Origin of the sequence: Variovorax sp. V15 (assembly GCF_041154425.1) — a bacterium.
GTDB classification, from domain to species: Bacteria; Pseudomonadota; Gammaproteobacteria; order Burkholderiales; family Burkholderiaceae_C; genus Variovorax; species Variovorax guangxiensis.
Genome location: NZ_AP028659.1, coordinates 3,808,920 through 4,252,508, shown reverse-complemented (window position 1 = coordinate 4,252,508; position 443,589 = coordinate 3,808,920). Strand labels below are relative to the sequence as shown.

Genomic DNA, 443,589 nt, shown 5'->3' with positions numbered 1-443,589 from the left:
CAGGAAGGCGCCCGAGTACTCCATCACCTCGGCGGCGGTCTTCACCTTCACCAGGAACTGCGCCACCTCGGTCTTGATGCCGCCGTTGCCACCCACGTACAACTCCCAGCCGGAGTCGACGCCGATCACGCCCACGTCCTTGATGCCGGCCTCGGCGCAGTTGCGCGGGCAGCCCGACACCGCCAGCTTGACCTTGTGCGGCGAGTACATGGCCCACAGCGCGCGCTCCAGGTCCTTGCCCATCTGCGTGCTGTCCTGCGTGCCGAAGCGGCACCACTCGCTGCCCACGCAGGTCTTCACCGTGCGCAGCGACTTGGCGTAGGCGAAGCCGCTGGGCATGCCGATGTCCTTCCACACGCCTTCCAGGTCTTCCTTCTTCACGCCCAGCAGGTCGATGCGCTGGCCGCCCGTGACCTTGACGGTCGGGATCTTGTACTTGTCGGCCGCGTCCGCGATGCGGCGCAGCTCGTCCGGCGTGGTGTGGCCGCCCCACATGCGCGGAATGACGGAGTAGGTACCGTCCTTCTGGATGTTGGCGTGGCTGCGCTCGTTGATGAAGCGGCTCTGCGGATCGTCTTTCGCCTCCTTGGGCCAGGTGCTGATCAGGTAGTAGTTGATGGCCGGGCGGCAGGTGGAGCAGCCGTTGGGCGTGCGCCAGCCGAGGTTGCGGTAGACCTCGTCGTGCGTCAGGTAGTGCTCCTTGCGGATGGCGTCGCGCACGTCCTGGTGGCTCACGTCGGTGCAGCCGCACACCGCCTTCTTCTTGGGCGTGGCCGAGTAGTCGCCGCCGGCGGTGAACATCAGGATCTGCTCGACCAGCCCGGTGCACGAGCCGCAGCTCGCGCTGGCCTTGGTGTGCTTCTTCACCTCGTCGAGCGTGAACAGGCCCTTTTCCTTGATGGCCTTGCAGATGGTGCCCTTGTTCACGCCGTTGCAGCCGCACACCTCGGCGTCGTCGGGCATGGTGGCGGCCTTGTTGTGGCCCTCGTGGCCGGTGTCGCCGATGTTCGATTCGCCGAACATCAGCTTGTCGCGGATGTCATGCACGCTGCGGCCGTCGCGCAGCAGCTTGAAGTACCAGCTGCCGTCCACCGTGTCGCCGTAGAGGCAGGCGCCCACCAGCTTGTCGTCCTTGATGACCAGCTTCTTGTAGACGCCGCCGAAGGGGTCGCTCATGACGATCTCCTCCGTGCCTTCGCCGCCCATGAACTCGCCTGCCGAGAACAGGTCGATGCCCGTCACCTTCAGCTTGGTGGAGGTGAGCGAGCCCAGGTAGCGGCCGATGCCGAACTGCGCCAGGTGGTTGGCCGCCACCTTGGCCTGCTCGAACAGCGGCGCCACCAGCCCGTAGGCGATGCCGCGGTGCGCCGCGCATTCGCCCACCGAGTAGATGCGCGCGTCGGTCACTGTCTGCATGGTGTCGGTGACGACGATGCCGCGGTTGCAGTGCAGCCGCATCTTCTCGGCCAGCTCCACGTTGGGGCGGATGCCCACGGCCATCACCACCAGGTCGGCGGCGGTCTCGGTGCCGTCCTTGAAGCGGATGGCCTTCACGCGGCCATCCTCTCCACCCACCAGCTCCTGCGTCTGCGCGCCCATCATGAACTTCAGGCCGCGGTCTTCCAGCGACTTCTGCAGCAGCTTGCCCGCCACGTCGTCGAGCTGGCGCTCCATCAGCCAGGGCATGACGTGCACCACCGTCACGTTCATGCCGCGCAGCATCAGGCCGTTGGCGGCCTCCAGGCCCAGCAGGCCGCCGCCGATGACCACCGCGTTCTTGTGCGTGCGCGCGGTCTCGATCATGTAGTCGGTGTCGGCGATGTCGCGGTAGGCGATCACGCCCTTCAGGTCCTTGCCGGGCACCGGCAGCATGAAGGGGTTGGAGCCGGTGCACATCAGCAGGCGGTCGTAGGCGGCCTCGGTGCCATCCTCGGCGCGCACGATGCGTTTCACACGGTCGACCTCCACCACCTTCTTGCCGGCGTGCAGCGTGATGTTGTTCTCGGCATACCACTCCCAACTGTTGAGCACGATCTCGTCGATCGTCTGCTCGCCCGCGAGCACCGGCGACAGCAGGATGCGGTTGTAGTTGGGATGCGGCTCCGCGCCGAAGACGGTGATGTCGTACAGGTCGGGCGCGATCTTCAGCAGCTCTTCGAGCGTGCGCACGCCGGCCATGCCGTTGCCGACCATCACGAGTTTCATTTTCTTCATGGGGCTGGACCTTTCAGGGAAATCAAGCGGACTTGCGCCCGCAGCGCGCGTTCAGAATCGCGCCATGAGCTTTGAAGTGGATATCGGCTACAGCAGCCGGCGCGGACCGCGCGAGGTGAACGAGGACTTCGCCGGCGCGGTGCACGCGCCGCCCGGCGACGAGGCACGCGGGCTCATCGCAGCCATTGCCGACGGCGTGTCCAGCGGAGGCCGGGGCCGCGAGGCGGCGCAGACCACGGTGATGGGGCTTCTGGCCGACTACTTCGCCACGCCTGCCACCTGGGAGCCGACCGCCGCGCTCGACCGGCTGGTCGCCGCGCAGAACGGCTGGCTGGCCGACCACAACCGCCGCCGCCAGAGCAGGAGCAGCGAGGAAGGCGGCACGGCGCTGACCACGCTCACCGCGCTGGTGCTGCACGGCCAGGGCTACACGCTGGCGCACGTCGGCGACACCCGCGCCTGGCGCGTGCGTGCCGGCGGCGAAGCGGCGGTGCCGCTCACGCAGGACCATGCCTTCGACCATCCCGACATGCGCAGCCGCCTGACGCGCGCCATCGGCCTGGACGACCAGGTGCGCGTCGACTACGTGCAGGGCGACGTTCGCGTGGGCGACTGCTTCGTGCTCACCTCCGACGGCGTGCACGGCGTGCTCAAGCCCCAGCAGGTGGCCGCGCTGGCCCTGCAGGGCGACGACGCCGAGGCCGCCAGCGAGGCGCTGGTGCACGCGGCGCTCGACGCCGGCACGCGCGACAACGCGACCGCGCTGGTCATCCGTGTCGTGGGTTTGGACGCCCGCCAGCTCGACGACGAACTCGGCGACGGCCGCCGTCTCGCGCCGCCGCCCGCCCTGAAGGTGGGCGAGGTGCTCGACGGCTACGCCATCACCGCGCTGGTGGCCGACACCGGCGTGCACCTGCTGTACCAGGCGCGCCATCCGGCCACGCGCGAGCTGGTCGCGCTGAAGACGCTGCACCCCTCGCGCGCCGGCGATCCGCAGGAGCGCGCGATGCTGGCCCACGAGGCCTGGCTGGGGCTGCGCGTGGGCGGCAACGGTTTCATCCGCGTGCATGAGCGCGCCGCGGACGCGAGCGCGCTGTACGTCGTGTTCGACTGGCACGGCGGGCGCACGCTCGAGCAGCTGCGCAAGGCCAACCCGCGCGGCGCGGTGCCCGAAGTGGTGGCCGCCGCCATCGAGCTCAGCCGCGCGCTCGGCCGGCTGCACCGCCAAGGCGTGATCCACCGCGACATCAAGCCCGGCAACCTGCACCTGGGCGAGGACGGGCGCTGGCGCATCCTCGACCTGGGCGTGGCGCTGTCGGGCAGAGAGGGTGCGGCCCAGCGCGAGCTGCATGCCGGCACGCCCAGCTACATCAACCCCGAGCAGTGGGAGGAGGGCGGCACGGCCGACGCGGGAAGCGACCTGTTCGCGCTCGGCGTCACGCTCTACCAGTGGCTTACCGGCCATCTGCCCTACGGCGAGATCGAGCCCTACCAGGTGGCGCGCTACCGGCGCGACCCGGTTGCGCTCTCGCGGTTGCGGCCCGACGTGCCCATCTGGCTCGACCACCTGGTGCGCAAGGCCGTCGCGCGCGATCCGCGAGAACGCTTCGAAACCGCCGAGGAGCTGCTGCTCGCGCTCGAACGCGGTGCATCCCGCCCGGTGAACGCGCCCGCCGCCACGCCGCTGATCCGCCGCGACCCGCTCGCGCTCTACCAGCTGGCGCTGGGCGTGTCGGTGCTGCTCAACCTCCTGTTGATCGTGTGGCTGCTCTTTTTGCCACGATGAGCGGAGGCGGGCGGGGCGGTTCATGACCGGGCAGCCTTCCGCGTGTTGTTGACTGCGGGCGAAGCATGTGCCGGCGCGATGCGCGCACGGCCACCCTTCTCGGCCCAGGTGCGGGTCCAGCGGATCTGCATCACGCGCATCACGCCCAGCATCACGAGCGAGAGCACCGCGAAGAAGATGAAGCCCCAGAGGTAGCTGCCCAGGTACTGCTTCGACAGGCCCATGGCGTTGGGCACGAGGCCGCCGCCCAGGGCGCCGATCTCGCCGATCATGGAGCCGGCCACCGCGGTGCTCGCGGGCCAGCGCAGCGGCACCAGCTGGAACAGCGCGCCGTTGCCCGCGCCCAGCGCTGCGAAGCAGACGATCAGCGCCAGCGTGGTCACGGCCAGCGATGCCGACGAGACGCCCACCAGCACCAGGCTGGCGGTCACCACCAGCAGCACCACCGTGAGGGTGTTGACGCCGCCCCAGCGGTCGGAGATCCAGCCGCCCGCGACGCGCACCGCCGCACCCATGAAGGCCGCGAGCATGGTCAGCTGGCCGGCCTGCACCTTGCTCACGCCGAACTGGTCGTAGTAGTAGGAGGGCAGGAAGGTCGTGAGGCCGATGAAGCCGCCGAAGGTCACGCCGTAGATCAGGCTGAACACCCAGCCGTCCTTCTCGAACAGGCAGGCGATGTGCTCGCGGAAGCTCGAATGCGCGTTCACGTCCGGCGGCTCCTTGGCGAAGAGCACCATCACCACCATCGGAATCAGGATGGCGATGGCGGCCACGCCGTACACCGCCTGCCAGCCCAGCCAGTTGGCCAGCGGCGGCGCCACCAGCACCGACACGGCCGTGCCCACGTTGCCCGCGCCCACCAGGCCCATGGCCAGGCCCTTGTGCTGCGGCGGGAACCAGCCCGAGCCCAACGACAGCGCCACGCCGAAGCTCGCGCCCGCGATGCCCAGCAGCACGCCCATGGCGAGCAGGTCGTTGAAGCTCTTCACGAAGAAGAAGCCGAAGAGCATCGCCACCGCGATCAGCGCCATCTCCACCAGCGTGGCCTTCTTGCGGCCGATGTACTGCGACAGGATGCCCAGCGGAAAGCGCATGAGCGCGCCTGCGATGATCGGCACCGACAGCATCAGGCCCTTCTGTGCCGGCGAGAGGCTGAAGGTCTCGCCGATGAAGGGCGCCATGGCGCCGTTGAGCACCCAGATGCAGCAGGAGAACGAGAAGTACAGGAAGGCCGCGAACAGTGTCGGACTGTGGCCTGACTGCAAGAAATTCCTGAAACCTGACATGGCGTTCAAAGATGCAAAAAGCCGCGGCGCGGCCCTGGGGAGGCCGTGTCGACGGACGGGGTTGGGAGCGGAGTGCCGGCAGCGGACGCTGTCGACGTGGGGGTGCGCGCGGCATGTGCGTTGCCGGGCCGGATGCAGGAGCCTGCAGCCTCTTCACCAAAGCGGTGCTTCGTTACACCGCGCCCTGTTTCATGCAAGAGGCGTGCCTGCCGATTCGCGCGGGCGTGGCCTATGCTCGCGGTGCGCTCCCGCACCGCTTCTTTTCCACGATGTCCCTTCTCGTTGTTCTGCCCGATGAAACCGCCGGCCTCGTGCTGCCAGAGGCGCTGGCGAAGGCCCTGTCCGGTGCGGGAATCGATGTGCTCGCGGTTGCCGATTGCGCCGGCTTCGCGCGGCAGGTCGAGGCGCTTTCCCCTCGGCAGGCGCTGATCTTCCTGCCTCTGCCTACGCCCGCGCTGTTCGACACCTTGCACAGCTGGGCTGGCGTGCCGCCGTGCGCGCTGAGCCTTGTCAGCGAGCCGCTGAGCGCCGCGCAGCACGAGGAACTGGTCGCGCTCGGCGTGCATGCCTGGATGCCGGCCGGCACCGTCGATGCCGGATCGCTCGCTCCAGTGATCGCGCGTGCGCGCTCCCGCTGGCAGCGCGAAGCCGCGCTGCGCACCGAACTGGAGAACCTGCGCACCCGCATGGACGAGCGCAAGTGGGTCGATCGCGCCAAGGGCCTGCTGATGTCCGCGCGCGGCATCGGCGAGGACGAAGCCTTCGGCCTGCTGCGCGGCGCCGCGATGCACGCGAACCTGCGGCTCGGAGAGGTGTCGCGCTCGGTGATAGAGGCCGCGCAGTGGGCGGACGCCATCAACCGCGCCGGGCAGCTGCGCATGCTCTCGCAGCGGCTGGTGCGCGTGGCGGCGCAGCTGCTGGGCGGCATCGACGCGCAGCGCGCCCGGCTGCTGCGCACGCAGTCTTCCGAGCGTGTGCAGCAGAACCTGGATCATCTGGCGGCCCTCGGGCTTGGTGCTGCCGGCGTCGAGGCGCTCGCGCAGGCGCAGGCCGCGTGGCGCGGGCTGGCCGATGCGCTCACGGCGAAACCGACTGCTACAGGGCTGGCCGACATCGACCGGCGTGCCGAAGTGCTGCTGGAGGCTGCCGAGGCGCTGACCGAGGCGCTGGAAACCTCGGGCGCGCGCCGCGCGCTGCGCATCGTCAACATCTGCGGGCGGCAGCGCATGCGCGCGCAGCGGCTCGCGAAGGACGCGCTGCTCGCGGCGGCGCTGAAGGAAGAAGCGGCCAAGGCGCGGCTGGTGCCGACCATGGCCGAGTTCGAAGCCGCCCTGCTCGAACTGGAGCGCGCGCCGCTGAGCACCGCAGAGATCCGCGCCGCGCTGGCGAGCGCGCGCGACGAATGGCTGCGGCTGGTCGGCGGCGTGCAGGCGCTGGACAGCGCCGATGGCCGCGCCACGCTGGTGCGTTCCAGCGAGGCGCTGGTCGACACCTTCGAACGCCTCACGGCGTCGTACGAGCACAGCCTCCAGGTCATCATGTCGTGACGCCTCCGGTGCCGGCGCTCGGTCTGCGTCAGGCCGCGACCTTCTCCACGTGCGCCTGGCGCGTGTAGAGGAAGTCGATCACCGCCTTGCGCGCGTGCACGTAGACAGGGTCCTCGGCCAGTTCGACGCGGTTGCGCGGGCGGGGAATGTCCACCGACAGCACGTCGCCGATGGTGGCGGCCGGGCCGTTGGTGAGCATCACGATGCGATCGCTCAGCAGCACGGCCTCGTCCACGTCGTGCGTGACCATGACGACAGTGCTGTGCGTCTTCTGCACGATGGCCAGCAGCTCGTCCTGCAGCTTGGCGCGGGTGAGGGCGTCGAGCGCGCCGAAGGGCTCGTCCATCAGCAGCACCTTGGGCTCCATCGACAGCGCGCGCGCGATGCCTACGCGCTGCTTCATGCCGCCGGAGATTTCGCCGGGGCGCTTCTGCGCGGCGGGCGTGAGGCCCACCAGCGCCAGCGCGGCGTCGGTGCGCGCGCGAAGCTGCGCCTTGCTCTCGGTGGCCGCGAACACGCGCTCGACCGCGAGGTAGACGTTCTCGAAGCAGGTGAGCCAGGGCAGCAGCGAGTGGTTCTGGAACACCACCGCGCGCTCGGGGCCGGGGCCCTTGATCTCCTTGTTGGCGCACAGCAGCGCACCCTCGGTGGGCGTGGTGAGCCCGGCGATCAGGTTCAGCAGCGTCGACTTGCCGCAGCCCGAGTGCCCGATGAGCGTGATGAACTCGCCCTTGGCCACGTTCAGGTTCACGTCGCGCAGCGCTACGAAGCGGCCCTTGGGCGTCTTGAAGGCCTGCTCGACGCCGTGGATCTCGATGTACTTGGTGTCGTTCATGATGTGTGCTCCTGGATGCGGGGACAGAACGCAGAAGAAAGACAAAAACTACGCAGAAGTCGCAGAAGGAAGACCGAAGATTTTTTGTTTCTCTTCTGCGACCTTCGCGGAACCTTTGCGATTTCTGCGTTCGGCTGTCCGAATCTGTCTTCAGCTCAGCCCTTCACTTCGTCGAAGGTGAAAGCCGTCGCCAGCTTGATGAGCGCGAACTCCAGCACCAGGCCGACGATGCCGATCACGAAGATCGCGATGATGATGTTGGCGACGTTGAGGTTGTTCCACTCGTCCCACACCCAGAAGCCGATGCCCACGCCGCCGGTGAGCATCTCGGCGGCCACGATCACCAGCCAGGCGGTGCCCACGGCCAGACGCACGCCGGTCAGCATGTAGGGCAGCACGGCGGGAAAGAGGATCTTGGTGAGGATCTTCCATTCGCTGAGGTTCAGCACCTTGGCCACGTTCATGTAGTCGGTGGGCACGCGCTGCACGCCCACGGCGGTGTTGATGACCATCGGCCAGATCGAGCAGATGAAGATGGTCCAGATGGCGGCCGGGTTGGCGCCCTTGAACACCAGCAGGCCGATGGGCAGCCAGGCCAGCGGCGAGACCGGGCGCAGCAGGCTGATGAGCGGGTTGAACATGCGCGAGAGGAACTCGAAGCGCCCGATGGCGAAGCCCGCCGGAATGCCCACCAGCGCCGCGAGGCCGAAGCCCAGCGCCACGCGCTGCAGGGACGAGAGCACGTTCCAGCCCACGCCCTGGTCGTTGGGGCCCTTGCTGTAGAACGGGTCGCTGAACACCGTCACCGCCTGCTGCCAGGTGGCCGCGGGCGTCGGGAAGCCGGTGGTGCTCTTCATGGCCACCACCTCCCAGATCAGCAGCAGCAGGCCGAAGCCCGCCAGCGGCGGCAGCACGCGCATCCAGAAGGCGCGCAGGTCGATGGGCGCGCGCGCCCTTGGTTCGGGTGCAGGGGCGGGAGCCGGCTGGGGCGTGGCCAGCTTGGAGGCGGCCGCCTTGGCCGGGGCGGAGGGCGCCGCCTGCGCGGCGGCCACATCGAGCGGCGAGTGGAAGACTGCGCTGACCATGGTGTTCTCCCTATGCATGGAGCTTGAAGGATTCGGCGTACTTCTTCGGGTCCTTGCCGTCCCAGACGGAGCCGTCGAAGAGCTTGCTGCTGCGCATCGCGTCCTTGGGCACCGGCGTCTGCGTGGCGGCGGCGGCCTGCTTGTAGATGTCGATGCGGTTGATCTCGGTGGCCACCTTCAGGTAGTCGGGGTGCTCCTTCAGCAGGCCCCAGCGCTTGTGCTGCGTGAGGAACCACATGCCGTCCGACAGGTACGGGAAGTTCACGGCGCCGCCGTTGTAGAACTTCATGTGGTTGGGGTCGTCCCAGCTCTTGCCCAGGCCGTTGGTGTAGCGGCCCAGGATGCGCTGGTTGATTGCGTCCACGCTGGTGTTGACGTAGCTCTTGTCGGCGATGGTCTCGGCCATCTTGTTCTTGTTCTGCAGGCCGGTGTCGATCCACTTGCCGGCCTCGAGGATGGCGGCGGTCACGGCGCGCGCGGTGTTCGGGTACTTCTTCGCGAACTCGGCCGTGGTGCCCAGCACCTTCTCGGGGTGGTCCTTCCAGATGTCCTGCGTGGTGATGGCGGTGATGCCGATGCCGTCCATGATCGCGCGCTGGCCCCAGGGCTCGCCCACGCAGTAGCCGTCCATGTTGCCCACGCGCATGTTGGCGACCATCTGCGGAGGCGGCACGGTGATGTTCTTCACATCCTTGAACGGGTCGATGCCGGCCGATGCGAGCCAGTAGTACAGCCACATGGCGTGCGTGCCGGTGGGGAAGGTCTGGGCGAAGGTGTATTCGCGCTTCTCGGCGGCGATGAGCTTGGCGAGCGAGGCGGCGTCCACCGCGCCCTTGTCGGCGAGCTTCTTCGACAGCGTGATGGCCTGGCCGTTGTTGTTGAGGGTCATGAGCACGGCCATGTCCTTCTTAGGGCCGCTCAGGCCCAGGTGCATGCCGTAGACCAGGCCGTAGAGCACGTGGGCGAAGTCGAGCTCGCCGTTGGCCAGCTTGTCGCGCACGCCGGCCCAGCTGGCTTCCTTGCTGGGCACGATCTTCACGCCGTACTTCTTGTCGATGCCCAGCACCGAGGCCATCACCACGCTGGCGCAGTCGGTCAGCGGGATGAAGCCGATCTTCACTTCCTCCTTCTCGGGCTTGTCGGAGCCCTGGGCCCAGACGGCCGCGCGCAGGGCGGGGTCGATGCCGGCGGCGCCGATGGCAGCGGCTTGCAGCACGCGGCGTCGGCTGAGGCGGGTTTTGAGCAGGTCGGTCATGGGGCGGGCTCCGGTTGAAGACAAACAACAAAGAAGAAAGACAAAAACGAAAAGGCGTCCGCACCACGCACGGGCTGCTCGAAAACGAGCCCTTGCGGGATGGGGACGCCTTTGTCCGGTTTCGGTGGGAAGCACCCGCCGTTGGGTGCCGCCTGCCTGAAGGCCTTCGGGGCCTGCGAAACTTTCGCTTGCAAGCGGTGTGCCAGCCTTCGGGAACCGGAGCCGCTATCAGGAAAGTAGCTGCGCGTGGCCGAGGATCGCGGGGCAGGGGCCTTTCGTACGTACAGGGCCGGCGGGCGCGGTTGGCACGGTTGTTGTGCAGTGCACCAAGTTGAACGGCATTGCCCGCCGCGGTTGCCTCAGCGCGGCGGGGCGCGGTCGAGCATGGGCAGGTAGTCGGCCATCGCGAGCATCGACTCGGCCACATCCAACAGCCTGCGCTTCTGGTTCATGGCGGTCTGGCGCAGCATCTTGTGCGCCTCTTCCTCGCTGAGGCGGCGGTGCGCCATCAAGAGCCCCTTGGCGCGCTCGACGATCTTGCGTTCGTTGAGCGAGGCGCGCACGGTTTCGAGCTCGTCGCTCATGGCCTGCAGGCGCTGCGACTGCTCGCGGACCATGTCGAGCACCGAGCGCTCCAGGTGTCGGCCGAACTGGGCAGGTGCGGCCGCCTGCGCGTCGGCGTCGTCGAAGAAGAGGGCGCCGGCCTGCGGCGTGAGCGTGTCCAGCAACTGGCGGTATTCGCGCAGTTCGCTGCGGGCCTGCGCGGTCTTGTGCTCGCACAGCGTGCGCAGGTCGCAGGCGAGGCGGTCTTCGACGGTCTTCATGGCGTCGATGCGGCGGGTGCAGCAGTCGAACCAGGCCTGGCTCAGCGCCACGTCGGCCGGCGCCGCGATGCCGCCGCGCCGGCGGATGCGTTCGAGCTCGGCCACCTCGGCGTCGGGCTGGCTGTCGCGCCAGAGCGCGAGCACCGCCTCGCCCGAGAAGTCGGTGAAAACCTGGAAGCAGCGTTCCTGCGATTCGATCAGGTGCAGCCACTGCAGGCGCTGCGCCTCGTCGCTGCGGCCCAGCGCGAGCGCTGCGGCGCCGAAGGCGCGCTCCTGGCCGGCGAACTCCTTGCCCTGCATGAAGTTGAACATCGCCACCAGCAGGCGCGAGATCTCGGGGGCGGTGGCGCCGTCGGCCGCCTCGAACACCACCGAGAGCAGGCCGGCGACCAGCTTGGCGAAGGCGGCGGTGGACTGGGCGGGCTTCAGCTCCAGCGCGTCGATGCGGCGGCGCAGGGCGGGCAGGGCGTCCAGGCCCGGCAGCACCCAGGCGATGCGGCTGAAGAGGCGCGCGTTGTTGCCGGCGTCGGCACCACGGTGGTAGTTGTCGGCTTCGAGCTGGTCGAAGCCGGCTCGCACTTCCTGCTCCAGCACGAGGCACTCGGCGATCTGCGGGCCGCGCTGCTCGGCGAAGCGGCTGCCGCGCGAGGTGAGGAACATGTTCGACATGCCGCGCTCGCGCTGCAGCGCATGGACCAGCCGGCCGATCACGCCCACCAGCTCGCTGGTGCGGGCGAGCCGGTCCAGCTCGTCGATTTCGCAGCGGCGGGCGGCGATGAGGAAGCTCAGTCCGGATTTCATGGTGGGGCGGTTCTCGAGAGCGGCACTGCAACATCCGTGCCGTTTGCCCCTTCGCGGGCGCCGGCCAGGGGGCGCCGCCTACACTCGGCGGCATGCTCTTGTTGGGAATCGAATCATCCTGCGATGAAACCGGCGTGGCGCTGGTCGAGTCGCAAGGCGACGCGCTGCCGGTGCTGCGTTCGCACGCGCTGCACAGCCAGATCGCCATGCATCAGGCCTACGGCGGCGTGGTGCCCGAGCTGGCCAGCCGCGACCACATCCGCCGCGTGCTGCCGCTGACCGAGACGGTCATGGCCGAAGCCGGCCGCTCGCTCGGCGAGATCGACGTGGTGGCCTACACGCGCGGGCCTGGGCTGGCGGGCGCACTGCTGGTGGGCGCGGGCGTGGCCTGCGCGCTGGGCGTGGCGCTGGGCAAGCCGGTGCTGGGGGTGCATCACCTCGAAGGGCATCTGCTGTCGCCGTTCCTGAGCGCCGATCCGCCGGAATTTCCGTTCGTCGCGCTGCTGGTGTCGGGCGGCCACACGCAGCTGATGCGGGTGGATGGCGTGGGGCGCTACGAGCTGCTCGGCGAGACCATCGACGACGCGGCCGGCGAGGCCTTCGACAAGAGCGCCAAGCTGATGGGCCTGCCGTACCCGGGCGGGCCTTGGCTCGCGAAGCTGGCGGAAGGCGGCGATGCCGCGGCCTTCAAGCTGCCGCGGCCGCTGCTGCACAGCGGCGATCTCGACTTTTCCTTCGCCGGCCTGAAGACGGCCGTGCTCACGCAGGCCAGGAAGCTGGGCGACGAGCTCGAAGTGCGCAAGGCGGACCTGGCGGCGTCCACGCAGGCGGCCATCGTCGAGGTGCTGCTGAAGAAATCGCTCGCGGCGCTCGACCAGACCGGCCTGAAGCGGCTGGTGGTGGCGGGCGGCGTTGGGGCCAACAGGAGCCTGCGCGAGCAACTAAACGCCGCGTGCGCCAAGCGCAAGGTGCGCGTGCACTACCCCGAGCTGCACCTGTGCACCGACAACGGCGCCATGATCGCCATGGCCGCCGCGATGCGCCTGCAATCAGGCCTGTCGCAGGCGAGCGAGCGCTATGCCTTCGACGTCAGGCCGCGATGGCCCATGGCGTCGCTTTCGGTGCCTGAGACGGCGCTACCTGAGACTGCGTAATCGTTTGCTTAGACGGCCGGCCGACGGCCGGCAGCGGCAATACGTCCAGCACATTGCGCCAGAGCTGGCGCCATTGCGGCCAGTCGTGGCCGCCCTCGATCGTGAAGACCTGCTCCGGCGGCAGGGCGTCTGCCAGCAGCTTGTGGTTGCTCGCGAAGCGGTCTTCCAGCCCGAAGCCCAGGTAGAGCCGCGGCAGGTTCTTCGACGGCTTTGCCGACAGGTACTGCTGGAAGAAGGGCCAGAGCTTGCGGTCGGGCTCCTCGTCGGGCAGCGGACCGGTGGGCGCCTGCCAGGCACGCAGGCCGCCGGCCTTCTTGATCTCCGCGCCGAGCACGCGCCGGCCCAGGTAGGGCGCGAGCGCCACGATGCCGTCCACCGAGCCCGGCCGCGCCAGTTCGTGGATCAGCGCACCGAAGCCGCCGATGGAGATGCCCACGAGCCAGATCGACTTGTAGCCCTTGGCGCGCTGCGGCTCGATGACCTCGGTGTGCAGGCGGTCGCTCAGGGTCTGCTCGTAGTAGTAGGAGACGTCCGCGTCCACCAATAGCGCATCGGCCGCCAAGTGGCGTTCGCGCACGGCGGCGATGAAGCCCTCGCGCTCGAACTCGTCGGGCTTGAGGTACGCGCCCGGCAGGAACACCAGGAGCGTGTCGGATTGTTCGTTGGGATTTGCGGGCTGCAGATGAGTTTTCATGGTGCCTTGAGGGGGCACCCGAACCGCACCGTCGGGAAATCAGTGCGTTTACAAGACGCCCACGAAGAAGAAAGTTCTAAAAAAACGTCACATCATGTGACGTTAATCCAGCGCTATTGTGAATAAGGTGCTCGTTTAATGTCAAAAACGAGGTCTTACTAACATTTTCCTCTTGTGGGCTTAGGCCTGTTTAGTTGATTTGCAACTGCGTGGCCTGGCTCACCGGCACCAGCTTGCCGAGCTTCAGCGTAAGCACGCCGTTCTCGAGCTTCGCTTCGCTGGCGGCCACGTCGATGTCCTGCGGCAATTCGTAGGCGGCCTTGAACTGGCGCTTGGCTTCGGCCTTGCTCTCGATGCGCAGCACGGCGCCTTCGATGCTGATGGCGAGGTCTTCACGCGCGAAGCCCGGCACGTCGAGCGAGAGGGTCCAGCTCTTGTCGTCCTGCTCCACGAGGGGCGAACGGCGGGTGCCTGCGAAGGCCTCTGCGGCGAAGCGCTCGAATGCGCGGTCGTAGGCGCGGGGAGCGAAGCGGGCGGTGCGAAGGGTGGGGGCGAAAAACATGGTGAAGAACTCCTGAATGAACACAATGGGGACAAGAAATGTGTGTCCCTTACACTGCGCGGCCGTTCCATCGTGAGCGCCGCTTGAGACCTCATCTAGGCGCAGCGGCACGCGTTTCAAGACAATGAATCCCCCCTTTAATTTGCGTCGCGAGACCTTGAAATTCGCGGCGCTGGCGCTATGCGCGAGGCCCCTCGCGGCGCTTGCTCAGACGCCTGCGGCACCCATTCGCCTGGCCCTCATCGAAAGCATGAGCGGGCCTTTCGCCAACACCGGGGAGGCCGTGTTCCGCAACCTGCTGTGGGCGGTGGAGCGCGTGAATGCGCGTGGCGGTGTGAAGCTGCCGGGCGTTCCCGGCGGCGCGCGGCCGCTGCAACTCGACCGCTACGACAGCAAGGGGCAGAACGAGGAAGCGCTCTCCGCGCTGCGCGCCGCGCTGGACGACGGCGCGCGCGTCGTGCTGCAGGGCAACTCTTCGGCCACTGCAGCGGCGCTGATCGATGCCATCGACAAGCACAACGAGCGCGACCCTTCGCGGCGCGCGATCTTCCTCAACTACGCGGCGGTGGACCCCGCACTTACCAACGAGCGCTGCAGCTTCTGGCACTTCCGCTTCGACGCGCATGCCGACATGCGCATGGCCGCGCTGATGGACGTGATGAAGGACGACGCGGCGCTCAAGCGCGTCTACCTGATCGGACAGGATTACAGCTTCGGCCAGGCCGTGCTGCGCGAGGCGCGCCGGCAGCTGGGCGCGCGGCGGCCCGACGTGGAGATCGTCGGCGACGAACTGCACCCCATGGGCAAGGTGAAGGACTTCGCACCCTACGCCACGAAGATCATCGCCAGCGGTGCGCAGGCCGTGATCACCGGCAACTGGGGCAACGACCTCACGCTGCTGGTGAAGGCCGCTCGCGAGGCGGGTTTCGGCGGCAGCTTCTACACCTTCTATGGCAATGCGCTGGGCGCGCCGGCGGCCATCGCAGACGCGGGCATCGGCCGCGTGGTGGCCGTGGCCGACTGGCTGCCCAATGTGCAGACGGCGCAGTCGGAAGCCTTCTACCGCGCCTTCCGCGCGCGCTTTCCGAAGCCTTCCGACGACTACGTGCATATGCGGCTGCAGCTCATGGTCGAGGCGCTCGCGCAGGCCATCGAGCGCGCTGGCAGCGCCGATGCGTTGCCCGTGGCGCGCGCCCTGGAGCAGGCCGACGTGAGCATGTACGGCCAGCGCGGGCGCATGCGCGCGGCGGACCACCAGTTCCAGCAGCAGCTCGTGGTGGGCGTGATGGACAGGCAGGGCCGGCCGGGCGTGCAGTTCGACGTGGAAGGCTCGGGCTACGGCTTCCGCGTGGTCAAGACCATCGCCCCGGAGCGCGCCGAACTGCCGACCTCGTGCAAGATGAAGAGACCTTGAAGCCGATGACGAACAACAGGAACTGCCTACATGCGTGAAGCCATCCACAACCTCGAAGCATCGAAGATCCGCGAAGTCGCCAATGCCGGCATGGGCCGCGACGACGTGCTGGCCTTCTGGTTCGGCGAGAGCGACGAAGTCACCCCCGAGGTGGTCCGCCAGGCGGCCATCGAATCGCTGCAGCGCGGCGAGACCTTCTATGCCCACAACCTCGGCCTGCCCGAGCTGCGCGAAGCCATCGCGCGCTACACCAGCGCGCTGCACCCCGCCGTCGAGGCGTCGCGCATCGCCGTAACTTCGGGTGGCGTGAGCGCGCTGATGCTGGCGGTGCAGGCGCTGGTCGACGCGGGCGACGAGGTGGTCGCCGTCACGCCGGTGTGGCCCAACCTCACGGCGCAGCCCGCGATCATGGGCGCGCACGTGCGCACGCTGCCGCTGGTGCCGGTGAACGGGCAGTGGACGCTCGACCTGCAGGCGCTGCGCGCGGCGGTCACCTCGAAGACCAGGCTGCTGATCGTCAACGCGCCGAACAACCCGACGGGCTGGACCATGAGCCGCGACGAGCAGCAGGCCGTGCTCGACCACTGCCGCCAGACGGGCACGTGGATCCTGGCCGACGAGGTGTACGAGCGGCTCTATTTCGAGCCCACGCCCAACGCCTGCGCGCCGAGCTTTCTCGACATCTCGAAGCCGGACGACCGGCTCGTGGTCACGCACAGCTTCTCCAAGAGCTTCCTGATGACCGGCTGGCGCCTCGGCTGGTTGGTGCTGCCGCCGTCGATGGTGGAGGGCATCGGCAAGCTGATCGAGTTCAACACCTCGTGCGCCAGCGTGTTCACGCAGCGCGCAGCCATTGCCGCCATCGAGCACACCGCCGAGATCACGCCGCGCGTGGTGGCGCACCTGAAGCAGTGCCGCGATACGCTGGTGCCGCTGCTGGCCGCGCTGCCGGGCGTGCAGGTGGCGCCGGCCAAGGGCGGCATGTACGCCTTCTTCCGGCTCGAAGGCTTCGGCGACTCGCTCGAAGTGGCCAAGCGGCTGGTGGCCGAGGCCGGCCTGGGGCTCGCGCCGGGCAATGCCTTCGCGCCCGAGGCGCAGGGCTGGCTGCGCTGGTGCTTCGCGTCGAAGGATCCGCAGCGGCTGGTGAAGGGCGTGGAGCGGCTGCGCGACTGGCTGGCGCGGCAGAAGTAACACCGGCTGCAACACGGCCGGTCGGCCGGCTGCAATTTCGTTCAATACGCGGCGCGGCCGGGCCGCGAAGCTCGGGCTTTTCTCCACGAAGGCGGAAGGTCCGGGATGTCGCAACGGTTCAAGGGCATGGCGCTTTGTGCGCTGGCAATGGTCACGGTAGGCAGCACGGTGGTGGCCAGCAAGGTCGTCGCGGCGGGGCTACCGCCTTTCACTGCGACGGCGCTGCGCTTCGCGCTGGCGCTGCCGGTCTTTCTCGTGCTGCTGCGGTTGACCCGTACGCCATGGCCTCGGCCCGATCGGCGCGACCTGGCGCTGCTGGTGTGCCAGGCGGGGCTGGGGAGCGTGGGTTACACGGTGCTGCTGATCCTCGGCGTGCGCTGGGCGCCGGCCGCCAGCGCGGGCGTGGTGGCGGGCACCTTGCCGGCGGTGGCCGCGCTGGTGGCGGTGGTCGCGCTGCGGGAGCGGCCGGGGCGGTATCTGGTGGGCAGCATCGTGCTGGCGACGGTCGGGGTGCTGGCGATCAGCTGGCCCGGGGGCGGTGCGGCGGCTGGATCGAGCTCCCCGGCGGCGCTGGCAGGCAACCTGCTGGTGCTGGGTGCGGTGATCTGCGAGGCGATGTTCATCCTGCTCAACAAGCGGCTGCGGGTTCCGGTGCGGCCGCTGGCGCTTTCTACGCTGATGACGGCGTTCGGGCTGTTGCTTTCGCTGGTTCCGGCTCTTTTCGAGCGGGCCTGGGAGCGGCCTTTGCCCGCCGAGGCGCTGGCCGGCGTCGCCTACTACGCGCTGGTGCCCACGGTACTGGGCTTCGTACTGTGGTTTGCCGGGTCTTCCCGGCTGAACGGGGCAGAGGCGGCGCTGTTCACGGCCGTCCTGCCGGTCTCGGCGCTGGTGCTGGCGGCGCTGTGGCTGGGCGAGAGCATCAGCGCGGCGCAGATCGGCGGGGCGGCCTGCGTGCTGGGCGCGGTGGGGCTGGCGTCGCTCGACGGGAGGCCTGCCCGTGCTTCCAAGGGGGTAAAAGGGCCGGGCGGGGCGGTCGGGCTATAATCCCAAGGCTTTGCATGCCGCAAGGCGCACGGCGAGGGCAGTTCCAGTCCTGGCCGCAAGTCAAACATCCAGGAACAAGGAAATCAACATGATCGCAGCCTCCATCAAGGCCGAAGTTGTCAAGGACAACGCCCGCGCCGCCAACGACACCGGCAGCCCCGAAGTGCAAGTCGCACTGCTGACCGCCCGCATCAACGAGCTCACCCCCCACTTCAAGACGCACGCCAAGGACCACCACGGTCGTCGCGGCCTGCTGCGCATGGTGAGCCGCCGCCGCAAGCTCCTCGACTACCTCAAGTCCAAGGACGCCGACCGTTACACCGCGCTGATCGCCAAGCTGGGTCTGCGCAAGTAATCCAAATCGCATGAAAAAACGCCTGGGTTAGTCCGCTAGCTCAGGCGTTTTTTACTTCGCGATCCACTTTCGGAGTGCCCAAACAGAGCGAAGCTGTGTCATTCCAATGAAGTTCGCCCCGAGCTTCGCTGGAATGGCATCGTGTTCTGAGAAGCCTCCGTCACCTGCGGACTCCGTGTAGTTCGCTATCAAAACAGGAGCAAAACATGAGCCTCTTCAACAAAGTCACCAAGTCGTTCCAATGGGGCGGCAAGACCGTGGTCATGGAAACGGGCGAGATCGCCCGCCAGGCCAGCGGCGCCGTGCTCGTCGACATCGAGGGCACCGTCATCCTCGCGACCGTGGTCGCCTCCAAGTCGGCCAAGCCCGGCCAGGACTTCTTCCCGCTGACCGTCGACTACATCGAGAAGACCTATGCCGCGGGCAAGATCCCCGGCAGCTTCTTCAAGCGCGAAGCCAAGCCCAGCGAGCATGAAACGCTGACCAGCCGCCTGATCGACCGCCCGATCCGTCCGCTGTTCCCCGAAGGCTTCCTGAACGAAGTGCACGTGGTCGTGCACACGATCTCGCTGAACCCCGAAGTCGACGCCGACATCGCCGCCATGATCGGCGTGAGCGCCGCCCTGTCGATCTCCGGCGTGCCGTTCAACGGCCCGATCGGTGCCGCCCGCGTGGGCTACATCAACGGCCAGTACGTGCTGAACCCGGGCCAGACCGCCCGCAAGGATTCGCAGATGGACCTCGTCGTGGCCGGCACGCAAGCCGCCGTGCTGATGGTCGAGTCCGAAGCCCTGCAGTTGAGCGAAGAAGTCATGCTGGGTGGCGTGGTGTTCGGCCACGAGCAGGCCAACATCGCCATCGACGCGATCCATGAACTCGTGCGCGACGCCGGCAAGCCGGTGTGGGACTGGCAAGCGCCTGCCGAAGACGAAGCCTTCGTCGCCAAGGTCAAGGGCCTGGCCGAAGACAAGCTGCGCGCCGTCTACCAGATCCGCAGCAAGCAGGCCCGCACCCAGGCCCTGCGCGAAGCCAACGCCAGTGTGCTCGAGGCCCTGAAGGCCGAAGGCGCCGAATTCGACTCCGGCAAGGTCTCCGACCTGCTGTTCGCCATCGAATCGAAGATCGTGCGCAGCCAGATCCTGTCGGGCGAGCCGCGCATCGACGGCCGCGACACGCGCACCGTGCGTCCCATCGAAATCCGCAACTCGGTGCTGCCCCGCACCCACGGCTCGGCCCTGTTCACGCGCGGCGAGACGCAGGCGCTGGTCGTGACCACGCTGGGCACCGAGCGCGACGCACAGCGCATCGACGCGCTGGCCGGCGAGTACGAAGACCGCTTCCTGTTCCACTACAACATGCCTCCCTTCGCCACCGGTGAGGTGGGCCGCATGGGCTCCACCAAGCGCCGCGAAGTGGGCCACGGCCGCCTGGCCAAGCGCGCGCTGGTCGCCGTGCTGCCGAACAAGGAAGAGTTCCCGTACACGGTCCGCGTGGTGTCGGAGATCACCGAGTCGAACGGCTCGTCGTCGATGGCATCGGTGTGCGGCGGCTGCCTCTCGATGATGGACGCCGGCGTGCCCATGAAGGCGCACGTGGCCGGCATCGCCATGGGCCTGATCAAGGAAGACAACCGCTTCGCGGTGCTGACCGACATCCTGGGCGACGAGGATCACCTGGGCGACATGGACTTCAAGGTGGCCGGTACGACCAACGGCATCACCGCCTTGCAGATGGACATCAAGATCCAGGGCATCACCAAGGAAATCATGCAGGTCGCGCTGGCACAGGCCAAGGAAGCGCGCATGCACATCCTCGGCAAGATGCAGGAAGCGATGGGCGAGGCCAAGTCCGACGTGTCGCAGTTCGCACCGCGCCTGACCACGCTGAAGATCAACCCCGAGAAGATCCGCGACGTGATCGGCAAGGGCGGCGCGGTCATCCGCGGCCTGCAGGAAGAAACCGGCACGACGATCAACATCGACGAGGACGGCACCATCACCATCGCCTCGACCGATCCGGAAAAGGCCGAGATGGCCAAGAAGCGTATCGAGCAGATCACTGCCGAAGTCGAAATCGGCAAGGTCTACGAAGGCCCGGTCACCAAGATCCTGGACTTCGGTGCGCTCATCAACCTGCTGCCCGGCAAGGACGGCCTGCTGCACATCAGCCAGATCGCGCACGAACGCGTCGAGAAGGTGACCGACTACCTGAGCGAAGGCCAGATCGTGAAGGTCAAGGTCCTCGAGACCGACGACAAGGGCCGCGTCAAGCTGTCCATGAAGGCCCTGACCGAGCGTCCGGCCGGCATGGAGTTCAGCGAGCGTCCCCCGCGCGAAGACCGTGGTGACCGCGGCGAGCGTCGTGAGCGTGGCGACCGCGGAGACCGCGGTGATCGCGGCGAGCGTGGTGGTGATCGCGGCGGCGATCGCGGCGAACGCGCGCCTCGCTTCAACGAACAGCAGCAACAGCCGCGCAGCGAAGTGCCGGCCGGCGAGCAGCCGCAGCAGCAAGCTCCGCGCGAGCCTCAGGAGTAAGAAGGGTGCGAGGGTGGCGGCTGTGCATGCAGCCGCCATTGCTGCCTCTTCATCTTTTGAACGTCAAGCTGCGCCCCATCTGCGGGCGCTGGAGGCCGAAAGACCATGAAAGCCATTGAAATCACTTCGTACGGCGCCCCCGAGGTGCTGCGCGTCGCCGAGCGTCCCGACCCCGTCGCGGGCGCCGGCGAACTGCTGATCCGCGTTGCGGCGAGTGGCGTCAATCGCCCCGACGTGTTGCAGCGCAAGGGGCACTACCCGGTGCCGCCGGGCGCGTCCGATCTGCCTGGCCTCGAAGTGGCTGGCGAGATCGTGTCGGGCGATGCCGCGGCGCTGGCAGAGGCCGGCTTCAAGGTCGGCGATCGCGTCTGCGCGCTGATTGCCGGCGGCGGCTATGCCGAGCTGTGCGTGGCGCCCGTGGCGCAATGCCTGCCAGTGCCCAAAGGGTGGAGCGATCTCGAAGCGGCCTCTCTGCCCGAGACCTTCTTCACCGTCTGGAGCAACGTGTTCGAACGCGGCCGCCTCCAGAAGGGTGAGACGCTGCTCATTCAGGGCGGCTCGAGCGGCATCGGCGTCACGGCGATCCAGATCGCCAAGGCGCTCGGCGCGACCGTGATCGTCACGGCCGGCAGCGACGACAAGTGTGAAGCTTGCCTCAAGCTCGGCGCCGACCACGCCATCAACTACCGCACCAGCGACTTCGTCGAAGAGGCGAAGAAACTCACGGACGGCAAGGGCGTGGACGTGGTGCTCGACATGGTCGCTGGCGACTACGTGGCGCGCGAGGTCGAATGCCTGGCCGAAGATGGCCGTCTGGTCATCATCGCGGTGCAGGGCGGCGTAAAGAGCGAGATCAATGCGGGTCTCGTGCTGCGCAGGCGGCTCACGATCACCGGCTCGACGCTTCGTCCGCGGCCCGTGGCGTTCAAGGGCGCCATTGCCAGGGCGTTGCGCGAGAAGGTGTGGCCGCTGCTGGAAAGCGGCGCGATCAAGCCCGTGATCCACAGCACCTTTGCCGCGGCGGGTGAGCCAAGCGGCGCGGCCCAGGCTCATGCGCTGATGGAATCGAACCAGCACATCGGCAAGATCGTGCTGACATGGTGACGAGAAGAACGCGATGACAACGAAGAAGAAACTGATCGCCGGCAACTGGAAGATGAACGGCGGCCTGGCTGCCAACGAGGCGCTGGTGAAGGCCCTCCAGCAGGGCCTGGCCGCGAGCCCGGCCGCGTGCGACGTGGCGCTGTGCGCGCCCGCTCCGTATTTCGCGCAGCTGCAGTCGCTGCTGGCGGCTTCGCCGGCCTTGGCGCTCGGCGCGCAGGATGTCTCGGCGCACCCGCAAGGCGCGTTCACGGGCGAGCAATCGGCCGCGATGCTGAAGGACTTCGGCGTGCGCTATGCGATCGTCGGCCACTCCGAGCGTCGCCAGTACCACGGCGAGAGCGACGAAGCGGTCGCTGCCAAGACAGCGGCTGCGCTGGCCAACGGCATCACGCCGATCGTCTGCGTGGGCGAGACCCTTGCGCAGCGCGAAGCAGGGCAGACCGAAGAGGTGGTCAAGCGCCAGCTGGCTGCCGTCATTCACGTGAACGGCCATTGCATCAGCGAGATCGTGGTGGCTTATGAGCCTGTCTGGGCCATCGGCACAGGCAAGACGGCCACGCCGGAGCAGGCGCAGGCAGTGCACGCGGTGCTGCGCGCACAACTGCATCACGCGGCTAGCGAGCATGCCGCCGGCATCCGCATTCTTTATGGCGGCAGCATGAACGCGGCGAACGCCGCGGAACTGCTCGCGCAGGCCGACATCGACGGCGGCCTGATCGGCGGCGCGTCGCTCAAGGCGCCCGACTTTCTGCAGATCATTTCCGCCGCTGCGCGTTGAACGCGCACCGGTTGCATCAAATTAGGAGTAAGAACGAATGAACGTGGTCCTCAACCTTCTGGTCGGCGTGCAGATGCTGGCAGCCCTCGCGATGATCGGCCTCATCCTGATCCAGCACGGCAAGGGCGCCGACATGGGCGCGGCCTTCGGCAGCGGCAGCGCCGGCAGCCTGTTCGGTGCCAGCGGCAGTGCCAACTTCCTGTCGCGCACCACGGCAGTGCTTGCCGCGGTGTTCTTCGCTTGCACGCTGCTGCTGGCCTACTTCAGCCATGCGCGTCCTGCTGGCGGCGGCAGTCTTCTGGAGCGTGCCGCAGTGGGTGCGCCTGCTGCGCCGGCCTCCGGTGCTGCGAACGAGATCCCCGGTGCGGCAGCTCCGAATGCGCCTGCTTCGGCTCCTGCAGCCCCTGTTTCGGGCGCGGGGCAGATTCCGGGCAAGTAATCAACTCGTTTTCATGAGTTGCCTGTGAGAAATGGCTCCATTTCAGGGTAAACTCTAAATCTGTTCGGAAAGCCAAATTCCTCTTGCAGGTACCTCATGCCATCCGAGCAGCAAAAACCGCGGTCGTGGTGAAATTGGTAGACACGCTATCTTGAGGGGGTAGTGGCGAAAGCTGTGCGAGTTCGAGTCTCGCCGACCGCACCAAATCTCATCGGCAGAAAACCTCATCCAGAGGTTCTTCCTGCCGGTGGCAAGCGGTGAAAAACTCTCGATGAATCTCGACTCCTACCTCCCCGTCCTTTTGTTCATTCTGGTCGGAGTCGGCGTAGGCGTCGCCCCTCAGGTCATCGGATACATTCTCGGCCCCAACAGGCCCGACACCGCGAAGAACTCCCCGTACGAGTGTGGCTTTGAGGCCTTCGAGGATGCGCGCATGAAGTTCGACGTGCGCTATTACCTCGTCGCGATTCTCTTCATCCTGTTCGACCTCGAAATTGCATTCCTCTTTCCATGGGCTATTGCGCTCAAGGAAATCGGCGCTGTTGGCTTCTGGGCCATGATGATCTTTCTCGCCATCCTCGTCGTGGGCTTCGCCTACGAGTGGAAAAAGGGCGCGCTCGACTGGGAATGACAAGGAAGAAACACGATGGCCATTGAAGGCGTTCTCAAGGAAGGCTTCGTCACCACGACCTACGATTCGGTCGTCAACTGGGCGAAGACTGGTTCTCTCTGGCCGATGACCTTCGGCCTTGCATGCTGTGCGGTGGAGATGATGCACGCGGGCGCCGCGCGCTATGACATCGACCGCTTCGGCATGCTGTTCCGCCCCAGCCCGCGCCAGTCCGACCTGATGATCGTGGCCGGCACGCTGTGCAACAAGATGGCTCCGGCCCTGCGCAAGGTCTACGACCAGATGCCGGAGCCGCGCTGGGTTCTCTCCATGGGTTCGTGCGCGAATGGCGGTGGCTACTACCACTACAGCTATTCGGTCGTGCGCGGCTGCGACCGCATCGTGCCGGTCGATGTCTACGTTCCGGGTTGCCCGCCCACCGCCGAGGCCTTGCTCTACGGCGTGATCCAGCTGCAGCAGAAGATTCGCCGCACCAACACCATTGCCCGCGCCTGAGGGACCGCCGACGATGACTGACTTTGCAATTTCGCCGGAGGTGCTGCGCGCCACCGTCGCCGAGACGCTCGGCGCCAAGGCCAAGAGCGTGACCGTCGCCCTCGACGAGGTGAACGTGGTGGTCGGCGCTGCCGACTACCTCGAGGCTGCACTGCTGCTGCGCGATGCGCCCGGCTGCCGCTTCGAGCAGCTGATCGACCTCTGCGGCATGGACTACTCCGACTACCGTGACGGCGAGTGGCAGGGCGGGCGCTATGGCGTCGTCTCCCATCTGCTGTCGGTGAGTCTCAACCAGCGCGTGCGCCTGACGGTGCTCGCATCGAGCGACGACTTCCCCGTGGTCGACTCGCTGCAGTCCGTGTGGAACTCCGCCACCTGGTTCGAGCGCGAAGCCTTCGACCTCTATGGCATCGTGTTCGAAGGCCACGACGACCTGCGCCGCCTTCTGACCGACTACGGCTTCATCGGCCATCCGTTCCGCAAGGACTTCCCGGTGTCGGGCCATGTCGAGATGCGCTACGACGAAGAGCAGAAGCGCGTGGTCTACCAACCGGTTTCCATCGAGCCGCGCGAAATCACCCCGCGCGTGATCCGCGAAGACAACTACGGCGGCGGTTTGCACTGACTGATATGGCCGAAATCAAGAACTACACACTCAACTTCGGTCCCCAGCACCCGGCAGCGCACGGCGTGCTGCGCCTGGTGCTCGAGCTGGACGGCGAGGTCATCCAGCGCGCCGACCCCCACATCGGCCTGCTGCACCGCGCCACCGAGAAGCTTGCCGAAACGCGCACCTTCATCCAGTCGCTGCCGTACATGGACCGTCTCGACTACGTGTCGATGATGAGCAACGAGCATGCCTACTGCCTGGCCATCGAGCGGATGCTGGGCCTCGAGGTGCCGGAGCGCGCGCAATACATCCGCGTGATGTTCGCCGAGATCACCCGCCTGCTGAACCACCTGCTGTGGCTCGGCGCGCACGGCCTCGACTGCGGCGCGATGAACATGCTCATCTACTGCTTCCGCGAGCGCGAAGACCTGTTCGACATGTACGAGGCCGTTTCCGGCGCGCGCATGCACGCGGCGTACTTCCGTCCGGGCGGCGTGTACCGCGACCTGCCCGACGCGATGCCGCGCTACAAGGTCAGCAAGGTCAAGAACGCGAAGGCCATCGAGAAGCTCAACGAGAACCGCCAGGGGTCGCTGCTCGACTTCGTCGACGACTTCTGCAAGCGCTTCCCGAAGATGGTCGACGAGTACGAGACGCTGCTCACCGACAACCGCATCTGGAAGCAGCGCACCGTCGGTATCGGCGTGGTCTCGCCGGAGCGCGCCCTGAACCTCGGCTTCACCGGCCCCATGCTGCGCGGCTCGGGCATCGAATGGGACCTGCGCAAGAAGCAGCCCTACGACGTCTACGACCGCATGCAGTTCGACGTGCCCGTGGGCAAGACCGGCGACTGCTACGACCGCTACCTGGTCCGCGTCGAGGAGATGCGCCAGGCCAACCGGATCATCCAGCAGTGCTCGGCCTGGCTGCGCGCCAACCCCGGTCCTGTCATCACCGACAACCACAAGGTCGCCGCGCCCGCGCGCGAATCGATGAAGGCGAACATGGAGGAGCTGATCCACCATTTCAAGCTCTTCACCGAAGGCTTCCATGTGCCCGAAGGCCAGGCCTATGCCGCCGTCGAGCACCCGAAGGGCGAGTTCGGCATCTATCTCGTGAGCGACGGCGCCAACAAGCCGTACCGCCTGAAGATCCGCGCCCCTGGTTTCCCGCACCTAGCCGCCCTCGACGAAATGTCGCGCGGTCACATGATCGCCGACGCTGTCGCGGTGATCGGCACGATGGACATCGTGTTCGGCGAGATCGACAGGTGAGAAAGAGCGAATGACTTCCTCGACCCACCATGACACGGCGCCCTCGGCGCCTTCTGCCCCTCTGGAGCCTGCGATCCTCGAGCGCTTTGCGCGCGAGGTGGCGAAGTACCCCGAGGCGGGCAAGCAGTCGGCCGTGATGGCCTGCCTGTCCATCGTCCAGCAGAACGAGGGCTACGTCAGCCTGCAGCGCGAGCGCGAGATCGCCGAGTACCTCGGCATGGCGCCCATTGCCGTGCACGAGGTGACGACCTTCTACAACATGTACAACCAGCATCCGGTGGGCAAGTTCAAGCTCAACGTGTGCACCAACCTGCCTTGCCAGCTGCGCGATGGCGTCACCGCCCTCGTGCATCTCGAGAAGAAGCTCGGCATCAAGATGGGCGAGACCACGCCCGACGGCCTGTTCACCCTGCAGCAGAGCGAATGCCTGGGCGCCTGTGCCGATTCGCCCGTGATGCTGGTCAACGACCGCACGATGTGCAGCTTCATGAGCAACGAGAAGCTCGACCAGCTGGTCGACGGCCTGCGCAACGCCGCGCCGGCCACCAAGGGGGAGGCTTCCTGATGTCACCCGAACAAGTGCTCCAGCAGTTCCAGGCGACGGGCGTCCAGACCTGTTTCCATGACCGCCACATCGAGCCGCAGATCTATGCCGGCCTCGACGGCACCAACTGGCGCCTGGCCGACTACGAGGCGCGCGGCGGCTACCAGGCCCTGCGCAAGATCCTGACCGAGGGCCTCACGCCCGACCAGGTGATCGCCGAGGTGAAGGCCTCCGGCCTGCGCGGCCGCGGCGGCGCGGGCTTCCCAACCGGCCTGAAGTGGAGCTTCATGCCCCGCCAGTTCCCGGGCCAGAAGTACCTCGTCTGCAACTCCGACGAAGGCGAGCCGGGTACGTGCAAGGACCGCGACATCCTGCAGTTCAACCCGCACATCGTGATTGAGGGCATGGCCATCGCCGCGTACGCGATGGGCATCAGCGTGGGCTACAACTACATCCACGGCGAGATCTTCCAGACCTACGAGCGCTTCGAGGAAGCCCTCGAAGAGGCGCGTGCCGCCGGCTATCTCGGCGACAAGATCATGGGCAGCACGTACAACTTCCAGTTGCACGCGGCCCACGGCTTCGGCGCCTACATCTGCGGCGAGGAAACCGCGCTGCTCGAATCGCTGGAAGGCAAGAAGGGCCAGCCGCGCTTCAAGCCGCCGTTCCCCGCCAGCTTCGGCCTGTACGGCAAGCCCACCACCATCAACAACACCGAGACCTTCGCGGCGGTGCCCTGGATCATCCGCAACGGCGGCCAGGCCTACCTCGAGTGCGGCAAGCCGAACAACGGCGGCACCAAGATCTACTCGGTGAGCGGCGACGTCGAGCTGCCCGGCAACTACGAAGTCCCGATGGGCACGCCGTTCTCCAAGCTCCTGGAGCTGGCCGGCGGCGTTCGCAAGGGCCGCACGCTGAAGGCGGTGATTCCCGGCGGTTCGTCCGCGCCGGTGCTGCCCGCGTCGATCATGATGGAATGCACGATGGACTACGACTCCATCTCCAAGGCAGGCTCCATGCTGGGCTCGGGCGCCGTCATCGTGATGGACGACAGCCGTTCGATGGTCGAGTCGCTGCGCCGCCTGTCGTACTTCTACATGCACGAGTCCTGCGGCCAGTGCACGCCGTGCCGCGAAGGCACGGGCTGGCTCTACCGCGTGGTCGACCGCATCCACAACGGGCAGGGCAGGGCGTCCGACATGGATCTGCTGAACTCGGTGGCCGACAACATCCAGGGCCGCACGATCTGCGCCCTCGGCGACGCAGCGGCAATGCCGGTGCGCGCCATGATCAAGCACTTCCGCCATGAGTTCGAGGCCCTGATCCCGGGCTACGTACCGAAAGCGCCCGTCAAGGCCTGAGCGCGAGAAATACACATATGGTTGAAATCGAACTCGACGGCAAGAAGGTCGAAGTCGCCGAAGGCAGCATGGTCATGCACGCTGCCGACAAGGCCGGCACGTACATCCCGCACTTCTGCTATCACAAGAAACTGAGCATCGCGGCCAACTGCCGCATGTGCCTCGTGGACGTGGAGAAGGCGCCCAAGCCGATGCCGGCCTGCGCCACGCCCGTCACGCAGGGCATGATCGTTCGCACCAAGAGCGAGAAGGCCATCAAGGCGCAGCAGTCGGTCATGGAGTTCCTCCTGATCAACCACCCGCTGGATTGCCCGATCTGCGACCAGGGCGGCGAATGCCAGCTGCAGGACCTGGCCGTCGGCTACGGCGGTTCCTCTTCGCGCTACGAAGAGGAAAAGCGCGTCGTCTTCCACAAGGACGTCGGCCCGCTGATCAGCATGGAAGAGATGAGCCGCTGCATCCACTGCACGCGCTGCGTCCGCTTCGGCCAGGAAGTGGCCGGCGTGATGGAGCTCGGCATGTCGAACCGCGGCGAGCACTCCGAAATCGAAACCTTCGTGGGCGACTCGGTCGACTCCGAACTCTCGGGCAACATGATCGACATCTGCCCGGTCGGCGCGCTCACGAGCAAGCCCTTCCGCTACAGCGCCCGCACCTGGGAACTGTCGCGCCGCAAGTCGGTGAGCCCGCACGACTCCACCGGCGCCAACCTGATCGTCCAGGTCAAGAACAACCGCGTGATGCGCGTGGTGCCGCTCGAGAACGAAGACGTCAACGAATGCTGGATCGCCGACCGCGACCGCTTCTCGTACGAAGCGCTCAACGGCCCCGAGCGCCTGACGCAGCCCATGCTGAAGCAGGGCGGCCAATGGCAGCAGGTCGACTGGCAGACGGCACTCGAGTACGTCGCCAACGGCCTCAAGCAGATCAAGGCCGACCACGGCGCGCAGAGCATCGGTACGCTGGTCAGCCCGCACAGCACGCTCGAAGAGCTGCAGCTCGCCGCCATGCTCACGCGTGAGCTCGGCAGCGACAACATCGACTACCGCCTGCGCAATGCCGAATTCGCCGCCTTCGAAGGCGTGCGCTGGCTCGGCACTTCCATCGCGTCGCTCACGCAGCTGCAGCGCGCGCTCGTCGTGGGTTCGAACCTGCGCAAGGAGCACCCGCTGTTCGCGCAGCGCATCCGCCAGGCCGTGCGCAAGGGCGCCGCGCTGTCGGTGATCACTTCGGCCAGCCTGATGGCCGACCGCGACGCCTGGGCCATCAACGTGGCGCAGTCGACCATCGTCGATGCCGGCGAGTGGGTCGAGGCGCTGGCCGCGGTGGCTGCAGCCATCGGCGAAACCAGTGGCGCGGCCGCTCCTCTGGCTCCGAAGAACGCACCGGACGACGTCGCCAAGGCGATCGCTGCCTCGCTGCTGAGCGGCGATCGCAAGGCCATCCTGCTCGGCAATGCAGCCGCGCACCACGCACAGGCCAGCAGCCTGCTGGCGCTGGCCAACTGGATCGGCGCGCAGACCGGCGCCACCGTCGGTTACCTGACCGAGGCGGCCAACACCGTGGGCGCGCAGATCGTCGGCGCGTTCCCGAAGAACGGCGGCCTCGATGCCGGCCGCATGCTCGCCGCTGGCTCGGGCCTGAAGGCCGTGATGCTGCTGAACACCGAGCCGGTGTTCGACTCGGCAGCCGGCGCAGCCGCGGCCGATGTCATCGGCAATGCGCAAATGGTCGTCACGCTGAGCCCCTTCAAGGCAAACCTCGAATTCAGCGACGTGCTGCTTCCGATCGCCCCGTTCAGCGAAACGCCCGGCACCTTCGTCAACGCCGAGGGCCGCGTCCAGGGCTTCCACGCCGTGGTGAAGCCCCTGGGTGAGACCCGTCCGGCCTGGAAGGTGCTGCGCGTGCTGGCCAACCTGCTGGGCCTGCCCGGCTTCGCGTTCGAATCGACCGCCGAAGTGCTGGCCACCGTGGGTGAGAAGGGCGCCGTGCCCGCGAATGCGCTGAGCAACGCCACGTCCGCCACTGCGGTCGCTGCCGACGGCGCGGCTGCTGCACCCGTGGTCGCGAGCATCTACCAGCTGGATTCGATCGTGCGCCGCGCACCATCGCTGCAACTGACTGCCGACGCGCGCAACGCATCGGCTGGCTCCAACGTGACGGCTGGTGCCGAGGAGGCATTGGCATGATCGTCGACACCATTCACGGCTTCGGCCAGGGCCTGGTGGCCGCGGGCTGGTGGACCGGCGTGGTCTGGCCGGTGATCTGGACGCTGATCAAGATCATCATCGTCGTCATCCCGCTGATGCTGGCCGTGGCGTACCTCACGCTGTGGGAGCGCAAGGCCATCGGCTTCACGCAGATCCGCATCGGCCCGAACCGCATCGGACCGCTGGGCCTGCTCCAGCCGATCGCCGACGCGCTCAAGCTGATGACCAAGGAAATCATTCTTCCGACGGTCGCCAACAAGGGCCTGTTCCTGCTCGGCCCGATCATGACCATCATGCCGGCGCTCGCCGCATGGGCGGTGATTCCCTTCGGCCCCGACGTGGCGCTGGCCAACATCAACGCCGGCCTGCTGTTCGTGATGGCCATCACCTCGCTCGAGGTGTACGGCGTGATCATCGCCGGCTGGGCGTCGAACTCGAAGTACGCCTTCCTTGGCGCGCTGCGCGCCTCGGCACAGATGGTGAGCTACGAAATCGCGATGGGCTTCTGCTTCGTCGTGGTGCTGATGGTCACCGGCAGCCTGAACATGACCGAGATCGTCAACGTGCAGGGCAAGGGCATGTTCGCGGACATGGGCATCAGCGTCCTGTCGTGGAACTGGCTGCCGCTGCTGCCGATCTTCGTCGTCTACTTCATCTCGGGCCTCGCCGAAACCAACCGCCACCCCTTCGACGTGGTGGAAGGCGAATCCGAAATCGTGGCCGGCCACATGATCGAGTACTCGGGCATGAGCTTCGCGATGTTCTTCCTGGCCGAGTACGCCAACATGTGGCTTGTCTCGATCCTGACCGTGGTGCTGTTCCTCGGCGGATGGCTGCCCCCGTTCGAGTTCCTGAGCTTCATTCCGGGCTGGATCTGGCTGGGCCTCAAGACCTTCTGCGTGGTCACCATGTTCCTGTGGGTGCGTTCGACGTTCCCGCGCTTCCGCTATGACCAGATCATGCGTCTGGGCTGGAAGATCTTCATTCCCGTCACGCTCGTGTGGCTGGTCGTGGTCGGTGGCTGGATGCAGACGCCGTTCAACATCTGGAAATAACAGGGAGCGCCAACATCATGTCTGCTGCGCACACCGCAACACCATCCGCGCCTTTCTCGCTCAAGGACTTCCTGAGCAGCTTCATGCTGTTCGAGCTGTTCAAGGGCCTGGCCATCACCGGCAAGTACGCCTTCGCCCGCAAGATCACGGTGCAGTTCCCCGAAGAGAAGACGCCGCTGTCGCCGCGCTTCCGCGGCCTGCACGCGCTGCGCCGCTACGAGAACGGCGAAGAGCGCTGCATCGCCTGCAAGCTCTGCGAGGCCGTCTGCCCGGCGCTGGCGATCACCATCGAATCGGACGTGCGCGACGACGGATCGCGCCGCACCACGCGTTACGACATCGACCTGACCAAGTGCATCTTCTGCGGCTTCTGCGAAGAGAGCTGCCCGGTCGACTCGATCGTCGAGACGCACATCTTCGAATACCACGGCGAAAAGCGCGGCGACCTGTACTTCACCAAGGACATGCTGCTGGCCGTGGGCGACCGCTACGAGAAGGAAATCGCAGCGAACAAGGCGGCCGACGCCAAGTACCGCTGACCCGGTTCAGCCCGAAACCCGTACCAATTCGAATTCCAATGGACGTCAAGACCGGTCTGTTCTATCTGTTTGCCGTGGTGCTGCTGTTCGCAGCATTCCGCGTCATCACCGCCCGCAACCCCGTGTACGCCGCGCTGTACCTGGTTCTGGCCTTCTTCCAGGCATCGGCCATCTGGCTGCTGCTGCGCGCCGAGTTCCTCGCGATTTCGCTCGTGCTCGTGTATGTGGGCGCCGTGATGGTGCTGTTCCTGTTCGTGGTGATGATGCTGGACATCAACGTCGACAGCTTGCGGGAGGGCTTCTGGAAGCACTTCCCGCTGGCGGCGGGCGTGGGTGCGCTGATCGCGCTCGAGATGGCGGCGGTGCTCATGGGCGGTTTCCGCCTGGGCGAGGCACCCCGCGCCGCGGCCAATGCGGCAGCGGCCAACACCTCCAATACGCTCGAACTGGGCAAGCTGCTCTACTCCGAATATCTCTACCCGCTGGAAATCGCCGCGGTCATCCTGCTCGTGGCCATCGTGGCCGCCATCGCACTGACGCTGCGCACCCGCAAGGACAGCAAGTACGTCAACCCGGCCGACCAGGTTCGCGTGAAGGCACGCGACCGCGTGCGCATCGTGCAGATGCCGGCAACGCGTGCAGCGGAGCCTGTGGTTGAAGCTGCGGACGCTGCAAAGGAAAACAAGGCATGACGCTCACGCTCGGACACTTTCTTTCGCTCGGCGCGATGCTTTTCGCGCTGTCCGTGATCGGCATCTTCCTGAACCGCAAGAACCTGATCGTCCTGCTGATGGCCATCGAGCTGATGCTGCTGGCGGTCAACATGAACTTCGTGGCCTTCTCGCACTTCCTGGGCGACATGCATGGCCAGATCTTCGTGTTCTTCATCCTGACGGTGGCCGCGGCCGAGTCGGCCATCGGGCTGGCGCTGCTGGTCCTGCTGTTCCGTAACAGGTCGAACATCAACGTCGACGAACTCAACTCGCTCAAGGGTTGACAGCAACATGAGCGCAACCCTTTCCGCATCCACACTGCTGGCCGTTCCGCTGGCACCCCTGGTCGGCGCAGCCCTGGCCGGCGTGTTCGGCACGAAGTTCGGCGGCAATCACATCGGCCGCAAGGTCACGCATTCGCTGACCATTCTCGGCGTGCTGGTCGCCTTCATCATCTCGGCGATGACGCTCAAGAGCGTGATAGCCGACGGTGCCCGCTTCAACCAGACCATCTACGAATGGATGGTGGTCGGCGGCCTGAAGATGGAAGTCGGCTTCATGGTCGACGGCCTCACCGCCATGATGATGTGCGTCGTGACCTTCGTGTCGCTGATGGTCCACATCTACACCATCGGCTACATGGAAGAGGACGACGGCTACAACCGTTTCTTCGCGTACATCTCGCTGTTCACCTTCTCCATGCTGATGCTCGTCATGAGCAACAACATGCTCCAGCTGTTCTTCGGCTGGGAGGCGGTGGGCCTGGTGTCGTACCTGCTGATCGGCTTCTGGTTCAACAAGCCGACCGCGATCTTCGCGAACATGAAGGCCTTCCTGGTCAACCGCGTGGGCGACTTCGGCTTCATCCTCGGCATCGGCCTGATCGCGGCCTACGCCGGCACGCTGAACTACACCGAAGCCTTCGCCAAGGCGGGCACGCTGGCCGGCATCACCTTCCCGGGCACCGAGTGGATGCTCATCACGGTGATCTGCATCTGCCTGTTCATCGGCGCGATGGGCAAGAGCGCGCAGTTCCCGCTGCACGTGTGGCTGCCCGACTCGATGGAAGGCCCAACCCCCATCTCGGCGCTGATCCACGCGGCGACCATGGTGACGGCCGGCATCTTCATGGTGGCGCGCATGTCGCCGCTGTTCGAGCTGAGCGACACGGCCCTGAGCTTCATCCTCGTGATCGGCGCCATCACCGCGCTCTTCATGGGCTTCCTGGGCATCATCCAGAACGACATCAAGCGCGTGGTCGCGTACTCGACGCTCTCGCAGCTCGGCTACATGACAGTGGCGCTCGGTGCCTCGGCCTACTCGGTCGCGGTGTTCCACCTGATGACGCACGCGTTCTTCAAGGCGCTGCTGTTCCTCGGCGCGGGCTCGGTCATCATCGGCATGCACCACAACCAGGACATCCGCTGGATGGGCGGCGTGCGCAAGTACATGCCGATCACCTGGATCACCTCGCTGCTGGGTTCGCTCGCGCTGATCGGCACGCCGTTCTTCTCGGGCTTCTATTCGAAGGACAGCATCATCGAGGCGGTGCACGAAAGCCACCTGTGGGGCGCGAACTTCGCCTACTACGCGGTGCTGGCCGGCGTGTTCATCACGGCGTTCTACTCGTTCCGCATGTACTTCCTGGTCTTCCACGGCAAGGAGCGCTACGACCAGAACCCCGACGCGCATCATGACGACCATGGCCACGGCCACGACGATCACGGCCATGGCCACGACCACAAGCCGCACGAGTCGCCCTGGGTTGTCTGGCTGCCGCTGGTGCTGCTGGCCATTCCCTCGGTGGTGATCGGCTTCATGACGATCGACCCGATGCTGTTCGGCGAGTTCTTCAAGGGCGCGATCTTCGTGGACGGTACCAAGCACCATGCCATGAAGGAACTGGAAGAAGCCTTCCACGGCCCGGTGGCCATGGCCATCCACGGTCTGCAGACGCCGCCGTTCTGGTTGGCGCTGGCCGGCGTGGTCATGTCCTGGTACATGTACATGATCAACCCGGCGCTGCCGGCGGCGATCAAGCGTGCCTTCGGCCCGATCTACCGCCTGCTCGAGAACAAGTACTACATGGACTGGTTCAACGAGAACGTCATCGCCCGCGCCACGCGCGCCCTGGGTACCGGCCTGTGGAAGGGCGGCGACCAGGCCCTGATCGACGGTGCCGTGGTGAACGGTTCGTGGAAAGTCGTGGGCCGTATCTCTGGTGTGGTGCGCTGGATGCAGTCGGGCTACATCTATCACTACGCCTTCGCGATGCTGCTCGGCGTCTTCATCCTGATGACGTACTTCGTCTGGTTCAAACGCTGAGCCTAGCGCTGGAGAAAAAGAAAAATGGGTTTGTTGAGCCTTGCCATCTGGGTGCCGATCGCATTCGGTGCCGTGCTGCTGGCGTTTGGCCGTGACGAGCACGCCAGGGGCGTGCGCTGGGTCGCGCTCGTCGGTTCCATCGTGAGCTTCCTGGTCACGGTGCCGCTGTTCACGCGTTTCCAGAACGGCACCGCCGCGATGCAGTTCGTCGAGAAAACGGGCTGGATCTCGCGCTTCAACGTCAACTACCACCTCGGAGTCGACGGCCTGTCGCTCTGGCTGGTGCTGCTGACGTCGTTCATCACGGTCATCGTGGTGATCTCGGCCTGGGAAGTGATCACCGAGCGCGTGAACCAGTACATGGGCGCTTTCCTGATCCTGTCGGGCCTCATGATCGGCGTGTTCGCCGCGCTCGACGGGGTGCTGTTCTACGTGTTCTTCGAAGCCACGCTGATCCCGATGTACCTGATCATCGGCATCTGGGGCGGCCCGAACAAGATCTACGCGGCGTTCAAGTTCTTCCTCTACACCTTGCTCGGCTCGCTGCTGATGCTGGTGGCGCTGATCTACCTGTACAACAAGTCGGGCGGCAGCTTCGACATCCTGTCGTGGCACAAGCTGCCGCTGGGATCGACCGCGCAGACCTTCCTGTTCTTCGCCTTCTTCGCGGCCTTCGCCGTGAAGGTGCCGATGTGGCCGGTGCACACCTGGCTGCCCGACGTGCACGTCGAGGCGCCGACCGGCGGCTCAGCCGTGCTGGCCGCGATCATGCTGAAGCTGGGCGCCTACGGCTTCCTGCGCTTCTCGATGCCCATCGCTCCCGACGCCTCGCACGAATGGGCCTGGCTCATGATCGCGCTGTCGCTGATCGCGGTGATCTACGTCGGCCTGGTGGCGCTGGTGCAGCAGGACATGAAGAAGCTGGTGGCCTATTCGTCGGTGGCCCACATGGGTTTCGTGACGCTCGGCTTCTTCATCTTCAATGAGCTGGGCGTGTCCGGCGGCATCGTGCAGATGATCGCCCACGGCTTCGTCTCCGGCGCCATGTTCCTGGGCATCGGCGTGCTGTACGACCGCGTGCACTCGCGCCAGATCGCCGACTACGGCGGCGTGGTGAACACCATGCCCAAGTTCGCCGCGTTCGCGCTGCTGTTCGCCATGGCCAACTGCGGCCTGCCGGGCACCGCCGGTTTCGTGGGCGAGTGGATGGTGATCCTGGGCGCCGTGAAGGCCAACTTCTGGATCGGCCTGGGAGCAGCCACCGCGCTGATCTTCGGCGCCGCCTATACCCTCTGGATGTACAAGCGCGTGTATCTGGGCCCGGTCGGCAACGACCACGTGAAGGAACTCAGCGACATCAATTCGCGCGAATTCCTGATGCTGGCGCTGCTGGCCATCGCCGTGCTGTGGATGGGCCTGTTCCCGAAGCCGTTCACCGACGCGATGGACGCCTCCGTGACCGAGCTGCTGCGCCACGTGGCAGTCTCGAAGCTGCCCTCCTGATGCCACGCTGAAGAAGAGAACGAGATGATTGACAAACTCAGCTGGGTCACGATCTACCCCGAAATCGTGTTGCTGGTCATGGCCTGCATCATTGCGCTGGTCGACCTGTCGGACACGAGCCCGCGCCGCACCCGTACCTATGTCCTGACGCTGCTCACGCTGGCCGTGGTCGCAGTGCTGTCGGGTCTGCAGGCTTCCGAAGCCAAGACCATCTACGGCTTCGGCGGCATGGTCGTCAGCGACCCGATGGGCAACTGGCTCAAGTGCTTCGCCACCGTCGCCCTGATGGTCACGCTGGTCTACGGCCGTCCCTACGCGGCCGATCGCGAGATGCTGCGCGGCGGCGAGATGTTCACCATCAGCATGTTCGCGCTGCTGGGCATGTTCGTGATGATCTCGGGCAGCAACTTCCTGCTGATCTACCTGGGCCTCGAACTGCTCACGCTGTCGAGCTACGCGCTGGTGGCGCTGCGCCGCGACAACGCGGTGGCCAGCGAAGCCGCCATGAAGTACTTCGTGCTCGGCGCCATGGCCAGCGGCTTCCTGCTCTACGGCCTGTCCATGATGTACGGCGCCACCGGTTCGCTCGACGTGAACGAGGTCTTCAAGACCATCGCAACCGGCAAGGTCAACCACCAGGTGCTGGTGTTCGGCCTGGTGTTCATCGTCGCCGGCCTGGCCTTCAAGGTGGGCGCTGCTCCGTTCCACATGTGGGTGCCCGACGTCTACCAGGGCGCTCCGACGGCGATCACGCTGCTGATCGGCGCGGCGCCCGAGCTGGCCGCCTTCGCGATCATCATCCGCCTGTTGGTCGACGCGCTGCAGCCGCTGGCCATCGACTGGCAGCAGATGCTCGCCGTGCTGGCCATCGCCTCGCTGCTGGTCGGCAACCTGGCCGCCATCGCGCAGAGCAACCTCAAGCGCATGCTGGCCTATTCGACGATCTCGCAGATGGGCTTCATGCTCCTCGGCCTGGTTGCCGGTTCGGACCAGCAGGGCACCTACAACGCCCAGTACGCCTACAGCGCCGCGATGTTCTACATCGTGACCTACGTGCTGACCACGCTCGCGAGCTTCGGCATCATCCTGCTGCTGGCGCGCGAAGGCTTCGAGAGCGAGGAAATCACCGACCTCGCCGGCCTGAACCAGCGCAGCCCGCTGTACGCCGGCGTGATGTCGATCGCGATGTTCTCGCTGGCCGGCCTGCCGCCGCTGGTCGGCTTCTACGCGAAGCTGGCCGTGCTGCAGGCGCTGATCGCCTCGGGCCACGCCATCTACATCGGCCTGGCCGTGTTCGCGGTGATGATGTCGCTGATCGGCGCCTTCTACTACCTGCGCGTGGTCAAGGTCATGTACTTCGATGCGCCCGTCACGGCCACCACCGTGTCGGCACCGCGCGACGTGCGCACCGTGCTGACGATCAACGGCGCGCTGATCCTGATCCTGGGCATCGTGCCCGGCGGCCTGATGACGCTGTGCTACGACGCCATCGTGGCGACGCTGGCCCACTGACGCGGCCGACCTAGGGTGTCGCAGACCGCGTCCGTCTGGGTCGTTCTCCTGGTGGCCCTCGTGGCCGCCAACCTGCCGTTCTTCAACGACCGCCTGTTCGGCGTCGTGCCTCTGGCGACTGCTCCCAAGTCGCTCGCGGTGCGCCTCGCCGAACTGGTGGTCTTGTACTTTCTGGCCGGCGGCGTCGGGCTGCTGTTCGAGCGCAGGGCAGGGCAGATCGCCGCGCAGGGCTGGGAGTTCTATGCGGTGACCGGCGCGCTGTTCATCGTGCTGGCCTTTCCGGGGTTCACCTGGCGCTACCTGATGAAGCACAGGCACTGAAGAGGATGAGCGACCGACCATGACCACCAAGCCGACCGACACCTCCACCGCCGATTCGCACCTGAAGGAAGAGCTCCAGAGCCGCGAGGAGCTGTTCAACGGCAAGTTCCTGAAGGCCCGGCGCGACACCATCCGCCTGCCCGATGGCCACAGCGCCACGCGCGAGTACGTGGTGCACCCGGGCGCCGTGGTGGTCATTCCGCTGCTTGACGACGGCCGCATCGTGCTGGAGCGGCAGTTCCGCTATCCGGTCGGCCACGTGATGATCGAGTTTCCAGCGGGCAAGCTCGATGTGGGCGAGGATCCGTTCGACTGCGGCCGGCGCGAGCTGATCGAGGAAACGGGCTACACCGCGCGCGAGTGGGCGTATGCGGGCGCCATGCACCTCGCGGTGGCGTATTCGACCGAGATCATCCACATCTACTTCGCGCGGGGTCTCTCGCTCGGCGAGCGGCAACTCGACCACGGCGAGTTCCTCGACGTGTTCACGGCCACTCCCGACGAACTGGCCGGCTGGTGCCGCGAAGGCAAGGTCACCGATGCCAAGACGCTGACCTGCACGCTCTGGCTGCAGAACGTCCTTTCGGGCGCATGGGCACTGGACTGGCAGGCTGCGCCCGCGCAGGGCAGCGCGGGATAATCCGCGCCATGAAGGTTCTCGATCTCCGCTGCACCCACGGCCACGGCTTCGAAGGCTGGTTCGCCTCGAGCGAGGATTTCGAGACCCAGCTGGCATCAGGCCTGGTCGAATGCCCGGTCTGCGGCGACACCGCCATCGTCAAGCTGCTGAGCGCGCCGCGCCTCAACCTGGGCAACGCCAGGGCGCCGAAGGAGGCTGCTGCGGTTGCTCCAGTCGCTGCTGCTTCCAACGTTCCCGCCGATCCCTCGCCCGAAGCCCGCTGGATGCGTGCAGTGCGCGAGGTGCTGGCGAAGACGGAGGACGTCGGCGAGCGCTTTGCCGACGAAGCCCGGAAGATGCATTACGGCGAGACCCCCGAGCGCGGCATCCGCGGGCAGGCCACGCCCGAGCAGACCGAGGCGCTGCTCGACGAGGGCATTCCGGTGATGGCGCTGCCGATTCCGGCGGCACTGAAAGAAACCCTGCAGTAACTGGCTGAGTAGCGCGGCCTGTTCAGGCGGTGAACTGGAGCGCGGCCAGCCGGGCATACACGCCGCCCTGCGCGACCAGCGCCGCGTGCGTTCCCTGTTCGACGATCCCGCCGTGGTCCAGCACCACGATGCGGTCGGCTTTCTGCACCGTCGCCAGGCGGTGGGCGATCACCAGCGTGGTCCGGTTCTCCATCGCCGACTCCAGCGCGGCCTGCACCATGCGTTCGCTCTCCGCATCGAGCGCGCTCGTGGCTTCGTCGAGCAGCAGCAGCGGCGGGTTCTTGAGGATCGCGCGCGCGATAGCGATGCGCTGTCGCTGTCCGCCCGAAAGCCGCACGCCGCGCTCGCCGAGGAAGGTGTCGTAGCCCTCGGGCAGCGCCTGCAGGAAGTCGTGGGCGAAGGCGGCGCGCGCTGCGGCCTGCACTTCCTCGGCCGTCGCCTCGGGGTTGCCGTAGCGGATGTTCTCGAGGGCGCTGGCCGAGAAGATCACCGCATCCTGCGGCACGAGGCCGATGCGGGTGCGCAACTCGGGCAGGGCCAGCGAGGCAAGCGGTGCGCCGTCGAGCAATACGCGGCCCGTTTGCGGGTCGTAGTAGCGCAGGAGCAGCTGGAATACGGTGCTCTTGCCGGCGCCGCTGGATCCCACCAGTGCCACGGTCTCGCCGGGTGCGACATCGAGGCTGAAGTCGCGCAAGGCCGGTGTGCCGGGGCGGGAAGGGTAGTGGAAGGTCACCGCGTCGAACCTGATCGCGCTGCCCGCTACGGGGACGGGCGCAGCCGCTGGATTCGCGGGAGACACGATGGCCGCGGGCGCGTGCAGCAGCTCCATCAGCCGTTCGGTCGCACCGGCCGCGCGCAGCAGGTCGCCGTAGACCTCGCCGAGCACGGCGGTCGCGCTGGCGAGGATGGCGACGTAGACAACCGTCTGGCCCAGGTGTCCGGCGGTGATATCGCCGCGCAGCACGGCCTGCGTGCCCTGGTAGAGGCCCCAGAGCAGCGCCGCGGAGGTCGCGATGATGATGAAAGCCACCAGCACCGAGCGGGCCCGGGTGCGGCGCACGGCGGTGCGGAAGGCGTTCTCGGTCGAGCCGCTGAAGCGCGCGGCCTCGCGGCTCTCGGCCGTGTAGCTCTGAACCACCGGAATGGCATTCAACACTTCGGCGGCGATGGCGCTGGAATCGGCCACGCGGTCCTGGCTGGCGCGCGACAGCTTGCGCACGCGGCGGCCGAAAACCATGCTCGGCAACACCACCAGCACGAGGATGCCCAGCACCTGCACCATCACGTAGGGGTTGGTCCAGATCAGCACCGCCAGGGCGCCCACGCCCATCACCGCGTTGCGCAGGCCCATGCTCAGCGATGAGCCGACGACCGTCTGCACCAGCGTGGTGTCGGCTGTCAGGCGCGACAGCACCTCGCCGGTCTGCGTGGTCTCGAAGAAGGCGGGGCTCTGCCTGAGCACATGGCCGTAGACGGCGTTGCGGATGTCGGCCGTCACGCGCTCGCCCAGCCAGCTCACCGTATAGAAGCGCGCCGCCGAGAACACGCCCAGCGCCACGGCCACGGCGAAGAGGGCGCCGAAATGCTCGCGCAGCGCCATGGTCTGGGCGCCCTTGTCGGAGCTGATGAGGCCGTTGTCGATCAGGCTGCGCAAGGCGATAGGAAAAGCCAGCGTCGTTACCGCCGCCATCACCAGGAAGACGCCCGCCAGCACGATCTGCACACGGTACGGACGAAGAAAAGGGCTCAGGCCCGAGAGCGATCGGGGCGAGCCCTTGGCCATGGAAGACGGTGGGGAGGAAGCCATGCGCCAATTCTACCGATCCCTTGCCTCTACAAAGGTAGCCTTGACAATAATTGCCGAGGCAACTAATATTGCGGCCATGAGCGATGCCAACACCCCTCAGAACCCACCGGCTTCCACCGGCGAGGAGCGTCGTGAGCCCGTCGCCTTCTACAGCCCGGAAACCTACCGCGCCGAGGAGAGCATCGGCTACCTCATGCGCCGCATCGTCACGGCGGTCGGCCAGTCGGTCGAAACCCGCATGTGCGAGCCGGGCAGCCCCACCTATCCGCAGTGGGTGCCTCTCTACAAGCTGCACGTCGGCGCGGCCACAACGGTGGCCGAACTGGCCAGGGCCTGCGAGCTCGACACCGGCGCCATGACGCGCCTGCTCGACCGCCTCGAGGCCAAGGGCCTGTGCCGCCGGGTGCGCTCGCTCGAAGATCGGCGCGTGGTCAACATCGAGCTCACCGACGAAGGCCGCGCGGCCGCCAAGGAAGTGCCGCACGTGCTCAGCAGGGTGCAGAACGAGCACCTCGCAGGCTTCACCACCGAGGAATGGGAACAGCTCAAAGGCTATCTGCGCCGCATCCTCGACAACGCCCAGGCCCTCGCGGCCCGTGGAGATAAAAATGACTGACTCCCTCGCCGTGCGCGCCATGCGCCGCACTCCCGTCGTGGCCGCCGCGCTGCTGGTGGTTGCACTCGCCGGCTGCGCCGACATGGCCGGAATCGGCTCGCAGGCCAAGCTGCGCGACGCCTCGTCGCTGGGCATCGCGCCCGACAGTGCCGCTGTGCCCGTGTCCCGCCTCGACAGCCAGTGGTGGCTCGCCTTCGGCGACTCGCAGCTCAACTCGCTCATCGACCAGGCCGTGGCCGGCAACCCCAACCTGCAGGTCGCGCAGGCCCGCCTCGCTCGCGCACAGGCTTCGGCCGACATCGCCGGTGCCGCGCTCAAGCCTCAGGTCAAGGCCGATCTCGACCTGAACCGCCAGAAGTTCAACAGCAACTACATCTACCCGGCACCGCTGGGCGGCTCCACCCAGAACATCGGCCTGCTGCAGCTGGGCGCGAGCTGGGAGCTCGACTTCTTCGGCAAGAACCGCACTGCGCTCGACACCGCCATCGGTGCTGCCAACGCCGCAGCCGCCGATGCCGACGCCGCCCGCGTGCTGCTCGCGAGCAACGTGGCCCGCAGCTACTTCCAGTGGGCCCGTCTGAACGACCAGCTCACCGTCGCCAAGCGCACGCTGGAGCAGCGTGACGAAACGCTGAAGCTGGTGCGCGACCGCGTGTCCGCCGGTCTCGACACCCGCCTCGAACTGCGCCAGAGCGAAGGCGGCCTGCCCGAGGCGCGCCAGCAGATCGAATCGCTCAACGAGCAGATCGCGCTGCAGCAGCACGCGCTCGACGCGCTCGTGGGCCAGCCGAACGTCACCGCCTCGATCAAGCCGCCGGTGCTTTCGGGCGTGAAGCCTATGGCGCTGCAGGCGAACATCCCGGCCGACCTGCTCGGCCGCCGCGCCGACATCGCCGCCGCGCGCTGGCGCGTCGAAGCTGCCACCAGCGACGTGGCCAACGCCAGGACGCTCTTCTATCCCAACGTGAACCTCACGGCCTTCGTCGGCTTCCAGAGCCTGGGCTTCGGCAAGCTGCTGAAGTCGGGCAGCGAGCAGTGGGGCGTGGGCCCGGCCATTAGCCTGCCGATCTTCGAAGGCGGCAGGCTGCGCGCCAACCTGCGCGGCAAGTCCGCCGACCTCGATGCAGCCGTCGAAAGCTACAACGCCACCGTGATCGACGCGGTGCGCGACGCGGCCGACCAGGTCACGAGCGCCCAGTCGATCACCCGCCAGCAGGCCGAGCAGCGCGCCGCGCAGACGGCTGCCGAAGGCGCCTACGACATCGCCGTGCAGCGATATCGCGCGGGCCTCGGCAACTATCTCAACGTGCTGACGGCCGAGACCGCCGTGCTGGCCCAGCGCCGCCTGGCCGTCGACCTCGCTGCCCGCGCGCTCGACACCCAGGTGGGCCTGGCGCGTGCGCTCGGCGGCGGCTGGCAGCCGCCGGCCACCGCCACCGCATCGGCTCCCTCGGCCCCGCTGAACTGACCGATCGGCACAGCGCAGATCCAGCCCGGCTAGACCCCTTCGTCTTCGGAAAGAACTTCATCATGAGCGACAACAACACTCCGACGCCCGCTGCAGCCGCAGCTTCCGCAGCCCCCGAGGCGCCCGCCGGGAACGGCAAGCGCCGCCGCGCACTCACCGCGCTCGCAGCGGTGGTCATCGTCGCCGGCGGCGGCTGGGGCCTCTACGAATGGCTGGTGGCCAGCCACTACGAGGACACCGACAACGCCTACGTCTCGGGCAACGTCATCCAGATCACGCCGCAGATCGGCGGCACGGTGATGGCCATCAACGCCGACGACACCGACTTCGTGAAGGCCGGCCAGCCGCTGGTGCAGCTCGACCCGGCCGACGCCAAGGTCGCGCTCGAGCAGGCCGAGGCCGCGCTCGCGCAGGCGGTGCGCCAGGTGCGCACGCTGTACGCCAACAACGGCTCGCTGGCCGCGCAGGTCACGCTGCGCCAGGCCGACATCGTCAAGGCGCAGAGCGACATCGCCAAGGCCCAGGACGACCTGCAGCGCCGCCGCGCGCTGTCGGGCAACGGTGCCGTGTCGAAGGAAGAACTCAACCATGCCGAGACGCAGCTCGACACCGCCAAGAGCCAGCTCGCCGCCGCGCAGGCAGGCGTCGTGGCCGCGAAGGAAGCGCTGGTCAGCAACCAGTCGCTGACCGAAGGCACCAGCGTGGCCCAGCACCCGAGCGTGCTGGCCGCCGCCGCCAAGGTGCGCGAGGCCTATCTCGCCACCCAGCGCGTGGCCATGCCCGCGCCGGTCGACGGCTACGTCGCCAAGCGCACCGTGCAGCTCGGCCAGCGGGTGGCCGCCGGTACGCCGATGATGTCCATCGTGCCGCTCAACCAGCTGTGGGTCGACGCCAACTTCAAGGAAGTGCAGTTGCGCAACATCCGCATCGACCAGCCCGTGAAGCTCACCGCCGACGTGTACGGCAAGAAGGTCGAGTACACCGGCAAGGTCGCTGGCCTGGGCGTGGGCACCGGCAGCGCGTTCGCGCTGCTGCCCGCGCAGAACGCCACCGGCAACTGGATCAAGGTGGTGCAGCGCGTGCCCGTTCGCATCGCGCTCGACCCCGAGCAGCTCAAGGCCAACCCGCTGCGCATCGGCCTGTCGATGGACGCCGAGGTCGACATCTCGCAGAAGGGCGGCAAGATGCTCGCCGATGCGCCGCGCGCCACCGCGCTGGCGCAGACCGCGGTCTACAGCCAGCTCGACCGCGGCGCCGATGCCGAAGTGGAGCGCATCGTCGCCGCCAACATCGGCGGCAAGGGCGGCGCCGCGGCTGCGGCACCCGCCAAGGCGCCCGCCGCGCCTGCCGGCAACACTTCCGTGGCCGTGCAGGGGCAGCCGGGCTGATCGCGCCAGCGTTCGTCCGGACCTTTCTTCCGTCCAGGTAAACAGCCCGCCCCATGGCCACCGCTGCTCCTGCATACGTTGCGCATCCGCCGCTCGAGGGCGCAGCCCGCGTCTGGGGCACGGTCGCGCTTTCTGCGGCAACCTTCATGAACGTGCTCGATTCGTCGATCGCGAACGTGTCGCTGCCTGCCATCTCGGGCGACCTGGGCGTGAGCACCACGCAGGGCACCTGGGTCATCACCAGCTTCGCGGTGGCCAACGCCATCGCGGTGCCGCTCACCGGCTTCATGACGCAGCGCTTCGGACAGGTGCGCCTGTTCATGGCCAGCGTGATCCTGTTCATGATCAGCTCGCTGCTGTGCGGCCTCGCGCCGAACATGACGACGCTGATCGCCTTCCGCGCGCTGCAGGGCTTCGTCGCGGGGCCGATGATCCCGCTGTCGCAGGCGCTGCTGCTGTCGAGCTATCCGCGCGCCAAGGCGGGCCTGGCGATGGCGATGTGGTCCATGACGACGCTGGTCGCGCCGGTGATGGGGCCGCTGCTCGGTGGCTGGATCACCGACAACATCTCGTGGCCGTGGATCTTCTACATCAACATCCCGGTGGGCATCGTCGCTGCCGCCATCACCTGGGCGCTCTACCACAAGCGCGAGAGCGCCACGCACAAGGTGCCCATCGACGCCATCGGCCTCGCGCTGCTGGTGCTGTGGGTGGGCTCGCTGCAGCTCATGCTCGACAAGGGCAAGGAGCTCGACTGGTTCCATTCCGCGCAAATCGTCACGCTGGCGGTGGTGTCCGTGGTCGGCTTCGCCTTCTTCCTGGTCTGGGAGCTGACCGACAAGCACCCGGTGGTCGACCTGTCGCTCTTCAAGCGCCGCAACTTCTGGTCGGGCGCGGTGGCGACGGCGGTGGCCTACGGCCTCTTCTTCGGCAACGTGGTGCTGCTGCCGCTGTGGCTGCAGCAGTGGATGGGCTACACCGCCACGCAGGCGGGGATGATCATGGCGCCCGTGGGGCTGCTGGCCATCTTCTTCTCGCCGGTGGTGGGCCTCACGGTGGCCAAGATCGACCCGCGCCGCTACGCGACCTTCTCGTTCCTCGTGTTCGCGCTGGTGCTGTGGATGCGCTCGAACTTCAACACGCAGGCCGACTTCGTGACGATCATCATCCCGACGATCATCCAGGGCATCGCGATGGCGTTCTTCTTCATCCCGCTGGTGACGATCACGCTGTCGGGCCTCACGCCCGACCGCATCCCGGCCGCCTCGGGCCTGTCGAACTTCCTGCGGATCACCGCGGGCGCGATGGGCACGTCCATCACGACCACGCTCTGGGACAACCGCGCGACGCTGCACCACGCCCAGCTGGCCGAGACGATCAACCAGGGCAACAACGCGGCCACCAGCGCGATGGCCGGTCTGAACGCCAACGGCTTCGGCACCGACCAGGTGATGGGGCAGATCAATCGCCTCGTTGACCAGCAGTCGTACATGCTGGCGACCAACGACATCTTCTATGCGTCGGCGATCCTGTTCCTGCTGCTGATTCCGCTGGTGTGGCTGGCAAGGCCGCAGAAGGGCGGAGCAGGCGGCGACGCCGCGGCCGGCGCGCACTGACCGCGCCAGACCCCCTCGCAACCCCCAGCCTCCGCAAGGAGCCTGGGGGTTCTTCTTTTTCGTTGCCGCTTCTACCTGCCCAACGCGCGCAGCACGTCGTGGCAAGCGCCCATGGTGTGATAGTCGGTCTTGCCTGCCGGACTCTTCTCGTCGCCGATCTTCCCGTTCGTCGGCGTGAGGATGCGATACCAGGCGCCGTGCCTGTGGTCGACGAAGTGCTCCCAGCTGTAGGCCCAGATGCTGTCGTACCAGTCCCAGTAGCCTGTTTCGCCGGTGCGCACGGCGAGCAGGGCGGCGGCCGCGAAGCTCTCCGCCTGCACCCAGAAGTACTTGTCGCCGTCGCACACCTTGCCGTCGGGGCCGAAGCCGTAGACCAGCCCGCCGTTGTCGGCGTCCCAGCCGCGGAACATGGCGGTGTCGAAGAAGTGGCGCGCGCGCGGCACGATCCAGCCGGCCTCGCGGTCTTCGGTGGCGAGGTGGCCTTCGAGCTGCAGCAGCAGCTTGGCCCATTCGCTCAGGTGGCCGGTCTGGAAGCCCCAGGGCTTGAAGATGTCGGTCTTGTTGCTGCGGTTGTAGTCCCAGTCGACCGACCAGTCCTCGCGGTAGTGCTCCCACACCAGCCCGTCGGCCAGAGAGGCCAGCCGGCCGGTCACCGATTCGGCCACGGCCAGCGCACGCTCGAGGTAGCGCGCCTCCTGCGTGGCCTCGAAGGCGGCCATCAGCGCCTCGCAGGCGTGCATGTTGGCGTTCTGCCCCCGGTAGGCACCGACACGCCAGTCGGTCGTGGCCTCGTCGGCATAAAGCTGGTGCCGCGGCTCCCAGAAATGCGCGTCCATCAGCCGCCAGGTGTGATCCAGCCCCGGGTACGCCTCCTCGATGCCGGCCATGAGCGCATGCGCCTGCGCGAGCAGCACGAAGTCCAGGCCGTAGCAGCGGTTGGTGGCGTCCTGCACGGTGGCGCGCTGCTCGTGCCAGTCGAGCTGCCATGCATAGCCGCCGTCCTGCTGCCTGTGGGCATGTTCGATGAACGCGAGGCCGTGTCGCGCGGCCGCAAGGTCGGCAGGCTTGCCGAAGCGCCGGTAGGCCGTCGCATGGTTGAACACGAAGCGCGTACTGCTCACCAGGTGGCGCGTGCGCCGGTCGTACACCGTGCCGTCGTCCCTGAAGAAATGGAAGAAGCCGCCGGTGGCGTCGAGATTGCGCGTCTCGTAGAAGGCCAGCGTGTGCAGGATGTGGTCGGTCAGGAAGTCCGGAGAGCGGAAGTCGGGCATGTGCAGCGATGTCGTTGGTTCCATGGTCGCGGTCATGCGCGGCGCTTGCCGGCGCGGCCTTCGACGTGATGAGTCCCGGTCAGTTTAGGTTGGCACCCGCGAGACGGCGTGCCGTGATTTCCCCGACGGAAGTCGGCGCTGCCGGCGCAACATGCGTGTGATCTTTGCCGTGCTCCGGATTCCGCTTTGTCGTCGAGATGACAGTCATGGCGAACAAGCCCGCGGAGCCGTGAAAAGGTTGCACTGCAGCATAGGCATTTGCCCCAGTATGCAAGCCGGAGGCACCCACGAACAATCGGTCCGCGCTCGATGGTTGGCGCATTGAGATGGACCGCATGACCCACATTCTTCACACGAACCCGGGCGACTTCGCGAGATGAGCGACGTCATCCTCGAAACACGCCAGCTCACCAAGGAATTCAAGGGGTTCACCGCGGTCAGCAAGGTCAACCTGTCCGTGGTGCGCGGCTCCATCCACGCGCTCATCGGCCCGAACGGCGCTGGCAAGACGACCTGCTTCAACCTGCTGACCAAGTTCCTCGAGCCCACCACCGGCACGATCCTCTTCAACGGCCAGGACATCACGCGCGAGCGCCCCGCGCAGATCGCGCGCCGCGGCATCATCCGCTCGTTCCAGATCTCGGCCGTGTTCCCGCACCTCACATTGCTGGAGAACGTGCGCCTGGGCCTGCAGCGCCGTCTCGGCACCTCGTACCACTTCTGGAAGAGCGAGAAGTCGCTCAAGCCGCTGGATGCCAGGGCCCGCGAGCTGCTGGCCGAAGTCGGCCTCGAAGAGCTCGCCGACGAACAGACCGTGAACCTGCCCTACGGCCGCAAGCGCGCGCTGGAGATCGCCACCACGCTGGCCATGGAGCCCGAGCTGATGCTGCTGGACGAGCCCACGCAGGGCATGGGCCACGAAGACGTGCACCGCGTTGCCGAACTCATCAAGCGCGTGTCGGCCGGCCGCACCATCCTCATGGTGGAGCACAACATGAGCGTGGTCTCGACCATCGCCGACACCATCACGGTGCTGCAGCGCGGCGCGGTACTGGCCGAGGGCCCGTATGCCGTGGTCTCGAAGAACCCGCAGGTCATGGAGGCCTACATGGGCACCACCGAAGGCCAGTTGCAGGGAGCCCACTGACATGACGGCTGCACTCGAAATCAAAGGCCTGCAAGCCTGGTACGGCGAATCGCATGTGCTGCACGGCGTCGACATGGTCGTGCAGCCGGGCGAGGTCGTCACGCTGCTGGGCCGCAACGGCGCGGGCCGCACCACCACGCTGCGCGCCATCATGGGCCTGACGGGCGCGCGCAAGGGCAGCATCGAGGTCAACGGCCGCGAGACCGTCGGCATGCCCACGCACCGCATCGCGCATCTTGGCGTGGGCTATTGCCCGGAAGAGCGCGGCATCTTCGCCAGCCTCTCGTGCGAGGAAAACCTGATGCTGCCGCCCGAGCTGAAGGGGGCAGGGCAGGGCATGTCGGTCGAAGAGATCTACGCCATGTTCCCGAACCTCGCAGAGCGTCGCCACAGCCAGGGCACTCGCCTGTCCGGCGGCGAGCAGCAGATGCTGGCCGTGGCCCGCATCCTGCGCACCGGCGCCAAGCTGCTGCTGCTCGACGAGATTTCCGAAGGCCTCGCGCCGGTCATCGTGCAGGCGCTGGCGCGCATGATCACCACGCTGCGCGCCAAGGGCTACACCATCGTGATGGTGGAGCAGAACTTCCGCTTCGCCGCGCCGCTGGCCGACCGCTTCTACGTGATGGAGCACGGCCGCATCGTCGAGAAGTTCGGCGCCGCCGAGCTCGAAGCCAAGATGCCCGTGCTCACCGAACTGCTGGGCGTCTAAAACACATCGAGTCCACAAGACCTGTCCTTCCATCCCACAAAGATTTCTCCAGGAGACAACAGCATGAACAAGAAACTCGGCCTCATCGCAACCGCAATCGGCATCCTCGCCATGAGTGCAGGCGCCGCGCAGGCGCAGGAAAAAGTGAAGATCGGCTTCGTCACCGACCTGTCGAGCCTTTACGCCGACCTCGAAGGCAAGGGCGGCGCCACCGCCATCCAGATGGCCATCGACGACTTCGGCGGCAAGGTGCTGGGCCAGCCCATCGAACTGCTGACCGCCGACCACCAGAACAAGGCCGACATCGCCGCCTCCAAGGCCCGCGAGTGGATCGACACCGCCGGCGTGACCATGGTCTTCGGCGGCACCAATTCGGGCGTGGCGCTGGCCACCGCGAAGGTGGCCGAAGAAAAGAAGCGCGTGTACTTCAACAACGGCGCCGGCAGCTCGGTGCTCACCAACGAGCAGTGCAGCCCGTACACCATTCACTATGCCTACGACACCGTGGCCCTGGCCAAGGGCACCGGCGCCGCGGTGGTCGACCGCGGCGGCAAGAGCTGGTTCTTCCTGACGGCCGACTACGCCTTCGGCCACGCGCTCGAAGCCGACACCACCAAGGTCGTGAAGGAGAAGGGCGGCACCGTGGTGGGCGCCGTGCGCCATCCGCTGAACGCGTCGGACTTCTCCTCGTTCCTGCTGCAGGCGCAGAACTCCAAGGCGCAGATCCTGGGCCTGGCCAACGCGGGCGGCGACACCATCAACTCGATCAAGGCCGCCAAGGAGTTCGGCATCAACAAGACGATGAAGACCGCCGGCCTGCTGGTCTTCCTGAGCGACATCCACAGCCTGGGCCTGAAGAACACCGAAGGCCTGCTGCACACCACCAGCTGGTACTGGGACCTGAACGACGAGTCGCGCAAGTTCGCCAACCGCTTCTTCGAGAAGACCAAGCGCATGCCCACCGACGTGCAGGCCGCCGACTACTCGGCCACCATGACCTACCTGAAGGCCGTGGCCGCCGCCAAGACCACCGACTCCGACAAGGTGATGGCGCAGCTCAAGAGCATGAAGATCGACGACTTCTACGGCAAGGGCCAGATCCGCGCCGACGGCAGCTTCATCCACGACATGTACCTGGTGGAAGTGAAGTCGCCCGCCGAGTCGAAGAAGCCCTGGGACTACCTGAAGGTGCTGAAGACGCTGCCGGGCGACCAGGTCTTCACGACCAAGGCCGAGACCAAGTGCGCGGCCTGGAAGTGATCGCCTGACGCGGCAGCCCGGGTTCTCCTTCTCCTTTCTCTTCCCTCTTTCCTTCCACCGAAGTCATCACGAGGATCAAGCCATGAAACGCACGCTCATCGCCTCCGCCTGCCTTGCCGCCACCTGCCTCGTGGCGGTGGGGGCCGCTCAGGCGCAGGACAAGGTCAAGATCGGCTTCATCACCGACATGTCGAGCCTGTACGCGGACGTGGAGGGCAAGAACGGGGCGCTGGCGATCCAGATGGCCATCGACGACTTCGGCGGCAAGGTCAACGGCATGCCCATCGAGCTGCTGCAGGCTGACCACCAGAACAAGGCCGACATCGCCGCCTCCAAGGCGCGAGAGTGGATCGACACGCAGGGCCTGACCATGCTGTTCGGCGGCACCAGCTCGGGCACCGGCCTGGCCATGGCCAAGGTGGCGCAGGAGAAGAAGCGCGTGTTCATCGTGAACGGCGCGGGCAGCTCGGCGCTCACCAACGAGCAGTGCAGCCCCTACACCGTGCACTACGCCTACGACACCGTCGCGCTGGCCAAGGGCACGGGCAGCGCCGTCATCGCGCGAGGCGACAAGAGCTGGTACTTCCTGACGGCCGACTACGCCTTCGGCCAGGCCCTCGAAGCCGACGCGACCAAGGTCGTGAAGGAGAAGGGCGGCACGGTGCTCGGCAGCGTGAAGCATCCGCTGAACACCTCCGACTTCTCCTCGTTCCTGCTGCAGGCGCAGAACTCCAAGGCGCAGGTGCTGGCGCTCGCGAATGCGGGCGGCGACACGCAGAACGCCATCAAGGCGGCGCGGGAATTCGGCATCACCAAGAGCATGAAGATGGTCGGCCTGCTGGTCTTCGTGACCGACGTGCACAGCCTGGGCCTGAAGAACACCGAGGGCCTGCTGCTGACCACCAGCTGGGACTGGAACCTCGACGACAAGACGCGCGCCTTCGGCAAGCGCTTCTTCGAGAAGACCAAGCGCATGCCCACCGACATCCAGGCCGCCGACTACTCGGCCACCATGACCTACCTGAAGGCCGTGCAGGCCGCCAAGACGGTCGATGCCGACAAGGTGATGGAAACCCTCAAGTCCACCCCCATCGACGACTTCTATGCCAAGGGCAGCATCCGCGCCGACGGCCGCTTCGTGCACGACATGTACCTGGTGCAGGTGAAGTCGCCGGCCGAGTCGAAGCAGCCGTGGGACTACTACAAGGTGGTCCAGAAGCTCAAGGGCGAAGAGGTCTTCACGACCAAGGCCGAGAGCAAGTGCGCGTTATGGAAGTAACCCCCCAGGCTGCGCGCACTGCGTGTCGCTTCGCCAACCCCCCTTTGCAAGGGGGGCGGGCCGGCCGCTTCGGGCGGCCGTGCGCGGCGGCCCCCGCGAAAAAGAAGAAACGGCCAGTGGTGTCCTGAACTTTCTATGAACATTTCCCTTCCCGCCCTGTTGAGCCAGCTCCTGCTTGGGCTGGTCAACGGTTCCTTCTACGCCATCCTGAGCCTCGGGCTGGCGGTGATCTTCGGCCTGCTCAACGTCATCAACTTCGCGCACGGCGCGCTGTTCATGCTCGGCGCCGTCCTGACGTGGATGGCCATGGAGTATTTCGGCATCAACTACTGGGTGATGCTGATTGCCGCGCCGGTCGTCATCGGCATCTTCGGCGTGCTTATCGAGCGGCTGCTGCTGCGCTGGATCTACAAGCTCGACCACCTCTACGGCCTGCTGCTCACGCTGGGCCTCACGCTGCTGATCGAGGGCGTGTTCCGTTCGATCTACGGCGTCTCGGGCCTGCCCTACGACGCGCCCGACGCGCTGTCGAGCGCCACCGACCTCGGCTTCATGGTGCTGCCCAACTACCGCGCATGGGTGGTGGTGGCGTCGCTGGTGGTGTGCTTCGCCACCTGGTACGTGATCGAGAAGACCCGCATCGGCGCCTACCTGCGCGCCGGCACCGAGAATCCGCGCCTGGTGGAAGCCTTCGGCGTCAACGTGCCGCTGATGATCACGCTGACCTACGCCTTCGGCTGTGCGCTCGCCGCCTTCGCCGGCGTGCTCGCCGCGCCCGTCATCCAGGTGTCGCCGCTGATGGGGCAGAACCTCATCATCGTGGTGTTCGCCGTGGTCGTGATCGGCGGCATGGGCTCGATCATGGGCGCGATCCTCACCGGCCTCGGGCTCGGCGTGATCGAGGGGCTCACCAAGGTTTTCTATCCGGAGGCATCCTCCACCGTCGTGTTCGTGATCATGGTCATCGTGCTGCTCATCCGTCCGGCCGGCCTGTTCGGCAAAGAAAAATAAGGCGGACGGCATGAACATGAAAAAGATATCCACCGTCGTCTACGCGCTGCTGCTGCTCGCACTGGTCCTGGCACCGTTCTTCGGCGCCTACCCGGTGTTCGTGATGAAGCTCATGTGCTTCGCGCTCTTCGCGGCCGCGTTCAACCTGCTGCTGGGCTTCACCGGCCTGCTTTCCTTCGGGCACGCGGCATTCCTCGGCGGCTCGGCTTACGTGGCGGGCCATGCGATCAAGGTCTGGGGCCTCACGCCCGAGCTGGGGCTGATCGCGGGCACGCTCACCGGCGCCTTGCTCGGCTGGGTCTTCGGCGTGCTGGCCATCCGCCGCCAGGGCATCTACTTCGCGATGATCACGCTGGCGCTCGCGCAGATGATGTTCTTCGTCGCGCTTCAGGCCAAGTTCACCGGCGGCGAGGACGGACTGCAGGGCGTGCCGCGCGGCAAGCTGTTCGGCGTGATCGACCTGTCGAACGACCTCACCATGTACTACGTGGCGCTTGTCATCGTGGTCGTGGCCTTCCTGCTGATCGTGCGCACCATCCATTCGCCCTTCGGGCAGGTGTTGAAGGGCATCAAGGAGAACGAGCCGCGCGCGCTCTCGCTGGGCTACGACGTGAGCCGCTTCAAGCTGCTGGCCTTCGTGATCTCGGCGGCGCTGTCGGGCCTGGCCGGCTCGCTCAAGACGCTGGTGCTGGGTTTCGCCACGCTTTCGGACGTGCACTGGACCGCCTCGGGCCAGGTCATCCTGATGACGCTGGTGGGTGGCCTGGGCACGCTCTCGGGTCCGCTGGTGGGCTCGGCGGTGGTGGTGCTGCTGGAGAACAAGATCGGCGAACTCGGCAATCTGCTCGCGCGCATCACCACGGTGGACTGGTTCAACACGCTGGGCGAGTCGGTGACCATGGTGACGGGCCTGATCTTCGTGATCTGCGTGCTGGCCTTCCGCAAGGGGATCATGGGCGAGATCATCGCGTTCATCGACCGGCGGCGGGCGAAGTAGCAAGACGCGGACAAACAAAAAGGGAGCCTCTTCGGCTCCCTTTTCCGTTCCGGGCTCTGCGGGCCTGCGCCTCAGCAGTTGCCCTTCTTGGCCTGGCCGGGCGGGCAGAAATCGCCGCGATCGTGGCCGTGCCGGTGATCGCGCTCGTAGCGGTCATGGCGGCGGTCTTCTTCCCACTCGCGTTCGCGGCGCGCTTCACGGCGGGCCTCGCGGCGCCAGTCGCCTTCGGTCCAGCGCCAGCCGCCGCGGTCCTCGATCCAGCGGCCGGGCGCATAGACGTAGCCCGGACGCTCCGGCTGCCATCCGCCCGCGCGCCATGCATAGGCGCGGCCGTCCCAGATCCAGCGGCCCGGCACCCAGACGAAGCCGCCGCGCGGCGGCGGCAGCGGCTCGTAGCGCGGCGGTGGCGGGGCCGTCATCACCAGCCCGGGCACGTTGATGTTGACGGAGACCTGCGCGTTGGCGGCCAGGGGGCTCGCCAGGATGGAGAGCGCGCCGGCAGCGGCCAGCATTGCGATTCGGGTTTTCATGTTGGGGCTCCTCTGCTTCGGGATGATTATTTATGGGAAATTTTCCCAACGCATGTAGGAGGCTTTCGGTTGTCAGCCTCTGTCCGTGGCTACAACAGTTACAGCTTCAACGGAGCCGCGTAGCCGGTCATCTCGAGATAGCCGCGCCCCACGCGGCGGCCCTGCGCGTCGAGCAGGTCGCTCACGCCCTCCCAGTACACGCCGCCGGTGGAGCCGCGGCTGTCCAGCTCCTGGTCGTCGAGCAGGGCGCGCACCTCGAAGCTGCCGGCGGGCGTCTGTACTCGCCATCGCGTCGGATACTTCGCCTGCGTGCGGGGGCTGTCCCAGGTCTTGAGACTCTCGAAGCGGACCTCGCCGTTCCTGAAGATCCGGGCCGTGCCGTCTCGCTGCCGGTACGAGCCTCCGGCCCACAGCGCGGTGCCGTCGCTGCGCCGCAGGTGGAAGGCGGTGAGGGCGCTGCCATCGTCGAGGTTCATGCCGATCCAGTCCCAGCCCACGGCCTCGGGATGCATCAGCGCCTCGCTCCATTCATGGTCCAGCCATGCGGTGCCCGCGACGTCGAAGGCCTGGCCCTTCAGCGTGAGCTTGCCCTGTGCCTTGAGCTGCGGCTCGCTGTAGTAGTAGCTGGCCTGCGATTCCTCCGGCCCCTTGCGCGAGAGCCCGGCATTGCCTTGCAGCAGCACCGGCTGCGTGGGGGTGAAGCGCAGTTCGAGCATGAACTCGTTCGCCGGGATGCGCGCCACATAGATGCCGTTCTCGCGCACGAGAGACCAGTCGCGGATGCGCACGTCGGTGTCGTTCGCGGAAGCCTCGGCCACGCCGAAGCCCGCGCGCGCGATGCGCTGGTCGTGCAGCAGCACGCGGCCTTCGAGGTCGGTGACGGCCGCATGCGCGAACACCAGGTGCTTCGCCGCGAAGGCCGAGCGCATGCCCAGCGTGGCCTCCACGCGCGAGCGGAAGAAGGTGACCTGGAAGCCGAACTCGCGTCCGGCGGAAGTCTTCGCGTGGCCGGTGACGTACCACCACTCGGTATGCAGGTCGGGATGGCTGCCGAAGTCGCGCGGGAACTCGAGGCGGCGCTCGGGCAGTGCCCATGCGGCCAGCGGCCCCGATGCGAGCGCGGCGAGCAGCAGGTTTCGGCGCGAAAGAGGGAAGGAAGAGAGGGCTCGCTGCATGGTGTGCCAGTCTACAAGTCGCGCCTTGTAACGCCCACGAGCCGCGCAAATCGGGATACTGTTCGCTGCCACCCCTCTACGAACAACACAAGGCAGGAGACGAGGCCCATGAAAAGAACAAACCTGCGCCGGGCATCGCGGCGCTCGTTAGGTCAAAGGCATTCCTTTCGCGCAGTTGCGCTCGCATCACTCACCGCTCTCATGCTCGCGGGCTGCGCCTCGGGGCCGCCCGATGCGCAGCCGGGCACCACGCGGCCTTCCTCATCATTCGCCGTGCCCGGCCTCGAGAAACCGGCCGAGGTGCTCGTGGACCGATGGGGCGTACCCCACCTCTACGCGGGCACGCTCTATGACGCCTTCGTCGCGCAGGGCTTCATCGCCGCGCGCGACCGGCTCTGGCAGATGGACCTCTGGCGCAAGCGCGGCCTGGGCGAGATGGCGAAGGACTTCGGCCCCGCATGGGTGGAGAACGACCGCGCCGCGCGCGCCGTGCTCTATCGCGGCGACATGTACCGCGAGTGGCTGGCCTATGGCTCCGACGCCAAGCGCGTGGCCGAGGCCTTCACGGCCGGCGTGAACGCCTACGTGGCGCAGGTGCGCGCGAAGCCTTCGCTGCTGCCGCCGGAGTTCGCGCTCCTGGGCTATCAGCCGGCCACGTGGTCGCCCGAGGACGTGGTGCGCATCCGCCACCACGGCCTCACGCTCAACTTCACTTCCGAGATCGACCGCGCACGCGCCTTCTGCGCGGGCGGCCCCGGCATCAAGGCCGACTGGCTGCGGCGCGAGCTCGATCCGCCAATCAACCCGCGCGTGCCGCAGGGGCTGGACCCCTGCACCATTCCGACAGCCGAACTGCGCGCGGCCTACATGCGCGCGACCGAGGCACCGCAATTCAGCAAGACCAACACGCGGCTCGCGGCGCCCGTAGCGAGCCTGCCGAATCCGCAGCAGCCATCGCAGGGCGACCCCACGGCCGGCTACGGCAGCAACAACTGGGTGATCTCGCCGAAGCTCACCTCCACCGGCCGGCCCATCCTCGCCAACGACCCGCATCGCGCGCACGGCGCACCCAGCCTGCGCTACATGGCGCACCTGAGCGCGCCGGGCATGGATGTGATCGGCGCGGGCGAGCCTTTCCTGCCGGGCATCTCGATCGGCCACAACGGCACCATCGCCTTCGGCCTCACGCGCTTCTACATGGACCAGGAAGACCTGTACGTGTACCAGCTCAACCCGCGCAATCCCAACGAGTACCGCTACCAGGGCCGCTGGGAGCCGATGGTGCGCGTCACCGAGCGCATCGCGGTGAAGGGCGAGGGCGCGCCGCGCGAGGTGATCAACACCTTCACGCGCCATGGGCCGGTGCTGCTGTCCGAACCCGGCAAGCAGCGCGCCTTTGCGTTGCGCGCGGCGTGGCTGGAGCCCGGCATGGCGCCGTACTTCGGCTCCATGGACTACATGCGCGCGCGCAACTGGGACCAGTTCCGCGCCGCCATGAACCGCTGGGGCGCGCCGGGCGAGAACCAGGTCTACGCCGACAGCAGCGGCAATGTCGGCTGGATTCCCGGCGGCCTCACGCCCATACGTCCCAACTGGGATGGCCTGATGCCGGTGCCCGGCGACGGCCGCTACGAGTGGTCGGGCTTCCGCAACGGCGACGAGTTGCCCTCGGAGTTCAACCCGGCTCGCGGCTACGTGGTGACCGCCAACGAGAACAACATCCCGCCCGACCACCCTGCGGCGAAGAAGGGCGTGGGCTACGAGTGGAGCGACGCGGCGCGTGCCCGCCGGCTCAAGGAGCTGTTCGCCAGCAAGGTGGCGGCGGGCTCGCACTTCTCGCTCGAGGACTCGCAGCGCATGCAGAACGACATCGTCGCCACGCCCGCGCAGCGGGTGCTGAAGCTGCTCTCGGGCCTGCGCAGCGACGACGCCCAGACGGCCGCCGCGCTGCGCATGCTTCAGGGCTGGGACGGCACCATGGACCGCGACAGCGCCGCCGCGGCCCTCTACGAGGTGTGGAGCAGCAAGCCGCTGCGCGCCGCCGTGCTCAAGGCTGGCGCGGGCGATGCCGGCGCTGCGCTGGCCGCGCCCGGCGACAACACGCGCATGGTGCTGCTGCTGGAGAACCCCTTCGGCTGGGTCACGAACGAACAGCGCGACGCGCTGCTGCTCAAGACCTTGCCGGCCGCGATGCAGGAGCTGAGCGCCAAGCTCGGCCCCGACCCGGCGACATGGAAGTGGGGCGCGCTGCACCGCGCCGAGTTCCGTCATCCGCTGGGCGGCGTGGTCGATGCCTCCACGCGCAAGAAGCTCGACGTGGGCGACTGGCCGATGTCGGGTTCCTCCTTCACGCCGATGGCCGCCACCTACCGCGCGAGCGACTACAAGCTGACCTCCGGCGCGTCGTTCCGCATGGTGCTGGACGTGGGCAACTGGGACGCCTCGCGCGTCATCAACGCGCCGGGCCAGTCGGGCAACCCCGAGAGCCCGAACTACCGCGACCTTGCGCCGCTGTGGCTCGAAGGCAAGTACGTGCCGCTGGTCTACAGCCGGGCTGCCGTGGAGAAGGAGACGCTGGAAAGAATCCAGCTGACGCCGGCGCGCTGAAGTCGTGGGGCTGGCCTGCGGCCTACCAGTCTTCCTTTACCGCCAGCACCACATCCTTGCCGGCGGCGGCGCGGCCGGCCATCCACGCAGTGATGGTGCCGGCGGCGACCACCGCCGCGCACAGCGCCAGCAGCCGCGCCCACGGCACCAGCAGGTCCATGCTCCAGTGAAAGCTCTGCGGGTTCACCACCTTCACGAGCACCACCGACACCACCAGCCCCAGGCCGAGCCCGGCCACGGCGCCGATGGCGGTCCACGCGGCGCCTTCGCCGGCGACCACCGCGAGCACCTGCCGGCGCGTGAAGCCTAGGTGCGCGAGCAGGCCGAATTCCTTGCGACGCGCGAGCACCTGCGCGCTGAAGCTGGCGGCGATGCCGAACAGGCCGATGGCGATGGCCACCGCCTGCAGCCAGTAGGTGACGGCGAAGCTGCGGTCGAAGATACGCAGCGAGGTCGTGCGGATCTGGCCCACCGAAGCGATCTCCACCGATCCGGCCGAGCCATCGTTGTGGCGCGCGGCGAGTTCGTGCACAGCGACCTGCACGGCACCCTCCGACGCACCGGGCGCGAGCCACAGCGCAACGTCGCTCACGTTGCGCTCGCCGGTGATGCGTTCGTAGTCGCGCGCGTCCATGGTTATGGCGCCGAACTGCCGCGCGTAGTCGCGCCACACGCCGGCCACGAAAAACGAGGCCTGCGCCCTGCCCATGGCGGCCGACAGCGGCGCGAACACCGTGCCCGGCTTCGCACCATAGAGCTCCACCATCGGCTCGCTCACGTAGATGCCGATCTGCCCTTCGGGCACCGGCAGTGCGCTGCCCACCAGCGGCAGAGACTGCGCGGCTCCGCCTTTGAGGCTGCGCGCGATCAGCGTCACCGCCGGCCGCGCCGCATCCAGCTGCAGCGGTTGCGTGCGCAGCGTGCCGGTGCGCGCCACGCCGGGCAACTGCGCCAGCGACTGGACGAAGGCCGGCGCGAAGGTGGCGGTGTCGGTGCTGCTTCCGCCGCCGCTGTTGCCGCCGCGTCCGCCCGAGGTGGCGCGCACGTACAGGTCGGCAGGCAGCACCACGTCGAGCCAGTGCGTCACCGAATCTCGGAAGCTCGCGACCATCACCGTGAGCGCGACCGCAAGGCTCAGGCTCGCGACCACGCCGCTGACCGCCACGGCCGCCGTGCCGCGCATGCGCCGCGCGCGCTCCACCGCCAGCATCGGCAGCACGCGCTGCGAGAACAGCGGCGCCACGCGGTCGTACAGCAGCGCGATCAGCCAGGGCAGGGCGGTGATGCCACCCACCAGCAGGCAGGCGACCGAGAGATACGCCGCCACCGGAATGCCGCCGATGGCCGGCAGGTTGGCCAGCACCGCGCCCAGAGCGACCAGGCCCAGCGCCAGCCAGTGGCTGTTGCCCTGCGTGGGCGCCGCACCAAGGCCCTTGAGCGTCTGCGCCTCGGGCAGCGACTGCGCCGCGCGCGCGGGCCACCAGCCGCCGACCAGGGCGGCCAGCACGCCGAGCCCGCCGTAGAGCAGGGCGGCGCCTGCGCTCCAGTGCAGCGTGGGTGCCACGCCCTCGAAGTAGCCGCCACCCAGGTCGCCGCCCAGCACGCGCAGCGCGAAGGCCGCCAGCGCCGTGCCCAGCGCGAGGCCGGCCAGGCTTCCGATCAGGCCCAGCACCAGCGATTCGGCCAGCACCAGACGCAGCCGCTCGCGCGGCGTGAGCCCGAGCACGCCCAGCAGCGCGAACTGCTGCGCGCGCTTGGCCACGCTCAGCGCCAGCACCGAGAACACCAGGAAGGCGCCCGTGAAGAGCGCCACCAGCGCCAGCACCGTGAGGTTCACGCGGTAGGCGCGCGACAGGTTGCTCACGCGCTGCGCCGCGTCGCCGGGCTCGGCGAACTGCACGCCTGCGGGCCAGCCGGGTGCGCGCTGCAGCGAGGCCATGAACGCGGCCCGGTCTGTACCGGGCGCGAGGCGCAGGTCGATGCGGCTGAGCTCGCCGATGCGGCCGAAGAGCTCCTGTGCCGCCGCGATGTCCATCACCGCGAGCGCCTTGCCGCCCGCGGCCACGTGGCCGGCCACCGAGAGGCTGTGCCAGGCGTCGCCGCTGCGCAGCTGCACTTTCTCGGCCCTGCCGTCGGCCGGCGCCTGCGCGGGCAGCCCCAGCGCATCGCGAGCCGCGAGGTTGAGGAACACATGGCCCGGCGCAAAGAGGGCGAAGCGGTCGGCACCCGCCGCGGCCTGCGGCATCAGCGCGGGTGCGATGGTCGGCAGCGCCAGCGCGTCGATGCCGATCACGCGGATCGGCACTTGCTGCCCGCCGGCAAGCGCCAGGCCCTGCACCTCGACCACCGGACTCGCCAGCGCCACCTGCGGATGGCGGGCGAGTTGCGCGAACACGGCCTCGTCGAAGCCGCCCTGCACGGCGCGCACTTCCAGGTCGGGCTCGCCGTTGACCGAGCGCACCGCGCTCGAGAACTCGTCGAGCGCCGAGGCGTTGATCAGCTGTACCGAGAAAGCGAGCGCAACGCCGAGCATCACGGCCAGCACGGCCGCCGCGTTGCGCCAGGGGTGGTGGCGGAGTTCCTGCCAGGAGAAGGTGCCGAGCAATGCGCGCATCGGCCGATTGTCGTCGCGGCGCGCGAGGGGGACTCCGGACGTGGCAGGATTGCGGCTCTTCGAACGCCTGAGGAATCCGACGATGCGGCTCATGCCCCATGCCTTGCTGTACCGCTCCTGGCTTGCGGCCTGGCTTTTCGTCCCTCTGCTGGCCGGCAATGCCCTGGCGCAACTGCAGCCGCCGCAGCAGCAACAACAACAGCCCCTGACGCTGGCAAGCGATCCGGCCGTTCTTGCGAGAGCAGCCCTCGGCACCGAGCGGGGCACGATGGTGGTGGGCACGCTGCACGACGGGCAGATGGCCTACGGCGCCGCCTACAACCCCGAGCCGCCGTCGCAGCCACGCGCCATCGCATCGGGCAGCGCAGAGCAGCCGATGTTCGAGATCGGATCCGTCACCAAGGTGTTCACCGGCCTGCTGCTCGCGCAGGCGGTGCAGCGCGGCGACCTGAAGCTCGACGACACGGTCGGCAGGCTGCTCGCTGGCAAGGTCGCCGGCCTTTCGCCCGCGGTGGCCTCGGTCACGCTGCGCCAGCTCGTCACGCACACCGGCTGCATGCCCGTGATGGCCGACGGCGTGACCGGCGGCGCGCCGCTCGTCGAGCAGTTCCACGCCTACGACAAGGCCATGTTCTGGGCCGCGCTCGCTCGCATCAGGCTCACGGCCGCCGCGCCGCCTTGCGAAGGCGCTTACAGCAACTTCGGCATGGCGCTGCTTGGCCAGCTGCTCGCCGAGCACTACGACACCTCGTGGGGCGAGCTGGTGCGCGCGCGCATCACCGAGCCGCTGGGCATGAACGACACCGTCATCACGCTGGGCGACAAGGCCTCGCGCATGGCCCCGGCCTTCGCGGGCGACCGTCGCCAGCCGCTGTTCGACATGCAGGCCTACGCGCCGGCCAGCGCGCTGCGCTCCACCGCCGCCGACATGATGACCTTCAGCCGCGCCATCCTCGCGGGCGCCGCCGGCCCGCTGGGCCCGGCCGCCGCGCGCATGCTCACGCCGCTGGCGCGCTACGAGGGCGCCGAGATCGGCTATGCCGTGATGGTGCGCGGGCCCGAAGGCGGCCGGCGCACCTACTATCACGCGGGCGTCACCGAGGGCTACCGCACGCTGTGGCTGCTCGCGCCCGACACCGGCGAGGCGATGATCGTGCTCAGCAGCAACGCGCGCGCGCCGATGCAATCGGTGATGCTGGCCATCGGCAAGAGCCGCTATCCGGTGCCGACCGCCGAAGTGCCGATCGATGCGAAGCGGCTGGACGAGTACCGCGGCGAATACCGCGTGACCAGGAACAAGTCGCTGAGCTTCACCGTGCGCAGCGGCAGGCTGCTGGTGCGCGAGACGGGCCGCGGCTACAGCGCGCTCACGCCCACGGGCAACGACCGCTTTGCTGTGACGGCCATCGGCGCGCAGGTCATGTTCAGGCGCGATGCGGCGAATGCGGTGGTGGGAGTGTCGCTGGCGCAGGGCGGCAGCCAGCTCGATGCGCGGCGGGTGGGGGACGCGGCCGTGCAGCCTGAGTAGTCGCCGGGCTTCGTCAGCCGGCCAGCGCGAGGAGCTGCCCGGCCATCTCTTCGATTTCCGCGCGCATCACGAGCTTGTCGAGCCAGTCCCGCGGGATGCCTGCGACGCCGTAGAAAGCTCCTGCCAGCTGGCCGCAGATGGCTGCAGTGGTGTCGGCGTCGTCGCCGAGGTTGGCGGCGGCGAGCACGGCTTCCTCGAAGGAGCCGGTGTTCGCGAAACACCAGAGCGCCGCTTCGAGCGATTCGACGCAGTAGCCCGATCCCTTGATCTGCCCGGCGCTCTCGAGGCATGGTCGTTCCGCGTCAGCGCCGCGACCTTCTTGTTCAGAGGCGCCAGCGGTTCGGTCGAGAGGATCGCAGCCTTGCCCTTGCCAAGCAGGGCCGAACGCAGCTGCAATGCGAAGAGCCGAGAGCATTCGATGGCTTCCAGCGCGCCGTGCGTGGTGCGCGCGCTTTCGCCGGCCTGCGTCCACGTGGCCTCGGCGCTCGCCGCGTAGAACATCGGCACCGGCGCGAGCCGCATCAGCGCGCCGTTGCCGGCCGTGCGCGGATCGGGATCTCCGGCGAAAGGATCGCCCGAGGCCAGGTAGCGGGTGAGAGCCCCCGACACCGTCAGGCCGATGTCGAAGCAGTTGCCGGTGCTGCTCATGTAGCCCACGCTGCGCCAGTTGCAGTAGCGGTTCATCTGGTCGATTGCGTCGAAGCCCTTGCAGTGGATCAGGCTCGCGGCGAGGCACAGGGCCATCGACGTGTCGTCGGTCCACTCGCCCGCGACGAGCCCGAAGGGCCCGCCGCCGTGCATGCCCGTCACCGGCGCGAAGCTCCCGCGCGTGCGGAACTCGACCGTGGTACCCACTGCGTCGCCACAGGCCAGGCCGAGCAGGCAACCCCGATAGCGCTCGATCACGTTCATGGCCGCTGCCTCAGCGCCTCGCGCGCGGCCATGAGCGCGAAGCCCAGCAGGTTGAGCCCCTTCCATTCGCGCGGGTCCTGCGCGAGCGGATCGTTGGCGGCACGTCCGATGCCCCAGATCGGATCGACAGGGCTGGCCTCCACCAGCACATGGTGGCCCGTGCCGAGCAGGAAGGCGCCGAGTTCCGCGTTCTGCGAGAACTTGGCGATGTTGCCCTGCGTCACGATGTCCAGTCGGGCGGCCACCCATGCGGCCTCGTCGAAGCCGCGTATCTCTCGGCCCAGCTTCTTGGCCTCGCCGGGCGTGCGCGCGGCGAGGATGCGATCACAGATTTCTTCATCGCCGAACAGGCACGCCTTGCCGGCCATCATGAAATGCTCGGCCGTGCGGTACCGGACGCCGTCGACGGTGAACGCGGCTTCGAACCACTGGCTGAAGCAGCTCTTGTTCACGCCGGTCTTCGGCGCCTGATGGCCCCAGAAGAGAAGGAACTCTGGGCGATGGCCCTGCGCGAAGTAGGCGGGCAGCTCGCGGGTGCTGCGGGGTGTGACAGCGGTGTTCATTTCGTTTTCCTTGTTCTTGTCTTGACTACGATCTCGTGTGAGTTGCTCTGTGCAACTAAATGAGAGTTGTATAGTACAACTAATAAACCCGCAGTCAAGTTCTCAAGTGAGCACTCCATCTTCCGGATTTCCGCCACTGACCTTCCCGCGCCCGCTGGTCACCGTCGACATCGTGATGTTCACCGTACTCGGCGACGCCCTCCAGGTGCTGCTGGTGAAGCGGCCCGCCGACACCGACGAGCCCTTCCCGGGCAAGTGGGCCTTGCCCGGCGGCTTCGTGAACATCGACGAAGACGCCACGCTGCTCGACTGCGCGCTGCGCAAGCTGCGCGAGAAGACGGGCGTGGTCACTCCCTACCTGGAGCAGCTCGGCAGCTGGGGCGGCGCGCAGCGCGATCCGCGGGGTTGGTCGGCCACGCATTGCTTCTACGCGCTGATCCCCGCGCAGGCGATGCAGCTGCGCAGCGGCGCGAACGCGACCGAGGTGGCGTGGTTCGAGGTCGATGCCGCCTCGCGCAAGCGGCTGGCCTTCGACCATGGCGAGCTGCTCGATGCGGCCGTGGCGCGGCTGCGCGGCAAGGTCGAATACACCTCGCTGCCGGCCTTCCTGCTGGAGGAGCCGTTCACGCTGCCGGCGCTGCAGCACACCTACGAGGTCGTGCTGGGCAGGGCGGTCGACAAGAGCGCCTTCCGCAAGCGCATGCTCGACGGCGGATTCATGGAAGAGGCCGGCATGGTCACCGGCAGCCTGGGGCGGCCGGCCATGAGCTACCGGCTGCGCGACCGCTCGCAGGCGGCGCTGTTTCCGCGCACCTTCAACGCGACGAAGTAGCTGGGCGACGGCTCAGAGCCGGTCCGACATCGCGTGCAGGTACGCACGCACCGCCGCGTTGGAACTCAGCCCGATGGCCCGGTCGAACGCCTGCCGGGCGGCGGAGCGCGCACCACCGGCCGCGAGCAGATGCGCTCGTGCTGCCCAGTACGGCTGGTAGTTCGCCACGTCCTGCGCAGGAATGGCTTCCAGTGCCCGCAGGCCGATCTCCGGGCCGCGCGCGTTCGCAAGCGCGCAGGCGAGGCTGACCTGCGCGCCGATGCTGGTCCGCAGCGCCAGCAGTCCCTCGTACAGCGACACCAGCGCCTCGGGCGGCACCGGCGCGCCGACGCGGCGTTCGCAGTGGGCCGACTGGATCGCGGCTTCGAGCTGGTAGGCGCCGAGCGACTTCATTTCGGACGCGCGGCGCAGGCAGAGCTCGGCCTCGGCGAGCAGATCGGGGTTCCAGCGCAGCGGGTCCTGCTGGTCGAGGGGCACGTAGGCGCCGGTGTCGCTGCGGCGCGCAGGCATGCGGGCTTCGCAGAAGAGCATCAGCGCCAGCAGGCCCAGCGGCTCGGGTTCGGTGGGCATCAGGCCGCAGAGGATGCGGCACAGGTCGATGGCCTCGGTGGTGAGGCCGCGCGGCAGGGCGTCGGCGCCGTCGATGTCGTCCCAGCCGGTGCCGTAGGCGGCGTAGATGCCATCGAGCACGTCCTGCAGCCGCTGCGGCAGGTCGCGCGCCTGCGGGTATTCGAAGGGAATGCCGGCTGCCCGGATGCGGGCCTTGGCGCGCACCAGCCGCTGCCCGAGGGTCGAAGGCGCGGTGAGGAAGGCGCCGGCCATGCGCGCCGCGTCGAGGCCGAGCACGGTCTGCAGCATGAGCGGCGCACGTGCCGGGGCATCGACGGCCGGGTGCGCGCACACGAAGAGCAGGCGCAGCCGCTCGTCGGGAATGGCGCCGGAGCCGTCGGCGGCATCGTCCATTTCGCCCGCGAGCAGCAGCAGGGTCTGCGTGGCCTGGTCCTGCACGCGGCTGTGGCGCCAGGCGTCGAGCTTGCGGTGGCGCGCCACGCTCAGCAGCCAGGCGTCGGGCTCGGCCGGAATGCCGTCGGCGGGCCAGCGTTCGAGCGCGCGGGAGAAGGCGTCGGCCAGTGCGTCTTCGGATGCGGCGATGTCGTGGGTGCGCGCGGAGAGGATGGCCAGCAGCCGGCCGTACGACTCGCGCGCCGCCCGCTCGGCGGCCCAGTGAACCGCCGGGTCGCTCATGCAGCAGCCAGGGCCGTGGCGACGAAGACGGGCCGCACCTCCACCCCGCCGCTGGTCGCGCAGGGCGCACGCGCGGCCCATTCGAGCGCGGCGTCGAGGTCGGGAACGTCGATCACGAAGTAGCCGCCGAGCTGTTCCTTGGTGTCGGCGAAGGGGCCGTCCTGCACCTGGCGCCGGTCGCCGCGCACGCGCAGCGTGGTGCCGGTCATGGGCGGGAAGAGGCCGTGGCCGCCGAGCGAGATGCCCGACTGGCGCACGGCGTCGGCATATGCGACCCAGCTGGCGCGGTAGGCCTGCGCGGATGCGTCCTCGCGTTGCTCGAATTCGGCCGCGGGCTGATAGAACATCAACATGTACTGCATGGTGTCTCTCCGTCGTGGAAAAGCTTGCTGAGCAGGATCGCTCACCACAATGACGGCCCGCCGGCGGTCATTTCGACACGGGCCTCGTGTCGAGCAGAACATTTTTTACGTGGAAGCCGCCCGGTGCAACGGTGGCTGCACCGAAGCGAAAAGTTCTCGGCCAGCCTCCTTCAGGCGGCCTCTGCCTGCGCCGCGGGCGCGAACAGGGCTTCCATCTCGTTGCGCAGCTTGTAGGCCGCGGTATTGGTGTCGATGGCCACGTCGGCCCAGCTCAGGCTCTGGCCCTTCTTCACCGGGCGCACCAGCCTGATGTTGTGCGCCAGCCCGAGCGGCAGGCCGCCCAGGCGCAGCGAGCTCCCGGCCGGCAGCAGCTTGCCCCAGACGGTGTAGCCTCCTTCTCCGTCGAGCATCTCGCCGGCGGCCAGGTCGCGCTTGGCGGTGGCGACCACGTCGGCGTTCCAGCAGGTGGCCACACCGGTGGCCTCGCCGCGCAGCGCCACGCTGGCCACCGACATGCCCACTTCGAGCCCGATCAGGTGCCAGCGCTTGTAGAGCGTGAAGTAGCGCCCGCTCGGGTCGGTGTGGGCGTTGTATTCCTCAAAGCAGTTCTTGATGTACTCGGTCTCGGCCTCGACCGTGACCCACACGCCCATGCGGATGTCGTACGGGATCTTCCGTCCGTCGGCTTCCAGTGAAGAGACCACCTCGACCATGCCCTTGCGCTCCAGCACGCCGCCTTCGCTCCTGGGCCGGGTGACGAAGGGAATGTCTTCCACGCTCGCGGGCGGGTAGAGCAGGCCGTCCGATGGCACGGCGAGGCCGGTGGCGTTGGCCACCGCCGAGCTTTCGATGGAAGGCTTGGAGCCGTCGAGGAAGCTGTTGAACATCTTCGGATTGAGCCCGCCGCGTTTCGCCTGCTCGGGCGTGAGGCCGTAGTTGCCCCACACCGTCTCGGGCGTCGATTCGGTGAAGCGCGGCAGCCACTTGTGGCCGCGCCCGGCCGCCACCACCGGAAAGCCGCAGGTGCGCGCCCAGTCCACCAGGTCGCAGATCAGCGCGGGCTGGTCGCCGAAGGCCAGCGAATAGACCACGCCGGCCTGCTTCGCCCTGCGCGCGAGCAGCGGGCCGCAGAAGGCATCGGCCTCGACCGTCACGTTCACCACGTGCTTGCCGTGCGCGAAGGCATCCAGGCAGTGGTCCACCGCCGCGATGGGGTTGCCGGTGCACTCGACCACGATGTCGATGGAGGGCTCGCGCGTCACGGCCTGCCAGTCGTCGGTGATCCAGGTGGTGCCTTGCTTCAGCGCCTCCTGCACCGATGCGGCTGCGGCGCGGCCGGGCTCCCAGCCCACGCGCTCGAGGTTGACGCGGGCCGCGTCGGGCGAGAGGTCTGCGATGGCCACCAGCTGCACGCCGGGCGTGCGCGGAATCTGCGCGAGGTACATCGAGCCGAACTTGCCGGCGCCGATCAGGCCGATGCGGATGGGGCGGCCTTCGGCTGCGCGCTGCTGCAGGCGGGCATGGAGGCTCATGTCGTCAGGCCTCCACCGTATCGAGCACGTCGGGCGAGGTGCGCAGCGCGCTCTCGGGCAGGCCGTTCTTCCACGGCACATCCACGGGGTAGGGCTTCAGCAGGCAGTCGTCGGGCAGCAGCTCGATGGGCGTGAAGTCGCGATGCGCGATGTATTCGGGGCGCTTGTGGCGGCGGATGTGGTTGCTGACGGCGCATAGGCTCAGGTACACGGCCACTCGGTTGAAGGGCGAGAGGTTGCTGCCCGAGGCATGCACCAGGCAGCTGTGGAACAGGATCATCGACCCGGCCGGCCCCTTGGGCGAGACGATGCCGCCGTGCTTGCCGCCGGCGCGATCCACCAGCTGGCGGATCAGGTCGTTGTCGACGGTCCACAGCGGGTAGCTGGTGGTGGTGAGGTCATGCTTCGCATCCACCACGCCCTTGCGGTGGCTGCCCGGGATGAACATCAGCGGACCGTTGTGCTCGTTCACGTCGTCGAGAAAGATCGCCACGTTCATCGCGCGCTCGGTGGGCATCAGGTCGTCGTTGAGCCAGGTACCGTAGTCCTGGTGCCACTGCCACACGTCGCCTTCGAAGGCCATCTTTCCGTTGATCTTGAACTGGTGCATGTACACGTCTTCGCCGAAGAGATCGGTCACCGGTTCGACCATGCGCGGGTGGCGCGCGAGCCGCGCGAAGGGCTCGCTCACGAGGTGCGCGGCGAAGTTCGTGCGCACGGCGTCGGAGCCTTTCTCGCGCACGTTGAAGGCCTCGCGCTTCGCGTAGAGATCGGGCACCGCGTCGGTCAGCACCTTGGTTTCTTCGGCCGAGAAGTGGCCGGGGAAGAACAGATAGCCGTCGCGCTCGAACTGCGCGCGCTGCTCGGGGTTGAGCTTCATGCCTTGTCTCCTTTTTGCTTGGGGGGAATGGCGGTGTGGGTGGATGCGGCATGCGCCAGCAGCCGTTCGCTCAGTGCCTCGCTGGCCCGCGAGACGTGTTCCTCGCTCAGGCGCGCGGCGCGGTCCGCGTTGCCTGCCGCGATGGCGTCGGCAATGGCTTCGTGCTCGTCCCACAGCGTCTCGCGCTGCGGCTCGGCCTGCAGCACCGCGCCCATCGCGCGGCGCAGGTGGCGCCAGTGCGGATCGGCGCTCTGCGCGATCAGCGGATTGCCCGATGCCGCGTAGATAGCCTGGTGGAAGGCCACGTCGGCGTCGATCATGGCCTCCACGTTGCGCCCACGCGCGGCGCGCCGGCCGCGCTCGATGAGCTTCGGGTCGATGCGAAAGCGCTGCCGCGCCGCCAGCCGCGCGGCCAGGGCATCGAGCGCACCGCGCACCTGGTAGACCTTGCGCATCGCCTCCGCTTCGAGCGGGGCCACCAGCACGCCACGGCCGGGCGCGTCGAGCACGAAGCCGTCCTTCTTCAGCAGCCGCAGCGCCTGCAGCACCGGCTGGCGCGACACCGAGAGGCGCTGCGCGATGTCTTCCTGCGTGATGCGCTCGCCGGGTGCGAGCGTGCCGCTGCTGATGGCGCCGAGCAGGGCGCGGTAGACCTGGTCGACGAGGTCGGGCGCGACCTCGATGCTGACGAGCTGGGCGGGCATGGTTGTCTCCTTGCGCCGGGTTCTTTGAACTCTGTATACAGAGTACGGAGTTCAGCGCTGCCGCAGCTAGCGGGTTTTTACCCATTGGGGCTGCAAAAGAACGGAAGCCGCCGCTAAGCTCGACCCCATGCAACTACCCACCTACGACGACGTCATCGCCGCAGCCGCGCGGCTCGAAGGCCATGCCCACCGCACGCCGGTGCTGCGCTCCACCACCGCCAACGAGCGCTGGGGGGCCGAGTTCTTCTTCAAGTGCGAGAACTTCCAGCGCATGGGCGCCTTCAAGTTCCGCGGCGCGTTCAACGCGCTGTCGAAGTTCGACGCCTCGCAGCGCAAGGGCGGCGTGATTGCCTTCTCGTCGGGCAACCACGCGCAGGCCATCGCGCTGTCGGCGCGCCTGCTGCAAATGCCGGCCGTGATCGTGATGCCCAAGGACGCGCCGGCCGCCAAGGTCGCCGCCACCAAGGGCTACGGCGCCGAGGTGGTGATGTACGACCGCTTCACCGAGGACCGCGAGGCGCTGACGAAGAAGCTGGCACAGGAGCGCGGCATGACGATGATCCCGCCCTATGACCACCCCGACGTGCTCACCGGCCAGGGCACGGCGGTGAAGGAACTGATCGAGGAAACCGGTCCGCTCGACCATCTGTTCGTGTGCCTCGGCGGCGGCGGGCTGCTCTCGGGCTCGGCGCTGTCGGCGCGCGCGCTGTCGCCGGACTGCAAGGTCTACGGCGTGGAGCCCGAGGCGGGCAACGACGGCCAGCAGTCGTTCCGAGCGGGGAAGATCGTGCACATCGAAACCCCGAAGACCATCGCCGACGGCGCGCAGACGCAGCACCTGGGCGAGTACACCTTCGGCATCATCCGCCGCGACGTGGACGACATCTTCACCGTCACCGACGAGCAGCTCGTCGACGCGATGCGCTTCTTCGCCGAGCGAATGAAGATGGTGGTGGAGCCCACCGGCTGCCTCGCCTTCGCGGGCGCGATCGCGGCGGGCAAGGCGATCGCGGGCCAGCGCGTGGGCGTGCTGATCAGCGGTGGCAACGTCGACCTGTCGCGCTTCGCGGCGCTGATCGCGCCTCAACGGTAATCAGCAGGCTCAGGCCCGGATTCCGCTGGCCGTGAGGTGCAGCAGGCGATCGGCCTGCGCGGCCGCGCTTTCCGAGTGCGTCACCAGCACCAGCGAGGCACCGTGTTCGCGGGTCTGGCCGATCAGCAGCTCCATCACCTTCGCGGCGGTGGTCGGGTCGAGGTTGCCCGTGGGCTCGTCGGCCAGCAGCAGGGCGGGGCGGTGTACCAGCGCGCGTGCGATGGCCACGCGCTGCAGCTGGCCGCCCGACAGCGTCTGCGGCAGCCGCGTACCCATGCCGGGCAGGCCCACCGCCTCGAGCATGTGCGCGATGCGGCCTTCGCTGTCCTTCTGCTGCCCCAGCAGCATCAGCGGCAGCGCCACGTTCTGCGCCACGTCCAGGTGCGGCAGCACGTGGAAGGCCTGGAACACGAAACCGACATGCCGCCGCCGCCAGAGCGCGCAGGCTTCGCCGTCGAGCGCGCCGATGTCGACGCCGTCGTGCGTCACCGTGCCCTGGTCCCAGCTGTCGAGGCCGGCCATGCAGTTGAGCAGTGTCGACTTGCCCACGCCCGATTCACCCACGATGGCGACGAACTCGCCGGGCTCCACGGTGAGCGTCACGTTCTCGAAGACAGGCGCATCACCGTAGTGCTTGCCGAGGTTGGAAATACGCAGCGTCATCTGGGAGCGACGGCCTTGGCCATGAGTTGAACGGCGGCCTGCACCGCGTCAGGAGCGTCGCAGGCGATCACGGTGCGCTGCGGCATGCTGCGCAGCCAGGTGACCTGCCGCTTGGCGAGCTGACGCGTGGCGGCGATGCCGCGCTCTCGCAGATCGGCCATGGCCCTGGCGTCGGGCGCCGCGCTGCCGGCCGCATCGAGCGTTTCCCAGGCTTGCCGGTAGCCGACGCAGCGCATCGAGGGCAGGTCGGGCGACAGGTCGCCGCGTGCGCGCAGGGCGCGCACCTCGTCGAGGAAGCCGGCGGCGAGCATGGCGTCGAAGCGCTCGGCGATGCGGCCGTGCAGCCACGAGCGGTCGGCGGGCTCCAGCGAGAACAGCGCGCCGCCTTCGACAGCGCCGGCTGCCTTGTTGTCGCTCGCATGGAAGCTCGACAGTGGCTGGCCGCTGCTCTCCCACACTTCGAGCGCGCGCTGGATGCGCTGGCTGTCCTGCGGCGCGAGCCGTGCGGCCGTGACCGGATCGACCTGCGCGAGCCGCGCGTGCATGGCGGGCCAGCCCAGCGCGGCCGCGTCGGCGTCGATGCGCGCGCGCACCGCGGCGTCGGCCGCGGGCATGGCGTCGATGCCGTCGAACAGCGCCTTGAAATAGAGCATGGTGCCGCCCACCAGCAGCGGCAGCGCGCCGCGCGCGCGGATCTCGCCGATGAGCCGCGTGGCGTCGGCCACGAAGGCGGCGGCGCTGTAGCTCTCGCGCGGGTCGAGGATGTCGATCAGGTGGTGCGGCACGGCGGCCTGCTCGGCGGGCGTGGGCTTGGCGGTGCCGATGTCCATGCCGCGGTAGACCAGCGCCGAATCGACCGAGACGATCTCCACCGGCAGCAGGCGCGCGAGCGCCAGCGCGGCGGCCGTCTTGCCCGAGGCGGTGGGACCTGCGAGCGCGATGTAGCGCGGTGGAGCCGGGGAGGGCGCGGCATCGGGCGATGCGCGGGTGGCGGTCTTCGCGGCCGCGTCGGAACTGGGAGACATGGTGCGCCGAGCGTAGCAAATGGCGCGGGCCTGGCAGCGTGCCGGGCCTTGGGTGGAGGCGGGGAGGCGGGGAGGCGGGGAGGCGGCCGCCCTCAGATGGCGGCGGGCACTGGCGGCTCCACCTTGCCGCTCACGTCCTGCGGCGTGAGCGGGGCCGAGGCAGCCGGCGGCGCGAGGCGCGGCGTCGGCCGCACGGCGGCGTTGCTGGCGACCATGTTCTCCGGCTTCATGCGAAACAGCTGGGTCAGCGCCGCGCGGTACTGCGCCTCGCCGATGGAATTGGTGTTGTGGTGCGAGCCGCCCTCGACCAGCACGAACATCTTGGGCCCGGTGGCCGCGTCGTACAGCTTGCGGCCCAGCGTCGGGTTGATGAGGCTGTCGGCCGTGCCGTGCACCACGAGCAGCGGCGAGCCGATGTCCTTGACCGCGTTGATCGCCTCGAAACGCTGCGTGATGAACGGGCCGAAGGGCAGCCAGCCCCACTTGAAGCCGCTGACCACGTCGGCGATGGAGGTGAAGGTGCTCTCGACGATGGTGCCGCTCTCGTCTTTCACGTGCGCGGCGAGATCGATGCCGATGGCGCCGCCGAGCGAGTGGCCGAAGATGTAACGGTGCTGCCTGGGGTGGCGAGCGGCCAGCCAGGTCCAGGCGGCGCGGGCGTCCTCGCGGGCCGATTCTTCCGAGGGCAGGCCCTTGGAGCTCTTCCCGAAGCCGCGATAGTCGATGGCCAGCACAGAGAAACCCAGCTCATGCATGCGCTGGATGCGTGGTGCCGAGCCGGCCACGTTGTAACGGGCGCCGTGCAGGTACAGCAGGACAGGAGTGGCGGTGGTCTCGGGCGCGCCGCCCAGCCACAGGCCGTGCAGGCGCGCGGGCTCGCCGGTGAGGGAGGACTGGAAGTCGATCCACACGTCCTCCATGCCCTGGGCCATGGAGGCGGTGTTGCCCCAGCTGCGGTCGCTGGGCTGGAAGATCCATTCGCGTTGCTGCTCGTCGAGCGTCGAGCAACCGGCGGCAAGCAGTGCACACAGCGAGAGGACAGACGCGAGGAGGGTCCAGCGTTTCATCATGGGTTTGAGGGACAGCGGAGTCGGCTCGAAAGTTCACCTGCTTTCACCTTGATGCGCCGACACAGCAGCAAGGTAACTCCCTGAAACAGTGCTCGCCGGCACTTTACCGAGCACATGCAACGGATGTGCCTGGGATTTCGCCGACTGCGGAAAACCCTAGAAAAAAGGCTTAAAAATGTCCGAAAACCGCGGATCGACCGGGGTTTCGCTGCTTATCGGCCACGCATGAAGAGCGAATCCAGCTCGCGCACCGAAAGCTGGCGCCAGGTCGGCCGGCCGTGGTTGCACTGGTCCGAACGCTCGGTGGCCTCCATCTGGCGCAGCAGCGCGTTCATCTCGTCGATGGTGAGCTTGCGGTTGGCCCGCACCGCGCCGTGGCAGGCCATGGTGGAGAGCAGTTCGTTCTGGGCGCGCTGCACCACCGTGCTGGCGTCGTGCTGGCCCAGTTCGGCCAGCACGCTGCGTGCGAGTTCCACCGGATCGCCGTCGGCCAGCGTTCCGGGCACGGCGCGCACCGCGAGCGTGCGCGCCGAAAAGGGCGTGATCTCCAGCCCCAGCGTCGGCAGCACCTCGGCGCAGGCCTCGGCCGTGGCCACTTCCTGCGGCGTGGCAGCGAAGGTCGCCGGAATCAGCAGCGGCTGGCTGCTGATGGCAGCGCCGTCGAGCTGCGTCTTGAGCCGCTCGTAGACGATGCGCTCGTGTGCCGCGTGCATGTCGACGATCACCAGGCCCTGGCTGTTCTCGGCCAGGATGTACACCCCCTGCAGCTGGGCCAGCGGGCGGCCCAGCGGCCAGGCCTCGTCGTTGTTGGCGATGGACTGCGTGCCAGGGCTCGGCGCAAGGGGAAGTCCGCTCGGAGCCTGGAAGCTTGCCGGCGCCGCGCTGGCAGCGGGCCAGGGTGGCGGCGCGGAAGGTTCCGCCGCATGCAGAGCAACCTGCCGCGGCTGCTCGCTGCGCTGGGGCCACATCGCCTCGAAATCGCCGGTGCCGCGTTCGCGCGGCGTGAAATCCATGGCCGGCTGGGCCCAGCTTGCGTTCGGGGGCAGCGGCGCCTGCTTGAAGAATGGCTGCGGCGCGCCTGCCGGCGCTGTCGCGTCATTGGCGCGCGGAGCCGCCAGCGCGTCCTCGACGGCATGGCGTACGGCCTGGTGCACCTCGCGCCCGTCGCGAAAGCGCACTTCGATCTTGGTCGGATGCACGTTCACGTCGACGCGCGACGGATCGATTTCGAGGTACAGCGCATACACCGGCTGGCGCTGGCCGTGCAGCACGTCTTCATACGCGCTGCGCACCGCGTGCGACAGCACCTTGTCGCGCACGAAGCGTCCGTTGACGTAGAAGAACTGATGATCGCCGCGCGAACGCGCCGCGTCGGGAATGCCCGCGCGGCCGACCACGCGCACCGCGCCGCCTTCGCGTGCGACGGCCACGCTCTGCGATACGAACTCGTCGCTCAGCGCATCGGCCAGCCGCTGCTCGCGCGTGGCGGCTGCGCGCCACTGCTCGACCAGCTTGCCGTCGTGCCAGATCGAGAAGCCCACCTCGGGCCGCGCCAGCGCATGGCGGCGCACCGCCTCGATGCAATGGGCCAGCTCGGTGGCGTCCGTCTTCAGGAATTTGCGGCGCGCGGGGGTCGCGAAGAACAGCTCGCGCACTTCGACGGTGGTGCCGGCTGAGCGGGCCACGGGCCGCAGCTCGCCGGTGCGCCCGTCGAGCGCGAAGGCCGAATCGGAGCCCGCGAAGCGCGAAAGAATGCTGAGCTCGGCAATCGCATTGATGGCGGCCAGCGCCTCGCCGCGAAAGCCCATCGTGCCGACCGTCTCCAGGTCGTCGAGGCTGGCGATCTTGCTGGTCGCGTGGCGGCGCAGCGCCACCGTGAGTTCCTCGCGGGGGATGCCCAGGCCATCGTCTTCCACGGAGATCAGCCGCACGCCGCCCGAAGCCAGCCGCACCGTGATCTGGCCGGCACCTGCGTCCAGCGCGTTGTCCAGCAGCTCGCGCACCACCGAGGCCGGACGCTCGACGACTTCACCGGCGGCGATCTGGCTGATCAACTCGTCGGGAAGCTCGCGGATCGGGCGGCGTTGTGGGGGGGAGATGGTGGTGGGGAGGGCGCTCACCGGGGCATTCTAAAAGCGCGGGTTCCGAGGCGTCCGCTCAGGGCTGCTGCAGCTGCTTGAACATCACGTAGGCATCCACGAAGCCGTGCCGCGGATGCCTGAACGCGCCCGGCAGCGTGCCGACGATCTCGAAGCCCATCTTGCGCCACAGGCGCACCGCGCCTTCGTTGGTGGACACGACGAAGTTGAACTGCATCGCGCGAAAACCCATGCGCAGGGCCTCCTGCTGCGAGTGTGCGCACAGGGCCGATGCGACACCCATGCCGCGCGCCGCGTCGGACACGACGTAACCGCAATTGCTTACGTGCGAGCCCTGGCCCGGCTGGTTGGGTCGCAGGACGTAGGTGCCGAGCACCGCACCCCGGTCGTTGCAGGCGACGAAGATCGCCGTGGGCACCTTCGTCCACGAGTGGCGTGCCTGTTCCTCGGTCACGTCGGGCGGATACGTGTAGGTGTCCGCGCGGCGGAAGGTGGGTTCCAGGACGGACCAGATGGCGGGCCAGTCCGCATCCGTGGCGGCGCGTATGTGCAGCATGGGGTGATTCGCGAGTGCGTCGAGGTCGAGCAAGGATAATCCGCGCCCATGGAAATCATCAGCTTTCTCGTCGACTTCATCCTTCACGTCGACAAGCACCTCGAGGCCTTCGTCATCGCCTACGGCCCCTGGGTCTATGCCTTGCTGTTCCTCATCGTCTTCGTGGAAACCGGCGCGGTGGTGATGCCGTTCCTGCCGGGCGACTCGCTGCTCTTCATCGTCGGCGCGCTGTGCGGCGCGGGGCTCATGAACTATCCGCTGGCGTGCGGCATCCTGATCGCGGCCGCGATCCTGGGCGACCAGTGCAACTACTCCATCGGGCGCTACTTCGGGCCGAAGGTGTTCCAGTGGGAGAACTCGCGCTTCTTCAACCGCAAGGCTTTCGACCAGGCCCATGCCTTCTACGAGCGCTACGGTGGCATCACCATCATCCTCGCGCGCTTCATGCCCTTCATCCGCACCTTCGCGCCCTTCGTGGCCGGCGTGGCCGAGATGAACCGCGCGAAGTTCACGATGTTCAACGTGGTGGGCGGGCTGATCTGGGTGCTGGGCATCGCCACCGCCGGCTACTTCTTCGGCAACCTGCCTTTCGTGCGCCAGCATCTGGACAAGATCATCTGGGCGCTGATCTTCGTACCGGGCCTTCTGGCGATCTACGGCGCGTGGCGCGCCTCCAAGGCCGAGAAGGCGAGGGAGGCCCAGGCCTCGCAGGCCTGATCCGACTTCGCCAACCAATGAAAAAGCGCGCCCGGGGGCGCGCTTTTTTATTCAGGCCCGTTGTCCAGACCGTGCATCAGTAGTTCGGCCCGTTGCCCGGGTAGTAGCCGCTGCCGCGCGGATAGCGTTGCTGGTTGTAATAGTTGCGTTCGTCGGCATTGCGGCCGACCTGGTTGCCGATGAGGCCGCCGATGGCCGCGCCGCCCACGGTGCTCGCGGTGTTGCCGCCGATGGCATTGCCCACCAGAGCGCCGCCCACGGCGCCTACGCCGGTCCCAAGGTTCTGATTGGGACCGCTTGCGCAACCCGCAATGGTCATGACCGAAGTGGCTGCGGCTGCAGCGATCCAGAGACGTGTGTTCATGATGTCCACCTTTCGATGAGTGATGGTTCATCATGTCCAAAGCACCCCGGTGCGCCGTGTAGGAACCAGCCGCACGTGCCTGTGCGGCCTCGCGGGGCGCACCGCGTGGGACAGGAGTGCATGCTTTGGCCCTACAGCCGGAAGCGGCGGGGCCGGAGCGCGATCAGAGCTGCCGGCTGCGCGCCAGCGGCGGGTTCTGCGCGAAGTAGCGCTGGATGCCGCGCATCAGTGCGTCGGCCAGGTTCTCCTGGTAGTCGACACGGCGCAGGTTGGCTTCTTCTTCCGGATTGCTGATGAAGGCGGTTTCCACCAGCACGCTCGGAATGTCGGGCGCCTTCAGCACGGCGAAGCCGGCCTGTTCGACCTGGCCCTTGTGCAGCCGCGCGCCGATGCCCTTGATCTCGCCGAGCATCGCGCCGCCGAGCTTCAGGCTGTCGTTGATCTGCGCGGTGGTGCTCATGTCGAGCAGCGCTCGCTGCACCTGGGCCTCGTGGTTGCCCACGTTCACGCCGCCGACGCGGTCGGCGTCGTTCTCCTTGTTGGCGAGCCACCGTGCGGCGCTGCTGGAGGCGCCGCTCTGGCTCAGCGCGAACACGCTGGCGCCGCGCGCGGCGGGCGTGGTGAATGCGTCGGCATGGATGCTCACGAACAGGTCGGCCTGCACGCGCCGCGCCTTCTGCACGCGCACGCCCAGCGGCACGAAGAAGTCGGCGTCGCGCGTGAGGAAGGCGCGCATGGGGCTGCCGTTCACGCTGCTCGCGTTGATGCGCTGGCGCAGGCGGTGGGCCACCTGCAGCACGATGTCTTTTTCGCGCGTGCCGTTCGGGCCGATGGCGCCAGGGTCTTCGCCGCCGTGGCCGGGGTCGAGCGCCACGATGATGATGCGGTCGGTGCGATTGGCCGTGGCTGCAACCGGTGGTGGGGGCGGCACGGGCGGTGCTGACGGCGCAGGGGGTCTGGCAGGCGCGGCGGCCACCACGGGAGGCGGTGGCGGTGTCACGGGCCTTTCGCCGCCGGCCGTTGCGGCGGGAGGCGGCGATTGCGGGCCGGGTCGCATCGACTGCTGCGCCATCAGGTCGCCGAGCGGATCGGCGGCCGGTGCAGGCGCGGTTGGCGGCGGCGCGACGGCGACCGCGGAGCCTCCGCCCGAAGCGCGCGGTGCATCGCGCAGGCGCTCGGCGATCAGCGCTTCCATCGGGTCGATCGCCTGCTCGGGGTACAGGTCGAGCACCAGCCGGTGCTTGTAGGCGGCCACGGGCGCGAGCGAGAACACCTGCGGCACCACGGCCTGCTTCAGGTCGAACACGATGCGCACCACCTTCGGTGCGTTCTGCCCCACGCGCAGGCCGTTGATGTACGGGTCGCCGGGCTTGATCTTGCCGACCAGCTCGCGCAGTTCGGGGTTGAGGTCGATGCCCTCGATGTCGACGGCCAGCCGAGGCGGGCTGCCCACCACGAGCTGCTGCGAGTTCAGGCGTGCGTCGGATTCGATGGTCACGCGCGTGTAGTCGGCGGCGGGCCACACGCGCACTGCGAGGATGGTGGCGCCGCGTGCGATCTGGTGCACGCCGAGCATCAGCGCGATGCTGCCGCCCTGCAGCAGCACGCGCCGTTTGAGGCCGGCCGCCTTCATGCGGCGATGCGCGCCAGCAGATCGCTGCCGCGAGCGGTGTTCGCCAAGAGGGTCACGCTGCGTGTGTCGTCAGTCATTGCTTCTATTTTAATAGCGAGGTCGGCAATTGGCGTACGGCCAGCGGCGTTGTCCGGCCACTCGGCCAGCTTGAGGCCCGGCCCGGCGAAGATGTCGCGGAAGCCGGCGTCGTCCCATTCGCGCGGATCGGCGAAGCGATAGAAGTCGAAATGGAAGATCTGCAGCCCGTCGGGCGCCTCGTGGGGCTCGACCACCGCGTAGGTGGGGCTCTTGATGCGCCCGGTGATGCCCAGGGCGCGAAGCAGGTGGCGTACGAAGGTGGTCTTGCCGGCGCCGAGGTCGCCATGCAGTTCGATGAAGGCGTCGCGCAATGCGGGTGATGCGGCCAGCGCCTTCGCGAAGGCTTCGGTGTCGGCTTCGCTGCACCAGCGCAGGCTGCGGGTGCTTTTGTGCGTTTCTACAATCGGCAAGTGATCGTCAGCCATCCACTCGTTGTTCGTATTCAGGCCTTGGCCAGGGAACTCGGATTCTCCCAAATCGGAATCGCGGGCGTCGATTTATCGAGCGCCGAGGCCGGTCTGATGCAATGGCTGGCCCATGGGTTCCATGGCGAGATGCAATACATGGAAACGCACGGCACGCGCCGCGCGCGCCCGGCCGAGCTGGTGCCGGGCACGGTCAGCGTGATCACCGCGCGCATGGACTACCTGCCGCGCAGCACCGAGCCCGAGTGGCAGGCCATCGAGTTCGACCGGCTGAAGCGGCCCGGCGAGGCCATCGTGTCGGTCTACGCCCGGGGCCGCGACTATCACAAGGTGCTGCGCAACCGTCTCGCGAAGCTGGCCGAGCGCATCGCCGAGGAGGTCGGCCCCTTCGGCCATCGCGCCTTCACCGACTCGGCCCCCGTGCTCGAGGCAGAACTCGCCTCGCGCAGCGGCCAGGGCTGGCGCGGCAAGCACACGCTGGTGCTCGACCGCGACGCGGGCTCGATGTTCTTCCTGGGCGAGATCTACGTCGACATGGAACTGCCGCCCAGCGAGCCCGTCACCGCGCACTGCGGCAGCTGCAGCGCCTGCATCGACGTGTGCCCGACGCAAGCCATCGTGGCGCCGAAGCGGCTCGATGCGCGCCGCTGCATTTCGTACCTCACCATCGAGCACGGCGGTTCCATTCCGGTCGAACTGCGTCCGCTGATGGCCAACCGCATCTATGGCTGCGACGACTGCCAGTTGATCTGCCCCTGGAACAAGTTCGCGAAGAAGAGCACGCTGCCCGACTTCGACGCGCGCAAAGAGCTCACCGGCCGCACGCTGGCCGATCTGTTCGCGTGGACCGAACAGGACTTTTTGCGCCGCACCGAAGGCAGCCCGATCCGCCGCATCGGCCACGAGCGCTGGCTGCGCAACATCGCGGTGGCGCTGGGCAACGCGGCACGGGCGGGCGAGGGTGGTGCGAAGGAAGCGCTGGCGACGCGGGCAGAGCACCCGAGCGAACTGGTGCGCGAGCACGTCGCCTGGGGCCTCGCGCAACGCGCAGACTGAGCCTCAGGCCGGCAGGATCTCGCGCACCCGCTCCCACGGCCGGCACATCAGCGTGCCGCGCGGCGACACCACGATGGGCCGCTGCAGCAGGATCGGGTGCTCCACGATGAAGTCGAAGATCTGTTCGTCGGTCCATTTCGGATCGGCGAGGTTCAGCTCCTCGTAGGGAGCCTCCTTGGTGCGCAGCAGGTCGCGCGCGCCCATGCCCATGGCCTTGGAGAGCTCGCGCAGCTTCTTCTTCGAGGGCGGCGTTTCAAGATAGAGAACGATCTCGGGCTCCACGCCGCTTTCGCGGATCAACTGCAGCACGTTGCGCGACGTGCTGCAGTTGGGCTTGTGGTAGATCGTCATCGGGTAGGCGGTGGTGGGCGTGCGTGCGGTCATGGTGCCGATGATAGAAAACAGGCGCTGCTCAGCTTTCCTGTGCGTCCATCGAGAACGGAAACCGCGCCGCCCAGAATTCCGCCAGGCGCGGGTCGGCATCCACACGGCGCACCACCTGCGCCATGCGCGGCGCCACGCGATAGAAGCGCCTGCGGCGCGGCGTCCAGCGCGACACCACGGTCACGTACAGGTCGAGCATGCTGATCTTCTCGCCCAGCAGGTAGGGCGCGGGCTCGTCGATCTGCGAATCCATCAACTGCCAGCAATGCGCGATGCGCTCGGCGGTGCGTTCGAGCATCGCCGGCTGAGCCGCCGGGTCGGGCACCAGGCGCGAAGGCTCGTCGCGCACCCAGAACATCGAATAGATGGCGGCCGGCAGGTAGACCATCCAGCGCAGGTAGCGCGCACGCAGCGGGTCGTCGGGTGCGGGGCAGAGTCCGGCCTCGGGATAGCGGTCGCCCAGCCAGAGCAGGATGGCCGCGCTCTCGGTCATCACCTCGCCCGAAGGCAGCACGAGCGCCGGCACCTGCCGCATCGGGTTGACGCCGGCGACCCGCTCGCGCTCGGCATCGCCCTCCCACGGGGCGATGTCGACGGTCTCGACCTGCGCGCCGATCAGCGTGAGCGCGGCGTGCACGGGCGTGGCGCCCGAGCCGGGGGCGCCGTAGAGGGTGTAGCGGTCTTCGCGGGCGGAGGTGGATGGAGCGTTCATCCGCGCAGGTTACGCAGGCCCGCCCCCGATGTCACGTAGGTCAGGCGGCCAGAAGCGCGTCCACCTTCTTCAGCCCTTCGAGCGTCTTCACGCAGGCCTCGGCCACTTCCGTGCCCTTCACCGCGAAATGGCGGTGGAAGTACTTGCGGTGCTCCACGTGCTCGTGGAAGTGGTGCGGCGTGAGCACGGCCGAGAAGATCGGCACGTCGGTTTCCAGCTGCAGCGACATCAGCGTGCTGACCACCGTGTTCGCCACGAACTCGTGGCGGTAGATGCCGCCGTCGACCACCAGCGCGCAGCCGACGATGGCCGCGTACTTGCCCGAGTTGGCGAGCCGCTTGGCGTGCAGCGGAATCTCGAAGGCGCCCGGCACGTCGAAGATGTCGATGAGGTCGCGCGCCACGCCCTGGCGCTCCATCTCCTCGAGGAAGGCGTCGCGCGCCTGGTGGACGATGTCGGAATGCCACTGCGCCTCGACGAATGCGATGCGCGTGCCGCGCGGCGAACCCGACGCGGTGACGGCGGAAAGGGGAAGGTCGTTGATCTGACTCATGGTGTGCCTCTTGAAGAAAGCAGGTTTCCTGAATCAGGGCGCACGAAACAGCGAGCCCGCTCGCGCGCCGGTTCGCCTGAAAAAGCGCAGCGCGCGGGCCGACCCGCATTTCGCGCTCTCTTTCATCCGGACTGTGACCGTCGGCTTCGGAATCACACCGAAATCTGCTGACCCTGGAACTCATTGCGAGCCCCAGGCGCTCGCGGGCTTGTGCTGCCTTTCCTTCCGGAACATGCCGCCATCACCGCCGGTGGGGAATTTCGCCCCGCCCTGAGAACGCTTGCCGCCCGGCGAGCCGGACAGCGGGGCGATTCTAGGCGGCGCCCGCCGCAGGGGCCTGTCGCCCCCGCGCCAGACCTTCGCCTGGGCGAGGGCTTTGCTCAGAAGCGATACGTGGCCGCCGCAGTCACGGTACGGCGCTGGCCGTAGAAGCAGTCGCCGCGCGCGAGGCAGGTGGTCAGCTGAACCTTGTCGGTCAGGTTGCCCACGTTGAGCGACAGGCGCAGCGGGCCGTTGTCCCAGGCGATCATCGCGTCCAGCAGCGTGACCGAAGGCACCGGGTTGGCGTCCATGCCGTCGTACGACTTGCCGAGGTAGCGCACGCCGCCGCCCAGCGAGAAGCCGGGCACGCCGCCGATGGAGAAGCGCCGCATCAGCCATGCCGAGGCCGTGTGCTTCGGCACGCCGGAGATGCGCTTGCCCAGGTCGGAGCCGGTGCTGTGCGACACGCGCGCATCGGTGTAGGCGTAGGAGGCGACCCAGTCCCAGTCGCGCCCGATGCTGCCCTTGTATTCGAGCTCCAGCCCCTTCACGTGCACCTCGCCGAGCTGCACGCTGTTGAGCGGATTGGTCGGGTCGGTGGTCTTGCGGTTGGTGTCGCGCAGGTCGTACACCGCCGCCAGGAACGAGGTGCGCTGGCCTTCGGGCTCCCACTTCACGCCGGCTTCCCACTGCTTGCCGCGCTGCGGCTTGAAGGGCTTGTTGTTCACGTCCGCGCCGCCCAGCGGCAGGAACGACTCGGCATAGCTCAGGTAGGGCGCCCATCCGCCATCGGCCAGGTAGACGAGGCCGGCGCGCTTGGTGGTGGCCTTGTCGTCGACCGCCACCGCAGGGCGGCCTTCGGTGTCGGTGGTGGCCTTGTCGTGGCGCAGGCCGAGCAGGCCGATCCAGCGGCCGTACTTGACCTGGTCCTGCACGTAGATGCCGGCCTGCTTCTGCAGCACCGCGGGCTGCCGCGTGAGGAAGGTGGGCGCGGAGTAGTTGCCGTACACCGGCGCGTAGACGTCGAGCGCGCCCGCGCGGCCGCGGCCGGTGAACTGCGAGGTCTCGTTGCGCTGGAAGTCCGCGCCGAGGAGCAGCATGTGCTCCGCCGCGCCGGTCTTGAAGTGCGCCTCGGCCTGGTTGTCGAGCAGCAGCATCTTGCCGCCGTTGAGCTGCACGATCAGGTCGCGCTCGATGGTGCGCTGGTCGGCATTGAACACCGGCCGTGCCGGGCGCCCCGTGAGCCGGTTGGCAGTGAAGCTGGTGTACGAGGAGTTGTAGACCACCTTGCTCTCGGTCGAGCGCAGGTTCTGCCTGAAGGTCCAGGTGTCGTTGAAGCGATGGCTGAACAGGTAGCCCAGCGAGGTGTTGCGCGTGTCGAAGCGGTCGAAGCCCGGCTCGCCGGTGAAGGTCGAGGTGGGAATCTGGCCGTACAGCGAGGGCAGCAGCGTGCCCTGCCAAGGGAAGAAGCCGATCAGCGAGCCGCTCTTGTCCTTCTGGTAGAGCGCTTGCAGCGTGAGCGAAGTGTCGGCGCTCGGGCGCCAGGTGAGCGAGGGCGCCAGCAGGATGCGGTCGTCGGGCACGTGGTCGACTTGCGTGCCGCTGTCGCGGTTGACGGCCACCAGGCGGTAGAGCCACTTGCCTTCGGTGTCCAGCGGCCCGGTGAAGTCGGCCGCGACCTGCTTGCGGTTGTGGCTGCCCAGCTGCACCTGCACCTCGCGCTGCCGCTCGGCCTGCGGGCGCTTCGACACCAGGTTCAGCACGCCACCGATGCCGCCCTGGCCGTAGAGCACCGAAGAGGGCCCGCGCAGCAGCTCGACGCGCTCCAGCGTGTACGGATCGGCGCGCGTGGTGTTGTACGTGCCGTAGCTGCGCTGCAGCCCGTCGAGGTACTCGATGGCATCGCCGCCGCGCACCTTGAAGCGGTCGACGCGGCTGTCGAAGTTGCTCGACACCACGCCCGCCGTGTAGTTGGTGGTCTCGCGCAGCGTGAGCGCGCTCTGCGCCTCCATCTGGTCGCGCGTGACCACCGAGATGGCCTGCGGCGTCTCGATCAGCGGCGTGTCGGTCTTGGTGGCGGTGCCGCCGCGCCTGGCGACGAAGCCGGTCACCGGGCCGGTCGCGCTCTCGACCGCGTCACCGGTCACGGTGATGGTCGGCAGGGCCTTGCGGGTCTCGGCGGATTCGTCTTTTTCCTCGGCGTAGGCTGGTATGGAGGCGCCCAGCGCCATTGCGGTTGCAGCGAGCGTGGCGCGGCGGGTATGCGAAATGCGCCAGGTGGGGCGCCAAGCCGGGCGCCGATGCTTCTTCGATGTCATGTGCAGCTTCTCCTGTGTCCTGCGTTTGGGGGGAGTGGCTGCGGCGCGCGCCGGATGTGGGCGCGCCATGGCTTCTCGTCTCTGATCCGGTGATTCCGTCGATCCGGACGAGCGCAACCGGCGGCTCGCTTCGGGCTGGCGGCCGGTGTGTTTTGTGGGTTCTTGTTGCGTCGTCGCGGGCAGCTTTTTCGGCTGCGGTCTTCGTTCCTTCGAAGACGGCTGGCGCCCGTTGCGGGCGGCTGGCTGAGGCCGGCGATTATAGGAAGAAAGACGTCAGCGCCCGGCGAGAAACAGCGTCATGCGCTGCAGTTCGTCGTCGAGCGCCGCACGGAATTCCGCGTCGCGCGGCCTCTTGTCGGCATAGCCGAACACTGGCTTCAGCCGGCCCTCGGGCGAGCTGCCGAAGTTGGCCCAGCCGATCACGCGGTCGTGCCACAGCATCGGCAGCGCGTAGTAGCCGAACTGGCGCTTGGGCACGGGCGTGTAGGCCTCGAACTTGTAGGTCCAGCCCCAGAGCAGCTCGAAGCGGCGGCGGTCCCACACGACAGGGTCGAAGGGCGCGAGCAGGCGCACCGCGTCGTCGGGCGCGTGGCGGCGCGAGGCCGGGTTTTCGTCGGCGGGCCAGAACCAGGTGGTGCCGTCGATGCTGCAGCTGGCGAGCTCTTCGCGCGCGATGCGCAGCGCCGCCTGCGTCTGCGCCGAAAGATGCGGCGCACCGTAGCCGAGCAGCCGCACGAGGTACGTGAGGCTCGATGCAGGCAGCGGCGCGTACTTGCGCACCACCAGTTCGATGAGCGCCGCCGCACGCCAGGCGCGGCCGGCAGGGCTGTCGTCGGCGGGCTCGTGCGTCACCGCCTCGTAGACGCGCGTGCCGCTGTCGCGCCGCACCACGCGCAGCATGCCGCGGTAGTGCATGCCGTCGAGCAGATGCGTGGTCGCGTTGCTGGAGCCGCCCCAGTAGTTCTTGACGCGGCCGTGCGCGAAATGCTGCTCGACCTGGCGCGGATGCACCGGGCCATGCTCCTTCACGTACGCGAGCACGTCGGCCGCCTTGCGCCGCGTGTCGGCGTCCCATGTCTGCCTGGCCTCGCGCGGATGCATCAACGCCAGATGCTCGCGCGGCAGGAAGCCGTAGTTGACCAGGCAGTCTTCCTCGACGGCGAGGCGCGTGTAGCGGTTTTCGAGATCGCCTGCGCGGTAGTCCTTCACGCGATGGCGCAGCGTGAGGTCTTGCGCGCGGGCAGGTGCGCGGATCGGATCGGCCTGCACGAAGCCGAGGCGGCGGATTGCGGCGGGCAGGGTCGTTGGCTTGAAGAGGGTGCGCGCCACTGCGTAGCGGCGCAGGTCGTCGAGGGTCGGGGCAGGCATCGGCGGATTGCAGCACAGACGGTGGACTTTCGCTTTGCGTTGCTGCGTTGGACCCTGTTGTCGTTCAGGGCGCGCTCACGCCGATGGGGTACCTTGCTCCGCGAATGTCCCCCGGCCTTCGGCCTCCCCCCTTTATTTCGCTGCGCAAGGCACCCCATCGGCGTGAGCGTTCAGTGCCGCTTGGGCGTGGTTCACGAGGCTCGCGCACGACGCATTGCGGAAGCTGCATTTGTTGGCAGTCTTCGCGACTTCGTGCTGTATGGCACGGTGCCTTGCCGGGTTCTTCTCTAGAGTGAATGCCCCTGTCACTCGATACCCCAGCAAGGGGAGCAGAAAGGCGTCACTCACTCAAGTCATCCAGATGTTCGAAGGCTGCTTGCCTCGCGGCAGGTCGTCGGTGCGAAAGCAGCGATGCAGATGCGAGGTATCAAAAGGCGACGGCCAGGGTGTTACTAGCACCCCAGCCGTCTAACCAAGTTCGTGCAACACCTTGGAAGGAACGCACAAAAATGGCTACCAAGACTATAGCCCGGCCTCGCACGCCGGTAGCTTCCGAAGAAAACGCCCAAGACCCGGTGGATCTTCTTGAAAACACCCTTACTCAGCTCGAAGCTCTTCTGTGGGTCTGCCACGGGGAAGACATCGACTGGTGCAGCGGGGATGGGCCTCGGCAATTGAACAACCTGCTTTGGCTTGCGGCCGATCTCGCTCGCAAGGCTGGCGAACTGTTGCAGGAAAGTGAGGAGGCGCGACACGCAGCGCTCGAGACCGGCGGTTAGCGGCCGGTCTGCGGGCTGCGAACTTCGCGGCCCGCCTGAAGCCTTCGTGGTGAAGGGAGTTCGGGTCGATTGAGGCTTGCGGGGAGGGCTTGATGGCAGCTATGTGTTCCGAGCGGATCGTCGGCGGACAGTGCAAGCATCTGCTAGTTCAAGTGGATGTTCTCGGGCGTCATGAGGACGCGCTGAATGACGCCAAGACTTGCGATCTCGGCAGGAAATTCGTTGCGGTACCCGAGAAGAGGGCACGATTGGTCGCTCCGTGATCAACGTCATTGACGGAAATTGAGGCCAACACGCCGATTCCAGTGTCATCGGCATCTGTTTACTTGTGCAAGAACGCCGGTCAAACCTGCGATACGCAGGCATTTACGAGGGGCAGATTTTGCGCACAGACAGGGCCGGCGCCACATGGTTGATGGATACTTAATCAGCTCGCGATAACGAAGATCACGAGAATGCACGATTACCGCCGGCTGGACACGCGCCGCAAGCAGTAAAAACTCGCTGCAGGCGGTTATAAGACCGCGGCCCTTTGGGGATGGTATGCAGCGAGAACCACAAGAAGAACTCATGCGTGGCCAGCTATCGTAGTTTGGAACCTCATACCAATAGACGTCTAGGGCATCTAATGAAGCACTCGTCAACGACCGAGAAGGGGGATGTACTGGAGCGCATCATTCGGGACCTGCTCCAGACTGAGATCGAGGCGGACCGCTTCTACCTGAAGAAGGACCAATGCAAGATTTTCTGGAAGAAGGGCTACTTCTCAAAGGATCGGGGCTCAAAGATCATTTTCGACGTGGCGATCGAGGTGTATCTGCCTGGGGCAAGGGAGTACTCCCTACTCGTTCTTGTTGAGTGCAAGAACTACGAACACCGTGTCCCCGTCAGTGACGCAGAGGAGTTTTTCACGAAAGTCCAACAGGTCGCCGCCGCGAACAGCAAGGCAATCATCGCTTCAACGGCTGCCTTCCAGCATGGGACGGTCGAATACGCGAAGTCCAAGGGTATCGGATTGCTTCGCTACTTCGAGCCAGGCAACCACAAGTGGGAGTTGCATCGATCGTCTTCCGCTATGGCACGCACGCCTGCAGCCGAGCAAGCGGAGGCGCTCGCATCTGCCCTCACGCGGGAGGATTTCACGAGCCAAACCTTCGATCTGTACATGCAGTCTCCTGCGCGGGCGACCAACTCGCTTTGGGACTTCTTTGAAGATCTGCTACTAGATGACGCGTTGACGCCGGAACTGGTCCGGCGCATCGCCAATCCGCGGAGCAAGCTCAAGAGCCAAGTTCCTTTCCTTGAGCTGGAAGACATCGAGAGCATCGCAATGGAAGCTCTCACAACCATCGGATACTTGGGCGGCGAGGTGAACCTCGATGCGCTCTCCGGCCACGAGGCGCTACGCACAGGATTGGTCATTGAAAAAGGTGTGCCCATTCCGCCGGAGGCCATTGCGACTCAGGTTCTTGGCCGAATCCTGTTTGATCCACCAACTATTCAAATATTCGCCGTCGGGCCGACGCATCGTGGACGCGACCGCTTCACGCTCGCGCATGAGCTTGCGCATCATCTATTGGATCATGGGCGATTCTTGATTCGCGAAAGTTGCGACGATAGCGACTTCGACCTACTGCCTTCGAGGAGCGCCGTGGGCAGCGACGTCGCTCGGCTAGAACTGCAAGCCAATCTACTTGCCGCGAGCCTTCTGATGCCGCGAACTTGCGTTGTTACCGATTTCCATCAGATGCTGCGTAGCCTGGAAATCTCGAACAGAGGCTATGGTCCTCTGTATGTCGATGACCAGCCATGCAACCTACGGAATTTTGACGCCGTCGTAGGCCACCTGATGGAGCGCTACGGGGTGTCACGCACCGCAGCGAAGATCCGACTTGAGTCGATGGGATTGCTCCGCGATGCCCGCCGGCGTTCCGGGCCGCAATCTATTCAAAGCGTCTTGGCCGCGATGGCTCACGATTGAGGGCTTGAACAGAACGGGGATGTGGCGCAGAGGCGCTGTCGCGCCGATGGTGCCTGCTCGAACAGCTGGTGGAGGCCATGGTGCGGCGAGCGTCGCTTCGTTGGGCCGGTACCTAAGCTGCTTGTACTGGTAGCAGCTGTCACAGAATATCTGCACCCTCGTGATCTTGCCTGCGATCCGCTGCATGCAACGGTCGCTTCGTATTTTGAAGTGCCGTCCGAGTGATAACGCCAATGTTTGGGTTCAGTCTGAATCGAACATTGAACGCAGTCACTCCAATGACGATCGCTGCCAGCACCAGCCCTTCGGACATCTGCCTATCCCGCCCGTCCCTCAAAAAGCTGGGTGGTACGCCCCTGCACGTCCATCTGCAATTCGCCGCAGCGGTCAAACCGCCAGCGCCACAGCCGCGCTCATCGTGCACAGGGCATCGGGTGCTCCCCGCAGCGAAATAAAGGAGGAGCCCGAAGGGCGGGGGACATTCGCGGAGGGGAGTACCCGATGCCCTGTGCACGCGCCCCGAACAACGCGAGCACAGAGCGGCTCTAGACCGCCTGCTTATGCCGCTCGATACAGACGTCCAGAGTCTCGCTGCCAGTCCGCTGCCACCAGTCGAGATTCGAAAAAATCTCCACCTCGCTGAACCCCGCAAAGCCCGCGTCTTCCACCCACCCGCGGATCTTCTTCAACTCGACTACACCATCACCCATCATCCCGCGATCGGAGAGCAGATCGCGCGTAGGCGTGAGCCAGTCGCAGACGTGATAAGCCAGCAGCCGCTCGCGGCCGGCTCGGGCGATCTGCTGCTGCAGCTTCGGGTCCCACCACACGTGGTAGATGTCCAGGGCCACGCCCAGCATGCCGCTTTTGCCCGCATCGAGTTCGTCGCACAGGTCGAGCGCATGTTCGAGCGTGTTGATGCATGCGCGGTCAGCCGCCTGCATCGGGTGCAGGGGCTCGATGGCCAGCGGCATGCCGACCTCGCGGGCGTATTCGAGCGAGGCGGCGATGCCGTCGCGCACTTCGCTGCGGGCGCGGCCGATGTCCTTGTAGGCGGCCTTGCCTTCGAGCGCGCCGGGCAGGGCGCCGACGACCAGCACGAGGCAGGGCGCATCCAGCGTCTTGGCCTCGTCGATGGCGCGGCGGTTGTCGTCCAGCGCGGCCTTCAGGCCGGCCGTGTCGGCCGCCGGAAAAAAGCCGCCGCGGCAGTAGCCCGAGAGGCCGATGCCGTGCGCCTTCAGCTGCTTCGCCACCTTGTCGAGCCCGACGGCTGCCACCTGGTCGCGCCACGGGCTGATGGCGCGGATGCCGCGTTCGGCGCACTGGTCGATGATGCGGTCCAGCGGCACCTCTGCGCCCGACTGCTTGCGCACGGTAGCGGTGTTGATCGAGAGCCAGTCGTGGTTCTGCGAGAAATCGCGCATGCTCGTCTTCAGCCTTCCACGCCGTGCAAAGCCAGCAGGGTCTTCATGCGCTGCACCGCCAGTTCGGGCTGCTCCAGCAGGTTGGCCGCGTCGGCCAGCCTGAACAGCTCGGCGAAGTGCTGCAGCGAGCGCGTGCTCTGCTGGCCGCCGACCATCGTGAAGTGCTTCTGATGGCCGTTGAGCCAGGCCATGAACACCACGCCGGTCTTGTAGAAGCGCGTGGGGGCGGCAAAGATGTGGCGCGACAGCGGCACCGTGGGGCCGAGGATGTCATGGAACTTCTTCTCGTCGCCCTGTGCCAGCGCACCGAGGGCCGCGCTCGCGGCGGGCGCGATGGCGTCGAAGATGCCCAGCAGCGCGTCGCTCTTGCCGTGCGTGGGCTCGCTGCCGAAGCCGTCGCCTGCGATCAGCTCGGCGTAGTTGAAGTCGTCGCCGGTGTACATGCGCACGCCCGGCGGCAGGCGGCGGCGCATCGCGATCTCCTTGTCCTTGTCGAGCAGCGAGATCTTGATCCCGTCCACCTTGCTCGGATGCGCGGCGATGATGCCCAGCGCCGTGTCCATGGCCGCATCGACGTTCTTCGTGCCCCAGTAGCCCGCCAGCGCCGGGTCGAACATGTCGCCCAGCCAGTGCAGCACCACCGGCTGCTTCGCCTGGCTCAGGATGCGGTCGTACACCCGCTCGTAGTCGGCCGGGCTCTTCGCCACGCGGGCCAGCGCGCGGCTGGCCATGACGATCAGCTTGCCGCCCAGCGCCTCGATGGCGGCCATCTGTTCCTCGTAGCCGCGGATCACGTCGTCGACACTCTTCACGCTGTCGATGTCCAGGTGGTCGGTGCCGCAGCCCGAGGCGACCAGCGCGCCGGGAACGTCCTTCGCGGCATCGAGCGAACGGCGGATCAGCTCCAGCGAGGTGGGCCAGTCCAGGCCCATGCCGCGCTGCGCGGTGTCCATGGCCTCGGCCACGCCCAGGCCCAGCGAGAACAGGTGGCGACGGTAGGCGATGGTGGTGTCCCAGTCGACCGCGCACTGCAGCCACGGGTCGATGGCGGCCATCGGGTCGGCCACCACGTGGGCGGCCGAGTAGGCGATGCGGTTGAACTTGACGCCCGCATCGGGCTTCACCGGTGCGGTGCCGCGCAGCGCGTAGGGCGCGAGCGTGCCGCCGGCGGTGGGGAGGTTCAGCGAAAGTGCCATGTCAGACCTTCAGCGCGGGCACGTCGACCCAGCGGCGGTCTTTCCACGACTCGAGCGCGGCCTCGACCAGCTGCACACCCTTGGCGCCTTCGGGCAGCGTCCACTTGTAGGGCGCGTCTTCCACCACGTGGCGGATGAAGTGTTCCCACTGGATCTTGAAGCCGTTGTCGTAGAACTGCGAGTCCGGAATCTCCTGCCACTGGTCGAAGAAGTTCATGGTCTGCTTCTCGTCGGGGTTCCACACCGGGCGGGGCGTGGCCACGCGCGACTGGGCGCGGCAGCTCGACAGGCCGGCCACGGCCGAGCCGTCGGTGCCGTCGACGTGGAAGGTCACGAGGTCGTCGCGGCGCACGCGCGTGACCCAGCTCATGTTGATCTGCGCGATGACGGGCTCGCCGTTGTGGCCGGTGAGTTCGCAGGTGGCGTAGGCCGCGTGTCGGCGGTGGCCTCGTAGGGCTTGCCGGCCTCGTCCCAGCGCGTCGGGATGTGGGTGGTGCCCAGGCAGCTCACCGACTTCACCTCGCCGAACAGGTTGTCCAGCACGTAGCGCCAGTGGCACATCATGTCCAGGATCATCCCGCCGCCGTCTTCCTTGCGGTAGTTCCAGCTCGGGCGTTGGATGGGCTGCAGGTCGCCCTCGAACACCCAGTAGCCGAACTCCAGGCGCACGCTGAGCATGCGGCCGAAGAAGCCGGCGCGGCGCAGCATGTCGAGCTTGCGCAGGCCGGGCAGGAAGAGCTTGTCCTGCACGGCGCCGTGCTTCAGGCCCTTGGCCTTCGAGGCTTCCTCGGCCAGGCGGGCGATCTCGACGGCCTCGTTGAGGTTGGTGGCAATGGGCTTCTCGCAGTAGACGTGCTTGCCGGCGCGGATGGCCTTGGCCAGCAGGGCGGGGCGCATCTGCGTGGTGCCGGCGTCGAAGAAGATGGTGTCGTCCTTGTTCTCCAGCGCCTTGTCGAGGTCGGTGCCCCAGCGCGGGATGTTGTGCGCCTTGGCCAGCGCTTCCATCTTCTCGGCATTGCGGCCGATGAGGATCGGGTCGGGCATGACCTTGTCGCCGTTCGACAGCGTGACGCCGCCCTGGGCGCGGATGGCGCAGATCGAGCGGATCAGGTGCTGGTTCATGCCCATGCGACCGGTGACGCCGTGCATGATGATTCCTAGACGTTGGGTGGCCATCGTTTTCTTCCTTGGGGTGCGAGAGATTTGTGCGGGCTGGACGCGCGCTTCGGTTCAGTAGACGGAACGCATCGCGTCCCACGAGATGCCGGCGCCTGGCTTGCCGGTGGCGAAGCCGGGCGCGGCGTTGAGCGAGGACAGGTCGAGCTGCCCTTCGCGGATGGCGAGGCGCACTGCGCCGTCGCTGGTTTCGTAGAGGCCCGGGTGGGCGCGCAGCAAAGCCTGCTGCTCGGCCTCGGGCGCCGCTGCGAGGCCGTTGACGTAGTGGTGGCCGTTGCGCTCGACATGCGAGAGGCCGAGCCAGGAGACGAGTGCCAGGTCTTGCTGCACGCCGATGCCGGCCTGCATGGTCAGGTCTTCGCCCGAGAGGAAGTAGCGCGGCTTCTCAGACGCGGCATTCCACTGCGCGCAGCGCGCGGCGTTGATCACCGACTTGTAGAAGCCCTTGCAGCTCTTGCTCGACACGCCGGTGTAGCCCAGCGCGCGGGCCTGCACGAAGGCGTCGAGCGTGGCGTCCGATTCGTCGATGAGCAGCGGAATGCGCTTGCCCAGCGCCGACACGTCGCGCTGCAGCGCCGCGTCGCGGCGGATCGGCTGCTCGACGAACACCGTCTTCTGCGCGAGCTTCCACAGCGTGGGCGTGGAGAGCATGCGGTCGAGAAAAGTGGCGAAGTCGTCGGCGTCCGCGTACTGCTCGTTGCCGTCGAGCGTGACGAGCTGGGCCTGGCCGTCGATCACGCGGGCGATGCGCTGGAGCCGGTCGATGTCCTGTGCGGTGTTGCCGCACAGCTTGAGCTTGAAGTGGGTGTGGCCGTAGCGCTGCACGGCGGCCTGCAGCGTCGTGGGCAGGCCGTCGGTGGGTGCATCGGGCGAGACGTCGTACTCGTCGATGGCGTCCGCCAGCCCGACTGTGTGGCGGGCGGCGATGCGGCTACGCGGCGACTGCTTCGCGAGGAAGGCCGGCATGTCGAAGCCCGCGAGGTCGTCGGCCAGGCCGCTGCCGGCGATGTCGATGCCGCAGAGGTTGCCGCTCATCGCCGCCGCGAAGCTGGCGCCGCTGTGCAGGCACAGCGCATCGAGCAGGGCGCGGTCGATCAACGCAGGGCCGTAGCTGGCCACCAGCGGCTGCAGGCCCTTGGCCCTGGCGCGCGACTGCAGCGCGGCGTAGTTGGAGGCGAAATGCGTCCAGGCGGTCTGCGCATCGGGCTCGGCGGTGTAGGCCTCGCGGGCGTCGCGCAGCGCGAAGCGCAGCTGCTCGAAGTTCTGCTCGTTGTTCAGGGCCGGGTTCTTGTCGAACCACTTCGGAATCATCATCTCCGCCGCACAGCCCTCGGCCGTGCGGCCGTCGGCAAAGCGCACGCGCGCCTTCACGTAGACCTGCGGGCAGGCCGTGACGGTGGCGGCGCCGAAGCGGAACGGCAGCCGCAGCGCCACGTTGCGCTCGGCGAAGCGGATCTCCTCGACGTGAAAGCGGATCGCGTCCATGGCCGGCTCTCGCTCTTCAGTGGTCCAGGATGCCCTGCGAGTAGAAATGCGCGCGCACCAGCTTGGTGTAGGCGCCGAACTCGGGCGAGGACATGACGTCCAGCGTGCGCGGGCGCGGCAGGTCGATGTCGTAGACGGCGGCGATGGAGCCGGGGCGCTCGCTCATCACCATCACGCGGTCCGACAGGAAGATGGCCTCGGGAATGCTGTGGGTGATGAGCATCACCGTCTTCTTCGACGTCATCCAGATGCGCTGCAGCTCCAGGTTCATCTTCTCGCGCGTCATCGCGTCGAGCGCGCCGAAGGGCTCGTCCATCAGCAGCACCGAAGGGTCGTGCAGCAGGGCGCGGCAGATCGATGCGCGCTGCTGCATGCCGCCCGAGAGCTGCCACGGGTACTTGCCCTCGAAGCCCTTGAGGCCGGCCATCTCCATCAGCTCGCGGGCGCGTGCCCTGGCAGCGTCCATGGGCATGTGGCGCATCTCGGCCTGCAGCAGGATGTTGTCCTCCACGCTGCGCCAGGGCAGCAGCACCGCGCTCTGGAACACGATGCCCACGTCCTTCTGCGCGCCCTTGATCGGCTTGCCGGCCAGCGTGAGGCTGCCGCCGCTGATAGGCAACAGGCCCGCCACCATCTTCAGCAGCGTGCTCTTGCCGCAGCCCGACGGACCGACGACGGAGACGAACTCGCCTTCCTTGATGGCGAAGTCGAGCGGCTTGAGCGACTCGACGGGGCCGTCCTTGCTTTGGTAGATCTTCGAGACGCCGCGCGCTTCGATCAGGTTGACTTGGGACATGGAATGCGTGGGAGATGGCTGCTGCGGAAAGCGCGCGGGTTCAGCAATGAAGAAAGGTCAGGGGAGGAAGTCGAGGGTCACGTAGTCCTCGGGCTTGCCGCGCGTGGAGGCATCCATGCCGCCGTACTGCACCAGCAGGTCGAGCGAGTCGTTCACGTTCTTCATCTGCACGCGGAAGGGGCGCTGGTTGGCGGTTTCCTTCGTGTGGTAGAGCGCCACGCTCTGCTTCATGCCCACGATGAGCGTGTCGCGCACGCCGGCCTTGGGGTTGGCCTTGAGCATCGCGTCGACCGCGGCCTCGGGGCTCTTCTCGGCGGCTTCGGCGGCCTTGGTGGAAGCGCGCATGAAGCGCTTCACCAGGTCGGGGTTCTCGGTCAGCAGGTTCTTGTTGGCGATGATCCCGGAGCTGATCTGGTTCACGCCCGAGTCGGCAAAGCGGATCGGCGTCACCGGCTTGCCGGTGGCGTCCTGCAGCTTGATGGCCTGGTCCATCACGTAGCCCAGCAGCAGGTCGGCCTGGCCGTTGGTCACGGCATTGAGCTTGGTCTGCGCGTCGCCCGAGACGGTCTTGATCTGGTCGGGCTTGATGTCGTTGACCTTCAGGAAGAGCGGCCACATCTGCGACATCGAGTCGCCAGGCGTCACCGCCACGGTCTTGCCGACGATGTCCTTCGGCGTCTTGATGTTCTTCTCGGTGAAGCCCATCACCGACATCGGGCTCACCTGGAACAGCACGCCAGTCGACTTCAGCGGCGCGCCCTTGGCGGCGGCCTTGATCATGGTCGTGACGTCGATGTAGCCGAAGGTCGCCGACTTGGCGGCCACCGCCTGCGCGGTGACGGCGGAGCCGCGGCCTTCCTGGATGTCGAGGTCGATGCCTTCCTCTGCGTAGAAGCCCTTTTCCTTGCCGAGGAAGAAGGGCGCGTGCTCGCTGTACAGATACCAGTTGAGCATCAGCGTGACCTTGTCCTTGGGCTTGTCGCCTTGCGCATGGGCAGGTGCGATGGCGAAGGTGGCGAGCGCGGCCGCGGCGAGCAGCGTGGGAAGCAGTTTCTTCATGGTGTTGTCTCCGGGAGTTGTTGGCTTTGCGAAGGAACTCGGTGAAATCAGTGCACGTGGCGCTGCGAGGCGTGCCAGGGAATCATCACGCGCTCGACCAGATCGACGGCTACGAAAAGAATGACGCCGATGCTCGACAGCACCACCAGCGCCGCGAACATCAGCGGCAGGTCGAAGTTGCCGTTGGCCACCTGCAGCACGTAGCCGATGCCCGAGTTGGAGCCGACGAACTCGCCGACCACCGCGCCCACCACCGCCAGCGTGACCGACACCTTCAGGCCGCTGAAGATCTGCGGCAAGGCCTGCGGCAGGCTGATCTTGAAGAAGGTCTGCAGGCGGCTCGCGCCCATGGAGCGCGAGAGGTCGAGCATGTCGGGCTCGACCGACTTGAAACCCATGACCGTGGACACCACTACCGGGAAGAAGCCCAGCAGGAAGGCGCTGATGACCTTCGGGAAGATGCCGAAGCCGAACCACACCACGAAGAGGGGCGCGATCGCCACCTTGGGAATGCTCTGCGAGAACACCAGCAGCGGGTACACATACGACTCGACGACGCGCGAGTAGGCGATGACCATCGCGATCGGAATGCCGATGAGGATCGTCAGCCCGAAGCCGCCGAGCGTGGCGAGCGTGGTCTTCCAGCTCTCGGCGAGCAGGCGCGGCCATTCGGCGACGAGCTGCTTCACCACCTCCCACGGCGGGGGAATCAGGTAGGCCGGAATCCTGAACAGGCGGATCGCCAGGTCCCACAGCACCAGCAGCAACAGGATCAGGAGGAAGGGGCGCAGGGCCGGGGAGAGCAGGAGCTTGCGGAACATGGCGGGAGCCGGGGCTTTCGGAAGAGCGAGGGGAGCGTGCTGGCGTTGCTTACTGTTGGACCGAGAGGCCGGCCGCTTTCACGAGCTGGGCGTTGCTCGCGATTTCTTCCTTGATGTAGGCGTCGAACTGCTCGGGCTTGAGCGTCCAGGCGTCGGCGCCCAGCTTGGCGAAGCGCTCCTTCACCTCGGGCGTGGCCAGTGCCTTCGCCACCTCGGCGTTTAGGCGCTCGACGATGTCGCGCGGCGTCTTGGCCGGCGCCATCATTCCGATCCAGAAGTTGAACTCCGAGCCAGGCACGCCGGCTTCGCTGGTGGTGGGCACGTCGGGCAGGGCGGCCGCGCGCTTGGGCGAACCCACGGCCAGTGCCAGCAACTGGCCTTCCTTGATCTGGCCGATGACCGGTGCGATCGGCGAGAAGTAATAGTCGACGCGGCCCGAAAGCACCTCGGTCACGGCCTCGCCCGATCCCTTGAAGGGGATGTTGGTCGCGTCGATCTTCGCGGCCAGCTTGAACTTCTCGGCGTTCAGGTGCGTGGCGCTGCCCTGGCCGGCGGAGGCGAAGTTCATGCTGCCGGGCTTGGCGCGCGCGGCGGCCAGCAGCTGCGGCAGCGTCTTGATGTTCTTGCCCGGCGAGATCACCAGCGCGTTGGGCAGCGACGAGATCGGCGTGACGCCCGCGAAGTCGTGCACCGTGTCGAAGGGCAGCTTCGCGAAGGTGGAGGGGCTCACCGTGTGCGACGACGAATGGATCATCACCGTGTAGCCGTCGGGCGCGGCCGTGGCCACCGCCTGCTGGCCGATGGTGCCGCTCGCGCCGCCGCGGTTGTCGACCACCAGCGTCTGGCCCATGCTGGCGCTCATCTTGTCGGTGATCGCGCGGGCAATGATGTCGGTGGTGCTGCCGGCTGCGAACGGCACGATCACGCGGATCGGCTTGTTCGGATAACCGTTCTGCGCCGCCGCCAGCCCCGGCAGCAGCGCCGCGATGCAGGTCAGCGAGGCAAGGACGGTGGTGCGTACGGCACTGCTGGCAATGAACTTCATGGATGTCTCCGCGCGGTCGAGCCGCATTCTTGAAATCGATCAATTCACCATTGAGTGAATTACTGATTTTAGGAACGGCCGCGCGGGAGCGTCAACGGGCGCTCCCTAGTGAATACCCGCAGGAGGAGGTTCAGTGGTTTTCAGGTGCGACTGCGCAGTGCACGGTCGTCGGAACCGGCACGGGCCAAGGTCGGGAACACCGTGGAACCGGCTTTGCCGGGCCACCGGTGTTGCCCCCGGTAGGGGGTGGCGAAGCGACACGAAGTGCGCGAGCCTGGGGGCGAGCCCAGCCTTACCGCGGAACCGGCTTTGCCGGGCCGCTGGTGTTTCCCCCGGAAGGGGTTGGCGTAGCGCACGAAGTGCGCGAAGCCTGGGGGCTATTTCAGTACATAGCCGAGAACCAGGTCGGTCATGTGCGAAAGCCGCTGCGCCATCGCCTTGGGCGCACGCAGGTCGCGACCGAAGATGGCCGATAGCGTGTGGTTGTTCGAGAGGTAGAAGTAGCAGAGCGACGCGATGGAGATGTAGAGCTGCACGGGGTCCACGCCCGCGCGGAACAGGTCGTCGCGGCGGCCGCGCTCCAGCACGGTGTCGAGCAGCTGCACCAGCGGCGAGTTCATCTCCTGGATGCGTTCCGAGCGCTTCAGGTGCGCCGCGCAATGCAGGTTCTCGCTGTTGAGCAGCGTGATGAACTCCGGGTGCTCGAGGTAGTAGTTCCACGTGAACGACACCAGCTGGCGGATCGCCTCCACGGGGTCGATCTCTTCGAGGTGCAGGCGCTGTTCCGCCTCGCGGATGTCCGCGTAGACGCGCTCCAGCACGGCAAGGAAGAGGTCGTCCTTGCTGCCGAAGTAGTAGTAGATGAGGCGCTTGTTGAGGCCCGCGCGCTCGGCGATGCTGTCCATGCGCGCGCCCGCGAGGCCGCGCGCGGAGAACTCGTCGCGGGCCGAGGCGAGGATGGCCAGCTGCGACCTGTCCGCGTCGCGTGAGCGGGGTTCCATGGCCTCGATGGCGATGTCGGGCGTGGGGTCCTTGGAGGCCTTCATGGCGCGAATTTAACCAATTGGGGAATTAACGCAAGGCGTCTGGAGCGGGCGCACATAATTGCCGGAGACATTTGCAGCTGAGGTTCCTACTTCCCATGAGTACATCACAACCCGCAGGCCACCTGATCGTGGAGTGCCTGGTAGAGCAAGGCATGGAGATCGCATTCGGCGTGCCGGGCGAGAGCTTCCTGGCGGTGCTCGACGGCTTCCACGCCTACCGCGACCGCGCGCGCTTCATCGTCAACCGGCAGGAGGGCGGCGCCGCCTTCATGGCCGAGGCGCACGGCAAGCTCACCGGGCGGCCGGGCGTGTGCTTCGTGACCCGCGGGCCGGGCGCGACCAACGCATCGATCGGCGTGCACAACGCCTTCCAGGATTCGACGCCGATGGTGCTGTTCGTGGGCGACGTCGGCAGCGACTTCCGCGACCGCGAGGCCTTCCAGGAGGTCGACTACGCGAGCTTCTTCGGCCCGAGCACCAAGGGCTTCGCCAAGCGGGTGGAGCGCATCGACGACGCGAACCGCATTCCCGAATACATCGCGCGCGCCTTCGCCACCGCCATGAATGGGCGGCCGGGGCCGGTGGTGCTGGTGCTTCCCGAAGACATGCTGCGCAGCGAGACCGCCGCGCGTCCGCTGGCGCGGGTGGAGGCGGTGGAGCCATGGAGCGACCCGGGCGCGCTGCGCACCCTGCGCGAGCTGCTGCTGAAGTCGCAGCGTCCGCTGGTGATTGCCGGCGGCGGCGGCTGGACGACGCAGGCCGCGCAGGCGCTGCAGCGCTTCGCCGAGAACTGGCGCCTGCCGGTGGCGAATGCCTTCCGCTTCCAGGACACCTTCGACAACCACCATCCGCAGTACGCGGGCGACGTCGGCATCGCCATCAACCCGAAGCTGGCGCAGCGCGTGAAGGACGCCGACCTGATCCTCGCCATCGGCCCGCGCCTGGGCGAGATGACCACCAGCGGCTACACGCTGCTCGAGGCCCCCAAGGCGAAGCAGACGCTGGTGCACATCCACGCGAGCGCCGAAGAGCTCAACCGCGTCTACCAGGCCGACCTGGCGATCAACGCCGGCATGAGCGCGGCCGCGCGCAGCCTGGAAGTGCTGAGCGCGCCGCCGACGCTGCCGTGGGAAGACTGGACGCTGCAGGCCCATGCCGACTACGAAGCCAACCTCGTGCCGCAGGCGCTGGCCGGCATGCCGGCCGAGACGCCGCGCGGCCCGGTCGACATGGCGCAGGTCGTCGCGCTGCTGCAGAAGCACCTGCCCGCGGATGCGGCCATCACCAACGGCGCAGGCAACTTCGCGAGCTGGGTACATCGCTACTTCCGCTACAGCGGTCTCGCCAAGGGCGCGAAGACGCAACTGGCGCCAACCAGCGGGGCGATGGGCTACGGCGTGCCGGCGGGCATCGCCGCCAACCTGGCGACGGGGCGCGTGGCCTTCACCATCGCGGGCGACGGCGATTTCCTGATGACGGGTCAGGAACTCGCAACGGCTTCGCAGCATGGCGGCAAGAGCATCATCGTGCTGCTCAACAACGGCATGTTCGGCACCATCCGCATGCACCAGGAGCGCGAGTACCCCGAACGCACCAGCGGCACCGCGCTGCGCAACCCCGACTTCTGCGGACTTGCGCGCGCCTACGGCTACGCGGCCGAGCGGGTGACGGAAACGGCGCAGTTCGAGGCGGCCCTGCTGCGCGCGCTGGAGGCCGACACCGGCACGCTGATCGAGATTCCGCTCGACCCCGAGGTCATCACCACGCGCGGCACGCTGTCGTCGATCACGCGTTCGGCGAAGCAGCAGCAGGCACAGGGCTGAGCGCGGCGCGATGGCGGGCCACCTCCTCGCGCAGGAACGGCGAGCGCAGCTCGAAGACGTCGAACAGGCCGAGTGCGTCGAGGGTGGGGATCAGCGAGGCGAAATCCTGTTCGGCGGCCTGCCTGTCGGAGGCGGATGTGCCGGCGTCTTCGAGGATGCGCGCGTTGGCGAGGAAGGCGGCGACCGATCCTTTGCGCAACGTGCGGCCGTTGATGGTGGTGAAGTCTTCGCCGTCGGGGAGTACGTCCTGGGCTTTCATGGAGGCTGTTCCTTGTTTGTAGTCGAGAGGGTTTCGATGCTAGGCAGCGCCGCCTCTTCGGGCTTGCGGGGCGGGGCCAATCGATACCTCCCGCGGGCCACCCATGGCTGAGCAGGCGCCCGCGACGCTGTGGATCAACGCCCACGGGGCGGCGCGCGTCACCGGCTATCACTCGCACGAGACCGGGCAGCTGTTCGCCTTGCGAGAGGGCCTGCAGGTCATCGAGACGCCGTCGGGCCGATGGGTGCAGCCGCCGGGGTGGATCGGCTGGATCGCCCCGCGCTGCGCCCATGCGGCGCAGACCTTCGGCGCCACTGCGGGCTGGAGCCTGCACATCGATGCGACAACGGCACAGGCGTTGCCGGGCGTGCCGCACGTGTTCGCGGCGACGCCGCTGGTGCGCGCGCTGGTGGATCGGCTGACGGGCATGGATGCATCCCCGCCCCTGCTGGAGCCCCGTCGAGGGCGTCTGGTGGGCGTGCTGATCGACGAGCTTGCCGCGGGCGACAGGCCGTCCCTTCATCTGCCGATGCCGCAGGACAGCCGGCTGGCAGCCATGGCTGCAGCCCTGGCCGACGACCCGGCGCTGCCGGACGGCATCGACCGATGGGCCGATCGCATCGGCATGGCACGAAGGACGCTCACCCGCCGATTCGCTGCCGAGACGGGACTGAGCTTCGCGCTGTGGCGCCAGCAGGCGCGGCTGCTCAAGGCGGTGGAACTGCTGAGCTTGCAGGAGAGCGTCACCGCGGTCGCGCTGACGGTGGGTTACAGCTCCGTCAGCGCCTTCATAGAGGCATTCCGCAAGCACTTCGGCTGCACGCCGGCGCGTTTTTTCGAAGGGGGCAAGGCGATGCCGCAGGCGAAAAAAAAGCCCGCATGAAGCGGGCTTCTTGATTCAGGAGCGTGAGGCCCCCGAGGACTTACTTGACGTGCTTGCCGATCAGCGCTGCCAGTTCGAACATCGACACTTGCGGCTTGCCGAAGATTTCCTTCAGCTTGGCGTCGGCGTTGATGTTGCGCTTGTTGGCCTTGTCCTGAAGGTTGTTCTTCTTGATGTAGTCCCACAGCTTGCTCACGACAGCGGTGCGCGGCAGCGGCGTGGAGCCGACGACGGCGGCCAGTGCCGGGCTGGGGGTCAGTGCCTTCATGAACGCGGCGTTGGGCGTGCGCTTCTTGGCGGGAGCTGCCTTCTTCGCGGGGGCCTTCTTGGCAGGAGCAGCCTTCTTCGCCGGAGCGGCCTTCTTCGCAGGAGCCGCCTTCTTGGCCGGAGCGGCCTTCTTCGCCGGAGCCGCCTTCTTTGCAGGAGCGGCCTTCTTTGCCGGAGCTTTCTTGGCCGGAGCCTTCTTTGCAGTTGCCATGGTTGATTTCCTTTTTTGGTTGAACACTCACCAATGAAAAACTTGCGTCTCCAGTGGCACTGCGGATGCTAAATGAGAAAAAACGCGTTTCCAAGGGAAAAAGCGCTTTTTTCATTGGGAGTTGTTGTTTTTTCAGAGGGGAGAAGCCCCGTTTTTCACGTTCGGCGCCCAGGCCACGTTGCAAGCACCACGCCGATGAGCGCAACGACGAACGCAACCAGCTGTGGGGAAGAGAGGCTTTCGCCGAGCACGAGCACGCCTACGAGGGCCGCGCTCACAGGCAGCAGCACGGCGAAAACACCCGCTTGTGCGGCTGGTACGTGGCGAAGTCCGGTCATCCAGAGCCATACCGTCCAGATGCTCGCGGCCAGTGCGTAGGCCACGAGCAGTGCCCAGGTGCCGAAGCGCACGGCAGTGAAGTCGAACTGCAGCGCGAACCAGATGCCGAAGGGCATCGACAGCACGAAGCCCCAGAGGTTGATGAGCGAAGCGATGCGCTTGGGCCCGAGGCGCCCGGTGAGCGACTTGCCGATCACCGCATAGGCCGTCTCGCAGAGCACCGCGCAGAAGACGAGCAGATTGCCGAGCCAAGGCATCGACGTCGACGCAGATGCGGCCGCGGTGGAGGCCGGCGCATGCGATGCCGAAGGCGACAGCGCCAGCAGTCCGATGCCGATTGCCGCGCAGGCGATGGCCAGGCCGATGCGCACCGTGATGCGCTCGCGCAGGAAGAGCCAGCTCGCGACGGCGACGCACGCCGGGATCGACGCCATGATCACGCCCGCCGATACCGCGCTCGTCAGGCTCACGCCGAAGAGCATGCAGATCGAGAACAGGAAGTTGCCGAGGAAGGACTCGAGGAACACCAGCCAGCGCGTGCGCGTGGTCATCGGCGGTTCGTCCGGCGAGCGCTTGAGCCAGTGCGGCATGGCCAGTGCCGCAATGCCGAAGCGCAGCCAGGCGAGCAGCAGCACCGGAAAGGCCGCGACGAGGGGTTTGGAGAGGGCGACGTAGCCGCCGACGAGCGACATGCTCAGGGCCAGGCAGCCATAGGCCACGAGGCGGCCTGATGCGGGGGCAGCGGAGTTCAATAGACTGGACGACGTGTTGTTGTGAAGGAAGGAGTGCGCTTTCGATGATGCCCCACGTTTTTGTCTACGGCACGCTGCGCGGCGGCGGACGCAACGACATCGCGCGCTACCGGCCCGCGCCGAAGTTCATCGGCCAGGCGTGCATCGCCGGCACGCTGCTCGATCTGGGCGCCTATCCGGGCATCGTGCTCGGTGGCGAAAGGCGGGTGAAGGGCGAGGTCTACGCCATCGAGCCCGCGGTGGAAGCGGCGCTCGACGTGCTGGAGGAAGTGGCGGACGACGATTCCGGCGAGTACATCAAGCGGCAGGTGCGCGTGGAGGTGCACGGGCAGTGGTTCGATTGCCTGGTCTATGAGATCCACCCGACGCGCATCGCAGGGCTCGAAGTGATCGAAAGCGGCGACTGGATCGCCCATGCGGCACGCAGCGACGCGGCATTTTCACAACCGAAAGATTGATTGCGCATTGCGGAATGCGCGCCTGCTGCGCCGCAATATTTTTTCTCGATATGGGAAAAATGATTCTGCATTGAGAAATATATCCGTAAGTTGTTGATTTTATTGGTGCAAAAATATGTCTTCTATAAGACATAAGAGTCCGCAGCGGAGTTACAGTAACTCCACGGCCGCAGCGCCAATCCTTCAATCAACCTCACGGAGTGACCATGCCCCAGACCCTCACAGAACAACTGAGCCGCGAACAGCAGATCGCCGCACTCGAGAAAGAATGGGCCACCGACCCTCGCTGGAAGGGCGTCAAGCGCGGCTACACCGCGGCCGACGTCGTGCGCCTGCGCGGTTCGTTCCCCATCGAGCACACGCTGGCCAAGCGCGGTGCCGAGAAGCTCTGGGACAAGATCAACGGCGGCGCCAAGAAGGGCTATGTGAACGCCTTCGGCGCGATCTCCGCCGGTCAGGCGATGCAGCAGGCCAAGGCCGGCCTCGAGGCTGTGTACCTGTCGGGCTGGCAGGTCGCCGCCGACGGCAATACCTCCGAGACGATGTACCCCGACCAGTCGCTGTACGCCTACGACTCGGTGCCGACGATGGTCCGTCGCATCAACAACACTTTCCGTCGTGCCGACGAGATCCAGTGGGGCCGTGGCATCAACCCGGGCGACAAGGAATTCATCGACTACTTCCTGCCCATCGTGGCCGACGCGGAAGCCGGCTTCGGCGGCGTGCTCAACGCCTTCGAACTGATGAAGAACATGATCACCGCCGGTGCCGCCGGCGTGCACTTCGAAGACCAGCTGGCCGCCGTGAAGAAGTGCGGCCACATGGGCGGCAAGGTGCTGGTGCCGACGCAGGAAGCCTGCGAAAAGCTGATCGCCGCGCGCTTTGCAGCAGACGTGCTGGGCGTGCCGACCATCGTCCTGGCCCGCACCGATGCCGAAGCCGCGAACCTGATCACGTCCGACCACGACGCCAACGACAAGCCGTTCCTGACCGGCGAACGTACGCAGGAAGGTTTCTTCCGCGTCAAGAACGGCCTGGAGCAAGCCATCAGCCGCGGCGTGGCCTACGCCCCCTACGCCGACCTGGTGTGGTGCGAGACCGGCGTGCCCGACATCGGCTTCGCCCGCGAATTCGCGCAGGCCGTGCACGCCGCCTGCCCGGGCAAGCTGCTGTCGTACAACTGCTCGCCTTCCTTCAACTGGAAGAAGAACCTCGACGACAAGCAGATCGCCTCGTTCCAGGAAGACCTGTCGGCGCTGGGCTACAAGTACCAGTTCATCACGCTGGCCGGCATCCATGTCAACTGGTTCAACACCTTCCAGTTCGCCCATGCATACGCTCGCGGCGAAGGCATGAAGCACTACGTGAACATGGTCCAGGAACCCGAGTTCGCCGCACGCGACAAGGGCTACACCTTCGTGTCGCACCAGCAGGAAGTGGGCGCTGGTTACTTCGACGACGTGACCACCGTGATCCAGGGCGGTTCGTCCAGCGTGAAGGCGCTGTCGGGTTCGACCGAGGAAGAACAGTTCCACTGATCCGACGGACAGTTTTCGCTGTCACTTTCAGCCCGGCCTCGTGCCGGGCTTTTTTGTTTCCGCTGCAGCGAGATCAGGCCTCGAGCCTCACTTCGCGCACGCCGCGTCCCAGCCGCTGGCGCAGCAGGGTGCGCAGCGTGACGCCGTCGGCATAGCCGACCATGCCGGCGATCTGCTCCAGGCTCTTGTCGCTGGTCTTGAGCAGGTGCACGGCGCGCTCGACACGCAGGTCCTGCACGTACGAGAGCGGGCTCTTGCCCAGCACCTGCTGCATGCGGCGGGCCAGCGTGCGCTTGCTTGTTCCCGCGGCCAGGGCCGCCTCGTCGAGCGAGAAGCCCTCGGCCAGCCGGCCGCGCGCCCAGCGCTCGAAGCGCTCGACCAGCGGATCGGAGTGCGAGAGATGGTCGGAAATCACGTAGGCCGATTGCGACGGGCGCGAGTCGACGATCAGGTAGCGCGCCACCAGCGTGGCGAGCTCGGGGCTGGCCTGGCGAACGATCCACAGTGCCAGGTCGACATGGCTCAGTGCGGCGCCGGCGGTGACCAGATGGCCCGAGCTGACCAGCATGCGCGAGTCTTCCAGTTGCACGCCGGGGTAGCGCTGGCGGAACAGCGTGGCGAGCCACCAGGTCGTGGTCGCCTTGTGCCGGTCGAGCACGCCCGACTCGGCGAGCACGAAGGTGCCGATGCAGGCGGCGGCCACGTTGGCGCCTCGATCCGAGCGTTCGCGCAGTGCGGCGCAGGCGTCGCGCACGTCGGGGCGGGCTAGGGCGGGCTCCAGCGTTTCGGGCATCTTGCAGCCCAGCGCGGGAACGATCAGCCAGTCGGCCGCGCCGGCGTCGAGCGCGCGGGCGACCGGCACGGCGAAGCCCTGCGAGGTCCGCACGCGCTTGCGGACGCCCGTCACCACGACTTCGAAGGGCACCACGTCGAGCTGCAGCATGGCTGTGAGTTCGTTGGCGGTGGTGAATACATCGAGCACGGTGGACAGGCCGGTGTCGAACACGCCATCCAGGGCGAGTATGTCGAGTTTCATGGCCATAACGATATCAAAGATGTCAAAAACGCCAATGGCTACAGAGGCGGCGGCTGCCTAGAGTTCATGCCAACGCCGCGCAATGTCGCGCGCCGTTCAACACTCAGGAGATTGACCCATGATCAAGTACGCACTGTTCGCCCGCCTCGAAGCCAAGCCTGGCAAGGAAAGCGATGTCGAGAAGTTCCTGGAGGCCGGCCTTGGGATGGCCCGTGACGAGAAGACCACGCCGATCTGGTTTGCGCTGCGCCTGTCGCCGACCACCTTCGGCGTGTTCGATGCTTTCGAGAACGAGGCCGCCCGCCAGGCCCACCTGACCGGTCCGATCGCCCAGGCGCTGATGGCGAAGGCCCCTGAGCTGTTTGCCGCGCCGCCGTCGATCGAACCGATCGAAGTGTTGGGACTGAAGAACACTGCGGCCGCGTCCTGAGCGGGCAGCGGCTAGAATTGCCGGCTCTGCACTCCAACAAGAGCGAGAAAGGCACCTTGGTTATGACACCGCGAACTACCCGGCAAGGTTTCGGCGGCTTTTTCTTCACCGAAGGAAAAGGCCGGTAGCCCCGCGCTCGCTGGTTTTCGCCAGCTACACAGCCAAGCAAAGCGCGGTCATCCACCGCGCTTTTTTGTTTTTCTCCCCGAGGTTTTCCCAAAATGATCCAGATCACGCTCCCCGACAACTCGCGCCGCGAGTTCCCTGGCCCGGTCTCGGTGGCCGAAGTCGCCCAGTCCATCGGCCCCGGCCTGGCCAAGATGACGGTGGCCGGCAAGGTCGACGGCCGGCTCGTCGATGCCAGCGACGTCATCGACCATGACGCGAAGCTGCAGATCATCACGCCCAAGGACGAAGAGGGCCTGGAGATCATCCGCCACTCGACGGCCCACCTGGTCGGCCACGCGGTGAAGCAGCTCTACCCGACGGCCAAGATGGTGATCGGGCCTGTGATCGACGAGGGCTTCTACTACGACATCGCCTACGAGCGCCCGTTCACGCCCGAGGACATGGCCGCCATCGAGGCGCGCATGCGCGAGCTGATCGCGCAGGACTACGACGTGATCAAGAAGATGACGCCGCGCGCCGAGGTCATCGAGGTCTTCAAGTCGCGCGGCGAGGACTACAAGCTGCGCCTGGTCGAGGACATGCCCGACGAGCAGGCCATGGGCCTGTACTACCACCAGGAATACGTCGACATGTGCCGCGGCCCGCACGTGCCGAACACGCGCTTCCTGAAGGTCTTCAAGCTCACGAAGCTGGCTGGTGCCTACTGGCGCGGCGACGCCAAGAACGAGCAGCTGCAGCGCATCTACGGCACGGCCTGGGTCGACAAGAAGCAGCTCGACCAGTACATCCAGCGCATCGAGGAAGCCGAGAAGCGCGACCACCGCCGGCTCGGCAAGGAGCTCGACCTGTTCCACATCGACGAAGTGGCGCCGGGCGTGGTGTTCTGGCATCCGAAGGGCTGGGCGATCTGGCAGGCGGTGGAGCAGTACATGCGTGCCATCTACCGCGACACGGGCTACTGGGAAGTGAAGGGGCCGCAGATCCTCGACAAGAGCCTGTGGGACAAAACGGGCCACTGGCAGAACTACCGCGACAACATGTTCACGACGGAGTCGGAAAAGCGCGAGTACGCGCTCAAGCCGATGAACTGCCCGGGCCACGTGCTCATCTTCAAGAGCGACCTGCGCAGCTACCGCGACCTGCCGCTGCGCTACGGCGAGTTCGGCCAGTGCCACCGCAACGAGCCCAGCGGCGCGCTGCACGGCATCATGCGCGTGCGCGGCTTCACGCAGGACGACGGCCATATCTTCTGCACGGAAGACCAGATCCTCGACGAATGCATCGCCTACACGGCCCAACTGCAGAAGGTCTACGCCGACTTCGGCTTCACGGACATCCTCTACAAGGTCGCGACGCGTCCGGAGAACCGCGTCGGCTCCGACGAGCTGTGGGACAAGGCCGAGCATGCGGTGATGGAGTCGCTGCGCCGGTCGGGCGTCGACTTCGTCATCGCGCCGGGCGATGGAGCCTTCTACGGCCCGAAGATCGAATACACGCTGCGCGATGCCATCGGCCGCCAGTGGCAGTGCGGCACGATGCAGGTCGACTTCAACACGGCCGAGCGTCTTGGCGGCGAATACGTGACGGAATCGAGCGGTCGCGCGCACCCCGTGATGCTGCATCGCGCCATCGTCGGCAGCCTGGAGCGCTTCATCGGCATGCTGATCGAACACCACTCCGGCGCAATGCCCGCATGGCTCGCGCCGGTGCAGGTTGCGGTGCTGAATATCAGCGAAGGGCAGGCGGATTACGCTGCTGAAGTTGCGAAAACGCTGCAAAATCAAGGGCTTAGGGTCCAGCTCGACCTGCACAACGAAAAGATTACGTATAAAATACGGAAGCATTCGTTGCAAAAGCTCCCTTACATCGTTGTCGTGGGCGACAAGGAAAAGGAAGCAGGTGCCGTCGCAGTGCGCGCCCGGGGCAATCAAGACCTCGGTGCAATGTCCCTCGAATCGTTCGTGCAGCGGCTCGTTCAGGATGTTGCCGACAAGCGTTGATTTGTCCTCGAAACACCCCACATGTTTCCCTGCCAAATCGTGCCGCTTGTCCGCGAGGGCTGGGCGGCGTTCGCTACAGATTTTGTAGCAAATTTTGAAGGATTCTGACCATCGCTACTGCATTCCGCGACCGCCGCCACCGCGAGGAACGCCAACACCGCCTGAACCGGGAAATCATGGCCCCGGAAGTCCGCCTGATCGGCCCGGATAACGAGCAATTGGGTGTCGTGAGTCTTGCAGAGGCTCTACGCCTTGCCGGTGAGCAGGACGTGGACCTGGTGGAGGTCGTCGCGGCGGCCAACCCGCCCGTGTGCCGCCTGATCGAGTACGGCAAGTTCAAGTACCACGAGCAGAAGAAGGCGGCCGAGGCGAAGTCGAAGCAGAAGGTCATCGAGGTCAAGGAAATCAAGTTCCGGCCCGGTACCGACGATGGCGACTACAACATCAAGATGCGCAACATCCGGCGCTTTCTTGATGAGGGTGACAAGTGCAAGATCACGCTTCGCTTCCGCGGCCGCGAGATCACGCACCAGGAACTCGGCCTGGCCCTGCTGCAGCGCATCCGCGACGAGCTGGGCGACTCGATCATCGTCGAGCAGTTTCCGAAGCTCGAAGGCCGGCAGATGATCATGATGATCGCGCCGGGCCGCAAGAAGCCCGGCGGCGGTGGGCAGCAGAAGCCGGCAGCCGATGCCGGCGCCGCTCCGGCAGCGACGCCCGCTGCGGCCTGACGGGCCGAAGGCTGGAGCCGCGGTAGGGAGGTTTTGAAGGGATTTCGTCATTGCCCGCATTTCGAAAGAAATGCGGGCAATGGCGGGATGAAGAAGTGTCTCGGGGCCAACAAGTCCGTGGAGCATCCATGGCGCCTCACGAGCACAAACTAAAGGAGCATTCACATGCCCAAAATGAAGACTAAGAGCAGCGCGAAAAAACGTTTCCGCGTTCGTCCCGGTGGCACCGTCAAGCGCGGTCAAGCCTTCAAGCGTCACATCCTGACGAAGAAGACCACCAAGAACAAGCGTCACCTGCGTGGTGCAGTCGCTGTGCATGAAACCAACATGGTTTCTGTCGCCGCCATGCTGCCCGGCCGTGGCATCTAACTCAGACGAACAAGGAGTACACACATGCCTCGCGTCAAACGTGGTGTAACGGCTCGCGCCCGCCACAAGAAAGTTCTCGCACTCGCCAAGGGTTTCCGCGGTCGCCGCGGCAATGTCTTCCGCGTCGCCAAACAGGCGGTGATGAAGGCAGGCCAATACGCCTACCGTGACCGCCGTACCAAGAAGCGCGTGTTCCGTCAGCTGTGGATCGCGCGTATCAACGCCGCCTCGCGTGAACTGGGCCTGACCTACAGCCAGTTCGCCAACGGCATCCGCAAGGCCGGTATCGAGATCGACCGCAAGATGCTTGCGGACATCGCCGTGCACGACAAGGCCGCTTTTGCCGGCATCGTGGAGCAGGTCAAGGCCAAGCTGGCTGCTTGATTCTGCACAGCGGGGCGCTGCCTTCGGGCAGCTTCCTGCGCCCACGGCTCAAGGGCTGGCGCTTGAAAAGGCTCCAGCTCTTTTTTATTTCCCCTCGAAGATTTTTGTTGCTATGAACGAGTTGGACTCCCTGGTCGACACCGCACGTGCCGCCTTCGCCGAAGCGAAGACACCCGCCGAGCTTGAAAACGCCAAGGCCCAGTTCCTCGGCAAGTCGGGCCGCATCACCGAGCTGATGAAGGGCATGGCCGCGCTGAGTGTCGAAGAGAAGAAGTCCCGCGGCGCCGCCATCAACGTCGCCAAGCAAGCCATCGAAGCCGCGCTGACCGAGCGCCGCCAGCAACTGGCCGACGAGGAGCTCTCTCTGCAACTTCGTGCCGAGGCGCTCGACGTGAGCCTGCCCGGCCGCCGCCGCATTTCGGGCGGCCTCCACCCCGTGAGCCGCACCCTGGAGCGCATCGAGGAAATCTTCTCCAGCATGGGCTTCGACGTGGCCGACGGCCCCGAGATCGAGAGCGACTGGCACAGCTTCACCTCGCTCAACAACCCGCCGAACCATCCCGCGCGTTCGATGCAGGACACCTTCTACGTCGACCTGAACGGCGACGACGGCATCCCCTACAACCTGCGCCCGCACACCAGCCCGATGCAGGTGCGCTATGCGCATCAGCACATCAAGAAGTACGCCGCAGAGTTCGCCGCGGCCGCGGCCGACACCACAGGCACCGTGAAGGCGCCCGAGATCCGCGTGATCGCGCCGGGCCGCACCTACCGCGTGGACAGCGACGCCACCCACTCGCCCATGTTCCACCAGTGCGAAGGCCTGTGGCTCGGCGAGAACGTGAGCTTCAAGGACCTGAAGGTCGTCTTCACCGACTTCTGCCGCACCTTCTTCGAGCGCGACGATCTCGTGCTGCGCTTTCGCCCGAGCTTCTTCCCGTTCACCGAGCCGAGCGCCGAGATCGACATCCAGTTTGCGAGCGGCCCGCTGGCCGGCCGCTGGCTCGAAGTGTCGGGCTCGGGCCAGGTGCATCCGAACGTGGTGCGCAACATGGGCCTCGACCCCGAGCGCTACATCGGCTTCGCCTTTGGCATGGGCCCCGACCGGCTCACGATGCTGCGCTACGGCGTGAACGACCTGCGCCTCTTCTTCGACGGCGACCTGCGTTTTCTCTCGCAGTTCCAGTAAGCAGCAGCACCCCATCACAGAAAAAACCAGATCGAGATCGAAGAGATGCAATTCCCGGAATCCTGGCTGCGCGAGTTCTGCAACCCGCCCATCGACAGCGCCGCACTGGCCGAAACGCTCACCATGGGCGGCTTCGAGGTGGAAGAGCGCCGTCCGGTGGCGCCGCCTTTCACGCGCATCGTGGTCGGCGAAATCAAGGAAGCCGTGCAGCACCCGAATGCCGATCGCCTGCGCGTGTGCCAGGTCGATGCGGGGCAGGGTGCCCTGCTGAACATCGTGTGCGGCGCGCCGAATGCGCGTGTCGGCATCAAGGTGCCGTGCGCGCTGGTCGGCGCCGAACTGCCGCCGGGTGAGGACGGCAAGCCCTTCCTCATCAAGCTCGGCAAGCTGCGCGGCGTGGAAAGCCAGGGCATGCTGTGCTCGGCGCGCGAACTGCATCTGAGTGAAGACCACGGCGGCCTGCTCGAGCTCGACGCCGACGCGCCCATCGGCGCCGACGTGCGCGAGGTCCTCAAGCTCGACGACATGCTGCTCACGCTGAAGCTCACGCCCAACCTGGCGCACGGCCTCAGCGTCTATGGCGTGGCGCGCGAACTGGCCGCGCTCACGGGCGCGCCGCTCAAGACCCCCGAGATCGCACCGGTCGCCACCTCGTTCGCCGACGTGCTGCCGGTGAAGGTCGAGGCGCCCGAGCTCTGCGGCCGCTTCTCGGGCCGCATCATGCGCGGCGTGAACACCAAGGTCGCGACGCCGGCCTGGATGGTCGAGCGCCTCGCGCGCTGCGGCCAGCGCAGCGTGACGCCGCTGGTCGACATCTCCAACTACGTGATGTTCGAGTACGGCCAGCCCAGCCACATCTTCGACCTCGACAAGATCCATGGCGGCCTCACGGTGCGCTGGGGCAAGCCGGGCGAGCAGCTGAAGCTGCTCAATGGCAACACGATCACCGTCGACGACAAGGTCGGCGTGATCGCCGACGACCGCGAAGTCGAGTCGCTCGCCGGCATCATGGGCGGCGATGCCACCTCGGTGTCCGACGACACGCGCAACATCTACGTCGAAGCCGCCTTCTGGTGGCCCGAGGCCGTGCAGGGGCGTTCGCGCCGCTTCAACTTCTCGACCGACGCGGGACATCGCTACGAGCGCGGCGTCGATCCGAGCCGCACGGTCCAGATCATCGAGCGCATCACGCAGCTGATCGCCGAGATCTGCGGCGGCCAGGCCGGCCGCATGGACGACCAGACGCTGAGCGTGCCCGAAGCCGTGCCCGTCACGCTGCGCGTGGCGCGCGCCTCGCGCGTGATCGGCATGCCGCTGACGCAGGCCCAGTGCGCCGAGGCGCTGAACCGCCTCGGCTTCGCCATCACCGAAGGCGAAGGCACGCTGACCGTGACCCCGCCGCCGCACCGCTTCGACCTGCTGATCGAGGAAGACCTGATCGAGGAGGTCGCGCGCCTGATCGGCTTCAACAACCTGCCGACCACCGCGCCGCTCGCGCCCATCACCGCGCGCGTGCGTCCCGAGGCGCAGCGCAGCCGCTTCGCGGTTCGTCGCAGCATCGCCGCGCTGGGTTACCAGGAAACGATCAACTTCAGCTTCGTCGAAGCGCACTGGGAGCAGGACCTGGCCGGCAACGCCAACCCTGTGAAGCTGCTGAACCCCATCGCCAGCCAGATGAGCGTGATGCGCTCGTCGCTGATGGGGTCGCTGCTGCAGGTGCTCAAGTTCAACCTCGACCGCAAGGCGCCGCGCGTGCGCGTGTTCGAGCTGGGGCGCGTGTTCATGCGCGACGACAGCGTCGTCACCACCGACAGCACCGTGCGCGGCGTGAGCCAGCCGATGCGCGTGGCGGGCCTCGCATGGGGCGACGCCGACGAGGCGCGCTGGGACGGCAAGCCCGAGCGAATCGACTTCTACGACGTGAAAGGCGACGTCGAGGCGCTGCTCGCTCCGCTGCAGCCCGTCTTCGAGGCGGCCGAACATCCGGCCCTGCACCCGGGCCGCTCGGCACGCGTGCTGGTCGACGGCAAGGCCATCGGCTTCGTCGGCGAACTGCATCCGCGCTGGCGCCAGAAGTGGGATTTCTCGCAGGCGCCCGTGCTGTTCGAACTCGACCTCGACGCCGTCACCGCGCGCCTCGTGCCCGTGGCGCAGCCGGTGCCCAGGCACCAGGCCGTCGAGCGCGACATCGCCGTCGTGGTGGCCGAGGCCGTCACGCACGACGCGCTGATGCAGGCCATCCGCTCCACCGCAGCGGCCAAGGGCCTGCTGCGCGACGCCGTGCTGTTCGACATCTACCGTCCGCAGCCGCTGCGCGACGGTGCGGTGGCCGCGGCCGGCGCGCTGGCGCAGGGCGAGAAGAGCATGGCGGTGCGCCTGAGCTTCCAGAGCGACAGCGCCACGCTGACGGACGAGCAGGTCGAGCCCGCTGTCCGCGCGATCGTCGAACAACTGGGCGCCAAGCTCGGCGGCCGCTTGAGGGGGTGATGAGAATGAACGCTGCCGAATTCACGCTCGAGGCTCTGGAAACGCCTGCGCTCACCAAGGCGCATCTCGCCGACCTGCTGTTCGAGCAGATCGGCCTGAACAAGCGTGAGTCCAAGGACATGGTCGAGGCGTTCTTCGAGCTCGTGGCCAACAGCCTCATCGAAGGCACGGACGTGAAGATCTCGGGCTTCGGCAACTTCCAGATCCGCGTGAAGGCGCCCCGGCCCGGGCGCAATCCGCGCACCGGCGAAGCCATTCCGATCGGCGAGCGCCGCGTGGCGACGTTCCATGCGAGCGCCAAGCTCAAGGAACAGATTCACGGAAGCATCGATCAGGGCGGGACATCCGAAGTCGAGTGGAGCCTCGGCTCCGAATAAGTGCTTGGTGCTGCGCGGCCGCGTAGAGTAATCTCTGAGGTTTCCCGCGCACAGTCTTGATTTCAATGGAGAAAACACTCCCTCCGATCCCCGTCAAACGCTACTTCACCATCGGTGAGGTCGGCGAGCTGTGCGGCGTCAAGCCGCATGTGCTGCGTTATTGGGAGCAGGAGTTCACGCAGCTGCGCCCGATGAAGCGGCGCGGCAACCGCCGCTACTACCAGCACCACGAGGTGCTCATGATCCGCCGCATCCGCGATCTGCTCTACGACCAGGGCTTCACGATCAGCGGCGCGCGCAACAAGCTGCAGGAACTGGTGCAGGGCGAGCGCGACCGCCGCAAGGCGGGCGAAGTGCCGCTCGAAGGCGTGGAGGCCATCGAGATCGACCAGGAAGAGTTCGACGCCGCCATCGTCGAGGATTCGCCCGCGTCCGCAGCCGTGCAGACGGCCGATCTTTCGCAGCTGCTGCACCTTCGTCGCGAACTATTTGAAATTCGTGAGCTGCTGACCGTCGGGCGCTGAATTTCCAAGGCTATAATCGAGAGCTTCGGTGTGTGGCGCAGCCTGGTAGCGCACTTGCATGGGGTGCAAGGGGTCGAAGGTTCGAATCCTTTCACACCGACCAAAGTCAGTAGATGGAACAACGGCTTACGCTCAAAAGGCGTAAGCCGTTTTTCTTTGGGCCCCCGATCGCCACGGCCAAAAAAAAGCTCACCCAAGGGTGAGCTGAAGGACCCCGTTCTCGCATGGGGTCGGAGGGAGGGGCCCGCCGGAGGGAGGCGGGCAAGGCGATGATCGCGACCAATCTGGGAGACATCGAGGACGAGTCGCCTGTTTCGGGGCTCTCGTGCGGCGATTCCGAAGAAATGCGGATACCCCGGAATTAGTTCCTTTGGTTGCTTTGCCTTCGCGCCTATCCTCGGCGCCCACCATGAATCCCGCACAGCAACTGCAACTCCTCGTCGACCTGCCCGATGGCTGGTCCAGCCGCATCGACATCAAGCGCACCACCAACGGCCGTTACGCCGGCGTTGCCGAACTGAATCTGCGAGGGCTCAGGCGCGGCGTGCTGGTCTTCATGCAGCAGCCCACGCTGGAAGCCGCGCTGCAGCGCGTGCGGTTGCGGGCCAGCCAGTTCGCAAGAGAGCGGCTCGTCCCGCAGGATGCGCCGTCGAAGAGGGGGGCGAGGCCCGCCTGAAGAAGCCGCGTCGGGAGGTTGGTGTTTCCTATCCCGCGGATGAGGATTCCCAACCCACGAAGCGTCGCTCCTGCGGCACCATCAGGCGTCATTCCCACTCCAGGATCACGCCATGAAAGCATTCAGAAGACTCGTCGGCGGCGCCATCTCCATCGCCGGAGCCGTGGTGCTCATCACCCAGCATCTTTAGCATCGTTCGCATCTTCAGGCAGCAGGGAGATGAGCGCTGCCCCGCCGTCCATCATCAGCCGAATGTGAACGCGTAGGCCTGTGCGCCCGCGTCCAGAAACTCGATCTCGAACAGTCGGTCCTTCACGTCCGACGTCTGCCGCACCAGCTGATAGAGCCGCTGCCCGTCGATGACGCCGTTGCCTTGCGCGTCGGTGTCCGTGCCATGGTCAGTGAGCGGCGGCGCGCCGTCGATCCGTACCCTGAAGCGCACCGGCTTCCCGTCCGCCGATGGCCCGAGTACCAGGTGCAGGTCGCGCGCGTGGAAGCGATAGGCGATGCGGCCGTTTGGCTGCACCAGTACCGCACGCTCTTCTTCCACCTTCCACTCGCCGGCCAGCGTCCACTGATTGATGCGCAGCGCCGAAACCCCTGAATAGACCCGTGCGCGATCATTCGAGATGCCACCGGGCGACGCGAAGTTGCGCGCCTGCCCGTACCCCAGGTAGGTCTCGCCCGAAAGAGCCGGCTCCGGGGCTGCCGCAGCTTGCGTGCCCTTGCCCTCGGGCGAGACAAGTGCCCGCGAATCAACCGGCCTGCCGGCTTCCGCCAGCAGTTGCTGAATGGCCTGCTCCGATTTCGCATACTGGCCCTCGCCGAACTGGTGGTGCCTGATGCGCCCCTGCGCGTCCACGAGATAGAAGGCCGGCCAGTACTGGTTGCCGAAGGCGCGCCAGATCGCGTAGTTGCTGTCGACGGCCACCGGGAAACCGATGCCCAGGTCCTTCGTCGCGCGGCGCACGTTGGCCGGCTGCTTCTCGAAGGCGAACTCCGGCGTGTGCACGCCCACCACCACCAGCCCGGCGTCCTTGTACTTCTCGGCCCACGCGCGAACGTAGGGCAGGGTGCGCAGGCAGTTGATGCAGGAGTAGGTCCAGAAGTCGACCAGCACGACCTTGCCGCGAAGGCTCTCTGGCGTGAGCGGGGTCGAGTTGATCCACTCGGTGGCGCCTGCGAGCGACGGGAGCATGCCCTCGTCGGGCAGCGTCAGCGAAGGCTTCTTGGGCTCGGGCTGCGTCGACGTCAGCATCAGGCCGCCGGGGTCGACGGATGCCTGCTGCGCGGACGCAGGCTGCTGCGACGGCATCGGCATGTCGATCCTCTCCACCAGGGCCTTCTCCAGCGCCGAGGTCGTGCCGATCGACAGCTGCGCGAGCAGCCCCGTGTCCAGCCCCGACGCGATGGCCGCCACGCCCGCGAGCACCGCCACGCCGGCCACGCGCCGCGCCCATTCGCCCGCGTGCAGCGATCCCTTCATCGCCGAGAACACCCGTCCTCCGAAGAGCAGCGCCGCCGCCAGCGAGGTGCACGCGCCAGCCGCATAGGCCAGCAGCAGCAGCGAGGTGCCGACGCTCGCGCCGTTGAGCGCTGCACCTGTCAGGATCAGCCCGAGGATCGGCCCCGCGCAGGGTGCCCACAGAAAGCCGGTGCCGATGCCCAGCAGCAGTGGCGAGAACACCGACGCCTTCGCGTCCGTCGCCGGCCCGGACAGCCGAAGCCCCAGCGCCACCAGCGGCCGGGTCAGCCGATCGGCCACCGAGGGAAACAGCAGCGTCACACCGAACAGCGCCAGCAGCGCGATCGCAGTATGGCGCCCGTACTCGTTGAGCGCCACCACCCAGCCGCCACCCACGGCCGCCAGCGTGGCGACGGCCGAGAACGCCAGCGCCATGCCCAGCAGCATCGGCAGGCCGTGCGAGCGGAACGGCCGGTCGGCGCGCGCGAACACGAAGGGGAGCACGGGCAGGATGCACGGGCTCAGGATGGTGAGCACGCCACCGAGGTAGGCAACGATGAGGAGGAACATGGTCGGATTCCTGTCGGTGAATGTTGTCGATGAATGGATGAAAAGGAAAGTTGAGGGCGAGCAGCGGCCTTCGCGGCCTCGCCATGCGAGCCGCTTCTTCGTCGGTCAGTAATTGGGGGGGCGGCGGCTCAGTCCTGTGGCGCGGCCGTGTTGGTATTCATGGTCAGCCGGGCTTCCAGCCCGCCTTGGTCCCGGTTGCGCAGCGTGAGCTCCGCGCCCATTGCCGTCGCCAGCTGCTGGGCGATGGCCAGGCCGAGACCGGTGCCGCCGGTGTTGCGGTTGCGCGAGCCCTCCACGCGGTAGAAGGGCTTGAGCACGTTCTCCAGCTGGTCGGGCGGAATGCCGGGGCCGTTGTCGATCACGGCCAGCGTGAGCCGGTTGCCGCCGGCATCGGCACTGGCATGCACCTGCAGCCGCACGTCGGTGCCGAACTTCAGCGCGTTGTCGATCAGGTTCGTCAGGATGCGCCGCAGCGCGTTCGGCCGCGTCACCATGGGCTCGCCCACGCGGCCCTCGAGCAGCACCTGCTGCCCCGAGTCCTCGTAGTCGGCCACCATGCTCTCGAACAGCGCGTCCGCGTCGATGCGTCGCGGCGGCTCGGTGGCGCCGTGCAGGGTGCGCGCGTAGGTCACACCCTCGCGCACCAAGGCGTGCATGGCGTCCAGGTCCTGGCGGAACTTGTCGCGGTCATGGCCATCGTCCATCAGGTCGGTGCGCAGCCGCATGCGGGTGATGGGCGTCTGCAGGTCGTGCGAGATGGCCGCGAGTATCTCCACCCGCTCGGCCATGTAGCCGGCGATGCGCTTCTGCATCGCGTTGAAGGCGCGCGCCGCGTGCTGCACCTCGGTCGGTCCTTCCTCGGCCAGCTGCTGGCCCTTCAGGTCGGGGCCAAGCTCGTCGGCCGCGTCGGCCAGCTGCGCCAGCGGCCGCGTGACCAGCCGCACCGCATACCAGGCGCACACCGCCAGCACCAGCAGCTGCACCCACAGCAGCCACATCACCCAGCTCGACACCGGCATGTCCACGCGCCGCGCATGCACGATCACCGAGGAGCCGTCCGACAGCCGCACCTGGATCTGCAGACCCTGCGGCGGGCTGCTCACCTGGCCGATCTTCACGATCTCGAAGGGGCGCATCGCGTCGGCGATGGCGGTCGCGAACTGCTGCGTCGAAGCCGTGTCGGGCGCCTTGCCCTGTGCGTTCCCGCCGAGCACGAAGTGGTAGTTGCGCCGCTCCAGCCGCGCCAGCCAGCCCTCGCGCTCGGCGGCCGGCAGCCGGTCGAGGATGGCGACCGAGCTGGCGATGTCGCGCTCGATGCCGATCATCATCAGCTCGCGCATCGCGATGCCGCGCTCGTAGCCGATGGCCATGAAGGTCAGCAGCTGCGCGATGGCCAGCCCGACGACGATGATCAGCGTCACCCGCGAGAACAGCGAGCGCGGCAGCAGGCGGCGCAGGCCTGTGGCGGGGGAGGCCGGGGCGATGTCGGCGGGAAGGCTGGCGGCGGAAGTAGGCATGGGCAGGTTTATAGACCCGCTTGCGCCTCGCGGCGCGGCGCTTTGTATTCCAGTGTGTTGGGCGGCGTGGCCCGACATACAACATTACCCGCCACGCTCGGGCCGCAGCCGTGGCGCCGGCCGGGCAACATAGTGTGGCCGGCCCGCCCGCGGGATACACGGGAATACAAAACCGCCCGATCCGGCGCCCGTCCGGGCTACATTGCACCTGCCCGCTTTTCCTCGGGCGCCTCGCCGCACCGCCATGAACATCGCCAAGACCTCCGACCACATCCTCATCGTCGACGACGACCGGGAAATCCGCGAACTGCTCTCCACCTACCTGGTCAAGAACGGCCTGCGCGTGGTGACGGTGCCCACGGGGCGGCACATGCGCGCGGCACTGGAGGAGTCGGGGCCCTTCGATCTCATCATCCTCGACCTGATGCTGCCGGGCGAAGACGGCCTCACGCTGTGCCGCGACCTGCGCACCGGCAAGTACAAGGCCACGCCCATCCTGATGCTCACCGCCCGCAGCGAGGAGGCCGACCGCATCCTCGGGCTGGAGATGGGGGCCGACGACTACCTGGCCAAGCCGTTTTCCGCGCGCGAGCTGCTGGCGCGCATCCGCTCGGTGCTGCGCCGCACGCGCATGCTGCCGCCGAACATGCGCTCCACCGAGTCGGCCTCGAGGCTGGCTTTCGGCGACTGGCAGGTCGATACCACCGCGCGCAACCTGATCGACGACAGCGGCGTGATGGTGGCGCTCAGCGGCGCGGAGTACCGGCTGCTGATGGTGTTTCTCGACCATCCCCAGAAGGTGCTGAGCCGCGACCAGCTGCTGAGCCTCACCCAGGGCCGCGAGGCCGAGCTCTTCGAGCGCTCCATCGACCTGCTGGTGAGCCGCCTGCGCCAGCGGCTGCGCGACGATGCGCGCGAGCCGCGCTACATCAAGACGGTGCGCAGCGAGGGCTACGTCTTCTCATCGGCTGTCGAGGCGCTGGACTGAGGCCGAAACCGCGGGCCTACACTGGCGGAATGATCAAGCCACTGTTCCTCCCGGCGGGCGCGCTTCTTTCGCTTCTGCTGGTCACCGCGTGTGCCCAGCCCGAGCCGCCACGGCCTGCGCCGCCGCCGGTCGGCATGGCGAACCCGGCGTCGGTCTACTGCAAGAGCCTCGGGGGCAAGACGCTCCTGAGGTCGAACGACAAGGGGCAGTACGGCATCTGCGAGCTTCCGGATGGCAGGCAGATCGAGGAGTGGGAGCTCTACCGCCGGGATCATCCGGCGAAGTAGGGCGGTCTCAGCTTCACTTCGACGGCTTGCGCGAGCCGTCTTCCCGTCTGGACGAGATGCATTGGCAGCTCACCGGATTGCGGATTTCATGCGCGACGCCGCCCGCGAAGAAGAGCAGGGCGAGCCAGAGTTTCTTCATGTCTGCTGCTCCGCGCGGCTCAGGTTCCTGAAGGAGCCGCAGTGGTGGCGGCGGGCGCAGGCTCGGCCAGCAGCGCCTGAATCTTCTTCTCCGTGGTTCCGTAGCTGCCCTCGCCGAAGTGCGAGTAGACGATCTTCCCCTGCTTGTCGATCAGGTACACGGCGGGCCAGTACTGGTTCCTGAAGGCCTTCCAGGTGCCGTAGCTGTTGTCCTGCGCAACCGCGTGCCTGATCTGCAGGCGCTCGATGGCGTCCTTCACGTTCTTCGTCGACTTCTCGAAGGCGAACTCCGGCGTGTGCACGCCGACCACCACCAGGCCCTTGTCCTTGTACTTCTGGTTCCAGTCCTTGACGTAGGGAAGGTGGTTCAGGCAGTTGATGCAGGTGTAGGTCCAGAAGTCGACCAGCACCACCTTGCCGCGCAGCTCGCTGAGCTTGAGCGGCTGCGAGTTGAGCCAGTTGTCGATGTTCTGGAATTCGGGCGCCGGCGCCGCCTCGCTGGCGGGAATGTCGCCGCCGAGCGGCGAGGGCGCGGCGAAGGTCAGCGTGAGGGCGGCCGCCGAGGCGGCGATGGCGACTGCGAAATAGAGGGCGGAAGAGCGAAAGCGCATGGCGGTTCCTTCGGAAGAGTGACGGACGTTCGTCTGTGAACGGAGCCGATTCTTCGCCGGGCCGCCTGCGCGTGGAGCGAATTGCGTATTCCTCTGTATCTGCGGGGCGCTGCCCGCACACTACGTTTCACGCCCCGCTAGGCGCGAGGGTCAGTCGACCCTGATGTTGCGCGCGCGGACCAGCGCGCTCACCCTGCCGGTCTCGTCCTTCACGAACTTCGCGAAGGCTTCCGGCGTGGTGCCGGCCGGTTCCAGGCCGAGCTGCAGCAGCTTCTGGTTCACTGCGGGGGCGTTGACGGCGGCCTGCACCGCCTTGCCCAGCTTCTGCACGATATCGGCCGGCGTGCCCTTGGGCAGGAACACGCCGTTCCACTCGACCACGTTGTAGCCCGGCAGGCCCGACTCGGCCAGCGTCGGCACATCGGGCAACCCCGGCACGCGCTTGCTGGAGCTCACGCCCAGCGCGCGCAGCTTGCCGCTCTTCACGTAGCTAAGCGTCGAGGCCACGTTGCCGAAGTAGGCCGACACCTGCTCGCCCATCACGTCGGTCAGCGCGGGGGCGCCGCCCTTGTAGGGCACGTGCATCAGGTTGATCTTCGCCTGCTCGTTCAGCGCCTCGCCCGCCAGGTGCGAGCCGGTGCCGCCGCCGGCCGACGCGAAGCTCAGCTTTCCCGGGTTCTTGCGCGCGTAGTCGATGAACTCCGGCACCGTCTTGTAGGGCGCGGTCGCGGGCACGACCAGGATCTGCGGCGCGGTGGCCACCAGCGACACCGGAATGAAGTCCTTCGCCGCGTCGAAGGGCAGCTTGCGCAGCGAGGGGTTCACCGAGAACGCCGAGGCGTCGTACAGCACGGTGTAGCCGTCGGCCGCCGCCTTGGCCACGTTGTCGGCGCCGATCACGCCGCCCGCGCCCGGCTTGTTGTCGATCACGATCTGCTGGCCCAGCGCGGCGCTCATCTGCTGCGCGACGATGCGCGCGGTGTTGTCGGCGCCGCCGCCTGCGGCATACGGCACTACCATGCGGATGGGCTTGTCGGGCCAGGCGGCCCAGCCAAGCAGGGGAACGGCGCAGGCCAGGGCGGCGATGGATTTCAGGAGTCGCTTCTTCATCTCGATGTCTCGGGTCTTGGGGTTCAGGAAAAGTCGTAGAGCCGTGCCGGGTTGTCGACGAGCACGCGGCGGCGCGCGGCTTCGTCGGGCACCCAGCGGCCCAGCAGGTCGAAGAGCTGCGCGTCGTCGGGCTTGGCCGTGCGCTCGGTGGGGTGCGGCCAGTCGCTGCCCCATACGACCCGCTCGGGCGCCTGCGTCGCCCAGGCCCTGGCAACGTCGATGGTGTCGGCATAGCCGTCTTCGGCCCCGGCTGCGGAGTCGAGGTAGGCGCCCGAAAGCTTGATCCAGGTGCGGCCGTTGTCGAGCAGCCGGCTCACCACCCGGCATGCGGGGTGCGAAAGCCCATCGGGCTGCGGCAGCCGCGCGAGATGGTCGAAGACCACCGTGCAGGGCAGGCGATCGAGCAGCGCCGCATGCGCCGCGATCTGGTCGGCGCTCCAGTGCAGCTGCACATGCCAGCCCAGCGCGTGCACACGCCGTGCGAGCGGCTCGACCATGGAGAAATCCGTTGCCGCGTTCGCCGAGGTGTACAGCGTGAAGCGGATGCCCCGGATGCCGCCCTCGTGCAGCTGCTTCAGCTCGGCATCGCTCACCTCGGGCCGCACCACCGCCACGCCGCGCGTGCTGTGCGCGCCCAGCGCCTGGATGGCCGCGAGCGTCACGCTGTTGTCGGTGCCGTGCACGCGCGGCTGCACGACGACCGTGCGCTGCGTGCCGGTGCGCTGCTGCAGCAGGCGGTAGTCGTCGGCGGTGGCGTTGTCCAGCATGGCATCGGGCGAGCCGTACATCGGAAAGCGGCGGTCGTACACGTGGATGTGCGCGTCGCATGCGCCCTCTGGCGCCGCGATGGTCGGCTTGCGCGTGCCGGCGCTGTGGGGCACGGCGATCATCTCGTCGGGCATTTCTCAGTCGTCCGCGCGTCGCCTGGCCAGTACGGCGGCCGTGTGCTGCCCCAGCGTCGGCGCTGCAAAAGGCTCGGGGCCGGGCGTGCGGCCGAAGCGCACCGGGCGGGTGAAGCCCCGGTACGAGCCCAGCGTCGGGTGCGGGAAGTTCGCCACCATGTCCTCGGCCCGCACCTGCTCGTTGTCGAACATGTCTTCCACGGTGCGGGCGGCGGAGCAGGGCACTTCCTCGCCGAAGATCTCTTCCCATTCGAGCGCGCTGCGCCCGGCCAGCGCCGCGCGCAGCTTCGGCACGATCTCGGCCGCGTGCTGCGCGCGCTTGCGCACCGAGTCGTAGCGCTCGTCGGCCGCGAGCTCGGGCAGGCCGGCCTTGGCGCACAGCGCCTGCCAGAAGTGCGGCGTGTTGGCCGAGATGTAGATGTGCCCCTCGCGCGTCGGGTGGATGCCGGTGATACCGCCGGAGCGCATGTCGCGTCCCACGTCCTTCGGCTCGCCCTCTGCCCACACCATGCGCGCCGACTGCATCGTGAGCGCCGAGCGCAGCAGCGACACGCCCACGAACTGGCCCTCGCCGCTCTTCTCGCGCTCGTACAGCGCCGAGGCGACGCCCGCGGCCACCAGCGCGGCCGCGTAGTAGTCGACCACCGAGCCGTAGATGATCTCAGGCGGCTCTCCGCGCTTGCCCTGCAGCGCGCACATGCCGGTCATGGTCTGCAGCACCTGGTCGTAGCCGGCCTTCTCGCGCAGCGGTCCGGTTTCGCCGTAGCCGGTGACGGCGCAGTAGATGAGCCGCGGGTTCACCGCCTTCAGCTGCTCGTAGGCGATGCCCAGTCGCGGCGGCACGCTGGGCCTGAAGTTGTGCACCAGCACGTCGGCGCCGCGCACCAGCTCCATCAGCGCGGCCAGGTCCTCGGGGTTCTTCAGGTCGAGCACCGCGCCCAGCTTGCTGCGGTTGACGCCGATGAAGGCTCGGCTCTCGGCCTCCAGCGTCGAAGGGTATTTGCGCAGGTTGTCGCCGGCGGGCGGCTCGATCTTGATGACTTCCGCGCCCTGGTCGGCCAGCAGCGAGCAGCCGTACGGGCCCGCGATGTAGGCACTCAGGTCGAGCACGCGCAGGCCGCTCAGCGGCCCGGCGGGGCCCTGGCGCTCCGGCAGGCGCGTGTTCTCAGGGGCGGTGTGGCTCATGGGCTTTCTCTTTCCTTGTTCAGTCTGCGGTAATGTTCTGTTGCTTTGCCAGCTTCTTCCAGCGCTCCACGTCTTCGGCGATGACGGTGCCGAACTGCGCCGGCGTGAGCGGCGTGGCGATGGCGCCTTCGCGCAGGAAGTTGGCCGCGATCTCGGGCTTCGACAGGATCTGGTTGACCGCGCCGTTCAGCTTCGCGATCACGTCGGGCGGCGTGCCCGCCGGCGCCAGCAGGCCCCACCAGAGTTCGAACTCGTAGCCGGGCACCGCAGTCGAAATGGGTGTGAGGTCGGGTGCGATGGGGCTCGGCTTCAGGCTGGTGATGCCGACCGCGCGCAGCTTGCCGGCGCGCACCATCGGCAGCAGCGAGGGGCCGCTGGAGATCAGCAGCTGAGTCTGGTTGCCCACGAGATCGGTCACCGCCGGGCCCATGCCCTTGTACGGGATGTGAGCGATCTGCAGGTCGCCCACCTTGGCCTTCAGCAGCTCGGTGCCGAACTGGTTGACGCTGCCCGAGCCGGAGGACGCGTAGTTGTACTGGCCCGGCTTCGCCTTGATGGCGGCGATCAGCTCGGCCGGCGTCTTCGCCGGGAACTCGTTGTTGACCGCGACGATGAACGGCCCCTTGGCGAACATCGCAACCGGCGCGAGTCCCTTGACCGGGTCGAAGGGCAGCTTCGACTGCACCGCCGCGTTGGTCGTCATGCTCGAAGACACGGCTACCAGGGTGTAGCCGTCGGGCGCCGCCTTGGCCACCTGGCCCGTGCCGGTGTTGCCGCTCGCGCCGGGGCGGTTGTCGATGATGACCGGCTGCTTGAGCTGGTCGCCCAGCTCCTTCGCCACCTGCCGCGCGAAGGTGTCGTTGGAGCCGCCGGCCGGGTAGGGCACGACGATGGTGATGGGCTTGGAAGGGTAGGCGGCCTGCGCGAGCGCGGTGCCGCTCAGCGCGGCAAGCACGACTGTCGAGGCTGCGGCGAGCGCGCGCGGGCGAAGGAACGAGGGAATACGCATCTGTCTTGTCTCCGGTTTTCTTATGGATGGGGAAGCAGGCTCAGCCTGGAATCAGCCTGGCATCAGACCGAGGCTGCGCGCGCTCTCGACGATGGCGCGCGCGCGGATCACGAAGGGGATGTCGATCATCTTTCCGTCCACCACGTACGCTCCGACGCCCTTGGCGTCGGCTTCGCGCGCCGCCTCGACCACCTTGCGGGCGTGCGCGATCTCCTCGTCGGTCGGGCGGAACACCTCGTTGGCGATGGCGATCTGGCTCGGGTGGATGCAGGTCTTGCCCAGGAAGCCCAGGTCGCGCGCCAGCTTCGCCTCGGAACGGAAGCCCTCGGCGTCGCGGATGTCGGCGAAGGCGCTGTCGTAGGCGTACAGGCCCGCCTCGCCAGCGGCGATGCGCACCGCGAACATCGCCTGGCGGATCGCCGAGGGCTCGCGCCGGGCGATGCCCAGCGGCTCGAACAGGTCGCCCAGCCCCAGTTGCAGCCCCGCCACGCGCGGATGCGCCAGCGCGAGTTCGGCGGCCATGCGCAGCGCGGCGGGCGTCTCGATGTTCAGCAGCAGTCCGATGGGCGCCTGCACGCCGTTGGCCTGCTCCGCGCGCTCGATGGCTTCGGCGGCTGCGCGCACATGCGCGGGGCTCTGCGGCTTGGGCAGGTTGATGAGCTGCACGCCGGTGCGCGCGACCGCCGCAATGTCGCGCTCGAAATGCGGCGTGTCCATGGCGTTGACGCGCACGATCAGCGTCTTGCGCGACGAAGCCGCGTCGCCGCTCTCGAGGAACTGGCGCACCGTCTCGCGCGCCTCGTCCTTGCGCGGCTCGGACACGGCGTCTTCCAGGTCGAGGCTGATGGCGTCCGCCTCGCCCGCGAGCGCCTTGGCGAACAGTTCGGGGCGGGTGCCGGGAACGAAGAGTTTGCTTCTCATGAGGGCAGTGTCGGCAGTTCATGACAAGAGAAAAACAGCTGTTCACTGCGATCACATCGCAGAAAATCTATCTTCATGGAAACGGCCTACCTGCAAAGCTTTCTTCTGGTGGTGGAGTCGGGCTCGATGTCGGAGGCCGCGCGCCGGCTCGACCTGACGCCCGGCGCGGTGGCACAGCAGATCCGCGCGCTGGAGCGCGAACTCAACGCGCCGCTGCTCGCGCGCGCCGGCCGCACGGTGCAGCCGACCGAGGCCGGCCACCGTCTTGTGCAGCGTGCGCGCACGCTGCTGCGCGAGGTGAGCGACATCAAGGTGCTGGTGGGCAGCGAGGCGGCGGGCGGCGAGCTGGTCATCGGCACCATCAACACGGCCATGCACAGCCTGCTGCCGGACATCCTCGCGCGCTTCGTGAAGACTCACCCGGGCGTGAAGGTGTTCCTGCAGTCGGGCACCACCGCCACGCTCTACAAGGCGATGCAGCAGGGCGAGCTCGACGCGGCCGTGTGCCTCTACCCGCAGTTCGCGCTCGCCAAGACCTTCGACTGGGCACTGCTGCGCGAGGAGCCGCTGGTGCTGCTCGCGCCCAGCCGCCTTGCGCGGCGCGACCCCCACGAGCTGCTGCGCACCTCGCCGCTGATCCGCTACGACCGCAACCTCGGCGGCGGCAAGCAGGCCGACCGCTACCTGCGCGCCGCCGGCATCGTTCCGCAGGAGCGCTTCGAGCTCAGTTCGCTGCTGGCCATCGCGATGATGGTCGACCGGGGCCTGGGTGTGTCGGTCGTGCCCGACATCGCTTCACCGCTGCTCGAAGGGCAGCGCATCGTGAAGATCCCGCTGCCGCTGCCCTCGGAAACGCGGCGCTTCGGCATCCTGTGGCTCAGGGCTTCACCGCGGCTGAAGCTGATCCATGGCTTCGTCGAGAGCGCCGGGCTGGTCACTGCCGCAAAGGGCAACGGCTCCCGCAAGCCTGGTGCGCGCTAGGCCGGCTCCATGCCGTGGCGGCGCTTGGCTTCCTCGGCGGCGGGAGAGCCGAGGTAGGCGAGCAGTTCGTCCGCGGCATCCGGCCTGGGGGTGTTCGCCACCGGTGCCGCACTGAAGATCGTCGTGATCTGGATTGCCGGCGGCAGCGGCCCCAGCAGCGTGATGCCTTCGACACCGATCAGCTCGCTGAACTGCTGGAAGCCCAGTGAGGCTTCCCCGCGCGTGAGCAGCGAACCCACCGGCACGCCGGGAGGCGCCTGCACCAGCCGTTTCTTGACCGTATCGGCGATGCCCCAGCGCTCGAACAGCGCGATCAGCGCGACGCCGCTCGGCCCGGTCGAGTAGGCGATGCGGGCCGCGTCCAGCACGGCGCGCCGCACCGCTTCTTCGGTGGAGATGTCGACTTGCGCCGCTCCAGCGGCAACCGCCACCGCGACGCCCGATCGCACCACATCGACCTTGCGCGACGCATCCACCTTGCCGGCGGCCGCCAGCTTGTCGATGGCATCCCATGCCAGGACCACCACGTCGAAGGGCTCTCCCGCCGATACGCGCCGCGCGGCGTCCACGCCGCCCACCGCCTCGAAGGCGACCGGCACGCCGCTCGTGCCCGTGTACGCGGCGGCGAGTTCCGCCAGCAGCCCCTTCGTGGCCATGGAGCTGATGGCCCTGAGCGAACCCGCCATGCTCATCTGCGCCCGATCAGCCGGTCCGCGTAGGCCTGCCAGTCGCTCGACGCATCGATACCGTCGAACAGGCCCTCGCGCGCCTGCGTGGCCACCCAGTCCTGCTTGGCCGCGATGGCGGAGGCCATCAGCGGCTCGAAGCCGGCTTCGCGCACGGTCTGCGCCGCCTCGCGCATTTCCTCGGCGCGGCGCTTGCCGTGCTGCACCACGCGGCTGAAGAAGTAGGCGCCTTGCCTGTCCCAGTCGATCTGCGGGAAGGTTTCCCTCAGCGTGGGCAGCACATGTTCTTCCACGCCGTAGCGCCTCGCCGTGGCATAGCTCTCGATGACCAGCGCCTCCAGGCCCTTGATCATGATGCTGCGGCTCATCTTGATCGCCGAAGCGATGCCGAGCCGGTCGCTCACCGCACGCACGTCCATGCCCCAGCCACTCAGCGCCGCGGCGAACGCTTCGGCGTGCGCGCCGCCCAGCAGCATCGGCACGCGGATGCCGTAGGGCGGCACGGAAGTCATCACGCCCGCCTCGACGTAAGCGACGCCCACCGCTTCGAGCGCGGTGGCGGCGCGCTGCTTGGTGCCGGGCGATGCCGAGTTGAGGTCGAGCAAGCGCGAGCCGGCGCGTGCATGGCGCGCGGCTTCCTCGGCCACCGCGAGGGTGCTGGAGGCGGTGACGGCCGAGATCAGCAGGTCCGCGTGGCTGCAGAGCTCCTGCATGCTGCCCGCCACGCGCAGTCCGTCGCGTTCCGCCGCGGCGCGTGCGGCTTCGCCGGTCGCGGCTTCGGCGAAGCGCAGGTCCCATGCCCAGACGGCGTCCACGCCGTCTTTCCCGAGCAGGCCGCGTCCGAAGATGCCGCCCACCTCGCCATGGCCGATGAGGCCCAGTGTGATTCCCATGATGCTGCTTGTCCTTCCTTGTGATCGACGTCAGTCGACGGTGATGCGCGCGCTCTTGATCACGCGGTTCCAGCGCTTCATCTCGCTGGCGATCAGCTCGCCGAAGGCCTGCGGCGTGGTGGGCGTGGGTTCGGCGCCTTCGGCCGCGAGCCGCGCATGCACTTCGGCCGCGTTGAGCGACTGGTTGATCTGCTTGTTGAGCATGGCGACGATCTCTGACGGAGTGCCGGCCGGCGCGACCACGCCGTACCACTGGTCGGCCTCGAAATCCTTCGTGCCGGGCACGCCGCTTTCCGCCACCGTCGGCACCTCGGGCAGCAGCGCGATGCGCCTGGGGCTCGACACCGCCAGCGCGCGCAGCCTGCCAGACTTGATGTGCGGCAGCAGCGCGGGCGCGCCGGTGAAGAGCAGCTGCAGCTGGCCTGCCAGCAGGTCGGTGACGGCCGGCGCCGTGCCGCGGTAGGGCACGTGCATGAAGGAGGCGCCCGTCTGCAGCTTCAGGTACTCGGTGGCGATGTGTGCCGCGCTGCCGTTGCCGCCGGAGCCGAAGGCCAGCTGGTTCGGGCGCGACTTCGCCAGCGCGATCAGCTCTGCAAGCGAGCGGGCAGGCACCGACTCGTGCACCACCAGCACGTTCGGCACCCGCGCCACCCAGGCCACGGGCGCGAAGCTGCGCACCGGGTCGTAGTCGAGTTTGGGGTACAGCGACGGGTTGATCGCCAGCGTGCCGATGTGCCCCATCAGCAGCGTGTAGCCGTCGGCGGGCGACTTCGCCACCTTGTCCGCGCCGATGGAGCCGCCAGCGCCGGGCAGGTTGTCGACCACCACCGGCTGGTGCCATGCACGCCCAAGCTCGATGCCGATGGCGCGCCCGAGCACGTCGGTGGAGCCGCCGGGCGTGAAGGGAATGACCATGCGTATCGGTTTCGATGGATACGCCTGCTGCGCCATCGCGATGCGGCCCGCCGGAAGAAGGGCCGCGGCAGTGGCGGTGATGAGGGCCTGCCGGCGGGTGATGCCTGTGCTCGTCATGGTGGTGCTTTCTTCAACCCGCTCAGTCCGGCTTGATGCCGGCTTCGCGGATCAGCTTGCCGTAGCGCGCCACGTCCGCCTTGAGCAGCTTGTCGAACTGCGCGGTCGGTCCCGGCAGCGGAACGCCGCCCGCGGCCGCGAGCTGGTTGCGTACCTCGGGCGAGTCGATGGCCTTCTGCACCGCGTCGTGCAGCTTCTCGACCACGGGCCTGGGCAGTCCGGCCGGCCCGACGAAGCCGTACCAGACGCTGGCCTCGAAGCCGGGATAGCCCGACTCCGCGACGGTTGGCACGCCCGGAAGCACGGCGGAGCGATCGGCGCTCATCACCGCCAGCACGCGCAGCTTGCCGGACTTGGCCAGCGGCAGCGCTTCGAGCGCGTTGACCGCGACCACGTCCACATGACCGCCGAGCACGTCGGTGAGCGCCTGCGCGCCGCCCTTGTAGGGCACGTGCCGCAGCTGCAGCCCGGCGGTGTGCTGGAACAGCTCCATCGCCAGATGCGGCGTCGAGCCGTTGCCCGGCGTGGCGACGGTCAAGCCACCGGGCTTGGACTTGGCCGCCGCGACCAGCTCCGGCAGCGTCTTGATAGGCGATTCCTCGCGCACCGTGAACACCACCGGCACCCGGCCGACCGAGGCGATGGGCGTCAGCTCGCGCTCCAGGTCGTAGGGCGCGGGCTGGAAGAGCGACGGGTTCACCGCCAGCGCATTGGCGGCCAGCAGCAGCGTGTAGCCGTCGGGCGGGCTGGTGGCGACCGACTTGATGGCGATGTTCGTGCCCGCGCCGGGCTTGTTCTCGACCACCACCGGCTGGCCGAGGATGGCCGACATCCGCAGGCCGACCGAGCGCGCGATGGCATCGACCGCGCCGCCGGCGCTGTAGCCCACGAGGATCTTCAGGGGCTTGGAGGGAAAGGCATCGGCCGCGGCGGCATTGCCGAACTGGCCGAGCGCGACCACGGCAGCCATGCCGAGGGCAAGGCGCCGGGAAAGCAGGGTTCTCATCATCTTCGTTGTCTCCAGAATCGAAAGCGGGGAGGGCTCAGTGCGGCTTCGGCGCGGCGGCCTTGTCCCACGTTTGCGGCGCGGCGTCCTTGCCGGCCACCGAATACAGCGCGCCGGGCGCGTTGCGGGTCTGCTGGAAGTCCTCCAGCGACTGGCCGCGCATCGCGGCGTAGATATGCAGGTTCGACACGCCCACCACCGCGCCCAGCTTCTCCAGCATGAAGAAGATCACGCCGTACTGGATCAGCCCGCGCCAGTCGCGGTGGCGCACCATGTCGCGCTCCCTGGCCGTCAGGCCGGCGGCTTCGAAGGCGGCTTCCTCGTCGGCGAGGAAGGCGCGCGATGCGCGGGCCGTGTCATGCCGTGCAGGAACTTGTTAAGGCGGTAGGCGCGCACGCTGGTCTCCAGCGTGAAGGGGTAGGTGCCCTGCAGCGCCTCGACGCCGGCGAGTTCCTGCGCGACGTGGCGGCGGTGGCGCTCCACCTCGCCCGCGATGGGCGGGCTCGCGAGGTTCTCGTAGATGGCGGTGGCGATGCCCGTCATCGAGGGCAGGTAGTAGCTCTGGTGCGTCTTGCGCACGTTCGACGACAGCGCGCCGCGCATCACCAGCCACATGATGACCTCGGCGCCTTCCATGCCGCCCAGCGTCGCAAGCTCGGCCTGCGTCATCTCGGTGAGCCGCACCGGGTCGTTCTCGATGAGGTCGAGAAACTGCGCGTCCCACGCCGTGTTGTTGAAGCCCGCGCGCTCGCCGTGCACCTGGTGCGAGAGCCCGCCGGTGGCGACGATGGCCACCTTGATGTCGTCGGGGTAGCTCTCGATGGCGCGCCGCAGCGCCTGCCCGAGCCGGTAGCAGCGCCGCGCCGAGGGCACGGGCGACTGCAGCACGCCCACCTGCAGCGGGATCACGGGCACCGGCCACGCCGGCTTGTGCGGGCACAGCAGCGACATCGGCGAGAACACGCCGTGGTCCAGCGCGCGGTCCTGGAAGAAGGACATGTCGAACTCGTCCGCCACCAGCGAGCGGCCGATGTGCCGCGCCAGCGCCGGATGGCCGGCCAGCGGCGGCAACTCGCGCGCGCCGCCGCCTTCGTCGGCCACCTCGTGCCGCTCGCCCACGCCCAGCGAGAAGGCCGAGTAGTGGTCGAAGAAGAAGGAGCTGACGTGGTCGTTGTAGATGAAGAAGAGCACGTCGGGCTTCTTTTCGGCCAGCCACTGCTGTACCGGCGCGAAGGCTTCGAAGATGGGAGCCCACACCGGATCGCCCTGCTTGTTCTTGTCGAAGGCGAAGCCGATGGTGGGTGTGTGGGAACAGGCGACGGCGCCGATGATCGTGGCCATGGTCAGTCCAGGTAGCGCAGGCCGGCCTTGGCCAGCGGCTCGCGCATGCCGTACATGTCCAGTCCCAGCTCGCCGGCCGCGAAGCGCGCGCGCTTGCCGGCCTCGTTGGCCTCGCGCGCTTCGGCGGCATCGGCCACGCGCGCGGCCAGCTGAGCGGGCACCACCACCACGCCGTCGATGTCGGCCAGCACCACGTCGCCCGGCTGCACCAGCGCGCCGGCGCACACCACCGGCACGTTGACCGAGCCCAGCGTGGCCTTGATGGTCCCCTTGGAGTGGATGGCACGGCTGAACACCGGGAAGTCCATGGCGACGAGGTCGCGCACGTCGCGCACGCCGCCGTCGATCACCAGGCCCTTGCAGCCGCGCGCCTTGAAGGAGGTGGCGAGCAGGTCGCCGAAGAAGCCGTCGGTGCTGTCGGCGGTGCAGGCGGCCACCACCACGTCGCCGGGCCGGATCTGCTCGGCCGCGACGTGCAGCATCCAGTTGTCGCCGGGCTGCAGCAGCACGGTGACGGCAGTGCCGCACATGCGCGCCTCGGGGTGGATGGGGCGGATGCGCGGCGCCATCAGGCCGAGGCGGCCCAGCGCCTCGTGCACGGTGGAGACGCCGAAGCGCGAGAGCTTCTCGACGGCGGCCGCGTCGGCGCGCGCGATGCGCCGGTGCACGACGCCGAGTTCCTGGAGCAGGGGAGTGTTCGACATGTTCTTTCAGAGTCCTCTTTGCTTGAGCGCGCGGTCCAGGCGCGGGTACACGCGGCGCGCGTTGCCTTCGTAGATCTGGCGGCGCGCCTTGTCGTCGAGCATCGGCGTGGCGTCGATGTAGCGGCGCGTGTCGTCGTAGTTGAAGCCGGTCTCGGGGTCGATGCCGCGCACCGCGCCGATCATTTCGCTCGCGAAGAGCACGTTGTCGACCGGGATCACGCGCGTGAGCAGATCGATGCCCGGCTGGTGGTACACGCAGGTGTCGAAGAAGATGTTGTTGAGCAGGTGGTCCTTCAGCAGCGGCTTCTTCATCTCCTGCGCCAGGCCCCGGAAGCGCCCCCAGTGGTAGGGCACCGCGCCGCCGCCGTGCGGGATGACGAAGCGCAGCGTCGGGAAGTCCTTGAACAGGTCCGAGGTGAGGCACTGCATGAAGGCCGTGGTGTCGGCGTTCAGGTAGTGCGCGCCGGTGGTGTGGAAGCAGGCGTTGCAGCTCGTGCTCACGTGCACCATGGCGGGAATGTCCAGCTCCACCATCTTTTCGTAGACCGGATACCAGTGCCGGTCCGACAGCGGCGGGCTGGTCCAGTGGCCGCCCGAGGGGTCGGGGTTGAGGTTGATGCCCACGAAGCCGTATTCGTTCACGCAGCGCTCCAGCTCGGGAATGCAGCTGGCCGGAGCGACGCCCGGCGACTGCGGCAGCATCGCCGCGCCGATGAAGTGATCGGGAAAGAGCCGGCTCACGCGATGGCACAGCTCGTTGCAGATGGCGGCCCAGGTCGACGACACCTCGAAGTCGCCGATGTGGTGCGCCATGAAGCTCGCGCGCGGGCTGAAGATGGTGAGGTCGCTGCCGCGCTCCTTCATCAGCCGCAGCTGGTTGCCCTCGATGGATTCGCGCAATTCGTCGTCGCTGATCTTCAGTTCCGACACCTTCGGCCGTGCCGACGGGTCCTGGATGGCGGCGACCTGCCGGTTGCGCCAGGCCTCCAGGGACTTGGGCGCGGTCGTGTAGTGGCCGTGGCAGTCGATGATCATGCGCGGGGCTCCGGGTGGCGTGCAGGGGGTGCTTCAAGCATGAAAGGAAGTCTGCGCCGCGGCGGCACGGCGTGGCGTGAGTTAGCGTTGCGCTGCCATCAGTCTTTTTTATCGACAAGGGTTTACCCATGGTGGCGAAAATGCACGGCTTGGAGGAGCCTTGCAGGTCATGAGCCGCCGAACCGGGAATCACAAAGTTATCGAGCATGCCGACAGCGTGGCGCTGGGCATCAACCTGCGCCACCTGCGCGCGTTCTCGGCCGTGGCCTCGGCCGGGAGCATCGCGGCGGCGGCCGACGCGCTGTTCCGCGTGGCCTCGGCGGTGACACGCTCCATCCTCGACCTGGAGGCCGTGCTCGGCAGACCGCTGTTCGACCGGGGCTCGCGCGGCGTGGCGCTCAATGCCTATGGCGAGCTGGTGCTGGCGCGCGCGCTGCGCATCGAGCGCGAGTTCGAGGAGGCTCGCGCGCAGCTTGCAACCCGTGGCGGCGTGGCCGGCGCAGGGGGCGCGGCCGACGTGCATTCGCTCTTCGCGTCGATCCTCAACGGCCGGCGGCTCGCGGTGATCGCGAGCCTCGCCGAAAAGCGCAACATGCCAGCCGTCGCGCGCGAGTTCGGCATCACGCAGCCGGCGATCAGCAGCGCGCTGAAGGACCTGGAAAGCGGGCTGGGCGTGACGCTCTTCAACCGCAACGCGCGCGGGCTCTCGGCCACGCCGGCCGGGGAGATCGTGGCCTTCTACTTCAGGCGCGTGCTGTCGGAGCTGCGGCACATCGGCCCCGACATCGCGGCCAGCGAGGGCACGCTGCAGGGCCGCGTGGTGGTGGGCGCGCTGCCGCTGGGGCGCACGCAGATCCTGCCGCTGGCCATCGCCTCGCTGCTCGCGCGCCATCCGCGCCTGCACGTCGCGACGGTGGAGAGCCCGTACGACGCGCTGGCCGCTTCGCTGCGCAGCGGCGACATCGACTTCATCCTCGGCGCGCTGCGCACCGCGGGCGAGGCGAAGGACCTGCAGCAGGAGCCGCTCTTCGAGGACCGCATCTCGGTGATCGCCCGCGCCGGACACCCACTCGCGCGGGCGAAGCGCATCGACTTCAGGACGCTGCGCGAGGCGAGGTGGACGCTCTCGCGCCCCGGTTCACCTTCGCGTGAGCTGCTGGAGCGCTTCTTCTCCGAAGCGCGACAGGCGCCGCCGGTGCCCGCGGTGGAGACGGGCGACCTCGCCGTGCTGCGCAGCCTGCTGCTGGAGAGCGACATGCTCACCGCGATCTCCGCGCACCAGCTGCGCTACGAGATCCGCGACGGCAGCCTGGTGGTGCTCGACTTTCCGCTGGAGGAAACTCGCCGCGAGATCGGCCTGAGCCAGCGCCAGGGTGCCTTCCCCTCGCCGGGCGCGCGGGCGTTGATGGAGGAGATTCGCCAGGTGGTGGCCGGTTCGCCCGACTTCCGCGTGCCGAACGACCGGAAGTGAAGCAGCGCCGCAGCAAGGTCGAAGCCACGGCACACACCGGCGGCGACCGCGCCGGTGACGGCCAGCATCGCCGCCATGTGCAGGCCGACCGCCGCGAGGGCCAGCATCAGCGAGCCCGACGCGGTGATCTCGCGGGCCGCGGGAGCGTCGCTCATGCACAGCGGGATCAGCGCGGGCACCAGCATCAGCCCGGCGCCGTGCGCGGTGGACATCATGAAGGACCAGAGCGCTAGCCCCGTGTGACTGGCCTTGCCGCGCCGCAGGTGGTGCGCCGCGGCCGCGACGAGCAGCAAGCCCGCCAGCACCAGCAGCACCGTGCGATCCATCGATGGAGCGAACACGACTGCGCCGGCCACCAATGCGACGGAAGCGGCATGCCCGAGGGCGATCGGCACCAGGGCCCGAAGCACCCGCGAACGGTCGTGCGAGCGCAGGCCCGAGGCGGCGGCGAAGGCCCAGCCGGTCGCGGGATTCAGCCCGTGAAGCGCGCCGACTCCCGCGACCGCGAGCCATGGCCAGAGGCTTGCCATGATGTGGTCGCCTTCACGCGTCGAAGCTGCCGCCGTTCGCGCCTCAGGCCTGCCTGTCGCAGCAGCACGCGCCGATGGCGGGCGTTTCCGTCTGCGACTCGTAGCGGTCGTGGTGGCGCACCCAGTCCATCTTGTAGGGCACATCGCGCTCGTCGCGGCCCTTGGGCATGAGGTCCATCATGTTGTAGGCGCCCATCATCACTTCCACGCCACGGCCGAAGGTCGAGTAGGTGTGGAACACCTCGCCGGCCTCGTTCCTGTAGAACGCGCTGATGCCGGGCGCCTCGTCGTGCGGGAAGGGCAGCTTGCCGTAGTTGTAGTAGACCTCGCCGGTGGCCAGCTCCTCGGGCGTGAAGCTGACGTGGAAGTCGAGGTTGAAGTCGCTGCCGTGCGACGACACCCAGTCGAAGCGCCAGCCCATGCGTTCGCGGAACTGCATGATCTTCGCGAGCGGCGCGCGCGAGACGGCCACCAGCGTGATGTCGCGGTGCGCGAGGTGCACGTTCATGCCGTCGGTATGGTCAGCCATGAAGGAGCAGCTCTGGCAGCCTTGCTCCCAGTCCGGGCCGAGCATGAAGTGCTGCACCAGCAGCTGGCTGCGGCCCTTGAAGAGATCGGCCAGCGTGCGCTTGCCCTCGGGCGTGTCGAAGACGTAGTTCTTCTGCACGCGCTCCCACGGCAGCGCGCGGCGCTCGCGGGCGATCTGGTCGCGCAGATGTGTCAGCTCCTTTTCGCGTGCAAGGAATGCCTTGCGTTCCGCGAGCCACTGCTCGCTGGAGACGACGCGGTGGTTCGTCGTTTCAGGTCTCTCGATGGTCGTGGTGTTCATGATGGATGGCTCCTGTGTCAGTGGCTGGACTGGGGGCGGCGCACCGCGCGGACCTTGCCGCTGGCGCCGCCGCCGGCATAGAAGAGGCCGGCGCCGTCGGACTCGAGCCCGCTCACGCCCGCTCCGCGCGGCATTTCGAGCCGCTCGAGCACGGCGCCGGTCTGCGGGTCGATGCGGCGGATGTCGCTTTCCTCCGCCTCCCAGGTGCCGTGCCAGAGTTCGCCGTCGACCCAGGTCACGCCGGTGACGAAGCGGTTCGACTCGATGGTGCGCACGACGGCGCCGGTCTCGGGGTTGACCTGGTGGATCTTGCGGTCGCGGTACTGGCCCACCCACAGGCTGCCCTCGGCCCAGGTCAGGCCCGAGTCGTAGCCGTTGCCGGGCGAGGGGATCGACGCCAGCACCTTGCCGGTGGCCGGGTCGATCTTGTCGATGCGCGACTCGGCGATCTGGTAGAGGTACTTGCCGTCGAAGGCGGTGCCGGCGTCGCACGGCACGTCCAGCGTCTGGCTGGCCTCGCCGCTGGCGGGGTCGAAGGCCACCAGCTTCGCGCCGGTGGCGGCCCATACGCGGCGGCCGTCGTGGGTCACGCCGTGGACCTGGCCGGCGCCGCCGAACGGGCCGTATTCGCGCACGATCTCGGCGGCGCGTACCGTGGGATGGCTCTTGCCTGTCTTGCTGCTCATCGTTGGCTCCTTGTGTGAAGCGCCCCGGACAGGCGCCTGGAGCCAACTCTATTCAATAGGCAGCGCAGCGGGGAGTAACAAGATCGTCGTGAATCCGGCCAGCGGCGGCGCGAGCCACTTCTGCGACCGCGCCTTGCCGATGGAACGCACCCGGCCCTGCGCCTCCAGCTCGACCAGCGCGCGCTGCACCGTGCGCTGGCTGGCCCCCAGCGCCAGCGCAAGGGCCGAGGTGGACCATGCGGCGCCATCGGAAAGCAGCGCCGCCAGCGAGGCCTGTTCGCCGTCGATGGGCGGTGCCAGCACCGCGACGGCGCGCTCGCCGTGCGGCCGGAGCACGAAGCCGCGCGGCGTGGCCTCGATGCTCGCCATCGCTTTGACGAGCGCGCGCAGCCGGCCTATCTCCACGCGCAGGCGCGCGCGATGCGTTTCGTCGGGGTGGCGGGTGCGGAAGGCGCTTTCGATCAGGGCCTCGCGATCGACATCGCCCGGCCATGCCTCGGCGAGCGAGCGTGCCAGCGAGAACAGCACCGGCCGCCGCGCCAGAGGCCGCCACGCATCGCCGGCGCCCAGGCCACGGCGGCAGGCGTCGACCACCAGCGTGTCCGAGGCGAGGAGGGCGGCGACTTCGCCCAGGCGCAGCGGCTGCTCGCCGCCGGAGCCGACCCGCCGGGCGGCGGGGCGCTCGAAGGCGGCTTGGGCCTCGGCGACTTCCGCGAGCAGGGCCGGCACGCGCGCGCGAACCGCTGCTTCGTGCGCCCGGGCGAGCGAGGCCTGCGCAGCCGCGATGCGCAATGAGCGAAGCGACAGTTCTGCCGCCGCAAGCTCGGCCACCGCCGTCAGCGAAGGTGGCAGGCCGCGCGTGTTGAGATGAGCGAGGGCCGCCTCCGCGTCTTCGAGCCGACCCAGCAGCAGCAGGCGGCGCGCCGCGATCAGCCGGGCCTGCACTGCATTGGCGTGATCCTCGTGCGATTCCAGCGCGGTGGCGGCATGCGCCAGCGAGCGTGTCGATCCGCCCAGGTCGCGCATGGCCAGGGCGACTTCGGCCTCGGCGACGATGCAGCGAGCGCGCGAAAGCTCCTCATGCGCACCGAAGCCGCGCGCGGCGCGCCGCAGCAACTCGCGCGCACGCGGATGCTCGCCGAGCTGGGCCATCGCGATGCCGCGCAGCGCCAGCGCCGGCGGATCGTCGCGCAGGGCGACCCGCTTGAGCGCTCCGAGCGCATCGCCCGCGGCAAGGGCGCGGGCGGAGGCGGCGATGAGGGAGTCCATGGAGGCGGATTATCTTGATGGCGGCCTCCGCGTTGACAGTTTGTGTTGCTTTGCCGCTTCAGGCCGCGAGCTTCCCGTTCTTCGGCTGCGGCACGCGCGACTGCGGTGCCTGCCGGGGCCAGACACCGGAGCAATACAGCGCCCAGGCAATAAAAACGGGCTGGAACAGCGGCCGGATCCAGAAGTACCACGCGCCGAACTCCAACCCCTGCACCGTCTGCCCCTTGAGCGCGACACTGATGTTCGCGCTGACCACGCAGACCAGCATTACCGAGAGCCAGATGCCCGCCTGCCGCTGCAGGTTGGGCAGGCTGAGGCGCCGGTAGACCGGCACCGGGACCAGCAGGCCCAGCCCGCCGGCAAGCTCCGCAACGCCGGTCAGGTAGACCCATGCCAGCGCATGCCCCGCGAGGGCGTCGGGAATCATCGGCGCGTAGCGCGTGGAGGCGCTCACGAAGTGGTCGACGCCGGTGAACAGGAAGCCGAGGCCCATGCCCCAGCGCATGGCGGCGCGCAGGCCCAGCGGGCGCTTCAGCAGATGGGAGACCGCCCAGGCGATCACGCCGAAGGAGGAGATGAAGAAGAGAAAGCTCATGACGGATGACGTGTGTTTACAATGGAAACATTGTGCAGGCGTATAGTTTCCACTGTCAACATCAGGGCATTGCCGATGAGCACGACCTCGTCTTCCTCTTCCTCCTCTTCTTCTTCCTCCTCTTCGTACCACCACGGCGACCTCAAGGCTGGCCTTCTTGCCTATGCCCGCGAGCAGATGGAGCGCGACAACCTCGACGGCCTTTCGATGCGCGAGATGGCCAAGGCCGTGGGCGTCTCGCACACCGCCGCGTACCGCCATTTCCAGAACAAGCGCGCGCTGATGGAGGCCGTGGCGCTGCAGGGCTTCGAGGAGATGCAGGCGGCCTGCCAGTCGGCGATCGACGCGGCTCCCGCCGGCGCCCGTTCGAGGCTCAAGGCCTGTGGCAGCGCCTATGTAGGCTTCGGGCTGAGGTCGCCGCGGCTGCTGGCCCACATGTTCGGCGCGGTAGCTCAATCGCGCTCGAACGAAGGGCTGGTGCAGGCCGGCGCGCGACTCTTCGACCAGCTGCTCCAGCTGGTGGGCGACGGTCAGGCCGATGGCACCTTCCGCGAGGGCGATGCCCGGCAGCTTTCGCACACCTGCTGGGCGATGGTGCATGGCCTCTCGGCATTGCTGGGCGTGGGCGTGATGCGCACGCCCGATGCGCAGCTCGACACCCTGATGGTCAGCGCCGGGCAGGCGCTCGACGTGCTGCTCGACGGAATCGCGGCAAATACTTCTTCGCGCTGAAGGCTCGGGGTGCTGTGCGCATCCCGCACAACACTTGTCGCCGCGCCGGCCTAGGCGCGAAGGAGGGCCGTTCCTAGACTTTCCCCCATCGATTTCGATGGACCTACAGGAACAGCAAACATGTCTTTCTCATCAGGACTCTCCCGCCGCGGACTCATGGGCGTGCTCGTCGCACCGTACGCGGCCGGCATCGTCGGCACCTCTGCGGCGGCAGCGACAACGACGGCAGACGCACCCACGCCCACCATCCGCGCCATGTCGGGCGCGAAGCCGATACAGCAACTGCGCCGCAACGCGACGGCGCTGCTGGTGATCGACTTCCAGAACGAATACTTCACCGGCCGCATGCCCATTGCCGACGGCGCGCGCGCCGCTGCCCAGACGAAGCGCCTGCTGGCCTGGGCCGACCAGCACGCGATGCCCGTCTTCCAGATCCAGCACATCGCACCCGAAGGCGCAGCCACCTTCGCCAAGGACGGCAAGACCGTCGCCTTCCAACCCGAGATGCAGCCCCGCTCGCGCGACAAGGTCGTGCAGAAGACCACCGTCAGCGTCTTCGCGAGCACCGACATCGCGCAGCAGCTGCGCTCGGCCGGCGTGCAGACGCTGGTGATCGCCGGCCTGATGACCCATGCCTGCGTGGCCGGCGCCGCCCGCGACGCAGGGCCGCAGGGCTTCGACGTGGTCGTGTCTTCCGATGCCACCGCCACCCGCGCGATCCGCCGCGAGAACGGCGACACCGTGTCGCACGACAGCCTGCACCGTGCGGCACTGGCCGAGATCGAGGACACCTTCGGCGACGTGCTGAGCACTTCGCAGATCCTGGCCCTGCCGGTCGCCTGACGGAAAATGCGCGGCTTCTGAAGTACCCACGGGAGGGCGGCGCATGGATCAGGTCAAGGCGATGCGTGCCTTTCAACGCATCGCGCAGGCGAAGAGCCTCTCGGCGGCAGCCCAGTCGCTGGACACGACGCACTCCAGCCTCTCTCGCCAGCTGCAGGCACTGGAGAAATCGCTGGGCGCGCAACTGGTGCGGCGCGACACGCGCGGTATCACGCTGACCGAGGCGGGCAGCCGTTACTACGCCGCCTGCGCCGACATCCTTTCGCGGCTCGATGCCGCGCAGGCGGATGTCGCGGCCGATGGCAAGGCTCCCTCGGGCACGCTGAAGGTGAGCATGCCGCTGGCGATCGCGACGCTCGAGCTGCCCGAGTGGCTGCCGGCGTTCCAGTCGCGCCATCCGGGCATCCGGCTGGAAGTGGTCTGCACCGACCGCTTCACGAAGCTGGTCGCCGAAGGCATCGACGTGGCCTTGCGCATCAGCGCCGGACTTGAAGACGGTTCGATGATGGCGAGGACGCTGGCGGTCTCCGACATGGTGCTTGTCGCCGCGCCGCGCTACCTGGTGGAGCACGGTGTTCCCGCAGCGGCGGACGAGCTGTCGAAGCACCAGTGCCTGCTCCACAACGGGCCTGAAAGTCCCGCGCACTGGGCGCTGCACATGCCTGATGGCCGGCAGCAGTCATTCAAGCCGGAAGGGCGCTTCGCCTGCGACACGATCACCGCGCTGTACTCGGCCGCGAAATGCGGCCTTGGCATTGCCGCGCTGACATGGCACACGGTGCGCGCCGACCTTCAGTCGGGCGCCCTGGTCCGCGTGCTGCCGGAGGTCACGCTGGGGCAGCGCACCTATGCGGCGCTGTATCCGCGCACGCGGCATGTTCAGCCCTCTGTGCGCGCCTTCATCGATTTCATGGCGGGCCACTACCGGTAGCGGCCGCGCGGCCGGCTACGCTTCCTTCAGCTCCGGCAGCACCGAGGTCAGCGCGAAGTCGACGAGGTGCAGCCAGGTCGCTTCCAGGCCCATGATGTTGTGATGGTCCGAAGCCGGCACGGTCGTCACGCTGACGGGAGTGGGCCATGCCGCGATGAGCTTCTGCGAACGCTCGGGCAGCACCACGTCGTCGGTCTCGGCCAGCAGCACCTGCGTCTTGGCCGCGACTTCCTTGCAGTGCTCCAGCGAGTTGAACTGGTGGCGCAGCAGCAGCGACAGCGGCACCAGCGGAAAGCGCTTCTTCGCCACCTCCAGCATCGAGTCGTAGGGCGTCACCAGCTGCAGGCTCGCGAACTCCTGCCGCGCCACGAGCTGGATGGCCACGCCCGTGCCCAGGCTGCGGCCCACCACGTGCAGGCGCGCGTGGGGAAAGGCCTTGCGCAGGTGCCTGGCGAACTGGCAGGCGTCCTGCACCGAGGCGATCTCGGACGGATGCCCCTGCGAGTCGGCCACGCCGCGGTAGTTGACCGCTGCGAAGCCGAAGCCCTCGGGCAGCCAGTGCAGCGTCTGCGCGGTGGCGCGCACGTCCTCGCCGCGGCCTGCGAAGTAGATGAAGAGGTCCTGCAGCGCCTCCTCTCCCTGCGGGTGGTAGACATAGCCGCGCACCATGCCGCCCGGCACGGTGTGGGAGTAGGTCGAGAAATCGTCGGACAGCGGAACGACCGGCAGCTTGCGGGCGTTGAAGAGGATGTGCCCCTGGCGCGTGGCGAGCAGTGTCCAGTAGGCGGCGATGCTTCCGATCGCGGCGGCCGAGGCGGAGAGGGCGATGCGGGCGGCTTTGGATGACGACAAATTGGGCTCCGGGGGGAGAAAGGCTGGCGCCTAGTTTCGCCTCTTTCTCCGGTGCGCAGCCCTTGCCGGTCTTTTCGCCTGTTTCTCTTTCTTTCCTTTTTCAGCGTGCCGCAATCAGCTGCAGTCGGCCGGCCCCGATGCCCGGGGTCTCGTCAGCGTGGTTCTGGCGATGCTGCTGCTCCAGCCTGAACTTGCCGACGATGCGCGACAGGCTGCCCGCCTGTTCCTGCAGCGACTGTGCCGCCGCCGAGGCCTGCTCGACCAGCGCCGCGTTCTGCTGCGTCGTCTGGTCCATCTGCGTGACGGCCTGGTTGATCTGCTCGATGCCCGAGGTCTGCTCCTGGCTCGCGGCGCTGATCTCGCCCATGATGTCCGTCACCCGCTTCACGCTGCCGACGATCTCTTCCATCGTGCGGCCCGCGTCGGCCACCTGGCGGCTGCCTTCCTCGACCTTCTCGACCGAATCGCCGATCAGCGACTTGATTTCCTTGGCCGCGGCTGCCGAGCGCTGCGCGAGGCTGCGCACTTCGGAAGCCACCACCGCGAAGCCGCGGCCCTGGTCGCCCGCGCGCGCGGCCTCGACGGCCGCGTTCAGCGCGAGGATGTTGGTCTGGAAGGCGATGCCGTCGATCACGCTGATGATGTCCACCACCTTGCGCGAGGAGGCATTGATCGAGCCCATCGTCTCCACCACCTGGAACACCACGCTGCCGCCGCGCGCCGCCACTTCCGAAGCGGAGGTGGCCAGCTGGTTGGCCTGTCGCGCGTTGTCGGCGTTCTGCTTCACGGTGGAGGTCAGCTCCTCCAGCGATGCGGCGGTCTGCTCCAGCGAGCTGGCCTGCTCCTCGGTGCGCGAGGACAGGTCCTGGTTGCCCACGGCGATCTGCGTGCTGGCGGTCGACACGTTCGCCACCACGCCGTGCACCTGCGCCAGCGAGCCTTGCAAGGCGGTGCGCATCTGGTCGAGGGCGCGCAGCAGGTGGCCGGTCTCGTCGCCGGCGTAGCTGGCCTGGGGATTGCCGGTCAGGTCCATCTCGGCGATGGCCTGAGCGATGGCCTCGGCGCTGCGCAGCGGCCGGGTGATGCTGCGCGCCAGCATCCAGGCCAGCAGGGTGCCCAGCACCAGGCTCACGGCGGAGCACACGATCAGCAGGGTGCCGGTCTGCGCGCGCAGGCCGTTGGCGCGGACGGCGGCGGCGTCCAGATGCTCGCGCTGCATGTCCACCACCTGCTGCACGCCGGCGATGTAGCTGACCGAGGTGGGCTGGAACTGCGCGTCGAACACGCGGTTGGCGCCCTGCAGGTCGCCCGCGAGCTTGAGCTTGCTCACTTCCTCGCGCGCGGCCAGGTAGGCCTTGCGCAGGCCCGCGACCTTCTCGAGCAGGGCGCGCTCGTCGGGCTGGACCAGCTTCTCCTCGATGAACTTCTGCAGCTCGTTGGTGTTCTTGATCGACGCCGCCGTGGCCGGCGCGAAATAGTCGATCAGGCTGGCGTCGCTGCTCTTGGCGATGGCCGCGGCGCGCTGCACGCCGGCGGTGGTGTGGCGCAGCCAGTCGGAGCCGGCGCGCTCGGTCTTCACGTTGTCCTCGATCATGGTCTCTATCTCGCGGCTGAGCTGTTGCAGCTTCCATACCGCGGCGGCGCTGGTGGCGAGAAACAGCGCCAGGATGATGCCCAGCACGATGGCCAGGCGCTTGCCGATTGAGACGTTGCTCAGGAACATGATCGAACTCCGGAAACCAGGAATGAGAGGAAGGAGGGCAGCCCTCGGGCTGCCCTCCAACGCTGGTTATCGGCCGATCAATTGAAAACTTTAGAAAACTTCTGATGAAGCCTTGCGGGAGCACCGGCCGGCTGCCGGCCCCGCCACTCAGATCTTCAGCGGCGGGAAGGACTTCACCAGGTCGTCCAGCGCCTTGATCTGCGTGAGGAAGGGCTCCAGCTTGTCCAGCGGCAGTGCGCTCGGGCCATCGCACTTGGCCTGGGCCGGGTCGGGATGGGCTTCGAGGAAGAGGCCCGCCAGCCCCACGGCCATGCCGGCGCGCGCCAGGTCGGCCACCTGTTCGCGGCGGCCGCCCGATGCGGCGGCGCCGGCCTCGCGCTGCTGCAGCGCGTGGGTCACGTCGAAGATGATGGGCAGGTTCTGCGACACCTTCTTCATCACGCCGAAGCCCAGCATGTCGACCACGAGGTTGTCGTAGCCGAAGCAGGTGCCGCGGTCGCAGAGGATCAGCTTGTCGTTGCCCGCTTCCTTGAACTTCTCGACGATGTTGAGCATCTGCGAGGGGCTCAGGAACTGGGGCTTCTTGATGTTGATGACCCGCCCGGTCTTCGCCAGCGCCACCACCAGGTCGGTCTGGCGGGCCAGGAAGGCGGGCAGCTGCAGCACGTCGACCACCTCGGCCACGGGCGCGGCCTGGGCGACTTCGTGCACGTCGGTGATCACCGGGACGCCGAAGCCGTCCTTCACGGCCTGCAGGATCTTCAGGCCCTCGTCGAGGCCGGGGCCGCGGTAGGAGTGGATGGAGGAGCGGTTGGCCTTGTCGAAGCTGCCCTTGAACACGTAGGGAATGCCCAGCTTCTGCGTGACGCGCACGTATTCCTCGGCGCTGCGCAGGGCGAGGTCCTTCGACTCGAGGACGTTGACGCCGCCGAAGAGGACGAAGGGAGCCTCGTTGCTGGTGGCGACTTGGGGGGTGATGGTGACGGTGGACAAGGTTTTTCTCCTGACGGGGATGCTTCGGTGCAGGGGCCTATTGTCGTTGCGCCGGCCAGGGAGGGTTTCAGCCTCCGGGCGTCACCGTCAGGTAGAAGGGCGTGAGCGTGCCGGCCACCGGCCGCAGCAGCTTCAGCAGCAGCGGCTTTCCGTAACCTTCGCCCGCCAGCCGCTTGAGCAGGTCGGACAACTGGGCCAGCGGCACTCCGTCGCAGCCGACGAGGATGTCCCCGCTGCGCAGGCCGTCTCGCGCGGCAGCCGAGCCGGCCACCACCTCGACCACCCGCACGCCGGTGGCCACCGGCCATTCGTTCTCGCGCACCCAGCGCCGGGGCAGGGCCACCGCCGCGCACTGCACGCCCAGCTTGCCGCGCCGAACGGCGCCGTGGCGCATCAGCTCGCCGGCCACCCAGCGGGCGGTGTCGATGGCCACCGCGAAGCTCAGGCCCTGCGCCGACGGGATCACGGCCGTGTTCACGCCGATCACCTGCGCCGCGCTGTCCAGCAGCGGGCCGCCCGAGTTGCCGGGGTTGAGCGCCACGTCGGTCTGGATCACGTCCTCGATCATCCGCCCGCCGCGCGAGGGCAGGCTGCGGCCCAGCGCGCTCACGATGCCGGCGGTCACGGTGAAGTCGAAGCCCAGCGGGTTGCCGACCGCCACCGCCAGCTGGCCAGGCTGAAGCGCGGCCGAGCTGCCCAGCGGCAGGAAGGCACTGGGGTGCGACTCGATGCGCAGCACGGCGATGTCGGTGGAGGCATCCGTGCCCACCAGCCGCGCCGTGCTCTCGGTGCCGTCGGCGAACGCGGCTCGCAACTCGCCCGCGCCCTCGACCACGTGGGCGTTGGTGATCGTGAAACCGTCTGGGGTGAAGAGAAAGCCGGAGCCGCTGCCGTGGGCCGCGGCATTGCCGCGCTGGGCCGGCTTCCGGACCTTGATGTGGGCGACCGCCGCGCTGGCGGTGTGAGCCACCTGCGTGACGGTGGCCGAGTAGGAGTCAAGAATGAATTCGTCGCGCGCGCCCATGGAGCACCTCTTCTTTCGGTCGGCTGAACCTGAAGGAAGTGGCGGTGCGCGCCCGGTTTTCAACCCGGCGCCGCGGCCTCAGGGCCCCTTCGGCCGCGACGACGGCTCCCACGAGTCGGGCGTGGTCGCCACCAGCGACTTGAAGTCCTTCCACGGCCGCGCGCCAGGGATGGTACGCCCGCCGACGATCAGCCCCCTGGCGAACACCACCATGCGCTCTCGCAGGTAGGCGCGGTCCGATTCGGGCCAGGTCTCGATGGAATGCGGCCCGCGGGCGAGCACGATCTCCTTCAGGCCGCGGATGCGGTTGTAGGCCGCCACCGTGCCTTCCAGCGTCTCGGCGCGGTCCCACAGGCCCTTGCCGAAGAAGGCGGCCGGCCAGCGGTCCATGCCCGCGAGCGTGGACGAGTTGGGATAGAACACGATGTGGTGCTCCGCCGCCATGCCGCCCAGGAACAGGTTGCGGTCGGCCAGGTCGGGCGAGTCGCCCACGTAGCCCGCGCCGCTCGCGAACGAAGACAGCAGCAGCGCGCCGCGGATGTTGCGCAGGCCTTTGGGCGGCGTGCAGTTGGGCTGGGGCATGTCGAAGCTGCACTGGGCGACGTAGTTCTTCGTCATGGCCCAGGCGGTGGACATCGAGCCGCGCGAGTAGCCGCCGAGCACCAGCGGAATCTCGCTGGCCGGCATGCCCGCCAGCAGCCGGCCCCGCGTCGCTTCGCCTTCCAGCAGTTCGCCCCTGGGCGTGAGGATGCGCAGGCCGCGCCCGGTCTCCAGCGCCGTGAGCGCGCGGAACACGTCCTCGCCTTGCTCCAGTGTGTTGGTGTCGCTGAAGCCCCCCGAGAGGCCCTCGCCGCGCCGGTCGTAGGCCAGCACGTCGAAGCCGGCCTGATTGAGCGCGTACAGGTTCTCGCGCCACCAGCGCTGGCCCATGGTCTCGGTGGTCGCGTTGGGAAAGCTTACCGGCACGGTCTTGCCGGTCTTCTGGTCGACCCGGTACGCCACCTCATCGGGATGCTGGATGGCCGTGAGCTGCCCGCCGCCGCCCGGCGCCATGACGACCAGCGCGCGCGTCTTCTTCCCCTTGCCGTCGTCGATGCCGGCGCCCTCGATATACCAGCCTCGCAGCTTGATGTCGCCGGTCATCTTCAGGCCGATGCGCTCGAAGGTGTCGCGCGGCGCGGTGAACTCCACCACGTAGGTGCGCGCATCGGCCTCGGCGATGCCTTCGCGGTAGGGCGCCCTGGCGAAGAATGCCGGCCGGCGGATCTGCTTCAGGTCGACGTTGGCGCTGTCCGGATCGATCCGGCCCGACGGGTCGACCACGCCGGTCGAGCGCGTGGCGCGTTCCTTGTTGGGCGGCAGCCAGCGCTGCATCTGCGCGTCGATGCGCCTGAAGCAGGCCGGGTCTTCCTTGCAGGCGCGCCAGCGGGCCTTGAGCTTGTCGTCGGTGAACTCGCCGATGTAGTAGTTGCCGCCCGCGTAGCCGGCCGGCGGGTGGTTGGCCGTCATCAGCACCGGCACGCAGACCTTGGGCCCCTTGGCGTCCTTCGGATTCTTCGGCAGCAGGTAGCCGCCCATCATCGCGTTGCGGTCGGTGCCGACCCAGGCCGTGCAGTCGGTGGGCGCCGCCGTGGTCACCGCCGCCTGGCGCTGTGCCTCGCTGGGGCCGCCGCACGCGGCCAGCTGGAGGGCGAGCGCGGCAACGGCCAGGGCGGACGCGACGCTGCGCGGTCGGAGCCGGGCAGGCGTGAGGATTGCGGTCATCGGGGCAGGCCTTGCGGCGGAGAGAGAAAAGAGCATGCAGCGAAGTGCGAATCGGGAGGTCCCAATCTTCGCCGCATCGGCGCGCGGAAAACCAAGCCATGGCCGTTTCCGGGTGAAAGATGGCGCCTCGATCCGTGTAGGACGTTTCCTGCATGCGCATGCGCTTCTTTCTCCCTCCCGCCGCCGCGCGGTGCGCGCTCAATCGCCGCCGACCCGCGAGCGAATCGCGGAATCGCGAATTGCGGCAGCAAGGAGACATCAGAGATGACGAATTTCGAAGGCATCTACTGCTTCGACAGTGCGAGCGTGCGCTTTGCCTTCTATCCCGACGGCCCTGGCGGCCCGCGTGTACTCGCGCAGATTTCCGAGGAAACGCTGCACGACGAATTCGGCGTTCGCGTAATGGGCGAGCACCTGCTCGACGCGTGCCAGAAGCACTTCTACGCCATAGAGCCCGCGGCCATCGCGCGCTACAGGGCGACCCCGGGCAGCGCCATCACGCTCACCATCAGGGATTTCGGGCTCCACGCCTGAAATCGCCTCGCCGGCCTTCCGCCGACGCTCGGGCACCTCGGCGACAGGGCGAGGCGGCTCAGGCCGTACCCCGGGGCATCCGGCGCCCCGGCAGATGGGCGCCAGGCCAGAACAGAACCGAACAAAAGAGCGCCGTTCCGGCGTAAGCCGGACGCGGCTGCGCACTCAGGTTGCGCTTGCCCCGTGCGGTGCGCGGTGCCGGATTTCGCTTTGCAAGGCGCGCTGGCCCGAGGAAAGAGCCAGCTCGTAGCTCTCCGCGGGTTCGAAGGCCTTGCGCAGCACGCGCGGACGCTTGCCCTGATCGTCGGTTTCGAGCAGCTGCCAGACAAATGCACCCGGCAGCGGCTCCTCGATGGTGAGTTCGATGGGATGTGTCATGGCGCCACCTTGGCGCGGCGCGGGTGTTCTGTCTGTAGGCCTGGAACGACGTTCGGGCTGCGCATGCGCCGCGCCCCTTTTCTCCTGGAAAGACAAGCATCGAAAGAAGAAAGGACTCAGCCATGCAACAAGCCACACCGCCAGCCTTCGAGGAACGCCTCGTCACCTTCAGCTATCGCGGCCGGCTCTTCCTATGCCGCGCCGAGCGGCTCGACGACCAGACCTACCGGCCCGTCGTGATCTGCCGTGCGCCCTCCGTGGGCGAGGACGACATCGAGCTGCCTGCCGATACCGACAACGCTTCCTACGGCACCGAGGCCGAGGCGCTGCGCCATGCGGAGCAGCAGGCCATGCGATGGGTGCACGACCGTACCGAAGGAGCGCAGGGGCAGGCTTGATCAGCCGTGCACCAGCCGCTCGAAAACGTCCAGCGTGCCCATCTGTCCGCCCTTGAGCATGACTTCCATGCCGTCCAGCGACGCGTCGTCGCTGTGCACCCGGCACAGCGATGCGCCGGCGCCCATGTCGGCGGCATAGGACAGCCCCCAGACGTCCAGCGCCTGTATGCCGTGGCTGGATGTGTCGCCGCCGGCCACGCCGATGCGCCCGAGCGGCTGTTTCGCCAGCACGGCAGCCAGCAGGTCGCCGCCCGCCCGGGCGAGGGCTTGCGCGTCCAGGTCCGCGCCCGCAGGCATGCCGGAGGCGCCGTTAGAGTGCGGCGCGCGCGTGCAGGCCAGCACGTTGCGCCCCTGCGCGAGGCCGCGGACGATCGCGTCCGCCTGGTCTTCCAGTGCTTCCGCGTTGCGCCGGGCCATCTGCTGCGCATCGAGCCACACGACGTCGAACGATTTCGCGGCCGCGACCTGCGACGCGGTCACGGGCGACAGGCTTCCCGCGAGGACCAGCACCGGGCCCCGCGCCGGCGCCAGCTTCGGCTGCCCGCCCGGCGCGCGGCCGGAAGAGGGCATGGCCGTGGCGAGCGCATCGACCACGCTGCTCGGGCCGACGGCGAGCATGGTCGCACCCCGCGCGCGGGTCCACAGCACCTCGCCGATGGCCGCGAGCTGTCCGGCATCCGCGACATCGAACAGCACTGCGTCCGCGGGCGGCGCGTTGAGCGCCTGCCGCAGCGCGGTGTCGAGCGCATCGCTGCCTCGGGAGGCGGCGGTGAAGGGCACGCAGTGGACCTCGGCCAGGCCCTGCCTTGCGAGGTGCAGCCGCAGGTCGGCCTCGTCCATGGGCGTCACGGGATGCCGGCTCATGGTGGGATGGCGGTCGATGCGGAACACTTCGCCGCCACTTCCCGCCGCGGCGAAGAGATTGCCGAAGAGACAGTAGCGGCCCAGGCCGGGCTGGCCGCCGACGATCGCGGTCCACGGCTGCTGCACCGCCGAGCGCAGCAGGCGCACGGCCGCGCCGATGGAGCCGATGTGCGGCGCGCTGTCGAAGGTCGAGCAGGTCTTGTAGTGCAGCACGCGCGCGCCCACCGAGCGGAACAGCGCCGCCACCGGGCGGAGCTCGGCCTGCATCTCCTCGGGCGTCATGGCCCGCGCCGCGCCCGCGATGCCCAGCACGTCGAGCGGCCCGGCGCGCTCGAGCTGCGCCGCGTCGGGCGTCTTCAGGAAGAGCAGCGTGCGCAGGCCCGCGCGCGCGGCGGTGCCCAGGGTGTCGGTCGCGCCGGTGAAGTCGTCGCCGTAGTACACGACGGCCGGCGCCGGTGCCTCGCCGGGCGTCATGGCTTGCCGAAGAAGGCGAGGGCGCGCGCCAGCTCGGGCTGCTCCCTGGCGGCGTCGGCCAGCGCGATGCCCGCGCGCGCGGCCGACCAGGCCTGGCGGATGCTCGCCACGCCCGCCGCCGCGCCGTCGGGGTGGGCGAGGATGCCGCCGCCGGCCATGAAGAGCAGGTCGTCGCTGCCGACGGCCGCCCAGGTGGCGGGCACCGTGCCGGCCCATTGACCCGACGAGAAGGCCGGCATCACGCGGTCGTCCGTCGCTTCGGTGAGCGGCGTGAAGCAGTCGCGCGCCGATTCGACCACCTCGCTGTCGGGCTGCGAGAACTTGCCCTGCAGCCCGTGCACGTGCATGTGGTCCACGCCGGCCAGCCGCCACAGCGTCTGGTAGGCCTGGAACGAGATGCCCAGCAGCGGATGCCGCGACAGCGCGCCGTAGCCGTTGCGGTGCCCGTGCAGCGCCAGGCCGGTGTGCCTGCGCAGCGTCTGGATGCCCGAGTGCCCGCACCAGTTCAGGCTGGCCATCACGCAGGAGCCGCCTTCGCGCTCGACCAGGTCGGCATGGCGCTTCATCGCGTCGGTCTCGTCGGTGATGTTGAAGGCCACCATCACGTGCTTGCCGGTGCGCTCCCGGTGCGCGCGCACCACGGCCATCACGGCAGGAACGCGCTCGGCCAGCGGGGCATGCGCGGGATCGGCGCAGACCTCGTCGTCCTTGATGAAGTCGACGCCCGCGGCGCACAGCCGGCCCACCAGCTCGGCGGTTTCCGAGGCCCGCAGCCCGACGTTGGGCTTGATGATGGTGCCGACCAGCGCGCCGCTTTCCACGCCGGTGGCGCGCCGCGTTCCGGGGATGCCCGCGCGCGGCATCTCGAAGCGCGCGCGGTAGTCGGCCGGCAGCTGCAGCGATTCGAGCCGCAGCCCCGTCACCTCGCCCAGGTCGTAGAGGTTGCCCGAGACCGTGGCCGCGAGCGTCGGCAGGTTGGCGCCGATGTTCGCCACCGGAAACGCGATGTCGACATGCGCGCGCCGCCACGGCCCCTTCACGCCCTTGCGCTCGAGCAGCGCGTTGGGCAGCGAGGGCGCATCGGCCGCTTCGAGTTCGGTGATCGCCTCGACCATGGCGCGAGCCCGCTCGCGCAGCGCGTCGGTCTCGCCCTCCACGCGCGTGAAGGTGCCGCAGGACTGCTCGCCCGCCATCACCTCGGCCACGGCGGCCGGCTCGAGCGGCGTCTCGATCAGGTAGCGCGCGCGGATGAATCCGGGTGCTGTTGCGCTCACAGCTTGTCCAGCTCGGGGAAGGGGCGCACCGGGTCGCTGCCGTCCCAGCCTTGCGATGCGCTGCGGATCAGGTCGAACATGCGGCCCTTGGGGCCGGCCACTTCCGACAGCTCGATGACGGTGCCGGGGTGGTATTCGGTGTCGAAGTAGATGAAGCGCCCGCGCTCGCCTACTTCACCGCTCATCACCGGCTTGAAACCCTGCGCGGTGAGGCGCGCGAGGTCGGCGTCGTAGTCGGCGGTCCAGTAGGCCACGTGCTGCAGCCCGGTGCGCCCGGCGCGGAGGAAGTCGCGGTACATCGAGGGCACGTCGTTGCGTGTCTGGATGAGCTCGACCTGCACGTAGCCCGAATTGGCCAGCGCCACCGAGTTGTGGGGCTCGTGCGCCTCGCCGTTGTAGCGGTAGTTTTTGATGGGCACCCTGGGGTTGTAGAACCAGGGGCCCACGCCGAGCGTGGTGCTCCAGTAGTCCATGGCGGCTTCGATGTCGTGCACGACATAGCCAAGCTGGCGGATCTCGCCGAGGAATCGACTCATTGCGGGTGGCTCCGTGAATGTGAGTTTGTTGTGTGTTGTGTTTCTTGGGGACTGCCCGTGGAGCGGCAGGGCTGCCTCAGGACTTCAGGAAGCCCGTCGAGAACCACGGGAATGCGGCCACGATCAGCAGGCCGATCAGCATCGCGGCGATGTAGCCCCAGATGTGCCTGATGCCTTCGTCGGGGTTGACCTTGCTCACCGCGCAGGCGCCGTAGTAGCCCACGCCGAAGGGCGGTGCGAACAGGCCGATGCCCATCGCGAAGATCACCACCATGGCGTAGTGCACCTCGTGCACGCCGGCGGCCTTGGCGATTGGAAAGAGCAGCGGCCCGAACAGCACGATGGCCGGGATGCCCTCCAGCACGCTGCCCAGCACGATGAAGGCGACGATCGACACCGCCAGGAAGCCGTAGGCACCGCCGGGCAGCGCGCCCATGAGCCGCGCGAGGTCCTGCGAGAAGCCCGACTGCGTGAGCCCCCAGGCCATGGCGGTGGCGCAGCCGACGATGAAGATGATGGCGCCCGAGAGCGAGGCGGTGTCCACCAGCATCGGCTTGATGCGCTTCCAGTCGAACTGCCGGTACACCACCAGGCCCACGATGGCCGAGTAGACGATGCCGATGGTCGACACCTCGGTGGCCGTGGCCACGCCCTCGACCACCGCCGCGCGGATCACGAAGGGCAGCAGCACGGCCGGCAGCGCCACCAGCAGCAGCCGGCCGATCTCGCGCTTGCTGTGGCGCTGCACCGCGCTCAGGTCTTCGCGCCGATAGCGCCACCACACCACCACGCACAGCGCCGCGCCCAGCACCACGGCCGGAAGCAGCCCGCCCGTGAACAGCGCGGCAATCGAGATGCCGGTGACCGAGCCGATGGTGATGAGCACGATCGACGGCGGGATGGTCTCGGTCTGCGCGCCCGTGGCCGACAGCAGCGCCACCAGGTCGCCGGGCTTGGCGCCGCGCTTGGTCATCTCGGGGAAGAGCACCGGCGCGATGGCCGCCATGTCGGCGATCTTCGAGCCCGAGATGCCCGACACCAGGTACATAGCGCCGATCAGCACGTACGAGAGGCCGCCGCGCACGTGGCCCAGCAGGCTGGCCAGGAACTGGATCATGGCGCGCGCCATGCCCGTCATCTCGATGAGCGCGCCGAGGAAGATGAACAGCGGCACCGCCAGCAGGATCAGGTGCGACATGCCCTCGTCGAGCCGCCCGACCATCACCAGCAGCGGCGTGCGCGTGGTCAGCGCCAGGTAGCCGAAGGTGGCCAGCGCGAAGGAGAAGGCGATGGGCACGCCCGAGAGCACCGTGGCCGCCACGATCACCACGAAGAAGATCACCAGGTTGAACTTGCCCAGCGTGGCGAAGAGCGGCGCGGCCAGCCAGAAGGCGCCGACCAGCGCCGCCATGCCGAGCAGGGCCACGGCGATCTGCCGGCCCGAGCACACGCGCAGCAGCCGCAGCAGCGCCATCGCCAGCATGATGCCGATGCCCGCCGGAATGGCCGCGGCGCGCCACGCGTTGCTGACCTCCAGCGCAGGCGTGACGATGAACGACTCCTCGTGCGCGTAGTCGATCGACGGCCAGATGATGAGCGCGAGGAAGGCGACCGAGGCCGCGATGGCGAAGGCGTCGAGCATGGCGCGCGCCTGCGGGTGCACCTTCTGCACCAGCGCCGTCATGCGCATGTGCTCGCCGCGCCGCAGCGCCACCACGGCGCCAAGCATCGACAGCCACAGGAAGAGGATGGACGCGAGCTCGTCCGACCACACCAGCGGCGCGTGGAACACGTAGCGCGACACCACGCCCGCGAACAGCACGCAGATCTCGGCCAGCACCAGCAGCGCGGCCACCGCCTCGACAGCGCCGCCGAGCACGCGGTCGGCGCGCGCGGCGAAGCGGACCAGCGGGTTGGCCGGGGAGCCGGCGGCCGAGCCCGAAAGGGCTGCCGCCTCGAAGGTCGATTCGTGCACCATCGGTCCTCAGGCCAGCTTGCCGACCGCGCCTTCGAGCAGCGCCCAGGCCTCGGGGCCGAAGCGGCCCTTCCATTCGCCGTAGAAGCCGGAGTCGCGCAGCTTGGCGCGGAAGCTGTCGGCCGCGGGCCGGTTGATGGCGAGGCCCTTGGCCTGCAGGTCGCCGACGACCGATTCGTTGAGCTTTCTGATGTCTTCGCGCTGCTGCATGCCGGCGTCGTTGATGGCGCGCGCCACGATGGTCTTCAGGTCATCGGGCAGGGCGTCCCAGGCGCGGCCGTTGGCGATGAACCAGTAGCCGTCCCAGATGTGGTTGGTGAGCGAGCAGAACTTCTGCACCTCGAAGAGCTTCGCCACCTGGATGATGGGCAGCGGGTTCTCCTGCGCGTCGACGATCCTGGTCTGCAGCGCCGAATACACCTCGCTGAACTGCAGGCTGGCCGGCGCGGCGCCCAGGCCCTTGAACATGGAGATCGACAGCGGGCTCACCGGCACGCGGATCTTCAGGCCGTCCATGTCCTTCGCGGTGGCCACCGCCGCCTTGCTGCTGGTGGTCTGGCGAAAGCCGTTGTCCCACATCTTCTCGAAGGCATACAGGCGCGACTTGGCGATGGCGCCGCGCACGTGCGCGCCGAGCTTGCCGTCCATGGCGGCCCACACCTGGGCGTAGTCGTTGAAGGCGAAGCCCACCGCGTTGATGGCGGCCACCGGCACCAGCGTGGCGATGACGAGCGCCGAGGGCGTGAAGAACTCGATGCCGCCGGAGCGCACCTGCGCCAGCATGTCGGTGTCGCCGCCGAGCTGGTTGTTGGGAAATATCTTGATCTCGACGCGGCCCTTCGTTTCCTTGGCGATGCGGTCGGCCGCCTCCTGCGCGCGGATGTTCAGCGGGTGCGTCAGCGGCAGGTTGTTGCCGTACTTGTACGAGAACTCCGCGGCGCGCGCGATGCGCGGCACCGCCGCCACGATGCCGGCGGCGGGCAGGGCGGAGAAAGTGCGCAGGGCATCCCTGCGGGTCAGGCGGGTGGCTGAGGTCATGTCTCGTTGTCTCCGTGATCTTCTGAAGGGGCGCTGAACGGCAGGTGGGCCGGGCAGCCGATTGAGCGGGGTTCGCCGTTGATGCAATCTGATGCATCGCCGGATTCGAACCACAGCGAAGATAAAAGCCTGCATCATTCGGGTCAAACTTCAATCTGATGGTTTTTGATGTATGCGGGAAAACCCTTCACAAACATCGCGGCCCGACTCTCGACCCGACTCTCGACCCGATTCGCAGCGTGAGGCGCGCCGCGCCCGCGTGGTCGACATCGCCCGCTCGGCGCAGGTGTCGACCGCCACCGTCGACCGCGTGCTGAACCGCCGCCCCGGCGTGCGCGACGCCACGGTGCAGCGGGTGCTCAAGGCGGCGGGCGAGCTCGACTACCTGCCGGGGCCGGCGCTCTATGCCGCGCTCACGCCGCCGCCGTTGCGGCTGGTGTTCCTGCTGCCGGCCGGCACCAACCGCTTCATCCGCATGCTGGGCGACATGGTGGGCTACTCGCAGGAGCACTGGGCGCCGTTCAACGTGCAGTGCCGCACGGTGTTCATCGAGAGCTTCAACCCCCACGAGCTGGCCGACGCGCTGCGCAGCCACGGCCAGCGCTGCGACGGCATCGCGATGATGGCGCTGGAGCATCCGGCCGTGCGCGAGGCGGTGGCCGCGCTGGCGGCGCGCGGGCTGCCGGTGGTCACGCTGATCTCCGACCTGTCGAACTCGGAGCGCGCGGCGTTCGTCGGGCTGGACAACCGCGCGGCCGGGCGCACCGCGGGCTATCTCATCGGCCGCTTCATCGGCGCGCGGGCCGCCAAGGTCGCGCTCATCGCGGGCAGCCTGAGCTACAAGGCGCACGAGGAGCGCGAGGCCGGCTTCCTGCACGTCATCGACGAGATGTTCCCGCGGCTGGAGGTGGTGGGCCTGCGCGAAGGGCAGGACGACGCGGACAAGAACCACCGCCAGACGCGCGCGCTGCTGGAGCAGCATCCGGACATGGGCGGCATCTACAACATCGGCGGTGCCTCCGACGGCGTGGCGCGGGCGCTTAAGGAGGCGGGGCGCGAACAGAAGGTGGTCTTCATCGGCCACGGGCTCACGCCCGATACGCGCGCGCTGCTGATCGACGGCAGCATGGACGCGGTGATCACGCAGAGCCCGCACACCACGCTCATGAACTGCGTGCGCATCTTCACCAACCTGCGCGACCGGCGCGAGGCGCTCAGCGGCGTCGAGACGACGCGCAGCCAGGTCATCTTCAGGGAGAACCTGCCGTAGTCCTCTTCAGGCCTGCGCGCCGGCCGGCACGGCCATGCGCTGCAGCAGCGGCTGCCTCGCCAGCACCTCCCTGCACGGCCCGTGATCGAGCACATGCCCGGCTTCCATCAGCACCACCGTGTCGAAGCGATCGAGCAGGCTCAGCCGGTGGACCGAGGCGATCAGGCAGGCGTCGGGGAACGCACCGGCGATGCGTTCCAGCACCCGGGCTTCGGTGCTCGCGTCGAGCGCGCTGGTCGGCTCGTCGAGCAGCAGCAGCGAGCTGCCCTGCGCCGCGAGCACGCCGCGCGCGAGGCACAGCCGCTGGCGCTGGCCGCCCGAGAGATTGAAGCCGCGCTCCGACACGGCCGTGCCGAGGTCGCCGTGGGTGGCCTTCAGCACTTCGTCGAAAGTGCTGACGTGCAGGGCGGCTTCGAGCAGCGCGTCGTCGCTCGGCTGGCCGAAGGCGAGGTTCTCGCGCACGCTGGCCTCGAAGAGCTCGGTTTCCTGCGGGATCAGTGTGGCGAAGCGGCGCAGCCGGGGCCAATCGGCGGGCTGGCCGTCGAGCAGCAGCGTGCCGCTGTCCGGCGGATAGAGCCCGGCCAGCACGCGCAGCAGCGTGCTCTTGCCGCCGCCGCTCGGGCCGACGAGGGCGATGCGCTCGCCGCGGCGCAGCGTGAGGGCCACGTCGTGCAGGCCGCTGCGCGGCGGGCCGGTGGCTTCGACTTCCGCCGGAGCATTGCGCGGCGCATAGCGCCATTGCAGCGCCTGTATTTCCAGCTGCCGCCATGGCGCATCGGCCTCGATCCGCTCCGTGCCGGGCACCTGCTCGGGCGGCGTGTCAAGCGCCTCCTTGCTCGAAGGCGCCCGCCAGATCGGCTCCGCGCTGCCGTAGTCGGTGTGCATGCGCGCGAAGAAGCTGAAGTTGGCCGCGACCGAGCTGACGACGCCGGCCGCCTGCTGCGCGTACTGGTGGATCATGAACACCGCGCCCAGCATCACGGCCTGCCCGGGCGTGCGCGACTGCCACACGTAGAGCACCACCAGCCCCCATGTCAGCGCCAGCCCCATCAGGTCGACCGCGAACCACTTGCCTTCGTTCAGCACCACGGTGCGCTTCAGCGGCAGCGAAATGGCGGCCATGCGCCGGCGCAGCAGCAGCCGCGAGGCGCCCTGCAGGCGCAGGCCGATCACGGTCGAGGCGTTGCCCAGGAAGTCGAGCAGCGCTGCCACGTAGCGCCGGTCGGCGTCGTTCTCGGCGCGCGCCAGTTTCATGAGCGCGCGGTCGATGCGCACGATGACGAGACCGATCAGCACGTAGCCCGCGAGCGCCGTCATGCCGCTGGTGCGCGACAGCAGCGCCAGCGCCACGAGCGGCCCGACGAAGTTGACGGCGTTGGTCAGCCAGATGAACTGGTTCTGCGCGAAATCCGACAGCGCCCGGCTCGCCTGGTGCACGCGGTGCTGCAGTTCGCCGGAGTGGTGCCCGTCGTGCCACGCCAGCGGCGCGGCGGCGATGCGCGCATAGAGCTGGTCGGCCAGCGTCTCGCGCACCTTCAGGCCCACGTTGCGTTCCAGGATGCGGCCCGGCCCGTGCAGCATCCACGCGCCCAGGTACACGCCGGCCAGTCCGCCGATCCAGCGCCCGGCGGTGCCAAGCTCGCCGCGCTGCAGCGCGTTGATGGCCTGGCCCGCGAGGTAGGGCGCCGTGAGCCGTATCAGCTGCGAGCCCGCGAGCAGGGCGGTGGCCGCCAGCAGCTGCGCCCGCGCGCCGGCCGCGAAGTGCCACAGCGCGGCGTACAGCTCGCGCATCGCGCCCACGGGGCTGGTCTTGCGTGCCTTCCTTGTTTCTTCGCTCGCCTGCATGCGCTCAGCCCGCCTTGCGGAAGGTGAGGTTGATGCGGATGGCGCCGAGCAGCGGATGCGGCTCGTCCTTCAGCGGCAGCACGCCGTGGTAGCGCAGCCGGTCCTCGCCGCCCCAGACCACCACGTCGCCGTGCGCGAGCGGCACCCGCGCCGCCTTGTCGCCGCGCGCATGGCCGCCGAAGAGGAACACGGCCGGCATGCCCAGCGACACCGAGACGATGGGCGCGCCGTAGTCGCGTTCGTCCTTGTCCTGGTGCAGCGACAGGCGCGCGCCGGGCGCGTAGCGGTTGACGAGGCAGGCGTCGGGCGCGAAGCCGTCGAAGCCGGCCGCCGATGCGGCCTCGCGCGCCAGCCGGGCGAGGGGCCCGGGCATGGCGGGCCAGGGCCTGCCGCTGTCGGGATCGGTCGCGCTGTAGCGGTAGCCGCGCCGGTCGCTGGTCCAGCCCAGCGCGCCGCAGTTGGTCAGCGCCACCGACATGGTGAAGCCGCCGGGCGTGACGAGGCGGCGGAAGGGCGCGTCCGCCTCCACGGTGCGGATCGCGGGCAGCAGTTCGTCGACGAAGGGCAGGGCGAAGCCGGGCAGCACGAAGGCGCCGGTGCCCAGCGCCTCGCGCGCCGGCCGGGGCGGATCGTCGAAGAGGGCGAGGGTGGCCGCGCTGGCGGCCCTGGATTTCATCGTCGTCATCGGATTCATGCTCCCCGATCTTTGCCCAAAAGCCGCCGGCGCCTCCCATGTTCAGGCGATGCCGTTTACAGCCGCAGCCGGTAGCCTCGGCTCCCCCGCACTCGGAGGTAGTGCTTAGGGTTTAAATTCATGGAAGTACGTTAATAAATGGGTTATGGTGAATCCATCATGGACGGCGCTCGGCTTGCTCTCAGCGTACCGGACGGCTGGACGGGCTGGCTCGAACTCATGCGTACGCCCAGCGGTACCTACGCGGGTATCGCCGAACTAAGCTTCAGCGGAGTTCCCCGCTGCGCGCTCGTCATCACCCAGCAGCTCTCGTGGGACGCGGCTGTCGAAAGGGCCACGCTGCGGGCCGAGCATTTCGTCAGGCAGTGGGGGCCTGCGCGCAGCTCCTGAGCGGGACCCCTTGAAACTGTTGCGGCGGTGCGGCACATGAGCCGGGCTCGTGGTAGAAACCGCGAGCTTTTTCGGGCCTTGCCCCGATCCCGATTCACGCTCCAACCCACGCGCCGCCATCCATGCCGAAACTCCACCGCCGGACTGCCGATCAACCGCACGTCCGATGGCTGGCCTGGCTGCTGCTGGGCATCGCGGCGCTTTTCATGGCGGGCTGCGCCGGCCTGCCGTCGGAGGTGCAGCGCAAGCCCTCCACGGCCATCTCCGATGGGGCGGACACCAGGCTCGGCCGCCTCGTGAAGGCCTCGGCGCCGCCGGGCGAACCGCTCAGCGGCTTCCGCCTGCTGCCGATGCCGCAGTTCTCGCTGCATGCGCGCATCGAGCTCGCGCGCCGCGCGCAGCGCTCCATCGACGTGCAGTACTACCTCGTGCAGAACGACGAGACCGGCCGCTACCTGCTGCGCGCCCTGCGCGATGCGGCCGACCGGGGCGTGCGGGTGCGGCTGCTGGTGGACGACCTCTACACGGCGGGCGCCGACCCGCTCTTCTCGAGCTTCGCCTCGCATCCGAACGTGGAGGTGCGCTTCTTCAACCCCTTTCCCGCCGGGCGCGAGCGCTTCGGCACGCGCTGGGCATGGTCGATCCTCGACTTCGACCGCGTGCACCGCCGCATGCACAACAAGCTCTACGTGGTGGACAACACCATCGGCGTGATGGGCGGTCGCAACATGGCCAACGAGTACTTCCTGCGCGACGGGGGCTCGAACTTCATCGACATCGACACGCTGGTGGCCGGCGAAGTGGTGCCCAGGCTGTCGTCGCTGTTCGACATGTACTGGAACAGCCCCTACGTCTACCCCATCGAGTCGCTGGTGCCGGCCACCGGCGAGACGCGGCAGCAGCTGCGCGAGCGCTTCGACCGCCTCACGACCGGGCCCGAGGAGCTGCACCCCGAGGTGCCCGGCTCCACCGACCTGCTGGGCAACAACCCGCTGGCCAAGGACCTGGACGCGGGCGAGCTGAAGCTGGTCTGGGCCCGCGCCGAGGCTTATGCCGATCCGCCCGCCAAGGCGCTGGGCCAGACCGACGAGGCGCGCGGCCTGCCGGCCGACGAGTCGAAGGACAGCGTGCTCTACAACGTGCGGCGCTACCTGCGCGGCGCCGAGAACGAGATCATGCAGACCACGCCCTACCTGATCCCGGGGCGCGGCGGCATGGAAACCATCCGTCTCGTGCGCGGCAACGGCGTGAGCTACACCATCGTCACCAATTCGCTGGCGGCCACCGACGAGTCGCTGGTGCACATCGGCTACCGCCGCTACCGCGCCGAGATGCTGCGCCTGGGCGTGGAGCTTTACGAGCTGAGCCCCAAGCGGGTGGAGCAGACCAGGCGCTTCGGCATGTACGGCTCGGCCAGCGGCCGGCTGCACGGCAAGTCGGCGGTGGTCGACCGCAAGATCGTCTTCATCGGCTCGATGAACTTCGACCCGCGCTCGATGCTGCACAACACCGAGGTCGGCATCTTCATCTTCAGTCCGCAGATCGCCCAGCAGCTCACCAGCCTGATCGGCTTCATACGGCTGGACGGCGCCTACCAGCTGCAGTTGGGGCCGAAGGGCGCCATCGAGTGGGTGAGCCCGGCCTCTGGCGACGCGGCCGACACCATCCTGCACCAGGAGCCGGAGACGGACTTCTGGTCGCGCTGGAAGCTGGAACTGCTGGCGCCGCTGGTACCCGAGAGCCTGCTTTAGGCACGCCCGGCCCGCATCCTCAAAACAGAGGATGGTCTACGGAAGGGGCCTCCAGAAGAATCGCATCGCTCGTGTTACGAGTTGATTCTTTTGTTTGCCCTTCACCTGACAAGACCATCCATGAAAACAAACTTCGCGACCCCCGCGGCCTCCGGCCAGTCCTTCTTCAAGACGACGCGCTGCGCATGCGCAGTGGCGCTGCTGATCTCGCTCGGTGCCTGCGGCGGAGGCGGGGGTGGCGGAGGCGGCGGCTTCGTCGGCTTCCCGGCTGCGGGTGGCAGCAGCAATCCGCCGGCCAGCGAGCCGCCGGCGAGCTCGGCGCCTGTTACGTTCTCGGGCACGGCGGCCTCCGGTCTGCCGCTGGTGGGTACCGTCACCGTCAAGGATGCCAAGGGCGCGAGCAAGACCGTGCCGCTGGTCGATGGCAAGTACACCATCGACGTGAGCGGCATGACCGCGCCCTTCGTCTTCCGTGCGGAGGGCACGGTGGCCGGCGAGCGCACGGTGATCCACTCGGCCGCCACCGCGGCCGACGTCAACGGCAACATCAACATCACGCCGCTGACCGACCTGGTGGTGTCCAACATCGCCGGCCGTCTGGCCTCGCAGTACTTCGACGGCGGCGAGTTCGCCTCGCTCTCCGCCGACGAGCTCAAGGCCGAGAGCGACGCGCTGAAGGCCAAGCTGCTGCCGGTGCTGCAGGCCATGGGCGTGGACGCCAGCATCGACCTGCTGCGCACGGCCTTCACGCCGCTTTCGAGCGCGCTCGACAAGGCGCTGGACGTGCTGCGCGTGAGCGTCGATCCGGCCACCAACGTGGCGACCATCACCAACATCGTCACCCAGCAGCAGATCGCCGACGACCTGGCGGTGAAGGCGGCGGCCGAGCCCGCCACCACGCCGATGAGCGGCTCCGGCATGGACACCGCGGCCGACGACATCGTGGCGATCCGCAAGGTGCTCTCGGACTTCGTGGGCAAGTTCGCCACCGGGCTGCCCGCGCCCTCGCAGCTGCTGTCGCTGATGACCGATGGCACCAATCCCGTCACCGGCACCTACGGCTTCAGGTTCTCCGACCTCTCGGCCATGCAGTTCGCCAACGAGACGGCGACCGACACCAGCCTCATCGGCGCCAGCTTCACCGACGTGGTGATCCAGCGCATCAACTACACCATCGACGCGAACAACACGAGCCCGCGTGCCTTCGTCGAATTCACCCACAAGGACAAGGACGGCATCGCCTTCAGCAACACGCAGGGCATGCAGATCGTGAAGGGCACGGACGGCGCCTGGCGCCTGCGCGGCGACGGGCGCGTGCTGGACATCAATCCGCACATGCATGCCACCAAGGAGAAGTCGACCGGTTGCGTGAGCAGCTCGCTGCAGTTCGAGATCCAGGACACGAACACCAGCAACAGCGGCACCGTCGCCTCGGTGGTCGTCACCGGTCCGGGCCTGCCCCCCGGCGGCCTGCGCCACGTGCGTCCTTCGGGCGGCGGCGCATGGCCGATCGACGGCGGCTCGAGCTTCAACTACTACTACCTGACCTCGAACTGCAGCGGCCGCCCGACCGCCGGCCTGAGCGACAGCGCGATCGCCGCGCTTCCCGCCACGCCCGAGTACACCTTCACCGCCTACGAGAGCGACGGCACGACGGTGGCCAAGTTCAACGGCTTCGACATCATCTACAGGCACCGCTTCCACGGCCGTCCGCTGACGCTGGCCGAAACCGCCGCCGTGAGCTACCCGGCCTTCTCGACCACGCCGGCCCTGTCGTCCTACCTGGGAGGCAGCGACTTCGCCGTCAGCGCCACCGGCCTGAACCCGGCCTTCGCCGCGCAGTTCTTCCTGAACCTGATCGCGGGCCCCTCGGCCGGCGCGGAAGACCGGGCCGACGTCGCGCCCTCGGCCACCGGCGCGGCATCGAAGACCTTCAACCTGCCGGCGCAGGGCTCGGTGTCCTTCCGCAACATGTTCGTCAGCACCTACGACAGCAGCTGGCGCGAGATCGTGCTGCGCGATACCACCACGTCCGAGTGACGCGACTGGACAGGGAGAGGGCGCCCGTCCTTTCGGGTGCCCGTAAAAACGAAAAAGCCCCCGAAAGGGGGCTTTTTCCTGGTGAGCGCCGCGGCGCTTACTGCATCAGCCGGCCGCTGAGATACGGCTCGGGATCGACCGGGTTGCCGTTCTTGCGGATCTCGAAGCGCAGCTTCACGCGGTCGGCGTTGCTGCGGCCCATCTCGGCGATCTTGTCGCCCTGGCGGACAACGGCGTTTTCCTTCACCAGGATGGTCTGCACGTGCGCATAGGCGGTGAGGAAGGTCTCGTTGTGCTTCACGATGACCATGTTGCCGTAGGCCGGCAGTTCGCCGCCCACGTACACCACGCGGCCGTCGGCCGAGGCGACGACCGGGTCGCCGAGGTTGCCGGCGATGTCGATGCCCTTGACGCGGTCGCCGTCGAAGCGGGCGATGGTCGGGCCGTTCGCCGGCCTGATGAACAGGGCCGCCGGGCGCTGCTGCACCGGCGGCTTGGCCGCCGGGGGCGCCGGCCAGGGCGTGTTGAGGTCGACCGTGGAGCAGGCTGCGAGGCCTGCGGCGAGCAGCGCCATGGCGCCGGCGCGTAAAACGAAAGTCTGAAGGTGCATGGGCTCTGTTCGAACGGGTTCGTTGCGGAGGGTTCCTGCAAACCGGCGCGCCGTGGGGGCGCGCCACGCGGGCGATGCTAGCAAACCGCCGCGCCGGCGCCGCGCGAAAGAGCAACCGGCTGTGAAGAGGACATAGGCCGCCGGCTATTTGAGCGGGATCGGCGTGCCCCGGTCGATGGGTACCGCCGTCACGCTGTTCTTGGGCGAGCCGTCGATCAGCAGGTCGGAGTAGGTCAGGTAGACCAGCGTGTTGCGCTTGGGGTCGACCATGCGAACCACGCGCAGGCGCTTGAAGAGCACCGACAGCCGCTCGCTGTAGACCTCCTCGCGCTTGGGCAGCGGCTGCGCGATGCTCACCGGGCCGACCTGGCGGCAGGCGATGGAGGCTTCGGCCTTGTCCTCAGCCACGCCGAAGGCGCCGGCCAGCCCGCCGGTCTTGGCGCGCGAGACGTAGCAGGTCACGCCGTTGACCTTGGGGTCGTCGTAGGCCTCGATCACGATCTTGTGGTCCGGGCCGATGAGCTTGAAGGCGGTGTCGACGTCGCCCACGGTTTCCGCCCTGGCCGCCGCTGCCGCCAATGCGAAGCCGAGGCTGGCGCCGCAGAAGAGGGTAGTGCGCAGTGTCTTGTTCATGGATCTGTTCAGACGATGCTGAGTTCGTGCACGCGGTCGAAGCTGCCGCGCTTGCGGTCCGCGAAGTAGTGCTCGAGCGTCTCGCGCACCGTACGGAAGGCGATCTCGTCCCAGGGAATCTCTTCCTCGGTGAACAGGCGCGCCTCGATGGTCTCGTGGCCCGGGTCGAACTTGTCGTCCAGCAGGCGGGCCCTGTAGAACAGGTGCACCTGGCCCACGCGCACCACGCTGATCACCGAGAACAGGCCCTCGAGTTCGAAGTTCGCGCCGGCTTCCTCGTCGGTCTCGCGCGCGGCGCCCTGGGCGGTGGTCTCTTCGAGTTCCATGAAGCCGGCCGGCAGCGTCCACTTGCCCCAGCGCGGCTCGATGTTGCGCTTGCACAGCAGCACCTTGTCGCCCAGCACGGGGATGGTGCCGACCACGTTCAGCGGGTTTTCGTAGTGGATGGTGTGGCAGGCCGGGCAGACGGCGCGCTGCTTGGTGTCGCCGTCGTCCGGCACGCGGTAGACCACCGCGGTGCCACAGTTCTTGCAATGCTTGATGGGTACGCGCAGAAGCATGAAACCGGCCGCCGTCTTCAGACGACCTTGACGGTCAGCTTCGGCAGGCCCGCGACCTCGCCCACGAGCGTGTCGCCGGCCACCACGGCGGCCACGCCTTCGGGCGTGCCGGTGTAGATCAGGTCGCCGGGCTGCAGCTCCCAGGCCGCCGACAGGTGCTCGATGGTCTCGGCCACGTTCCAGATCAGCTTGCTCACGTTGCTGCGCTGGCGGTCGGTGCCGTTGACCTGCAGAGAGATCTCGGCCTTCTCGGCGTCGCCGGCCTGCGCCACGGGCACGATGGGGCCGATGGGCGCGCTCTGCTCGAAGCCCTTGCCGATGTCCCAGGGGCGGCCCTGCTTCTTCATGTCGTTCTGCAGGTCGCGGCGCGTCATGTCGAGGCCGACCGCGTAGCCGTAGATGTGCTTGTGGGCGTCGGCCGCGGCGATGTTCCTGCCGCCGGTGCCGATGGCGACCACGAGCTCGATCTCGTGGTGCAGGTTCTTGGTGAGGGAGGGGTAGGCCATGGTGCCGGTCTGGCCCGCATCGACCACCACCAGCGCGTCTGCGGGCTTCATGAAGAAGAAGGGCGGCTCGCGGCCGGTGAAGCCCATTTCCTTGGCGTGATCTTCGTAGTTGCGGCCCACGCAGTAGATGCGGTGCACCGGAAAGCGGGCTGACTGGCCGGCCACCGGCACCGAAACGGCGGCGGGCGGGGCGAAGACGAACTCGGAAGCCATTGCGACGTGTCCTTTTTTCAGGGAAACCAAGCGGGAAACCGGCAGTGTGCCAGAGGCGGCAGGCTCACAATAGGCGCCCCGCCCGGCGTATTCCCTCTCCATTCCCCTCGAACCCACCATGCCCATCCGAATCGGCAAGGCCGGCAAGGCCAACGCGCTCAACGAACTAGGCCGCCGGCTCGACGAGGAGGGCGACCAGGACGGCGCGCTGCAAGCCTATGCGCAGGCCGGCGCCGTGCTGCCGAACTGGTCGGCCCCCTGGTACAACATCGGCCTCATCCACAAGTACCGCGGCGATTGGGCCGCTTCGCTGCAGGCCAACGCCCGCGCGGTGCAGTGCGACCCGCGCAACGAGGGCGCGATCTGGAATCTCGGCATCGCGGCCACGGCCCTGGGCGACTGGACCACGGCCCGCAGTGCATGGCGGCAGTACGGCATCGAAGTGCCCGAGGGCGCCGGGCCGGTCGATCTCTTCATCGGGCTCACACCCATCCGCGTGCATGGCTTCGAGGCCAGCGAGGTGGTGTGGGCCGACCGCATCGACCCGGCGCGCGCCATCCTGCGCAACGTGCCCACGCCCGACTGCGGCCACCGCTACGGCGACCTCGTGCTGCACGACGGCGCGGCCAACGGCTACCGCCTGCATGGCGAGCGCGAGGTGCCGGTGTTCGATGCCCTAGAGCTGATCGCACCTTCGGACTATTCGACGTACGAAGTCACCATCGAGGAGGCGACCAGGCAAGACATCGACGCGCTGGTCAAGCGCTTCGAGGCCGCCGACGCCAGCGCCGAGAACTGGACCACCAGCATGCAGATGCTCTGCCGCGCCTGCTCCGAGGGTCGCCCCTACGGCGAGGGCCAGCACAACCACGGCGAGGGCGAGGAGCCTGGTGCGCTGGGGCCCTGGCGCATCGGAATCGCCGCGCGGGAGGAGGAGGCCGCGCGCCGCATCCTCGGCGAATGGCGCGAAGGGATCGCAGCCACCTCGCCGAAGGCGGCTCTGCAGGACTTCCGCTGCGTGCTGGCCGCCATGCCCCGTTCCTGAACTTGCTCCCTGGGGAGCGCTATCCTTGCGAAACCATGAAGCTGCATAACTACTTCCGCTCCTCCGCCTCGTTTCGCGTGCGCATCGCCCTCAACCTGAAGGGCCTCGACTTCGACTATGTTCCCGTGCACATCGCGCGCGGCGACCACCGCACCGGCCCCTTCGCATCCATCTCCGCCGACCGACTGGTGCCGCTGCTCGAAGACGAGGGCGAGCGCTTCTCGCAATCGATGGCCATCATCGAGTACCTCGACGAAACCCACCCCGAGCCCGCGCTGCTGCCGCGCGACCCGGCGGGCCGTGCCCATGTGCGCGCGCTGGCCCAGTCCATCGCCTGCGAGATCCATCCGCTGAACAACCTGCGCGTGCTCAAGTACCTCGTGAAGGACCTCAAGCTCGACGAGGACGCCAAGAACGCCTGGTACCGCCACTGGGTGCGCGACGGCCTGATGGCCTTCGAGCGCCAGCTCGCGCAGTACCCCGCCGGCACCTACTGCTGGGGCGACACGCCTACCCTGGCCGACTGCTGCCTGGTGCCGCAGATCTTCAACGGCCGCCGTTTCGACTGCGACTTCAGCGGCCTGCCGCGCACCATGGCCGCCTTCGACGCCTGCATGAAGCTCGACGCCTTCCAGCGTGCCCAGCCTTCGCAGGCCCCCGACGCGGAAGCCTGAAGCCGATGGATGCGAGCTGGCTCGTGCCCGACTGGCCCGCGCCGCCGAACGTGCGGGCCGTGTGCACCACGCGCGAAGGCGGCGTCTCGCTGGGGCGCTACGAGAGCCTGAACCTCGGCGACCACGTGGGCGACGAGCCGGTGCACGTGGCACAGAACCGCAACCGTTTGCGCGCTGCCGTCGGGGCTCGTCCGGTCTTTCTCCAGCAGGTGCACGGCACGGGCGTCGTCGAGCTCGATGCCGCCGCTGGTGCGGTGAACGACGGCACGGCCGCTGACGGCTGTACCGCCACCGAGGGCGGCCTGGCCTGCACGATCATGGTGGCCGATTGCCTGCCGGTGCTCTTCACCGACGAAACCGGTCACCGCGTGGCCGCCGCACATGCCGGCTGGCGCGGTCTGGCAGGCGGCGTGCTGGAACAGACGGCGAAGTCTTTCGATGGCGCTTCGAAGGTCATCGCCTGGCTGGGGCCGTGCATTGGCCCCAAGGCCTTCGAGGTGGGACCGGAGGTCAAGGCCGCGTTCGAGGCGCATGCGCCAGCGGCGGCGTCCTGCTTCCGGCCTGCGCCTGCTGCAGGCAAATGGCTTGCCGACCTGCCCGGGCTGGCGCGCCAGCGGTTGCGCGCGGCGGGCATCGAGTCGATCCATGGCAACGACGGCAGCGACCCGTGGTGCACCGTCGGCAACGCTTCAAGGTTCTTTTCGCACCGGCGCGACGGCATCAGCGGCCGTTTCGCCGCCCTGGTCTGGAAGGCCTGAGCCTGCAGCAGCCTCGGCAGCCGCCCGCCGGGCGGCTTCCTGCGCCTCGAGTTCGCGCTGCCTGATCGCGCGTCGCCTCGCGGGAGTGCCCATCAGGTAAACCACCAGTGCGACCGGCGCCAAACCGTACAAAAGAAATGTGAAGATGGCGCCCAGCACCGTTCCGGTGGTGTTGGTGGCTTCGGCCACGGCCATCATCAAGGCGACATACAACCAACCGATGACGATCAGATGGACAAACACGGAAAGTTTCAGTTGGTAAGTGGTGGAGGTAGCGTTGTGAGCGCTCTTTGAATGCAGCATACTCAAAAGACGCAAGCCATCCGTACCGTTTCAGGCGAGGACCAGGAGAGATGATGAAGCAACAAGCAACGGGTGCCGATGCGTTCGCGCCCTTCCAGCAGGCTCTTTCAGAGGGATGGAGCAAGGCGCTGGAATCGTTCCAGCAGTCCGCCGCGCAAGGGGCTTCGGCCTTCAACGTCGGCGGCACGCCGCTATGGGAGCTGCCGCAGGGCATGAAGATGCCCGAGCTGCCGCGTTTCTCCATCGATCCCGAAAAACTCCAGTCCATCCAGCAGCAATACCTCGCCGAGGCCACCGAACTCTGGCGCCAGGGCTTCGGTGCCAAGCCCGAGGGCGACAAGCGCTTCGCGGGCGACGCCTGGGGCCGCAATCCGCTGTCGGCCTTCTCGGCGGCCGTGTACCTGCTCAACGGCCGCACCATGCTGAGCATGGCCGAGGCCATCGATGCCGACCAGAAGACCAAGGCGCGGCTGCGCTTCGCGGTCGAGCAATGGATGGCCGCCTCGGCGCCCAGCAATTCGCTGGCCTTCAATGCCGAGGCGCAGAAGAAGGCCATCGATACCCAGGGCGAGAGCATCGCCAAGGGCATCCAGAACCTGCTGCATGACGTCAGGCAGGGCCACCTCAGCATGACCGACGAGAGCGCCTTCGAGGTGGGGCGCAACGTGGCCACCACCGAGGGTGCCGTCGTGTTCGAGAACGAGTTCTTCCAGCTGCTCGAATACAAGCCCCTCACGCCCAAGGTGTACGAGCGGCCCTTCCTGCTGGTGCCGCCTTGCATCAACAAGTTCTACATCCTCGACCTGCAGCCCGAGAACTCGCTGATCCGCTATGCGAACGAACAGGGCCACCGCGTGTTCGTGGTGAGCTGGCGCAACCCCGACGAGTCGATGGGCAAGGCCACCTGGGACGACTACATCGAGAACGCCGCCATCAAGGCGATCCACACGGTGCAGGAGATCAGTGGGAGCAAGCAGATCAATGCGCTGGGGTTCTGCGTGGGCGGCACCATCCTGAGCACCGCGCTGGCCGTGCTCGCAGCGCGCGGCGAGAAGCCGGCCGCCTCGGTCACGCTGCTCACCACCTTCCTCGACTTCAGCGACACCGGCATCCTCGACATCTTCGTGGACGAGCAGATGGTGCAGTACCGCGAGATGCAGCTGGGCAACGGCGGCCTGCTGCCCGGTGGCGACCTGGCCTCGACCTTCAGCTTCCTGCGGCCCAACGACCTGGTGTGGAACTACGTGGTCGGCAACTACCTCAAGGGCGAGACCCCGCCGCCTTTCGACCTGCTGTACTGGAACAGCGACGCCACCAACCTGCCGGGCCCGTTCTACGCCTGGTACCTGCGCAACACGTACCACGAGAACAAGCTTGCCAAGCCCAACGCGCTCACGGTGTGCGGCGAGAAGATCGACCTGGGCCGCATCGACATCCCGGCCTACATCTACGGCTCGCGCGAGGATCACATCGTGCCGATCGGCGGTGCGTATGCATCCACGCAGCTGCTGCCCGGCAAGAAGCGCTTCGTGATGGGCGCCTCGGGTCACATCGCCGGGGTGATCAACCCGCCGGCCAAGAAAAAGCGCAGCCACTGGATCCGCGAGGACGGCAAGTTTCCCAAGACCCAGGCCGAATGGCTGGCCGGCGCGCAGGAGCACCCGGGCAGCTGGTGGACCGACTGGGCACAATGGCTCAAGGGGCACGCGGGCAAACAGATTCCCGCGCCCAAGGCGTACGGCAACGGCAAGGCCTACAAGGCCATCGAGCCGGCACCCGGACGCTACGTCAAGGCCAAGGCTTGACGGAGTTCGGCACGGCAAGGCCGTAGCAGCAGAGTTTCAAATCACTTCAACGGAGAACCTCATGGAAGACATCGTCATCGTTTCGGCAGCCCGCACGGCAGTCGGCAAGTTCGGCGGCTCGCTCGCCGGCATTCCGGCCACCGAGCTCGGCGCAGCCGTCATCAAGGAAGTGATTGCGCGCGCCAACCTCACGGCCGACCAGATCGGCGAGGCCATCATGGGCCAGGTGCTGGCGGCCGGCGCGGGCCAGAACCCCGCGCGCCAGGCGTGGCTGAAGAGCGGCGGCGCCAAGGAAACGCCGGCTCTCACCATCAACGCCGTGTGCGGCTCGGGCCTGAAGGCCGTGATGCTGGCGGCCCAGGCCGTGGCCACGGGCGACAGCGAGATCGTCATTGCCGGCGGCCAGGAGAACATGAGCGCCGCGCCGCACGTGCTGCCCAACTCGCGCAACGGCCAGCGCATGGGCGACTGGAAGATGGTCGACACCATGATCGTCGACGGCCTGTGGGACGTCTACAACCAGTACCACATGGGCATCACCGCCGAGAACGTGGCCAAGAAGTACGGCATCGACCGCTCCGCTCAAGATGAGCTGGCGCTGGGCAGCCAGACCAAGGCCGCCGCCGCGCAGGACGCCGGCAAGTTCAAGGACGAGATCGTCGGCGTGAGCATTCCGCAGAAGAAGGGCGACCCGGTCGTCTTCGACACCGACGAGTTCATCAACCGCAAGACCAGCGCCGAAGGCCTGGCCGGCCTGCGGCCTGCCTTCGACAAGGCCGGCGGCGTGACGGCGGGCAACGCCTCGGGCCTGAACGACGGCGCCGCGGCCGTGATGGTCATGACGGCGAAGAAGGCCGCTGCCCTCGGCCTGAAGCCGCTTGGCCGCATCGCCAGCTACGCCACCGCCGGCCTCGACCCGGCCATCATGGGCATGGGCCCCGTGCCCGCGTCGACCAAGGCGCTGCAGCGCGCCGGCTGGAAGGCCGCCGACCTCGACCTGCTCGAGATCAACGAAGCCTTCGCTGCCCAGGCCTGTGCCGTGAACAAGGAAATGGGCTGGGACATCAACAAGGTGAACGTCAACGGCGGCGCCATCGCCATCGGCCACCCCATCGGCGCATCGGGCTGCCGCATCCTGGTGACGCTGCTGCACGAAATGCAGCGCCGCAACGCCAAGAAGGGCATCGCCTCGCTGTGCATTGGAGGGGGCATGGGCGTGGCGCTGACGATCGAGCGCTGATCGACAGCCTTTGGTCCTGACAGCGGCGCCCGGTGCGCCGTTGTCATGGGCTCAGCGCGCCATCGCCATCGACGGCCGCTGTGCCATAGCCGCACGCCAGCGCAGCAGTTCGGGGTGCTGCTCCCCGGGTTTGACCCGCACCACGCGGGCGAAGTCCACCGCCACCACGGCGGTGATGTCGGCAATGCTGAAGCGGTCGGTGGCGATGAAATCGCGGCCGGCCAGCCGTTCGTTCAGCGTGTCGAAGAAATGCTGGACGCGTGCGAGCCCGCGTTGGGCGAGTTCGGGAATCTGTGCGTAGTTGACCGGGCCGGGCAGCGCTCTGTCGGCCATCGCGGGCGAGCTGTTGCGCAGCGTCTCGGCGATGGCGAGCAGGCCTTCGAATTCGATGCGCCAGTTCCAGCTGGCGATCTCGGCTTTTTCCCGTGGGGTGATGCCCATCAGCGCCGGCTGCGGGTATCGGGCTTCCAACCAGGCCGCAATGGCGGCGTTGTCGGCCAGCAGCAGGCCGTCTTCGTCGTCGGTGCGCAGGGCAGGCACGGTGCACTGCGGATTGATCGCGCGGTAGGCCTCGCCCATCTGCTCACCACGGACAAGATCGACCTGCACGGTCTCGTGCGCAATGCCCTTCTCGGCAAGCAGGATGCGCGCGCGCCGCGGGCTGGGGGCGGTGGCGCAGTCGTAGAGAATGATCATCGTCGGTTCAACTCCAGGAACTCATCGCATGAATGGCACGACAGCCTACACGCCGCCCACCGTCTGGTCATGGAACAAGGAAAGCGGCGGCCGCTTCGCGAACATCAATCGCCCCATCGCGGGCGCGACGCACGAGAAGGAGCTGCCCGTCGGCAAGCATCCGCTGCAACTCTATTCGCTTGCCACGCCCAACGGCGTGAAAGTGACGGTGATGCTCGAGGAACTGCTGGCGCTGGGCCATGCGGGCGCCGAGTACGACGCCTGGCTGATCCGCATCAACGACGGCGACCAGTTCGGCAGCGGCTTCGTGGCGGTGAACCCGAATTCGAAGATTCCCGCGCTCATGGACCGCAGCGGCGACAAGCCGATCCGCGTGTTCGAATCGGGCGCGATCCTGCAGTACCTGGCCGAGAAGTTCGGCAGCGCCTTCCTTCCGACCGAGCGGGCGGCGCGGGCCGAGTGCCTGTCGTGGCTGTTCTGGCAGATGGGCAGCGCGCCGTACCTGGGCGGCGGTTTCGGCCATTTCTATGCCTACGCGCCCACGAAGATCGAATACGCCATCGACCGCTTCGCGATGGAGACCAAGCGCCAGCTCGACGTGCTCGACCGCCGCTTGGCCGAAAGCCGCTATCTCGCGGGCGACGAATACACCATCGCAGACATGGCCGTCTGGCCCTGGTACGGCACGCTGGCCAAGGGGCAGCTCTACGAGGCGGGCGAGTTCCTGCAGGTGAGCGGATACAAAAATGTGCTGCGCTGGACCGACGAGATCGCCCGACGCCCGGCGGTGCAGCGCGGCCGCATGGTCAACCGCACCTGGGGCCAGCCGACGAGCCAGCTGCACGAGCGGCACGACGCCACCGACTTCGACACCCGCACGCAGGACAAGCTGCAGGCGCCTACCTGAGCGAGGAGCACAGACGATGAGCGACAAGATCCTGGTGTTCTACGGCTCCTACCGCTCCGACCGCATGGGCGTGCGCCTGGCCGACTTCATCGTCGCCGGCCTGCGCGAGCGCGGCGACGACGCGGAGCTGATCGACGCGAAGTCGGTCGACCTGCCCATGCTCGACCGCATGTACAAGGAATACCCGAAGGGCAGCGCTCCCGCTGCGATGGAGGCGCTGGCCGAGAAGATCCGCACGGCTGACGCCTTCATCTTCGTCACCGGCGAATACAACTGGGGCCCGCAACCGGGCCTGAAGAACCTCACGGACCATTTCCTGGAAGAGTGGTTCTGGCGCCCCGCGGCCATCGCGAGCTATTCGGCGGGGCGCTTCTCCGGCGTGCGCTCGGGCACGGTGTGGCATTCGATCCTCTCGGAGATGGGCATGGTCGTGGTGTCGAGCACCCTCGCCGTCGGGCCGATCTCGCAGACGCTGGATGCCGCCGGCAAGCCGACGGGGCCCGCGGGCGAATCGCTGCAGCGCTCGTTCGGCCGGTTTGCGGACGACCTTGCGTGGTGGACCGAGGCGGCACGCGCGCAGCGGGCGCGCAAGGCGCCGCCTTACTGATCGCCGATAGGCTCGCGGCGAGTCCGAAAGGCATCTTGTTCACCGCCCAAATTTTGGGCAGATTAACTAATCCCTTTGTAAAACAACAACTTACGTTGCTTTTACAACGCTCCTCATCAGTTATCCCCAAAGTTGTGCACTGAAAGTGGGGAAGAAGCCGGCTTTTCCACATTCCGGCTGCAAGTGGCTGATCCGATAGCGTTTTTCGTTCACGGAAAACCGTGAAAAACAGGAGTCGGAGGTGCTTCGAGGGCTTGGCGACGCGGTTTTGGCGACCAAGGTTGTTCACCGCCCAAAATTTGAGCAAACTAAGGAATACCCTTGTAAAACAACGACTTGCATTCGTTTTACAAGGCTCCTAATGAGTTACCCCCAAAGTTGCCCACAGAAAATGGGGACGGGAGCGAGTTGTTCAGCAATCGCGCGCAAGTTGCTGTTTTTTCGATGCCGTCGTCAGCTTTCAGGCGCTGCCTGCTGTTCTGCGTAATGCCGGCATAGCGTGTCGACCAGCGCCTGCGCGTAGATCGGCAGCGCCGCGCGGTCGCGTACCAGCAGGTAGCGCTCCCGCACGCACCAGGCGTCGTCGAGGTCGATCAGCGCGAGCTGCATGCTTTCCTGGTTGCGCCGGGCGGCCGACTCGGGCACGACGCCGATGCCCACGCCGTTGCCGATCATCCGGCACATGGCGTCGAAGCTGCCGAGCTGAATGCGCAGCTTCTGCCGCTTGCCCAGGTTGTCGGTGATCTGCGAGAGGAAGGTCTGCAGCGTGCTGCCTTGCTGCATGCCGATGGCGTCTTCGTCGAGCGTCTCGGCGAAGGAGATCTTCTTGCGCCTGGCGAAGCGGTGCTTGCGCGAGGTGGCGAGCACAAGCCGGTCGGTGCTGAAGTGGATGGCTTCCAGCCCCAGCGTGTCGACGCGGCCCGCGACGATGCCGATGTCGGCGCGGCCGTCGAGCATGCCGCGAGGGATCTGAGCATTCGGTTTTTCCTGAAGGTCGACGTTGATGCGCGGGTTGCGCGCCAGAAAGCCCGGCAGGATCTCGGGCAGGAAGTCCGTCACCGCCGTGGTGTTGGCGAACACGCGCAGGTGGCCGCGCAGGCCGCCGCCGTATTCGAGCAGGTCGGCGCGCAGCTGCTCCGTCTGGTGCAGCACGAGGCGGGCGTGATGCAGAAAGGCTTCCCCTGGCGGCAGCAGCCGCACGCCCCGGGCCTCGCGCTGCAGCAGCTGCAGGCCGGCCTGGGTTTCCAGCGCCTTGATGCGAGCGCTGGCCGCCGCCAGCGACAGGTGCTGGCGCTCGGCCGCTCGCGTCAGGTTGCCGAGCTCGGCCGTGGCGACGAAGAGCCGGAGGTCGGTGAGGTCGAAAAGCATGCAGTGATGGTAGGCGCCGGCATGCCACCAGCCTTCGGCATTGCAGAAGGCTGGGTTCCGAAATCGCAGATTGCGCACGAGGGTGGGGCGGCCGACGATGCGGGCCATGGAGACGACAAGACACACGAAATTCCGCACATGGGCGCTGCTGTCGCTGGCAGCCGCGTTCGTGCTTCCGGCGGGCCCCGCGCTCGCGCAAAGCTATCCCTCGCGCCCCGTCACGCTGGTCGTGCCGCAGGCCGCCGGCGGCACCAACGACATCGTCGGCCGCCTCGTGGGCCAGAAGCTCGGCGAGGTGATGAACAACGCCAGCGTGGTGGTCGACAACCGTCCCGGTGCGGGCGGCAACATCGGCACGCAGTTGGTGGCCAAGGGTCCGAAGGACGGCTACACGCTGCTCATGACCATCAGCAGCAGCCAGGCCATCAACCCGGCGCTCTACAAGAACCCGGGCTTCGATCCCGAGAAGGATTTCAAGCCCGTGGGCCTCGTCGGCGCGGTGCCCAACGTGCTGCTGGTCAACCCCTCGTTTCCGGCGAAAAACCTCGCCGAGCTCCTGAAGCTCGCGCGGGCGAAGGGCGCGAACTACCAGTACGCCTCGGCCGGCAACGGCACGCTCAACCACCTGCTGGGCGAAATGCTCAACAGCATGGCCGGCATCTCGATGCAGCACGTGCCCTACAAGGGCGTGGCGCCGGCGCTCAACGACGTGCTGGGCGGCCAACTGCCCATCGTGTTCGCGAGCCTGCCTTCGGCGCTGCCGCACATCAAGGCCGGCAAGCTGCGCGCGCTGGCCGTGAGCGGCGAAAAACGCTCGCCCGTGCTGCCCGACGTGCCCACCATCGCCGAGGCCGTGCCCGGCTACAACGGCACGCTGTGGATCGGCCTGTTCGCCCCCGCGGGCGTGCCGCCCGATGTGCTCGCCACGCTGCAGGACGCCACGCGCAAGGCGCTGGCCTCGAAGGACCTGCGCGACAAGCTCGACCAGCAGGGCGTGGAGATCGCCGCGTCGACCACCCCCGAACAGTTCTCGGCGCTGCTGCACGACGACCTTGCCAAGTGGGCGCGGATCGTCAAGGCCTCCGGTGCCGCGGTCGACTGAACGACGCAGGAATCGACGAAGGAATCCATGAGCAACGACGCGCAGACTCCATCTCCCACCATCGACAGCGAAGCGCTGGCGAAGCTGCAGGCCTGGCAAGGCCGCAGCGAAACGCTGGCCGACGACATCACCGCCGCGCCCGTGCGCGCGCTCTCCGCCACGCTCGACCGTGACGATCCGCTGCCGCAGGCCGGCACGCGCCTGCCCGAGCTGTGGCACTGGCTCTACTTCCTGCCGCACCACCGCCAGTCGGAGATCGGCGAGGACGGCCATGCGAAGCGCGGCGGCTTCCTGCCGCCCGTGCCGCTGCCGCGCCGCATGTGGGCGGGCGGTCGGCTCGCGTGGGAGCCGGGCAATCCGTTGCAGGTGGGCGACAAGGTCGAGCGCACTTCGACCATCGCATCGGTCACCCACAAGGCGGGCCGCACCGGCGAGCTGGTGTTCGTGCTGGTGCGCCACGAGGTGCGCAACGAACGCGGCCTCGCGCTTACCGAGGAGCACGACATCGTCTACCGCGCTGCGGCGCAACCGGGCGAGGCCGGCCCGCCGCCTACGCCCGCACCGAAGGACGCCGCCTTCAGCCGCGACATCGTGCCCGACGACGTGCTGCTCTTCCGCTATTCGGCGCTCACCTTCAACGGCCACCGTATCCACTACGACCGCCGCTACGTCACGCAGGTCGAGGGCTACCCGGGCCTGATCGTGCATGGACCGCTGATCGCGACGCTGCTGGTCGACCTGCTGCGCCGCAACGTGCCGGGCGCGCAGCTGGCGCGCTTCGAGTTCCGCGCAGTGCGCCCGACCTTCGACATCGCGCCGTTCCGCGTGCACGGCAAACCCGAGGCCGACGCAAAGACATTCAGCCTGTGGGGCGAGGACGCCGACGGCTGGCTCACGATGCAGGCCACGGCCGTGCTGGCCTGAGCGGAGGAACGAACACATGACAAGACCCCTGGACGGCATCACCGTCATCTCGCTCGAGCACGCGATCGCCGCGCCGTTCTGCACCCGCCAGCTCGCCGACCTCGGCGCACGCGTCATCAAGGTGGAGCGCCCCGGGGCGGGCGATTTCGCCCGCGCCTACGACGCCCGCGTGGGCGGCGAGGCCTCGCATTTCGTGTGGGTCAACCGCTCGAAGGAGAGCCTCACGCTCGACCTCAAGCAGCCCGCTGCGCTCGCGGTGCTGCAGGAGCTGCTGGCCGACGCCGACGTGCTGGTGCAGAACCTCGCGCCCGGCGCGGCCGCGCGCATGGGGCTGGGCGCCCAGGCGCTGCAGGAAAAGCACCCGAGGCTCATCGTCTGCGACATCTCTGGCTACGGCGAGGACGGCCCCTACCGCGACAAGAAGGCCTACGACCTGCTGATCCAGAGTGAGGCGGGCTTTCTTTCGGTGACAGGCACGCCCGAGGAGCCCTGCAAGTCAGGCAATTCCATCGCCGACATCGCGGCCGGCATGTATGCCTACACCGGCATCCTCGCGGCGCTCCTCCAGCGCGGCAAGACGGGCAAGGGCTCGCACATCGACGTGTCGATGCTCGAATCGCTGGCCGAGTGGATGGGCTACCCGATGTACTACGCCTACGACGGGGCACCGCCGCCGCCGCGCAGCGCCGCCTCGCACGCGACCATCTACCCCTACGGCCCGTTCCCCGCCGGCGACGGCGGTACCGTGATGCTGGGCCTGCAGAACGAGCGCGAATGGCGAGTCTTCTGCGAGAAGGTGCTGCTGCAGGCCGGGCTGGCCGCCGACTCCCGTTTCGACAGCAACGCGCGCCGCAACGAGAACCGCGAGGCGCTGCGCTCGATCATCGTGGAGACCTTCGGCGCGCTGAGCACGGCGCAGGTGCTGGAGCGGCTCGACACCGCGCAGATCGCCAACGCCCGCATGAACGACATGGCCGGTCTCTGGGCCCATCCGCAGCTGCAGGCGCGCGAGCGCTGGCGGCAGGTGGGCTCGCCCGCCGGAGACATTCCGGCCCTGCTGCCGGCGGGGCGCCAGAGCGCGTTCGACTACCGCATGGACCCGATCCCTGCGGTCGGCGAGCACACCGACGCCATCCTGCGCAGCCTCGGGCGCAGCGAGGCGGACATCGCGGCGCTGCGCGAGGCGAGGGCGGTGTGAGCGCGCCGCTGCTTGCGCTGGCGCGCGCCTTTCTCTTCGTACCCGCTGACCGGCCCGAGCGCCATGCGCGCGCGCTGGCCACGGGGGCGGGCGGCGTGATCGTCGACCTGGAAGACGCCGTGGCGCCCGAGCGCAAGGTGCAGGCCCGCGAGCAGCTCGCGGCCTCGTTCGCCGCGCTGCCCACCGAAGACCGGCGACGGCTGCTGGTGCGCATCAACGCGGCCGGTACGCCGTGGCATGACGACGATTGCGCGCAGATCGGAGCGCTCGCCGCGCAGGGACTGATCGCCGGCATCGTGCTGCCCAAGGCGGAGCGCGCAGCCGATCTCTCGCGGCTGGCCGAGGCGGCTGGCCCGTCGGCTGCGCTGGTGCCGCTGATCGAATCGGCCGCCGGCCTCGCCGCCGTCGACGAACTCGCCGCCGGCCCGCAGGTGCTGCGCCTGGCCTTCGGCAACCTGGATTTCCAGGCCGACCTGGGCCTGGCCTGCGACGCCGACGAGGCCGAGCTGGTGCCGGTGCGCCTCGCGCTGCTGCTGGCCTCGCGCCGCGCCGGACTGCCAGCGCCCATCGACGGCGTGACGCCCGACTGGCGCGATACCGCCCGGCTGGCAGCGGACACCGCGCGCGCCCGGCGCGGCGGCTTCGGCGCCAGGCTGTGCATCCACCCCGACCAGGTCGCGCCGGTGCATGCGGGGCTCGGCCCCACGGCGCAGGAACTGGCGTGGGCCCGCCGCGTGGTCGAGGCCATCCGAGCGGCCGGCGGCGGCGTCGTGAGCCTAGACGGGCGCATGGTCGATGCGCCGGTGGTGCGGCTGGCCGAGCGCCTGCTCGCACTCGAACACATCTGACGAACGGACCAGAGAACAACCCAAGGAGACAAAGAAAGTGAAAGCAACCAAGAACTGGAAATTCAGGACCCTGATCGCCGCTTCCGCAGGCGCCTGCCTGCTCGCCTTCCAGGCGCCGGCATCGGCGCAGGCCGCATGGCCCGACAAGCCGGTGACGATGGTCGTGCCGTATTCGGCCGGCGGGCCGACCGACGTGGTGGCGCGGATGCTGGCCATTCCCATGGGCAAGTCGCTGGGCCAGCCGGTGATCGTCGAGAACACCGTGGGCGCGGGCGGCACCATCGCGCCCACGCGGGTGGCCAAGGCGGCGCCCAACGGCTACACCATCCTCATCCACCACATGGGCATGGCCACCGCGCCCGCGCTCTACAAGAAGCTCAACTACGACCCGCTGAAGGACTTCGAGTACGTAGGCCAGGTGCTGGACGTGCCGATGACGCTGCTGTCGCGCAAGGACTTTCCGGCTAGCAACTACCAGGAGCTGCTGGCCTACGTGAAGGCCAACAAGGACAAGGTAACGCTGGCCAACGCGGGCGTGGGCGCGGTGTCGCAGCTGTGCGGGCTGTTGTTCATGAACCAGATCGGTGTGCAGCTCACGACCGTGCCCTACAAGGGGGCGGGCCCGGCGCTCAACGACCTGATGGGCGGGCAGGTCGACCTGCTGTGCGACCAGACCACGCAGACCGCGCCGGTCATCAAGGACGGCAACCGCGTGAAGGTGTTCGGCGTGACCACGCCGCAGCGGCTGTCGAGTATGCCGAACATCCCGACGCTGGACGAGCAGGGGCTCAAGGGCTTCGACGTGCGGGTGTGGCACGGCATCTATGCGCCCAAGGGCACGCCGGCCGCGGTGATCGAGAAGCTCAACGTCGCGCTGCGCGCGGCGCTGCAGGACGACATGGTGAGGCACCGCCTGGCCGAACTCAGCTCCGAGATCGTGCCGGTGGAGAAGCAGACGCCAGAGAGCCTGCGCACGCACCTCGCGGCGGAGGTGGGCAAGTGGGGCAAGGTGATCCGAGCCGCGGGCGTGCAGGCGGACTGATCTTTTTCAGTCGGTGGCCTGTGCCCGCAGCGTCTCGTCGAACAGGGCGAGCAGGTGCCGGGCGAACAGGTCCATGTTCGCCGGCCGGTCGGCATTGCCGGTTTCGATGGTGCGGCTCACGGTGACCGGGCCGGCGAGCGCGAGGCACACGCGCCCCGGCACGTCGCCGTAGGGGCTGGGCGAGGGGCCGGCCGCGCCGCTCTCGGCGATGCCCCAGGTCGCGTGGTGGGTGTCGCGCACCCGGCCCGCGACGAGCAACGCGTAGGGCTCGGTTTCGCCGCGCATGCCGGCCATGTCTTCGGCGGTCAGGTTCAGCAGCGCGCGGCCGGCGCGCCTCGAATAGACGACCGCGCCGCCCTTGAAGTAGGCCGAGGCGCCCGCGATGGCGAGCAGGGCGGCCGAGACCAGCCCGCCGGCCGAGGACTCGACCACCGCCACGGTCTGGCCCCGCGCGCGCAGCGCTTCGCCGACGCGTGCCGCAAGCACGGGCAAGGAATCGGGCAGGGATTCGGGCAGGGATGGCGCGGTCATTTGGCCTGGAAGCGCGGACCGGGCCGCTTCACGTAGGCCGGCGCACGCTCGTGGCTCGCGGTGCTTCCGTAGACGGTGTCCGCGGGGTAGTACTCGGCCTGCAGCTGCACCTTGGCGGCGGCCTCCTCGCCCGCGGTGTGGGCGATGTAGGCCAGCATCAGGTCGGTACCGGCCGATACCCCGGCAGAGGTCCAGACGTTGCCGTCCTGCACGAAGCGCTGCTCCACCACGTTCACGTCGCCCAGCGCGCGCAGGCGGTCGAGCGACCCCCAGTGCGTGGTGGCGGTCTTGCCCGAGAGCAGCCCGGCCGCGTGGAGCACGAAGGCGCCGGTGCATACGGACATCAGCGTGGTACATCCGGGTGCCTGATCGGCGAGGAAGCGGGTCATGACGACGTTGTCGACCTCGCGGCGCGTGCCCATGCCGCCGGGCACGAGCAGGCAGTCGAGCTGGGGGCAGTCGGAGAAGGAAAGGTGGGGGTTGATCGAAAGGCCCTTGGCGCAGGCCACCGGCTCGCGCTTCTCGGCCACGATCAGGCAGTGCTCCGGACCGCCGGCCAGCTTGCTCCACATGGTGAGCATCTCCCAGGGGCCGACGAAGTCGAGTTCCTCGACGTCGGGGAAGACGATGATCCCGAAATTCATACTTTGGAACTCCTTGGGTGATTGGCTCGTGCTGACACGCACGGATGAGAGGATAGAGGCTGAGCACGGAGGCCGCTTCGTGACAGCTGGTTGCAAGCCTGGCTCAGTGTTTTCCTGAGAGGGCCCATGGCTTGAAACTCGCTAGAGTGAAGGCGGCCGTTCAGGCTTTTGCCATTACACAAAGGAAATCTCATGAGCAAGAAAGTTGCATATGTCACCGGGGGCATGGGTGGCATCGGAACAGCCATCTGCCAGCGTCTCTACAAGGACGGGTTCACCGTGGTCGCAGGTTGCGGCCCCACGCGCGACTACGCCAAGTGGCTGGCCGAACAGAAAGCCGCAGGCTTCGAGTTCCATGCGTCGGTCGGCAATGTCGGCGACTGGCAATCCACCGTCGAAGCCTTCTCCGCCGCCAAGGCCGCGCACGGCCCCATCGACGTGCTGGTCAACAACGCCGGCATCACGCGGGACCGCATGTTCCTCAAGATGACGCCCGAGGACTGGAGCGCGGTGATCGAGACCAACCTCAACAGCATGTTCAACGTCACCAAGCAGGTGGTGGGCGACATGGTGGAAAAGGGCTGGGGCCGCATCATCAACATCAGTTCGGTCAACGGCGCCAAGGGCCAGGCGGGCCAGACCAACTACTCGGCGGCCAAGGCCGGCATGCACGGCTTCACCATGGCGCTGGCGCAGGAGCTGGCCAACAAGGGCGTGACGGTCAACACCGTGAGCCCGGGCTACATCGGCACCGACATGGTCAAGGCCATCCGCCAGGAAGTGCTCGACAAGATCGTGGCCACCATCCCGGTCAAGCGCCTGGGCGAGCCCAGCGAAATCGCCTCCATCATCTCGTGGCTGGCCACGGACGAAGGCGGCTACAGCACTGGCGCCGACTTCTCGGTCAACGGCGGTCTTCACATGCATTAAGCATGCTGACTTACACCTGATCGACAGACCCGCTTCGGCGGGTCTTTTCATTTCATCGATACGGGTTCCACGGATAGAAAACCGCGAACAGGCGTCCTACAGTTTTCAACCCTCCGGAGGCAAACATGGAAAGCACAACAAGCACTCCCGCCAGAAAGCTCCCGCTCTACCGCTCCCTGTACGTTCAGGTGATCACCGCCGTGATCATCGGCGTGCTGCTCGGCCACTTCTATCCCGCGGCCGGCGAGGCGATGAAGCCGCTGGGCGACGGCTTCATCAAGCTGATCAAGATGATCATCGCGCCGATCATCTTCTGCACGGTGGTGGTGGGCATCGCCGGCATGGAGGACATGAAGAAGGTCGGCAAGACCGGCGGCCTGGCGCTGCTGTACTTCGAGGTGGTGAGCACCATCGCGCTCATCGTGGGCCTGGTGCTGGTGAACGTGCTCAAGCCCGGCGGGGGCATGAACATCGACCCGAGCACGCTCGACACCAAGGGCATCGCGGCCTACACCGGCCCGGGCAAGATGACCGGCACGGTCGACTTCATCATGAACATCATCCCGAACACCATCGTGGATGCCTTCGCGAAGGGCGAGATCCTGCAGGTGCTGCTCATCGCTGTGCTGTTCGGCTTCGCGCTGCACCGTTTCGGGGGGCGCGGCACGCTGGTGTTCGACGTGATCGAGAAGGGCTCGCACGTGCTCTTCGGCATCGTCAACTACATCATGAAGCTGGCGCCCATCGGCGCCTTCGGCGCGATGGCCTTCACCATCGGCAAGTACGGGCTGGGCAGCCTGTTCTCGCTGGGCAAGCTGATGGGCACCTTCTACCTGACCTGCCTGCTGTTCATCTTCGTGGTGCTGGGGCTCATTGCGCGATTCCACGGCTTCAGCATCTGGAAGTTCATCAAGTACATCAAGGAAGAGCTGCTGATCGTGCTGGGCACCTCGTCCAGCGAATCGGTGCTGCCGCGCATGATGGAGAAGATGGAGAACCTGGGCGCCAACAAGACCTGCGTGGGCCTCGTGATCCCGACCGGTTATTCGTTCAACCTCGACGGCACTTCCATCTACCTGACGATGGCGGCGGTGTTCATCGCGCAGGCGACCAACACGCCGATGACGCTCACGCAGGAGATCACGCTGCTCGCCGTGCTGCTGCTGACCTCGAAGGGGGCGGCGGGCGTCACGGGCAGCGGCTTCATCGTGCTGGCGGCCACGCTGTCGGCGGTGGGCCATGTGCCGGTGGCGGGGCTGGCGCTCATCCTGGGCATCGACCGATTCATGTCGGAAGCCCGCGCGCTGACCAACCTGATCGGCAACGGCGTCGCCACCATCGTGGTCGCCAAGTGGACCAACGAGCTCGACGAGAACCGGCTGCAGGCCGGACTCAACAACGAGAGCTGGGTGGAAGCGCAGGAGCCCGAGGCGCTGGACGCGGCCCGGGCGAGCAAGATGGCCGGCTGAGATTGCCGGCCGGGATGGCCTCCTGAAACAAAAGGCCGGGCATCGTTCCTGCAAAATGCAGCGATGCCCCACAGCGTCTCCCTCATCAACACGATCGCCGCCGGCCTGGGGCTGGCGCTCATCCTCGGCTTCCTGGCGGCCAGGCTGCGTTTGCCGGCGCTGGTGGGCTACCTGCTCGCGGGCGTGATCATCGGGCCCTTCACACCTGGCTTCGTGGCCGATGCGGGCATCGCGGCCCAGCTCGCCGAGATCGGCGTGATGCTGCTGATGTTCGGCGTGGGCCTTCATTTCTCTCTCGACGACCTGCTGGCGGTGCGCAAGATCGCACTGCCAGGCGCGCTCGCGCAGATCGTGGTGGCCACGCTCCTTGGCGGCGGGCTGGCCATGTGGTGGGGCTGGAGCCCTGGCGCGGCGCTGGTGTTCGGGCTGGCGCTGTCGGTGGCGAGCACGGTCGTGCTGCTTCGCGCGCTCGAGAGCCTGGGCATCCTCGATTCATTCACCGGCCGCATCGCGGTCGGCTGGCTGGTGGTGGAAGACCTCGCCATGGTTCTGGTGCTGGTGCTGCTTCCGCCGCTGGCGGGCACGCTGGGCGACCGGGGCGCGGCGGGTGGCGCAGGCACCGCCGACCCGCTGTGGCAGACCCTGGGCCTCACGCTGCTGCAGGTCGGCGGCTTCGTCGCGCTGATGCTGGTGGTGGGGCGGCGGGTGTTCCCGTGGATCCTCTGGCAGGTCACGCGCACCGGCTCGCGCGAGCTGTTCACGCTGTGCGTGGTGGCGGCGGCCGTGAGCATCGCCTACGCGTCCGCGGCGCTCTTCGGCGTGTCCTTCGCGCTGGGCGCCTTCTTCGCCGGCATGGTGATGCGCGAGTCGCAGTTCGCGCACCGGGCGGCGCAGGAGTCGCTGCCGCTGCGCGACGCCTTCGCGGTGCTGTTCTTCGTGTCGGTCGGCATGCTGTTCGACCCCTCGGTGCTGCTCGACCGGCCGCTGCAGGTGCTGGCGGTAGTGCTGGTGATCGTGCTGGGCAAGTCGCTGGCGGCCTGCGCGCTGGTGCTGGTGTTCCGCTACCCGCTGGGCACGGCGCTCACGGTGAGCGCGAGCCTGGCGCAGATCGGCGAGTTCTCGTTCATCCTGGCCGGGCTGGGCGTGTCGCTGGGGCTGCTGCCGGTGGAGGGGCAGAGCCTGGTGCTTGCCGGTGCGCTGATTTCCATCGCCACCAATCCGCTGTGGTTCAGCCTGATCGCGCCGATGCAGAAATGGCTGCATGCCCATTCCTCCTTCGCGCGCGGGCTGGAGATGCGTGAAGACCCGCTGGCCGAGCTGCCCATGACCACCGAGGCCAGGTACCTCTCGCGACAGGTGGTGCTGGTGGGTTACGGGCGCGTCGGGCGCCGCATCGCGGCCGAACTCGACGCCAACGACATTCCCTACGTGGTGGCCGAGCAGAACCGCGAACTGGTCGAGAAGCTGCGCGAGGCCGGCACGCCGGCCGTGTGGGGCGATGCGGCCGACCCGGCGGTGCTGATCCAGGCGCACATCGCGCGCGCCCGCGTGCTGGTGGTGGCCACGCCCGACGCCATGAACGTGCGGCAGATGATGGAAACCGCGCACACGCTCAATCCGGCGATCCAGACGGTGATCCGCAGCCACAACGAGCAGGAGGCCCGGCTGCTCACGCAGGAAACCTCCGCCACCGTGTTCCTCGGCGAGCACGAACTGGCCCAGGCCATGGCCCGCGACGTGGTCCAGCGCGCGGTGTCGATGGCGGTGCCGGCCTGAAGTCCGGTCAGGCCGGCCCGGTTCAGAGGTCTTCTATCACCAGCGTGCGGTAGCGCTGGGCGATGGAGTAGGGCACGGTGCGCACCAGCTCCATCATCTGCTCGGCCGCCGCGCCGTCCTTGGTCCTGACGAGCAGCCCGGTGTGGCCCTCGCGCGCCAGCTTGGCGTAGGCGCGCACGGTTGCCGCGTCGGTGCCGGCGGACGGCAGCGGATCGTCGGCGATCCTCACCGTGGGCACGATCTCGCTGAGCACGGTCTCGGCGGGGAGCAGGTAGACCTCGTCGCCGCTGACGCCCTTTTCAATCAGCCGGTGGCCGATGCGGTCGGCATCTTCCGCGCTCGGGAACATCACCATCGAGTAGCCGGTGGGGTAGAAGGCGCCACCGATGCTCGAGCGCATGCGGGGTTCAAGGGTGAAGTGCTTCATGCTGCCTCCTGGTTCTTGTGGAAGTCCCTGGATACAACATTAGGTCGCACCCGCAGGGGCCTCTGTAGGAGAACCCCGAAAGCTCTGTCAACCGCCCGCCTTCCTGGCCTGTTCAATTCATTCAGCAGTCAGCAAGCAACGCCATCCTCGCTCCATGCCTTCTCCCAGAAACATCGCACTCACCGTCCATGAGCTGGAGGAGGGGGAGTTCTACTGGGTGCTGATGGAGGCCGTGGAGGGCTCTCCCGGCGACACCACCCATGTCTACGTGCCCCTGGAGGCTGCCCACGAGCCCTACGCCACCTATTCGAACGCGCTGGTGGCGGGCGTGGCCATGATGCGGCGGCTGTTCGGGCCCGATGGCAAGCCGGCCTCCTGAGCCTGGCGGCCGGCTTCGGGGCCGGCCCCGAAGGGCGCTACCTATAATCCCGCCGTTCCGGTTCGGCAGTTTTCATTGGTTACTCGCCGTTCCGGACCACACGGTTCGAAGGTGCCCCGCACGCCATCCATCTGATCGACGGCGACGGGGTTAAACGGGAAGCAGGTGAGCCGCGCCGTCGTTCTCTCTGGAGATCGATGGACGCGCCGATTCCTGCGCTGCCCCCGCAACGGTCAGCGGATCTGGAACCCCTCGGGCTCGTGCCTCCTCGATTGGCACGGGCAGCCACTGCGCTTGGGCGTGGGAAGGCGAGGGCTTCTGCCACTGCGTGCATCCAACAGCACGCAGTGGCACTCCGCAAGCCCGGATACCGGCCTTCGCAACCGCCTTCGGACGCTGCGGGAGTGCGTGTCCGGGCCAGCCGCCTACCGCGCCCGCCGCGGGCCGCCGCAGCCCTTTCGCCTCTTCCGCCACGTCCTTCAACGGTCAGGAGCATGCGGGGACGCAGGCTGGAGGAGAGGTTTCATGGGTCATGCGTCGCGAGGGAGCGATCGCAGGAGAGCGTCGCCACAACGGCTGCGACGCTGGGCGCGGTTTTCAGGTCTTTCGAGTCTTTCACTGGGTTGGGGGCTCGCCGTGGGCCCCTGTGCGGCGGTCTTCGCGCAGACGCCCGACGGCCAGACGCTCAAGCCCATCCAGGTGGACGCCGAGCGGCACACGCCGCTGGCCATCGACGAGCCCACGCAGACCGGCAGCCGCCTCGGCCTCACGCCGCTGGAGACGCCGGCCAGCGTCGAGGTGCTGACGGGCGACACCATCCGTGCGCGTGGCGACGTCTCGGTGATCGACGCCGTCACCCGCGCCACCGGCATCACCGGCTCGCCCGGCCCCGGCAATGGCGGTACCGCGCTGGGAGCGCGCGGCTTCCTGGGCCATGGCTCGGTGATGCAGCTCTTCGACGGCACGCGCCTGTACGCGGGCGCCGGCACCGTCACCTTTCCCTTCGACGCCTGGTCGGCCGACCGCATCGAGGTGCTGCGCGGCGCAGCCTCGGTGATGTACGGCGAGGGCGCCATCGGCGGGGCGATCAACGTGGTGCCGAAGAAGCCCGCGCGCGGGCCGATCCGCAATGAAGCGCTGGTCACGCTCGGCTCCGACGCCACGCGGCAGGTGGCCTTCGGCAGCGGCGGCGCGATCAACGACAGGCTCTCCTACCGCTTAGACATCAGCCAGCGCAACACCGACGGCTTCATGCGGCGCGGCGAGGCCGAGAGCTTGGCCGTGAGCGCCGCCGTGCGGCTGGACGTGTCGCCGCAGCTGCAGTTCACGCTCTCGCACGACGAGGGCCGCCAGTCGCCGCAGCGCTACTACGGCGTGCCGCTGATCGACGGCCGCCTCGGCAGCCAGACCCTGCGCCAGAACTACAACGTGGACGACGCCGAGATCAAGTACCGCGACAAGTGGACCCGCCTCGACGCCCAGTGGACGCCCAGCGACGCCGTGACGGTGCGCAACCAGCTCTACCGGCTGGAGAGCAAGCGCCACTGGCGCAACAGCGAAACCTACACCTACAGCGCCACCACCCGGCGCCTGACGCGCGGCGACTACCTGGAGATCGGCCACGACCAGGAGCAGATCGGCAACCGCACCGACGCCACCTTCAGGCATGGCCTATTCGGCCTCGCCAACCAGGTGCTGGTGGGCTTCGACGTGAACCGCATCGACTTCACGCACATCAACGACTCGCCCTACGGCGGCCGTTCGGTGGTCGACCCTTTCGTCTTCAGTCTCGGCTACTACGCCTCGCCGGTGGCCTACACGCCGCGCTACAAGACCAGGACCAGCACCTACGCCTTCTTCGCCGAGGACAAGCTGGCCTTCAACCGGCAGTGGTCGCTGGTGGGCAGCCTGCGCTGGGATCACGCGAAGATCGCGCGCACCGACTTGCAGAACGCCGCCAACAACTTCGGCAAGACCTTCGAGTACGCCACCGGCCGCCTCGGCGTGGTCTACGCGCCCGACGCCTCTCAGTCGTTCTACGCGCAGGTTGCGCGCGCGGCCGATCCGCTGGGCTCGCTGGTGACCACCTCGGCCTCGCAGGCAGCCTTCGACCTCAGCACCGGCAGGCAGGTCGAGGTCGGCTACAAGCGCCAGCTCGCGGACAACCGCGGCGCCTGGACGGTGGCGGCCTACCGCATCGAGAAGAACAAGCTGCTCTCGCGCGACGCCATCGACCCCACTGTCACCCAGCAGGTCGGCAAGCAGTCTTCCGAAGGCATCGAGGCCACGCTCGACCTGGCGCTGACCTCCACGCTGCGGCTGGAGGCCAATGTCGCCAAGCTGCGCGCGCGCTACGACGACTTCAACGAAGTGGTCAGCGGCAAGCTGGTCTCTCGCGCGGGCAACACGCCCACCGGCGTGCCCGAGGAGGCCGCCAACCTCTGGCTCACCTGGCGCTTCCTGCCGCAGTGGGAAGCCGATGTCGGTGTGCGCTACGTAGGCCCGCGCCAGGTCGACGCGGCCAATTCGCGAAAGATCGGCTCCTACACCGTGGCCGACGCGGGCGTGAGCTGGCAGGCGAACCCGTCGCTCAAGCTCGCGCTGCGTGCCTACAACCTGGCCGACCGGCGCTATCCGGTGTCGTTCTCGAACGGCGGCAACCAGTGGCTGCTGGGGCGCCCGCGCTCCTTCGAGCTGTCGGCGCTGGTCAACTTCTGACGAACGCGGGCCGGACGAACGCATGACCTCCGCATGGCGCCGCCCCTGGCCGCGCATCCGCCACTGGCTCTACTGGACGCACCGGTGGCTGGGCATCGGCGGCTGCCTGCTGTTCGTCATGTGGTTCGTCTCGGGCGTGGTGATGATGTACGTGGGGTATCCGAACCTCACGGACGAGGAGCGCCTCGCGGGCCTCTCGCCGCTGCGCTTCGGGCAGGCGGCTGTGTCGCCGTCGGCCGCGCTCGAAGCGCTGCCGACGGAGGCCCGCGCCCAGCCGCCGCGCCGCATAGTGCTGGAGATGCAGGGCGGAACCGGCGCCGGTCCCGTCTGGCGCATCGTCGATGCGCGCGGCGGCCGGCATACCGTCTCGGCGCGCGACGGCCGCGTGCCCGGCCCGGTCGATGCCGCGCAGGCCGAGGCCATCGCGCGCGACTTCTCAGGCCATGCCGGCGCCCGCTGGGCCGAGACGCTGGAGCGCGACCAGTGGACCGTGCCGCAGGGCCTGAACCCGCTGCGTCCGCTGCACCGCATCGAGGTCGGCGACGCCGCAGGCGCCGAGCTCTACGTCTCGCGGGTCAATGGCGAGGTGGTGCGCGACACGACGCGCTCCGAGCGCTTCTGGAACTGGCTGGGCTCGGTGCCGCACTGGATCTACTTCACGCCGCTGCGTGCCGATCCGCCCTTGTGGCACGACGTGGTGGTGTGGCTGTCGGCCGCCTGCATCGTCTCGGCAGTGACGGGCCTCGTCATCGGCATCCTGCGGGTGCGCCTGCGGCGGCGCTTTCGCAACGGCGCGGTCACGCCCTACACGGGCTGGATGGCCTGGCACCACGTCGCGGGGCTGGTCGGCGGCTTCTTCGTGTTGACATGGATCGTGAGCGGCTGGCTGTCGATGAACCCCAACGGCTGGTTCCAGCGCGGCGCCGACGACACGGCGGCGATGGCGAGCTACACGGGAGCCGGTACTTCGCCGTTCCTTTGGCCGCCTGCAACGCTGCCGGCAGGCGAGGGCGCCGACGCGCCGCGCGAGGCCCAGCTGCTGTGGTTCGACGGCAAGCCGCTGCTGCAGCTGCGCGATGCGAAGGCACGCGTGCGGGTGGTCGATGCCGCCACCGGCGCGCCGGCCTCCATCGCGAAGGAAGACATCCTGCGCGCCGCCGCCCGCCTGCGCCCCGGCTCGAACATCACCGAAGCCGTGCTGCAGACCCGAGAAGACTTCCACTGGTACGGCCACCACCGCGAGCGCATCGTGCCCGTGTGGCGCCTGCAGTTCGACGACCCGGCGCGCAGCTGGATCTACATCGACCCGGCCAGCGGCCAGGTGGCCGGCAGCAACGACGGCAACTCGCGCCTGCGCCGCTGGCTCTTCAACGCGGCGCACAGCCTCGACTTTCCCTGGCTTATCCAGCACCGGCCGGCCTGGGATCTCGTGATGTGGCTGCTTTCCATCGTCGGCGCGGTGGCTTCGGCCAGCGGCGCCGTGATCGGCTGGCGCCGGCTGCGGCGAAAGCCGAAGCCGGCGGCCGTACCGGGCGCGCGGCATGCGCTGCGGCGTTCATGAACGGGGCTTGCGTGAGCCAGCCCATCCACCAACAATCAACTTTCGCACTGCGGTGCATTTCAGGAGGTGCTCGATGCACATCGAACCAGGTCTAGTCGACGGATCCAAGATATTCCTCAGCTACGCGACGGCAGCCGCCGCGCTTGCCTACACCGGCAAGGTCGCGTTCCAGACGCTCATGAAGGACGGGCCCGCCGCACTGGTGCTGCGCTCTGCCATCGCCGTGGCGCTGGTGTTCTGCTTCTTCGAGGTGTTCCCGCACCACCCGGTGGGCGTGTCGGAGGTGCACCTGATCCTGGGCACCACGCTGCTGCTGGTGTTCGGGCTCGCGCCCGCCGCCATCGGGCTGGCTGGCGGCCTGCTGATCCAGGGCCTCTTCTTCGAGCCGCAGGACATTCCGCAGTACGGCATGAACGTCACCACGCTGCTGGTGCCGCTGTTCGCCACTTCTGCGCTGGCGCGCCGCATCATTCCCGAGAACCTGGCCTATGTGGACATCGGCTACCGCGAGGCTTTCAAGCTCTCGGTGGCGTACCAGGGCGGCATCGTGGTGTGGGTCGGCTTCTGGGCGCTGTACGGACGCGGCACCGGCATCGAGAACATGAGCCAGATCGCCAGCTTCGGCGCTGCCTACATGACCGTCGTGCTGGTCGAGCCGCTGGTCGACCTGGGCGTGCTGGCTGCTGCCAAGGCATGGCGCCGGCTGCAGGGCACCGCCCTCGTCGAGCGTCGCCTGTACGGCGGCGCCTGATCCGCGCTTCTCGCGCGCTTCCTTTCCCCGCGGGCGCCGCGGTGCCTGCCCGGGCGCCTGTGTGCCGCCCACCCATCGCGCCGCCGCCATCGCCGGCGGCGCCCGAAAGACCTTCTCCCATGACACAAGCAAGCAACGCCAAGATTCCCGTCACCATCGTCACGGGCTTCCTCGGCAGCGGCAAGACCACGCTGCTGCGCCACATCCTCAGCAACGCCGAAGGCCGCCGCATCGCGGTGATCGTCAACGAGTTCGGCGAGTTGGGCATCGACGGCGAAATCCTGCGCGGCTGCGGCATCGGCTGCGACGACGAAGGCAACGAGCGCGAGGGCGCGCTCTACGAGCTGGCCAACGGCTGCGTCTGCTGCACGGTGCAGGAGGAGTTCCTGCCGGTGATGCTGCAGCTGGCCGAGCGGCGCGGCGAGCTCGACGCGGTGCTCATCGAAACCTCGGGCCTCGCGCTGCCCAAGCCGCTGGTGCAGGCCTTCCAGTGGCCGGATATCGCCAACATCTTCACCGTGGATTCGGTCGTCACCGTGGTCGACGGCCCGGCCGCCGCCTCGGGCCAGTTCGCCGAGAACCCGCAGGCCGTCGACGAAGCCCGCCGCGCCGATCCCAACCTCGACCACGAATCGCCGCTGCACGAACTGTTCGAAGACCAGCTCTCGGCCGCCGACCTCGTGGTGCTCAACAAGACCGACCTGATGGACGACGCGGCGCGCGCCAAGGTCGAGGCGATGGTGCGCGAAGAGCTTCCGCCCGAGGTGAAGATCGTCGCCGCCAGCGAAGGCCGGCTGCCGCTCGCGCTGCTGCTGGGCCAGGGCCGCGCGGCCGAGGCCACCATCCATCTGCGCGAGAGCCACCACGACCACGAGGAAGACCACGACCACGACGAGTTCGACTCGCTCGTGATCGAGCTGCCGCCCGTCGAGCGCGACAGCCTGCTCGCCGTGCTCGGCAGGCTGGTCGAGCAGCACACCATCTACCGCGTGAAGGGCTTCGTCGCCGTGCCGGGCAAGCCGATGCGCCTGCTGGTGCAGGGCGTGGGGCGGCGCTTCGACCACCACTTCGACCGCCGCTGGCGCGACGGCGAGGCGCAGCGCACGCGGCTGGTGTTCATCGGCGAAGACCTGGACGAAGGCGCACTGCGCAAGGCGCTCGAAGAGGCGGGCGCTGTCGCCACCGCCTGACGCCCCGAGCGCATGCACCTGCTGAGCACCCAGCCCGGACGCTTCGTCGAGGACGACAGCGTCGTCACCCGTCTCGACCAGACACCGGGCGACATCGTGGTGCTCAGCTCGGCCGACACCACGCTCGCGCTGCTCGCCGCCGCGCGCACCGCGCTGGCGGCCACCGACCCAGGCTATCCGTCGCTGCGGCTGGCCAACCTCATGTACCTGCGCCAGCCGGCATCGCTCGACCTGTATGTCGACGAAGTGCTGCAGCATGCGCGCGTGGTGGTGGTCGACCACCTGGGCGCCGAATCGGCCTGGGCCTACGGGCTGCAGCAGCTCGAGAAGCTGGCCAGGCGCAAGGGCCAGCAGCTCGCGATGTTCTCCGGCGACCTGCAGGAAGACGAAGACCTGCTCGTGCGCGGCACCCTGTCGCGCGACGTGAGCCGGCAGCTCTGGCAGTACATGCGCAGCGGCGGGGCGGGCAACGCGATGCAGTTCCTGCGCGCGGTGGCCTTCCACGGCCTGGGCCATGGCGAGGCCCCGCTGCCGCCGCGCAGCCTGCCGCAGGTGGCGCTGCATGTGCCGGGCGGCGCGGGTGCTTCGCACACGGTGGCCGGCATCGACGACCTGCGCAACCGCTGGCACGCCGGCGCGCCGGTGGTGGCGCTGGTGTTCTACCGGTCGCATCTGCTGTCGGGCAATACGGCCGCCTTCGATGCGTTGGCAGCGGCGTTGACCGCGCAAAGTTTGAACCCGCTGCCCGTCGCGCTCGATTCGCTCAAAGACTCGCTGTGCCTGTCCACGCTGCGCGAGCTGTGCGCGGAGCACGACGTGCAACTCGTGCTCAACACGACCGCATTCGCGGCGCTGGGGCAGGGCGGCCAGGGCGAGGGCGAGGGCGTGGAGCTCGCCGGCGACGCGCCCGTGCTCCAGGTCATCGTGAGCGGCGGCAACCGAGAGGACTGGCTGGCCGACAGCCAGGGCCTGCGCCCGCGCGACATCGCGATGCAGATCGCGCTGCCCGAGATGGACGGCCGCATCGTCACGCGGGCCGTGAGCTTCAAGGGCCTGTCGCACCGCTGCGAGCTCACGCAGACCGAGGTGGTGAACTACCAGCCCGAGCCCGACCGCATCGCCTTCGTGGCAGAGCTGGCGCGGCGCTGGTGCCGGCTGCGCAGCCTGCGCGCGGAAGAGAAGCGCATCGCGCTGATCCTTGCCAACTATCCCGGCAGCGAAGGCCGCATCGGCAGCGGCGTGGGACTGGACACGCCGGCCTCCGTGATGGCGATCCTGCACACGATGGCGGCCGAAGGCTATGCGCTGGGCGACCCCCCCGCGATGCCCGCCGACGGCGACGCGTTGATGCGCAGGCTGCAGGAAGGCATCGCCAACGACCCGTCGAAGTGGGCTTCGCGGCCGGCGTGGCAGAGCTTCGCGCTGGCCGACTACCGGGCGTGCCTGGCCCGGCTGCCCGATGGCATGGCGGCCGCCATCGACGAACGCTGGGGCACCCCCGAACAAGACCCGATGCTGCGCAACGGCCGTTTCATGATCGCGGGCCTGCGGCTGGGCCGCGTGTTCGTCGGCATCCAGCCCGCGCGTGCGCTCGGCAGCCTGGGCACCGCCGACTACGCGAGCTACCACGACGCCGAGCTGGTGCCGCCGCACAGCTACCTGGCCTTCTATTTCTGGCTGCGCGAGGCCTTCGCCATCGACGCGGTGGTGCACGTGGGCAAGCACGGCAACCTCGAATGGCTGCCCGGCAAGAGCATCGCGCTGTCGCAGTCCTGCTGGCCCGATGCGATCCTCGGGCCGTTGCCTAACGTGTACCCGTTCATCGTCAACGACCCGGGCGAGGGCGCGCAGGCCAAGCGGCGCACGCAGGCGGTCATCGTCGACCACCTCATGCCGCCGCTCACGCGCGCCGAGAACCACGGGCCGATGCAGGACCTGGAGCGGCAGGTCGACGAGTACTACGACGCGCTGCTGGTCGACGCGCGCCGCGCGAAGGTGCTGCGCGCGCAGATCCTCGCGGCCGTTCGCGCCCAGCATCTGGTCGAGGAACTGGGCATGCCCGGCGCGGAGGAAGACGACGCCGTGCTCGCGCGCGTGGACGCCTATCTCTGCGAGCTGAAGGAAACGCAGATCCGCGACGGACTGCACGTGTTCGGCGCTTCGCCGAGCGGTCGGCTGCGGCGCGACACGCTGCTGGCGCTGGCGCGCTATCCGGCTGCGGACGGCGTCGGCGCGAATGCCGGGCTGCTCGGCGCGCTTTCGCAAGACCTTCTGCCGGACGACGCCTTCGACCCGCTCGACATCGACGCGGCCCGGCCTTGGCAGGGCGCGCGCCCCGCGCTGCTGCAATCAGTGAGCACCGAGGCATGGCGGCACCAGGGAGACACGCGCGAGCGGCTGGAGCTGCTGGCGCAGCGGTTGCTCGAAGCCGGCGAGTACCCGCCCGGGTTGCCGAAGACAACAGCCGTGATGAGCCGCATCGCACAACGCCTGGCCCCCGCGCTCGACGCCTGCGGCGCGCAGGAGTTGCGCCAGTTGTCCCGCGCCCTGCAAGGCCGCTTCGTGCCGCCGGGGCCGAGCGGTTCTCCTTCGCGGGGCCGCCCCGACGTGCTGCCCACCGGCCGCAACTTCTACGCTGTCGACACCCGTGCTATCCCGACGCCCACGGCCTGGATGCTGGGCCTCAAGTCGGCCGCGCAGCTGGTGGAGCGGCACATGCAGGAGCATGGCGACTATCCGGTGGCGATGGGCCTGTCGGTCTGGGGAACGGCCACCATGCGCACCGGCGGCGACGACCTGGCGCAGGCCTTCGCGCTGATCGGCGTGCGGCCGAGGTGGGCGCCGGGCAGCCAGCGCGTGGTCGATTTCGAGGTGCTGCCGACGGTCGGGCTCGGGCGTCCGCGCATCGACGTCACGCTGCGCATCTCGGGCTTCTTCCGCGACGCCTTTCCCAATGCCGTACAGATGTTCGATGCAGCGGTGCAGGCCGTGGCCGCGCAGGAAGACGAGGACGAGGAGCGCAACCCGATCCGCGCGCGCATCCTGCGCGAGACCGCCGCGCTGCGGGCGCAGGGCATGGCGCCCGAAGCGGCCCGCACGCAGGCCGGCTGGCGAGTGTTCGGCTCGGCGCCGGGCAGCTACGGCAGCGGCTTGCAGCCGCTCTTCGACCGTGGCGACTGGCAAAGCGACGACGATCTGTCGAAGGCCTACGTCGGCGGTAGCGCCCATGCCTACGGACAGGGCAGCGACGGCGTGCCGGCGGCCGACGCGCTCAGGCGCCGGCTGCGCGCGATGACCGTCGTCATGCAGAACCAGGACAGCCGCGAGCACGACCTGCTCGACTCCAACGACTACTACCAGTTCCAGGGCGGCATGGCGGCCGCCGTGCGCCACCTGAGCGGCCGCCAGCCGGCCATGTACCACGGCGACCATGGCAACCCGCAGGCGCCGCGCGTGCGCACGCTGAAGGAAGAAATCGGCCGCGTCGTGCGCTCGCGCGTCGTCAACCCGAAGTGGATCGACGGCGTGAAGCGCCACGGCTACAAGGGCGCTTTCGAGATGGCCGCGACGGTCGACTATCTGTTCGGCTTCGATGCCACCGCGCGCGTGGTCGGCGACCACCAGTACGCCATGGTGGCCGACGCCTACGTGCTCGACGACGCCACCCGCGACTTCGTGAATGAACACAACCCGCGCGCGCTGCACGACATGCTCAGCCGCCTGCTCGAAGCCATGCAGCGCGGCCTCTGGCAATCGCCCGGCGACTACCGCGCCCGGCTCGAGAACCTGCTGCTCGACCACGAGCAGCGGATGGAAGGAAGCCTCCGATGACGATCACCGCCGCCGCCATGCCGGCGCCTTTTCCTTTTTCCGCGATCGCGGGGCAGCCGCACCTGCGCCAGGCGCTGCTGCTGGCCGCCGTCGATCCCGGCCTGGGCGGCGTGCTGATCGAAGGACCGCGCGGCACCGCCAAGACCACCGCGGCGCGCGCGCTTGCCGAATTGCTGCCCGACGCGCCCTTCGTCACGCTGCCGCTGGGCGCGAGCCTCGAGAGCCTGGTCGGCACGCTGGACCTCGGCCGCGCGATGGCGGGCCACGAACTCCAGTTCGCGCCCGGCCTGCTCGCGCGCGCGCACGGCGGCGTGCTCTACGTGGACGAGATCAACCTGCTGCCCGACGCGCTCATCGATTCGCTGCTCGACGCCGCTGCCAGCGGCGTCAACGTGGTGGAGCGCGACGGCATCTCGCACCGTCACGCCGCGCGCTTCGTGCTCGTGGGCACCATGAACCCGGAGGAGGGCACGCTGCGCCCGCAGCTGCTCGACCGCTTCGGCCTGTGCGTCCAGCTGCGCAACATCGACGACCCGTCCGAGCGGCAGGCCATCGTGCGTGCGCGGCTGGCCTTCGATGCCGATCCGCAGGGCTTTCGCGACAGGCATTCGCAGGCGCAGGACGAGCTGTCGGCGGCGCTGGTGCGTGCACGCGCGCTCGTGGCCGACGCGGCGGCGCTGCCGTATACCGATGCGGTGCACGAGGCGGTGAGCGCGATGTGCATCGCCGCAGCCGTCGATGGGCTGCGTGCCGACCTCGTGATGCTGCGCTCGGCCCGTGCTCTTGCGGCGTGGGAAGGTGCAGCGGCCGTCACGTCGGACCATGTGCAACGAGTGACCGAGGCCGTGCTGCTGCACCGGCGCAAGCCGGAGGCCGAAGCTCCCGCTCCTCGGACTGCGCCGCCCGAAGCGGGCGGCAAGGCCAGCAGCGATGCGGTCGGAAAGAACAGCACAGGCAGCGCGGACGACGGTGACTGGGGCGCCATGCCCCCCGAGCCCGTCGGCATCGAGCGCGTGAAGCCGCTGCGCCCGCTGATCGACTCGCGCCAGCGGCAGCCAACCCCAAAAAAAGCCTGAGCCTCCGGCACGCCGCACCGCCCGCTGGCGCACGCCAGGGCGACCGGAGGCAGGGCCCGCAAAGGGACGCATGGCACGGGCCCGCGAAGCAGGGCCCGGCCTTCGACTGGCCGCGCACTTTCGCGGCACGCGGCGCCGACCGGCTGCGCGCCGGGCATCTGCGCCATCGCCCACAAGAAGCGCGCAGTGGCGTGCTCCATTGCTTCCTGCTCGACTGCTCGGCCTCGATGCGCAACGACGGCAACCTGGCCCGCGCCAAGGGCCTGCTGCTGGCGCTGATGCAGGAGGCCTACCAGCGCCGCGACCATGTCGCGCTGCTGTGCTTCGCCGGCGAGATCGTCGAGCTGCGCCTGCCGCCACGCCGTGCCAGCGTCTGGAACGACGACTGGATCGCGCCGATCGCGGCCGGCGGCGGCACGCCGCTGGCATTGGGCGTGCGGCGCGCCGATCAGCTGCTCGCCAAAAGCGGAACCCGGCAGAACTGGCTGTGGTTGCTGACCGATGGCCGCAGCAGCGAAAGCCCCGAGCGGCCCGAGTCGGCCGATGTGGTGTGCGTGGTCGACTTCGAGGCGGCGCGCTTGCCGCTGCACCGCGCGAGGCAACTGGCCGAAAACTGGGACGCGCGCTATCTGGCGGCGGACGGCGCCTAGGCGGGCTGCACGCCAGCCGATGCCGCTTCGGACGGCGTTTCCTCTGGCGGCGCCAGCATCGTCCCCCTGCAGTTCGGCGAGCCGCAATGGCAGGGGTACTTCGATGGTGGCGAGCCGTCGTCCGCGGTGAGCGAGTAGTCGATGAAAAGCTCGTCGCCCGCGTCCACCGCCACCAGCGTCTGGAACTTCAGCACCAGTTCGCCGCCCTCGTCGTATTCCTCCACTGCCTCGCAGTTCGGCTCGCAGGAGTGGTTCAGGTGGCGGGTGGCGTTGCCGCCCTTGGCTCCGTCGATGGTTTCGTTGTTCGACAGGGTGAACAGGTAGGTGAGCTGGTCGTCCCAGACCTTGGTGGCGATCTCGGCCTTGGTGTAGCGGCGGCCTTCGTAGAGGCCGAGAAAAGCTTCGGCCGGCAGGTCGCGGGTGGCGAAGGCGCCGAGGCCGTGCACGCCGCTGGGGCCGACCCGGACGAAGGGAGTGGACGAGGTTCGCTTGTGGTGCTTCATGGAGGGGAGAAGGGGCCGTCGGGCGCGTTGTTGTTGGCGTTGTCTTGCCGCTGGAGTGTCGACGCTGTTTCGATCGGGCGGATGACAGTCATCTGCTCAGGGCCTGGGCTCGCCCAGAGACGCCAGGCAGCCCACGATCGCGTCGGCCGCCTCGTCGAGACGGGGGCCGGGGCGCATCATGAGGTCGAAGCGCGCCGAGGCGAAGCTGCACACCCGCCCGCGCTGGATGGCCGACATGGCCGACCAGCCGGGCCGCGAGGCCATGGCGGAGATCTCGCCGAGGGCCGAGACCATCAGCACGTCGGGGTTGGCGCGCACCACGAACTCGGGGCTCATCTTCGGGAAGGGGCCGAGCGTGCCCGGCACGGCATTGCCGAGGTCGAGGCGGGCCAGCGTCTCGCCGATGAAGGAGCTCTCGCTGGCCGCGGCCATGCCGCCATGCACCTCGAAATACACGCGCCGGCCCTGCCAGCCGGCCGGCACGCGGGCCCTGGCTGCGTCCAGCCCGGCGTCGAGCTTGCGCCAGTAGGCCTCGCCCGCGCCGGGGCGGCCGGTGGCGCGGGCCACGGTTTCCATCACTCGGCGCATGTCGGCGTGGGTCTTGGCGTCGAGCGCCAGCACCTTCAGGCCCAGCCGCTCCAGCGGCTCGGCGGCGCGGCTGCGAGGGCGCAGCAGCACCAGGTCGGGCTTGAGCGCGAGGATGCGTTCGACGTTCGCGTCGTCGATGCCGCCCACCTGCGGCAGCCCCTTCACCGAGGCCGGCCAGTTGGCATGGCGGTCGATGCCCACCAGCCGGTCGCAGGCGTCGAGCGCGCAGACGGTCTCGGTCAGCGAGGGCATCAGCGACACGATGCGCTTGGCCGGCGCCTGCAGCTCGACCGTGGTGCCCCGGTCGTCCTCCAGGCGGATGCCGGCGCCGTGGGATGCCGCGGCGCCGAGGCCCAGGGCCACGAAGGCGGCGGCCTTCGCGACCTGCCGGGCGGCGATGGAGGGGGAGAACGGGAGGGGCTGCAGGGTGGAGGAGTTCATCGGAACGGGCATCGTCGGCGCGCCGGCTATTGTCGTCGCGGCGCGCGCATGCGAAAGCGACGGGCCGCTTCTTCCTCGGCGCGCGCGTCGTACACCTCGCGCATCAGGCCGCGCATGTCCACCGGGCCGCTCTCCTGCGCGAAGCGGCCGGTCAGCTCCGTCTCGGGGCGCAGCTGGCCTCGCTCGTAGAGGTGCCAGATCTCCTCGCCGTAGTTCGTCTCCAGCAGCGCGGGAGCGAAGCGGCCGAAGAAGCCGCGCAGGTTGGCCACGTCGCGGAGCAGCATGCGCTGCGCGTGGTTGTTGCCTGCCGCATCAACCGCTTGCGGCAGATCGATGATCACGGGCCCGTCATTGGCCAGCAGCACGTTGAACTCAGAAAGGTCGCCGTGAACGATGCCGGCGCACAGCATGCGCACCACCTCCCTCAGCAGGCTGGCGTGGTGGCGCAGCGCGTCGCGGGGCGGGAAGGCCACGTCGCCGATGCGCGGGGCGGCGTCGCCATGGGCGTCGGTCACCAGATCCATCAGCAGAACGCCTTCGAGGAAGTTGTGCGGCGCGGGCACGCGCACGCCGGCAGCGGCCAGGCGGTAGAGCGCGTCGACCTCGGCACTCTGCCAGATGGCCTCGGTCACGCGCCGGCCGAAGCGCGTGCCCTTGGCCATGGCGCGCGTCTCGCGGCTGTTCTTCACGCGCCGGTTCTCGGTGTAGTCCACGGCCTGGCGGAAGCTGCGCCTGTCGGCTTCCTTGTAGACCTTGGCGCAGCGCGTTTCCTCGCCGCAGCGCACGACGTAGACCATGGCTTCCTTGCCGCTCATGAGCTGGCGCACCACGGAGTCGATCAGGCCTTCTTCGACCAGCGCCTGGAGCCGTTCGGGTACCTTCATGGGCGCACCTCCCGGCCGCGGAGATAGGCCCGCAATGTTTCGGTGCCCAGCTGGTAGAAGCCGTCGCGCCTGTATTCCGTGTAGCCGAGCCGGTGGTTGATGGAAAGCATCGGCGCGTTGACTTCGGCGTTGTGGGTGTAGGCCAGCGTCACTTCGGGGTGGCGCTCGTGCACGAGCTGCAGCATCGCGGCCTTCACGCCCTTGGCCAGGCCCTTGCCGCGCCATCGCCTGTCGACGGCGGTGAGCCGCTGGTGCATGCGGTCGGGGAATTGCCGGTTCCAGGAGGCCTCGCACACCGCGACCACTTCGTCGCCGTCGAGCAGCAGCACCAGGAAGTGTTCGCCGCCGCGCCGGTCCATGTCGGCGTACCAGTGCGGGAAGTCTTCCAGCTCGTAGCGCAGCGGAGGGCGATCGAGCAGCGTGGTGGGCGCATCGCTCAGCAGCACGGAGAGCGGCGCCATCAGCGTCGCCAGGCGCTCCATCGGCACACGGCCCGCATGCACTTCGGCGCGCAGGCCGTGAGCGGGTGCGAAGCCATCGGCCTGCCAGCGTGCGAGCTCGCGCCAGTCGAGATCCGCGAGATACATGCGGTTCTCGATGCTGCGGTGCTTCTGCGTGGCGCCGACGGCCTGCAGGAATGCGTGGCCCTCGGGCAGGTGGGTCTTGATGGTCGCGACGGTCTTGCCGCGCGCTTCCATCAGCTCCAGCAGCGCGCGAAGCAGGGCGCTCGCCACGCCCTGGCGCCGGTGCGGGCGCAGCACGCCGCCCCAGGTTTCGAGGAAGGGCGCGAAGGCCTCGTGCTCGGGCGTGCCTTCGCGGCGGAAGCTCGCGCTCAGGCTGCCGATGAATTCGCCATGCGCTCCGACGGCCAGCACGCGGTGGAACTCGTACAGCGGATTGAAGCGCAGCACGTTGTGCCGGGTATCGGCATCGGGGGCGATGGGGTCGCCGGGAAAGTCTTCCGTGGCGCGCACTCGCCAGTAGGTCAGGAAATTGGCCCAGTCGGCTTCGCTCGCGCGCTGGGGATCGAACACCGTTGTCACGGTATGCCGCGCGTTCGCGGCACTGTTTTCAAGCATGGTTGCTGCCTTGATTCGACAAATGAACGGGGCACCACAGGCACTGGCGTGCCTGCGGCGGCGTCTTGTTTGAATCGGGGCGGTTCGGTGGGCGCTGCGGCCGGTGAGGGTGGCCGCGACGGCTGACCGGCTAGGCGGTCGGCGCTTGCTGTTGAACGATCAGTTCAGATGAGGCCCGACAAACCGCACGATATGGGGGGCATGAATTACGGCGTTTTCCATCTCGTACCTCCTTTGCTGCGTGGTTGTCGAAGCTGTGAATGTAGCGGGCTTGCCGCGTGCTGTGAAGTGCCGCGCGGTTTTGACACACGCGCCGGTTCATTGCGTGGTGCCGGGCCGATCGATTCGATAGACGAAATGCGCGGTGCCGTCGATCGGGTTGTCGGGCGTGAGCGGCCCCTCGGCCACGCGATGGAAACCGGCGCGCTCCAGCACGCGAGAAGAGGCCGCGTTGGCGGCCGACACCGGCACCACGATGCATGGTGCAGCGGGGTAGTCGCGCCATGTGGCATCGACCAGCGTGCGGATCATCGCCGCGCCCAGGCCGCGTCGCAGCGCATCGGGCTCGCCGACGAAGTAGTCGATGCTCAGTGCCGGGCCCGGCACTTCCACCAGCGGCGAGAGTTCGTCGATGTAGCCGGGGTTGTCCTCGAAGGTGTAGCGCTGCACGAGGCCGAAGTCGCGGCCTTCGGTGGAGGCGATGTAAATCTCGGCCGTGTCGATTCCATCCACCGACGGGCCGAAGTCGTGCTCGATGGCTTCCTGCGATGTCTCGTGGTTCCACCAGCGCGCCACATGCGGCTCACTGAGCCAGCGCGACAGCATCGCGAAGTCGGCACGCGAGAGCCGGCGCAGCGTGATCGGTGCGTCGGCCCTGAACATGCCTTCAGTTCTTCATGCTGTGGACCAGGGAGGCCAGCGCCGACGATATGAAGATCGCCACGATGAAGCGCAGCCAGCCCGACTTGCGCTGCACGAAGTTGTCGATGGCGACGCCGCCCGTCATCAGCCAGATCAGCGGACTGGTTCCCGAGAGGAAGACGCTGACGACGTACAGGGCCTGCAGCATCATGCTGGCGACCCAGCCGATCTGAGAGAGGGCGCCCGGTGCTTGCTTTGCAGCCGGCGCGGCAGCGGGCTGTGCCGTGGCGGGCGCGCTCGCTGGTGCCGGGCCGGCTGTGACCGGTTGCGGGCGTGCCGCTTCGCGCTGCGCCTTCTTTTCTTCCGCGATCTGCTCGGCCGTCTTCTCCAGCACCGGGACGGCCGCTTCCGCCGGCTGCCACCACGCCGGCCATGGCGCCTTGCCCGCGGCGGACTGCTTGCGGAACTCGCCTGCGCCGAGCCTGCGCTGCGATGCCTGCGTCTTCGGTGCAGCACCGCCTTCGTGCTTCGCCGCCAGCGCGCGAACGCGCTGCAGATAAGGCTCGGCGCGCGCCGCATCGGTCATCGCGATGAAGTTGGCATAGCCGCGCAGCGCGCCGATCACGTCGCTGTTGCCGTTCCATTGCAGGCCCTGCGGGCCGTTGCGCTCGGCCTGGTGCAGCACCGCGCGGAAGCGCCGCAGGGTGTCGCGGTCGACCGAGAGCTTGTCGTTGACGACGATGCCCGTCACATGCTGCTGGCGGTGCTTTCGCATCACCTGCTGCTTGTCGGGGTGCAGCGTGAGGCCCTCGCTGGCCACGATCTGCTTCGCGCGCCACAGCAGCTTGGCCGTGTCGCGGCTGTGCTCGGGGCCTGCCGAGAACGTCAGGTCGTCGGCGTAGCGCGTGTAGCGAAAGCCCAGCTTCGCCGCACTCGCCGACAGACGGGCGTCGAGCCGGCGGCACAGCAGGTTGGTGATCATCGGGCTGGTGGGCGCGCCCTGTGGCAGCACGCGGTCACCGCGCGCGACGAAATAGCGGTTGCCGTCGAGCTGCACCTCGTCGGTCGGCGCCTCGGTGCACACCAGTGCCAGCAGGCTCGCCACCTGCGACGAGTAGCCGAGCTGGCGGAACACGCCGCGCACGCGGCGCATGCCGATGGAGGGGAAGAAGTCCTTCAGGTCGAGGTTGATGACCACGTCGCGGCCCACGTGCGGTGCGGCGTTGGTGAGGATCGAGCGGCCCGGCACGAAGCCGTGCGCGGCCTCGTGCACCGGCATCTTCGCGAGGATGTTGTCGAGCACCCAGTACTGCGCGCGCTTCAGCCGCGGCATGGGCGCGGAGATGTGGCGCTCGCCGCCGCTCTTCTTGGGCATGGTGAAGCGCTGGTAGTGGCTCACGCTCGACACCTCCCGATGCCATGCGAGAAAACGCAGCTCGCCCAGGCCGATGCCCATGGCCTGCGCGAGATCGCTCGCGTGGTCCAGTGCGGGCAGGGCGTTGCGGGCCAGCGCCTGGCTGTCGCTGTGCGCGTCGTTGAGGCCGCCGGAGACGCCGTCGCCCACGTAGAGCAGCTCGCGCTGGCGCCGCTCGTGCCATGCAACGGCGCGCGCGTGGCGGCCCTGTGCTGCGCGCTGGCGGGTTTCCTCGCGGCGCTCGCGGGCACGGGCCATGCGCTCCTTGCGCATGATCTTCAGGGCCCGGTCGCGGTCCTCGATGCCGCGCAGTTCGCTGCCGAGCTTCGAGAGCGCCGCCTGCAGCTCGCCCTCTCGGCGGATCAACTGCTCCTCGACCGTAGGCTGCACTGCGTCGCGCGGCCAGAAGCCCAGGCGCTGCATTTCCTCGAGGACGACTTCCTGCTTGGAACTCTTGCGGATGCGCTCGTACAGCTCCTCGCGGGTGAGCGCGGAGTCGGGAATGGAAGATGAAGAAGAGGAGGCGGGAGACTGCATGGTCATGGCGCTGCGCCACCGGCCGATGCACTGCTGGAAGAGAAAGGTTGCGAACGAAGCGGGAATCTCGTCGAAGAGCCTCGGGACTGGAGGGCTCCACTCGACGCCGGATGGCCATGGTGACGCCGATGAGCTTCGAGGAAGCCGCACTGTTGTCGCGTCACCATGGCCATCCGGCACAGTGAAGAGACGTCCAGTGACGCTTGGGAAGTGCTGTATGCGAGGGCGGCGATACGCCGACCGGATTGCAAGAGCCTTCCCGCTCCGTTCGCAAAAAGCAGTGTATCAGCCGATGTGGGCGGTGGTCCTTTCCTGGTCTGTCGTTGTTGTTGTCGTCGTGTTCGCGGTGATCGAAGGCGCGGCCGACAGGCGCAGCGCGAGCATGTGCTCGCACGGCCCCTTGGTCATGCGGTGGCGCACGAAGTGGCTGCACTGGCATTCGCCCGAGGCGACGCGCTGGTCGGCGTCGAGCTGCAGGCTCATGAAGTACTCGCGCTGCCCGGACGCGCCCTTGCACTTGCCGCTGATGGAAACGCCGCCGTCGGCGCGCGCCTGCGTCTTCACGCCCGCGATGCGGCGCGCGCGCACCAGTTCGGCCGCGGCTTCCTCCTCGGGGCTGGCGTAGCGCAGCTTGTCCATGGGCAGCGGCTCGCGGCTGAGCTCGCGCAGCCGCCACACGCCGTGCGCGATGTCGTACACCACGCGCCCTGCCTGCACGTAGCCGCCGAGCGCGGCATCGACCGTGAGCGTCGAAAGACCCGTGGCCGCCGCCAGCTCGGCGGTGGTGGCGCGCCAGCGTTCGCCCAGCGCCGCGAACACGCGCAGCAGGCTGTCCTGGTCGACCGCCTGCCGCGGCTGCAGCAGTTCGAAGTGGCCGTTGCGCGACCAGTCGTTGGCGGTCCAGCCCGAGAGGCCGAGGGTGAATTCCATGTCGGGCATCTGCGCGACCCAGAAGCTGGGCATGCCGGTGCCCAGCAGGTGCACGGTGAAGCCCTGTGCCACCGGCACCAGGCGTTCGAGCTGCAGCAGGCGGCGCCGGCCCCACACGCGGATGTCGATGTCGGCGGCGGCACTGTGCGTGGAGCGCGGGCACACCAGCTCGTGGCCCCAGGGCTCGAACACGATGCGCACTGGCTGCCCCGGCCGCAGCACGAAGCGCAGCGAACGCGGGCCCACGCGTTCCTTGCGCCGGCGCAGCACCAGGCAGATGTTGTGGATGTCCATCGGGTGCAGCTGCAGCCGGTGCGCGGGCAGCAGCATCGCGCTGCTCACCTGCAGGAAGCCGCGCACCCAGCTGTCGGGCACGTCGATCTTGGGCTCGTGGAAGGCCGGATCGTTGTCGCTCTGAACCTGGAAGCCGCCGGGGTCGATGGCCAGCCGCGTCGTCTTGTAGTCGCGGATCTTCTGGAACTCGTCGTACAGCGACTCCGAATAGTCGACGTTGGTGGTGCCGTACGCATGGTCGCTCACCCGGTCGAACACGTCGTGGCTGCACGCGAACATGCCGTAGCTCGACTCGTCCTGGCTGAAGCACTCGAAGAACACGCGGTCGGGGTGCACCGTGATGACCGGGTCGAGCACGAACCACGCCTCGCGGTTGACCTTGTAGAGGTGGTCGAAGTAGCGCTTCTGCGCGCTCATGAAGGGCTGCAGCACCGACTGCTTGCGCTTGCGCAGCTCGGCCAGCTCCGTGCTGATGGGTTCCATCTGCGCCTTCAGCTCGTCGCTGCGCGCCATGAACTGCGCGAGCAGCTGGCCCTCCTGCCCGGCCAGCCATTCGAGGTACGCGCTCTTGTCGCGCGGCTTGAAGCGCAGGTCGCCCACCACCACGTCGTGCAGTGCCGACATGCCTTCGCGGAACGGCAGGTGGCGGTTGATGTCGGCGACGAAGTGCACCGGCGCGCGCAGCGTATCGGGCGCGAACTGCAGCGCGGTGCTGTTGGCCGTGTGCTGTGCGCCTGAATGGCCGAAGTAGCGGTACTGGAATCTCATGCGGCGGGCCCTCCGGTCAGGGCGGAGGAAGAGGGCGGAGGCGCGCGGCGCGGCGCGATGCTGCGCACCGGCGCAGTCTGCAAGGGGTTGTCCAGCCCGGGGAAGGCTTCCTGGATGCTGCGCAGCCCGGCCACGTATTGCGCGCGCTCGGTGATCGCGCCTGTCACGGCCTGCCGTGCGAACACGCGGGCGACGATGCGCGCGATGTCTTCCGAGTGCATCGCCTGCGCGGCCAGGAACTCCATGACGCGCGCCTTGGCCAGCCGGCCCCGGTTGGCCTGCGAGAGCACGCTGAGGAAGTACGGCTCCAGCCGCGCGAGCACGTCGGCATTGCGGCTCGCGGCCGAGGCCAGCCAGTTGGTCACGAAGAGCTGCATGCCCGGCGAGGGATGCTGGCTGAGCTGCAGCATGTAGGTGGTGACGTCGGTCACGTCGAAATGCGTGGTGAGCAGCTCGCGGCCCAGGCGCTGGGCGCCCGCGTCCTTGTGGTCGCACAGGCGCACGAGCAGCGCGGGCGTCCACAGGCTGGATTCGCCCTGGGCGCCGAACCACTGGCGCGCCCAGTCGCGCGCGTCGTCCCAGCGGCTGTCGAATATGCGCAGCGCGTCGCCGAGTTCGGCGAGGGTGCGTTCCGGCCTGGCGGCCAGTTGTTCGGTGGCCCACTGGCGCGCGGCGGCGGTGTCGACAAGGCCGAAGCTCGCGGTCTGCAGCACGCTGAAGCTGAGAGCGTCCTGCTGAGGCAGCAGCCATGCGCCCAGGCGCTGCGCGCCCTTGCTGCGCGCTTCGAGCAGGCGCAGCGTCACGGCGGGCTCGCCGCGGCGCGTGTGCTCGGCCAGCGGGCCGCACAGCCATTGCAGCAGCGAATCGAACACGCCCTCGGCGGCTTCGGCGCGGAACAGCTCGTCGCGCAGCAGCGGCATCAGCGCGGCGGCGAAGGCCGGGTGCGCGGGCAGCAACTGCGCAAGGCGCGGTGCGACGGCGGCACGCACGACCGGCATCGGGCTGCTGCAGAAGGCGGCAAAGAGTTCGGGCTGGGTGACCAGCGACTCGTCGGGCAGCGATGTGAAGAGCCGCACGCCGGCACCGCGCAGCCGCTCGTCGTCGGACTGCAGCAGCCGAGTGAGCACGCTCACCGGCAGCCCCTGCACCGAGGCCGGATGCAGCAGCAGCCACTCTGCGGCGGTGCGCACGACGTCGGGGCTCGCATGATCGAAGAGCGCCAGCAGCCTGTCGAGCGGCGCCTTGGCGGCAGCCGTGCGCAGCAGGCCCTGCAGCGCCCATTGCAAGTTCTCGCAGATGGCGTCGAGCTGCGGCTGCGCGGCATCGCAGGCCGACAGCCACGAGAGCAGTTCGGAGGCGAGCACATCGAGCGTCGAAGGGTTCGGCGCGGCGGCCTGCAGCAGCAGGCGTGAGGCGCGGCGCACTTCGGCGTCGGCCGAGGTCAGCAGCATCAGCAGCAGGCCGACCTGCTGGCTGTAGAGGCCCGGGTCCTGCCCGATGTATTCGAGCGCGAGCGTGCGCGCCTCGGCCAGCGGGGAGCCCAACAGCGCGGGCAGCCAGGGCAGGGGGGCTTCGCCCGCCGCGATGCGCTGGCGTGCGATGCCCAGCGCGAAGCGCGCCGTGTCTTCCCAGGTGCTGGCCAGCAGGCGCCAGACCGTGGGCGCTTCGAGCGCTTCGCAGAAGGGCTTGTTGTCCTGCAGCGCGCGCGCGGCGAAGGCGTGCACGGCGGCGCAGCGGCCCTGCTGCATCAGCTGCAGCAGTGCCTGCGGATGGCGATCCCAGCGTTCGGGCCAGGCTTCGGTGCGGTTCAGGCGCTGCGCGGGCAGCGGCGTGCCGCGGCGCCACTGCAGGCCGCCACGCTGTGCTTCCCATTCGGGGTCGTGGCGATGCAGCAGCTGCATCAGCACCAGCCAGCGGCTGTAGGGGCCGGTGTGCCAGCTGCGCGGCTCGGGCGTCCAGCGCGACTCGCGCTGTTGGCCGGCGGTGCCGGCTTCGGCGTCGTCGGCCGCGAGCAGCACGCCCATGGCGAGCCGGAGCCAGTCGGCTTCATCGGCCGCGCCGGCCAGGGCAAGCCTGCGCAGGTTGCGCCAGGTGCGGCGGCGCAGGTAGTCGCGCGTGCGCTGGCTGTAGGCGAGGCGGCTGTCGGGCCGCACGATTTCCTTCGCGATTTCGACGTAGCGTCCGTTGACCTGCGCCCAGCGACCGCCGGTGCGGAATGCCGCGCGCTGCGTTTCGAGGCGCTGGTGCAGCACGCCGAGCAACTCATAGTCGCCCGCGAACTCCGCGCCCTTGTAGAGGCGCCGCCATGCGCGGAAGCTGCCGGCCGCGAGCTGCAGCGTCGGCGCGATCTGGAGCAGCGCGGCATGCGCGAGCCCGTCGGCGCGGCGGCCTTCGAGCAGCGACAGGTCGAAGAGCTGCTCGACCCAGACGGCGTACTTCAATCCGTTCCAGAGCGCCGGGTCGGCCAGATGCTGCTGGAGCAGCGGCATGGACTGTGCGATGGGCACTTCGCCCATCGCGGCCCAGGCGCGTCGTAGCGGGGCGGGCCAGTCGTCGATGATGCGCGCCGCCTCGGCTGCGCGCTGCTCCTCGGGCCAGAGTGCGAGCGCTGCCCATCGCGCGGCGCGCGTGACCACCGGCGTGCGTCCGCGCTTCGACAGCTCGCGCATCGCCTCGAAGGCGCCAGCGTCGCCGCATCGGCCGACGGCCCAGGCGATGCAATAGTCGAGCATCGGCTCCCCGGTCTCGATGTGGTCGATAAGCTGCGGCACGGCGGCAGCGAGCCGGCGTTCCCCGATGCGCCACACGACTCGGGTGCGGCGCACCGGGGGCAGCAGCCGCCATGCGTCGGGGCGGATGGCTGCCAGCAGCACGGCGTCGCCGGGGTGCGCGATGGCGGCAGCGGTGGGCGGGGTTGCCGCCGGAGCCGGTGCGGCGGAGCCTTCGGGCACATAGCCCTGCGCGATCTGCGCGGCAACGGCATGCTCGAATGCGGTGCTGGCTGCCTCGAAGGGCAGCGGCGACGGGGTGAAGACCGTTTCCTTCCATTGCAGCCCGTCGCGGCTGGTGCTCACGTGCACCACATGGCCGGGAGCTTCCGGCAGGGCGAACAGTTCCACTGTGCTGAAGCCGGCGGCGCCTGCCACGCCGGGCTTCGTGCGGATCAATTTCTCTGAGCGAATGCGCTTCACGCGGAGGCCTCCCCTGCCTTCGGTTGGTGCTTGTGCTGCTTTCTTGTGTCGCCGCGCATCTTAGCGGGCGTTTGCAGAGTTCACCGCGATCACTTCGCTCTTGCCTGTGTAGCATGCGCGCTCCGGCAACCACGCAGCGATTCTCCAGATGTCGAACACCGCGCAGACTCCGCAGTCGAGCTTTCTCTACTTCACGGGCGCAGGCTCGGACAAGGTCTACCAGGTGCACCTTCGGCCCAAGGGCGACGGCTGGGTGGTCGACTACGGCAATGGCCGGCGCGGCGGCACGCTTTCCACCGGCACCAAGACCAGCAGCCCGGTCGCCTACGAGGCCGCGCTGAAGATCTACGACAAGGTCGTCAAGGAGAAGACTTCCAAGGGCTACACGACCGACCAGTCCGGCGTGCTCTACACCTCCACCGACCTTGCCGGCCGCGTGAGCGGGGAGCTGCCGCAGCTGCCCACGCTGATCCTCGAGGAGCAGGCCGCGCGCTACTTCGACGACCCCGGCTGGGGCCTGCAGGAAAAAGCCGACGGAGAAAACCGCATCCTGCTGATCGAGGGCGAGACTGTGCGCGGCACCAACCGGCGCGGACTGTTCGTCGACATTCCGCAGGCCTGGGTCGCAGCGGCCGCAGCACAGCCTGGGCGCACCGTGATCGCGGGCGAGCACGTGGGCGATGCCTTCATGGCCTTTGACCTCCTGGAGTTGCACGGCGAGGACCTGCGCGGCGCGCCCTTCATCGAGCGATTCGGCCATCTGCGCACGGTCGCGCCGTCGATGCCGTGGATCAGCCTGCTCGAACTCGAGCTCACGGCCGAGGGCAAGCGCCGCCGTGCCGCCGAGCTGCTGGCCGCGCACGGCGAAGGCTATGTGCTCAAGTCGCTCGACGCACCCTTCGCCGCGGGCCGCAGCACGAGCAGCCTGAAGTTCAAGTTCAACCAGAGCGCGACCTGCGAAGTGATCCGTGTGAACGCCCAGCGCTCGGTGGCCGTGGGACTGCGCGACGATGGCGGCGAGATGGTCGATCTGGGCAACGTGACGGTGCCACCCAACGAGGCGCTGCCGGCCGTGGGCGCGCTGGTGGAGGTGCGCTATCTCTACCGCTATGCCGGTGGCAAGTTCGAGCAGCCGGTCTACAGGGGGCAGCGGCCGGACATGACGGCGGAAGACGCTGTGTTGTCGCAGGTCACGCGCATCAAGGACCGAAGCTCGGCGGTCGACGACGAGGCCGCCTGAGGCGGATTGTTCAACCCAGCGCCGCGTGCAGCCTCGCGGCGAGCCGGTTGGCCTCGGCGGCGGTCGCGATGTTGGTGAAGCCCATCAGCAGGCCCTGCGCGCCGGGCCCCGAGACGCCGCGTGCCGACAGCGGCTGGCAGTTGAGCCCCGCCTGCTGCGCGCGGCGGGCCAGCGCGACGTCATCTTCCTCGCGCCCGTCGAAGCGCGCGATGAGGTGCATGCCGCCGCTGCGTAGGTCGAGGTGCACTGCATCGCCGAAAGCCTTCTGCAGCGCGGCAACGAGCATCGCGCGGCGGCGCGCGTAGAGCAGGCGCATCTTCTTCAGGTGGCGCGGGAAGTGGCCCTCGCGCATGAAGTCGGCCACCACTGCCTGCGTGCTCTGCGGGCTGCCGTTCGACCATGTGCGCGCCGCTTCCTCGAAGCGCGGGCACAGCGATTCGGGAACGACGAGGTAGCCCAGCGCCAGCCCGGGGAAGAGCACCTTCGAGAAGCTGCCGGCGTACAGCACGCGGTCGTGGCCATCCAGGCTTTTGAGCGCGGGCAGCGGTGCGCCGGCGTAGCGGTACTCGCCGTCGTAGTCGTCCTCGACGATCCAGGCGCCGGCTTTCGAGGCCCAGTCGAGCAGCTGGAGCCGCCGCGCGAGCGTCATCGACACGCCCAGCGGTGCCTGGTGTGAAGGCGTCACGATAGCCATCCGGGCTTCGGGCGCCTTGCGCAGGCCGCGCGCGACGACGAGGCCGTCTTCGTCCACGGGCACCGGCACCGTGCGGTGGCCGGCAGCGCGCAACACCTCCTGCGTCGGCGGAAAACCGGGGTCCTCGATCCACACGCGCTCGTCCTTCTTCAGCAGCGTGCGCGCGACGAGCGCGAGCGAGGCGCGGTAGCCGCCCGTCACCAGCACCTGCGAGGTATGGCACGAGACGCCGCGCGACACCTGCAGGTAGGCCGCGATGGCTTCGCGCAGCGGCGGGTAGCCGCCGGGGTCGCCGTAGAACATGTCGGCCGCGTTCATGGCCCGCGCGCGGCGGGCGGCGAGGCGCGACCACAGCTTGCGCGGAAACGCATCGAGCGCCGGGATGCCCAGCTGCATGAGCGGTGGCTCGCCCGGGTGCTTGAGCGCATCGGGCGCCGGCTTGTCGATGCCGCGGGGCGGCTCCCGCCTTGCCGGCCGATGCTGCGGCAGCGATGGCGACACCACCGTGCCCGCCTGTCCGCGAGAAGAGAAATAGCCTTCGCCGGTCAGCTGGTTGTAGGCGGCCTCGATGGTGCCGCGCGCCACGCCGAGTTCGGCCGCGAGGCTGCGCGCCGAGGCGACGCGGTCGCCGGGGCGCAGCGTGCCTTGCTCGATGGCGCTGCGGTAGCGCTCGTAGATCTGCCGGAACAGCGGCGTCGTCCTGGCCCGGTCGATTCCCGGTACGTCCTTCGGTGCTTGGGGCTGGGTCATCATGGCCTGGTCGTTTCGGCGATTCTTGGCTCTTTTGGATGGGGCATCGTAGACCTAAGCTCGTCCTCATGGACAGCCTGGAAGGAAGAATGCAATGAGCGAGAAGGTATTTCTGGCGGGAGCGACCGGCGCGGTGGGCGTCGCGCTGATCCCGATGCTGATCGAGGCGGGCTACACCGTTCACGGCAGCACCCGGCGCGCGGACCGGGTGGGCGCATTGGAAGCGATGGGCGTGCACCCGGTCGTCGTCGACGTGTTCGACGCGGCGGCCCTGCGCGAGGCGCTGGTGCGCATCGCGCCCTGGGGCGTGATCCACCAGCTCACCGACCTGCCCAAGGACCTGGACCCGGCCCGCATGGCCGATGCCGCCGTGCTCAATGCGCGAGTGCGCACCGAGGGCACGCGCAACCTCGTGGCCGCGGCGCAGGCGGCGGGCGCGAAGCGGCTGGTGGCGCAGAGCATCGCCTGGGCCTACGCGCCGGGGCCGAAGCCCTTCACCGAAGCGCAGCCGCTGGACATCGGGGCCGAAGGCGCGCGCCGCGTCAGCGTGGGCGGCGTGGCCGCCCTGGAGCAGAGCGTGATGGGCGCACATGGCATGACCGCCACGGTGCTGCGCTACGGCCAGCTGTACGGGCCGAACACTTCGACCGAGACATCCAAGGGCCCGAGCCCGCTGCATGTGGAAGCCGCCGCGCGAGCCGCCTTGCTGGCGCTGCAGCGCTCCATGGGCGGCATCTTCAACATCGCGGAGGACGGCAACGAAGTCAGCAGCGAGAAGGCGAAGCAGGCGCTGGGCTGGCGGGCCGAGGCGCGGTCGGGAGCCACGCCGTGAATGCGCTGCCGCTGTTGATGCGGCGCCGCGCGGGCATCGGCTTTGCCGCGCTGGCGTTCGTGGCGGCGGGCTGGGCCTTGCTGCCGCATGCGAGCAGGCAGTCGACGGCGCGGCTCATCGACGACATCTGCAGCACCGTGAGCCGCCCGATGTTCTCGTCGGCGCCCGCGCCCGAAGGCTCCGCCGCCGCCGCGCGGCCGCGCACCTCGGTGAAGGTGATCTCCTGCGAGGCGCTGCCCCATGTGCCCGGCAAGTCGGTGACCACCGCCATCGTCGACTTTCCGCCCATGGCCTATTCACCGGCGCACCGGCACCCGGGCTCGGTGACCGCGATCATTCTCGAAGGCACGGTGCGTTCGCAGCTCGCTGGCGGACCGGCGGGCGACTACAGGCCGGGAGAAACCTTCTTCGAGCCGCCCGGCACGCTGCACCTGTTCGCGGAGAACCCCGATCCGGTGAAGCACGCCAGGCTGGTGTCGGTGTTCGTGACCGAGGAGAACTGCGGCCCGCTGGTGCTGCCGCCCTGATCAGGCGGTCGCTTCGAAGGCCGCGTGATACGCGACTGTGCCCGATGGCATCGTGCCGTTCAGGAGCAGCGCCTGGAAATACTGCGGCGGTACGCCGGGGTAGACCAGCGCGGGCGTTGCCGCGAAGCCGAAGCGGCCGTAGTAGGCCGGCTCGCCCAGCACCACGCAGCCGGCCGCGCCCAAATCGCGCAATGCAGCCAGCGCCTTGTTCACGAGCTGCACGCCGATGCCTTGCCCTTGATGTTCGGGCGCAACCGAAACCGGCCCGAGCCCGTACCAGCCGGCCGAGTCGTCCGAGATGCGCACCGGCGATATGGCGACATGGCCGACGACTTGCCCGCCGGCAATCTCGGCAACGAGCGAGACGGAAAGCTGGCCGGCACTGCGCAACGCGTTGACGATGAATTGTTCGGTGCGGCTCGAGTGCCCGGCATCGAGAAATGCCGCGGCCGTCACTGCCTCGATGGCTGGCGCGTCGGACGCCGCTTCGTTCCTGATCGTGATGTTCATCGTGGTCTTGCGGCTGCCGGCTATCGCATCTTCTCGCCGTCGCGCACCGATTCGACAGCGCCGTTGTAGAACCGGACGATGCCGAGGAAGTTGCCCTGACCCCGGTGGTACACCCAGTCTTCCATCGGCACGCACTGCTGCGTCACCACCTGCTGCGCCGGGCCGCCCGGGTAGGGCGAGAGCACCCACGCCACCTGCGGCCGGGGCACGCAGACGAACTCCTTCGACATCGGCTCGCCGCATTTCTGCACCACCGAGAACTTGGAATCGCCCACGCCGGAAAGCGTGCCGCCGCAGCTCAGCGACTGGGCCGATGCGCCGTCGGCATGCATGAGGGCGAGAAGACAGAAGAGGGCGCTTGCGGCGAATGTGCGCATGGTGCGAATGGACTCCTTCTGCGGGCTGGGACCGTGGCCGGCTCCGATAGTTTCCCCGGGCTTCATCAGGACCTCGGCCCGCGCAGTCTGGCGACTCCCAAGCCCAGTGCGATGGCCGCGCAAAGAAAGACAAGCAGCGTCAGCCAGATAGAGCGCGTGAACGCATAGGTTCCCAGCGCCGCGCTCGAAGACAGCGCGACAGCCAGCCATTCGAGCACCGGATCGATCCAGCTCCTGGGTTTGCTCTTGCGTTCCTCCGCGTGCCGGGCGCTTCGTTGTTTGCGAGGCGCTCGCTGGCTCGGGTCGGGAAAGATGGCTCTCACCGCCGGCGTGGGCCAGGGGCCGCCCGGCGAGGCGCCGATGCCCGCGAGCTGCCAGACCGGGTCGGTGTCATGGCGCGAGAGATCGGACACGAGCCCGGCGAGTGCGCCGGTGTCGTTCAGCTTGTCGACGAGGGCCAATTCGGAGCGAAGCCACGGCTCGGCATCGGCGGCATCGGGCAGGCCTTCGGTCCGCAGCAGGATGTGGTCCGCGAAGCCTTGCGCGGTCCAGGCCTCGAAGCCTTCGTAGAGAGGCCTGTATCGCTCGCCGATGGCCGCGACGATGGCTTCGCGCCGCGCAGCGAGCCGCGACAGCGCCGTGGCCTTGTCCGTGACTAGATAGGGGTAGGCGGTTTCGGGGCCGTAGTCCTGCAGGCACTCCTCGCGTTCGATGGCGCTGTCTTCGTCATCGATGTCGTAGGCCTCGACGAAGCGTGCGTGGCGGATGTCGCCTTCGCTGAAGAGCGCCCGCCAGAACAGCGGGAAGAAGGCGTTGGCCTCCAGTTCCCCGCCGTGGCCGAAGAGGCCGCGCCACTCGTTGCGGCTGCCTTCGGGCATGCGTGGCAGCTTCGAGCTGGAAAGGTAGACGGGGTGGGACATCTTTTTCTTCTTCGCTCCAGGATGGCCCCGGGAGGGGGCGGGCGCCATCTTACGGGCGGATGCGCGGATTACGCCCTTGCAATCCGCGCGAAAGGCGCTGGCCGGATGGGCTTTCCAGAATTCGATGCGTCGGTCTGACTTCTTTCTTATTCATTCGCCAATCGTCCATCGCCACTTCAAGGAGCATCGAATCATGAAACACGCATTCCTCGCCACCTCCGCCTTCGCAACGCTGCTGGCTTTGTCTGCCACCGGCGCGTCGGCCTCGGGCTCGCACAGCGACGCCATCGGCAAACCCGGCGTGGCCGCCAAGGCGACCCGCACGGTCGAGGTCGACATGACGGACAGCATGCGCTTCACGCCCGCCAACATCACGGTCAAGAAGGGCGAGACCGTGCGCTTCGTCGTGAAGAACTCGGGCAAGCTGAAGCACGAGCTGGTGCTCGGCACCGCGCAGGAACTGAAGTCGCACTACGCCGCGATGATGAAGAACCCCGAGATGGAGCACGCCGAGCCGAACATGGTGACGCTGGCGCCGGGCAAGACGGGCGAAGTCGTCTGGCAGTTCACGAAGGCAGGGAAGGTCGATTTCGGCTGCCTGCAGCCGGGGCACTACGACGCGGGCATGAAGGGCGTGGTGAACGTGGCCAGCGTCGCCGGCAAGTAGGCCGAGTGAACGAGGCCCACGTCGGGCGGTTCAGCCTCCGACGGGAGAGCACAGCTCGACCAGTGTGCCGTCGGGGCAGCGCACGTAGGAGACCACTTGGCCCCATGGCTTGGCAACTGGCGGCGAAAGTTCGGATGCGCCGGCCTCGATGGCACGGTCGTGTGCCGCCTGGACATCGTCCGTCACGAAGGCGACCTCGATGCCCAGCGGCTTGACCGAGTCCGATGCTGCCACATGCCCTTGCGGAAAATTCGAGCCCGCAAGTGCATGCGCGGCAAAGGCGAGTGTGGTCTCCCCCGTGGCCAGTTCGCCGTAGGTACCGGATTCGTGGAGGAACCTCCTCGCGAAGCCGAATGCCTGTTCAAAGAACTGCAGGGAGTGGGTGACGTCGGGAACGTAGATGATGGTGTAGCCAAACTTCATGGTCGGTGGTGCGTGCACGGGTGGTGAGCGACAGAAACGGAATTCCGCCGAGCCGCACTCTACTGAGCTACACGCGCGCATCGACAAGAATCCCCTTGAGTCCCAAGCGTCTCCTCCATGCTTTCAGCTTTGCCGTGATTGTTTCCACCGCATGAACACCGCGGTTCTTTTTGCTTCGGGTTTTTACCTATCCGCGGGCTCACAATTCATCTCACAGACCAGCCCACGACAAACAAGCAAGCCAGTCTGGATGAACAGGCCCCGAGCGAGGTGGCTGCCCCCGAGAGGGACGGCGCCCCACCCAAGACCGGTTCGAAACCATCCCGTATGCAAAGAACTGAATTGAAGGAAATCCAAATGACCGCCTCGAAGCTCCTCTCCGCCATCTCCCTCGCCCTGCTGGCCGCTGCCGGTGCCGCCCATGCCGAAAGCTATGACGGCGTGCATCAGCTGACCTCGGCCGCCAGCCGTGCCGACGTTGCCAGCCAGGCCGTGGTCGCCGCGCGCAGCGGCAACCCGTATGCAGACGGCGCCAACCAAGGCCCCGTGCAACTGATCGCATCGACCACCAGCCGCGCCGCCGTCCGTGCCGAAGCAGTGGCCGCTGCCCACAGCGAGAACCCGTATGCCGAAGGCGTGACCTCGCGCGTCGCGCCGGTATTGGCCAGCGGCCTCGATCGCTCCACCGTGCGTGCCGCTGCCCGTGCGGCGGCCCGCGGTGACGCACTGCCGCTGTAATCGACCCCAGCGCTGGAAGAAGCGCAAAAGAAAAAGCCGGGCCCTGCGAAAGCGGGGCCCGGCTTTTTGTTTGCTTTGCTGAAAGATGCGTGCTCGCGTGCAATGGTCAGTAGACGCGCTCTTCGATCGGCCCGACGCGATCGGGATAGAAGGCCACGTAGTCCTTGAGCTGCGAGACCGAGTCGTACGGCGACTCGTAGGTCCACACCGCATTCACCGAGCGCTCGCCGCCGGCCGGGATGCTGTAGTAGTTGCACTCGCCCTTGTACGGGCAGTAGGTTGCGTGAGAGGTGCGTTCCAGCAGCGACATCTTCACGTCCTTGCGAGGGAAGTAATGCACGGTGCCGAAATGGGCTTCACGCACTGTCAGCGCCTCGCGGGTATCGGCGACGATGCAGCCATCGACCGACACCACCACGCGCAGCGGGTTCGGTGTGATGGTGATGGGATGGTCGGGGCCGGGGGTCTTGATGGTGCGCTCTGCTGTAGCGAACATGGAAAGCTCCTTAGTCCTCAGGTCAGATCGGGTGACACAAGAATCGGGGGATGCGCATATTGCCGCGACCGGATGTCGATTTGAAGTCCCCCGAAAATCAGCCCATTCCCGACGTGGTTAAAGGCCGAATGCCCGTCAGAAGCGCTCTGCAAGCCTTTCGGCTTCATTTCGCACCCGGGCCAGAGAGGCCGCGACAGCCTGCGGCGATGCGAGCGTCGGTGCCGCCGCTATCTCGGCAACGTCGTGGATTCCGAGGAAGCCGAGCCAGGCGCGCATATACGGTTTCTGGAAATCCTTATCGTGCGACGGCATGCCTACCGGATAGTCACCCGCACTCGAATAGACGAGGGCTGCACGCTTGCCGCGCAGCAGTCCGCTATAGCCTTCCTGGGGCGTCCAAAGCCAGTTCTCGCCGGGCAAGGTAACGATATCGATGTAGTGCTTCAGTATGTAAGGAATGCCGAAGTTCCACATCGGAAGGCTGAAGACGTATTTGTCCGCGGCATTGAAGGCGCGCGCGAACTGCACGGCGCTCTGCCAGCGGCGCCTCTGGTCCTCGGTGGCACTGGTGGAGCGCAGCACTGCGAACTTGGCTTCGATCATCGTGGCGTCGAAGGCGGGCAGGTCCAGGTCCCAGAGGCGCAATGTCTCGACTTCCACCTCGGGATGCAGCGCCCGATGTTGCTGAAGGAAGTAACGCGCCGTATCCGCGGAGCGCGATCTCTCGCCGGAAGGTGATGCCTCGATGTGCAGGATGCGTGTGGTCACGATTGTGTTTCCTTTCCGCATCACCCATTGACTAGGCGCAGGCCCACGGTGCCGCCGATCACCATTGCGATGCATGCAAGCCGCGCGGCGGAGAGCGCTTCGCCGAAGAAGAGCACGCCCATGAGCACGACGCCCACCGAGCCGATGCCGGTCCAGATCGCGTAGGCCGGCCCCAGCGGCAGGTAGCGCAGCGCCCGTGCCAGCAGGTAGATGCTGAGCAGCGCGGTCAGCACGCCGACCACAGAGGGCACGAGCCGGGACCAGTCTTCCGATTGCTTGAGCGCGGCGGCCATCGCGATCTCGACCAGGCCCGCTGCCAGCAGAAATATCCAACCCATGAAAAAACTCCTTCGTTGTCGTTGGTTGCTGAAAAGAGGAACCGGATAATTCCGGCCCGGGCACCGAGCTACAAGTACGCACCTTCTGGTAACCATGGGAAATTCAAAGATGCCGTCGAAGAAGAACCTGGATGTGGCAGAGGCGGAGGCAGAAGCCGAAGCAGCCTCCGCCGACGTGTGGAGCGCGGACTGCCCCTCGCGCCGCGTCCTGGAACTCATCGCCAACAAGTGGGCACTGCTGCTGATTCCGCTGCTGCGCGGCAAGCCGCAGCGCAACAACGAACTGCTGCGCAAGGTGGGCGGCATCTCGCAGAAGATGCTCACGCAGACCCTGCGCGACCTGGAGCTCAACGGGCTGGTGCTGCGCGAGGACCACCAGACCGTGCCGCCGCACGTCGATTACAGGCTGAGCCCTCTGGGCCTGTCGCTGAGCAGGACGCTGATCGCGGTCGACCGATGGGCCGAGGCCAATCATGCGCAGATCGATGCCGCGCGGCAGGAGGCGAGAAAGTGAAGATGAAGAACCCGCTCCCGGCTCTTGCCGTCTTTCTGTTCGCCGCCGCTCTCTCCGCGGGCGCATGGGCGCAGCAGCAACAGGCATGGCCCTCGAAGCCGGTGCGCGTGATCGTGCCCGCGCCGGCCGGCAGCTCGCTCGACCTGATCGCCCGCACGCTCGCCGACCGCCTGCGCGTGATGTGGAAGCAGCCCGTGGTGATCGAGACCAAGGCCGGCGCCGGCGGCCTGATCGGCATGGACACCGTGGCCAAGGCGCCGCACGACGGCTACACCCTGGGCATCGGCTTCAACGGGCCGATCGCCTTCGGACCCTACATGTACGCCCGCATGCCCTATGCGCCGGCGCGCGATCTCATCCCGATCGTGCTCACCACCTCGCAGCCCAATGTGCTCGCGGTGCAGGCCGACAACCCCGCGAACACGCTGCCCGAGTTCGTCGAATGGGCGAAGAAGCGCGGCAACAGATTCAGCTACGCGTCGGTGGGCGCGGGCAGTTCGTCGCACCTCACCATGGAGCTGTTTCGCAGCGCGACGCACATCGAGGCGGTGCACGTGCCGTACTCTGGCTCGCCGCCGGCCGGTCTCTCGCTCGCGGCCGGCGACACGCAGGCGCTGTTCACGGTAGCGCCCGCGCTGCTGCCGCTGATCCAGGGGCAGCGCGTGAAGCTCATCGCCATCACGAGCGCGAAGCGCTCCGAGCTCATGAAAGACCTGCCGACCGTGGCCGAGTCGGGCTACCCCGGATTCGAATCGCTGGCCTGGAACGGCCTTTTCACCGCTGCCGGCACGCCGCCCGAAGTGGTGCAGCGCATCAACGCCGACGTCAATGCCGTGCTGCAGGAGCCCGCGGTGCGCGAACTTCTGGCCAACCAGGGGCTGGTGGCGGGCGGCGGTTCGCCCGAGGAGTTCAGGGCCTTCATCGATGCCGAGGGGCGCAAGTGGGGCGCGATCATCGCGAAGGTCGGCATCCGGCTCGACCAGTGAGCGGCAGGCGAGTCAGGGAAGCCGAAGGTTGATGAGCGACACTCCTGCCCCATACAGCAAGCCCCTTCGAGGAGAGAAGAACATGGAACAGCAGCAACCCGCGACGCAATTCCCGCGCGACATTTACACAGAGCCGGAACCCGATCCGAACACGCTCGCCAACCTGGGCCCGCTCACCGCGCTGGCCGGCATCTGGACCGGCTCGGCCGGCCACGACGTGAGCCCGAAGGAGGACGGCCCCGAGGCCGAGGCCTACATCGAGCACGCGGAGTTCCAACCCATCGATGCGCAGACCAACGGCCCGCAGATCTTCTACGGCCTGCGCTACCACCTGCGCATCGTCAAGCCCGACGACGTGGAGACCTTCCATGACCAGGTCGGCTACTGGCTGTGGGAGCCTGCCACCGGCGCGCTGATCCAGACGCTCACCATTCCGCGCGGCCTCACCGCCATGGCCACGGGCCGTGCGAAAGCCGACGACCGCAGCTTCAGGCTCGAAGCCGTGCGCGGCAGCGAGAACAACGGCATCGTGGACAACCCCTTTCTGCAGCATGCGTTCAAGACGCTGCGCTACGGCATCGAGGTGACGGTGCACGACGACGGCAGCTGGTCGTACGAGCTCGAAACGGTGCTCGAGGTGCTCGGCAAGCCCGAGCCCTTCAGCCACACCGACCGCAACACGATGCGCAAGATCGGCGAGCCCACGCCGAACCCGACCGCGCTCGCCGCGATGAAGGCGCAGGCGGAGGCCGCGGTGGAGTCGGTGGTGGAAGCAGCAGTGGAGGCGGTGGCGGCGACCGGGAAGGCAACGGACAAGGCGACAGGGACGGGCACCGAGGCTGGCACCGAACCAGCCTGAACCGTTTTCGATTCCTCCTGAGGCGGCGAGCAGCGCTCGCCCGCCTTCAGTCCAGCCGCAGCGACCCGAGCCGCTCCACGATGAGGTCGTGCAGCGTCTGCGCCGCCACCGACAGGCTGCCCTCGCGCCGCTGCACCAGGTAGAGCGTGCGTGTGAGCGAAGGCAGCGGCAGCGGCCGCGTCACCAGCGTTTCGCGCTGGAAGTGGAAGAGCGTGAGCGCGGGCACCACGCTGATGCCCAGGCCGGCTTCGATGAGCCCCATCACCGTGGCGAGGTGTTCCACCTCGAACACCGAGTTCAGCCGCTGCGGATGCAGCGCCGCGTCGAGCGCCTGGCGCACGCTGCTGTTGCGCGTCATCTGGATGAACGGGTGCGGCGCGATCTTCTTCAGCGTCAGGCGCGGTTCGTGCGCGAGCGGGTGGTCGGCGCGGCACACGAGGTGGAAGCGGTCGGTGCACAGCCTGCTCGCGCGCAGGTCGCTGTCCGCCGTGCCGCCCGCGCCCGAGGCGGCGAGCGCGAAGTCGGCCTGGCCGCTGCGCACGAGCGCGATGCAGGCGTCCGACAGCGCGTCGTCCAGGTCGACGCGGATGCCGGGCCACGCCTGCATGAACTCGGCGAAGACGGCGGGCAGCCAGCCGGCCGCGAGCGAGGGCAGGGCGGCCACGCGCACACGGCCCTTGCGGCGCTCCACGTGATCGGCAAGGTCGTCCATTGCGCTGCCCATGTCGTCGAGCAGCCGGCGCGCCGAGCTTTCGAACAGCCGGCCTTCGGGCGTGAGCTGCACGCTGCGCGTGTCGCGATCGAACAGGCGCGTGCCGACGGCGTCTTCGAGCGTGCGGATCAACGCGCTGAAGGCGGGCTGCGAGAGATGGCTGCCCTGCGCCGCGCGCGTGAAGTTGCGGTGCTCGGCCAGCGCGAGAAAGGCGCGCAACTGGCGCGTGGAGAGGTCGGGCGTCTTTCGCATGTCTGTCCTGTCTCTGGTGCCGGTAGCTGGCTTCTTATTTGAAAAACAGATCAATCGATCCGTATTTTCGATTTTACGGATGAGAACACGCTGCCTACAGTGCACGGCGATGAATCCCATAGACACGCCAACGCTGCTGATCGGCTGCGCCGCAGGCTTCTCGGGCGACCGCACCGACGCCGCCGGACCGGTGGTCGACACGCTGATCGCTCGGCTGGCCGCAGGGCCCGAAGGCCGGCGCGCCTTCCTGATCTTCGAGACGCTGGCCGAACGCACGCTCGCGCTGGCCCAGCTGCGCCGACGCGACAACCCCGAGGCGGGCTACGAGCCGCTGCTCGACCCCATGCTGCGGCCCGTGCTGGCGCGCTGCCTGGCGCACGGCATCCGCATCGTCAGCAACTTCGGCGCGGCCAATCCACGTGCCGCTGCCCGGCACATCGCACGCATGGCGCGCGAGCTGGGCGCGAGCGCGCCGCGCATCGCGGTGGTGGAGGGCGACGACCTGTCGGGGCCCGAGCATCGCGCGATGTTCCAGGAAGCTTTGGGCGCACGGATGGAAGGCCTGCGCGTGGTCAGCGCCAATGCGTACATCGGTGCCGAGCCCATCGCCGCCGCGCTCGACGCGGGCGCGCAGATCGTGGTGTGCGGCCGCGTGGCCGATCCGTCGCTGACTGTCGGCCCGGCCATGTCGCACTTCGGCTGGCGCGCCGACGACTGGAACAGGCTCGCCCGCGCGACCATGGCGGGCCATCTGCTCGAATGCGGCGCGCAGGTGTGCGGCGGCTACTTCGCCGATCCGGGCTACAAGGACGTGCCCGGCCTGGAGTCCGTCGGCTTCCCCATCGCCGAGATCGACGCCGAAGGCCGCTGCACCATCGGCAAGGCCGACGGCACCGGCGGCCTCGTGAGCGAGGCGACGGTGAAGGAGCAACTGCTCTACGAGGTGCACGACCCGGCCGCCTACCTGACCCCCGACGTGGTCGCCGACATCTCGGAGGCCGAGGTGCACGCGTTCGACGGCATCGAGCGAGTGGCGCTCTCGGGCGTGCGCGGCCATGCGCGGCCTGAGCGCTACAAGGTCAACGTGTGCCATGAAGGCGGCTGGCTGGCCGAGGGCGAGATCTCCTATGCCGGCCCGCGTGCCGAGGCCCGTGCGCGGCTCGCGGCGGAGGTGCTGAGAAAGCGCCTTGACGGCCTCTCGCTGCGCGTGGACCTCATCGGCGCGCTGAGCATCTTCGGCGACGACGCCGGCCGCGCGCTGGCCGACACGCCCGATGCCGGCCTGCGCGACGTGCGCCTGCGCGTCGCGGCCTCGCACACCGAGCGCGCGCAAGCCGAGCGGCTGGCGCGCGAGGTGATGGCGCTCTACACCTGCGGCCCGGCGGGCGGCGGCGGCGTGCGCACCGCGCTCACGCCGCGGCTCAACACGCTGTCGTGCCTGCTGCCGCGCGAGGCGATACCGGTGCGCTTCGAGCTGCTCTCGCAGGAGGAACTGGCATGACGAACACGGCAGACACCATCGAAGTGCCGCTGTACCGCGCCGCCCACGGCCGCACTGGCGACAAGGGCGACCGCTCCAACATCAGCGTCATCGCCTGGCATGCGCAGCTGTATCCCATGCTGGTCGAGCAACTCACGCCCGAGCGCGTGGCGGCGCAGTTCCACCACCGTTCGCCCTCACAGGTGCAGCGCTTCCTGCTGCCGAAGCTCGGTGCGATGAATTTCGTGCTCGACGCGGTGCTCGACGGCGGCGTCAACGACGCGTTGAACCTCGATGCGCACGGCAAGGCGCTTTCCTTCCTGCTGCTCGACATGCCGGTGCGCGTGCCGCGCGAATTCGAGCCGCTGCTGGCAGGGCCGTAGCAAAGACCTTTCCCTTTCTTTTTTCATCTGACCCATACGGAGACAAAACAATGAAGCTGTTCCCCCTCGCCGCGCTGACGGCCGCCATGGTGGTGGCATCGCTGCCTGGCCACGCACAGACTTTCCCGGAGAAGCCCATCACTTTCGTCGTGCCCTTCGCGGCGGGCACCGCCACCGACCAGATCGCGCGGGCGCTCGGCACGCAGATCACCGCCGAAACGAAGCAGGCCGTGGTCATCGACAACAAGGCGGGCGCCAGCGGCTTCATCGCCTCGCAGAGCGTGGCGAAGGCGCCGGCCGACGGCTACACGGTGCTCATCACCACCAACACCACGCACGCCGCCAACGAGCACCTGTTCAAGAAGCTGCCCTATGACCCGGTGAAGGATTTCGCGCCCGTCGCCGCGCTCGGCAAGGGCGGCCAGATCATGGTGGTGAACCCCAGCTTCCCCGCGAAGAGCGTGGCCGAGTTCATCGCGCTCGCCAAGAAGGAGCCGGGCAAGTACAGCTTCGGCAGCGGCAGTTCATCGAGCCGCATGGCGGGCGAGCTGCTGCAGCAGATGGCCGACATCAAGCTGCTGCATGTGCCTTACAAGAGCAACACGCTCGCCGTGACCGACCTGCTGGGCGGGCAGATCAACATGATGATCACCGACACCGCCACCGGCCTGCCGCAGGTCAAGGCCGGCAAGCTGCGCGCGCTGGGGTTCTCCAGCGCCACGCGCTCGGCGCTCGCGCCCGACGTGCCCACCATCGCCGAGGCGGGAGTGAAGGGCTACGAGATGGGCTACTGGTTCGCCGCCTACGCGCCCGCGAAGACGCCGCCGGCCGTGGTCAAGCGGCTCAACGAGCTGCTGGTGAAGGCCGCGAAGAGCGAAGCCGCGAAGACCGCGTTCTACGAGCCGACCGGCACGGAGGTGTTCACCAGCTCGCCCGAGGAACTGGCGAAGTTCCAGGCCGGCGAGTCGCAGAAATGGGGCCGCATCGTGAAGGCGGCCGGCATCGAGGCCGAGTGATCTGACGGCCCGCACGCCGTAGCGGGGATCGGCGCCGCACGCATACAGAAGATCCACAACGAAGGAGACAAACCATGAAACGCTGGAGCCTCAGGGCTGCCACGGTGGCTTCGGCCGCCCTTTTTCTTCTGAGCGCCTGCGGCGGAAGCGGCGGAGGAGGGGGCGGCCTGCTGCTGCCGCCGTCCGCCGGCACGCCGCCTGCCACCACGCCGCCCGCGGCCGCCACGGCGCCGAAATACAAGCTCGTCGTTACCGCGACGGAAGACGTGGCGGGCACCTTCGGCAGCGTCGGTGCCTACGAGAAGATCACCGGTACCTTCACCGGCGAGGTCGACCCGAAGGACGCGCGCAACGCGATCATCCAGGACCTGCAGCTCGCGCCGCTCAACGCCAACGGCAAGGTCGAGTACACCTCCGACTTCGTGCTCTTCAAGCCCAAGGACATGAGTAAGGCCAGCGGCGTGCTGCGCTACGACGCGCCGAATCGCGGCAACATCGTGAACCTCGATCCGTACTTCGCCTCGCGCGGCTACGTGTTCCTCACGGCCGCATGGCAGGGCGACGTGCCGGCGGCAGCCGGCAAGCTCACGCTGAAGGTGCCCGTCGCGAAGAATGCCGACGGCAGCAGCATCACCGGCACCTATCGCGCCGAACTGCTGCCCACCGCGGCCACCAACGATTCGCTGCCGCTGCCCGGCGGCCCGTTCAACGCGGCGATGCAGGCCTACCCGACCGCCAGCCTGGACAACACGAAGCCCGGCTACGTGCTCACGCGTCGCATCAACGAAGGCGATGCGCGCCAGCTCATTCCCGCGAGCGACTGGAAGTTCGCCAAGTGCAGCGCCGCCACGCCATTCCCGGGCACGCCCGACGAGACGAACGTGTGCCTGAAGGACAAGTGGGACCCGGCCTACCTGTACGAGCTGGTCTACGTCGCGAAGGACCCGAAGGTCATGGGCCTGGGCCTCGCGGCGCTGCGCGACATGATCAGCTTCTTCCACCGCGACGCGAGCGACTCGTCCGGCACGGCGAACCCGGTGGCCGCGGCGATCAAGAACACGATCGCCTCCGGCGTCTCGCAGTGCGGCAACTTCATGAAGACCTTCGTGCACCTCGGCTTCAATGAGGACCGCGCGGGCCGGAAGGTGTTCGACGGCGTGTTCGCGCAGATCGCGGCGCGGCAGACCAACATCAACATGCGCTTCTCCATTCCGGGCGGCGGCGGCGGCGTGCGTGCCGACCACACGGCCTTCGGGCAGGCCGGCACACGCGGGCTCTCGAAGGACTACGTGGACGACGTGGCGCAGCGCCGTGGCGGCATCCTGTCGCGCTGCGAGGCCAGCGGCACCTGCCCGAAGCTCTTCATCGGCTTCAGCGGTACCGAGTTCTACGTGCTGCAGGGCTCGCCGCTGCTGACCGACGCCTGGGGCACCACCGACCTCGTGCAGCCCGCGAACGCCCGCGTCTACTACTACGCGAGCACGCACCATCTGCTGGGGCTGGCCTCGCTGCCGGGCTCGAGCGCCGGCGCGCTCTACGCGACCAACGGCAATGCCGGCGTGATCCCGGTGGTGCGCGCGCTGTACCAGAACCTGGAAGACTGGGTCGTCAAGGGCACGACGCCGCCCGACAGCCAGGTGCCGAAGATCGCCGACGCCACACTCGTGCGGCCGCAGCAGGTCAAGTTCCCGGCCATTCCTGGCGTGAGCTACACGGGCCTGGTCAACAACTACTCGCTGCTCGACTGGGGCCCTGGCTACCGTCCGCAGGACGAGAGCGGCATCGCAACCCAGGTGCCGCCGGCCTACCTGGGGCGCGACTACGCGATCCTGGTGCCGCAGGTGGACACCGACGGCAACGACCTCGCCGGCATCCGCAGCCTCGACGTGGCCGTGCCGCTGGGCACGAACACCGGCTGGAACTACACGAGCGTGCCGGGCCGCATCGACCAGGCGGGCCTGTTCGGCTCGTACTTCCCGTTCGCCAAGACGGCCGCCCTGCGCGGCGCCGATCCGCGCCCCTCGCTGCAGGAGCGCTACACCGACCAGGCCGGCTACGTGGCCGCAGTGACGGCCGCCGCCAACGACCTGGTGGCGAAGCGCTTCATGCTGCGCGTGGATGCCGATGCGGCCATCGCGAACGCGGTGGCGAATCCGGTGCTGCCCTGAGGCTGGCTCAGCCGGCGGTGTGCGCCGCGAAGCCCGTCTTGCCCGGCGCGATGTGCTCGCGCAGGGTGAGCGCGGGGATCTCGTAGTCGCCGGCATTCTGGCGACGGAACGGAATCGGCTCGGCGGTGAAGAGCGTGTCGAGCCGCTCGCCCAGTTCCTGCGTGATGCGCGCATACGCGGCCTCGTCGACCTTGTGGGTACGGTGCACCACGTAGGGCGGCAGCACGTCGAAGCCGGGGTAGTAGAGGATGCCGTGGTGGATCGGGAAGAGCAGGTCGTCCATCGGCCCGTTGATGCCGCGCGGCGCGTAGTGCGAGGCCCAGCCGCCGGTGGTCACGACCAGCATGGCGCGCTTGCCGGCCATGACGCCTTCGCCGAAGCGGTCGCCCCAGTGGGTGTCGGAGTGCTCGCCGACGCCGTATGCGAAGCCGTAGGCGTAGATGCGCTCGATCCAGCCCTTGAGGATGGCGGGCATCGAGTACCACCAGAGCGGGAACTGCAGCACCACCGCGTCGGCCCAGAGCAGCTTTTCCTGCTCGGCGGTGATGTCGGCGGTCTGCGTGCCGGCCTGGAAGGCCTGCTGCGAATCGAGGGCGGGGTCGAAGCGCGCGGCGGTGTCGCGCGCGGGAAAGTCGTCGGCGTCGAGTGCGGGTTTCCAGCGCATGGCATAGAGGTCGGACACGCGCACCGTGTGGCCGGCGGCCGTGAGGCGGTCGACCATGAAGCGGTGCAGTGCGCCGTTGAGCGAAGCTGTTTCGGGATGGGCGAGGACGAGCAGGACGTTCATGATTTCTGGAAGGTTCGAGTGGAGATGCCCTCAGGTTAGGTGCCGTGGCGATATATTGGAAATGAATAGTCTGAATTCCAGGAATTGCCATGAACAATTTCAGCCGCCTCGACCTCAACCTGCTGGTCACGCTCGACACCCTGCTGGCCGAACGCAACGTCACCCGCGCGGCCGAGCGGCTGAACCTGTCGCAGCCCTCGGTGAGCGTGCAGCTCGCCAAGCTGCGGGAGGTATTCGGCGATCCGCTGCTGCTGCCCGCGCAGCGCGGCATGCGGCCCACCGCGCGGGCCGACGAACTGCGCGAGCCGCTGCGCGAAGCGCTGGAGGCGCTGGGCCGCGCGGTGGCGCCGACGCGGCCCTTCGAGCCGGCCGAGGCCAGCACCACCTGGCGCGTCGCCGCGGCCGACTATGCCGAGTCGGCCATCCTGCTGCCGTCGCTGGCCGGGCTGCGCGCCGCGGCGCCGAACACGCGGCTGGCGGTGGTGGAGGCCGTGCCTTCGCGCATGGCGCGGCAGCTGGAGAGCGGCGAGATCGACCTGTTCTTCCACACCAGCGTGGGCGCGCCGCCGGGCCTGCACGCGCGGGTGCTTTTCAACGAGCGCTATGTGCTCGTCGGCCGAGCCGGCCATCCGCGCCTGAAGCGCCGGCCGACGCTGGCGCAGTTCTGCGCGCTGGAGCACGTGGTGGTGTCGCTGGCCGGCGGAGGCTTCGCAGGGCCCACCGACGAGGCGCTGGCCGAGAGGGGCCTGGCGCGCCGCGTGGTGCTGTCGGTGCCGCACTTTCTCTTCATGATGTCGGCGGTGGCCGGCACCGACATGGTCGCGATGCTGCCCGAGCGGCTGGCGCGCAGCGCACCCGGGCTGAGCGTGGTCGAGGCGCCGCTGGAGGTGCCGGGCTACGAAATGGCGATGCTCTGGCACGAGCGCCGGCATCGCGATCCTGCGCACCGGTGGCTGCGCGAGCAGATCGCGTCGAGTCTCTGAGCCGTCAGGCCACGCCCAGGACCCTGCCGGCCCCGGCCGTGCGCTCCAGCGGGAGCCAGAGCACGAAGCGAGTTCCTGCGGCGCCGGCCTCCCAGCTCACGGTGCCCCCGATTTCCTGCGCGCGACGCTGCTGGTTGCGCAGGCCGCGGCCGCCGCGCCGCAGGGCTTCGCTCACGTCGAAGCCGCCGCCGTTGTCTTCGACGATCACGCACACGCCTTCGTCCACAACGGTGGTGCTCACGCAGATGGTGGTCGCGCGCGTGTGGCGCAGCACGTTGGCCACGCACTCCTGCACGATGCGCAGTATGTGCAGCGCGCCGTCCGGGTCCAGCCAGTCGAGGGCGGGCACGGGCTGCACTTCCCACTGGAGCGTGATGCCGGCGCTCTCGATGCGCGGCGCGAGGCGGAAACGCATGGTCGCCAGCAGCAGCAGCAGGTCGGCGTCGACGCTTTCCATGGAGTCGATCACCAGCCGCAGGTCTTCCATGCAGCCCTTGAGCACGTGGGAGATCTCGGCCTCCGTCATGGCGCCGCGCTCCACCGAGCGGATCGCGCTGATCAGCGATGAGCCCAGCCCGTCGTGCATGTCCTGCATCAGGCGGCGGCGCTCGGCGCTGAGCATGTGCTGGTTCTCGCTCGCGCGAAGGCGCTGGTAGCTCTGCTCCAGCTCGGCCTCGCGCTCCTTCAGCCGCAGCGCCAGCCCCCGGTTGAGCCGGCCCACCTCGGCGAAGGCGCCGGTGTAGCGCTGGAACATGATGTACGAGAAGACGAAGAACAGGCTGATGATGGCGTAGGGCGACATGTACACGCTCTCCGGGCTCACCAGGTTGTTCTGCAGCAGCCCGTCGTAGGAAGTGAGCGCGAGCGCGAACACCGTCCAGACCGCCACCAGCCGCCCCTCGGTCTGCTGGGTGACCAGCGACTTGCGCAGGTTGACGGTGAAGATCAGCACCGCCACGGGCAGTACCGCCAGGTTGAGCAGCGGCGTGAACAGGTACAGGCTGACGATCTTCGACGACAGGTGCGGCAGCGTCGAGACGCTGCAGGCCACGGCCAGCGTGACCGCGATGCGGGTGAGCCACACCGAAGGCTGCTGGTGCAGGCGCTGCAGGAAGAGGTGGATGAGGATCACCAGCCAGAGCAGGCTGGAGACGGTCATCCATTCGAACCATTCGTCCGAGATCGGTATGTAGCTGCCGCCCGCGTAGTAGTGCAGCGTCCTGAAGAAGGCGAGCGCCGAGATGGCGAAGAACAGCAGGTAGAGCAGCTCGCGCCGACGGCCCACCCAGACCGCGAAAGCGAAGGCGCCGACCGCGAGGAAGGCGGCGCTGCCCATGAAAGGCAACTGCACCTGCAGCAGCTGGCGGATCTGGTAGCGCCAGCTCAGCGACTCTTCGCTGCCCACCCAGACGGTGGAGAAGCCGCTGCCGCTGTTGCGCAGGCGGTCGATGCGGATCAGCACGGTCTTCGGCGGCGGCGTGTCGGCGGTCGGGTTCAGCGGCAGCAGCAGCGGATGGTTGTAGCCGTTGTGGATGGGGCTGCCATGCGACTGGTAGAGCAGGGTGCCGTCGCCGTACACCGCGATGTGGCCCAGTGTCTTCCAGCGCGGGAGATAGAGCAGCTGAGGCTCGCGCACCGAAGCCCTGCCGGACAGGTCGATGCGGTACCAGTCGGTCACGGTGCGTGCGCCGCTGCCTTCGTCGGGCACCAGCTCGCGTCCCACCGTGTGCGGGAGGCTGACCTTCCTCCAGCCCTTTTCGGGCAGCGCCGCTTCCTGCGCGTCGCGCGGAGGCGCGGTGTAGCCGCGGCCCGGCACGGAAAGCAACTCGGCCCGGGTGATGTGGAGGGCCTCGCCGTCCTGGGGCGACTGCCGTGCTGCCGTCTCGGCGGCTTGTGCGCTGGACAGGAGTACCGGCACGGCGGCCAGCAAAAGCTTTGCGATCCGCCTGCCGATTCGCCAACAGCTCTTGCTGCCAAGCCTCATAGATCGCTCTGCCTTGGAAGTCGCTTCTTTGTGATTTGCACCGGCCCGAAATCGCTGCGTTGCGGCTTCGGGCCGTGGAGCCCGGATCCCGCCCTCGCGAGACGGGCGCGATTATGTTCCCCGTCGAATACGCGCGCGATTACGACCTCTAACACGGCCGCGACCCGGGGCGGGCCGCGAGCCGGGGCCGTGCACAACGGGTGCCCGGCGGGGTGTCCGACGGGGGGTGCGCGGCATAGGCCGTCCGTCGAATGCACAGCGACGGCGGCATTGCCTAGCATGGAAAGGACGCCGCTTTCCGCCTCCATTCATCTTCCAGGCCCGCCGATGAAACAGTCCGCCTTCATGGTTCTCGTTGCCCGCCTGGCCGCAGGCGCGCTGCTGATCTCGGCTTCCGCAGGCAGCTTCGCCGCCGAGCCGGCCAAGGACAACCCCCTCGTCGGCCGCTACGAAGGCTCGGTGCTCGACGGCTACAAGGCCGCCGCCTACGACGAGGTCGGCCTGATCAAGGAGCCGTTGCAGAACTGGGGCGGCGGCAAGCCCGACCTGCTCAAGGTGGAGGGCAAGGTCACGCTCTATCTATACAGGCTGCCCAAGGAGCGCTCGCTGCTGGAAGTGCAGCGCAACTACGAGTCCAGCCTCAAGGCCAAGGGCTTCGAGATCGTGTTCAGCTGCGGCACCGCCAACGGCTCGTGCTACAAGCCGCGCGACGGCAGCGTGGACACCACCACGCCCTACGACTTCGCGCTGGCCTTCGACCAGCCCGAATGGCCGCGCCTGGGCAGCCGGGGCGACTATGCGCGCAACTATTTCGCAGTGAGCGGGCGCTATCTGCTCGCGCGGAAGACCGGCCCCTCGGGCACCGTCTACGCCAGCATCGCGCTGGCCGAGCACAACGCCGAGGTCGGCAACCATGCCTTCGTGCGCGTGGTGGAGAGCAAGGCGATGGAGGAGAACAAGATCGTGTTCCTCGACGCCACGGCCATGCAGAAGAGCCTGGCGGAGACGGGGCGTGTCAATCTCTACGGCATCCTGTTCGACCTCGACAAGGACGTGATCCGCCCCGAGTCGCAGCCCACCCTCGACGAGATGACCAAGCTCATGCGCAACAACCCGCCGCTGAAGCTGTCGGTGGTCGGCCACACCGACGCGCAGGGCGAGGCGAAGCACAACGACGATCTTTCGAAGCGCCGCGCGCTGGCGGTGATCTCGGTGCTCGTGAAGGCCGGCGTCGACCCGCGCCGCTTCACCACCCGCGGCGCGGGCGCCTCGGAGCCGGTGGCGCCCAACGACAGCGAGGCGGGGCGGGCGAAGAACCGCCGGGTGGAGCTGATCCGGCTCTGAGCCCGGCCACGGCGGCGTGCCTCAGATGATGGGCACGCTCGCTTCCTTCAGCACCCGCAGCACGAAGTGCGACTTGCTGTGGCGGATGCCCGGGATCTTGTAGAGCTTCTCTCGCAGCAGCCGCTCGTAGTCGCGCGTGTCGCGCACCGCGATGCGGATGTAGTAGTCGTAGTCGCCCGAGACCAGATAGGCCTCCTGGATCTCCGGAATGGTGGCGAGCGTGCGGCCGAAGTCGTAGAGCGTCTCGTCGGTGTGGCTCTCGAGCGTGACCTGCACGATCACCGAGTCGTGGTAGCCGAGCTTGGCCGGGTCGACGTCCACCGTGTAGCGCTTGATGACGCCCGTGGCCTCCAGTTTCTTGATGCGCGTCCAGCAGCTGGTGGGCGATAGGCCGACCTCGTTGCCGATCTCCTGCAGGGTCTTGCGCGAGTCGAGCAGGAGCACCCGCAGGATCGCCAGGTCGGTCTTGTCGAAAGATCCTTCGCTGTCGCTCGGTGTTTGCCGATTGGTTTTCATGAATCGAGCTTAAAGGGCCAAAAGAAAGATGCATATTCTGCGCCCGAAACGGAAGAATTGACGGCATGCGACTGCTCGACCTACCCCCCACGTCCTCCCCGTCCCTTCACCCCGACACGACGCCGGTTCGCATCCGCAACGGCGCCGAAGCCCTGCTCGACACCCTGGTCGAGGGCGGCGTGGACACCATCTTCGGCTACCCCGGCGGGGCGGCGCTGCCGCTGTACGACGCGCTGCACGGCGAACCCCGGCTGCGCCACGTGCTGGTGCGCCACGAGCAGGCGGCCGTGCACGCGGCCGAGGGCTATGCGCGCAGCACCGGCCGCGTGGGCGTGGTGCTGGTCACTTCGGGGCCGGGCGTGGGCAACACCATCACCGGGCTGCTGGACGCGATGAGCGATTCGGTGCCGGTGCTGTGCATCAGCGGGCAGGTCGCCACCGCCGTCATCGGTACGCAGGCGTTCCAGGAAAGCGATGCGCTGGGCATGTCGCGCCCGGTGACGAAGTGGAACCGCCAGGTCCGTGCCGCCGACGACGTGCCCGCGCTGGTGCGCCGCGCGCTGGAGATCGCTTCCACCGGCCGCCCCGGACCCGTGCTGCTGGACGTGCCGAAGGACATCCAGCTCCAACGCCTGGGCCGTGCCCCCGAGCCCGCCCCGCTGCGCGCCCTGCGCACCAGCCGTACCGCCTTGCCGCCGAAGGCCATGGTGCAGCGCGCGGCCGACCTGCTTTCCACCGCGCGCCGGCCCGTCATCTATGGCGGCGGCGGGCTGGTCAACTCGGGGCCGGCGGCCTGCGAGGCCTTCACGAAGCTGGTGAACCTGATGCATGCGCCGTGCACGCTCACGCTGATGGGGCTGGGCGCGTTCCCGGCGTCGGACCCGAAGTTCATCGGCATGCTGGGCATGCACGGCATGCTCGAAGCCAACCTCGCGATGCACGAGGCTGACCTGGTGGTGTGCGTCGGCGCGCGCTTCGACGACCGCGTGACCGGCAAGCTCGACGAGTTCTGCCCGCACGCCCGCAAGATCCACATCGACATCGACCCCGGCAGCATCAACAAGGTGGTGCGCGTGGACGTGCCGATGGTGGGCGACTGCGCCGCGATCCTGGAAAGCCTGCTCGCGCTGCTGCCCGCCGAGGGCTTTGCGCCCGAGCGCCTGGCGCCGTGGTGGGAGCGCATCGAACGCTGGCGCGCCGTCGACTGCCTGGCCTTCGAGCCGAAGGCCGGCTCGATCCTGCCGCAGCAGCTGATGTCTTCGCTGCAGCGCGCCATCGCCGGGCTCGCCGGGCGCGACGCCATCGTGTCGACCGACGTGGGGCAGCACCAGATGTGGGCCGCGCAGTACCTGCGCTTCGACAGCCCGCGCCGCTGGCTCACCTCGGGCGGTGCCGGCACCATGGGCTACGGGCTGCCCGCCGCCATCGGCGCGCAGATCGGCCACCCCGGCGCGCTGACCGTGTGCGTGAGCGGCGACGCCTCGGTGCTGATGAACATCCAGGAGCTTTCGACGGCGGTGCAGCACCGCGTGCCGGTGAAGCTGGTGCTGAGCAACAACGGCTACATGGGCATGGTGCGCCAGTGGCAGGAGCTGAACCACGGCAACCGCCTGAGCCACAGCTGGAACGAGGCGCTGCCCGACTTCGTGGCGCTGGCCAAGGCCTTCGGCTGGGGTGCACGGCGGGTGAGCGACCCGGCGGAACTGGAGGATGCTTTGGCCGAATGCCTCGCGAGCGAGGGCCCGTTCTTCCTCGACGTGCAGGTCGAAGCGCAGGAAAACTGCTTTCCGATGATGCCCTCGGGGCATGGGCACCACCGGGTGATGCTGGCGAAGGACCGGTGGTACGAGGAGGTCTGAAAGTCTTGTCCCCTCTCCCTCTGGGAGAGGGCCAGGGTGAGGGCGCTGTGCCATCGATGAGGCGCGGCCTTGGCGTCGAGGCCGATGCCCTCACCCCAACCCTCTTCCCGAGGGGAGAGGGAGCAGTGCGCGTCAGACGCTCTGCAGCCGCACGTCGTTCGCCGGAATGGCGCTGAGTTCGGCCCAGTCCATCTCCTCCTCGAGCTGGTGGTAGGCGTCGTCCTCGATCTCGCCGGCGCGGCGCAGCGAGTCGAGCGCCTCCCGCTGCGCGCGGATGGCCACGGCGCGCAGCCGGTCGTGCGCGGTCTTGGCCTGCGGCTGGCGCTGGTCCTGCGCGAGGATGCGCGCGGCGCGGTATTCGTCGCGCACCGCATCGGCTTCGCGGCCGTCCTCGGCTTCGATGGCGGCGAGCGCCGCGTCCATCATCGCGGTGCGGGCGAGCGAGAGTTCCCTGTCCAGCGAGTCGTCGGGCTCGATCTTCAGCGCGCGGATCAGCGGCCCGATGGTGAAGCCCTGGATCACCAGCGTGCCCAGCACCACCGAGAACGCGCTGAGCACGATGAGATCGCGCCCCGGAAAGTCCGCCGGCAGCGCGAAGGCGGTGGCCAGCGTGACCAGCCCGCGCATGCCCGACCAGCCGACCAGCAGGCTGATGCGCTTGGAGGGCAGCGCAACCTTGCGTCCGCGCGCGATCAGCCGCAGCTTGTATCGGCGCATCGCCGCGCCATAGATCAGCACCCACGCCACCCGCACCGCGATGACCAGCACCAGCACGAGGCCTGCGAACTCCAGCGCATGCGCCAGCTGCGGCCCCGACAGGCGCGTGATGATGCCGCGCGCCTGCAGCCCCATGAGAAAGAAGGCCAGCACGTTGAGCGTGAACACCACCGCACCCCACACCGCGTAGGAATGCACGCGGTCGCGGGGCGCATGGCGCTTCGGCGCGAACTGGCCCAGCGTCATGCCGAAGGCCACCACCGAGATGATGGGCGACAGGTGCAGCCGCTCGGCCACGATCCACGCGCCGAAAGTCATCACGAACTGGAAGATGATGGCCGAGCGCGTGCCCGCGAAGAGCGGCGCGCCGAAATGGAGATTGAGCTTGGCGAAGGCGAAACCCACGAGCGCGCCGCCCGGCACCGCCACCAGCAGCATCGGCAGCGAGCTCGTCATCGGCACATGCGCGGCGCCGGCCGCCGACACCGCCACGCCGAACACCAGCAGCGCCACCGCGTCGTTGAGCAGGCTCTCGCCGTTGATGAGCGACAGCGTGCGCCGCGGAATGCGGAACTGCTGCATCACCGCTGCCGCGGCCACCGCGTCGGGCGGCGCGACGATGGCGCCGAGCGTGATCGCCGCGGCCAGCGGCAGCCCCGCGAAAGCCCAGCCGGCCCACGCGACCACGGCGGTGGTCAGCAGCACCGCCACCAGCACCAGCGAGACCAGCGACATCCAGTTGCGCCGCAGCTCGCGCGGCGAGGTGTCGAAGGCCGAGTCGAGCAGGGCGGGCGCGATGAAGAGCGCCAGCGCCAGGTGCGGATCGAGGCTCACGTGCGGCACCCAGGGCATGGCGCCCAGGCACACGCCGGCCAGCGCCAGCATCGACGGGTAGGGCAGTGCAAGACGCCGAGAGAGCTGCAGCAGCAGGCAGGCGGCAATCAGCATGACGAGCACGTTCTCGAAGACATCCATCGGGGCCTCGGTCTTGGTGTTGTTTGCCCCGAATACTAAGAGGTCGCGTTGTCGCGCCCGGCAAAAGAAGAAGGGGCCCGTGCGGGCCCCTTCTTCGTCAACGCATCAGTGCATCAGGACTTGACGAACGCCAGCAGGTCGGCGTTGAACTTGTCCTTGTGCGTGTCGGTCAGGCCGTGCGGCGCGCCGGGGTAGACGATCAGCTTGTTGTTCTTCACCAGCTTGGCCGAGGCCAGGCCGGCGGCGCCGATCGGCACGATCTGGTCGTCGTCGCCGTGCACGATGAGCGTGGGCACGTCGAACTTCTTCAGGTCTTCGGTGAAGTCGGTTTCCGAGAAGGCCTTGATCGAGTCGTAGGTGTTCTTGTGGCCGCCCATCATGCCCTGTGCCCACCACGAGTCGATGAGGCCCTGCGACACCTTCGCGCCGGGGCGGTTGAAGCCGAAGAAGGGGCCCGAGGGCACGTCCTTGTAGAACTGCGAGCGGTTCGCCAGCTGCGCGGCGCGCAGGCCGTCGAACACTTCGATCGGCAGGCCGCCGGGGTTGGCGGCGGTCTTCAGCATCTGCGGCGGCACGGCGGAGATCAGGGCCGCCTTGGCCACGCGCTTCGTGCCGTGGCGGCCGATGTAGCGCGCCACCTCGCCGCCGCCGGTCGAGAAGCCGACCAGGATCGCGTTCTTCAGGTCCAGCGTCTCGATGACGGTGGCGAGGTCGTCGGCGTAGGTGTCCATGTCGTTGCCGTTCCACGGCTGGCTGGAGCGGCCGTGGCCGCGGCGGTCGTGCGCCACGGTGCGGAAGCCCTGCGATGCGAGGAAGAGCATCTGCGATTCCCAGCTGTCGGAGTTCAGCGGCCAGCCGTGGCTGAACACGACGGGCTGGCCGGTGCTGGGGCCCCAGTCCTTGTAATAGAGCTCGGTGCCGTCCTTGGTGACGATGATGTTCTTGCTCATGGTTTGCTTTCCTTTCGAAGAGGCGTTGGCCGCGCCCGATGCGGGCGCGGCGGCGGATGCGGCGGATGCCGCGCTGGAGAAGCCGGTGCCCACGAGGGCGCCGGCTGCGACGGAGGCTCCGCCCAGCAGCAGGCTGCGGCGGGTGGGAGCGGTGGAGTCGATGGTCTGGGTGCGTTGTTCGGTCATGGTGCTTTCCTTTTGCTGGCAGGTCGAGTGGTGAAGTGGTGCGATGCGGTAAATATCGTATGAATTAATATCGCATGCGATGTATTTGTCTTGAAAAAGCAGGAACGGCGAAGCTGCTGTGCATCACGCGTTCCTGTCGAGGCTTGTGCGCAGGCCCAGCAACTGGGTGCGCAGTTCGCCAATCTGTTCGGGGGAGAGCTCCATCGCCTGCGCTACGCAGCCCGGCAGCCCCTGTGCCCTGGCGCGCAATGCGCGCCCATCGGCCGTGAGCGACACGATGACCTGCCGCTCGTCCTTGGGCGAACGCACGCGCTGGATGAGTCCGCGCGCTTCGAGCCGCTTGAGCAGGGGGGTGAGGGTGGTGGTTTCGAGCGCCAGGCGCGTGCAGATCTCGGAGACGTTGATCTCGTCCTTCTCCCACAGCACCAGCATGACGAGGTACTGCAGGTAAGTGAGATTGAGATCGCGCAGCAGGCCGCGGTACACCTTGTTGAGGCTCAGCATCGTCGAGTAGACGGCGAAGCAGAGCTGCTCGTCCAGCGCCAGCGCATTGCTCGCCGGGGCTTCGGTGGATGGGGCGGTGATGCGCTTGGCAGGCATGGCGCGAATATTAGATCGCATGCGATCTAATGGCAAGCAATATTTATCGGCCGGACGATTTCTCAGGCTGGCGACTTGCGCAGGCCTCCAGGAGGCACGCCGAACCGGTCCCTGAAGCTTCGGCTGAAATGGCTCGCGTCGCCGAAGCCGTTGCGATAGGCGATCTGGGCCACGCTCAAATGGTCGAGCCGCCTGTTCCGCAGATCGTCTTTCGCGCGTTCCAGGCGGCGCATGCGCAGGTACGCGCCATATTGCGTGCGCTGCGTCTCGAAGAGCCGATGCGTGAGCCGCCTCGAGATGCCGAGCTCCCTCGATACCGCATCGACCGAGAGTTCCGGATCGCCCAGGTGCGCCTCGATGAAGGCCACCAGCCGCTGCCAGCGGTCGCGCTCGCGGTGCTTGCCGTCGGCCGCGTCTTCGTCCACCGATTCGCAATAGGCCGCAGCCAGCAGCGAGACGAAGGACTGCTCGGAGAAGTACGCCAGTGCCGGCAACGCCTGCGCATTGCCCGGAAACACATGCCCCATGTGCACACGGGCCGCCTCGGCCAGGCGCGAATCCGCCCGCGAGATCGAAGGCACGAAGCGGTCGTGCAGATCGGCGTAGATGCCGAAGAACCGGTCCGACGGCACCCGCAGCACCACCAGCCTGCCGGGCGTGGTCAGTGTGCAGGCCGAAGGAAGCCGCGTGGTGCGGAAGGTGATGTCGCCCTTGCGGAAAGGCATGCAGCGCCCGCCCTGCTCGATGGTGCCTTCGCCCTCGACCGCGATCATCGCGAGCACATCGCCCGCGCCGCCGATGGAAGCCAGCGCCGTGTCATGGCGAACCGCCAGCGGCGTGGAGGCGAAGCTGATCGCCAGCCCGCCGCCCACGAGCCGGCAGGCCTCCAGGCTCATGCGCGGGTTGCTGTCCCGCACGCTGAGCTCGCCGGGGTACACCAGCGAGTCGAGCGCATTCGAGTAGCCCTGCACGTCGCCCATGTAGAACGGACGGAAGCATGGCGCGAAGCTCAGGTCGGAGGCTGCTGCTGTGTCGTGGTGCATGGCTGTGTTTCCTGCCGCCGATGCGCATGCTTCATGCCAGGCAGCGTCGGCAGGGGCAGTCTAGGCGGCCGACATCCGATCCGGGGCTGAGGCTTTCCACTAGTTGGCACGCCGGATCAATGCGCGTGCACCCACGCGCAAGAGCAAAGCGGGGGCTGCTTCATACATTGGCCGCACCCCCCACGAATGCACACAGGAGCCAACGCGTGAGCGACGACACCCGCACCACAACCCACGAAAGCCCCGCGCCGTCCCTCGACGGCCTCAGCTACGGCAATTGGACCGAGGCCGAGAAGCTCGCGCTGAGCTGCCGCATCCTCGCGAAGGAAGGGCATTGCGAAACCCTGGCCGGCCAGATCACCGTGCGGCAGCCGGACGGCAGCTTCCTGACCACGCCGCTCGCGCACGCCTTCAGCGAGATCCGCCCCGACTCGGTCATGCGCATCGACGATTCGCTGCGCGTGCTCGAAGGCCGCGGCGTGCCCAACCCGGCCGTGCGCTTCCACCTGTGGGTCTACAGGCGCAGGCCGGACGTGAACTGCGTGATCCACACGCATCCGCCATACGTCTCCGCGCTGTCGATGACCGGCGAGCCGCTGCAGATTGCGCACATGGACGCCACCCCGTTCTTCGACGATTGCGCCTTCCTGCCCGAGTGGCCCGGCCTGCCGATCGCCGACGTCGAGGGCGAGATCATCTCGGCCGCGCTCGGCACCAAGCGCTGCGTGCTGCTTGCCAACCACGGTTTCCTGGCCGCCACGCCGACCATCGAGGAGTCGCTGTACATGTCGGTGCTCATCGAGCGCGCGGCGCGCAACCAGCTGATCGCGCAGTCGGCCTACGGTCGCCTCAAGCTGGTGGACCCGGCACTGGCCAGGGAGTCGCACGACTTCCTGCTGCAGCGGAGCATCGTCAACGCCAGCTTCGCGATGTTCGCGCGGCAGATCACCGGGGAGCGCCCATGAACAGCATCGCCACCCCGCTGCAGGGCACCGTGGAGAAGAAAAAGCACCAGAGCGTCTGGAAGATCGGCGCCGCCACCATGGTCGGCACGGCCATCGAGGCCTTCGACTTCCTCGCATACGGCACCGCCGCGGCGCTGGTGTTCAACAAGCTTTTCTTCCCCAACTTCGACCCCACCGTCGGCACGCTGGCGGCCTTCGGCACCTTCGCCAGCGGCATGCTCGCCAGGCCGCTGGGCGGCATCATCTTCGGGCACTACGGCGACCGCCTGGGCCGCAAGTCGATGCTCACGCTGAGCCTGCTGATGATGGGCATCTGCACGGTGCTGATCGGCCTGCTGCCGACCTACGAGTCCATCGGGCTGTGGGCGGCCGTGCTGCTGGTGCTGCTGCGCATCGGGCAGGGCCTGTCGTTCGGCGGCGAGCTCGGCGGGGCGATGCTCATGGCCGTGGAGCACGCGCCGCCGCGCTGGCGCTCGCTGGTCGGCAGCATGCCGCAGATGGGCGCTCCCATCGGCGTGCTGCTGTCCTCGGGCGCCTTCGCGCTGGTCACGCAGCTGCCCGAGGCCAGCTTCATGAGCTGGGGCTGGCGGCTGCCCTTCCTTGCGAGCGCGGTGCTGATCGTGCTGGGCGTCTTCATCCGCATGAAGGTGGACGAGTCGCCCGAGTTCATGCAGGTCAAGGTCCACCGCAGGACGGCGGTGCTGCCGGCGCGCGAGGTGGTGGTGGCGCACCTCAGGCCCCTGCTGCTGACCATCGGCGGCAAGCTGGCCGAGGTGACGCTGATCTACACCGTGCTGGTGTTCTCGATCTCCTACGCGACCAGCCGGCTCGGCTTCTCGCGCTCCGATGCGCTGCACGCTCTCATCGCCGGTTCGGCGGCGATGGTCTTCACCATTCCTGCCAGTGGCTGGCTTGCGGACAAAGTGGGCGCGCGGCGGCTCTACGTCTTCGGCGGACTGCTGCTGGCGCTCATGGCGGTGCCGCTCTTCCAGGCCATCGGCAGCGGCTCGCTCACGGCCTACACGGTGGCGATGGTGCTGGCGCTGTCGCTCAACTACCCGCTGATGTTCGCGCCGCAGTCCAGCCTCTATGCGGCGCAGTTTCCCCCCGAGCTGCGCTACTCGGGCATCTCCATCGGCATCCAGTTCGCGGCGGCCATCGGTGGCGGGCTGGCGCCGATCATCGCGGCGACGCTGGTCGCGAACTATTCGAGCATCGTGCCGGTGGGCGTCTACGTCGCGGTGCTGGGCGTGGTGGCCGCGGGGTCGGCCTGGCTGATGCGCCCTGTCGCGAACGAATGACCAGCCGCCTCAGGAGTGCCCATCCACCCGCATCTGGAACAGGAAGTAGGGCGGAATGCAGGCGCCTTGCCCCTCGGGCTTGCCATCGGCCTGCGCGCAGATGTAGTCGTCTCGGCAGGCCTGATGCGCCGAGCAGGTGCGCAGGTTGCCGGGGCGCGTGTGCTTGGCCAGGCATTCGCCGAAGGGCTTCTTCGCGGCCAGGCAGCTGTTGAAGTCGCTGAGGATCGCGATGCCGCCGCAGGTGCCGTTCGGGTCCCTGGGGTCGCAGGGGCCGGAGCACATGCCGCCCGGAAAGCCGACCGAGGTTTTCTCGCACACCGAGGCCGCGCCTTCGCAGGCAACGGGCGGCAGCTTCTCGGCGCGATCGGTCCACGCGTTGGCCGACTGCGTGATGCGCGTGGGCTCGCAGCGCGCGCCGACCGTCGCGCGTCCGGCGGCGGCATCCGCTTCCATCGGCTCGGCCAGGGCCCGGAACGGATCGGGCCGCGGCGTGGAGAGCGCGGCCCGCACGTAGCTTTCGCGCCGCGCGAGCTCGTCCTGCACGTGCGGCGAGTGCGGCACCGCCAGCGCGTTGCCGGTGGTGAAGGTCCGCGAGGCGCCGCGCCGGTCGACACCCAGCAGGTGGAAGCCCGCGACCGCGCGGCTCTGGTGGCAGCCCATGCAGCTCAGGTCGTCGAGGCGGCGCAGCACCGCCTGCGGCGACTGCAGCGTGCGGCTGCCAGGCACGGCCTGCCATTCGCCGGGCGCGAAGATCTGCGCGAAGGGCCGGTTGGCCAGCCGTTCGAGTCCGCGCGGCGCGACCGAGATGGCTTCGGTCGCGAGGAACCTGTCGGGAATCTGCAGCGTGGCCTCGTCCAGCGCGCGCAGGTTGGCGGGTTGCCGAAGCCACTGCTGCAGTTCCTTGCGCAGCGGGGCATTGGCCTTGAGCCTGGCGACGTCGGGCGTGTTCTCCAGCGGCGCGACCTCGAAGCGCCTGGCGCCCGCGTTCCAATGGAAGGCGCGCAGCATGTATTCGGCATGGCCGCCCAGGTCGGGCCGCACCGCCGAGGGCCAGCGCACGCTCTGCAGGTTGGTGGTGAGCTGCGCGATGCGCGCGTGCTCCAGCTGTTTCGGCGCGAGCGGGCCATCGGCCGAGGTCAGCCAGCGGCCCAGCGCCTCGTCGGCCATCGCGGCCTGCGGCGGCTGCCATCGCTTCGCGGCGGCGGCGCAGCTTCCGTCGGCATCGGGCGCGTCGCCGCGCAGCTCGACGTTGACAGTCATCGGCAGGCGAGACTGCATCGCGGCTGTGCGATAGGCCAGCCGGTACACCAGCCGCGTTTCGCCGCAGGCGCCGCTCTGGAAGGGCCGGCGGTCCATGCGGTTGGCCACGCCGACCAGCTCGAAAAAGGCATCGGGGCTCGCGAGCCAGCGCGCGTCGAACAGCCGGTGCGGATAGCGCGAGATGCCCACGCCCGCCTGCCTGTCGCGCCGCTGGATGCCGGAAAGGCTGGCGCCCAGCGGTTCGGTGATGGAGCGCCAGGCCGGAGTGCGCATCAGCGCCTCGTTGGCGGTGACGCCATCGGTGGACGGCGCCGATTCGCCATTCATCCATCGCGCGAAGCCGGCGCCGGATTTCTCGGCCGCCTGCAGCGCGGCGGGCGAGGTGACGAGCAGCACCGGCTCCGCCGCTTGCGCCATGGGCACAGCGGAAGCGAGCGTCAGTGCGAGGAGGGCGGCGGGCAGGTGATGTCGGATGAGCGGCACGCGGCCGATTGTGCCGCCGTGCCGCCCGTCATCACGCGAAGGCTCGACCCGCTTCGGGCATTGCCTGTGCCGTGTCCAGCGCATCCAGCGCCGCCAGCGGCCGCGGCGTGGCCGCGAGCAGCGCCTGCGTGTACGCATGGCGCGGATCGTCGAACACCGCGTCGCGCGCGCCTTGCTCCACGATGCGCCCGCGCTCCATCACGATCACGCGGTCGGCGATCTGCTCCACCGCCGCGAGGTCGTGGCTGATGAACAGGCATGCGAAGCCGTGGTGCTTCTGCAGGCTCTGGAACAGCTTGAGCACCTGCGCCTGGATCGTCATGTCGAGCGCCGACACCGGCTCGTCGGCCACCACGAAAGCGGGGCGCCGTACCAGCGCACGGGCGATCGCCACGCGCTGGCGCTGGCCGCCCGAAAGCTCGTGCGGGTAGCGCGCGCCGAGGCCGTCCAGGCCGACCTCGTCCAGCGTTTCCTTCACGCGCCGCGTGCGCGCCGTCGCATCGAGCTCGGGCAGGTGGCGCAGCGGCTCGGCCACGATCTCCTGCACGCGCATGCGCGGGTCCAGCGAGGAGAACGGGTCCTGGAACACGAGCTGGCAGGCCAGCCTGAAGCGATGCAGCGCGGCACGGCCGGCGCTGCGAACGTCCTCGCCGCGAAACAGGATCTGCCCGGCCTGCGAGGGCGCGAGCCGCAGGATGGCGCGGCCCAGCGTGGTCTTGCCGGAGCCGCTGCCGCCCACCAGCGCGACCATTTCGCCCGGATGGATGTCGAGGTCGAGCGAGTCGATCACGCGAACCGGCGCGTGGCGTTTGAAGAAGCCGGCGCGTGCGCCGGCGTAGCTCACGCACAGGCCGCGCACCTGTACCAGCGGCTGCCGCTGCTCGGCGGGTTCGGCCTTGGCCGCCTGCCGGCGCGGCAGCGCGTCGACCAGCTTGCGGGTGTAGGGCTGCTTCGGTGCCAGCAGGATGCCCGGCACCTCGCCGGTCTCGACCAGCCGGCCCTTCTCCAGCACGATGGCGCGCTGCGCATAGCGCCCCACCAGCCCGAGGTTGTGCGTGATGAGCAGCACGGCAGTGCCGTTGTCGCGCGCCAGGCCCACCATCAGGTCGAGCACCTCGCGCTGGCTCAGCGTGTCCAGCGCGGTGGTCGGCTCGTCGGCGATCAGCAGGCGCGGCTTCAGCAGCATCACGCTGGCCAGCATGATGCGCTGGCGCATGCCGCCGGAGAACTCGTGCGGATAGGCGTGCATGCAGCGCTCGGGGTCGGCGATCTGCACGCGGCGCAGCATGTCGACGATGCGCGCGCGGATCTCCGCCGCCGGCAGCTGCGTGTGCATGCGCAGGCCCTCGGCCATCTGCTCGCCGATGCGGTGCACCGGGTTGAGCGAGACCATCGGCTCCTGGAACACCATGCCGATGCCCGGCCCGCGGATGGGGCGCATGGCCTTCGCGTCGCGCGCGGCGAGGTCTTCGCCGTCGAACACGATGCGCCCGCCGGTCTGCGAGATGCCCGGCGGCAGCAGCTGCAGGATGGCGCGCGCGGCCATGGTCTTGCCGCTGCCCGATTCACCCACCACAGCGAGGAATTCGCCGGCCTTCACCTCGAACGACAGGTCGTGCACCAGCGGCTGGGCGCCGTTGCGCAGCTCGATCCTCAGGTGCTCGACGGAAAGCACGGTCTGACTCGATTGAACGCTCATGACTTCTCCGTTCGCGGATCGAGCCGGTCGCGCAGCGATTCGCCCAGCAGGTTGATGCCCAGCAGCGTGAGCGCGATGCACAGGCCCGGCACCACGCACAGCCACACGGCCGAGGCCATGTAGGGCCGCGCGCTCGCGAGCATGTTGCCCCAGGTCGGCGCGGGCGGCGGCACGCCCAGGCCCAGGAAGCTCAGCGCGCTTTCCGACAGCAGCACCCAGCCGAACATGCTGGTGGCCAGCACCGCCACGGGCGCCATGCAGTTGGGCAGCACGTGGCGCCACATGGTGTAGAGCTCGCCGTTGCCGATCATGCGCGAGGCCTCCACGTACTCGCGCTCGCGCAGCGACAGCACCGTGCCGCGCACCACGCGCACCACCGAAGGGGCATAGGCCATGCTCAGCGCCAGCACGATGCCCCACTTGTTGGCGCCGACGATCACCATCACGCCCAGCGCCAGCAGCAGGCCCGGAAAGGCCAGCAGCGTGTCGTTGAAGGCCATCAGCACGCGGTCTGTCCAGCCGCGCACGAAACCCGCGACCACGCCGACCACCAGCCCCATGGCGGTGGCCAGCGTCACGGTGAGCAGCGCCACCAGGCAGCTGGTGGCCGCGCCCTGCATCGCGCGGCTGGCCACGTCGCGGCCGAATTCGTCGGTGCCCAGCCAGTGCGCCATCGAGGGCGGCTGCAGCTTGGAGCGCAGGTCGATGCCCAGCGGGTTGTAGGGCGTCCACAGCGCGGCGACCACGGCGACGGCCAGCAGCACCGCGACGAGCGCGCCGCCGATGAGGGTATGGGTCTTGAACTTCGTCTTCACTGCACAGTGACCCGTGGGTCGAAGAGGGGGTAGCACATGTCGACGATCAGGTTGATCACGACGTAGATGCAGGCGGTGAACAGCAGGCAGCCCTGCAGCACCGGGTAGTCGCGCGCGAAGATCGAGTCGATCATCAGGCGCCCGAGCCCGGGCAGGGTGAACACCGTCTCCAGCACCGCGATGCCGCTGAGCAGGTGCCCGAGGATCAGCCCGATCATGGTGAGGGTCGGGTTGAAGGCGTTGGGCAGCACATGGCGGCGCAGCACCTGCGACTCGGGCACGCCCTTGGCGCGCGCGTGCGTCACGTATTCGAGCCGCAGGATCTCGATGGTGCTGGCGCGCGACATGCGCGTGAGCACGCCGGTCTCCACCAGCAGCAGAGTGGCGATCGGAAGCACGACGTAGAGCACGCCCTGCGAGAAGTTCTCCGACATCGGCACGTACCCCACCACCGGCAGCCAGCCCAGGTACTGGCCGAAGAACATCAGCAGCAGCAGGCCCAGCCAGAAGCTGGGCACCGAGAGCATCAGCGTCGCGGCGCCGATGATGGCGAGGTCGGTGGGCTTGTCCTTGCGCCAGGCGGCGACCAGGCCGGCGGGCACGGCGATCAGCGAGGCCAGCGCCACCGCGATGAGCACGATGACCGCGCTGACGTGAAAGCGCTCCCAGATCAACGGCAGCACCGGCAGGCCGTTGGTGGTCGATACGCCCAGGTCGCCGGCCAGCGCGTGCCTCAGCCACACGAGGTACTGCACGGGCAGGGGCTGGTCGAGCCCCATCTGGTGGCGCATGAGCGCCAGCTGCGCGGGGTCGGCGCCTTCGCCCAGCATGAGCAGCACCGGGTCGCCCGGAATCAGCCGCATCAGGGTGAACACCGCGATGGAGACCAGCAGCAGCGTCGGAATCGTCATCGCGATCCGGCGCAGGAGATAGGCGGGCATTGCTCGCGCGGCTCCGTTCAGCCGGCGGCGGCCAGCCGCACGTTCCAGAACCTGGGCTTGGCCGGCGCCCAGCCCTTGAAGCCGGTCACGCTCTTGCGCATGGCGGTGGCGTCGCTGGCGTTGAAGAGCACGATCATCGGCACGTCCTGCAGCATCTGCTTGTGCATCTCGTCGAACAGCACCTGGCGGCGCGCCTTGTCGCGCGTGACCATCGACTCCGCCAGCCGCGTCTGGCCGTAGGCGCTGTCCCAGACCTTGCGCGGCTGCGCGGCCTTGTCGCCCGACACCATCTCGAAGTTGAGCGAGGGATCGATGCGCGCCGAGTAGATGAAGGCCATGCTCTGGTACTGGCCCTTGGTGTAGCGGTCGAGCTGGGTGGCCCAGTCGAGCACCTCCAGCTCGATGTTGATGCCCGCCTCGGAGGCCATGGCCTGCACCAGCACGGCGGCCGAGTACAGGGCCTCGTAGCGCTTGTTGGCAATCATGCGGATCGGCTGGTTGCGGTAGCCCGCTTCGGCCAGCAGCTTCTTCGCGGCGGCGAGGTCGCGCCTGAAGCCGCCGGCCTGCACTGCGTCGTAGTAGGGGCTGGAAGATGGCACCACCGAGTTGTTGACCGGCGATAGGCCCTCGGTGACAGAGCGCGCGATCTCGGGCGTGTCGAGCGACAGCGCCAGCGCGCGGCGGATGCGCACGTCCTTCAGCACCGGGTCGTTGGTCTGCAGCAGCAGCGCGACCATCGACATCACCGGCGTGGTGTCGACCAGCACGTCGGTGCGCTTGCGCATCTCGACCACGTCGGCCGGGCTGGGGTTGACGAAGGCGTCGATGCCGCCGCTGTAGAGCGCGGCCTTGGCGGCGGCCGAGTCGGGAATGACGACAAAGCGCAGGTTCTCGATCTCGGCCTTCTTGCCGCCCGCGAGGCCGTCGCGCGGCTCGGCGCGGGAGGTGTAGCCGTCGAAGCGCGTGAGCTCCACGTACTGGCCGCGCTTCCATTCCTTGAGCTTGTAGGGGCCCGTGCCCACGGGCTCCTTCCACTGGCCGTCGGGGCCGACCGAACTGCGGTGCAGGATGGCTGCGCCGCCGCAGTCGGGCCGGGCCATCATCGTGAGGAAGAGGGCGCTCGCGCGCTCCAGCTTGAACACCACCGTCTTCGGATTGGGCGCCTCCACCGACAGCACCTTGGTCATGCCCTTGCCGTCGAATTCGGGCAGGCAGCGCCAGCCGCTCGTGGGCTTGAGGTAGCGCTGCCAGTTCCAGACCACGTCGTCGGCGGTGAGCGTGGCGCCGTTCTGGAACTTCACGCCGTCGCGCAGCGTGAAGGTGTAGGTCAGGCCGTCGGCGGAGGTGTCGACCTTGCTCGCCAGCATCGGGCCCACCGAGGTGTCCTCGCGCAGCGCGACCAGCCCTTCGGCCACGTGCAGCAGCACGTTGTCGGTGTTGTCGTCGCGGTTGCCGCCGGGGTCGGTGCTGCGGATGTCGGAGTTGATCTGGATGCGCAGCGTCTGGCCCGCGCCCACCGTCGGCTGGGCGATGGCGGGAGCCGCGGCTGCCAGGCCGAGCGCCAGGGCGGCAATCAGCGATGCGGGCGATGCGGAGGGCGGGCGGGAAGGGGGAACGGGGACTTTCATGGCAACACTCCTGGCATGGACTGGGCGGTCGATAGAGCGGTCGGACTCAGAGGGAATATTCGGTGAAGCGGTGCTCCTTGAAGGGCGCCGGTGCAATGCGCATCTTCCGTGCCGCCGGGTCCATCACGATGGTCGCCACCGTGGCCGACGAGGCGCCGCCGGGGCCCGCGCTGGGGCTGCGGCACACGGCGCGCGGCGCGCCGAATCGGTCCTGCAGCGCGTCGATCACGTCCTGCTCGCCGAGCAGGCCGGCGGCGCGCCGGTTGTGCAGCGCCTCGGTCACACGGCGGTCGCGGTAGAGCGAGTCGGGCGTGGTCTCCAGGCTGCGGTCCACCACGCGCGCGAGCGCGGCCGGCGTCTTGAAGTGGTTGGCGTGCACCAGGATGCCGCCTTCGGGCTGCTGCCAGAACACCTGCTCGGGGCAGGTCTCCAGGCTCACGGCCTCGCCCTCGGCGTGCGTGACGATCATGTTGTTGGAGATGGAGCGCGCGGTACGGCACACCACGCCCAGCGCGTTGGCATACAGCTCCGACTGCAGGATGCCGCGGCGGATCAGCGCCAGCGGCACGCCCTGCTGCCTGCCGTCGCTGTCGGCCTTGATGAAGTTGCCGGTGACGGCGATGCCCGCGCTGTTGAGGCCGGCGCGCGCCAGCGTGCCCGCCTCCGCGAAGGTCAGCATCGACGGACCCTTGGCGGGCTGGATGCGCAGCACGATGCCCAGCTCCAGGCTTTCCACGCGCCAGTCCCAGTTCTGCGCGTGGATGAGCCGGCCTTCGCGCGAGGCCGACGGCATCACCACCACGCCGGTGCAGCCGTCGGGCGGCTCGGTGGCTTCGAGCTGCTGGAAGGCGTAGAGCATCTCGCTGCGCGCGTTCAGCGCCACGATGTCCTCGGCCGGCACGCCCGCGCCTTCGGCCACGCCCTCGATCTCGCGCAGCATGCCGGCGTCGAAGGCCTCGATCACCGGCATGAAGCGGCGCGCCAGCGCGCGGGTGCGGTCCCAGCTGAGGCCCACGCGTTCGAAGGCGGCGCGGTAGGTGCGCAGGCTCAGGTCGATGCGCTCGCCTGCCGCGCGGCCGTACTGCTGGCCGCACTGGCGGGCGTCGCCTTCGATGTCGTAGAGGGGGAACGATTCGATGTCCATGTCGGTCCGGTGCTTTCCTTGTTCGGTGTGTGATGCGTGTGTGCTTCAGGCTGCGGCGTCGGTCGGCCGGGCGGTCTGCGCGATGGCGGCGCGCAGGCTGTCGACGATCTGGTCGACGTGCCGGCGCTCCAGCGTGAAGGGCGGCGACAGCGCGATGGTGTCGCCCACGGAGCGCACCAGCACGCCGCCCTGGTCCACGCAGTGCCGGGCCACCGCCTGTGCATGCGTGCCCGCGCCCTCGGCCCAGGGCTGCAGCTCGATGCCGGCGAGCAGGCCGACGTTGCGCACGTCGATCACGCCCGGCAGGCCGCGCAGCGTGTGCAGGCATTCCTCGAAGTAGGGCGCGGTGGCCGCCGCCTGGGCGATCAGGCCGTCCTGCGTGTAGGCGTCGAGCGTGGCCATCGCCGCCGCGCAGGCCAGCGGATGGCCCGAGTAGGTGTAGCCGTGCGAGAGCTCGATGCCGCTCACGCTGCCCTGCATGAAGGCGTCGTGCACCTCGTCGCGCATCAGCACCGCGCCCATGGGCACCGCGCCGTTGGTCAGGCCCTTTGCGGTGGTGATGAGGTCGGGCGTCACGCCGAACAGGTCGGCCGCGAAGTTGGTGCCCAGGCGGCCGAAGCCGGTGATGACCTCGTCGAATATCAGCAGCACGCCGTGCTTGTCGCAGATCTCGCGCAGGCGCCTGAGGTAGCCGCGCGGCGGCGGCAGCACGCCGGTGGAGCCGGCCACGGGCTCGACGATGACGGCGGCCACGGTCGACGGGTCGTGCAGCGCGAGCAGCGCCTCCAGCGCGTCGGCCTTCTCGATGCCGTGCGCCGGCTCACCGCGCGAGAAGGCGTTGCGCGCCAGGTCGAGCGTGTGCGGCAGGTGGTCCACGCCGTTGAGCAGCGGCCCGAAGGTGCTGCGCTGGCGGCCGATGCCGCCCACCGAGATGCCGCCGAAGCCCACGCCGTGATAGGCGCGCTCGCGGCCGATGAGGCGGTAGCGGCCCGCGTCGCCGCGTGCGCGGTGGTAGGCCAGCGCGATCTTCAGCGCGGTGTCGACCGACTCGGAGCCCGAGTTGGTGAAGAACACGTGGTTCATGCCCGCGGGCGCCATTTCGGCCAGCCGCTGCGCGAGCACGAAGGCTGCCGGGTGGCCGATCTGGAAGCTGGAGGCGTAGTCGAGCACGTCGATCTGCGCCTTCATCGCGGCGCTGATGCGCGGGTGGCGGTGCCCCGCGTTCACGCACCACAGGCCGGCGATGGCGTCGAGCACGCGGCGGCCGTCGGCCAGGTCGTAATAAAGGCCTTCGCTGCCGACGATGAGGCGCGGCGACTGCTTGAACTTGCGGTTGGGGGTGAAGGGCATCCAGAACGCGTCGAGCGACGCGGGGGAGGCGGGGGTGTCGGCAAGGGCCACGAGATGGTTCTCCGTTGGGAAGCGACCCGGCTCTCGGGTCGTCGTGGAGCCGATCTTGAAACTCGAATTGTATTTTTGGCGCGAGATGTACATGGTTTTTTCGGGCCAAAAATACAAAACCCGGGCGATGATCGGCGCCCAAGCCCCGCGATTCCGGAGAACCCCTGGATGGCTGCATCCCAGACGGACGACAAACCCCTTGCATCGCCCCTTGCGCCGGTCGCTCCGCTCGTCCAGCGCGTGAGCCGCTACGTGCTCGACCAGGCGCTGGCTGGCGGCTACGAGAACGGCAGCCACCTCACCGAAGCCGAGCTCGCGAGCCGGCTCGGCATCTCGCGCACGCCGGTGCGCGCGGCGCTGCGCTTCCTGCACGAGCGGGCATTGCTGGCCCACACGCCGAACCGCGGCTACACGCTGGTGGCCGACCGCCAGGCACTCGCCAAGGCCCGGCGCGAGATGCCCGAAGACGAGGAGAAGACGCTCTACTACCGCCTGCTGCGCGACCGCCTGGCCGGCAAGCTGCCCACGCGCGTCAACGAACTGGAACTGGCGCAGGCCTACGCCGTGCCGCGCCCGCTGCTGCGCACCGTGCTCACCACGCTGCTGCAGGACGGCGTGCTGCGCGGGCGCCACTACCAGCGCTGGGAGTTCACCGAGACGCTGGATTCGGTGGAAAGCGAGCGCGAGAGCTACCGGTTTCGCCTGACCGTCGAATGCGCCGGGCTGCGCGAGCCCGGCTTCAAGGTCGACCTGCAACGGCTGCGCGCCTGCCGCGAGCGCCAGCAGGGGCTGCTCGCGCAGGCTTCACGCTATTCGTGGATGGATTTCTTCGAGGCCAACGCGCAGTTCCACGAACTGCTGGCCAGCGCCTCGGGCAACCGATTCTTTCTCGATGCCGTGCAGCAGCAGAACCGGCTGCGGCGCATGTCCGACCTCTCGGACTACCCGCTGGTGAACATCGACCTGCTGCACAAGTCCTGCCACGAGCACCTGGAAATCCTCGACGCGGTGGAGCGTGGCGACCTCGAAGCCGCCGCCGGGCACATGCACCGACACCTCAGCCGCGCCAGCGACCTGGTCGAGCAGCGGGTGACGGGCGTGCTGGGCGACTGACTTACCCTGCGGCGTTCAGCTTGCGGCGTGGCGAGATGTTCAGCGTCCTGCAGAAGTCGTAGAAGGCTTCGAGCTGCAGCGACTTGTCGAACACCGCGTCCACTCCTGCGGAAAGCGCACCTTCGCGCACTTCGGAGGTGGCGTGGTTCATCAGCACCACCGTGCGCTGCGCCGGCGACTTGTGCTCCTGCAGGTACTGCGCAACGGTGAGGCCGTTGCCTTCGGCCAGGAAGATGTCGATGACCGCCGCGTCCCATTCCTGCGGGTTCTTCCTGAGCCAGTCGATGGCGTCGACAGATGTGGTGGCGGTGCCGATCACGTCGCAATCGGAAAACTCCTGCAGGCCGTCGGTCAGCGTGGTGGCGATCAGGGGGTTGTCTTCTATCAGGTAGATGCGGGTCATTGTTCGCAGTCGGGGCTTCTCGTTCTGAGCGGTCTTCGTTCGTTCTCGTCGGCTTGTCTCGGGCCGATGCGGGCATTGTCCCTGCCGGGGCGGCGTGTCGAGTCGGACAATGCCTTCATCTGCCGTAGAACCCTGCGCTGGAGGATCACTGGCGTACAAGACGCGTCGGCATGCGCAGCCATATCGTGGGGTCTTCATCAACAACCGCCCGCACGGTACGCATGGCCACGCCGCAATCTTTTACGCCTCCTTTCACATCCTCCGGCCGCAGCGCGCTGGTGCAGGCGCCGCCCTGGCACTACGCGGGATGGCTCGTCAACGTGGCCTTCGAGTTCGATGCCGCGCGCGGCGCCGTGCTGGTGCCGGCCGGACTGGGCACGGCCACCGGCAAGGGCTGCGTCCATTTCGCGGACTGGCAGTTCTGCGGCGACGACGGCCGCGAACTGCTCGACCCGGTGTATGCGCAATACCGCGAGACCATCGTGGTGCTCGAAATCGAGCAGAAGACGCGCGGTGGCGGCGATGCGCCGCGCTCCTTCTATTGCCCGCTGATCTACGTCGACCAGGACGTCTCGCTGCTGCGCGGCTGGCTGCAGGGCTGGCCCAAGAAGATCGGGCAGACCTGGCTCACGCGCAGCATGCCGCTGATTCATCCGGCGGCCGCGCCGCTCGCGGCGGGAAGCCGGCTCGGTGCGAGTCTCAGCGTGAAGGAGCGGCGCCTGGTGGACGCGACAGTCACACTGTCGGGCGAGCAGACCGGGCGGCTGGGTTTTCTTTCCGCGCCGACCGTGGGTGCCATCGGCTGGCCCGACCTGACACAGCCAGGCATCGCGGCGGTGCCGCGCTACCTGCGCGCCGACATCATCGACCGCGTCGAGCCCGGCTGGACCGCCGGCAGCGCGACGCTGAAGTTCCACGAACATCCGGTCGAGGAACTGGCATCGCTCGGCCCTGTGGAGGCGACTGCCGCCAGCGCCGGCTGGATGGGCATCACCGTGCGCGGTGCGATCGCCGTGTGACGCGGCCGGCCGCGCTACCCTTCGCGGGATGACCCGCACTTCGCCCTCGAACCCGCCGGCTTCGCATGTGATCGGCCTGCCGATGGAGGGCGGTGCGCAGATCGAGGCCATGTTCGCGGCCGACCCCAAGGCGCGCTTCGAGCTGCACTGGCACGCGGAGTGGAGCGTGGGCGCCATCCTCGAAGGCCGCTGCGAATTCACCTGCGCCGGCGAGCGGCAGGTGGCGCAGGCGGGCGACATCGTGCTGATGGCGCCCTTCATGCTGCATACGGCCGGCGTCAGTGCGCAGGGCTTTCGCATGGTGATGCTCTACGTGCCGCACGCCTGGGCGAGCAGGCGCCTCGCGTGGCCGCCGGGCCTGCGAGGCACGCTGAGGCAGGGCGTGTGGCGCGACGAGGTCATGGCAGGCGAGCTGGCATCCGCTGCGCAGGCGCAAGACGGTGCGCAGGTCGGCCGCTTGCTGGAAGAGATTCTTCGCGCGCAGGCCGATGGCGAACTCGTGCCGGTCGAGCGCCACATGGGCGATGCGCGCGTGGAAGCCGTCTGCGAGGCGCTGGCGACGGAAGATGCTTGCCGCATCGATCCGGCCGGGCTGGCGCAGCGACTGGGCGTGTCGCGAGAGCATTTCCATCGTCTGTTCCGACTGGCCGTGGGCATGACTCCGGCCCACTACGCTCGGCTAGCGCGCATCGGCCGAGCCAGGGCGCTGCTGCGCGAGGGCCACGCGGCGGCCGAGGTTGCTGCGCAATGCGGCTTCACCGACCAGGCGCACTTCTCGCGCTGGTTCCGCCGCTGCTTCGGCGTGACGCCGGGCAACTACATGGCCGGGCGGGAGCGGACGGAAAGGCGCGCGTGAGAAACTAGCAGGCTTGCCAGCCCGGCCCGATCGAGGTCAGGGCACCGCTGCCAACCACAGGAATCCCGCGTTTTGGAAGAGAAGGTCGTCTCCGTTGCACCCATGATGGACTGGACCGACAGACACTGTCGTTACCTCCATCGCCTGCTGTCGCGCCACGCGCTGCTCTACACCGAGATGGTGACGACCGGCGCGCTGATGCATGGCGACGTGCCGCGCCATCTGCGCTTCAACGCCGAGGAACATCCCGTTGCGCTGCAACTCGGCGGCAGCGAGCCGGCCGACCTCGCGCACTGCGCGAAGCTCGGGGAGGAGTGGGGCTACGACGAGATCAACCTGAACTGCGGCTGCCCCAGCGAGCGCGTGCAGCGCGGCGCCTTCGGCGCCTGCCTCATGAACGAGCCGCAGCTGGTGGCCGATTGCGTGAAGGCGATGGTCGACGTGGTCGGCATACCGGTGACTGTCAAGCATCGCATCGGCATCGACAGGATCGAAAGCTACGAGTTCGTGCGCGACTTCGTCGGCAAGGTGAGCGAGGCCGGCTGCAACACCTTCATCGTGCATGCGCGCAACGCCTGGCTGCAGGGGCTGAGCCCGAAGCAGAACCGCGAGATCCCGCCGCTGCGCTACGAACTGGTGCACCGGCTGAAGCACGAGTTTCCCGATCTGCACATCGCCATCAACGGCGGCATCACGGTCAACGCACAGGTGCACGAGCATCTGCGGCTGCTCGACGGCGTGATGGTGGGGCGCGAGGCGTATCACAACCCCTGGTGGCTGGCCGGATGGGACGCCGAGTTCTTCGGCGCCGGCGAGCAGACGCTCACGCGCGAGGAAGTCGAGTCGCTGATGTGCGACTACATGGCCCGCGAGGCGGCCGAGCACGGCACGCACTGGTGGCCGATCGCGCGGCACATGCTGGGTTTGCGCAACGGTCTTGCGGGTGCGCGCCGCTGGCGGCAGGTCTGGAGCGACCATCGGCTCAAGACACTGCCCGCGCACGAAGTCATGGCGCTGGCGCGTGAGCCTGCCGCGGCGCAGGCAGCCTGAATCCGTAGCGCCGCGCGCGCTTCCGCCGGCACGGCATCAGGGGGCGAAATCGGCCTCCAAGCCTTTCCTGAAACGATGTTCCGAAATCGCTACTTCACGATAAGTGGCGCGTCAACCGTTTTTTGCTGAAAAATGAGGACATCAGGGACATAAAAAGGTTTGGATACATGAGTGACGCGATTGGCGGCAAAGAAGAAGTGAGCGCGCTCGCCAGAGGACTGGCTCTCCTGAGAGTCATCGGCATGGCATCGGCACCGATAGGCAATCGCGAACTGGCAGACACCACCGGCATCCCCAAGGCCACGGTGTCCAGGCTCACCGCAACGCTGGTGAGTGCGGGGTATTTACGACAGTCTCAGGACAGCGAGCGCTTCAGCCTCGGCCCCGCGCTGCTCGACATGAGCAGCCGCTACCTGCGCCATTTCGACCTGCGCACCGTGGCGCGGCCGCACCTGGCGGCGCTTTCGGAAGCGGCGGGCGTGAGCGTGCACCTTGGCGTGCGCGACGAGCTCGACATGCTGGTCATCGATTCGCTGCGGCCGCGCTCGGTGGTTATCAGCTCCCGCATCGAGGTGGGCACGCGCATGACCATCGCGACCTCGGCTGCCGGGCGCGCCTACCTGGCGGCGCTGCCCGAGGCGGAGCAGTCCGAGCTGCTGGCGCAGATCCGGACCGAGAGCGGAGAAAGCTGGGGCGTCATCGAGCCGGGCCTGATCTCGAGCCTGGACGAGTACGGCGCGCTGGGCTACTGCGGCTCCTTCGGCGAATGGAATCCGCACATCCACGCCATCGGCTTCGCCCTGGAAGGCCCACGCGGCGAGCGTTACTCCGTGAGCTGCGGAGGCCCCGCCTACCTGCTGCCCAAGGAAACCATGGTGGGGCGCATAGCTCCGCTGCTGCTCGAAACCGCCCAGCGCCTGGCCAACGAAACCGGCACCCTCAGCCTGGATTGACCTTCTTCCCGCAGGGAGACAACGCGCCCGAGGATTCGCGAAATACCGCGGAGCCGGCTTTGCCCGGCCGCAGGTCTGGCTTCCTTTCTGGAGGATGCGAAGCGACCCGAGAATTCGCGGGATACCGCGGAACCGGCTTTGCCGGGCCGCAGGTATCGCCCCCGTGAGGGGGTGGCGAAGCGACACGAAGTGCGCAAGCCTGGGGGCGGACCTAGTTCGCCGCTTCCAGCCCGTTCTGGAAGTGCTCGCGCATGCGGGCCATGGCGGCTTCCGCGTCGCGTGCTTCGATGGCAGCCATCACCGCGCGGTGCTCCGCCAGCGATTCGCCGATTCGGCCGGCCTTCAGCAGCGAGTTGTGCCGGTTGAGCTTCATCACCTTGCGCAGGTCGGCCACCATCTGGTCGCGCCACTTGTTGTTGGCGATGGCCAGCAACTGCATGTGGAAGCGCTCGTTCACGGCGAAGAAATGCTCGCGGTCTTCGGGCGAGGCCGCCGCCTCCAGCTCGGCGTGCAGCGCCTTCAGTTCGGCACGCTGGGCGTCGGTGGCACGCTCGGCCACCACGCCGGCAGCATCGCTCTCCAGCAGCGAGAGCAGGTGGTAGACGTCGGCCAGATCCTGTTCCGACACCTCGGTCACGTACGCGCCGCGCCGCACCTTCATCGTCACCAGGCCCTCGGCCGCCAGCACCTTCAGGGCCTCGCGCAACGGGGTGCGGCTGATGCCGTATTCCTCGGCCAGCTTGAGTTCGTCGATCCAGCTGCCGGGCTCCAGCTCGCGGCGAAAGATCCGCTGGCGCAGCAGTTCGGCGACCTCTTCGTAGAGGGCGCGGGGGGTGAGGGTGACGGCGGACATGGGCCGGACTGTACTTCAAAAAAGGCGTTTGAATTAATAATTATGGATCGGTTAGACTCGCGGCCGGCTTGCAGATCCCTGCAGGCGAATTTGCGAACACCCTGCAAGACTCTGCGAACGGCCCCTTCATGAGCAGCAAACCCGAACCCTCTTTCCAGCAAGCCGACCTCGAAGCCTGGGCCAAGGCCGCAGCCAAGTCCGCACCCGGCGGCGACCTGGGCGCGCTGAACTGGATCACGCCCGACGGCATTGCCGTGAAGCCGCTGTACACCGCCGCCGACCTGCAGGGGCTGAAGTACACCGACACGCTGCCCGGCTTCGAGCCTTACCTGCGTGGCCCGCAGGCCACCATGTACGCGGTGCGCCCCTGGACCATCCGCCAGTACGCCGGCTTCTCCACCGCGGAGGAATCGAACGCCTTCTACCGCAAGGCGCTGGCCGCGGGCGGGCAGGGCGTGAGCGTGGCCTTCGACCTCGCCACCCACCGCGGCTACGACAGCGACCACCCGCGCGTGACCGGCGACGTGGGCAAGGCCGGCGTGGCCATCGACTCGGTCGAGGACATGAAGATCCTGTTCGATCAGATCCCGCTCGACAAGGTGAGCGTGTCCATGACGATGAACGGCGCCGTGCTGCCGGTGCTGGCGGGCTACGTGGTCGCGGCAGAAGAGCAGGGCGTGGCGCAGGACCAGCTCAGCGGAACCATCCAGAACGACATCCTCAAGGAGTTCATGGTCCGCAACACCTACATCTTTCCGCCCGCACCGAGCATGCGGATCATCGGCGACATCATCGAGTACACGGCGCAGAAGATGCCCAAGTTCAACTCGATCTCGATCAGCGGCTACCACATGCAGGAAGCCGGCGCCAACCAGGCGCTGGAGCTTGCCTTCACGCTGGCCGACGGCAAGGAGTACGTGAAGACCGCGCTGGCCAAGGGCCTCGACGTCGACGGCTTCGCCGGCCGCCTGAGCTTCTTCTGGGCCATCGGCATGAACTTCTATCTCGAAGTGGCCAAGATGCGCGCGGCGCGCCTGCTGTGGTGCCGCATCATGAAGGAGTTCGAGCCGAAGAACCCCAAGAGCCTGATGCTGCGCACGCACTGCCAGACCTCGGGCTGGAGCCTTACCGAGCAGGACCCGTACAACAACGTGGTGCGCACCACCATCGAGGCGATGGCCGCGGTGTTCGGCGGCACGCAGAGCCTGCACACCAACGCGCTCGACGAAGCCATCGCGCTGCCCACCGAGTTCAGCGCGCGCATCGCGCGCAACACGCAGCTCATCATCCAGGAAGAGACCCATATCACCAACGTGATCGACCCCTGGGCCGGCAGCTACATGATGGAGAAGCTCACCCAGGACATGGCCGATGCGGCCTGGGCCATCATCGAAGAGGTCGAGGCCATGGGCGGCATGACCAAGGCGGTCGACAGCGGCTGGGCCAAGCTCAAGATCGAGGCCGCCGCGGCCGAGAAGCAGGCGCGCATCGACTCAGGCAAGGACGTGATCGTCGGCGTCAACAAGTACAAGCTCAAGAACGAAGACCCGGTGGAGATCCTCTCCATCGACAACGTGAAGGTGCGCGAGCAGCAGGTCGCGCGCCTGCAGAAGATCCGCGCCTCGCGCGACAGTGCCAAGGTGCAGGCCGCGCTCGACGCGCTCACCGAAGCCGCCGAGAACAACACCGGCAACCTGCTGGCGCTGAGCATCGACGCGGTGCGCCTGCGCGCCACGGTGGGCGAAATTTCCGATGCGCTCGAGAAGGCCTTCGGCCGCCACCGTGCCGACACGCAGAAAGTCACCGGCGTGTATGCCGCCGCCTACGACTCCGCCGAGGGCTGGGAAACGCTCAAGACCGAGATCAACGCCTTCGCCGAAGAGCGGGGCCGCCGCCCGCGCGTGATGATCTCCAAGCTGGGCCAGGACGGCCACGACCGCGGCGCGAAGGTTGTCGCCACCGCCTTCGCCGACCTGGGCTTCGACGTGGACATGGGCCCGCTCTTCCAGACGCCGGAAGAATGCGCGCGCCAGGCCATCGAGAACGACGTGCATGCCGTCGGCGTGAGCACGCTCGCGGCCGGCCACAAGACGCTCGTGCCCGCCATCATCGACGAGCTGCGCAAACAGGGTGCGGACGACATCATCGTGTTCGTCGGCGGCGTCATCCCGCGGCAGGACTACGAGTTCCTCTACGACGCCGGCGTCAAGGGCATCTACGGTCCGGGCACGCCCATTCCCGCCAGCGCCAAGGACGTGCTGGAGCAGATTCGCGCGGCGGTCACGGCCTGAGGCGCGCCGTCGTGAGCGATCTCTTGTCGCGGCTGTCGCTGCAGCCGGTCGATTCCAGCGATTTCGAGGCCATGCTGGCCCTGCGCATCGACGCGATGCGCCCCAGCCTGGAGCGCGTGGGCCGCTTCGACGTTGCCCGCTCGCGCGAGCGCCTGAGCGCGGGCTTCGTGGTGCCCTACATGCACCACATCGTGCTCGACGGCGACCAGCGCATCGGCTTCGTCACGCTCAAGCCCGAGGACAGCGACGCGCTGCGCCTCGACCATCTCTACCTGCGCACCGGCTTCCAGGGCCTGGGCATCGGCGAATGGGTGCTCGAATGGGCCAAGTCGCAGGCGCGCGAGCAGCGGCTGGACATCAAGCTCACCGCGCTCGTGAAGAGCGACGCCAACCGCTTCTACCTGCGCCACGGCTTCGTGCTCGAAAGCGGCGAGGGCGTCGACCTGCATTACCGCTGGCGCGTGGCGTCGGAGGCTGCGTGCTGAGCGACAAGGCCAAGGCCTTGGAGGACGCGATCGCCGGCACCGAAGGCATGCCGCAGCGGCGCGCCATCGCCAAGGCCATCACGCTGCTCGAATCGACGCGCGACGACCACCGCGCGCAGGCGGACGAGCTGCTCACGGCGCTGCTGCCACGCACGGGCAATTCGTTCCGCCTCGGCATCTCGGGCGTGCCGGGCGTCGGCAAGTCGACCTTCATCGAGACGCTGGGCCTGCTGCTGATCGGCAAGGGGCATCGCGTGGCGGTGCTCACCATCGACCCGTCATCTACCGTTTCGGGTGGCTCCATCCTCGGCGACAAGACGCGCATGGAGCGCCTCTCGGTCAACGAGCGCGCCTACATCCGGCCCAGTCCGTCGAGCGGCACGCTGGGCGGCGTGGCGGAGAAGACGCGCGAGGCCATGCTGGTCTGCGAGGCCGCCGGCTACGACATCGTGATCGTCGAGACCGTCGGCGTGGGCCAGAGCGAAACGGCCGTGGCCGGCATGACCGACATGTTCGTGCTGCTGCAGCTGCCCAACGCGGGCGACGACCTGCAGGCCATCAAGAAGGGCGTGATGGAGCTGGCCGACCTCGTCGTCATCAACAAGGCCGACATCGACAAGGACGCAGCCACCCGCGCGCAGGCGCAGATCACATCGGCGCTGCGGCTCTTCGGCCACCAGGGCAACCCCGAGCACGCGCATGCCGCGCACGACGCCCACAGCGGCGCCGAAGTGCGCTTCTGGCTGCCCAAGGTGCTGCAGCTCAGCGCGCTGGCCAACACCGGCGTCGACGCCTTCTGGGACGCAGTCACCCAGTTCAGGCAGCTGCAGACCGCCAACGGCCGCCTCACGAAACGCCGCGAGAAGCAGGCCACCGCGTGGATGTGGGAGCGCATCGACGCCGGCCTCAAGCAGGCCTTCAGGCATCACCCTCAGGTGCGCGAACTGCTGCCGCAGCTCACGCAGCAGGTGGCGCAGGGCACCCTGCCGGCCTCCACGGCCGCGCGCAACCTGCTCGCCGCGGCCGCCATTACAGCCAGGCCATGAAGAAAAGACACGGAATCCAGGACCACAGCTTCGAAAGCACACCATGCAAGAACTGATCGAACAACTCGAAAAGCGCCGCGCCCAGGCGCGTCTCGGCGGCGGGCAGAAGCGCATCGACGCGCAGCACGCCAAGGGCAAGCTCACGGCGCGCGAGCGCATCGAGCTGCTGCTCGACGACAACACCTTCGAAGAGTGGGACATGTTCGTCGAGCACCGCTCGGTCGACTTCGGCATGGCCGAGCAGAAGGTGCCGGGCGACGGCGTGGTCACCGGCTACGGCATGATCAACGGCCGCCTGGTGTTCGTGTTCAGCCAGGACTTCACCGTCTTCGGCGGCGCGCTCAGCGAGGCGCATGCCGAGAAGATCTGCAAGGTGATGGACCAGGCGATGAAGGTCGGCGCACCGGTCATCGGCCTGAACGACTCGGGCGGCGCGCGCATCCAGGAGGGCGTGGCCTCGCTCGGCGGCTATGCCGACGTGTTCCAGCGCAACGTGATGGCCTCGGGCGTGGTGCCGCAGATCAGCATGATCATGGGCCCCTGCGCCGGCGGCGCCGTGTATTCGCCGGCCATGACCGACTTCATCTTCATGGTGAAGGACTCCAGCTATATGTTCGTCACCGGCCCCGAGGTGGTGAAGACCGTCACGCATGAAAGCGTGACCGCCGAGGAACTGGGCGGCGCCATTACCCACACCACCCGCAGCGGCGTGGCCGACATGGCCTTCGAGAACGACGTGGAGGCGCTGATGATGCTGCGCCGCCTCTACAACTACCTGCCGCTGAACAACCGCGAGAAGCCGCCCGTGCGCCTGGGCAACAACGGCCTGGGCGACCCGGCCGACCGGCTCGACTACTCGCTCGACACGCTGGTGCCCGACAACCCGAACAAGCCCTACGACATCAAGGAACTGATCCTGAAGGTGGTGGACGACGGCGACTTCTTCGAGTTGCAGCCCGACTACGCGAAGAACATCGTGATCGGCTTCGCCCGCATGGAAGGCCAGACCATCGGCATCGTCGCCAACCAGCCGCTGGTGCTGGCGGGCTGCCTGGACATCAAGAGCAGCATCAAGGCCGCGCGCTTCGTGCGCTTCTGCGACGCCTTCAACATCCCGGTGGTCACCTTCGTCGACGTGCCCGGCTTCATGCCCGGCACCGGCCAGGAGTACGGCGGCATCATCAAGCACGGCGCCAAGCTGCTGTACGCGTACGCCGAGTGCACGGTGCCGAAGATCACCGTCATCACGCGCAAGGCCTACGGCGGCGCCTACGACGTGATGGCCTCCAAGCACCTGCGCGGCGACGTCAACCTCGCCTGGCCGCGCGCCGAGATCGCGGTGATGGGCGCCAAGGGCGCCGTGGAAATCATCTTCCGCGAGGACAAGAACGACCCCGAGAAGCTCGCTGCCCGCGAGGCCGAGTACAAGGCCCGCTTCGCCAACCCGTACGTGGCGGGCGCGCGTGGCTACATCGACGACGTGATCCTGCCGCACGAGACCCGCAAGCGCATCTGCCGCTCGCTGGTGATGCTGCGCGAGAAGAAGCTCGAGAACCCGTGGCGCAAGCACGGCAACATTCCGCTGTGAGCGAACCGGAGAAGAAGAACATGTTCAAGAAGATCCTGATCGCAAACCGTGGCGAAATCGCCTGCCGCGTCATTCAAACGGCCAAGAAGATGGGCATCCTCACCGTCGCCGTCTACTCCGAGGCCGACAAGGAAGCCCGCCACGTCGAGCTGGCCGACGAGGCCGTGCACATCGGCGCCGCGCCCAGCCGCGAGAGCTACCTGCAGGCCGACCGAATCATCGCGGCCTGCAAGAAGACCGGGGCCGAAGCGGTGCACCCGGGCTATGGCTTCCTGTCGGAGAACGAGGCCTTCGCCCGGCAGGTCGAGGAAGAGGGCATCGCCTTCATCGGGCCCAAGCACTATTCGATCGCGGCGATGGGCGACAAGATCGCCTCGAAGAAGCTCGCGAACGAAGCCAAGGTCAACACCATTCCGGGCTGGAACGACGCCATCGAGACGGCGGAGCGCGCGGTCGAGATCGCCAGGGACATCGGCTATCCGGTGATGATCAAGGCCTCCGCCGGCGGCGGGGGCAAGGGCCTGCGCGTGGCCTTCAACGACAAGGAGGCCTTCGAGGGCTTCACTTCGTGCCGCAACGAGGCGCGCAACAGCTTCGGCGACGACCGCGTGTTCATCGAGAAGTTCGTCGAGGAGCCCCGCCACATCGAGATCCAGGTGCTGGGCGACTCGCACGGCAACGTCATCTACCTGAACGAGCGCGAGTGCTCCATCCAGCGCCGCCACCAGAAGGTGATCGAGGAGGCGCCGTCGCCCTTCATCAGCGACGCCACGCGCAAGGCGATGGGCGAGCAGGCCGTGGCGCTGGCCAAGGCGGTGAAGTACCAGAGCGCGGGCACGGTGGAGTTCGTGGTCGGCAAGGACCAGAGCTTTTACTTCCTCGAAATGAACACCCGCCTGCAGGTGGAGCACCCGGTGACGGAGTGCATCACCGGCCTCGACCTGGTCGAGCTGATGATCCGCGTGGCCGCCGGCGAGAAGCTGCCGCTGACGCAGGAGCAGGTGAAGCGCGAGGGCTGGGCCATCGAGTGCCGCATCAACGCCGAAGACCCGTTCCGCAACTTCCTGCCTTCCACCGGCCGGCTGGTGAAGTTCCAGCCGCCGGGCGAGACCATGTTCGCGAGCGACACGCAGCGCCTGAACGGCGTGCGCGTGGACACCGGCGTGTACGAGGGGGGCGAGATCCCGATGTACTACGACTCGATGATCGCCAAGCTCATCGTGCACGGAAAGGATCGCCAGCACGCGATCGCCCGCATGCGCGAGGCGCTCAACGGCTTCGTGATCCGCGGCATCAGCAGCAACATCCCGTTCCAGGCGGCGCTGCTGGCGCATCCGAAGTTCGTGGCGGGCGACTTCAACACCGGCTTCATCGCCGAGCACTATGGCAAGGGCTTCCACGCGGAGGACGTGCCGCACGCCGATCCCTCGTTCCTGGTCGCGCTGGCGGCGTACGTGCATCGCCGCTACCGTGCACGGGCTTCCGGCATCAGCGGGCAGCTCGAAGGGCATGGCGTGAAGGTGGGCGAGCAGTTCGTCGTGGTCGAGCTGGGGCACGAGGGCAAGCATGTGCACCACCCGGTGTCCGTCACCGACTTCCACGGCAAGACTGGCGCGAGCTCGGTGACCGTGAACGGCAAGACCTACAAGATCGACAGCAGCCTGGCGCTGGGTTCGATCCGGGTGCAGGGCATCGTCAACGACAGGCCTTTCACCGCGCAGGTGGAGCGTGGCGCGGGCAAGAACCCGCTGGCGCTTCGCGTGTCTCACGACGGCACGCAGATCGAGGCGATGGTGCTGTCGCCGCTGGGCGCGCGGCTGCTCGAACTCATGCCCTACAAGGCGCCGCCGGACCTCAGCAAGTTCCTGATGTCGCCGATGCCCGGGCTGCTGGTGGAGGTGTCGGTGCAGCCGGGGCAGCAGGTGCGCGCCGGCGAGAAGCTGGCCGTCATCGAGGCGATGAAGATGGAAAACGTGCTGTTCGCCGCGCAGGACGGCGTGGTGGGCAAGATTTCGGCGAACAAGGGCGAGTCGCTCGCCGTCGATCAGATCATTCTGGAGTTCAACTGATGGGTGCCAACGACTTTCAACAGGCAGTCACGCTGCATCGCCCGGCCAAGATCGCGACGCCGCAGGGCCCGTGGTCCGTCGAGGCGATCCAGGCGCTGCTCGACAAGCCGCTGATGGACCTGCTGTTCGAGGCGCAGACCGTGCACCGCCAGCATTTCCCCGAAGGCGACATCGAGCTGGCGACGCTGCTGTCGGTGAAGACCGGCGGCTGTCCCGAGAACTGCGGCTACTGCCCGCAGTCGGCCGAGTTCGACACCGGCGTGAAGGCGCAGAAGCTCATGGAGGTCGACGAGGTGGTCCGCGCCGCGCAGGCCGCGAAGGACGCCGGCGCCACGCGCTTTTGCATGGGCGCCGCATGGCGCGCGCCCAAGGACCGCGACGTCGAGAAGGTGGCGGTGCTGGTCGAAGCCGTGAAGGGGCTGGGCATGCAGACCTGCGCCACGCTCGGCATGCTGGAGCCGCATCACGCGCACCAGCTGAAGGCCGCCGGCCTCGACTACTACAACCACAACCTCGACACCGCGCCCGAGTACTACACCGACGTGGTCGACACCCGCACTTATCAAGATCGGCTCGACACGCTGGCCAACGTGCGCAGCGCCGGCATCAGCGTGTGCTGCGGCGGCATCGTCGGCATGGGCGAGCAGCCGGTGCACCGCGCGGGGCTGATCGCGCAGCTGGCCAACCTGAATCCGTATCCGGAATCGGTGCCCATCAACAGCCTGGTGCGCGTGCCCGGCACGCCGCTGGCCGACTCGGAGCCGGTCGACCCGTTCGACTTCGTGCGCATGATCGCCGTCGCGCGCATCACGATGCCGACCGCGCGCGTGCGGCTGTCCGCCGGTCGACAGCAGCTGGGCGACGCGGTACAGGCGCTGTGCTTCATGGCGGGCGCGAACTCGATCTTCTACGGCGACAAGCTGCTCGTCACCGGCAACCCCGACGTCGAGGCCGACACGGTGCTGCTGCGCAAGCTCGGCCTCAATTCGCGCCAGGTGCAGGAGCAGGCGGAAGGGTGTGCAGCATGACCGCCGCCACCGAGCGCCCCTTCAAGGTGCTGGGCATCCAGCAGATCGCCATCGGCGGGCCCGACAAGCTGCGGCTGCAGAAGCTGTGGGTCGACATGCTGGGGCTCGAAGTCACCGGCACCTTCAGGAGCGAGCGCGAGAACGTCGACGAAGACATCTGCGCGGTGGGCGCGGGGCCCTTCAAGGTCGAGGTCGACCTGATGCAGCCGCTGGACCCCGAGAAGAAACCCGCCGTTCACACGACGCCGCTGAACCATGTCGGCCTGTGGATCGACGATCTGCCCAAGGCTGTCGAGTGGCTCACCGCGCAGGGCGTGCGCTTCGCGCCGGGCGGCATCCGCAAGGGCGCGGCTGGCTTCGACATCTGCTTCCTCCACCCGAAGGCGAACGACGAGTTCCCGATCGCGGGTGAGGGCGTGCTCATCGAGATGGTGCAGGCGCCGCCCGAGGTGGTGGCGGCCTTCGGCGCGCTGGCCGCTACGCGTTGACGATCTTCTTGATGGGCGGCTTCACGTCCGAACTGCGCGGCGGCAGCATCGGCTGGTGCTCGCGCGCCGGGTTCAGGATGATCGAGGTCGCCGTCTCGGTGAGGATGCAGAACTTGGTGACCACCGCGTCGAGGTGGCTCACGTCGATCACCGCGATCTCCAAGATCCAGCTGTCCTCGCCAGTCACGTTGTAGGCATTGACGCACTCGGGCGTCTCCTGCACCAGCTTGACGACGAGGTCGTAGTCGGCGCGGCCGACGCGAATGATGGCGCGGATACCGTAGCCCAGCTTGCCGAGGTTGACGGTGGCGCGGTAGCCGCTGATGACGCCGGCCGCCTCCAGCTTCTTCACGCGCTCGGTCACGGCCGGCTGGCTCAGGTGCACGCGGCGGCCCAGTTCGGCCATGGTCAGGCGTGCGTCGGCCTGCAACTCAGCGAGGATGCGGGTGTCATGGGCGTCCAGGGCGGGGTTCAAGGAAAAGTCCATGCAAGTCCTTCAAATCGACGGTGAAGCGGCGGCAGAACCATGAAAACTGCATGGCTGCGGGAGGATGGCTTTCATACCATGACCGGCACTCGATACCAACAAGAGACGCCATCGACATGCCGACCCTCGCTTCTCCCGCCCAAGCCGCATCCGGCACCGCCCGTCACGGGCTGCCGCCGCTGCTGTGGCTCTGCCTCGCCGCCACATGGGTGGTGTGGGGCTCCACCTATCTCGCGATCAAGTACGCGCTGATCAGCTTTCCGCCTTTCCTGCAGATGGGCTCGCGCTTCCTGGTCGCAGGTGTGCTCCTCGCGGCCTGGATGCGCTGGCGCGGGGCGCCGTGGCCCTCGCTCTTGCAGTGGCGCAATGCGCTGATCGTCGGCGCGCTGATGCTGGGCGGCGGCATGGGCGGCACTGCCTACGCGGAGGTGTCGATCGGCTCGGGGCTGGTGGTGGCGTTCATCGCGGTGATTCCGCTGCTGATCGCGTTGCTCAACCTGATCTGGGGCGTGAAGCCATCGAAGCTGGAGGCCGCCGGCATCGCGCTCGGCCTCGTCGGCGTGCTGATGCTCACGCAGGGCAGCGGATTCCGCTCGTCGCCAGAAGGCCTTGTGGCCATCTGCATCGCCACGGCCTGCTGGTCTCTGGGCAGCGTGCTGAGCCAGCGCAGCCTGCCGCTGGCGCCCGGCGCGATGGGCTTCGCGAGCGAGATGCTCTGCGGTGGCGTGGTGCTGATGGTGCTCGCGGCCGTGTCCGGCGAAACCATGAGCTGGCCGCCTCAGCCCGAAGCGCTTGCCGCCTGGGTCTACCTGGTGGTGTTCGGCTCGCTGATCGCCTTCAACGCCTACATGGTGCTGCTGGCCAGGGCTCCGGCCGCGCTCGCCGCGAGCTACACCTTCGTCAACCCGGTGATCGCGATGCTGCTGGGCGTGTGGATCGCCAACGAGGCCGTGACCCGCTTCGAGTGGTACGCCGTGGCCGTGGTGCTGGCCGGCGTGCTGCTGATGCTCTTCAAGCGCAGAGGTTGAACCGGGCTGGTCAGGAACACCGCGGAACCGGCTCCGCCGGGCCGCAGGTGTTGCCCCCGGAAGGGGGGGGGCGCAGCGACACGAAGTACGCGAAGCCTGGGGGAGAGCCTTGCTATGCGCCGGGGCGGCGCCACACGGCCAAAGTAGCTGCGAGCAGCCACATGCCGGCTGCGCAGCCGCGGTTCATCAGCCTGATACCCCGCTGCGAGAGGAAACGCACGGCCTGCGTGCCGGCGCCCGCGTAGGCCAGCATCACGCAGGTGTCGAGCACGACGAACACGGCGCCGAGCAGCAGGTATTGCGGGCCCTGCGGCTTCGTGATGTCGACGAACTGCGGCAGGAAGGCCGCGAAGAACAGCACCGTTTTCGGGTTCGACAGCGCCACCGCGAGGCTGCGCACGAGGGCGATGCGCCCCTGCGGCCGCATCTCGAGCGGCGACTTGGCCAGTGCGGTGCGCAGGTCGGTCGCCTCGCTGCGCCAGAGCTTGATGCCCAGCCACACGAGGTAGGCGACACCGGCTACGCGGATGGCATTGAAGAGCCATTCGGAAGCCGCCAGCAGCGAACCCAGTCCGAGCGCCACGACCGCGATCAGCGTGATGCTGCCAAGCGATGCCCCGGCAATGCCCCAGCTCGCGCGGCGCATGCCGCCTTCGATGCCGTTGGACAGCGCCAGCAGCATCGTCGGCCCCGGAATCAGGGCCAGTGCGAGCGAAGCGATCACGTAGATGAGCAGGGTGTCGAGCGTCATGGTTTGGCAGCCGGTGGTCGTCGTTGTTGGGAGGCGGCGCGGGCGCGCGCCAGGGCGGCTTCGACGACGGAGCGCTTGCGGGCGTCGGCGTCTTGCGGCGCATTCTCGGGCTCGGGGGCGGTTTCGGCCAGCCGGGCGTCGGTGTTGCGGTGCCTGCCGTGCACCTCGTAGCGGCTGCGCGCGCTGCAGGCCTGCTCTGCCGACCAGGCCTGCCAGCCGCTGAGGCCCGGCGTCTCGACTTCGAGCGAGATGCAGTCGACCGGACAGACCGGAATGCACAGCTCGCAGCCCGTGCAATGGGCTTCGATCACCGTGTGCATGCGTTTGTTGATGCCGACGATGGCGTCGGTGGGGCAGGCGTCGAGGCACAGCGTGCAGCCGATGCACCAGGCCTCGTCGATGACGGCCATGGCGCGCGGGCCTTCGGTGCCGAACCGGGGGTCGAGGGGCAGGGCGGGGCGGCCCGTGATGCGGGCGAGCCGCTCTATGCCTTCCGCGCCGCCGGGCGGGCACTGGTTGATGCCGGCCTCGCCGTCGGCCACGGCCTGCGCGTAGCCTGCGCAATCCGGGTAGCCGCAACGTGTGCACTGCGTCTGAGGCAGTGCGTCGTTGATCCGTGCGGCGAGCCCGTTCACTTTGCGTTGTCGATGCGCTGCCGCTTCAGCGGGCGGCGCGCTTCTTCGCCGCCACGGTCGCGGCCTTCTTCACCGGCGACTTCTTGGCGGCCACGGAGGCGGGGATCCTGCGGCCGGGTTTGACGGTGTCTTCGGCACCCAGGCCGCCGCGGCTGCTGGCACGGCTTTGCGGCTGGTCGTTGGCCGCGATGAACTTCAGCACCTTCGGATAGACCAGTTCGCGCCAGCGGCGGCCGCTGAAGATGCCGTAGTGGCCGGCGCCCTTGACTTCGTAGTGCTCGCGCTTGTCGTCGGCGATGCCGGTGCACAAGCTGTGCGCGGCCTCGGTCTGGCCCGAGCCGGAGATGTCGTCGAGCTCGCCTTCGACCGTCAGCAAGGCGGTGGCGTGGATGTCCTGCGGCCGCACGCGCTCCACCTGGCCCTTGGGGTTGCGGACGTCCCAGGTGCCGTTGACCAGGTCGAACTCCTGGAACACCGTGCGGATGGTCTCGAGGTAGTAATCGGCGTCCATGTCGAGCACGGCGTTGTACTCGTCGTAGAACTTGCGGTGGGCCTCGGCACTGGCGTCGTCGCCCTTGATGAGGTCCTTGAAGTAGTCGTAGTGGCTGCTGGCATGGCGGTCGGGGTTCATCGCCACGAAGCCGGTGTGCTGCAGGAAGCCGGGGTAGACCTTGCGGCCCGCGCCGGGGAAGCCCTGCGGCACGCGATAGATCACGTTGTTCTCGAACCACTCGAAGCTCTTGTTCATCGCGAGGTTGTTCACCGCCGTGGGCGACTTGCGAGCGTCGATGGGGCCGCCCATCATGGTCATGGTGAGCGGCAGCGGTTCGCCGCGGCTGGCCATGAGCGACACGGCAGCGAGCACCGGCACCGTCGGCTGGCACACGCTCACCACGTGGCAGTTGCCGTACTCGGCCTGCAGCCGGCGGATGAATTCCTGCACGTAGTTGATGTAGTCGTCGAGGTGGAATTCGCCCTCGGCCAGCGGCACCATGCGCGCGTTCTTCCAGTCGGTGATGTAGACCTTGTGGTCCTGCAGCATGGTGCGCACCGTATCGCGCAGCAGCGTGGCGTAGTGGCCCGACAGGGGCGCCACGATCAGCACCACGGGCTGGCTCTTGAGCGTCTTGAGGATGTGCGGCTCGTCGGTGAAACGCTTGAAGCGGCGCAGCTCGCAGAAGGGCTTGTCGAGCTCGACGGCTTCCTGGATCACGACCTCCGCGCCGTCGACCTTGACGGACTTGATGTTGAACTCGGGCTTCTCGTAGTCCTTGCCCAGCCGGTAGAGCAGGTCGTAGCTCGCGGCCATGCGCTGGGAGATCGGAAGCTGGCCCCACACGGCACCGGGGCTGTAGAGCTTGGAGGCCGCCTGTGCGAAGTCCGCGAAGGGCTCCATCAGGGAACGCTGGGCTTCGTAGAGTTGATAGAGCATCGGAGTCTTGGAGTGGAATGTTGCGGCGCAATATATCAGCGCATCCGCTGCATTGCAGGAGGCCTAACCCCTACATTCACCCGCCGCCGGGGCTCTTCTCGGAGGGAGTGTGAAGGAATCGTCGCCCCGGGCGGATTCCCTCACACATTGCTGTCACCTAGATGACTTTGGCGATCGAAGCGCAGACGTGCCCGATGTTCTTGCTGTTGAGCGCGGCCACGCACATGCGGCCGGTGTCGGTGCCGTACACGCCGAACTCGTTGCGCAGGCGGACCATCTGGTCCTTGGTGAGGCCAGAGTAGCTGAACATGCCGATCTGGGTGGTGATGAAGCTCATGTCTTCCTTCACGCCGGCGGCCTTCAGGCCGTCGACCAGCGCCTGGCGCATGGCCTTGATGCGCACGCGCATCTCGCCCAGTTCCTTCTCCCACAGGGCGCGCAGCTCGGGGTTGCCGAGCACCGCGGCCACCACGGCGCCGCCGTGCGTGGGCGGGTTGCTGTAGTTGGTGCGGATGGCGATCTTGAGCTGCGACAGCACGCGGCCGGCTTCTTCCTTGTTCTCGCACAGCACCGACAGGGCGCCCACGCGTTCGCCGTACAGGCTGAAGCTCTTGGAGAAGGAGGTCGAGACGAAGAAGGTCAGGCCGGCTTCGACGAACTTGGCGACGGCGGCGCCGTCTTCCTTCAGGCCGTAGCCGAAGCCCTGGTAGGCCATGTCGAGGAATGGCACCAGGCCCTTGGCCTTGACGGCGGCGACCACCTGGTCCCACTGGGCCGGGGTGATGTCGTAGCCGGTCGGGTTGTGGCAGCAGGCGTGCAGCACGACGATGGTGCCGGCGGGGGCTGCGTTGAGGGCGGCCAGCATGCCGTCGAAGTTGATGCCGCGCTTTGCGGCGTCATAGTAGGGGTAGCTCTCGACTTCGAAGCCGGCGTTGGTGAACAGGGCGCGGTGGTTTTCCCAGCTCGGGTCGCTGATCAGCACCTTGGCGTTGGGGTTGAGCTTCTTCAGGAAGTCGGCGCCGACCTTCAGGCCGCCAGTGCCGCCGATGGCCTGGATGGTGGCCACGCGGCCGGAGGTGACGGGTTCGCTGTCGGCACCGAAGACCAGCGCCTTGACGGCGTTGTCGTAGGCGGCGATGCCGTCGATGGGGAGGTAGCCGCGCGCGGTGGGCGCTTTCATCATGTTCTGCTCGGCCGCCTGCACGCACTGCAGCAGGGGCAGCTTGCCGTTGTCGTCGTAATAGACGCCGACGCCGAGATTGACCTTGTTGGGGTTGGTGTCGGCTGCGAATTGTTCGTTGAGGCCGAGGATCGGGTCGCGCGGTGCCATTTCGACCGCGGTGAACATAGACATGGAAAGGTCCTTTGGGATGAAAGCTGCGCTGCAACCGGATGTGGCTTTATGCTTTCCGGTTGCCTTGAATTTTACCGGCGCGAGCGCCACCTGTCGGGAACAGCCATGCCAGACAACAACGAAGCCATAGCAGACCTGAAGAAACTCGACCCGATCGGGCCGGCGAAGCAGGGCGAGTTCGTCAAGTTCCCGGGTTCACCCTTCGAGCTCTACCAGCCCTATCCGCCGGCTGGCGACCAGCCCACGGCCATCGAGGGGCTGGTGGAAGGCGTGAAGGACGGCGAGTCGTTCCAGACCCTGCTGGGCGTCACCGGCTCGGGCAAGACCTTCACCATGGCCAACGTGATCGCCCGCCTGGGCCGCCCGGCCATCGTGTTCGCCCCCAACAAGACGCTGGCGGCGCAGCTCTACAGCGAGTTCCGCGAGTTCTTTCCCAAGAACGCCGTCGAATACTTCGTCAGTTACTACGACTACTACCAGCCAGAGGCCTACGTGCCCCAGCGCGACCTGTTCATCGAGAAGGACTCGTCGATCAACGAGCACATCGAGCAGATGCGCCTGTCGGCCACCAAGAGCGTGCTGGAGCGGCGCGACACGGTCATCGTGGCCACGGTGAGCGCCATCTACGGCATCGGCACGCCCGAGGACTACATGGAGATGCGGCTGATTGCCCGCGTCGGCGACAAGGTCGGCCAGCGCGACCTGATCTCGCAGCTGATCCGCATGCAGTACACGCGCAACGAGCAGGACTTCGCCCGCGGCACGTTCCGGGTGCGCGGCGACACCATCGACGTGTTCCCGGCTGAGCACAGCGAGCTGGCGATCCGCTTCGAGCTGTTCGACGACGAGATCGAGTCGCTGCAGCTCTTCGACCCGCTGACCGGGCGCGTCCGGCAGAAGGTGCCGCGCTTCACGGTGTACCCGTCGAGCCACTACGTCACGCCGCGCGACAAGGTGCTGGCGGCGGTGGAAACCATCAAGCTCGAGCTGGCCGACCGGCTCAAGGAACTGGTAGGCGCCGGCAAGCTGGTGGAGGCGCAGCGGCTGGAGCAGCGCACGCGCTTCGACCTCGAGATGCTTTCGGAAATCGGCCACTGCAAGGGCATCGAGAACTACACGCGCCACCTCTCGGGCGCCGCGCCGGGCGATCCGCCGCCCACGCTGACCGACTACCTGCCGAAGGACGCGCTGATGTTCCTCGACGAGAGCCACCAGATGGTCGGCCAGCTCGGCGGCATGTACAACGGCGACAGGGCGCGCAAGGTCACGCTGGTCGAGTACGGCTTTCGCCTGCCGAGCGCGCTGGACAACCGGCCGCTCAAGCTGGAGGAGTTCGAGGCCCGGGTGCGCCAGTGCATCTTCGTCTCGGCCACGCCGGCGCAGTACGAGAAGGACCATGCCGGCAACGTCGTCGAGCAGCTGGTGCGGCCCACCGGGCTGATCGACCCCGAGGTCGAAGTGCGCCCCGCCACGCACCAGGTGGACGATGTGCTGGGCGAAATCCGCACCCGCGTCGAGAAGAACGAGCGAGTGCTGATCACCACGCTGACCAAGCGCATGGCCGAGCAGCTGACCGACTACCTGGGCGACAACGGCGTGAAGGTGCGCTACCTGCACAGCGACGTCGACACGGTGGAGCGGGTGGAGATCCTGCGCGACCTGCGCCTGGGCACTTTCGACGTGCTGGTGGGCATCAACCTGCTGCGCGAGGGGCTGGACATTCCGGAGGTGTCGCTGGTGGCGATCCTCGACGCCGACAAGGAAGGCTTCCTGCGCGCGGAGCGCTCGCTGATCCAGACCATCGGCCGCGCCGCGCGGAACCTGAACGGCAAGGCCATCCTGTACGCCGACAGGATGACCGACTCGATGAAGAAGGCCATCGGCGAAACCGAGCGCCGCCGCGCCCGGCAGATCGCCTACAACGAAGCCAACGGCATCACGCCGCGCAGCATCGTCAAGCAGGTGCGCGATCTGATCGACGGCGTCTACAGCGAAAAGAGCGGCAAGGAAGCGGCCAAGCTCGACCTGGAGCGCGCCAAGGTCGAGGACATGAGCGAGAAGGACATCGCCCGCGAAATCAAGCGGCTCGAGAAGCAGATGCTGGAGCACGCACGCAACCTCGAATTCGAGAAGGCAGCCCGGGTTCGCGACCAGCTGGCGCTGCTGCGGGAGCAGGCGTTCGGGGCCTCTGGCGGCGACAACATCGCCGGTCTGGCGCAGTAAGCCGGACGTTCGCATCTCCCCGCAAACCCGCGCTGGGGTTTACCCGAGCAGACCTCGGGGGCTTCTGTTATACTTGAGCGAAATACTCAACAACAAAGAGAAGAACTTCGCGATGAAGGACCGACTCCTACCGGCTGGTTCACCAGCGTCAGGGGGCGGGCAGGGCGGAGACGAGGTCACCGCGGTCCTGGACCAAGGTGTCATTTCAACGGTAAGCACTTGAAGGAGCTTGCGATGCGTCTCACTACCAAAGGCCGTTTTGCGGTCACAGCCATGATCGATCTGGCGTTGCGTCAGAACACCGGTCCGGTCACGCTGGCCGCGATCAGCCAGCGGCAGCAGATCTCGCTGTCGTACCTCGAACAGCTGTTCGGCAAGCTGCGCCGCCACGAGCTGGTCGAGTCGACCCGCGGCCCCGGGGGCGGCTACAGCCTCGGCCGCAAGGCAGCGGACATCACCGTGGCCGACATCATCGTCTCCGTCGATGAGCCCATTGACGCCACCCAGTGCGGCGGCAAGGAAAACTGCCTCGGCGAAGCCGGCCGCTGCATGACCCACGAGCTCTGGGCCTCTCTGAACCAGCGCATGGTCGAGTTCCTCGACTCCGTCACCCTGCAGAAGCTGGTCGACGACCAGATCGCCAAGGGCGTGCAGATCGAGAACAAGCCGGTCGTCAAGCGCGCCATCTCCGCGCAGCCGGTGGTCAAGCCGATTCGCGTGAACGCGCCGAATTCGGTGTTCGCGCTCGGGAACGCATTCGCGAAGTCCTGAAAGCGCTGAGTCAGAGTCCCGGCGGCGCCTTCGGGCGCCGGCCTGAGCAGCCCAGATCAAAGAACAACCCCCACGCCAGCACGAGCCAGCCATGGACGTAACTCCTCATTTTCCGATCTATCTCGATTACGGCGCCACCACGCCGGTCGACCCGCGCGTGGTCGACGCCATGATTCCCTGGTTGCGCGAGCACTTCGGCAACCCGGCATCGCGCAGCCACGCATGGGGCTGGGAGGCTGAGGAGGCGGTCGAGAAGGCACGCGGCCAGGTGGCCGAACTGATCAACGCCGACCCGCGCGAGATCGTCTGGACCTCGGGCGCCACGGAGTCGATCAACCTCGCGCTCAAGGGGGCGGCCAATTTCTACAAGGGCAAGGGCAAGCACCTCATCACCCTGAAGACCGAGCACAAGGCCGTGCTCGACACCATGCGCGAACTGGAGCGCCAGGGCTTCGAGGTCACCTACCTCGACGTCGAGGAAAACGGCCTCGTCGACCTCGAAAAGTTCAAGGCAGCGATCCGCCCCGACACCATCCTGGTCAGCGTGCTCTTCGTGAACAACGAGATCGGCGTGATCCAGGACGTGGTCTCCATCGGCAACATCTGCCGCGAGAAGGGCATCGTCTTCCACGTCGATTCGGCCCAGGCCACCGGCAAGATCGATATCGACATCACGAAGCTGCCCATCGACCTGATGAGCCTGGCCTCGCACAAGACCTACGGCCCCAAGGGCATCGGCGCCCTGTACGTGCGCCGCAAGCCGCGCGTGCGCCTCGAGGCGCAGATGCACGGTGGCGGCCATGAGCGCGGCATGCGTTCGGGCACGCTGCCCACGCACCAGATCGTCGGCATGGGCGAGGCCTACCGCATCGCCAAGCTGGAGATGCACAAGGACATCGAACACGCGCGCCGTCTGCAGAAGCGTCTGCTCGACGGCCTGAAGGATGTCGAGCAGGTGTTCATCAACGGCGACCTCGAACACCGCGTGCCGCACAACCTGAACATGAGCTTCAACTACGTCGAGGGCGAGTCGCTGATCATGGGCATCAAGGGCCTGGCGGTGTCGTCGGGTTCGGCCTGCACCTCGGCCAGCCTGGAGCCCAGCTACGTGCTGCGCGCCCTGGGCCGCAGCGACGAACTGGCCCACAGCAGCCTTCGCATGACCATCGGCCGCTTCACGACCGAAGAAGAGATCGACTACGCCATTTCGACCATCAAGCACAACGTTGCCAAGCTGCGCGAGCTGAGCCCCCTGTGGGAGATGTTCCAGGACGGCGTGGACATCAGCACGATCCAGTGGTCGGCCCACTGACGCAGGTCAGACCCGCACCAGGCACCACGATTGAACAAAGTTTGAGAGGTACACCATGGCATATTCTTCCAAGGTCATCGACCACTACGAAAACCCGCGCAACGTCGGCTCCTTCGAAAAGGGCGACGACTCCGTCGGCACCGGCATGGTCGGCGCACCGGCTTGCGGCGACGTTATGAAGCTGCAGATCAAGGTCAACCCCGAAACCGGCGTGATCGAAGACGCTCGCTTCAAGACCTACGGCTGCGGCTCGGCCATCGCCTCGTCGTCGCTCGTGACCGAATGGGTCAAGGGCAAGACGCTCGACGAAGCGGCCGCGCTCAAGAACGCGCAGATCGCCGAGGAACTGGCGCTGCCGCCGGTGAAGATCCACTGCTCCATCCTGGCCGAAGACGCCATCAAGGCAGCCGTGAACGACTACAAGGCCAAGCACGGCGTCAAGACCGAAACCGGTGCCGCTGCCGAAGCTGTCCACTGACATGGCCGTCACGCTGACAGAAGCCGCTGCCCGACATGTCACCCGCTACCTCGGCAAGAGGGGCAAGGGGGTGGGTGTGCGGCTGGGCGTGAAGACCACGGGTTGCTCGGGCCTGGCCTACAAGCTCGAGTACGTGGACGAACTGGCGCCGGAAGACGTGGTCTTCGAAGACCACGGCGTGAAGGTGCTGGTCGATCCGAAGAGCCTCGCCTACATCGACGGCACGCAGCTCGACTTCGTGCGCGAGGGCCTGAACGAGGGCTTCAAGTTCAACAACCCCAACGAGCGCGACCGCTGCGGTTGCGGGGAAAGCTTCCGCATCTGAGCTGATGCGCCGTCGCTGACTGCGACCACAGCCGCCAACATGTCATGTGCTGGCGGTTTTTTCTTGCCATGAACCTGAACGACACCGACTTTCAACTGTTCGCCGTCCCGGCGACCTTCGCGCAGGACCGTGCCGTGCTCGACGCGCGCTGGAAGGAACTGCAGCGGGAGGCCCACCCGGACCGTTTCGCCGCGCAAGGCGCCGCGGCGCAGCGCGTGGCCATGCAGTGGTCGGTGCGCATCAACGAGGCCTACCAGCGGCTGAAGGACCCGATCCGCCGCGCCAGCTACATCTGCGAGCTGAACGGCGCGCCGCTCGATGCCGAGAACAACACGGCGATGCCGCCCGATTTCCTGATGCAGCAGATGGAATGGCGCGAGGCGCTCGAGGACGTCGCCGATATCGCTTCTCTCGAAAAGCTCAACGCCGAAGTCGAGGCTGGCCGCACCCGTGCGCTCTCGTCGCTCGACTGGCTGATCGACGAGAAGGGTGACTACCCGGCGGCGGCCAGGCAGGTGAGAGCCCTCATGTTCATTGAGCGCTTCGCGCAGGACGTCGAAGCCAAGTTCGATCAGTTGGGACAATAACGGCATGGCTCTTCTCCAGATTTCAGAACCCGGCCAGGCGCCCGACCCGCATCAGCGCCGCATCGCCGTGGGCATCGACCTCGGCACCACGCATTCGCTGGTGGCCTCGGTGCGCAACGGCGTGGCCGAATGCCTGCCCGACGACCAGGGCCGCCTGCTGCTGCCTTCGGCCGTACGCTACCTCGAGGGCGATCGCCGCCAGATCGGCTTCGACGCGCTGGCCGCTCGCGCACAGGACCCGGCCAACACCATCACTTCGGTGAAGCGCCTCATGGGCCGCGGCCTGGCCGACATCGCGAACCGCGAGTCGATGTCGTACCGCATCGGCAGCGGCGACGGCGGCATGGTCAAGGTGCAGACGCTGGCGGGCGAGAAGTCGCCGGTCGAGATCAGCGCCGAGATCCTTGCCACGCTGCGTTTCCGCGCTGAAGACACCTTCGACGACGAGCTCTACGGCGCCGTCATCACCGTGCCAGCGTACTTCGACGAAGGCCAGCGCCAAGCGACCAAGGACGCCGCGCAGCTCGCGGGCCTCAACGTGCTGCGCCTGATCAGCGAGCCCACGGCCGCGGCCATCGCCTACGGCCTCGACAACGCGAGCGAAGGCGTCTACGCGGTCTACGACCTGGGCGGTGGCACCTTCGACATCTCGATCCTGCGGCTCACGCAGGGCGTTTTCGAAGTCATTGCGACCGGAGGCGACTCGGCCCTCGGCGGCGACGACTACGACCATGCGCTGGCCGACTTCGTGCTCGCGCAGACTGGCTTGCAGGCCGGCAGCGATGCCGACAAGGCTGCGTTGCTCGTGGCCGCCCGTGCGGCGAAGGAAGCCCTGACCGATTCGGCGACGGTCGTGTTCAAGGCAGAGGTCGCAGGCAAGACCGTTTCGCTCGACCTGACGCGTGAGCAGTTCTATGCCGCCACCCAGCCGCTGACCGACCGCACCATCGCCGCCGTGCGCAAGGCACTGCGCGACGCGAAGCTCAAGGCCGAAGAGCTCAAGGGCATCGTTCTGGTGGGTGGCTCCACGCGCATGCCGCAGGTCCGCCGCGCGGTGGCCGATTTCTTCGGCCGCGAGCCGCTGGTCAACCTGAATCCCGACGAAGTCGTGGCGCTGGGCGCCGCCATCCAGGCCAATCAACTGGCCGGCAACAACGGTGCGGGCGAACTGCTGCTGCTCGACGTGATCCCGCTGTCGCTCGGCATCGAGACCATGGGTGGGCTCGTCGAGCGCATCGTGCCGCGCAACCAGACCATCCCGACGGCGATGGCGCAGGACTTCACGACCTACCAGGACGGCCAGACCGCACTGGCGCTGCACGTGGTGCAGGGCGAGCGCGACCTCGTCTCCGACTGCCGCAGCCTCGCGCGCTTCACGCTGCGCGGCATTCCGCCGATGGCGGCCGGCGCGGCGCGCATCCGCGTGACCTTCACGGTCGACGCAGACGGCCTGCTGAGCGTGAGCGCGAAGGAGCAGGGCAGCGGCGTCGAGGCCAGCGTGGCGGTCAAGCCCTCGTATGGCCTGTCGGACGACCAGATCGCGACCATGCTGCAGGAAAGCTTCTCCACCGCGCAACAGGACATGCAGGCCCGCGCGCTGGTCGAGGCGCGCGTCGATGCCGATCGCATGCTGCTGGCCACGCAGAGCGCGCTCGATGCCGATGGCGACCTGCTGAACGACGAAGAGCGCGCGGCCATCGACGCATCGATGGCGCAGCTGCGCGAAGCCGCCAAGGGCAGCAACGAAGCCGCGGCCATCGAGGCCGCCACCAAGAAGCTGGCCGACGACACCGAAGCCTTCGCCGCACAGCGCATGAACGCGGGCATCGCGCGCGCGCTTGCCGGGCGCAAGGTCGAATCCCTCTAGAACAACAGCATGCCCACGATCAAGATCTACCCGCATCCAGAGTACTGCCCCGAAGGCGCAGAAATCACCGCGCCCGCCGGCACCTCGATCTGCGAGGCGCTGCTCGACAACCACATCGACATCGAGCACGCCTGCGAGATGAGCTGCGCCTGCACCACCTGCCACGTGATCGTGCGCGAAGGCTTCAACTCGCTGAACGAGGCGGAAGAGGGCGAGGAAGACCTGCTCGACCGCGCCTGGGGCCTGGAACCGCAGTCGCGCCTGAGTTGCCAGGCGATCCTGGCGCAGGAGAATGTGACGATCGAGATTCCAAAGTACTCGATCAACCACGCCAAGGAAAACCACTGATGAGCGCAGCGCCGGGCCGCCCCAAGCAAGCTTGTACCGCAGTGCGAAGCACGGAGGTGCTTCGATGAGCCGCCAGATCGTCCTCGACACCGAAACCACCGGTCTCTCGGCCGAGAACGGCGACCGCATCATCGAGCTCGGCTGCGTGGAGCTGTTCAACCGCAAGCTCACCGGCAACGACCTGCACATCTACTTCAACCCCGAGCGCGAGAGCCATGAGGACGCGCTCAAGGTCCACGGCCTGACGACCGACTTCCTGCGCGACAAGCCCAAGTTCGGCACGCTGGCCAACGACATCGTCGAGTACCTGCGCGACGCCGAGATCATCATTCACAACGCGGCCTTCGACGTCGGCTTCCTCAACAAGGAGTTCGAGCGCGCGGGCCTGCCGCCGCTGCGCACCTTCGTCGGCGAAGTGACCGACACGCTGGCCATGGCCAAGCAGGTGTATCCGGGCAAGCGCAACTCGCTCGACGCGCTGTGCGACCGTTTTGGCGTCGACCGTTCGAACCGTACCTTCCACGGCGCCAAGCTCGACGCGCAGCTGCTGGCTGACGTCTACATCAACCTCACGCGCGGGCAGGACGCGCTGCTCATCGACGTGGCCGCCGCGGAGCCTGTGCAGGGCACCACCGTGGTGGCCGTCGACCTGAGCCAGTTCGAGTTGCCGGTGATCATGGCGGCCGAGCATGAGCTCACCGCACACGAGGCCGTGCTGGTCCAGCTCGATAAATCGAGTGGCGGCCGGACGCTGTTTCGAGAAAACGTCTGAGTTTCTTGAAAGCAGCTGAAAAGCTATGGCATAATCTGAGGCTTCGCAGAACGCGATACGTTTTCTAGGCACCGAGGCAAAAAGCAGCGGTGCCGAGGGCGGTTAGCTCAGGGGTAGAGCACAGCATTCACACTGCTGGGGTCGGAGGTTCGAAGCCTCCACCGCCCACCAATCAAAAAGCGACCTGGATTTCCAGGTCGCTTTTTTGTTTTGTGCGTCGGGCTTGTCTTCAGCCCGTCTTCGCTTTCTCTCTCGTCTTTGTCTACTTCGTGGTGCCGAACAGGTCGGCGCAGTTGTCGCATGCGAAGTACAGCTTCTGCTCTGCGCACTGCACCGAACCCGTCGCGCCGGCGCGGATCTGCCAGTCGCACGATTTGCCCTGCCTCACAAGCGTGCCCTCGGCGTAGCAGGGTGCCAGTTCGTAGTTGTCGTGCAGCGTCTTGTAGTCGACCTCGCGTGCCTTCGAGAAGAACTCGCGCGCCTGTCCATGGCTGCGTGGCACGTCGGAGCTGCGGCAGGTGGCCGGCGAGTCGGAGTGGAAGTCCGCAACGTAGATGTTGCTGAAAGCGGTGTCGCGAGTCGTCGCGCAAGAGGAAAGCAGCAAGGCCCCGATTGCGAGACCCACCGCGCGGAGTCTCACTTCCATATCGCCGAACTCGCTTCGCCAGGGTTCTTGTACGACACCGTCGGGTGCCGGTAGACATCTTCCGGCTTGAGATTGAACTGCGCATACAGCACCTCGATGAGCCACTGCAGCGAGCTGTTCTGCGCAGCGGTCACGGCCTCGTAGTTCTTGTCGTCGATGTGCATGCCGACCAGCTCGATGCCGATCGAGTCGCTGTTCACCGGATAGCGGTCCGGATACGGCTTCGCGCGCTCGTGCGCGTCGATGGCGTTGATCTGGTTGACCCACGACATCGCCAGCATCTTCGCCATTGCACCCGTGTCGCAACTGCTCTTGTTGATGGTCAGGCACTTCGACTTGATCAGCTTGCCGACGTGATAGCAACGCGCGAGAACGCTCGCCGTCTGGTAGATCTGACCGTTCTTGTCGATGAGGAAGTGGGCGCCATTGCCGCCCGCCTGGTAGCCGTTGAGGCTGGATTCGGCGGTGCCCGAGTCGGTCTGGTGAACGACGATGGCGAGCACGCTGGGAAGGGTGCCGTGTTCGATTCCCGGTGATCGTCGCAGGATCACCTTGGGGTCGATCAGCATCCCGTTTGCATCGATGGTGGACATTTCTCTCCCTGAAGAAAGTGACGCGATGACGGTTGCCTGCCGTGCTCCGGCAGCACGGGCCAGTACAACACATCCACCGTCGATGCCCAAGTCGCAGGAAGTAGTAACGCGACCTCCGGGCGACGATCCTGCAACAGTCGTCATTACCGTGTCACGAAGCTCGTGTCGCCCGTTGTCGGCCCGCGCCGACGGCAGATGCAGCCCGCAGCTGTCGAATTTCTCGCACCGATGACCTAGAACCAGAAGGAAAGGAGCGCAGCCATGGCCACTCATCCCGACATTCCGCCGCCCGTCGCGCCCGACCTGCCCGTCGAGCCCGACGAAGGACCCGAGACGCCGCCCGACGAGCCCACCGATCCCGAGCCGCCCCCGTCCGCGCACTGAGATAGCGAAGCTCCCGCGCAAGCCGCGCTAAGCTCGCGCGATGGACGAAATTGATTGCGCCGTCATCGGCGGTGGTGTGGTGGGCTTGGCAGCGGCACGCGCCTTGGCGCTCGCGGGCCGGGAGGTGCTGGTGCTCGAATCCGAAGGGGCCATCGGCACAGGAACGAGTTCGCGCAACAGCGAAGTCATTCATGCCGGCATCTACTACCCGCAGGGCTCGCTCAAGGCGAAGCTGTGCGTCGAGGGCAAGCAGTTGCTTTACGCCTACGCGGCCGAGCGCGGCGTGCCGCACCAGCGCTGCGGCAAGCTGATCGTCGCCACCTCGCCCGAGCAGGCCGGCCAGCTCGAAGCCATCCAGCAGAAGGCGGCGGCGAACGGTGTCGATGACCTTGTCCTGCTCACGGCACGGCAGGCCATTGCGATGGAGCCGCAGCTGCACTGCGTGGCTGCGCTGCATTCGCCCAGCACCGGCATCGTCGACAGTCATGCCCTCATGCTGAGCTTGCTGGGCGATCTGGAGAACGCGGGCGGGATGCTGGCGCTGAAGTCGCCGATCACGCGCGCGGAGTGCGGTGATGGCGCCATCGTGCTGGCGGCCGAAGACGGCACCGTGCTGCGCTGCCGCAGCGTGGTCAATGCGGCGGGCCTCGGGGCCCCGGCATTGGCCCGGCGCTTCGAGGGCCTGCCGCCGTCGTCGGTGCCGAAGGAGTACTTCGCCAAGGGCAACTACTTCACCCTGTCGGGGCGTGCGCCGTTCGGCCGGCTCGTCTACCCCGTGCCCGAGCCGGGCGGGCTGGGCGTGCATCTCACGATCGACCTGGGCGGCCAGGCCAAGTTCGGGCCGGACGTGCAATGGGTTTCATCTCCCGGCGAACTGGTTGTGGATCCCTCGCGCGGCGAGGGTTTCTACTCCGAAGTCCGCAAGTACTGGCCCGCGCTGCCGGATGGCGCGCTGATTCCGGGCTATGCGGGCATGCGGCCCAAGATTTCGGGGCCCGGCGAGCCGGCCGCTGACTTCATGATCGACGGGCCCGCATCGCACGGCGTGCCGGGGCTGGTGAACCTGTTCGGCATCGAGTCGCCCGGCCTCACGAGCAGTCTGGCCATCGGGCTGTACGTCGCCCGGCTGCTGGCCGAAGCATGACTGCGGAGGGGGGCAGGCGTCAGCCGATACCCATCGTGCGACAAAGTCTGCACATCTGTAGCGCCTGAGGTCCTTTCGAGCCTGTAACATGACAGCACGCCACTTGCTGGCGCGAAGCCGCCGGCGCGGTGCCGGTGTCATCACGGAGGAAAGTTTCCAATGAGTGCATCCCAAAATCTTGAAGCGGCAGCCGAAGACATTGCAAGCGACGTGCGCGGCGTGCTGGCGAGCAAGGACCTGGATTCGGTTCCCCACATCAAGGCGCTGCGCCAGCGCATCGACACCAAGCTGGCCATCGCACGCGAACTCGCGGCGGAGAAGAGCAAGCTCGCCGCCAAGAAGGCCCGCGAAGCGGCCAGCTCCGCCAACGCCTACGCCCACGACGAACCATGGCAGATCGCCGGCGCCGCATTGGCCGTCGGCGTGCTGGTGGGCCTGCTGCTTGGCCGCCGCTGACCCGGTAGTGCACGGCAGCAGCGGCGTTCCCGTTCACCCGGGCATGACAGGGACCAGCCGATGAGGCTGCTTTCCCTGTTCGGACTGAACGCCCGCATCCGTCGGCTGCGCATCGCCGCGGCCGAGGGCGCCCTGGCGGCCGAGGACCGGGTGCAACTGCTGCGCATGGCCTGGGAAGACGAGAAGCAGCGGCTAAAGCTGATGCTCGTCCTCGGCCTGGCCGTGCTGGGGCTGACCACGGTCACGGTGGCTCTGCTGTCCGTGGCGGTGGTGGTGAACTTCTGGGACACGCCTCACCGCGTCACCGCCGCATGGTCGGTGGCTGGCGTCTGGATCGCGCTCTGGCTGGCGGCCGTCATCGGGCTGCTGCTGACCCTGCGCAATGCGTCCAACAGTTTCGTGCCTGCTCGCCGGGAGTTCGAGCGTGACTGGGCCTGGGCCCAGGAGCGTTTCGGCCTCGGCAAGGACCCAGGGGAGGACGAGGAAGCACCGCGCCGCGTCCGCCGTCCGGCCACGCGCGAAGAACTGCTTGCTCGCATGGAGATCCAGCGCCAGCGCATCGCGACGATGCAGGGCGGGCGCGAGACTCAGCCCGCGCCCGAGGCGGATGCCCCTCCGCCCAACGAGTCCGCCGCCGCTGCCGCGCTGCGCATCGCGCGTGCGCACCCGGTGGCCACCGGCGTCGTCGCGGCGGCTGCCGTGGTGGTGATCCGGCCGAAGCGTCTGCTGCGCTGGGCTGCGGTCATTGCGCCAGTGCTCTGGCGCATGCGCTGAGAGACTGAAGAGAAAAGGCGCTCAGGCCTTGCTGCCGCGATCGTGCAGCAGCGCCTGGGCCGCTTCGCGGACCAGCGCCGGGCCGCGATAGATCAGGCCGGTGTAGATCTGCACCACGTCCGCGCCTGCGGCGATCTTCGCCTTGGCGTCGGCGCCGCTGAGGATGCCCCCCACGCCGATGATCGGAAAGCCCGCTCCCAGCGCCGCACGCAGCTGCGCGACCACGCGGTTGCTCGCCTCGCGCACCGGTGCGCCCGACAGGCCTCCCGCTTCCTCCGCATGAGGCAAGCCCTTTACCGCATCGCGCGCCAGCGTGGTGTTGGTTGCGATCACGCCGTCCATGCCGTGGCGCTTGAGCGTGGCTGCGATCACCGAGACCTGTGCTTCGTCGAGGTCGGGCGCGATCTTCACGAAGAGCGGCGAGCGCTTGCCGCCATGGCGCGTGGTCAGGGTTTCGCGCCGATCGGCCACTGCGCCGAGCAGGGCGTCGAGGGCTTCGTCGCTCTGAAGCGAGCGCAGGTTGGCGGTGTTGGGGCTGGAGATGTTGATCGTCACGTAGTCGGCATGCGGGTACACGCCGTCGAGGCAGGCCAGGTAGTCGTCCACCGCGCGCTCGATGGGCGTGGCGGCGTTCTTGCCGATGTTGAGGCCCAGCAGCATCGGCGACTTGGCACTGCTGGCGTTCTTGCGGAAGCGTGCCTTCTGCACGTTGGCCAGGAAGGCGTCCAGCCCCTCGTTGTTGAAGCCCAGCCGGTTGATCAGCGCGTCGCGCTGGGGCAGCCGGAACATGCGCGGCTTGGGGTTGCCCGGCTGGGCCTTCGGCGTCACCGTACCGACCTCGACGAAGCCGAAGCCCATGGCGGAGAAGGCGTCGATGCAGCGGGCGTTCTTGTCCAGCCCGGCCGCCAGGCCCACGCGGTTGGGAAAGGTCAGGCCGGCGAGCTCGACGGGATCGTCGACGCGCGGTGCCGAATAGGCGCAGGCCAGGGGAGTGTTCTGGGTGCGCGCCAGCCCGTCCAGCGTGATTTCATGGGCGGTTTCGGGGTCGAAGCCGAACAGGAAGGGGCGGGCCAGGCCGTAGAGCGAGGAGGGCATCAGCAGGGGCATCGGATAATTCGGGGCTTCAATGAGCCAAGGATTGTCCGTGATGACCGCACCCGCCTCCCCAACCCCCTCCAAACCGCTTTCCCAGGACGAACTCAAGGCCCAGGTCGGCCGTGCCGCGCTGGCCTACGTGGTCAAGGGCGAAATCGTCGGTGTCGGTACCGGATCGACGGTGAACAAGTTCATCGACGCGCTGGCCACGATCAAGGACGAGATCAAGGGCGCCGTCTCCAGCTCGGTCGCCTCGACCGAACGCCTGCGCGCGCTGGGCATTCCGGTGTTCGACAGCAACGAGGTTGAGGAACTGTCGGTCTACATCGACGGCGCCGACGAGATCGATCACCGCGGTTTCATGGTCAAGGGGGGCGGCGCCGCGCTCACGCGCGAGAAGATCGTCGCGGCGCAATCGCGCAAGTTCGTCTGCATTGCAGATGAGTCGAAGCTGGTGCAGGTGCTGGGCGCCTTCCCGCTGCCGGTGGAGGTGATCCCGATGGCCGCGCAACGCGTGATGCGCCAGTTCGCGGCCATGGGCGGCATCGCCCAGGTGCGCGAGAAGGACGGCCTGCCGCTGGTCACCGACAACGGCCAGCACATCGTCGACGTGACGGGGCTGCGCATCACCGATCCGCTGGCGTTCGAGTCGACCGTGAGCCAATGGCCGGGCGTGGTGACGGTCGGCGTCTTCGCGCACCAGAAGGCCGACGTGTGCCTGCTGGGCACCGCGGCCGGCGTGAAGACGATGGAGTTCGCGGGCTGAGGTTGAAGCCCAGGCCGTGGGGGCCTAGAACTTGATGCCGGCCGGGTTGCTTGGCGTCGGCTCGCTCGAGGCCGGAGGCGGTGGTGCGGGTTGCGCGGCCGGGGCGGGCGCTTCGGCCCCCCGGGGCGCCGGCGTCGCCTGCTGAGCCACCAGCGGCCGGACCGGGCCGTTGCGGTAGCCCGCGGGCAGGCTGTTGCTCTTGGGATAGCCGGCCGCGTCGAGGTACTGCGACCATTCCACGTCCGAGAAGCCCTTGAGCTGCTGCGAACCGATCGTCAGCAGCGGCAACGCATTCTGGTTGCTCAGGCGCTGCAGGGCTTCGATGTCCGCGTTGCTCTTGACGGTGCGCTCCTCGAAAGGAATGCCGCGCGTCGTGAGCAGGGTGCGCGCCGCGCCGCAGGGGCCGCATTCGTCCCCGCTGTAGAGGGTGACGGGATAGCGCTGCGCCACCTGGCGCAGTTCATAGGGCAGGCCGGCGGCGTTGGCGCCGGAAGGGGCCGTCGCGCCTTGCTGGCCGGCCGACGCCGGCTCGGTGCTCGCGCTCGGGGCGCGGTCGGAGAAGGTGACCTTGCCGTTCTTGTCCACCTGGCGGTAGATGGGTTGCGCCATCGCGCCCGCGGCAACGAGCACGAGGGCAAGGCCGGTCAGGCGATGCAATGGTGAGATTTTGTAAATCGTATGCATCGCCCGAGTATCGCAAGCTTCAGCGCCGCATCAAGCGGGCTGGGCCTGCGCCATGCCCTGGTGTCGCAGCAGCGCATCAAGCTGGGGCTCGCGGCCGCGGAACGCCTTGAACGAGTCCATCGCGCTGCGGCTGCCGCCAGCCTCCAGGATGGCCTGGCGGTACTTGCGGCCGGTCTCGATGTTCGGTTCGCCGTCGGCGCCCACGGTTTCCTCGAAGGCCGCGTAGGCATCGGCGCTCAGCACCTCGGCCCACTTGTAGCTGTAGTAGCCGGCCGCATAGCCGCCCGCGAAGATGTGGCTGAACGTGTTCGGTGTACGGCTGAAGGGCGGCGACGGCATCACCGCGACTTCGGCACGCACGCGGCCCAGCAGGGCCATCACTTCGCCGGGCTTGGCGTTGGCGGCGCGGTACTCGGTGTGCAGCAGCATGTCGAACAGCGAGAACTCGATCTGGCGCAGCGTCTGCAGGCCGCTCTGGAAGTTCTTCGCGGCCGTCATCTTGTCGAAGAGGGCGCGCGGCAGCGGCTCGCCGGTGTCGACGTGGGCCGTCATGTGCTTGAGCACGTCCCACTCCCAGCAGAAGTTCTCCATGAACTGGCTCGGCAGCTCGACCGCATCCCATTCGACGCCGCTGATGCCCGAGACGTCGCGCTCGTTCACCTGCGTGAGCATGTGGTGCAGGCCATGGCCGAACTCGTGGAAGAGGGTGGTCACGTCGTCATGCGTGAGAAGCGGCGGCTTGCCATCGACGCCGCTGGCGAAGTTGCACACCAGCTGAGCGACGGGCGTCTGCAGCACGCCGTTGTCGGGGCGCAGCCAGCGGGCGCGCACGTCGTCCATCCAGGCACCGCCGCGCTTGGCTGCACGGGCGGAGGGGTCGAGGTAGAACTGGCCGACCTTCTGGCCGGCGCGCTCGATGCGATAGAACTCCACGCTCGGGTGCCAGGTGGGCGCCGAGTCGCGGCGGATCGACACCTCGAACAGCGTCTCGACGATCTTGAACAGGCCGGCCATGACCTTCGGCGCCGGGAAGTACTGCTTCACCTCCTGCTCGCTGAAGGCATAGCGCGCCTCCTTGAGCTTCTCGCCGATGTAGCTCCAGTCCCAGGGCTGCGGATCGGTGATGCTCAGCTGCTCGGCCGCGAAGACGCGCAGGTCGGCAAGGTCGCGCTCGCCGTAGGGCTTGGCCTTGGCAGCGAGGTCGCGCAGGAACTTCACGACCTGCTCGGGCGACTCGGCCATCTTCGGCACGACCGACAGCTCGCCGTAGTTCTTGTAGCCCAGCAGCCCGGCTTCTTCCTCGCGCAGCGCGAGGATCTCGGTGATGAGGGAGGTGTTGTCGAAGGCCGTATCGCCGAACTCGCTGGCTCGAGTGACGTAGGCGCGATAGAGCTTCTCGCGCAGCGCGCTGCTCTTTGCGAACTGCATCACCGGCAGGTAGCAGGGCATCTTCAGCGTGAGCTTGTAGCCTTCCTTGCCGTCGGCCTCGGCGGCCGCGCGCGCGGCGCTCACCACATCCTCGGGCACGCCTTCGAGCTCACCGAGAGCGGCGTAGTAGGCGAAGGCGTCGGTCGCGTCGAGTGCGTTCTCGCTGAACTTCTGGCTCAGCTCGGCCAGGCGTTCTTGGATGTCGGCGAAGCGCTTCTTGGCCTCGCCCTGCAGCTCGGCCCCGCCCAGCACGAAGTTGCGCACCGCATTGCTGTGGGCCTGGCGCTGCTCGGCATTGAGCGTCGTGGCGTCGATGGCCTTGTACTTGGCGTACAGGCGCTCGTCGGAGCCCAGGCGGGTCCAGAAGGCGGTAACGCGCGGCATGGCCTCGTTGTAGGCGGCGCGCAGCTCGGGCGTGTCGGCCACGGCGTTGAGGTGGCCGACGGCGCCCCAGGCGCGGCTGAAGCGCTCGGAAGCCACGTCGAGCACCTTGGAGATCGCGTTCCAGTCAGCGGGAAAGTCGGGCGCGGTGACGGTCTGCAGCGCGGCCTCGGCATCGGCCAGCAGTGCATCGACGGCAGGAGCGACGTGCTCGGGCTTGACTCGGTCGAACAGCGGGAGATCGGTGAAATCGAGAAGCGGGTTGGTCATATGGGGGATCCTGTTCGAACGTGGCGAGACCATTTTTCGGGGGCCACCGCGGAACCGGCTCTGCCGGGCCGCCGGTGGCGCCCCTCGAGGGGGAGGCGGCTACACGAAGTGAGCAAGCAACGGGGTGGTTCTCATGTTGCGGCGCGCTCGGCCGCTTCAAGGGTGTTGACCAGCAGCATGGCGCGCGTCATCGGGCCGACGCCGCCGGGCACGGGCGTGATCCAGCCGGCCACTTCCTTCACGCCGTCGAAGTCGACATCGCCGGCGAGCTTGCCGTCGGCCTTGCGGTTCATACCCACGTCGATGACGACCGCGCCAGGCTTCACCATGTCGGCAGTCAGCAGGTCGAGCTTGCCCACCGCGGCGACGATCACGTCGGCCTGGCGCGTGATGGCGCCCAGGTCCTTGGTGGCGCTGTGGCAGATGGTCACGGTGGCGCTCTTGGCGAGCAGCATCATCGCCATCGGCTTGCCGACGATGTTGCTGCGGCCGATGACCACCGCATGCTTGCCGCGCAGGTCGTAGCCGATGGATTCGAGCATCTTCATGCAGCCGTGCGGCGTGCAGGGCCAGAAACCAGGAGCGCCGGTCATCAGCGCGCCGGCGCTGGCGACGTGGAAGCCGTCGACGTCCTTGGCCGGAGAAATCGTCTCGATGACTTTCTGACTGTCCATGTGCTTGGGCAGCGGCAGCTGCACCAGGATGCCGTGCACCTTCGGGTCGTCGTTGAGCGTGCGGATGCGGGCCAGCAAGTCGGCCTCGCTCATGTCGGCGGGGTAGGTCTCCAGCGTGGCGTCGAGGCCGGTCTGCGCGCTGTCGTTGACCTTGTGCTTGGTATAGACCTGGCTGGCCGGGTCCTCGCCCACGAGGATGATGGAAAGGGCAGGGTTCACGCCACGGGCCTTGAGCGCCGCGGTGCGGCCGGCAACTTCGGCGCGGATGGTTTTGGCGAGGGCGTTGCCGTCGATCAGTTGGGCGGTCATCGGTTTCGATTTTCCAAGTAAAAACGCCCGCTTTCGCAGGCGTGGGGTTCATTCGTCGCTATCGGGCGGATAGCTGTTTCTAGGCCTTGGCTGCTGGCGCCGCCTGCCCCAGCGCGATCTTGAGCAGATCGGCCACGGTGTTGGCGTTGAGCTTTTCCATGATGTTGGCGCGATGCGCCTCGACCGTCTTGATGCTGATGCCCAGGTCGTCGGCGATCTGCTTGTTCAGGCGGCCGGCGACGATGCGTTCGAGCACCTGCGCCTCGCGGCCCGTGAGCTTGGACAGCAGCGCGTCGCGGCTGGCCGACTGCTGGTGCTGCGTGAAGGCGCCGCGCGCATGTTCGAGCATGCGCTCGACCAGCGTGACGAGTTCCTCGTCGTTGAAGGGCTTCTGGATGAAGTCCATCGCGCCCTTCTTCATGCTGTCGACAGCCATCGGCACGTCGCCGTGGCCGGTGATGACCACGATCGGCAGCGGGGAGCGTCGCTCGATGAGCCGGTCCTGCAGTTCAAGGCCGGTCATGCCCGCCATGCGGATGTCGACGATCAGACAGGCGACTTCGCGCGGGTCGTATCGGGAGAGAAAGGATTCGGCGGAATCGAAACAGCGGACTCTGTAGTCCTTGCCTTCGAGCAGCCATTGTAGCGAATCGCGTACGGCTTCGTCGTCGTCGACGACATAGACCGTGCCCTTCTTCGGAATCAAACTCATGCAGGTACCTTTGCCTCGTCGCTAGCTACGGAACTGATAGCGTCCAACACCGGAATCCAGAAGGAAAAACGGCATCCGATCACATCCGGGCCATTGTAGATGTTCTCCGCCTGCATCCGGCCGCGGTGCGACTCGACGATGGTGCGGCACAAATTGAGCCCGATGCCCATGCCCTCGGGCTTGGTGGAGAAGAAGGCTTCGTAGAGCCGGTCCATCACTTCCGGGGCCAGGCCCTTGCCGGTGTCCTGCACCGAGAACTCGATGGCGTTGTGCCCCTCGATCACCTTGGGCAGCACCCGCAATTCCACGCTGCGGCGCGCCAGCGGGCGGTCGGCGAGGTCGATGGATTCGGCGGCATTCTTGAGCAGGTTGACCATCACCTGCTCGATGAGGATCGGGTCGACCCGCACCACCGGCAGCCGCGCCGCCACGTAGTGGTTAAGGCGCACGTTGCGCCGGCGCAGCTCGATGCCGGCGAGCTCGACGGCCTCGCTCACCATGGTGGCCACGTCGGCCGGCGTGCGGTTGGGCTCGCTGCGCTTCACGAAGGAGCGGATGCGCTGGATGATCTGGCCCGCGCGCTGGGCCTGCTTCGATGTCTTCTCGAGCGCGGCGAGCAGGGCGTCGTTGTCGATCGACTGGCCCTTGATGCGCGACATCATCCCGTTGCAGTAGTTGGTGATGGCGGTCAGCGGCTGGTTGAGCTCGTGCGCCACGCTGGAGGCCATCTCGCCCATGGTGATGAGGCGGCTGGCGGCCTGGGCCTTGTCGGCCTGCGCGGCAGCCTGCTCCTCGGCGTCGCGGCGCGGCGTGATGTCGGTGGCGATCACCAGCTGCGCGAGGCGGCCGTCCACCCAGGTCAGGTAGCGCGAGCGCACTTCGAGCCACTTGCCGAGGTGGGGCACGAAGATCTCGTTGTTGGCGGTCTGCGCGGCGGTGAGGGTGTCGATCGGCAGGCCGGCGTATGGGTCGACGTCGTCCAGGCCCTCGTCGTGCGCGTTCGACGCCGGCACGCCGGCCTGCGCGACCATGCCGAGGTGGCCCACGGTGTCCGAACCGAACCAGAGCCGGTACAGCTTGTTGGCGAAGAGCAGTTCCTCGCTGCCGATGGGAGCCACCGACACGGCCGCGTCGAGCGCTTCCAGCACGGTGGTGAAGCGCTCGTAGGAGGCCGAGAGCTGCTCGCGGATGCGCGTGGGCTCGGTGATGTCGGTCATCGACGTCATCCAGCCGGTCTGGTGGCCGCGCGCGTCGATCAGCGGCGAGACGTAGAGGCGCGCGTTGAACACGCTGCCGTTCTTGCGCTTCACCCGCACCTGGAAGCCGCCGGGCAGGGCGCGGCCGTGCAGTTCTTCTTCAAGCCGCTCGTTCATCACCTCGCGGTCTGATTCGAGCCAGTAGGGGAAGGGCGGCGACTGGCCGACCAGTTCTTCCTCGCTCCAGCCGGTCATGGCGCAGAAGGCGGCGTTGACGTAGGTGATGCGGCCCTGCAGGTCGAGCACGCGCATGCCGGTGAGCATGGAGTTCTCCATCGCCCGGCGGAAGTTGGTCTCGGCCACCAGCCGCTGCTGCGCCTGCAGCCGCCGACGCGTGTGGCGCCAGGTGCCGATCAGCATCCAGCTCGTGAGCACGCTCAGCGCGCAGACCAGCCAGAAGAGCCCGTTGCCGACCACGCCCTGCGAAGTGCGGTAGGCCTGAGCCCGCAGCACCAGCGCATTGCCGACGGGCGACACCGGCACTTCATATTCGTTGGTGCGCTCCGACCAGGGCAGCAGGCGCGTGCCGCTTTCCTTCAGGTTGGCGGTGTTGCCGGCGATCACATGCCCCTTGGCGTCGAGCAGCGACACCGCGTAGCGCGCCTGCACCTCGGACGGCATGCCGTAGCGCAGCAGGCCGTCGACCGAGAACTCGCCCAGCACCACGCCGGCGAACAGGCCCTGGTCGAAAAGGGGAATGTGCAACTGCAGCATCGCCGGCGGGTCTCCGCCGGCCACGGGCTGCGAGAAGACGGGCTGGCGCAGTTCGCGGGCCAGCGCATAGTTGCTCTCGATGTCGCCAGGGCGCAGCACGTCGCCGATCAGGTGCTGCTGCGCCGGGTGCACGCTGGGCGCCGCGTAGCCTGCCTTGAAGCGGCGGCGGTCGTCGATCCAGGTGATGGTCTGCAGCTCTGGGAACTGGCTCACCAGCGACTCGGCGCGGCTGGTGAATTCGATCGGGTCGATCTCGCGGTTGGAGGCGTCGCGCGCGATGCGCATCAGCTGTTCCTGGCGCTCGAGCAGCCGCAGGCGCATGCGCTGCTGCGCGTATTCGACGTCGCGGCGCACCGATTCCTGCTCGCGCTCGACCTCCTCGGTGCGCAGGTACCAGAAGGCGGAAACGATGGCGGCGAGGAACAGCAGCACGGCCGCCATCGGCGCGAGCATGGCGACCGCATCCTGCAGCACCGGGGTCTGGCGTCGCCACCACCTGCGCCACCAGGACAGCGGCGAGGCGTTCACGGCACTGCGGGCAACCGCCAGCGGGGAGGAGAGAGGCATGGGGCGGATTCTAGGCTTGCCCCCTCGGCTTGCCATGTCCCGTGCGGACATCCGTTCCTGATCTGATTTCTTTTGAATTTCACATTGAAAAATCAATGAGCACTATTTGAAATTGCGATGTTTCTATGAGAAACTCCGCCGCGTTCGCTGCACAGCGCACTTAAATTACTGCCACAGCCCTAAAAGGAGACACAAGCATGTCGGCAAATCCCGAGAACCTGTTCGGCTCGGCCGCTAACGACGCGGACGCCCAGGAGACCCGTGAATGGATGGATGCACTGTCTTCCGTCATCCAGAGCGAGGGGCCTGAGCGGGCTCACTTCCTTCTCGAGCAGCTGCTCGAACATGCCCGCCAGAACACGGTCGACATGCCGTTCTCGGCCAACACCGGCTACGTCAACACCATCGAACCCTCGCAGGAAGCCCGAAGCCCCGGCAACCTCGAGATCGAACAGCGCCTGCGCGCCTACATGCGCTGGAACGCGATGGCCATGGTGGTCAAGGCCAACCGCCACCATCCGGCAGAAGGCGGCGACCTGGGCGGCCACATCGGCTCCTTCGCTTCGCTGGCCAGCATGTTCGGAGCCGGCTTCAACCACTTCTGGCACGCCGAGAGCGAGAACCACGGCGGCGACCTGCTCTACATCCAGGGCCACGTCTCTCCCGGCATCTACGCCCGCGCCTACCTCGAAGGCCGCCTCTCCGAAGAGCAGCTGCTCAATTTCCGCCAGGAAGTCGACGGCAAGGGCCTCTCCAGCTACCCCCACCCCAAGCTGATGCCGGAGTTCTGGCAGTTCCCCACCGTGTCGATGGGCCTGGGCCCGCTGATGGCGATCTACCAGGCGCGCTTCCTCAAGTACCTGCACGCACGCGGCATCGCCAACACCGAGAACCGCAAGGTCTGGGTTTTCTGCGGCGACGGTGAAATGGACGAGGTCGAATCGCTGGGCGCCATCGGCCTGGCGGCGCGCGAGAACCTCGACAACCTGATATTCGTCATCAACTGCAACCTGCAGCGCCTCGATGGCCCGGTGCGCGGCAACGGCAAGATCATCCAGGAGCTCGAAGGCGAGTTCCGCGGCGCCAACTGGAACGTCGTCAAGCTGGTCTGGGGCAAGGGCTGGGACGCCCTGCTCGAGAAGGACCACGACGGCGCGCTGCGCAAGATCATGATGGAGTGCAACGACGGCGACTACCAGTCGTTCAAGGCCAACGACGGCGCCTACGTCCGCAAGAACTTCTTCGGCCGCGATCCGCGCACGCTGAAGATGGTCGAGCACATGACCGACGACGAGATCTGGAACCTGCAGCGCGGCGGCCACGACTCGCAGAAGGTGTATGCCGCCTTCCACGCCGCCCAGAACCACAAGGGCCAGCCCACAGTGCTGCTCGTGAAGACCGTCAAGGGCTTCGGCATGGGCAAGATCGGCGAGGGCAAGAACACGGTCCACCAGACCAAGAAGCTCGGCGACGAGGACATCAAGGCCTTCCGCGACCGCTTCAACATCCCGATTCCCGACAGCCAGATCGCCGAGCTGCCGTTCTACAAGCCGGCCGACGACACGCCGGAAATGAAGTACCTGCATGAGCGCCGCAAGGCCCTGGGCGGCTACCTGCCGCACCGCCGCGTGAAGAGCGACGAGAGCTTCACCGTGCCCGCGCTCGACACCTTCAAGGCGGTGCTCGAACCCACGGCCGAAGGCCGCGAGATCTCGACCACCCAGGCCTACGTGCGCTTCCTCACGCAACTGCTGCGCGACAAGGCGCTCGGCCCGCGCGTCGTGCCCATTCTGGTGGATGAGGCCCGCACCTTCGGCATGGAAGGCCTGTTCCGCCAGGTCGGCATCTACAACCCGCACGGTCAGCAGTACACCCCGGTCGACAAGGACCAGGTCATGTACTACAAGGAAGACAAGGCCGGCCAGATCCTGCAGGAAGGCATCAACGAAGCCGGCGGCATGTCGAGCTGGATCGCTGCCGCGACCTCGTACAGCACGAACAACCGCATCATGGTGCCGTTCTACGTGTACTACTCGATGTTCGGCTTCCAGCGCATCGGCGACCTGGCATGGGCTGCCGGCGACATGCAGGCGCGCGGCTTCCTGCTGGGCGGCACCTCGGGGCGCACCACGCTGAACGGCGAAGGCCTGCAGCACGAAGACGGCCACAGCCACATCCTGGCCAACACCATCCCGAACTGCGTGAGCTACGACCCGACCTTCGCGCACGAAGTCGGCGTCATCCTGCACCATGGCTTGAAGCGGATGGTCGAGAAGCAGGACAACGTCTACTACTACCTGACGCTGCTCAACGAGAACTACGCGATGCCCGGCCTCCAGCCCGGCACCGAAGAGCAGATCATCAAGGGCATGTACCTGTCGAAGCAGGGCCCCGCGCTGAAGGCCAAGGCACCCACGGTGCAACTGCTGGGCAGCGGCACGATCCTGCGCGAGAGCTTTGCCGCGCAGGAGCTGCTCGAGAAGGACTGGGGCGTGTCGGCTTCGGTGTGGAGCTGCCCGAGCTTCAATGAGCTGACCCGCGACGGCCAGGACGCCGACCGCTGGAACCTGCTGCACCCCGACCAGACCCCGCGCGTTCCCTTCGTGGCCGAGCAGCTGGGCGCCACGACCGGCCCGGTGGTGGCATCGACCGACTACATGAAGGCCTATGCCGAGCAGATCCGTCCCTTCGTGCCGAAGGGCCGCAACTACAAGGTGCTGGGCACCGACGGCTTTGGCCGCAGCGACTTCCGCAACAAGCTGCGCGAGCACTTCGAGGTCAACCGCCACTACATCGTGGTGGCGGCGCTCAAGGCGCTGAGCGAAGATGGCACCGTGCCGGTGGCCAAGGTGGTGGAAGCGATCAAGAAGTACGGCATCAATGTCGACAAGGTCAACCCGCTCTACGCCTGATCCCCAATCAACAACCAATCAACGAACGAACGGCGCCTGACGGCGGGAGACAACGATATGGCAGCAGTGGAAGTGAAGGTGCCGGACATCGGCGATTTCGATGAAGTCGCGGTGATCGAGGTGCTCGTGAAGGTGGGCGACACGGTGAAGGCCGAGCAGTCACTCATCACGGTCGAATCGGACAAGGCGTCGATGGAGATCCCGTCGTCGGCCGCCGGTGTGGTCAAGGAACTGAAGGTCGAAGTCGGCAGCAAGGTCAAGGAAGGCTCGGTGGTGCTCGTGCTCGAAGCCGAGGGAGCGGGTGCCGCGGCGGCACCGGCGCCCGCCGCGGCACCGGCAGCAGCGGCACCGGCTCCTGCACCCGCTGCTGCGGCCCCTGCGCCGGCAACTCCGGCGGCTTCGGGCCCGGTCGAGGTCAAGGTGCCCGACATCGGCGACTTCAAGGACGTCGCCGTCATCGAAGTGCTGGTGAAGCCGGGCGACACGATCAAGGCCGAGCAGTCGCTGATCACGGTCGAGTCGGACAAGGCCTCGATGGAGATCCCATCGTCGGCCGCCGGCGTGCTCAAGGAACTCAAGGTCAAGGTCGGCGACACGGTCAACATCGGCGACCTGATCGCCGTGCTCGAAGGCGCGGCCGGTGCGGCCGCACCGGCGCCTGCGCAGGCAGCCGCAGCTCCTGCAGCCGCCACGGCGAGCGCTCCCGCCCCGGCAGCCCCGTCACCGGCGCCCGCAGCAGCAGCCCCGGCCCACAACCCGACGGCCGCTCCCAGCGGCAACCTGCCGCATGCCTCTCCCTCGGTGCGCAAGTTCGCCCGCGAGCTTGGCGTGCCGCTCGAGGAGGTCAAGGGCTCCGGTCCCAAGGGCCGCATCACGCAGGAAGACATCCAGAACTTCACCAAGGCCGTGATGAGCGGCCAGGCCAGCACCAAGGCCTCGGCGGCCAAGGCGCCGGCCGGTGGCGGCGGTGGCGACGGCGCGGCGCTGGGCCTCATCCCGTGGCCCAAGGTCGACTTCACCAAGTTCGGCACGGTCGAGCGCAAGGAGCTGTCGCGCATCAAGAAGCTCAGCGGCGCGAACCTGCACCGCAACTGGGTGATGATCCCGCACGTCACCAACAACGACGAGGCCGACATCACCGAGCTCGAAGCCTTCCGCGTCTCCACCAACAAGGAGAACGAGAAGTCGGGCGTGAAGGTGACGATGCTGGCCTTCGTCATCAAGGCGGTGGTCGCGGCCCTGAAGAAATTCCCCGAGTTCAACACCAGCCTGGACGGCGACCAGCTCGTCTACAAGCAGTACTACCACATCGGCTTCGCGGCCGACACGCCCAACGGCCTGGTGGTGCCCGTGCTGAAGGACGCCGACAAGAAGGGCATCCTGCAGATCAGCGCCGAGATGGGCGAGCTCGCCAAGAAGGCGCGCGACGGCAAGCTCGGCTCGGCCGACATGCAGGGCGGCTGCTTCTCGATCAGCTCGCTCGGCGGCATCGGCGGCACGCACTTCACGCCGATCATCAACGCGCCCGAAGTGGCCATCCTCGGCCTCTCGAAGAGCGCGATGAAGCCGGTGTGGGACGGCAAGCAGTTCGTGCCGCGCCTGACGCTGCCGCTGTCGCTGTCGTACGACCACCGCGTGATCGACGGCGCCCTGGCTGCGCGTTTCAACGCCTACCTGGGCCAGGTGCTCGCGGACTACCGTCGAATCCTCCTATGACCACGGTAGTGGCCGTCCGCAAGGGCGGCCAGGTCACGATGGCAGCGGATTCTCTGGTGACCTTCGGCGACACGCGGCTCTCGCACCGCGCCGAGACGAACCAGAAGATCTTCACCGTCGAGGACGCGGCGGGCACCAGCCTGTTCGCCCTGGCCGGCGCCGCCGCGCACTTCCTGGTGCTGCAGCACGCGCTGGCCGCGCAGCCGCGCGAGCAGCTGCTGTTCGGCAGCAAGCACGAGATATTCCGCACCTTCACGATGCTGCATCCGGTGCTCAAGGACTCGTTCTTCATGCAGACCAAGGAAGACGACCACGAGCCCTACGAGTCGAGCCAGTTCACGATGCTGATGGCCAACCACAGCGGCATCTACGGCATCTACAGCTACCGCGAGGTGTTCGAGTTCAAGGAGTTCTGGGCCATCGGCTCGGGACGCAGCTTTGCGCTCGGCGCCATGCACGCGGCCTATGACATCAAGTCGCGCACTTCGCGCGAAGTGGCGGAGGCGGGGATCGCCGCCGCCTGCGAATTCGATCGCAATTCGGCCCCACCGGTCGACGTTCTCACACTCAAACTGAAAGTGTCCAAATGAGCGAACAACAAATCAAGGTGCCCGACATCGGCGACTTCGACGAAGTCGCGGTCATCGAGGTGCTGGTCAACGTCGGAGACACGGTCAAGGCCGAGCAGTCGCTGATCACGGTCGAATCGGACAAGGCCTCGATGGAGATTCCGTCGTCCGCCGCCGGCGTGGTGAAGTCGCTCGCGGTGAAGGTGGGCGACAAGGTCAGCGAAGGTTCGGTGGTGCTGACGCTGGAAGTCGACGGTGCCGCGGCACCCGCGCCCGCCGCGGCTGCCCCTGCCCCGGCTGCTGCCGCTCCCGCGGCGAAGGCTGCAGCACCCGCACCGGCCCCTGCCGCGCCGGCCGTGGCCGTGTCCAGCTACGGCGGCAAGGTCGACGTCGAGTGCGACGTGATCGTGCTTGGCGCCGGCCCCGGCGGCTACTCGGCCGCCTTCCGTGCCGCCGACCTCGGCCTGAAGGTCGTGCTGATCGAACGCTACGCCACCCTCGGCGGCGTGTGCCTGAACGTCGGCTGCATCCCGTCGAAGGCGCTGCTGCACGTGGCTTCCGTCATGGACGAGGTCAAGCACTTCGCCGACCTCGGCGTGAGCTTCGGCGCGCCCACGGTCGACCGCGCCAAGCTGCTCGGCCACAAGAACAAGGTGGTGGGCAAGCTCACCAGCGGCCTCACCGCCATGGCCAAGATGCGCAAGGTGACGGTGCTGCGCGGCGTCGGCAACTTCATCGACCCTCACCACATCGAGGTCGAGGAAACCTCCGGCACCAGCTGGGACACCACCGGCAGCAAGCAGACCGTCAAGTTCCGCAGCGCGATCATCGCGGCCGGCTCGCAGGCCGTGAGCCTGCCCTTCATGCCGAAGGACCCGCGCGTGGTCGACTCGACCGGTGCGCTGGAAATGGGCACCGACCCCAAGCGCATGCTGATCCTGGGCGGCGGCATCATCGGCCTCGAAATGGGCACGGTGTATTCCACGCTGGGCGCGCGCCTGGACGTGGTCGAAATGCTCGACGGCCTGATGCAGGGCGCGGATCGCGACCTGGTGAAGGTCTGGCAGAAGATGAACGCGCCGCGCTTCGACAACATCATGCTCAAGACCAAGACGGTTGGCGCCGAGGCCACGAAGGAAGGCATCAAGGTCACCTTCGAGGGCGAGAACGCCCCGAAGGAGCCGCAGGTGTACGACCTGGTGCTGCAGGCTGTGGGCCGCAGCCCCAACGGCAAGAAGATCGGCGCCGAGAAGGCCGGCGTGACGGTGAGCGACCGCGGCTTCATCCCGGTCGACATCCAGATGCGCACCAACGTCCCGCACATCTTCGCCATCGGCGACATCGTGGGCCAGCCCATGCTGGCGCACAAGGCGGTGCACGAGGCGCACGTGGCGGCCGAAGTCATCGCCGGCGAGCTCAAGGGCGACAAGGAGCTGTCGAGCGCGGCCTTCAACGCCCGCGTGATCCCGAGCGTGGCCTACACCGACCCCGAAGTGGCGTGGGTCGGCCTGACCGAAGACCAGGCGAAGGCCGAAGGCATCAAGGTCAAGAAGGGCCATTTCCCGTGGACGGCTTCGGGCCGCGCCATCGCCAACGGCCGCGACGAAGGCTTCACCAAGCTGCTGTTCGACGCCGAGACACACCGCATCCTGGGTGGCGGCATCGTCGGCACGCATGCCGGCGACATGCTGGGCGAGATTGCGCTGGCCATCGAGATGGGCGCGGACGAAATCGACATCGGCAAGACCATCCATCCGCACCCGACGCTGGGCGAAAGCATCGGCATGGCGGCGGAAGTGGCGCACGGCACCTGCACGGACCTGCCGCCGCAGAAGAAGGGCTGAGAAGCCGAAAAAGAGCGCCCGTCGATCGATCGGGCGCCCATAAAAAATCCCGCCTAGGCGGGATTTTTTCGTCCTTGATCAGGAAGCGAGGCTCAGTTGCTGGTGTTCGCGACGGCCGCAGCCTTCACTTCGTCCGCCGATCCGCCCATCACGCGGCGCGCGCCGTCGAAGCGGCGCTGCCAGTAGCTGCCGTTCATGTCTTCGACACGAACCTGGGCGCCCGAGCGGGGGGAATGGATGAACTTGCCTTCACCGACGTAGATGCCGACATGGCTGAAGGCGCGGCGCATGGTGTTGAAGAACACGAGGTCGCCGGGCTTGAGCTGGCTGCGGTCGATCTTCTCGGTGGCTGCAGCTTGCTCTTCGGCGCGGCGGGGGAGCATGTGGCCGACCGTCTCGTTGTACATGGCGCGGACGAAGCCGCTGCAGTCGAAACCCGATTCGGCGGTGTTGCCGCCACGGCGGTAGGGGACGCCGAGAAATCCGATGGCGGTGACGACCAGATCGGAGGTGCGTTCCGTGACGGTTTGACGAACCTGCTTGAGTTGTCCGATCAGGCCTTTGTCGGCAAGCATTCGTGCCAGCTCGTCATCGGTTTTTTCCTGTTGGGGGGCTGCATGGACTGCAACGGCAAAGAGGAGGGATGCGGGTAGGACGAAAAAACGCATGGCGCGTAGGATATTGATGACGCGCGGTTATGTCAATTTAAACAGAATTAGCGGATCCCTCTGTAAGTCATTGATTTACATAGAAAATTCCGATCCGGTCAAAGAAAAAATGTAACGGCGAACGTTTATGGTCCATAAACGGTTGACGGCCGAAAGGCCTTGGAACCTCGGGTGGATCGGTGCTCACGCTGGATTCGGTCGCTATTTCTCGTCAAGATCGCCTCAACTTCACGGAAAAGCCATGAACTTGCCGCGCTTGCCTCTTCCCTCATCCCATTGTCGTTGGGCATTTGTCACAGTAATCGGGTTCTGCGGACTCGCCGCCGCGCAGCCGCGACCCGAAACCGTGGCGACAGGGCTCGAAAACCCATGGGGCGTCACCTTCCTTTCGGGCGGCCGTTTCGTGGTGACCGAGCGGCCGGGCCGCATGCGGCTGGTCGGTGCCGACGGCAAGATCGGCGCACCCATCGCAGGCCTGCCGCCCATCGCGGCGGGTGGGCAGGGCGGCCTGCTCGACGTGCTGGCCGACTCCGGCTTCGAAAGGAACCGCACGCTGTATTTCTGCTTCTCCGAACCGGATGCCGGCGGCTCTGCCAACAGCACGGCGCTGGCGCGCGCCAACCTGTCGGCCGACGGCACGAGGCTGGAGGAGCTGAAGATCATCTTCAGCCAGCAGCCCAAGGTGGCGAGCCGCGCCCACTTCGGCTGCCGCATCGTCGAGGCGCGCGACGGAACGCTCTTTCTCACGCTCGGCGACCGCTTCAGCCGCAAGGAAGACGCGCAGAAGCTCGACAACCACCTCGGCAAGATCGTGCGCATCGGCAAGGATGGCTCGGTGCCCAAGGACAACCCCTTCGTCGGCAAGGCAGGCGCGCTGCCCGAGATCTGGAGCTACGGCCACCGCAACGGGCAGGGCGCAACGCTCGCGCCCGACGGCCGCCTCTGGATGACGGAGCACGGCCCGCAAGGCGGCGACGAAATCAATATTCCGCAGGCCGGCCGCAACTACGGCTGGCCCGTGATCACCTACGGCGAGAACTACGGCGGCGGAAAGATCGGCGACGGCATCACGGCCAAGGAGGGCATGGAGCAGCCGCTGCACTACTGGGTGCCGTCGATCGCGCCATCGGGCATGGCCTTCCTGACCAGCGACCGCTACGGCGCCGCCTGGAAGGGCAACCTGTTCGTGGGTTCGCTGAAATTCGGCTACCTGGACCGCATCGAACTCAAGGGCGGCAAGGTGGCGGCCGAGCACAAGCTGCTTGCCGAAGGCCGCGCCCGCATCCGCGACGTGAAGCAGGGGCCGGACGGACTCCTCTACGTGCTCACCGACGAGGCCGACGGCAAGCTGCTGCGCCTGCGGCCGAACTGATTCAGCCGGGGCAGCCTGGCAGCGGCAATGTCGGCAGCATCCGGCGCCAGAGCCGGTTCCATTCGGGCCAGTCGTGGCCGCCTTCGGTCGTGAAGACGCGTTCGGGCGGCAGTACGCCCGCCAGCAGCCGGTTGCTGAAGGCAAAACGGTCGTCCACGCCATAGCCCAGGTACAGCGGCGGCCGTGCGCCCGCCGTGTCCGTGAAGCCCGCATAGCCGCGCAGCCATTGCCAGAGCTGCGTTTCGTTGGGTGTCCGGGGAGGCTCGGCGGCCGGGTCGGTCAGCGGCCCCTTCCATTTGGCGAGCCCGCCGGCGTTGGCGATGTCCGTGCCGAGCGCGCGCTCGCCGAGGTAGGGGGCCAGCGTCACCAGCCCTGCGAGATCGCCGGGGTGCGTCTGCGCATAGAGCATGCCGCCGAAGCCGCCGAGGGAAATGCCGACGAACCAGATGTGGTGGTAGCCCTGGCTGCGCGCGGGCGCCACCACGTCGGCGTCCAGGCGGTCGAGGATGGTCTTGTCGTTGAAGTAGCCGAGATGGGCGTCGACCAGCATCACGTCCGCCGCGATGCGGTTTTCGGCGACCGCGCGGACGAAGCCCTCGCGCTCGAACTCGTCTGGCGTCGAATAGGCGCCCGGCAGCATGACCAGCAGCGTGTCGACCTTCCCGCGCGCGCAACTGCTCTTTTCGAGCGAGGTCGCCATCGGCACCGTGGTCTTGCGCACCGCACCGCAGGCCGTGACGAGGAGGGCGGCGCCGATTCCCAGCGCGGCGAGGCAGAACCGTTTCGAGAAGAGCTTCTTCATCCGCCGGAGTCTAGGCGCGCCGCGAGAGGGGCAGCTCGACCATCACGGCCTGGCCGGGCGCGGTGCAGCCGGTGTCGCAGCACTTGCCGGGCTGGCGGTTGCGGGTGATGGCGCGGGCCGGGTCGTGCGGCGCGGCGGCGGGCGAGCCGTCGGCCGCGATGCCGCGTTCGAGGATGCGTTCGACCAGCTCGACCTTGGAGCCGACCGGGTAGTTGCGCCAGATCTCCTGCTTCATCGCCGCGGGCGAGCCGCCGCCGTGCAGGCTGATCACGCTGTACCAGCCGCCCTGGTAGCCGGCCGTCAGGTCCTCGATGAATCGGGCCGTCTCGATGCGCTGCTCGTAGGGAATGGCCGGGTTGGCGCGCAGCACGTCGGACAGGCGGGCCGCGGTCTCGGGGTTGTGGTCTTCGTCAGGGCCGGGCAGGGTGACGATCAGGCCGCCGCTCACGTAGTGCGCAATGCGGTGCATGTCGTAGATCTTCGTGGCCAGCAGCAGCTTGCCGATGTTGCTGAAGACCGGGTCGGGCATGAAAACTTCGCAGTGCTCGTCGGCCTTGCCGTACACGCTGGCCGCCACGCCGCAGGCGAAAAAGCTCTCGGTGATGGTGATGAGCTCCACCATCTGCTCGCGCAGGTGGCTTTCCTTGCCCGGATCGAAGCCGTTGGCCTCGCACATCAGCGCCCCCGCGCCGATCAGCAGGTCGCCGAAGCCGGCGCGCGCGCCGATGCAGCTGTGGCGGTGATGCGTGGCATAGCTGTAGGTCAGGTGGCCGGAGTGCTCCCATTCGCCCGCGTAGAACACGCGCTCCCAGGGCACCAAGACGCGGTCGAACATGCACACGCCGGTGCTCTGGCCGTACTTGCGGCTGAAGAGGGCGTCGCCGTGCTCCAGTTTCTCGCCGGGCCGGCCCGCCGGTCGCGCGACGATGGTGAGGCCGGGCGCATCCAGCGGCACGGCGCAGCAGACGGCGAAGTCGGCGTCTTCCTTGCCCATGTTGCGGCAGGGCATGACCAGCAACTCGTGCACGTAAGGCGCGCCGGTCACGATGGCCTTGGTGCCCGAGATGACGATGCCGCGCGCGTTGCGTTCCACCACGTGCAGGTAGCTGTCGACGTCCGCCTGCTCGTGCGGCCGGCGGCTGCGGTCGCCCTTGGCATCGGTCATGGCCACGCCCAGGGTCAGGTCCTGGTCCTGCACGCGGTGCAGGTACTCGTGGAAGCGCGCGGCGTGCTCGGTGCTGCCACGCGCGTCGTCGATGCGGGCCGATACCTGGGCGATGGCGTTGAGCGCATCGTGCGTCAGGTAGCGCTGGGCGCAGCCTGTTTCCTGGCAGACCAGCCGCACGGCTTCGAGCTTGTTGAGCAGGTCGCCCGCGCTCGTGTTGATGTGGGACAGCCGGTTGACCCGCTTGCCGCTGGTGTGCTGCACGGCGGTCATCAGCGGCTCGTGCTCGCTCCTGCGGGCGTAGTCGTAGGTGAGGGCGATGGCATTGATGCCTGGCTGGAAGGCGGCTTCGTCGGCCACGCTGTCGACGCGGCGGCCGTCGACGAACACGGTGGGCTTGTAGCGGCGCAGCGATTCGCGGTAGTCGGCGCCGGACATGAGGGAGGTGCCGGGGAGTGGGGCGTTCATCGTGTCTGTCTCCTGATCGGATGGGTTTTATCAAGATTTAAACACTGTTCAATTTTTCAATCAATGATCAAAAAATTGGGCGTGCGATCAATCGAGGGCTATAGTCCCGTCCATGGAAGCCAAGACCCAGCGCCGCCAGGCGCTCAGCGACGCCCGCCGCACCCTCGTGCTCGATGCCGCCCGCGCGGTCTTTCTGGAAGCCGGCATCGAGGGCGCCAGCGTCCGGGAGATCGCCAGGAAGGCCGGCTACACGCCCGGCGCCATTTATTCGTACTTCGAGAGCAAGGAGGCCATCTACGCGGCCCTGCTGAACGAGTCCATCCAGCGGCTGCAGGCCGCGGTGGCCGAGGCCTCCGCGCCGCAGGACGGCCCCGGCCAGGCCCTCGCCGCGAGGGCCCAGGCCTGGTTCGACTTCTATGCCGCGAACCCACGCGAGCTCGACCTGGGCTTCTACCTGGTGCAGGGCATGCGCCCGCGCGGGCTGACCAGCGAGCTCGACCACGAGTTGAACGACCATCTCTACCAGGCCCTGCGGCCCTGCGAAGAGGCGCTGCAGGACATGGGGCTGGACGCCGACGCAGCCCTGCGCGAGAACACCGCGCTCTTCGCGCACGGCGTCGGCCTGCTGCTGATGCAGCACACGGGGCGCATCCGCATGTTCAGGCAGTCGGCCGACGCGCTGTTCAAGGCCTACGTGGCGCAGCTCGTGGAGCGCGTTGCCGGCGGCGCGCGCCAACCGGGTCTTTTCGGTGGTACGGTTCAGCCCGATTCAACCGATTCCTGAAAAAGAAAGAACCCGTTCATGCTGCTCGACGCCTCGCAATCCCAACTCGTCCTGGTCGATTACCAGGCGCGCCTGATGCCGGCGATCTTCGAGGGGGAAGCGGTCGCGCAGAACGCCGTGCGGCTCGGCAGGATGGCCAAGCTGTTCCAGGTGCCGGTGTTCGGCACCGAGCACAACCCCTCCAAGCTGGGCCAGAACCTGCCCGACATCCGCGCGCAGTGCCAGCGCACCATGTCGAAGATGCATTTCAGCGGCGTGGAAGAGGGCCTGGGCGAGTGGCTGCGCGTGCCGGTCAAGGCACCGCAGGGCAATGCGCGCAGCCTGCCCAAGCACCTGCAGAAGCCCGCGGCGCCCGCCGAGGAGCGCAACAGCATCGTCATCGCCGGTTGCGAAGCCCATGTCTGCCTGCTGCAGACGGCGCTCGACCTGCTGGAAGACGAGTTCGAGGTCTGGGTCGTCACCGACGCCTGCAGCTCGCGCACCGAGCGCAACCGCGATGCCGCCTTCGACCGGCTGGCCGGTGCCGGCGCCGAGCTGGTGACGACCGAGATGGTCGGCTTCGAGTGGCTGCGTACGGCGGAGCATCCTGCGTTCCCCGAGGTGCTCTCGCTCATCCGCTAGTTGGATAGATAGATGGAAAAGCGGCTGGCGGCGGCACGGCAGGGCCGTTGGCTTGCCGCGGCTGTCAGCTTGCTGCAAGATCGGTCTCCATAATTATGAATTCAGTTTTGGCGCCTGCCAGGGCTGGACGAATAACAGGAGACAACCGAGATGAGCCGCTACGAAGAGTTCTATCGCCAATCCGTCGACGCGCCCGAGGCCTTCTGGGCCGAGCAGGCGAAGCTGATCGACTGGCAGACGCCCGCGCAACAGATCCTCGACGCCAGCCAGCCGCCTTTCGCGCGCTGGTTCGTGGGCGGCACCACCAACCTCTGCCACAACGCCGTCGACCGGCACCTGGCGGCGCGGGGCGACCAGCCGGCGCTGATCTTCGTGTCCACCGAGACCGGCGTAGAGAAGAGCTACAGCTTCGCCGAGCTGCACGCCGAAGTGCAGCGCACCGCCGCCAGCCTCCTCGAGCTGGGCGTGGGCAAGGGCGACCGCGTGCTCATCTACATGCCGATGATTCCGGAGGCCGCCTTCGCGATGCTGGCTTGCGCGCGCATCGGTGCCATCCACTGCGTGGTGTTCGGCGGCTTCGCCAGCGGCTCGCTCGCCACGCGCATCGAGGACGCCGAGCCCAAGGTGATCGTGAGCGCCGACGCGGGATCGCGCGGCAGCAAGGTCATCGCGTACAAGCCGCTGCTCGACGAGGCGATCCGGCTGTCGAAGCACAAGCCATCGGCCGTGCTGCTCACCGATCGGGGGCTGGCGCCAATGGACCTGACGGCGGGGCGCGACCACCTGGCCGCCGAGCTGCGCCGCAAGCACCTCGACGCCAAGGTGCCCTGCACCTGGCTGGCCTCTACCGACATAAGCTACACCATCTACACGAGCGGCACCACCGGCAAGCCCAAGGGCGTGCAGCGCGACGTGGGCGGGTACGCGGTCGCGCTGGCCGCGAGCATGAAGCACATCTTCGACGGGCGGCCCGGCGAAACCTACTTCTCGACCAGCGACATCGGCTGGGTGGTGGGCCACAGCTACATCGTCTACGGCCCGCTGATCGCAGGCATGTCGACGATCATGTACGAGGGCCTGCCCACGCAGGGCATCGACCGGCAGCCCGACGGCGGCATCTGGTGGCGCCTCGTCGAGAAATACAAAGTGACGGTGATGTTCAGCGCACCCACGGCGGTGCGCGTGCTCAAGAAGCAGGACCCGGCGCTGCTGAAGAAATACGACCTCTCCACGTTGCGCGCGCTGTTCCTGGCCGGCGAGCCGCTCGACGAGCCGACCGCACGCTGGATCAGCGAGGGCCTGGGCGTGCCGATCATCGACAACTACTGGCAGACCGAATCGGGCTGGCCGATGATCACCATCGCCAACGGCGTCGAGCCCAAGCCCAGCAAGTTCGGCAGCCCCGGGGTGCCGATGTACGGCTACCGCATCAGGATCGTGCACGAGTCCACCGGCGAGGAGTTGACCGGCGCGAACGAGAAGGGCGTGGTCGTGGTCGAGGGGCCGACCCCGCCGGGCTTCATGCAGACCGTGTGGAAGGACGACGCGCGCTTCGTCAACACGTACTGGAAGAGCGTGCCGGGCAAGATGGTCTATTCGACCTTCGACTGGGGCATCCGCGACGAGGACGGCTATTTCTACATCCTCGGGCGCACCGACGACGTGATCAACGTGGCGGGCCACCGGCTGGGCACGCGCGAGATCGAGGAAAGCATCTCGGGCCATTCCAACGTCGCCGAGGTGGCGGTGGTCGGCGTGGCCGATGCGCTGAAGGGACAGGTCGCAATGGCCTTCGTGGTGCCCAGGGACGGCAAGGCCGTGACCGACGCCGACGTGGCCCTCAAGCTCGAAGGCGAGATCATGAAGCTGGTGGCCGACCAGCTCGGTGCCCTGGCCCGGCCGGCCCGCGTGCGCTTCGTCTCCGGCCTGCCGAAGACGCGCAGCGGCAAGCTGCTGCGCCGGGCCATCCAGGCCGTCTGCGAGCAGCGCGACCCCGGCGACCTGACCACCATCGACGACCCCGCCACGCTGCAGCAGATCAAACAGTTACTTTCTTGAGCCGAATGAGCGGGGAATGAGCAACAGCGGGGGGTTGCGAAGCCGGGTTGGACCGTCATATGGTTGACGTGGCACAATGCCAAGGTACTCAGGCCCTTCCCCAGCCACAGTCGCATCCGCCAATCGGTTCAGCCGTGTCGCGGAAGGTTTCTTAAACCAACTAGTGCTTCCCTCAGGGAAGCGAAGGTCAGCGGATCATGAGCGATTCCTCTACGCCCACGGCGTACACCGCCTATCAAGGCAACACGTACCTCTTCGGCGGCAACGCCCCCTATGTCGAGGAGATGTACGAGAACTACCTCGCCAACCCCGGCAGCGTTCCCGACAACTGGCGCTCCTACTTCGACGCGCTGCAGAACGTTCCCGCCGCCGACGGCACGAACACCCGCGACGTCCCCCACCAGCCGGTCATCAACGCCTTCGCCGAACTCGCGAAGCAAGGCACGACCAAGGTCGTGCAGGCCAGCGGCGCCGACTCCGAACTCGGCCGCAAGCGCACCGCGGTCCAGCAGCTGATCGCCGCCTACCGCAACGTCGGCGCCCGCTGGGCCGACCTCGATCCGCTCAAGCGCGCCGAGCGTCCCTCCATTCCTGAACTCGAGCCCTCGTTCTACGGCTTCGCCGACGCCGACCTCGAGACGGTGTTCAACACCAGCAACACTTTCTTCGGCAAGGACACCATGTCCTTGCGCGAACTGCTCAACGCACTGCGCGAAACGTACTGCGGCACCATCGGCGCCGAGTACATGTACACCACCGACCAGAACCACAAGCGCTGGTGGCAGCAGAAGCTCGAGAGCGCCCGCACCAATCCCAAGCTGAACGCCGACCAGAAGAAGCGCGTTCTCGACCGCCTGACCGCGGCCGAAGGCCTGGAGCGCTTCCTCCACACCAAGTACGTCGGCCAGAAGCGCTTCTCGCTCGAAGGCGGCGAGAGCTTCATCGTCGCGATGGACGAACTCATCAACCGCGCCGGTGAGAAGGGCGTGCAGGAAATCGTGATCGGCATGGCCCACCGCGGCCGCCTGAACGTGCTGGTGAACTCGCTGGGCAAGATGCCTGCCGACCTGTTCGCCGAGTTCGACCACACCGCCCCCGAAGAGCTGCCCAGCGGCGACGTGAAGTACCACCAGGGCTTCAGCTCCGACGTCAGCACCCCTGGCGGCCCGGTGCACCTGTCGCTGGCCTTCAACCCCTCCCACCTCGAGATCGTCAACCCGGTCGTCGAAGGCTCGGTGCGCGCCCGCATGGACCGCCGCGGCGACAAGGAAGGCGACTCGGTGCTGCCGGTGCTCGTGCACGGCGACGCCGCCTTCGCCGGCCAGGGCGTGGTCATGGAAACGCTGGCGCTGGCCGAAACCCGCGGCTACTACACCGGCGGCACGGTCCACATCGTCATCAACAACCAGATCGGCTTCACCACCAGCGACCCGCGCGACAGCCGCTCGACGCTGTATTGCACGGACATCGTCAAGATGATCGACGCGCCGGTGCTGCACGTGAACGGCGACGATCCCGAAGCCGTGGTGCTGTGCATGCAGCTCGCGCTGGAGTTCCGCCAGGAATTCAACAAGGACGTGGTCATCGACATCGTCTGCTACCGCAAGCTGGGCCACAACGAGCAGGACACCCCCTCGCTCACCCAGCCGCTGATGTACAAGAAGATCGCCCAGCACCCCGGCACCCGCCGCCTGTACGCAGACAAGCTGGCCGCGCAAGGCCTGGGCGAGACGCTCGGCGACGACATGGTCAAGGCCTACCGCGCCGCCATGGATGCCGGCAAGCACACCATCGACCCGGTGCTGACCAACTTCAAGAGCAAGTACGCGGTCGACTGGAGCCCCTTCCTCAACAAGAAGTGGACCGACGCCGGCGACACCGCCATCCCCACCACCGAGTGGAAGCGGCTGGCCGAGAAGATCACCACCGTGCCGCAAGGCTTCACCGTGCACCCGCTGGTGAAGAAGGTGCTGGACGACCGCGCCGCCATGGGCCGTGGCGACGTCAACGTCGACTGGGGCATGGGCGAGCACATGGCCTTCGCCTCGCTGGTGGCCAGCGGCTATCCGGTGCGCCTGTCGGGTGAAGACTCCGGCCGCGGCACCTTCACGCACCGCCACGCGGTGCTGCACGACCAGAACCGCGAGAAGTTCGACGAAGGCACCTACGTGCCGCTGCAGAACGTGGCCGACAACCAGGCTCCGTTCGTCGTCATCGACTCCATCCTCTCGGAAGAAGCGGTGCTGGCCTTCGAATACGGCTACGCCTCGAACGACCCGAACACCCTGGTGATCTGGGAGGCGCAGTTCGGCGATTTCGTCAACGGCGCGCAAGTGGTGATCGACCAGTTCATCGCCTCGGGCGAAGTGAAGTGGGGCCGCGTCAACGGCATCACCATGATGCTGCCGCACGGCTACGAAGGCCAGGGCCCCGAGCACAGCTCGGCCCGCCTGGAGCGCTTCATGCAGCTGGCCGCCGACGCCAACATGCAGATCGTGCAGCCCACCACGGCCAGCCAGATCTTCCACGTGCTGCGCCGCCAGATGGTGCGCAGCCTGCGCAAGCCGCTGATCATCATGACGCCGAAGTCGCTGCTGCGTAACAAGGACGCGACCTCCCCGCTGTCCGAGTTCGTCAAGGGCGGCTTCCAGACCGTGATCCCCGACAGCCGCGACCTGAAGGCCGAGAAGGTCAAGCGCCTGATCGCTTGCTCGGGCAAGGTCTACTACGACCTGGCCAAGAAGCGCGAGGAGAAGGAAGCCGACGACGTGGCGATCATCCGCGTCGAGCAGCTCTATCCGTTCCCGCACAAGGCATTCGCCGCCGAGATCAAGAAGTACCCGAATCTCGTCGACGTGGTGTGGTGCCAGGACGAGCCGCAGAACCAGGGCGCCTGGTTCTTCGTGCAGCACTACATCCACGAAAACATGCAGGAAGGCCAGAAGCTCGGCTACTCCGGCCGTGCCGCCTCGGCATCGCCGGCGGTGGGCTACTCGCACCTGCACCAGGAACAGCAGAAGGCGCTGGTCGACGGCGCGTTCGCCAAGCTCAAGGGCTTCGTGCTGACCAAGTAAACCTGTCCTCTTTCACACGAACACCCTGAAGAACAAATCGGAGCCCACTCCAAATGTCTATCGTTGAAGTCAAAGTCCCCCAGCTTTCCGAATCCGTGGCCGAAGCCACCATGCTCACCTGGAAGAAGAAGGCCGGCGAAGCCGTCGCCGTCGATGAAATCCTGATCGAGATCGAGACCGACAAGGTCGTGCTCGAAGTGCCCGCTCCCTCGGCCGGCGTGCTGGCCGAAATCATCCAGCCCGACGGCGCCACCGTGGTCGCCGACCAGCTGATCGCCAAGATCGACACCGAAGGCAAGGCGGGCGCGGCCGCTCCCGCAGCGGCACCCGCCGCCGCGGCGGCCCCGGCGCCCGCGGCCGCTCCCGCAGCGGCTGCTGCAGCCACCGGCGGCTCGAAGGCCGACGTCGCGATGCCCGCCGCCGCCAAGCTGCTGGCCGACAACAACCTGAAGACGGGCGACGTGGCCGGCACCGGCAAGGACGGTCGCGTGACCAAGGGCGACGTGCTCGCCGCAGTCGCCTCGGGCGCCAAGCCTGCAGCACCTGCCGCCACCATCGCCGTGCCGGCCGCCAAGCCTGCACTGCCGCAGGTCGCCGCTCCCGCCAGCGCCCCCGACCTGGGCGAGCGCCCCGAGCAGCGCGTGCCGATGAGCCGCCTGCGCGCCCGCATCGCCGAGCGCCTGATCCAGTCGCAGTCGACCAACGCCATCCTGACGACCTTCAACGAAGTCAACATGGCGCCCGTCATGGAACTGCGCAAGCGCTTCCAGGACAGCTTCACCAAGGAACACGGCGTGAAGCTCGGCTTCATGTCCTTCTTCGTGAAGGCCGCCGTGCATGCCCTCAAGAAGTACCCGGTGCTCAACGCCTCGGTGGACGGCAACGACATCCTGTACCACGGCTACTTCGACATCGGCATCGCCGTCGGTTCGCCGCGCGGCCTGGTGGTGCCGATCCTGCGCAATGCCGACCAGATGAGCTTCGCCGACATCGAGAAGAAGATCGCCGAATACGGCAAGAAGGCACAGGACGGCAAGCTGGGCATCGAAGAGATGACCGGCGGCACGTTCTCCATCTCGAACGGCGGCACTTTCGGCTCGATGCTCTCGACCCCGATCATCAACCCGCCCCAGTCGGCCATCCTCGGCGTGCACGCCACCAAGGACCGCGCCGTGGTCGAGAACGGCCAGATCGTGGTCCGTCCGATGAACTACCTGGCAATGAGCTACGACCACCGCATCATCGACGGCCGCGAAGCCGTGCTGGGCCTGGTCGCCATGAAGGAAGCGCTCGAAGACCCGTCGCGCCTGCTGTTCGACATCTGATCGGGAGAAAGAACCAGATGGCAAACAAGCAATTCGACGTCGTCGTCATTGGCGGCGGCCCCGGCGGCTACATCGCGGCCATTCGCGCCGCGCAACTCGGCTTCAACGTCGCCTGCATCGACGAGTGGAAGAACGGCAAGGGCGGCCCCGCACCGGGCGGCACCTGCACCAACGTGGGCTGCATTCCCTCGAAGGCGCTGCTGCAGTCGTCGGAGCACTTCGAGCAGGCCGGCCACCACTTCGCCGACCACGGCATCAAGGTCGAAGGCCTGGGCCTCGACATCGACAAGATGCTGGCCCGCAAGGACCAGGTCGTGAAGCAGAACAACGACGGCATCCTGTACCTGTTCAAGAAGAACAAGATTTCGTTCTTCCATGGCCGCGGCTCGTTCGTGAAGGCGGACGCCGGCGGCTACGAGATCAAGGTGGCTGGCGCCGCCGAAGAGTCGATCGTCGGCAAGCACATCATCGTGGCCACGGGCTCCAACGCCCGCGCGCTGCCGGGCACGCCTTTCGACGAGGAGAACATCCTCTCGAACGACGGCGCGCTGCGCATCGGCGCGGTGCCGAAGAAGCTGGGCCTGATCGGCTCGGGCGTCATCGGCCTGGAAATGGGCTCGGTGTGGCGTCGCCTCGGCGCTGAAGTCACGGTGCTCGAAGCGCTGCCGACCTTCCTCGGCGCGGTGGACGAGCAGATCGCGAAGGAAGCCAAGAAGGCCTTCGACAAGCAGAAGCTCAAGATCGAGCTCGGCGTGAAGGTCGGCGAGATCAAGTCGTCGAAGAAGGGCGTGAGCGTGGCCTGGACCGACGCCAAGGGCGAAGCCCAGACGCTGGAAGTCGACAAGCTGATCGTGTCGATCGGCCGCGTGCCCAACACCATCGGCCTGAACGCCGAAGCCGTGGGCCTGAAGCTCGACGAGCGCGGCGCCATCGCGGTGGACGACGAGTGCAAGACCAGCCTGCCCAACGTGTGGGCCATCGGCGACGTGGTGCGTGGCCCGATGCTGGCGCACAAGGCCGAGGAAGAGGGCGTTGCCGTGGCCGAGCGCATTGCCGGCCAGCATGGTCACGTCAACTTCAACACGATCCCGTGGGTGATCTACACCAGCCCCGAGATCGCGTGGGTCGGCCAGACCGAGCAGCAGCTCAAGGCCTCGGGCCGCGCCTACAAGGCCGGCACCTTCCCGTTCCTGGCGAACGGCCGCGCACGCGCGCTGGGCGACACGACCGGCATGGTCAAGTTCCTGGCCGACGCCGCGACCGACGAGATCCTGGGCGTGCACATCGTGGGCCCGCAGGCCAGCGAGCTGATCTCCGAAGCCGTTGTGGCGATGGAGTTCAAGGCCAGCGCCGAGGACATCGCGCGCATCTGCCACGCGCACCCGTCGCTGTCGGAAGCCACGAAGGAAGCGGCACTCGCCGTGGACAAGCGCACGCTGAACTTCTGATCCAGCCGTTCTCTTGATCAGCGTCAAACAGGCCTACGAGGCGGAACTCGCTGCGCGCGGGTTCAAGAGCGATCCCGCGCAGCTGCGCGCCGTGGAGGCGCTGGATCGCTGCGCCAGCGAATGGGCCGAGTACAAGGCCCAGCGCTCGAATGCGCTGAAGAAGTTCATCAACAGGCCGGAGCTCCCGCGCGGCGTCTACATGTACGGCGGCGTCGGGCGGGGCAAGAGCTTCCTGATGGACCTGTTCTTCAACGCCGTGCCGCTGCGGCGCAAGACGCGCCTGCACTTCCACGAGTTCATGCGCGAGGTGCACCGCGAGCTGCGCGAGCTGCAGGGCACGGTGAACCCGCTCGACGAACTGGGACTGCGCATCTCGAAGCGCTACAAGCTGATCTGCTTCGACGAGTTCCACGTGGCGGACATCACCGACGCGATGATTCTCCATCGCCTGCTGGTGTCGCTCTTCGACAACGGCGTGGGGTTCGTCACCACCTCGAACTTCAAGCCCGACGACCTGTACCCGGGCGGCCTGCACCGCGACCGCATCCTGCCTGCCATCGAGCTGCTGAACGAAAAGCTCGAGGTGCTGAGCGTGGACAACGGCACCGACTACCGGCGCCGCACGCTGGAGCAGCTGCGCATGTATCTCACGCCCAACGACGCGGCGGCCGAGAAGGAGATGCGAAAGGCCTTCGAGAAGCTCGCCGAGACGGCGGACGAGAACCCGATCCTGCACATCGAGCAGCGCGAGATCCGCGCGCTGCGCAAGGCCGGCGGCGTGGTCTGGTTCGATTTCAAGACGCTGTGCGGTGGTCCGCGCTCGCAGAACGACTATCTGGAGATCGCGAGCCAGTTCCACACCATCCTGCTGTCCGACGTGCCGCACATGCCGGTGCGCATGGCTTCCGAAGCACGCCGTTTCACATGGCTGGTCGACGTCTTGTACGACCGGCGATGCAAGCTCATCATGTCGGCTGAGGTTCCGCCCGAGGCGTTGTACACCGAGGGCCCGCTGTCGCATGAGTTTCCGCGCACGGTCTCCCGGCTCACCGAGATGCAATCGAGCGAGTTCCTTGCCCTGGAACGCCGCGTCGTCGATACCCGACTTACATGAAAAAAATCGTTCTTGCCCTGTTCATGGCGTTGGCCAGCCTGCCGCTGTGGGCGCAGTCCAACGCCACGGCGGGCAACGCCGACCTCGACGCCGAGAAGCGCCGGCTGTCGGCCGAGCGAGAGGCCATAGAGAAGCGCTACGTCGAGGAGCGGGCCGCTTGCTACAAGAAGTTCGCGGTGGAAGACTGCCTGCGCGAGAGCCGCACCCGTCGCCGCGCCGAAACGGACAACATCAAGCGGCAGGAAACCGCGATCAACGACATCCAGCGCCAGCGCAGCGGTGCGGCCGAGTTGAGGAAGCTCGACGAAAAGGCGGGCACGCAGCGTTCGGTGGACACGCCCGAGAAGCAGCAGCAATCCATCCAGAACCAGAAGGACCGCGAGCAGCGCGCCGCCGATCACGCGGCCAGCCGTGCCTCCACGGCAGCCGAAGCTGCCGAGCGCGAGCGCCAGTTCCAGTCCAAGCAGCAGTCGCACGCCGACGAGCAGGCCAAGGCAGCCCAGCGTCGCGCCGACGCGCCAGAGGCCGTTCGGCGCTTCGAGGAGAAGCAGCGCCGTGCAGCGGAACACAGGGCCGATCGCGAGCGGCGCAACGCCCAGCAGCGCGACAAGCCGCGCGGGGCGCCGTTGCCCCCGCCGCCTTCCGAGCCGGGACCGGCCAAGCCCTGACAGGCAAAGAGAGAGGGTGGCGCCCGCTGCCCGCGCTCAGGCGGCGGCAGCGGGGAGCGGATCGAGCTTCAGGACCGCGATCGAGATGTTGTCGCCCGTGCCCCGGGCCCGGCGGCGCGCTTCGCCCACCAGGATTTCCACCGCGTCGCGCGGCGGCTGCGCATAAAGCACGCTCGCCAGTTCCTCGGGGCTGAAGTAGTGCCAGAGCCCGTCGCTGCAGGCCATCAGCAGGTCGCCCGGCGCCATCTTCGGGATGTAGTAGGGGTCGATGGGCGGCGGCGTGGTCGTCATGCCCAGGCAGCCCAGCAGGATGTTGCCCTGCGGATGGATGTTGGCCTCGGCCTCGGTGATCTGGCCCCGGTCGATCAGCACCTGCACGTACGAGTGGTCGCGCGTGCGCTTGAGGAGCTCTCCGTCGTGGAAGTGGTAGATGCGCGAATCGCCGGCGTGGATCCAGGCGCAGTCGCCCTTCGGGTTCATGAGGAAGGCCGCGATCGTGCTGTGCGGTTCCTGCTCGGCGGAAACGGCGGTGAGCTTGATGACCGTGTGCGAGTCCTCGAGGATCTGCTTGAGCAAGGCTTCCGGGTCTTCCTTGCCGGGCTGGTAGCGCGTGAAGAGCTGGCGCGCCGTCATGAGCACCTGGTCGGAGGCCTTGCGCCCGCCGCTGCGCCCACCCATGCCATCGGCCACAACGCCCAGCACGCAGCCGGGCACGCGCGGGTGGCTCATCAGCAGGACCTGGTCCTGCTGGTACGGGCGGTCTCCCTTGTGGAGTCCGGTGGCCGCTGCGAGTCGAAAGCCTTGGGTCATGAAGCAATGGGCGCCTGAAGCGCGGGTTCCTGTCTTCTCGGAGATTCGTGTCAGGACGTATTATCGAATGAACATGCGGCGCGAAAACCAGGCGTGCGCTCCCCACCGTTGGACTCCAATCTTCACTCCCTTTCCCGCCAGCTGATCGAACTGCGCATCGAGCACGCAGACCTCGACGCCACCATCGACCGTCTGGCCGAAGGCTCGCCGCAGGACGAGCTGCTGCTTCGGCGCCTCAAGAAGCGCCGCCTCGCGCTGCGCGACCAGATCGCCCGCCTGGAAAACATCCTCGATCCGAAAGAGCCGGCGTGACGGGGTCGCTCGAAGACAAGGTGCGCGACGCCTTCGCGCAGGACGGTGGCCTTTCGCGCGCCGCGCAGCAGTTCCGCGAACGCTCGGGGCAGACCGAGATGGCGATGGCCGTGGCCCGCACCATCGACAAGGGCGGTGTGCTGGTGGTCGAGGCCGGCACCGGCGTCGGCAAGACCTTTTCCTACCTCGTGCCGGCGCTCCTGAGCGGCGAGCGCGTGCTGCTCTCCACCGCCACCAAGACCCTGCAGGACCAGCTCTTCGGCCGCGACCTGCCGCGTCTCGTCGAAGCCTTCGGCCTGCCGGTGCGCACGGCGCTGCTCAAGGGCCGCGCCAGCTACCTGTGCCTGCACCGGCTCGACATGGCGCGCCACGATGCTTCCCTGCCAGAGCGCGGCAGCCTGCGCACGCTCGCCAAGATCGAGCAATGGTCCAAGGCCACGCGCACCGGCGACCTGGCCGAGCTGCCGGGGCTCGACGAGCGCTCGCCGCTCATTCCGCTGATCACCTCCACGCGCGAGAACTGCCTGGGCGCCCAATGCCCGCAGTTCAAGCCCTGCCACGTCAACCTGGCGCGGCGCGAGGCGTTGGCGGCCGACATCGTCGTCATCAACCACCATCTTTTCTTCGCCGACCTCGCGGTGCGCGAGACCGGCATGGCGGAGCTGCTGCCGACGGTGAGCGTGGTGGTGTTCGACGAGGCGCATCAACTCAACGAGACCGGCGTGCAGTTCCTGGGCGCCCAGCTCGGAACCGGTCAGGCGCTCGACTTCGCACACGACATGCTGGCCGCGGGCCTGCAGCATGCGCGCGGCCTGGTCGACTGGCAGCAGCTGGTTTCCACCACCGAGCGCGCCGCGCGCGATCTGCGGCTGGTTGTCGGCAAGCAATGGCCGGGCGCGAAGCTGCGCTGGCTGGGCCCGTCGCCCGAGGGCATCGACCCGGCGGCGTGGCAGGGGGCGCTCGACGACCTGCTGGATGCATTCCGGGCGGCGGCGCAAGGGCTGGACACCGTCAGCGAAATCTCGCCCGACTTCGTGCGGCTGCACGAGCGGGCTCGCCAGCTCGCGAAACGCACCGCGCGCTTCGCCTTGCCGTGCGAACTCGATTCCGTGCGCTGGGTGGATGTGGGCACGCAACTGCGGCTCATCGAATCGCCTCTGGACATCGCCGATGCGATGCGCAAGCGGGTGCTCAAGATCGCCGACGAGGCCGGCGAGGCCGATGAGGCCGGGATCGACGGTGACGAGCAGGAAGACGGCCTGGACGCCTACGGCGAGCAGCCGGCGCGTTCGGGCGCTGCACACGAAGAGGGCGGCCGCGCCTGGGTCTTCACGTCGGCCACGCTGGGCGACGAGCCCACGCTGCGCTGGTTCACCGAGCCCTGCGGCCTGCAGGACGCCGAAGTGCTGCGCGTGCAGAGCCCCTTCGACTACGCCTCCCAGGCCGCGATCTACGTGCCGCGCGCCTTTCCCAAGCCCAACGATCCGTCGCACAGCCAGCGCGTCGCGCAGCTCGCGGCGCGCGGGGCGGCGGAGCTGGGCGGCCGCACGCTGGTGCTGACGACCACGCTGCGCGCATTGCGCACCATCGGCGACGAGATGAGGCAGCAGTTCGAACTGCTCGACGCACAAGTTCGGCCCGAAGTGCTCGTGCAGGGCGAACTGCCCAAGCGCGTGCTGATGGACCGCTTCCGCGAAGGCTCGAGCGCCGGGCGCGCGGGCTGCGTGCTGGTGGCGTCGGCGTCGTTCTGGGAGGGGTTCGATGCACCGGGAGACGTGCTTCAGTTGGTGGTGATCGACAAGCTGCCGTTTCCGCCGCCCAACGATCCGCTGGTCGAGGCGCGCTCGCAGCGGCTGGAGGCGCAGGGGCGCAGTTCGTTCGCCGACTATTCGCTGCCCGAGGCGGCGGTGGCGCTCAAGCAGGGTGCGGGGCGCCTGATCAGGCGCGAGACCGACAGCGGCGTGCTGGCGATCTGCGATACGCGGCTGGTGGCGATGGGCTATGGCCGCCGTCTGCTGGCGGCCTTGCCTCCGATGCGGCGGCTCGAGAACGAAGCCGATTTCCATGCCGCGCTGGAGGCGCTCAGGAACTGAGCGGGAGGCTTCGGCAGGGCGCTTGCGGCCCTACCGGTTCAGGAAGGTCGTCTGGCTTACCAGACCTTCCACCACGGGTCGTCCTTGCCCTTGAAGCCGTTGGCGAGGAAGGTGCTCTGCGGGTAGTTGGTGGTCAGCACGCGCTGGGCGTCGTCGCGCAGATCCTTCATGCCGAGTGCGTCGTACGACTTGACCATGATGTACAGGGCTTCTTCGAGCGCCGGCACTTCGCGGTAGTCGGCTAGCGCGACCTGGGCACGGTTGATGGCCGCCAGGTAGGCGCCGCGCGTGTAGTAGTAGCGCGCCACGTGAACCTCGTACTGCGCGAGCGAGTTCACGATGTAGTTCATGCGCTGGCGTGCGTCGGGGGCATAGCGCGAGTCGGGGAAGCGCGTGGCCAGATCCTTGAACGCCTCGAACGATTCCTTGGCGGCCTTCTGGTCGCGCTCCGACAGGTCCTGGCGCGTCAGGAATGCGAACATGCCGAGGTCGTCGTTGAAGTTGATCACGCCCTTGAGGTAGAGCGCGTAGTCCATGGCCGGGCTCGCCGGGTGCAGCTTCATGAAGCGGTCGACGGTGGCGATGGCGGCCGCCTTCTCTCCGGACTTGTACTGGGCGTAGGCCTTTTCCAGCTGTGCCTGCTGGGCCAGCGGGGTGCCGGCTGCGCGGCCTTCGAGCTTCTCGTAGAGCGGAATGGCCTTGTCGTAGGCGCCCGATCCGGCCTCGTCCTTGGCTTCCGAATAGATGCGGTTGGGGCTCCAGGTGGCGGTCTTGTCGGCAGTCGGGGTCGACGAGCAGCCAGCTGCCAGCAGAGCCGCCGCGCTGAGCGCGATCCAGGCGGGGACCGATAATTTGGCGCGAATCATCACATACGGCTTTCGTGAAACAGTTGCCCTCAATTATATCGACCGACCCTCTGGGCAATATCCCCGACAGCCCGGAGGTGGCCGAGCACGAAGAGGGCGCCGACCCGGCCGAGGCCAGCGAGCAGCGGCCCTTCGTCATCGACCCGGCCCAGCACGGCCAGCGGCTGGATCGGGCCCTGGCGGCGCTGGTGCCCGAGTTTTCCCGCAGCTATCTGCAGCAGCTGATCGAGGCAGGCGTCGTCGAGTTGCAGGGGCGCACCGTCACCAAGGCCTCGGCGCCGGTGAAGGCGGGGCAGTCCGGGCGCATTGAGCTGCGCCCCACGCCCCAGAGCCAGGCCTTTCGGCCGGAGGCGATGGACATCGTCACCGTGTACGAGGACGAGCATCTGCGCATCGTCGACAAGCCCGCCGGCCTCGTGGTGCACCCGGCGCCGGGGCACTGGAGCGGCACGCTGCTGAACGGCCTGCTGGCGCTCGACCCCAAGGCGGTGCTGCTGCCGCGCGCCGGCATCGTGCACCGGCTCGACCGCGATACAAGCGGCCTGATGGTGGTGGCGCGCACGCGCCCCGCCATGGATGCGATGGTGGCGCTGATCGCCGCGCGCGAGGTCAAGCGGCAGTACCTGGCCATCGGCCACAGGCAGTGGGAGGGCGCCCCTGCACGGCATGTCGACGCCCCCATCGGGCGCGATCCGCGCAACCGGCTGCGCATGGCGGTGGTCGATCTGGAGCGCCACGCGGGCAAGACCGCCCGCACGCTGATCGAGCGGCTCGACAGCAACGCCGAGGGCTGTGCCGTGCGCTGCACGCTCGAAACCGGGCGCACCCACCAGATCCGCGTGCACATGGCCTCCATCGGCCATCCGCTGGTGGGCGACGCGCTCTACGGCGGCGCGCCGGCCGCGGGGCTGTCGCGGCAGGCGCTGCATGCATTCAGGCTGGCCTTCGTGCATCCCGTCACGCAAGCGGCGCTGGAGTTCCGCTCGCCGTTGCCGGGGGACCTCGTCCAGGCTTTGCAGGCCTGGGGGCTGGATTACAATCGCGCCTGACGGCCCGAGGGCCGCGCCGGTCGCCCGAGACCGGCCTTGCGTTGCATTCGCCGCGTGCCTGCAGCGCCTACTCCTTCCATCCTTCTGAACAAGCGCCCCCAGGCGCCTTTTCCCGGATAACGCGAACCATGAATACGGCGGATGCCAAGCGCATTCTCGAAACCGCCTTGATCTGTTCGAGCCAGCCGTTGCCGGTGCGCGATATGCGCGTGCTGTTCGACGACGAGCTGGGTGCGGACACCATCAAGGCGCTGCTGCTCGAACTGCAGGAAGACTGGGCGCAACGTGGCCTGGAGCTGGTGAGCGTCGGCAGCGGCTGGCGCTTCCAGAGCCGGCCGGAAATGCGCGACCACCTCGATCGCCTGCACCCCGAAAAGCCGCCGCGCTACACGCGCGCGGCGCTCGAGACGCTGGCCATCATCGCCTACCGACAGCCCGCCACGCGCGGCGACATGGAAGACATCCGCGGCGTGACGATCAACTCGCTGATCCTCAAGCAGCTGGAAGATCGCGGCTGGGTCGAGGTCATCGGCCACCGTGAAACGGTCGGCCGCCCGGCGCTCTACGCGACCACGCGCCAGTTTCTCGATGACCTGGGCCTGGCCTCGCTCGACCAGCTGCCGCTGATCGAGACGCCCGCGCAGCAGGCGGCGCTGGTCGACGCGCTCGAGCAGGCCTCGGGCGAGCAGCAGGGGCTGCCGATCGACGCGGCGCCGGAGGGCGATGCAGATGCGTCCGGATCGGCGGAGCTGGAGCTCTCCTTGGCCGGCGTGCCGGCGGCGGACGCCGAGATTGCTGCTGCGCAACAAGGCGAAGAAGCCGTTGCCGAGACGGCTGAAGCGCCGGAGATGCCTGCCCGGGAGCCCGCGGTCGTCGACACCGCGCCCGAAGTCGTGGAAGCAGTCAAGGCAGCCGAAGCTGCCGAAGCGATCGAGGCCGCCCAGGCACAGTTCGCCGAGAACGAAGCGGGCGCCGAATCTGCCCCCGCCGAGCCAGAACAAGAACCCGCGTCAGAGCCCGATGCCCCGTCCGAGGACGAGACCGACCCTGACGCTCCCTCCCCCGGAAAAACCTCATGAGCACAACCGACACCGAAGACGCAGCGATGCTGCCGGTCGAGCCCGAAGTCAAGAAGAAGAAAAGGGCGACCCCGGCCAGGAAGGCGGTCGATGCAGTCGAGGCGGTAGCGCCGGCCGAGGCAGAAGTCGAGGCACCGAAGAAGCCGCGTGCACCACGCAAGAAGAAGGTGGTCGAGCAGGTTGCGCCCGAAACCGAGGCCGAGGCCGTGGCCGCGCCCGTGGCGGAGGCGCCCCGGCAAGTGGGCGAGCCGGAAGTTGTCGCGGCCGTCGTCGAAGAGGCGCCTGTTGCAGTCGTCGCGGAGGTGGCGCGTGATCCGGAGCCTGTCGAGGCGCATCGGGCCGAGCGCCTCGATGACCGCGATGATGACTCCCGTGACGAAGACGAGGACGACGAAGAACCGGACGAGGAAGAGGACGACCTCGACCGCGCCCGCCGCGCCGCCGAGCGCGAGCAGCGCAACGCGCCGCCGCCGGAGCCGATCCGCTTCGCGGACGTCATCTCCGGCCAGTTCGACGCCGACGAGGAAAGCCCCGAAGTCCCGCCGCTCAAGCGCGTGCTGCTCCCTGAGGCCGATTCGCCCAAGCTGCACAAGGTGCTGGCGCAGGCCGGCCTGGGCTCGCGGCTCGAAATGGAGCAGCTCATCCTGCAGGGCCGCATTTCCGTCAACAACGAGCCGGCCCACATCGGCCAGCGCATCCAGTACGGCGACCAGGTCAAGATCAATGGCAAGCCGATCCGCTATCGCATCGCGCCACCGCCGCCGCGCGTGATCGCCTATCACAAGCCCGTGGGCGAGGTGGTCACGCATGACGATCCGCAGAACCGCCCGACCGTGTTCCGCAAGCTGCCGCGCCTGCAGCAGGGCAAGTGGCAGTCGGTGGGCCGTCTCGACCTGAATACCGAGGGCCTGCTGCTGTTCAGCAGCTCCGGCGACCTGGCCAACCAGCTCATGCACCCTCGCTTCGGCCTGGAGCGCGAGTACGCGGTGCGCGTGCTGGGTGCGCTCACCGCCGAAGAGAAGCAGAAGCTGCTGGACGGCGTGCGCCTCGACGATGGCATGGCGCAGTTCGGTGCCATCGAGGACGGTGGCGGCGAAGGCTCCAACTGCTGGTATCGCGTGACGATCTCCGAAGGCCGCAACCGCGAGGTGCGCCGGCTGTTCGAGTCCGTGGGCCACGCGGTCAGCCGGCTGATCCGCATCCGCTACGGCGCGATGGTGCTGCCGCGCGGCCTGAAGCGCGGCGCCTGGATGGAACTCGACGACCGCGACATCCGCGCGCTGTTCCAGGCCTCGGGTGGCGCGGTCGCCCGTCCGGGCCAGCAGCAGCGTGGCCCGGGGCAGGAGGGCGGTGGCGGCAACGGCCGCGGCGGCCGCAACAAGAAGCGCCGTGGCAATCGCAACGGCGGCGGCCAGCAGCAGCCGCGCGACATGCGCGAAGCGCGTGACGACGGCGGGCGCGAGGCGCCGATCCCGAATCCGCTTGGCGACGGCCGTCCGCCGCGCGGCGAGCGGGGAGGACGTTCCAACCGTGGCGGCGGGCAGCCCCAGGGGCAGGGACGCCGCGGCAACGGCAGCCGCCAGGGCGGCGATCGCCAGCAGCAGGGTGGCGGTGGCAATCAGCCCGATCCGATGAAGACCTCGCTGGGCTACATCGGCGCCGACAGCTTCTCGCGCCAGCGCAAGGAGCAGCGCGGAGGAGGTCAGCGCCGCGGAGGCGGCGGGGGCGGGGGCGGCTTCGCAGGCCAGGGCGGCGGACGCCGCCGCGGGCGCTGAAAGTCTGCCGTCTCAGCGCGGCCTTTCGCGGGGTTTTCACCAATCCGCAAGGCTGCGCCGGTTAAAATCAGAGGCTTTGTCGACATGTGACGCAACAAACTCGTTGCAGTTGTGACAAAACACTTCAAAATCAAAGCTCCAGGAAGCATTTCAATGGCTATCGAACGTACCCTTTCCATCATCAAGCCCGACGCAGTTGCCAAGAACGTCATCGGCAAGATCGTTTCCCGTTTCGAGGCCGCCGGCCTCAAGATCGTCGCCGCCAAGCTGGTGCACCTGTCGCGCAACGAAGCCGAACAGTTCTACGCCGTGCACAAGGAGCGTCCCTTCTTCAAGGACCTCGTCGAGTTCATGATCTCGGGCCCCGTGTTCGTGCAAGTGCTCGAAGGCGAAAACGCCATCGCCAAGAACCGTGACCTGATGGGCGCCACGGACCCCAAGAAGGCAGCCGCCGGCACCATCCGCGCCGACTTCGCCGACAGCATCGACGCCAACGCCGTTCACGGTTCGGACGCTCCCGAAACCGCCGCGAACGAAGTGGCCTTCTTCTTCGCCGGCCTCAACGTCTACGCACGCTGAAACCCGGATCTCGCCCCGATTCCATGACCACGGCCAATCTGCTCGATTTCGATCTCGAGGGGTTGGCTGCGTTCTGCGAAAAACTCGGCGAGAAGAAATTCCGCGCCACGCAACTGTTCCGCTGGATCCACCAGCGTGGCGCCAGCGACTTCACCCAGATGACAGATCTGGCGAAGTCGCTGCGCGAGAAGCTCGCGACCACCGCTCGCGTCGAGGCCCTGCCGGTCATCACGCAGCACGAATCCAGGGACGGCACGATCAAGTGGCTGTTCGACGTCGGTGACGGCAATGCCGTCGAAGCCGTATTCATTCCCGAGGACGACCGCGGCACTCTTTGCGTGTCGTCCCAGGCCGGCTGTGCGGTCGGTTGCCGCTTTTGCTCGACGGGGCATCAGGGCTTCAGCCGCAACCTGAGCACGGGCGAAATCGTCGCCCAGCTCTGGTTTGCCGAACACTTCCTTCGCAAGCACCTCAAGCGCGACGAGCGCGTCATCTCCAACGTGGTGATGATGGGCATGGGCGAGCCGCTGCAGAACTACTCGGCGCTCGTGCCTGCGCTGCGCACCATGCTCGACGACAACGCCTACGGGTTGTCGCGCCGCCGCGTGACGGTGTCGACCTCTGGCGTGGTGCCAATGATCGACCGCCTCGGCGCCGATTGCGCCGTGGCGCTCGCGGTTTCGCTGCACGCGCCCAACGATCCGCTGCGCGACGACCTCGTTCCGCTGAATCGCAAATACCCGATCGACGAACTCATCGAGGCCTGCAAGCGCTACCTGGCCCATGCCCCGCGCGACTTCATCACCTTCGAGTACTGCATGCTCGACGGCGTGAACGACCAGCCAGAGCATGCACGCCAACTGGTCGAACTGGTGCGCAGGCACGGCATCTCGTGCAAGTTCAACCTGATCCCGTTCAACCCGTTTCCGGCCTCGGGCCTGCTGCGTTCGCCGCAGCCGCGCGTCCTGGCGTTCGCCAAGACGCTGAGCGAGGCCGGTCTCGTGACCACCGTGCGCAAGACGCGCGGCGACGACATCGATGCCGCCTGTGGCCAACTCGCCGGCGACGTCAAGGACCGCACCCGCGCGGCCGAGCGCATGGCGCAGCGCCGTGCGGCCGAGCAGCGCCCCGTTGTTTTGCATCCGGTCCGCAAGACCGCCTCCCAGGAGCATTGAACCGATGAGCATGGCCATTTCGATGACGACCGCGAACGTGCAGCGGATGCTGACGGTGGGTTTCGCGGGCGTCGCCGTGTCGCTGCTGCTTGGGGGCTGCGTGAGCACGCGCACCACCACCACCAGCCTGGCCGACAGCAGCAACTCGTCCAAGGGCACCGAGATCGTCACCGAGTCCGACGAGTCCAGCCGCCAGCGCCGCGCGCGCCTGCGCATGGAACTGGCCGCCGGCTACTTCGAGCACGGCCAGACCACCGTCGCGCTCGACGAAATCAAGCAGGCGCTGGCCGCCGACCCGAACAACGCCGACGCCTACAACCTGCGCGGCCTGGTCTACATGCGGCTCGACGACGCCGCCCTGGCCGAAGACAGCTTCCGCCGTGCCATCGCGATCAATCCGCGCGACCCGAACACGCGCCACAACTATGGCTGGCTGCTGTGCCAGCAGAACCGCTATGGCGACGCGGCCGCCCAGTTCGGCGAGGCCCTGGCCGTACCGACCTACACCGAGCGCGCCAAGACGCTCATGACACAGGGCGTGTGCGAGCTCAAGGCCGGCCAGCGCGACAAGGCCGAGCGCACCCTCATGCAGGCCTACGAGATCGACGCCAGCAACCCGGTGGTCGCCTTCAACCTGGCTTCCGTGCTGGCGCAGCGCGAGGAATGGTCGCGCGCGCAGTTCTACATCCGCCGCGTCAACAACAGCGCCGCGGCCAGCGCAGAGACGCTCTGGCTGGGCATCAAGATCGAACGTAAGCTGAACAACCGCGAGGCAGTCGCGCAGTTGGGAGGCCAACTGCAACGACGCTTCCCCCAGTCGCGGGAGGCAACAGCGTACGAGCGCGGGAATTTCAATGACTGATCGGGTTTCGGAGTTCGGCACTTCCGCAGCATTGCCACTGGAAGCTGGCGATATCGCGAACAAGACGGCCGGTGACCTGCTGCGCGAGGCGCGCGAGGCCCACGGCCTGCACATCGAGATGGTGGCCGCGGCCCTGAAGGTCCCGCCGCAGAAGCTCATGGCGCTCGAGGCGGACGACATCGCCTCGTTGCCCGACCCGGTCTTCGCCCGCGCACTGGCCAGCAGCGTCTGCCGCGCCCTGCGCATCGACCCGGCCCCCGTGCTCGCGAAGCTGCCCAGCACGCAGAAGGTGTCGCTCGCCGAAACCGACCGCACCCTCCGCTCGAACATCAATTCGGGCACGCCACGCTGGAACGGCAACGGCCGCTCCAGCGGGCTGCCTTCGCGGCCGCTGCTGATCGTCGTGCTGCTGCTGCTGATCGGCGCGGGTGCGCTGTTCTGGTTGCCGCAGTCGGTGTTCGACCAGCTCGGCGCTTCCGTGTCGCGCCTTACGGCGCGCGGCGATTCCGGTGCGGAATCGCCGTCCGCCAACGGTCCGGCCTCGGCCGGCGGATCCGTGGCCGAAACCGTGCCCACACAGGCCGTGGCGCCCAGTGGTCCGGTGGCCAGCGAGGCTCCGGCCGCGGCGCCTGCTTCCGGTGCGCCCGCGGCTACCGCTGCCGCGCCGGCTGCCACGGCTGCTGCTGCACCTGCGGCCACGCCCGTGGCTGCAGCCTCGAGCAGCCAGCAGCTGGTCTTCGTGGCTCGCGAGGAATGCTGGATCACCGTGACCGAAGCCGGCGGCAAGCAGTTGCTGCGCCGCAGCCTGCAGGCAGGCGAAACGGTAGGGCTGTCGGGCACGCTGCCGCTGTCGGTCGTGGTCGGCCGCGCTTCGAGCGTCGACGTGCAGGTCCGTGGCCAGCCCTTTGACCTGAAGCCCTTCACCAAGGGTGGTGGCGTGGCGCGTTTCGAGGTGAAGTCGTGACCTCCACTGGCAATTGCCTTCCCGTTCCGATCGAGGCCGCGGCTCCCAAGGCCCGCCGCTCGCGCCAGGCCAGCGTGGCCTGGGGGCCGCGCGTGGTCACCGTGGGCGGCGACGCCCCGGTGCGCGTGCAGTCGATGACCAACACCGACACCGTCGATGCCATCGGCACGGCGATCCAGGTGAAGGAGCTGGCCCAGGCCGGCTCCGAGATGGTCCGCATCACGGTCAACACGCCCGAGGCCGCCGCGCAGGTCCCTTACATTCGCGAGCAGCTCGACCGCATGGGCATCGACGTGCCGCTGGTGGGCGACTTCCACTACAACGGCCACCGCCTGCTGACCGAATATCCGGCCTGCGCCGAGGCGCTGAGCAAGTACCGCATCAACCCCGGCAACGTGGGCAAGGGCGACAAGAAGGACAGGCAGTTCGGCCAGATGATCGACGCCGCCATGCGCTGGAACAAGCCCGTGCGCATCGGCGTCAACTGGGGCAGCCTCGACCAGGAGCTGCTCGCCAGCCTGATGGACGCCAACAGCCGGCGGGCCGAGCCCTGGGACGCCAAGCAGGTGATGTACGAGGCGCTGATCACCTCTGCCATCGAGTCCGCCAGGCTGGCCGAGTCGATGGGCATGGCCGGCAACCAGATCATTCTTTCGTGCAAGGTGAGCGGCGTGCAGGACCTGATCTCGGTCTACCGTGAGCTGGCCCGCCGCTGCGACTATCCGCTGCACCTGGGTCTCACCGAGGCCGGCATGGGCGCCAAGGGCACCGTGGCGTCGGCCGCGGCGCTGTCGATCCTGCTGCAGGAGGGCATCGGCGACACGATCCGCGTGTCGCTCACGCCGCAGCCGGGCGAGCCGCGCACGCAGGAGGTGGTGATCGCCTCCGAGATCCTGCAGGCGCTCGGCCTGCGCGTGTTCGTGCCGAGCGTCACCGCCTGCCCGGGCTGCGGCCGTACCACCAGCACCACCTTCCAGGAGCTGGCCAAGCAGATCGACGACTACCTGCGCATGCAGATGCCGGTCTGGCGCAAGAAATATCCGGGCGTGGAGACGCTGAAGGTGGCCGTCATGGGCTGCATCGTCAACGGCCCCGGCGAGAGCAAGCACGCCGACATCGGCATCAGCCTGCCCGGTACGGGCGAGGCGCCTGCGGCACCGGTCTTCATCGACGGCGAAAAGGCCCTCACGCTGCGCGGCGACAATATCGCCAACGAGTTCCATCAGCTCGTCGAAAACTACATTGAAAAGCGCTTCGGCCAGCCGCTGGCTGCCGACGTCGCCTGACCGCTTTCTCTTATGGCTGACAAGATCAATGCCGTCAAAGGCATGAACGACATATTGCCGGCGAGCGTGCCGCGCACCGACCGCCTGCCCGATTCGGCGCTGTGGTCGTGGTTCGAACAGAAGGTGCGGCAACTGCTGGCCCGCTACGGCTACCACTACATCGTGACGCCCGTGGTCGAACCTACCGCACTGTTCGTGCGCGGTCTCGGCGAGGTCACCGACATCGTCGAGAAGGAGATGTACTCCTTCACCGACTCGATGAACGGCGACAAGCTCACGCTGCGCCCGGAGGCCACGGCCGGCATCGTGCGCGCGATGGTCGAGCACAACGCGCTCTACAACGGCCCGCTGCGCCTGTGGACCATGGGGGCGATGTTCCGCCACGAGAGGCCGCAGAAGGGGCGCTACCGCCAGTTCCACCAGCTCGACGTCGAAGCGCTCGGCTTCCCGGGCCCCGACGTGGACGCCGAACTGATCCTCATGGTGCGCGCGCTCTGGCGCGAGCTCGGCCTGGTCGAGGGCGAGCATGTGCGCCTAGAGATCAACAGCCTCGGCCAGCCGGCGGAGCGCCAGGCGCACCGTGATGCGCTGATCCGCCATTTCGAGGCGCATGCCGACGTGCTCGACGCCGATGCGAAGCGGCGCCTGCACAGCAACCCGCTGCGCATCCTCGACACGAAGAACCCGGCGATGCAGGCCATCGTCGAGGCCGCGCCCCAGCTGATGGACTTCCTCGGCGAGGAATCGCGCGCGCACTTCGACGCCGTTCGCGCCGTGCTCGATGCCGCGGGCCTGGCCTATCGCGTGAATCCGCGCCTGGTGCGCGGCATGGACTACTACAACCTCACCGTCTTCGAGTGGGTCACCGACCAGCTCGGCTCGCAGGGCACCGTCTGCGGAGGCGGGCGCTACGACGGGCTCATCGGGCAGATGGGTGGCAAGCCGGCGCCGGCCGTGGGCTTCGGCCTCGGCATCGAGCGGCTGCTGCTGCTGATCCAGGAACTGGGCCTGCCGGTGCCGTCCGCGGCGCCCGCGGCCTATGCCATCGTTCCCTCGGCCGCGGTGCTGCCGCAGGTCATGATGGTGCTAGAGCAACTGCGCGCCGCAGGCGTCAGCGTGCTGCAGCACGCGGGCGGCGGCAACATGAAGGCGCAGTTCAAGAAGGCCGACGCGAGCGGTGCGCGCTACGCACTGATCTTCGGCGAAGACGAACTGGCGCGCGGCGAGGTCACCGTCAAGTCGCTGCGCGACGCAGGCGGCGCCCAAGTCGCCCGGTCTCTTTCGGAAGTGGCCGCCTGGGCCGCCACCCTACAATCGCCGGCTCCCAATACCTGACACGCATGGCAACCCATCTCGACCTCGAAGAACAGGAACAGCTCGACCAGCTCAAGCATTTCTGGAATACCTACGGCACCCTGATCACCTCGGTCGTGCTGCTCGTTGCCGGCGCTTTCGTGGCCTGGAACGGCTGGCAATGGTATGGCCGCAACAAGGCGGCGCAGGCCTCGTCGCTCTACGACGAGATCGAGAAGACCGCGCAGGCCGGCGACCCGGCGCGCATCGCGCTCGTGCTCGACGACATGAAGAAGCGCTTCGCGGGCACCACCTACGCGCAGCAGGCCGGCCTGCTGGTCGCCAAGACGCTGTACGAGAAGGGCAATGCCGCGGGTTCGCGCGCCGAGCTCGAATGGGTGGCCCAGAACGCCATCGACCCCGGCTACAAGGCCGTTGCCCGGCTGCGGCTGGCGGCCGAGCTGCTCGACGGCAAGTCCTACGACGAGGCCCTGAAGCAGCTCGACGGCGGCGTGCCGAAGGAATTCGAACCCCTGGTGGCCGACCGCAAGGGCGACATCTACCTGGCCCAGGGCAAGCGCGCAGAGGCTCAGACCGAATACCGCAAGGCCTGGACTGGCCTCGGCGCCACTTCCGACTACCGCCGCCTGGTGGAAATCAAGCTCAACGCGGTCGGCGTCGACCCCAAGAGCCTGGCTCCTGTAGTCACCGTCACTCCCGCAGCTCCCAAGACTCCCTGACCGCATCATGAATTTCAAGCGCCTCATGCCTGAATCGTCCGCCCTGCGTGCGGGATCAGCTCTCGTTTTGGTAGCGCTCCTGGCTGCCTGCTCGGGTTCGTCCAAGCCGAAGCCGGACGAGCTTCCCGCCAACCCGGCCCTGATGGGCGTGCGCCAGGCGTGGACGGTGCGCATCCCCGAGGTGAAGTTCCCCCTGACCACCGACGTCAGCGGCGACACGGTCACCGTGGCCGGCAGCGACGGCACGGTGGTCGCCATCGACGCGCGCGCCGGCCGTGAAGTCTGGCGCGCCAGCGCTGGCGCTCCGCTGGCGGCCGGTGTGGGCAGCGACGGATCGGTGGCGGCAGTCGTCACCACCGGCAACGAGCTGGTCGCCATCGAGAACGGCAAGGTGCTCTGGAAGCAGAAGCTCTCGGCGCAGGCCTTCACCGCGCCGCTGGTGGCGGGCCGTCGCGTGTTCGTGCAGACCGCCGACCGCAGCATCAGCGCCTGGGACGGCCAGAGCGGCCGCCGCCTGTGGATCCAGCAGCGCGCGGGCGAGAACCTGGTGCTGCGCAAGTCGGGCGTGCTGCTCGCCGTGGGCGATACGCTGGTGGCCGGCATCGGCGGCCGGCTGGTGGGCATCAACCCCGCCAACGGCACTTCGCGCTGGGAATCGCCCATTGCGGCGCCGCGCGGCACCAACGATGTGGAGCGCCTGGTCGACCTGACCGGCAGCGTGAGCCGCTTCGGCGACACGATCTGCGCGCGTGCGTACTACGCCAGCGTCGGCTGCGTCGAAACGGTGCGCGGCTCGCTGGTCTGGAGCAAGCCCGCCTCGGGCGCAGACGGCGTCAGCGGCAACGAGAGCTTCGTCTACGGCACCGAATCCGACGGCAGCGTCATGGCCTGGCGCCGTGCCGACGGCGAGCGCGCCTGGCAGATGTCGCGCCTCAAGAACCGCGTGCTGACTTCGCCGCTGGCCGTGGGCCGCTCGTTGATCATCGGCGAGGACACCGGCACCCTGCATTTCGTCTCGCGTGAAGACGGCGCGTTGCTCAACCGCATCACGCCGGACGGCTCGGCCATCACCGTTGCGCCGGCACTGGCCGGCAACACGGTGGTCGTGGTGACCGCCAAGGGTGGCGTGTTTGGCTATCGCCCCGAGTAACCCCTCTTTCTTCTTTCCTTCTCTCTTTCCAAGGCCCGACCATGAAAACCGCGCCCTCGAAAGGCCGGCCATGAAGCCGGTCGTGGCCCTGGTCGGGCGGCCGAACGTCGGCAAGTCGACCCTCTTCAACAGGCTGACGCAGACGCGCGACGCCATCGTCGCCGACTTCGCCGGCCTCACACGTGACCGCCACTACGGCAACGGCCGCCTGGGCAAGCGGGAATTCATCGTCATCGATACCGGCGGTTTCGAGCCTGACGCCGGCAGCGGCATCTACAAGGAGATGGCCAAGCAGACGCGACAGGCCGTCGCCGAGGCCGACGTCGTGATCTTCGTGGTCGATGCGCGAGAAGGACTCTCCGCGCAGGACCATGACATCGCCAACGAGCTGCGCCGTATCGGCAAGCCCTGTGTGCTGGTGGCTAACAAGGCCGAGGGCATGCACGACGGCACCAAGCTGGTGGACTTCTACGAGCTCGGGCTGGGCGAGGTGCATGGCGTGTCCGCGGCGCACGGGCAGGGCATGCGCGGCCTGGTCGAGCTGGCGCTGGCGCCGCTGAACCTTCCCGACCCCGATGACGAGGAGGAAGAGGACGACGTCAACAAGCCGATCAAGCTGGCTGTGGCAGGTCGTCCCAACGTGGGCAAGTCGACGCTGATCAACACATGGCTGGGCGAAGAGCGCCTCGTGGCCTTCGACATGCCGGGCACCACGCGCGATGCAATATCCGTACCCTTCGAGCGCAACGGCCAGCGCTTCGAGCTGATCGATACGGCAGGCCTGCGCCGCAAGGGCAGGGTGTTCGAGGCGATCGAGAAGTTCTCGGTGGTCAAGACGCTGCAGGCCATCGAGTCGGCCAACGTCGTCCTGCTGCTGCTCGATGCCACGCAGGGCGTGACCGACCAGGACGCGCACATCGCAGGCTACATCCTCGAAAGCGGCCGCGCGGTGGTGATCGCCATCAACAAGTGGGACGCGGTCGACAGCTACCAGCGCGAGCAGATCCAGCGGCAGATCGAGACCCGCCTTGCGTTCCTGAAGTTCGCGGCGCTGCATTTCATCTCGGCCATCAAGCGCCAGGGCCTGGGTCCGGTGTGGCAGGCCATCGCGCAGGCTCACAAGTCGGCCACGCGCAAGATGTCGACGCCGGTGCTGACGAGGTTGTTGCTGGAGGCGGTGCAGTTCCAGGCGCCCAAGCGAAGCGGGATGTTCCGTCCCAAGCTGCGTTATGCGCACCAGGGGGGCATGAACCCGCCGGTGATCGTGATCCACGGGAATTCGCTCGAACATGTGACCGATGCTTACAAGCGCTTCCTCGAGGGACGCTTCCGCAAGGAGTTCGATCTCGTGGGTACCCCCTTGCGCATCGAGTTCAAGAGCTCCCACAATCCCTTCGTCGACAAGGACGACTGACTGAATTTGGCGGCCGATGGCCGCCGTTGAGTTCTGACCGGGGTCGAAGTTCCGGCTTTTGAGAGACGTTATTTTTCAAAGGCTTTTGGGTGCGATTGCTGCGGCGCGGAAACCCTGTGTTAAGGTCTTCTCCTCCAACAACTACTCTTGAACACGGAGAATATCGTGAGCAATAAAGGGCAACTTCTACAAGACCCGTTTCTGAACACCTTGCGTCGCGAGCATGTGCCGGTCTCCATTTACCTGGTGAACGGTATCAAGCTGCAGGGCCAGATCGAGTCTTTCGACCAGTACGTCGTGCTGCTTCGCAACACGGTGACGCAGATGGTCTACAAGCACGCCATTTCCACCATCGTGCCAGGTCGTGCCGTCAACTTCTCGGCTACCGAGAACGACGACAACGCCGCCTGATCGCGCGGAGCGCGGCGGCACCGCTGCCGCGCTTTTCCCTATTTCTGATCCCGCTTGTCTGAACTGACTTCCCGCCAGGAAGGCGCCGCCGTTCTCGTCGGCGTCGATTTCGGGCTGCCCCATTTCGACAGCGAACTCGAGGAACTCGGCCTGCTTGCGCAGACCGCGGGCCTCACGCCCGTCGCCCGCCTCGCGTGCAAGCGCAAGGCGCCCGACGCGGCATTGTTCGTTGGCAGCGGCAAGGCCGAAGAAATCAAGGAGCTGGCTGCCCTGCACAGGGCGAGCGAGGTCATCTTCGACCAGGCCCTGAGCCCTGCGCAGCAGCGCAACCTCGAGCGCCAGCTCGACGTCGCTGTCTACGACCGGACCTTCCTCATCCTCGAAATCTTCGCCCAGCGCGCGCGTTCGCACGAAGGCAAGCTGCAGGTGGAGCTCGCCCGCCTGCAGTACCTCAGCACGCGGCTGGTTCGTCGCTGGTCGCACCTCGAGCGCCAGACCGGCGGCGCGGGCGTGCGCGGAGGCCCGGGCGAGAAGCAGATCGAGCTCGACCGCCGGATGATCGGCGAGTCGATCAAGCGCACGCGCGAGCGCCTCTCCAAGGTGCAGAAGCAGCGCGGCACGCAGCGCCGCCAGCGCGAGCGCCGCGACGCCTTCAACATCTCGCTGGTGGGCTACACCAACGCGGGCAAGTCGTCGCTTTTCAATGCGATGGTCAAGGCGCGCGCCTATGCGGCCGACCAGCTGTTCGCAACGCTCGATACCACCACGCGCCATCTCTACCTGGGCGATGCGCGCAGGCAGGTGTCGATCTCCGATACGGTGGGTTTCATCCGCGACCTGCCGCACGGGCTGGTCGATGCCTTCAAGGCCACGCTGCAGGAGGCGGTCGATGCCGACCTGCTGCTGCACGTGGTCGATGCCTCCAACCCGCACTACCCCGAGCAGATGGCCGAGGTGCAGTCGGTGCTGCGCGAGATCGGCGCGGACGCCGTGCCGCAGCTTCTGGTCTTCAACAAGCTCGACGCCCTTGAAAGCACGCAGCATCCGCTGCATCTGCAGGACGAGATGGAAATCGACGGCGTGCAGGTCCCCCGCATCTTCCTCAGCGCCAGGACCGGCGAGGGCGTGCCGCTGCTCCGAGCCGAGCTTGCCCGGCAGTCAGGCTCCGCACCCGATACGATGACCCCTGCTGCGGACGCTGAATTGCACGATGCAACCGATGGATTGGGCACAATCCCGCCACTGACAAGAGAACGAAGCGAATGAATTCAAAGCCAGCGCGGAGAGGGTTTCTGGGCATGTTCAACCTGAACGACGGCCGATGGGGGCGCGGCGACGAGCCGTCCTCCTCCAACGGCGACCGCCCGGCCGGCAACCGGCCCCCCGATGCCAATCCCCCCGGCGGCCCCACGCCCCCGCCCCAAGGCAACAACGGCAACGACAACCGTCCCCGCGGCCAGGGCCCCAACCAGGGCCCGCCCGACCTCGATGAACTCTGGCGTGACCTCAACCGCAAGCTCGGCGGCTTCTTCGGCGGCAAGGGCGGCGGCAACCGTCCCAATGGCGGCGGCGGCAACGGCTACAAGCCCGACATGAAGAACGCAGGCTTCGGCATCGGCCTCGTGGCCGCGGTGGCCGTGCTGATCTGGCTCGGCACCGGCTTCTTCATCGTGAACGAAGGCCAGCAGGCCGTCATCACCCAGTTCGGCAAGTACAAGAGCACCGTGGGCGCAGGCTTCAACTGGCGCCTGCCTTATCCCATCCAGCGCCACGAAGTCGTGGTGACCACGCAGATCCGTTCGGCCGACGTGGGCCGCGACGCCATCGTGCGTTCCACCGGCCTGCGCGAATCGGCCATGCTGACCGAAGACGAGAACATCGTCGAGATCAAGTTCGCCGTTCAGTACCGCCTGAGCGACCCGCGCGCCTGGCTGTACGAGAGCAAGTCGCCCGCCGACACCGTCGTGCAGGTGGCCGAGACTTCCGTGCGCGAGGTGGTGGGCAAGATGAAGATGGACGCCGCGCTCGCCGAGGAGCGCGACCAGATCGCGCCGCGCGTGCGCGCGCTGATGCAGACCATTCTCGACCGCTACAAGATCGGCGTCGAAGTCGTCGGCATCAACCTGCAGCAAGGCGGTGTGCGCCCGCCCGAGCAGGTGCAGGCCGCGTTCGACGACGTGCTCAAGGCCGGGCAGGAGCGCGAGCGCACCAAGAACGATGCGCAGGCCTACGCCAACAACGTGGTGCCCCTGGCCACCGGTACGGCCTCGCGCCTGAAGGAAGAGTCCGAGGCCTACAAGGCGCGGATCGTGGCTCAGGCCCAGGGTGATGCGGGCCGCTTCAGCGCCGTGCTGTCGGAGTACCAGAAGGCCCCGCAGGTGACGCGCGACCGCATGTACACCGACGCCATGCAGCAGATCTACGCCAGTACCACCAAGGTTCTGGTCGACAGCAAGCAGGGCTCGAACCTGCTGTACCTCCCGCTCGACAAGCTGATGCAGATGAGCGGCGGCAACGCGGCAACGCCGGTCGATGCGGCCAGCCCCAGCGTCGCCGGCACGGCGCCGGCACAGTCCTCGGTCATCCCGGTGGCCCCTGCCACGAACGACGTGCGCGGCCGCGACGGCCGCTCGCGTGACCGCGACGTGCGTTGAGAAAGGCCCGCAAGAACATGAACAGAATCGGATTCATCGCAACCTCGATCCTCGTGCTGCTGGTACTGGCAAGCTCGACGCTCTTCGTGGTCGACCAGCGCCAGTTCGGCGTGGTCTATGCCCTCGGCCAGATAAAGCAGGTCATCACCGAGCCCGGCCTCAACTTCAAGCTGCCGCCGCCGTTCCAGAACGTGTCGTACATCGACAAGCGCCTGCTGACGCTCTCCAGCGTGGACACCGAGCCCATGCTCACCGCGGAGAAGCAGCGCGTGGTGATCGACTGGTACGTGCGCTGGCGCATCAGCGACCCGCAGGCCTACATCCGCAACGTCGGCCTCGACGAGAACGCCGGTGCCATGCAGCTCAACCGCGTGGTCCGCAACGCCTTCCAGGAAAACATCAACAAGCGCACGGTGCGCGACCTGATCTCGGTGCGCCGCGAGGCCCTGATGGCCGACGTGCAGCGCGAGGTGCTCTCGGTGGTGAAGGGCAGCAAGCCCTGGGGCGTGGACGTGGTGGATGTGCGCATCACGCGCGTCGACTACGTGGAAGCCATCACCGAGTCGGTCTACCGCCGCATGGAAGCCGAGCGCAAGCGCGTGGCCAACGAACTGCGCTCCACCGGCACGGCCGAGGGCGAGAAGATTCGCGCAGACGCCGACCGCCAGCGCGAAGTGATCGTGGCGAACGCCTACCGCGATGCCCAGAAGATCAAGGGCGAAGGGGATGCCCAGGCTGCCGCCACCTACAGCGAGGCCTTCGGCCGCGACCCGCAGTTCGCGCAGTTCTACCGCAGCCTCGAGGCCTACAAGCAGAGCTTCAACAAGAAGAGCGACGTGATGGTGCTCGACCCGTCGTCGGACTTCTTCCGCGCCATGCAGGGCTCGGGCTCGACCACCAACGCGCCTCGCCGTTGATCACTTCCGGCCGCAGCCGACTTCAGGAGCCGTGAGCGCCGACACTTTCTGGAGCGCGCTGGCGCTCGTCCTGGTGATCGAGGGCATCCTGCCTTTCGTGTCGCCGGGAGGGTGGCGGCGCGGCTTCGGGCAGCTCATGCAGCTGCGCGACGGCCAGCTGCGTTTCTTCGGGCTTTGCAGCATCGTTCTGGGCCTGGTCCTGCTCTGGATCCTGGGCTGATCCGGCCCGCCGATTGACGCCCGTGCCGGACCGGGTGCCCGGTGCCGGTAGAATCCCGTTTTAACCACGCCCCCGATCCCCATGTCCGCCTGGGTCCTTCCGGATCACATTGCCGATGTGCTGCCCTCCGAGGCGCGCCACATCGAAGAACTTCGACGCCAGCTGCTCGATACCGCCCGTGGCTACGGCTACGAGCTGGTGATGCCGCCGCTGCTCGAGCATCTCGAATCGCTGCTCTCCGGTACCGGCGAGGCGCTCGACCTCCAGACTTTCAAGCTCGTCGACCAGCTTTCCGGCCGCAGCATGGGCCTTCGCGCGGACACCACCCCCCAGGTGGCGCGCATCGATGCCCACCTGCTGAACCGCGACGGCGTGGTCCGCCTGTGCTACTGCGGCCCGGTGCTCCACACCCGGCCCGACCGCCCGCATGCCACCCGCGAGCCCTTGCAGTTCGGCGCCGAGATCTACGGCCACGCCGGCCTTGAGGCCGACACCGAAACCCTGCTGCTGGCGCTCGACTGCCTCGATGCCGCCGGCTTGCGCGAGGGCGTGATCGTCGACCTGGCCGATGCCCGCATCGTGCGTGCCCTGTTCGCCGGCGTGCCGGTCGACGGCGCCACCCTGGCGCAGGTGCATGCAGCACTGGCGGCCAAGGACGCGAGCGAGCTCGAGTCGCTCACCAGGAACTTCCCCGCCGCCTCGCGCGAGGGGCTGCGCGCGTTGATCCAGCTCTACGGCGACGAGGCCGTGCTCGACGAGGCCGCCAAGGCCCTGAAGGGCACGCCCGCGGTCGGTTCGGCGCTGGCCGACCTGAAGCAGCTTGCCGCCGGCCTGCGGGGCGTGGCCGGCCGCCAGATCAGCTTCGACCTGGCCGACCTGCGCGGCTATGCGTACTACAGCGGCATGCGCTTCGGCATCTACGTGCCCGGCGCGGCCGATTCGCTGGTGCGCGGCGGCCGCTACGACGAGGTGGGGGCCGTGTTCGGCCGCAACCGCCCGGCCGTCGGCTTCAGCCTCGACGTGCGCGAACTGGTCGGCGTGCTGCCGGCCCGCCCGCTGCGCGCCGCCATCCGCGCGCCCTGGAGCGACGCGGCCGGCCTGAGTCAGGCCATTGCCCAATTGCGCAAGGCCGGTGAAACGGTAGTCTGCGTGCTGCCGGGCCATGGCAGCGAAATCGATGAATTCCACTGCGACCGCGAGCTCGTCGAGCAGGCCGGCCAGTGGAGTGTCCGTGCGATCTGATTTTTTGAAGTAATGGAACGAGCATGAGCGTAACCACCGGAAGAAACGTGGTCGTCGTCGGCACCCAGTGGGGCGACGAGGGCAAGGGCAAGCTGGTCGACTGGCTGACGGAGAGCGCCCAGGGCGTGGTCCGCTTCCAGGGCGGCCACAACGCGGGCCACACGCTGGTCATCAACGGGGTGAAGACCGCGTTGCACCTGATCCCGAGCGGCATCATGCGGCCCGGCGTCAAGTGCTACATCGGCAACGGCGTGGTGCTTTCGGCCGCCAAGCTGTTCGAGGAAATCGAGGGGCTTGAAAAGGCTGGTGTCGAAGTGCGCTCGCGCCTGCGCATCAGCGAGGCCTGCCCGCTGATCCTGCCGTTCCACGCTGCGCTGGACATCGCGCGCGAGGCCTACCGCGAGAAGGGCGGCATCGAGAAGATCGGCACCACCGGCCGCGGCATCGGCCCGGCCTATGAAGACAAGATCGCCCGCCGCGCTCTGCGCGTGCAGGACCTGAAGCATCCCGAGCGTTTCGCCGCCAAGCTGCGCGTGCTGCTCGAGCTGCACAACCACGTGCTGACCCAGGTGCTGGGCGCGCCCGCCATCGACTTCGACGAAGTCTTCAACGAGGCGATGAAGCACGCCGAGCTGCTCAAGCCCATGATGGCCGACGTTTCGCGCGAGCTGAACGATGCCAACCGCGACGGCGCCAACCTGCTGTTCGAAGGTGCGCAGGGCACGCTGCTGGACGTGGACCACGGCACCTATCCGTACGTCACCTCCAGCAACTGCGTGGCCGGCAACGCCGCCGCCGGTTCGGGCGTGGGCCCGGGCATGCTGCACTACATCCTGGGCATCACCAAGGCCTACTGCACCCGCGTGGGCGGCGGTCCGTTCCCCACCGAACTCGACTGGGCCACGCCCGGCACCCCCGGCTATCACATGAGCACCGTGGGCGCCGAGAAGGGCGTGACCACCGGCCGCAGCCGCCGCTGCGGCTGGTTCGACGCCGCGCTGCTCAAGCGCTCGGCACAGGTCAACGGCCTGTCGGGCCTGTGCATCACCAAGCTCGACGTGCTGGACGGCTTGGAGAAGCTGGAGCTGTGCACCGGCTACGAGCTCGACGGCGAAACCACCGACATCCTGCCCATGGGCGCGGACGAGATCGAGCGCTGCACGCCGATCTACGAAACGCTGGAAGGCTGGAGCGAAAGCACCGTGGGCGTCACGCAATACGACAAGCTGCCGATCAATGCGCGGCTGTACCTGCAGCGCATCGAGCAGGTCACGGGCGTGCCGATCCACATGGTGTCCACCAGCCCCGATCGCGACCACACGATCATGATGCGCCACCCCTACCTGGCCGACTGATCTGCCTAACCCTCAGGCTTGCCCACTTCGTGTGGCCGCCAACCCCCTTGCAGGGGGCAACACCAGCGGCCCGGCGAAGCCGGTTCCGCGGTGTTCCCCAGAAGAAGAGACATTGAAGGAAAAACCACGCTATGTTGACTGAAGACGGCAAGCATCTCTACGTCAGCTACGACGAGTACCACAACCTGATCGAGAAGCTCGCGATCAAGGTGCACCAGTCGGGCTGGCAGTTCGACACCATCCTGTGCCTGGCGCGCGGCGGCATGCGCCCGGGCGACGTGCTCTCGCGCATCTTCGACAAGCCGCTGGCGATCATGTCGACCAGCTCGTACCGCGCCGATGCCGGCACGGTGCAGGGCCATCTCGACATCGCCCGCTACATCACCACGCCCAAGGGCGAGATCGCCGGCAAGGTGCTGCTGGTGGACGACCTGGCCGACTCGGGCCACACGCTGCACGCGGTGATGGACATGCTGCGCAACAACTACAAGCCCATCACCGAGCTGCGCAGCGCCGTGATCTGGACCAAGGCGCTGTCGACCTTCACGCCCGACTACTCGGTCGAGTACCTGGCCACCAACCCCTGGATCCACCAGCCCTTCGAGGGCTACGACTCGCTCGGCGCCGAGAAGCTGATCGAGAAGTGGTCGGTCTGATCCGGCAATGCCGGCGCCGGATCACCCGGCGTCGGTGAACATGGCGGTGTAGCGCCGCTGCATTTCCTCCGGCGTCAGCTTCTCGATGCTGTGCCCCACGTTCCAGCGATGGCCGAAGGGGTCATGGAAGACGCCGGAGCGTTCCCCATAGAACTGGTCCTGCGGCGCCATGTCCAGCGTGGCGCCCGCGGCGACCGCGCGCGCCACCACCGCGTCGGCGTCGTCCACGTGCAGATGCAGCGAGACTGCGCTGCCGCCCAGCGTCTTCGCGCTGAGGATGTCGAACTCGGGGAATTCCTCCGAGATCATGAGGATCGCGCCGTTGTGGAAGTCCAGCTCGGCGTGGCCGATGCGGCCGCTGGGCTCGGTCAGGCGGAAGATCTCCTTCACCTCGAAGACCTTGCAGTAGAACTCGATGGCTGCATTGGCGTCGTTGACGCAGAGGTACGGAAACAGTTCGTGGATGGCCATGGCGTCGTTGTCCCTTCGGGTTGTGATGGGCGCGATTCTGGTATTCGCGCTTCGCGTCGTCTTGAACAAATTTGACCTGCGGCGCGGCGCCTGCTCCGGCGCTCGGCTCAGATGCGCACGTGCCGTGAAGAAGCCGGTGCCGCGCGCCGGTAGGCCTGCGGCGACATGCCGGCGATGGCCAGGAAGTCGCGGTTGAAATGCGCCTGGTCGCTGTAGCCGGCATCCAGCGCCAGCTCGACCCAGGGCCGGGCGGGCTGGATGGCGAATTGCCCGAGCACATGGTCGAAGCGCAGCATGCGCGCGTACTGCTTGGGCGCCAGCCCGGTCATGCCGCGAAAGAGAGCGATGAAGCGCCGGTGGCTGTAGCCGCTTTGCTTCACGAGCTGGCCGATGGCGCCGGCCTGTCCGTCGTCGTCGTTGGCGCTCGCGCCGGACATGCGCGCCAATGCCTGCGCCACCGCGGGGTGCAGGCCATGCATCGCGGACGAGGCAAGGCGTGCTTCGAGCAGCGCGACGACGATGGCAAGCTGCCGCGGCAGCGAGTCGGTGCCGTGCAGCTGTTCGAGCGCGAAGTTCGCGTCCGCGCCCCAGAGCGCTTCGAGCGGGGTATGCCGCTCGGCCAGAGCGTCTTCGGGAGCGCCGAGGAGGGCCCGGGCCGCCCCCGGCTGCAGCATGACGCCGACCGAGCGCGTCGTCACCGACACGTCGCGCACGAAGAAGGCCGAGCGGGTTCCGCCCACCATCGCGTAGCCCACTGTGAATCCCTGCACGTCGGCGCCGTCGTGGAAGAGGCGCAACGACGGCCCCGAAAGCCTGAAGACCAGATGCATGCCGCCGGTGGGCAGCACATGCTCGCGTGCGCCCGGCTGCTCGACGGGCGTGCCGTCGGGCGACGAGGCCCACATCAGCCGCACGAAGGGCCGCAGGTGGGGAGGGGCGAGGCGTGTCAGCTGCACTGTCTCGGGCTTCTTCCATGAAACGGGATGAAGGGGAGGACCGGTCCGCGCATTGTGCGACGGAAGCTCCGCGCAAGGCCCCGAATGCGGGTCGCGCTAGCATGCACCCATGAGCAAGCCTTCCACGAACCTGATCCACCACCCCTACGTTCCGCCCGCCACCTTCGCCGCGCCGCAGCCCGGCGTGTTCAAGGCATCGACCGTGTTCTTCGCCGACGTCGCCGCCATGCGCGCGCGAGACTGGCGCACCAAGGCCGGCTACACCTACGGCCTGCACGGCACGCCCACCACCTTCACACTGGAAGAGCGCCTGGCCACGCTCGAAGGCGGTACCGAGTGCCTGCTCGTGCCCAGCGGTCTGGCGGCCATCTCGCTGGTCTCGTTCGCCTTCCTGAAGACCGGCGACGAAGTGCTGATTCCCGACAACGCCTACGGCCCGAACAAGGCGCTGGCCACCGGCGAACTGGCGAACTTCGGCGTCACGCACCGCCTGTACGACGCGATGAACCCGGCCGACCTCGCGGCCAAGCTCTCGGAGCGCACGCGGCTGGTATGGCTGGAAGCGGCGGGCTCGGTGACCATGGAGTTCCCCGACCTGCCGGCGCTGGCCAGCATCTGCCGTGCGCGCGGCGTGATGACCGTGCTCGACAACACCTGGGGCGCAGGCCTGGCCTTCGCGCCCTTCGATTTCAACGGCAGCGGGCAGGGCGTCGACATTTCCGTGCACGCGCTCACCAAGTACCCCAGCGGCGGCGGCGACGTGCTCATGGGCAGCGTGACCACGCGCGACGAGCGCCTGCACCGCGCGCTCAAGCTCACGCACATGCGCATGGGCTTCGGCATCGGCGTGGGCGACGTCGAGACGCTGCTGCGCTCGCTGCCCAGCATCGCGCTGCGCTATGCCGCGCACGACCGCGCCGCGCGCGAGCTGGCCGGCTGGCTCAACGGCTGCGAGGAGATCGCGCAGGTGCTGCACCCTGCGCTCGAGGATTCCCCGGGCCATACCCACTGGCGCGCGCTGTGCGGCGAAACCAATCTGGCCGCCGGCCTGTTCTCGGTGGTGTTCGACGAGCGCTACAGCACCGAGCAGGTCGACCGCTTCTGCGACAGCCTGCAGTTGTTCCGCCTCGGCTATTCGTGGGGCGGACCGATCAGCCTCGTGGTGCCCTACGACATCGGCCTGATGCGCGATGCCAGCGTGGCGCGCTGGCCGTACAAGGGCACGCTCGTGCGTTTTTCCATCGGCCTCGAAGACGTGGAAGACCTGCGCGCCGATCTTCAGCAGGCGCTGGCTCGGATGTAAGAAATCGCATCCTGCCGTCGCTCCTGTCGCCTCGAGCGCGTCATGGGGTACCTCCTCGAGACTGCAGCTTTATCGCTTACAGTAGGCCACGGCAGTCAACCCGACTGCCTCGCCTCAAGGAGATCCAGTGGCAACACCCAACTACGGCTACGAAAAGCGTCAGAAAGAGCTGGCCAAGAAGAAGAAGAAGGAAGACAAGCTCCGCGAAAAGGCGAACCGCAAGCTCAATCCCAGCAGCGACGGGCTGGCGCCCGGAGATCCCGAAACCGACGTTGCCTCGCTCGAACGCGATCCGCCCACGGTGCCGGACCTGCCCACCAAGAACGGCTGATATCCCGTCCAGGCTTGCCGATCCATCAAGAAAAGCCGCCGCAGGCACTTGCCCGCGGCGGCTTTTTCATTGCTTGGGCAACAGCTTGCGCAGCTCGGCCCAGACGTTGTCCAGCAGTTGCGGCTGGGCGGCCGCCGTCGGGTGGATGCGGTCGGCCTGGAACAGCGAGAGCGCGTCGGGCGCATCCGCCACGCCCTTGAGCAGGAAGGGCACGAGCGCCGACTTGGTCGCGCTCGCCACCTTGGAGAACACCGCCTCGAAGCGCCGCGTGTAGTCGCCGCCATAGTTGGGCGGCACCTGGATGCCGACGATCAGCACCTTCGCGCCCGCGGCCTGCGCGGCCTTGGTGATCTGCATCAGGTTGCTTTCGGTGTCGGACAGCGGCAGGCCTCGCAGCGCGTCGTTGGCCCCGAGTTCGAGCACCACCAGGCTGGGCTTGTGCTGCGCGAGCAGCGGCGCGAAGCGTGCGCGCCCGCCGGAACTGGTGTCGCCGCTGATGCTGGCGTTGACCACCGTGGCGGAGATCTTCTGCTGCACAAGCCTTTTCTCGAGCAAGGGTACCCAGCCCTCGCCGCGCTTGAGGCCGTACTCTGCGCTCAGCGAATCGCCCAGCACCAGGATCACCGGCTTGCCTGAAGAAGCAGCCGTGGAAGACGATGCCTGGGCCTGCGCCGTCGTCGTCCATATCCCCGCGCTGCCGAGCGCGGTGGTGGTCAAGATAAAGTCACGTCGATTCAAAACCAGAGCCTTTCCATGTCCCAACCCCCGTCTGATGCCATTGTCGCCGTCGAGCATGTGTTCAAGTCCGTCACCGATTCGGCAGGCACGCTGGACATTCTGCAGGACATCGATTTCACCCTCGGCGCGCGGGAAACCGCCGCCATCGTCGGCGCCTCGGGCTCCGGCAAGAGCACGCTGCTGTCGATCATCGCCGGGCTGGACACGCCCACCCGCGGGACGGTGAAGCTCGCGGGGCAGGACATCTTCGCCATCGACGAGGACGAGCGCGCCGCCGTGCGCGCGCAGCGCGTGGGCTTCGTGTTCCAGAGTTTCCAGCTGCTGGGCAACCTGAGTGCTCTGGAAAACGTGATGCTCCCGCTGGAGCTGGCCAACCGCAAGGACGCCCGCAAGGCCGCCACCGAGATGCTCGGCCGTGTCGGTCTGGGCCAGCGCCTGGGCCACTACCCGAAGGTGCTCTCCGGCGGCGAGCAGCAGCGCGTGGCGCTGGCCCGTGCCTTCGTCGTGCAGCCCGCGCTGCTGCTGGCGGACGAACCCACCGGCAGCCTGGACTTCGCCACCGGCGAGCAGGTCATGCAGCTGATGTTCGACCTCAACCGCGAGCTGGGCACCACGCTCGTGCTCGTCACCCATGACCGTGGCATCGCCGCGCGTTGCGAACGACGTATCACCATCGAGGCCGGTCGCGTCGCGCTTAATGAAAAAGTGGCTCTGGCGCCTGCCTGACAAGAGCAATAAGCTATTAAATGAATAGCAAGCCACATTCAAGGAGATGTTCATGGAGGAACTTCCGCCCGACGCCGTCCTGGCGCTGCAGCGCGGCAGGATGATCGAGGCCATCAAGATCGTGCGCGCCCGCACGGGCATGGACCTCAAGTCGGCCAAGGAAGCCGTCGATCGTTTTGCCGATCGGCAGGAAGCGGGAGACGACGACAGCAGCGCCATGGGCGGGCGCTGCGTGCCCACGGCGGCCAGGCAGGACCGCGGCTTCGCATCGATGCCCTCCACCGCGCTCACGGCGCTTGCGCAGGGCAACAAGATCGAGGCCATACGCCTCACGCGCGAGGCCACCGGGCTGAGCCTGGCGGCGGCCAAGCGCCTGGTCGACAACCATGACGATCCCACACTGGGCGGCTTCGGCCCCCTGACCCAGCACATGCCCCGCCGTCCCATGGACGAGCCGGGCCGCGTGTACGGCGGCGGCTACAAATGGCTGCCGGTGCTCATCATCCTGCTGGCGGCGGTCATGGTCTGGCTGCTGTTCGGACAGAAGGCTTGAGCCAAGAAAAAACAAATCGATGATCGTTCCCCAGTACTGGGCCGAAGGCCGCATTCAGGAGCGCGTGGCCGGCAAGCAGATCACCGTGCGGCGCTACGGCTGGTCCGACGAGAGCCCCGTGGCGGCACAGGCGCACGCCGACCAGCGCACCCGCGACGCCTTCGACCGCATCGCCCACAAGGGCGAGAAGCTCGAGCGCCGCGAACGCAAGCTCGCCTACAACGGTGCCGAGGGCGTGCCGATCCGCGAGGAAATCGTCGAGCGGCACGGCGATACCGTCGTCACCCGCAACGGCTACGGCGCGCGCTGCCTCAACACGCCCGACGTGCTCTTCGTCGACATCGACTTCGAGGAGCCCCTGCGCGGCAGCGTGTTCGGCTTCGCGCTGGTGCCTGCACTGATCGCGGGCGTGGTCGGCGGCTGGGCCGCCAGGACCTGGCTGGGCGGGTTGATCGCGGGCATCGTGGTCTTCGCCGTGGCCTGGGTCATCGGCCAGCGCAAGAAGCGCGGCGAGCACAGCGGCAACCCGGCACCCGAGAAGCGGGCCGCCGAGCGCATCGCGCGCTTCATGCAGCAGCATCCCGACTGGAACCTGCGCATCTACCGCACGCCGGCGGGCTTCCGGCTGCTGGCGATGCACGACGTGTTCAACCCGTCCGACATGGCGGTGGCCGACTGCTTCCACGCGCTGGGCGTCGACAAGGTCTACGCGCGCATGTGCCGCAACCAGAACTGCTTTCGCGCCCGGCTGAGTGCCAAGCCCTGGCGCGTCGGCATCGGCGACCACATGCGGCCCCGTCCGGGCGTGTGGCCGGTGTCGCCCGACAAGCTGCCCGCGCGCGATGCCTGGATCGCGCGCTACGAGAAGGCCGCCGAGGGGCACGCCGCCTGCCAGTACCTGGAGAGCGTGGGCAACGCCGCGAAGGTGCATCCGAGGGCGCTGGCGGTGCAGGAACTGCACGACGAGCGCACCCGCGCGCTCAGCGGCCTGCCGCTGGCCTGAGCGGGCGGGTGGGGCCGGCCCCGAGGGGGCAGGGATAATCCACCGATGTCTTCCCCCAAAGTGATCTTCGGCTTCCATGCCGTGGGCGTGCGCCTCAAGACCGCGCCGAAGTCGGTGCTCGAAGTGTTGTTCGACGCCAGCCGGCGCGATGCGCGCATGAAACAGTTCCTGGCCCGCGCGCAGGAAACAGGCGTTCGGCTCATCGAGGCCGACGGCGCGCGGCTTTCCAAGCTCAGCGGCAGCCACGGCCACCAGGGCGTGGTGGCGCGGGTCGAGCCCGTGGCCCAGGTCCGCTCCCTCGACGAACTGCTCGAAGGCCTCGAAGAGGCCGGCACCGTGCCTCTGCTGCTGGTGCTCGACGGCGTGACCGATCCGCACAACCTCGGCGCCTGCCTGCGCGTGGCCGACGGTGCCGGCGCGCACGCGGTCATCGCGCCCAAGGACCATGCGGCCGGCATCAACGCCACCGTCGCCAAGGTGGCCAGCGGCGCGGCCGAGACGGTGCCGTACTTCATGGTCACCAACCTCGCGCGCACGCTGAACGAGCTCAAGGAGCGCAGCATCTGGTGCGTGGGCACCAGCGACGACGCGCCGGGCACCATCTACCAGAGCGACTTCAAGCGCCCGCTGGCGCTGGTGCTGGGCGCCGAAGGCGAGGGCATGCGGCAGCTCACGCGCAAGACCTGCGACGAGCTCGTGAGCATCCCTATGGCCGGCGCGGTCGAGAGCCTCAACGTCTCGGTGGCCAGCGGCGTGTGCCTGTACGAGGCGCTGCGCCAGCGAACCGCCTAACTTCCCGGCGATCCACCCTTGCGGTGGAAATAGACCAGTTCCGCCACCCGCCGCATCTGCCGCGTGCCCAGCAGGCGGTTGAACATCCAGTCGTTCTGGAAGTGGTCGAAGGCCCAGCGCAGTGTGCGCTTGAGCCTGAAGCCCGGATACCCGCGCACGAACCACGTGGCCGGATCGCCCGCTTCCCTCCGGATGAAGCGCGCCACCGCCTCGCCTGCGCGCTGCCCGTGCAGCAGGGCAGTGTGGATGCCGCCTGCGGTCACCGGCGACACCATGCCCGCCGCATCGCCCACCAGCAGCGCACGTTCGCGCGCCACCACGGGCAGCACGCCGCCGCAGGGGATCATTCCCGCGCGCACCGCGACCGGCGGCGCATCGCCGGGCGTGACTGCCGAGGCGATCTTGCGAAGCAGCGGATCGAGCTTCAGCGCGCCCGGGTCTCCGTGCCCCACGCGGCGCGCCAGCCCGATCTGGCTCACGCCCACGCCTTCGAGCGCCCAGCCGATGTAGCCGGGCGCCAGCTTGCGGTCGATGAAGCAGTGCAGCAGGTCGGGCGCCATCCTCGCGCCCTGGTATTCGTGCTCCACGCCATAGAGAAAGCGCGTGTTGCGCGACAGGCCCAGTGCCTTCGCGACGCGCGAATGCGGGCCGTCGGCGCCGACAAGATATGTGGCCGTGATGCAGGGACCGCGCGTCAGCGGCACTTCCCAGCGGCCATTGAGCCACAGCGCCTGCTCGAACAGCGTGCCGAGTTGCACGTCGACGCCGCAGGCCCGGGCCGAGTCCACCATCCAGTCGAGCAGGGCGGGCGCATCGGTGGCCCAGAACCAGTAACCCGGCGCATGCAGGTCGACGTGATGCATGTCGGGGGCATAGAGCCGTACGCCCTCGATGCGCCGCACCAGCGCGGGCGGCACATCGGCCAGCCAGGGCACGCTGTCGACCGCGTCCTTGACGATGATGCCGGTGGTGTGAAGCTTGGTGCCCGCGGCGGTCTTCTTCTCCAGCACCACCACGCTCAGGCCTGCGAGTGCCGCGGCCCTGGCGCAGGCAAGGCCCGCGAAGCTCGCGCCGACGACGAGCAGGTCGACCTTGATGTTGCCCGTGCCGCTGCCGGCGGAAGAGGCCGGTGCGGGCGCCGTCGAAGCGGCGGAGGGAAGAAGCGGAGCGAAGAGGCTTGGTGATGTATGCATGGGGCCGCTGACTTGAAGCAATGCGCACCGCTTGCCGCGGCGCGCTGCGAAGTTAGCGGCCCTCTGTGCGGGCGGCGTGAAGCCCGCATGAACTCAGGACGCTCAGGACGCTCAGGACGGGTCCTTGCCGCGCGTGCGGCCCACCGCGCTGAAGATGCCGATGCCCAGCAGGATCACCGCACCGATCCCGATGTAGAGCGTGGGCACGCCGGCCACGGAGGCGCCCCATGCGACGCCGGCCAGGAAGATCAGGAAACCGATCATGTAAAGCGCGAAAGACATCGTCGTTCCTCCGAAAGTCTGGATACCTTGCAGTATTCAGGACGAGGCCGCCCGCAGCACCGGCGCGCGCCGGATGTGCATGTGGGAGCCTGCCTACCGCGTGGGTACGCCGATTCCGCGCATCGTCGGCTATTCCGGGCTTGCCACCAGCAGATAACGGCAGGCGCCGCGCCCCAGCGCCTTGAAGACCAGCGGCCGGTCCACGCCGAAGTCCAGGCAATCGCCCGGTGCGAGTTCGAAGCGCTCGTCGCCGTAGTCCACCCGCAGTTCGCCTTCGAGCATCCACAGGCATTGCCGGTATGGCTTGCCGCTCCAGCGTGGGTAGTCGACCTGCACCGAGCGCGGCAGCTCGATCTCGACCATCTCCACGCCGCTGCCCGCCTGGCGCTCGGCTACCTGCCGCCGCAGGTAGCCGGCCTGCGGGTCGCGCCACACCTCCTGCTCGGCGCGCGTGCGCAGCCGCTTCGGTTGCCCTTTCTCCTCGGTCAGCAACTGCGCCAATGGCACGCCGAGCCCGGCGGCCAGCTTGCCCAGCAGCACGGCCGTGGGGCTGCTCTGGGCGCGCTCCACCTTGGAAATCATGGCCTTGCTCACGCCCGAGCGTTCGGCCAGGTCCGCGAGGCTCAAGCCCTGCGACTGGCGCAGCGCCAGCAGGCGGGTGGCGATGAGCAGGTCGATGTTCTGGCCGGAAACTTCGGCGGGGGATGGATCAGGAGATGGATCAGGAGATGAGTCGTTTCTCATATGAGATTATTATTCTCCTATATTGAACGAGATTTCAACGAAGGCCAGCACCATGCGTCTCATCTCCTGCACCGAAGAAGCCCACGCCGCCGCCATCCTGGCCATCCTCAACGAGGCCATCGTCACCTCCACCGCGCTGTATGACTACAAGCCTCGCACGCCCGAGAACATGGTCACGTGGTTCGCCACCAAGCGCGCCAACGGCTTCCCGGTGATCGGCGCCGAGGACGAGAGCGGCAAGCTGCTGGGCTTCGCGAGCTACGGCAGCTTCCGCGCCTTTCCCGCCTACAAGTACACGGTGGAGCACTCGGTCTACGTCGACAGCGCGCACCGCGGCAAGGGACTGGGCCGCACGCTGATGGAGGCGGTCATCGCCGAAGCGGTGGCGCGCGACGTGCACGTGATGGTCGGCGCCATCGACGCGGCCAACGCGGGCAGCATCGCGCTGCACCAGAGCCTGGGCTTCGAACACTCGGGCACGGTGCGCCAGGCGGGTTTCAAGTTCGGGCGCTGGCTCGACGTGGCCTTCTATCAGCGCATCCTCTCGACGCCGCTGAACCCCGTCGACGGTTAGGGCCTGTTCACACTATTTCCGGGGTTGCGTTGGTGCTCCAAGGGGCTGGATGCAAGGCGCCCGTGCGCAGCAAGGCTGGCGCCTTGCAAGCGCGGGCAACGCCGCAGACGGCCCCTTGGAGCACCAACCCTGCGGGAAGGGCAGCCAGGGCGGGCCACTCGGCGTTGCACTCCTAGCGTGTGCGCATGCACACGCGTCGTCGCGCGCCTTGATTGGCCCGCCCTGGCTGCCCTTCGCGACCCCGGAAATAGTGTGAACAGGCCCTAATTCAGCGCGAAGAAGCGCATCACCACCTCGGCCGGATGGCGCACGCCGGCTCCGGTGAACATGCGCTCGTTGATCCATTTCAGCGAAGCCGAGGCAGTTTCGAAGCGCGGGCTGCAGCGGAAGTACACCTGCGACGGGTCGACCGGCTCGCCGCGCAGCAGCCTGCCCATCACCTCGGGCGGGGCGCTGCGCATTGCGCTGTTGTGCACGTAGACCAGGTCGCCCGCATCGGTCTCCAGACCGTAGCGCGCGTCGAGTTCCGAGAGCGTGTCGCTCACGATCAGCTGGAAGTCGCTGCCGCCCGGCAGCACGCGCGCCCGCCACCCGTGGCCGATGGCTTCGCCGCCGACGATCGGCACCACGCGGCGCAATCCGCGCGGGCTGTTGCCCAGCACCTGTGGCACGCCCACCTCGATGCGCAGGTCGGCGAAATGCTCCAGCGTGGGGGCGGCGATGGAATCGAACGCGCTCATCAGGCTGCGGGCTTCGCGGTCTCGGCGCTGGCGCGGTCGAGCATCTCGATGGTGCCTGCGTCCAGCTTCAGCTGCGTCGCGACCACGAGTTCCTCGAGCTGCGCGACGGAGGTCGCGCTGGCAATGGGCGCCGTCACGCCCGGGCGCGCGATCTGCCACGCGATGGCGACCTGGCCCGGCTTGGCGTTGTACTGCTGGGCCACCTTGTCGAGCGCGTCGAGGATGCGCAGGCCGCGCTCGTTGAGGTACTTCTTCGTGGTGTTGGCGCCGCGCGCGCTCTTGGCCGCATCGGCCTCGGTGCGGTACTTGCCGGTGAGGAAGCCGGCCGCCAGCGCGTAGAAGTTGATCACGCCCACTTCGCGCTTGATGCACAGTGGCTCCAACTCGTCCTCGAACACGGCGCGGTCGTACAGGTTGTACAGCGGCTGCAGGCTCTCGTAGCGGGCGATGCCCAGGCGCTCCGACACGTCGAGCGCCTCGGCCAGGCGCGGCGCCGTGTAGTTCGACGCGCCGATCGCGCGCACCTTGCCTTCCTTGATCAGCTTGTCGAAGGCGCCGAGCGTTTCTTCCAGCGGGGTGCTGGCGTCGTCGTCGTGCGACTGGTAGAGGTCGATGTAGTCCGTCTGCAGGCGCTTGAGCGAGGCCTCGACGGCTTCGCGGATGTATTTGGGCGCGAGGCCCACCTTGCCTTCGCCCATCGGCTTGCCGACCTTGGTGGCCAGCACCACGCGGTTGCGCTTGCCGCTTTGCCTGAGCCACTTGCCGATGATGGTTTCCGACTCGCCGCCGGTATGGCCCGGCACCCATGCCGAATACACGTCCGCGGTGTCGACGAAGTTGAAGCCGGCGTCCAGCCAGGCATCGAGCAGCTTGAACGAGGCCGCCTCGTCGACGGTCCAGCCGAACACGTTGCCGCCGAAGGCGAGCGGAGAAACCTGGAGGCCGGAGCGGCCGAGCGGGCGAAGTTGCGACATGTCGATGTGTTCCTGATGAAAGGGGAAGGAAGAACGGTCAGACGAAGCCCACGGCGCCCAGCACAGCCCCGGCGCCGAGCAGCCAGAGCAGGTGGACGCGCGTGCGCCAGACGATAAGCGCGGCGGCGCCGGTCAGCAGCCACAGATGCCACGCGGGCGCATCGCCGGCATGGTTTCCTGCCGCCAGCACCCAGCCGGTGGCGATCAGCAGCCCGACCACCACGGGCGCCATGCCCTGCTTGAAGGCGCGAACCTCGCGGCGCGTGCGATTGCGGTGGCCCCAGCGGGTGGCGAAGTAGGTGAGGGTGGTGCTCGGCAGCATGATGCCCAGCATCGTGACCAGTAGTCCGAAGAGGCCGAGCACCCAGGCGTGCGGCCCGGCGCCGATTCCGCCGCCCGCGTTGAGCCCCACGTTCCAGCCCATCAGCGCCACGAACAGCACGTTGGGTCCGGGGGCGGCCTGCGCGATGGCGACCGAGGAGCTGAACTGCGCATCGGTGAGCCAGCCGTGCTGCGTGACGAGGTAGCGGTGCATGTCGGGCACCGTGGTGATGGCGCCGCTGATCGACAGCAGCGACAGCAGCATGTACTGCCCGAAGAGGGCCAGCCAGTCGTGCCATTGCATCGCGATGGTCATGGGGCGATCCTCTTCCAGGTCCAGATGCAGGCCACGCCGCCGACCACCAGCAGCACCCAGCCCAGCGGAATCTTCAGCACCGCGATGGCCACGAACACCAGCGCCATGATGACCAGGCAGGTCGCGAAGCCCAGCGGGTGCTTGCGCAGCTGGGGCACCAGCTTGACGCCCGTGGCGGCGATGAGCCCGCCCGACACGGCCCCCATGCCGCGCAGCGCGGCCGCCACCTGCGGGTTGCCGGCGTAGTGCGCGTACAGCACGGCCAGCGCGAGGATCACCACCAGCGGAATGGTCAGCATGCCCGCCACCGCCGCCAGTGCGCCGCGCAGGCCGAAGTAGCGGTCGCCGATCATCAGCGCGAGGTTGATCACGTTGGGCCCCGGCATCACCTGCGCCACGGCCCAGTCCTCGAGAAACTGCTCGGGCGTGAGCCATTTCTTCTTTTCGACCATCTCGCGCTGGACGATGGCGAGAACCCCGCCGAAGCCCTGCAGCGCGAGCCATGTGAACGAAACAAAAAGGTCGCGCGGCGACTGGGGATGGGCTGCGGGGGGAGACGGTTGCATGTCGAGCGATTATCGTAGGCGGGCATCCAGCTGCTTCAAGCGTTTCACGGAGGACATTCCAGCATGGTCACGCAAATGGTCACGCAATTGCGCGCGCTCTTCGATCTCTGCCGCCGGGCCTTCAATTCGTGGTCCAACGACTACGCTCCGAGTATGGGCGCGGCGCTGGCCTACTACACGGTGTTCTCGATCGCGCCGCTGCTCTTGATCGTGATCGCTGTGGCGGGCCTGGTCTTCGGGCAGGAGGCCGCGCGCGGCGAGATCTTCGCGCAGCTCTCGGGCCTGATGGGCGAGCAGGGCGCGGCCGCCGTGCAGGGCATGCTCAAGGCCGTGAACAAGCCGACCGAGGGCATCGTGGCCACGGTGGTCGGCATCGGGCTGCTGGTGGTCGGCGCCACCACGGTCTTCGGCGAACTGCAGGATGCGCTCGACCGCATCTGGCGCGCGCCGGCGCGCACCAACACCAAGGGGCTGTTCAACATGCTGCGCGTGCGGCTGCTGTCGTTCAGCATGATCATGGGCATCGGCTTCCTGCTCATGGTGTCGCTGGTGGCGAGCGCGGCGCTCGCCGCGCTGGGCAAGTGGTGGTCGCCGATGTTCGGCGCCTGGGAGACGACGGCGCAGGTCGTCAACTTCGTCTTCAGCTTCGCGATGGTGACGGTGATCTTCGCGATGATCTACAAGATCATGCCGCGCGTGAAGGTGCAGTGGCGCGACGTGTGGGTGGGCGCGGCGGTGACGGCGCTGCTGTTCACCGTGGGCAAGCACCTGATCGGCCTGTACATCGGCAAGAGCAGCGTGGCCTCTGGCTATGGCGCGGCGGGGTCGCTGGTGGTGGTGCTGGTGTGGGTGTACTACTCGGCGCAGATATTCCTGCTGGGCGCGGAGTTCACCTGGGTCTATGCGCGCACCTATGGCTCGATGAAGGACATGAAGGACCTGCCCGAGCTGAACCCGTCCCCCACGCGCGAAGCGCCGCTGCCGCACAACGACGACTGACCGGCGCTGCCTTGCAGGCGGCTCAGCCTGCGAAGCCGCCTTCGTCCAGGAACTTCTGTTCTTCCGGGGTGCTGGCGCGCCCCAGCATCCTGTTGCGGTGCGGAAAGCGGCCGAAGCGCGCGACGATGTCGCGGTGCAGCACGGCGAAGCGCTGGGTGTTGTCGTCGAGCGCGGCGTTGAGCTCCACCGAGCGCTCCTGCTCGGCCAGCACTTCCGAGTGCATGAAGGGCAGGTAGAAGAAACGTTGCAGCACGGGCTCGCACTGGCGATCGAAGCCCCCCTCGATCGCGGCCTTGGCCACGGCCAGCGCCCGGCCATCGGTGGCCAGCATGTGCGGATTGCCGCGCCAGGCGTTGCGCGGGAACTGGTCGAGCAGCACCAGCAGGGCCAGCGCACCCTGGGCGTCGGCCGCCCAGTGGTCGAGCTCGCCGCGGGCTGCGGCCTGGTGTGCTTCGGCGAAGCGGGAGATGAAGTCGGCGTCGAAGGCGTCGTTCTTGGCGAACCAGCGCTCGGGGCCGGCTTCGCTCCAGAAACCGACCACGTCGCGGGCCGAAGGGACTGCAGGGGCTGAAGAAGTCATCGACACATTCTCTTTCAGGTTGTGCACGCCGGGCCAAGTCGGGGCGATGGCCGACAGGAAAGGGCCCAGGGAGCTGCCTATGCTGTGGACGCTTTCACAACCAGGAGATCAAGCTCATGACCCAATATCGCTCTCTTTTGCGTGCGGCTCTCGTCGCCGGCGTTGCCAGCGCCGCGCTGGCCGGCTGCGGAATGATGTCGAAGTCGAACGTCGCGAGCTTCAGCGGTGCGATGAACGCGGCCAGCGAAGTCCCGCCGAACATGACGCGCGGCACCGGCATGGCCGAGGCCTGGCTCAACCGCGACACCAACGTGCTCAAGTACAAGATCACCTACTCCGGCCTGAGCGGCCCGGCCACCATGGCGCACTTCCACGGCCCGGCCGCGGCGGGCGCCAATGCCGGCGTGGTGCTGCCTTTCGCCAACCCGGCCAGCCCGATCGAGGGCCAGGCCACGCTCACGCCGGCACAGGCGGCCGACCTGTCGGCGGGCAAGTGGTACGCCAACATCCATACGGCCGCGAATCCGGGCGGCGAGATCCGCGGGCAGATGCTGCCGAAGATGTGAAATCGTTCCAGGGGCAACAACCCCTGGTCAGGTTTGTGTCTCGGGGGTGGTGTCAAATGAACGCATGACGACGACACCCCCGAAGAAGAAAACCCGTGCCGCCTCCACCGCTTCTAGGAAGCCCCTCGACCCCTTCGCCTCGCGCCGCGAGGACATGCGCACCGCCCGCAAGGCGCTGGTGCTGCAGGGCGGGGGGGCGCTCGGCGCCTACCAGGCCGGCGTGTACGCGGCGCTCAGCGAGACCGAGCTGCAGCCGCACTGGATCGCAGGCGTCTCCATCGGCGCCATCAATGCAGCGCTGATCGCGGGCAACGCGCAGGAAAACAGGGTCGACCGGCTGCGCGAGTTCTGGCACCTCGTGTCTTCGGGGCCTTCGCAGCGACTGCCTTCGTGGCTGGGCGACCGGGCCACGCAGAACCAGTACAGCGCCACCATGGCCTCGCTGGTGGGCATTCCTGGCTTCTTCGAACCGCGCTATTCGCCAGCCTTCCTGATGGGCGGCGCCGCGCCGCTTCTGAGCTACTACGACACCTCGCCGCTGAAGTCCACGCTGGAGCGGCTCGTCGACTTCGACCGCATCAACGCCTGCGAGGCCCGCTTCAGCGTGGGCGCGGTGAACGTGCGCACCGGCAACTCGGTGTACTTCGACAACACGCGCCAGCGCATCGGGCCCGAGCACATCATGGCCAGCGGCGCGCTGCCGCCGGGCTTCGCGCCGGTGAGCATCGACGGCGACGACTACTGGGACGGCGGCATCGTCTCGAACACGCCGCTGCAATACGTGCTCGACACGCACCCGCGCAACGAGCCGCTGGTGGTGCTGCAGGTCGACCTGTTCAACGCGCGCGGCGAGATGCCCCGCACCATGGCGGGCGTGCTGGAGCGGCAGAAGGACATCACCTACTCGAGCCGCACGCGCATGAACACCGACGCGCTGGCCGCCAACATGAACCTGCAGCAGGCGATTGCCGACCTGATTTCCAAGCTGCCCGCCAGCCTGCGCAACGACCCGAGCGTGCACGAGGTGCAGTCGCAGCTCACGCACGAGCCCATCGACATCTTCCACCTGATCTACCGCGACAAGCCCTACGAGCTGGAGTCGAAGGACTACGAGTTCTCGCGCGCCGCGGTGGAAGAGCACTGGGAGGCCGGCGCGCGCGACATGCGCGTGACGCTGGCGCACCCGGAGACGCTGCGCGCCGACGCCACGGTCAACGGCGTGACCACCTTCGACCTCGGCGAGCACGGCTCGGGGCGCGTCAAGCGGCCGGGGTTGTCGCGCTGACTTGTCGGGCCGAGTCGCGCGGCGATTCAGCCCCGGCTAAGAAACCAGCGCGAGACTGGGCCGTCATTTCACCGCTTCAGCTTCACCAGGAGGAAATGTTTGCATCATGAACATTGAAGACGTGCGACGAACGGCATTCGCGATGCCGCTGACCAGTCCGGCCTTTCCGCCAGGGCCTTACCGCTTCACCAGGCGCGAATTCCTGATCATCACGTACCGCACCGACATGGATGCCCTGCGCGCCGTGGTGCCCGAGCCGCTCGAAGTGGTCGAGCCGCTGGTCAAGTACGAATTCATCCGCATGCCCGATTCGACCGGCTTCGGCGACTACACCGAGTCGGGCCAGGTCATCCCGGTGCAACTGCGCACCGCCAAGGGCGTGGAGAAGGGGGCGTACGTGCACGCGATGTACCTGAACGACCATCCGCCCATTGCCGGTGGGCGCGAGCTCTGGGGCTTTCCGAAGAAGCTCGCCTCTCCGGTGCTCGACTACGAGACCGACGTGGTGGTCGGCACGCTCGACTACGGCAAGGTGCGCGTGGCCAAGGCCACGATGGGCTTCAAGCACCGCACGCTCGACCCCGCGCCCATCCTCGCGGGCATCGCGCAGCCGAATTTCCTGCTCAAGATCATTCCGCACGTCGACGGCACGGCGCGCATCTGCGAGCTGGTGCGCTATCACATGGTCGACGTGACGCTGCACGGCGCGTGGGGCGGGCCCGGCTCGCTCGAACTGCATCCGCATGCGCTCGCGCCGGTGGCCGATCTGCCAGTGCGCAAGGTGGAGTCGGCGGTGCACTACATCGCGGACATGACGCTCGCGCTCGGCACCGTCGAACACGATTACCTCGCCTGATTCTTGCTGGCGGCTTCAGGTCGCCGGCTTTCCAACCCCAACCCTCAAGGACATCACCATGCAACTCAAGGACAAGGTCGCCTACATCACCGGCTCGGCCAGCGGCATCGGCAAGGAAATCGCCATCCTGTTCGCGCAGGAAGGCGCCAAGATCATCATCGCCGACCTCAACAAGGAAGCGGCCGACGCCACCGCGGCCGAACTCAAGGCCACTGGCGCGCAAGCCATCGGCGTGGGCGTGGACGTGACGAACGAAGACCAGGTCAACGCCTCGGTGGAAGAGGGCGCCGCGGCCTTCGGCGGCATCGACATCCTCATCAGCAACGCCGGCATCCAGATCGTGCATCCGGTGGAGGAGTTCAGCTTCGCCGACTGGAAGAAGATGCTGGCCATCCACCTCGACGGCGCCTTCCTCACCACCAAGGCCTGCCTGAAGCACATGTACGCACAGGGCCGCGGCGGCAGCGTGATCTACATGGGCTCGGTGCACTCCAAGGAGGCTTCGCTGCTGAAGGCGCCCTACGTGACGGCCAAGCACGGCCTCATCGGCCTGGCCAAGACGGTCGCGAAGGAAGGCGCCAAGCACGGCGTTCGCGCCAACGTGATCTGCCCGGGCTTCGTGCGCACGCCGCTCGTCGAGAAGCAGATTCCCGAACAGGCGAAGACGCTGGGCATCACCGAGCAGGAAGTCATCAAGAACGTGATGCTGAAGGAGACGGTCGACGGCGAGTTCACGACCACGGAAGACGTGGCGCGCGTGGCGCTGCTGTTCGCGGGCTTCCCCACCAATGCGCTCACCGGCCAGTCGCTCGTCGTGAGCCACGGCTGGTTCATGCAATAAGCGGCAGACGCTACAGCTTCAGCTCCCAGGTCTCGCCCACCAGCGGCGTGCCGTATCCCTCATGCGGCTCGGAACCTGTGAGCTCGAAGCCGCGGCTGGCGTAGATGCCGCGTGCAGCGGTCAGGCAGCTGTTGGTCCACAGCACCATCTTGCGGTAGCCCTTCAGGCGCGCGAAGGCGATGCACTCGTCCACCAGCTTGCCGCCCAGCCCCAGCCCGCGCGCGCCGGGCGTGAGGATGAGAAGCCGCAGCTGCGCCACTGTGGCCGACTTGCGCACCACGAAGATCGAGCCCACCCGCTCGCCGTTGAGCTCGGCGATCCAGCAGCGCTCCCATTCGGGCTGGAACTTGAGCAGGAACTCGCCTGCGATGCTTGCGACGAGCGCCTCGAAGGTGCTGTTCCAGCCGTATTCACGTGCGTAGATTTCGCCGTGCTGCTGCACCACCCAGCCGATGTCGCCGGGGCCGGGGTCGCGCAGGATGGCGGCCTGCGGCTTCGCGGGCGGCGCCTCGGGGTCGAGCAGCGACTGCACCGTGCCCATGGCGTGCACCAGCTGCTGGCGCTGCGCAGGTGCGAGCGTGGCGAGCAGGGCGGCAGCCTCCTCGCGTGATTTCTGCTGCAGCGGCGCGAACGCGGCATGGCCCGCGTCGGTCAGGCGCAGCACGCTCTGGCGCGCGTCGCGCGGATGCGGCTCGCGCACCAGCCAGCCCTCGTTCTCGAAGCGGCGCAGGATGCGGCTGAGGTAGCCGGCGTCCAGCCCGAGGTCTCGCCCGATCTCGCTCGCGACGGCCGTTTCGCGGTGCGCGAGCTCGTACAGCACGCGTACGTCGGTCAGCGACATGGCGCTGCCAAGGTAGGGGTCCAAGGCGCCGATGCGGCGGGTGTAGAAGCGGTTGAACTGCCGGACCGCCTTGACGGCAGCGGTATCGATGGGCGGCGAAGATGTGGACATGGTTGTCATTGTCATTCAGTTATTTGACTTTGGCAATCAAATTGGCGAGGCATGAGTCCTTCGGGAAAGTCCGGTCACAGGTCACACGGGGCGACAGGCATGGTGGAAAACCCTAAAATCGAGGGTTGCCCACAACGGCGCTCCCGCGGCGCTGTCAACTCCCACCGATGAACGCTCCCGTCGACGTCTCCTTCTTCGCGCGTGCCGCCAAGCCGCTGACCAGCTACCGCAAGTACTGGGCGGCGCGTTTCGGCACGGCGAAATTCCTGCCGACCTCGCGCAAGGAGATGGAAGCGCTCGGCTGGGACAGCTGCGACATCATCGTCGTCACGGGCGACGCCTACGTCGACCATCCCAGCTTCGGCATGTCGGTGATCGGCCGCATGCTGGAAGCGCAGGGCTTCCGCGTGGGCATCATCGCGCAGCCCGACTGGCAGAGCGCCGAGCCTTTCAAGGCGCTGGGCAAGCCGAACCTGTTCTTCGGCGTCACCGCCGGCAACATGGATTCGATGATCAACCGCTACACGGCCGACCGGAAGATCCGCAGCGACGATGCCTACACGCCCGGCGACGTCGGCGGCGCTCGCCCCGACCGTGCGGCCATCGTGTATTCGCAGCGCTGCAAGGAAGCCTGGAACGACGTGCCGATCATCCTCGGCGGCATCGAAGGCTCGCTGCGCCGCATCGCCCACTACGACTACTGGTCGGACAAGGTGCGCCGCTCCATCGTGGTCGATGCCAAGTGCGACCTGCTGCTGTACGGCAACGCCGAGCGCGCCATCGTCGAGATCGCGCACCGCCTGGCGGCCAAGGAGCCGGTGCAGCAGATCACCGACGTGCGCGGCACCGCCTTCGTGCGCCGCGAAACGCCTGAGGGCTGGTTCGAGATCGACTCCACCAGCGTCGACGAGCCCGGCCGCGTCGAGGCGCACGTCAATCCGTACCTGATGGTGTCTGACCAGGCCAAGGCCAACGGCGCCACCTGTGCCAAGGAAGACGAGGCCGAGGCGGTGGCCAAGGCGGCCGAAGCCGCCGGCTCGTCCGCGGTCAACCCCGCCATCAAGCCGCTGAACTTCGTGCCGAACCCCGCGCTGCAGGGCAAGGGCAAGACCAAGGTGCCGCCGCGCGAGCGCTCGGTGATCCGCCTGCCTTCGTACGAGCAGGTGCGCAGCGACCCGGTGCTCTATGCGCACGCCAACCGCGTGCTGCACCTGGAGACCAACCCCGGCAACGCCCGCGCGCTGGTGCAGGCGCACGGCGAAGGCACCACGGCGCGCGACGTGTGGATCAACCCGCCGCCCATTCCGCTGACCACGGCCGAGATGGACCACGTGTTCGACCTGCCGTACGCGCGCAGCCCGCATCCGTGCTACGCCGACGAGAACGGCAGCCACGACGGCGCGACCAAGATCCCCGCGTGGGAAATGATCCGCTTCAGCGTGAACATCATGCGCGGCTGCTTCGGCGGCTGCACCTTCTGCTCGATCACCGAGCACGAGGGCCGCATCATCCAGAGCCGCTCGGAAGACTCGATCATCAAGGAGGTCGAGGCCATCCGCGACTCGGTGAAGGGCTTCACCGGCACCATCTCCGACCTCGGCGGCCCCACGGCCAACATGTACCGCATCGGCTGCAAGTCGCCCGAGATCGAGGCCGCCTGCCGCAAGCCGAGCTGCGTGTACCCGGGCATCTGCCAGAACCTCAACACCAACCACGACCCGCTCATCAAGATCTACCGCCGGGCGCGCGCGCTCAGGGGCATCAAGAAGATCCTGATCGGTTCCGGCCTGCGCTACGACCTGGCCGTGCAGTCGCCCGAGTACGTGAAGGAGCTGGTGCAGCACCACGTCGGCGGCTATCTCAAGATCGCGCCCGAGCACACCGAGCAGGGCCCGCTCACGAAGATGATGAAGCCCGGCATCGGCAGCTACGACAAGTTCAAGCAGATGTTCGAGAAGTACTCGGCCGAGGCGGGCAAGAAGCAGTACCTCATCCCGTACTTCATCGCCGCGCATCCGGGCACGAGCGACGAGGACATGATGAACCTCGCGATCTGGCTCAAGAAGAACGGCTTCCGCGCCGACCAGGTGCAGACCTTCTACCCGAGCCCGATGGCCACGGCCACCGCGATGTACCACTCCAACCGCAACCCGCTGCGCAAGATCACGCGCGAGAGCGAGACGGTGGACATCGTGCGCGGCGACAAGCGCCGCCGCCTGCACAAGGCCTTCCTGCGCTACCACGACGCCAACAACTGGCCGCTGCTGCGCGAGGCGCTGAAGTCGATGGGTCGCGCCGACCTGATCGGCAACGGCAAGCACCACCTCATCCCGACCTGGCAGCCGCTGACCGATGGCGGCTACACCAGCGCGCGGCGCAAGAACTCGACGGCGGCTCCGGCAACCGCCAAGGCCGCGCCGGTCAAGCTGGCACCGGTGAAGCCCTCCAAGGGCCGCATCCTCACGCAGCACACCGGCCTGCCGCCGCGCGACAACGGTTCGGGTTCGGGGCCAGCCACGCGCAAATCGGCCGGCCCGGTGCGCGGCAACATCCGCAAGCCGCGCTGAGCGGCGCCTACAGCGCCGGCACGAGCTTGCCGACCCAGGCTCCGACGGCCGCCAAGTGCGCCAGCACGGTGGCCCAGTAGACGGCCATGAAGTTTGTCTTGCTCACCTTGTGGCGGAACAGCCGCTGCGCGATCCACGCGCCTGGCCAGCCGCCGGCCAGCGATAGCAGGTGCAAGGTGTTCTCCGCAGTACGCCAGCGGCCCGCCTGAGCCGCGTTCTTGTCGAAGCCGTAGACGAAGAAGGTCAGCAGGCTGAGCAGCAGCAACACGCCGAGCGCGATCGGCGGGATTCGCCCGGTCCACACGCCGTAGCCGAGCAGCGCGGCGTACCCGACGAGCAGCAGCGCCATCGGCAGCGAGGACGAGGCTGAACGGGGAGAGCGACGTTGCGGTTGCTGCTGCTGGCGTCGTTGCGGGCGCTGCTGCTGTGCTCCGGCTGCTCGGACCGCCACCGCGCGCGGCCCCTTGCCGCCCACATGGATCTCCTCGAAGTCCAGCCGCATGCCGACCTGCGGCGCGGTGCCACGTTCCGAGAAGTCGCGCAGGTGCACGAACACGTCGGCGGAGATTTCGGGACAGCGGATGAAGCCGAAGCCCCGGTCCTTCTCCCATCGAACGAGCGTGCCCTGGCGTTTCATCGCCGGGATTCTCGCCGCTATGCGTACTGCATCTCCCCATTGCCGAAGGACCAGTTCTCCTTCGCCACTTCGACAAGGTTGATGAACACGTCCTCGCGCCGGATGCCCAGCTGGCCGTGCAGGTCGTCGGCCACGCGCCTGTAGAAGGCCTTCTTCATCTCGGTGGTGCGCCCCTGGTTCAGCGTGATCTGGATCAGCACGAAGCCCGGCGAGTACGCCACGCCGAGGTAGCTCGCCGGATGCACCAGTTCGTGCGGGGCATGCCGCGTGATGACCTGGAACTTGTCGTGCTCCGGCACGTTGATGGTGTCCCGCATGGCCTGGTAGACGAGGTCCCCGATGGCCGGGCCCAGGGTTTCGGGGCTGTCGCTGGAAAGCTCGATCCGCACGAGTGGCATGTGCTGTTCCTTGAAAAAGTCTTGGACGCATAAGATACGCGACATGGTCCGCCATCTTTCTCCCCCGTCCGTCGTCCGCTGCTGAAGCGCGCCTCGCGCTCAGACCCAAGCGGTTGCCGCCAGCCCCGTGCCTCCTCGGCCGGCCGGCGGCTCGGATGGTCACGCCCGCTGCCTGAACCCCGGTCCTGAAGCGACCGGCCATGGCGGGCGTCATGGAGAAAGAACTTTCATCAATGAACGCAAGAACGTCTGCCGCCCTGGCCTGGGGCGGCGTGCTGCTGGCTGGCGCCCTCTGGGGCGGTGGTGCGCTGGTGGCGCAATTCCTGATCGATGGCGGCATCGCGCCGCAGAGCCTGTCGCTGGCGCGCTTCGCCCTCGGGCTGCCGTTGCTGTGGTGGCTGCATTGGCGGGCGCCGGCGATGCCCGGTGCCGGCTGGGCCGATCTGAGCAGCCGGGAGCGGTCGCAGATGCTCGCCACGGGCGCCGCAATGGCGCTCAACGTGAGCTGCTGGTTCGCCGGCATCGTGCACCTGGGGGCGGCGCTGCCAACCGTCATCTCCATTTGCTGCGCGCCGGTGATCGTCACGCTGGTGTCGGTGCTGCGCGGCTATGAGCGCCTCGGCCGCAGGCTGATCGCCGGCCTGCTGCTCGCGCTGGCCGGCGTGCTGCTGCTGGTGATGCCCGCCGGAGGATGGGGCCCGCTGACCCCGGGGCATGCGGCCGGCGTCGCCTGGTCGCTGGGCTCCGCTTTCTGCTACGCGATGGTGGTGCTGGGCAACGCGCGCATGCCGGCGCGGGTGCCGGCCGTCACGGCCTCGGCCTGGGGGATGACGGCCGCGGCGCTCTGCATGCTGGCCGTGGCGCTGCCTTCGGGCATCACCTGGCCGTCCGGCGGCGCTCAATGGCTGGGCGTGGGCTACACGGGCGTGGTGACGACCTCGGTGGCCTACCTGGCCTTCGCCTGGGGCGCGCGGCGGCTGTCGCCGACGGCGGCGGTGGTCGGCACGCTGATCGAGCCGCTGGTGGCCGCCTTGCTGGCGGCGGCACTGTTCTCGCAGGCGATGACGCCGCGCCAGTGGGCCGGGGCCCTGCTGCTGGCTGGCGCGATGCTGCTGCTGGTGCGGCGCAGCAAGCCCGCGCAGTCCGACTGAAGGCGAGGGCGGGGCGCTCCGTTGTATGGTGTGGCCCCATGAGCAGCACCATGAGCACCGTGAGCAGTTCGCCCCACCCGCCGGCTCCATGGACACGCATCCTGGCTGCGGCGGCGCTGCTGCTTTTCGCGGCCTGCCCGATGCAGTCTTCGTTCGCGGCCCCGGCGGAGAACTCTTCCGCCCAGGCGCTGCGCGCCACCTACCAGCGCCTGAGCGACAAGCTGAACCGCAGCAGCTTCGGCCGGCCCGTGCAGCTCGATTCCATGGAGACGGCGGACGGCCTCCAGGGCGACGTCTACGCCGTGGTCGAGCATCCGCTCGCCGAGATCAGCACCGCACTCAAAGGCTCCGCGCATTGGTGCGAGGTGCTGACCCTGCACGTCAACAACCGGCGCTGCAGCGTCGCCAGCGGCCCTCAGGGAAGCGAGATGCTCACGCTCTATGTGGTGCGGCGCTACGACAAGCCTGTCGACCAGGCCTTCGAGCTGCCCTTCGTCTACCGGGTCAGCGGCAATTCGCCCGATCACCTGCTGGTGGAGCTTTCCGCCGAAAGCGGCCCGCTGGGCACCAGCAACTACCGAGTGACACTCGAGGCGGTAGCGCTCGACGAGCGCAAGAGCTTCCTGCACTTCAGCTACAGCTACGACCACAACACGATGGTGCGGCTGGGCACCATGGCCTATCTGGCGACCTTCGGCAGCGACAAGGTGGGCTTCACCGTGGTCGGCAAGACGCCCGAGGGCCAGCCCGACTACATCCGCGGCCTGCGCGGGCTGGTGGAGCGCAATGCGATGCGCTACTTCCTGACGCTCGACGCCTACCTCTCGGCGCCGGGGCCGGACCAGGCCGAGCGCCGCCAGCGCCGCTGGTTCGCGGGTGCCGAGCAGTACCCGCGCCAGCTGCATGAGATCGATCTGGACACGTATCTCGCGCTCAAGCGCGAAGACCGGCAGCGCGACGGCGCCGCCCGCTGAGCCCGATCGGCCGGATCAGTCGGCCAGCGTGAGCAGCGGCACGTCGCGCTCGCGGCTCATGGCCTCGAGTTCGGCGCGCGTGCGCGTCAGCAGCCAGGCCGCCAGCGCTTCGCGCGTGGCCGGCGCCAGCATGTCGCGCGAGGCGATCTGCGCGGCCTCGCAGAGCCGGTCGGCGAAATGCGGCTCCAGCGCCGCCACCGCCACGCGGCCGTCGGCGCAGGGATAGACGCGGTAGCCCGCGTGCGCGCCGCCGACCGTGCCCGAAGGCTGCGTCAGGCCCCAGGTGCGCGGCAGGGCGAGCCAGTCGGCTGAGGCGTTCAGTGCCACCTCCAGGTACACGCCGCCCGCCTTTCGCGAGCGCAGCAGCATGGCCTTGAGCACCGCCTCGCTGGCGAGCAGGGCGCCGCCCATGTCGGCGTAGAGCGTGGGCGGCAGCTCGGTGCCGGTGACGAGGCCGCTTTCGGCGAGGTAGGTGAGGTCGTGGCCCGGCTCCTCGGCGCGCTCGCCCGGCGCGCCGACGATGGCTACCTGCGACAGCGAGGGATGGCGCGCCTGCAGCGTGGCCCAGTCGAGCTTCAGCTTGGCGAGCGCCGAGGGGCGGAACGAGGTGAGCAGCACGTCGGTGGAGGCAAGCTCGGTGTGCAGCAGCTGCTGGCCGGCATCGGTCTTCAGGTCGAGGGTACGGACCTCGATGCCCTCGTGCAGCGCGGCGTAGGCAGGGCGGTTGTAGAGCCCCATCGGATCGCCGCCCGGCGGCTCCAGCTTCAGGCAGGTGGCGCCCATTCGGCGGCAGCGCAGCAGCGCGGCGGGCCCGGGCAGGTTCAGCGCGAGGCTGAGGACGCGAACGCCCTCCAGCGGTGCGAAGGCTTGATCGTCGGCGGGGCTCGGCATCGGTCGTCGTCTCCGGAAGAATCGTTTCGCGCATTCTCGCCCGAGGGGCGGAGCCACCTCACGCAAGCCGCGAAAGCACGGCACGCGTAGCATGTGCCGGTGGCGGCGCGTGCCGCCTCCCATCGACCAAGGAGACGAATCATGTTCGAAGCTTCCCTCATGAGCGGCCAGCGCATCCTGGTGACCGGCGGCGGCACCGGCCTGGGCCGGTCGATGGCCGAGCGCTTCCTGAGCCTCGGCGCCGACGTGGCCATCTGCGGCCGGCGCCAGTCGGTCTGCGAGGAGACCGCGGCCGAGTGGCGCAAACAGTTTCCGCAGCGGCGCATCGACACCTTCGGCGTGGACATCCGCATCGCCCAGCAGGTCGACGAGATGGTCGAGAGCCTGTTCCAGAGCGGCGGCCTCACGGGGCTGGTGAACAACGCGGCGGGCAACTTCGTCTCGCCCACCGAGGCCCTCTCGCCGCGCGCCTTCGACGCCATCGCCAACATCGTGTTCCACGGCAGCTTCTACGTGACGCAGGCGGTGGGCAAGCGCTGGGTGGCGCAGGCCAAGTCCGGCGAATGGAAGCCAGGCGATGCTTTCCGCAGCGTGATGAGCATCATCGTCACCTGGGTCGACAACGGCAGCCCGTACGTGGTGCCCTCGGCCATGAGCAAGGCCGGCATCGAGGTCATGACCAAGTCGCTCGCGGTCGAATGGGCGCGCCACGGCATCCGCCTGAACGCCGTCGGGCCCGGCGAGATTCCGACGGAAGGCATGAGCAAGCGCCTGAACCCCGGCGAGGAGCCCGGCGCGCGCAGCAAGCAGAACAACCCGATGGCGCGCACCGGCCGCATGAGCGAGCTGCAGAACCTCGCTTCCTTCCTGATGGCGCCGGGCCAGTGCGACTGGCTCACCGGCCAGAGCATCATGATGGACGGCGGCAACGCGCTGGCCACCGGCGGCAACTTCTACGAGCTGCGCCAGTGGAGCGACGCCGACTGGCTGGCCGCGCGCGAACGCATCGAGGCGCAGAACCAGAAGGACAAGGCGCAGCGCTGAAGGCTGCCGTCTATTGCTTATTTCTTCGGCGGCCTGGCCGCGTGCACGGTGACCCGCTTGTTCACCGGACTGGACAGCACCAGCGAAGTTGTCACCGAGCCATCGACCGCCAGCGCGTCAACCACGCGCTCCAGGTCGGCCGGCTCGGCGATCGCGCAGCGCACGAAGAAGCAGTCTTCGCCGGTCACGCGGTCGGCGCTCAGCACCTCGGGCATGGCCTCGAACAGCTTCAGGTATTTGGCGATGCCCGCATGCGTGGTGTCGATGCGGATGATGGCCTGCAGCCCCACGCCCAGCGCGCGCAGGTTGACGCGCGCGCCGTAGCCCTCGATCACGCCGGCCTCTTCCAGCTTGCGCACGCGCTCGCTCATCGCCGGCTGCGACAGGCCGATGCGCTTGCCGATGGCGGCCAGGCTCTGGCGCGCGTCGGTCTGCAGCGCTTCGAGGATCAGGCGGTCTTTCTTGTCGATGTTCATGGAGCGGAGTCGGCAGGGCGCATGGCCGCCGATGGTTGATCGGTTTGCGGCCGTCATTTTCGATGTCTTGCCATTCGGCGCTACCGCTGTGGCGGGTATCGTGGGCCGCCTTCCAGGAGAAAACTTCCATGCAACTCATCGGCATGCTCGACTCACCCTATGTGCGGCGCACCGCCATTTCTCTTCGCCTGCTCGGCGTTCCCTTCGAACACCGCTCGATTTCCGTCTTCAGCACCTTCGAGCAGTTCAGCGCCATCAACCCGGTGGTGAAGGCGCCAACGCTGGTGTGCGACGACGGCTCGGTGCTGATGGACTCGACGCTGATCATCGACTACGCCCAGGCGCTCAGCGGGCGCAGCCTGGTGCCGGCAGACCCGGCGCGGCGGCTGCGCGAGCTGCGCCTCACGGGGCTCGCGCTCGCGGCCTGCGAGAAGACGGTGCAGATCGTCTACGAGCGCAAGCTGCGTCCGGCCGAGAAGCTGCACCAGCCGTGGATGGACCGTGTGCAGGGCCAACTCGCCGCTGCGTATTCGGCGCTCGAACGCGAGATCGCTGCCGAGCCGCTGCCGGCCAGCGAAGAGACGATGACGCAGGCGGGCATTTCGACGGCCGTGGCCTGGGCGTTCACGCAGTTGCTGACGCCCGATGCGATTTCGCCGACCGACTTCCCTGTGCTGGCTGCGTACTCCGCGCAGGCAGAGCGGCTGCCGGTTTTCGTCGGCGCGCCGATGGTCTGAGCGGAATCAGTCGACGATCTTCGCGCCGCGCTCCGCGAGCAGGCTGCGCAGCACCGAGCGGTGGCATCGCGACTCCTCCTCGCAGTAGCAGCCCACCGAGAGTGATGCGCCGTGCGACAGCGCGGCCAGCAGGTCGAGGCTGCGGCTCGCATCGGGCTCGGCCATCTCGGACTTGAACTTGCGCACGAAGGCGTTCCACTGCGCGGGCGATTCCTCTTTCTGGGCTTCCTGTGCCTGCTTCATCGCCTCGACGGAGGGCGCGAGGTTGGGATACCACACGTCGTACCAGTCCTGCGAAGCGAACTCGGTCTTCGGAACGCCGCGCGGCGGACGGCGCACGGTGCCGACGCGCAAGCCTTCGCCGGGAGCGCGGGGAGTGCCGAGGCGGACGATGCGGATGCTCATGGTGCGTTTCCCTTTTCTCTGCTGGTGCTTGTCTCAGGTGCCGACGATACCGCCGTCGCGCCGCCGTATCGCCAGCGTCGCCGAGCGCGGCCGGGCGCTGCCCGGCGTGGTGCCGTCGGGCCAGACGCTGTTGGGTTTTGTGTCGCCGTCGTCGCGCGCCTCGCCCGGATGCTGGATGTTGACGAACAGCGTGCGGCGGTCGGGCGTGACCACGCAGCCTGTGATCTCGCAGCCGTTGGGCCCCGTCAGGAAGCGCTTGATGCGGCCCGAGGCCGGGTCGGCGCACAGCATCTGGTTGTTGCCCAGCGCGGTGTAGGGCGGCTTGCCGATCACCTGGCCGCTCATGTCGGTCTGGATCCAGAGCAGGCCGCCGCGGTCGAAGTGCAGGCCATCGGGGGCGCCGAAGGCGTCGGCGCTGGCCGAGGGGTAGCGCGCGCCGCTGCCGGGTTGCGCGGGGTCGCCCGCCAGCGCGAAGTGGTCCCAGGCGAAGCCCGTGGCGGCGGCATCGCCCGCGTCCTCGCGCCAGCGCAGGATGCCGCCGAAGAGGTTGTTGGCACGCGGGTTGGCCGCATCGGGAGCGGGCTTGCCGGCGTCGCCGCGCTGGCTGTTGTTGGTGAGCGTGACGTAGACCTCGCCGCTTTGCGGATGGATGGCGATCCATTCGGGGCGGTCCATCTTCGTGGCGCCGACCTGGTCGCCGGCCAGCCGCGCGTGGATCAGCACCTCCGCCTGGTCGGCGAAGCCGTTCGCTGCGTCCAGGCCGTTGCGTCCGTGCGTGAGCTCGAGCCACTGGCCGCGGCCGCCGGCGTCGTAGCGCGCGGCATAGAGCGTGCCTTCGTCGAGCAGGTGGCGGTTGGCCGCTCGCGCGGCAGCGTCGGTGCCGGGGCGCACCTTGTCGCGGCTGATGAACTTGTAGATGTATTCGAAGCGCGAGTCGTCGCCCATGTAGACCACGAGGCGGCCGTCCTTCGCGACGGTGCAGGTGGCGCTTTCCTGGCGCTTGCGGCCCAGCGCGGTGCGCTTGACGGGCGTGGCCGTGGGGTCGAAGGGGTCGATCTCGACCACCCAGCCGAAGCGGTGCGGCTCGTTCGGATGGCGGCTCACGTCGAAGCGCTCGTCGAAGCGCCAGTACTCGACCCACTGCGATCCGGCCACCGTGCCGTAGCGGCGCTGGGCCGGCGTCGCGTTGCGGGCCGCGTCCTTCGGGCCGCCGAAGTAGCCGTGGAAGTTCTCCTCGCAGGTCAGGTAGGTGCCCCACGGCGTGACGCCCATGGCGCAGTTGGCGAAGGTGCCGAAGACAGCGTCGCCGGCCGGATCGGCCGCGGTGCGCATCAGCGGCGTGCCGGCGGCGGGGCCGGAGATGCGCATCGGCGTGCTGCCGTGCACGCGGCGCGCGAAAGTCGAGGGCAGCACCTGCTGCCAGCCCTTGTCGGTGCGCCGGATCTCGATCACCGAGACGCCCATGGCATGCAACGACTTGCGGACCTTGTCGGCGGTCCATTCCTTCACGCCGTCGGTGTGCAGCAGCTGCTCGTCGGTGTACTCGTGGTTCATCACCAGCAGGCCGCGCTCGCCGCTCGCATCGAGCGCGAAGAAGTGCATGCCGTCGTGGTGCATGCCGGCCTGCACGGCCTGGTCGTCGGCGCTGTTGCTCGCGTCGGGCGCGAAGCTCGGCATGCGGTTCGCGACGCCGGTGGGCGAGCCCCAGGGGTAGAGCAGCTGCCATTCGTATTCGGGGGGCACCACGATGCCGTCGCGCAGGGAGGCTGGCACGCCAGTGAAGCCGAGCACCTCACCGGAGCCCATGGCTGTGGGCGTGGACGGCGAGGCGCAGCCCTGCCCGAACAACGCGACCACGGCGGCGGCCGAACCCGATTGAATGAGAAAGTGGCGGCGGTCCAGGGGCATGGCGGAGATGTTTGCGGTGTTGTGTTGGCGACAGGCTCCATCATCGCCTGAGCCCGTGCCCGGCGATACTGGTGCGGCAACCGCCCAGGAGACATCGAATGACCGATCGCATCGAACGCACCCGCCACGCCGACGGCGTGGTCGAACTGCATCTTTCGCGCGCCGACAAGATGAACGCGCTCGATCCGGCGATGTTCGATGCGCTCATCGAGGCCGGCGAGGCGCTGCGTGAAGACAAGGCGGTGCGCGCGGTGGTGATCTCGGGCCGCGGCAAGGCCTTCTGCGCGGGGCTCGACATGGCTTCGTTCGAACGCATGCAGCAGCAGGACGCGGGCGCCAGCGTGCTGGGCGAGGGCGCCGCCGGCGCCGACCTGGTGGTGCGCACGCACGGCATCTCGAATGCCGCGCAGCAGGTCGCGATGGTCTGGCGCGAGGTGCCGGTGCCGGTGATTGCCGCAGTGCACGGCGTGGCCTTCGGCGGCGGCCTGCAGGTGGCGCTGGGGGCCGACATCCGCATCGTCGCGCCCGACACCAAGCTCTCGGTGATGGAGATCAAATGGGGCCTGGTGCCCGACATGGCCGGCATGGTGCTGATGCGCGAACTCGCGCGCAGCGACGTGGTGCGCGAGCTCACCTTCACCGGCCGTATCTTCTCGGGCGAGGAGGCGCTGCGCCTGGGCTTCGCCACCCGCGTCAGCGCGGACCCGCTGGCCGAGGCGCTGCAGATGGCGCACGAGATTGCCGGCAAGAGCCCGGACGCGATCCGCGCGGGCAAGCGGCTGCTGAACGCATCGCTCTCGCAGAGCGCGGCCGAGCTGCTGCTGGCCGAGTCGGTGGAGCAGAAGGCGCTGATCGGCAGCCCAAACCAGGTCGAGGCCGTGAAGGCCAACATCGAGCGGCGCGCGCCGCGCTTCAGCGCGCCGGGTTGACGGCCGGCGGGGCGCCCCGCATGAAATCCATCGCTGCCAGGTGAACGGCCGGGCGGGTATTCCCCAGCCCGCCGACGCCGTTCTTCGCGCACCCTCGCATCCCCCGTCTTGCGCGGGCGCGGTTACATCTGCGCCTTCTGTTCGGCCGACCCTTCAATTCGGGCCGGAACAGCCGAAAACATCAAAAATCCCACTCGGTGTATCTTTATGTAAGAATAAAGTGGTTGTTTTATGGGGCAAAACCATACGGATCGAGACAATTTGTGTGCAGAAGGTCACGTCTCCTCCGCTGATAGCTCCTGCGGAGGATGGCTCCAGACAGCTCACTCATTAACAATTGAACGCTTTGCCTAGCGACGGCGATCCTGCATGTCGACGACCACGTTTTTCTGTAACCTCAGCGTGCCCATCCTGGTGGGCGAGGATCGCTACAAGTACGTCCCCATCGTGGGAGTCTTCCGAAGCATTCCGTTCGATCAAGTCGATGAATGGGTGATGCACCCCGACGGCCGGCCGCGCAGCGACCGCGAACTGGCGGCCGAAGTCCTTGTCGAGATCCGCAAGCCGCTCGGCTCGAGTGGACGCACGGCGCCGCACGCCTTCGACGTCGCGGACATCCTGCAGCTCGACCGGGCCGCGGCGATCGTCGTGTCCACCTTCCTTGCGGCGCTCCCGCGCGTCTGAAGACGCCGCAGAGCCTTCAATTCCCTCGATCCTTCTTCAGTCGCACCTGAAGAGCACGCCGCTGCCCGGCGTGGTCGGTGCGTCGGCCTGTGTCAGGAACCGGATCGGGTTCCCGTCGATACGGCAATAGGCCTCCGCTTCCTGCTGGCTCGCAGCCCTGAAGACACCATCGTTGAGACGCTGCACGCCGGCTTGCGGCGTTGCGCAGCTGACGATGAGGAATAGGAGAAAGGCTGGCAGCAGGCGGCGCATGAAGCAAACGGGTCCGTTGGAGAACCCGAGACTTTAAGCGCTCCCCACCGCCCAGTAGAAAGTCGGCCTCTCCCCGTTGAGCAGGTAGTTGCCCACCACGCGTCCCTTGTAGATGGTCGGGTTGTGCGAGGCGAGTGTGCGCGCGTTGCGCCAGTGCCGGTCGAGCCGCCGGTCTTCCTGCAGCGCCGAAGCGCCGCCCACGTCGAAGAGCCGCGTGCCCGCCTGCAGCACCGCATCGACGATGCCGGCCTGCGCCTTGGCGGTGTTCAGCTCCACCTCGAACAGCAGGCTCTCGGGCACGGCCTCGCCGCGCTGGCGGAAGCGGTCGACCTCGCCCAGGCCGCGCGCCACCGCCTGCACGGTCGATGCCGCGATGAAGGCCGTGCTCGCGAGCTGGCCGACGACCTGCTGCACCAGCGGGTCTTCACGCGGCGTGTCGCCGCTGCCATGGCTGTAGATGCGCTTGCGCGGCTGCACGAAGGCCACCGCGTCGCGCACGATGGCGCGCGCGATGCCAGCCAGCGTGGCCAGGTGCGTGAGCTGGAAATGCGCGGTCAGCGGCGTGGGCTGGTCGCGCACGTACAGCAGCACGTTCTCGGGCTTCACGCGCACGTTGCGAAAGCGCGTGGTGCCCGATGCGCTCAGCCGCTGGCCGAAGCCGCGCCAGTCGTCCACGCGCTCCACGCCCTGCGCCTCGGCGGGCACGAGCGCGATCACGCGGTCGCTGCTGCCGTCGTCGTTCAGGCGCTGGGCCGAAACCGAGATCCAGTCGGCGTACAGCGTGCCGGTGCTGTAGAACTTGTCGCCGTCTAGCCGCCAGGCATCGCCGTCGCGCCGCAGCGTGGTCCGCAGCTCGCCGAGCGGGCCCTCGCCGAGCTCGGTGGTGGCGTTGCCGAAGATCACGCCCTCGGCCGCCAGCCGCATCCACGGGCCGTGCAGCGCGGGGTCGATCTCGGCGAAGAGCCGTTCGATGAAGCCGAAGTGCGCGCGCAGGATCTGCGGCAGGTTGGAGTCGGCCTCGCCGAGTTCGATCAGCAGGTCGTAGAGCTGCTCCACCGATCCGCCCAGGCCGCCGTGCTCCAGCGGCACGCGCAGCGCGCCGAAGCGCTCGGCGTTGAGCCAGGCCACGGGCTCGTAGGCGAGTTCGCGATCGGTCTCGCGCTGGGCGGAGCGCTCGGCGATGCGCTGGAAGACAGGACGAAAGCGGGCGGCAAGCTGCCGGAAGGACGGCGCCTGAGCGCCTGGCGCGTGCGCCGCGGGGCGCGTCGTTGCTTGGATGGATTCCATGGGGCGGGGCGGCCCCGAAAGGCACGCCCGGGAGAAGAGGGACAGCGCCCGACTGTCCCCCGCGGCACGGCGCTTGTGAAATACGCTTTTCGAGTTTTCTTATGCCGCTATCGCCTGCCGCGCGCGTCCACCGGCCAGATGGCGACCAGCGTGCCGCCTTCGACCACGTGATAGGCGTCGTGCAGGTTCACCGTCGGATCGCAGTGCGGGGTGACGAACTCCACACGCGAGCCCAATGTCGGTCTTTGCGCCTGCGAACCTTGCGAGCCCGCTGGCGGCATCAGCTTGCCGTGCTCGTCGCCGAAGAAGGCGTAGCGGCTCGCGGCGTCGGCGCCCTTGGCCACCAGCGGCACGCCGCTGTCGGTGGAGAAGCACTTGGTGCCGCCGTCCACCGTCACCCAGTCGGCCGCGTTCGTGCTGACCACCGCCGTCTGCACGAAGAGCGATGTCTCGAAGGGCGAGGGCCGGTCGCCGTCGGCCAGCACGCGGCTGTACTCGGCGTCCATGAACACGTACGAGCCGGCCTGCAGCTCGGTGAAGGCGTTTTCTTGCGAATCGAGGTCGTGCGTGCCGGTGCCCGCGCCGGTGACGATGTCGAAGTTCAGGCCCTGGCGCCGCGCCGCCGCGACGATGCCCGCCACGGTCTCGCGCAGGCCGGCGGCCGCCGCGCTGCGCTCCTCGCGCGCCACGATGTGCTGCAGGTTGCCCGCATAGGCCTGCAGCCCGCGCAGCCGCAGGCGCGGCTCGGCGGCGGCCAGTGCGGCCAGCTCGAGCACCTTGGCCTGCGTGGCGGCGCCGGTGCGGTTGTAGCCCGCGCCGTAGTCCACCAGCACGTCCAGCGGATGGGTGAGTTCGCTCGCGGCGCGCGCCAGGTCGGCGAGGTTCTGCGGGTTGTCGACCACCACCATCACGTCGCCCGGGCGCGCCTGCTGCGCCAGCCTGATGAGCCGCGCGATCTTGCTCGGCGTGACCGCCGGCGAGGTGATGAGCACACCCGGAATGCCGCCCTGGACCATCACTTCCGCCTCGCCCAGCGTGACGCAGCTCACGCCGATGGCACCCGCGGCCACCTGGCGGCGCGCGATCTCGACCGACTTGTGCGTCTTCACGTGCGGGCGCAGGTTCACGCCGCGCGACCTGGCGAAAGCGGCCATGCGTTCGATGTTGCGCGTCATCGCGGGCAGGTCGATCAGCAGGGCGGGGGTGTCGAGGAGATGGCGGCCGCCGGGAACGCCGATCAGCGGCGTGTTGACTTGCTGCAGGGCTTGGGGCATCGGGAAAAGCCTTTGTCTCGGTTCTTGTTGTGGGACAGGCACCGGGCGCCCGGTGTTCCGGGGCGAGATGATCGCACCGATTCGCCCGAACCGATCAAGGCCGGTCAGGCCGGATGCGAAGGGCCGTGCGGCCCCGGCCGGCGCAGCGCCAGCCACCACAACAGCGCCGCATTGACCGACCAGCTCGCGGCCAGCATCAGCAGCGCCGTATTCGCCACGCCGGGCGACAGGCCCAGCGTCAGCAGGCTCAGCGACCACGGCAGGCCGCCCGCGATGGAGATCAGCAGGCTCACGTCGCTGTCGGGCGCGACCGCGCAGGCCAGGATGCAGACGACGCCGGCGACCGTGTAGATCAGCGCGGCGACGCGCCATCCGGAGCGCGCTGGTGAACGTGAATTTGCGATCGGCATGCCCTGAGCATCGCCGATCCCTCGCCGCCGCGTGAAGGCCTTCCGGACGAAAGGATGTAGTGTTTTCGAGCAGTCGAACACGAAGCCGAACGTTCATGTTTACTTCTTGGGCCTGTCATTCGAGCGCGCCACCATGCGCGGCATGGCTGGCCAACTTATCTCCATCGCCCTGACCGTCGACCAACACGACGAGGGCCATTACTTCTGGGTGCTGCTGGAGTCCTTCGACAACTCCATGGAGTTCGAGCCGCTGATGGAGGCGGCCAAGGGTTTCCACACCTACGCCGAGGCGCTGCAGGCGGGCTACGTCGTCCTGAAGGGGCTCTCGGAAGACCTGAATGTCGGACCTCGGGAGGAGGTCGACGACACCATCGCCGCGGAAGAGGAAAACGCCTTCGGCGGCATCCGCTGAGCGGCTTCGGAACACCCGCCGAATGCCCGGCGGCTGTCAGCTGCGAGCGATTTCGACTGACACGCGACCGACACGCCTCCGACGAGATTGAGTCGAAAGGTCAACGACGTTGCGTCTTCCGCTCTTGTCGAGCGGGCCGCGGCGACCTTGATCGAACGATTACAAACAAAGTCAGGGATTTCGCATGGTCGAGTATTTCCGCGTGGGCCTCCCGTACATCCGGATGCGCTTCAGGGTGCCCGCACGGCGTGGCGGCAGGGTCGAGCTTCGGGGAAGGTTCGGAGCCATCACCGGTGCCAGCGGCGAATATCTGCTGGTGCGCTTCGACGGCGAGCCGGCGGCGTCGATCGTTCATCCGATCGAGCTCAACTATGTCGAGGCGGGGGAGGCGGCGGAGCCGCCCCGTGCATCGCGCAACGGCGCGAGACCGACTTCCGGCGAGTAGGGTGCCGGACGCCAGGTGCCGGCGAGGGTAAATCCCCGCGATTTTTGTCTTCGGCAGGTCTATCTTGAATTGGTGACCAACTGCTGGAGACGATCATGTTGATGGTTACAAAAGTGGTGGCGGTCAGCGTGACTGCACTCGTCATCGGCGGCACTCCGTCGCCGGGCAGCGATCCTGCCGATCTTTCCCTCCTCGCATCATCCATCGTGGCCGCACAGGCGGACCCTGGCCCGGTGGCGCCCGCGTGCCCGAGCGGATGCAACATGTGGCGAATGATCCACGACCGCCGTTGAGTCGTCGGACGATCGGCAACGCCGAGCCTTCGCAGGCTGGTTAACAGTTGCCAAAGACTGTATATTCATCCAGTCTTTGGCCACGAGCCCGGATCGGCGCGTACCTGCGCGCCGGGGCGATGAACCATGAACCAGTTCGAGCTTTTCTTTCCGCGGGGTGCTGCCGCAGCAGCGGCCTCAGCCTTTCCGGTTGCCTTGTCGCAGCCGCAGCCGCAACCGCATGCGCCGGTGCTGTTGCCGGAGCCCTCGTTTTCGCGCGCGCAGTCCGAGGAGCCGTTCCGCTTCGAGGACGTCGAAGTCGAGGAGCGGGTCGCGTACACGGTGAGGCTTGCCGACTATTCGCACCCGGCGGCCGATGCGGTGAAGGTGGCGCAGCAGCGCTTCAGGCGCGAGATCGACCGACAGCTCGGCGGCGACGTGGTCGAGGCGCTGCGGGCGTTCCAGAACGCAAGCGAATCGAGCGAGAGCGATCTTTCGAAGGCGGAGATCGCCCTGGCCAAGCGATGGGCCAAGGCCTACGACGCGGCGCGCACGGCGGGCTTTCGCGACCTGGGCGACACGGACGAGGCGTTCTTCGACGTTCGGCCGGTCTGAGCCGGCCGGGCCCTACTTCAGGGCCGGCAGCAGGCGGCCGCACCGGGTTGCTGCATATCCGGCCGCAGATGTGTCAAAGTCGGCGAGGCGCTTCAGACATCGTTGCCTCGAAAGCAGATCTTGTTTCGTCGACCTTCCATCATCTTCCGGACCACGGCCTTCGTCGCCGTCGTCTGTCTCGCCCTTGTCGCGCTCGACTGCTGGAACAGCTGGCAGTCGCGCACGGTCCAGCTCAAGCAGATGAGCGTTGCCACGGCGAACCTGGCTCGTGCGATGGCGCAGCAGGCGGACGACACGATCAAGGAGACCGACACCGCCCTGATCGGCGTCGTCGAGCGCGTCGAGTACGACGGCACCGGGCCCGCGGCCCTCGAGAGGCTCCACAAGGTGCTCGCGATGCGGGTGGCCGAGCTCCCGCAGCTCGATGCGATCCACGTCTACGACAAGGAGGGCAACTGGGTCGTGAACTCGCGGAAGGTGCAGCCGCAGAACCTGAACAACGCCGAGCGCGAATACTTCATCTTCCATCGCGACCACGAGGACCGCGGACCGCACATCGGCATACCGGTGAAGAGCCGCACCAACGGCAAGCTGCTCGTGCCCGTCTCGCGGCGCATCGACAACCCCGACGGCAGCTTCGGCGGCGTGGCGCTCGCGACCATCGACGTCGAGTTCTTCACGAGGTTCTACGACAGCCTGGACATCGGCCAGGCCGGCGCCGTCGCGCTCATCCTCGACACCGGCACCATGATGACCCGCCGCCCGTTCAGCCCCGAGATGGTCGGTCGGAACATGCTGGACACCTCGCTCTACCGCGCCTACAGGACCCTGGGGCCGGTCGGAACGGCCGAGATCAAGTCGGCGCAGGACGGCGTCACGCGGCTGAACAGCTTCAGGCGCCTTTCCAACTATCCGCTCTTCGTCGGGGCGGCTCTCTCCAAGGACGAGATCCTGGCCGAATGGTGGAACGAAACGCTCTGGCACACAGGCGGCGTCGTCCTGCTGGTCTTGATCGTCGGCTCCGTGGGCTGGCGGCTGGTCAGGCAGATGGAGCTGCAGAACAAGACCGAGGCCGAGCTGCGGGGCGCGCGCGACGCGCTGGAAAAGCTCAACAAGACGCTGAACACGCTCGCCATGGAAGACGGCCTCACCGGCCTGGCAAACCGCCGGCAGTTCGACGTGACGCTCGACACCGAATTCAGCCGCGCCATGCGCGACGCGAGCACGCTGGCGCTGATCCTGCTCGATGTGGACTGCTTCAAGCAGTACAACGACATCTACGGCCACACGGCCGGAGACGAGTGCCTGCAGACGATCGGCCGCACCATCTCGAACCTCGCGGCCCGGCGCCCGGGTGACCTCGCCGCCCGCTACGGCGGGGAGGAACTCGCCGTGCTGCTGCCGAATACCGACGTGGCGGCCGCGGCGGTGCTCGCGGAAAAGATCCGCAGTGCGGTGCGCGACCTGGAGATCGTGCACGCCGGTGCGCCGGACGGCTTCGTCACGTTGAGCGCCGGGGTGGATGCCCTGAGCCCTGCCGGCACCCGGCAGCCGCCGAAGGAACTGATCCAGGCTGCGGACAGGGCGCTGTACGCGGCCAAGATGAATGGGCGCAACCGCGTCTGCACCGCCGCAGACCGGCCAACGGCCGAATGAACGGGCGATACGCGCAAAGCGCATAAGCAAGCGCGATAACCGGATTTCCCTCGGGCGGCATCCCGCGCAAGACTCGAAGGCCAGTCACAACGCAGCCTTCTCTTCCGGATGCCCGGCATTCCCCACAAACCACCGCGCCCGCTTCGCCTCGGCTTCTTCAGCCGCCTGCTCGACGACGTGCCAGCCGCGGAACGCTACCGCCTCGTCGCGGCGCAGATCGCCCACGCCGAGGCCACAGGCTTCGATTCGGCCTGGGTGGCGCAGCATCACTTCCACGAGCACGAGGGCGGCCTGCCGTCGCCATTCGTCTTCCTGGCCTACGTGGCGTCGCGCACGCGGCGCATCCGCCTGGGCACCGGCATCATCACGCTGCCGCTGGAGAACGCCGTGCGCGTCGCCGAAGACGCGATCGTGCTCGATCTTCTCTCGGGCGGCCGGCTCGAGGTGGGTGTGGGAACCGGCGGCACGCCAGAGTCCTTCGCTGCCTTCGGGCTGGACGGCAACGACCGCTCGGCCATCTTCGCGAAGCAGCTGGCCGCGGTGCGCTCGGCCTGGGCAGGCCGGCCGCTGGCGGGCGGCGATGCGCTGTACCCCTCGGGCGAGCAGCTGCTCGGGCGCATCTGGCAGGCCACGTTCTCGGTGAGCGGCGGTACGCGGGCAGGGGAGGCCGGCGACGGATTGATGCTTTCGCGCACGCAGCCTCGCCCCGAGCATGCGCCGCATGCATCGCTCGCCGAGATCCAGAACCCGATCGTCGATGCCTATCTGGCCGCATTGCCGGCGGGCCGCACGCCGCGCATCGTGGGTTCACGAAGCGTCTTCGTGGCGGACACCCGCAAGGAAGCGCTGCGCCTGGCCGACATCGGCCTGCGCCGCTCGGCCGCGCGCTTCGCCGCTTCAGGGCAGGCCGGCCTCGCCGGTCGGGCCGGGCCCGATGCGCCGCTCGAAGAGCTGATTGCCGCCTACGACGTGCACGTCGGCTCGCCCGACGACGTGATCGCCTCGCTGCGTGCCGACAGCACCCTCGCGCGCGTGACCGATCTCGTGTGCCAGGTGCACTCCGTCGATCCGCCGCACGAGGCGATCCTGCGCTCCATCGAACTGACCGCCACCGCAGTCGCGCCTGCCCTTGGCTGGACGAGCGGAGCGAGCGCGTCCGACCTGCGATCGCTTGCGCTTCTCTAGCTGCGCTCTTTTTTCCCCTTTTTTGTCATGAACGCCATCGTCGCTTCTCCCATCGCACCCGTGGTGCCCGATGTCATTGACCGACTCGTCGGCATCGAGCCCGGCAGCCATCTCGATCGCATCCGTGCGCATCGTGAACAGTCACGCACCCATGCGCAGCAGAGCTATCTCGCGCTGTTTGCGCCGGCGCCGCCCGTGTTCGGGAATTTCGGGACCGCGGACAGGTTCGCCGTCGCGGCCTTCGTCACGGGGCTGCACGGGCAGGCCGACGTGGCGCGCTTCTATGCCGATGCGCTGGCGGGGCAAGGCGCTCGCGCCGGCGTGGCGGATGCGATCGCCATCGAAACGCGGCGAGGCGCCGCGCAAGGCCCCGATGGACCCTATGGCCGCTATCCCCCGGGGCCGCTCAGCGCGGAGGATGCAAGCGGGCCTTCATACGAGGTGAGCGAAGCCGGGCGCGCGGTGCTGGGCGAGAAGCTCTCCGCCGCGCTGGCGCATGCGCACCTGCTCGTCCTCCATCCGCGCGACGCGAGCGCCGCGGCGCTGCAATCGCTGCTTGATGCGGCATGGACCGGCACCGAGGCCGTGACGCTGTCGCAGCTCGTGGCTTTCCTTGCTTTCCAGATCCGCGTCGTCGCCGGCCTGCGGGCACTGGCACAGCGGCCCGTCACCCTTGTCGATTGAGCAGAGAAAGAGAGCGAGAAACACAGCCATGAGCGCCGAATCCGTGCTGAGCCACCCCGAGAACCACCATCCGAACGCCTTCACGCAGGCGCAGCTCGAGTGGCTGCCCTGGCTGGAGCCTTTGCCCGAGGCCGAACTGACAGCGCGGCATTTCGAAGGCCTGGTCGATGCAGCGCGCGCCAAGTCGCCGTACTTCCGCCTGCTGGCGCGCGACCCGGACATCCTCGGGGCGCGCACGCGCACCGACAAGGACATCTTCCACAACCCCGAAGCCGGCCTGCCGCGCGCCGAGCGCGAGCTCTCGGCCGCGGCGGCTTCGCGCTACAACGGCTGCATCTACTGCGCGTCGGTGCACGCGCGCTTCGCCTCGCATTTCTCGCAGCGCACGCAGGACGTGCAGAGGCTGCTCGACGAAGGCGTGAAGGCCGACCTGGGCGAGCGCTGGAACGCGATCGTGGCGGCTTCGGTCGCGCTGTCGTCCACGCCCTCGGCGTTCGGGGCGGAGCATGTGGCACAGCTGCGGGCGCAGGGGCTGGACGACCTCGCGATTGCCGATGTCGTGCATGGCGCGGCGTTCTTCAACTGGGCGAATCGGCTGATGTTGTCGCTGGGGGAGCCGCAGCAGCCTTCGGGCGGCTGACCCTCCACGCTCAGGACAGCAGCGTCAGCAGCCAGGCCAGCAAGTGGCCGATGGCAACCAGTGCGGCCCACAAGGCCCGTAGTGCGTCGAGCAAATTCGGTGTCCTGCCGGAAAGGGCGTTCGTTTTTTCGAGTCAGCGAAGGCCGAAGCCCGGCCCCGGCTCTCCATGGCCGCAGTGGCTGAAGAAGGCGCCGGGTACGCACGACAGGGCGACGAGGGCGGCCGTGGTGGCAGTGGTGAGTTTCCGGGTGGGGTATCGCATTCGGGGCGGTTTCCCTCGACGTTGAAGAAGCCCAGCCTAAGGCGCGACCTGGGGAGAAATTGGGAGGGCGGGAAAGGACCGGCGGCGACGGGCCCATCGTCGCCGGCCTCCTCGTTTCAGCTCAGCTCGCCCGGGCCGTCAGCCACTTGTCGGAAGTCAGGGGCACGCCGACGATGCGGATTTCGCCGATGCTTCCAAGGAAGCCCGTGGACATGTTCCCGGCCCATTGCCCGCAGCCGATGGCGAGCTGCTGCGTCGGGGCGACGTACTGGATGCCCTGCATGTTCGTGTTGTTGCGCAGCACGGGCGCTCCCTCCACGTACATGGTGGTCGCATACGAAGCCGCGGGATCGTTGACAATGGCAACGTGCAGCCATTGGCCAGCCGATACGCCGCCCGACCAGCAGGTGAGGTTGGTTGCCTGGTTCACGGGAGCGACTTCCCATTGGAATTCCATCAGGTTCGAGAAGGCGAACATCAGGGCGCAGTCGCCATCGTCCGAGGCGAAGCCGGGCAGGTTCGAGCGTGCCCCCAGGCGATACAGGATGCCCATCCATCCATTCTTCGTCGCGTCGAAGCCGGCGTCGATGTACACGAACGCTTCGATGGTGTAGCCCTTGGCGAAGGTCTCCATGTTCAGTGCCGAATTCGCGTCGGTCGTGAAGTAGGAGAACCTGGTCTTGGTGGCGTTCAGGAAGCGCAGGCTGCCGGGCGCGGCCGACAGCGGATGATGGCTCTTCGACCAGACCAGGTCGCCGGATTGCCCCGCCCACGTGTTCACCGAGACGGGGTTCTTGCCTCCCGGGGAAACGTCCTGGATCTGCTGCCCAGGCTGATAGGGAAAGAGATCTCCCTCGGCCGCCGCCGCATTGAAGAAGCGCCAGTGGGCGAGCGTGTTGTCGACCTTCGGATAGTCGTCGGGGCCGGAAGGAAGCGCGGCCGCCTTCTGCGGCGGCTGGCTGTAGTTCGTCAGGATGAGCTTCTTCGCCACGTCCGTCAGGCTGCTGTCCGACGAACCGTCGGGCACCGAGAAATCCGGATTGAAGGAGGCGAATCTCTTGACGAAGTCCATGTCCAGCGCGAAGGACTGGTTCGAATCCGACAGCCATGCGGCGTCGAACTCGTTGAGCGTTGCGGCCGGCTTCAGGGGCACCCACGGGGAGAACGAGCTGGCGATGATCTTCCTGTTGGTCAGGTCGAACTCGAACATGCGCATGAGGCCGTTGCCGCCCATGTAGGCCATCTGGTAGTCCACCACCATCAGGTGCACGTCGTTGCCGCGGGAGTTCTTCTTCGTGCTGGTGCACGAGCCGTGGTAGTGGCCGCTGACGGCCATGAAGATCTGGTCGTTGTCCTTGATCAGCTTGTCCCACATGTAGTTCGAGTAGGCGGTGTCCGCGGCGGTCTTGCCGTCGCTGCCGATGCCGACCAGCTGGTGATTGACGAGGATGACCGGGGTCGTCTTGTTGGACTGGATGACCTGGTTGGCCCAGCCGATCGCGTCGTCCGACGCCCGCCACGACATCGACAGCACCAGGAACCTGTTTCCCTCGGCTTCGAAGACGTGGTACTCGTGAAAGCCCGATGAGTGCCTTCCTCCGAAGGTGGCCTGCCGCTTCGCGCGCTCCGGGGGGAACACCTGCAGGTAGGGTTCGAACAGCCCGACGCGGTGGCTGCCTCCGTCCTGGTAGCCGTCGTTGTTGGCGAAACCGGTGACCCCCACGCCCCAGTCGGGACCCCACTGCATGTCGGAATCGATGGCTCCCACGTCGTGGTTGCCCGCGCAGATGGAGTAAGGGCACCTGGCCGCCTCCAGCACCTGCATCGCCTGGCTCGCGAGTTCCCATTCCTTCGTGACCTGTCCGTTGCCGATCTGGCCGTTGCCCACGAGATCGGTGGAGGCGCTCCAGGGCGAGGAGCCTTCCGATGTGTAGTACCACGACTGATCGACGATATCGCCCAGATGCATGGTGAACGGCATCTTCAGCAGCCTGGCGTTCTGGGCAATCCACTGCGTCTGGGTCTTGAAGGGGTTGTCGTATTTCGGGTCGATGCCCGAGTAGAGCTTCTGGTAGAGCTCGCCCATCTTTTCCGATGCATAGCGCGGATAGAACTGGGTATCGGGAAGCACCGAGATCGTGAAGCTCGAAATCTTTTGGGCGGTGACGCCCTGGCTCGCCGGCGGCGGCGCGCCGGTGGGCGATCCGGCTGTCGAAGGCCCGTTCGTCCCTGCCACCGGGAACGCCCCGGCACCGGCGCCACTGCCGCCGCCGCACCCGGGCAGCGCGACCGCGAGTCCCGTGACCGAGCCCGCCAGCATCAGCTTCAGCAATTCCCGGCGCCTGTTCTCCGGAACGGAAGCCAATTGAGCCAAGTCGATTTTTTCTTCATTGGAAAGAGTCTGCTTTTTCATGGTATTTGAATTCGTAGTGCATCAAATTCTTTTCTGAAATTGCCGGCAACTTCGGAAAGCGCAGACTCTATGCATTGAATATGATGTTCTCGTGAATTTATTGCCGCGAAAAATGCAGGTATTCGTTCCTCATTGCATCGATAGACAAGGCAATCAATTTTCCGGGTGGCCTGGAAATTTCAAGGGGACGCCGATTTTTCCGGAATTGCATGGATGTGTTCGGCCGCTGGGCATCGCGCCTCGTCGACTCGGGCTCGCACGGAGCGCCGCCACGGACGCCCGGGGTGTCGCCGGGGTTTGCTTTCAAAATTCTTTCAACGGGTATTGCTAATTTTCTTCTAATTCTGAAGTCAGTCTGTGGTCAGGTTTATTTGAGCGGGAATTCGATTGATCTGTTTTTCGAGGTATTGACGGTGCACTGGCGGAAATTGACACATAAATGTCACGGGCCATTTCTACATTCCTCCCTGATCCGCGCTTTCTTAATGGGAAAGCAGCATCTCAGGTTTTCTCTCGCAGCTTGCTCAAAACCATCAATAACTCACTGCCCCACGATATGACGATATTCGACAAGAAAATCCTGCTTTCGTCCTTGACGACGGTCGCGGCCTGCGTGCTCGCCGCCTGCGGAGGAGGTGGCGGCGGAAGCAGCGGCTTCTTCCCGATCACCACCCCGCCCACCAGCACGACGGGCGCCACCCCCACGACCTTCAGCGGCGTGGTCGCGGCCAGCGGCTATGTGCCGGGCAGCAGCACGGGCAATCCGACGCTCAAGGCCGGCTACTACCAGAAGGCAACGGTCTTCGTCGATGCCAACGGCAACGGCGTGCTCGACAGCGGCGAAGCCTCGACCGTCACCGACGCGAGCGGCAAGTTCACGCTGACGACCACCCAAGCCGGGCAGCTGGTGGCCGACATCGGCGCCTCCGCGATCAACACCGCGACCGGCGCGGCCGCGGGCAGCCACCTGATCCTGCGCGCTTCGGCTGCCCAGGTCGCCGACCAGGGCACGGACAAGATCGTCATCAGCCCGATGTCGAGCGAGGCCCAGCGCCTTGTGGAAGCCAACGGCAGCAGCTACGCGGCCGAGAAGGCCAACCTCGTCGCCCGTCTCAACGGGCCGGCCTTCAACCTCGGCACGGCCGCTTTCACCGATCCGCTGGCGGACGTCAACACGCTAAGCGGCGCCACCCAGTACGCGGCGCTGTATGAGGACAACCAGCTGACCAACCGCTACACCTACGCGACGGCCAAGCTCGACCGCAAGGACCTGTTCCCCGACAACCTGGCCGTCGCGGGCGGCGACCCGCGCCTCGTCGGCCTGTCGGGCGTGACGCTCACCAACAGGGACGGCAGCCAGGCCACTCCCACGTTGCCCTCGCAGAAGCAGGCGCCCATCACCTTCGCGCAGGCACAGCAGGCGGCCTTCAATGTGGAAGGCGTTCCGGCCTACGACAACATCTTCATCATCGTCGAGGAGAACAAGTCGACCGACGTGATCGTCGGCAATCCGCGCGCGGCGAACATCAACTACATCCTGAACAACTACAACCAGCTCAAGACGTACTACTCGACCGGCAATCCGTCCGAGCCCAACTACACCGCGCTGGGCGGTGGCGACGACTTCGGCATCCACGACGACAACTGGTTCGGCTGTGGCGCTGTCGCCCCCTACGACATCAAGGACGTTGCATTCGCCGGCGGAACGGCCTCCGACGGCCAGGTCATGCCCATGCAGGGCGCACTCCCGCCGGCGACTCCACAAGCTCGCTCCCAGTACGTCCCGGCGGACACGACCTGCGGCGACCACCCGACCGGGGGCACCGTGCACAACGTCCCGGGCAGCAATCTGTTCACGGCGATGTCCAAGGCGGGCCTCACCATCCGCACCTACAGCGAGTCGATGAACCCCGGCCAGGACGTGCGCGCCGACAGCATCCTGGACAACTCCGTCACCGCCACCTACGACTCCAGCAAGCTCAAGGGCGCCACCAACCTCGACGGCTCGGCACCGCCAACCCTGGTCGGCTCGCCCAGTTTCCCCGCGCAAGGCGGCCTCTACAAGGTCAAGCACGGTCCCTCGATCGCCTTCCAGGGCGCGCGCAGCCTGCCCGATTTCGTGGCCAACAACCGCACCATCTTCGGCACGCAGTACCAGGAAGCGGACTGGCTCAATTCGTCGATCTACCCGGTTCCGAAAGGCTGGATCTACGACCAGTTCGGCAAGGACCTGGACGTCGGTGACGTGGGCAACATCAACTTCATCGTTCCGGACCAGTGCGACGACATGCATGGCGTTGGCAAGGACACCAGCTGCGCGAACACCAACAACGACGGCCAGGCCGCCGGCACCACGCGCGCCGACATCTACCTGGGCATGGTGATCAACAAGATCCGGAGTTCGGCGCTGTGGAAGAACCCGCAGAAGCGCGTCGCGATTGTCGTGATGTACGACGAAGGCGAAGGCGGCAGCAATGGCTCCTGCTGCGGCTGGAACGCGGGTGGCCCGAACTCTGGTGCGGCGCCGGTGACCGTGGATGCAAGCGGCAAGGCGACGGCCACCACGCCGCCGCCCAACTATGCGGGGGGCAACTTCGGCCACGGCAACTCGATCTTCGGCATCATGACCAACCAGCAGGACGTCGGCACGGCGAAGAAGCAGGTGGCGGACAGCGACTCGTACAGCCACTTCTCGTTCCTGCGCACCCTGCAGGACATGTTCCAGATCGCCGACCCGGCCGTGGATGCGTCGTACCTGAACCGCACCAAATACACGGAAGCGTTCATCACGGCCAACATCCTTGCACTGCCGGAATACCAAGGCAGCGCGGACACGCACTTCGACTCAGTGCGGCCGATCAACCATGCCTACGTGATCCCGGCCAACTACACCCAGAAGCTGTACGCGAACGACATCGTAGGTGTGCAGGACCCCGTCACAGGCAAGCTGGAAGGCCAGATCACTCCTCAGGTCGGTCCTGATACGAGCCAGAACAACGTCTGGGCAACCAGGTAGCCGGATTGCGGCAGCAAGCCCGGGGGGACGGTTGGAAGAGGTTTCTTCCGCCGTCCCGCAGGCTCCTCGAATCCCGCAAGGTGAGCAGGTCCGGCGCGACTTGCCGCTCTTGGGGAACAACAGCGAATGATGAATCCGGCAATGGAAAAAGTGGTCCCGCTCGCCATGGCGCTCTCGGTTGCGCTGTGGTGTCTCGTGGCCTGTGATGACAAGGGCGCGGCGAAGGCGGGCAACACCGTCCCGCGCGCGCCCACACTGAGCCCGGCGGCCCAGGTGGGGCAACTGGCCTTTTTCGACAAGAACCTGTCGGGTGGCCGGAACATGTCGTGCGCAAGCTGCCATGACCCGCAATACGCCTATGGCCCGCCGAACAGCATTTCAGTGCAGCTGGGCTCCGACGTCACAAAAATCGGCGCACGTGCCGTGCCTTCGCTGCGCTACAGCTCGGCGACGCCGCCCTACAGCGATGACGCACCCAACCCCGACGGAGTGACATCCAGCTCGCCGGGCGGCGGCCTCATGTGGGACGGCCGTGCGGCAACACTGGCGATACAGGCCGGCATGCCGCTGCTCAACCCGGTCGAGATGAACAACACCTCGAAGGAAGCTGTCGTGAAGGTGGTTCAGGCCAGCACCTATGCGGGCTTGTTCAAGCAGGCTTTCGGTGCCGATGTGTTCAACGACACCGATGCAGCCTTCAACGCCCTGGGCGCCGCGATACAGGCGCTCGAGACGGAAGACCTGAGCTTCCACCCGTACAGCAGCAAGTACGACCTGTATGTCTTCAACAAGGCCGGCGGCACGCTGACGCCGGCCGAGCGGCGTGGCGAAGTGCTGTTCCACAGCAGCGCCGTCGCCAATTGTTCGGGCTGCCACTACACCGGCGCCAACTTCAACGGCAACACGGGCCTGATGACGGACTTCACCTACCAGGCCCTGGGTGCGCCGCGCAACGACAGGTCGATTCCCAACAACCCGGATCCCATCCCGGCCAACGACGATCCGAAGTACTTCGACATGGGGCTGTGCGGCCCATTCCGCACCGACCACATGCCCGCCACGCCGGATACGGCGAATCCGTACTGCGGCATGTTCAAGGTGCCGGTACTGCGCAACGTGGCGTCGCGAGGCGTTTTTTTCCACAACGGCGTGTTCCACTCGCTGGAACAGGTCGTCAATTTCTACAACACGCGGGACACAAACCCGGAGTACTGGTATCCCGCCAGCAACGACGGCAGCGGCGCGCCGCAGGCCAACCCGGCCTGGGCGCTGCAGCCCACGCACGTGCCGGGTGCGACGCTCGACAAGTACAACGACCTGCCGCAATCGCAGCACGGTAGCCTCGACGAGGAAGTGCCGCTGGGCACCGGCGAGGGCGGCGAAAAGACCCTTGCCAGCGGCACGCGCCCGCGTCAGCCTGGCTCCGCACCGGCGATGACGCCGCAGCAGATCGCCGACCTGGTCTGCTTCCTGGGCACGCTGAGCGATGGCTATCAGCCGTCCGCCAGGGCATCGGCCACCGACAGGTGCACGAAATGAAAGCCGATCGTCGAGCGATGCGCCGCCTCGGCGGCATCCAGGTCCTGCTGGCGATGCTGCTCGCGGTCTTCCTGGCCGGTTGCGACAACGAAGAGGCGCGCTTTCCGAGCCGAGACAACTTCACCGCGACAACCAACGACTACCTCGCGCAGCGCGGCCATGTGTGCCTGGCCAAGTACGCCTGGCCGATCACCGTGGCTGCCGGATCGCACGAGCCGGATGCGCAGCAGATGCCGGTGCTAGAGAAGCTGGGATTGGTAAGCGGCAAGGATGTCGTCGCCGCTCAGCCCCCGGCCCGCGAATACGCGCTGACCGAGGCGGGGCGCAAGTACTACCTGCAGGTGCCCGTGGTGATACGCACGACGACGCAGACGATCACGCACCCGGCCGACTTCTGCGTGGCCACCCTGAGCCTGGATCGTCTGATCGGCTGGGATCCGCCGCAAACGCGCGATGGCCGCACCGCGACCTCGCTGCTGTTCACCTACCGCATCGCGCCCGAGCCGTGGGCCTCGACGCCCGAAGTGCTGCAAGCCTTCCCGCTGCTGGCGCGTGCCATCCAGCGCGAGGGAACGATGCAGGTACGCCTCGGCGTTCACCTGACGCGCCACGGCTGGGTTGCCGACGAACTCGACGAGCACTGAGCCGGCGATTCGCCACTGACATTCAAGAAAGCCAACCAGAAATCCCATGAATCTCCGTTTCATCGAACCGAGCCTGCGCATCCTGAATTCGCTCAAGACCCTGGCGGGCCTCGCCGTCATCTGTGCACTGGCCGCGTGCAGTGCCGGCCGTGACGCCAATGCGCCCACCGCCGAGAATCTCGCCGCCCCGCTGGATGACTACCTCGCCCGGCGCGGCGACATCTGCCTTGCCATGTTCGACTGGCCGATCGACCTGACCGAAGCCGAAGCCGGCTCCGGTGCGCGCCACGCAGTCCAGTTTCCGGTGATGGAACAACTGGGGCTGGTGCAGAGCACCATCGTCGCTGCACCGAAGAGCAAGGAAAACCCCGACGGTGCGATCAAGCGATTCGATCTGACCGAAGCCGGCCGCCAGTTCTACAAGCCGCATCCGCACGCGAGCCATGGCACCGAACACGCCAGCGACTTCTGCGTGGCGCATCTCAAGCGCGAGAAGATCGTCGACGTCAAGGTCGACGCCTCCGACGCACGGCATCCACTGGCGGTGGTCAGCTACACCTACCAGGTCGATACGGCGCCGTGGATGCGCAACGCCGACGCGCAGCGCGTGTTTCCGATGATCACGCGCATCATGAACGGCGCGGGTGGCCCGCTGCAGCTGCGCCAGGGCTTCCGGCGCGACGACAGGGGCTGGGTCGCCCAGATGGGGCCGGTCTGAGGCGCGGTACGGCGAACACACGGGTTCCCATGAGCACCATCGTCCGCTTCTCGCCCGATCTGGGCCGCTGGCTCACGCACAACCTGGATGCGGGTCTTGCGCCGCAGGCGGTGTTGGCCACGATGCTGAAGCAGGGAATGAGCGAGCGGGCCGCGCACGCCATCGTCGCGGCGTTTGTCGATGCGCGGCGGCAGGGCGGGGCGATGCCGGACGGCGCCGTCGAACTTCCGGACGAAGCGTCGTCCAGGCCGGTGGCGCGGCTCGCGCCGGGCACTCGGATACTGGCCGCCGGTCGCGAGATCGTCGTGCATTCGCGCGGCGAAGATCCGGTCTTTGCCGTGCTGGGCAACGTGGTCGACGCCGAGGAGTGCAAGGCCATCATCGAGATGGCGCGACCGCGGCTGAAGCCCTCCACCCTGGTCGACCCGATGAGCGGCCGCGACGTGGTGAGCGACAAGCGCGCAAGCTGGGGCATGTTCTTCCGTCCGGGCGAGAACGACCTGGTCGCCCGTCTCGACCGGCGGCTCTCGGCGCTGATGAACCTTCCGCTGGAAAACGGCGAGGGACTGCAGGTGCTGCACTATCCGACCGGCGCCGGCAGCGAGCCTCATTACGACTACCTGGCGCCCACCAACGCCGCCAACCGCGAATCCGTCGCGCGAAGCGGCCAGCGTGTGAGCACGCTGGTGACCTATCTCGACGACGTGCCCGAAGGCGGCCAGACCGTCTTTCCGCAGTTCGGCCTCGCGGTGTCGCCGATTCGCGGGAATGCCTGCTACTTCGAATATTGCGACGACCGCGGCCGCGTCGATGCGCGGTCTCTGCATGCGAGCGCGGCGGTGACCCGGGGGGACAAGTGGGTCATGACGAAATGGATGCGGGAGCGGCGGTTCGTGGCTGCACGAGAGGGCGCTTGATGGCTCCGGGTGGGCTTCGGTCGACCAATGGCGCTCGAGGCGCTGGCGCCGCGAGCCCATCGCATCAAAAAGAAAACCCGCCGAAGCGGGCTAAATGAGCAGCCATAGGAGGAGGGTAGAGGGAGAGATTGGCTGCCCGGGTGCAGTGTAGCCCTTTTGTTTTCATTGTTGGGCAGCCAAAAAGTGACAGCATGTTGCGCGCCGATGATCAACCCGCAACAGGCGCTGGCCAGGGCTCCGATCGCCTTGGGCTCGGCATCCTTTGCTCGACCGGGATCGAGTGCCGTTGCGCGAAAGCTGCGGGTTGTTATCTCGGAGTTTTCAAGGCCCGTCCGGCGCACGGCGGCATGAGACCGTCCGGGACCGCGCCGGCCAGCTCATATCTTGCGAGGCTGCGTGAAGGACTGGATTGGCCTGCCCGGAGGGGATCGAACCCCCGACAACCTGCTTAGAAGGCAGGTGCTCTATCCAACTGAGCTACGGGCAGATTCCAGGCTGAAGAGATGCCTGGAAAATCAATGACTTGAGTGCGATTGCTCTCAAGTGGCAGCGGCGGATTCTACCGAGTTCCGCGTCCTGATTTGGCGCGCGGGGCGGTTTCGAGGCAGGCGACAGACCGCAGTCATGCGTGTCCGACCGCCTGCATCTCCGGCTCTTACCAGAGCACCTTCACACCCACGCTGGCGTTGATGCCGCTGCTGTTGCGTGCATCGCCGCTCATGTCCCACAGCTTGCCAAGTTCGCCGTACAGGCTGGTGCTGCGGCTCAACTGCCAGGATGCGCCCGCCGCCAGCTCGCCGCTGCTTCCACCAGTGCGCGTGGCGATGTCGGCGAAGCCGGCCGGACCGATGAAGCGCGCCACATCGGTGCCACTGCCCGTGTGATAGAGGTTCAGCCGCGCATAGGGTTGCAGCGGGCCCGCGCCGGTGTCGATCTCGCCCTTGACCCGCACGCCGGCGCGCACCAGCCAGCCGCTGTCACTGTCCTGGCGGATCAGTGCACCGACGATGCTCGCGTCGTCCAGGCTCACGCGCTGGTGCACCAGCTGCAGCTGCGGCTCGATGGTCCAGCCGGCAGCGATGCCGAAGGACTGGCCTACTTCGACGGAGGCCAGCAGGCTGCTGCCCTTGCCACCGCTGCCCAGGCCCAGCACCGGCGATGCCGTATAGCGGTGGCGGCCGCCCTGCAGCACACCGTCTATGTAGAGGCCGTTGTCGTTCTTCCAGGTGCCGTAGACGCCGAAGTATTGATTCTTGAGGTCGTTGATGCCGACGCCGAGATCGAGCAGGCCGCTGGCGAAACCGTTGACGCGCATGTCACCGTCGAGCTGACCGACATAGACGCCGGCGCGCCAGTGGGTATCGGCCCAGAGGTCGGTGCCGGCCTGGACGCCGGTAAGGCGGCCCCTGCTGGTAGGGCTCACGGTACCGGTCTGGCTGGTGGTGCGGTCGGTGCTGATGAGGCGGCCCCACGCCTGGCGGTAGCTCTGGCCGGCGACGGCAGGGCCTGCGTCGTTGGCGGCGGGGCGGACGTTATCCCCCATGCGCATGTGCAGGCTGCCGAGCATCGACAGGTTGGCCTGGCGGAACTGCTCGGGAAGCACTGCGTAGAGTGGAACCTCGGTACGGTAGGCCGGCACGACCACGCCGCCGCCTGTGCCACCTCCGTTGGTCGGAGGCACCGCCGCGACGGTCGAGCGCAGATACCAGTTCTCGCCCGCGCCGCTCGCGTCGGCGGCGTACAGCCGGTACTCGTAGGCTCCGGCGTCGACGTGGCCGCCCGCGAGCGCAAAGGCGTTCTTCGTGGTCTGCGCGGTGGTGGTGGCGCCGTTGATCGCGCTGACGACCTCGATGCCGTTGCCGGTGGTCAGCGCGCCGAGGCCGCCGAGGTTGGTGATCTGCACGTTGGCCGTGCCGCTGGCGATGGCGGTCGCGCCGCTGAGCACGAGCTTGTCGCTCGCGCTGCTGCTGTCGCTGAGTGCAGTGCCCAGCCGGAGCGTGCCGCCGTTGCCCACCCACGGGCCGGTGACGGTCAGCGTGGTGCCAGGCGCTGCGCCGGCGAGACTCACCGTGCCGCTGTTGTTCACGGATGCCAGAGTCTGGTTGTGGCCCGCCAGGTCGAGCGTCGCGCCATTGGCGACAACGGTCGCGCTCTTCGAACTGAAGGTGCTCACAGCCCCGGCGCGCACGGTGCCTTGCGTCACGAAGGTGTTGCCGCTGTAGCTGTTCGTACCGGAGAGCGTCAGCACGCCGGCCCCGGACTTGACGACGCCGCCCGTGCCCGTGATGGCGCCGGCGTAGGTGCTGTCGCCGGCCTGGTTGGCGGTGAGGGTCTGGGCGTTCAGCGCCACGGTGCCGCCGGTGCCGGAGAGGTTGGAGGTGGTGAGGTCCCAGATGCCCAGGTCGAGCGTGCCGCCGTTGACCGTGTAGGCGGTGTTCTGCACGAACGCGCCCGCGCTGCCGGCCAGCAGCCGGCCGGCCTGCACCACAGTGCCGCCCGTGTAGGTGTTGGTTCCGCTCAGCGTCGTGGTGCCCGTGCCCCGTTGCTGGACGACACCGCTGCCGCTGATGGCGTCGGGGAAGCTGACGGCATTCGAGCGGTTGATGGCCAGCGTGGCGTTGTTGACGACAGCGCTGGAGATCGAGCCGGTGGTGCCTCCGTTGCCCAGCTGCAGCGTGCCCGCGGTGATCGTGGTGCCGCCGCTGTAGTTGTTGTCCCCCGTCAGCGTGGTCGTGCCGCTGCCGATCTGGTTGACGATGGCATTTCCGCCGATCGGCACCGCGAATTCGTAGCTGCTCGCGTTGTGGTTGAAGTTGATCGTCGACTGGCCGCTGCTGGAGGTGATGTTCTTCGCCGTCACGGCACCGGGGGCGGCAGGCGCACTCCCGACCGGTGCACCGATGTTCAAGGTTGCCACGCCGGTCGCCGTGTTGGCCAGGGAGAGCGTATTGGTGCCACTGGTGCCTGAGGTCAGCAGGGCGCCGTCGGCCACGGTGACCGTGGCAGTCCCTCCTGTCCCACCGATGGTCAGATTGTTGTTGACGCTGCCGAAGACGGACCCGGGCCCCGTCACGATCGCGGTAAACACGTCACCCGCCCGGAAACCCACTTGCACCGTGTTGGCCCCGACGAAGCCGCCAGCGGAGACTTCGAGCGTGCCGGCATGGTGGTAGTAGCCGCTGGCGCCGCCGAACTGAATGGCGGAGCCAGTACCGCTCACCACGACGTCCGTGATGCCTCCGTTCGCGGCGCCATTGCCGCCCCCCAGGTTGGCGTTGGTGCCGACCGTGATCTTTCCGCCACCCGTCACGTTGATCGCGGTGTGGCCGATGCCCGAGTTCAGGTTGCCTACCGACATCGAGGCGCCTTTGCCCACGTTGATGGTGGCCGATCCAGCTCCGGTGTTCAGATTGCCGGTGAAGACGGCGGAAGCGCCGTCCAGAACGCTGACCGTGCTCTGACCTGCCCCGGTCGTCAGGGCAGTACCCGACAGCGCGGTGCCGCTGCCCTGGGCCACCACGATCCCGGTCGTGTTGGGGGCGATGCCCACTTGGGTTGCGGCGGCCGTCTGATAGGTTGCGCCAGCTCGGAGGTCTAGCGTTGCCCCGCCGGCCGACCCGACACTGACTGCCACTTTCGACGAGATCTGTGGCAACTGCGTCGTGACCGTGAAGGCCTTGGTGACGGTGATGGTGGAACTCGAGTCGAGGCTGGCATTGGCGTCGTTGATGGCCGTGATCAGTTCCGCCTCGCTGGCGGCGGTGAAGGTCGCTGCCTGTGCGGCTCCGCCGGCGGCCAATGCGGCCAGCGCCAAGGCCGCGCTCGCAGTAACTGTGCGCCTTGAACCGCTCGCCTTGCCGCCCCGCTTCGAAGACACGTTCTCTGCTGCTGCTACACAGGCGCCCAGTGTCGCATTCCACACCGTTTTGTAACACGAATTCATCCAATCACTCCTTGTTCTAATGGCAGGTTTCCCCAATGAGAAGCCAGAAAGCAATGCTTCTTGAGGCTGGAAAAATCTTACATATGAAACAAGATGTGTGAATCCGGTTTCAGCAGTCTCCCGCAGTGGTTGTGGGTCTTTCTGCCCGCGGGCTGCCCTCACGCGATCTGGGTGTAGGAAGTCGATAGGGGGCTCGGCGCATCGGCCCGTGAACTGTCCGCGTGTCAGGTGACGCAGAATGCAAAACGGTGACAGCAGCCCGAGCCACTGTCACCGTTCACATTTTTTGGTCGGGGCGAAAGGATTCGAACCTTCGACCCTCTGGTCCCAAAACAGTCGGTAAACCCATATAAATCAACGGGTTGCAGACGTTTTGTCTAACGTGGATTTTCTGCTTTGAGTGTGTTTTTCCCTCTGGGGGAATTTTCCCGTTAGACAGGTTTCAGCGTGTCGCGCTGGTCTTCTTCGCTCGCTTGTGACGCACGTAGTCGGCCGTCTGCGTCTGGGTGCTGTGGCCCCCCATCGTCTGGGCTTGGCCGATCCCACGCTCGCTGACGCCATCGATGTCCGTGAGGGCCTTCGCGCGCAGGTCGTGGAAGTGCGCGTTCTTGACCTTGGCTCGCTCTCGCGCGCGGGTCCACGCGGTTGATGCTCCGTCGTAGGTGTAGGGCTCGCCCTTGAGTGTCGAGAAAACGTACCGCATGCTCACTGGCTTCGTCTTGCGCGCCTTGCCTTGACGGCCAGGCACTGGCGGTGGGTGCCTGAGGCGCTCGACCACGGCCTGCAGCTTCGGTGTCCACTCGATCAGGATTCGCACTGCCGTCGTGTCCTCCGTCTTCGACGGCTCGAAAAGAATTCCTTCTTTTCTGATCTGGGTCCACTCGAGGCCCAGCAGGTCGCTGATCCGCTGGCCGGTCAGATATGCCATGTCGATCAGGCAGCAGATGGTGTGTCCTGAGCGCGTCCTATTGCCGTCGTCGCCATAGCAGGCTGCCACCTTGATTCTGCGCAGCTCGCTATCCGTGATGTACCGCGTGCGCGCCTTCACCTTCTTCGTCTTGACCGAGTCCACCGGGTTGCTCCCGGCGGGGCGGAAGCCCTTCACTTCGGCGAAACGCATACGCTCGCGCAACGCCGCCCGATAGGCGTTGTAGCTGCGCGGCTGCTGGTCCCACGGTTCAAGGAACTCGGCGACGACGGGGGGCGTGACATCGCGGGCGCGGAACTCGAGAAACGCTTCGGAGATCGCCTTGTTGTGGGTCCGGTCGTCGGCTTGCGCCTTCTTCCCGTGCTTGCTGCCGATCTCCTGCATCCAGTCGGCGCACAGCTTGGGCATCATGTCGTCGAGCGCCTTGTCCGTCTCGATCTTGGCCAGTGCCAGGTACATCGACGACAGACGGCCTTCCTTGATGCGGCAGAGCTTGATCCACTTTCGCTTGTCTCCTATTGCGGAGACGTGGTAGTAGCTGCCGTTCTTCTCGTAGACCCTCAGCGGGAGCTCGCGTTTCATGTCCGCTTCCTCGTGACTGGTCGAAGTCTGGGGCCGTTCGCAGACACGCTGGCACCGGTGCAGACCGCGTCGTAGTGCGGTCGTTCCAAGATGACGCTGCCGTCAACCCGGGATCTGCGGGCTCGGTAGAAGCCCTGGCGTCGTAGTTCGGTGAGCTGTTCGGCGGCCCGTCTGTACCCGGTGAGCTCAATGAGCTCGGTCTTCGTCAGGATCGACCCTGCGGAGTGCGGTATCGGAAGCGTCACAAGTGGCTCGGCGTGCGGGCCAACTGGTGTCTCCATCTTGAAGCTAGCGTTCATACTCGCTCTCCCAAGAGGAGGGATTCATGAAGAGTTTGATTGGAACAATTGGGGCGGCGATAGGGTTGCTCGCGCTTGCAGCGCTGTTCTTCGGGCATGCGCTTCTGGTGTACCCCGGATGGGATGAGATCGCTCAGGTCTTGAAGCCGTTTGACGCAGCGGCTTGGGTGCAAGCCGTTGGTTCGATTCTGGCAATCTTGGCAGCGGGGTTCTTTGTCCGCTGGCAACATGATCTTGAGCAGGAAAGCAATCGGCGAGCAGAGCGCGAATTGAGGCGTCGCAAATTGGACGTTGTGGTTGAGCTTGCTCGTGCAACGTCGCACAGCATCGGGTATATCAGGGACTACTTTCCTAGTCGACAGGCCGTTCATGAGATCGCGCTTGGGGCGAGATTTTTTGACAGACGTGTGGTTGAGAGTCTTGGCGTTCATCTTGGTGAGATCCCGCTGTATGAACTTGATGACGCCGTGTTGGTGAACGAGATCCTTGTGCTTCGGGTGAATTCCCAGCACATGCGGGACGTTGTTGCTCGACTTCTGGAGCGGCATCGGCATATGGACGGAGAAGCGTTCGGGGCTGCGTTTGCAGCTCTCGCTGATTGCGCGAACGCTGCCAATCAAGGGTATGAAGTCATACGAGGTCGTGCAGACGTACTTGTGCCGCGTGATTCCGTCTAGAGGCCGGAGGCCTGCTTCCAGCAGTGTCTGATCAGCCGAATCGCGAGTCTCCCTTGGCATTTCTTGCATTCGAATAGAGAGCCATTTCTCGGAGCCAGTCCGTTGCGGCAAGGCGGAGTAGCTCACACGCGTGTGCTTCATGCGCCTTGGCTCCTTGCGATCTCTGTCGCCAATGTGTCTGCCATTCTTGTTTCATGGCTTTGTACCGAGGGCAGCGACAGCACGCTGTCTCGTAGCGCCTCGAAGCTCCCGTCGTTCTGCAGATCGTAGTCGGCAGTGATCTGGTGTCGTTCGCTGTGGTGGTGCGCCGTGTCGGCGCTGAGCGGCGTCGAGTTCGGGCTGTGAACCCGTACGACGCTGAGCTGGACGCCGAGGGCGCGCAGTGCTGTCACCTCGACGGGATCTCGCAGATCGGTGATCGCGAAACGACGGAACCCGACTGCTGCCTTCCTGGCAATCCAGCGCGTAGCGATGTCGGCGTAGTAGCTGGGCCGGTACCGGCGCTGGAAGTCCGCCCAGTGCTGCATCACCCAGCGCGGACTGCGCGGCTCGTGCAGGCTTTCGCCGGCGTCGAAGCACCAGCTGATGAAGGCCGGATCGCTGCACATGCCCACGGCGAGAGCCGCGATTGCCCATTCCTTCGTCGGCCGATGATCGAGCATCCGCTCGTCGATGCGCCACGCCGCCGCGATCTCGCGGCGCAGGGCATCGGCGAACGCGATGGATTCGAACTGGCAACGGTTGACCAGTACAGCAGCAGCGCTGTCCTTGCCCGCGCCGGTCTTTCCGGTGAAGGCGATCACGATGATGTTGCGCTGTGAGCTGCTGCCGGCGAGGCGCGGGGATTCGATGTAGACGCGGTTCATGTTGACTCTGTGAAAGGATCTGATCAGTCGTCATCGCGCTCGCCTGAGGCGGCGCGCTTGCGGTCGATGAAGGGAAGGCAGCCGGCGGACGGCTGCAGGGGACGGCAGGACAGCGCGCGCGGCGCTGCTGCCCTGCCTGCGGCGGCGGGGTGCCGGGCTGCAATGCGCACCATCCGGCTGCGCACACGGTCCTGCATCACCGCCTCGAAGTCGTCGGCCCAGCGAAAGCGCTCCGTCATGCGCGCGCAGGCCTCGCGCAGCATCTGGTCGGTGGGCTCGATTGCGTGGGCCATGCTGGCTCGAAGCGATCAATGCCAGCCCGGCATGTCGAGGTGCCGGGCGTTGGGCCCACAGCTGCCGGAAGCCGCTCGGGCCACGTCCAGCGCCTCGGGCTGACCGGCGAGGCGAACGGCCGGGCTGTCGCAGAGCAGCCGACCGGCGAGTGCGGTCGAGTGCCTGCACAGCTCGCAGGCGCGGAACAGGTTTCCGAATGCACGCGCCTCGGGCCTGCCGTGCACGAGCGGCGCAGCCGGCGCCTCTGGCGCTGTAGCGACGTCCACACTGCTCATTTGCCGCCTCGCGCGGGCATGGGTACCACGTTGTCTAGTTCGAGGCTCTGTTGGCGCTCCTGGGCCTTGCGGTTTGCCTCGCGCGTCAGCGCGGCCCGCGCCACCTTGAACGTCTCGCGGATGTTGGTGTGGTACGAGTCCCGGTACTTGAAGCCAGCGGCGTACACGCCGCGCGTCGGCATGGTCTTGCGCGTGCCGGTCATGTGGACCTCCGCACGCTGAGCAGCCGCAGGTCGCCGAAGCGCTCGAAGGCGATGCCTTCGGCTGCGGCGCATGAGGTGGCGATCTGGGTGTAGCCGTAGAAGACGCCGGCGGCGTCGATGACCTTCACGATGTAGGCGTGCATGGTCAAACCTCCTTTGCTGGGTTGGTGGTGGAAACGGGAAAGGGAGCGGGCTCCACGCGGTCGACGAGGCGCCCGAGCGCGACTTCGGCGATCTGCTGGGCGGCGACTGCGTCGCGGGCCCGCAGCTGGATGAAGAGCGCGATGGGCGCCTGGCCGGGGACCGTATGGCGGTAGTGGCAGCGGAATGGCTGCGAGGCGGTGATGTGCATGGGAGCCTTCGTGGTCAGGCGCCGCGCCCCGGACGCTCGAAGACCCAGCAATGCACGGTCTTCGGGGTGTCGGGGCCTTCGGCGTTGGGGGTGGTCCGGATCGCGCTGTTGACCGACTTGATGTCGACGAAGCGCCGGGTCTTGCTGGTGCGCAGCACCTTCTTCAGTTCCGCCAGCAGGGGGATCTGCTGCCGGTGTGTGTTCGCCTTCTCGACGAACTCGTTGAGGTTGACGGCGATCTGCTTGTTGTCGCGGCTGTGGTTGAGCAGGGGGCGGTCGAGGTGGCCGTGCTTGACCGACTCCACGCCCAAGGCGTCGAGGTAGTCGAAGGCCTCCCAGAACTCCTGCACCAGCGGGTGATCTGCGTTGATGGCCTGCTGCCGCTCGCGCGCCATAGAGACGACCTGCGCCTGCACCTCGCTGAACTGCTCGTCGGATAGCGGCACCACGGCGCGCAGCGCCTTCGACATGGCGAGCAGCTGCGCGTGGTTCTTCGCGATGCGCGGCTTGTGAATGCCGTCTTGCGCGAGCAGGAACTGGATGTTCTGGTCGTGGTCGGCCGCGATGGTCGCCATCACGTCCGCCTCGCGCTTGAGCGCGGCCAGGATGAAGCCGCTGACCTGCTCGATCTCGACCTTCTCCAGCGCTTTCGCGCTCTCGTAGCTCGCGGTGGTGAACCCTCGGGTGTCGAAGGTCATGTGACAGATCCGCTCCATGATGGCCTGCGAGGCCTGCACCTGGTTGTTCTGGCTGATGACGATGGACGCGCGAAATGGCGGGTCGTAGGTCTCGTTGCCGCCGGTCTTCACGCCGGTGGTGCGGATGCTGTTGCCGTTGTAGGCGTCCTTGAGTTCGTCCCAGTCGAAGCTCTTCACATGCGCCTGGCCGCCGCTCTTCGTTTCGCGGTCGGACTCGATCAGCACGATGGGCAGGTTGCTTACCTGCGTGAAGGTGCGCAGCCGGCCGGCCGAAGTCGACTTCGACGGGTCGAAGCCCTCGTAGTCGCGCCCGCACAGCTTCCAGAGGAACTGGATCAGCGTGGTCTTGCCCGAGCCGGGCTCGCCCACGATCTCGAGGAACGGGAAGCTCTGCTGTTCGGCGCGCACCTGCTCGGCGAACAGGCTCCCGAACCAGTAGGCGAGGGCGATGTAGCCCTTCGCGCCGAAGGCGGACCACAGGTGCTTCTGCCAGGCGCGCTCGTAGCCTTCCCGGTCGGTGTTGACCTGCAGCTGGATCGACTTCTGCAGCGTCTTGATCGACAGCTTCTCGAAGTCGAAGTAGTCGTCCTTGTTGGCCTCGTGGATCGCGCCCTCGCGCACCGCTACCTTGCCCAGCAGGTAGGTCTTGTGCGCCGCGCTGTAGCCGATGAAGTCGACGGTCTGGACGGTTTTGATGTTGTCCAGCTGGCGCTGCATCATCACCTCGAGCTGCTGGCTCGAGCCGCTGTAGATCGCGCCCGCTGCCATGTGCAGCAGCTGCTTCTTGAACTCGCTGCCCGTGGTCAGCTGGCCGGCGGTGAAGGTGCCCTTGACCTCGGGCCCGTCGTGCGGGAACGTGACGCGGAAGTAGTACCAGGCCTCGCCGGTGACCTCGTTCTTCTGGTAGTAGAGGGCCTGCGGCTTGCAGTTGGCGATGGGCTGCAGGACGCCGGATTCCTTCAGGGCCTGCGTGCGCAGATCCTCGTCGCCCATCGGCGGCGTATGCCCCTCGGCGATGGCCTGCTTGATCCTGTCCTCGGCCTTGCCGAACCGGTCGAGATCCAGCTTGAACCAATACAGGCGGTTGACGTGGTCGAAGTCGAAGCTCTGCTTGCCGGTGCGGTTGTAGATCAGCAGGGCTTTGTCCTGCGGCGTGGCGGCCAGCAGCAGGGCGCCGTGGTAGCGGTAGTCTTCGAGATGGTTCTCCTCGAGCCGGCCGCGCTGGTGCAGGTCGTTCCAGTCGACCTTGGCTTTGCCGCGTTGCGGGATCTGCGCCGCCGAGCAGATCCAGCCGGCCTCCCGCGCGCGCCTGACGTACTTCAGGGTGAAGTCCTGTCCGGCCTTGTCGCCATCGAAGGCCCACACCAGCCGGGGCAGGTCGACGGCACCGTTCTGGCCGCCGACCACGGCCTTGACCTCGGCCAGGGCCTTCTCCGGGTAGTTGTTGCAGCTCAGCAGCGCCACGGCTGCGATGCCGTGGTGCGCCAGCGCGATGGCATCGAAGATGCCCTCTACCAGCCACAGCTCTTCCGGAGGCGGGCTGGAAGGCCGCACAGGGCCCGCAGGCGACGCGGCCTGCATTGCCTGGGCCATGGCCGTCTCGGGTGTGGCCGGCGGCGGCGCAACGAACGAGAGGCCGGGCATGGCCCACCACGTGCCCGCGTAGCTGCCGCCGGCCTTGAAGTTCGCCTTCTTCTTCCCGAAGCGATGCGGCCGGTCGAAGAAGCGCTCCCACCAGGTGCCGGCGAGCTGGAAGCGCACGGTGCCCGTGCCGGCGCCGTTGCCACGGTCGGCGCGGGCGTCGAAGTAGTGCTCCTGGGTGTAGGTGCCCTTGATGAGCGAGAGGTCGAAGCCGCGCCCTTCCCGGAGATAGGCATCGGCGGCGGCGGTGGGGTTCTGCTGCTCTGGCGGTTTGTCCTGCTCGGGCTTCTGGTAGCGCTCAGTCCAAGAGTTGAAGAAGTCCGGGTAGAGGTCTTTTGCGTGGGCCTCGTATCCGCAGTTGTTGAGCCGGTCGCACCGAACCACCCACGGGGTGGCGGCATACGTCCACAGCGACTTCTTCCCGCAGCTTGGGCATGCGCCCTTCTGCAGGAAGCGGCCGTCCGACGTGCGCTTGAACTCGTAGTCGTTCGCCAGCGCGTCGGCGATGTCGTTGAGAAGATCTCCGCTCATGAAATCCTCAGAGCAGCCCAGCCAGCGCGAGCGCGCGGCCGAGCAGGGCGGAGATCAGCACCACCACGAGGGCGGGCAGCAGAGAGAGCGCGGCAACGGCCAGCGCGCGCATCAGCAGCAGGCGAGCGAGCTGTGAACCCATCACGCAGCTACCCTGCTGCGACGCGCCAGTACGGCCGCATCAGCAGCCTCGGCCGTAGCGGCGGCGCGGCTCAGGCTCGTGGCGAGCGCGCGGGCGTCGTCCGGGGTGATGTGCAGCGGCAAGATCCCGGCGGTCAAGCCCGAGCCGACGATCACCAGCACGAAGGGGCGATGGCTCCTGTTGCTGCCGCCGGCGCTGTGATACGAGTAGACGTCGAGCCCGACACCGGGCGTCGCCTCAGGATTGCCGCTCTGCTTGTGGCAGATGGTCTGGCCGTGGGCGACCCAGTGATTGCCGCCTTGATCGAGGAGCCGGGTGCTCATCGTGCGTCACCCGCCGCGCGGGCCACCTCAGCCAGGACGGCTGCGGGGTTGGATTCGATGTCGTGCGCTGCGTCGAGAAGGCGAGCGGCGAGGTCGCGCAAGCCGGTGGCATGGAGCTTCAAGGTGGCGCGTAGCTCGGTGCCGGAACCGATGTCGATCCGTAGCTCGGCAAGATCCTGCCTGCCGTCGCGGTACACGCTCGCTTGGCCCATCGCCGGACCGCATTCGCCGTCGTGCCGTTGGTCGGCCGAGGCCGTGCCGAAGAAGGCGTCGGTAGAGTCCGCGCCGAAGCGGCGTTGGTTGGCGTACTGCGGCTCGAGCGGCACATGTGCGGGCCGCAGTGCGTGGATGGGGCGTGTTGAGTCGTTCATGTGAAAACCTCCGGGGTGAGCACGTCCCGCAGGGCCTCCGAACAGGCACCGCAGGGTGATGGGAAGGGGGAGATCGAGCGGGCGCTCGAGCGCGCTATGAGGGGCCGTCGATGCCGGCCGGCGCGAAGAGGTCACGCGTCTCGGGCGGCGTCATCAAGGGCGTGTGCTCGGCTGTGCTGCCTGAGCGAATCTGCTGGGCCAGCACGTCGCGCCGCATGTGCGATGCGAGGGGAAGATGGACAGTCGGCGCCGGCGTTGCTGAAGGCGAGATCGTCATGTCGGCCTCGGTGGTCGCGCGCCATGTGTGCCCGCATTCGAAGTTGCCGCAGACGACGTAGTGCTGCGACACGGTCGGCGTCATCACCTTGGTGGTCCGGATGGACCCGAGGTGGTCGCAATGAGGGCAGCGCAGTCTCATCGCGGCTCCGAGGGCGCAGGGCGCCGGTCGACGAGATAGAGGGCACGGCCGCGCCCGGTAGTGGCGCGCGCGGCGCGGCGAAGCCGAGCCTTCACCAGCCATTCGGCGGCGGACTCGAAAGAGGGGAACCCGCGCTCCAGCTGCACGCGCTCGATCAGCGCGTGGTCTTCGTCTGTGAAGGTGATGGTGTGCTCGGGCATCTTTTCGGCTGCTCTTGTTGCGCCGTGGGGCGGCTGTATGCGGCCTTCCTTCAGGCAGCGCGCTGGTCGAGACTCGGCTCATGAACCAGCCCCAGCACCTGCCGCGCTTCGCGCAGAGCCAGTTCGCGCAGCAGCGTTGCGAGCTGCTCGCCCTGGTAGTTCGCCATGGCCTGCACGAGGCCATCCTCGTAGTCGTCGAGGCGGATCGTGTAGCGGTTGGAGCGCACGCGCTTGGGATCGGGGTACATGGGTGGAGCCTTCCGAGGATTGCTGCAGGGAAAGGTCAGGCCGTGAGCGGCGTGTTGGTGCGGTCGCATTCGTCCAGGCCGCGAAGGGCGGCAAGGCGGACCACAGAGGCCATGGAGCGCTGCTCGCGAGCGGCGCGGCTCTTGAACCGCTCGAGTTCGTCAGGGTGCAAGCGCACGGCGACGGGCTTATCGCTGACTGCGCCATTTGGAGCGCGACGGACGCGGGTCTTGGAGGCGGGCTTCATGGGCGTCGGCTGTATGCTTGTGAAACGAAGAATTGCACAGTGAAGCGGAATATAGAGCAGAAATCTGCTTATTGCAACGTGATGGATGAAAAAATCCGCTTATCAATTGGCGCGCGCTTGAGAGAAGAGCGTGAGCGGCTCGGCATGTCGCAGACCTCCTTTGCGGAGCTGGGCGATGTTTCGCTGCGCGCAGAGCAAGACTGGGAGAGGGGCAACTCTGCCCCGAAGGCGGACTTTCTCGCTGTTGCAGCTACGCACGGGGTTGATGTGCTCTATGTGCTGACGGGGCAGCGGACGCCGAAGACAGCTGCCTCACTCAGCCAGGAGCAGCAGGCGTTGCTGGACAACTACGATCACGCCGACGAGGAAGGAAGGGCTGCGGCCCGGAGGGTGCTTTCTTCGCTCGCGAAACAGAAAACTGGTTAGCAAACCGCCCTTGTGGCTCCAGTTGCTTTTGGCGCTGCTGCGCGGGGCGATGACGGACGATTGGGTCGACCTGAGCGAAGTCGCACAAGGCCTTCGCGAACACTTCGCTGATGCTGATATTTGCCCACGTCGCTTTTTTGTCTACGGCACAGTAGCAAGAGCAACGCAAGACAAAGAGGGTAGGAGGGACTGATGGCGGATTCGATCTTTCTGCATGGGATTGCTTTGGCCAACTATCGAGGCATCGGCGATGCCTTGAACTACGTTGGGCCATTTCAAAAGTTCAATTTCTTTATCGGACCAAATAACGCCGGTAAATCGACAGTTCTGAACTACATCTCTCGGCATCTGAGACCCCACGTAACTGAGAGGTCGACCAGCCAAGCATCCGCTCCTCAGATCGAGCCGCTGTACAAAAACATTTCTAATCCCAATGGGGAAATGGTTCTTGGAGTGGGCCTTTCGTCTGCGCAGGTCCGAGGGGTGCTGGAAAACTTGTTCCCGGGCCACCAAGTCTTTGTCGATGTTGGGCTGGGACTACTTTCTGTCTTCGGCAAGGACGACATGTTCTGGTTCCGGCGGGGTGATCGTCCACCATACGCCCTTCAAGCACTCAAGCCGTCGAAGCTTGATACGCAGGCGCTCGCGCAGAAGATCGGTCCAGTGAACGTCCGAGACTTCTGGAGCGCGTTGGTTGGAATGACAGGAGGGGATTCAGAGGCTTGGGTGACGCAATCAATCGAGCGAGTGCTGACGCATGTGCCAGCATCAATACCTCCTGCCGCGATGGTGCCTGCAATACGTGCAGTTTCTGACAGAGGGCAGGACTTTACTGATTGGTCCGGCCGAGGTCTGATAGAAGAGTTAGGCAGGCATCAAGACCCAGACTACGACGAACAATTCAAGAGGGTGAAGTTCAACTCGATCAATGAGTTCGTGCGCGCGGTCACAGACAACTCGAGCGCGGAAATTCGAATCCCGCATGATCGAAAGCACATTCTCATCTTGATGGACAACAAGCTCCTTCCGCTAAGTGCGCTAGGCACGGGTATCCAGGAGGTTGTACTGTTGGCTGCGTCCTGCACGTTCATGGAGCGCCAGATCGTGTGCATTGAAGAGCCCGAGGTGCATTTGCATCCCTTGCTTCAGAGACGGCTCGCACAGTATCTCGCTGAGCAAACCTCAAACCAGTACTTCATTGCGACGCACTCAGCAAGCATCATTGATGCGACCGCAGCTGCGGTGTTCCACGTCTCAAACAGCGATGGCGAAACGTCTATTGCACCAGCGTTGACATCGTCAAGCAGGTTTCAAGTCTGCCGTGATTTGGGCTATCGAGCGTCTGACTTGCTTCAGTCGAACGCGATTATCTGGGTGGAAGGCCCTTCAGATCGCATCTACATAAATCACTGGATTAAAGCGCTAGCGCCCGACCTCAAGGAAGGGATCGACTATTCGATCATGTTCTATGGCGGGCGGTTACTAAGCCATCTGACAGCGAATGACGATGAAGGGCAGAAGGACGTGGAGGCTTTGATTGCCGTCCGCCAACTCAACCGGAACTTGTGCGTGGTGATGGACAGTGATAAATCAGGACCTGATGACTCCATCAATGCCACCAAGCAGAGAATTCTTGCCGAGCTAGCTAGCGATCGCGGCGTCGGTTGGATTACCGACGGCAGGGAAGTTGAAAACTATGTGGAGAGCGAGACCATGACCAGGGCTTTGAAAAAAGTCTATGGAGATCGCTTTCACAAGCGACTCAAGACCGATCAGTTTTCGCACGTACTCCCATTCAAAAAGCCCGATGGAACCAAGATGGAGAAGGTCGACAAGGTCGCAGTGGCGATGGAGGTGTGTAGTGAAACGGCGAACGTTGATGTGCTCGACCTTCGAGAACGAATTGGAGCAGTGATCGTGCTCATTCGGAGTTCCACGCTTTAAGTGGGTGTTCGCGTCATCCCTGCATGTCGCAGGGGCTGCTTTGCGTCGGTCGCAGTTTCTGGAGCTTAAATCGATATGGCAACTGTTGAGAGTTCATCCAATCTCACTCCAACTGCGGGAAAGATCAAGCTTCAGGGAAAGTACCTTTCTCCGCTCGTCGAGTACGTCAACAGCCTCGAACTTCGGGACGACATGTTTCTGATTGCTCCGGGGCCGAAATTCCAAGCGCTCAAGGAGAGCATGGCTAGGGTTTTCGATCCACACATTGAAGTCGACGATGTGCAGTCTATTGTGTTTAGACAGTGCATACAGTTCGAGAGAAAATGGTCGGGCAAACGAAGCGGCGCTCTTTCATCGGAGGAGAATCAAGATCTGAGAGACGAGCTTATCGGCCAGATTAAGAGCTTTTTTGAATCGATCCCTCGTCCTTGTACTCTCCGGCTTTCGCTCCCAAGCTTTCCCCGATTGGCAGGCCCAGTGAGGAGAGTTGCGGAAGACGTTCGCTTCGTGTCGGTTGCGGCTCCACCGACAGAAAACAAGCTGCGAGGGGGACCGCTTTCCCTCCTTTTCTCCGAAACTGATCCAGCACCGGATACGTGGCTTGAACTGATGGCAACCGGGTATGCCGACCACTCACCAAATTCGCGTACTGCTGCTGAATGCCTTTCGATGGCGAAGCAGTGCGCCTTTGTCTTGACTGGGCTCGGGCTTTGCACAACTCACTGGAATCCTCGGAGGGCGAATGCCACTTTTTCTGATGGAGCCTCAGAGCCGTTCTACGCGATGGAAATCCCCGAGGCAGTTCAACGACTGTATGGTCGTCTTCAGATCAATGAGTCGAAGCTGCGCGTGCGCGGCAGTGCGCCGAAAGGCACGGAATCGGATCAAACTTTGCTGACTGAGCCGGATCGAGAGCCAAGGAGTGATGAAGAGCGATTGATTGCGATTGACAACATGCTCGGTCCGCTGCGCCGCTACTTCAACGCGCGTTCAGAACAAGATTTTCAACAGGTTGCTGCGGCGATTGAGTGGTATCAGGATTCGGTCTATGCCGATAACGATACCTTCGCCTACATTGCGGCATGTGTTGGATTGGAGGCTCTGATCGGGAGCGAAGATGAGCACCTCGATTCATTATCTAAGCGGCTTGCTGATCGGTATGCTTTTCTTATTGGAACCAGTCGCAAGGACAGGGAAGAACTCAGGCAGCAATACAACAGGGTGCTTCGCGTTCGCGGAGAGCTGGTGCACGGGAAGGCTGCGCGCCTAGCACCGAAAGAGAGATCCCTGCTCAATACAGCGCAGATGATGCTGATGCGCCTGATTTGGAAGGAGCTCAATCGTGTTTGGAAGGCAGTGGAGTCGTAGAGCAGATTAATCGTCTTCGTCGATGCTGCTCGGCTCATTCGCCTCAGTCTTGGAGACTTCCATCTCAGCATGAGTGGTGAATCCACCGTCCGGCGTCATGGTGTGCCGCACTTTGATCGTCAGCCATTCGGTCTCGTCGATCTCCGGCTTCCAGCCTGACACCTTCACCGGGGTCTGTGGTGTCAGCATGGGCTGACCAAGCGCCAGCGTCAGGTTGAAGGTCGCGAGGCCCCGCTGGATGCGTCGCCACTCTGCCTGCGCGGCGGCGCGCGCGTCGGCCTCGTTTGCGAACGTGTCTTTCAGCCGCTTCGCGTTGCCACTCTTACCCACCAGCACGCCGCGACGTTTGGCCCGCTTAGGGTCGTGCCAGTAGGCGCGCACGCCGCTGTAGGCATCCCGGTCGCTCGTGTGATACCGGTGCAAGTCGCCATCGGCTCTCGTGATCTCGATGACCGGGATGCTTTCACCCGTCGACGTGATCGTGCCGACGATGGGCAGGAACAGCAACCGACCCCGCTTGATGGTCGCCACTGCGTCGTGAAGCTTTGCCAGGCGGGTGATGAAGTTCAGGTCACTTTCGTTGGTCTGGTCGATATGCTCGATCTGCCTCGCACCCAGGGCGGGATCGATCCGGGCCATCAGCTGGTGCCTCGCGGCCGTCTGCCGCACGATCTCGCCCACGGTGACCCCGTGGTAGCTGCGCTCCACGCGCGTGCGCAATGACTGATGCATGTCGGCGCTGCGGGCCCGGATGCAGATCTGGTCGGGGGCGCCGCTGTGCTCGGCCTCGCCGACGATGAACGTGCCCTTGTCGACCAGGTCGGCACCCACCCAGCCGATTGCCAGTTGCAGCTCGCGGCCCTTTGGCGGGATCTCCAGTGCCCCGTCATGGTCGTCGAGCACGAGATCGAGCTGGTCGGCCTCGTTGCCCCGGCACTCGTTGAGCGTCACGCTGATCAGGCGTGCGTCCACCATCGGAGTGATGTCGCGGTCCCCGATCTTGAGGCGGTAGGTGGGCGCTGGGTGGGCTGGGTGCTGGTCTTGCGGATCCATCCTCACGCCTCCACGTCATCGCCGGCGCCGTCGTCATCGCCAATGGAATCGGTCTGCCCGTCGTCGACGCGCTCGAGCTGCAGCTGGAACTCGATGCGCCGGGCCGCGCCGTTGGGCAGAAACACGGTCTTCGTCTCGGTAAGGCTCTCGATCACGTACAGGCCATACACGATGCCGGTGCCGTCGACCAGCGGCCACGAGGCGCCCAGGTTGCCCATCTCGCGCAGCTCGTCGAGGGCGACTGTGCCGCCCGTCAGCTCGGGCATCAGCACGCCCGACAGCTGGAAGGTGTCGTCGCCCACACCAAGGAACTGCCGCGCCGCGCGCGCGCCGATGCGGCTGTTGCTCGCGTGACGCCACTTCATCTGCCGTTGCAGCTCCTGAAAGGCCAGCGTGTCGAGACAGAAAACGAACTGGCCGAGGGCCATCATCATGTCCATGGGGGCTCCGGTCAGTCGATATCCGACAGCGAGGACTGGCCGGCGGCGCGCTTGGCGCGCTCGCGGCGATCCAGCTCGGCCGAGACGGCGCGAGCAACGGCCTGCGGGTCCATGCCCGGCGCCGCGTGGATGTGGATCTCGTACTTGGTGGGTGCCATCGGCGCAAGCCGGCCGGCGCTGGTGCTGATGGGCGCGCGGTTGTCGATCAGCGGCATGCTGTCTGCGCCGGCGGTCATCGGCAGGACCGAGGCTGCAGCCGCCGCGACGCCGAGCGCGGCCTGGCGCACGTACCCCGCGCGGCTGGCGATGCCGAGCGCGGCACCGTTGCTGATCTCGCCGCCGGCCAGCATGAAGACGTGGCTCGGGCTACGGATGCCGAGCTTCTCCTTGAACCACGCGAGGGCCGAATCCGCCGCCCCGGAAATCGCGGTCTGAACCTGCCCCAGCGCGCCCGTGATGCCGTTGGCCAGGCCCGTCATGATCTGCGCGCCGAACTCGGTGAACTTCGCCGGCAGCTCGAAGCCAAACCAGCGCATCGACTCGGCGAAGGCCTGGTAGAAAAGGCCCACCGGCGACCAGTTCAGGATCGCCGCGCCCACGGTGGCGAGGGCTGCAGGCACCGAGCCGCCCAGGTACTGCCAGAACTGGTCGAAGGCAGCCTTCGCGCGGTTCCACAGGTCGACGAAGAAGGTGCTGATGGGGCCCCAGTACCGGTAGATCAGGTAGGCGGCTACAGCGATGGCGGTGATGATCAAGCCGATGGGGTTCAGCAGCAGCGCGCGGCCGAGCCACAGCAGCGCGGTGCCGGCAAGGCGGAAGCCCGTGGCGAGCAGCCCGAGCACCCGCGCGAGGACGCCCCCCTGTAGGCCCATGGCCGCGAATGCAAAGCGCATCGCCACAAAGCCGAGGATCGCGGGTCCGACCACCAGCAGGATGCCGCCGAGCGCGACCAGCGCCACTGCGAGCACGCCGATGCCGGTAGCCAGGATCTGAGCGAGCCGTGGGTTGGCCGCCATCCAGTTCGTGAGGCCTTTCATCGCCGCCGTCGCAAGCCGCAGCGCTGCGAGGTAGGCCGGCATGATGCTGTCGCCGAACTGCTTGTACAGGTCGTTGCGCCGTGCGGCCAGCTCCAGCTCGGCGCCCGAGCTGGTCTGCAGCGCGCGGTCGTAGAGCGTGCCGGTGCCATCGGCGCCGGCGTTGAGCTTCGCGTTCTTGTGGATCTGGTCGCGCTGCAGGTACATCTGCGCGAACAGGTTGGAGGCGGTACGGTTGCTGAAGATGCCGCCCATGGCGTCGAGCACGTCCTGCTTTTCCGTGATGCCCTTGGCCTTGAGCGCCGGCAGCAGGATCTCCTCCATCCAGCGGAACTGGTTCTCCCGGAAGATCTCGCTGCCCTTGAGCGCGCCGACGCCCAACTGCGAGATCTGGCCGACCTTGTCGTGCTTGACCTTCGAAGGGTCGGCGATCAGCCCGAGGTCGCCGAGCATCATGGCCGAGCGCTTCGTGGTCTTGCCCTGGTAGATGTTGGAGTAGGCCGACATCATGGCCGTGCCCACGCGGTGGCCGCCCATTTCCTGTACCAGCGGCTCCATCTGGTAGTAGAGGGCCTCATCGGTCAGGCCCTTGGCCGCGACGCCGCCGGTCTTGATGACGTTGAGCCACTCTTCGCCCTGGACGCGCCCGCCCGTGGCGGCGATCACGCGCTGGATCTTGTCGGCCTGATCCTTGAACACCTGCTCGTTCGCCAGGCCGCCGCGCAGCTCGATGACCTTGAGCATGTCCATGAACTTCTTCTCGTTCTCGTGGCCTTGCTCCTCGCCGTAGATCGCCTCGTTGGCGAACTTCATCTTCGCTAGCGTGGGCGCGACCATCTCGGCGTGGTGCAGATCGGCGAACACGCTGAGCCCGTCGCGCACGAGGGACAGGTTGTCGCGGGTGCTGGTGCCGTAGGTCTCCATGGCCTTCGCGTACTTGATCGCGTCGCCCGTGACCTTGTCGCCCAGGCCGAGCGCGGCAATGCGCTGCTGCTCGGTGGCGAACTTCGAGCTTTCGGCGATGGGCGCACGCATGGCGTGCAGCACCGCAAAGCCGGACCCGGCGGCGACTGCCCCGGCCACGGTCGTGTTGTGCCCGAGGTGCCGGCCCTTCTGGTATTCGGCCTTGGCCGCGTGCATGGCGCGCTGGCGCTCGCCGAGCTGCTTGAGCTTCGTGGTCTGCTCGTCGATCACGCGGTTGGCGGCCGAGATCTCGGTGCGCAGCCGGCGCTCGTGGGTGCCCATGGCGGCGGCGCTGATGCCGGCGGCCGTGAGCTTGTCGCGCAGGGCCTGCACGCGGGTGGCCTGCCGCTGATGCTGTTCGCTCAGCGCCGCCGCCTCGCGCTTCGCGGCGGCGAAGTCGCGGATCATGGCCTTCGAGGGCGGGCCCATGGCGCCCAGCCCCTGCGCCAGCTGCTTGACGCGCGCCTGTGCGGCCGTCAGCTTCGCCGTGGTGTCCTGCAGGCCGGCGCGGATCTCGCGGAACTCGCCGACGCTCTTCTGCTGGGTATTGAGCTCCTTGAGGCGGTCGCGTGCCTCGCGCAGCGCCTTGGCGGCCTTGCTGCTGCTCTCGGTGACCTTCTTGAAGGGCGCGGAGGCCTTGTCCAGCGCCTGCAGGATCACCATCAGGCGCAGATCGCCACTACCGGACATGCGCACCCCCTTGTGAGGCCGCCACGGGGCGCTGATGAGGCTGGAAGGGGGAGCGGTGGCGCATGGGTCTACTTGGGCGGTTCGTGGCGTTCACGGGCGCGCTCGCGCCACTGCATCAGGTCGGGGACCGACATGTCATCCATCTGGGCAGGGGCCCAGTGGAAGACGAAGGCGAGGTCCGCCATCGCGTCTTCTACGTGCTCTGGGATGCGGGAATCCGGTCCGCACTCGGCAGCAAAAAATTCACCATCTCCGCGCCGAGCTGCGCCAGATCGGACGGCTCCAGCGCCTCGATCTCCGGCTTCGTGAGCGTGGGAACCGTGACGCGGGGCAGCACCATGGTCAGGGCAATCACGTCCATCTGCATGAGTGCGGACAGCGAGGTGCCGCGCAGCTCGCCGGAGCGCGGCTTGCGGATGAGCACCTTCGTGATGGTCTGGCTGCCGCGCACGATGGGTGTATCGAGGGTGACTTCGCCGGCAGCATTGTTCGGGGTGCTGCTGGGCTTCGGGGTGACGTCGATCACGCCGGGGTCGTTGTTGTCGTGGAGGTTCATGGTGCAGGAAATGGGAGTGGAAAGGGACGGGATGCGCCGGCAGCTGCCGGCGCGGCTGGGTCAGGTCAGAACAGGCCGAGCGCGCGGCGGATCTGCGCCATGCGGTCGACACCGCCGACCACCTCGATGAAGTTGACGAAGTCGATCTCCACGATCACCTCGCCGTCGATGGTGAGCTTGTAGTAGCTCAGCGAAGACTTCACCTTGATCTCGGTCTTCTCGCCGGCCTTGGCGTTGCCGAAGTCGATTTCCTTGTGACGTCCGCGCATCACCACTTCGCAGGACTGCACCTCTGCGGTGTCGTCACCTTGAATCGCGCCGGCAAGCCGCAGCAGCACCGCGTCGTGGGTAGGTGCGCCCCACTGGGTGAGCAGACTCTTCATGTAGCCGGCGGCGGTCCATTCGAACTCCAGCGCCTCCATGCCGAGATCGATGCCGACCGGGCCGTTCATGCCGCCGGCGCGGTATTCCTCCATCTTGCGGCTGAGCTTGGGCGGGGTGGCCTCGGGCACTTCGCCGAGATAGGCGTTGCCGTCGTTGAATAGGATGAAATTCTTGAGTACACGGGGGAGGGACATGGTGCTTTCCTCTGTAGATCAGCGGGTGAGAGCCGTCAGGCCTTGGCGACCTGGTCGGCGAAGTTCTCGTAGTAACGGCCCGTGATGCGCTGGCGGAACATCAGGTTCTCCAGGGGCGCGCAGGGCGTGAAGTCGTAGTCGAGGATCAGGTTCCCGCTCTTGAGCTCGTCGGCGGTGTTGACGTCGCCGTCGACGGCCCAGACGCTGCCGCCCACGAGGTAGCCCGAGCGGGTCAGGAAGCGGAACTTGCTGTTGACGCCCTCGAGGATGTCTTTCACCAGGCCGGGCAGCAGCGGTTTGTCGTTTGCCCACATGTGGGCCTCGGCGATGGTGTCGGCCAGCACCTGCGCCGTGCGCGTGGCGGACTCGAAGGCGAAGAGCGGGTCGTCGCTGCAGGTGCGCGACCCCCAGAAGCGGTAGCCGTCGCGGTTGATCAGCGTGGTCACATCGCCGGCGTTGAGCACGCCCGCGTCGGTGGCCGGATCCTGCAGATCCCAGTAGATGTCCTGGCTGATGCCCGTGACGCCGTCGATCGCGACGTTCGAGAGCGTCTTGTGCCAGCCGATCTCGTTGTCGATCTTGGCGCGCAGGCCGAGCGCGAACGCGACAGCAGGGGCCCGGGCGTTGGTGTTAGCGACCGTGTCCCAGGCGAGGAAGTCGGGGTGGATCACCATCAGCTCGCGCGCGCCGAACTGCTGGCGGTATGCCGTGGCTTCCTCGACCGTATCGCAGCCCCAGGCGTTGACGTAGGCGAAGCCGCGCAGGCTCTTGGCAATCGTGGAGAGCGCCGTTGCAACGGGCTGCGTATCGAGTCCAGGGCAGCCGAGGATGCGAGGCTTGATGCCGAGCTTGGACTGGGCAGAGAGCAGGGCCTTCATGCCCGTTCGCTGGCCGCTGGGCAACACCGTGCCGATGACGTTGCTGGTGGTGGCGGCTTCATCGGCGCCGGGCTCGACACGGACCACGACCGTGATGGGCCGGGCCAGAGCCGCGATGTATTCGAGCGTCTTCTTGAGCGTGCCGGTCGTGCCGGCCTTGCCCATGGCGTTGTATACGTTCGTCACGAGGACGGGCGTGTTCAGCGGGAAGGTGGCCGGGTCGGCATCCGGTGCGGTTGCGACCAGGCCGATGATCGACGTGTTGATCACGCGGATGGGGCGCGTGCCTTCGTTGATCTCGAAGACGCGCACGCCGTGGTGGTACTCGGTGGTTGCCATGTGATGCTCCTGTGAAGTTTCGGATTCGATGCGGTCAGTCGGCCGCAGGCGGTTCGTTGGGTGTGTCGGCCTGCTCTTCTGCGGGCGCTTCGGGGGACGGGACGGTGGGCGCCTCGAGCGGTGGAATCACGAGAGCCGGCAGCAAGCCGGTCAGCGTCGCCTGGCTGGGCTCGCTGGCAAGGCCGGCCTTCACGCGCTCGAGGATCTCGTAGCAGGTGGCCCAGACAGCCGACCGCCACGCGCGCAGCGCTCGGCCTTCGTTCTGGAACTTGGGAACGGCGGGCTCGTCGGCGTAGGTGGTTGCGGTCTTGATGTCGTCGTAGCCGAGCGAGCGCGCCATGGCGTCCATGTACTCCTGCACGTGGGCCCGCAACGCCGCCTGGCGCTCTTCGAACGTGGGCGCGGGTGCCGGAGGAGGGGGCGGGGGCGTCGTCGGGATCTCGGGCTGTGGCGCGGGAGGGATCGCCTCCAGGGCCCACTTGCCGCGCACCATGCGCGCCTTCATGCCGTTGGGGGCGTTGGGCGGTGCCATCTCGGTTGCCAGCGCGGGATTGAGCAACGCATAGACGGCCTTGCCGGTGCGCTCGGTTTCGACAGGGTCGAGCGGGTGCGCCGATTCGCCGATGAAGAACCCGGTGTCGGGGTCGATCAGGTAGATGGTTTTGGTCATGACGTGCGGGCCCGGTTCAGTAGCTCATCCATGCAGGGAACGCGACGTTGCGCGGGCGTGCTTCAGAGCCGTCCGCGTTGATCGAGATGCCCGTCGCGCTGTTGTTGAGGTAGATGCCGGTCTTTCTCGTATCGATGCCGACGTTGTGGGCGTGTGCGCCGTCCCAGTTGATGGCTCTGGGCGAGTCGATGCTGAAGTCCGAGTAGTTCGACGTGCCGCGATCCGAGTCGGCAACCTGCGCCGGCACGTTCATGCCGTGGTTGTGTGATCCCGCAGAGTCGGTCCACCCGCCGTGCAAGTGGCCGGGGTCGTTGACATAGTGGCCGTGCGCCGGGTCCGTGACACCGTGGGTGTGTGTGTTGTTGGCGGCCGCTTCGGCCGAACGCAGGACGCGCGACGCGTTGACGCCCCGCCCGTTGTCCAGGCAGCGGATGAACTCGCCGCGAAGCTCCACGAGCGAGAACGTGCCGGTGCCCGACAGCCCGAGCCGTGCGACCAGATCGGGGTAGTTGGCCTGGTTGTAGGAAACGTCCGCGCGGATCGGCAGATAGCCCGGAATGCTCGACGGGTTGTCGTAGCTGTAGAGCACCATGCCCGGCTGATGCCACGGCGCGCGTACATAGGCGGTGCCGTTCCAGATCATCTGGCGGATGTGAGGCGTCTGTACCGTGATGACCGGGCCGATGTTCACGGTGGGGACGTTGTTGAAGGGCCCCCGGAAGGCGTACATCGGGTGCGGATCCGGGTCGCTCAAGTGGGTGTTCCATCGCGCGAGCACTTCGGCATCCGAGGCGTACTGCGGGTGCGGATCTGCATCGGCGACATGCGCCGCCAAGTCCGCATCCGTGGCGTACAGGGGATGAGGGTTCGCCTTGGCTTCGTGCACGGCCATGCTGTCGCCGAGCGCGGCGGTGAGCTCGGCGGCGGTATGGCCCCACCGCGTCCACTTCGTGGCGTCGGTGCCGGGCGGGATGTTGAGGCTGTCGGCCACGCTCTTCCACGTGACGCCGCCGTAGCTGACGTAGGCGACGTTCGCCGGGTAGCTGAAAGCGGGATCCCATGGCGTGACGTTGCGCACCCGCTGGTAGCGCGTGCGGTTCGCCAGCTCGCGCGGGGGGCGGTTGTCGATGCCGGAAGGGCCGCCCAGGACCGGGTCATCTTCTTCCAGCTGGTAGACGCCGGTCTCCCACTGGTCGGTTTCGTTGAGGTTTGCCATCAGGCGCTTCCGTGGTTGTAGGCACCGTCGCGTCGCGTGGCGCCGTTGTGGCTGTTCGCGACCGTGGCGTACCGCAGCGCGACCAGGTGGCAGCGCGCAGGGGCGACGGACGGCAGGAGCTTGCGCAGCCTGTCGGCCTGCGCATTGGTGATCGGGCGTTCCAGCGCCACCATGTAGGTCGCCCACGAGGTGGCGAGCGAGGCATGCGGATAGACGCCGTCGCGGCGGATCGTTCCGTTGTGGGTGCGACCACCCACGCGCTCGATGATGTCCACCTCGCCGAAGCCCAGCGAGCGGATCAACAGGCGAATCGCCCAGGGCGTGCCCTTGTGGCGGTGGATCTCGATGCTGTTGAGGATCAGCGAACGCTTGGCGTCATCGGATTTCGCGTCCTGCCAAGCCTCGACCGACAGCGTCCACGAGAGCCACGGGAGCAGCGGAGACAGGCAACGCATGGCCGTCCATAGGTGCCGCAGGCCATCGGTATTCAGCTCCAGCGGCGAAGCGCCGGCGAGCGCGAGTTCCAGCGGGGTGCGGTTGGGCGGCAGCAGGCGCTGCGCGGGCGTGAGGCTAGCCACTGACCACCTCCTCGAGCACGTTGATCGCCGTGACGCGCACCCACTGGGTCTTCGAGGACAGCAAGTCCGCCGGCGGCATCGTGATCTCGACGCGGTCCACGCCTGGCTGATGCAGCGCGGCATCGATGCCGGAGTGCGGTAGCCCCTTGCCGAGCTTGCGGATCTTCAGGAGCCACTTGTCCAGCGCAATCTTTCCGTTTGCCAGTGCCACCTCGCCCGCAGGCCCCTCGTACCGGTAGACCTTCGCTGTGATGACCGTCTCCAGAATCTCCGGCCCCTGTACGGGCACGCTGTCGCACAGCGGGCGGATCTTCTCGTCGTTGAGCGCGGCGCCCACGGTGACGAGCAGAGCTTCGGACGGAACGCCGCTCGGGGCGGTGGACAGCACCGTCACGCGCACGGTGCCGGGGTTCGGGCTGTCAATGCCCACGTCCGCGACCTGCGCGCTGGCGCTGAGTGCGTGGAAGCGGTAGCTGTCCACGGGCCCGGCGGTGGTGATGCCCTCGGGCGCGAGCTGGATGCGTTCGCGGAAACGCTCGTCGTCTTCGTAGACGGCCTCCACCGGCGGAACGGCAGTCGGGTCGGCGGGCGTGACGACCAGGCGGAAAACTTTGTAGTTCGCACCGAGGTTGTCAAGGTCCGTGCCCGTGGCGTAGGCCAGCATGCAGGCCTTGGCCGCGTCGTTGATGCGCTGGCGCATCAGCAGCTCCTGATATGCCATCTCCTCGAGCAGCTTGTAGGCCGGGTCGGATTCGAGGACAAGGCCGTAGTCCGGGTAGCGTGCCTGAAACGAGGCAAGGCGCGCGGCGAGGATCACCTCGAAGTCGAGCACCTCGATCACGGCCGGCGCCGGCAGCAGCGACATGTCCATGCTCATGCGGCGGCTCCTATCTGGACCGGAACGCGCATCGAGAGCACGCTGCGGCGCTGGCCCGGCGGGCTGTAGATGCCCTGCAGGTCGAGCACCACCTGGCCGGCGGTCTCGGTGCCGAAGATCTGCACGCGCGACAGGCGCAGGCGCGGTTCCCACTTCATGAGCGCGCCTGCCGTCGCCGCGTACAGGCGCACGCGGGTGGCGCCGTTGTCCGGGTGGTCGATCAGTTCGGGCCAGAGGCTGCCGTAGGCACGGCGCATGACGCGGGCGCCCAGCGGCGTTGTGAGGATGTCGGCGATGCTCTGGCGCAGGTGCTCGATGCCGTCGAGCGCTTTGCCGGTGACGCGGTTCATGCCGCTCATGGCACCGCACCGCCTGCGGTCCGACCGCTGGCGTCCTGCTCGATGTGGCCGTGGCCCTGCACGCTGATGCTGCCGGCCACGATGTCGCCGCCGTCGGTGGTGAGGCCGTGGCCGTTGATGAACTCCATGTCGCCGTCGATCTGGGCCGTCTTGCCACCGGGCCCGGTGCCGGAGCCGGCCATGCCGGCGGTGTAGGTGAGCAGGCCCTGCACGACCAGCTGGCCCGTCACGATGTTCATCGGCGCGTCGAGGGTGATCTCCTGCGAGTGAACCTTCGCGCTCTCGCTGGCGGTCACGTCAGCCGTCTTGCACTGCACGGTGATCGACTCCGGCACGGTGATGTCAGCGGTGCCGCCGCCGGGCAGAGTGACCTTCAGCGCGCTCGCGTTGTGGTCGTATTCGAAGACGGCGCCATCCGGGTAGGTGGTGCGCTCGACGTCGGGGCTGTTGCTGTTGGCGGGCACGCCGTCGCTGAAGATGCCCACGAGCACGAAGCCCGAGGCCATGTCTCCACCGGGCGAAAGCACCATGCACTGCTCGCCGACAAAGGGAGGGGACCAGTGCCGCACGTTGCCGGCGCGGCGCGCAAACCACGGCAGCCAGTTCGTTTCGAGACCGCCCGTCTTGACACGGCATTTGTAGCCCGGCTCGTCGACCGCCGAGACCGTTCCAGCGCGCACGAGGTTCTCGATCAGGCGCTGCAATTCGAACGGGGACGGGGTCTTTCCAGACATGCCGTCGATGGTGCCGACCGTGCGCGCGCGACGCACTTCATATCGGTTGTGCGAGTGCGATCTACAACCGAAAGATCAGGTCGCGAGGTGCTGGAGAAGCATGTCCTTGACCAGATCACGCTCGGCGTCGTTCATCGAGAGCAGACCGCGCGCCGGGTACTGGTAGGTGGGCCCGCCAGGCTGGACCAGATCTCGCAGGCCTTCGTGATGCACGCGAGCAATGCGTGCGGTCCGCCCGAAGAAGCCTACCGCTACGCCGTCGTCCTCGGCCTCCACGCGCAGATGACGTGTCGCGCGCAGCTTCTCGAACATGGTGCGTCGGATACGGCCCTTCTGCAAGCGCGCGTTCGTGGTCTTGCGCGGCTCGTAGGCCGTGCCGTCTGGGTTGCGCTGAGACGCGATGCGCTCGGCCTGCATGCGGCGCAATGCGATACCGATCTTGCGGGCCAGCGCGCGACGCTTCGGTGCGGTGAGCTTAGACAGCAGAGGCGTCGCCCAGTCCTCGAGCGCGCGCAGATCGTCGATCACGTCAGAACTCCGTGGCCGGGAAATCCCAGGCGGCGAGCTGCTGGCCTTCGAAGAAGACCACGATGCGCTCGGCCTGCGTGATGGTGCAGAGGTGCGCCGGCTCTGCCGCGTGAGTCACGTCGTAGCGCTTGACCGTCTCCGGCGACGTGGGGTCGGGCCCGGGCTTGACGATCACGCGCTCGGTCAGGTCGATCTCGATGGACAGATCCATCGTTTCCTTGTTGAGGTATTCGACCTCGAAGCGCAGGCTCTTCTCTCGGAGGTCCGGGTTCTCGAAGATTTCGACCTGATTGGCGCGCAGCCAGGCCAGCAGCGGCACGAAGATCGCGTCCGCGTGGCTGCTGTAGTCGAGCACCACGAGCTTCAGCGTGTAGCGGTAGACGAACGACAGCGAGGCCGCCGCAGCGGCAACGATCCGCCCGTTGGTGATGAAGATGGTGAGCTTGTCCGGGTCGTTCTGCAGCTCGGGCGTCGCGGCCGACAGGTGCGCGCGCAGGCTATGGGGTTTGAGCACTGGCGCTCCCGGCCCGGGTCAGGGCGTTGATTCGCTCGCGGACTTCGTTGTAGCGGTCGACGCAGGCGTTGAGGTCGAAGATGGCCTCGTCTCCGTCGCCGGCGATTCCTGCCACAGCTGCCGCAAACGCTGGGTCAAGTTCGGCTCGCGCTTGCGCAGGCTCGCCGGCAATGGTGGCACCTGCAGGCCCGCCTGCAGGACAGGCGGCGATGCGGGCGGGGACTGACACCCGCACACCACCAGTGCGAAGCTTGTGCTCCAGAAGAGCTTTTTCGCCTTGAACACGTTGGATCTCCTTTGCATGCGCCGCATCGCGCGCGGCGAGGTTCTCGGTCATCTGCCATTGCGCGGACAGGGTGCGCGTGAAGGCGTCGACGGCAGCGCGGGCATTCGCGGTGCGCTCGGCCTGCCACTCCAGCCGCACGGCGCTCTCGGCGGACTTGCCGGCCAGGTGCCAGATCAGCCCTGACCATGCTGCGCAGACGGCGACGGCGAGCAGGTAGGGCAGGGCCTTCAGCAGCCGGCTCATGGGAACTTCGCCAGCGCCGCCGAAATGGCCGGCTTGGGGTCCGAGCCGAGGAACAGCAGGCGCTCGGCCTCGCGGCGGCGCTGCAGGCCTTTGAGCACCGTGCCGCCCGACATGTTCCAGCGCGGGAACTGCGCTGCGGCGCCGGCCGTGTCGCCCGCATTGAGCAGGCGCACGAGCGTGGACTTCGCGAGCGCGTCGGCCCCGGCGTTGTAGAAGATCGAAACGAGCGCATCGAACTGCCGCTGGGAGACGGCCACCGAGACCGTGCGCCGCACCGCAGGCTCGAATTCGCCGGACATGCGGCGCGCGTAGCGCTGGTCGGCCTCGGCCTGCGTGATGGTCAGGCCGAGCACGACGTCGGGCCCGGTGTCGCCCCAGCCGATGGTCCAGGGCTTGCCGCTGAGCCGCGCGAAGGCTGCCGGCACCGTGGTGATGCGGTAGGGGTCAATGCGGGCCGCGCTCAGCGCTTTGAAGAGCGGCGAGCCCGGGTCTGGGTATGCGAGCAGCCTGCACTGCTCGAAGTAGTGGGCGACCTCGTGGCCGTCCGCGCCCATGCGCAGCTGCTCATTCATGGCGGATCTCCCGGCTCACGTCGCGGCCGTGCAGGCGGTTGTTCTGCCCGGGGAACAGGCGGTTGATGGCGAAGCCCAGCTCCGAGATCGCGGCGAGCGCGACGGCCAGCAGCAGCCAGGGGTGCTCGCGCTGGCCGAGGAAGGCCGCCCAGCCGAAGTAGCCGCACAGCAGCGACAGCGCGGCGATCTTGACCCTGCGGGCTTTGCCGCGCAGTGGTGCGTCGTGGATGTCGGGCGCCGTGTGCACAGCGAACTGCAGCAGCGCGGCCAGGCCGAGCAACACGGCGAGTAGCCACATCATGGTTTGCTCCTTTCGTCGGTGGGCGGCGCGAAGTCGGTGCCGCCGGGCGTGCGGGCAGAGTGATCGCGCCCGCGAATGGCGTCGAGTAGGCGCACCGCGAAACCGAGCGGGTCGTTGCGCATAGCACCGCCCACGGATCGCAGGCCCATCCAGATGTCCTCGCTGACCACCGCGCAGGCGCCGACGATGGCAAGGCGCAGCGTCTCGGACGCCACGAAGCCCTCGATGCCGAGGCCGACGAAGACCGCGACCGACACGCCGGTGAGCAGGGCGCGCAGGAAGCCGCACCAGCCACCGTGGCGCTTCTCGACGACACCCTGCGCGAGGCCGGCGAAGAGGCCCACCAGGGCGCTCGAAACGATGATTCCCAGCGTCTGGGGTTCGGTGAAGAGCTTCTTGAGCCAGTCTTGCATGTCTTCAGTCCCAGAGCTGCACGGTGCGGCGCGTCGTCGTGCTGGCGGGTTCGGCCAGCTCGACCAGCAGCCCGGCCGGCAGGATGGGCCCGCGATCAGCGAGCCCGGGGTTGAGTAGGAGGGTGGCTTCCACCATGCCCTGCGTGCGTTGCAGGTAGCGCCAGCACAGCAGGTCGACGGTGTCGTTCTGTTGGGTGCGGACTTGCATCAGATGAGCTCGACAGTGGTGCGGCGGATGCCGAGGAAGTCGGAGATCGCCCAGCGCAGGTCGCGGCGCAGATCGTCGGCGCGCAGCTCCAGCTTGTCTGCGGCCTTGTCGCCGGCTCCCGTTGTGTCGTAGTCGCGGTAGCGCTCGACGAGATCGGCCTGCACCGCGCTGTAGACGGCACGCAGGTACAGCGCCAGCTGCGCGCTCCTGCCGTCGACCTTTGGCGAGGGCACGTCCTCGAGCTTCTCGTGGCCGAGCACGAGCTGCGCGCTCTTGTACGGCGCCAGCTCGGCGTTGACGCTGAGCACGGCCTGAACGGCGCTGTGGCGCAGCCGGTCGGGCGTCACCGTGCCGTCGAGCCGTGCCGTCGTGCGCAGCTTCGCCAGGTCGATGTCGGGAAACCAGCCGTCGTTTGCCAGCGCAGTCTCTACGCCGGCGGCCGGAGTGGGTGGGTTTCCGAGGAAGTTCATGGCGAAGGGTGAAGAGGTCGGCGGTGGTCGGGCTTCATCCGCGGGCAGGCCGGTCAAGGTGCTTCAGGAATCAGCCCGAGCCGCCGGGGTCCGGGGTCGGACTCGGTTACGGCGCGGGGGGCGTCTCCGGCTTGTTGAGCCGGCGCTCCAGGCGCTCAATGTCTTTTTTCACGCCCACCTGTTCGAACAGGGCGAGGGCGCGCTGCAGGTGCTCCTGCGCCAGGCGCGCTTCGTCGATGGAGACCTTGTCGAAGTCCACGTCCGCCGAGCCAGCCTTGCCGATGACGGCGAAGCCGAAAGCCTTGTGCAGCTTGGCGCGGGCCTGATCGGGGGCGTCGAGATCCTTGGTGCCATAGAGGATCAGCGGCAGCAGCTCCCGCGCGTCCTTCCGCCTCATCTTTCCGGTCAGCGCAGCGGTGGCGAACTCGTCGATCAGGATCGTGGCCAGGTTGCGGTCGTACTGGTCGGGCGGCGCGAGGTCGTGCGCCACGGCGTACTGGGCGATTTCGATGGCGCGGTGGTAGTTGCCGGCGTCGATGTGCCACACGAGCACGGTGGTCAGCACCTGATCCTGCGCGCCGGTGCCGCCGGCCAGGGCGCCATCGATCCACGCGTCGTAGACAGGCAGGAAGGCGCGCTTCGCCTCGATCTTGCGCTCGACGGATTGGATGTCCTTGAGCGCACGGCGGTGCTCGGCGAGCTGCGCGAGCATGAGCTGGTAGGCGCTGCCCTGCAGCTCGCCGCCCGCCGGCGCCGTGGCGGACGCGATCATGGCGAGCTTGGTCTGCAGATGGCGCTGAGCGGGCGTCTGGCGCATGGTGGTCAGTCCTGAACCTCGATGTTCTCCACCAGTGCCGTCAGGCCGTAGTCCTCGATCACGAAGGCATCGTTGCTGGACTCGTAGTTCTCGATGCGGTTGCGCTTCGGGTTGTCCATCACGTTGCGGCGGCGTGCCGACTCCTGCCAGTAGATCGACAGGTTGTCCAGGCGCGTGATGAGAACCTTGTTCGCCGGGAAGTAGGGCACCGTGATGCCCGGCAGGCTGCCCAGACGCCGCTGGCTGCGCACGATGTCGGCGGCGAGGATCTCGGTGGGTGCGGTCGGGTCGTTGACCAGAGGGAACAGCTTGTCGTGCATCAGGTCACGGCCCACGATGGCGACCAGGCCGCCGTCGTCGCGATACCAAGGATCGAGCAGCGTCTTCGTGGCGTCGAACACGAGCGCGTCGAGGTTCTTGTAGTCGGCGCCAGCGCCGGCGCCGACCGTGACCTTGCCAGCGACGGCGCCGTGATCCATCACGCGCGACGGGGCGTCCGTCTTGATGTGCTTGAGCCAGCCGATGTTTACGTCCTGCAGCTTGGGGTTCGCTGCGAGGTCCGTCGTGACGGCGATGCTCTCGCCGTTGAAGCCGATCAGCACGCGGTCCAGCGCTTGGCGCTTGATGATCACGTCGCGCACGCGGGTCTGGAAGTCGGGGAACTTGGCCCATGCATCGAGCGTGGCGTACTTGATGTACGTGTCGTAGTTCGTCTGGGCGCACTCGTAGCCTTGGTTGTCGAGCGTCTCGACCGAGCGGGGCGAGCGGTCCGCCACATCCGTGTTGGTGCGACTCGCGATGGGACCGCTGACGCCAAGGCCGAGCTTCTCGCCCTTGAGTTCCTTCACGCCGATGATGTTGATCGAACTCAGGAACTCGCTCGACTCCTGCATCTTCGTCTCCAGCGTCTGCTGCACGCTCGGGGCGACGGCGAACACCTCGTTGGCGCTGGGCACGCCGCTGAGCGCGCTGAGTCGGCTCAGCCACTGGTTGAAGGCAAGGCGGGTATCTTTTTGCATGAATGGCTCCGGGTGATACGAAAGGGCTGGGGCGTGTTGAGGGGAGGGCGGATCAGCAGTCGGTTTCCTGCTGGTTCGGCTTGCCGCCGGTGGCCGGCGGGCGCTGCGAGTGCTTGCCGGCATCTGTCGTGTCGATGGTTTCGAACTTCGACTTCAGGTCGTTGTGCTCGGCCTCGAGCGCGTTGAACTTCTTCCGCAGGGCGGCGAGATCCTTGGAGGTCGTGCTGCCTTGCTCGACCGATGCCTGCAGCGTCTCGCCGAGATCGTCGAGCGCCCCCATCAGCTCGTTGGCCGTGGCGTCGTTGCGCTTCGACTGGGAGGCGAACTTCTTCGAGAACGAATCGCGCCAGCCCTTGACCTTTGCGAGCACGCCCTTGTCGTCTTCTTCGTCATCCTCGAATTCGAGGGTGACCTCGACGGCCTCGGAGAAGAGGTTGTCGGGCGCCTGCTTCTTCCCCTTGAAGGGGTTGCTGTCGGGGTTCTTGGCGGCAAAGCTCAGGATGTCGGTGCCCAGGCTGGCGGGGCTGTCGGTGATGCCCAGGCCGACCAGATAGGCCTGCCCGGTGTCGCCGAACTTCGGGTTCACCTCCATGCTGGTGTAGATCTTCTGGCGCTCCTTCGCCAGCTTGACCAGATCGGGCGTCGGGTCCAACTGCGCGAACAGCCCCAGCTTCTTCTGGCCGTCGAGGGTGACCTCCTCGGCCTTCAGCGCGGTCACGTCGCCGTAGGCCTTGAAGGGGCTGTCGGGCAGGGTGCCGCGAATGTGCTCGAGCCAGATGCGCGCGCCGTACTTCGCGGGGTCGAAGTTGGCGGCCATCTGCTGCAGCCAGGTGCGCTCGATGGTGCGACCGTCGGTGGTGGCGCCTTCGACGGCGACGCGAAAGAACTTGGACTTCTGGGCCATGGTGGTGTGCGGGTAGGTTGACGAGTGATGGCGCTGATGGTCTGCGGACCACGCGCGAGGCTCAACGCAATTCGGTTGTGTATGCGCGGTCTACAACCGAAACCCGGCTTAGAGGCGTCGCGAAGAGGCGCGAGCGCCCATAGCCTCACCGCCATGGATTCATGCAGCGATGTCGTCGAAGCGCCAGAAACGCCCGTGGTGGAGCAGCGGCGCGCGGCCCGGCATCTCTACTGGCAGGGCTGGCGCATTTCTTCTATCGCGGAACACCTTGGAATTCCGCGCACGACAGTGCACGGGTGGAAGGATGCCGAGCAATGGGACAAGGCGCAACCGATTCAACGTGTGGAGGGTGCGCTCGAAGCCCGCATGGTGCAGCTGATCGGCAAGGAGGCGAAGACCGGCGGCGACTTCAAGGAGATCGACCTCCTCGGCCGGCAGCTCGAGCGCGTCGCGCGCATCACCAAGTACGAGAAGACCGGCAAGGAAGCCGATCTCAACCCCGAGATCGAGAAGCGCAATGCCGGGCCGAAGAAGAAGCCGCAGCGCAACCACTTCACCGATGAGCAGGCCGACGAGCTGTACGAGGCGTTTCAGGACTCCCTTTTCGGCCATCAGAAGGTGTGGTTCCGCAACGGGCACGAGCGCACGCGCATGGTGCTCAAGAGCCGGCAGATCGGCGCGACCTGGTACTTCGCGCGTGAAGCCCTCGTCGACGCGCTGAAGACCGGGCGTAACCAGATCTTTCTGTCGGCCAGCAAGGCGCAGGCGTACATCTTCCGCCAGTACATCGTGCAGTTCGCGCAGGAGGCCTGCGGCGTCACGCTGACCGGCGATCCGATGATCCTGCCGAACGGCGCGCACATCTACTTTCTCGGCACCAACGCGCGCACCGCCCAGGGTTACCACGGCAACTTCTATTTCGACGAGTTCTTCTGGACGCACCGGTTCGAAGAGCTCAACAAGGTTGCATCCGCGATGGCGATGCACAAGCGCTGGCGCAAAACCTACTTCAGCTCACCCAGCTCGATCCAGCATGAGGCCTACGCGCGCTGGAGCGGCGCGCACTTCAACAAGAACCGGCCGAAGGATCAGCGCGTTGCCATTGACCTCTCGCACGACCGCCTCGCCGGTGGATTTACGGGCGAGGACAAGGTGTGGCGCAACGTCGTCAACATCATCGACGCCGAGGCGGCCGGCTGCGATCTCTTCGACATCGATGAGCTGCGCCTCGAGTACAACCCGCAGGAGTTCGCCAACCTGCTGATGTGCGAGTTCATCGACGACACGCAGTCGGTGTTCCCGATGTCGGAGCTGCAGGCCTGCATGGTCGACTCGTGGGTGGACTGGGCCGACGTCTACAAGCCGCTGGCGCCGAGGCCCTACGGCTACCGGCCGGTTTGGGTGGGCTACGACCCCTCGCACACCGGCGACACCGCCGGCTGTGTAGTGCTGGCGCCGCCGGAGCGCCCCGGTGGAAAGTTCCGCGTGCTGGAGAAGCATCAGTTCCGAGGCCTCGACTTCGAGGCGCAGGCCGAGGCCATCCGCAAGATCACCGAACGCTACAACGTGGCGTTCATCGGCATCGACACCACGGGCCTCGGCCAGGGCGTCTACCAGCTTGTGAGCAAGTTCTTCCCGGCTGCCAAGGCCATCAACTACTCGCTCGAGGTGAAGACGCGCCTCGTGCTGAAGGCGAAGAGCGTGATCAGCAAAGGCCGGCTCGAGTTCGATGCCGGCTGGGTCGATCTCGCGCACGCCTTCCTCGCCATCCGCAAGACGCTCACGGCCAGCGGCCGGAACGTCACTTTCGAGGCAGGGCGCACCGAAGACACCGGGCACGCCGACCTCGCGTGGGCCTGCATGCACGCCCTCGACAACGAGCCGCTCGAAGGCATCACCGCCGCGAACAGCGGCTTCATGGAGATTTCGTAATGGAACAGACAGCGCTTGCCGACAACCCTGCCCGCATGGAAGCGTTCACCTTCGGCGACCCGACACCGGTGATGGATCGGCGCGAGATCCTTGACTACATCGAGTGCTGGATGAACGGGCGGTGGTATGAGCCGCCGGTGAGCTGGGAGGGCCTGGCCAGGTCGTTCCACGCGAGCACGCACCACAGCAGTTCCATCTTCTTCAAGCGCAACATCCTGCTGAGCACCTTCGTGCCGCACAAGCTGATGGACCGCACGACCTTCAGCGCCTATGCGCTGGACTACCTGACCTTCGGCAATGCCTACGTCGAGCGGCGCGATTCGCTCACGCGGCGGCCGGTGGGCCTGAAGCATGCGCTCGCGAAGTACGTGCGGCGCGGTGTGGATCTCGAAAGCTATTTCTTCGTGCGCGGCTGGAAGGAGGAGCACGAGTTCAAGGGCGGCAGCATCTTCCACATGCGCGAGGCGGACATCAATCAGGAGGTGTACGGCCTGCCCGAATATCTGAGCGCGCTGCAGTCGGCCTGGCTGAACGAGAGCGCGACGCTGTTCCGCCGGCGTTACTACAACAACGGCAGCCACGCGGGTTTCATCCTCTACATCAGCGACGCGCAGCAGCAGCAGGGCGACGTCGACGCGATCCGCGAGGCCCTGAAGAGCAGCAAGGGCCCGGGCAACTTCCGCAACCTGTTCCTCTACTCGCCCAACGGCAAGAAGGATGGCGTGCAGCTCATCCCGGTCAGCGAGGTGGCCGCGAAGGACGACTTCTTCAACATCAAGAACGTGAGCCGCGATGACGTGCTGGCCGCGCATCGCATCCCGCCGCAGCTGCTGGGCATCGTGCCCAGCAACACGGGCGGCTTCGGCGCCGTGGTGCCAGCCGCCCAGGTCTTCGCGCGCAACGAGATCAAGCCGCTGCAGGACCGGTTCAAGGAGATCAACGAGTGGATCGGCGACGAGGTCGTACGGTTCACCGACTACGAGGTGCCAACGGGCGAGGCGACGGCCGCGCCCTGAATCACAAAAAAGACGGGCGACCTGTTCAGGTGTTGGAGCACCTGTTCAAGCCCCGAAATGCAGATCGAGCCTGCAAGCCGGCGAGGCCCGCCACCCTGTACAGAGTGGGTCGAGCCTATCAGCAATTTTTAGTGTCAAAGGCTTGCACAATGGAAATTTCAGCGAAACCTCTCGTGCCGTGGATCGGCGGCAAGCGCCGCCTCGCGAAGCACATCCTTCCCCTGTTTCCTGAGCACACCTGCTACGTCGAGCCCTTCGCGGGCGCGGCGGCCCTGTTCTTCCTGAAGGAGCCGGCGAAAGTCGAGGTATTGAACGATGTCAACAGCGACCTCGTGAACCTCTACCGCGTGGTGCAACATCACCTCGACGAGTTCGTGCGGCAGTTCCGGTGGGCGCTCACGAGCCGCGAGATCTTCGGCTGGCTCAACGAGACGCCGCCGGCCACGCTCACCGACATTCAGCGGGCGGCGCGGTTCTTCTACCTGCAGAAGCACTCGTTCGGCAGTAGAGTTGAGAACCGGACGTTTGGCACCGCGACCTCTTCACCTGGCCGCATGAACCTGCTGCGGATGGAGGAGGATCTGAGCGCGGTTCATCTGCGACTGCATCAGGTCACCGTCGAACGGCTCGAATGGGCTGCGTGCGTCGAGCGCTACGACCGCAGCCATACCTTGTTTTATCTCGACCCTCCCTACTGGGGAACCGAAGGCTATGGCGTGCCGTTCGCGCTCGAGCAGTATGGCCGTATGGCTGTGCTGCTGAAGACAATGAAAGGTAAGGCTGTCGTCAGCGTGAACGACATTCCCGAGATGCGGCAGGCCTTTGCCGGCCTTACGCAGCGTTCACTATCGATCACCTACTCAGTCGGGCTTGCTGAAAACCGCTCCACAACTCGCGAGCTGCTCGTCACCAATTTTTGAACGAGGCGGCGGTCGAAAGACCGCCGCGTTGATCGCAGTGCAGGTAAAAAGAGGAGCAGCTCCTACCGTTCGTCATCACCAATGATGCCGCGCTTCGCCATACTTTCCCTAATCCGGGTAAGTCGATTTGGAATACCAAGGGCACGTCTTTTTGCAGCCAAATAGAGGCGATTCATGAAGTCATAGTCCTTGTCGCCAGCATCCAGGTACCACGTGTCAAGTGTTTCGCCATGCTTATCTTTTAAAGCGAAAGAAACGAAACCTTCCTCAGTTCGCTCATCGGTGCCGGCCCAGATTGCAATGCGCTCTTCGTCGAGTGCCAATTCAATAATGAGGCGTTCGAACTTCCAGTTAACTTCCCCTTTGTCGGTTCGTTCGCTCAAATCTCTGAGCAGTTCGTAATAGTCACTGGGAATTGACATTTTCAGTTCTCCTTGGCTGCCGCAACCTGTACAGAGCCTGCGGCGAGCTTTGTGTGAAGACGGGCGGTGCGAAGAATAAGAGCTTCGCGCTCTTCTGCTGCCCAACGGTTTACAGCTGACATTGATTCAAGTCGCTCATGAAGGGCGTCAACCTCCAAGGAAACGTCGGTCCAAGCTATGGCTTGGGCTGCACCTGGCAATTGGGTGGGATCTGGGAGGCGGGAGACTGCGTCACGAAGCTCGAACGCCGCTGCTGCCGCACCAGAAAGTTTCTTGGCCCGAAGCAGTTCAAGCAGGTTACGTGTCCGTCCTGCCATGTCTTGCAGGGTCGTTGCCGTTTGCAGGGTTCGTATGGCTTGAACCGCATTGTCCGCTGCCTCTCGCGCGGAATTGGCTGCTGACTTTGTCTTCACCAACTGCCAGATCGTGACACCGAAGCCGATCAAACTGACTGCAAACTCAATCGCTCCAAAAGTGTCCATAGAAGACTGGCCTGTCTCATTGTGTGCAGCTCGCTGTATGAAGCGAATGCCGCCTTGATGGTCATGTCGATTCTGCAATATGTTGTGAAATGTACGAGAGTGCCATGGCGTGGTGTTGTGTCGAAGCGACGCCGACTGGCGGATGGCCTTTGCTCCAGCGGCGGCTCACTAAGGCAGGTGGCCGCTCGTGACGGGGCTACGCGAGCACCTTTTAGCCATGGGCCACAGTGCTGCCGCCTAGAGTTGTATGGTCCTGCTCGCGACGCGGAGTCTTGACTCAGCGACGAATGAGCTCGAATCACTCAGTGCTCATCGAGGAGGATGCCGAACTTGTTTGGCGCATAAATCCTGATTTCGCGATTTTCGACGATCCTGTTCCAAAAATCATGGCTTTCGCCAGCTATTTCAATATGCAGCTCTTTGATTTGGTTTTTTTGAAGAATTTCAATTGCTTTTTTAACTAAAGCTGTGCCAACCCCCTTTCTTGCGTGAGTGGGTGGTACGTATAGCTTGTAGAGTTCCGCTTCTTCGCTACCTAAATTGATTGTTGCTATGCCGAGACTAACGCCGGCATCTTCGGCCAACAGGTAGAACGGGTCGTCTTCGCCATATATATTTTGAATGCCGTTCTTTTCCAGGTTTTCGGAGAGCAATTTTTGGAGTTCGCGTAACTGTTCGATAGTGGGGGATTCGTTAAATTGCATTTTCTTGAAGAGGATTTTGGGGGGAGTGCCGAAGGAGTGGTCGTAGCGCGATCATCACGCGCTTGTTCCAAAGGACATCACGAGCTTCAATTGGTCAGCCGTGTCGGGATCTGCCCCTAGTCTGAGGAGGGCGCTGCCGACCAAAGCCTCCATGGATTCAGTCGGGATGCCCAGTGTTTCATTGACCTGCCGCAGTTGCCAATACAGGTTCCGGCGAACGGCGGGATCAGTCTCGCGGCGCAGCTGCTGCATCGTCCGATGGCTCTGGTCGCGCAGGATCAGCTTGGACTTGATGGAAATGCCGTTGCGAAACTCCTGCTCGCCGACCAGCGGCGCCACGTACAGGCTGCGCAACTTGGCCTCCATGGCATTGAAGGCGGCGATATAAGCTAGCTTGAACTTCATTGCGTGGCATCCGGTGAAGCCCATGGCCAGGATGGAGAAGCCGTCTCGGCTGACGAGGTACATCGGGTGTCGCCGCCCCGTGCTGTCGACAAATTCACTGAACGCAAAATTGCGTTCAGTGAACTCTTCCGGCGCTTCAATTTTCCGGATGGCGCGGACCACGTCACCATGCCGCTTGCCGAAGTGCTCGGCGATCTGGAGGCTGGTCGCTGTGGCCTGACCATCCGTGATGCGGAGAGTGAGAGCGGTCGTCTCGGGTGAGTTCATCCGCGCCATTCTCTCGATTCCCACCGCGCTCTACCAGAGCCCTTTGGGCGCGTCCGCCGCGCGGGGCCGCTTACCCCTTACACCCATCGTTTCATGCCGCCCACGGCCCCGCCACGGCCCGGAGTGGCTCGCTTGACGTCAAGGGGGCGGCGCCCCCCGCCGCTGGGCGGCTCAGCCCCCGGCGCGCGGTCTTGACCCCGCCACGCCTGCTCGCTAGATGGGTCCGTTTCGTCGGGGCAGTCGGACCGGCGCGCGGACCGGCGGCGCGCCGCGCGGTGGCCGTTCGAGCACCCCCGTGGCAGTGGCGAGTTCTGACGAACTTTGAGGCCTGTGTTTGGCTTGTGGGGGGAGGGCGCCTGGATGGCTTCGCAGGGGACCAAATCCGGTTTGGGTTCGGGGAAAACCTGATTTCCTAATCGAGGGTGCCGAATCGGCCGGAAACCCGCATGGCGCCTAGCGATGCCCTGGTTAGGCCTCACCCTAATTCGGCCTAACCTAAAACCTAATTTTTTTGTAAGTTGTTGATTTATATGGGATTTCATTTTCCCAAGAATCAGGAATCGAAACCCTAATCTGGTTAGGTTGAGGTTAGGAAAAAATTAGGTTGTCTGGAACGGCCGAAACCCGCATGGATAAAGGCTTTGCGGTCGTTTCGTGATAGTCGATTAGGGATGTTAGGTTTCTCCCGAGCCCTCCCCGGAATTTTGAGAGGGCAAACAGCGGCAGCGCGACCATCAGGATCTGGTAGGCAACGCTTGGGCGAAAAAAAGCCCGCTGGCGCGGGCTGTCGTCGTCTCTGATGCTGACAGGCAGGGTCAAGTGCGGCGGATCTCAACTGGCCCGATACCGCTGTAAACCATAGTGCCGTCCTCGAGTGAGGTGACGGTCCAGCGGTCGTCTACATCGCCGGGTGAGACCTTGTAATCGGCCGGGCTCAGCGGTAGCTCGCGTTCTTCACGAGTCTTGTCGCTGTACCAGGCTGGCGTGTAGAGGGTGGTGCGTTCGGAGAAGAAATCGATCTGGCTCATCGAGGGATTGTCGCCATTCATGTTGGCCCCTTGAGCCATGGCTTGTCGAGGGCGCAGGCGGGGCCCGTGGCATCAACCTTCGCGACTGCAGTTCGGATGGCCTCGTAGCGCTCGTCGTTCCGTTCAGGCTTGTGCGACAGATGTTCCTGAGCAGGAAGGCACCACCAGACCTGTTTCCAATGGTCGTTGTAGCCATGCTGCTGCAAGCCTTCTATGCGCAGTCCGCCGCGCTTGATCTTCTTCACGCGCGCGTAGTCCACAAAGGGGGCCACCTCGGCAGCATCGCTGCGGCTGCGATAGAGGTGTGCCTCCTCATGAGGGTAGTTTCGGCCGGCGTCTCCGTAGCAAAGCCAGCCGCGCACCGGTCGCGCGCGCACGACTTCTTCGGGCAGCGGCTGGCCTGACTCGTAGAGGATGTAAACGTCGCACAACACTGTTTAAATATACAGTACTATTGCGCCATGGACGACGAGATCCCGACTGATAGTTGGATCTACTACTGCGCGCAGCAGCTGAAGCGGCACTGGCGCACGGTCGACCCTGACCAGCTCGAGGAGCTAGCCGCCGACCTGGCTCGCGAGCCGCATCTGAGGGCTCTGTCGCCGCAGGCGGCCGCAGCGCTCTATCTTGAGCCGGTAATACCGCCAAGCAGGACCGCATGAGCGGCGGAAAGGGCAATCCATGGCAACCTTGGTCGGAACAGCCTCGTGGGCCGAGAAGACCCTCATCGATTGCAAGCGCTTCTATCCACCTGGGGTGAGCAGCGCAGAAGGGCGGCTGCGCTACTACGCGTCGATTTTTCCGGTGGTGGAGGTGGACAGCAGCTACTACGCGATCCCCTCACAGACCATGGTTCAGAACTGGGCGGCGCGTACCCCCGAACACTTCGTCTTCAACGTGAAGGCCTTTCGGTTCTTCACGGGACACCAGACGGACGTGCAGGTGCTGCCGCGAGCGGTGAAGGAAATGCTGCCTGGCCGGAAGCGCCTGCTGTATCGCGATTCGGCAGAGGAGGTGAAAGAGGCGTTGTGGGGGGCGTTCGTTCTGGCGCTCGAGCCGCTGCGCGCCGCCGGCAAACTGGGGATGATCCACTTCCAGTTTCCGCCAACGGTTACGCCATCGCCTCGAGTCACGGCGCACATCGAACAATGCGCCGAGCGGCTGGGGCGCGACACCCTGAGCATCGAGTTTCGGCACAAGAGCTGGTGGGATGGGGCAGAGCGAACAGTTAGCACGCTAGCCTGGCTGCGTGACATCGGCGCAGTGCACACCATCGTTGACGGCCCGCAGGGGGCCGACAACAGCGTGCCGGCGGTCTGGGAGGCCACGCATCCGGACTACGTGCTCCTGCGGCTGAGCGGCCGGAATGCCGAGACCTACAACGCCGACGTGGCTACGGCCGCTGATCGATTCAACTACGAGTACTCCGACGATGAACTACAGAGTCTCGCTGCAGAAATGGTGCGCCTAGCCTCTAAGGTGAAGAGCGCGCATGCGATCTTCAATAATTGCGACGAGGACAAGGGCGTTCGCAATGCCCAAGACTTTATGCAGATGCTTCTAAGTTAAGCGGGCGCCATAGACGGGTCGCCCCACTGGACGTTCGAAGCCGCAAATAGACTCCGAGGATCGGCTTAATTGGTTAGCTTGATGGCGCCAGAACCTCAAGGGGCAGCCGTCCAAAGCAATAACCTGCAGAGTGGATGAAAATCGCCCATACCCCAGGTTGATTGACCTCGCAATCGACTATTCGAGCGAAACATGGCCTGGCAATTCGCCGGGGCGGTCCACTGAAAACTTTGAATGGATGCGACCATGCTGTATCGCCACTCGGCGACTGAAGTGATGCAGTAAATTCATATTCAATACCCACTGCGGCATCGCCAACGGACAGCACGCCAAACAAAATAAGCGCGAACCGCCCTGGCAATTTTGCGAAGGAAACGTGTTCAACTCCCGCCCCCAGAATATAGGCAAGTCCGTCTCGGGAATGAACACAATCAGCGAGCATCAAAGTACTGACATGCAATCCTGCGTCCCGATCGACCTCAGATGCTTCTCTGCTGACAATCACGTTGAATCCGGCTTTCCCCCCTTTTCCACCTTTGGCAACAATATCGCCGAAAGATGTGTCACCACCGTCGCTACCGTCGCCGCCATCCAAGCTCGCTTTGCCACCTTCACCTATCACTATGGGAATGCTCGTCCCGGGAGTGAGTTTAAGGATGCCCGTAACATATTCACCACCTTGTCCCCCTTCGCCACCTTGAGACCCTGGCCCAAAGGCTCCCGCGCCGCCACCTCCCGCGCCGGGAAATTTTCCGGGCATGCCGTTGAAGTTATATATATCCCCGCCTTTGCCGCCACCACCACCGCGCGCATCACCAATAGCGCCGCCTCCTCCTCCTCCGGCTCCTGGCGCGTTCCCGCCTGTTCCACCGAGATTGTTGATAGTCGATTCCACATCAGCTTCGATCAATAAGAACTGTCGTCTGACGGATTCCATTTCCGGGCGGTCAAGAATGGTCGCGACACGCTCGAGATGAAACAACTCAACCTTCAGCGGGCTCGCCAGACTTTCTAACTCTTTACGCTCGCGCAGCCTCAGTTCTTGGTTCGTAACGAACGCCATGCCCACGGCATCGTTCTTTTTTACCTTTGCCGCATCCGACAAGAATTTGACTTTGATTTCTTGGTAATCTTTTTCGCCGCGGGGAAAATAGACAGCCATGCTCCATGGCTCATTCGCGTATATGCAACGAGCATCCTGGCCGCCGTCCTTTCCTCCAAGTGGGTGGCTTGGATCGATGCTTTTAAATCCTTCGTGATGGAGAACTTGAGCGGCGAGCCTTTCCGATAGCGCCGAGCCGTGGGTCCACTCCCGCAAGCGATGCCAAGTTTCATCTACGCGATTCACCATACAGGTCTTCCTCGGAGTATCTAGCGACTTTAACCGCTGAGCGTAGTGAAGCTACCCGCGCGGCGTCGGCAGTAATCTTGTCGATGTGAGCAGTGGGGAAGTACCGCTGGACTTTGGACGCCATCGTCAGCGGTGTGCTGAATCAAAAGGTAGCTTTTGGGCTCATGGACGCCGGTCACAACGTCGAGTCTTCCCTCTAAAACCCGACGTTTGGAATCGTGCCCAAGCGAATAGCATCTCTTGCTGCACAGTCTTCATGCGTTCCGATGAAAATCGGGAAATGATATAAAACTATTTGGCCGTCGAGTCGGATGGAGAGGATGCGTTGGTCTCGCCTTCTGGACCATTTCCCCAAGTGATTACGCTGGCAATTCGCGTTCTGAATGAGTCTGAAAAAGTCATCAAACCTAGGGGGGAGCCAAAGCGGCGAAGCTCCTTGACTCTGGGCAACATTTCGTCCCAACACACTACAACCGGCTGAAGATACTGAAGTACAACTGGATTGGTCAAGAGGCCTTTGAGCATGAAACGATTATCGAATTTCCGTTTCTCGGTTTTAGTCATCGACCAATACAATGTGGCTGAAAAAGCAGCCTTTGCGCAAAGCATGACGAGTTGTTTTCGATCAAGTCCGTGATCTAAAAATTTCCCTATCATGTCTAAGCTCTCGAAGATCTGAGGCACATTGATTTCCAGCCGAACCAATGGATTTGGATGGGAGCCTTCGATGACCGCTGTCGGCAGAATCGGCTGACTTCCATTGAAGCGGAAGAAAAGCAAAGAGAGGCCGCACACCATCAGGTATATCAAGCCGGATAAAACTTCGGTTCGCTTCTCGTCATCGACGAAATCTGGGTCTGTGACATGTCGTAGTAGTTCGAAAACGTAGAAGTGCATGGCCTCAAAATCGGCAGCCAGTTCCGTCACATGGGAGACTAGCGCCTCTCGACCAACGAGGCGCTCATTGTGCGAAGCTTCAAAATCGTGGACGTCTGTCGTCTGCGCGGCATCGCCACGACCCCTCGCAAACTCGGCACGGATAACACCGTGCTCCTGCATGAGGTGCCCGACCTCGTGGAAATACACCCACGTGATAGTCGCGATGAATATGTTCTTGACGAGTTCCTCGTCGTTGAAGCACTTCGGGAGCTTTGTCCGGTCGCCGTAAAAATCATAGAGCTTGTCGACGCCGGAATCATTGGGAATGCTGCGCAAGAAAATGCAAAGCTCCTCCGCATCACGCCATACTTGGCGCACCAATTCATAGTGAATTGTGATGCAATGCTTCGGCGGTTCGCCTGCTCCATTCAGGATGGACGCGAAGGCTCCGAATTTTTCTTTCTCGTGCCAAGTAACCGTCAGCTCTCCGCCAAGTTTGGCGTACGTACTTTCGTTCAGATCCCGAGTGATGACGCCGATGATCTGACTCGCCAGCTCATAGATCTCGATGTCTTCCAATGAACACCTCCATATTGTGCAGTTCGCTCACTCTAGGGGAGAGTAGGCAGCATTTCCTATGAGAAGAAGCATACTCAAGGGCCCAAGCCTGCCCTGCCAAGTGAGGGCGAGGCATCGGCCGCATATGAACCGTCAGAAAGGCGGCGAGGGCCATGCCGAAAGCAGTCGCTCGCGATTGACTCATGTGTCGAGTGCGGCCCGGTAGAGCGCCGATGCAAGTCGGGTTCCGGACACAATACGGCAGCTCCGTTAGACGGAATCAGGTACGTTAGACACCAGCTGCGCAATGCAAAACGGTGACAGTGGCATAAGTCACTGTCACCGTTCAAGTTTTTGGTCGGGGCGAAAGGATTCGAACCTTCGACCCTCTGGTCCCAAACCAGATGCGCTACCAGGCTGCGCTACACCCCGACAAGCCTTCTATTCTAGCCCGGATAAAAGGGCCTCAGCGTTTCTCGTACTGGGTCTTGCCGAAAAGAATCTCTCGCTCCTTGTCGCCGGTGATCGGCTGGCGCAGATCGGCAAGCACTTTCACGCCGCGCTGCACGGCCGGGCGGGCGGAAATGCCGTCGAACCAGTCCTTCAGATGGGGGAAATCGGTAAGGGTGATTCCCTGATTTTCCCAGCTGCGCAGCCACGGGAAGATGGCGATGTCGGCGATCGAATAGCTCTTGCCCGCGATGAACCTGTTCTTCGACAGCTGCTTGTCGATCACGCCGTAGAGGCGCTTGGCTTCGTTGCTGTAGCGGTCGATGGCGTAGGCGATCTTCTCGGGCGCGTACAGGCGGAAGTGGTGCGCCTGGCCGAGCATGGGGCCGACGCCACCCATCTGGAACATCAGCCACTGCAGCACGTCGTAGCGCTCGCGGTCGCCGGTGGGCAGGAACTTGCCGGTCTTGCCCGCGAGGTACACGAGGATGGCGCCCGATTCGAAGAGCGAAATCGGCTTGCCGTCCGGACCATCGGGGTCGGTGATGGCCGGGATCTTGTTGTTGGGGCTGATCTGCAGGAAGTCGGGCGCGAACTGGTCACCCTTGCCGATGTTCACGGGGTGCGCGTGGTAGGGCAGCCCGCACTCCTCCAGCATGATGTGAATCTTGTGGCCGTTCGGCGTTGGCCATGAATAGACCTCGATGGGCGATGCGGGCATGTTGTCTGGCACTCCGGTGATGGGATGTGTTTGATGCGAGCCCGGCAGCATATACGTGCGAATTCAAACGCGTGCCGGCGCGGGAATTCGCAGTCTGGTTGGTGAAATTCGGGGAAATATCAACCGACTTGCTTCTCGTGCACGTTGCACCACATCCAGCTTTCACCGGGCTCGAGCGACCGGATGACGGGGTGACCTTCGGCGTGCGAGTGCCGCGTCGCATGACGGTTCTTCGACGAATCGCAGCAGCCGATGTGCCCGCAATGCACGCACAAGCGCAAGTGAACCCAGGTGTCCCCGGTCTTCAGGCAGTCTTCGCAGCCGCGCTGTTGCTGGGCGTGGGGCTGTGCGATCTCGGCGGGCACGTGGTCACAAGGTTTGATTGGCAACTTCGGACTCCTTCTGGTTTGAGCTGATGCGCTGTTCAGGCCACTGCCGAGGCCTGCGACAGGTGCTGGTGAATCAGCGCTACTGCGGCCGCGCCTTCGCCGATGGCGCCGCCCACGCGCTTGACCGAGCCCGAGCGCACGTCGCCCACGGCGAACACACCCGGCACGCTCGATTCGAGCGCCGCGGACGGCCGGGCCGGAAAGCCGCGGCTGGCGGCATCGCCGGTGAGCACGAAGCCATGCTTGTCGACCGCCACACCGCAGCCTTCGAGCCATGAGGTTTCCGGCTCCGCGCCGACGAAGAGGAAGATGTTGCGCGCAGCGCAGTCGTGTTCGTTGCCGGAGGTATGGCAGCGCCATGTCGCGCCGGTGAGGCCTTCGTCGGAGCCGCCATGAAGGCGAACGAGCTCGGTGTGCGGCTGCAGCGAGATATTGGGCGTGGCCTCGATGCGGTCGATCAGGTAGCGCGACATGCTGGCGGCGAGCGACGGCCCGCGCACCAGCACGTTCACCTTGGCCGCATGGCGCGACAGGAACACCGCGGCCTGTCCGGCCGAGTTGCCGCCGCCGACCAGCGCCACTTCTTGCTGCGCGCAGATCTTTGCTTCGATGGCAGAGGCCCAGTACCAGACGCCGCGGCCCTCGAATTCTGCAAGCCGCGGAACGTCGGGCCGGCGGTAGCGCGCGCCGCTGGCGATGACCACCGTGCGCGCATGGATCGTGCGGCCGTCCGCCAGCGTGACTGCCAGGCTCTCGAGCGCGTTTTCTCGCGAGCAATCCAGCGACGCGACCTTGGCCGGAATCAGCATCTCGACGCCGAATTTCTGTGCCTGGACGAACGCTCGGCCCGCCAGCGCCTGCCCCGAGATACCGGTGGGAAAGCCGAGGTAGTTCTCGATGCGCGCACTGGCACCGGCCTGGCCGCCGAATGCCCGGCAGTCGAGCACGATCACGCGTAGGCCTTCGGAAGCCGCGTATACCGCGGTCGCCAGCCCGGCAGGCCCGGCGCCGACGACGGCCACGTCGTACAGCTCGTTGCGCTCCGCCGTATCGACCATGCCGAGGCAGCGCGCCAGCGCATCGTCGCTCGGGTTGACCAGCACCGAGCCGTCCGGGCATACCGCCAGCAGCTTGCAGGTTCCGTACTGGGCGAGCAGGGCGGCGGCGTCGGGGTCCTGGGCAGCGTCGACCAGGTGATATGGATAGCCGTTGCGGCGCAGGAAGTTCTCGAGCCGGGCCATGTCGGGCGACTGCGGCTGGCCGATCAGGACCGGGCCGCTGGCGCCCGATTCGATCAGCGCCACGCGCCGGAGGATCAGTGCGCGGGTGATGCGCTCGCCAAGGTCGGCTTCGGCGACCAGCAGCGCGCGCAATTGTGCGGGCGACACCAGCAGCGCCTCCACATCCTCGTCGGCGTGGCCGTCGACGAGGGCAGGGCGGCCGCTCAACTGGCCGACTTCGGCCAGGAACTCTCCCGGTCCTTGCCGCACGATCGGCACCACATGACCGAGCCCGTCGCGTTGCGTGACAGCCACGACGCCTTTCAGCAGCACGAACATGCCGGGGCCTGTTTCGCCCGCGGTGAACAGCCTGGCGCCGCGGGCGAACTGTTGCACGGTGCCGAAGCGCGCGATGCGCGCAATCTCCGTGTCACTGAGGACGGGGAAGGTCTGATGGAGGCGGCTGCTGTCGGTGCCGTTGGCGGCGGTTGTGGCCATGTGTGGAACTCCGTTTCGCGAATCCATCGCATTAGACGACGAAGCTGGCCCTGTGGGTTGCAGCCGTTCTGCAGGCAGCGTTGGGCTGTAACAGCGTCACGCGCCTGCAATTTTCCTGACATGCCCGCTTCATCGCAGGTGCGGAGACTCCCTCGGCAGAAAGGGTTTCCCCATGAAAGAACTGCCCAACCCGACGTTTCCGCTTTCGCAGATCGGGCTTCGCGCGGCCTTGTGGCCCGCTCCCGCGGCTGGTGCTCCTGCCGCTGCGGCCCGTACGTCGGTGCCTCAGGCCCCCGCAGTCATCCTGCCGCAGGCCGTCGAATCCAAACAAGGTATCACCGTTGGCTGGGCCCGCCATGTCGACGACGTGCGTGCTGCCCAGCGCCTGCGCTACGACGTGTTCGTCGGTGAAATGGGCGCCCGGGTTTCCTCTCCGGTCGCCGGTCACGACATCGACCTGTTCGATGACTTCTGCGAACACCTTCTGGTGCGCGACGAACTGACCCAGCAAGTCATCGGCACCTACCGCGTGCTCACGCCCGCCCAGGCCCGCCGGGTCGGCAGCACCTACAGCGATACTGAATTCGACCTCACCCGCTTGCGCGACCTGCGCGAGCGCATGGTGGAACTGGGCCGCAGCTGCGTGCACCCCGACCATCGCCAGGGCGGCGTGATCCTCGCGCTCTGGGGTGCCCTGGCCGGCTTCATGCACCGCAACAAGCTCGACACGATGATCGGCTGTGCGAGCATCCCGATGTCACATAACGGTGTCACGAACGGTGACGCCGCTGCCAGCATCTGGCGCCAGGTTTCGGCCAAGCACATGGCGCCGATCCAATATCAGGTGCAGCCCCGTCTGCCGCTGCCGGTCGAACGCCTCGACAGCACGCTCGACGTTGAGCCCCCGGCGCTCATCAAGGGCTACCTGCGCCTGGGCGCGAAGGTCCTCGGCGCGCCGGCCTGGGATCCCGATTTCAACGCGGCCGACCTGCCGATGCTGATGCGCATCGACGACCTGCCGGCGCGTTACCGCAAGCACTTCCTGGGCGCATGAAGCCGGCGGCCGACCGGCCCGGAACCGGGCCGCTCGCTTCTCCTCCCGGTGCCCTCGGCCAGCAAACCGCCGGCCTCGACGCGTCACGGAATAGTCATGGAACTGTCACAAGAGAGGCTGACACTGTCATATTTCAGCCTGTGTTCCCTCCTGTGTCGCCTGCCTCAGAATCAGTGTCCATGTCTCCCGCTCCCGCAAACCCGTCCCCTGACGTTGCGGCGCCCGCGTTCACGTTGCTGGACCGCGACCACAGCATTCTTTCGTTCAACGAGCGCGTGCTCGACTGGGCGCATCGCAAGGAAGTGCCGCTGATCGAGCGGCTGCGATATCTGTGCATCGTGTCGTCGAATCTCGACGAGTTCTTCGAAGTCCGCGCCGCGCCTCACCTGATTGCAGGCAGCGCCGGCGACCACAAGGGCACTTACACGGTCGAGTCGTTCCAGCGTCTGGCCGAAGCGGCCCACAAGCTGGTGGCGCGCCAGTACGCGCTTTACAACGACGAGTTGATGCCGACCTTCGCGACGCACGGCATCCGCATCATTTCCCACGGTGAGCGCAATCCGGCGCAGCGCAAATGGGTCAGCGAGTATTTCGAGCGCGAGGTGCGCCCTCTGCTGATTCCGGTCGGCCTCGATCCGGCCCACCCGTTCCCGCAGGTGGCGAACAAGTCGCTCAACTTCATCGTCAGGCTGGGTGGCAAGGATGCTTTCGGGCGTGAAAACCCGATCCAGATCGTCAAGCTGCCTCGCGTGCTGCCGCGGCTGATCAGGATGCCGGCCAAGGTGTCGGAGGGCAAGACGCTTTTCGTGGCGCTTTCCAGCGTGGTGCGTGCACATCTGAGCGGCATGTTCCCGGGGCGCGAGGTGGGCGACTTCTCGCAGTTCCGTGTCACGCGGCATTCCGACCTTGCCGTGGACGAGGAAGACGTCAAGAACCTGCGTACCGCGCTGCGCCAGGGGCTGCAGCACCGGCACTACGGGCAGGCCGTTCGCCTCGAAGTTTCGGCAAGCTGTGCCGAATCGCTCGCGAGCTTCCTTCTGGCGCAGTTCAATCTGCCGCCAGAGGCGCTGTACCGGGTACACGGCCCTGTGAACCTGGCCCGGCTCACGCAGCTGGCTGACCTCCTCGACGAACCGCAACTGCGGTTTCCGCCGTATCGCGCCTCGTACCCCGTCACCTTGTCGTCCGGCCAGTCGTTCTTCGAGCAGTTGCAGCGAGGCGACGTCCTGATCCATCAACCCTTCGAGAGCTTCGACGGGGTGCTGGCCTTCCTGCGCGAGGCCGTGCAAGACCCGCAGGTGCTGGCGATCAAGCAGACCATCTACCGCACGGGCGCCGATTCGGAAATGATGGACCTGCTGCGTGAGGCCGTTCGTCGCGGCAAGGAAGTCACGGTGGTCGTGGAGCTTAAGGCCCGCTTCGACGAGGAGGCCAACATCAACTGGGCCGAGATGCTCGAGTCGATCGGTGCGCAGGTGGTGTATGGCGTGGTCGGACTCAAGACCCACGCCAAGATGCTGCTGGTGACGCGGCGCGAGGGCAAGCAGATGCGCCGCTACGGCCATCTTTCGACGGGCAACTACAACCCGCGCACGGCCAGGCTCTACACCGACATCAGCCACCTCACGGCCGATCCGCTGCTGACGGCCGACATGGAAGCCGTCTTCGTGCATCTGGCGAGCCAGAGCCGCTTGCCGAAGCTCAACCGCATGTGGCTGGCGCCATTCGACCTGCACAAGAACGTCATCGCCCAGATCGATGCGCTGGGCCTGGCCGCCGCAGCTGGCCAGCCGACCCGCATCGTCGCCAAGATGAATGCGCTGACCGACGACGAAATCATCGCCTCGCTGGTTCGCGCCGGCCAGAAGGGGGTGAAGATCGACCTGATCGTGCGCGGAGCGTGCACGCTGCCGGCGCAGGTGCCGGGCGTCACCGACAACATCCGGGTGCGCTCGGTGATCGGCCGTTTCCTGGAGCATTCGCGGGTCTTCTACTTCCGCAACGGGGAGGACGAGTCGCTGTACCTGTCGAGTGCCGACTGGATGAACCGCAACATGATGCGGCGCGTCGAGCTCGCATGGCCCGTGACGGACCCCGGGCTGCGCCAGCGGCTGATCGACGAATGCCTGGTCGCCTATCTGCACGACGGCCGCGACGCCTGGGACCTGGGCGCCGACGGCACGTACACGCGCGTCGACCACGATACGCATTCGGGCGAAGCAGGCTCGTCGCCCGTCGTCGAAGCCCATGGCGCGCAGGCGGCGCTCATGAACCGCTACGCATCACGAGGGCATCTCAGAGATGCATCCAGCAACTGAAGATCGAAAGACGATGACCATGGACTTGATCTTCTGGCGTCATGCCGAAGCCGAGGACTGGACCGAGGGTTGCGACGACATGCAGCGCTCGCTCACCGCGCGCGGCGAAAAGCAGGCCAAGCGGATGGCGGCA

Annotated in this window: 429 protein-coding genes, 5 tRNA genes, 7 pseudogenes and 2 riboswitches (2 of these 443 running past the window's edge); of the genes and pseudogenes, 222 read left to right on the top strand and 219 right to left on the bottom strand. The window is 67.3% G+C overall.

What is annotated here, in order from left to right:
• Positions 1–2,214, bottom strand: the 5' portion of a protein-coding gene (nirB, locus tag ACAM57_RS20200) for a nitrite reductase large subunit NirB (RefSeq protein WP_369658648.1). Its footprint begins 225 nt before the window's first position; 2,214 of the gene's 2,439 nt are visible here — the first part of the coding sequence; its start codon is at positions 2,212–2,214; its stop codon lies off the left edge, out of view.
• Between the two features lie 64 nt (positions 2,215–2,278).
• On the opposite strand from nirB, the gene ACAM57_RS20195 reads away from it, so the two are divergent.
• Positions 2,279–4,000, top strand: coding sequence for a bifunctional protein-serine/threonine kinase/phosphatase (locus tag ACAM57_RS20195; RefSeq protein WP_369658647.1), 1,722 nt, complete (start codon positions 2,279–2,281; stop codon positions 3,998–4,000).
• A gap of 20 nt (positions 4,001–4,020) precedes the next feature.
• Here the strand turns inward: ACAM57_RS20195 and ACAM57_RS20190 are convergent, their stop codons facing one another.
• Positions 4,021–5,286, bottom strand: a complete 1,266-nt coding sequence (locus ACAM57_RS20190; protein WP_369658646.1) for a nitrate/nitrite transporter — start codon at positions 5,284–5,286, stop codon at positions 4,021–4,023.
• Positions 5,287–5,555: 269 nt separating this feature from the next.
• Here ACAM57_RS20190 and ACAM57_RS20185 point away from each other — a divergent pair, with 269 nt between their 5' ends.
• Positions 5,556–6,833: an ANTAR domain-containing response regulator gene (locus ACAM57_RS20185; protein ID WP_369658645.1), complete on the top strand. Its 1,278-nt coding sequence runs from the start codon at positions 5,556–5,558 to the stop codon at positions 6,831–6,833.
• A 28-nt stretch (positions 6,834–6,861) separates the two neighbouring features.
• Here ACAM57_RS20185 and ACAM57_RS20180 read toward each other — a convergent pair whose 3' ends face one another.
• From ACAM57_RS20180 to ACAM57_RS20165, 4 genes are all read right to left on the bottom strand, one after another.
• A complete protein-coding gene (locus ACAM57_RS20180; RefSeq protein ID WP_206169431.1) occupies positions 6,862–7,668 on the bottom strand; it encodes an ABC transporter ATP-binding protein in 807 nt (268 codons plus the stop codon).
• A 155-nt stretch (positions 7,669–7,823) separates the two neighbouring features.
• Positions 7,824–8,753, bottom strand: a complete 930-nt coding sequence (gene ntrB, locus ACAM57_RS20175) for a nitrate ABC transporter permease (protein ID WP_369658644.1) — start codon at positions 8,751–8,753, stop codon at positions 7,824–7,826.
• A gap of 10 nt (positions 8,754–8,763) precedes the next feature.
• A complete protein-coding gene (locus ACAM57_RS20170; protein ID WP_184636526.1) occupies positions 8,764–10,008 on the bottom strand; it encodes a CmpA/NrtA family ABC transporter substrate-binding protein in 1,245 nt (414 codons plus the stop codon).
• A 359-nt stretch (positions 10,009–10,367) separates the two neighbouring features.
• Positions 10,368–11,633 (bottom strand): nitrate- and nitrite sensing domain-containing protein, encoded by a 1,266-nt coding sequence (locus tag ACAM57_RS20165; RefSeq protein ID WP_369658643.1) that lies wholly within the window; start codon positions 11,631–11,633, stop codon positions 10,368–10,370.
• Positions 11,634–11,725: 92 nt separating this feature from the next.
• Between ACAM57_RS20165 and tsaD the strand changes: the two genes are divergently transcribed.
• Complete coding sequence (tsaD, locus tag ACAM57_RS20160) at positions 11,726–12,787, top strand: tRNA (adenosine(37)-N6)-threonylcarbamoyltransferase complex transferase subunit TsaD (protein ID WP_369658642.1); 1,062 nt, start codon at positions 11,726–11,728, stop codon at positions 12,785–12,787.
• On the opposite strand, the gene ACAM57_RS20155 is transcribed toward tsaD, so the two are convergent.
• Both ACAM57_RS20155 and ACAM57_RS20150 read right to left on the bottom strand, forming a co-directional pair.
• Entirely contained in the window at positions 12,723–13,481 is a 759-nt protein-coding gene (locus tag ACAM57_RS20155) for an alpha/beta hydrolase-fold protein (RefSeq protein WP_184636532.1), read from the bottom strand. The two genes, tsaD and ACAM57_RS20155, sit on opposite strands and share 65 nt — an antisense overlap.
• 190 nt (positions 13,482–13,671) lie before the next feature.
• On the bottom strand, positions 13,672–14,043 hold the full coding sequence (locus ACAM57_RS20150) for an Hsp20/alpha crystallin family protein (protein ID WP_126018280.1): 372 nt from the start codon (positions 14,041–14,043) through the stop codon (positions 13,672–13,674).
• Positions 14,044–14,167: 124 nt separating this feature from the next.
• Between ACAM57_RS20150 and ACAM57_RS20145 the strand changes: the two genes are divergently transcribed.
• From ACAM57_RS20145 to ACAM57_RS20020, 26 genes are all read left to right on the top strand, one after another.
• The gene (locus tag ACAM57_RS20145) at positions 14,168–15,457 is read left to right on the top strand and encodes a branched-chain amino acid ABC transporter substrate-binding protein (protein WP_369658641.1); all 1,290 of its coding nucleotides are present in this window, start codon (positions 14,168–14,170) and stop codon (positions 15,455–15,457) included.
• A 30-nt stretch (positions 15,458–15,487) separates the two neighbouring features.
• Entirely contained in the window at positions 15,488–16,648 is a 1,161-nt protein-coding gene (locus tag ACAM57_RS20140) for a pyridoxal phosphate-dependent aminotransferase (RefSeq protein ID WP_184636536.1), read from the top strand.
• 105 nt (positions 16,649–16,753) lie between these two features.
• Positions 16,754–17,692 carry a DMT family transporter gene (locus tag ACAM57_RS20135; RefSeq protein WP_369658640.1) on the top strand — a complete coding sequence of 313 codons (939 nt, stop codon included), beginning with the start codon at positions 16,754–16,756 and terminating at the stop codon, positions 17,690–17,692.
• Positions 17,693–17,780: 88 nt separating this feature from the next.
• Positions 17,781–18,047 (top strand): 30S ribosomal protein S15, encoded by a 267-nt coding sequence (gene rpsO / locus ACAM57_RS20130; protein WP_007837783.1) that lies wholly within the window; start codon positions 17,781–17,783, stop codon positions 18,045–18,047.
• Positions 18,048–18,253: 206 nt separating this feature from the next.
• Positions 18,254–20,581 (top strand): polyribonucleotide nucleotidyltransferase, encoded by a 2,328-nt coding sequence (pnp, locus tag ACAM57_RS20125; protein WP_369658639.1) that lies wholly within the window; start codon positions 18,254–18,256, stop codon positions 20,579–20,581.
• Between the two features lie 105 nt (positions 20,582–20,686).
• A complete protein-coding gene (locus ACAM57_RS20120) occupies positions 20,687–21,685 on the top strand; it encodes an NAD(P)H-quinone oxidoreductase (RefSeq protein WP_369658638.1) in 999 nt (332 codons plus the stop codon).
• Between the two features lie 13 nt (positions 21,686–21,698).
• The gene (gene tpiA / locus ACAM57_RS20115; RefSeq protein WP_184636544.1) at positions 21,699–22,463 is read left to right on the top strand and encodes a triose-phosphate isomerase; all 765 of its coding nucleotides are present in this window, start codon (positions 21,699–21,701) and stop codon (positions 22,461–22,463) included.
• Between the two features lie 37 nt (positions 22,464–22,500).
• Positions 22,501–22,902, top strand: a complete 402-nt coding sequence (gene secG, locus ACAM57_RS20110; RefSeq protein ID WP_126018292.1) for a preprotein translocase subunit SecG — start codon at positions 22,501–22,503, stop codon at positions 22,900–22,902.
• Between the two features lie 119 nt (positions 22,903–23,021).
• Positions 23,022–23,106: transfer RNA gene (locus ACAM57_RS20105), tRNA-Leu, on the top strand.
• 67 nt (positions 23,107–23,173) lie between these two features.
• Positions 23,174–23,533, top strand: coding sequence for an NADH-quinone oxidoreductase subunit A (locus ACAM57_RS20100; RefSeq protein ID WP_026346262.1), 360 nt, complete (start codon positions 23,174–23,176; stop codon positions 23,531–23,533).
• Positions 23,534–23,548: 15 nt separating this feature from the next.
• Complete coding sequence (locus ACAM57_RS20095; protein WP_007837763.1) at positions 23,549–24,028, top strand: NADH-quinone oxidoreductase subunit B family protein; 480 nt, start codon at positions 23,549–23,551, stop codon at positions 24,026–24,028.
• Positions 24,029–24,041: 13 nt separating this feature from the next.
• Positions 24,042–24,653: an NADH-quinone oxidoreductase subunit C gene (locus ACAM57_RS20090; protein WP_126018294.1), complete on the top strand. Its 612-nt coding sequence runs from the start codon at positions 24,042–24,044 to the stop codon at positions 24,651–24,653.
• Between the two features lie 5 nt (positions 24,654–24,658).
• Entirely contained in the window at positions 24,659–25,912 is a 1,254-nt protein-coding gene (locus ACAM57_RS20085; RefSeq protein WP_126018296.1) for an NADH-quinone oxidoreductase subunit D, read from the top strand.
• Positions 25,913–25,922: 10 nt separating this feature from the next.
• Entirely contained in the window at positions 25,923–26,477 is a 555-nt protein-coding gene (gene nuoE, locus ACAM57_RS20080; protein ID WP_240650452.1) for an NAD(P)H-dependent oxidoreductase subunit E, read from the top strand.
• On the top strand, positions 26,477–27,817 hold the full coding sequence (gene nuoF, locus ACAM57_RS20075) for an NADH-quinone oxidoreductase subunit NuoF (protein WP_369658637.1): 1,341 nt from the start codon (positions 26,477–26,479) through the stop codon (positions 27,815–27,817). The genes nuoE and nuoF overlap by 1 nt, the downstream gene beginning before the upstream one ends.
• A 17-nt stretch (positions 27,818–27,834) precedes the next feature.
• On the top strand, positions 27,835–30,006 hold the full coding sequence (nuoG, locus tag ACAM57_RS20070; RefSeq protein ID WP_369658636.1) for an NADH-quinone oxidoreductase subunit NuoG: 2,172 nt from the start codon (positions 27,835–27,837) through the stop codon (positions 30,004–30,006).
• Positions 30,006–31,082: an NADH-quinone oxidoreductase subunit NuoH gene (nuoH, locus tag ACAM57_RS20065; protein ID WP_184636762.1), complete on the top strand. Its 1,077-nt coding sequence runs from the start codon at positions 30,006–30,008 to the stop codon at positions 31,080–31,082. Before nuoG ends, nuoH begins: the two co-directional genes overlap by 1 nt.
• Positions 31,083–31,099: 17 nt before the next feature.
• Positions 31,100–31,621: an NADH-quinone oxidoreductase subunit NuoI gene (gene nuoI / locus ACAM57_RS20060; RefSeq protein ID WP_019653385.1), complete on the top strand. Its 522-nt coding sequence runs from the start codon at positions 31,100–31,102 to the stop codon at positions 31,619–31,621.
• A gap of 38 nt (positions 31,622–31,659) precedes the next feature.
• Positions 31,660–32,313 (top strand): NADH-quinone oxidoreductase subunit J, encoded by a 654-nt coding sequence (locus ACAM57_RS20055; RefSeq protein WP_126018304.1) that lies wholly within the window; start codon positions 31,660–31,662, stop codon positions 32,311–32,313.
• Positions 32,310–32,618, top strand: coding sequence for an NADH-quinone oxidoreductase subunit NuoK (gene nuoK / locus ACAM57_RS20050; RefSeq protein WP_093204819.1), 309 nt, complete (start codon positions 32,310–32,312; stop codon positions 32,616–32,618). Before ACAM57_RS20055 ends, nuoK begins: the two co-directional genes overlap by 4 nt.
• A 7-nt stretch (positions 32,619–32,625) precedes the next feature.
• Positions 32,626–34,659, top strand: a complete 2,034-nt coding sequence (nuoL, locus tag ACAM57_RS20045; RefSeq protein ID WP_126018306.1) for an NADH-quinone oxidoreductase subunit L — start codon at positions 32,626–32,628, stop codon at positions 34,657–34,659.
• A gap of 24 nt (positions 34,660–34,683) precedes the next feature.
• Positions 34,684–36,162 (top strand): NADH-quinone oxidoreductase subunit M, encoded by a 1,479-nt coding sequence (locus ACAM57_RS20040; protein WP_184636550.1) that lies wholly within the window; start codon positions 34,684–34,686, stop codon positions 36,160–36,162.
• 24 nt (positions 36,163–36,186) lie between these two features.
• Positions 36,187–37,674, top strand: a complete 1,488-nt coding sequence (gene nuoN / locus ACAM57_RS20035; protein ID WP_184636552.1) for an NADH-quinone oxidoreductase subunit NuoN — start codon at positions 36,187–36,189, stop codon at positions 37,672–37,674.
• A 15-nt stretch (positions 37,675–37,689) separates the two neighbouring features.
• Positions 37,690–37,995, top strand: a complete 306-nt coding sequence (locus ACAM57_RS20030) for a DUF2818 family protein (RefSeq protein ID WP_126018312.1) — start codon at positions 37,690–37,692, stop codon at positions 37,993–37,995.
• 19 nt (positions 37,996–38,014) lie between these two features.
• Positions 38,015–38,635: an NUDIX domain-containing protein gene (locus ACAM57_RS20025; RefSeq protein WP_369658635.1), complete on the top strand. Its 621-nt coding sequence runs from the start codon at positions 38,015–38,017 to the stop codon at positions 38,633–38,635.
• Between the two features lie 8 nt (positions 38,636–38,643).
• Positions 38,644–39,105, top strand: coding sequence for a DUF1178 family protein (locus ACAM57_RS20020; protein ID WP_126018316.1), 462 nt, complete (start codon positions 38,644–38,646; stop codon positions 39,103–39,105).
• Positions 39,106–39,127: 22 nt separating this feature from the next.
• On the opposite strand, the gene ACAM57_RS20015 is transcribed toward ACAM57_RS20020, so the two are convergent.
• On the bottom strand, positions 39,128–40,912 hold the full coding sequence (locus ACAM57_RS20015; protein WP_369658634.1) for an ABC transporter transmembrane domain-containing protein: 1,785 nt from the start codon (positions 40,910–40,912) through the stop codon (positions 39,128–39,130).
• A gap of 76 nt (positions 40,913–40,988) precedes the next feature.
• Here ACAM57_RS20015 and ACAM57_RS20010 point away from each other — a divergent pair, with 76 nt between their 5' ends.
• The 4 genes from ACAM57_RS20010 to ACAM57_RS19995 all read left to right on the top strand — a co-directional run bounded on the left by ACAM57_RS20010 (position 40,989) and on the right by ACAM57_RS19995 (position 46,000).
• Entirely contained in the window at positions 40,989–41,528 is a 540-nt protein-coding gene (locus ACAM57_RS20010; protein ID WP_126018320.1) for a MarR family winged helix-turn-helix transcriptional regulator, read from the top strand.
• The gene (locus ACAM57_RS20005) at positions 41,521–42,996 is read left to right on the top strand and encodes an efflux transporter outer membrane subunit (protein WP_369658633.1); all 1,476 of its coding nucleotides are present in this window, start codon (positions 41,521–41,523) and stop codon (positions 42,994–42,996) included. The genes ACAM57_RS20010 and ACAM57_RS20005 overlap by 8 nt, the downstream gene beginning before the upstream one ends.
• Before the next feature lie 62 nt (positions 42,997–43,058).
• Positions 43,059–44,384 carry an efflux RND transporter periplasmic adaptor subunit gene (locus ACAM57_RS20000; protein ID WP_369658632.1) on the top strand — a complete coding sequence of 442 codons (1,326 nt, stop codon included), beginning with the start codon at positions 43,059–43,061 and terminating at the stop codon, positions 44,382–44,384.
• Positions 44,385–44,437: 53 nt separating this feature from the next.
• A complete protein-coding gene (locus tag ACAM57_RS19995; protein ID WP_126018326.1) occupies positions 44,438–46,000 on the top strand; it encodes a DHA2 family efflux MFS transporter permease subunit in 1,563 nt (520 codons plus the stop codon).
• 71 nt (positions 46,001–46,071) lie between these two features.
• On the opposite strand, the gene ACAM57_RS19990 is transcribed toward ACAM57_RS19995, so the two are convergent.
• Entirely contained in the window at positions 46,072–47,307 is a 1,236-nt protein-coding gene (locus tag ACAM57_RS19990; RefSeq protein WP_369658631.1) for an AGE family epimerase/isomerase, read from the bottom strand.
• Between the two features lie 340 nt (positions 47,308–47,647).
• On the opposite strand from ACAM57_RS19990, the gene ACAM57_RS19985 reads away from it, so the two are divergent.
• The 6 genes from ACAM57_RS19985 to ACAM57_RS19960 all read left to right on the top strand — a co-directional run bounded on the left by ACAM57_RS19985 (position 47,648) and on the right by ACAM57_RS19960 (position 53,674).
• Positions 47,648–48,418, top strand: a complete 771-nt coding sequence (locus tag ACAM57_RS19985; protein ID WP_126018330.1) for an ABC transporter ATP-binding protein — start codon at positions 47,648–47,650, stop codon at positions 48,416–48,418.
• 1 nt (position 48,419) lies between these two features.
• Complete coding sequence (locus tag ACAM57_RS19980) at positions 48,420–49,127, top strand: ABC transporter ATP-binding protein (protein ID WP_184636560.1); 708 nt, start codon at positions 48,420–48,422, stop codon at positions 49,125–49,127.
• Between the two features lie 63 nt (positions 49,128–49,190).
• The gene (locus ACAM57_RS19975; RefSeq protein ID WP_184636562.1) at positions 49,191–50,387 is read left to right on the top strand and encodes an ABC transporter substrate-binding protein; all 1,197 of its coding nucleotides are present in this window, start codon (positions 49,191–49,193) and stop codon (positions 50,385–50,387) included.
• 82 nt (positions 50,388–50,469) lie between these two features.
• Positions 50,470–51,666: an ABC transporter substrate-binding protein gene (locus ACAM57_RS19970; protein ID WP_184636564.1), complete on the top strand. Its 1,197-nt coding sequence runs from the start codon at positions 50,470–50,472 to the stop codon at positions 51,664–51,666.
• Between the two features lie 135 nt (positions 51,667–51,801).
• Positions 51,802–52,677 carry a branched-chain amino acid ABC transporter permease gene (locus tag ACAM57_RS19965; RefSeq protein WP_184636566.1) on the top strand — a complete coding sequence of 292 codons (876 nt, stop codon included), beginning with the start codon at positions 51,802–51,804 and terminating at the stop codon, positions 52,675–52,677.
• Between the two features lie 10 nt (positions 52,678–52,687).
• A complete protein-coding gene (locus tag ACAM57_RS19960; RefSeq protein WP_184636568.1) occupies positions 52,688–53,674 on the top strand; it encodes a branched-chain amino acid ABC transporter permease in 987 nt (328 codons plus the stop codon).
• Between the two features lie 71 nt (positions 53,675–53,745).
• On the opposite strand, the gene ACAM57_RS19955 is transcribed toward ACAM57_RS19960, so the two are convergent.
• Positions 53,746–54,204, bottom strand: a complete 459-nt coding sequence (locus tag ACAM57_RS19955) for a YXWGXW repeat-containing protein (RefSeq protein ID WP_184636570.1) — start codon at positions 54,202–54,204, stop codon at positions 53,746–53,748.
• A 98-nt stretch (positions 54,205–54,302) separates the two neighbouring features.
• Positions 54,303–55,379: a lipocalin-like domain-containing protein gene (locus tag ACAM57_RS19950; protein ID WP_126018344.1), complete on the bottom strand. Its 1,077-nt coding sequence runs from the start codon at positions 55,377–55,379 to the stop codon at positions 54,303–54,305.
• A gap of 108 nt (positions 55,380–55,487) precedes the next feature.
• Here ACAM57_RS19950 and ACAM57_RS19945 point away from each other — a divergent pair, with 108 nt between their 5' ends.
• Complete coding sequence (locus tag ACAM57_RS19945) at positions 55,488–57,986, top strand: penicillin acylase family protein (protein ID WP_369658630.1); 2,499 nt, start codon at positions 55,488–55,490, stop codon at positions 57,984–57,986.
• Between the two features lie 22 nt (positions 57,987–58,008).
• Here the strand turns inward: ACAM57_RS19945 and ACAM57_RS19940 are convergent, their stop codons facing one another.
• Positions 58,009–60,600, bottom strand: coding sequence for an FtsX-like permease family protein (locus ACAM57_RS19940; protein ID WP_369658629.1), 2,592 nt, complete (start codon positions 60,598–60,600; stop codon positions 58,009–58,011).
• An 82-nt stretch (positions 60,601–60,682) separates the two neighbouring features.
• Here ACAM57_RS19940 and ACAM57_RS19935 point away from each other — a divergent pair, with 82 nt between their 5' ends.
• The gene (locus ACAM57_RS19935; RefSeq protein WP_369658628.1) at positions 60,683–62,128 is read left to right on the top strand and encodes a serine hydrolase domain-containing protein; all 1,446 of its coding nucleotides are present in this window, start codon (positions 60,683–60,685) and stop codon (positions 62,126–62,128) included.
• Positions 62,129–62,141: 13 nt separating this feature from the next.
• Here the strand turns inward: ACAM57_RS19935 and ACAM57_RS19930 are convergent.
• Together ACAM57_RS19930 and ACAM57_RS19925 are read right to left on the bottom strand one after the other, a co-directional pair.
• Positions 62,142–63,040 (bottom strand): annotated as a pseudogene (locus ACAM57_RS19930) (ADP-ribosylglycohydrolase family protein).
• Complete coding sequence (locus ACAM57_RS19925; RefSeq protein ID WP_369658627.1) at positions 63,037–63,603, bottom strand: NADAR family protein; 567 nt, start codon at positions 63,601–63,603, stop codon at positions 63,037–63,039. The pseudogene ACAM57_RS19930 and the gene ACAM57_RS19925 overlap by 4 nt, the downstream one beginning before the upstream one ends.
• Before the next feature lie 175 nt (positions 63,604–63,778).
• Between ACAM57_RS19925 and ACAM57_RS19920 the strand changes: the two genes are divergently transcribed.
• Positions 63,779–64,435: an NUDIX domain-containing protein gene (locus tag ACAM57_RS19920; protein ID WP_240650515.1), complete on the top strand. Its 657-nt coding sequence runs from the start codon at positions 63,779–63,781 to the stop codon at positions 64,433–64,435.
• Between the two features lie 12 nt (positions 64,436–64,447).
• Here the strand turns inward: ACAM57_RS19920 and ACAM57_RS19915 are convergent, their stop codons facing one another.
• The 5 genes from ACAM57_RS19915 to ACAM57_RS19895 all read right to left on the bottom strand — a co-directional run bounded on the left by ACAM57_RS19915 (position 64,448) and on the right by ACAM57_RS19895 (position 69,158).
• Positions 64,448–65,680 (bottom strand): RNA polymerase sigma factor, encoded by a 1,233-nt coding sequence (locus tag ACAM57_RS19915; RefSeq protein WP_369658626.1) that lies wholly within the window; start codon positions 65,678–65,680, stop codon positions 64,448–64,450.
• Entirely contained in the window at positions 65,677–66,042 is a 366-nt protein-coding gene (locus ACAM57_RS19910) for a YciI family protein (protein ID WP_126018360.1), read from the bottom strand. Before ACAM57_RS19910 ends, ACAM57_RS19915 begins: the two co-directional genes overlap by 4 nt.
• Before the next feature lie 170 nt (positions 66,043–66,212).
• Entirely contained in the window at positions 66,213–67,574 is a 1,362-nt protein-coding gene (locus ACAM57_RS19905) for an NAD(P)H-dependent oxidoreductase (RefSeq protein ID WP_369658625.1), read from the bottom strand.
• 4 nt (positions 67,575–67,578) lie between these two features.
• Positions 67,579–68,454 (bottom strand): phytanoyl-CoA dioxygenase family protein, encoded by an 876-nt coding sequence (locus tag ACAM57_RS19900; protein WP_369658624.1) that lies wholly within the window; start codon positions 68,452–68,454, stop codon positions 67,579–67,581.
• Complete coding sequence (locus ACAM57_RS19895; protein ID WP_369658623.1) at positions 68,451–69,158, bottom strand: GntR family transcriptional regulator; 708 nt, start codon at positions 69,156–69,158, stop codon at positions 68,451–68,453. The genes ACAM57_RS19900 and ACAM57_RS19895 overlap by 4 nt, the downstream gene beginning before the upstream one ends.
• Positions 69,159–69,285: 127 nt before the next feature.
• On the opposite strand from ACAM57_RS19895, the gene ACAM57_RS19890 reads away from it, so the two are divergent.
• On the top strand, positions 69,286–70,251 hold the full coding sequence (locus tag ACAM57_RS19890; protein WP_369658622.1) for a threo-3-hydroxy-L-aspartate ammonia-lyase: 966 nt from the start codon (positions 69,286–69,288) through the stop codon (positions 70,249–70,251).
• A gap of 9 nt (positions 70,252–70,260) precedes the next feature.
• Here ACAM57_RS19890 and ACAM57_RS19885 read toward each other — a convergent pair whose 3' ends face one another.
• The 5 genes from ACAM57_RS19885 to ACAM57_RS19865 all read right to left on the bottom strand — a co-directional run bounded on the left by ACAM57_RS19885 (position 70,261) and on the right by ACAM57_RS19865 (position 75,664).
• Complete coding sequence (locus tag ACAM57_RS19885; protein WP_369658621.1) at positions 70,261–70,914, bottom strand: ABC transporter ATP-binding protein; 654 nt, start codon at positions 70,912–70,914, stop codon at positions 70,261–70,263.
• Positions 70,911–71,939, bottom strand: a complete 1,029-nt coding sequence (gene miaA, locus ACAM57_RS19880) for a tRNA (adenosine(37)-N6)-dimethylallyltransferase MiaA (RefSeq protein WP_369658620.1) — start codon at positions 71,937–71,939, stop codon at positions 70,911–70,913. The genes ACAM57_RS19885 and miaA overlap by 4 nt, the downstream gene beginning before the upstream one ends.
• 92 nt (positions 71,940–72,031) lie before the next feature.
• Positions 72,032–73,006: an alpha/beta hydrolase gene (locus tag ACAM57_RS19875; protein ID WP_260319211.1), complete on the bottom strand. Its 975-nt coding sequence runs from the start codon at positions 73,004–73,006 to the stop codon at positions 72,032–72,034.
• A gap of 215 nt (positions 73,007–73,221) precedes the next feature.
• Complete coding sequence (gene mutL, locus ACAM57_RS19870; protein WP_369658619.1) at positions 73,222–75,129, bottom strand: DNA mismatch repair endonuclease MutL; 1,908 nt, start codon at positions 75,127–75,129, stop codon at positions 73,222–73,224.
• A 37-nt stretch (positions 75,130–75,166) separates the two neighbouring features.
• Positions 75,167–75,664 (bottom strand): N-acetyltransferase family protein, encoded by a 498-nt coding sequence (locus tag ACAM57_RS19865; RefSeq protein ID WP_369658618.1) that lies wholly within the window; start codon positions 75,662–75,664, stop codon positions 75,167–75,169.
• A 48-nt stretch (positions 75,665–75,712) separates the two neighbouring features.
• Between ACAM57_RS19865 and ACAM57_RS19860 the strand changes: the two genes are divergently transcribed.
• Positions 75,713–76,381: a DedA family protein gene (locus ACAM57_RS19860; protein WP_126018377.1), complete on the top strand. Its 669-nt coding sequence runs from the start codon at positions 75,713–75,715 to the stop codon at positions 76,379–76,381.
• Positions 76,382–76,457: 76 nt separating this feature from the next.
• Here the strand turns inward: ACAM57_RS19860 and ACAM57_RS19855 are convergent, their stop codons facing one another.
• The 3 genes from ACAM57_RS19855 to tsaE all read right to left on the bottom strand — a co-directional run bounded on the left by ACAM57_RS19855 (position 76,458) and on the right by tsaE (position 78,881).
• The gene (locus tag ACAM57_RS19855; RefSeq protein ID WP_126018379.1) at positions 76,458–76,745 is read right to left on the bottom strand and encodes a glycine zipper domain-containing protein; all 288 of its coding nucleotides are present in this window, start codon (positions 76,743–76,745) and stop codon (positions 76,458–76,460) included.
• A gap of 163 nt (positions 76,746–76,908) precedes the next feature.
• Positions 76,909–78,378 carry an N-acetylmuramoyl-L-alanine amidase gene (locus ACAM57_RS19850; RefSeq protein ID WP_369658617.1) on the bottom strand — a complete coding sequence of 490 codons (1,470 nt, stop codon included), beginning with the start codon at positions 78,376–78,378 and terminating at the stop codon, positions 76,909–76,911.
• Positions 78,375–78,881, bottom strand: coding sequence for a tRNA (adenosine(37)-N6)-threonylcarbamoyltransferase complex ATPase subunit type 1 TsaE (gene tsaE / locus ACAM57_RS19845; RefSeq protein WP_369658616.1), 507 nt, complete (start codon positions 78,879–78,881; stop codon positions 78,375–78,377). Before tsaE ends, ACAM57_RS19850 begins: the two co-directional genes overlap by 4 nt.
• Between tsaE and queG the strand changes: the two genes are divergently transcribed.
• Positions 78,867–79,937 carry a tRNA epoxyqueuosine(34) reductase QueG gene (gene queG / locus ACAM57_RS19840; protein WP_369658615.1) on the top strand — a complete coding sequence of 357 codons (1,071 nt, stop codon included), beginning with the start codon at positions 78,867–78,869 and terminating at the stop codon, positions 79,935–79,937. The two genes, tsaE and queG, sit on opposite strands and share 15 nt — an antisense overlap.
• Before the next feature lie 3 nt (positions 79,938–79,940).
• Here queG and arsC read toward each other — a convergent pair whose 3' ends face one another.
• The 5 genes from arsC to ACAM57_RS19815 all read right to left on the bottom strand — a co-directional run bounded on the left by arsC (position 79,941) and on the right by ACAM57_RS19815 (position 85,533).
• Positions 79,941–80,321, bottom strand: a complete 381-nt coding sequence (arsC, locus tag ACAM57_RS19835; protein WP_369658614.1) for an arsenate reductase (glutaredoxin) — start codon at positions 80,319–80,321, stop codon at positions 79,941–79,943.
• Between the two features lie 28 nt (positions 80,322–80,349).
• Positions 80,350–81,033, bottom strand: a complete 684-nt coding sequence (locus ACAM57_RS19830) for a glutathione S-transferase family protein (RefSeq protein WP_369658613.1) — start codon at positions 81,031–81,033, stop codon at positions 80,350–80,352.
• A gap of 40 nt (positions 81,034–81,073) precedes the next feature.
• A complete protein-coding gene (locus ACAM57_RS19825; protein ID WP_369658612.1) occupies positions 81,074–81,586 on the bottom strand; it encodes a 6,7-dimethyl-8-ribityllumazine synthase in 513 nt (170 codons plus the stop codon).
• A gap of 110 nt (positions 81,587–81,696) precedes the next feature.
• Positions 81,697–81,868: riboswitch (FMN riboswitch) on the bottom strand.
• A gap of 98 nt (positions 81,869–81,966) precedes the next feature.
• Positions 81,967–84,165, bottom strand: coding sequence for a TonB-dependent siderophore receptor (locus ACAM57_RS19820; protein WP_369658611.1), 2,199 nt, complete (start codon positions 84,163–84,165; stop codon positions 81,967–81,969).
• Between the two features lie 273 nt (positions 84,166–84,438).
• Complete coding sequence (locus ACAM57_RS19815; RefSeq protein WP_369658610.1) at positions 84,439–85,533, bottom strand: crosslink repair DNA glycosylase YcaQ family protein; 1,095 nt, start codon at positions 85,531–85,533, stop codon at positions 84,439–84,441.
• 509 nt (positions 85,534–86,042) lie between these two features.
• Here ACAM57_RS19815 and ACAM57_RS19810 point away from each other — a divergent pair.
• Positions 86,043–86,312, top strand: a complete 270-nt coding sequence (locus ACAM57_RS19810) for a hypothetical protein (protein ID WP_369658609.1) — start codon at positions 86,043–86,045, stop codon at positions 86,310–86,312.
• Between the two features lie 628 nt (positions 86,313–86,940).
• The gene (locus tag ACAM57_RS19805) at positions 86,941–88,293 is read left to right on the top strand and encodes an ImmA/IrrE family metallo-endopeptidase (protein ID WP_369658608.1); all 1,353 of its coding nucleotides are present in this window, start codon (positions 86,941–86,943) and stop codon (positions 88,291–88,293) included.
• Positions 88,294–88,838: 545 nt separating this feature from the next.
• On the opposite strand, the gene ACAM57_RS19800 is transcribed toward ACAM57_RS19805, so the two are convergent.
• The 9 genes and pseudogenes from ACAM57_RS19800 to ACAM57_RS19760 all read right to left on the bottom strand — a co-directional run bounded on the left by ACAM57_RS19800 (position 88,839) and on the right by ACAM57_RS19760 (position 98,341).
• Positions 88,839–89,717: a sugar phosphate isomerase/epimerase family protein gene (locus tag ACAM57_RS19800; RefSeq protein ID WP_369658607.1), complete on the bottom strand. Its 879-nt coding sequence runs from the start codon at positions 89,715–89,717 to the stop codon at positions 88,839–88,841.
• A gap of 8 nt (positions 89,718–89,725) precedes the next feature.
• Complete coding sequence (locus tag ACAM57_RS19795) at positions 89,726–90,913, bottom strand: dihydrodipicolinate synthase family protein (RefSeq protein WP_369658606.1); 1,188 nt, start codon at positions 90,911–90,913, stop codon at positions 89,726–89,728.
• 1 nt (position 90,914) lies between these two features.
• A pseudogene (locus tag ACAM57_RS19790) lies at positions 90,915–92,089 on the bottom strand (Gfo/Idh/MocA family protein).
• Between the two features lie 54 nt (positions 92,090–92,143).
• A complete protein-coding gene (locus ACAM57_RS19785) occupies positions 92,144–93,574 on the bottom strand; it encodes an enolase C-terminal domain-like protein (protein WP_369658605.1) in 1,431 nt (476 codons plus the stop codon).
• Between the two features lie 16 nt (positions 93,575–93,590).
• Positions 93,591–94,370 (bottom strand): ABC transporter ATP-binding protein, encoded by a 780-nt coding sequence (locus ACAM57_RS19780; protein WP_369658604.1) that lies wholly within the window; start codon positions 94,368–94,370, stop codon positions 93,591–93,593.
• Between the two features lie 57 nt (positions 94,371–94,427).
• Positions 94,428–95,429 (bottom strand): ABC transporter substrate-binding protein, encoded by a 1,002-nt coding sequence (locus ACAM57_RS19775; protein ID WP_369658603.1) that lies wholly within the window; start codon positions 95,427–95,429, stop codon positions 94,428–94,430.
• A gap of 47 nt (positions 95,430–95,476) precedes the next feature.
• Positions 95,477–96,250 carry an ABC transporter permease gene (locus ACAM57_RS19770; protein ID WP_369658602.1) on the bottom strand — a complete coding sequence of 258 codons (774 nt, stop codon included), beginning with the start codon at positions 96,248–96,250 and terminating at the stop codon, positions 95,477–95,479.
• Between the two features lie 49 nt (positions 96,251–96,299).
• Positions 96,300–97,295 carry a tripartite tricarboxylate transporter substrate binding protein gene (locus ACAM57_RS19765; RefSeq protein WP_184641886.1) on the bottom strand — a complete coding sequence of 332 codons (996 nt, stop codon included), beginning with the start codon at positions 97,293–97,295 and terminating at the stop codon, positions 96,300–96,302.
• 377 nt (positions 97,296–97,672) lie between these two features.
• Complete coding sequence (locus tag ACAM57_RS19760) at positions 97,673–98,341, bottom strand: TetR/AcrR family transcriptional regulator (RefSeq protein WP_184641887.1); 669 nt, start codon at positions 98,339–98,341, stop codon at positions 97,673–97,675.
• A 95-nt stretch (positions 98,342–98,436) separates the two neighbouring features.
• On the opposite strand from ACAM57_RS19760, the gene ACAM57_RS19755 reads away from it, so the two are divergent.
• Positions 98,437–100,164 (top strand): thiamine pyrophosphate-binding protein, encoded by a 1,728-nt coding sequence (locus tag ACAM57_RS19755; protein ID WP_369658601.1) that lies wholly within the window; start codon positions 98,437–98,439, stop codon positions 100,162–100,164.
• Here ACAM57_RS19755 and ACAM57_RS19750 read toward each other — a convergent pair.
• Positions 100,127–100,423: a hypothetical protein gene (locus tag ACAM57_RS19750; protein WP_369658600.1), complete on the bottom strand. Its 297-nt coding sequence runs from the start codon at positions 100,421–100,423 to the stop codon at positions 100,127–100,129. The genes ACAM57_RS19755 and ACAM57_RS19750 overlap by 38 nt on opposite strands.
• Positions 100,424–100,526: 103 nt before the next feature.
• Between ACAM57_RS19750 and ACAM57_RS19745 the strand changes: the two genes are divergently transcribed.
• Entirely contained in the window at positions 100,527–101,306 is a 780-nt protein-coding gene (locus ACAM57_RS19745; protein ID WP_369658599.1) for a helix-turn-helix domain-containing protein, read from the top strand.
• Between the two features lie 40 nt (positions 101,307–101,346).
• Here the strand turns inward: ACAM57_RS19745 and ACAM57_RS19740 are convergent, their stop codons facing one another.
• Together ACAM57_RS19740 and ACAM57_RS19735 are read right to left on the bottom strand one after the other, a co-directional pair.
• The gene (locus tag ACAM57_RS19740; protein WP_126018423.1) at positions 101,347–101,784 is read right to left on the bottom strand and encodes an SWIB/MDM2 domain-containing protein; all 438 of its coding nucleotides are present in this window, start codon (positions 101,782–101,784) and stop codon (positions 101,347–101,349) included.
• 155 nt (positions 101,785–101,939) lie between these two features.
• On the bottom strand, positions 101,940–102,875 hold the full coding sequence (locus ACAM57_RS19735; protein WP_184641891.1) for a DMT family transporter: 936 nt from the start codon (positions 102,873–102,875) through the stop codon (positions 101,940–101,942).
• A 44-nt stretch (positions 102,876–102,919) separates the two neighbouring features.
• Between ACAM57_RS19735 and ACAM57_RS19730 the strand changes: the two genes are divergently transcribed.
• Both ACAM57_RS19730 and aceA read left to right on the top strand, forming a co-directional pair.
• Positions 102,920–103,333, top strand: a complete 414-nt coding sequence (locus ACAM57_RS19730) for a gamma-glutamylcyclotransferase (protein ID WP_369658598.1) — start codon at positions 102,920–102,922, stop codon at positions 103,331–103,333.
• 206 nt (positions 103,334–103,539) lie between these two features.
• Entirely contained in the window at positions 103,540–104,871 is a 1,332-nt protein-coding gene (aceA, locus tag ACAM57_RS19725) for an isocitrate lyase (RefSeq protein WP_369658597.1), read from the top strand.
• Positions 104,872–104,944: 73 nt separating this feature from the next.
• Here the strand turns inward: aceA and ACAM57_RS19720 are convergent, their stop codons facing one another.
• Entirely contained in the window at positions 104,945–105,907 is a 963-nt protein-coding gene (locus ACAM57_RS19720) for a GlxA family transcriptional regulator (protein ID WP_369658596.1), read from the bottom strand.
• A 118-nt stretch (positions 105,908–106,025) separates the two neighbouring features.
• Between ACAM57_RS19720 and ACAM57_RS19715 the strand changes: the two genes are divergently transcribed.
• The 11 genes from ACAM57_RS19715 to ACAM57_RS19665 all read left to right on the top strand — a co-directional run bounded on the left by ACAM57_RS19715 (position 106,026) and on the right by ACAM57_RS19665 (position 115,203).
• A complete protein-coding gene (locus ACAM57_RS19715; protein WP_369658595.1) occupies positions 106,026–106,337 on the top strand; it encodes a putative quinol monooxygenase in 312 nt (103 codons plus the stop codon).
• Positions 106,338–106,558: 221 nt separating this feature from the next.
• On the top strand, positions 106,559–108,466 hold the full coding sequence (gene thrS, locus ACAM57_RS19710) for a threonine--tRNA ligase (RefSeq protein ID WP_369658594.1): 1,908 nt from the start codon (positions 106,559–106,561) through the stop codon (positions 108,464–108,466).
• A gap of 101 nt (positions 108,467–108,567) precedes the next feature.
• Positions 108,568–109,197 carry a translation initiation factor IF-3 gene (gene infC, locus ACAM57_RS19705; RefSeq protein ID WP_126018435.1) on the top strand — a complete coding sequence of 210 codons (630 nt, stop codon included), beginning with the start codon at positions 108,568–108,570 and terminating at the stop codon, positions 109,195–109,197.
• A gap of 165 nt (positions 109,198–109,362) precedes the next feature.
• Positions 109,363–109,566: a 50S ribosomal protein L35 gene (gene rpmI, locus ACAM57_RS19700; protein WP_007832497.1), complete on the top strand. Its 204-nt coding sequence runs from the start codon at positions 109,363–109,365 to the stop codon at positions 109,564–109,566.
• 24 nt (positions 109,567–109,590) lie between these two features.
• Positions 109,591–109,950 carry a 50S ribosomal protein L20 gene (gene rplT, locus ACAM57_RS19695; protein ID WP_007832499.1) on the top strand — a complete coding sequence of 120 codons (360 nt, stop codon included), beginning with the start codon at positions 109,591–109,593 and terminating at the stop codon, positions 109,948–109,950.
• Between the two features lie 112 nt (positions 109,951–110,062).
• Positions 110,063–111,139 (top strand): phenylalanine--tRNA ligase subunit alpha, encoded by a 1,077-nt coding sequence (gene pheS, locus ACAM57_RS19690; RefSeq protein WP_369658593.1) that lies wholly within the window; start codon positions 110,063–110,065, stop codon positions 111,137–111,139.
• A 45-nt stretch (positions 111,140–111,184) separates the two neighbouring features.
• Positions 111,185–113,626: a phenylalanine--tRNA ligase subunit beta gene (gene pheT / locus ACAM57_RS19685; protein ID WP_184641897.1), complete on the top strand. Its 2,442-nt coding sequence runs from the start codon at positions 111,185–111,187 to the stop codon at positions 113,624–113,626.
• 5 nt (positions 113,627–113,631) lie between these two features.
• On the top strand, positions 113,632–114,003 hold the full coding sequence (locus ACAM57_RS19680) for an integration host factor subunit alpha (protein ID WP_126018443.1): 372 nt from the start codon (positions 113,632–113,634) through the stop codon (positions 114,001–114,003).
• A 65-nt stretch (positions 114,004–114,068) separates the two neighbouring features.
• Positions 114,069–114,527 carry a MerR family transcriptional regulator gene (locus ACAM57_RS19675; RefSeq protein WP_184641898.1) on the top strand — a complete coding sequence of 153 codons (459 nt, stop codon included), beginning with the start codon at positions 114,069–114,071 and terminating at the stop codon, positions 114,525–114,527.
• A 26-nt stretch (positions 114,528–114,553) separates the two neighbouring features.
• Positions 114,554–114,630, top strand: a tRNA-Pro gene (locus tag ACAM57_RS19670).
• 306 nt (positions 114,631–114,936) lie between these two features.
• Positions 114,937–115,203: a hypothetical protein gene (locus ACAM57_RS19665; protein WP_184641899.1), complete on the top strand. Its 267-nt coding sequence runs from the start codon at positions 114,937–114,939 to the stop codon at positions 115,201–115,203.
• A gap of 244 nt (positions 115,204–115,447) precedes the next feature.
• Here ACAM57_RS19665 and ACAM57_RS19660 read toward each other — a convergent pair whose 3' ends face one another.
• A complete protein-coding gene (locus tag ACAM57_RS19660; protein ID WP_369658592.1) occupies positions 115,448–117,238 on the bottom strand; it encodes a cytochrome c biogenesis protein DipZ in 1,791 nt (596 codons plus the stop codon).
• Between the two features lie 128 nt (positions 117,239–117,366).
• Positions 117,367–118,755, bottom strand: coding sequence for an ATP-binding protein (locus ACAM57_RS19655; RefSeq protein WP_369658591.1), 1,389 nt, complete (start codon positions 118,753–118,755; stop codon positions 117,367–117,369).
• A gap of 244 nt (positions 118,756–118,999) precedes the next feature.
• Between ACAM57_RS19655 and ACAM57_RS19650 the strand changes: the two genes are divergently transcribed.
• A complete protein-coding gene (locus ACAM57_RS19650) occupies positions 119,000–119,743 on the top strand; it encodes a response regulator (RefSeq protein ID WP_126018453.1) in 744 nt (247 codons plus the stop codon).
• Positions 119,744–119,772: 29 nt separating this feature from the next.
• Complete coding sequence (locus ACAM57_RS19645) at positions 119,773–120,030, top strand: DUF333 domain-containing protein (RefSeq protein ID WP_184641903.1); 258 nt, start codon at positions 119,773–119,775, stop codon at positions 120,028–120,030.
• Between the two features lie 13 nt (positions 120,031–120,043).
• Here ACAM57_RS19645 and ACAM57_RS19640 read toward each other — a convergent pair whose 3' ends face one another.
• From ACAM57_RS19640 to ACAM57_RS19610, 7 genes are all read right to left on the bottom strand, one after another.
• Positions 120,044–120,169, bottom strand: coding sequence for a hypothetical protein (locus ACAM57_RS19640; RefSeq protein ID WP_276312228.1), 126 nt, complete (start codon positions 120,167–120,169; stop codon positions 120,044–120,046).
• 19 nt (positions 120,170–120,188) lie between these two features.
• Complete coding sequence (locus tag ACAM57_RS19635) at positions 120,189–120,779, bottom strand: thioredoxin family protein (protein WP_369658590.1); 591 nt, start codon at positions 120,777–120,779, stop codon at positions 120,189–120,191.
• A 150-nt stretch (positions 120,780–120,929) separates the two neighbouring features.
• A complete protein-coding gene (locus ACAM57_RS19630; RefSeq protein WP_369658589.1) occupies positions 120,930–121,889 on the bottom strand; it encodes a Bug family tripartite tricarboxylate transporter substrate binding protein in 960 nt (319 codons plus the stop codon).
• 23 nt (positions 121,890–121,912) lie between these two features.
• Complete coding sequence (locus ACAM57_RS19625; RefSeq protein WP_369658588.1) at positions 121,913–122,791, bottom strand: amidohydrolase; 879 nt, start codon at positions 122,789–122,791, stop codon at positions 121,913–121,915.
• A 3-nt stretch (positions 122,792–122,794) separates the two neighbouring features.
• Positions 122,795–123,976, bottom strand: coding sequence for a CoA transferase (locus tag ACAM57_RS19620; protein WP_184641907.1), 1,182 nt, complete (start codon positions 123,974–123,976; stop codon positions 122,795–122,797).
• A gap of 19 nt (positions 123,977–123,995) precedes the next feature.
• Positions 123,996–124,985: a tripartite tricarboxylate transporter substrate binding protein gene (locus ACAM57_RS19615; protein ID WP_369658587.1), complete on the bottom strand. Its 990-nt coding sequence runs from the start codon at positions 124,983–124,985 to the stop codon at positions 123,996–123,998.
• A gap of 51 nt (positions 124,986–125,036) precedes the next feature.
• On the bottom strand, positions 125,037–125,906 hold the full coding sequence (locus ACAM57_RS19610) for a CoA ester lyase (RefSeq protein ID WP_369658586.1): 870 nt from the start codon (positions 125,904–125,906) through the stop codon (positions 125,037–125,039).
• A gap of 75 nt (positions 125,907–125,981) precedes the next feature.
• Here ACAM57_RS19610 and ACAM57_RS19605 point away from each other — a divergent pair, with 75 nt between their 5' ends.
• The gene (locus tag ACAM57_RS19605; RefSeq protein WP_369658585.1) at positions 125,982–126,887 is read left to right on the top strand and encodes a LysR family transcriptional regulator; all 906 of its coding nucleotides are present in this window, start codon (positions 125,982–125,984) and stop codon (positions 126,885–126,887) included.
• On the opposite strand, the gene ACAM57_RS19600 is transcribed toward ACAM57_RS19605, so the two are convergent.
• The 7 genes and pseudogenes from ACAM57_RS19600 to ACAM57_RS19570 all read right to left on the bottom strand — a co-directional run bounded on the left by ACAM57_RS19600 (position 126,884) and on the right by ACAM57_RS19570 (position 133,584).
• Complete coding sequence (locus ACAM57_RS19600; RefSeq protein ID WP_369658584.1) at positions 126,884–127,573, bottom strand: substrate-binding domain-containing protein; 690 nt, start codon at positions 127,571–127,573, stop codon at positions 126,884–126,886. The genes ACAM57_RS19605 and ACAM57_RS19600 overlap by 4 nt on opposite strands.
• Before the next feature lie 2 nt (positions 127,574–127,575).
• Complete coding sequence (locus ACAM57_RS19595; RefSeq protein ID WP_369658583.1) at positions 127,576–128,466, bottom strand: DUF1932 domain-containing protein; 891 nt, start codon at positions 128,464–128,466, stop codon at positions 127,576–127,578.
• Positions 128,467–128,496: 30 nt separating this feature from the next.
• Complete coding sequence (locus ACAM57_RS19590; protein WP_369658582.1) at positions 128,497–129,498, bottom strand: Bug family tripartite tricarboxylate transporter substrate binding protein; 1,002 nt, start codon at positions 129,496–129,498, stop codon at positions 128,497–128,499.
• A gap of 22 nt (positions 129,499–129,520) precedes the next feature.
• The gene (locus tag ACAM57_RS19585; RefSeq protein ID WP_369658581.1) at positions 129,521–130,507 is read right to left on the bottom strand and encodes a Bug family tripartite tricarboxylate transporter substrate binding protein; all 987 of its coding nucleotides are present in this window, start codon (positions 130,505–130,507) and stop codon (positions 129,521–129,523) included.
• Positions 130,508–130,541: 34 nt separating this feature from the next.
• Positions 130,542–131,845, bottom strand: a pseudogene (locus ACAM57_RS19580) (gallate dioxygenase).
• A gap of 2 nt (positions 131,846–131,847) precedes the next feature.
• Positions 131,848–132,549, bottom strand: coding sequence for a 4-carboxy-4-hydroxy-2-oxoadipate aldolase/oxaloacetate decarboxylase (gene ligK, locus ACAM57_RS19575; protein WP_369658580.1), 702 nt, complete (start codon positions 132,547–132,549; stop codon positions 131,848–131,850).
• A 6-nt stretch (positions 132,550–132,555) separates the two neighbouring features.
• Positions 132,556–133,584 (bottom strand): amidohydrolase family protein, encoded by a 1,029-nt coding sequence (locus ACAM57_RS19570; protein ID WP_369658579.1) that lies wholly within the window; start codon positions 133,582–133,584, stop codon positions 132,556–132,558.
• Positions 133,585–133,753: 169 nt separating this feature from the next.
• Between ACAM57_RS19570 and ACAM57_RS19565 the strand changes: the two genes are divergently transcribed.
• On the top strand, positions 133,754–135,055 hold the full coding sequence (locus ACAM57_RS19565; RefSeq protein WP_369658578.1) for a LysR family transcriptional regulator: 1,302 nt from the start codon (positions 133,754–133,756) through the stop codon (positions 135,053–135,055).
• Between the two features lie 17 nt (positions 135,056–135,072).
• On the opposite strand, the pseudogene ACAM57_RS19560 reads toward ACAM57_RS19565, so the two are convergent.
• From ACAM57_RS19560 to ACAM57_RS19540, 5 genes and pseudogenes are all read right to left on the bottom strand, one after another.
• Positions 135,073–135,585: pseudogene (locus tag ACAM57_RS19560) on the bottom strand (hypothetical protein); the annotation flags it as partial.
• Positions 135,586–135,628: 43 nt separating this feature from the next.
• Positions 135,629–136,414 (bottom strand): thioredoxin family protein, encoded by a 786-nt coding sequence (locus tag ACAM57_RS19555; RefSeq protein WP_126018481.1) that lies wholly within the window; start codon positions 136,412–136,414, stop codon positions 135,629–135,631.
• Positions 136,415–136,431: 17 nt separating this feature from the next.
• On the bottom strand, positions 136,432–137,100 hold the full coding sequence (locus tag ACAM57_RS19550) for a hypothetical protein (protein ID WP_126018483.1): 669 nt from the start codon (positions 137,098–137,100) through the stop codon (positions 136,432–136,434).
• A gap of 48 nt (positions 137,101–137,148) precedes the next feature.
• Positions 137,149–138,369 carry a helix-turn-helix domain-containing protein gene (locus tag ACAM57_RS19545; protein WP_369658577.1) on the bottom strand — a complete coding sequence of 407 codons (1,221 nt, stop codon included), beginning with the start codon at positions 138,367–138,369 and terminating at the stop codon, positions 137,149–137,151.
• A 58-nt stretch (positions 138,370–138,427) separates the two neighbouring features.
• Entirely contained in the window at positions 138,428–138,964 is a 537-nt protein-coding gene (locus tag ACAM57_RS19540; RefSeq protein ID WP_369658576.1) for a hypothetical protein, read from the bottom strand.
• Between the two features lie 75 nt (positions 138,965–139,039).
• Between ACAM57_RS19540 and ACAM57_RS19535 the strand changes: the two genes are divergently transcribed.
• From ACAM57_RS19535 to ACAM57_RS19525, 3 genes are all read left to right on the top strand, one after another.
• Positions 139,040–139,696, top strand: a complete 657-nt coding sequence (locus ACAM57_RS19535) for a TetR/AcrR family transcriptional regulator (RefSeq protein ID WP_369658575.1) — start codon at positions 139,040–139,042, stop codon at positions 139,694–139,696.
• 120 nt (positions 139,697–139,816) lie between these two features.
• The gene (locus ACAM57_RS19530; protein WP_369658574.1) at positions 139,817–140,539 is read left to right on the top strand and encodes an isochorismatase family protein; all 723 of its coding nucleotides are present in this window, start codon (positions 139,817–139,819) and stop codon (positions 140,537–140,539) included.
• A gap of 43 nt (positions 140,540–140,582) precedes the next feature.
• Positions 140,583–141,470 (top strand): LysR family transcriptional regulator, encoded by an 888-nt coding sequence (locus tag ACAM57_RS19525; RefSeq protein WP_369658573.1) that lies wholly within the window; start codon positions 140,583–140,585, stop codon positions 141,468–141,470.
• A 15-nt stretch (positions 141,471–141,485) separates the two neighbouring features.
• Here the strand turns inward: ACAM57_RS19525 and ACAM57_RS19520 are convergent, their stop codons facing one another.
• The 5 genes from ACAM57_RS19520 to ACAM57_RS19500 form a co-directional block, all read right to left on the bottom strand.
• Positions 141,486–142,322, bottom strand: coding sequence for an alpha/beta hydrolase (locus ACAM57_RS19520; protein WP_126018493.1), 837 nt, complete (start codon positions 142,320–142,322; stop codon positions 141,486–141,488).
• A gap of 100 nt (positions 142,323–142,422) precedes the next feature.
• Positions 142,423–144,045 carry a methyl-accepting chemotaxis protein gene (locus ACAM57_RS19515; RefSeq protein WP_369658572.1) on the bottom strand — a complete coding sequence of 541 codons (1,623 nt, stop codon included), beginning with the start codon at positions 144,043–144,045 and terminating at the stop codon, positions 142,423–142,425.
• A 147-nt stretch (positions 144,046–144,192) separates the two neighbouring features.
• Complete coding sequence (kdsA, locus tag ACAM57_RS19510) at positions 144,193–145,038, bottom strand: 3-deoxy-8-phosphooctulonate synthase (protein ID WP_369658571.1); 846 nt, start codon at positions 145,036–145,038, stop codon at positions 144,193–144,195.
• Positions 145,039–145,105: 67 nt separating this feature from the next.
• Entirely contained in the window at positions 145,106–146,062 is a 957-nt protein-coding gene (locus ACAM57_RS19505) for a S1C family serine protease (protein WP_369658570.1), read from the bottom strand.
• Between the two features lie 78 nt (positions 146,063–146,140).
• Positions 146,141–147,826, bottom strand: a complete 1,686-nt coding sequence (locus tag ACAM57_RS19500) for a hypothetical protein (RefSeq protein WP_369658569.1) — start codon at positions 147,824–147,826, stop codon at positions 146,141–146,143.
• A 264-nt stretch (positions 147,827–148,090) separates the two neighbouring features.
• On the opposite strand from ACAM57_RS19500, the gene ACAM57_RS19495 reads away from it, so the two are divergent.
• Positions 148,091–148,360 carry a hypothetical protein gene (locus ACAM57_RS19495; RefSeq protein WP_369658568.1) on the top strand — a complete coding sequence of 90 codons (270 nt, stop codon included), beginning with the start codon at positions 148,091–148,093 and terminating at the stop codon, positions 148,358–148,360.
• A gap of 165 nt (positions 148,361–148,525) precedes the next feature.
• Here the strand turns inward: ACAM57_RS19495 and ACAM57_RS19490 are convergent, their stop codons facing one another.
• Entirely contained in the window at positions 148,526–148,738 is a 213-nt protein-coding gene (locus tag ACAM57_RS19490; protein WP_184641919.1) for a hypothetical protein, read from the bottom strand.
• Positions 148,739–148,860: 122 nt separating this feature from the next.
• Here ACAM57_RS19490 and ACAM57_RS19485 point away from each other — a divergent pair, with 122 nt between their 5' ends.
• Complete coding sequence (locus tag ACAM57_RS19485) at positions 148,861–149,136, top strand: hypothetical protein (protein WP_126018505.1); 276 nt, start codon at positions 148,861–148,863, stop codon at positions 149,134–149,136.
• On the opposite strand, the gene ACAM57_RS19480 is transcribed toward ACAM57_RS19485, so the two are convergent.
• The 5 genes from ACAM57_RS19480 to ACAM57_RS19460 all read right to left on the bottom strand — a co-directional run bounded on the left by ACAM57_RS19480 (position 149,137) and on the right by ACAM57_RS19460 (position 155,297).
• Positions 149,137–150,474, bottom strand: a complete 1,338-nt coding sequence (locus ACAM57_RS19480; protein WP_369658567.1) for a four-carbon acid sugar kinase family protein — start codon at positions 150,472–150,474, stop codon at positions 149,137–149,139.
• Positions 150,471–151,748, bottom strand: a complete 1,278-nt coding sequence (locus ACAM57_RS19475; RefSeq protein WP_369658566.1) for a ribulose-bisphosphate carboxylase large subunit family protein — start codon at positions 151,746–151,748, stop codon at positions 150,471–150,473. The genes ACAM57_RS19480 and ACAM57_RS19475 overlap by 4 nt, the downstream gene beginning before the upstream one ends.
• A complete protein-coding gene (locus tag ACAM57_RS19470; protein WP_369658565.1) occupies positions 151,745–152,284 on the bottom strand; it encodes a VOC family protein in 540 nt (179 codons plus the stop codon). Before ACAM57_RS19470 ends, ACAM57_RS19475 begins: the two co-directional genes overlap by 4 nt.
• A gap of 76 nt (positions 152,285–152,360) precedes the next feature.
• On the bottom strand, positions 152,361–154,262 hold the full coding sequence (locus ACAM57_RS19465) for a TRAP transporter large permease subunit (RefSeq protein WP_369658564.1): 1,902 nt from the start codon (positions 154,260–154,262) through the stop codon (positions 152,361–152,363).
• 6 nt (positions 154,263–154,268) lie between these two features.
• The gene (locus ACAM57_RS19460) at positions 154,269–155,297 is read right to left on the bottom strand and encodes a TRAP transporter substrate-binding protein (RefSeq protein ID WP_369658563.1); all 1,029 of its coding nucleotides are present in this window, start codon (positions 155,295–155,297) and stop codon (positions 154,269–154,271) included.
• A 259-nt stretch (positions 155,298–155,556) separates the two neighbouring features.
• On the opposite strand from ACAM57_RS19460, the gene ACAM57_RS19455 reads away from it, so the two are divergent.
• Positions 155,557–156,567: a LacI family DNA-binding transcriptional regulator gene (locus ACAM57_RS19455; protein ID WP_126018517.1), complete on the top strand. Its 1,011-nt coding sequence runs from the start codon at positions 155,557–155,559 to the stop codon at positions 156,565–156,567.
• 6 nt (positions 156,568–156,573) lie between these two features.
• Here ACAM57_RS19455 and ACAM57_RS19450 read toward each other — a convergent pair whose 3' ends face one another.
• Positions 156,574–158,412 (bottom strand): ABC transporter ATP-binding protein, encoded by a 1,839-nt coding sequence (locus ACAM57_RS19450; protein WP_369658562.1) that lies wholly within the window; start codon positions 158,410–158,412, stop codon positions 156,574–156,576.
• Between the two features lie 4 nt (positions 158,413–158,416).
• Entirely contained in the window at positions 158,417–159,097 is a 681-nt protein-coding gene (alkB, locus tag ACAM57_RS19445; protein WP_369658561.1) for a DNA oxidative demethylase AlkB, read from the bottom strand.
• 147 nt (positions 159,098–159,244) lie between these two features.
• On the opposite strand from alkB, the gene ACAM57_RS19440 reads away from it, so the two are divergent.
• The 3 genes from ACAM57_RS19440 (at position 159,245) to ACAM57_RS19430 (ending at position 163,287) form a co-directional block, all read left to right on the top strand.
• Positions 159,245–159,496 carry a hypothetical protein gene (locus ACAM57_RS19440; protein WP_184641926.1) on the top strand — a complete coding sequence of 84 codons (252 nt, stop codon included), beginning with the start codon at positions 159,245–159,247 and terminating at the stop codon, positions 159,494–159,496.
• A 122-nt stretch (positions 159,497–159,618) separates the two neighbouring features.
• Entirely contained in the window at positions 159,619–161,247 is a 1,629-nt protein-coding gene (locus ACAM57_RS19435) for a phospholipase D family protein (RefSeq protein ID WP_369658560.1), read from the top strand.
• A gap of 120 nt (positions 161,248–161,367) precedes the next feature.
• Positions 161,368–163,287 carry a hypothetical protein gene (locus tag ACAM57_RS19430; protein WP_369658559.1) on the top strand — a complete coding sequence of 640 codons (1,920 nt, stop codon included), beginning with the start codon at positions 161,368–161,370 and terminating at the stop codon, positions 163,285–163,287.
• 97 nt (positions 163,288–163,384) lie between these two features.
• Here the strand turns inward: ACAM57_RS19430 and ACAM57_RS19425 are convergent, their stop codons facing one another.
• The 4 genes from ACAM57_RS19425 to ACAM57_RS19410 all read right to left on the bottom strand — a co-directional run bounded on the left by ACAM57_RS19425 (position 163,385) and on the right by ACAM57_RS19410 (position 165,809).
• Positions 163,385–163,897 carry a murein hydrolase activator EnvC gene (locus ACAM57_RS19425; protein WP_126018527.1) on the bottom strand — a complete coding sequence of 171 codons (513 nt, stop codon included), beginning with the start codon at positions 163,895–163,897 and terminating at the stop codon, positions 163,385–163,387.
• A 144-nt stretch (positions 163,898–164,041) separates the two neighbouring features.
• Positions 164,042–164,530 (bottom strand): CreA family protein, encoded by a 489-nt coding sequence (locus tag ACAM57_RS19420; protein ID WP_369658558.1) that lies wholly within the window; start codon positions 164,528–164,530, stop codon positions 164,042–164,044.
• Positions 164,531–164,538: 8 nt separating this feature from the next.
• Positions 164,539–165,090 carry an NUDIX hydrolase gene (locus tag ACAM57_RS19415; RefSeq protein ID WP_126018531.1) on the bottom strand — a complete coding sequence of 184 codons (552 nt, stop codon included), beginning with the start codon at positions 165,088–165,090 and terminating at the stop codon, positions 164,539–164,541.
• 17 nt (positions 165,091–165,107) lie between these two features.
• Positions 165,108–165,809, bottom strand: coding sequence for a fumarylacetoacetate hydrolase family protein (locus ACAM57_RS19410; RefSeq protein WP_126018533.1), 702 nt, complete (start codon positions 165,807–165,809; stop codon positions 165,108–165,110).
• 118 nt (positions 165,810–165,927) lie between these two features.
• Between ACAM57_RS19410 and ACAM57_RS19405 the strand changes: the two genes are divergently transcribed.
• Genes ACAM57_RS19405 through pgeF form a run of 3 tightly spaced genes read left to right on the top strand, consistent with a single transcriptional unit; the run spans position 165,928 to position 168,286 of the window.
• Positions 165,928–166,854, top strand: coding sequence for a tetratricopeptide repeat protein (locus tag ACAM57_RS19405; RefSeq protein WP_369658557.1), 927 nt, complete (start codon positions 165,928–165,930; stop codon positions 166,852–166,854).
• Between the two features lie 35 nt (positions 166,855–166,889).
• On the top strand, positions 166,890–167,528 hold the full coding sequence (gene maiA, locus ACAM57_RS19400) for a maleylacetoacetate isomerase (protein ID WP_369658556.1): 639 nt from the start codon (positions 166,890–166,892) through the stop codon (positions 167,526–167,528).
• Between the two features lie 5 nt (positions 167,529–167,533).
• A complete protein-coding gene (gene pgeF, locus ACAM57_RS19395; protein ID WP_369658555.1) occupies positions 167,534–168,286 on the top strand; it encodes a peptidoglycan editing factor PgeF in 753 nt (250 codons plus the stop codon).
• Here the strand turns inward: pgeF and ACAM57_RS19390 are convergent.
• The gene (locus ACAM57_RS19390) at positions 168,218–168,589 is read right to left on the bottom strand and encodes a hypothetical protein (protein ID WP_206169434.1); all 372 of its coding nucleotides are present in this window, start codon (positions 168,587–168,589) and stop codon (positions 168,218–168,220) included. The two genes, pgeF and ACAM57_RS19390, sit on opposite strands and share 69 nt — an antisense overlap.
• A 53-nt stretch (positions 168,590–168,642) precedes the next feature.
• Between ACAM57_RS19390 and phaC the strand changes: the two genes are divergently transcribed.
• Complete coding sequence (gene phaC, locus ACAM57_RS19385) at positions 168,643–170,394, top strand: class I poly(R)-hydroxyalkanoic acid synthase (RefSeq protein ID WP_369658554.1); 1,752 nt, start codon at positions 168,643–168,645, stop codon at positions 170,392–170,394.
• 61 nt (positions 170,395–170,455) lie between these two features.
• Positions 170,456–171,634, top strand: coding sequence for an acetyl-CoA C-acetyltransferase (locus tag ACAM57_RS19380; protein ID WP_126018543.1), 1,179 nt, complete (start codon positions 170,456–170,458; stop codon positions 171,632–171,634).
• Positions 171,635–171,685: 51 nt separating this feature from the next.
• Here ACAM57_RS19380 and ACAM57_RS19375 read toward each other — a convergent pair whose 3' ends face one another.
• Positions 171,686–172,330, bottom strand: a complete 645-nt coding sequence (locus ACAM57_RS19375; RefSeq protein ID WP_369658553.1) for a glutathione S-transferase family protein — start codon at positions 172,328–172,330, stop codon at positions 171,686–171,688.
• Positions 172,331–172,358: 28 nt separating this feature from the next.
• Between ACAM57_RS19375 and yghU the strand changes: the two genes are divergently transcribed.
• Entirely contained in the window at positions 172,359–173,237 is an 879-nt protein-coding gene (yghU, locus tag ACAM57_RS19370; RefSeq protein ID WP_369658552.1) for a glutathione-dependent disulfide-bond oxidoreductase, read from the top strand.
• Between the two features lie 16 nt (positions 173,238–173,253).
• Positions 173,254–173,844, top strand: a complete 591-nt coding sequence (locus ACAM57_RS19365) for an NADPH-dependent FMN reductase (protein ID WP_369658551.1) — start codon at positions 173,254–173,256, stop codon at positions 173,842–173,844.
• Positions 173,845–174,297: 453 nt separating this feature from the next.
• On the opposite strand, the gene ACAM57_RS19360 is transcribed toward ACAM57_RS19365, so the two are convergent.
• On the bottom strand, positions 174,298–175,212 hold the full coding sequence (locus ACAM57_RS19360) for a LysR family transcriptional regulator (RefSeq protein WP_369658550.1): 915 nt from the start codon (positions 175,210–175,212) through the stop codon (positions 174,298–174,300).
• A 106-nt stretch (positions 175,213–175,318) separates the two neighbouring features.
• Here ACAM57_RS19360 and ACAM57_RS19355 point away from each other — a divergent pair, with 106 nt between their 5' ends.
• Genes ACAM57_RS19355 through ACAM57_RS19335 form a run of 5 tightly spaced genes read left to right on the top strand, consistent with a single transcriptional unit; the run spans position 175,319 to position 180,326 of the window.
• On the top strand, positions 175,319–176,314 hold the full coding sequence (locus ACAM57_RS19355) for a Bug family tripartite tricarboxylate transporter substrate binding protein (protein WP_369658549.1): 996 nt from the start codon (positions 175,319–175,321) through the stop codon (positions 176,312–176,314).
• Positions 176,315–176,341: 27 nt separating this feature from the next.
• Positions 176,342–177,238, top strand: coding sequence for a MaoC family dehydratase N-terminal domain-containing protein (locus tag ACAM57_RS19350; RefSeq protein ID WP_369658548.1), 897 nt, complete (start codon positions 176,342–176,344; stop codon positions 177,236–177,238).
• 16 nt (positions 177,239–177,254) lie between these two features.
• Positions 177,255–178,436 carry a CaiB/BaiF CoA transferase family protein gene (locus ACAM57_RS19345; RefSeq protein WP_369658547.1) on the top strand — a complete coding sequence of 394 codons (1,182 nt, stop codon included), beginning with the start codon at positions 177,255–177,257 and terminating at the stop codon, positions 178,434–178,436.
• Positions 178,433–179,284 carry a CoA ester lyase gene (locus ACAM57_RS19340; protein ID WP_369658546.1) on the top strand — a complete coding sequence of 284 codons (852 nt, stop codon included), beginning with the start codon at positions 178,433–178,435 and terminating at the stop codon, positions 179,282–179,284. Before ACAM57_RS19345 ends, ACAM57_RS19340 begins: the two co-directional genes overlap by 4 nt.
• Before the next feature lie 37 nt (positions 179,285–179,321).
• Positions 179,322–180,326 (top strand): tripartite tricarboxylate transporter substrate-binding protein, encoded by a 1,005-nt coding sequence (locus ACAM57_RS19335; protein ID WP_369658545.1) that lies wholly within the window; start codon positions 179,322–179,324, stop codon positions 180,324–180,326.
• 6 nt (positions 180,327–180,332) lie between these two features.
• On the opposite strand, the gene ACAM57_RS19330 is transcribed toward ACAM57_RS19335, so the two are convergent.
• Positions 180,333–180,857, bottom strand: coding sequence for a CinA family protein (locus tag ACAM57_RS19330; RefSeq protein WP_369658544.1), 525 nt, complete (start codon positions 180,855–180,857; stop codon positions 180,333–180,335).
• Positions 180,854–181,501, bottom strand: coding sequence for a DJ-1/PfpI family protein (locus tag ACAM57_RS19325; RefSeq protein ID WP_369658543.1), 648 nt, complete (start codon positions 181,499–181,501; stop codon positions 180,854–180,856). The genes ACAM57_RS19330 and ACAM57_RS19325 overlap by 4 nt, the downstream gene beginning before the upstream one ends.
• A 192-nt stretch (positions 181,502–181,693) precedes the next feature.
• On the opposite strand from ACAM57_RS19325, the gene phbB reads away from it, so the two are divergent.
• The 3 genes from phbB to ybaL all read left to right on the top strand — a co-directional run bounded on the left by phbB (position 181,694) and on the right by ybaL (position 185,676).
• Positions 181,694–182,431: an acetoacetyl-CoA reductase gene (gene phbB, locus ACAM57_RS19320; protein ID WP_093201910.1), complete on the top strand. Its 738-nt coding sequence runs from the start codon at positions 181,694–181,696 to the stop codon at positions 182,429–182,431.
• A gap of 125 nt (positions 182,432–182,556) precedes the next feature.
• Entirely contained in the window at positions 182,557–183,900 is a 1,344-nt protein-coding gene (locus ACAM57_RS19315; protein ID WP_369658542.1) for a dicarboxylate/amino acid:cation symporter, read from the top strand.
• Between the two features lie 63 nt (positions 183,901–183,963).
• A complete protein-coding gene (gene ybaL, locus ACAM57_RS19310; protein ID WP_126018570.1) occupies positions 183,964–185,676 on the top strand; it encodes a YbaL family putative K(+) efflux transporter in 1,713 nt (570 codons plus the stop codon).
• 22 nt (positions 185,677–185,698) lie between these two features.
• Here ybaL and ACAM57_RS19305 read toward each other — a convergent pair whose 3' ends face one another.
• Complete coding sequence (locus ACAM57_RS19305; RefSeq protein WP_126018572.1) at positions 185,699–186,103, bottom strand: hypothetical protein; 405 nt, start codon at positions 186,101–186,103, stop codon at positions 185,699–185,701.
• A 154-nt stretch (positions 186,104–186,257) separates the two neighbouring features.
• Between ACAM57_RS19305 and ACAM57_RS19300 the strand changes: the two genes are divergently transcribed.
• From ACAM57_RS19300 to ACAM57_RS19265, 8 genes are all read left to right on the top strand, one after another.
• A complete protein-coding gene (locus ACAM57_RS19300; RefSeq protein WP_126018574.1) occupies positions 186,258–186,482 on the top strand; it encodes a hypothetical protein in 225 nt (74 codons plus the stop codon).
• Between the two features lie 92 nt (positions 186,483–186,574).
• Positions 186,575–186,876, top strand: a riboswitch (cobalamin riboswitch).
• A 242-nt stretch (positions 186,877–187,118) separates the two neighbouring features.
• On the top strand, positions 187,119–189,200 hold the full coding sequence (locus tag ACAM57_RS19295; RefSeq protein ID WP_369658541.1) for a TonB-dependent receptor: 2,082 nt from the start codon (positions 187,119–187,121) through the stop codon (positions 189,198–189,200).
• A 22-nt stretch (positions 189,201–189,222) separates the two neighbouring features.
• On the top strand, positions 189,223–190,761 hold the full coding sequence (locus ACAM57_RS19290; protein WP_369658540.1) for a PepSY domain-containing protein: 1,539 nt from the start codon (positions 189,223–189,225) through the stop codon (positions 190,759–190,761).
• Between the two features lie 73 nt (positions 190,762–190,834).
• On the top strand, positions 190,835–191,512 hold the full coding sequence (locus ACAM57_RS19285) for an energy-coupling factor ABC transporter permease (protein ID WP_369658539.1): 678 nt from the start codon (positions 190,835–190,837) through the stop codon (positions 191,510–191,512).
• Between the two features lie 119 nt (positions 191,513–191,631).
• Entirely contained in the window at positions 191,632–192,702 is a 1,071-nt protein-coding gene (cobW, locus tag ACAM57_RS19280) for a cobalamin biosynthesis protein CobW (protein ID WP_369658538.1), read from the top strand.
• A gap of 12 nt (positions 192,703–192,714) precedes the next feature.
• Positions 192,715–196,533 (top strand): cobaltochelatase subunit CobN, encoded by a 3,819-nt coding sequence (gene cobN / locus ACAM57_RS19275; RefSeq protein WP_369658537.1) that lies wholly within the window; start codon positions 192,715–192,717, stop codon positions 196,531–196,533.
• Complete coding sequence (locus tag ACAM57_RS19270; protein WP_369658536.1) at positions 196,530–197,609, top strand: ATP-binding protein; 1,080 nt, start codon at positions 196,530–196,532, stop codon at positions 197,607–197,609. Before cobN ends, ACAM57_RS19270 begins: the two co-directional genes overlap by 4 nt.
• 191 nt (positions 197,610–197,800) lie before the next feature.
• Positions 197,801–198,259 (top strand): VWA domain-containing protein, encoded by a 459-nt coding sequence (locus tag ACAM57_RS19265; protein WP_369658535.1) that lies wholly within the window; start codon positions 197,801–197,803, stop codon positions 198,257–198,259.
• Here the strand turns inward: ACAM57_RS19265 and ACAM57_RS19260 are convergent.
• From ACAM57_RS19260 to ACAM57_RS19225, 8 genes are all read right to left on the bottom strand, one after another.
• Positions 198,256–198,762 (bottom strand): SET domain-containing protein, encoded by a 507-nt coding sequence (locus tag ACAM57_RS19260; RefSeq protein ID WP_369658534.1) that lies wholly within the window; start codon positions 198,760–198,762, stop codon positions 198,256–198,258. The genes ACAM57_RS19265 and ACAM57_RS19260 overlap by 4 nt on opposite strands.
• A 96-nt stretch (positions 198,763–198,858) precedes the next feature.
• Positions 198,859–199,791 carry an ABC transporter substrate-binding protein gene (locus ACAM57_RS19255; protein ID WP_369658533.1) on the bottom strand — a complete coding sequence of 311 codons (933 nt, stop codon included), beginning with the start codon at positions 199,789–199,791 and terminating at the stop codon, positions 198,859–198,861.
• 26 nt (positions 199,792–199,817) lie between these two features.
• Positions 199,818–200,675, bottom strand: a complete 858-nt coding sequence (locus tag ACAM57_RS19250; RefSeq protein WP_369658532.1) for a PA4780 family RIO1-like protein kinase — start codon at positions 200,673–200,675, stop codon at positions 199,818–199,820.
• Positions 200,672–201,754 (bottom strand): GNAT family N-acetyltransferase, encoded by a 1,083-nt coding sequence (locus ACAM57_RS19245; protein WP_369658531.1) that lies wholly within the window; start codon positions 201,752–201,754, stop codon positions 200,672–200,674. The genes ACAM57_RS19250 and ACAM57_RS19245 overlap by 4 nt, the downstream gene beginning before the upstream one ends.
• 318 nt (positions 201,755–202,072) lie before the next feature.
• Complete coding sequence (locus tag ACAM57_RS19240) at positions 202,073–202,636, bottom strand: GNAT family N-acetyltransferase (RefSeq protein ID WP_369658530.1); 564 nt, start codon at positions 202,634–202,636, stop codon at positions 202,073–202,075.
• Between the two features lie 4 nt (positions 202,637–202,640).
• Entirely contained in the window at positions 202,641–204,572 is a 1,932-nt protein-coding gene (locus ACAM57_RS19235; protein ID WP_369658529.1) for a reverse transcriptase family protein, read from the bottom strand.
• 279 nt (positions 204,573–204,851) lie between these two features.
• On the bottom strand, positions 204,852–206,558 hold the full coding sequence (locus ACAM57_RS19230; RefSeq protein WP_369658528.1) for an SWIM zinc finger family protein: 1,707 nt from the start codon (positions 206,556–206,558) through the stop codon (positions 204,852–204,854).
• Positions 206,555–209,749: a hypothetical protein gene (locus tag ACAM57_RS19225; protein WP_369658527.1), complete on the bottom strand. Its 3,195-nt coding sequence runs from the start codon at positions 209,747–209,749 to the stop codon at positions 206,555–206,557. Before ACAM57_RS19225 ends, ACAM57_RS19230 begins: the two co-directional genes overlap by 4 nt.
• A 148-nt stretch (positions 209,750–209,897) precedes the next feature.
• On the opposite strand from ACAM57_RS19225, the gene ACAM57_RS19220 reads away from it, so the two are divergent.
• Positions 209,898–210,989 carry an ATP-dependent DNA ligase gene (locus tag ACAM57_RS19220; RefSeq protein ID WP_369658526.1) on the top strand — a complete coding sequence of 364 codons (1,092 nt, stop codon included), beginning with the start codon at positions 209,898–209,900 and terminating at the stop codon, positions 210,987–210,989.
• A gap of 10 nt (positions 210,990–210,999) precedes the next feature.
• Here ACAM57_RS19220 and ACAM57_RS19215 read toward each other — a convergent pair whose 3' ends face one another.
• The gene (locus ACAM57_RS19215; RefSeq protein ID WP_369658525.1) at positions 211,000–212,436 is read right to left on the bottom strand and encodes a PLP-dependent aminotransferase family protein; all 1,437 of its coding nucleotides are present in this window, start codon (positions 212,434–212,436) and stop codon (positions 211,000–211,002) included.
• Between the two features lie 91 nt (positions 212,437–212,527).
• Between ACAM57_RS19215 and ACAM57_RS19210 the strand changes: the two genes are divergently transcribed.
• Positions 212,528–213,265, top strand: coding sequence for an NAD(P)-dependent oxidoreductase (locus ACAM57_RS19210; protein WP_184641965.1), 738 nt, complete (start codon positions 212,528–212,530; stop codon positions 213,263–213,265).
• Positions 213,266–213,282: 17 nt separating this feature from the next.
• Entirely contained in the window at positions 213,283–213,792 is a 510-nt protein-coding gene (locus ACAM57_RS19205; protein WP_369662456.1) for a cupin domain-containing protein, read from the top strand.
• On the opposite strand, the gene ACAM57_RS19200 is transcribed toward ACAM57_RS19205, so the two are convergent.
• The 3 genes from ACAM57_RS19200 to ACAM57_RS19190 all read right to left on the bottom strand — a co-directional run bounded on the left by ACAM57_RS19200 (position 213,793) and on the right by ACAM57_RS19190 (position 215,599).
• A complete protein-coding gene (locus ACAM57_RS19200) occupies positions 213,793–214,302 on the bottom strand; it encodes a GNAT family N-acetyltransferase (RefSeq protein ID WP_369658524.1) in 510 nt (169 codons plus the stop codon).
• Positions 214,303–214,322: 20 nt separating this feature from the next.
• A complete protein-coding gene (locus ACAM57_RS19195) occupies positions 214,323–214,679 on the bottom strand; it encodes a DUF2845 domain-containing protein (RefSeq protein WP_369658523.1) in 357 nt (118 codons plus the stop codon).
• 65 nt (positions 214,680–214,744) lie between these two features.
• A complete protein-coding gene (locus tag ACAM57_RS19190) occupies positions 214,745–215,599 on the bottom strand; it encodes a hypothetical protein (RefSeq protein ID WP_369658522.1) in 855 nt (284 codons plus the stop codon).
• Positions 215,600–215,792: 193 nt separating this feature from the next.
• Here ACAM57_RS19190 and ACAM57_RS19185 point away from each other — a divergent pair, with 193 nt between their 5' ends.
• Entirely contained in the window at positions 215,793–216,266 is a 474-nt protein-coding gene (locus ACAM57_RS19185; protein WP_369658521.1) for a plastocyanin/azurin family copper-binding protein, read from the top strand.
• 30 nt (positions 216,267–216,296) lie between these two features.
• Here ACAM57_RS19185 and ACAM57_RS19180 read toward each other — a convergent pair whose 3' ends face one another.
• Positions 216,297–216,689, bottom strand: a complete 393-nt coding sequence (locus ACAM57_RS19180; RefSeq protein ID WP_369658520.1) for a VOC family protein — start codon at positions 216,687–216,689, stop codon at positions 216,297–216,299.
• A 357-nt stretch (positions 216,690–217,046) separates the two neighbouring features.
• Between ACAM57_RS19180 and ACAM57_RS19175 the strand changes: the two genes are divergently transcribed.
• Positions 217,047–217,427: a helicase SNF2 gene (locus ACAM57_RS19175; RefSeq protein WP_126020343.1), complete on the top strand. Its 381-nt coding sequence runs from the start codon at positions 217,047–217,049 to the stop codon at positions 217,425–217,427.
• Between the two features lie 106 nt (positions 217,428–217,533).
• Here the strand turns inward: ACAM57_RS19175 and ACAM57_RS19170 are convergent, their stop codons facing one another.
• The 3 genes from ACAM57_RS19170 to ACAM57_RS19160 form a co-directional block, all read right to left on the bottom strand.
• On the bottom strand, positions 217,534–217,923 hold the full coding sequence (locus ACAM57_RS19170; protein ID WP_126018631.1) for a DUF427 domain-containing protein: 390 nt from the start codon (positions 217,921–217,923) through the stop codon (positions 217,534–217,536).
• Between the two features lie 135 nt (positions 217,924–218,058).
• Positions 218,059–218,691: an FMN-dependent NADH-azoreductase gene (locus tag ACAM57_RS19165; RefSeq protein WP_369658519.1), complete on the bottom strand. Its 633-nt coding sequence runs from the start codon at positions 218,689–218,691 to the stop codon at positions 218,059–218,061.
• A 20-nt stretch (positions 218,692–218,711) separates the two neighbouring features.
• Complete coding sequence (locus ACAM57_RS19160; RefSeq protein ID WP_369658518.1) at positions 218,712–219,029, bottom strand: multidrug efflux SMR transporter; 318 nt, start codon at positions 219,027–219,029, stop codon at positions 218,712–218,714.
• A gap of 109 nt (positions 219,030–219,138) precedes the next feature.
• Between ACAM57_RS19160 and ACAM57_RS19155 the strand changes: the two genes are divergently transcribed.
• The 3 genes and pseudogenes from ACAM57_RS19155 to ACAM57_RS19145 all read left to right on the top strand — a co-directional run.
• Positions 219,139–219,543 carry a helix-turn-helix domain-containing protein gene (locus ACAM57_RS19155; RefSeq protein WP_184641971.1) on the top strand — a complete coding sequence of 135 codons (405 nt, stop codon included), beginning with the start codon at positions 219,139–219,141 and terminating at the stop codon, positions 219,541–219,543.
• Positions 219,544–219,545: 2 nt separating this feature from the next.
• The gene (locus ACAM57_RS19150) at positions 219,546–220,529 is read left to right on the top strand and encodes a Bug family tripartite tricarboxylate transporter substrate binding protein (RefSeq protein WP_369658517.1); all 984 of its coding nucleotides are present in this window, start codon (positions 219,546–219,548) and stop codon (positions 220,527–220,529) included.
• Between the two features lie 82 nt (positions 220,530–220,611).
• Positions 220,612–221,265, top strand: a pseudogene (locus ACAM57_RS19145) (FABP family protein); the annotation flags it as partial.
• Between the two features lie 169 nt (positions 221,266–221,434).
• Here the strand turns inward: ACAM57_RS19145 and ACAM57_RS19140 are convergent.
• Entirely contained in the window at positions 221,435–222,352 is a 918-nt protein-coding gene (locus ACAM57_RS19140) for a LysR substrate-binding domain-containing protein (protein WP_369658516.1), read from the bottom strand.
• Positions 222,353–222,461: 109 nt separating this feature from the next.
• On the opposite strand from ACAM57_RS19140, the gene ACAM57_RS19135 reads away from it, so the two are divergent.
• The 4 genes from ACAM57_RS19135 to ACAM57_RS19120 all read left to right on the top strand — a co-directional run bounded on the left by ACAM57_RS19135 (position 222,462) and on the right by ACAM57_RS19120 (position 227,399).
• Complete coding sequence (locus ACAM57_RS19135; RefSeq protein ID WP_184641975.1) at positions 222,462–223,853, top strand: acyclic terpene utilization AtuA family protein; 1,392 nt, start codon at positions 222,462–222,464, stop codon at positions 223,851–223,853.
• Positions 223,850–224,215, top strand: a complete 366-nt coding sequence (locus tag ACAM57_RS19130) for a hypothetical protein (protein WP_184641976.1) — start codon at positions 223,850–223,852, stop codon at positions 224,213–224,215. The genes ACAM57_RS19135 and ACAM57_RS19130 overlap by 4 nt, the downstream gene beginning before the upstream one ends.
• Before the next feature lie 50 nt (positions 224,216–224,265).
• Positions 224,266–225,231, top strand: a complete 966-nt coding sequence (locus ACAM57_RS19125) for a Bug family tripartite tricarboxylate transporter substrate binding protein (RefSeq protein WP_369658515.1) — start codon at positions 224,266–224,268, stop codon at positions 225,229–225,231.
• Between the two features lie 74 nt (positions 225,232–225,305).
• Positions 225,306–227,399, top strand: a complete 2,094-nt coding sequence (locus tag ACAM57_RS19120; protein WP_369658514.1) for an alpha/beta hydrolase domain-containing protein — start codon at positions 225,306–225,308, stop codon at positions 227,397–227,399.
• A 7-nt stretch (positions 227,400–227,406) separates the two neighbouring features.
• Here ACAM57_RS19120 and ACAM57_RS19115 read toward each other — a convergent pair whose 3' ends face one another.
• On the bottom strand, positions 227,407–228,186 hold the full coding sequence (locus ACAM57_RS19115; RefSeq protein WP_369658513.1) for an NAD(P)H-dependent oxidoreductase: 780 nt from the start codon (positions 228,184–228,186) through the stop codon (positions 227,407–227,409).
• Positions 228,187–228,275: 89 nt separating this feature from the next.
• Here ACAM57_RS19115 and ACAM57_RS19110 point away from each other — a divergent pair, with 89 nt between their 5' ends.
• The gene (locus tag ACAM57_RS19110; protein WP_369658512.1) at positions 228,276–229,169 is read left to right on the top strand and encodes a LysR family transcriptional regulator; all 894 of its coding nucleotides are present in this window, start codon (positions 228,276–228,278) and stop codon (positions 229,167–229,169) included.
• A 4-nt stretch (positions 229,170–229,173) separates the two neighbouring features.
• Here the strand turns inward: ACAM57_RS19110 and ACAM57_RS19105 are convergent, their stop codons facing one another.
• On the bottom strand, positions 229,174–231,087 hold the full coding sequence (locus tag ACAM57_RS19105) for an ATP-binding protein (RefSeq protein WP_369658511.1): 1,914 nt from the start codon (positions 231,085–231,087) through the stop codon (positions 229,174–229,176).
• 393 nt (positions 231,088–231,480) lie between these two features.
• Here ACAM57_RS19105 and ACAM57_RS19100 point away from each other — a divergent pair, with 393 nt between their 5' ends.
• Entirely contained in the window at positions 231,481–232,497 is a 1,017-nt protein-coding gene (locus ACAM57_RS19100; protein WP_369658510.1) for an OmpA family protein, read from the top strand.
• Between the two features lie 21 nt (positions 232,498–232,518).
• Here the strand turns inward: ACAM57_RS19100 and ACAM57_RS19095 are convergent, their stop codons facing one another.
• Positions 232,519–233,013, bottom strand: a complete 495-nt coding sequence (locus tag ACAM57_RS19095; RefSeq protein ID WP_184641982.1) for an Lrp/AsnC family transcriptional regulator — start codon at positions 233,011–233,013, stop codon at positions 232,519–232,521.
• Between the two features lie 65 nt (positions 233,014–233,078).
• On the opposite strand from ACAM57_RS19095, the gene ilvB reads away from it, so the two are divergent.
• Positions 233,079–234,872 carry a biosynthetic-type acetolactate synthase large subunit gene (gene ilvB, locus ACAM57_RS19090; protein WP_369658509.1) on the top strand — a complete coding sequence of 598 codons (1,794 nt, stop codon included), beginning with the start codon at positions 233,079–233,081 and terminating at the stop codon, positions 234,870–234,872.
• A gap of 132 nt (positions 234,873–235,004) precedes the next feature.
• Here the strand turns inward: ilvB and ACAM57_RS19085 are convergent, their stop codons facing one another.
• The 4 genes from ACAM57_RS19085 to ACAM57_RS19070 form a co-directional block, all read right to left on the bottom strand.
• Complete coding sequence (locus ACAM57_RS19085; protein ID WP_369658508.1) at positions 235,005–236,564, bottom strand: cation:proton antiporter; 1,560 nt, start codon at positions 236,562–236,564, stop codon at positions 235,005–235,007.
• A 113-nt stretch (positions 236,565–236,677) separates the two neighbouring features.
• Positions 236,678–237,700 (bottom strand): alpha/beta fold hydrolase, encoded by a 1,023-nt coding sequence (locus ACAM57_RS19080; protein WP_184641985.1) that lies wholly within the window; start codon positions 237,698–237,700, stop codon positions 236,678–236,680.
• Between the two features lie 123 nt (positions 237,701–237,823).
• The gene (locus ACAM57_RS19075; protein WP_369658507.1) at positions 237,824–238,300 is read right to left on the bottom strand and encodes a MarR family winged helix-turn-helix transcriptional regulator; all 477 of its coding nucleotides are present in this window, start codon (positions 238,298–238,300) and stop codon (positions 237,824–237,826) included.
• 62 nt (positions 238,301–238,362) lie between these two features.
• On the bottom strand, positions 238,363–239,343 hold the full coding sequence (locus tag ACAM57_RS19070; protein WP_126018673.1) for a helix-turn-helix domain-containing protein: 981 nt from the start codon (positions 239,341–239,343) through the stop codon (positions 238,363–238,365).
• Between the two features lie 206 nt (positions 239,344–239,549).
• Here ACAM57_RS19070 and ACAM57_RS19065 point away from each other — a divergent pair, with 206 nt between their 5' ends.
• Positions 239,550–240,308 (top strand): aldolase, encoded by a 759-nt coding sequence (locus ACAM57_RS19065; RefSeq protein ID WP_240650464.1) that lies wholly within the window; start codon positions 239,550–239,552, stop codon positions 240,306–240,308.
• On the top strand, positions 240,305–241,609 hold the full coding sequence (locus tag ACAM57_RS19060; protein WP_369658506.1) for an MFS transporter: 1,305 nt from the start codon (positions 240,305–240,307) through the stop codon (positions 241,607–241,609). Before ACAM57_RS19065 ends, ACAM57_RS19060 begins: the two co-directional genes overlap by 4 nt.
• A gap of 9 nt (positions 241,610–241,618) precedes the next feature.
• On the opposite strand, the gene ACAM57_RS19055 is transcribed toward ACAM57_RS19060, so the two are convergent.
• From ACAM57_RS19055 to ACAM57_RS19025, 7 genes are read right to left on the bottom strand one after another with little or no spacing between them, the layout of a single operon-like run.
• The gene (locus ACAM57_RS19055; RefSeq protein ID WP_369658505.1) at positions 241,619–243,352 is read right to left on the bottom strand and encodes a hypothetical protein; all 1,734 of its coding nucleotides are present in this window, start codon (positions 243,350–243,352) and stop codon (positions 241,619–241,621) included.
• Positions 243,353–243,383: 31 nt separating this feature from the next.
• The gene (locus tag ACAM57_RS19050) at positions 243,384–245,051 is read right to left on the bottom strand and encodes an ABC transporter ATP-binding protein (protein ID WP_369658504.1); all 1,668 of its coding nucleotides are present in this window, start codon (positions 245,049–245,051) and stop codon (positions 243,384–243,386) included.
• Positions 245,048–245,866 (bottom strand): ABC transporter permease, encoded by an 819-nt coding sequence (locus ACAM57_RS19045; protein ID WP_184641990.1) that lies wholly within the window; start codon positions 245,864–245,866, stop codon positions 245,048–245,050. The genes ACAM57_RS19050 and ACAM57_RS19045 overlap by 4 nt, the downstream gene beginning before the upstream one ends.
• Positions 245,863–246,807 (bottom strand): ABC transporter permease, encoded by a 945-nt coding sequence (locus tag ACAM57_RS19040; protein ID WP_369658503.1) that lies wholly within the window; start codon positions 246,805–246,807, stop codon positions 245,863–245,865. The genes ACAM57_RS19045 and ACAM57_RS19040 overlap by 4 nt, the downstream gene beginning before the upstream one ends.
• Positions 246,808–246,824: 17 nt before the next feature.
• Positions 246,825–248,435, bottom strand: a complete 1,611-nt coding sequence (locus ACAM57_RS19035) for an ABC transporter substrate-binding protein (RefSeq protein WP_369658502.1) — start codon at positions 248,433–248,435, stop codon at positions 246,825–246,827.
• 46 nt (positions 248,436–248,481) lie between these two features.
• A complete protein-coding gene (locus ACAM57_RS19030) occupies positions 248,482–249,579 on the bottom strand; it encodes a C45 family autoproteolytic acyltransferase/hydolase (RefSeq protein WP_369658501.1) in 1,098 nt (365 codons plus the stop codon).
• A 45-nt stretch (positions 249,580–249,624) separates the two neighbouring features.
• The gene (locus ACAM57_RS19025; RefSeq protein WP_369658500.1) at positions 249,625–250,980 is read right to left on the bottom strand and encodes an aspartate aminotransferase family protein; all 1,356 of its coding nucleotides are present in this window, start codon (positions 250,978–250,980) and stop codon (positions 249,625–249,627) included.
• Positions 250,981–251,148: 168 nt separating this feature from the next.
• Here ACAM57_RS19025 and ACAM57_RS19020 point away from each other — a divergent pair, with 168 nt between their 5' ends.
• On the top strand, positions 251,149–252,093 hold the full coding sequence (locus ACAM57_RS19020) for a GntR family transcriptional regulator (protein ID WP_369658499.1): 945 nt from the start codon (positions 251,149–251,151) through the stop codon (positions 252,091–252,093).
• 1 nt (position 252,094) lies between these two features.
• Here ACAM57_RS19020 and ACAM57_RS19015 read toward each other — a convergent pair whose 3' ends face one another.
• A complete protein-coding gene (locus tag ACAM57_RS19015) occupies positions 252,095–252,496 on the bottom strand; it encodes a response regulator (RefSeq protein ID WP_126018691.1) in 402 nt (133 codons plus the stop codon).
• A gap of 221 nt (positions 252,497–252,717) precedes the next feature.
• Here ACAM57_RS19015 and ACAM57_RS19010 point away from each other — a divergent pair, with 221 nt between their 5' ends.
• The 4 genes and pseudogenes from ACAM57_RS19010 (at position 252,718) to ACAM57_RS18995 (ending at position 256,374) form a co-directional block, all read left to right on the top strand.
• Positions 252,718–253,515, top strand: a complete 798-nt coding sequence (locus tag ACAM57_RS19010; RefSeq protein WP_369658498.1) for an acetoacetate decarboxylase family protein — start codon at positions 252,718–252,720, stop codon at positions 253,513–253,515.
• Positions 253,516–253,543: 28 nt separating this feature from the next.
• Positions 253,544–254,371 (top strand): AraC family transcriptional regulator, encoded by an 828-nt coding sequence (locus ACAM57_RS19005; protein WP_369658497.1) that lies wholly within the window; start codon positions 253,544–253,546, stop codon positions 254,369–254,371.
• A 63-nt stretch (positions 254,372–254,434) separates the two neighbouring features.
• Positions 254,435–255,421, top strand: a pseudogene (gene dusA, locus ACAM57_RS19000) (tRNA dihydrouridine(20/20a) synthase DusA); the annotation flags it as partial.
• Positions 255,422–255,588: 167 nt separating this feature from the next.
• Positions 255,589–256,374: an IclR family transcriptional regulator gene (locus ACAM57_RS18995; protein WP_369658496.1), complete on the top strand. Its 786-nt coding sequence runs from the start codon at positions 255,589–255,591 to the stop codon at positions 256,372–256,374.
• A 211-nt stretch (positions 256,375–256,585) separates the two neighbouring features.
• Here the strand turns inward: ACAM57_RS18995 and ACAM57_RS18990 are convergent, their stop codons facing one another.
• Positions 256,586–257,227, bottom strand: coding sequence for a GntR family transcriptional regulator (locus tag ACAM57_RS18990; protein ID WP_369658495.1), 642 nt, complete (start codon positions 257,225–257,227; stop codon positions 256,586–256,588).
• 128 nt (positions 257,228–257,355) lie between these two features.
• On the opposite strand from ACAM57_RS18990, the gene scpA reads away from it, so the two are divergent.
• The 7 genes from scpA to ACAM57_RS18955 are packed head-to-tail and all read left to right on the top strand — an operon-like array spanning position 257,356 to position 266,222.
• Complete coding sequence (gene scpA, locus ACAM57_RS18985) at positions 257,356–259,518, top strand: methylmalonyl-CoA mutase (RefSeq protein ID WP_369658494.1); 2,163 nt, start codon at positions 257,356–257,358, stop codon at positions 259,516–259,518.
• 11 nt (positions 259,519–259,529) lie between these two features.
• Positions 259,530–260,003, top strand: coding sequence for a GNAT family N-acetyltransferase (locus ACAM57_RS18980; RefSeq protein ID WP_369658493.1), 474 nt, complete (start codon positions 259,530–259,532; stop codon positions 260,001–260,003).
• A gap of 47 nt (positions 260,004–260,050) precedes the next feature.
• Positions 260,051–261,049: a methylmalonyl Co-A mutase-associated GTPase MeaB gene (gene meaB, locus ACAM57_RS18975; RefSeq protein ID WP_369662455.1), complete on the top strand. Its 999-nt coding sequence runs from the start codon at positions 260,051–260,053 to the stop codon at positions 261,047–261,049.
• A gap of 43 nt (positions 261,050–261,092) precedes the next feature.
• Positions 261,093–262,637: an acyl-CoA carboxylase subunit beta gene (locus ACAM57_RS18970; RefSeq protein ID WP_019653176.1), complete on the top strand. Its 1,545-nt coding sequence runs from the start codon at positions 261,093–261,095 to the stop codon at positions 262,635–262,637.
• Positions 262,638–262,657: 20 nt separating this feature from the next.
• On the top strand, positions 262,658–264,706 hold the full coding sequence (accC, locus tag ACAM57_RS18965; protein ID WP_369658492.1) for an acetyl-CoA carboxylase biotin carboxylase subunit: 2,049 nt from the start codon (positions 262,658–262,660) through the stop codon (positions 264,704–264,706).
• The gene (bioB, locus tag ACAM57_RS18960) at positions 264,706–265,734 is read left to right on the top strand and encodes a biotin synthase BioB (protein ID WP_369658491.1); all 1,029 of its coding nucleotides are present in this window, start codon (positions 264,706–264,708) and stop codon (positions 265,732–265,734) included. Before accC ends, bioB begins: the two co-directional genes overlap by 1 nt.
• On the top strand, positions 265,731–266,222 hold the full coding sequence (locus ACAM57_RS18955; RefSeq protein WP_369658490.1) for a VOC family protein: 492 nt from the start codon (positions 265,731–265,733) through the stop codon (positions 266,220–266,222). The genes bioB and ACAM57_RS18955 overlap by 4 nt, the downstream gene beginning before the upstream one ends.
• Here the strand turns inward: ACAM57_RS18955 and ACAM57_RS18950 are convergent.
• Positions 266,212–266,709, bottom strand: coding sequence for an Lrp/AsnC family transcriptional regulator (locus tag ACAM57_RS18950; RefSeq protein WP_126018711.1), 498 nt, complete (start codon positions 266,707–266,709; stop codon positions 266,212–266,214). The two genes, ACAM57_RS18955 and ACAM57_RS18950, sit on opposite strands and share 11 nt — an antisense overlap.
• 116 nt (positions 266,710–266,825) lie before the next feature.
• Here ACAM57_RS18950 and yedA point away from each other — a divergent pair, with 116 nt between their 5' ends.
• Complete coding sequence (gene yedA / locus ACAM57_RS18945) at positions 266,826–267,737, top strand: drug/metabolite exporter YedA (RefSeq protein WP_369658489.1); 912 nt, start codon at positions 266,826–266,828, stop codon at positions 267,735–267,737.
• Positions 267,738–267,849: 112 nt separating this feature from the next.
• Here yedA and ACAM57_RS18940 read toward each other — a convergent pair whose 3' ends face one another.
• From ACAM57_RS18940 to ACAM57_RS18925, 4 genes and pseudogenes are all read right to left on the bottom strand, one after another.
• Positions 267,850–268,488: a LysE family translocator gene (locus tag ACAM57_RS18940; RefSeq protein ID WP_369658488.1), complete on the bottom strand. Its 639-nt coding sequence runs from the start codon at positions 268,486–268,488 to the stop codon at positions 267,850–267,852.
• A pseudogene (locus tag ACAM57_RS18935) lies at positions 268,485–269,165 on the bottom strand (RnfABCDGE type electron transport complex subunit B); the annotation flags it as partial. The gene ACAM57_RS18940 and the pseudogene ACAM57_RS18935, both read right to left, overlap by 4 nt.
• Positions 269,149–270,555, bottom strand: coding sequence for a polyhydroxyalkanoate depolymerase (locus tag ACAM57_RS18930; RefSeq protein WP_369658487.1), 1,407 nt, complete (start codon positions 270,553–270,555; stop codon positions 269,149–269,151). The pseudogene ACAM57_RS18935 and the gene ACAM57_RS18930, both read right to left, overlap by 17 nt.
• Positions 270,556–270,712: 157 nt before the next feature.
• Positions 270,713–271,909 (bottom strand): amino acid aminotransferase, encoded by a 1,197-nt coding sequence (locus ACAM57_RS18925; protein ID WP_126018722.1) that lies wholly within the window; start codon positions 271,907–271,909, stop codon positions 270,713–270,715.
• Between the two features lie 105 nt (positions 271,910–272,014).
• Between ACAM57_RS18925 and uvrB the strand changes: the two genes are divergently transcribed.
• The 10 genes from uvrB (at position 272,015) to ACAM57_RS18875 (ending at position 280,763) form a co-directional block, all read left to right on the top strand.
• Positions 272,015–274,132: an excinuclease ABC subunit UvrB gene (uvrB, locus tag ACAM57_RS18920; protein ID WP_369658486.1), complete on the top strand. Its 2,118-nt coding sequence runs from the start codon at positions 272,015–272,017 to the stop codon at positions 274,130–274,132.
• Positions 274,133–274,366: 234 nt separating this feature from the next.
• Positions 274,367–274,903 carry a Fe-S cluster assembly transcriptional regulator IscR gene (iscR, locus tag ACAM57_RS18915; protein WP_007828186.1) on the top strand — a complete coding sequence of 179 codons (537 nt, stop codon included), beginning with the start codon at positions 274,367–274,369 and terminating at the stop codon, positions 274,901–274,903.
• Between the two features lie 91 nt (positions 274,904–274,994).
• Positions 274,995–276,215 (top strand): IscS subfamily cysteine desulfurase, encoded by a 1,221-nt coding sequence (locus ACAM57_RS18910; protein WP_184638635.1) that lies wholly within the window; start codon positions 274,995–274,997, stop codon positions 276,213–276,215.
• Positions 276,216–276,270: 55 nt separating this feature from the next.
• Positions 276,271–276,693 (top strand): Fe-S cluster assembly scaffold IscU, encoded by a 423-nt coding sequence (gene iscU / locus ACAM57_RS18905; protein WP_126018730.1) that lies wholly within the window; start codon positions 276,271–276,273, stop codon positions 276,691–276,693.
• Between the two features lies 1 nt (position 276,694).
• Positions 276,695–277,018, top strand: coding sequence for an iron-sulfur cluster assembly protein IscA (iscA, locus tag ACAM57_RS18900; protein WP_026346233.1), 324 nt, complete (start codon positions 276,695–276,697; stop codon positions 277,016–277,018).
• A gap of 68 nt (positions 277,019–277,086) precedes the next feature.
• Positions 277,087–277,605, top strand: a complete 519-nt coding sequence (hscB, locus tag ACAM57_RS18895) for a Fe-S protein assembly co-chaperone HscB (protein WP_369658485.1) — start codon at positions 277,087–277,089, stop codon at positions 277,603–277,605.
• A 4-nt stretch (positions 277,606–277,609) separates the two neighbouring features.
• Positions 277,610–279,472 (top strand): Fe-S protein assembly chaperone HscA, encoded by a 1,863-nt coding sequence (gene hscA, locus ACAM57_RS18890; protein WP_369658484.1) that lies wholly within the window; start codon positions 277,610–277,612, stop codon positions 279,470–279,472.
• A gap of 9 nt (positions 279,473–279,481) precedes the next feature.
• The gene (gene fdx, locus ACAM57_RS18885) at positions 279,482–279,820 is read left to right on the top strand and encodes an ISC system 2Fe-2S type ferredoxin (protein ID WP_019653159.1); all 339 of its coding nucleotides are present in this window, start codon (positions 279,482–279,484) and stop codon (positions 279,818–279,820) included.
• 64 nt (positions 279,821–279,884) lie between these two features.
• Positions 279,885–280,592, top strand: a complete 708-nt coding sequence (dnaQ, locus tag ACAM57_RS18880) for a DNA polymerase III subunit epsilon (protein WP_126018738.1) — start codon at positions 279,885–279,887, stop codon at positions 280,590–280,592.
• A gap of 96 nt (positions 280,593–280,688) precedes the next feature.
• A tRNA-Val gene (locus ACAM57_RS18875) sits at positions 280,689–280,763 on the top strand.
• A gap of 91 nt (positions 280,764–280,854) precedes the next feature.
• Here the strand turns inward: ACAM57_RS18875 and ACAM57_RS18870 are convergent.
• On the bottom strand, positions 280,855–281,238 hold the full coding sequence (locus ACAM57_RS18870) for a hypothetical protein (protein ID WP_369658483.1): 384 nt from the start codon (positions 281,236–281,238) through the stop codon (positions 280,855–280,857).
• On the bottom strand, positions 281,229–281,831 hold the full coding sequence (locus ACAM57_RS18865) for a peptidoglycan recognition family protein (protein WP_184638629.1): 603 nt from the start codon (positions 281,829–281,831) through the stop codon (positions 281,229–281,231). The genes ACAM57_RS18870 and ACAM57_RS18865 overlap by 10 nt, the downstream gene beginning before the upstream one ends.
• 261 nt (positions 281,832–282,092) lie before the next feature.
• On the opposite strand from ACAM57_RS18865, the gene ACAM57_RS18860 reads away from it, so the two are divergent.
• The 4 genes from ACAM57_RS18860 to ACAM57_RS18845 all read left to right on the top strand — a co-directional run bounded on the left by ACAM57_RS18860 (position 282,093) and on the right by ACAM57_RS18845 (position 284,589).
• On the top strand, positions 282,093–282,215 hold the full coding sequence (locus ACAM57_RS18860; protein ID WP_126018747.1) for a stereocilin: 123 nt from the start codon (positions 282,093–282,095) through the stop codon (positions 282,213–282,215).
• A 40-nt stretch (positions 282,216–282,255) separates the two neighbouring features.
• The gene (locus ACAM57_RS18855; RefSeq protein WP_369658482.1) at positions 282,256–283,359 is read left to right on the top strand and encodes an NAD(P)/FAD-dependent oxidoreductase; all 1,104 of its coding nucleotides are present in this window, start codon (positions 282,256–282,258) and stop codon (positions 283,357–283,359) included.
• Positions 283,360–283,518: 159 nt separating this feature from the next.
• Complete coding sequence (locus ACAM57_RS18850) at positions 283,519–283,815, top strand: DUF883 family protein (protein WP_125949733.1); 297 nt, start codon at positions 283,519–283,521, stop codon at positions 283,813–283,815.
• A gap of 60 nt (positions 283,816–283,875) precedes the next feature.
• Entirely contained in the window at positions 283,876–284,589 is a 714-nt protein-coding gene (locus tag ACAM57_RS18845) for a phage holin family protein (RefSeq protein WP_184638625.1), read from the top strand.
• Positions 284,590–284,610: 21 nt separating this feature from the next.
• Here the strand turns inward: ACAM57_RS18845 and ACAM57_RS18840 are convergent, their stop codons facing one another.
• Positions 284,611–285,696, bottom strand: a complete 1,086-nt coding sequence (locus ACAM57_RS18840; protein ID WP_369658481.1) for a quinone-dependent dihydroorotate dehydrogenase — start codon at positions 285,694–285,696, stop codon at positions 284,611–284,613.
• A gap of 40 nt (positions 285,697–285,736) precedes the next feature.
• Between ACAM57_RS18840 and rpiA the strand changes: the two genes are divergently transcribed.
• Complete coding sequence (rpiA, locus tag ACAM57_RS18835; protein ID WP_369658480.1) at positions 285,737–286,450, top strand: ribose-5-phosphate isomerase RpiA; 714 nt, start codon at positions 285,737–285,739, stop codon at positions 286,448–286,450.
• Positions 286,451–286,474: 24 nt separating this feature from the next.
• Here the strand turns inward: rpiA and ACAM57_RS18830 are convergent, their stop codons facing one another.
• The 5 genes from ACAM57_RS18830 to ACAM57_RS18810 all read right to left on the bottom strand — a co-directional run bounded on the left by ACAM57_RS18830 (position 286,475) and on the right by ACAM57_RS18810 (position 293,445).
• Positions 286,475–287,134 carry a glutaredoxin family protein gene (locus ACAM57_RS18830; RefSeq protein WP_184638619.1) on the bottom strand — a complete coding sequence of 220 codons (660 nt, stop codon included), beginning with the start codon at positions 287,132–287,134 and terminating at the stop codon, positions 286,475–286,477.
• A 30-nt stretch (positions 287,135–287,164) separates the two neighbouring features.
• Positions 287,165–289,213, bottom strand: a complete 2,049-nt coding sequence (locus tag ACAM57_RS18825; protein ID WP_184638617.1) for a M3 family metallopeptidase — start codon at positions 289,211–289,213, stop codon at positions 287,165–287,167.
• A 131-nt stretch (positions 289,214–289,344) separates the two neighbouring features.
• A complete protein-coding gene (gene folD / locus ACAM57_RS18820; RefSeq protein WP_369658479.1) occupies positions 289,345–290,196 on the bottom strand; it encodes a bifunctional methylenetetrahydrofolate dehydrogenase/methenyltetrahydrofolate cyclohydrolase FolD in 852 nt (283 codons plus the stop codon).
• A gap of 79 nt (positions 290,197–290,275) precedes the next feature.
• Entirely contained in the window at positions 290,276–290,908 is a 633-nt protein-coding gene (locus ACAM57_RS18815; RefSeq protein WP_012747279.1) for a response regulator transcription factor, read from the bottom strand.
• Positions 290,905–293,445, bottom strand: a complete 2,541-nt coding sequence (locus tag ACAM57_RS18810; RefSeq protein ID WP_126018766.1) for a PAS domain S-box protein — start codon at positions 293,443–293,445, stop codon at positions 290,905–290,907. Before ACAM57_RS18810 ends, ACAM57_RS18815 begins: the two co-directional genes overlap by 4 nt.
• A gap of 197 nt (positions 293,446–293,642) precedes the next feature.
• Between ACAM57_RS18810 and aceE the strand changes: the two genes are divergently transcribed.
• Genes aceE through lpdA (ACAM57_RS18790) form a run of 4 tightly spaced genes read left to right on the top strand, consistent with a single transcriptional unit; the run spans position 293,643 to position 300,486 of the window.
• A complete protein-coding gene (aceE, locus tag ACAM57_RS18805) occupies positions 293,643–296,357 on the top strand; it encodes a pyruvate dehydrogenase (acetyl-transferring), homodimeric type (protein ID WP_126018769.1) in 2,715 nt (904 codons plus the stop codon).
• 57 nt (positions 296,358–296,414) lie between these two features.
• Positions 296,415–298,073, top strand: coding sequence for a dihydrolipoyllysine-residue acetyltransferase (gene aceF, locus ACAM57_RS18800; protein WP_369658478.1), 1,659 nt, complete (start codon positions 296,415–296,417; stop codon positions 298,071–298,073).
• Complete coding sequence (locus tag ACAM57_RS18795; RefSeq protein WP_369658477.1) at positions 298,070–298,663, top strand: MFS transporter; 594 nt, start codon at positions 298,070–298,072, stop codon at positions 298,661–298,663. The genes aceF and ACAM57_RS18795 overlap by 4 nt, the downstream gene beginning before the upstream one ends.
• On the top strand, positions 298,660–300,486 hold the full coding sequence (gene lpdA / locus ACAM57_RS18790) for a dihydrolipoyl dehydrogenase (protein ID WP_369658476.1): 1,827 nt from the start codon (positions 298,660–298,662) through the stop codon (positions 300,484–300,486). Before ACAM57_RS18795 ends, lpdA (ACAM57_RS18790) begins: the two co-directional genes overlap by 4 nt.
• Positions 300,487–300,578: 92 nt before the next feature.
• Here lpdA (ACAM57_RS18790) and ACAM57_RS18785 read toward each other — a convergent pair whose 3' ends face one another.
• The gene (locus tag ACAM57_RS18785) at positions 300,579–301,154 is read right to left on the bottom strand and encodes a C40 family peptidase (protein ID WP_369658475.1); all 576 of its coding nucleotides are present in this window, start codon (positions 301,152–301,154) and stop codon (positions 300,579–300,581) included.
• Between the two features lie 241 nt (positions 301,155–301,395).
• On the opposite strand from ACAM57_RS18785, the gene ACAM57_RS18780 reads away from it, so the two are divergent.
• A complete protein-coding gene (locus tag ACAM57_RS18780; protein WP_369658474.1) occupies positions 301,396–302,526 on the top strand; it encodes a PQQ-dependent sugar dehydrogenase in 1,131 nt (376 codons plus the stop codon).
• A gap of 1 nt (position 302,527) precedes the next feature.
• Here ACAM57_RS18780 and ACAM57_RS18775 read toward each other — a convergent pair whose 3' ends face one another.
• On the bottom strand, positions 302,528–303,328 hold the full coding sequence (locus ACAM57_RS18775) for an alpha/beta hydrolase (RefSeq protein WP_369658473.1): 801 nt from the start codon (positions 303,326–303,328) through the stop codon (positions 302,528–302,530).
• A 10-nt stretch (positions 303,329–303,338) separates the two neighbouring features.
• Entirely contained in the window at positions 303,339–304,961 is a 1,623-nt protein-coding gene (locus ACAM57_RS18770) for a 4-hydroxyphenylacetate 3-hydroxylase family protein (protein WP_369658472.1), read from the bottom strand.
• Positions 304,962–305,073: 112 nt separating this feature from the next.
• Between ACAM57_RS18770 and ACAM57_RS18765 the strand changes: the two genes are divergently transcribed.
• From ACAM57_RS18765 to ACAM57_RS18730, 8 genes are all read left to right on the top strand, one after another.
• Positions 305,074–305,745, top strand: coding sequence for a TetR/AcrR family transcriptional regulator (locus ACAM57_RS18765; RefSeq protein WP_369658471.1), 672 nt, complete (start codon positions 305,074–305,076; stop codon positions 305,743–305,745).
• Between the two features lie 18 nt (positions 305,746–305,763).
• Positions 305,764–306,366, top strand: a complete 603-nt coding sequence (locus ACAM57_RS18760) for an isochorismatase family protein (RefSeq protein WP_369658470.1) — start codon at positions 305,764–305,766, stop codon at positions 306,364–306,366.
• Positions 306,367–306,516: 150 nt separating this feature from the next.
• Positions 306,517–308,424, top strand: a complete 1,908-nt coding sequence (locus ACAM57_RS18755) for a propionate--CoA ligase (RefSeq protein ID WP_369658469.1) — start codon at positions 306,517–306,519, stop codon at positions 308,422–308,424.
• Between the two features lie 197 nt (positions 308,425–308,621).
• On the top strand, positions 308,622–311,498 hold the full coding sequence (locus ACAM57_RS18750; RefSeq protein WP_369658468.1) for a 2-oxoglutarate dehydrogenase E1 component: 2,877 nt from the start codon (positions 308,622–308,624) through the stop codon (positions 311,496–311,498).
• 53 nt (positions 311,499–311,551) lie between these two features.
• Complete coding sequence (odhB, locus tag ACAM57_RS18745; protein ID WP_184638594.1) at positions 311,552–312,823, top strand: 2-oxoglutarate dehydrogenase complex dihydrolipoyllysine-residue succinyltransferase; 1,272 nt, start codon at positions 311,552–311,554, stop codon at positions 312,821–312,823.
• 17 nt (positions 312,824–312,840) lie between these two features.
• Positions 312,841–314,271 (top strand): dihydrolipoyl dehydrogenase, encoded by a 1,431-nt coding sequence (gene lpdA / locus ACAM57_RS18740; protein ID WP_369658467.1) that lies wholly within the window; start codon positions 312,841–312,843, stop codon positions 314,269–314,271.
• A 16-nt stretch (positions 314,272–314,287) separates the two neighbouring features.
• Positions 314,288–315,385: a cell division protein ZapE gene (gene zapE, locus ACAM57_RS18735; protein WP_369662454.1), complete on the top strand. Its 1,098-nt coding sequence runs from the start codon at positions 314,288–314,290 to the stop codon at positions 315,383–315,385.
• Positions 315,382–316,053, top strand: a complete 672-nt coding sequence (locus ACAM57_RS18730) for a hypothetical protein (RefSeq protein ID WP_369658466.1) — start codon at positions 315,382–315,384, stop codon at positions 316,051–316,053. The genes zapE and ACAM57_RS18730 overlap by 4 nt, the downstream gene beginning before the upstream one ends.
• A 36-nt stretch (positions 316,054–316,089) precedes the next feature.
• Here ACAM57_RS18730 and ACAM57_RS18725 read toward each other — a convergent pair whose 3' ends face one another.
• Positions 316,090–316,863, bottom strand: coding sequence for a PP2C family serine/threonine-protein phosphatase (locus ACAM57_RS18725; protein ID WP_126018808.1), 774 nt, complete (start codon positions 316,861–316,863; stop codon positions 316,090–316,092).
• 108 nt (positions 316,864–316,971) lie between these two features.
• Between ACAM57_RS18725 and ACAM57_RS18720 the strand changes: the two genes are divergently transcribed.
• Together ACAM57_RS18720 and ACAM57_RS18715 are read left to right on the top strand one after the other, a co-directional pair.
• Positions 316,972–317,175 carry a YdcH family protein gene (locus ACAM57_RS18720; protein WP_093201587.1) on the top strand — a complete coding sequence of 68 codons (204 nt, stop codon included), beginning with the start codon at positions 316,972–316,974 and terminating at the stop codon, positions 317,173–317,175.
• On the top strand, positions 317,172–319,268 hold the full coding sequence (locus ACAM57_RS18715; RefSeq protein WP_369658465.1) for an ATP-dependent DNA helicase: 2,097 nt from the start codon (positions 317,172–317,174) through the stop codon (positions 319,266–319,268). The genes ACAM57_RS18720 and ACAM57_RS18715 overlap by 4 nt, the downstream gene beginning before the upstream one ends.
• Before the next feature lie 56 nt (positions 319,269–319,324).
• Here the strand turns inward: ACAM57_RS18715 and ACAM57_RS18710 are convergent, their stop codons facing one another.
• A complete protein-coding gene (locus ACAM57_RS18710) occupies positions 319,325–320,134 on the bottom strand; it encodes an outer membrane protein assembly factor BamD (RefSeq protein WP_126018814.1) in 810 nt (269 codons plus the stop codon).
• 77 nt (positions 320,135–320,211) lie between these two features.
• Between ACAM57_RS18710 and ACAM57_RS18705 the strand changes: the two genes are divergently transcribed.
• The 20 genes from ACAM57_RS18705 to ACAM57_RS18610 all read left to right on the top strand — a co-directional run bounded on the left by ACAM57_RS18705 (position 320,212) and on the right by ACAM57_RS18610 (position 340,955).
• On the top strand, positions 320,212–321,183 hold the full coding sequence (locus ACAM57_RS18705; RefSeq protein WP_369662453.1) for an RluA family pseudouridine synthase: 972 nt from the start codon (positions 320,212–320,214) through the stop codon (positions 321,181–321,183).
• Between the two features lie 128 nt (positions 321,184–321,311).
• Positions 321,312–322,262, top strand: a complete 951-nt coding sequence (gene scpB / locus ACAM57_RS18700; RefSeq protein ID WP_369658464.1) for an SMC-Scp complex subunit ScpB — start codon at positions 321,312–321,314, stop codon at positions 322,260–322,262.
• Complete coding sequence (locus tag ACAM57_RS18695) at positions 322,259–324,037, top strand: pseudouridine synthase (protein ID WP_369658463.1); 1,779 nt, start codon at positions 322,259–322,261, stop codon at positions 324,035–324,037. The genes scpB and ACAM57_RS18695 overlap by 4 nt, the downstream gene beginning before the upstream one ends.
• A 153-nt stretch (positions 324,038–324,190) precedes the next feature.
• The gene (ndk, locus tag ACAM57_RS18690; RefSeq protein WP_019653122.1) at positions 324,191–324,616 is read left to right on the top strand and encodes a nucleoside-diphosphate kinase; all 426 of its coding nucleotides are present in this window, start codon (positions 324,191–324,193) and stop codon (positions 324,614–324,616) included.
• 23 nt (positions 324,617–324,639) lie between these two features.
• On the top strand, positions 324,640–325,791 hold the full coding sequence (gene rlmN / locus ACAM57_RS18685) for a 23S rRNA (adenine(2503)-C(2))-methyltransferase RlmN (protein WP_369658462.1): 1,152 nt from the start codon (positions 324,640–324,642) through the stop codon (positions 325,789–325,791).
• Between the two features lie 4 nt (positions 325,792–325,795).
• Positions 325,796–326,653: a type IV pilus biogenesis/stability protein PilW gene (gene pilW, locus ACAM57_RS18680; RefSeq protein WP_126018822.1), complete on the top strand. Its 858-nt coding sequence runs from the start codon at positions 325,796–325,798 to the stop codon at positions 326,651–326,653.
• Entirely contained in the window at positions 326,646–327,617 is a 972-nt protein-coding gene (locus ACAM57_RS18675; RefSeq protein WP_369658461.1) for a helix-turn-helix domain-containing protein, read from the top strand. The genes pilW and ACAM57_RS18675 overlap by 8 nt, the downstream gene beginning before the upstream one ends.
• Complete coding sequence (ispG, locus tag ACAM57_RS18670) at positions 327,614–328,903, top strand: flavodoxin-dependent (E)-4-hydroxy-3-methylbut-2-enyl-diphosphate synthase (protein ID WP_369658460.1); 1,290 nt, start codon at positions 327,614–327,616, stop codon at positions 328,901–328,903. The genes ACAM57_RS18675 and ispG overlap by 4 nt, the downstream gene beginning before the upstream one ends.
• A 12-nt stretch (positions 328,904–328,915) precedes the next feature.
• On the top strand, positions 328,916–330,238 hold the full coding sequence (gene hisS, locus ACAM57_RS18665; protein WP_369658459.1) for a histidine--tRNA ligase: 1,323 nt from the start codon (positions 328,916–328,918) through the stop codon (positions 330,236–330,238).
• Between the two features lie 5 nt (positions 330,239–330,243).
• Positions 330,244–330,936 (top strand): YfgM family protein, encoded by a 693-nt coding sequence (locus ACAM57_RS18660; protein WP_369658458.1) that lies wholly within the window; start codon positions 330,244–330,246, stop codon positions 330,934–330,936.
• 7 nt (positions 330,937–330,943) lie between these two features.
• Positions 330,944–332,086 carry an outer membrane protein assembly factor BamB gene (gene bamB, locus ACAM57_RS18655; RefSeq protein WP_369658457.1) on the top strand — a complete coding sequence of 381 codons (1,143 nt, stop codon included), beginning with the start codon at positions 330,944–330,946 and terminating at the stop codon, positions 332,084–332,086.
• A gap of 70 nt (positions 332,087–332,156) precedes the next feature.
• Positions 332,157–333,500, top strand: coding sequence for a ribosome biogenesis GTPase Der (der, locus tag ACAM57_RS18650; RefSeq protein WP_184638572.1), 1,344 nt, complete (start codon positions 332,157–332,159; stop codon positions 333,498–333,500).
• A 147-nt stretch (positions 333,501–333,647) separates the two neighbouring features.
• Positions 333,648–333,911: an RNA chaperone Hfq gene (gene hfq / locus ACAM57_RS18645; protein ID WP_019653113.1), complete on the top strand. Its 264-nt coding sequence runs from the start codon at positions 333,648–333,650 to the stop codon at positions 333,909–333,911.
• A 54-nt stretch (positions 333,912–333,965) separates the two neighbouring features.
• The gene (hflX, locus tag ACAM57_RS18640; protein ID WP_184638570.1) at positions 333,966–335,177 is read left to right on the top strand and encodes a GTPase HflX; all 1,212 of its coding nucleotides are present in this window, start codon (positions 333,966–333,968) and stop codon (positions 335,175–335,177) included.
• Between the two features lie 32 nt (positions 335,178–335,209).
• Positions 335,210–336,565 (top strand): FtsH protease activity modulator HflK, encoded by a 1,356-nt coding sequence (gene hflK / locus ACAM57_RS18635; protein WP_126018841.1) that lies wholly within the window; start codon positions 335,210–335,212, stop codon positions 336,563–336,565.
• A gap of 17 nt (positions 336,566–336,582) precedes the next feature.
• On the top strand, positions 336,583–337,482 hold the full coding sequence (gene hflC, locus ACAM57_RS18630; RefSeq protein ID WP_184638568.1) for a protease modulator HflC: 900 nt from the start codon (positions 336,583–336,585) through the stop codon (positions 337,480–337,482).
• Positions 337,483–337,513: 31 nt separating this feature from the next.
• The gene (locus ACAM57_RS18625) at positions 337,514–337,702 is read left to right on the top strand and encodes a DUF2065 domain-containing protein (protein WP_126018845.1); all 189 of its coding nucleotides are present in this window, start codon (positions 337,514–337,516) and stop codon (positions 337,700–337,702) included.
• A gap of 81 nt (positions 337,703–337,783) precedes the next feature.
• Positions 337,784–338,944 (top strand): ATP phosphoribosyltransferase regulatory subunit, encoded by a 1,161-nt coding sequence (locus ACAM57_RS18620; protein ID WP_369658456.1) that lies wholly within the window; start codon positions 337,784–337,786, stop codon positions 338,942–338,944.
• A 23-nt stretch (positions 338,945–338,967) separates the two neighbouring features.
• Positions 338,968–340,299, top strand: coding sequence for an adenylosuccinate synthase (locus ACAM57_RS18615; RefSeq protein WP_093201541.1), 1,332 nt, complete (start codon positions 338,968–338,970; stop codon positions 340,297–340,299).
• 131 nt (positions 340,300–340,430) lie between these two features.
• Positions 340,431–340,955 carry a phosphoribosyltransferase gene (locus ACAM57_RS18610; RefSeq protein ID WP_126018851.1) on the top strand — a complete coding sequence of 175 codons (525 nt, stop codon included), beginning with the start codon at positions 340,431–340,433 and terminating at the stop codon, positions 340,953–340,955.
• 21 nt (positions 340,956–340,976) lie between these two features.
• Here the strand turns inward: ACAM57_RS18610 and ACAM57_RS18605 are convergent, their stop codons facing one another.
• Positions 340,977–341,426, bottom strand: a complete 450-nt coding sequence (locus tag ACAM57_RS18605; RefSeq protein ID WP_184638564.1) for a VOC family protein — start codon at positions 341,424–341,426, stop codon at positions 340,977–340,979.
• Positions 341,427–341,533: 107 nt separating this feature from the next.
• On the bottom strand, positions 341,534–342,382 hold the full coding sequence (locus ACAM57_RS18600; protein ID WP_369658455.1) for a helix-turn-helix domain-containing protein: 849 nt from the start codon (positions 342,380–342,382) through the stop codon (positions 341,534–341,536).
• Between the two features lie 109 nt (positions 342,383–342,491).
• On the opposite strand from ACAM57_RS18600, the gene ACAM57_RS18595 reads away from it, so the two are divergent.
• Together ACAM57_RS18595 and ACAM57_RS18590 are read left to right on the top strand one after the other, a co-directional pair.
• Entirely contained in the window at positions 342,492–343,685 is a 1,194-nt protein-coding gene (locus ACAM57_RS18595; protein WP_369658454.1) for a PLP-dependent transferase, read from the top strand.
• Positions 343,686–343,812: 127 nt separating this feature from the next.
• Positions 343,813–344,016 (top strand): hypothetical protein, encoded by a 204-nt coding sequence (locus ACAM57_RS18590; protein ID WP_126018857.1) that lies wholly within the window; start codon positions 343,813–343,815, stop codon positions 344,014–344,016.
• A gap of 66 nt (positions 344,017–344,082) precedes the next feature.
• Here the strand turns inward: ACAM57_RS18590 and ACAM57_RS18585 are convergent, their stop codons facing one another.
• Positions 344,083–344,703 carry an arylesterase gene (locus tag ACAM57_RS18585; protein WP_311737022.1) on the bottom strand — a complete coding sequence of 207 codons (621 nt, stop codon included), beginning with the start codon at positions 344,701–344,703 and terminating at the stop codon, positions 344,083–344,085.
• Between the two features lie 66 nt (positions 344,704–344,769).
• On the opposite strand from ACAM57_RS18585, the gene ACAM57_RS18580 reads away from it, so the two are divergent.
• Genes ACAM57_RS18580 through rlmB form a run of 4 tightly spaced genes read left to right on the top strand, consistent with a single transcriptional unit; the run spans position 344,770 to position 347,828 of the window.
• On the top strand, positions 344,770–345,480 hold the full coding sequence (locus tag ACAM57_RS18580) for an ABC transporter ATP-binding protein (protein WP_026346226.1): 711 nt from the start codon (positions 344,770–344,772) through the stop codon (positions 345,478–345,480).
• Positions 345,481–345,532: 52 nt separating this feature from the next.
• The gene (locus ACAM57_RS18575) at positions 345,533–346,033 is read left to right on the top strand and encodes a ribosomal protein L7/L12 (RefSeq protein WP_240650468.1); all 501 of its coding nucleotides are present in this window, start codon (positions 345,533–345,535) and stop codon (positions 346,031–346,033) included.
• Between the two features lie 19 nt (positions 346,034–346,052).
• Positions 346,053–347,036 carry a hypothetical protein gene (locus tag ACAM57_RS18570; RefSeq protein ID WP_369658453.1) on the top strand — a complete coding sequence of 328 codons (984 nt, stop codon included), beginning with the start codon at positions 346,053–346,055 and terminating at the stop codon, positions 347,034–347,036.
• Between the two features lie 45 nt (positions 347,037–347,081).
• Entirely contained in the window at positions 347,082–347,828 is a 747-nt protein-coding gene (gene rlmB, locus ACAM57_RS18565) for a 23S rRNA (guanosine(2251)-2'-O)-methyltransferase RlmB (protein ID WP_369658452.1), read from the top strand.
• On the opposite strand, the gene ACAM57_RS18560 is transcribed toward rlmB, so the two are convergent.
• The 3 genes from ACAM57_RS18560 to ACAM57_RS18550 form a co-directional block, all read right to left on the bottom strand.
• Complete coding sequence (locus ACAM57_RS18560; protein ID WP_369658451.1) at positions 347,825–349,021, bottom strand: NAD(P)/FAD-dependent oxidoreductase; 1,197 nt, start codon at positions 349,019–349,021, stop codon at positions 347,825–347,827. The two genes, rlmB and ACAM57_RS18560, sit on opposite strands and share 4 nt — an antisense overlap.
• 111 nt (positions 349,022–349,132) lie before the next feature.
• On the bottom strand, positions 349,133–349,303 hold the full coding sequence (locus ACAM57_RS18555; RefSeq protein WP_019653095.1) for a hypothetical protein: 171 nt from the start codon (positions 349,301–349,303) through the stop codon (positions 349,133–349,135).
• Between the two features lie 129 nt (positions 349,304–349,432).
• Positions 349,433–350,047, bottom strand: coding sequence for a helix-turn-helix domain-containing protein (locus ACAM57_RS18550; RefSeq protein ID WP_369658450.1), 615 nt, complete (start codon positions 350,045–350,047; stop codon positions 349,433–349,435).
• A gap of 52 nt (positions 350,048–350,099) precedes the next feature.
• On the opposite strand from ACAM57_RS18550, the gene ACAM57_RS18545 reads away from it, so the two are divergent.
• Positions 350,100–350,621: a GNAT family N-acetyltransferase gene (locus ACAM57_RS18545; RefSeq protein WP_184638549.1), complete on the top strand. Its 522-nt coding sequence runs from the start codon at positions 350,100–350,102 to the stop codon at positions 350,619–350,621.
• Between the two features lie 263 nt (positions 350,622–350,884).
• Here ACAM57_RS18545 and ACAM57_RS18540 read toward each other — a convergent pair whose 3' ends face one another.
• The 4 genes from ACAM57_RS18540 to ACAM57_RS18525 are packed head-to-tail and all read right to left on the bottom strand — an operon-like array spanning position 350,885 to position 353,538.
• Entirely contained in the window at positions 350,885–351,361 is a 477-nt protein-coding gene (locus tag ACAM57_RS18540; protein WP_369658449.1) for a DUF3237 domain-containing protein, read from the bottom strand.
• On the bottom strand, positions 351,361–352,335 hold the full coding sequence (locus tag ACAM57_RS18535) for an aldo/keto reductase (RefSeq protein WP_369658448.1): 975 nt from the start codon (positions 352,333–352,335) through the stop codon (positions 351,361–351,363). The genes ACAM57_RS18540 and ACAM57_RS18535 overlap by 1 nt, the downstream gene beginning before the upstream one ends.
• Positions 352,336–352,372: 37 nt before the next feature.
• Positions 352,373–352,972: a chromate transporter gene (locus ACAM57_RS18530; RefSeq protein ID WP_184638543.1), complete on the bottom strand. Its 600-nt coding sequence runs from the start codon at positions 352,970–352,972 to the stop codon at positions 352,373–352,375.
• Entirely contained in the window at positions 352,969–353,538 is a 570-nt protein-coding gene (locus ACAM57_RS18525; RefSeq protein ID WP_184638541.1) for a chromate transporter, read from the bottom strand. The genes ACAM57_RS18530 and ACAM57_RS18525 overlap by 4 nt, the downstream gene beginning before the upstream one ends.
• 75 nt (positions 353,539–353,613) lie before the next feature.
• Here ACAM57_RS18525 and ACAM57_RS18520 point away from each other — a divergent pair, with 75 nt between their 5' ends.
• Complete coding sequence (locus ACAM57_RS18520) at positions 353,614–354,537, top strand: YihY/virulence factor BrkB family protein (protein ID WP_126020367.1); 924 nt, start codon at positions 353,614–353,616, stop codon at positions 354,535–354,537.
• Between the two features lie 22 nt (positions 354,538–354,559).
• On the opposite strand, the gene ACAM57_RS18515 is transcribed toward ACAM57_RS18520, so the two are convergent.
• Complete coding sequence (locus ACAM57_RS18515) at positions 354,560–355,117, bottom strand: DUF924 family protein (RefSeq protein WP_369658447.1); 558 nt, start codon at positions 355,115–355,117, stop codon at positions 354,560–354,562.
• 116 nt (positions 355,118–355,233) lie between these two features.
• On the opposite strand from ACAM57_RS18515, the gene ACAM57_RS18510 reads away from it, so the two are divergent.
• The 4 genes from ACAM57_RS18510 to ACAM57_RS18495 all read left to right on the top strand — a co-directional run bounded on the left by ACAM57_RS18510 (position 355,234) and on the right by ACAM57_RS18495 (position 358,665).
• Complete coding sequence (locus ACAM57_RS18510) at positions 355,234–355,683, top strand: CHRD domain-containing protein (protein WP_126018886.1); 450 nt, start codon at positions 355,234–355,236, stop codon at positions 355,681–355,683.
• A 64-nt stretch (positions 355,684–355,747) separates the two neighbouring features.
• Complete coding sequence (locus ACAM57_RS18505) at positions 355,748–356,968, top strand: patatin-like phospholipase family protein (protein ID WP_126018888.1); 1,221 nt, start codon at positions 355,748–355,750, stop codon at positions 356,966–356,968.
• Positions 356,969–357,074: 106 nt separating this feature from the next.
• Positions 357,075–357,824 carry an acetoacetate decarboxylase gene (locus ACAM57_RS18500; protein ID WP_369658446.1) on the top strand — a complete coding sequence of 250 codons (750 nt, stop codon included), beginning with the start codon at positions 357,075–357,077 and terminating at the stop codon, positions 357,822–357,824.
• Positions 357,825–357,882: 58 nt separating this feature from the next.
• Positions 357,883–358,665 (top strand): 3-hydroxybutyrate dehydrogenase, encoded by a 783-nt coding sequence (locus ACAM57_RS18495; protein ID WP_019653083.1) that lies wholly within the window; start codon positions 357,883–357,885, stop codon positions 358,663–358,665.
• Positions 358,666–358,675: 10 nt separating this feature from the next.
• On the opposite strand, the gene ACAM57_RS18490 is transcribed toward ACAM57_RS18495, so the two are convergent.
• Positions 358,676–359,626, bottom strand: a complete 951-nt coding sequence (locus ACAM57_RS18490; RefSeq protein WP_369662452.1) for a GNAT family N-acetyltransferase — start codon at positions 359,624–359,626, stop codon at positions 358,676–358,678.
• A 158-nt stretch (positions 359,627–359,784) separates the two neighbouring features.
• Here ACAM57_RS18490 and ACAM57_RS18485 point away from each other — a divergent pair, with 158 nt between their 5' ends.
• Complete coding sequence (locus ACAM57_RS18485; RefSeq protein WP_369658445.1) at positions 359,785–362,184, top strand: YgiQ family radical SAM protein; 2,400 nt, start codon at positions 359,785–359,787, stop codon at positions 362,182–362,184.
• A gap of 7 nt (positions 362,185–362,191) precedes the next feature.
• On the opposite strand, the gene ACAM57_RS18480 is transcribed toward ACAM57_RS18485, so the two are convergent.
• Both ACAM57_RS18480 and ACAM57_RS18475 read right to left on the bottom strand, forming a co-directional pair.
• Positions 362,192–362,821, bottom strand: coding sequence for a DUF1294 domain-containing protein (locus ACAM57_RS18480; RefSeq protein ID WP_369658444.1), 630 nt, complete (start codon positions 362,819–362,821; stop codon positions 362,192–362,194).
• 17 nt (positions 362,822–362,838) lie between these two features.
• Positions 362,839–363,219: a tautomerase family protein gene (locus tag ACAM57_RS18475; RefSeq protein WP_184638534.1), complete on the bottom strand. Its 381-nt coding sequence runs from the start codon at positions 363,217–363,219 to the stop codon at positions 362,839–362,841.
• A 233-nt stretch (positions 363,220–363,452) separates the two neighbouring features.
• On the opposite strand from ACAM57_RS18475, the gene ACAM57_RS18470 reads away from it, so the two are divergent.
• Together ACAM57_RS18470 and ACAM57_RS18465 are read left to right on the top strand one after the other, a co-directional pair.
• Positions 363,453–364,370 (top strand): DMT family transporter, encoded by a 918-nt coding sequence (locus ACAM57_RS18470; RefSeq protein ID WP_369658443.1) that lies wholly within the window; start codon positions 363,453–363,455, stop codon positions 364,368–364,370.
• A gap of 38 nt (positions 364,371–364,408) precedes the next feature.
• On the top strand, positions 364,409–365,344 hold the full coding sequence (locus ACAM57_RS18465) for a hypothetical protein (protein WP_369658442.1): 936 nt from the start codon (positions 364,409–364,411) through the stop codon (positions 365,342–365,344).
• A 15-nt stretch (positions 365,345–365,359) separates the two neighbouring features.
• Here the strand turns inward: ACAM57_RS18465 and ACAM57_RS18460 are convergent, their stop codons facing one another.
• On the bottom strand, positions 365,360–366,235 hold the full coding sequence (locus ACAM57_RS18460; protein ID WP_369658441.1) for a CoA transferase: 876 nt from the start codon (positions 366,233–366,235) through the stop codon (positions 365,360–365,362).
• Positions 366,236–366,376: 141 nt separating this feature from the next.
• Here ACAM57_RS18460 and ACAM57_RS18455 point away from each other — a divergent pair, with 141 nt between their 5' ends.
• Positions 366,377–367,279 carry an SDR family oxidoreductase gene (locus tag ACAM57_RS18455; protein ID WP_369658440.1) on the top strand — a complete coding sequence of 301 codons (903 nt, stop codon included), beginning with the start codon at positions 366,377–366,379 and terminating at the stop codon, positions 367,277–367,279.
• A 17-nt stretch (positions 367,280–367,296) separates the two neighbouring features.
• Here the strand turns inward: ACAM57_RS18455 and ACAM57_RS18450 are convergent, their stop codons facing one another.
• Positions 367,297–367,755: an Lrp/AsnC family transcriptional regulator gene (locus ACAM57_RS18450; protein ID WP_184638527.1), complete on the bottom strand. Its 459-nt coding sequence runs from the start codon at positions 367,753–367,755 to the stop codon at positions 367,297–367,299.
• Between the two features lie 128 nt (positions 367,756–367,883).
• Here ACAM57_RS18450 and ACAM57_RS18445 point away from each other — a divergent pair, with 128 nt between their 5' ends.
• Positions 367,884–368,492 (top strand): glutathione S-transferase, encoded by a 609-nt coding sequence (locus ACAM57_RS18445; RefSeq protein ID WP_369658439.1) that lies wholly within the window; start codon positions 367,884–367,886, stop codon positions 368,490–368,492.
• Between the two features lie 6 nt (positions 368,493–368,498).
• Here ACAM57_RS18445 and ACAM57_RS18440 read toward each other — a convergent pair whose 3' ends face one another.
• Both ACAM57_RS18440 and ACAM57_RS18435 read right to left on the bottom strand, forming a co-directional pair.
• On the bottom strand, positions 368,499–368,897 hold the full coding sequence (locus tag ACAM57_RS18440; RefSeq protein ID WP_126018909.1) for a DUF488 domain-containing protein: 399 nt from the start codon (positions 368,895–368,897) through the stop codon (positions 368,499–368,501).
• A gap of 33 nt (positions 368,898–368,930) precedes the next feature.
• On the bottom strand, positions 368,931–370,805 hold the full coding sequence (locus ACAM57_RS18435) for a PhoX family phosphatase (RefSeq protein WP_369658438.1): 1,875 nt from the start codon (positions 370,803–370,805) through the stop codon (positions 368,931–368,933).
• 98 nt (positions 370,806–370,903) lie between these two features.
• Here ACAM57_RS18435 and ACAM57_RS18430 point away from each other — a divergent pair, with 98 nt between their 5' ends.
• Positions 370,904–371,734: a crotonase/enoyl-CoA hydratase family protein gene (locus tag ACAM57_RS18430; RefSeq protein ID WP_369658437.1), complete on the top strand. Its 831-nt coding sequence runs from the start codon at positions 370,904–370,906 to the stop codon at positions 371,732–371,734.
• Between the two features lie 369 nt (positions 371,735–372,103).
• Positions 372,104–372,418 carry a hypothetical protein gene (locus ACAM57_RS18425; RefSeq protein ID WP_019653070.1) on the top strand — a complete coding sequence of 105 codons (315 nt, stop codon included), beginning with the start codon at positions 372,104–372,106 and terminating at the stop codon, positions 372,416–372,418.
• A 36-nt stretch (positions 372,419–372,454) separates the two neighbouring features.
• Here the strand turns inward: ACAM57_RS18425 and ACAM57_RS18420 are convergent, their stop codons facing one another.
• The 4 genes from ACAM57_RS18420 to ACAM57_RS18405 form a co-directional block, all read right to left on the bottom strand.
• Complete coding sequence (locus ACAM57_RS18420; protein WP_369658436.1) at positions 372,455–372,670, bottom strand: hypothetical protein; 216 nt, start codon at positions 372,668–372,670, stop codon at positions 372,455–372,457.
• A gap of 33 nt (positions 372,671–372,703) precedes the next feature.
• Complete coding sequence (locus tag ACAM57_RS18415) at positions 372,704–373,957, bottom strand: acyl-CoA dehydrogenase family protein (RefSeq protein WP_369658435.1); 1,254 nt, start codon at positions 373,955–373,957, stop codon at positions 372,704–372,706.
• Between the two features lie 107 nt (positions 373,958–374,064).
• Positions 374,065–375,231 (bottom strand): DSD1 family PLP-dependent enzyme, encoded by a 1,167-nt coding sequence (locus tag ACAM57_RS18410; RefSeq protein WP_369658434.1) that lies wholly within the window; start codon positions 375,229–375,231, stop codon positions 374,065–374,067.
• 104 nt (positions 375,232–375,335) lie between these two features.
• A complete protein-coding gene (locus ACAM57_RS18405; RefSeq protein WP_369658433.1) occupies positions 375,336–375,641 on the bottom strand; it encodes a hypothetical protein in 306 nt (101 codons plus the stop codon).
• Between the two features lie 142 nt (positions 375,642–375,783).
• Here ACAM57_RS18405 and ACAM57_RS18400 point away from each other — a divergent pair, with 142 nt between their 5' ends.
• From ACAM57_RS18400 to ACAM57_RS18365, 8 genes are all read left to right on the top strand, one after another.
• On the top strand, positions 375,784–376,053 hold the full coding sequence (locus ACAM57_RS18400) for a hypothetical protein (RefSeq protein ID WP_369658432.1): 270 nt from the start codon (positions 375,784–375,786) through the stop codon (positions 376,051–376,053).
• 184 nt (positions 376,054–376,237) lie between these two features.
• The gene (locus ACAM57_RS18395) at positions 376,238–376,498 is read left to right on the top strand and encodes a hypothetical protein (RefSeq protein ID WP_369658431.1); all 261 of its coding nucleotides are present in this window, start codon (positions 376,238–376,240) and stop codon (positions 376,496–376,498) included.
• Positions 376,499–376,593: 95 nt separating this feature from the next.
• Positions 376,594–376,791 carry a hypothetical protein gene (locus tag ACAM57_RS18390; RefSeq protein WP_369658430.1) on the top strand — a complete coding sequence of 66 codons (198 nt, stop codon included), beginning with the start codon at positions 376,594–376,596 and terminating at the stop codon, positions 376,789–376,791.
• Positions 376,792–376,917: 126 nt separating this feature from the next.
• Positions 376,918–377,385: a hypothetical protein gene (locus ACAM57_RS18385; protein WP_369658429.1), complete on the top strand. Its 468-nt coding sequence runs from the start codon at positions 376,918–376,920 to the stop codon at positions 377,383–377,385.
• A gap of 120 nt (positions 377,386–377,505) precedes the next feature.
• A complete protein-coding gene (locus ACAM57_RS18380; protein WP_184638481.1) occupies positions 377,506–379,041 on the top strand; it encodes a sensor domain-containing diguanylate cyclase in 1,536 nt (511 codons plus the stop codon).
• 108 nt (positions 379,042–379,149) lie between these two features.
• Positions 379,150–380,226: a putative FMN-dependent luciferase-like monooxygenase gene (locus tag ACAM57_RS18375; RefSeq protein WP_369658428.1), complete on the top strand. Its 1,077-nt coding sequence runs from the start codon at positions 379,150–379,152 to the stop codon at positions 380,224–380,226.
• A gap of 27 nt (positions 380,227–380,253) precedes the next feature.
• Positions 380,254–380,910, top strand: a complete 657-nt coding sequence (locus tag ACAM57_RS18370; protein WP_369658427.1) for a CMD domain protein — start codon at positions 380,254–380,256, stop codon at positions 380,908–380,910.
• Between the two features lie 28 nt (positions 380,911–380,938).
• A complete protein-coding gene (locus ACAM57_RS18365; RefSeq protein WP_369658426.1) occupies positions 380,939–381,550 on the top strand; it encodes an alkylhydroperoxidase domain protein in 612 nt (203 codons plus the stop codon).
• Positions 381,551–381,683: 133 nt separating this feature from the next.
• On the opposite strand, the gene ACAM57_RS18360 is transcribed toward ACAM57_RS18365, so the two are convergent.
• Positions 381,684–381,812: a hypothetical protein gene (locus tag ACAM57_RS18360; protein ID WP_369658425.1), complete on the bottom strand. Its 129-nt coding sequence runs from the start codon at positions 381,810–381,812 to the stop codon at positions 381,684–381,686.
• 121 nt (positions 381,813–381,933) lie between these two features.
• Positions 381,934–384,144 (bottom strand): LamG-like jellyroll fold domain-containing protein, encoded by a 2,211-nt coding sequence (locus ACAM57_RS18355; RefSeq protein ID WP_369658424.1) that lies wholly within the window; start codon positions 384,142–384,144, stop codon positions 381,934–381,936.
• A gap of 637 nt (positions 384,145–384,781) precedes the next feature.
• On the opposite strand from ACAM57_RS18355, the gene ACAM57_RS18350 reads away from it, so the two are divergent.
• The 5 genes from ACAM57_RS18350 to ACAM57_RS18330 all read left to right on the top strand — a co-directional run bounded on the left by ACAM57_RS18350 (position 384,782) and on the right by ACAM57_RS18330 (position 391,059).
• The gene (locus ACAM57_RS18350; protein ID WP_369658423.1) at positions 384,782–387,241 is read left to right on the top strand and encodes a phosphoesterase; all 2,460 of its coding nucleotides are present in this window, start codon (positions 384,782–384,784) and stop codon (positions 387,239–387,241) included.
• Between the two features lie 141 nt (positions 387,242–387,382).
• Positions 387,383–388,780, top strand: coding sequence for a cytochrome-c peroxidase (locus ACAM57_RS18345; RefSeq protein ID WP_369658422.1), 1,398 nt, complete (start codon positions 387,383–387,385; stop codon positions 388,778–388,780).
• The gene (locus tag ACAM57_RS18340; RefSeq protein WP_369658421.1) at positions 388,777–389,424 is read left to right on the top strand and encodes a hypothetical protein; all 648 of its coding nucleotides are present in this window, start codon (positions 388,777–388,779) and stop codon (positions 389,422–389,424) included. The genes ACAM57_RS18345 and ACAM57_RS18340 overlap by 4 nt, the downstream gene beginning before the upstream one ends.
• A 46-nt stretch (positions 389,425–389,470) precedes the next feature.
• Positions 389,471–390,142: a hypothetical protein gene (locus ACAM57_RS18335; RefSeq protein WP_369658420.1), complete on the top strand. Its 672-nt coding sequence runs from the start codon at positions 389,471–389,473 to the stop codon at positions 390,140–390,142.
• A 29-nt stretch (positions 390,143–390,171) separates the two neighbouring features.
• Positions 390,172–391,059: a 2OG-Fe(II) oxygenase gene (locus ACAM57_RS18330; protein WP_369658419.1), complete on the top strand. Its 888-nt coding sequence runs from the start codon at positions 390,172–390,174 to the stop codon at positions 391,057–391,059.
• Between the two features lie 410 nt (positions 391,060–391,469).
• Here the strand turns inward: ACAM57_RS18330 and ACAM57_RS18325 are convergent.
• The 4 genes from ACAM57_RS18325 to ACAM57_RS18310 all read right to left on the bottom strand — a co-directional run bounded on the left by ACAM57_RS18325 (position 391,470) and on the right by ACAM57_RS18310 (position 396,793).
• Positions 391,470–391,546, bottom strand: a tRNA-Arg gene (locus ACAM57_RS18325).
• A gap of 168 nt (positions 391,547–391,714) precedes the next feature.
• Complete coding sequence (locus tag ACAM57_RS18320; protein ID WP_369658418.1) at positions 391,715–395,002, bottom strand: autotransporter outer membrane beta-barrel domain-containing protein; 3,288 nt, start codon at positions 395,000–395,002, stop codon at positions 391,715–391,717.
• 442 nt (positions 395,003–395,444) lie between these two features.
• Positions 395,445–396,512: a tyrosine-type recombinase/integrase gene (locus tag ACAM57_RS18315; protein ID WP_369658417.1), complete on the bottom strand. Its 1,068-nt coding sequence runs from the start codon at positions 396,510–396,512 to the stop codon at positions 395,445–395,447.
• Entirely contained in the window at positions 396,509–396,793 is a 285-nt protein-coding gene (locus tag ACAM57_RS18310) for a DUF4224 domain-containing protein (protein ID WP_369662451.1), read from the bottom strand. The genes ACAM57_RS18315 and ACAM57_RS18310 overlap by 4 nt, the downstream gene beginning before the upstream one ends.
• 44 nt (positions 396,794–396,837) lie before the next feature.
• On the opposite strand from ACAM57_RS18310, the gene ACAM57_RS18305 reads away from it, so the two are divergent.
• Positions 396,838–397,488: a hypothetical protein gene (locus ACAM57_RS18305; protein WP_369658416.1), complete on the top strand. Its 651-nt coding sequence runs from the start codon at positions 396,838–396,840 to the stop codon at positions 397,486–397,488.
• Between the two features lie 137 nt (positions 397,489–397,625).
• Here the strand turns inward: ACAM57_RS18305 and ACAM57_RS18300 are convergent, their stop codons facing one another.
• From ACAM57_RS18300 to ACAM57_RS18235, 14 genes are all read right to left on the bottom strand, one after another.
• Positions 397,626–398,354 (bottom strand): hypothetical protein, encoded by a 729-nt coding sequence (locus tag ACAM57_RS18300; RefSeq protein ID WP_369658415.1) that lies wholly within the window; start codon positions 398,352–398,354, stop codon positions 397,626–397,628.
• A gap of 23 nt (positions 398,355–398,377) precedes the next feature.
• Complete coding sequence (locus ACAM57_RS18295; protein WP_369658414.1) at positions 398,378–398,647, bottom strand: hypothetical protein; 270 nt, start codon at positions 398,645–398,647, stop codon at positions 398,378–398,380.
• A gap of 15 nt (positions 398,648–398,662) precedes the next feature.
• Positions 398,663–398,923 (bottom strand): hypothetical protein, encoded by a 261-nt coding sequence (locus ACAM57_RS18290; RefSeq protein WP_369658413.1) that lies wholly within the window; start codon positions 398,921–398,923, stop codon positions 398,663–398,665.
• Positions 398,920–399,126, bottom strand: a complete 207-nt coding sequence (locus ACAM57_RS18285; RefSeq protein WP_369658412.1) for a hypothetical protein — start codon at positions 399,124–399,126, stop codon at positions 398,920–398,922. Before ACAM57_RS18285 ends, ACAM57_RS18290 begins: the two co-directional genes overlap by 4 nt.
• Entirely contained in the window at positions 399,123–399,269 is a 147-nt protein-coding gene (locus ACAM57_RS18280; RefSeq protein WP_369658411.1) for a hypothetical protein, read from the bottom strand. Before ACAM57_RS18280 ends, ACAM57_RS18285 begins: the two co-directional genes overlap by 4 nt.
• A 2-nt stretch (positions 399,270–399,271) precedes the next feature.
• Complete coding sequence (locus ACAM57_RS18275) at positions 399,272–399,478, bottom strand: hypothetical protein (protein ID WP_369658410.1); 207 nt, start codon at positions 399,476–399,478, stop codon at positions 399,272–399,274.
• Positions 399,479–399,492: 14 nt separating this feature from the next.
• Positions 399,493–402,348: a toprim domain-containing protein gene (locus tag ACAM57_RS18270; RefSeq protein WP_369658409.1), complete on the bottom strand. Its 2,856-nt coding sequence runs from the start codon at positions 402,346–402,348 to the stop codon at positions 399,493–399,495.
• Positions 402,349–402,355: 7 nt separating this feature from the next.
• On the bottom strand, positions 402,356–402,490 hold the full coding sequence (locus tag ACAM57_RS18265) for a hypothetical protein (RefSeq protein WP_369658408.1): 135 nt from the start codon (positions 402,488–402,490) through the stop codon (positions 402,356–402,358).
• Positions 402,490–402,813, bottom strand: coding sequence for a hypothetical protein (locus ACAM57_RS18260; protein WP_369658407.1), 324 nt, complete (start codon positions 402,811–402,813; stop codon positions 402,490–402,492). Before ACAM57_RS18260 ends, ACAM57_RS18265 begins: the two co-directional genes overlap by 1 nt.
• Positions 402,810–403,184, bottom strand: coding sequence for a hypothetical protein (locus tag ACAM57_RS18255; protein ID WP_369658406.1), 375 nt, complete (start codon positions 403,182–403,184; stop codon positions 402,810–402,812). Before ACAM57_RS18255 ends, ACAM57_RS18260 begins: the two co-directional genes overlap by 4 nt.
• A 94-nt stretch (positions 403,185–403,278) precedes the next feature.
• The gene (locus ACAM57_RS18250; protein WP_369658405.1) at positions 403,279–403,602 is read right to left on the bottom strand and encodes an ogr/Delta-like zinc finger family protein; all 324 of its coding nucleotides are present in this window, start codon (positions 403,600–403,602) and stop codon (positions 403,279–403,281) included.
• On the bottom strand, positions 403,599–403,802 hold the full coding sequence (locus tag ACAM57_RS18245) for a hypothetical protein (RefSeq protein ID WP_369658404.1): 204 nt from the start codon (positions 403,800–403,802) through the stop codon (positions 403,599–403,601). The genes ACAM57_RS18250 and ACAM57_RS18245 overlap by 4 nt, the downstream gene beginning before the upstream one ends.
• Positions 403,803–403,852: 50 nt before the next feature.
• Positions 403,853–404,050 carry a hypothetical protein gene (locus tag ACAM57_RS18240; RefSeq protein ID WP_176668854.1) on the bottom strand — a complete coding sequence of 66 codons (198 nt, stop codon included), beginning with the start codon at positions 404,048–404,050 and terminating at the stop codon, positions 403,853–403,855.
• Between the two features lie 35 nt (positions 404,051–404,085).
• Positions 404,086–404,295 (bottom strand): hypothetical protein, encoded by a 210-nt coding sequence (locus ACAM57_RS18235; protein ID WP_369658403.1) that lies wholly within the window; start codon positions 404,293–404,295, stop codon positions 404,086–404,088.
• A gap of 81 nt (positions 404,296–404,376) precedes the next feature.
• On the opposite strand from ACAM57_RS18235, the gene ACAM57_RS18230 reads away from it, so the two are divergent.
• The 3 genes from ACAM57_RS18230 (at position 404,377) to ACAM57_RS18220 (ending at position 408,033) form a co-directional block, all read left to right on the top strand.
• Positions 404,377–404,721, top strand: a complete 345-nt coding sequence (locus ACAM57_RS18230; protein ID WP_369658402.1) for a helix-turn-helix domain-containing protein — start codon at positions 404,377–404,379, stop codon at positions 404,719–404,721.
• A gap of 192 nt (positions 404,722–404,913) precedes the next feature.
• Positions 404,914–406,665: an AAA family ATPase gene (locus tag ACAM57_RS18225; RefSeq protein ID WP_369658401.1), complete on the top strand. Its 1,752-nt coding sequence runs from the start codon at positions 404,914–404,916 to the stop codon at positions 406,663–406,665.
• Between the two features lie 75 nt (positions 406,666–406,740).
• The gene (locus ACAM57_RS18220) at positions 406,741–408,033 is read left to right on the top strand and encodes a hypothetical protein (RefSeq protein ID WP_369658400.1); all 1,293 of its coding nucleotides are present in this window, start codon (positions 406,741–406,743) and stop codon (positions 408,031–408,033) included.
• Positions 408,034–408,039: 6 nt separating this feature from the next.
• Here ACAM57_RS18220 and ACAM57_RS18215 read toward each other — a convergent pair whose 3' ends face one another.
• The 24 genes from ACAM57_RS18215 to ACAM57_RS18100 all read right to left on the bottom strand — a co-directional run bounded on the left by ACAM57_RS18215 (position 408,040) and on the right by ACAM57_RS18100 (position 425,273).
• Positions 408,040–409,086, bottom strand: coding sequence for a phage late control D family protein (locus ACAM57_RS18215; RefSeq protein WP_369658399.1), 1,047 nt, complete (start codon positions 409,084–409,086; stop codon positions 408,040–408,042).
• A gap of 2 nt (positions 409,087–409,088) precedes the next feature.
• Positions 409,089–409,526, bottom strand: a complete 438-nt coding sequence (locus ACAM57_RS18210) for a phage tail protein (protein ID WP_369658398.1) — start codon at positions 409,524–409,526, stop codon at positions 409,089–409,091.
• Between the two features lie 11 nt (positions 409,527–409,537).
• Positions 409,538–412,213 (bottom strand): phage tail tape measure protein, encoded by a 2,676-nt coding sequence (locus ACAM57_RS18205; protein WP_369658397.1) that lies wholly within the window; start codon positions 412,211–412,213, stop codon positions 409,538–409,540.
• Positions 412,214–412,281: 68 nt separating this feature from the next.
• Complete coding sequence (locus tag ACAM57_RS18200; RefSeq protein WP_369658396.1) at positions 412,282–412,398, bottom strand: GpE family phage tail protein; 117 nt, start codon at positions 412,396–412,398, stop codon at positions 412,282–412,284.
• An 8-nt stretch (positions 412,399–412,406) separates the two neighbouring features.
• Positions 412,407–412,769: a phage tail assembly protein gene (locus ACAM57_RS18195; RefSeq protein WP_369658395.1), complete on the bottom strand. Its 363-nt coding sequence runs from the start codon at positions 412,767–412,769 to the stop codon at positions 412,407–412,409.
• Between the two features lie 65 nt (positions 412,770–412,834).
• The gene (locus ACAM57_RS18190; protein WP_369658394.1) at positions 412,835–413,347 is read right to left on the bottom strand and encodes a phage major tail tube protein; all 513 of its coding nucleotides are present in this window, start codon (positions 413,345–413,347) and stop codon (positions 412,835–412,837) included.
• Positions 413,348–413,382: 35 nt separating this feature from the next.
• The gene (locus ACAM57_RS18185; RefSeq protein WP_369658393.1) at positions 413,383–414,564 is read right to left on the bottom strand and encodes a phage tail sheath protein; all 1,182 of its coding nucleotides are present in this window, start codon (positions 414,562–414,564) and stop codon (positions 413,383–413,385) included.
• Between the two features lie 34 nt (positions 414,565–414,598).
• Positions 414,599–415,234, bottom strand: a complete 636-nt coding sequence (locus tag ACAM57_RS18180) for a hypothetical protein (RefSeq protein WP_369658392.1) — start codon at positions 415,232–415,234, stop codon at positions 414,599–414,601.
• Between the two features lie 16 nt (positions 415,235–415,250).
• On the bottom strand, positions 415,251–416,450 hold the full coding sequence (locus tag ACAM57_RS18175; RefSeq protein ID WP_369658391.1) for a hypothetical protein: 1,200 nt from the start codon (positions 416,448–416,450) through the stop codon (positions 415,251–415,253).
• Positions 416,450–417,028, bottom strand: a complete 579-nt coding sequence (locus ACAM57_RS18170) for a phage tail protein I (RefSeq protein WP_369658390.1) — start codon at positions 417,026–417,028, stop codon at positions 416,450–416,452. Before ACAM57_RS18170 ends, ACAM57_RS18175 begins: the two co-directional genes overlap by 1 nt.
• A complete protein-coding gene (locus tag ACAM57_RS18165; protein WP_369658389.1) occupies positions 417,021–417,905 on the bottom strand; it encodes a baseplate J/gp47 family protein in 885 nt (294 codons plus the stop codon). The genes ACAM57_RS18170 and ACAM57_RS18165 overlap by 8 nt, the downstream gene beginning before the upstream one ends.
• Positions 417,902–418,264 (bottom strand): GPW/gp25 family protein, encoded by a 363-nt coding sequence (locus tag ACAM57_RS18160; protein WP_369658388.1) that lies wholly within the window; start codon positions 418,262–418,264, stop codon positions 417,902–417,904. The genes ACAM57_RS18165 and ACAM57_RS18160 overlap by 4 nt, the downstream gene beginning before the upstream one ends.
• Entirely contained in the window at positions 418,261–418,998 is a 738-nt protein-coding gene (locus ACAM57_RS18155; protein ID WP_369658387.1) for a phage baseplate assembly protein V, read from the bottom strand. Before ACAM57_RS18155 ends, ACAM57_RS18160 begins: the two co-directional genes overlap by 4 nt.
• Before the next feature lie 75 nt (positions 418,999–419,073).
• Entirely contained in the window at positions 419,074–419,526 is a 453-nt protein-coding gene (locus tag ACAM57_RS18150) for a phage virion morphogenesis protein (protein WP_369658386.1), read from the bottom strand.
• 1 nt (position 419,527) lies between these two features.
• Complete coding sequence (locus ACAM57_RS18145) at positions 419,528–420,040, bottom strand: phage tail protein (protein ID WP_369658385.1); 513 nt, start codon at positions 420,038–420,040, stop codon at positions 419,528–419,530.
• Complete coding sequence (locus ACAM57_RS18140) at positions 420,024–420,569, bottom strand: lysis system i-spanin subunit Rz (RefSeq protein WP_369658384.1); 546 nt, start codon at positions 420,567–420,569, stop codon at positions 420,024–420,026. Before ACAM57_RS18140 ends, ACAM57_RS18145 begins: the two co-directional genes overlap by 17 nt.
• A complete protein-coding gene (locus ACAM57_RS18135; RefSeq protein ID WP_369658383.1) occupies positions 420,566–421,141 on the bottom strand; it encodes a lysozyme in 576 nt (191 codons plus the stop codon). Before ACAM57_RS18135 ends, ACAM57_RS18140 begins: the two co-directional genes overlap by 4 nt.
• Complete coding sequence (locus ACAM57_RS18130) at positions 421,134–421,442, bottom strand: hypothetical protein (RefSeq protein WP_176663647.1); 309 nt, start codon at positions 421,440–421,442, stop codon at positions 421,134–421,136. Before ACAM57_RS18130 ends, ACAM57_RS18135 begins: the two co-directional genes overlap by 8 nt.
• Positions 421,439–421,855: a hypothetical protein gene (locus tag ACAM57_RS18125; protein ID WP_369658382.1), complete on the bottom strand. Its 417-nt coding sequence runs from the start codon at positions 421,853–421,855 to the stop codon at positions 421,439–421,441. Before ACAM57_RS18125 ends, ACAM57_RS18130 begins: the two co-directional genes overlap by 4 nt.
• A 4-nt stretch (positions 421,856–421,859) precedes the next feature.
• Positions 421,860–422,063: a tail protein X gene (locus ACAM57_RS18120; protein ID WP_369658381.1), complete on the bottom strand. Its 204-nt coding sequence runs from the start codon at positions 422,061–422,063 to the stop codon at positions 421,860–421,862.
• A complete protein-coding gene (locus tag ACAM57_RS18115; protein WP_369658380.1) occupies positions 422,063–422,533 on the bottom strand; it encodes a head completion/stabilization protein in 471 nt (156 codons plus the stop codon). The genes ACAM57_RS18120 and ACAM57_RS18115 overlap by 1 nt, the downstream gene beginning before the upstream one ends.
• 106 nt (positions 422,534–422,639) lie before the next feature.
• Positions 422,640–423,350 carry a phage terminase small subunit gene (gene gpM / locus ACAM57_RS18110; RefSeq protein WP_369658379.1) on the bottom strand — a complete coding sequence of 237 codons (711 nt, stop codon included), beginning with the start codon at positions 423,348–423,350 and terminating at the stop codon, positions 422,640–422,642.
• 5 nt (positions 423,351–423,355) lie between these two features.
• The gene (locus ACAM57_RS18105; protein ID WP_369658378.1) at positions 423,356–424,369 is read right to left on the bottom strand and encodes a phage major capsid protein, P2 family; all 1,014 of its coding nucleotides are present in this window, start codon (positions 424,367–424,369) and stop codon (positions 423,356–423,358) included.
• 52 nt (positions 424,370–424,421) lie between these two features.
• Positions 424,422–425,273, bottom strand: coding sequence for a GPO family capsid scaffolding protein (locus ACAM57_RS18100; protein ID WP_369658377.1), 852 nt, complete (start codon positions 425,271–425,273; stop codon positions 424,422–424,424).
• 153 nt (positions 425,274–425,426) lie between these two features.
• Between ACAM57_RS18100 and ACAM57_RS18095 the strand changes: the two genes are divergently transcribed.
• From ACAM57_RS18095 to ACAM57_RS18085, 3 genes are all read left to right on the top strand, one after another.
• On the top strand, positions 425,427–427,205 hold the full coding sequence (locus ACAM57_RS18095; protein ID WP_369658376.1) for a terminase ATPase subunit family protein: 1,779 nt from the start codon (positions 425,427–425,429) through the stop codon (positions 427,203–427,205).
• Complete coding sequence (locus tag ACAM57_RS18090) at positions 427,205–428,221, top strand: phage portal protein (RefSeq protein ID WP_369658375.1); 1,017 nt, start codon at positions 427,205–427,207, stop codon at positions 428,219–428,221. The genes ACAM57_RS18095 and ACAM57_RS18090 overlap by 1 nt, the downstream gene beginning before the upstream one ends.
• A gap of 149 nt (positions 428,222–428,370) precedes the next feature.
• Positions 428,371–429,141 (top strand): DNA adenine methylase, encoded by a 771-nt coding sequence (locus ACAM57_RS18085; protein WP_369658374.1) that lies wholly within the window; start codon positions 428,371–428,373, stop codon positions 429,139–429,141.
• A 62-nt stretch (positions 429,142–429,203) separates the two neighbouring features.
• On the opposite strand, the gene ACAM57_RS18080 is transcribed toward ACAM57_RS18085, so the two are convergent.
• The 6 genes from ACAM57_RS18080 to ACAM57_RS18055 all read right to left on the bottom strand — a co-directional run bounded on the left by ACAM57_RS18080 (position 429,204) and on the right by ACAM57_RS18055 (position 432,880).
• Positions 429,204–429,563: a hypothetical protein gene (locus ACAM57_RS18080; protein WP_369658373.1), complete on the bottom strand. Its 360-nt coding sequence runs from the start codon at positions 429,561–429,563 to the stop codon at positions 429,204–429,206.
• 2 nt (positions 429,564–429,565) lie between these two features.
• Positions 429,566–430,045 carry a hypothetical protein gene (locus ACAM57_RS18075; RefSeq protein WP_369658372.1) on the bottom strand — a complete coding sequence of 160 codons (480 nt, stop codon included), beginning with the start codon at positions 430,043–430,045 and terminating at the stop codon, positions 429,566–429,568.
• 302 nt (positions 430,046–430,347) lie between these two features.
• Positions 430,348–430,749, bottom strand: coding sequence for a GNAT family N-acetyltransferase (locus tag ACAM57_RS18070; RefSeq protein ID WP_369658371.1), 402 nt, complete (start codon positions 430,747–430,749; stop codon positions 430,348–430,350).
• 54 nt (positions 430,750–430,803) lie between these two features.
• Positions 430,804–431,421, bottom strand: coding sequence for a Rha family transcriptional regulator (locus ACAM57_RS18065; protein WP_369658370.1), 618 nt, complete (start codon positions 431,419–431,421; stop codon positions 430,804–430,806).
• Between the two features lie 815 nt (positions 431,422–432,236).
• A complete protein-coding gene (locus ACAM57_RS18060) occupies positions 432,237–432,449 on the bottom strand; it encodes a hypothetical protein (protein WP_369658369.1) in 213 nt (70 codons plus the stop codon).
• Between the two features lie 17 nt (positions 432,450–432,466).
• Positions 432,467–432,880: a hypothetical protein gene (locus tag ACAM57_RS18055; protein ID WP_369658368.1), complete on the bottom strand. Its 414-nt coding sequence runs from the start codon at positions 432,878–432,880 to the stop codon at positions 432,467–432,469.
• A 30-nt stretch (positions 432,881–432,910) separates the two neighbouring features.
• Here ACAM57_RS18055 and ACAM57_RS18050 point away from each other — a divergent pair, with 30 nt between their 5' ends.
• Together ACAM57_RS18050 and ACAM57_RS18045 are read left to right on the top strand one after the other, a co-directional pair.
• Positions 432,911–433,111: a hypothetical protein gene (locus ACAM57_RS18050; RefSeq protein ID WP_369658367.1), complete on the top strand. Its 201-nt coding sequence runs from the start codon at positions 432,911–432,913 to the stop codon at positions 433,109–433,111.
• Positions 433,112–433,130: 19 nt separating this feature from the next.
• Positions 433,131–434,018, top strand: coding sequence for a DUF72 domain-containing protein (locus ACAM57_RS18045; RefSeq protein WP_369658366.1), 888 nt, complete (start codon positions 433,131–433,133; stop codon positions 434,016–434,018).
• A gap of 73 nt (positions 434,019–434,091) precedes the next feature.
• Here the strand turns inward: ACAM57_RS18045 and ACAM57_RS18040 are convergent, their stop codons facing one another.
• The 6 genes from ACAM57_RS18040 to ACAM57_RS18015 form a co-directional block, all read right to left on the bottom strand.
• The gene (locus tag ACAM57_RS18040; protein WP_369658365.1) at positions 434,092–435,369 is read right to left on the bottom strand and encodes a glycine-rich domain-containing protein; all 1,278 of its coding nucleotides are present in this window, start codon (positions 435,367–435,369) and stop codon (positions 434,092–434,094) included.
• A 291-nt stretch (positions 435,370–435,660) separates the two neighbouring features.
• Positions 435,661–436,827, bottom strand: coding sequence for a hypothetical protein (locus ACAM57_RS18035; protein WP_369658364.1), 1,167 nt, complete (start codon positions 436,825–436,827; stop codon positions 435,661–435,663).
• 334 nt (positions 436,828–437,161) lie between these two features.
• Positions 437,162–437,238, bottom strand: a tRNA-Pro gene (locus tag ACAM57_RS18030).
• Between the two features lie 34 nt (positions 437,239–437,272).
• Positions 437,273–437,977, bottom strand: coding sequence for a glutathione binding-like protein (locus tag ACAM57_RS18025; RefSeq protein ID WP_369658363.1), 705 nt, complete (start codon positions 437,975–437,977; stop codon positions 437,273–437,275).
• Between the two features lie 119 nt (positions 437,978–438,096).
• A complete protein-coding gene (locus ACAM57_RS18020; protein WP_206169455.1) occupies positions 438,097–438,342 on the bottom strand; it encodes a UBP-type zinc finger domain-containing protein in 246 nt (81 codons plus the stop codon).
• Between the two features lie 59 nt (positions 438,343–438,401).
• Positions 438,402–440,084, bottom strand: a complete 1,683-nt coding sequence (locus tag ACAM57_RS18015; protein WP_221297484.1) for an FAD-dependent oxidoreductase — start codon at positions 440,082–440,084, stop codon at positions 438,402–438,404.
• Between the two features lie 172 nt (positions 440,085–440,256).
• Here ACAM57_RS18015 and ACAM57_RS18010 point away from each other — a divergent pair, with 172 nt between their 5' ends.
• The 3 genes from ACAM57_RS18010 to ACAM57_RS18000 all read left to right on the top strand — a co-directional run.
• Positions 440,257–441,138, top strand: a complete 882-nt coding sequence (locus ACAM57_RS18010) for a GNAT family N-acetyltransferase (protein ID WP_126019026.1) — start codon at positions 440,257–440,259, stop codon at positions 441,136–441,138.
• Positions 441,139–441,317: 179 nt separating this feature from the next.
• Entirely contained in the window at positions 441,318–443,456 is a 2,139-nt protein-coding gene (gene ppk1, locus ACAM57_RS18005; RefSeq protein ID WP_369658362.1) for a polyphosphate kinase 1, read from the top strand.
• A gap of 19 nt (positions 443,457–443,475) precedes the next feature.
• On the top strand, positions 443,476–443,589 hold the 5' end (the start) of the coding sequence (locus tag ACAM57_RS18000) for a histidine phosphatase family protein (protein ID WP_171022539.1). 348 nt of this gene lie beyond the right edge of the window; the window shows 114 of its 462 coding nt (coding positions 1–114); it begins with the start codon at positions 443,476–443,478; its stop codon lies beyond the right edge, outside the window.

Coding starts and splice junctions, on each gene's coding strand:
- ACAM57_RS18695 (WP_369658463.1), top strand. CDS start 322,259: ATGAGCACAACCGACACCGAAGACGCAGCGATGCTGCCGGTCGAGCCC.
- ACAM57_RS19785 (WP_369658605.1), bottom strand. CDS start 93,574: ATGGACGCGATCCGCTTTCACGTCGAGGAGATCCGCTTCGCCGAGCGC.
- phaC (WP_369658554.1), top strand. CDS start 168,643: ATGAAGCAACAAGCAACGGGTGCCGATGCGTTCGCGCCCTTCCAGCAG.
- ACAM57_RS19660 (WP_369658592.1), bottom strand. CDS start 117,238: ATGTTCCTCCTCATCGTTGCCTACCTCGGTGGCGTGCTCACCATCCTG.
- nuoG (WP_369658636.1), top strand. CDS start 27,835: ATGGTTGAAATCGAACTCGACGGCAAGAAGGTCGAAGTCGCCGAAGGC.
- rlmB (WP_369658452.1), top strand. CDS start 347,082: ATGTCTTCCCCCAAAGTGATCTTCGGCTTCCATGCCGTGGGCGTGCGC.
- nuoN (WP_184636552.1), top strand. CDS start 36,187: ATGATTGACAAACTCAGCTGGGTCACGATCTACCCCGAAATCGTGTTG.
- ACAM57_RS19535 (WP_369658575.1), top strand. CDS start 139,040: ATGAGCACGACCTCGTCTTCCTCTTCCTCCTCTTCTTCTTCCTCCTCT.
- ACAM57_RS18080 (WP_369658373.1), bottom strand. CDS start 429,563: ATGTCAATTCCCAGTGACTATTACGAACTGCTCAGAGATTTGAGCGAA.
- ACAM57_RS18105 (WP_369658378.1), bottom strand. CDS start 424,369: ATGCAAAAAGATACCCGCCTTGCCTTCAACCAGTGGCTGAGCCGACTC.
- ACAM57_RS18270 (WP_369658409.1), bottom strand. CDS start 402,348: ATGAGCGGAGATCTTCTCAACGACATCGCCGACGCGCTGGCGAACGAC.
- ACAM57_RS18425 (WP_019653070.1), top strand. CDS start 372,104: ATGTCGACGACCACGTTTTTCTGTAACCTCAGCGTGCCCATCCTGGTG.
- ACAM57_RS20155 (WP_184636532.1), bottom strand. CDS start 13,481: ATGAAAACTCATCTGCAGCCCGCAAATCCCAACGAACAATCCGACACG.
- ACAM57_RS19485 (WP_126018505.1), top strand. CDS start 148,861: ATGCAACAAGCCACACCGCCAGCCTTCGAGGAACGCCTCGTCACCTTC.
- ACAM57_RS18620 (WP_369658456.1), top strand. CDS start 337,784: ATGTCCGCCTGGGTCCTTCCGGATCACATTGCCGATGTGCTGCCCTCC.
- meaB (WP_369662455.1), top strand. CDS start 260,051: ATGCCGCAGCGGCGCGCCATCGCCAAGGCCATCACGCTGCTCGAATCG.
- ACAM57_RS19095 (WP_184641982.1), bottom strand. CDS start 233,013: ATGAAAACCAATCGGCAAACACCGAGCGACAGCGAAGGATCTTTCGAC.
- ACAM57_RS18100 (WP_369658377.1), bottom strand. CDS start 425,273: ATGGCCCAGAAGTCCAAGTTCTTTCGCGTCGCCGTCGAAGGCGCCACC.
- pheS (WP_369658593.1), top strand. CDS start 110,063: ATGAACGAGTTGGACTCCCTGGTCGACACCGCACGTGCCGCCTTCGCC.
- ACAM57_RS18375 (WP_369658428.1), top strand. CDS start 379,150: ATGCCCGGCATTCCCCACAAACCACCGCGCCCGCTTCGCCTCGGCTTC.
- ACAM57_RS19220 (WP_369658526.1), top strand. CDS start 209,898: ATGTCGAACACCGCGCAGACTCCGCAGTCGAGCTTTCTCTACTTCACG.
- ACAM57_RS18090 (WP_369658375.1), top strand. CDS start 427,205: ATGGAACAGACAGCGCTTGCCGACAACCCTGCCCGCATGGAAGCGTTC.
- alkB (WP_369658561.1), bottom strand. CDS start 159,097: ATGACGACGATGAAATCCAGGGCCGCCAGCGCGGCCACCCTCGCCCTC.
- ACAM57_RS19950 (WP_126018344.1), bottom strand. CDS start 55,379: ATGCAGCGAGCCCTCTCTTCCTTCCCTCTTTCGCGCCGAAACCTGCTG.
- ACAM57_RS18930 (WP_369658487.1), bottom strand. CDS start 270,555: ATGCTCTATCAACTCTACGAAGCCCAGCGTTCCCTGATGGAGCCCTTC.
- ACAM57_RS18810 (WP_126018766.1), bottom strand. CDS start 293,445: ATGCCTCTCTCCTCCCCGCTGGCGGTTGCCCGCAGTGCCGTGAACGCC.
- ACAM57_RS19490 (WP_184641919.1), bottom strand. CDS start 148,738: ATGACACATCCCATCGAACTCACCATCGAGGAGCCGCTGCCGGGTGCA.
- maiA (WP_369658556.1), top strand. CDS start 166,890: ATGAAGCTGCATAACTACTTCCGCTCCTCCGCCTCGTTTCGCGTGCGC.
- ACAM57_RS19925 (WP_369658627.1), bottom strand. CDS start 63,603: ATGAACACCGCTGTCACACCCCGCAGCACCCGCGAGCTGCCCGCCTAC.
- ACAM57_RS19780 (WP_369658604.1), bottom strand. CDS start 94,370: ATGTCCCAAGTCAACCTGATCGAAGCGCGCGGCGTCTCGAAGATCTAC.
- ACAM57_RS18330 (WP_369658419.1), top strand. CDS start 390,172: ATGAGCACCATCGTCCGCTTCTCGCCCGATCTGGGCCGCTGGCTCACG.
- ACAM57_RS19260 (WP_369658534.1), bottom strand. CDS start 198,762: ATGAAGCACCACAAGCGAACCTCGTCCACTCCCTTCGTCCGGGTCGGC.
- ACAM57_RS19570 (WP_369658579.1), bottom strand. CDS start 133,584: ATGATCATCGACTGCCACGGCCACTACACGACCGCGCCCAAGTCCCTG.
- ACAM57_RS18205 (WP_369658397.1), bottom strand. CDS start 412,213: ATGTCCGGTAGTGGCGATCTGCGCCTGATGGTGATCCTGCAGGCGCTG.
- ACAM57_RS19180 (WP_369658520.1), bottom strand. CDS start 216,689: ATGAAGTTTGGCTACACCATCATCTACGTTCCCGACGTCACCCACTCC.
- gpM (WP_369658379.1), bottom strand. CDS start 423,350: ATGCGCCAGACGCCCGCTCAGCGCCATCTGCAGACCAAGCTCGCCATG.
- odhB (WP_184638594.1), top strand. CDS start 311,552: ATGTCTATCGTTGAAGTCAAAGTCCCCCAGCTTTCCGAATCCGTGGCC.
- hscB (WP_369658485.1), top strand. CDS start 277,087: ATGAACCTGAACGACACCGACTTTCAACTGTTCGCCGTCCCGGCGACC.
- ACAM57_RS19730 (WP_369658598.1), top strand. CDS start 102,920: ATGATGCCCCACGTTTTTGTCTACGGCACGCTGCGCGGCGGCGGACGC.
- ACAM57_RS18780 (WP_369658474.1), top strand. CDS start 301,396: ATGAACTTGCCGCGCTTGCCTCTTCCCTCATCCCATTGTCGTTGGGCA.
- ACAM57_RS19600 (WP_369658584.1), bottom strand. CDS start 127,573: ATGGCGGGTTCGCTCAGGGCCATCAGCTCCATGGCCACGAAGGGGCTG.
- nuoK (WP_093204819.1), top strand. CDS start 32,310: ATGACGCTCACGCTCGGACACTTTCTTTCGCTCGGCGCGATGCTTTTC.
- ACAM57_RS18750 (WP_369658468.1), top strand. CDS start 308,622: ATGAGCGATTCCTCTACGCCCACGGCGTACACCGCCTATCAAGGCAAC.
- ACAM57_RS19140 (WP_369658516.1), bottom strand. CDS start 222,352: ATGCGAAAGACGCCCGACCTCTCCACGCGCCAGTTGCGCGCCTTTCTC.
- uvrB (WP_369658486.1), top strand. CDS start 272,015: ATGCCAGACAACAACGAAGCCATAGCAGACCTGAAGAAACTCGACCCG.
- ACAM57_RS18340 (WP_369658421.1), top strand. CDS start 388,777: ATGAAAGCCGATCGTCGAGCGATGCGCCGCCTCGGCGGCATCCAGGTC.
- ACAM57_RS19185 (WP_369658521.1), top strand. CDS start 215,793: ATGAAACACGCATTCCTCGCCACCTCCGCCTTCGCAACGCTGCTGGCT.
- ACAM57_RS19810 (WP_369658609.1), top strand. CDS start 86,043: ATGGCTACCAAGACTATAGCCCGGCCTCGCACGCCGGTAGCTTCCGAA.
- ACAM57_RS18955 (WP_369658490.1), top strand. CDS start 265,731: ATGACCGCCGCCACCGAGCGCCCCTTCAAGGTGCTGGGCATCCAGCAG.
- ACAM57_RS18370 (WP_369658427.1), top strand. CDS start 380,254: ATGAACGCCATCGTCGCTTCTCCCATCGCACCCGTGGTGCCCGATGTC.
- ACAM57_RS20140 (WP_184636536.1), top strand. CDS start 15,488: ATGCGTGAAGCCATCCACAACCTCGAAGCATCGAAGATCCGCGAAGTC.
- ACAM57_RS19255 (WP_369658533.1), bottom strand. CDS start 199,791: ATGAACTCCTCCACCCTGCAGCCCCTCCCGTTCTCCCCCTCCATCGCC.
- ACAM57_RS19305 (WP_126018572.1), bottom strand. CDS start 186,103: ATGAAGCACTTCACCCTTGAACCCCGCATGCGCTCGAGCATCGGTGGC.
- ACAM57_RS19910 (WP_126018360.1), bottom strand. CDS start 66,042: ATGCAGTACATGTTGATGTTCTATCAGCCCGCGGCCGAATTCGAGCAA.
- ACAM57_RS19750 (WP_369658600.1), bottom strand. CDS start 100,423: ATGAAAGCCCAGGACGTACTCCCCGACGGCGAAGACTTCACCACCATC.
- ACAM57_RS19285 (WP_369658539.1), top strand. CDS start 190,835: ATGCACATCGAACCAGGTCTAGTCGACGGATCCAAGATATTCCTCAGC.
- fdx (WP_019653159.1), top strand. CDS start 279,482: ATGCCCACGATCAAGATCTACCCGCATCCAGAGTACTGCCCCGAAGGC.
- folD (WP_369658479.1), bottom strand. CDS start 290,196: ATGACCGCCCAACTGATCGACGGCAACGCCCTCGCCAAAACCATCCGC.
- ACAM57_RS19365 (WP_369658551.1), top strand. CDS start 173,254: ATGAGCGACAAGATCCTGGTGTTCTACGGCTCCTACCGCTCCGACCGC.
- ACAM57_RS18535 (WP_369658448.1), bottom strand. CDS start 352,335: ATGTCGCAACTTCGCCCGCTCGGCCGCTCCGGCCTCCAGGTTTCTCCG.
- ACAM57_RS19890 (WP_369658622.1), top strand. CDS start 69,286: ATGCAACTACCCACCTACGACGACGTCATCGCCGCAGCCGCGCGGCTC.
- ACAM57_RS18530 (WP_184638543.1), bottom strand. CDS start 352,972: ATGACCATCGCGATGCAATGGCACGACTGGCTGGCCCTCTTCGGGCAG.
- ACAM57_RS19110 (WP_369658512.1), top strand. CDS start 228,276: ATGAACAATTTCAGCCGCCTCGACCTCAACCTGCTGGTCACGCTCGAC.
- ACAM57_RS20095 (WP_007837763.1), top strand. CDS start 23,549: ATGGCCATTGAAGGCGTTCTCAAGGAAGGCTTCGTCACCACGACCTAC.
- ACAM57_RS19920 (WP_240650515.1), top strand. CDS start 63,779: ATGTTCACCGTACTCGGCGACGCCCTCCAGGTGCTGCTGGTGAAGCGG.
- ACAM57_RS19440 (WP_184641926.1), top strand. CDS start 159,245: ATGGGTTATGGTGAATCCATCATGGACGGCGCTCGGCTTGCTCTCAGC.
- ACAM57_RS19345 (WP_369658547.1), top strand. CDS start 177,255: ATGACAAGACCCCTGGACGGCATCACCGTCATCTCGCTCGAGCACGCG.
- ACAM57_RS19085 (WP_369658508.1), bottom strand. CDS start 236,564: ATGGATGTCTTCGAGAACGTGCTCGTCATGCTGATTGCCGCCTGCCTG.
- ACAM57_RS18265 (WP_369658408.1), bottom strand. CDS start 402,490: ATGGGTTCACAGCTCGCTCGCCTGCTGCTGATGCGCGCGCTGGCCGTT.
- ACAM57_RS18220 (WP_369658400.1), top strand. CDS start 406,741: ATGGCAACTGTTGAGAGTTCATCCAATCTCACTCCAACTGCGGGAAAG.
- ACAM57_RS18280 (WP_369658411.1), bottom strand. CDS start 399,269: ATGCACGCCTACATCGTGAAGGTCATCGACGCCGCCGGCGTCTTCTAC.
- ACAM57_RS18550 (WP_369658450.1), bottom strand. CDS start 350,047: ATGAGAAACGACTCATCTCCTGATCCATCTCCTGATCCATCCCCCGCC.
- ACAM57_RS18160 (WP_369658388.1), bottom strand. CDS start 418,264: ATGAGCGGCATGAACCGCGTCACCGGCAAAGCGCTCGACGGCATCGAG.
- ACAM57_RS18260 (WP_369658407.1), bottom strand. CDS start 402,813: ATGAGCACCCGGCTCCTCGATCAAGGCGGCAATCACTGGGTCGCCCAC.
- ACAM57_RS18285 (WP_369658412.1), bottom strand. CDS start 399,126: ATGACCGGCACGCGCAAGACCATGCCGACGCGCGGCGTGTACGCCGCT.
- ACAM57_RS19155 (WP_184641971.1), top strand. CDS start 219,139: ATGCCGTCGAAGAAGAACCTGGATGTGGCAGAGGCGGAGGCAGAAGCC.
- ACAM57_RS18995 (WP_369658496.1), top strand. CDS start 255,589: ATGAGTGACGCGATTGGCGGCAAAGAAGAAGTGAGCGCGCTCGCCAGA.
- ppk1 (WP_369658362.1), top strand. CDS start 441,318: ATGTCTCCCGCTCCCGCAAACCCGTCCCCTGACGTTGCGGCGCCCGCG.
- ACAM57_RS18710 (WP_126018814.1), bottom strand. CDS start 320,134: ATGATTCGCGCCAAATTATCGGTCCCCGCCTGGATCGCGCTCAGCGCG.
- ACAM57_RS20055 (WP_126018304.1), top strand. CDS start 31,660: ATGGACGTCAAGACCGGTCTGTTCTATCTGTTTGCCGTGGTGCTGCTG.
- ACAM57_RS18320 (WP_369658418.1), bottom strand. CDS start 395,002: ATGAATTCGTGTTACAAAACGGTGTGGAATGCGACACTGGGCGCCTGT.
- ACAM57_RS19940 (WP_369658629.1), bottom strand. CDS start 60,600: ATGCGCGCATTGCTCGGCACCTTCTCCTGGCAGGAACTCCGCCACCAC.
- ACAM57_RS18255 (WP_369658406.1), bottom strand. CDS start 403,184: ATGAACGACTCAACACGCCCCATCCACGCACTGCGGCCCGCACATGTG.
- ACAM57_RS18505 (WP_126018888.1), top strand. CDS start 355,748: ATGACGACGACACCCCCGAAGAAGAAAACCCGTGCCGCCTCCACCGCT.
- ACAM57_RS18315 (WP_369658417.1), bottom strand. CDS start 396,512: ATGAAACGCGAGCTCCCGCTGAGGGTCTACGAGAAGAACGGCAGCTAC.
- ACAM57_RS18420 (WP_369658436.1), bottom strand. CDS start 372,670: ATGCGCCGCCTGCTGCCAGCCTTTCTCCTATTCCTCATCGTCAGCTGC.
- ACAM57_RS18485 (WP_369658445.1), top strand. CDS start 359,785: ATGAACGCTCCCGTCGACGTCTCCTTCTTCGCGCGTGCCGCCAAGCCG.
- iscU (WP_126018730.1), top strand. CDS start 276,271: ATGGCATATTCTTCCAAGGTCATCGACCACTACGAAAACCCGCGCAAC.
- ACAM57_RS19975 (WP_184636562.1), top strand. CDS start 49,191: ATGAACAAGAAACTCGGCCTCATCGCAACCGCAATCGGCATCCTCGCC.
- ACAM57_RS19100 (WP_369658510.1), top strand. CDS start 231,481: ATGAAACAGTCCGCCTTCATGGTTCTCGTTGCCCGCCTGGCCGCAGGC.
- ACAM57_RS19815 (WP_369658610.1), bottom strand. CDS start 85,533: ATGCCTGCCCCGACCCTCGACGACCTGCGCCGCTACGCAGTGGCGCGC.
- ACAM57_RS18770 (WP_369658472.1), bottom strand. CDS start 304,961: ATGAACGCCCCACTCCCCGGCACCTCCCTCATGTCCGGCGCCGACTAC.
- ACAM57_RS18860 (WP_126018747.1), top strand. CDS start 282,093: ATGGCCACTCATCCCGACATTCCGCCGCCCGTCGCGCCCGACCTGCCC.
- ACAM57_RS18610 (WP_126018851.1), top strand. CDS start 340,431: ATGTTGACTGAAGACGGCAAGCATCTCTACGTCAGCTACGACGAGTAC.
- ACAM57_RS18990 (WP_369658495.1), bottom strand. CDS start 257,227: ATGTCCGCCGTCACCCTCACCCCCCGCGCCCTCTACGAAGAGGTCGCC.
- cobW (WP_369658538.1), top strand. CDS start 191,632: ATGACACAAGCAAGCAACGCCAAGATTCCCGTCACCATCGTCACGGGC.
- ACAM57_RS19640 (WP_276312228.1), bottom strand. CDS start 120,169: ATGAAGAAACTCTGGCTCGCCCTGCTCTTCTTCGCGGGCGGCGTCGCG.
- ACAM57_RS18475 (WP_184638534.1), bottom strand. CDS start 363,219: ATGCCACTCGTGCGGATCGAGCTTTCCAGCGACAGCCCCGAAACCCTG.
- scpA (WP_369658494.1), top strand. CDS start 257,356: ATGAGCAGCAAACCCGAACCCTCTTTCCAGCAAGCCGACCTCGAAGCC.
- ACAM57_RS19555 (WP_126018481.1), bottom strand. CDS start 136,414: ATGAACACCACGACCATCGAGAGACCTGAAACGACGAACCACCGCGTC.
- ACAM57_RS18570 (WP_369658453.1), top strand. CDS start 346,053: ATGATCGTTCCCCAGTACTGGGCCGAAGGCCGCATTCAGGAGCGCGTG.
- ACAM57_RS18825 (WP_184638617.1), bottom strand. CDS start 289,213: ATGACCAACCCGCTTCTCGATTTCACCGATCTCCCGCTGTTCGACCGA.
- ACAM57_RS18180 (WP_369658392.1), bottom strand. CDS start 415,234: ATGACCAAAACCATCTACCTGATCGACCCCGACACCGGGTTCTTCATC.
- ACAM57_RS19990 (WP_369658631.1), bottom strand. CDS start 47,307: ATGACCGCGACCATGGAACCAACGACATCGCTGCACATGCCCGACTTC.
- ACAM57_RS20190 (WP_369658646.1), bottom strand. CDS start 5,286: ATGTCAGGTTTCAGGAATTTCTTGCAGTCAGGCCACAGTCCGACACTG.
- ACAM57_RS18730 (WP_369658466.1), top strand. CDS start 315,382: ATGAAAAAAATCGTTCTTGCCCTGTTCATGGCGTTGGCCAGCCTGCCG.
- ACAM57_RS18025 (WP_369658363.1), bottom strand. CDS start 437,977: ATGCCCGCATCGCCCATCGAGGTCTATTCATGGCCAACGCCGAACGGC.
- ACAM57_RS19170 (WP_126018631.1), bottom strand. CDS start 217,923: ATGTTCGCTACAGCAGAGCGCACCATCAAGACCCCCGGCCCCGACCAT.
- ACAM57_RS18075 (WP_369658372.1), bottom strand. CDS start 430,045: ATGGACACTTTTGGAGCGATTGAGTTTGCAGTCAGTTTGATCGGCTTC.
- ACAM57_RS18290 (WP_369658413.1), bottom strand. CDS start 398,923: ATGAGCAGTGTGGACGTCGCTACAGCGCCAGAGGCGCCGGCTGCGCCG.
- ACAM57_RS19595 (WP_369658583.1), bottom strand. CDS start 128,466: ATGGGAATCACACTGGGCCTCATCGGCCATGGCGAGGTGGGCGGCATC.
- ACAM57_RS18830 (WP_184638619.1), bottom strand. CDS start 287,134: ATGCATACGATTTACAAAATCTCACCATTGCATCGCCTGACCGGCCTT.
- ACAM57_RS18495 (WP_019653083.1), top strand. CDS start 357,883: ATGCAACTCAAGGACAAGGTCGCCTACATCACCGGCTCGGCCAGCGGC.
- ACAM57_RS19040 (WP_369658503.1), bottom strand. CDS start 246,807: ATGCCCGCCTATCTCCTGCGCCGGATCGCGATGACGATTCCGACGCTG.
- aceE (WP_126018769.1), top strand. CDS start 293,643: ATGTCGGCAAATCCCGAGAACCTGTTCGGCTCGGCCGCTAACGACGCG.
- arsC (WP_369658614.1), bottom strand. CDS start 80,321: ATGACCGCACGCACGCCCACCACCGCCTACCCGATGACGATCTACCAC.
- ACAM57_RS18470 (WP_369658443.1), top strand. CDS start 363,453: ATGAACGCAAGAACGTCTGCCGCCCTGGCCTGGGGCGGCGTGCTGCTG.
- ACAM57_RS18155 (WP_369658387.1), bottom strand. CDS start 418,998: ATGTCTGGAAAGACCCCGTCCCCGTTCGAATTGCAGCGCCTGATCGAG.
- ACAM57_RS19210 (WP_184641965.1), top strand. CDS start 212,528: ATGAGCGAGAAGGTATTTCTGGCGGGAGCGACCGGCGCGGTGGGCGTC.
- ACAM57_RS18365 (WP_369658426.1), top strand. CDS start 380,939: ATGAGCGCCGAATCCGTGCTGAGCCACCCCGAGAACCACCATCCGAAC.
- ACAM57_RS18165 (WP_369658389.1), bottom strand. CDS start 417,905: ATGAGCATGGACATGTCGCTGCTGCCGGCGCCGGCCGTGATCGAGGTG.
- ACAM57_RS18595 (WP_369658454.1), top strand. CDS start 342,492: ATGAGCAAGCCTTCCACGAACCTGATCCACCACCCCTACGTTCCGCCC.
- ACAM57_RS19875 (WP_260319211.1), bottom strand. CDS start 73,006: ATGAAACGCTGGACCCTCCTCGCGTCTGTCCTCTCGCTGTGTGCACTG.
- ACAM57_RS18940 (WP_369658488.1), bottom strand. CDS start 268,488: ATGACGCTCGACACCCTGCTCATCTACGTGATCGCTTCGCTCGCACTG.
- ACAM57_RS19900 (WP_369658624.1), bottom strand. CDS start 68,454: ATGAAGCTCAACCCCGAGCAGCGCGCGCAGTTCGAGCGCGACGGCTAT.
- ACAM57_RS19650 (WP_126018453.1), top strand. CDS start 119,000: ATGAACATCGCCAAGACCTCCGACCACATCCTCATCGTCGACGACGAC.
- ACAM57_RS18545 (WP_184638549.1), top strand. CDS start 350,100: ATGCGTCTCATCTCCTGCACCGAAGAAGCCCACGCCGCCGCCATCCTG.
- ACAM57_RS19495 (WP_369658568.1), top strand. CDS start 148,091: ATGACGAATTTCGAAGGCATCTACTGCTTCGACAGTGCGAGCGTGCGC.
- ACAM57_RS18785 (WP_369658475.1), bottom strand. CDS start 301,154: ATGCGTTTTTTCGTCCTACCCGCATCCCTCCTCTTTGCCGTTGCAGTC.
- ACAM57_RS19610 (WP_369658586.1), bottom strand. CDS start 125,906: ATGAGAAGCAAACTCTTCGTTCCCGGCACCCGCCCCGAACTGTTCGCC.
- ACAM57_RS19955 (WP_184636570.1), bottom strand. CDS start 54,204: ATGAAAACCCGAATCGCAATGCTGGCCGCTGCCGGCGCGCTCTCCATC.
- ACAM57_RS18405 (WP_369658433.1), bottom strand. CDS start 375,641: ATGCCGATCGCAAATTCACGTTCACCAGCGCGCTCCGGATGGCGCGTC.
- ACAM57_RS19135 (WP_184641975.1), top strand. CDS start 222,462: ATGAATCCCATAGACACGCCAACGCTGCTGATCGGCTGCGCCGCAGGC.
- hscA (WP_369658484.1), top strand. CDS start 277,610: ATGGCTCTTCTCCAGATTTCAGAACCCGGCCAGGCGCCCGACCCGCAT.
- ACAM57_RS19080 (WP_184641985.1), bottom strand. CDS start 237,700: ATGACCGAACAACGCACCCAGACCATCGACTCCACCGCTCCCACCCGC.
- ACAM57_RS19775 (WP_369658603.1), bottom strand. CDS start 95,429: ATGAAGAAACTGCTTCCCACGCTGCTCGCCGCGGCCGCGCTCGCCACC.
- pheT (WP_184641897.1), top strand. CDS start 111,185: ATGCAATTCCCGGAATCCTGGCTGCGCGAGTTCTGCAACCCGCCCATC.
- ACAM57_RS20100 (WP_026346262.1), top strand. CDS start 23,174: ATGAATCTCGACTCCTACCTCCCCGTCCTTTTGTTCATTCTGGTCGGA.
- ACAM57_RS19015 (WP_126018691.1), bottom strand. CDS start 252,496: ATGACCCGCATCTACCTGATAGAAGACAACCCCCTGATCGCCACCACG.
- ACAM57_RS19060 (WP_369658506.1), top strand. CDS start 240,305: ATGAACAGCATCGCCACCCCGCTGCAGGGCACCGTGGAGAAGAAAAAG.
- ACAM57_RS18135 (WP_369658383.1), bottom strand. CDS start 421,141: ATGAATGAGCAGCTGCGCATGGGCGCGGACGGCCACGAGGTCGCCCAC.
- ACAM57_RS19855 (WP_126018379.1), bottom strand. CDS start 76,745: ATGAACACACGTCTCTGGATCGCTGCAGCCGCAGCCACTTCGGTCATG.
- ACAM57_RS19120 (WP_369658514.1), top strand. CDS start 225,306: ATGAAACGCTGGAGCCTCAGGGCTGCCACGGTGGCTTCGGCCGCCCTT.
- ACAM57_RS18185 (WP_369658393.1), bottom strand. CDS start 414,564: ATGGCAACCACCGAGTACCACCACGGCGTGCGCGTCTTCGAGATCAAC.
- ACAM57_RS19540 (WP_369658576.1), bottom strand. CDS start 138,964: ATGAGCTTTCTCTTCTTCATCTCCTCCTTCGGCGTGATCGCCTGGGCG.
- ACAM57_RS19425 (WP_126018527.1), bottom strand. CDS start 163,897: ATGCACCTTCAGACTTTCGTTTTACGCGCCGGCGCCATGGCGCTGCTC.
- ACAM57_RS19970 (WP_184636564.1), top strand. CDS start 50,470: ATGAAACGCACGCTCATCGCCTCCGCCTGCCTTGCCGCCACCTGCCTC.
- ACAM57_RS19590 (WP_369658582.1), bottom strand. CDS start 129,498: ATGACGAGCACAGGCATCACCCGCCGGCAGGCCCTCATCACCGCCACT.
- ACAM57_RS19565 (WP_369658578.1), top strand. CDS start 133,754: ATGAGCCGCCGAACCGGGAATCACAAAGTTATCGAGCATGCCGACAGC.
- ACAM57_RS18490 (WP_369662452.1), bottom strand. CDS start 359,626: ATGACAACCATGTCCACATCTTCGCCGCCCATCGATACCGCTGCCGTC.
- ACAM57_RS18065 (WP_369658370.1), bottom strand. CDS start 431,421: ATGAACTCACCCGAGACGACCGCTCTCACTCTCCGCATCACGGATGGT.
- ACAM57_RS19035 (WP_369658502.1), bottom strand. CDS start 248,435: ATGAAAGTCCCCGTTCCCCCTTCCCGCCCGCCCTCCGCATCGCCCGCA.
- ACAM57_RS19605 (WP_369658585.1), top strand. CDS start 125,982: ATGGAAACGGCCTACCTGCAAAGCTTTCTTCTGGTGGTGGAGTCGGGC.
- ACAM57_RS18335 (WP_369658420.1), top strand. CDS start 389,471: ATGAATCTCCGTTTCATCGAACCGAGCCTGCGCATCCTGAATTCGCTC.
- ACAM57_RS19420 (WP_369658558.1), bottom strand. CDS start 164,530: ATGAACAAGACACTGCGCACTACCCTCTTCTGCGGCGCCAGCCTCGGC.
- bamB (WP_369658457.1), top strand. CDS start 330,944: ATGAATTTCAAGCGCCTCATGCCTGAATCGTCCGCCCTGCGTGCGGGA.
- ACAM57_RS18010 (WP_126019026.1), top strand. CDS start 440,257: ATGAAAGAACTGCCCAACCCGACGTTTCCGCTTTCGCAGATCGGGCTT.
- hflC (WP_184638568.1), top strand. CDS start 336,583: ATGAACAGAATCGGATTCATCGCAACCTCGATCCTCGTGCTGCTGGTA.
- ACAM57_RS19290 (WP_369658540.1), top strand. CDS start 189,223: ATGACCTCCGCATGGCGCCGCCCCTGGCCGCGCATCCGCCACTGGCTC.
- ndk (WP_019653122.1), top strand. CDS start 324,191: ATGGCTATCGAACGTACCCTTTCCATCATCAAGCCCGACGCAGTTGCC.
- secG (WP_126018292.1), top strand. CDS start 22,501: ATGAACGTGGTCCTCAACCTTCTGGTCGGCGTGCAGATGCTGGCAGCC.
- ACAM57_RS20145 (WP_369658641.1), top strand. CDS start 14,168: ATGAATCCCCCCTTTAATTTGCGTCGCGAGACCTTGAAATTCGCGGCG.
- ACAM57_RS18865 (WP_184638629.1), bottom strand. CDS start 281,831: ATGTCCACCATCGATGCAAACGGGATGCTGATCGACCCCAAGGTGATC.
- ACAM57_RS18605 (WP_184638564.1), bottom strand. CDS start 341,426: ATGGCCATCCACGAACTGTTTCCGTACCTCTGCGTCAACGACGCCAAT.
- ACAM57_RS18925 (WP_126018722.1), bottom strand. CDS start 271,909: ATGTCTATGTTCACCGCGGTCGAAATGGCACCGCGCGACCCGATCCTC.
- ACAM57_RS18615 (WP_093201541.1), top strand. CDS start 338,968: ATGAGCGTAACCACCGGAAGAAACGTGGTCGTCGTCGGCACCCAGTGG.
- bioB (WP_369658491.1), top strand. CDS start 264,706: ATGGGTGCCAACGACTTTCAACAGGCAGTCACGCTGCATCGCCCGGCC.
- ACAM57_RS19050 (WP_369658504.1), bottom strand. CDS start 245,051: ATGAGCGTTCAATCGAGTCAGACCGTGCTTTCCGTCGAGCACCTGAGG.
- pnp (WP_369658639.1), top strand. CDS start 18,254: ATGAGCCTCTTCAACAAAGTCACCAAGTCGTTCCAATGGGGCGGCAAG.
- ACAM57_RS19500 (WP_369658569.1), bottom strand. CDS start 147,826: ATGACCGCAATCCTCACGCCTGCCCGGCTCCGACCGCGCAGCGTCGCG.
- ACAM57_RS19380 (WP_126018543.1), top strand. CDS start 170,456: ATGGAAGACATCGTCATCGTTTCGGCAGCCCGCACGGCAGTCGGCAAG.
- ACAM57_RS18210 (WP_369658398.1), bottom strand. CDS start 409,526: ATGGACATGATGATGGCCCTCGGCCAGTTCGTTTTCTGTCTCGACACG.
- ACAM57_RS18520 (WP_126020367.1), top strand. CDS start 353,614: ATGGTCACGCAATTGCGCGCGCTCTTCGATCTCTGCCGCCGGGCCTTC.
- ACAM57_RS20165 (WP_369658643.1), bottom strand. CDS start 11,633: ATGAAATCCGGACTGAGCTTCCTCATCGCCGCCCGCCGCTGCGAAATC.
- ACAM57_RS19330 (WP_369658544.1), bottom strand. CDS start 180,857: ATGACCGCGCCATCCCTGCCCGAATCCCTGCCCGATTCCTTGCCCGTG.
- accC (WP_369658492.1), top strand. CDS start 262,658: ATGTTCAAGAAGATCCTGATCGCAAACCGTGGCGAAATCGCCTGCCGC.
- ACAM57_RS19665 (WP_184641899.1), top strand. CDS start 114,937: ATGAATCCCGCACAGCAACTGCAACTCCTCGTCGACCTGCCCGATGGC.
- ACAM57_RS18120 (WP_369658381.1), bottom strand. CDS start 422,063: ATGCAAGTCCGCACCCAACAGAACGACACCGTCGACCTGCTGTGCTGG.
- ACAM57_RS18515 (WP_369658447.1), bottom strand. CDS start 355,117: ATGACTTCTTCAGCCCCTGCAGTCCCTTCGGCCCGCGACGTGGTCGGT.
- ACAM57_RS19625 (WP_369658588.1), bottom strand. CDS start 122,791: ATGCCCGACGAGATGATCGCCGTGCCCCACAGCGCCGGCACGCGCAAG.
- ACAM57_RS19190 (WP_369658522.1), bottom strand. CDS start 215,599: ATGTCCCACCCCGTCTACCTTTCCAGCTCGAAGCTGCCACGCATGCCC.
- ACAM57_RS19825 (WP_369658612.1), bottom strand. CDS start 81,586: ATGAGTCAGATCAACGACCTTCCCCTTTCCGCCGTCACCGCGTCGGGT.
- ACAM57_RS18070 (WP_369658371.1), bottom strand. CDS start 430,749: ATGCAATTTAACGAATCCCCCACTATCGAACAGTTACGCGAACTCCAA.
- ACAM57_RS19450 (WP_369658562.1), bottom strand. CDS start 158,412: ATGCAGGCGAGCGAAGAAACAAGGAAGGCACGCAAGACCAGCCCCGTG.
- ACAM57_RS18765 (WP_369658471.1), top strand. CDS start 305,074: ATGGAAGCCAAGACCCAGCGCCGCCAGGCGCTCAGCGACGCCCGCCGC.
- ACAM57_RS19550 (WP_126018483.1), bottom strand. CDS start 137,100: ATGAGCAGCAAGACAGGCAAGAGCCATCCCACGGTACGCGCCGCCGAG.
- ACAM57_RS18050 (WP_369658367.1), top strand. CDS start 432,911: ATGGACGACGAGATCCCGACTGATAGTTGGATCTACTACTGCGCGCAG.
- ilvB (WP_369658509.1), top strand. CDS start 233,079: ATGCGACTGCTCGACCTACCCCCCACGTCCTCCCCGTCCCTTCACCCC.
- ACAM57_RS19300 (WP_126018574.1), top strand. CDS start 186,258: ATGCCTTCTCCCAGAAACATCGCACTCACCGTCCATGAGCTGGAGGAG.
- ACAM57_RS19915 (WP_369658626.1), bottom strand. CDS start 65,680: ATGAGCGACCCGGCGGTTCACTGGGCCGCCGAGCGGGCGGCGCGCGAG.
- ACAM57_RS18845 (WP_184638625.1), top strand. CDS start 283,876: ATGAGGCTGCTTTCCCTGTTCGGACTGAACGCCCGCATCCGTCGGCTG.
- ACAM57_RS18215 (WP_369658399.1), bottom strand. CDS start 409,086: ATGGATCCGCAAGACCAGCACCCAGCCCACCCAGCGCCCACCTACCGC.
- ACAM57_RS18870 (WP_369658483.1), bottom strand. CDS start 281,238: ATGGAAGTGAGACTCCGCGCGGTGGGTCTCGCAATCGGGGCCTTGCTG.
- ACAM57_RS19995 (WP_126018326.1), top strand. CDS start 44,438: ATGGCCACCGCTGCTCCTGCATACGTTGCGCATCCGCCGCTCGAGGGC.
- ACAM57_RS19240 (WP_369658530.1), bottom strand. CDS start 202,636: ATGTTCAGGGCCGACGCACCGATCACGCTGCGCCGGCTCTCGCGTGCC.
- pilW (WP_126018822.1), top strand. CDS start 325,796: ATGAGCATGGCCATTTCGATGACGACCGCGAACGTGCAGCGGATGCTG.
- ACAM57_RS18500 (WP_369658446.1), top strand. CDS start 357,075: ATGAACATTGAAGACGTGCGACGAACGGCATTCGCGATGCCGCTGACC.
- ACAM57_RS19755 (WP_369658601.1), top strand. CDS start 98,437: ATGAGTACATCACAACCCGCAGGCCACCTGATCGTGGAGTGCCTGGTA.
- ACAM57_RS19115 (WP_369658513.1), bottom strand. CDS start 228,186: ATGAACGTCCTGCTCGTCCTCGCCCATCCCGAAACAGCTTCGCTCAAC.
- ACAM57_RS19715 (WP_369658595.1), top strand. CDS start 106,026: ATGATCAAGTACGCACTGTTCGCCCGCCTCGAAGCCAAGCCTGGCAAG.
- aceF (WP_369658478.1), top strand. CDS start 296,415: ATGGCAGCAGTGGAAGTGAAGGTGCCGGACATCGGCGATTTCGATGAA.
- ACAM57_RS18195 (WP_369658395.1), bottom strand. CDS start 412,769: ATGAACCTCCACGACAACAACGACCCCGGCGTGATCGACGTCACCCCG.
- ACAM57_RS19470 (WP_369658565.1), bottom strand. CDS start 152,284: ATGAGTCGATTCCTCGGCGAGATCCGCCAGCTTGGCTATGTCGTGCAC.
- ACAM57_RS19960 (WP_184636568.1), top strand. CDS start 52,688: ATGAACATGAAAAAGATATCCACCGTCGTCTACGCGCTGCTGCTGCTC.
- ACAM57_RS19215 (WP_369658525.1), bottom strand. CDS start 212,436: ATGATGACCCAGCCCCAAGCACCGAAGGACGTACCGGGAATCGACCGG.
- aceA (WP_369658597.1), top strand. CDS start 103,540: ATGCCCCAGACCCTCACAGAACAACTGAGCCGCGAACAGCAGATCGCC.
- ACAM57_RS19675 (WP_184641898.1), top strand. CDS start 114,069: ATGGAGAAAACACTCCCTCCGATCCCCGTCAAACGCTACTTCACCATC.
- ACAM57_RS20185 (WP_369658645.1), top strand. CDS start 5,556: ATGTCCCTTCTCGTTGTTCTGCCCGATGAAACCGCCGGCCTCGTGCTG.
- ACAM57_RS20180 (WP_206169431.1), bottom strand. CDS start 7,668: ATGAACGACACCAAGTACATCGAGATCCACGGCGTCGAGCAGGCCTTC.
- der (WP_184638572.1), top strand. CDS start 332,157: ATGAAGCCGGTCGTGGCCCTGGTCGGGCGGCCGAACGTCGGCAAGTCG.
- ACAM57_RS19585 (WP_369658581.1), bottom strand. CDS start 130,507: ATGATGAGAACCCTGCTTTCCCGGCGCCTTGCCCTCGGCATGGCTGCC.
- ACAM57_RS18575 (WP_240650468.1), top strand. CDS start 345,533: ATGGAGGAACTTCCGCCCGACGCCGTCCTGGCGCTGCAGCGCGGCAGG.
- ACAM57_RS19745 (WP_369658599.1), top strand. CDS start 100,527: ATGGCTGAGCAGGCGCCCGCGACGCTGTGGATCAACGCCCACGGGGCG.
- ACAM57_RS18840 (WP_369658481.1), bottom strand. CDS start 285,696: ATGCCCCTGCTGATGCCCTCCTCGCTCTACGGCCTGGCCCGCCCCTTC.
- ACAM57_RS18235 (WP_369658403.1), bottom strand. CDS start 404,295: ATGAAGCCCGCCTCCAAGACCCGCGTCCGTCGCGCTCCAAATGGCGCA.
- ACAM57_RS19945 (WP_369658630.1), top strand. CDS start 55,488: ATGAAAAGAACAAACCTGCGCCGGGCATCGCGGCGCTCGTTAGGTCAA.
- ACAM57_RS19800 (WP_369658607.1), bottom strand. CDS start 89,717: ATGCGCGATTTCTCGCAGAACCACGACTGGCTCTCGATCAACACCGCT.
- ACAM57_RS18300 (WP_369658415.1), bottom strand. CDS start 398,354: ATGAACCGCGTCTACATCGAATCCCCGCGCCTCGCCGGCAGCAGCTCA.
- ACAM57_RS18440 (WP_126018909.1), bottom strand. CDS start 368,897: ATGAGCATCCGCATCGTCCGCCTCGGCACTCCCCGCGCTCCCGGCGAA.
- ACAM57_RS19160 (WP_369658518.1), bottom strand. CDS start 219,029: ATGGGTTGGATATTTCTGCTGGCAGCGGGCCTGGTCGAGATCGCGATG.
- miaA (WP_369658620.1), bottom strand. CDS start 71,939: ATGTCTCCCAGTTCCGACGCGGCCGCGAAGACCGCCACCCGCGCATCG.
- ACAM57_RS19390 (WP_206169434.1), bottom strand. CDS start 168,589: ATGCTGCATTCAAAGAGCGCTCACAACGCTACCTCCACCACTTACCAA.
- ACAM57_RS19795 (WP_369658606.1), bottom strand. CDS start 90,913: ATGGCACTTTCGCTGAACCTCCCCACCGCCGGCGGCACGCTCGCGCCC.
- ACAM57_RS18275 (WP_369658410.1), bottom strand. CDS start 399,478: ATGCACATCACCGCCTCGCAGCCATTCCGCTGCCACTACCGCCATACG.
- ACAM57_RS18095 (WP_369658376.1), top strand. CDS start 425,427: ATGGATTCATGCAGCGATGTCGTCGAAGCGCCAGAAACGCCCGTGGTG.
- ACAM57_RS18385 (WP_369658429.1), top strand. CDS start 376,918: ATGAACCAGTTCGAGCTTTTCTTTCCGCGGGGTGCTGCCGCAGCAGCG.
- ACAM57_RS18045 (WP_369658366.1), top strand. CDS start 433,131: ATGGCAACCTTGGTCGGAACAGCCTCGTGGGCCGAGAAGACCCTCATC.
- ACAM57_RS19545 (WP_369658577.1), bottom strand. CDS start 138,369: ATGGACTCCCTCATCGCCGCCTCCGCCCGCGCCCTTGCCGCGGGCGAT.
- ACAM57_RS18660 (WP_369658458.1), top strand. CDS start 330,244: ATGGCAACCCATCTCGACCTCGAAGAACAGGAACAGCTCGACCAGCTC.
- ACAM57_RS19530 (WP_369658574.1), top strand. CDS start 139,817: ATGTCTTTCTCATCAGGACTCTCCCGCCGCGGACTCATGGGCGTGCTC.
- ACAM57_RS18815 (WP_012747279.1), bottom strand. CDS start 290,908: ATGAGTTTGATTCCGAAGAAGGGCACGGTCTATGTCGTCGACGACGAC.
- tsaD (WP_369658642.1), top strand. CDS start 11,726: ATGCTCTTGTTGGGAATCGAATCATCCTGCGATGAAACCGGCGTGGCG.
- ACAM57_RS18430 (WP_369658437.1), top strand. CDS start 370,904: ATGACCGATCGCATCGAACGCACCCGCCACGCCGACGGCGTGGTCGAA.
- ACAM57_RS19130 (WP_184641976.1), top strand. CDS start 223,850: ATGACGAACACGGCAGACACCATCGAAGTGCCGCTGTACCGCGCCGCC.
- ACAM57_RS18510 (WP_126018886.1), top strand. CDS start 355,234: ATGACCCAATATCGCTCTCTTTTGCGTGCGGCTCTCGTCGCCGGCGTT.
- ACAM57_RS19505 (WP_369658570.1), bottom strand. CDS start 146,062: ATGGGCGCGCGCGACGAATTCATTCTTGACTCCTACTCGGCCACCGTC.
- ACAM57_RS20015 (WP_369658634.1), bottom strand. CDS start 40,912: ATGGCTTCCTCCCCACCGTCTTCCATGGCCAAGGGCTCGCCCCGATCG.
- ACAM57_RS19860 (WP_126018377.1), top strand. CDS start 75,713: ATGGAAATCATCAGCTTTCTCGTCGACTTCATCCTTCACGTCGACAAG.
- nuoF (WP_369658637.1), top strand. CDS start 26,477: ATGTCACCCGAACAAGTGCTCCAGCAGTTCCAGGCGACGGGCGTCCAG.
- ACAM57_RS18410 (WP_369658434.1), bottom strand. CDS start 375,231: ATGCCCCAAGCCCTGCAGCAAGTCAACACGCCGCTGATCGGCGTTCCC.
- ACAM57_RS19460 (WP_369658563.1), bottom strand. CDS start 155,297: ATGACCTCAGCCACCCGCCTGACCCGCAGGGATGCCCTGCGCACTTTC.
- ACAM57_RS20010 (WP_126018320.1), top strand. CDS start 40,989: ATGAGCGATGCCAACACCCCTCAGAACCCACCGGCTTCCACCGGCGAG.
- ACAM57_RS20025 (WP_369658635.1), top strand. CDS start 38,015: ATGACCACCAAGCCGACCGACACCTCCACCGCCGATTCGCACCTGAAG.
- ACAM57_RS20020 (WP_126018316.1), top strand. CDS start 38,644: ATGAAGGTTCTCGATCTCCGCTGCACCCACGGCCACGGCTTCGAAGGC.
- ACAM57_RS19465 (WP_369658564.1), bottom strand. CDS start 154,262: ATGGTGCACGAATCGACCTTCGAGGCGGCAGCCCTTTCGGGCTCGGCC.
- ACAM57_RS18850 (WP_125949733.1), top strand. CDS start 283,519: ATGAGTGCATCCCAAAATCTTGAAGCGGCAGCCGAAGACATTGCAAGC.
- ACAM57_RS18540 (WP_369658449.1), bottom strand. CDS start 351,361: ATGAGCGCGTTCGATTCCATCGCCGCCCCCACGCTGGAGCATTTCGCC.
- pgeF (WP_369658555.1), top strand. CDS start 167,534: ATGGATGCGAGCTGGCTCGTGCCCGACTGGCCCGCGCCGCCGAACGTG.
- ACAM57_RS19410 (WP_126018533.1), bottom strand. CDS start 165,809: ATGGCTTCCGAGTTCGTCTTCGCCCCGCCCGCCGCCGTTTCGGTGCCG.
- ACAM57_RS19720 (WP_369658596.1), bottom strand. CDS start 105,907: ATGAAACTCGACATACTCGCCCTGGATGGCGTGTTCGACACCGGCCTG.
- ACAM57_RS18460 (WP_369658441.1), bottom strand. CDS start 366,235: ATGCCGAGCCCCGCCGACGATCAAGCCTTCGCACCGCTGGAGGGCGTT.
- ACAM57_RS18450 (WP_184638527.1), bottom strand. CDS start 367,755: ATGAACATCGACAAGAAAGACCGCCTGATCCTCGAAGCGCTGCAGACC.
- ACAM57_RS18525 (WP_184638541.1), bottom strand. CDS start 353,538: ATGCAACCGTCTCCCCCCGCAGCCCATCCCCAGTCGCCGCGCGACCTT.
- ACAM57_RS19070 (WP_126018673.1), bottom strand. CDS start 239,343: ATGCACCACGACACAGCAGCAGCCTCCGACCTGAGCTTCGCGCCATGC.
- lpdA (WP_369658476.1), top strand. CDS start 298,660: ATGAGCGAACAACAAATCAAGGTGCCCGACATCGGCGACTTCGACGAA.
- ACAM57_RS19075 (WP_369658507.1), bottom strand. CDS start 238,300: ATGCCTGCCAAGCGCATCACCGCCCCATCCACCGAAGCCCCGGCGAGC.
- ACAM57_RS18480 (WP_369658444.1), bottom strand. CDS start 362,821: ATGAAACGCCAGGGCACGCTCGTTCGATGGGAGAAGGACCGGGGCTTC.
- ACAM57_RS19895 (WP_369658623.1), bottom strand. CDS start 69,158: ATGCCCGCCCAGCTCGTCAGCATCGAGGTCGCGCCCGACCTCGTCGAC.
- ACAM57_RS18310 (WP_369662451.1), bottom strand. CDS start 396,793: ATGGAGACACCAGTTGGCCCGCACGCCGAGCCACTTGTGACGCTTCCG.
- ACAM57_RS18295 (WP_369658414.1), bottom strand. CDS start 398,647: ATGGCCCACGCAATCGAGCCCACCGACCAGATGCTGCGCGAGGCCTGC.
- ACAM57_RS18250 (WP_369658405.1), bottom strand. CDS start 403,602: ATGAGACTGCGCTGCCCTCATTGCGACCACCTCGGGTCCATCCGGACC.
- ACAM57_RS18555 (WP_019653095.1), bottom strand. CDS start 349,303: ATGTCTTTCGCGCTTTACATGATCGGTTTCCTGATCTTCCTGGCCGGC.
- ACAM57_RS18225 (WP_369658401.1), top strand. CDS start 404,914: ATGGCGGATTCGATCTTTCTGCATGGGATTGCTTTGGCCAACTATCGA.
- ACAM57_RS18130 (WP_176663647.1), bottom strand. CDS start 421,442: ATGATGTGGCTACTCGCCGTGTTGCTCGGCCTGGCCGCGCTGCTGCAG.
- dnaQ (WP_126018738.1), top strand. CDS start 279,885: ATGAGCCGCCAGATCGTCCTCGACACCGAAACCACCGGTCTCTCGGCC.
- ACAM57_RS19205 (WP_369662456.1), top strand. CDS start 213,283: ATGCGGCGCCGCGCGGGCATCGGCTTTGCCGCGCTGGCGTTCGTGGCG.
- ACAM57_RS18390 (WP_369658430.1), top strand. CDS start 376,594: ATGTTGATGGTTACAAAAGTGGTGGCGGTCAGCGTGACTGCACTCGTC.
- ACAM57_RS18400 (WP_369658432.1), top strand. CDS start 375,784: ATGGCTGGCCAACTTATCTCCATCGCCCTGACCGTCGACCAACACGAC.
- ACAM57_RS18950 (WP_126018711.1), bottom strand. CDS start 266,709: ATGGACTTTTCCTTGAACCCCGCCCTGGACGCCCATGACACCCGCATC.
- ACAM57_RS19830 (WP_369658613.1), bottom strand. CDS start 81,033: ATGAACGCTCCATCCACCTCCGCCCGCGAAGACCGCTACACCCTCTAC.
- ACAM57_RS20150 (WP_126018280.1), bottom strand. CDS start 14,043: ATGTTTTTCGCCCCCACCCTTCGCACCGCCCGCTTCGCTCCCCGCGCC.
- ACAM57_RS19235 (WP_369658529.1), bottom strand. CDS start 204,572: ATGACCATGCAGTCTCCCGCCTCCTCTTCTTCATCTTCCATTCCCGAC.
- ACAM57_RS19125 (WP_369658515.1), top strand. CDS start 224,266: ATGAAGCTGTTCCCCCTCGCCGCGCTGACGGCCGCCATGGTGGTGGCA.
- ACAM57_RS19030 (WP_369658501.1), bottom strand. CDS start 249,579: ATGGACATCGAATCGTTCCCCCTCTACGACATCGAAGGCGACGCCCGC.
- ACAM57_RS18435 (WP_369658438.1), bottom strand. CDS start 370,805: ATGCCCCTGGACCGCCGCCACTTTCTCATTCAATCGGGTTCGGCCGCC.
- ACAM57_RS20090 (WP_126018294.1), top strand. CDS start 24,042: ATGACTGACTTTGCAATTTCGCCGGAGGTGCTGCGCGCCACCGTCGCC.
- ACAM57_RS20120 (WP_369658638.1), top strand. CDS start 20,687: ATGAAAGCCATTGAAATCACTTCGTACGGCGCCCCCGAGGTGCTGCGC.
- ACAM57_RS19635 (WP_369658590.1), bottom strand. CDS start 120,779: ATGCGCTTTCGCTCTTCCGCCCTCTATTTCGCAGTCGCCATCGCCGCC.
- ACAM57_RS18060 (WP_369658369.1), bottom strand. CDS start 432,449: ATGAGCCAGATCGATTTCTTCTCCGAACGCACCACCCTCTACACGCCA.
- ACAM57_RS18465 (WP_369658442.1), top strand. CDS start 364,409: ATGAGCAGCACCATGAGCACCGTGAGCAGTTCGCCCCACCCGCCGGCT.
- ACAM57_RS18350 (WP_369658423.1), top strand. CDS start 384,782: ATGACGATATTCGACAAGAAAATCCTGCTTTCGTCCTTGACGACGGTC.
- rpiA (WP_369658480.1), top strand. CDS start 285,737: ATGACCGCACCCGCCTCCCCAACCCCCTCCAAACCGCTTTCCCAGGAC.
- ACAM57_RS18085 (WP_369658374.1), top strand. CDS start 428,371: ATGGAAATTTCAGCGAAACCTCTCGTGCCGTGGATCGGCGGCAAGCGC.
- ACAM57_RS20085 (WP_126018296.1), top strand. CDS start 24,659: ATGGCCGAAATCAAGAACTACACACTCAACTTCGGTCCCCAGCACCCG.
- ACAM57_RS18200 (WP_369658396.1), bottom strand. CDS start 412,398: ATGGCGGACCTCGCCTTCGTCTTCCACTGGGCCCCTGCCCAGATGGAT.
- ACAM57_RS18760 (WP_369658470.1), top strand. CDS start 305,764: ATGCTGCTCGACGCCTCGCAATCCCAACTCGTCCTGGTCGATTACCAG.
- ACAM57_RS18970 (WP_019653176.1), top strand. CDS start 261,093: ATGCAAGAACTGATCGAACAACTCGAAAAGCGCCGCGCCCAGGCGCGT.
- ACAM57_RS18125 (WP_369658382.1), bottom strand. CDS start 421,855: ATGCAAGACTGGCTCAAGAAGCTCTTCACCGAACCCCAGACGCTGGGA.
- ACAM57_RS18795 (WP_369658477.1), top strand. CDS start 298,070: ATGACCACGGTAGTGGCCGTCCGCAAGGGCGGCCAGGTCACGATGGCA.
- ACAM57_RS19525 (WP_369658573.1), top strand. CDS start 140,583: ATGGATCAGGTCAAGGCGATGCGTGCCTTTCAACGCATCGCGCAGGCG.
- ACAM57_RS18240 (WP_176668854.1), bottom strand. CDS start 404,050: ATGTACCCCGATCCCAAGCGCGTGCGCTCCAACCGCTACACGATCCGC.
- ACAM57_RS18190 (WP_369658394.1), bottom strand. CDS start 413,347: ATGTCCCTCCCCCGTGTACTCAAGAATTTCATCCTATTCAACGACGGC.
- ACAM57_RS19010 (WP_369658498.1), top strand. CDS start 252,718: ATGGCCACGCCGCAATCTTTTACGCCTCCTTTCACATCCTCCGGCCGC.
- ACAM57_RS19360 (WP_369658550.1), bottom strand. CDS start 175,212: ATGCTTTTCGACCTCACCGACCTCCGGCTCTTCGTCGCCACGGCCGAG.
- ACAM57_RS18775 (WP_369658473.1), bottom strand. CDS start 303,328: ATGAAGAAGCTCTTCTCGAAACGGTTCTGCCTCGCCGCGCTGGGAATC.
- rpsO (WP_007837783.1), top strand. CDS start 17,781: ATGATCGCAGCCTCCATCAAGGCCGAAGTTGTCAAGGACAACGCCCGC.
- ACAM57_RS18230 (WP_369658402.1), top strand. CDS start 404,377: ATGGATGAAAAAATCCGCTTATCAATTGGCGCGCGCTTGAGAGAAGAG.
- ACAM57_RS18910 (WP_184638635.1), top strand. CDS start 274,995: ATGGACGTAACTCCTCATTTTCCGATCTATCTCGATTACGGCGCCACC.
- ACAM57_RS19245 (WP_369658531.1), bottom strand. CDS start 201,754: ATGCTTGAAAACAGTGCCGCGAACGCGCGGCATACCGTGACAACGGTG.
- ACAM57_RS19480 (WP_369658567.1), bottom strand. CDS start 150,474: ATGACGCCCGGCGAGGCACCGGCGCCGGCCGTCGTGTACTACGGCGAC.
- ACAM57_RS18245 (WP_369658404.1), bottom strand. CDS start 403,802: ATGCCCGAGCACACCATCACCTTCACAGACGAAGACCACGCGCTGATC.
- ACAM57_RS19820 (WP_369658611.1), bottom strand. CDS start 84,165: ATGACATCGAAGAAGCATCGGCGCCCGGCTTGGCGCCCCACCTGGCGC.
- ACAM57_RS19965 (WP_184636566.1), top strand. CDS start 51,802: ATGAACATTTCCCTTCCCGCCCTGTTGAGCCAGCTCCTGCTTGGGCTG.
- ACAM57_RS18455 (WP_369658440.1), top strand. CDS start 366,377: ATGTTCGAAGCTTCCCTCATGAGCGGCCAGCGCATCCTGGTGACCGGC.
- ACAM57_RS18855 (WP_369658482.1), top strand. CDS start 282,256: ATGGACGAAATTGATTGCGCCGTCATCGGCGGTGGTGTGGTGGGCTTG.
- ACAM57_RS20040 (WP_184636550.1), top strand. CDS start 34,684: ATGGGTTTGTTGAGCCTTGCCATCTGGGTGCCGATCGCATTCGGTGCC.
- ybaL (WP_126018570.1), top strand. CDS start 183,964: ATGCCCCACAGCGTCTCCCTCATCAACACGATCGCCGCCGGCCTGGGG.
- ACAM57_RS19515 (WP_369658572.1), bottom strand. CDS start 144,045: ATGTTCCTGAGCAACGTCTCAATCGGCAAGCGCCTGGCCATCGTGCTG.
- ACAM57_RS19615 (WP_369658587.1), bottom strand. CDS start 124,985: ATGCGTATTCCCTCGTTCCTTCGCCCGCGCGCGCTCGCCGCAGCCTCG.
- ACAM57_RS18015 (WP_221297484.1), bottom strand. CDS start 440,084: ATGGCCACAACCGCCGCCAACGGCACCGACAGCAGCCGCCTCCATCAG.
- ACAM57_RS19935 (WP_369658628.1), top strand. CDS start 60,683: ATGCGGCTCATGCCCCATGCCTTGCTGTACCGCTCCTGGCTTGCGGCC.
- ACAM57_RS19375 (WP_369658553.1), bottom strand. CDS start 172,330: ATGATCATTCTCTACGACTGCGCCACCGCCCCCAGCCCGCGGCGCGCG.
- yghU (WP_369658552.1), top strand. CDS start 172,359: ATGAATGGCACGACAGCCTACACGCCGCCCACCGTCTGGTCATGGAAC.
- ACAM57_RS18675 (WP_369658461.1), top strand. CDS start 326,646: ATGACTGATCGGGTTTCGGAGTTCGGCACTTCCGCAGCATTGCCACTG.
- ligK (WP_369658580.1), bottom strand. CDS start 132,549: ATGTCGAACACTCCCCTGCTCCAGGAACTCGGCGTCGTGCACCGGCGC.
- ACAM57_RS19645 (WP_184641903.1), top strand. CDS start 119,773: ATGATCAAGCCACTGTTCCTCCCGGCGGGCGCGCTTCTTTCGCTTCTG.
- ACAM57_RS18755 (WP_369658469.1), top strand. CDS start 306,517: ATGAGCCGCTACGAAGAGTTCTATCGCCAATCCGTCGACGCGCCCGAG.
- ACAM57_RS18175 (WP_369658391.1), bottom strand. CDS start 416,450: ATGGCAAACCTCAACGAAACCGACCAGTGGGAGACCGGCGTCTACCAG.
- ntrB (WP_369658644.1), bottom strand. CDS start 8,753: ATGGTCAGCGCAGTCTTCCACTCGCCGCTCGATGTGGCCGCCGCGCAG.
- ACAM57_RS20170 (WP_184636526.1), bottom strand. CDS start 10,008: ATGACCGACCTGCTCAAAACCCGCCTCAGCCGACGCCGCGTGCTGCAA.
- ACAM57_RS20000 (WP_369658632.1), top strand. CDS start 43,059: ATGAGCGACAACAACACTCCGACGCCCGCTGCAGCCGCAGCTTCCGCA.
- ACAM57_RS19200 (WP_369658524.1), bottom strand. CDS start 214,302: ATGAACATCACGATCAGGAACGAAGCGGCGTCCGACGCGCCAGCCATC.
- ACAM57_RS19150 (WP_369658517.1), top strand. CDS start 219,546: ATGAAGAACCCGCTCCCGGCTCTTGCCGTCTTTCTGTTCGCCGCCGCT.
- rlmN (WP_369658462.1), top strand. CDS start 324,640: ATGACCACGGCCAATCTGCTCGATTTCGATCTCGAGGGGTTGGCTGCG.
- ACAM57_RS19620 (WP_184641907.1), bottom strand. CDS start 123,976: ATGAGCCACACCGCCCCTGAGAACACGCGCCTGCCGGAGCGCCAGGGC.
- ACAM57_RS19765 (WP_184641886.1), bottom strand. CDS start 97,295: ATGAAGTTCATTGCCAGCAGTGCCGTACGCACCACCGTCCTTGCCTCG.
- ACAM57_RS18445 (WP_369658439.1), top strand. CDS start 367,884: ATGCAACTCATCGGCATGCTCGACTCACCCTATGTGCGGCGCACCGCC.
- rplT (WP_007832499.1), top strand. CDS start 109,591: ATGCCTCGCGTCAAACGTGGTGTAACGGCTCGCGCCCGCCACAAGAAA.
- ACAM57_RS19415 (WP_126018531.1), bottom strand. CDS start 165,090: ATGCTTCTGCGCGTACCCATCAAGCATTGCAAGAACTGTGGCACCGCG.
- nuoE (WP_240650452.1), top strand. CDS start 25,923: ATGACTTCCTCGACCCACCATGACACGGCGCCCTCGGCGCCTTCTGCC.
- iscR (WP_007828186.1), top strand. CDS start 274,367: ATGCGTCTCACTACCAAAGGCCGTTTTGCGGTCACAGCCATGATCGAT.
- cobN (WP_369658537.1), top strand. CDS start 192,715: ATGCACCTGCTGAGCACCCAGCCCGGACGCTTCGTCGAGGACGACAGC.
- ACAM57_RS19250 (WP_369658532.1), bottom strand. CDS start 200,675: ATGAAGGTACCCGAACGGCTCCAGGCGCTGGTCGAAGAAGGCCTGATC.
- ACAM57_RS18040 (WP_369658365.1), bottom strand. CDS start 435,369: ATGGTGAATCGCGTAGATGAAACTTGGCATCGCTTGCGGGAGTGGACC.
- thrS (WP_369658594.1), top strand. CDS start 106,559: ATGATCCAGATCACGCTCCCCGACAACTCGCGCCGCGAGTTCCCTGGC.
- scpB (WP_369658464.1), top strand. CDS start 321,312: ATGAATACGGCGGATGCCAAGCGCATTCTCGAAACCGCCTTGATCTGT.
- ACAM57_RS18360 (WP_369658425.1), bottom strand. CDS start 381,812: ATGCGATACCCCACCCGGAAACTCACCACTGCCACCACGGCCGCCCTC.
- ACAM57_RS19405 (WP_369658557.1), top strand. CDS start 165,928: ATGCCCATCCGAATCGGCAAGGCCGGCAAGGCCAACGCGCTCAACGAA.
- ACAM57_RS19865 (WP_369658618.1), bottom strand. CDS start 75,664: ATGCTGCACATACGCGCCGCCACGGATGCGGACTGGCCCGCCATCTGG.
- yedA (WP_369658489.1), top strand. CDS start 266,826: ATGCCGACCCTCGCTTCTCCCGCCCAAGCCGCATCCGGCACCGCCCGT.
- nuoL (WP_126018306.1), top strand. CDS start 32,626: ATGAGCGCAACCCTTTCCGCATCCACACTGCTGGCCGTTCCGCTGGCA.
- ACAM57_RS20005 (WP_369658633.1), top strand. CDS start 41,521: ATGACTGACTCCCTCGCCGTGCGCGCCATGCGCCGCACTCCCGTCGTG.
- nuoI (WP_019653385.1), top strand. CDS start 31,100: ATGTCTGCTGCGCACACCGCAACACCATCCGCGCCTTTCTCGCTCAAG.
- lpdA (WP_369658467.1), top strand. CDS start 312,841: ATGGCAAACAAGCAATTCGACGTCGTCGTCATTGGCGGCGGCCCCGGC.
- ACAM57_RS19805 (WP_369658608.1), top strand. CDS start 86,941: ATGAAGCACTCGTCAACGACCGAGAAGGGGGATGTACTGGAGCGCATC.
- ACAM57_RS18140 (WP_369658384.1), bottom strand. CDS start 420,569: ATGAGCCGGCTGCTGAAGGCCCTGCCCTACCTGCTCGCCGTCGCCGTC.
- hflK (WP_126018841.1), top strand. CDS start 335,210: ATGTTCAACCTGAACGACGGCCGATGGGGGCGCGGCGACGAGCCGTCC.
- ACAM57_RS19350 (WP_369658548.1), top strand. CDS start 176,342: ATGAGCAACGACGCGCAGACTCCATCTCCCACCATCGACAGCGAAGCG.
- ACAM57_RS19885 (WP_369658621.1), bottom strand. CDS start 70,914: ATGACGCTGCGTATTTCCAACCTCGGCAAGCACTACGGTGATGCGCCT.
- ACAM57_RS19680 (WP_126018443.1), top strand. CDS start 113,632: ATGAACGCTGCCGAATTCACGCTCGAGGCTCTGGAAACGCCTGCGCTC.
- phbB (WP_093201910.1), top strand. CDS start 181,694: ATGAGCAAGAAAGTTGCATATGTCACCGGGGGCATGGGTGGCATCGGA.
- ACAM57_RS18415 (WP_369658435.1), bottom strand. CDS start 373,957: ATGGAATCCATCCAAGCAACGACGCGCCCCGCGGCGCACGCGCCAGGC.
- ACAM57_RS19435 (WP_369658560.1), top strand. CDS start 159,619: ATGCCGAAACTCCACCGCCGGACTGCCGATCAACCGCACGTCCGATGG.
- rpmI (WP_007832497.1), top strand. CDS start 109,363: ATGCCCAAAATGAAGACTAAGAGCAGCGCGAAAAAACGTTTCCGCGTT.
- ACAM57_RS19270 (WP_369658536.1), top strand. CDS start 196,530: ATGACGATCACCGCCGCCGCCATGCCGGCGCCTTTTCCTTTTTCCGCG.
- ACAM57_RS19655 (WP_369658591.1), bottom strand. CDS start 118,755: ATGCCTACTTCCGCCGCCAGCCTTCCCGCCGACATCGCCCCGGCCTCC.
- ACAM57_RS19630 (WP_369658589.1), bottom strand. CDS start 121,889: ATGAAGAAGCGACTCCTGAAATCCATCGCCGCCCTGGCCTGCGCCGTT.
- ACAM57_RS19315 (WP_369658542.1), top strand. CDS start 182,557: ATGGAAAGCACAACAAGCACTCCCGCCAGAAAGCTCCCGCTCTACCGC.
- ACAM57_RS19770 (WP_369658602.1), bottom strand. CDS start 96,250: ATGTTCCGCAAGCTCCTGCTCTCCCCGGCCCTGCGCCCCTTCCTCCTG.
- iscA (WP_026346233.1), top strand. CDS start 276,695: ATGGCCGTCACGCTGACAGAAGCCGCTGCCCGACATGTCACCCGCTAC.
- ACAM57_RS20195 (WP_369658647.1), top strand. CDS start 2,279: ATGAGCTTTGAAGTGGATATCGGCTACAGCAGCCGGCGCGGACCGCGC.
- ACAM57_RS18345 (WP_369658422.1), top strand. CDS start 387,383: ATGGAAAAAGTGGTCCCGCTCGCCATGGCGCTCTCGGTTGCGCTGTGG.
- tpiA (WP_184636544.1), top strand. CDS start 21,699: ATGACAACGAAGAAGAAACTGATCGCCGGCAACTGGAAGATGAACGGC.
- ACAM57_RS19430 (WP_369658559.1), top strand. CDS start 161,368: ATGAAAACAAACTTCGCGACCCCCGCGGCCTCCGGCCAGTCCTTCTTC.
- ACAM57_RS18305 (WP_369658416.1), top strand. CDS start 396,838: ATGAAGAGTTTGATTGGAACAATTGGGGCGGCGATAGGGTTGCTCGCG.
- ACAM57_RS19850 (WP_369658617.1), bottom strand. CDS start 78,378: ATGAAGGCGGCCGGCCTCAAACGGCGCGTGCTGCTGCAGGGCGGCAGC.
- hisS (WP_369658459.1), top strand. CDS start 328,916: ATGGCTGACAAGATCAATGCCGTCAAAGGCATGAACGACATATTGCCG.
- ACAM57_RS19355 (WP_369658549.1), top strand. CDS start 175,319: ATGGAGACGACAAGACACACGAAATTCCGCACATGGGCGCTGCTGTCG.
- ACAM57_RS19760 (WP_184641887.1), bottom strand. CDS start 98,341: ATGAAGGCCTCCAAGGACCCCACGCCCGACATCGCCATCGAGGCCATG.
- ACAM57_RS19230 (WP_369658528.1), bottom strand. CDS start 206,558: ATGAGATTCCAGTACCGCTACTTCGGCCATTCAGGCGCACAGCACACG.
- ACAM57_RS18560 (WP_369658451.1), bottom strand. CDS start 349,021: ATGCATACATCACCAAGCCTCTTCGCTCCGCTTCTTCCCTCCGCCGCT.
- ACAM57_RS19005 (WP_369658497.1), top strand. CDS start 253,544: ATGACCCGCACTTCGCCCTCGAACCCGCCGGCTTCGCATGTGATCGGC.
- ACAM57_RS19195 (WP_369658523.1), bottom strand. CDS start 214,679: ATGCGCACATTCGCCGCAAGCGCCCTCTTCTGTCTTCTCGCCCTCATG.
- ACAM57_RS19985 (WP_126018330.1), top strand. CDS start 47,648: ATGAGCGACGTCATCCTCGAAACACGCCAGCTCACCAAGGAATTCAAG.
- ACAM57_RS18580 (WP_026346226.1), top strand. CDS start 344,770: ATGTCCCAACCCCCGTCTGATGCCATTGTCGCCGTCGAGCATGTGTTC.
- ACAM57_RS18725 (WP_126018808.1), bottom strand. CDS start 316,863: ATGACCCAAGGCTTTCGACTCGCAGCGGCCACCGGACTCCACAAGGGA.
- ACAM57_RS19740 (WP_126018423.1), bottom strand. CDS start 101,784: ATGGCAACTGCAAAGAAGGCTCCGGCCAAGAAAGCTCCGGCAAAGAAG.
- ACAM57_RS19905 (WP_369658625.1), bottom strand. CDS start 67,574: ATGAGCCTCCATGCCCGCCTGCAGCAGCGCGCAGCCGAAGGCCGCCCC.
- ACAM57_RS18115 (WP_369658380.1), bottom strand. CDS start 422,533: ATGAACTTCCTCGGAAACCCACCCACTCCGGCCGCCGGCGTAGAGACT.
- ACAM57_RS18395 (WP_369658431.1), top strand. CDS start 376,238: ATGGTCGAGTATTTCCGCGTGGGCCTCCCGTACATCCGGATGCGCTTC.
- ACAM57_RS19175 (WP_126020343.1), top strand. CDS start 217,047: ATGACCGCCTCGAAGCTCCTCTCCGCCATCTCCCTCGCCCTGCTGGCC.
- ACAM57_RS20135 (WP_369658640.1), top strand. CDS start 16,754: ATGTCGCAACGGTTCAAGGGCATGGCGCTTTGTGCGCTGGCAATGGTC.
- ACAM57_RS19980 (WP_184636560.1), top strand. CDS start 48,420: ATGACGGCTGCACTCGAAATCAAAGGCCTGCAAGCCTGGTACGGCGAA.
- tsaE (WP_369658616.1), bottom strand. CDS start 78,881: ATGGCTGACGATCACTTGCCGATTGTAGAAACGCACAAAAGCACCCGC.
- ACAM57_RS19325 (WP_369658543.1), bottom strand. CDS start 181,501: ATGAATTTCGGGATCATCGTCTTCCCCGACGTCGAGGAACTCGACTTC.
- ACAM57_RS19020 (WP_369658499.1), top strand. CDS start 251,149: ATGGCTGCATCCCAGACGGACGACAAACCCCTTGCATCGCCCCTTGCG.